The following is a 377,913-nucleotide window of genomic DNA, read 5'->3' as shown; positions in this document are numbered from 1 at the left end:
CGCGATCGAACCGGCAGACGTTGCGTGGAAGCTGGCCCAGAAGCGGGTGCAAAGCTCACCGGTACCAATCAGACGCTCCGGACTGGACGGCCAGTCGCTCCCACTCGACGATGACAGCTTCGATTCGGCATTGACGACGTGGACGCTGTGCACCATTCCCGACCCGGTGACCGCGCTCAAAGAAGTGCGCCGGGTGCTGAAACCCGGCGGGCGGCTGCACTTCGTGGAACATGGACTCGCCCCGGACGAGAACGTGCAGCGGTGGCAGCACCGGCTGAACCCCATGCAGCAGCGCCTCTTCGGTGGATGCAATCTCAACCGTCAGATAGTCAGTCTGGTGCAGGAAGCTGGGTTCAGCGTCGACGAACTCGACCAGTTCTACGAGAATGGTGCACCGAAAGCGATGGGTGCGCTCTCCTTGGGAACCGCCGTGGCGCGCTGACCCGACTACCGCCAGATCGTGAAGGACTTACCCTCCGTGAGAGGGAAGATCCTTCACGATCCGAGCACACGTGCTACAAATCACGCAGCCCAGGGGCCGGACAAGCGTCGGCGACATCGACAACTACCTGCCCGGCCTCCGCTGGCTCCGGCCGCACGCCGGTTTTCCAGCCAGCGCCATCAATCACCTGTTCCGCAGCGAGCGCCGACAACTCGTCCGCCTCGAACGCGCGTCCCCTGCTCAGGAATCGCACGCCTTCGGGCGACTCCAGACTGAATCCCGACCCCCGGCCCGGCACCACGTCAAGCACGAGCTGGGTGTGCTTCCAGGTTTCGAACTGGGAGCCCGATATCCAGACCGGAACACTTCCGTCGCCGAGTTCAAGCACGCCGAGGAGGACGTCGCGCTCGCCAACGATGAAGTCGCCCAGTGGGTAGCACATCGGTGCTGAGCCATCACAACAGCCGCCAGATTGATGGAGCATCAACGGGCCGTGGCGGCCAGCGAGCTGCTTAAGCAGATCGCGAGCCGCCACGGTCATCACCACACGGTGCATCAGAAGAAGCCTTGTGCGCCTGGTGCGTAGCTCACCAGCAGATTCTTGGTCTGCTGGTAGTGATCGAGCATCATCCGGTGGTTCTCACGACCGATACCCGACTGCTTGTATCCACCGAACGCAGCGTGAGCTGGGTACTGGTGGTAGGTGTTCGTCCACACCCGCCCCGCCTGGATCTCTCGGCCCGCGCGGTATGCGGTGTCACCGGTCCGTGACCACACACCAGCTCCCAGGCCGTACAGCGTGTCATTCGCGATGCGGATCGCATCATCAAAGTCCTTGAAAGATGTCACCGAAACAACCGGCCCGAAGATCTCTTCCTGGAAGATGCGCATCTTGTTGTTGCCGGTGAAGATCGTCGGCTGCACGTAGTAGCCACCGGACAGATCGCCACCGAGGTCCGCACGCTCACCGCCGGTGACAACATGTGCGCCTTCACTCTTGCCGATCTCGATGTACGAGAGGATCTTCTCGAGCTGATCGTTGGATGCCTGGGCACCGATCATCGTGTCAGTGTCGAGAGGGTTGCCCTGGCGTACTGCCTTGGTGCGTATCGCGGCGAGCTCGAGAAACTCGTCGTAGATGTCTTCCTGGATCAGCGCACGTGACGGGCAGGTGCACACTTCACCCTGGTTCAGCGCGAACATGGTGAAGCCTTCGAGCGCCTTGTCCTGGTAGCTGTCGTTCTGGGCGAGAACATCCGAGAAGAAGATATTCGGGCTTTTTCCGCCGAGTTCCAGCGTCACGGGGATCAGGTTCTCCGACGCGTACTGCATGATCAGACGACCGGTGGTGGTCTCACCGGTGAAGGCGATCTTCCGGATCCGGTTGCTCGATGCCAGCGGCTTCCCGGCTTCCACACCGAAACCGTTGACGATGTTGAGGACACCGGGCGGCAGCAGGTCACCGATAATTGAGATCAGGTACATGATCGAAGCTGGGGTTTGCTCCGCAGGCTTCAGGACGATGGCGTTGCCAGCAGCGAGCGCGGGAGCCAGCTTCCAGACAGCCATGAGAATGGGGAAGTTCCACGGAATGATTTGTCCGACCACCCCGAGTGGCTCGTGGAAGTGGTAGGCAACGGTGTCATCGTTCAGTTCCGACAGCGAGCCTTCCTGAGCGCGAATCGCACCGGCAAAGTAGCGGAAATGGTCGATCGCGAGCGGAATGTCTGCGTTGAGTGTTTCGCGGATGGGCTTGCCGTTGTCCCACGCCTCCGCGAGTGCGATGGATTCGAGGTTCTCCTCGATGCGGTCAGCGATCTTGTTGAGGATGTTGGCGCGGACAGCAACGGGCGTCTTGCCCCATTTGGGCGCGGCCGCGTGCGCCGCGTCGAGAGCCTTCTCAATATCCTCAGCGGTGGAACGTGCAATTTCGATGAATGGCTGGCCGGTCACTGGGGTGACGTTCTCGAAGTACTCGCCCTTCGCGGGCGCTACCCATTCGCCACCGATCCAGTTGTCATACCGCGACGGGTACGACATCAGCGCGTCAGGTGAACCGGGACGGGAATACTCGGTCATGAACTCCTCCAGTGCTTGTGGGTTGTGATCCACGACACTAGGCGCACTAACGTTGCAACACAGTTGCATGATCGCGAGTTAGCGGCTGTACTCCCGATTGAGCCGGTCGACGCGCGCTTTGACCTGGCAGAACAGCGGAGCCGCCGGATCGAGAGAGCTGAGATACGCGGTGAGGGCAACGATGTCTTCTCGCCCGTGCACGGACGATGTCCATCGGGCTAGCAACTCAGTATCACCCGCTCGCAGCAGCGCAGCCTGGATCCGTACTTGCAGTTCCTCGCGCAGGTCGACGACGCCCGGCGCAAAAGACTCCGGCAAGACAGGCCCCGGATAGGCACGCAAAGCGGCGCGGACGTCACCGCGGTCCAAAGCTGAGCGCACTTCGGCGACATCGGTGCGAAGCTCGGTGAGCAGCCGGTACGGACGCGAACCGAGCCGCTCTGCCCCGATAACCTTGCGGAGCCGGGAAAGCTCGGCGCGCACAGTGACGTCGTCCAGTTCCTCTTCGTCAAGAAGGACCGCGAGGCGCTGCGACGTGAGACCTTCGGGATGCTCAGCAAGCAGCAACAGAATCTCCGCATGCCGCTGCGACAACCTGTTGTGGTCAGCACCCAAGTGCAGCACGGGCCGGACCGCCCCTAGCGTTTCGAGCCGCGGCACCGCCTCCGTCAAGGCATGCGGCGACCGAAGCAGATGCAGCCGCAATTCGGTTTCCGCCGCCATCACGGTTGCTTTCACGAGCTGCAGCACTTCCGGCGCGGCGACGCGGGGACCGCCTGTGATGTCGATCGCGCCGATGATCCGGCCTGATAGTGGATCATGCACGGGCGCGGCTGAACAGCTCCACTCATGCACGGAACGATTGAAGTGCTCCGTACCGAAGATCTGCACCGAATGATCGAGTGCGAGCGCTGTGCCGGGCGCGTTCGTTCCGACACGTTCTTCGCTCCAGTCCGCGCCTTCCACAAAGCTCATTCCGACGGCACGGTCGCGTGCGAGATGGTCACCCTCAACCCAGAGCAAACGGCCCGCTTCGTCCGTCATCGCGACGAGCAGCTCGCTGTCCGCGGCATCTTCGACGAGGAGCTTGCGAACCACTGGGCGGATCAGCGCCATCGGATGCGCAGATCGGTAGCCCTTGAGTTCCTCCTCGACAAGAAACCCGGTCTGGTCGACGGTTTCCGGGGAGATACCGCGCTCCTTCGCGCGCAACCAGGACTCGCGCACAACCTTGCGCACCGACGCGGGCGCTGCGCCATTCGGCGTGGCAAGGAACGACTGCCACGCCGCAGACAGGTCCCGGGCGAGCCGTGTGATGTCCTCGCCCGGTGGCAGCGCCAGCCACGGGTTACCGGTGGGCCGCGGTTGGGTCATTGATGTCTGTGCCTCCTCCCTACCGAGAGTAACCCACGTCACTCTCGGAGAGAGACCTCACAGAGATGGGTCAATGAGCACTTTCATCTTCTTGCCCGCATGCAGCGCATGGAATCCCTCATCGACTACCTGCTCGATGGGGATGGTGGTGACCCAGCCGGTCGTGTCGTAATGCCCGTTCGCCATGAGGTCGATGACCGCACGGTAGTCGTCGCCGGTGTAGCAGAGTGAGCCCTGAATGCGCGATTCGTTCATCACCAGGTTGAGCAACGGCGTTTCCAGCGGCTTTTCGTAGATGGCAACGCTCACCAGAGGTTTGTGGGCGCCGATGCATTGCAGCGCCGTTTCGACTGCGGGCTGAACACCCGCGGCGTCATAGGCGGCGTCGACGCCGCTGCCACCAGTGTGGTCGCCGATGAACTCCGCGACATTCACCGACGTCGGATCGAGGGTTTTCGCGCCCAGGTTTTCGATCGACGCGCGCCGCACCGGGGATGGTTCCACCACATACACGTCGTCGAGTCCGAGTCCCTTCAGCGCGAACCACACACCGATACCGATCGGCCCGGCCCCCATCACCACGGCGGTGTCCCCGGCCCGCACATTTCCGAGCTTCGCAGCGTGGTACGCGACAGACATCGGCTCGACGAGAGCGCCGAGTTGCAGCGACACCGAGTCAGGCAGCTTGTGCAGCATGTTTTGTGGAACCACGGTTGACTCGGCCATTCCACCATCTGACATGAGCCCATGAAAGCCGATGAACTTGCAGATGTTGTACCTGCCCGACGCGCATGGGCCGCACGTGCCACAACGGTAGATCGGTTCGATAGCTACCCGATCTCCTTCGCTGAAGCCGTCCACTCCTGGCCCAATTTCAGTAATTGTTCCCGAAAACTCGTGTCCGAGGACAAGGGGCGCCTGGTTGCCGGTCAGCGCATGCGGTGAGGTCGGGATAAAAATCGGGCCGGCGAAGTACTCGTGCAGGTCCGTTCCGCAAATCCCGTTGAACCCCACGCGTACCTTCACCTCTCCGTGAGCAGGCGCCGGGTCAGGCACGTCGTCGATGGAAACTTTGTTTGGTCCGTAATACACAGCCGCGCGCATTGGTGCGCTCCTCCCGTTGAAACGGTTGACACCTCAGTCCTATATGAGCTGGATCACACCAGGGAGGGTTGCGGGGGGTTGCAGGGCTGACGGTGGGAACGCTGGGGCACCTGCCACAATCGGTACCACGAGCACGAAAGCAAAGGAGCGACGTGGACCGGAAGCGTTCCCAGCATCGGCCAGGCAGGTGGCCCGAGAAATGGCCGACGCCCCGGACCCGGCGCCGGGACATCGCCCTTCTGGGCGGGCTGATTATCGCGGCGGCGGGCTCGTTAGTCGCAGGGGTTATGGGGTTCAGAGATGGGCAGCCGCAAGTGCTCGGCTTTGGTGTCCTCGTCGCGGCGCTCTTCAGCGTGGGCGCGGTCTACCACTTCTACCACGCGGTTCAGCCGCAACGGCGCCGCAGCGACGTGATTCTCACGACGAATCGTGACGGTGAGCCCGTAACCCGAATACTTCGGTCGCCAGTTCTGTTTCACCTGCGTACAGCGTTAATGATCGGTCTCACGGTACTTTTCACCGCTTCTGCGGTAGACCACTACCTATCCGAGGGGACCGCGGGCGTCCTCGGCGCGCTCATCTATCTGATCATCGCCGTGTTCTTCGGCTCGTACGTCCTCGCCGTCGCCACGAAGGGACTGATGCCCGGGTTTATCGAGTTCTCGCCGCAGGGCATCTTCAACCGCGGCTGGAGTTTCGAGTCACGCATGCCGTGGCGTCAAGTGCTCACGGTCCAGGCAGAGCACGACAAGAAGCACCCTCAGGTCCTCGTGATCGGTGATCCCGAACGGGAGTGGAAGTACGACTACACGGTTCGCCTGTGGCGCATCGACCGTTTGACTGTGGTCCCGATGATCGACGTCGACACCCGGAAGTTCAGGGTTCCGCCCGACGTGCTCTATGCGGTCTTCTCCTTCTATTTTGACAGCCCTCCGGCGCGGGTGGAGCTGGGGACCCAGGTGTCGCTCGACCGAATCGACAGTTGGTGGCCTCGCCCAGCTGCCTGATCCATCTGCGGATGTCGCCCAAACACGCCGATTCCGGGGTTGTCATTGACGCCCGCAGATGAATTTCAGGGGCTCCTTAGCTCCGCGCGGCCCGGCGCGCTAGTGACCACCATGCGAGGACAAGATCGTGGGTGCTCGCTCTTATGTCCAGGCCGGTGATCTCACGGAAGCGGCCCAGCCGGTAGCGCACCGTATTGCGATGTACATGCAGCTTCTCCGCCGTGGCGTCAACATTCTGATCGCACTCGAGCAGCGTCCACACGGTCTGCTCGATCTCCCGGTTGGCCTCGTTGTCACTATCTAAGTACTGGAAGTGCAACTGTTCCACCGCGATTGCCAGTTCGTCGGCCATCAGCGCGAGTGGCAGCGGACCAAGCTGATCCAGGGTGACCACCCCGGTGCGGCCGAAAGCTGCGGCAGCGTCGAGCGCGACGCTGGCTGACCGGAACGCTGCAGCAACGTTATGCAGGTGGACCGCCGAACCGATCGCGGCGAGGCTGCCATCGGGCAGGGTGGGAGGCTGCGGAACGAGTCCCACCAAGTCCCCTTCAAGCACAGCGAGCACCGGCTTATGGTGCTGCGTGGCTGTGGTCCGTCGGATCGCGGACGACATGCGTTCTTCTTCTTTGGCGTCGGCAGGGTGCGCACGCATCGGGTGGTAGCGTGCCGACGGATCGAGACCAAACAATCGGGCCTCTGTGGCAAGCCTGGCTGGCGCGACGGTCCCGTGCAGCGTCGCCCGCAGGAAGTCGGCGCGACGGCCACTTTCGCGTTCCCCGGCATCGACGGCCATCTCACGCTGGATTTCGGCGATTACACCGGCGGCGTCCGTGACAAATTGCCAGGCGAAATCATGCACACGCAGCATCGTCGCCGCGTCAAGCTGGTGTTCGGCGGCCATCGCGTCGGCCTCGTTGAGGAGGTACCTCGCAGCGAGCTGAATGCTGCGAGTGAGCGCACCGAAGGGAAATCCCTGTTCCGCCCGCCGCCGCGCAAGATCTGCCAGGGGTTCCAGCGTGCTTGCATCTACCCGTAATGCAGCGACGTGCGTGATGACGTCGCGCATCAGAGCCACGGTGGCCCCGCGCACATCCTCCGTCGGCAGCACGTCGTACTCCGGTATCTCGCGGCGCAGCAGAGCAACCACCGCGTCCGTGCGTTCGTCGAGGCGCTTGAGTAGGGCGTCCGCCAGATTCGCGAGCGCTTGGTGAGCTGGCTCGGGCGACGCGGTCATGCCGCGATCCTAGCCAGCTCACCACTCAGCTGATCGGTCTTCCGGCCGAATCAGGCCGCAGTGTCCGCGTTAGCGCTCGCTCGCGCCAACCGTGACAAGCTCCGCAGGTTCCGCCGGGCTTACCGACATATCCAGCTGATTGCCCAGCCTTGCCGCGTGCCTGCGGTGCGCGAGGTACTGCGCGGCCAGCCCCAACAGGGTGATGCCGACCATTGTCGCCACCGCTGACGCGAACCCAGGGCTGCCGTTGAATGCTGCGATCAAGCCGTCACGCGTGTAGGACATGGGCGCAATCGGGTGCAGTGCACGCAGCGGCGCGGGGATCGTTTCCAGCATCCAGACGCCACCGAACGAGAACACTTGCAGCATCCACACTGCGAGCGTGACGAGGATGCCCGCGGCGTAGCCGAAGATCCTGAATGCGGCGCCCGTGAGCGCCACGGACATCAATGTCGCTGCGGCGACGACAACGATCACCTGGCCGAAACTCGCCGGAGCCGGTGCAGGTGTGACGACTGACCACACCACCGTCGCGAGGGCCGCCATAGCGGTGAGGCTGACCGCAGTCACAGCAAGGAGTCGCCGGACGGGGCGTTTCGGATGTGCCCCACCCGATAGAACCGCGCCTCGGTCCTCGCCCGATGCCCGGAACGACATCCACACGAGCAGCGCCACGAGGGCTGACGAAATCGCTAGCAGGACTGGCACGGCACCCGGCCCGAGTTTCGAGGTTCCCGCAACGGTCTTGTCCGCGACATTGTTCGCGTCAAGTGCGACGGGAGTGCTGACCAGTGAGGCCAGTTGTGTGCGTGCTGCGTCATCACCGAGATCCGGAACGCGCTGGGCGCCTGCCCCCAGTCCGTCGGCGAGTTGTCCCGCTCCGTCATTGAGCTGGCGCGCGCCGTCCTGCAAACGGGGAAGATTTGCCGCAAGCTGTCCCACTCCTGCCTCGATGCGGCCAAGGCCGTCGGCAAGTGTTCGCGCACCCGTCGCGAGTTCTCCTCCGCCGACGGTGAGCGTATCGACACCCGAGCGGTATTGCGCTGCCGGATCATTCAGCTGGCGCGCGAGCTCCGCACTTCCTGCGTTGAGCTGCGCGATGCCGTCAAGGAGCTGTTCCACCTTGCCGAGGATCGCAGCACCTTCGCTGCCCACGGGGTCTGGGAGGGTGGCAAGCTGGTTCTGCAGCGCCGCCACCCGTCCAGCGAGTGTTCCGTCGGGGTCGACGGTCCCGGCCAGCGTGTTCAGCCCGTCGGACAGGCGTTGTGCGCCGTCCCCCAACTCACCAGTGCCGTTTTGCAGCCGTACTAGTCCGTCAGCGAGCTGCTCAGCGCCATCGGCCAAGCGAACACCGCCCGCCCTGGCCTCGCTGACGCCCGGAGCTAGTTGGCCGGTCACCCCATCTGCGACCTGGTCAACACCCCCGGTCAGCTGACCAGTGCCATCCGCGAGGCGTCCCGCACCATCAGCCGCATCACGGATGCCACCACCGAGGTCATTCATCCCGGTCAAAACGGTGCCGACGGCGCGGCTCGATGTGGACTTCAGTACCGCCGCGTTGAGCGTGGCCATCACCCTGGCGCCGACGGTGGAAGCCATCGTCGTGTTGTTGTCGTTGTAGGTGACCCTGATGCTCGCTGGATCAGTAACACCATTCGAAAGCCCGCTGAGGGTGCTGCTGAAGTTCTCCGGAATCTCCACTGTGAAGTAGTAGTCCGCGGCGCGCAGCCCCTCGGCGGCCTGTTCGGCATCGACGACCTGCCAGTCCAGGGCACCACCGTCCAGCAGCGTCTTGACGATCTCGTCACCGGCGCGGATCGTGTCGTCGCCTTCACCGGCGGGCTGGTCCGAGTTAACGAGCGCGACGGGAAGGTGCTTCAGCTTTTCTGTCGGGTTCCACATCGCCCACATGAAGAGGGCGGCGAACGCCAAGGGCAGGGTGATGACGAGCGAGAGGACGATTCGCATTGTGCGCGAACGGTGCCACCGCGAGACGGGTCGGGGCGCGTGCATTCGTATTACTCCAGTTGGTGTGGTTGGTGACCCTTGCCCGCAGACCACGTAGTCCACCTAGTGTGATCTCCGCGCATTCGACTACGGCAGCATGATTCGGGTCATATTGATGGTCTGCATTTATGCCCCAAAAGGCCATGGACGCTGCGCCAAACCCGCCGGTCCCGAATTGGCTGCGAGAACAAACGGGTCTGGGTGCAGCGGCCGGAACCGCAGCAAAACGCCGCTGGCATAAACTCGAAGTCATGGCCGCGATCGAGACCCGACTCCTCATCCTCGGCGCGGTCATGATGTTTGAGCCGGTCAACGGCTATCAGGTGCTTCGTGAGTTGCGATCGTGGGACATCGAAGAGTGGGCCAAGATCAAACCTGGGTCGATCTACTCTGTGCTGAGGACTCTCACCAAAAACGGCAGTGTCATTCGTCACGAAGTCGACGAAGGCGCCCGCACGGTGTCCGTGTATGTGACGACGGCGCAGGGCCGCGCGGAGTTTCACCGGCTGTTCAGTGAAGCTTTGCGCGAGCCCGATGCGATGGCGCCAATCCCGGCGCATACCGCATGGCTGCTGCTCCTCCTCGTGACCCGCGAGGACTTTTTGAGCAGCCTCGACGAACGCATTCGCCGTTCGGAAAAACTGATCGAAGAAAGCGAGCAGCAGCTGGCTGCTGGCATCGATGCGCCCGAACACATCATTGAAGTCGCGCGTATGTGGCATGCGAAGGCGACACTCGAGCTTGAGTGGTCGAAGAGCATGGCGGACAGGATCCGCGCTGGCGAGTTCGCGTTCGCGGGAGAGCCGCTGACGTGGCAGCCGCCACCGAACGATCCGGGCTGGCAGATGATGGAAGACCAGCAGCGTTACCGGAGTATTTTAGGGCTGGACGAGACCGTCCGGTAGCGAAAGACGGTCCTCACTACCGGACGGCTGCTTTCTACTCGCGCGGGTCCCGGAGTTCGGGATCGTCATCCGCTGGAGGTTCCGGCTCACGCCACTCCTCCGCTCGGGATGTTTGCGCGCCCTTGCCCTGCAGCATTGACTGCTGCTCATGCTTGAGTTCCTCGTCGACCCGCGGGGCGTGTTTGCCCTGTCCTCGTTCCATCGTCAATACCCCCTTATCGGCGTTGAATACGAGGGGTACCTGCTGTGGGCGAGATTAAACAGCAATCACCCATAGTGGTCAGACGCAGAAATCACTTGACCGCCTCTATTCAAACTTGAATACTTAATACCGCGCTGCTAACCCAGCGCGGAACACACGGGAGTGGAACAGTGATCAAAGCCCGCGGACTCGCACAGACCTTCCTCACCGGCCAAGGTCGCGAGAAGAAGGAAGTGCACGCAGTCAAAGAAGTCAATCTCGACGTTGCTGAGGGTGAAATCGTCGCGTTCCTGGGGCCCAACGGCGCCGGAAAAACGACGACGCTACGCATGCTCACCACACTGCTCAAGCCCACTCGGGGCGAAGCGAAGGTGGCTGGTTATGACATAGGCCTCGAGCCAGAACAGGTGCGCCGCAACATCGGGTACGTGTCCCAGTCTGGTTCCACCGCCTCAGTCGCACGCGCGGGCGAAGAGGTCATGGACCACGGCATGCTCTACGGAATCTCGCGGGCCGAGGCGGAACGGCGCGGAAAGTACCTTTTCGAACAGCTCAACCTGGACGGTCTGTGGAAACGGCAGCCCAAGGCGATGTCTGGTGGCCAGCGCCGCCGACTGGACATCGCGATGGGGCTCGTTCACGAACCTCGGCTGCTGTTCCTTGACGAACCAACTACTGGCCTCGACCCGCAGGCCCGCGCGAATCTGTGGGAGCACATTCGTGGCCTGCGCGAAAAGCGCGGCGCCACAATCTTTCTGACAACCCACTACCTCGATGAGGCGGACGCTCTCAGCGACCGCGTCATCATCATCGACAACGGCGAGATCGTGGCCTCGGACACCGCAAACACGCTGAAATCCAAGGTTTCTGGTGAGCTGATCGACCTCGAAATCGCCGAGGCCGGGAAGGTGCAGGCTGCAGCGGAAACCCTTGGCGCGCTGACTCCCGCGGACTTGGGAAGCGTCGAAATCGAAGGGCAACGAGTGCGGTCACGCGTCCGCAACGCGGGGAAAGAGATGCAAACGCTGATGCGGGAACTCGATGTCCGCGGCGTTCACCTGACCTCGATCGAGGTACGTAAACCCACGCTCGACGACGTCTTCCTCACCCTGACGGGCCGGTCGCTGCGCGACGACGACTTATCCTCTGGAGAACGACTGTGACTACTGTTCAAACCTTCTCCCGCGAGACATCCATTGTCTATCGCAGGCAACTGCGCACCAACCTTCGCAATCCTGCGTGGGTCATCATCGGCATGGTTCAGCCCATGCTCTACTTGTTCCTCTTCGGCCCGCTGCTCGAGCCACTCTCAGCACAGATCGGCGCAACGAACGCGTATACGTTCTTTGTGCCTGGCATCCTGATCATGCAGGCGCTCTTCGGCGCGTTCTTCGCCGGGTTCGGGCTCATCAACGAGTGGCGTGAGGGCGTCATCGAAGCAGAACGCGTCACCCCGGCGAACCGCACGGCACTGCTGGTTGGCCGCGTACTGCGGGACCTGACTCAGTTGTTGGTCCAGGCGCTCATCCTGGTGGGTCTCGGATACCTGCTCGGCATGCGTGCGCCAATTCTCGGTGTCGTGCTCGGTGTCACGCTCACGCTGCTGATCGGTGGTGCGTGTGCCGCCGCGTCGAATGCGTTCGCCCTCACGGTGAAAAGCGAGGACGTGATGGCACCGGTGACGCAGATGGTGACCATGCCCGTTTTCCTGCTCAGCGGGATTTTTCTCCCCATGACCATGGGTCCGGCCTGGCTGGAAACTCTCGCGAACATCATTCCCACGAAACACATCGTGGATGCGGTCCGCACCTCGTTCGATGGCACGTTCGCGGCCAGCCCGTTGTTGTGGGGTACGGGCTGGTCACTGCTGCTCTTCGTGCTCGCGGTCTGGTGGGGTACACGAACCTTCCGCAAGGAGAACTCGTAACACGCTAGGTTGAGTCGGTGGGTGCCGTACGGCACTCCGCGACTCCCAGCGATTGTGAGGTGCCGCGTGTCTGATGCTTTGACGGCCCAGTCGGCGATGCAGCTAGCCGCCAAGATCAGAAGCGGCTCACTTTCGGCACGCACTGTAATTGACGCGCACATCGATGTACTGAAGAGCAACCGGTCCCTCAACGCGGTCGCGAAACCTCGATTCGATGCCGCGCGGGCGGAAGCTGACGAAGCCGACCAGTTGGTCGCGAACTCAGCCCCAGATGCGGACCTTCCGCCTCTGCTGGGCGTGCCCATGACGATCAAGGAACTGATCGCCGTCGAAGGAATGCCGAATTCTGGCGGATTTCCGCACCGGCGCAGCATCAGGTCGCGAACCGACGCCCCTGCCGTCTCGAGGCTGCGCGAGGCTGGTGTCATCATTGTGGCAATCACCAATGCTGCCGGACCGGTGTACTGGATCGAGACGAACAACCCGCTGTACGGTCGGGTCAACAATCCGTACGATCCCCGCCGCACAGCTGGCGGATCGTCCGGTGGCGACGGAGCCGCCGTGTCAATCGGTGGCGCAACTGCGGCGCTAGGGTCAGATCTAGGCGGTTCACTACGGGTTCCCGCATTCTTCAACGGCGTGTTCGCGCACCTTCCTTCGGTCGGCCTCGTTCCTAACACCGGACACTTCCCGATGACCGCAGGTGGCGTCCGGAAATCGCTCTACCTTGGGCCGCTGGCGCGCCACGCCGAGGACCTGTTCCCTATCCTGCAAACGATTTCCGGGCCGCACGACTCCGATCCGCATAGTTCTCCGGTGGAGCTTCACAATCCCTCGACCGTGTCGTTGGAGGGGCTGTCGGTTTTCCTCTCCACGGCGTCTTCGGTGACCAAACCGCGTGCGGCAGTCGAGGAGGCACGACAACGCGCAGCCGAGGCTCTAGAGAGCGCCGGCGCACGCGTGGAGGAACTTCCGCTGCCGGAATTGCGCTGGGCGATGGGATACGCGCTCGCCGCGATTGCGGGTGAAATGGACTTTGCCTCGACGGTAGAGGAGGTGCTGGGCACTGCGGTGCCGCGTAAGCGGCAACTGCGTTACCTGCCACGCAACGTCGCGCTGAGTATTGCCAGTGCTCCCGTCGCGGTTCTGCGCCTCGCTGAAGCCGCCCCAGCTCGCGCTGTCCGCACTCGAGCGATGCGGCGGCTTGTCAGTGCCGCTCAGCGTGCATCCGACCAGATCACTGCGGCGGTCGGCGAGGGAGTCCTGTTGCACCCGCCTTTTCCCCGGCTCGCACCACGGCACTACACGACGTACGGTCAGCCGTGGCTCCTCGCGAACACTGCCGCATTCAACTTCCTTGGGCTACCGGCCACCCAAGTGCCGATGGGCCTCAACGCGGATAATCTGCCCACGGGTGTGCAGGTCATCGCCGCACCAGGCAATGATCATGTCGCGATCCGCGCGGCACTGGAACTGGAACGCGCGGCTGGGGGCTGGACGCCCCCTCCTGGCGCAGACAGTTAGCACACGAAATGACCTGGCACTAGCGGGTACCCACAAAAACTAGTGCCGCAATTTGTGATTGCGCGAGCCGACTTTTCTTGAACTACCTGTCGGTAACAATTCACATTCCGGCGCCTTCTGCCGCTTCGCACGTAAGCTCGAGTGCGTTCGAAACCGTTTATTACTCGCTAGTAATTTACCCGCGGGTAAGCTGCCTGGATTTCGCATTCTGCCAGCTACTTCCGGGTAACAAACAACCGTGACTGAAGTGTGATTTGATTCACCCACAACGCCAAGGCCAGTGCATATCAGGGTAATTCGCGTGAAACAGTGCAGCTCTAATGTAAAAGACTGGTTGATCGCAATTGGTTACATGTGACAATCTGTTCGCCATGCTGCATGATTGTGGTGCCGGACGGCTGATATCCAAAAGGATACGGATGCACTCAGGGTTGATTGCGGCCGAGCAGGTGCACAGTTCCGGCATCACGGCTGACACACACTCACCGCGCGGGAAGCCAGCGCGGGAGTGAATTGTGTGAGCCGGTTCTGCGCGCTGACGGCATTCCCGTGCGCGTAGGCATTCGCTCAGCGAGGAGAGGCGCTGACTCACGGCCACATTAGGCCAAAGCGACACCGGACGACGGGGTCCTTTGATGTATTACGACCAATCACGTCGTCACTAGGTTCCACAAGAAACGGGGCAGGGATGTTCAAACGTATAGCGATTGTCAACCGCGGCGAGGCCGCTGTACGCCTGATTAGGGCTGTTCGCGAACTGAATGCTGAGCACAACTACGGCATTCGCGTAGTCGCGCTGCACACAGAAGCTGAGCGCGGCGCACTTTTCGTCAGGCAGGCGGACGAGGGCGTTACACTCCGCCCCTCCACCACTGCGGCGACCCCCTACCTTGACCATGCCGAACTTGAGCGCGCCCTCGTCGAGTCGAAGGCTGACGCCGTGTGGGTCGGCTGGGGGTTCGTCGCTGAGGATCCCAACTTTGCGGATCTCTGTGCCCGCCTTGGTATTACCTTCATCGGACCTAACTCAGACGCGATGCGGCTGCTTGGTGACAAGGTCGAAGCGAAACTTCTCGCCGAGAAAGTCGGCGTACCCGTCGCGCCATGGAGCGGTGGCCCCGTTGAGACCCGCGCGGATGCGCGCCGCCATGCACACGCAATCGGCTATCCGCTGATCATCAAGGCACGCAGCGGCGGCGGCGGACGCGGGATCCGCAAGGTCTACTCGGAGGACGAACTCGAACTCGCGCTCGAGCGAACTCAGGGCGAAGCCCAGCGCTCCTTCGGGGACCCAGTTGTTTTCATCGAGCGACTCGTAACAGAAGCGCGCCACGTCGAGGTTCAGTGCATCGCCGACTCACACGGAAACGTCTGGGCACCGGGCGTTCGCGACTGCTCGATCCAGCGCAAGAACCAGAAGGTCATCGAGGAATCTTCATCACCGCTGCTCAACAAGGAGCAGTCCGATCATCTACGGAAGGCTTCAGCCGAGCTTGTCCGCGCGGCCGGCTACTGCGGCGCAGCAACCGTCGAATACCTGTACCAGCCCGAGCAGAAGATCTTCACCTTTCTCGAGGTCAACACACGGCTGCAGGTCGAGCACCCCATCACCGAGGCCACCACTGGTCTCGACCTTGTGAAGCTTCAGATTCACGTTGCCAATGGCGGCGAACTCACGGGCGAATGCCCGTCCGAGTTCGGCCATGCTGTCGAAGCCCGACTCAACGCCGAAGACGCAGACAACGGCTTCGCACCGGCTCCTGGCTCAGTTCAGCTGCTCAAGTTCCCACTCGGCTCGGGGCTGCGCGTCGACACGGGAATCGCGCAAGGTGACATCATCCCCCCCGACTACGACTCGATGGTCGCCAAGATCATCGCGTGGGGCAAAGACCGCTCTGAAGCGCTCGCCCGCCTGCGCACGGCGCTGCGCGAAACGACCGTCGTCCTGCACGGTGGCACCACCACCAAGTCGTTCCTGCTCGCGCTCCTCGATAGGAAGGAAGTGATTTCAGCTTCCGCCGACACTGGCTGGCTCGACCGCTCCGGCGTCGGTACTTCCAGCGATCCCGAGGCCACCACCTCCGTCAAAGCCGCGACCGCTCTCCTCGCCACCGCAATCGAGGTCTACGACGCGGAAGAGGCGGTTGAGCGTGAGGCCTTCCGCTTGTCAGCGCGCGGCGGACGTCCGCGTGCGAGCCACGCCATCGGCCGGAAGATCGAACTCAACTACCAGAACCACGCCTATGGTCTTTTCGTCACGCAGATCGGCCCGAACCGGTATCGCATCGAAGGCGACTCCGGCGACCTTGAGGTCGACATCGAGCGGCTGGGCAAGTTCGAAAGTCGCGTCGTCGTCGCTGGTACGCGCCACCACGTGGTTTCTGTCAAAGGACCGGCCAACTACCTCGTTGAGGTCGATGGCATCAGCCATCAGATCAGTCAAGATGAGGCTGGCGTAGTCCGCGCGCCTGCACCCGCTGTCGTCGTCGCCGTTCCCGTCGCTGAAGGGGACGACGTCGAGGTCGGCGACACGCTCGTCGTGCTCGAGAGCATGAAGATGGAGACCGCAGTCCGCGCCCAGGTGGCTGGCCGCGTTCGCGAGGTGTTCGCGGTCGTCAACTCACAGGTCGACGCCGGTGCGTCATTGATTCGTGTCGATGCACACAGCGAGGCCACGGAAGCCGTCGAGACACCAAGCGTCGAATTCCCGGAATCAACTGAATCCCAGTGCGACGCACTGGAGTTGCTCACCTCGCTCGGTGCGCTTCTCACCGGGTACGACGTTGACGGGACGCGGGCCCGGTCACTGCTCGCTGAGTACGAGCGGCTGCTCAGCGCTCACACGGCGCTGACCGACTCCAACAGCGAAGTCGTCCACGCGGAACTCGCCCTTCTGTCGACATTCGCGGACATCTGCGAAATTTCACGGAACAGGCCGATCACCGGTGATTTCGAATCCGATGAGCGTGTCCACAGCCCGCGCGAACACTTCCACACCTACCTGAAGTCGTTCGACGCGGACATCGAGGGGCTCCCCGAATCCTTCCGGTCGAAGCTCAGTGGAGCACTCCGCCACTACGGTGTCACAGACCTCACCCCCTCACCCGAGCTCGCTGAAGCTGTGTATCGCCTCTTCCTTGCACTGCAGCGCATGGAGAACCAGGTGCCCGTTGTGTCTGCGCTGCTCGAGCGGTGGCTCGTCAGCACTGCAACCACACTGCCTGACGAACTCGAGGAGGTCCTCGACCGCCTCATCACAGCGACCCAGCTCCGCTACCCAGTCATCGGTGACCTGGCCCGCAACGTGCGTTTCCGCATCTTTGACGAACCCGTTGTCAGAAAGACCCGCAGCGAAGTCACCGACCGGGTGCGCGGTGCTCTCGAGTACCTCTCGGAGAACCCCGAGTCAGCGGATTACACACAACGTGTCCGCGAACTCACCCGCACGCCTGAGCCGTTGATCGATCTCCTCGCAGGGCGCATCGAACGGCCCGGGCCGCTTCTCGAAGTCATCACTCGCGCCTACTACAAGATCCGCGAGCTTGAGAACGTCGAGGCATTCGAACGTGGCGGGCAGCAGTTCGTCACCGGCTCATTCCAGCTTCTCGGCGATCGGATCGAGCTCGTCTCTACGGTCGGTGAATATTCCCAGCTGTCCGAGACGCTCCGAGCGGTCGATGCTGTCGCACCTGCCGACCGGAAGAACCTCGTTCTCGACCTGTACCTGTCCTGGCCGGGAGCGCCCGCTGACTCGGACGCGCTTGCCCAGACTCTTCTCACGGAGCTGACGGGCACTGTGACCGTGCGCCGGTTCACCGTGACCGTTTTCGGTGCTGGCGCCGCGAGCCGCCAGTTCACCTTCCGTCCCGAGAACGGCGGACTTCGCGAGGACCGCATTATCCGTGACATGCACCCACTGACGGGGCAGCGTCTCGACCTGTGGCGTCTGAAGAACTTCGAGGGAGTACGCGTACCCAGTGCACCCGACACGTTCCTCTTCCACCTCAAGGCGAAGGAAAACCCCGCCGATGAGCGCCTCATCGCTCTCGCTGAAGTGCGTGATGCGACCGTCCAGCGGGATGAGTCTGGCCAGGTTGTTTCCTTGCCTTCCTTTGAGCGCACGCTGACCGCATGTCTCAACGGCGTGCGCCGGGCCCAGGCCAAACGCGGCAGCAAACGCCGCCTCGACGCGAACCGCGTCATGATCTACTACTGGCCCACGCTGGACCTCAGCATCGACGATGTGCGGACTGTCGCCGGAAACCTCACGCCCCTCACCGTGGGTGCGGGACTCGAGGAGATCACCGTCATCGTGTGGATGCCAGGTGAGGGCAATGAACTCACCAGGCGCGCGCTGCGGTTCTCGTACCGTACCGGCGACGGAGTCGTTCTCAACATCACCGAGCCGCCCACTGAGCCGCTGCAGCCCATGGACGCGTACACCCAGAAGGTCCGCAGCTCTCGTGCACGCGGGACCGTCTACCCGTACGAGCTCATTCCGCTGCTGACGGGCCCAGAGGGTTCCTTCGTCGAATACGACATCGACGAGAGTGGTGTGCTCGCCCCCGTAGACCGGCCCTACGGCGACAACAAAGCTGGCCTGATCGTCGGCAAAGTCACCACACCCACACCGCGTTACCCAGAGGGCATGACTCGCATCGCGCTGTTCGGCGATCCGACAAAAGCGCTGGGTACGGTCGCGGAAGCCGAGTGCTCCCGCCTCGTCGCGGCAGTTGACCTCGCTGAGGAACTTGGTGTTCCAGTCGAGTGGTTCGCACTCTCCTCCGGCGCGAAGATCTCCATGGACAGCGGTACCGAGAACATGGACTGGGTGTCGCGCGGCCTGCGCCGGCTCATCACGTTCACGCAGAAGGGTGGCGAAGTAAACGTCATCGTCACCGGTATCAACGTGGGGGCACAGCCGTACTGGAACGCAGAGTCCACGATGCTGATGCACACGAAGGGCATCCTCGTGATGACCCCGGACAGCGCGATGGTGCTGACCGGCAAGAACTCGCTTGACTACTCAGGTGGAGTCTCGGCCGAAGACAACTTCGGCATCGGTGGTTACGACCGTGTCATGGGTCCGAACGGCGAGGCCCAGTACTGGGCACCGAACCTGACAGCTGCGTGCGAGATCCTGTTCGCGCACTACGATCACGCATTCGTCCTGCCCGGTGAGCGCTTCCCGCGCCGTGCCGAGTCGACAGACCCAATCGAGCGGGACGTCCAGACCTACCCGCACGTCCACCCTGGCAGCGACTTCACGACCGTTGGCGACATCTTCTCGTCCGAGACCAACCCGGAGCGGAAGAAGCCGTTCGACATCCGCACCGTGATGCGGGCCGTCGTCGATCAGGACCATGGTGTACTCGAGCGCTGGGCAGATATGGCCGACGCCGACACCTCCGTCGTGTTCGACGCGCATCTGGGCGGACAGCCGGTCAGTGTCATCGGTATCGAGTCCCGCGCGATCCCGCGTAAGGGCTGGTTCCCCGCTGACGGTCCCGACCAGTGGACGTCGGGCACACTGTTCCCCGCATCGTCGAAAAAGACTGCCCGCGCGATCAACGCGGCTTCCGGAAACCGGCCGCTCGTGGTCCTCGCGAACCTCTCCGGGTTCGACGGCTCCCCCGAGTCGCTGCGTAGCATCCAGCTGGAATACGGCGCCGAGATTGGCCGAGCGATCGTCAACTTCGACGGCCCGATTGTCTTCTGCGTGGTATCCCGCTACCACGGAGGCGCGTTCGTGGTCTTCTCAAAGGCCCTGAATGACAACATGGAGGTCCTCGCCATCGAAGGCTCCTTCGCTTCCGTCATCGGTGGCGCTCCAGCAGCGGCAGTGGTGTTCTCCCGCGAGGTGAACACGCGCACCGCCGCTGACCCCACGGTGCAGGATCTGGAAGCGAAGCTCTCGGCAGCCGAGGACCAGGCAGACAAAGCTCACCTGCAGGTCGCGCTCGCAGCACAGCGCTCAGCGGTGCGCTCGGAGAAGCTCGGCGAGGTTGCGGCCGAGTTCGAGGCCATCCACAACATTCAGCGAGCGCAGCAGGTCGGCTCCGTCGACGCGATCATCCCGGCAGCTGAGCTCCGGCCGCACATCATCGGTGCGGTACGCCGGGGAATGGCCCGGGCGCTGAAGGGCTGATCCCGTTTAACAAACAGCAGACACCACCCCTCTGTGTCAGCCACAACCGCTATGGCCGTGGTGAAAAGCACATTGGGGTGGTGTTCTGCGTAGAAGGCTATTTCGACAGCCTCCGTTCGAGTTCCTCCAGCCGGGTATTCATGCTGCGCAGCAGATCCAGCATCTCCTCACGCTCAACATGCGCCTGTTGCTCCGACTTCGCACGCTCGGCGCGCTGCTCCATCTCGTGCACCTCTTGCGTGGCGCTGACGATGATGGCGATGAACAGGTTCAGCACCATGAAACTCGAGATGAGAATGAACGGCACAAAGTATGCCCACGCGTAGGGGAACTCCTCCATCACCGGTCGCGCGATGCCCATCGACCAGCTTTCGAGTGTCATCACCTGAAAGAGGCTGTAGATACTTCGCCCCAGCGTTCCGAACCATTCTGGGAACTGGCGCCCGAAAAGCTCGGTGCCCATCACGCCGAAGATGTAGAACATCATGAGCAGCAGCGCCGCTGACCATCCGATCCCGGGCATCGCTTGCATCAGCGACTCGACGAGCAGGCGCAGACGCTTCACCGTTGACAGAAGGCGCAGCACACGCAGGATGCGCAACGTACGGAGAATCGCCAACGGACCCGAAGTGGGGATCAGCGAGATACTGATGATGAGGAAGTCGAAAACGTTCCAGCCCGACTTGAAGAAACGGGGACCGAACGCGACGAGCTTGATGAGGATCTCGACCACGAAGACGGCGAGGATCAACTGGTTCATCAACTGCAGTGGCGCGCCTGCTACTTCACGTGCAGAATCCGACGTTTCGACGCCAAGGATCGCCGCGTTGATGAGAATCAGCGCGGTGATGATTCGCCGAGCCGTTTGTGACTCGATTCGTTCGCCCAGCCGAACTCGCCAGCCTGCGTCACTACTGCTGCCGACCTCGGTCTGTTCCGTCTGCACTGCCATTATCTCGTCCACCTCACGACTGTCTGCGCGCGGAGCTTAGCCGACCAGCCAGGGTTCAGTCATACCCGCGAGCGGCTAGCATCGATTTCGTGGACAGGACGGCATTACACGAGGCAGTCAGTACCCGATGGAACGAGGCAGTGCCCAGCCTCGAAGAGTTCGTGCGCATCCCCGCACTGTCTCCCGCATTCGACCAGGACTGGGAACTGTCCGGTCACCTCAACTCGGCGATCAACCACTTGCACGACTGGATCCGCACAAGAGATCTCCCGGGTGCGACAATCGCCGTGGAGAAACTCCCCGGACTGACGCCCTTGCTTGTCGTGGATGTGCCCGCAACATCAGCCGCCGCGTCCGGCGGCACCACACTTCTTTACGGGCACCTCGATAAACAGCCAGCACTCGACGGGTGGTCCGAAGGCCTCGGCGCGTGGGAACCGGTGCAGCGTGACGGCCGGCTATTTGGCCGCGGTGCCGTCGACGACGGCTACGCCGGTTACGCCGCGATTACCGCAATCGAGTCGGTCCGTGCGGCCGGCGGGATACATGGCCGCTGTGTGCTGCTGCTGGAAACAAGTGAGGAATCTGGCAGCCCAGATTTGCCCGCGTACCTCGACCACCTCGCTGCCCGTCTCGGCAGCGTTGCGCTCGTGGTGTGCCTGGACTCCGGTTCAGGAGACTACGAACGGCTGTGGCTGACCACGTCGCTGCGCGGCCTGGCGTCGGTGAGCGTGACGGTGTCGCTGCTGCGATCCGGTGTTCACTCTGGGATGGCGGGCGGTCCAGTGGCGAGTTCATTCCGGGTCATTCGGCAGTTGCTCGACCGGCTCGAGGACTCCGCCACCGGATCGATTCTGCTGCAGGAACTGACAGCCGAGATTCCAGCCGACCGGATTGAGGAAACCCGCGCTACCGCCGCTACCGTTCCGGGCGCGTGGCAGGTCCTGCTCCCCCTCCTCGAGGGGGTGCAACTCGACAGCGACGACGAGGTGGAACTTCACCTGCGCAACACCTGGCGGCCAGCGCTGGAAGTCATCGGCGCCGCTGGGCTGCCCAGCCCTGGCGATGCGGGAAACGTGCTGCGCCCATCGACGACGCTGCGGCTCAGTTTCCGTCTCCCGCCCACGGTCAACGCCGACGTCGCACTCGACGCGATCACTCGCGCCCTCACGACCGACCCTCCACTCGGTGCGCACGTCGACGTAACGGACGCTGAGGCCGCAAACGGCTGGAACGCACCCGCTACTGCGGAGTGGCTGAAAGACGCCCTCGACAGCGCGAGTGACGGCGTTTTCGGTCAGCCCTGGCGTGCGCTCGGTGTCGGAGGATCCATACCGTTCATGGGTCTGCTGCATGAAGCGCACCCCGACGCCCAGTTCGTGATCACTGGAGCGCTCGGCCCGGACAGTAACGCGCATGTTCCCGATGAGTCGCTGAATCTGGAATATGCGGGGAAAGTGACCGAGGCGATCGCGGTCATTCTCGATAAAGCCGGGCGAGCTAGCTGAGGCCGCAGCAATTGTGATCTCGCTCGCCATGTTGCGCCCGCGCAACACTATCGTCATCACAGATCGGCAGAATCAGCACGCGAAACACCAGGCGGTTCGGGGACGAGGCAAGGAGTCGCGCAATGACGAGCTTGAAAACGGCGCCGAAGCGTGTCTCGGGCGCTACGGACCGCTTCTTCCACATCACTGAACAGGGCACCACCTTCAGGACCGAACTCGTCGCAGGCGTGACGACGTTCCTCGCGATGGCCTACATCCTTTTCGTCAACCCGCAGGTCCTCGGATCCGCGGGGATGGATGTGCCTGCAGTGTTTGTTGCGACGGCGCTCGCAGCGGCCCTTGGATCGCTCGTCATGGGACTGTGGGCGCGCTATCCGATCGCCATGGCTCCAGGGATGGGGCTCAATGCGTTTTTCGCGTTCACCGTGGTGCTCGGCATGGGCATCCCCTGGGAAACCGCACTCGCAGGCACGTTGGTGTCTGGCGTGCTATTTTTCATCCTCGCTGTAACTGGTGTGCGGGGCGCGATAATCCGCGCAATCCCCCTGAACCTCAAATTCGCGACCGGCGCCGGTATTGGGCTTTTCATCGCTTTCATCGGCCTGCGGAACGCCGAAATCGTCGTGCCGGACGAAGCAACCACCGTGACGCTCGGCGACCTGTCGCGGCCCGAAACACTTCTCGCGCTGTTTGGTGTCGCCGTGACGGCCGTGTTCTTGATCCGCGGCTTCAAGGGCGGCGTCTTCTACGGCATGATCCTCACCGCAGCGGCGGGCATGGTCACCGGCCTGATTTCCGCCCCTGATGCCGTCGTCGGTTCAGTGCCGAGCCTTGCCCCGACGTTCGGTGTTGCGTTCGGCAGCCTCGGGGACCTCGTCACGACGCAAATGATCGTCGTTGTGCTGACGATGCTGTTCGTGGACTTCTTCGATACGTCCGGCACTCTCATTGCGGTGGCGAATCAGGCAGGGTTCCTCAAGAATGGCGAACTGCCGCGCGCGAATCGTGCCCTCATGTCAGACTCGGTGGCCACGATGGGTGGCGCCGTGCTCGGCACGTCAACCACAACGTCGTACATCGAGTCCTCAGCCGGTGTCAGCGCCGGCGGACGCACTGGGCTGACCTCGGTCGTCACCGCCGGTTTCTTTCTGCTGTCGCTCTTGTTCTCGCCTCTCCTAGCCGTCGTCACACCTGAGGTGACAGCGCCAGCGCTGATCATCGTGGGTGTTTTCATGGCGAAAGCGCTTGGAGACATCGAATGGAACAAACTCGAGTACGCGATCCCGGCCTTCGCGACCGTCGTGGCGATGCCGCTGACCTATTCGATCGCCAACGGCATCGCGTTCGGTTTGCTCTTGTACCCGCTTTTGATGGTGGCGAAGGGACGGTGGCGCGACGTCCACCCCATTACCTACGCGCTATTCGTTGTGGTGATCGCGCACTTCATCTGGCTTGTTTAGTTAGCCGCTTGACGGATGCTCGATCTGGATATCCGAGCCGGGGTACACGATTGACTCGTGCCCGTCATCGAACCGGACGCGGTAAGGCGGTTCTCCATTGTTGCCCTGAACCTCGAGGATCTCGGCTTCATGCTCAGGCGCACCAACCGTGCCGCTCTTGAAATGGATACGGTCACCAGCTACAGCGTGCATAGTTACCCCTCCTTGTAAGTGACTAGCGTCACACTCCATTCTGTTCGGCACAGCGTGGGTTAGCAATGTGTTTCACCACAGTCGCTGGCGCGGCGGGCGATTCGTGGGCACACTCGCGGAGGATGAAACGTGCAATCGTGCTTCTCCCGCTGGCCGCAACATTCGCGCTAGCGGGCTGCGGCGATTTCGCGCAATCACCGGACTACTACCCGCGAACGATCTCGTCCGGGTTCAACGATGAGTTCCGGTCGTGGATCAGCCAGGCAGCGGACCAGTGCGAGGCGATCACACCTTCGATCCTTGCGGCGCAGATCGAAGCTGAGAGCAGCTTCCGCACCGATGCGCTCAGCCCACGCGGAGCAATGGGGCCGTCTCAGTTCATTCCGGAAACGTGGGAAATCTGGGGCGTCGACGCGGACGGCGACGGTGTCGCCGATCCCTACAGCATCCCCGACGCCGTGACCGCTCAGGCCGCATTCATGTGCGACAACCACCGACGAGCCGCTGAAGGTGTCGCTGCGGGAACGCTGGAAGGTGACCCACTTGACCTCGCGCTCGCCGCTTACAACGCCGGATTCGGTGCCGTGCAGCGATCTGGCGGCCTGCCGGCCGGCGGCGAATACACGAGCGAAACGCAGCCGTACGTGGCGCGAATCCGCGAACGTGAAGCGGTCTATCTAAGCTCAGAGTGAGGACCAGCCCGCCTTATTCGCCTCACGGCGAGTGGCGCGACGCGGCTCCAGCCGAACGGTATTCCGCGAAGGCAATTCTGTTTGAGCCCGGGGGATACGACGGGCTGATCCAGCACTTCCAACAGTGAGACCCCGGGTTATATTCCGGGCACCGACACGAAGCGGAAACGACTCACCGCGTCGCCAGGATCACCTTGCCGGTCGCACGGCGTTCGTCGAGCGCACGCAACGCATCAGCCGCGCGGTCCAGCGCAACGACCTCACCCACTACCGGTGCCAGCGCACCCGACTCGAAATGCGGCGCCAACTCACGCCACTGCTCCTGGAGGTACCCGGGATTGCTCAGCCAGAAGGCACCCCAGCCAACACCAACAAGATCAATGTTGTTGAGGAGCAACCTGTTGACCCGGACAGAAGGGATTTCTCCCGCGGTGAAACCGATAACGAGGTGGCGGCCTTCCGCGCGAAGGCAGCGCAGCGAGTCGGTCATTCTGTCCCCACCGACGGGGTCCACCACAATGTCGACACCGGCAGGGAACCGTTCCTTCACCGCGTCCCGGAACCCGGCCGAGAGGATTGTGTGGTCAGCGCCCGCGTCACGTGCGACCGCTGCCTTTGAGTCAGATGAAACCACCGCGATGACCTCAGCCCCGAAAGCCTTCGCGACCTGGATTGCAGCCGTGCCGATGCCGCCGGCGGCGCCGTGAACCAGGACCTTCTCGCCCGCGGCGAGACGCCCGCGGCGCAGCAGCGCGAAGTGCACCGTCAGGTAATTCATCGGGATACCCGCGCCGGCCTCGAACGAGACGTTGTCCGCGAGCGGAAACACTACTGTGGGATCAACCGCGACGCGCTCCGCGAAGCCGCCCAGCCCTGGGAAGGCAGCCACCCGGTCCCCTGCCTTGAGCTGTGACCCATCAGGCGCGGTGACAACCACTCCCGCTACTTCGGATCCAGGTGTGAACGGGAGTGGGGGTTTGATCTGATAGAGACCACGCGTTTGAAGCACATCGGGGAAGGTCACGCCTGCTGCGTGGACATCGATCAGTACCTGATTTCCGGCTGCCTCGATATCAGCAACGTCCGCGATTTCGATCGCGTCCGGCCCGTCGAGGGTTGTCACCTGAACTGCTCGCATGTTCCACATCTACCAGGCGAGGCGAGAGCAATCGCGCACCTCCGTGATACCTGTCCATTCAGGTAGGCAGCACACCCTGCTATCAGCCTTCTTACTCGACCCTAAAGGAAGGCGTGACCAGCTGAAATTAGGCGTTCACTGAAGTAACGGAGTGAGGAGGATCACATGAACTCCCTTCAGTTGAACCAACTGGAAGACGGCATCGAACCAGACATCGAACTCAGCCATCGTGAGCGCCGACTGCTGCGCCTTGTGGCAGCGGGACGAGCCACCATGAGCTACAGCTGCGAGCCCGCCCTCTACATCGACGGGCGGTGCTTCTGCGACCAGTTCGCGGTGCATCGATTGACGGCGGCTGCGCTCATCCAGGCTGCACGCGTCGCCGAGCGGCACGAGATCGTGCCAGCGCAACTCACTCCGAATGGCTGGGCATACCTGCACAACGACATCCAGACGTCCCTGCCACCCGCCGCGTGAATCACCTGACCGATCGGATAGTGCGAGCCCATCCCTAGGGCTAAATCGCGATATCCAACCGAGCGGTTCTGGGACAAAACCATTCCCGCAGCTGTGATCGGCGTCATACGTTCACATCGCCCGCCGGCCAACACCACATCGACCCCTACGAAAGGTCCTGACATGCAGGTTGACGAACTCATCAAGCCGTTTCCCATCAAGGAATTCCACCCATTCCCGAGGGCGCTTCTGGGCCCCGGTGCGCACGAGATCATCGGACCTGAAGCTCTGAAGCTCGGCTTCAAGAAGGTTCTCGTCATGACGAGCGGGCTTCGCGGCACGGACATCGTTCCCAAGATCGTGGGATCGCTGGAATACCACGGACTCGAAGTCGTCCTCTACGACAAGGTCGAGTCAAACCCGAAGGATTACAACTCGATGGAGGGCGCGGCCCTCTACCAGCAACACGGGTGCGACAGCTTCGTCTCCATCGGTGGCGGTTCGTCCCACGACGCATGCAAGGGCGCGCGCATCTCCGTCGCACATGACGGCCGCAACGTCAACGAGTTCGAAGGCTTCAACAAGTCCGAGAACCCCAAGAACCCGCCGCACATCGCCGTCTCCACTACCGCTGGGACTGGCTCAGAAACGTCGTGGGCATACGTCATCACCGACACCACGACTGACCCCGACAACCCCCACAAGTATGTGGCTTTCGATGACGCGTGCGTACCGACCCTCGCGATCGACGACCCGGTGCTGTACTACGACTGCCCAACCGACTACACCGCGCAGTGCGGTTTCGACGTGCTGGCACACGGCTCGGAGCCATTCGTGTCGCGACTGAATTTCACTCCGTCGATGGGCAGCGCCCTGTACTCCATCAAGCTCGTCGCCGAGAACCTGCGCCTCGCAACGTGGAACGGGCAGGAACTCGAAGGCCGCCAGAACATGATGTACGCGCAGTACATCGCCGGCCAGGCCTTCAACTCCGGCGGCCTCGGCATCGTCCACTCCATTTCGCACGCGGTGTCCGCGTTCTACGACACGCACCACGGCTTGAACAACGCGATCGCGCTGCCCCGCGTGTGGGCGTTCAACATGCCGGTCGCATACAAGAAGTACGCGCAGATCGCAGGGGCGATGGGTGTCGACACCTACGGCATGACCGACGTACAGGCAGCCGATGCAGCACTCGCGGCAGCTATCCGACTGCTGCGTGACGTGGGAATTCCCGAAAAGTTCACCGATATCACGCAAGACACGTATTCGAAGAACCGCCTCGGCAAGGGGCCCACCAAGTTCTACGAGAACGCCAACGTCATCAAGGGCAACGACGAGGACATTGACCGCATCACTCGCCACGTTCTCGGTGACGCGTGCACGCCGGGCAACCCGAAGGAATGCACGTTCGAAACTGTGCGGCCAGTGGTCGAGCACAGCATGAACGGCGATCTGGACGACCTGCTCAGCTAACCCCAGAACCGGGCTGCGGGCGGACGCTGACTCCCCGCCCGCAGCCTGTTCCAACCGTGTAAGGGACGCCCCATGACCTTCGATGAACCCCATTTCGCCACCGTTGACGACGTGACAACCGCGCTCGAGTCGACCGGGTACATCGCGGACAAGCAGCTCGCGACAACCTTGTTCCTGCTGATGCGGCTCAGCAAGCCGCTGCTCATCGAAGGTCCTGCGGGCGTCGGCAAAACAGAGCTGGCGAAGTCACTCGCGGCGATCACTGGACGACGACTCGTTCGCCTGCAGTGCTACGAAGGCCAGGACGAAACCAAAGCACTGTACGAATGGGACTACGGCAAACAGTTGCTCTACACCCAGATCCTGCGCGACAAGATCGGCGAGATCATCGCAGACGCTGAGGATATCGAAACCGCTGTTGACCGGATCAGCGCGCAGGACAGCGTCTTCTTCTCGACCCGATTCTTGAGTTCCCGGCCGATCCTCGAGGCGGTACAGTCCGACGAACCGGTCGTGCTGCTCATCGATGAAGTGGATCGCGCCGACGAAGCGCTCGAAGCGGTACTACTCGAAATGCTCGGTGAATACCAGATCTCGATCCCGGAGCTTGGCACGATTCGTGCCCAGCACCCGCCAATGGTGATTCTGACCTCGAACAACACCCGCGATCTCGCTGAAGCCCTGAAGCGGCGCTGTCTGCACCTATTCGCGGACTACCCCACCGCCGAACGTGAACTCGAAATCGTCCGAACCAAGGAAACTGGCCTCGACGACGCGCTCGCAGAAAGCCTCGTTGAACTCGTACGCGGGCTGCGCAATCTCGACCTGCGGAAGGCGCCGAGCATCTCGGAAACCGTCGACTGGGCCAGGACTCTTGCAGTGCTGGGAGCCACGTCTCTTTCTGAGGAACTGCTGCGCGAGACCATGTCGGTTGTCGTCAAGTACGAGAAAGATCTGAAGGCCGCTCAGGCTGCGCTGCCCCATTTGCTCAACCCTGAAGTGCACCCCGTGCCTAGCCCAGCTGCCCCGGCGAACGGCCATCTCGTCGATTTCGATGACGGGCGCACCGTCCGGGCGCTGAAGGACCAGCCGGGGCGTTTCGCAGACGGGTATTACGGCACATCCAGCGCGTCCAGAACTTCCGCACCCGCGTCGGTGACCAGCAGCCAGGGTTCACGTTCGTTCGCCAGCCGCCGCGGAGCGAAGTGAGCGTCTGATGAATGCTTCGGTGCAGGCCTTCGCGGCAATCTTGCGGTCTCGGGGCATGCGCATCTCCGTACCTGATGTGCTCGATGCGATTCGCTGCGCGATGCAGCCCGGGATGCTCTCGGACCGCGAAACGTTGCGCTGCGCGCTGAAAGCCGCACTGCTCAAACAACAGCGGGATGCCCCGGAGTTCGATGAGGTATTCGATGCGTTCTTCGGTCTTGACGATGTGCGCCGTGATCCCGCCCGGCCCGAGTCAGTTGCCCTCACCGAGCAGACTGCCGACAGCGATGCCGCCACAGATGCGTCCGCACCGGCACACGCACCCTTTGTGCTCTCAGACGATGCTTCTGCGAGCCCGCTCGCGGAGGGCCCAGCGCCAGAGGACGTCCACAACTTCTTCGACACCGACGATCTTGCTTCTCGGCACAATCTCACTGAAGACGAGGGCATGATCGATCTGTCGTCTCCAAGTGACGAGATGGCCTTTTCACAGAACAACCAGGCTACGGGTGAAGCGGGTTTCCGGATCCAGCTGGACACTGACCGGCTGCACACTTCGGGCGCCGCAGGGCAATTGTCGGCGGCACAAGGCACAAGTGTCAGCACTGGCCTGAGCGCTGAAGAGACCGATGCACTGCTTGATTGGCTTGGCCCACAGCAGGATTCAAGCGGGGGTGAAGCAGCTGATATTCGTGGTGACTTTTCCGCTGCGCTGAAGCGTCACGCCGAGGCCCTTCTCGCCTTGCAACGCCCACGTGAAGACTGGCGCCGCAGTGCCGTCGAGCACATCGATGAGCAGCAGCAACGGGAGCTCGACCAGACGCTTCGGCGGCTCGCGCAGACAATACGTGGTGCTCCAACGCATCGCCGCACTGTCTCACGGCGAGGATGTATTCATGCCGCACGAACTATGCGGCGCAGCATGCGATTTGGAGGGGTCCCCTTCACGCCGGTAACGGTGTCGCGCCGCGATGACCGTGCACACCTCGTCGTGCTCGCGGATATCAGCCTGTCAGTCCGGGCGACTACGCGCTTCACACTCAATGTGCTCCATGGGCTTTCCGATCTGTTTCGGCAAGTACGCTCGTTCGTATTCGTTGCTGACGTCACCGAAACGACGGAGCTTTTCGCTGAGTATCGCGATGACGCACTCGGATTCATCATCGGTGGCGACGCAATCGATCTCGACGCGAACTCCGACTACGGGATGGTATTCCGGACGATGCTGTCCGAACACTCGTCTGCGATCAACCGGAAAACCACACTCCTGGTGCTCGGCGACGGGCGCAGCAATGGAAACGACCCTGGCGTCGCGGAATTCGAGGAATTGGCCCGGCGTGCCCGCGAAACTATCTGGCTCTCACCGGAGCCGCGCTACAGCTGGCGTCTCGGACACTCAGCGATGCCACAGTACGAGGACCTCTGCGACCGCGTACGGATAGTGCGCAATCTTCAGCAGCTCGAACATGTCGCGCTCGATCTCGCAGGGAAAGAAGGCCGGTAATGACGACATCGATAACCGACACCAGACACATCGATCCGCTGGCACCACAACGGCCATTTGAGTACGACGATGGTGTGATTCGCGTCTGCCATCTCGAGCACCGCTGGGGACGCAATGACTGCGCTCCGATGATCGCGCGGACACGGCACTTTCATGTGTGCACGGTGGCGGGCCGCCTTGAGATACGGCACTGGCTCGGCGCTGAGGAGATCGACAATGACCTCACAGGACTGTTGCTCGATGAACTCTTCACACCGGGTCTCCTCAGCGGTACCGACATGTTCGAGCGAGTGTTCACTGGAGTGGTTCGGTCCACAGTTCCTGACGCCCTGGGTGCGTGGAGCTCCTTCTACCGCAACACTATCCGCAAGGTTCGCGCATGCTGGCAACGCCCCGGGGCGGGCGGAGGCCAGATCTCCGACATGGCACCCGTGTATAGCCGCGCGCTGCGGCTCGTCCCGCCGGGCCACGTGCTCGACTTGGGCTCCTGTTTCGGCTTTTTTCCACTGCTGCTCGCGGAAACGGGACGGCATCACGTCACTGCCTCCGATGTTGTTGGCGGCAGCATGGAGTTGCTCAGCCAAGTCGTCAAAGAGCGCCGCGCGCAGCTCGACACATTGGTGTGCGACGCTGCATCGGTCCCGATGCCAGACAATTCGTTCGACACTGTCACCCTCTTGCACCTCATCGAGCACTTGCCGCATGACCATGCGCGCGCAGTAATTCATGAGGCAGTCCGGCTGGCTTCGAAGTGGGTGGTCATCGCGGTGCCATTCGAAGATGAACCAGACCCGGCGTACGGACACATCCAGGCGTTCAACATACGAGAACTCCGTGCCCTCGGACATGAGGCCGGACGACCGTTCACTGTGTCGGAGTACCACGGCGGCTGGCTGATACTCGACACCGAGTAATTGCCCTAAAGCAATGTAGCCAGAACCACCTCGCAGGTGGTTCTGGCTACATCGGCGGCTTCAGCCCGTCAGCTGTAGTCGTAGAAGCCCTTGCCAGCCTTCCGGCCGAGGCGTCCTGCCTCAACCATGCGGCGCAGCAGCGGCGGCGGCACGAGGTGCGGCTCACCGAATTCGTCGTACAGCGACTGCGCGGCCGCGAGCGTGACGTCGAGCCCCACCATGTCGATCAGGGTGAGTGGGCCCATCGAGTAGCCCGCGCCTGCCTTCATCGCGGCATCGATGTCTTCCTTGCTGGCGTATCCAGTTTCCAGCATCCGCACAGCCGAAGTCAGATATGGAATCAGTAGCGCGTTGACGATGAAGCCAGCCCGGTCACCGACACGCACAACGGTTTTGTTCAGCACGTCCTTCGCGTAGTTGAAGACAGCGTCAGTGGTCGATTCGTCAGTGCTAAGCGCCTCGACGATTTCCACGAGCGGCATCAGCGGGACTGGGTTGAAGAAGTGCATTCCGACGACCTGGCCGGGTCGCTGCGTCGCCTGTGCCATCTTGATGACGGGGATCGACGAGGTGTTTGTCGCGAGGATGCCCTCGGGCTTCACTACCTTGTCGAGCTTCGCGAAGATTTCGGTCTTCAGCGACTCGATTTCCGGGGCCGCCTCGATGACGAGGTCCCGGTCGGCGAGTTCTTCCACCTCAAGGGTGACACCGATGCGAGTCAGGGTCGCATCCGCCTCTTCCTGGCTGCGCTTTCCTGCTTTGACGCTGCGCGCAATCGACTTCTCGAGCCGCGTCACCGCAGCGTCCGCGAAATCCTGCTTGGTCTCGAGGATGAGGACCTCGCTACCTGCTGCGGCACAGACCTCCGCGATGCCTGCACCCATGGTGCCGCCACCGATGACTCCGATTTTCTGCACTGACGCTCCTGTCGTTCGATTCTGGCTGGCGCACATCGTGCTCACCCAAGGATTCACAATTGACGAGACAAGTACAACTGGGAGTTTGTCCCGTTTCTGGGCAGCTCGCGTCAGCGCAGAAGCGCGCGGGACATGACCATGCGCTGGATCTGGTTGGTGCCCTCGTAGATCTGGGTGATCTTGGCGTCACGCATCATACGTTCGACCGGGAAGTCCGTGGTGAAGCCTGCGCCGCCGAAGAGCTGCACGGCGTCAGTGGTGACCTCCATCGCCACGTCAGAAGCGAAGCACTTCGCGGCGGCGGAAATGAAGCCGAGGTTCGCCTCGCCTCGCTCCGCGCGCGCTGCCGAGCTGTACACCATCAGACGGGCCGCTTCGATTTTCATCGCCATGTCGGCGAGCATGAACTGCACACTCTGGAAGTTGCTGATCGACTGACCGAACTGCTTGCGATCCTTGGTGTAATCGATTGCCGCGTCCAGCGCCCCCTGCGCGATACCGACGGCTTGTGCGCCGATCGTGGGGCGGGTGTGGTCGAGAGTCTGCAGCGCGGTCTTGAACCCGGTGCCGGGCTCGCCGATGATCCGGTCCCCAGGGACGCGGCAGTTCTCGAAGTACAGCTCCGCCGTTGGGGAACCTTTGATGCCGAGCTTCTTTTCTTTCGGCCCGACTGTGAAGCCTTCGTCGTTTTCGTGAACCATGAACGCCGAGATTCCGTTTGCACCCTTCTCCGGGTCAGTCACGGCCATCACGGTGTACCACGAGGATTTGCCGCCATTGGTGATCCAGCATTTCGACCCGTTGATGATCCAGTCGTCGCCGTCTTGCTTCGCGCGGGTCCGCATTGATGCGGCATCGGAGCCAGCCTCACGCTCGGAGAGGGCGTACGAGGCCATCGCCTCCCCGGAGGCGAGCTGCGGCAGGACCTGCTTCTTGAGTTCTTCAGAGCCCTTCAGGATGAGGCCCATCGTGCCGAGTTTGTTGACCGCAGGAATCAGCGATGACGAGCCGCACACACGGGCAACTTCTTCGATAACGATGCACGTAGCAACCGAGTCTGCACCCTGGCCGCCGTACTCCTCGGGTACATGTACTGCGTTGAAGCCACTAGCGGTCAGCGCCGATAGCGCTTCCTCAGGGAACCTGGAGTACTCATCGACATCCTTCGCATACGGGGCGATCTCCTTTTCCGACAGCGCTCGGATCGCCGCGCGAAGCTCGTCATGCTCCTCGTTCAGCTTGTAGAGGTCAAAATCGGGGTTGCCAGCCATAATGCGGATTCACTCCCTCGTGTGCGGCACTCAGTGCCAGTACAGCTACCACTAGCCAGTGAAACACGGCACTCAGTGCCAGTCAAGGGGTTCGTCAGCGGCCGTCGCTCCCGAGCTGGCGGCGAACAGCGTCGGCAATCACGTCTGCCGGGGTGCCCGCGGGGAACTTCGCCACCACAACCTCCTGATCGGTGCCACTGCCTGGCGCGACACCGTAAGTCGTGCGCAGGTCCGCGAGAGCCACATCAAGAGCTTCGACCGTCGCATCCGCATCGCCTCGAATCATCGCGCGCAGGAGATAGTTGTGGCACGCGGTGACAGCCGCGGCATAACCGACGATCTTGAGCACACCCTCATCAGGCCGTGCCTCACGCAAATAATCGATGAAAATCCGTTCATAACTGTGGACCGTCACAAGCTCGCGGTCACGCAGCGCGGGCACAAGCTGGACGACGCGATATCGCCGTAGCGAAAGGTCCCGGCTCTCCCGAAAGTGCGTAAAGACCAGCCTCGCGGCGTCACAGATCGCTGCCCACGGATCTTGGTGACCCATGGCGAGATACTGCTTCACCTCATCAAGCAGTTGCTCATGGTCGGCGAAGATCACGTCTTCTTTCGACCGGAACTGCCGAAAGAACGTTCGCCGCGAAATGCCCGCAGCCGCAGCGATCTCGTCGACCGTCGTCGCCTCATACCCGCCTTCAGCAAAGCGATCGATCGCCTCAGCAACGACCCGCACACGAAAGCGTCCAGGTACGTCGTCACGTTCAGTCATGCGTGCAAGTATCACACCGCCGCGTTCGGCCACCAGAAAATCCATCGGCGCAAGTCATGGGAACTGCCCAATCTTGGCCGTTTTACCTGACCTCCGCTGATGGATTCCGGAGGGGATTGACGGGCTAGTGCGACTCGGCATGCACTGGAGCTGCCGACGCCGCTCGCATGAGCGCGTAGTGCAGCGCGGCGCCGATCGCCGCACCGATCAGCCATGCGAAACCTGTCAGTTCCTCCAGCGCGGGTACCCACACCGTGGAAACGGAGAACACCCCTGCGACACCGAAAGCACCCAGGGCCTTAAGGTTCCAGCCCCTGGTGAAGTAGTACGACCCATCTACAGCCGTCGAGTACAGGTGCTGCACGCGAAGCTTCTGCTTCCGGATCAGGTAATAGTCGACAACCATGATGCCGTAGAGCGGAGCGAGCACCGCCCCCAGCGTATCGACGAATCGCGCTACTCCCATATCGCTGATCAGCGCCACCCACAGCGCACCAATGAAGAAGGCAATCGATGCTGTGATGATTCCACCGATCTTGAAGCTGATCCTTGATGGAACCATGTTGGCAAGGTCATAAGCCGGTGGTATGAAATTGGCGACGAGATTGATTCCGACAGTTGCAGCGAAGAACGTAAGCGCGGCAATTATCGTCAGCCACACATTATCGACGCGCTCGACAATGTCCGCCGGGTTGGTGAGGGCTTCCCCGTAGAGCACGCCCGTCCCCGCGGTAATGACGAGGGCGATGAACGAGAAAAATGCAAGGCTGACGGGGAGACCGAGAAGATTCCCCAGTCTCATCCCTCGTTCAGTTTTCACAAATCGTGAGAAGTCGCCGTAGTTGATGATGACTGCAGCGAAGTAGGCGACCATCGTGCCGACGACCGCGCTGAAAGCGCTGATACCGCCGCCTTCACCTCCGGCGAAAATGTCACCGAGACCGCCGAGCAGACCACCGCCAGCCTCAACCCAGATCGCGATCATCAGTGCGACCATCACGATGTAGACCGCAGGCGCCGCCCAGTTGAGATATCGGGTAATCCAGTCGATGCCTTTGAGGAATAGCGCTACCTGGAAGACGGCAACAATGACGTACGACAACCAGCCGACAGGTGACATTCCAAGGAACGAAGCGGTGCCGTCGTACCCGCTCACCGCAGTGATCAGCAGCGCCACTGCGGTGGAGGCAAAATACGTCTGCACGCCGTACCAGAAGATCGCAACGATACCGCGTACGAGCGCCGGGAATTGCGCACCGTGCACCCCCATACTGGCCCTGGCCATGACCGGATAGGGAATGCCGTACTTCACGCTGGGCTTCCCCGTCAGGTTCACCAGCACCATGACGATAAATCCCGCGAGAACTATTCCCGCCATCACCCACCAGCCGTTCAGTCCGGAGGTGATGAAGAGCGTGGCAGCAAGGGTGTAGCCGAAGAGGCTCTGAATATCGTTAGACCACACATTGAAGATCTCAAACGCACCCCAGCGGCGCTTGGCATGGGAAAGCGGTGCCAGGTCGTCGTTGTAGAGCGCGGGGTTCTTTTCCGCAATGAGAAGCGGATCAGGAGCAGGTATTGCCGCAGCTGACGTGGCTGGATTTGACATGAAGAGAACGCTACAAGCTGGGTGTTTCGGGTGAATTGCACGTAGAATATATCCGACGGCTTCTGGTGCGTCACGTTACCTTGCGTGTGCGTCCAGTGAATTTTCTGTAACGCGCCCTCTCAGCTTCTTTCCGTGGGAATTCCCCGGTGTACCGTTCCCTTCCATCCGGTTTACCGGATTCGTTCTTACAAATTTGCTAAGCCAAGCGAGGCTGCCATGTCCAATAGATCCGATTCGCAAGTCACAGCAACACCCGAAATAGATGCGCCGAGAAAATCGTTCCAGGTCCCACACATCTACATCATCCTTTTCGGCTTCATCGCGCTGGCGTCCGCGGCCACCTACTTCGTACCGGGCGGCACCTACGAACGCGTCGACGGACCGGATGGCCGCATCACCATTGACCCGGACTCGTTCCAGTTCATCGATTCGAACCCGATCGGCTTCACCGACTTCATGCTCGCGATCCCCCAGGGGCTCATGAGCGCAGGCGAAGTCGTGTTCTTCACGCTGATGATCGGTGGTGTCTTCATGGTGCTGCGCGCCACCGGCATTATTGAACTCGGCGTCGACAAGCTATCCCGCAGGTTCGCGAGCCGAAGCCTTGTCATGATCGCGCTTCTGATGATCCTTTTCAGCATCATCGCGACGCTCATTGGTACACAGGAACTCTCGCTCGTTTATGTGCCAGTCATCCTCCCGCTGATCATTGCGCTGCGGTACGACTCAGTGACCGCTGCGGCGATCGCCCTGTGCGCCACGACAGCTGGGTTCGCGTCCGGGGTGCTGAATCCGATCAATACAGGTCTCGGCCAGCAGCTTGCAGGGTTGCCGCTGTACTCAGGGTGGGCGCTGCGCGCGACCATCCTCGTCGCGACCCTCTCCACTGCCATCTTCTTCGTGATCAGGTACGCGCGGAAGGTGCGGAGCAATCCCGAGCTCAGCCTCCTCGCCGGGGACGCACTCGAGGCGAGTAAACGTGAAGAGTTCCACCAGCACACTCTCGACGAAGGAAGTCCCGTCGCGTCACTGCGGCAGAAACTCGCGTCCGCTGCCACTCTGGGCTTCTTCGCACTGCTGGTTTACGGCGTTCTGCAGCAAGGCTGGTTCATGATGGAGATGGCCGGGCTGTTCATTCTCATGGGCATCGTCGTCGGCCTCATCGCCGGTCTCGGCGGTACCGATATCTGTGAGGCTTTCAATCGAGGATTCCGTGAAGTACTCGTCGGAGCACTCATCGCGGGTGTCGCGCGCGGAGTCGCGGTCGTCCTAGAGAACGGCGAAATCCTCGACACCATCGTGCATGGGCTCGGGAATCTTGTAGGCGGCCTCCCCGTCGTCCTGGCAGCAGTGGGGATGTTCTTCGCGCAGTTGCTGTTCAACTTCATAGTTCCTTCAGGCAGCGGACAAGCACTGGTCACGATGCCGATCATGGCGCCGCTATCGGATGTCCTGGACGTGACGCGGCAGACCGCAGTTCTTGCCTACCAGCTTGGTGACGGCTTCGGAAACATTCTGTTCCCGACATCTGGGTACTTCATGGCAACCCTCGCCATCGCAGGTGTGCCATGGCAGAAGTGGGTGCGCTTCTTCTTCCCGCTGTTTCTGACGTGGATGGGAATCGGGCTCGGATTCCTGGTGTTTGCGCAGATTTCGGGCTGGTCGTGAGCTAAATCAGCCCGAGCTTGCTCGCCTCGTACACGGCCTCAGCACGGCTGGATGCACCCAGTTTGCGCATAATATTGCGCACATGGAACTTGACGGTGGTTTCTGAAATAAACAATGCACCACCGATATCCCTGTTGCTCATGCCGTGTGCGAGGTGTTCGAGCACTCGCTGCTCCCGTTCAGTCAGCGTGGGTTCGGTAGATGCTGTACGGATGGATCGAACCATCACCGATGCGGACCGGGCGTCAAAAGCGCTTTCGTTACGGGAAACCGCACGGATGGACGTCACCAGTTCCGTGGTGTCGACGTCTTTGAGGACGTAACCTTTGGCTCCGCGATGGATTGCGTCGAGCACCAGTGCGTCGTCGAGGAATGTTGTCAGGACCAGCACGCCTGTCTGTGGATACCGGGCAACGAGTTCCGAACACACCTCTAGGCCCTCGGTGTCCGAGCCTGTCGAGAGTTTGAGGTCGAGCAGCACGATATCGGGTCTGGCCCGCTCGACAATGGCGATCGCCTCAGACGCGGTCGCCGCTTCCCCGACCACGCGCATGTCAGCTTCTCGCTCCAGGATGGACCGGAGACCCTGGCGGACGATGGCGTGGTCGTCCACGAGGACGATCTTCAGTGCGCCTCGCGCTTGTCCCCCTGCCGGTACGTGCTCCTGCTGGCGTTGCATGGCGTGCATTGTTACGCCCTCTCGTCCGGCGACAACCCAGAAAGTGGAAGTGGAACATCAAGTAGCACGGTAATTCCCCCGAGCGGCGAGCGGCGGATCATCAGCGTTCCGCCGAGGTCCTGCGCACGCGCGAGCATGTTCGCGAGTCCACGGTGCGCGCCCGCTAGATCCGTCGTTTCGGCTAATCGCAACATCCGGCGCAGATTGACTGGATCACCATTGCCATCGTCCGAAACAGATAACGCAATCTTGTTCTCGCGATAGTTCAGCCGCACTACCGCCTGCGTTGCGTTGGTGTGCGCGACAGTGTTGAACAGCGCCTCGCCGGTAATTCGGAGAATCGCATGCTCCGCCTCCCCTGGGAGTGGGATCGGCGCACCCCGCACCACAACCCGGACTTTCACATCACTGGGCAGATGCACTGTCGATAATCGTTCGAGCATGTCCGGCAGCGATCCGAGGCACTCGTCCGGACCGTGATGCAGCGCGTAGATGGCCGCCCGCAAACGTTCAACTGCTTTCCGCGTGAGACCTTTTGCCGCGGTTAACCGTTCGAGCAGCCCGCTAGTATCCGTTTCGTCGTCAAGAAGCTGTGCTCGGCACAATTCGATCGTCATGCCAGCAGACAGCACGTCTTGCGCGACACTGTCATGCAACTCGCGTGCGATGCGGTGGCGTTCGTAATCGAGGGCTTGCGCTTGCATCGCTTCGATCAGGCGCCGGTGCGTTTCGGCGAGTTCAGCTTCACGGGCCGCGAGATCACGGTCCTTTTGCGCTGCCGCCTCGGACAATTGCTCTGTGCGTCCGCGCAGCTTCGTCGTCGAATGCAGAAGATACGAGTTGTGCATGGCGACAGCCGCATGGTTGGCAAGGACCCGGAGGATAGCCAAATCCGTGTCCGACACCAACACATGTCTTGCGGGGAGACCAGCGATGCCGCCGACATACTCACCGTCAAGAGTCATGCCGACACGAACAACACCGTCCGCACCGGTGTAGTCCTCCGCCTCCCATGGGCGGGCCCGCAGCACTTCGGCATGCTCGACCGTGACGGGACCGCCTGATTCTTCTTTGATTTCCCCACCGGAGAGCAATAGCTGACGTGGTCGCGCAGCTTTCAGCGCACCGTCAGCGAGCACGACGACTACCCAATCGGCCTGCAGATGTTCACTCGCCGCGATCAGTATCGCTTCGATCAGCGCACGGGGGCCTTCCGTGGTGCGCACCAGCGCCCGAGAAATACTGTCGAGCGCGCGCACCGCATTTTCGAGGCGCTCGGCCGAGCGCAAGTACTCCGGGTAGAAGGAACGTTTCCCAGACCGGACGCCTGTCAGGGCGCCGAGGTCCGCCTCAGAACGTCCGTAGCCACCTGTGGGGCCGGCGATGGTCATAGCTGGCCTTCCTTACAGGGCTTCACGGAACAGCGCAGCAACCTGCGCTTCATCAGCTTCACGGGGATTCGTCGCAAGGCACGCGTCGTGCAACGTCGTGCGCGCCAGGATCGGAATGTCCGACTCTCGAACACCAAGTGCAGCAAGACCTTTCGGCACACCCACGTCATCGGCGAGCTTACGCACGCGGTCAGCGAGAACGTCCGCCACCCGGCCCGCCGTCATATCATCGGTGTCGATTCCCACCGCTCTGGCTAGGGGCGTGAAGCGCTCCGGTGCAACTCCCGCATTGAACCTGATTCCGTGCGGAAGCAAGATGCCATTGAGCACCCCGTGCGGGGCATCCAGCAGACCCCCAACTTGGTGACTCATCGCATGCACGATGCCGAGGATCGCATTCGTAAACGCCATGCCCGCCTCGAGCGCACCTTGTGCCATCGCGATCCGCGGTTCAGCTCGGCGCCGGTGGACCATCGTCTCGCCGAGATTCTGCGTAATCAGCCTGGCCGCGTGCAGCGCGTGCAAGTCCGTCAGGCGATTGTGGGCTCGCGAGGTGAATGCTTCGATCGCGTGAGTGAGTGCGTCGAGGCCAGTCGCAGCGTTGAGCTCATCCGGCATGGTGATCAGCAGACGTGGGTCGACCACTGTGATGTCCGGAACAAGTGTCCGGCTGATGATGGTGACCTTGACGTGCTCCGTGGTATCCGTGATCACTGCGAATTGGGAAACGTCAGCACCCGTCCCCGACGTGGAAGGGGCCATCACCAATGGTGGGATGGGCTTCACGACGCGGTCCACACCGGCGTACGAGAGTATGTTGCCGCCGTTGCGCGCGAGAATCGCCACCGCTTTCGCAGCGTCGATGCACGAGCCGCCCCCAACCGCCACGATGACATCGCAGCCGCTTTCTTCGTAATGATGGAACGCCTTGTCAACCTCATAGTCTTTCGGGTTCGGCGTGATGCCAGTCCACAAAGTCGGATGCAGGCCAGCGCGTTCGAGGTGGTCGAACGCTTCGTCGACCCAGCCGGCCTGCTCAATCCCGGGATCCGAAATGAGGAAGGGTCGCCGAGCGCCCACTCGAAGGGCGGCGTGCCCTAGTTCGGCGAGCGCTCCCGGACCGAACACAATCTCCGGAGTGTGAAACTTCGCAAGCTGCGGGGCGCACGCGTCACTGTGCAACTGCCCCGGACCGGCCAAATCAGAGTGCACCTGCACGTCACCCTGCGCCAGATCAGTGAAGATCTGCGCATTCTCCGTCCACCGCCGTGACGCGGCTAGTGCGGGTTCGGGCGCGTGTATCACGAGTACTCCTCCGCTAGATGGACCGTCACTTATCTCAGCGTAGTCGCATTGTGACGGCCGCCACACCGCCCGCAGGTGGAGGTGGTACCTACCCGATCGGATAGGTACTGGACGGGGCATTCGGGGTCGGCCCCGTCCATCCGGATAGTTCATTGTCAGCGATCGGACGGTTCTCCCCGTTTCCCCTTCCGTCGTCGCCACCAAGACATTTACCTTCGACGTCAGCAGTGATCCACATCACCCTTAGGAGAAGATCGTGAGCACGTCGAACATCAACCCCGCCAGCGAAACCTCCACGGACGACTCAGGCTTCACGTCTGAGGACCTGCTCGTCGAGGAGGTGTCCATCGATGGAATGTGCGGCGTCTACTGAGACCGAACGTGGAGCTGAAGCGTTCGATCCCCACTCGCGCTACGCACTATCCGCGTCAGTATCGGTTCGTCCCGAACCCTTTGGAGCGCTTCTCTACGACTTCCACACCCGCCGCCTGGCCTTCCTGAAGTCACCACAACTCGTGACCGTCGTACGCACTTTGCACAACCACAGCTCGGTGCATGCCGCGCTCAGTTCCGCAGGAGTGCACACAGAGGATCAGCCTCACTATCTGCACGCACTAGCCGGCCTTGCGGCGACAGGAACCATCACCAATGAAGGGCACGCGCGATGAGACTCGTCGAGCATTTCAAAGAGGGACTTGATGCCCCCATCTGTCTGACCTGGGAATTGACCTACGCTTGCAACCTCTCATGCACGCACTGCCTGTCAGCCTCCGGAAAGCGCGACCCACGCGAACTGACGACGGCCGAATGCAAGGCCGTCATCGATGAACTTGAGCGCATGCAGGTTTTCTACGTCAACATTGGCGGCGGTGAACCGACTGTCCGCCCGGACTTCTGGGAGCTGCTCGACTACGCGATCGACCACCACGTGGGGGTGAAGTTCTCCACGAACGGCGTTCGTATTACGCCGGACCGTGCCCGGCAGCTCGCGGCGACTGACTACGTCGATATTCAGATTTCGATTGACGGCGCGACGGCTGAAGTGAACGATGCCGTACGCGGTCCAGGGTCATTCGCCACAGCCATGCGCGCTATGGAGAACCTTGCCGACGCGGGATTCACTGGCTTCAAAATTTCCGTGGTCATGACCCGGCACAACGTGTCGCAGCTCGACGAGTTCAAAGCAATTGCGGACAAGTTCGACGCCCAGCTTCGGATCACGAGGCTGCGCCCATCCGGCCGCGGTGCTGATGTGTGGGACGACCTGCACCCCACGGCTGAACAACAGCTTCGAATCTATGAGTGGCTCCTCGATCACGGTGAGGACGTCCTGACAGGTGATTCATTCTTCCACCTGAATGCTCTCGGTTCGAGCCCGCTGCCTGGACTGAACTTGTGTGGCGCCGGCCGAGTCGTGTGCCTCATCGATCCGGTAGGTGACGTGTACGCGTGTCCCTTCGCGATTCACTCCGAGTTCCTCGCCGGGAACGTCCGTGAGGAAGGCGGGTTCGCATCCGTTTGGCGTACGTCTGAGCTCTTCGAACAACTACGGCAGCCTCAGACAGGTGGTGTCTGCAAGTCCTGCCCAGCATTCGATGCATGCCAGGGCGGCTGTATGGCCGCCAAGTTCTTCACCGGCCTGCCGTTAGATGGGCCAGATCCTGAATGCGTCCGCGGCAATGGTGAACTCGCGCTGGCAGCAGTGGGGTCCCGGTCAATTCCCCGTCCCGAAAAAGATCACACGCACACGGCGAGACGAAAGGGAGTGCAACTTGGCATGCCGTTGGCGCCTCGCAAATCCGTTCCCGACCGGCCGTGTAATGCCAGCCCACTCGCTGGCCTCACCTGACCGGCCTGACCACACGTAGCCTCGAAAGGAACATCATGGCCAGCAGCAAGGAGTGGTTCGAAACCATCGCCGAAGCTCAGCAGCGCGCGAAGAAGCAGGTCCCCAAGTCGGTATATCTCGCTTTACTCGCGGGCTCCGAGCGCGGAGTCACTCTCAAAGACAACGTCGATGCGTTCGGTGAGCTCGGATTTCGCCCACACATCGCTGACCTGCCGCCACATCGTGAACAGTCGACCACAGTGCTGGGTCAGGACATCTCGCTTCCCGTCCTCATCTCCCCAACGGGTGTGCAGGCCATTAACCCGGACGGCGAACTGGCGGTAGCACGCGCGTCGGCTGCGGCCGGCACCGCTATGGGACTGAGCTCGTTCGCGAGCAAACCCGTAGAAGATGTCGTCGCGGCGAATCCAAAGACGTTCTACCAGGCTTACTGGATGGGAGGACGCGACGTCCTCAGTACGCGACTCGACCGGGCGAAGCGAGCTGGGGCGAAAGGACTGATCGTCACGCTCGACTGGACGTTCGCGACAGGGCGCGACTGGGGCAGCCCCGCGCTTCCTGAGCGCCTCGATTTCAGGACGATGATGAAGTTCGCACCCCAAGCGATACAGCGTCCCCGCTGGCTCTCGCGTTTCGTTCGCAGCGGCGCGCTGCCCGACCTCACCGCCCCCAACCTCGCTGAACCTGGCGAACCAGGCCCCACCTTCTTCGGCGCGTACTACGAATGGATGCAAACACCGTCACCTACCTGGGCTGACCTCGCCTGGCTGCGCGACCAATGGGATGGGCCGCTGATGATCAAAGGAATCATGCACCCCGATGACGCGCGCCGCGCGGTCGATATCGGAGCCAGCGCGATCTCGGTCTCAAATCATGGTGGCAACAATCTTGACAGCACGCCTGCATCGATCCGGGCGCTACCGGGCATCGCAGAAGCCGTCGGGGACCAGATCGAAATCGTCCTCGACGGCGGTATACGACGCGGGAGCGACGTCGTCAAGGCTGTTGCGCTGGGCGCACGCGCAGTCATGATCGGCCGGGCCTACCTGTGGGGCATGGCAGCCAACGGTGAGAGAGGTGTCAATAATGTGATCGAACTTCTGCGGGCCGGGATAGATTCCGCGCTCCTCGGCCTCGGGAAGTCGTCAATCCACGAACTCACGCCAGACGACATCGTCATCCCGGCCAACTTCACGCGCGGGATGTGACCAAGCGGAAAATCTAGCGACCGCTACCGCTATTTCTCACCGGAAGGTGGTGACGCGGAGTCGTCCTTTTCTTCTTTCTTGAACTGCTGGGTGAGGATCCGAGTGCCCTTCCCCGCAGCGTTCGTCGCGATGTCAGTACTGCCCTTGATGATCTTGCCGATGCCACCGGACACGTTCCCCTTGAGCGTGTCAGCGGCTCCCTCGACGATCTCTCCGGACTTATCAAGGGAGGTTTGGGCGATGTGCTTCATCGCGTCGACCGTGTTCGTAGGTTCTGGGCGTTCCTTCTTCTCCTCGGCCATAATCGGCCTCCCGTCTTCGATTTGTGATGCAGACCACACTACATGGGCCGACTGCGGTGTACCCGCATGCAGCGTCCCGTAAACTCCGGGGCAGCCGCCCGGCCAGTCCCACTCCCAAACAGCGGAGGAAAAATGCCACCCATCATGGTTTTCGATCTATCTACGCTCGGCGCAGAGCAGTTGGGCTTTCCTCCGTCTGATCTGTACGCGGCCATCATCGACGGCCTGCTCGCAGTATCCGTGTTCGTCAATGACGTCACTGGCGGAGCGTTTAATCTGCCAGTTTTCTGATAAACACCCCAAAAAGCGGTGTTGCGCCGGCTACCTCTTAACCGGCGCAACACCTTGGGAGACGACGGGCGTCGAGCGCTGGGAGGGTTACCCGTCGTTTTGTGAGCTGATAACTACTGGCTCGGCTCAGGCAGGATACATTCCTCGACCTCCGGGTTAACGCCGAAGTAGTTGAGCGGGCCCGCGATCACAGTGACCGCGAGGGTGCTGATCCCCGGACAATTCTCTGGGGTGTCGGTATACAATCCCCGCTGCCCCGCGGCGATTGCGCCGATAATCAGCCAAATGAGCGCGATGGTAAGAATTAGCCCTCCGCCACGCATGGCAACGACCTTTCTGTCGAGGACTCCTCAGCTCAGCACACTGGGATCCGAATCTCGCGTCAATACCAGTACTTGCGTCCACCGATTGGGCGCCCGATCGCGCCGAGCAGAGCGAGTATCGCACCTATGACGAGCAGCACGATACCGATTGTCCACAAAATCTGAATACCGGCCAGCCAGCCGATAATCAGAAGAATCAAGCCGAGTGCAATCATCTTTCGTCCCCTTTCAGGGCATCTTTCGCATCCTTGAAGGCATCGGTCACTTTGTCCTTTGCCTGCTTCGCCTTGGCGCTCGCCTTCTCACTGGCACCTTCGCCTTGCAGGTCTCTGTCGTCAGTGTGCTTGCCGACTTTCTGCTTGGCCTCGCCGGAGAGTTCCTCGGCCTTGTGTTTCAGCCTGTCGGTGAAATCAGCCATCAGCTCACTCCTTCGATCTCAGACCGCTGCACTCCCGGCTGTGTGACGGGCGCTAATCAGCGGCAATAGCAGGGTTCCCAAAAAGATCGTTTTTATACCTCACGCATCTAACGGACCCCTGCCCTCCGAGGACGTTTGCCTATCGTGGGTGTCTGGAAGCACGTCCGCCTTCACTGCCGCGTTTTTACGCCACAGCAACGCTCCCGCGACGAACAACACCACCGCAGCGACTCCGCCAGCCACTGCGCCACCAGTGACCGAGTTTGCAGCCGCCACCAGGGCTAGCGCTAGTGCAATAACTGCAGCACCTATCAGAAGAAAGGCAATGTTGCCGAAAGGCGCTCTGCTGCTACGGTCGCTCATCACTTACCTCCTCTCCACACCCCACCGCGAAAGGAATACCCCGCTGTCGACAGCGTCAAACATAGTGCGCTCATTCGGAATCAGTAATACGTTCCCGAATCAGCCGCATAGCCTTATCGAGCAGGCGAGACACGTGCACCTGGGAGATTTCAAATCGCTGAGCAATCTGGCTCTGAGTCTGCTGTTCGATGAAACGAAGCCGCATCATCTCGCGCTCTCGTTCAGGAAGTTCGGCAATCGCAGGTAACAAAAGCTGTTGATCATCAACAGTTTCGAGTCGCTCATCATTGATGCCGATGCGTTCCCACCGGCCTGCGGCGGAACCGTCATCGTTCGGGTCAGCGTCGAGAGGCACGAGGTGTGATGTCGCGGCAGCCGCGATAGCTTCAGCCACATCCCCGAATGATTCGCCCAGTTCGGCTGCGATTTCGCTGGTAGTCACCGATCGGCCAAGCCTTTGCGTCAATTCTGGGGTTGCCGCGGCGATCTGCGCACGAAGTTCTTGCAGTCTCCGCGGCAATCGGATCGCTGAAGAACTGTCACGGAAATAGCGTCGAACCTCCCCCATGATGGTCGGCACAGCGAATGCGAGGAACTCGGAATTGCGCTCCGCATCGAACCGTTCCACCGCGTTCACCAAACCGAGTCGAGCAACCTGAAGAAGGTCTTCCGGGTCTTCACCGCGGCCCGCGAAACGTCGGGCGATGTTCTGAGCGAGCGGAAGGCAGCGCACGATGATTTTGTCGCGCAACTCACCATGATCCGGTGTATTTTCAGGAATCGCCGAAAGTTCCCTCAATAGCGGGACGACGTCGGCGTAATCGTCGTTCGTCACCCTTTGACGCCACACTTCCGCTTCTGCAACTCGATGACTGACGTACCTGCACTATCGCCGCCCGAAATCGCACCGGCCGGGAGGGAACGGACGACTGCGGAATCCGTCAGAGCCTCGATAATGTGCCAGCCAAGTCCCGACCTTTGCAGGTCAGAATTGCCGCTCGGGGTGACGCCTGCTGTGACGGTCACACCCTCGTCCGTTGAAACAAACACACAATGAACTTCGCCATCTTCAGAAGCAGTAGCGATGAGCTGGGTACAGGCCTCGTCCACGGCCATCCGCAGATCCTCAACGGAGTCACCGTCGAAATCCGCGCGCGTCATGACGGCCACAGTGACTAGACGAGCAAGAGAAAGCTGAGTCAGGGTTGCCGGGAAACGCAGCTCCACTCGTTCCTCGGCGTTGTGGTCAAACCCCACGCCGTCGGTCATATTTACTCCACGTGAGCTGGTGTTCATTAGTCAAGCACCGCAATGCCCGGTGCACGGAGGAGGGTACCCAGATGGTAGAAAGTCATACGCCCGGTTATATGAGATTTAGTTGCGAATCGTTGTAACAGCTCACGTGGCACAGGTAACATCAAAGACGGTTGAGCACACAGCCGCTGCGGGATGCGTGAAGTCACGGTATACCTAGCCTGGTGCTCGTATATTGCTAGGTCCGATTTCGCGCTCCCATCCACTCACTAGATGGGAGGACACTTCAGCGATGAGGTCATACTCAACACGTATCCACGCGACGGCAGTGGCGGACGCGCATGTCTCAGCCGAACGCACCTTCAGCGGGGCAGTCATTATCCGGATCTCAGGCGAGATCGACGCGACGAACGCGCTCGACGTCTGGAGTTCCCTGGCGCCCCACCTGGAGACCGGTGGACCCCGGATCTTCGACCTCACTGGCATCACTTTCCTCGGAGTGAGCGGCGCTGAGGTGCTGCTGCGCGCGGGTGACAGGCTCATGGAGCACGGCACGAGATTCGCGACGGTCGGAAGTCGCGCGGTTCGCCACCTGCTTTGCGCCGCGGAACTCGACGAGAAGCTCAACGTTATGCGTGGCGTCAGTGACGCCGTGCACAAGCTTTCACACGACCCGACGGTTCAGGTCCTCGAGCAGACCTCATAATTGTTCGCATCACCCCGCTCCCGGCTTGTCGGCGGCGGTGCGTCCCTTCCTGCTCACAAGGAGTTCCGATGACGGAATCGCAGACTCGCCCGGATCTTGCTGCCCTGCTTGCCGACGCTGCAATGTCAATGGGCGGCGAACCGAACCATGACGCTACGCTCGAGGCGATCGTCAGAGAAGCGCAGAAGAGTATCCCCGGGACTGACGAGGCCGGCCTATCCCTCCTCTCGAACGGTCGGATCACAACTGCGGCTCCGTCGTCAGACTTCGTTGAGCACATAGACCAGTTCCAGTACCAGTTTGGCGAGGGCCCCTGCCTCGACGCGATTCTGGAAGCTGATACCTTCCGCACCAACAACATGGCTGCCGAATCGCGCTGGCCGCGCTTCTCGCCAGCGGCGGTACGGGAGGGTGTGCAGTCGATGCTGGCGTTTCGCCTGCACTCGGACGGACAGATTCTTGGTGCTCTGAACCTCTACTCGCGCCACCGAGATGCCTTCGACGATGAGGCCATCTATACCGGGCAGCCCTTCGCCGCACACGCCTCGATCGCACTCTCCCACTCACGAGAAAAAGTCCAGCTACTCGAAGCGCTCGACAACCGGGACGTGATCGGTATGGCCAAGGGAATTCTCATGGAGCGGTTCAAGATTGACGACGAGCGAGCGTTCTCGTTGCTGGTGACTCTCTCCCAGCGCAGCCAGGAGAAACTGCGCACTGTGGCATCCAACGTCGTCGCTGAAGCCCGGTCCGCCGTCACGTAACCTTCGTCAAATTCGCCCGAAAGGTATGAAGTTCGCCGGAAGCGGTTACCTTCATGAGTGCGTCCTGCTGTTCTCCCCTGGGCTCACTTGGAGGTAAACATGACTGCTTCACGCCGTATCCGCACCGCCTTTGTTGCCGCAACTGCGGCAGCTGCGCTTGTTCTCAGCGGTTGTGGTGATGACACCGATGTAGAAGACACAATCGGAGACTTCACCGAGGAAGTCGGTGACGTCTTCCGGACTGGTGGCGACACCACGTGCCGCGAGTTCTCGGAACAGGACCCTGATGAACAGCGCTCAACGGTGGAAGATTTCTTGGCCGAAGAAGAGGAAGGCGAACCGACCGACGCACAGATCGAGGGAGCATCCCTCGCGGTAATGGCCCTTTGTGCTATTGAAGGCAATGACGAAACACCAATCCGAGACGCTGACCTCCAGCCCTAGCTCATAGGAGAACCTGTGAACACTCGCTTCATCCAGAAATCACTCGCTGGCGCTGCGATCGTTGCACTCGCCGCGGTGCTACCGGCTTGCGGTGCGGACGACAACGGCAGTGATGCGGAGGAAACCACTACCAATGCGGTTGGCGGTGCCGTGGATGCGATCGTTGACCTTGCTTTCGTCTCGGCACTGCGTAACCAGTATCCCGATGTTGCCGCGGACATGACTGACGACGAAATCCTCTCTGCGGCCGAAGATGTCTGCGACGACGTGCGCGACGGCGACGATCGGGACGATCTCATCGACTCGGTGCGTGACTCGTTCGAATCAGGCGACGCCGAGATCGACGACGCCCGTGCGGATCAGATCCTGAACTTGCTTCAGTCGACAGGCTGCTAGCAAACCACAGCACAGGCGCGCCGACTCACGCGGAAAATCGCCACGACAGATGATTTTTCGCCCGGTGCGACACAAACTGTCGTAACCTGACGCTACTTTCGCAAGGAAGGAGCGCCTGTGCTGTACAGCAAGCTGCAGCATCTGCTGCGCCATGCTCCTCCGCCAGAAAGTCGCACCTCCAACAATTGCGCTGGCCAATGGTATGGCGTCGTTCGGACGTTCACCTCTGATCAGGTGACAGACACCGCAGTACGGACGGTGTCACGCGCGGTCGCCGCCGTCAGTGACGGCACATTCGTCACTCTCAGCCATTTTGCACGGGAGAATCCGCGCGGCAACGGCCGTGATCTTTCGTCCTTGGGCCTAGCGGGAGTGGACGCCTTCGAGTACCTCTACAAGCTTGTCGAAGGCCGTCCGCGCACTCTCCGCGTTTACCTGCATCAGGAACCTCTGCGCGACCTGTTCCTCCCTGCAGTGGCAGCTTTTCCCCAGTCCGAGATCGTCGTGGAAGCGGATGACCCGGTACTCGCCCGGCTGAATCAAATCGCGGGGCACTGGGTCGACGGCGAAGTGCATCGGTGTCAAGCCCAGTGCGCGGGCGTCGCCCGGTCCGAGCCACGACGAAATGTGGTCGCTACCGATGCGTCGCTGCGCGCACGACATAAGGGCGCTGGCATCGCATGCGTGAGTACCGACGGTGTCGCACAGTCCAGGTTCCGCCCGAATATTGGTCGCGTGGATGTTGCGGAGCTCTTGGCGGTCGAGCTCGCTCTGGACACTTTCCCCGCTGATGAGCCGCTCCATATTCTGATGGACAGCCAAACCGCACTCGGATATGTGAAAAGTGGCTCGTACCTGCACGACCATACTGTGATCGAAGTGCTCGCACGTGTTGATATCAAGCGGTCCGGGCGGGTCGTGACGTTCGATTGGGTGCGCGGGCACAACGGGCACCCGCTCAATGAAGCAGCGCATAGGCTTGCTGTGGCTGCGCGACGCTGTCACACCAGTCACGTCAGCGCCGATGCGCGCAGGCGCATCATCTCGGGCATTTTGTCGGATCTTGGCTGACGTCCTGAAACCTGCATACGCGTACTGGAATTCGGGTTAGCCTCAAGTTGTCACGAAGGATCTCAGGAAGGAATTCGCGTGCCTACAACCAAAACCATCACCCGTTCCGCATTCGCGATCAGTGCAGCCGCAGCAGCAGCTATTGCTGTCCCAGCAATAGCAGGGGCAGCACCTTTCGACAATCAGCCGACAGTCGTGCTGTGCGAGAGCGGCATAGCTGGCGTGCAATCGGTCGTCAACTCCGATAACGACGCCGTGCCAGCCGAGCACGTCTTCTATGTCATCAACGAACAGGGCGGCGACGGCGCCAACGTCGGCTGGCTGAACATCGACTCATTCCAGTTTGGGACGCAGCCGATGGTGCCCACTGAGTTCCTCGCCGACGACGTCTTTGTGCCCCTCGCCCTCGCAGAAACCGGGCCAGGGATGGTCATCTCCGCGGTCTACGGAATCTACGAGAACGCGGCAGGCGAGACGTGCGGCGTCATCCCTGGTTTCACCACTGACCAGGTGCCCTGACAGTAACAACAGCGACCCCATCCTCTTCGGACCCGGAGACGATTTCGCCCCTCGCCCGCCTGGTGCCTGCATCAGGACGAGGGGCGATTTCGTTTTCCGCACGCAAAGTCGCAAAGTCACACACGACTCTTGCATGTATGTATACATCTACGTATAGTCATCTCATGCCCAATAAGACCATCTATGTCGCCGACGACGATCTGCCGCTCTTTCAGCGCGCTCAAGAACTGGTCGGCGGAAACCTCTCCGGAGCGGTCGTGGCAGCCCTGCGCCGATACATCGAACTCGAGGAAGGACGACAAGAAGGATTCGAAGAAGTGGTCCTCAAAGTCGGCCACAACGGCGTCCGCCAGGTGCGGTTCTCCGGCACGCTGCTTGGCGAGTGGCGCGATCTCAATGAGCACCGCATCGAGCACATCCGGGTGTATCGCGGCCGGAAGGGGAAGTTTGCGATGCATGCCCAGCACTCCAACTGGGCCGAGTACCCGACTGACATCAACTGGCTGAAAGACCTGAAGAACTGGCGCCGCATGCTCAGCGTCGGCGATCAAGACTGGGGCGACTTCACGCTGACAATCACAGACTCGATCGAAGAACTCCGCGAACACCTGTCAGCCAAGTTCTACGAGCGAGTCGCTAGCGTTGCCGACCTGCCACATATCGAGGACCTCGACATCTAACAAGGTCTGCCCCACAACCGAATAATCACACTCCAGCACACTTTGGCCACAACCGGGGCCACAGCTGGCTAAATCCATGCATTTATGCGCATCACTTTATGAAAGGCGACCATGACTGCGACGACTCGCAGACCGGCGATCTCGGTAACCGGTCTCCACAAATCATTCGGCGAACACATCGTGCTCGACGGCATCGACCTCACGATCGGCGAAGGCACGATCTTCTCGCTGCTCGGCCCCAACGGAGCGGGCAAGACCACAACCGTGCAAATCCTCTCCACACTGATCCAAGCGGACAGCGGTGTCATTCAGATCGATGGCCACGACCTCGCCAGCGAACGCCACTCCGTCCGGTCGGCGATCGGCGTGACGGGCCAGTTCTCAGCAGTAGACGAGCTCCTTACGGGCCGAGAAAACCTGATTCTGATGGGCGATCTGCACCACCTTCCGAGACGGGAAAGCCGGCGCCTCGCCGACGAACTGCTGGAGCGATTCAGCCTCACCGAGGCCGGGAACCGCGTGGCCAGCTCCTACTCAGGAGGCATGACCAGGCGGCTCGATCTCGCAATGACACTGGTGGGAGATCCCCGGATCATATTCCTCGATGAGCCCACAACCGGCCTGGATCCGCGCAGCCGCCGCACGATGTGGGAGATCATCCGCGAACTCGTCGCGACCGGAGTCACCATCTTCCTCACCACCCAGTACCTTGAGGAAGCGGACCAGCTGGCTGATCGCATCGCGGTGCTTGACCAGGGGAAGATCGTCGCAGAGGGCACACCAGCCGAGCTCAAACGGCTCGTGCCAGGTGGACATATCCGGCTGCAATTCACGGACCGTGCCGGACTCGAAGCTGCCGCCAGTCTCCTGAGCACCGGCGCCAGGGACGAAGAGAAGTTATCCCTCGCTGTTCCGAGCGACGGCGGAGTCCGATCATTGCGCTCGGTGCTCGACCAACTCGACGCTGCACGCATCGAGCCGGAGGGCCTGTCCGTTCACACACCCGACCTCGACGACGTCTTCCTGTCCCTCACGGGCCACACCACGACAACTAAGGAATCCGCACGATGAGCACACTGACGTATCCACTAGCTGACTCGGCGACCATGCTGCGCCGCAACCTGGTTCACGCCAAACGGTATCCGAGCATGACGTTCAGCCTCATCGTCATGCCAATTATTCTCCTCCTGGTCTTCAACTATGTTTTCGGCGGTGCGCTCGGTATCGCAGTCGGAGGCAGTGACAGCGCGTACATTGACTACCTCACGCCCGGCATGATGCTGCTGATACCCGCTTATGTCACGGTAGGAGTGGCAGTCTCCATCGCCACTGACGCGACGAAGGGGATCGTCAACCGGTTCCGCACGATGGCGATCACACAGTCATCGATACTCGCGGGCCACGTCATCGGGACACTGATACAGGCACTCCTCGGAGTTGCCGCGATGGTCGGTGTCGCGTTGCTCATTGGTTTCCGCCCTACCGCTACCGCCGTGGAATGGGCCGCCGCATTCGGACTGATCGCCCTGTTGGTTATCGCCCTGACCTGGCTGGCCGTCGCGATGGGATTGCTTGCCGCCAATCCCGAAAGTGCCAGCAACATGCCGTTTCCGCTAGTGATGCTGCCGTTCCTCGGCAGCGGCCTAGTGCCGACTGAGACGATGCCGGCCGGTATGCGGCACTTCGCCGAGCACCAGCCGTTTACGCCACTCACTGAGACGCTGCGTGGTCTGCTAATGGGCACGGAAATCGGCAGCAGTGGGCCAATTGCATTAGCTTGGTGCCTCGGAATCGGAGTCGTGGGGTATTTCTGGTCGATGGCGATCTTCCGGCGCAAGACGCGGTAGCTCGCTGAGTATGCCCATTCCCATTGGATCAGGCCGCGGTTAGTATCAGTGTCTAGCTGATTGGCATAGTTAATTTTGGAGATTTGGGTGATGAGTGACCTGTCACAGTTCTTGAAGGACCACATCCCGCACGGCTGGGGAGTCCGGAAGCTCTCGGAAATGGCTGAAGCCCATGGACTGCCACTTTCGATCGCTACCATTTCGCTTTATCTCAGCTCAAAGCACGGGAAGCCCACTCACCGCACTCTCCGGGCGTTCTCACGTCTGCTGGGGATCCCGCTGAAGCAGTTGCACAAGGCAGCCCACCTTCCGCCGCCACACGATGATTACCTCTGGACTCCGCCGAGGGAAGCGTGGCAGTTGACCAAGCAGCAAGGGGAAGCCGTCAGCACCTTCATCAGAGCGATTGCGGAACATCCCAGCGGCACACTGCCCGCCGATGTCACTGGTACCCGCCGAGCACTTCCCGTCCGGCCCGACTATCTCGTGATCAAGGAGATACTGGGGCAGTAACGTCCCAGTATCTCCTGACCGGTGGCCAGGCCTGTCACCGCTTATGTGTTGCGTACCAGTCGAGCAGGTCCGGAGAATCGATCGCGCTGCGATCGACGGCTTTTGCCGGGTCCGCACCCTGAAGGATTTTTTTCAGCGGGACTTCCAGCTTCTTGCCGGTGCGGGTGTGCGGAATGCCTGGCGCGGCGATGACTTCGTCGGGAACGTGTCGCGGTGAAAGCTCGTCGCGGATCACCGTCCGGATCTTCGAAACGAGAGCCTCGGTCAGCTCTACCCCGTCGGCCAGCTCAACGAACAGCGGCATCCAGTATCCGCCGTCAGGTAGCTCGATACCGAGCACTAGCGCTTCGGTTACCTCCTCAACCTGTTCCACAGCCTGGTAAATGTCCGCGCTGCCCATCCGGATTCCGTGCCGGTTCAGCGTCGAATCGCTACGCCCATGCATTTCGATCGATCCACGCTCGGTGATGGTGATCCAGTCGCCATGGCGCCATACTCCAGGAAAGTCCGAGAAGTAAGCGTCCCGGTACTTCTCCCCCGAAGGGTCATTCCAGAATGACACCGGCATCGATGGCATCGGCTGGGTAATCACCAGCTCACCCACATCGCCTCGCACCGGCTTGCCTGCACCGTCGAACGCATCAAGCGCCACGCCCAGGCAGGGCCTGCTAATCTCCCCTGCCCACACAGGCACTGTCCGGACCGGGCCGACAAACGCCGACACCACATCCGTACCACCACTGATCGAACAGATCTGTTTCTGCGCGCCCACATTCTCGGCCAGCCACTGAGCCGACGACGCCGGCAGCGTCGCACCCGTGATGCCCACCGATCGCAGCACCGACAGGTCGTAGGAATCTCGCGGCACGACGCCCGCCTTGCTACACGCAAGCACGTACCCCGGACTCGTCCCCAAGAATGTCACCGCGTTGTCGGCGGCCAGCTTCCACAATCCATCCGCTCCAGGATGAGCTGGGCTGCCGTCATACGTGACGATGACCGAACCCACCATCAAGCCCGCAACAAGAAAGTTCCACATCATCCAACTCGGGGACGTGAACCAGAAGAACCTATCGTCTGGACCTAGATCGAGGTGAAGTGAAAGATGCTTCGCATGTTCGAGCACCACGCCACCATGGCCGTGCACGATGCCTTTTGGTAAACCTGTTGTGCCCGAAGAGAACACCACCCATAGTGGGTGATCAAACTCCACCGGTTCCGCCGCGAGTTCCGCAGGACTGCTCGTCACCGCATCCCAGGCTTCCATACCCTCTGGAACGTCGAGGCCGAGCCGCTGGACAAGAATCGTCATACTCACTGACGGCAGCGCGTCCGCGACCTCGGCGACTGCTTCACGTTTGTCATGGGCCTTGCCGCCGTAACGGTAACCGTCCGCCGCGATCAGCACTTTCGGCTCCAGTTGCCCCAGCCGCGTCACCGCCGCTGGCGGCGAGTAGTCCTGACCGCACCCGGCCCACACCGCGCCAATGGATGCAGTCGCGAGTAGACCCACAATCGCTTCGGGGATATTCGGCAGATACCCCACTACGCGATCGCCGCGGCCAACGCCCGCGTCGCGCAGGGACTGCGCCAATGACGCCACCTCGAACCGCAGTCGCTGCCAGGTCACTTCCCGTGTGGGCTCATCCTCAGCGAGATCAAGCATCGCGACCTGATCACCCCGGCCGGCGCGCAGCACCACATCGGCATAGTTCAGTCGCGCTTCCGGAAACCACCGGGCGCCGGGCATCCGGTCGTCGGTCAACGCCGGGCCGCGGCGCTCACCCGCACCGAAGTAGTCCCACACGACCTCCCAGAACCGCCCCACATCTGCCACCGACCAGGACCACAAGGCGTCATAGTCACCGGACGGCGCCCCAAACCGCCCAGCGAACCGCGTGAATTCAGTGACCTGCGCGAACTCGATGTCCTCGGGCGCGGGCGTCCACAGTTCTTGTGACTCAGATGTGCTCACTTCGGCCCCTCCTGCCGTGCTGCTTCCGCGCGTGCAACGACTGCTTCCGCGTGCCGCAGCACCGGCGCGTCCACCATTCGCCCTTCGAACGCGAATACGCCGCGTTCACCATCCGCCTGGGTGAGCACGCGGCGCGCCCAGCCGACTTCTTCTGGCGCGGGAGCGAACGCCTCTCGAACCACGGCGACCTGCGATGGGTGGATCGCCACTTTCGCGTCGAAACCGGTTGCCGCAGCGTCAATCGCTTCGTCACGAAGTCCGTCGATATCGCGGATGTCGATGTACACGGCATCGAGAGCTAAGCGGTCGAACGCCGTGGCCGCAAGGAGGACTGAGGAGCGCACGTGGCGGGCCACATCGCGGTAGGTCCCGTCCCTGCGGCGGCTGGATTGCCCACCCATACCCGCAATGAGGTCCTCCGCACCCCACATCAAACCGCGCAAGTTCGGGGTCTGCGCAATATCGGCAACGCGCACCGCACCGAGTGGAGTCTCGATCAATCCGAAGACCTCATAGTCGAAGAGGTCACGGAGCTGTGCTGGCGCTTCACATTTCGCGAGCATAATGGCGTGATATCCCGTCTTGGCGAGAGTTTCACAATCGAGCGCATGGTCTTCGGTGTCGTGCGGATTGATGCGCACCACAGTTCGCTCCGGATCGAGCTGTGTGTCGATCAAAGCCTCGCGCGCGGCAGGCTTGTCCGCGGGCGCGACGCCGTCCTCGAGATCAAGAATGACAATGTCAGCAGCTTTAGCGGCCTTAGCGAATCGCTCAGGCCTGTCAGCCGGACAAAACAACCAGGCCGGGCCGTACTTCAATGACGTCATCGCGCCTCCTCACCGTATGGGACACCACGTCCGGTCGCGAATGGGGGATAACAGTGCCCGAGCACCAGCATCAGCCATGAGGTGCCATCCGCACCAGGGTTTTGCGCACCGCCTTGGCAATGTCATCTCCGTGCTGGTTGCGCCCTGTGTGTTCGAACGTGATGACGCCTTCGCCGGGACGGCTGTTCGAGGCGCGCTTATCCAGAATCAGCGTTTCGGCATACAGGGTGTCGCCGTGGAACACTGGCTTCGGAAAGCTGATGTCCGAGAATCCAAGATTCGCGACGATGGTGCCCTGGGTGAGCTGGGCTACGGAAAGGCCCACCAGCGTCGAGAGCGTGAACATCGAGTTCACCAGTCGCTGCTCGAACGGCTTCTGCGTTTCGCTCCAGGCTGCGTCCAGGTGAAGGGCCTGAGTGTTCATCGTGAGGGTGGTGAAGAGCACGTTGTCAGCTTCGGTGATCGTCCGGCCGGGACGGTGCTCATAAATCGCACCAACCTCGAACTCCTCGAACCATAAGCCCCGCTGGACGATCCGGCGGCTTCCTTGCTGACTCATAGTCCAAGCTCCCTCGCGATGAGCATCAGCTGAACCTCAGTCGTACCCTCGCCGATCTCGAGAATCTTGCTGTCGCGGTAGTGCCTCGCCACCAGGTACTCGTTCATATACCCGTAGCCACCGAACACCTGAGTAGCGTCCCGCGCGTTGTCCATTGCAGCCTCACTGGACACCATCTTCGCGATCGCGGCAGCCTTTTTGAATGACTTGCCCGAGAGCATCAGAGCGGCCGCATCGTAATAGGCGGCGCGAGAAGCAGCAGCCCGGGCTTCCATTCGCGCGATCTTGAAGGCTATTGCCTGGTTCTGCCCGATCGGCTTGCCGAACGCGCTGCGTTCCTTCGCGTACCGGACACATTCATCGACGCAACCCTGCGCGACGCCCGTGCCGAGCGCAGCGATCGCGATACGTCCCTCGTCAAGGATCCGGAGGAAGTTCGCGTACCCACGGCCACGCTCACCAAGCAAGTTATCTTCGGGGACGCGCACGTCATCGAAGGAAAGCGGATGGGTATCTGACGCGTGCCAGCCCACCTTCGAGTACGCGGGCTGGGCGGTGAAACCAGGAGTATCGGCAGGAACGATGATCGTCGAGATTTCCTTTTTGCCAGCCGCATTCGTACCGGTCACTGCCGTGACGGTGATAAGCCGAGTGATATCGGTACCGGAGTTAGTGATGAATTGCTTGCTGCCGTTGATCACCCACTCCCCGCTGTCGAGCTTCGCGGTTGTCTTCGTGCCGCCCGCGTCGCTGCCCGCGCCAGGCTCGGTGAGCCCAAAAGCGCCGAGCGCCTTACCGCTGGCAAGGAGCGGTAGCCATTCCTGCTTCTGCTCCTCGGTTCCGAACCGGTAAATCGGCATCGCACCGAGGGAGACCCCTGCTTCGAGCGTGATGGCGACCGACTGATCAACCTTCCCGAGTTCCTCGAGGGCGAGGCACAGCGCAAAGTAGTCGCCGCCCATTCCCCCGTACTCCTCGGGGAACGGCAGACCGAACAGCCCCATGTCAGCCATACCCGACACGATTTCGTAGGGGAATGTCTTCTTTTCGTCATGCTCGGCAGCGACCGGCGCGACGACCGTCTTTGCGAAATCAGCGACCGAACGGCGAAGCTGCTCATACTCGTCTGGCAGCTGTGCGGTGGAAAGAAAGCTGGTCATGTGGTGCATGCTCCTTATTCGGACGGCGTCGCGGACGCGGTGACTCGGGCAAGTAGCTGATCGACGCTCACCTGGTCACCAGGCGAGGAATGTATGACGACGGTGCCGTCCACGGGCGAGGTCAGCGTGTGTTCCATCTTCATTGCTTCGACGACGACAACGGGTGTGCCGGCTGCGACATCGTCGCCAGAAGCGACGTGGATCGCGATCACGGTGCCCGGCATGGGGCTGAGGATCTCGGCGTCACCCCGATGCGCTTCGTGCTGGCGAACGCTCGCTTCGCGAACAACCTGAAGCGACCAGGCGCCTTCGCCGTTGGCGAACCACAAATGGTGGTGGTCCTCGGCAACGCGGAGCCGGTGTCTGCGTCCAGCGGCGGTGAGAAGCAGGGTGCTATCTTCCATTTCAGCGGAGATAGCGATGGGGTCGGACTCTCCGATGACCGCCATGCCCAGCTCCGGAGTCCCTGTAAGTTTGACAATGTCAGTGCGGTCACCTGCGGTGAGCCGCACCCGATAGGGCACGGGCTCGCCAACGCGCCACCCAGTGGGAACATCCCAGATGCTGTTGGGCGCTTCCGGCCAGTGGCGAAGCCAGCGGGATACGGCTGCCGCGATGAAAGCGAGGTCCGGTGCTGGCTCCGCGACGTAGTCCGGGAGTCGACGGTCGAGGAGTGCAGTATCGAGCCGTCCCGCTTTGACATCTTCATCCGCGAGCAAAAACCGAAGGAACTCGATGTTGGTGCCCACGCCAAGAACCGCAGTCGACGCGAGTGCCCGGTCAAGCCGGTGCAGAGCAGTCGCACGGTCTGCCGCGTGCGCGATCACTTTGGAGAGCATCGGGTCGTAATCGCTGCCCACGACTGTGCCCACACGGAGGCCTGAATCGACGCGTACCGAAGAGGGTTCGTTAAGACCCAGCACTGTGCCGCCAGTCGGAAGGAAACCCCGCCCTGGGTCCTCCGCGTAGACGCGGGCCTCGATCGCATGGCCGCTGAGGGTGACATCTTCTTGTGCGAAGCCGAGATTTTCGCCCGCCGCGATGCGCACCTGCCACTCGACCAGGTCAACGCCTGTGACCAGTTCCGTGACAGGATGCTCAACCTGCAGCCGGGTGTTCATTTCCATGAAGAAGAACTCGTCCGGCTTGTCCGCCGAAACAATGAACTCAACCGTGCCCGCGCCGGTGTAATCGACACTGCGTGCGGTATTGCACGCAGCCTCGCCGATCTTCGCGCGCGTTTCCTCGTCAAGCAGAGGCGAAGGCGCCTCTTCAATGACTTTCTGGTGGCGGCGCTGCAATGAGCACTCGCGCTCGCCGAGGTGCACGATGGTGCCGTGTGTGTCAGCGAGGACCTGAACCTCGATGTGCCGAGGGCGTGTGACGAACCGCTCGAGGAAAAGCGTGTCGTCCCCGAACGCAGACCCTGCTTCGCGCCGCGCCGAACGAAGCGCTTCCGGCAGGTCTTTGGGATCTTCGACGCGCCGCATCCCCTTGCCACCCCCACCTGCAGAGGGTTTGACGAGGACCGGGTAACCAACCTCGTCGGCCGCTGCGATGAGTTCATCGTCCGTCAGGCCTGGCTTGGCGATGCCGGGAACCACCGGCACACCAAACTCGATCACAGCGTTCTTTGCCGTGATCTTGTCGCCCATGACTTCGATAGCACGCGCAGACGGCCCCAGGAATGCGATCTCGTTTTCGGCGCACGCGGCAGCGAATGCAGTGTTCTCTGACAGGAAACCGTAGCCAGGGTGGATCGCCTGTGCCCCAGTTTCTTTCGCCGCAGCGATGATCTTGTCGACACTGAGGTAGCTCTGACGAGCAGGCGCCGGCCCGATATGCACCGCGGTGTCGGCTTCACGAACATGACGCGCATCGCGGTCTGCGTCGCTGTACACGGCGACCGAACGGATGCCGAGCGCACGCAAGGTCCGCATAACGCGCACTGCGATCTCGCCGCGGTTGGCAACGAGGATGGTGCTGAAGAGAGCTGATTCGCCCATGCCACACTCCGAACTGAGTTAACTCCGAATCACTGATTTTAGGTTAATCGCGATTCACTGAGTTGTCCAGATCGTAAGCAAAATTTCATCGCGCGGGCTGCGCTTGCTCCACTGCGAAAGTGGACCGAACAGGCGCGATAGTTGCGTTCAGCCGCGCTAGTTATTCCTATCGCGGCTGCACGCAACTATCGCGGGGCTAGACCCTCATACGCGTCCAACAAGGTCGGCGACCGAGTCGACGACCACACTCGGCCGGAACGGAAACTGGCCAACTTCCTCGCGGGAGGTCGAGCCGGTCAGCACCAGGAAGGTGGTCAGCCCCGCTTCCATTCCGGCGATGATGTCCGTGTCCATGCGGTCACCGACCATCGCGGTGTGTTCCGAGTGCGCGCCAATCCGGTTGAGCGCGGACCGGAACATCATTGGATTGGGCTTCCCCACGAAGTACGGTTCACGCCCCGTCGCGGCGGTGATCAGCGCGGCCACCGCACCTGTCGCGGGCAGCGGACCCTCCGCGCTCGGACCTGTCGTATCGGGATTGGTGCAGATAAACCTCGCTCCCCCCTTGATGAGCCGGATCGCCTTGGTGATCGCCTCGAACGAGTACGTCCGGGTCTCGCCAAGCACCACGTATTCCGGGTCGCGGTCGGTCATCGTGTAGCCCTCTTCATAAAGGGCGGTGGTCAGCCCCGCTTCGCCCACCGCGAAGGCGCTGCCATTCGGGACTTGATCACTGAGGAACTTGGCAGTGGCGAGCGCGGACGTCCAGATCGACTTCTCATCGACGTCGAGACCCGAATTCGCGAGGCGGGCACGCAGGTCCCGCGGCGTATAGATGGAATTGTTCGTCAAGATCAGAAACGGTGTACCCGTGTCCCGGAGCCTGGCGATGAATTCGTTCGCGCCAGGTATCGCCCGCTCTTCATGGACCAGCACCCCGTCCATATCTGTCAGCCATGCTGCGATCGTCCGCTCCTCGGGCATTTTGTCTCCTTGGTCGGCTGCAGTTATCGCCTATGATCTCACCCCCGCTGCATTCCGTACGCGGTTAGACGAGGTATCCAGCAATTCCAACGTAGAGCATTCCTGCCAGGAAACTGCCGGCGATCGGGCCGGCGATCGGCACCCACGAGTAGGCCCAGTCCGCTCCACTTTTGCCGCGAATCGGCAGCAAGGCATAGGCGAGCCGCGGTCCCAGATCACGAGCCGGGTTGATCGCGTAACCGGTGGGTCCACCCAGACTCGCGCCGAGCCCGAGCACCACGAAAGCCACTGCGGCATAACCGAGACTATTTCCAGCGGGGTCTGACGCGGCCAATAGAATCCACAGCACGAGGACGAATGTCCCAATGACTTCGGTAACGGTATTCCACCCGTAGCTACGCACCGCGGGGCCGGTCGAAAAGATTCCTAGTGTCTTGCCAGGTTCCGGCTCGACATCGAAGTTCTTCTTAAACGCCAGCCAGCACAGCGTAGCGCCGATGAACGCGCCCACTAGCTGCGCGCAAACGTAAAACGGGACCAGGTCCCAGTTTGTCCGACCGGACACCGCAAGCCCGAAGGTCACGGCCGGGTTGATGTGCGCGCCCGACTTCCACGCCACCGACGCGCCCGCGAACACGGCCATCGCCCAACCGAGGTTGATGAGGAGCCAGCCGCCGCCAGCACCCTTGGAGTGCTTCAGCACAACAGTCGCAACGACACCCGTGCCGAGCAGGACTAGCAGTCCCGTGCCGAGAGCTTCGAAGATGAGAACTTGCGGAATCGTCAGGGAGTCCATTGAATTCGCCTCACTTTGTTGTCGCGACGCTGACTCGAACGTCTGGAGCACCCAGCCGAGCGGCGTCTGCGGTGTGGTCATCTGGCTGGCGCTGCGACTCAATCTCGGCGTCGACACGCGCTGTGTAGTGCTCAACTTCCCGCTTAGTGGCCACCTGATCCCAGCCCAGCCGTGACGCAACCAGTTCCGCTGCAGCATCGGCTGCAGCTTTGCCGCGGTCGGCCGTCTCGATGGACAGCCGTGTTCGGCGAGCGAGAATGTCGTCCAGGTGCAGCGCTCCCTCGAACTCCACCGCGTACACAATCTCGGCGCTGAGGTAACGCTCACCGCCAGGAAGCGGGTGCGCCAGTTCCGGGTTCTCCGCTATGAGTCCAAGGATTTCGATGACTGCGGAACCGTAGCGCCGAAGGAGATGTTCCATCCGCTCGACCGTGATGCCTGCCGACGCCGCGAGTCTGGCGCGGGCAGCCCACATTTGCTCAAAGTTTTCGGCACCTACGAGCGGCACCAACTCTGTGCGTGACGGTTCGACGGGCGTGCCGAAATCTGTTGTGGCAGCGTCGATGGCGTCCTTGGCCATCACACGATAAGTGGTGTATTTCCCGCCCGCCACAATCGTGAGCCCCGGCGATGGGCTCACGACCGCGTGCTCACGCGAGAGAGTGCTGCTGTCGTCTGACTCACCAGCGAGCAAAGGGCGCAGCCCGGCGAACACTCCGACGATGTCGTCGCGACTCAGAGGACGCTTCAGCAGCGAGTTGACCTCGCGGAGAATGTAATCTATGTCCTTGCTGCTCGCGGCTGGGTGCGCGAGGTCCAGGTTCCATGTGGTGTCGGTGGTGCCGATAATCCAGAAATCGTCGCTCCATGGACAGGGGATGATGAAAAGGAGGCTCTTCTCGGTCTCTGTGATGAGCCCGACGCCGGAAGGAATGCGGTCACGGGGCACCACGATGTGCACACCCTTCGACGCATGCACCTTGAGCTTGCCTTTGCCCCCGAGCATGTTCTGGATTTCGTCTGTCCAGGCACCTGCGGCGTTGACCACATGACGGGCTCGAATATCGATCAGGCTGCCGGTTTCGAGGTCGCAGACCTGAGCGCCAACGACCTTGCCTCCGTCGCGCAAGAACCCCACAACACGAGTGCTGTTCGCGCAGAGCGCGCCGTATGACGCTGCGGTTCGCGAGAGCATCATGGTGTGCCGGGCGTCGTCCAACTGTCCTTCATAGAAGAGAACGCCACCCTTGATCGCGCCTTCCTTGCCGCCGCGGAATAGTTTGAGCGTCTTCTTCTTTCCGAGGTGACGGTGGTGACCAGGCACTCCTTTTCCTGCACCGAGCATGTCGTAGACACCGATTCCTGCCCCGGCCCACAGACGATCGATTCCGGCGCGCTGCAGTGGGAACAAGAACGGAACGGGACGTGCGAGGTGTGGTGCCAGTGTGTGCAGGATGAGCGCTCGTTCACGGAGGGCTTCGAAGACTAGAGGAAACTCGAGCTGCTTGAGGTACCGCAGGCCACCATGCACGAGTTTCGAAGAGCGGCTCGACGTTCCGGATGCGTAGTCACGGGCTTCTACAAGCCCGACACGGAGGCCGCGTGATGCGGCATCGAGAGCTGCGCCAGCACCAACAACTCCGGCACCGATGACGAGAATGTCAAGTTCGCCCTCGGCCATGGCGCTGAGCGCCTGCGTACGATTTTCTGGACCAAGCGCGACTGGGGTAAGCATGGTGTTTCTCTTTCTTGTGTTGGGTACGGCGAGATTTCGGGCGGCGCTCACGCCACGTCAACCCAGTTGAAGGTTCGCTCGACGGCTTTCTGCCAGCGCCGATAGCCCACAGCTCGTTGCTCGTCGTTCCATTGGGGCTCCCAGCGGTTGTGCTCGTTCCAGTTCTGGCGCAACTCATCGGTGTCTTTCCAGAACTCGACCGCGAGGCCGGCGGCATAGGCGGCACCTAGGGCGGTTGTCTCCGCGACGACGGGGCGGCTCACCGGAACGCCGAGCACATCTGCCTGGATCTGCATGCAGAGCGAGTTTGCGGTGACCCCACCGTCGACCTTGAGCACCTCGAGTTGCACCCCCGAGTCCTTCGCCATCGCGTCAGCGACATCGCGGCTCTGGTAGCAGATCGATTCGAGGGTGGCACGGGCGATGTGTGCGTTGCTGTTGAACCGGGAGAGGCCAACGATCGCGCCGCGCGCATCGGAGCGCCAGTAGGGAGCGAACAGCCCCGAGAAGGCGGGCACGAAATAGACACCGCCATTGTCAGGCACCTCACGAGCCAGCGATTCACTCTGCGCGGCACCCTGGATGATGCCAAGTTGGTCCCGCAGCCATTGCACCGCAGAGCCCGTCACCGCGATAGATCCCTCGAGCGCGTATCGCGGCGCCTCCTCACCGAACTGGTAACACACAGTCGTCAGCAAACCGTTGTCCGAATGCACGAGTTCGGTGCCTGTGTTGAGGAGCAGGAAATTGCCGGTGCCGTACGTATTCTTCGCTTCTCCGGGCGCGAAACACACCTGACCGACCATCGCCGCGTGCTGGTCACCCAGTGCGGCAGTCAGCGGGACACGGCCGCCGAGCGGCCCGCTCTCCGTGGTGTGCCCGTAACCGCCGGATATGGATGACGGCTTTATCTCAGGCAGCATCACACGGGGAATCCCGAAGAACGACAACAGTTCATCGTCCCAGTCCAGGGTTTCGAGATTCATCAGCATGGTCCGGCTCGCGTTTGTCACGTCGGTGACATGAATTCCGCCGTGCGGTCCGCCCGTAAGGTTCCACAGCAGCCAGGTGTCTATCGTGCCGAAGAGGGCCTCACCGCGCTCCGCATCCGCCCGTACTCCTGCGACGTTGTCGAGAATCCACTGCGCTTTTCCGCCCGCAAAGTACGTGGCGGGCGGCAGGCCCGCTTTGCGACGGATGACGGCACCTTTGCCCTCACGCTCCAGCGCCGACGCGATGCGGTCGGTGCGCGTGTCCTGCCACACGATCGCGTTGTAGTAGGGCCGACCGGTTCTACGGTTCCACACGACGGTGGTTTCGCGCTGATTGGTGATACCGAGCGCCGCCAGGTCGCTGTAGCAAAGGCCTGCCCTGCCCAGCGCGGTTTGGACTACGGACGACGTCCGCTCCCAAATCTCAACCGGGTTGTGTTCCACCCAGCCCGGCTGCGGCATGATTTGCTCGTGCTCGAGCTGGTGGCGCACGATCTCCTGCCCATCGTGATCGAACACCATGAACCTTGTGCTGGTGGTGCCCTGGTCAACGGCACCGACGTAGTTCGCCACGCTTCCCCATTCCGATGTGATGTGTGTCTCAATTGGTCTCTGGAATGTAGAGCGCAAGGCCAGCTGCGGAAACTACAACTGTTCGGCATTGTCGAATGGTCTTTCATTCGACAATGCCGAACGTGAGACGGTAATGACATACGCCTTCGTCTTGTAGCCTTCAATACATGCCAGGGTTGGTGCAATCTGTTGAACGCGCCGCGGCGTTGCTGCGCTTGCTCGCCGCAGAGCGGGAACCTCTAGGCCTCAACCAGATCTGCGGCGCGCTCGGCATCGCGAAAGCAACAGCGCACGGGCTACTGAAAACGCTCATTCACGTCGGCTTTGTCGAACAACACCCGGAGTCAGGCAAGTATCGGCTGGCGCCCGACCCACTAACGCCAGAATCCGTCCTCTGGGATGTGAACGAGATCCGTTCCCGCTCCATGAACTGGGCTGACGCGCTGGCCGCGCGTACCGGTCAGACGACCCGCCTCGCCGCATTCAGAGATGGCCAGCTCGTGATCGTCCATCACGTATTCCGGACTGATTCGGCCCCGCAAACCAGCACCACCGGGGCGACACTGCCCCTGCACGCAACCGCGCTGGGAAAGGTCCTTCTCGCTCATGATGCTCGTGCCTCCCGGAGCCTGGGGGTGGAGCCTTTGCCTGCCATCGCATTCCGGACCATCACGGACCGCACTGCCCTCGCACGGGAACTCGCCCAGGTGCGCGACCTGGGCTGGGCGGCAGCAATTCAGGAACTGGCTCCTGATGCAGCGGCAATTGCTGCACCTATGCGGGACGAAGGGGGCGCTGTGATCGCTGCTATCGGCATCGAGGGGCCACTCGACGACATTTGCACAAACCGAGGGGCGCCACGGCCCGAACTGATCGAGCAGGTCACACGTGCTGCCCACAGCATCTCTCACGACTTCGGCCACGGACGGTCGCTATGACCGAGCACTACATCGCAGCTCTCGACCAGGGCACCACATCAACGCGGTGCATCGTTTTCGATCGGCACGGGAGGATGGTGTCCGTCGCGCAGCACGAACACCACCAGCACTTCCCTCAGCCCGGATGGGTCGAACATGATGCGGCTGAGATCTGGGCTGTGACCAGACGGATCATTCCTGAGGCGCTGCGAAAAGCGAAGATCAGCGCCAGGCAGATTGCAGCGCTCGGTATAGCAAACCAGCGCGAAACCACTGTGCTGTGGGACCGCACCACCGGCACGCCACTGCATCGTGCGATCGTGTGGCAGGACACCCGGACCTCGGGAATGATCTCGAATCTATCGTCCCACGTCGACCTTCAGGACATCACGCATCGCGCAGGGGCGCCGCTTTCCAACTACTTTTCGGGACCTCGCTTGAAGTGGCTCCTCGAATCGGACCCCCGCCTGCATGAGCGCGTCCTGGCTGGCGACGTCCTGTTCGGCACAATGGACAGCTGGCTTGTTTGGAACCTCACAGGCGGGCCGAACGGTGGCATCCACATGACTGATGCCACGAATGCGAGCCGCACGATGCTGATGAATCTCGAGACGCTCGAGTGGGATCCCGTTCTGCTCGGCGTCTTTGGCATCCCGCAGTCGGTACTGCCTGAGATCCGTCCATCGCTCGGCGCCGTCGGCATCACCGTCGACCCGGTACCAGGCATCCGCATCTGCAGTGTCATCGGCGACCAGCAGGCAGCACTGATCGGCCAAACAGCACTTCGTGCGGGAGAAGCGAAATGCACGTTTGGAACTGGCAGTTTTCTGCTCCTCAACACCGGCGCGGATCTCGTGCGCTCGCGCCGCGGACTCATCAGCACCGTTGCGTATACAGCCGAAGGCGAGCCGCCTGTATACGCCCTCGAAGGCGCCAACCCCGCCGCGGGGACGCTCGTCGACTGGTTCCGGGATCACATCGGCGCGATCCGCTCTTCAGCTGAGATCGAAACTCTCGCCTCCCAGGTTGACGATTGCGGGGGATGCTATGTCGTCCCCTCATTCTCTGGCCTCCTCGCACCCCACTGGGTCACCACCGCGCAAGGAATCGTGGTCGGATTAACCTCCTATGTCACACGCGCGCACCTTGCCCGGGCTGTATTGCAGGCCACCGCGTTCCAGACTCGTGACCTTGTGGAGGCAATGAACAGTGACGCGCGTGACGCCGGGACGCTCGCGCAGGCACGCTACCTCGCGGTCGATGGCGGTATGACAGCCAACAACCTCTTGATGCAGATGGTCGCCGACCTCACGAACGTCCCTGTCGTCCGTCCCATGATGGCGGAAACCGTCGCGCTCGGCGCCGCCTACAGCGCTGGTCTTGCTGCCGGATACTGGGCCGACAAAGCTGTGTTGCGGCGCAACTGGAAGAAGGCCGCAGAGTGGCAGCCGCATATGAAGCCCGATACCCGTGACGGCGAGGTCATTCGGTGGACTCACGCAGTCAGGCTGGCCGCTGAATGGGGACGACTCACCGCCACGTGAACGTTAGGCCCGCGAAGTGGTGCATACAATGGCAAGATTCGTCTATGCAGCCGGACGTGAAACCAGCGCGATCGTGGTACTTGCTCGCGCTAGCGATCCTGATCGCTAGTCTCGCGCTGGCCGGTTTTTTCGTATGGCGGATCATCGACACCTTTCCCGGCCCGGTCGCCGAGGCACGAGCAGGGACCTCTCTCACGGCGGACCTCGACCGCGAGGGACTCACGGTTTTCACGAACCGGCCGGTTTCCTCAGTCGATTGCACCGTGCTGAACAACCGTGGCACGCAGGTCCCGCTCAGGCGACCTGGCGGCACTGAGGAAATCTCAGTCGGGAGCACTACCTGGTTCGTCGCACTGCGTTCTGAGGAGCCGGTCCGCCCGGGCCGATTCGACGTAACGTGCGAGTCCGGTGACGCTCCACTTGTTTACGCCGTTGGACCACACAGTTCGGTCTTCGGCTTCGTTGGATTGGTGTTCGCCGCCATCGGCGCGGTCTTCGCGGGGATTGCAGGCGCGGGCATTACCGCTGCCATTGTCTGGGCGAGGCGCCGCAAGTTTCTTCGAGAACACCAGCCGCCACCGTTCGGATACCCGCCGGCGCCGCCCTATCAGTGACTACATGCGGAAGACGCCGTACGAGACCGGTTCAAGCGGCGCGTTGGCGCAGGCGCTGAGAGCGAGACCCAGAACCGTGCGGGTGTCTGCAGGATCGATGATGCCATCGTCCCACAGCCGTGCAGTCGAGTAATACGGATTGCCCTGGCGTTCATACTGGTCCCGGACCGGGGCTTTGAACGCTTCCTCATCTTCGGCGGTCCACTCCTTGCCCTGAGCTTCGAGTTGGTCGCGCCTGACGGTCGCGAGGACAGACGAAGCCTGTTCCCCACCCATCACGGAGATCCGCGCGTTGGGCCACATCCACAGGAATCGGGGCGAGTAGGCGCGCCCACACATCGAGTAGTTGCCCGCACCGTACGAACCGCCGATGACGACGGTGAGCTTCGGGACCCGCGCGCACGCGACCGCTGTCACCATTTTCGCACCGTTCTTCGCGATGCCACCGGCCTCGTAGTCGCGGCCCACCATGAACCCCGTGATGTTCTGCAGGAACAGCAGCGGGATCTTCCGTTTGTCGCACAGCTCGATAAAGTGCGCACCTTTCAGTGCTGACTCGCTGAAGAGCACTCCGTTGTTCGCGATAATGCCAACCGGGTGGCCGTGGATTCGCGCAAAAGTCGTGACGAGAGTCTTGCCGTACTCCGCCTTGAACTCCTGGTGCTTACCGCCGTCAACGACCCGTTCGATGACGTCCCGGACGTCGTACGGGATACGCGGGTCGGTTGGGACTAGGTCGTACAGTTCCGTCTGGTCACGTTCCGGGCCGGACGGAGGCTTGACGTCCCACGGCGGCTCGGTGCGAGGGCCGAAGGTCGAGACGATGTTCCGGACGATCCTGAGTGCATCTTGATCATCCTCCGCAAGGTGATCAGTCACGCCAGAAACCTTCGAATGCAGGTCACCGCCGCCGAGATCTTCCGCGGAAACAACTTCCCCCGTCGCGGCTTTCACTAGCGGCGGACCGCCAAGGAAGATGGTTCCCTGATTCCGGACGATGACGGCCTCATCACTCATAGCTGGCACGTAGGCGCCGCCAGCCGTGCACGAGCCCATGACAGCCGCAATCTGCGGAATGCCGCGCGCGCTCATGTTCGCCTGGTTGTAGAAGATGCGACCGAAATGCTCCCGGTCGGGGAACACCTCATCCTGTTCGGGCAGGAAGGCGCCGCCAGAGTCAACGAGGTAAATGCAGGGCAGGTGGTTCTGCAGCGCCACTTCCTGCGCACGCAGGTGCTTCTTCACGCTGATCGGGTAGTACGTGCCGCCTTTAACCGTTGCGTCGTTGGCGAGAATCACGCATTCACGTCCAGCGACCCTGCCTATGCCGCCGATAACTCCAGCGCCGGGGGCTTCGTCGTTGTACATCCCGTTGGCCGCGAGTGGCGCTAGCTCCAGGAAGGGACTGCCGTGGTCGAGCAGCCGATTCACGCGCTCCCGCGGAAGAAGCTTCCCGCGGGCTACGTGTTTTTCCCTGGCCCGCTCGCTGCCGCCGAGCGCGGTTTGAGCAAGTTTGTCACGCAACTCAGCGACGATCCGCTGGTGTTCTGCACGGTTGGCTGCCCGGTCGAAGGCCATCTCCACTCTCCGAACTGAGTTAATGATGAATAACTGAGTTGAGAGTAGCGCCCGAGCGAGCCGTTGTCTAGATCACAGGCCAACCCACTGTCCGCCCAACCATGGTGTGACACACATAACACCTGGACTAGACGTCGCGCCCCCGCTTTGAGGCCGACGCCCGCCCGGCACTCGCGCCCCCCGCGTCGGCGTCGGCCGTTCGCATGACTCAAATCCGCTGGCAGACGACCGTTTTCTCCTAGTTGCGCAGATTGGCTATTGTTTATTACACCCTGAAACAACGGGCTTCCAGAATGGCTCAGGGGCTATCACAAACCCGTCACAATGCGTCACTTATCCACACCTGAACGTTGAATAAGTACTACTTAATAGAAGCTGTAACATTCCTCGTTCAACCGCCGATATCCCAGTTGCCGGTGTGCGCCGCGTGGAGACCGACCTCCCCGCTAAGAAAAATGTGACACACTGCAGACAACTGATCTCGCTTCATTCTTAGGAGGATCATCGTGGGACGTCTCCACAAAATCGCAATCGCATCCGTAGCTTCTGCTGCGCTGATGATTCCATTCGCCGGCACCGCCGCGGCACAGCCTAGCGGAGGCATTGGGGGCGACCTCAACCTCGGCGCTGGCAGCCTCGACCTCGGCGCCGGCGCCGACCTCGGTGCATTCTTCGGCTTTGGCGGCGGCGGCGGCATGGGTGACCTGAACCTCGATCTCGCTTTCCCCGGCATTGACTTCAATGTTGAGGGCAACGCCGGTGCTGACTTCGCAGCATGGGTCGAGCGCGAATGGCAGCTGTGGCTCGAGGCCAACTTCGGCGGCCAGGGTGGCACCGGCAACGGTGGCGCACAGGCGAACTTCGATTTCCAGGCCGAATGGGACCGCTTCTGGGCACAGGCTCAGGCCGACTGGGAAGCCTTCCTCGCTGCACAGGGTGGCGGCGGCGTTAACGTCGAGTTCCAGGGCCCCCAGTTCCCTGAGTTCAACTTCGACCTCGGTGCAGGCGGCGGCTTCAACCTCGGCGACTTCGGTCTCGGCGGCGGCGTCGACGGCGGACTGAACGTTGGCGATCTCCTCGGCCTCAACCTCGGCGGCGGCGCGAACTTCGGTTCCTAATTAGACGCTCAGGCACCAGCCTGAATCTAATTCGAACAGCAGAAAGGGCTGGACAACTGTCCAGCCCTTTCCTGCTGTCTCTATTTCACGTCCGGACCGTGAGAGCAATTCGCAAACCGTACGCGTTAATCAATTCTCAGCCTCAACCCGCATTGCTCGCTGCACACCACGCCTCCCCGTCGTAGCCGCAATTAACTCCGCAGCAATAGCGACTGAAACCTCCTGCGGCGAACGCCCGCCAAGTGGAAGTCCCACCGGCATCGATACGCGGTCGACGCGGTCAAGCGGTATTCCGAGTTCTTTCAGCGCCTGTTTACGTTCTCGTGCCGTGGCAGTGGATCCAAGCGCCCCGATAAATGCTGGGGAGCACTCGCCGCGCAGCGCGGCAGCAATAACCGCGGTGTCAAACCGTCCCGAGTGCGTCATCGCGAGTATCACCGTCCGCTCATCCAGACCCTCTGCCGCCAATTGGTTCCGCATGTACGTAGCGGGGTCCTCGATCACGACCTCGCTTGCTGCAGAGAACCGGGCGGGCTCCATGAATGCTCCCCGCGAATCGCACACACTGACCTTGTAGCCAAGCATCGTTCCCATGTCGCACATCGCCGCGACAAACGGGGACATCCCGAAAATCAGCATCCTCGGGCGCGGGGGAAGGACAATCACGAAAGCCTCCGAGGCCCCCACATTCCAGAGTTCCGCGGACTCCGCCGCAGAACTCGCTGACGCCATAACGCGGTGTAATGCGGATATATCCCCGCAGGCCTCGCCGTCGATTAGCCACTGCCGCAGACCCACTCGGCCTGGATCGTCGCTCCGCGTTATCACTGCACTGCAGACGGCCTTATCCGCCAGCACAGCTGCGCTCGCTCTTCTGAAAAGACGCAGCTTCTCGCCACATATACGCTCCACAAACACCCGGATTTCGCCTCCGCAGGTCAGCGCGATATTCCCGAAGTCACCCGAGGGGCTATATCTGGTGAGCTGCGCGATTCCCGTAACGAGCACCTCCTCAGCCCGCGCATGGACATCGGCGTCGACACAGCCGCCCGACACGCCTCCTAAGACCTGCCCCTCCCTGGTCACAGCCATCGAACTGCCCACCGGCAACGGGACGGAGCCCGACGCCGCGACGACAGTCGCAAGCGCGAATTCAGCCCCGGTTTCCGCTTCGGCAGCAAGCCATGTGAGCACCCCGCGCATCGCGTCCCCCATCCAACGAATCCTGCCATCTCGAAAATATCCTTGAACAGCGGAAAGCGCACCTGCAGCTCCATCGAAGCTGCCACCTCAGCCGAATATCGGTTAATCTTTATTCACCAAAAAGGTGCCGAGGGGTTTCGCGAGCGAGGTGATCAGGATGGATGCGCGCGCCACTGCGCAGGAAGCAGCGCCTACCCGCCGCAGCCAAATGAAGGCGGACCGCCGGAGGCAACTTCTCTCCGCAGCCGCCAAACTCATTGCTGAACGCGGCTACAACGGAGTGCGGCTCGAGGACATCGGTGCTGAGGTCGGCATCAGCGGCCCGGCGATCTACCGCCATTTTCCGAACAAGGAAGCCCTCCTCGTTGAACTGTTGACGGGCGTCAGCGATCACCTCCTTTACGGGGGAACCGAGGTTGCTGACAACGCGTCCGATGCACAAGCGGCCCTCGCGGGCCTGATCGAATTCCACCTGGACTTCGCGATTAACCAGTCCGACCTCATCCGGGTCCAGGACCGCGACCTGCACAGCTTGCCGCGCGAGGCCCAGCATCAGGTCCGAATGATGCAGCGGCGCTACGTGGAACGCTGGGTGCAGGTCCTCATGGAACTCAATCAAGATCTTGACGCGGTCAGCGCACGCACCAAGGCCCACGCGGTATTCGGGCTCATCAACTCCACCCCGCACAGTGCCCGGGCACCGGCCGCACGCACGCGAGAGCTACTGCGCAACATGGCTAAAGCGGCACTCGCTTCCTAGCCGCGATGAAACCCCGCTCTCCCCAGGGTCAGTACAAAAACACGACCTCGAAGGAGTAGCCATGTCACTCGTCCCCACTCGCACGCAGCGCATCACCGGCTGGATTCTCACCGGACTAATCAGCGTTTTCCTGCTGTTCGACAGCGTGATAAAAATCTTCACCGTCGAATCAGCATTCGAAGGGGCAAACAACCTCGGCTGGACAATCGAACAGATGCCGACTGTCGGCTGGATCCTTCTCGTCTGCCTGGTTCTGTATCTTGTGCCTCGCACCGAGCTTGCCGGCGCGATCCTGCTGACGGGCTATCTCGGAGGTGCGATCGCGACGCACCTTCGTGTCGAATCCCCGCTGTTGAGCCACACCCTCTTCCCGATCTATGTCGCGATCTTCATCTGGGCGGGACTGCTGTTGCGAAGCGGCTCCGCGCGGCGCATCCTGTCTAGCAGGGAAAATGAACCCCACCGAAAGCTTGAGGGCGCACAGGTTTCGCAGGGAAGGAGCAGGGGGTGGGAGAGCCAGTGACCCAATACGTCCATTGGAGAGGCGAGGACGACCCACACCGTCTCGACGCTGCAGCGGTCACCTTCCTCGATGAGGCACTTACAGCGACTGGTGTCTCCCGGACACGCGACTACGCCCTCAGTTGGTCACTAGAAACGGGACCACACTGGATAACCCGATCCATTCACGTGAGCGTAGCGGCGGTGGGCTGGAACCGCTCGCTGCGCCTCGTCCGAGATGGCGCCGGGAACGGGGCCGCATGGGATGCCGAGACCACGCAATACGGAGACACCGACCTTCCCGAACCGGGTTTTGCCGAGGACGTCGACCTCGTAGATGCACTGGACTGCGACCTCGCACTGTGCCCCTTCACCAACACGATGCCCATCCGGCGGCTTGGACTTCTCGACAGCCCGCCTAGCTCGAGCGGCAACAGTCAGGAGCACCTGCTGACGATGGCGTGGATCGACGTCCCAAGCCTGCAGGTCATCGCTTCGCACCAGCGCTATGCCGCTGTTCCCCCGTTGCCGACGGGGGAACAGCGCGTCCGCTACACAAGCTACTTGCGCGAGTTCGAAAGCTGCCTGACGGTGGATAACAACGGGGTGGTCATCGACTATCCCCAAATCGCGCGACGCGTTGGGTGAGCAATGCACTCGTGAACCCCCTCATTCTCGGAAGGAGCGCATGCGGCGCTTTCTGCCTAATCGCGCCGGCCCACACACCAGATCCGTACGCAAGGTCATCGAGTCTTCGCGCGACAAGAAACCGCACCGGGTCGAGTTGGGGTTTGGTGTGGCGATACTCTGTGAGGCCGTCCGTCAACACCGCTAGCAGCAGCGCGCGCCGGGCGCGCCTCGAGAAGAGTGCCGACGTCAGCGCGATTGGCCACCAATGCCTCACCAAGAGCGCACTTGCTTGCGTCGCGCTGCCAGTGAGCAGCCGAACCGCCAGTCGCGCACCGATTTCGGCCCGCGTCTGTGGGGGTGCTTCCACGAGTTGGCTCGCGCGATACCCAGTGATGGCAAGCAGCAAAGCAAGTAGGGTGACCGCCCATTTCCGCTGCACGAGCAACAGTCCACTGACCGCGCCGATCCACGGTGTCAGCACAGCTGGGGCGACGACATCACCGTGCCTCGACGCGAGAGGAGCGGCACTCGTACCGTAGAACTTCTTGCGGGCAAGCCAGGGCCGCAACTCTTCTCGATGTTCATGCATCGCGTGAACCGAGGGGTCATATCTGATCCGCCATTTCTCGGCTAAACGCCACATCAGGTCGACGTCCTCGCCGCAGCGCAGCCGCTCATCGAAACCGTCAGCCAGCGCCGCCACGCGCGCGGCAAAACATGCGCTCGGAAGCCACGCGATACGCGAGCCCGGCTTGACCAGCGCGGGTTCGGGCCCGAGGTCAAGTGAGGAGCACGCCGCCTCGTATCGCGCGATCCAGTTCGTGCCCGCCCGGCCCACAATGCGCGGTGCTGCCACCGCGATCCGGTCATCGGCGAAATGGCGGAGCAACAGCGCAAGCACATCCGGGGTCACTGCGACGTCAGAATCAGCAAAGGCGACAAACGGCGTTGTCACTTCACGAAGCCCCGCATTGCGCGCAGCCGCCGGGCCCTGATTGACCGGCAAAGCCACCAGATGAGCGCCGTGCTTCACGGCCACCGCAGCGACTTTCTGTGGCTCCTCCGATCCGTCGTCAACGATGATCGTGGCGACGGCACCGGTGATCGCGCTCAATGCCCGATCGAGTTCGTCGCTGCGATCTTTTACGGGAATGACGACGGTAACGTCAGCGAGGCTGGTTTCGGGAAGTGTTTCCGTGACAGTTGAAGCGAGGCCAGAGCTGACGAGCCGTTCGGCGAGCGACCGGCTCAGCGCATCGTTGACCCGCAGTTCGCGGTTGCTGATTAGGCGGCTTGCCTGGGGCTTGAGCCGCAGCACACGCAGTGGCTCACCGCCCATGAGGATGCTGGTGTCCCCATAGACGCGAACGTCGCGATGGAGCTTGACTCGCACGCTATCCGCGGGACACGGTGTCGCGGTCACGGGCGGAACCCGCCGTCCGCACTCACCACGGAACCATTCAGTGCTGCCCCCTCGCGGGAGCAGCACAGGGCGATCACTCCGGCGAGGTCTTCGGGCGCGAGGAGGCGCCTGATCAATGCCGATTTGCCGAGGTCTTCCGATGTGGTGAGGCCATAAAGCCGCGCAGTACCTTCGAGCATGTCCGTCTGGGTAGCGCCGGGGGCGACCGCCGCTGCTGTGACACCCGTGCCTGCCAGATCGGCCGCCAGCCCTTTTACCAGCCCGACCACCGCATGTTTAGACGCAGTGTAGGCGGCAAGGTGGTAGAGGCCATGCGTTCCCGCAGCGGAGGAGACTGCAACAAACCGGCATCGTGATGGGTCTGGTCCCGTCAGCATGTGCGGGACGCACGCGGCCGCCGTGTTCCACACGCCGACAAGGTTGGTCTCCCACATGCCGTGGAGTTCCGCGTTGGAGGTTTCCCAAAGTGGCTGTCCGCCAGCAATCACACCCGCTGCAGCTACTGCGACGTCCAGTTGCCCGAACGCAGTGACCGCGGCCGCCGCCGCGTGTTCCATCGCCTTTCGGTCTCGCACGTCCGCAATGTGGGGCTGAACTTGTGCATCGTCGTATTTCTCCGCTACAGCGAGGAGTTCGCTTGCTGACGCGAGTGCGTATTTGACTTCGTGTGGACGCGCCGGGCCATCGCCTGCACAGCTATCCACGGCAAGGACACGGTATCCCTGAGCAGCGAGCGCATGGACGGTCGCTGCTCCCATTCCGCGCGCCGCGCCCGTAACAAGTGCAACCGTGCCATCATTCACACCCAGCTCCGATCCGGGAGGGTCAAGAAACCCTTGCTGTCTGGCTCCCCCGCATCAACCCGTTGCGCGATCTCCGTGATCATGCACTCGAGCACGCGCGCGCCTTCCTCTGCGGTAGCACCGCCCGGGTCGCCGAGCACCCCATTCGGCGAGACTGCTGCGACCCCGCCAGCGATGATCTGGGACAGCAATTCACCGATCGGTGCGGTGTTCCCCGCCTCCGCACGTGATAGGTCAACGCTTCCTGGATCAAGGTGAAGCATGAGCGACGTCTCGGTGTATCCGGCGTGCGCGTCGACGTTCTCGGTCGCGCACGCCGCCCATGCAACGTTATGCCCCTCGTAACGCATCTGCTTCACGGCAGCCGCGAGAGCCTGCACGTTGCCGCCGTGCGCGTTGATGACCACGATCCGACTGGCCCAGTGCGAGAGTGAACGGACCAGTTCGACGAGCATCACCTTGAGCGCATCCCGCCCAATTGACACCGTGCCGGGAAACGACTGGTGCTCACCGCTGGAGCCATAGAACAGTGCCGGCGCGACGTATGAGTTCCCAGACATCCTTCCCGCCACCCCGTTGGCGACAGCCACTGCGATTGCTGTATCCGTGTATAGCGGCAGGTGCGGACCGTGCTGCTCCACGGATCCAAGGGGGAGCAGCACAATCGGTTGCTCCGCAATGTCGTTCCAGTGGGTGCGGCTGAGGTCGTTCACGTTCCACCTCACTTATGACGGGCGGGCACTCCGAGTTCACGGGTAAAGCCCGGCGGGATGACAACATCGTCGGGACTCAGGTCGTGAATAGTCGAGTGACCGAGCCCGAGAAGCGCCGAATCCATTCCGCCCCTGATGACGTCCAGTACATTCTCGACACCAGCCTGACCGTTCGCAGCAAGACCCCAAAGATACGCGCGCCCGATCATCACCGCACGCGCGCCCAGCGCCAAAGCTTTGACAACGTCGCTACCGCGCCGGATGCCACCGTCCAGCAGCACCTCAACGTCATCACCGACCGCGTCCACAATGGAGGGGAGCATCCGGATCGGCGCCGGGGTCGTATCGAGGTTGTTACCGCCGTGGTTAGAAACGGAGATCGCGCTGACCCCGATTTCCGCTGCCCGCAACGCGTCGTCGACACGCGAAATCCCTTTGAGCATGAACGGGCCGTCCCACTGCTGACGCATCCACGCGATGTCATCCCAAGTGGGCGGCGGTGTCTGCATCCACTGTCCGTACGCGCCGAAGAACGTTGGCGCAGGCGTCTCGTTTTGGGGATCGTCGAGGTTCGGTGCAGTGAGATCTGGGATGCTGCCCGACTTCGCGAAGTCGAACAGCCAGCTCGGGCGCGTGATGACTTCTGGGGCGAGCCTGAGCATCGCCTTGAGGTTCATCATCTCAGGGATAGTCGGGCTGCCCCAGTCTCGGCCCATCGAGAATGACCAGTCGAGCGTGACGATGATGCCCTTCGCGCCCCCACTCTTTGCGCGCTCCATACGCCGCGCCGTGTAGTCGCGGTCGCCCATCCAGTACATCTGAAAGAACGTCTGCGGGTTCGCCTCGACCACGTCTTCAAGTGTGCGCGAGGCGAAGGACGACAGCCCCATCGCGGTGCCGCGGGCAGCAGCGGCACGCGCGACGGCAACTTCACCTTCGGGGTGCACGGCTTGAACACCCGTGGGTGAGATGAGAACTGGAAGCGAAATGTCCTGTCCCATTACGGTGGTAGACATTTCACGCTTCGCAGAAAGGCCCGCGACGTGTGGCGCGAAGCCGAGTTCGGAGAAAGCGGTCAGATTATCGACGTAACTCACTCCTTTTTCGGACCCCGCGATGAGCGCCTTGTACACGGATTTCGGGAGACGTTTTTTCGCCCGCCGCTGCGCGATCGCGACGCTTTCGAACCAGGAATTTCGCGTCATCATGAACCTTTCGAGTGGGGATCGAACCCGGCGAGCGGGTTCTCCGCGCACGCACGGACCGGAGGGACAGGTTTACCCAGTGTGAGGAGCACCGGTTCCGATTTCCTCTTAGGTGGGCGAGGCTGCGCGCTGTGGGAGTGGTCCTGGCTCGCTTTAGGAATAGCGCCGCGTGACTCTAGCGCAGTCTCTCCGTGGCCCTGGACACATTCGGGGTCGGGACCGTCAAGGGGAAGGCCGGTGAAGAACTTTGCGGCCATGCATCCGCCTCGGCACTTGTCGAACGCATGGCATGAGGTGCACGCGCCGGACGTTTGCGGCGACCGCAAGTCGCGGAACAACTCAGATGTCTGCCAGACGCTGGCGAACCCGCCGTCAGCGAGGATATTGCCCGCTAGGAACTGGTCGTGGATTGCGAATGGGCACGCGTACACGTCACCTATCGGGTCAATGAGGCACACCACACGCCCCGCACCGCATAGGTTCAGTCCAGGCAGAGTCTCACCGAACCCTGCGAGGTGGAAGAACGAGTCGCCGGTCAGCACGTTGTCACCGGCTCTGAGCAGCCACTCATAGAGTTCCCGCTGCTGGACTGCGGTCGGGTGCAGTTCGTCCCACACATCCGCGCCGCGTCCGGAGGGGCGTAGTCGTGTGAGCCTCAGTGTCGCACCAAAGCTGTCGGCGATCGCCTTGAACTCGTCGAGCTGTCCGACGTTCTGCCGGGTCACGACGACGGAAATCTTTGCGTCCTTGAATCCCGCGTCGTTGAGGTTCTGGAGTGCCCGGATGGCCATATCGAACGAGCCGGGGCCGCGGACGTGGTCATTGACGTCCGCCGTAGCGCCATCAAGGGAAATCTGTACGTCCACGTAGTCTGTGGATGCGAGGAAGCGCGCCTTGTCAGGCGTGATCCGGACGCCGTTCGTCGAGAACTTCACGCCGACGTTATGGCTGACGGCGTATTCGAGCAGGTGCCAGAAATCGGAACGAACGGTCGGTTCGCCGCCGCCGATGTTGACGTAGAAAACCTGCATACGCTGAAGTTCGTCGATCACCGCTTCGCATTGCTCGGTAGTGAGTTCGCGCGGGTCACGGCGGCCGGACGAAGAAAGGCAGTGCACGCAAGCGAGGTTGCACGCATACGTCAATTCCCAGGTCAGGCAGATGGGGGCGTCGAGCCCGTATTCGAACTGCTCGACGAGCGATCCGCCGGCCGGGCGCTGTTCAACGGTCGTCATGGTGTGGCTCCTGAGGCTAGCTGGGGGCGGATCATGTCCGCGGCGGCAAGTCCGCGCAGGGCTTTGAGGTACGCCGGCCATTGCTGGGCCGGGACATCGGCGGCGCTCAGCGCGCCCCGGATCGAATCGCTCGCGGCGAGCCCGCGCACTAGTTCGACGAGTTCGGGGCGCTTGAGAAACGTCAGCCGCCGATTGCCGAAGTGATACGCGAGCGCACCAAAGGGTTCAGGACGAAGCGCTACCGACGGGGATAACGCCCAGCCCTCACTCAGAAACGCTTCCTCACTGAAGGCGGACATGTCAGTACACGCCGCACATGCCGTCGATGGACACTTCCTCGACGAGATCATCGCTGGCGAGCACGTCGGAACTGGTTTCCGTCACTGAATTCTCGGGTGCAGTCGACATGAACTACTCCTAAAAGTCGTAGGGGCTTGTGATGACAGACACATTAATGGCACTCGGGGTCATAATTCAAGTGTTGGTAGTCGAACCATGCCGGGATTGCCGGCCGGCGTGTTTAGCACTTCGCTAAATCGCGCTGGTAGTTTTCTTTTGGTGACTCGACCGCAGCAGGGCCGCCAGGGCCGCCCCTCGGTGACGAGTCACGCATGGATCGAGCGCGTCGCGTTTGAACTGTTCGAGAGCAAGGGTTTCGAGGCAACCACAGTCGACGATATTGCGCGTGCCGCCGGCATTGGCAGACGCACGTTCTTCCGGTACTTCGATTCCAAGAACGACATCCCCTGGGGACAGTTCGACGCGAGCCTTGTGTCCTTCCGGGAAGCACTGCGCACGATGCCCAGCACATTCCCCGTTCATGTTGCCGTCCACCAAGGCGTGCTGGCCTTCAACACCTACCCTCCCGAAGCGGTACCCCAGCATCGGCAGCGCATGGCTTTGATTCTTAAAACTCCTGCACTCCAAGCGCATTCGGTGCTGCGATATGCGGAATGGCGAGCGGTTATCGCCGACTTCGTCGCCGTGCGGATGAGCCTTCCCGCGAGCGATCTCCTCCCGCGCACAATTGGGCATGTCAGCCTTGCTCTCGCCGTCACCGCGTACGAACACTGGCTTGAGAATCCGTCCGAGGACCTACTCGTCGTTCTTGACCGCGCGATGACCGGACTGCAGGAGTACCTGACCGCCCCGAGTGGCCCAAACCTCTCCTCAGGCTGAACGTCACAAACATCCCGGCGTTGTGCTTCACAAAAATTCCAGTTAACCTTGATTCACTGAGTTACGTGGATCACACTGGAAGCATCCACGACGACGACTACCCCGGAGCGGTGATGATCAGCTACACATCTGGCATTTCCGATACACCTTTGATCGGCGACACAATCGGCGATACGTTCGACAAGACGGTGGCAGCCTTCGGCGATCGCGAGGCGCTCGTCGACCGGCCGAGCGGCCGACGATGGACGTACGCCGCGCTCGCAGAAGAGGTGACCACAGTCGCGGCTGGCCTGATTGCGCTGGGCGTCGGGAAGGAAGACCGCGTCGGCATTTGGGCTCCCAACTGCGCGGAGTGGGTGTTTACCCAGCTTGCTACAGCCAAGATTGGTGCGATCCTGGTCAACATCAACCCGGCGTACCGAACGCAAGAACTCGAATACGTGCTGAACCAGGCCGGCGTCAAAGTACTTGTCGCGGCACCGGCCTTCAAAACCTCCGATTACCAGGCAATGGTCGCCGAGGTTCGCCCGAAAACCTCCCGGCTCGAACACGCGATCTTCCTTGGCTCATCCGAGTGGCACAGCCTTTACACGTCCGGCGCCGACACTCTCCGTGCGGATACGGACATAGTGAAGAAAGCCCAAGCGAAGCTCAGCGCTGACGATCCCATCAACATTCAGTACACGTCTGGCACTACGGGATTCCCGAAGGGCGCTACCCTCAGCCATCACAACATTCTCAACAACGGTTTCTTTGTCGGGGAACTGCTTAGCTACACAGAAGAAGACCGCGTGTGCATTCCGGTGCCCTTCTATCATTGTTTCGGCATGGTGATGGGCAACCTCGCATGTGTCAGTCATGGTTCAACGATGGTGATCCCTGCACCGTCGTTCGAGCCCCAAGCGACGTTGCAAGCCGTGTCCGAAGAACGCTGCACATCGCTCTACGGCGTACCGACGATGTTCATCGCTGAACTGAACGAACCTGACTTCGATGGCTACGACTTCTCGAATCTGCGCACCGGCGTCATGGCTGGGTCACCGTGCCCCGTCGAAATCATGAAGCAGGTAATCGAGCGGATGGGCATGGCGGAAGTATCCATCTGTTACGGCATGACCGAGACATCACCGGTTTCCACACAGACCCGCAAGGATGACTCGATCGAGCACCGCGTCTCAACGGTGGGTCAGGTCGGCCCGCATCTCGAGATCAAGATTGTTGATCCCGCCACCGGCCAGACAGTGCCCCGGGGCACGCCGGGAGAGTTCTGCACGCGCGGCTACTCCGTGATGCTCGGATACTGGGATCAGCCCGACAAAACTGCCGAAGCAATCGACTCGGCACGCTGGATGCACACCGGCGACATCGCAGTGATGGATGACGAGGGGTACGTCAGCATCACTGGACGCATCAAAGACATGGTCATTCGCGGCGGCGAGAACGTGTATCCGCGTGAAATCGAAGAGTTCCTCTACACGCACCCCGACATTCTCGATGCCCAGGTGATTGGCGTCCCGGACGAGAAATACGGTGAGGAGCTTATGGCGTGGGTGCAGTTACGGGAAGACGCTGAGCCACTCACAGCCGAGGCCCTGCGTGAGTTCTGTACCGGCAAACTCGCGCACTACAAAATTCCGCGCTACGTCCACATCGTCGATGAGTTCCCGATGACGATCACTGGAAAAATCCGCAAGGTCGAGATGCGGGAAATGGCGAAGAAACTGATCGCAGGGTAACTGGCGATGGAGGCGATCGACTCGATTGACCAAAATCTACTGCGACTGCTTCAGGCGGACGGCCGTGCTACGTACTCAGAACTTGCAGGACGAGTCGGACTCTCAGTGGCCGCAACCAAACGGCGAATCGACCGTTTGTGTGCCGCAGGTGTCATCACAGGCTTCACTGCCCTCGTCGATCAAACCAAACTCGGGTGGGCAGTAGAGGCATTCACCGAGGTTCGCTATGTCGGCACTACACCCCCTGAAGACATGCTGCGCGCGATGTCAGAAATCCCGGAAGTGGCTGCCGCCTATACGATCGCGGGCGATCCTGACGTTCTCGTCAAACTGCGGGCACGGGACAATCGCCATCTCCAGAATGTGATCGAACGGCTGCGCCGGGGCCGCGCGACCGGCACCAAGTCGATGATCGTCTTAGACGCGTACCGCCGTGAAGGCTGAAAACTCCACCCGAGCACCAGCGCAACATTTCTTCGGATAATTCTGAATTTCCGCCTTTTTTTGCGTTTTGGCCGGCAGATCTACCCGACCGGTTGTGATGTAGAGCACTTTGATGCTCGTATTGAGCATCCGGTTAGTCCGGCGCTCTCGACGCTCACCACGCGCGTTGCGGAGCTACTGAGTTGCGCTCAGAGGGCCACCAGCCTAATGGGCGAAATGGAGAGTCCAACCGACAATCAAGCAGGCCCGCATCCGCGTTACATGCGGTTGTTCGCAGCGGGCCGCACAAGGAGTGGTCGTGCCACCAACAGGCATGCAGCAAACACGAACAGCGGAACAACCAGACCGTGAGGCATGGAGCTGCCGCTCAGTCTTCATTCTGGCGGCGATCGGCTCGGCCGTCGGTCTGGGAAATATCTGGCGGTTCCCTTACGTCGCTTATGAAAACGGCGCAGGCGCATTCATTATCCCGTACCTTTTTGCGCTGCTCACCGCTGGGATTCCGCTGCTATTTCTTGACTACGCGATCGGGCACAAGTTCCGCGCTTCAGCACCCCTCGCCTTCCGGCGCCTCCATAAACGCGCTGAATTCATTGGCTGGTGGCAAGTCGGCATCTGCTTCGTCATCGCGGCCTACTACGCAGTAATCGTCGCGTGGGCAGTGCGATACACCTTCTTCTCGATCACCAAGGCATGGGGAGACGACCCTGAAGGTTTCCTCTTCACAGATTTCCTTCGGCAGCAAGAAGGCGCAGAGGTTGGCACTTCCCTGGTGCCTGGCGTGGCACTCCCCCTGATCCTCATCTGGCTGGCCGTCTTGATCGCACTCGGTCTGGGAATCCAGCGGGGAATCGGACGAGCGAACAGGGTTTTCGTTCCGCTACTCATTGTCACGTTCATCGCGCTGGTAGGCCGCGCGTTGTTTTTGCCGGGTTCGATCGCGGGGCTCAATGCCTTCTTCACTCCAGACTGGGCAGTTCTCCGTGAACCGACGGTGTGGATTGCCGCATACGGCCACATCTTCTTCTCGGTCTCCGTCGCGTTCGGCATTATGGTCACGTACTCGTCGTACCTCAAGCGGAAAACCAATCTCACTGGATCGGGCCTCGTCGTGGGGTTCGCGAACAGCGGCTTCGAAATTCTCGCTGGTGTCGGTGTATTCGCCGCCCTTGGTTACATGGCCACATTGGCGTCCGTTCCGGTCGACGAGGTGGTTTCAGGCGGAATCGGACTGGCGTTCATCGCGTTCCCGCAGATCATCTCCGCGATGCCCGGCGGCGCATTCTTCGGCGTCCTCTTCTTCGGATGCCTCGTGTTCGCGGGCTACACGTCTCTGATCAGCCTCGTGCAAGTAGTCGTCGCTGCCGTACAGGAAAAGCTTGGAATCTCTCGGGTCGCCGCTGTAGTCGCGGTAGGCACACCGATGGCGCTCGTCTCGCTGGCGTTCTTTCCGACGACGACGGGGGTGAATGTTCTCGACGTGGTCGACAAGTTCACCAACAACCTCGGGATCGTGGGTGTTGCACTGGTGTCAGTCGTCACGCTGAGCTGGCTACTGCGGCGGCTCCCCGAACTTCAGGCTCATCTGAACTCAGTCTCTACGTTCAAGCTCGGCACACCCTGGATCATCTGCGTGAGTGTGCTTACGCCCGCCGTAATCGGCACGATGCTGGTTACGGAGTTGAACACGCTGCTCCGTGACGGCTACAGCGGTCTGCCTGGAGGGTTTGTGGGAACGTTCGGCTGGGCCCTGCAAGCTGCGCTTGTCATCCTTGCCATCATCGCCGCGACACTGCCGTGCCGCGCACAGCAAACCGGGTTCCTGCCGACGGCACCTTCTCAGATTGGGGTACGACCATGAACATATCCGCAGTCATCATGATGATCGTGTCATTCGGTATCACTCTCGGTGGCCTGGCGGCGGCGCTCCGCCACCTTCAGCTCCACCCCGACGAGGCCGATAACGAGTAAGTTCGGCGCCGCGAGCATGTGCGACGATAGGGGGAGCCCGATCAGCACTCGCTCGCGGCGTCACTCATTACCTGGGTGCGGCCATTGGGTCGCACCCAATTCGCGCGAAATTGTCCGCGCTGCAGACCGCACCGCCTCCACGACTGAGTCGCCAACCGGCCATTCCGTCGTGGGCACCACGACTCCGATTGCACCGACCAACTGGTGCGAGTCAAACACGGCACCGGCCAGCCCCGATTCACCGAGCACCGCTTCATCGCACTCCTCCGCGATCCCTGTCCGCCGCACCTGCGCGAGCACGTCCTGCAATTCCCCGCGGCTGGTTATCGTCTCCCCCGTCATCCCCCGTAGAGCCTGCCCCTGGCTCTCGACGGCCGGCATGAACGCGAGCAGAGCTTTGCCGAGGGCACTCGCATGCGCTGGAATCACAATGCCGACCTCAGGCATATAGCGTCCGCCGTCTGGCCGCGGCTGATGGTAGATGATCACGACGTCGCCCAGTGCTTCTCCCGGCAGCAGCACACCTACCCGCACGGCGAATCCGGTCCGTCGGCCCAGTTCCTCTGCCCACGTGATGGCCCGTGACCGCAGGTCGAGGGTGTCGAGATAAACGTTGCCGAGCCGCAGCGTCGCAGGCCCCAGCTGGTACCGCCCCGTGGGCCGATCCTGCACGACAAGTCCATGGGAGACGAGAGTGCGCACGATGCCGTGCACGGTGGGCGGACGCAGCTCTAGATGCGCAGACAGTTCTGAAAGGCTCATCCGACGAGCTCCCTGAAGCGCCGTCAGGATGCGGATCGCGCGGTCGACCGACTGAATCACGTGAGTCCTCGGTTCTCGCTCACAACGAATTTCGAAAGCTATTGCGAACAGCCTAACCGGCAGCGTAGTGTGACGTACATCATTCGATAATGTCGAATGTCATTCGGCAGAAGCTCTTAATGGCTGGCATCGGAGACACCAATGGACGATCACATTCCTCCAAGCACCCCACAGAAACTCGCAGCCGAAGCGCTGGGCACGGGTTTTCTCGTATTCATCGGCGTCGGCGCCGTACCTGCAACGCTCATCATCAACGGCGACAGCCCGTTCACCATGGCTGACCTGGGCATCATCTCGCTCGCATTCGGCACAATCGTCGTCGCGACCGTCTACGCGTTCGGCCATATCTCGGGCAACCACATCAACCCCGCGGTCACGCTCGCGCTAGCCGTCACCCGGCAATTCCCATGGCGTCGCGTCCCCGAATACCTCGCCGCCCAGGTAGTCGGTGCGACACTCGGCGCGCTCGCGATCGTCGGCGTCCTCGGCCAGCAAGCAAACGACGTGGGGCTAGGCGTCGCCTCCTACGGCGAAGGAGTCAACGCTGGACAAGCATTTACCGGGGAGTTCATAGGGACATTTATCCTCGTCCTGACAGTCCTGCTTGTGATTCATCGTGCAGCGACGCCCGGCTTCGCCGGAATTGCCATCGGCCTTGTCGTTTTCGCCGTAATCATTCCCCTCGCACCAGCCACGGGTGCATCCATCAACCCCGCCCGCACACTCGGACCCATGATTATCCACCAGCTTTACGGCGGCGACGTAGCGTGGAGTCAGGCACCGGTGTACCTCGCTGCCGAACTTTCAGCTGGAGCCGCCGCAGCGCTGGTCTATCTGGCGCTGACGACCGCGCGAAGAGTTCCCCAGCCCATGGCCACCACGACTGTTACAGCACCTGCATAGCAAGGAAACCTCATGAAGAAACTCATCAACGAGCCCGCCGGTGTCGTCACCGAAGCACTCGCCGGAATGGGCGCCGCACATCCCGAGCTCCGCATCGACCTCGAGAACCGAATCGTCTACCGCGCAGACGCTCCCGTGACAGGAAAAGTCGGCCTGATCTCCGGCGGCGGCTCCGGGCATGAGCCGATGCACAGCGGATTCGTCGGACTGGGAATGCTCGATGCCGCTTGTGCTGGCGAGGTCTTCACGTCACCAGTCCCGGACCAGATGCTCGAAGCAACAAAGTCAGTCGACTCCGGTGCGGGCGTACTGCACATCGTGAAGAACTACACCGGTGACGTCATGAACTTCGAAATGGCCGCTGAACTAGCAGCCGCAGAGACCGGCACCGAGGTCATCCAAGTCGTCACCAACGACGACGTTGCTGTCAAGGACAGCCTCTACACCGCTGGACGGCGAGGGGTCGGCGTGACCGTTCTCGTGGAGAAACTGGCCGGGGCCGCAGCAGAACAAGGCCGCCCGTTGAAAGAGGTCGCTGACGTCGCCCAGCTCGTCAATGACAACGGCCGCAGCATGGGCATCGCCTTGACCCCGTGCACCGTCCCAGCGGCAGGCAAACCAACGTTTACTCTCGCCGAAGACGAAATGGAAGTTGGTGTCGGGATTCACGGCGAGCCAGGCCGGGCAACTGTGAAACTTGCACCTGCGAGTGAAATCGCCGAAATGCTGATGGAGCCAATCCTTTCCGATCTTCCATACAAAGCGGGCGACAACGTCATCGCGTTCATCAACGGTATGGGTGGCACCCCGCTGCTGGAGCTGTACCTCATGTTCGGTGAAGTCGCTCGCATCCTGAAAGGTCATGGCATAGAAATCGCGCGGTCTCTGACGGGTTCCTACATGACGTCCCTCGAAATGGCCGGATGCTCTGTCACGCTCCTCAAAGCGAACGACGACATCATGACGCTGTGGGATGCACCAGTGAACACGCCAGCACTGCGCTGGGGGGTCTGAAAATGACGATTACTGTTACCCAACTCAGCTCGTGGGTGCGCATCTACGCGGAACTCATCAACGAACACACCGAGGAACTCACCCAGTTGGACTCGGCGATCGGCGACGCTGACCATGGCACAAACATGCAACGCGGTACCGCGGCCGTCCTCGCCGCCATCGACGCCAACCCGGCCGACGACGCTGCCGCACTACTAAAAACCGCAGGAATGGCGCTCGTCAGCAAAGTAGGCGGCGCAAGCGGTCCGCTGTACGGCACGTTCTTCATTCGAGCAGCGGCGTCCGCGGGCGCCGTCACGGAACTCAGCTCCCACGATTTCGCGAAGCTCCTGCACGCGGGGCTGGAAGGCGTTGTCGCGCGGGGCAAACCTGAGCCCGGAGACAAAACCATGTTCGATGCGCTGGCTCCAGCAGTCGAAGCGGTCGACGACGCCCTTGACGACGGCGCATCGCTCAGCGACGCACTCGCCGCAGCCGTAACCGCTGCCAACGCTGGCCGCGACGCCACAATCCCGATGCTCGCACGCAAAGGACGCGCGTCCTACCTCGGAGAGCGCAGCGTTGGGCATCAAGACCCTGGCGCGACCAGCGCAGCACTATTGATCACCGCCGCAGCAAGAGCTTTCGGGTGATGGCGATGGTGGGACTTGTCGTCGTATCTCACAGCCGTCAACTCGCCGATGCTGCCGTCGCCCTCGCGTCCGAAATGGCGCACGGACGCAGCTTACGCATCGCGGTGGCAGCGGGCCTCGATGAACGCACACTCGGAACTGATGCGATCGAAGTGCAAGCCGCGATCGAGAAAGTCGCTGGTGATAAGGGTGTACTCGTCCTGATGGACCTTGGTTCCGCGGTGCTGTCCGCCGAACTCGCGCTCGACCTGCTTGACCCTGACATCGCCGCGAATGTGCGCTTGTGCTCCGCACCGATCGTCGAAGGCCTCGTCGCCGCGACCGTTGCCGCCGCTGGGGGCGCCTCACTCGCCGAGGTCGAGGCAGAGGCGATCGGCGGCCTCGCCGGCAAACAAGCGCACCTCGGGTCCGCAGAGCCCGCACCGGTCGCTGAAGTGGAGACGAACGATGGGCTGACAGCGACATTCGTCGTAGAGAACGCGCACGGGCTGCACGCCCGGCCCGCTGCCCGGCTAGCGGCTGAAGTACGCGGACGTGACGCGAAGGTTCATCTGCGCAACGTCACAACTGGGTCAGCGCCCGTACCCGCGTCGAGCCTCACCCGCCTGGCGACACTCGGTGCACTCGCCGGACACAAGCTAGAAATCTCCGCCACCGGCAGACAGGCCAAAGAAACGATCGATCACGTGCTTTCGCTGGCCGCACGCCACTTCGATGAGACCGCGCCGGCAGAGAAGGCCCCCACCATCACGCGGCAGGCATCTCAGCTAGGACCACGAGCAGCATCGCCAGGCATCGGCATCGGACCTGCCTGGTTCGCCTCCTCCGACGAAATCGACGTCTCCGGCATCAATGCGACCGCTGCTGATCCGGCAGCGGAGTGGCGGCGGATCCGCAGCGCGACCGCTGATACACGGCACAGCATCTCCCACACGCGCGCCACCACAGCACGCCAAGTCGGTGAAACCGAGGCAGCTGTTTTCGACGCACATTTGATGCTCCTGGACGACACCGAACTCCTCGCCGCCGTACACGCACAGATCGACTCTGGCGCGTCAGCTCCCCGCGCCTGGGCCGACGTCCTCGACGGTGCTGCAGCGGATTTCGAGCGGCTCGACGACGAGTACCTGCGAGCTCGCGCCGCCGACGTGCGGGCCGTACGCAACCAGGTCCTTAGTGCATTACTCGGCATTTCCGGTGATTTCACACCACAGGAAGGTGTCCTGATTGCCGCCGACCTGACACCGGCGCAGGCGGCGCTGCTCGACCGAACCGTCGTGAACGCCATTGTGCTCGCGCACGGCAGCCCGACGTCGCACGCCGCTATTCTTGCGCGTTCACTCGGTATTCCCGCAGTCGTCGGCGCGGGTCCAGATGTGCTTGCGGTAGTGCCGCGCACCATGGTGGCCGTAGACGGCGACACCGGTGTGTTGCACGTCGACCCAGACGACTCACTGTTGGCCGACCTTCGCGATCGTGCAGACAAGGAGCAGCAACAGTTCACAGAAGCGCTCGCTCGTGCCGTGGACCCCGCCGTCACCCAAGACGGTGTCACCGTGCACGTCGCCGCAAATCTGGGCAGCCTCGCCGACGCTGAAGCTGCCGTGGTGAACGGGGCTGACCTCGCGGGTCTCATCCGTACCGAGTTCCTTTTCCTCGGCCGGGACACGGCGCCAACGGAAGCCGAACAGTTCGAGACGTACCAGCGCATAGCTGCGGCGCTCGATGGCCGTAGAGCAACCTTCCGGACCCTCGATATCGGGGGGGACAAACCCCTGCCTTACGTCTCACAGCCACACGAAGAGAACCCATTCCTCGGCGTGCGGGGCCTCCGATTAGCGCTCGCCCAGCCGGAGCTTTTCGCTCCGCAACTGACGGCATTGCGTCGCGTGGCCGCGCAGTATCCCGTTAGCGTCATGTTCCCGATGGTGAGCACCGTCGACGAACTCGCCGCAGCGAAACACTTGCTGGAGGAAGCGTCAGCGGAGCCGATGCGCGGCGACACCGAGATCGGAATGATGATCGAGGTGCCTTCTGCCGCACTGAAAGCCGGATCGTTTGCGCCCCATGTCGATTTCTTCAGCATCGGCACGAACGACCTGACGCAGTACGCGCTCGCCGCCGAGCGCGGCAACGAGCGCCTGGGCGCCCTTTCGGACCCGCTCGACCCTGGCGTACTGCGCCTCATTGCAGAGGTGTGCGCGGCCGCGCACGGTCAGGCGCGTGTCGCGGTCTGCGGTGAAATCGCCAGCGACCCGGTAGCTGCGCCGCTACTGCTCGGTCTCGGGGTCGACGAACTGAGCGTCGCTCCTTATTCGATCCCCGCCGTAAAGCAAGCTGTGCGTGGCCTCAGCGTGAAAGAGTGCCGTGAACTCGCACAGCAGGCACTGCGACTGGCCCGGGCGGAGGACGTGCGCTCTCTCGTCCCCCGTCCAAATCCATCAGCGGGTGTCAACTAAACGCCCGGTTTGGGCGGCGTTTAGTTGACCTGTGCAGATGGATTTCACGGGGAGGGGAAGGGCCGGGGCAGGCCGTACGACTCGAGGCACACCACGTAGTACAGCGTCCAGAGCACCATCCAGTTCATCCAGCCCAGGGCGTTACCGTGCAAGGCTCCCGCCACAACGGATTCGTGCAGAAGCGTCCCGGCGAACAGGAAGTAATAGGCGAGGAAAGTCCCCACGCCGAGAGCGAATGTCACCCCGATTCGGACCGCATAATTCACCGCAGGACTCAATCCGTCCGGGCGATTGCCACATGCGTTCGCCCAGAAGATCATCCAGAAGACCCAGCAGACTCCGACCTGCGCCGCGAAGGCAGTGATGCCCGGGCCTATGGCCGCCACCGCATCGCTACCTATGATCACCTTCCCGACGCTCAGAAACAGGTAGTAGAACGCCGTACCCAGGACGAGGTTTCCCGCGATCGACGCGGCGGCCACCCGGCCCGGAGAACCTGCGAGCCGCCACGGCCAGTTGTCCGTGATCAACCCTGTCAGCACGACCGACACGATGACTGAGTAAAACCAGCCGATCAGCGTGTCGGTGCTGAACCATGCCGTCGCAGGGTCAGCCCACACTGCCAGGCCAGGCAGGCCGAGGACGGCATACACCAGCAGTGTCGGCACCATCAGTAAGCCGATCTGCCCCAGGCCTGTCCAGGGCTGCGAGGATGCAGCCTGTGAGAACGGCCAATGCTGCCAGTTCACGACACCGGTGACGAAGAAGAAGAACCCGAACAGCACGAACAATGCGCCCGTCAGGTAGCCCGCACCGTCGGCGCGATCGGCTGCGAAACTGGGATCAATTCTCCCCCAGCCGTATGCAAGCAGGTACGTAATGCCCACACCGATAGCGAGGGATACCGCCATTACGGCTAGACCGCGGGCAGGCTGACGCAGCCGGTCAAAGCCAACGAACTCCAGATTGAACCCAATCCATACGACAGCGAGGACAGTCCAGAAAAGCAGTGCCAGAAAAGGCTGCGGGTAGAGGCCCAGGCCGCTCCAAGCCGGGTCGACGAGGAGATACCAGAACAGAAGAGACAGCGCGGTAACGATCACCAGGTTCGCAGCGCCGAAGGCGTACCACGGGATCGACCGTCTCGGTGCGGACGGTGCGGTGGTGACGTCGGCGGATACTGACACTTGGGACATACGAATACCTCGATCGCGAAGTGAGAGATACAGGACGTCAGAAGTGGCCAGGACGAGCGCTCCCTGTGGTCGCCCGGTCCTGCCGGTGTGACGCCTGAGTGTGATCTGGGTCTCGTGGACCACACCTAGTGGTACACGTTCACCGGATTGGGCAGTAAGCGTTGCAGAGGGTTGCACGGCGCCCTGCACCGGACGAATCCAGCTGCGCATGTCATCGCAAACGCGCTTTTCGCGGCCGTTTGTGTTGACATACACAGATGGATCTCGGAATGCCCTCGGCGCTCAAGAAGGCCACAGCAACATTTCTTCTCAGCCCACCCGTAACGCTGCGCGGTCTGGCCGCCACCATGCTTCCGGGGAGGTCTTCCCCGCTGCTGGGGAAAAACGTACTGATCACCGGCGCGTCCTCGGGCGTCGGGGCTGCCACAGCAGAATTGCTTGCAGACCACAGCGCGAACGTGCTTCTCGTCGCGCGAAACACTGACCGGCTGAAGTCGGTCGCAGAAACGATCCGGCGCAGAGGCGGCTCGTGCGAGACCTTCTCATGCGACGTTACGGATGAAGCCGCCGTCACAACCCTCGTCGATGACGTGATCGCACGGTTCGGCACGGTCGACGTGCTGGTCAACAACGCGGGCCGGTCAATCCGCCGGAGCGCAGAAGATTCTGTGTCACGCTTTCACGATTACGAGCGCACCATGGCGCTCAACTACTTCGGCGCGGCCCGGCTAACGCTCGCGCTGCTCCCGTCAATGCTGAAGGCTGGTGAAGGCCACATCATCAACGTCGCGACGTGGGGTGTACATGCTGGCTCAATGCCGATGTTCACGGCGTATCACGCGTCGAAGGCAGCGATCACCGCGTTCGGTCGCAGCATTGCGGCCGAATCCAGAGGTTCTGGGGTCCACGTGACGACAGTCCAGTTCCCGCTGATCCGGACACCGATGATCGCACCCACCAAGCAGTACGAGTCCATGCCCGCGCTGACTCCGCGGCAGGCAGCGAGCTGGATCCTCACCGCGACCCTGACGCGCCCGGTCGAGATTCATCCCCGTTACGCTGCGATGCTCCGGCACATCAGCCTCTTCGCCCCAACTCTCGCTGACGCCATGATTCGACGCGCAGGCATCTAGCGGCGCGAGCGTGGGCGCTCACCGTGGCGCGACTGCGTCGTCCGATCCCACCCACACGGAGAACAATTCCGTATCACCATCAACACCCTTGAAGGGAAACGCACCTAGCGGCTCGATCGTGAAACCTTCGGGATCGAGGCGCGCAACAACGTCCTTGGTGACCGCGACCTGTCCGGCAGTCGCGACAGACAGGGCTCGGCTCGCCAAATTGATGGGGTGCCCATACCAGTCACCTGACCTCGGAACCGCCTTGCCGAACGTCACCGACGCACGCAGCGGCGGCAAGCCTCGCGTCTGTGCCTGATCAACGAGCCTGATGGCGACAGCCACAATCGCATCCACATCGGGCGACATCAACATCACCGCGTCCCCGATGGTCTTGAAGACGCGCACGGGAGGATCAACCAACTCCGTCGCGAGCGCGGACAACTCGTCAGCAACTCCACCGAGCACCTCGGCCGGTAGTTGTCCGCCGAGCTTTGTGAACCCCACAAGATCCGCGAAACAGATCGCGACGTCCTGCGTTCCGCCGATACGCATGTTCTGCTTGTTGGCCGTACTCACCGCCTCCGAGCGGATTCGCTGCGCCAATGTCGTACCCAGAATATGCCCAAGTATCTGCGCCTCCACCTCAGCGAATCGACGCACTTCGAGCGCATAGCGAAGGATGACGTCGGGGTCCCCTTCTGCACGCGACAAACCGTCCGCGACGAGTTCAGCTAACCCGTCAATGAAGCTGGCAAGGTTCCGTCCCCAGACACGAGCGAGCGCGTGGAGCTGCTCGAATTCGAATCCAAGCGCAAGGTAATCAGCCAATTGCTGCGCGACCACGACGTCGTCTGTGTTGTAGACGGGCGCATCGTCACCGGGGACGCCGCGCCCGAGTGCCCTGAACCAGGATCGCAGCAGTACCTCGTCGACAGACGATTTCGCGGCAAGGTCGGCGAGCGTCAGTGTCCCTGGTGGTTCGAGCGCATGCTCGAGGATCAGCATGGGTAATCGTCCGTCAGCCGTAGCTGACTTGAGTTCATCGACGCTGACGCCTTCGCAGATCAGCGCATCGAGAGCCATCACGCGCAGCGCACGGGCTTTGCCGTCCAGCCCATCGAGCAGACCGGCACCAGCGAAGAAGTCTTCGCCGGTGTGATCGCCTTGCCGATAGTCACCATCAGGCACATTTGTTGATGTTAGTAGGTCACTACGGCGCGGGTACTTCATTCGCCGCGGTCCGGCGAAGAGAACTCGGTCGGCACAGCACGAGTGCCAGCGCGGGCGCAACGGCCATCGTCGCCAGCGCGAACTGCGCGGTCGTCAAATCAGCGATCAGGCCGGTGAGCAGCGATCCCACTGGCCTGGGTCCGGTGAAAGCCACGAGCCACAGAGCCATAATGCGCCCGCGCAGTTCGACAGGAATCCGCAGCTGTATACCAGTTCCTATCGCCGTAACTGCGAGGCTGAATCCAGTTCCGATCACGCCAAATCCAGCAAGAACAATTGGAGTGGCCGCGGTTGCTGCCGCAAGGACCGCGCCACACACCATTACGGCGAGCCCCGTCGCGACAAAGACCTCCGTGACTATCCGCCGCGCGAAAATCGCAAGAAGGCCGACACCGGCGAGCGCTCCGACTCCGAACGACATGGTGAGCGCACCGACGAGTTCGGGTCCGCCGCCGAGTTCTGCAGCGAGTGCGGGGGCGAGCGTGATCGTAGGTTCCGATGCGAATCCCACGGCAGCGATTGCGATGAGGAGAAAGAGCAACGGACGGTCTGTCCACACGTGGCGGAGCCCAGCTCGCACGCTGTAGTCGACGTCTTCGCTCGGAGCCGCTTTTCGCGGAATCTTTACGAGCATGACCGCAGCGATACAAAGAAGATGGCCGAGGGCGGCACACGCGAATCCAGCTACAGATCCGGAAACCGTGACGATGAATGCTCCCAGCGCCGGGCCTGCGAGCCTTGCGGCCGTCATCGGAGCGGTATTCAGCGTCATCGCGGCCGGCAGTTCTTCCCTTGTTACAAGTGCTGGTGTCGCAGCCTGCATGGCAGGGCCGCCAATCACGAACCCGATCCCCACGACAAGGGAACAGAAGAGGATGCCCCACGCCGCGGTCCAGCCGACCGGTGTGCCAATGGCGTAGAAGAGAGCCGCTCCGCCTGCGCCCGTCGCGCACACCACACGGCCAAGGAGAATTTGACGCTTCACATCACCGTGGTCCGCCCACTTCCCGCTCAGCGGGGTGAACAGTTGCGGCCCGAACTGCACAGCGGTGACGAGGCCAACCGCGAGTGCCGAGCCGGTGGCGCTATAGATGGCGATCGCCGCGACCACACCATGTACCCACACAGCAGCGGTGGAGAAGAACCGGCCCCACGTGAATAGGCCAAAGTTCCGGTCGACGAGAAGGCGAGCCACGGACCTTGGCGGCGCAGCGATTTCAGCGTGCGCCATACGCCGCCTCTATCTCGTCGTAGCCGTCGAGCAATCGGCTAAGCAGCGTGCTGAGCGTCCGGCGCTCGTCGACAGTCCATGCGGCGGTGATCTCCGCCAGGAGCGTGGCACGATTCTCGGTGGCCTTGTTCAGAGCTGTGACACCTTCGGCTGTCAGGTGCAGCCGTGAGCGCCGCTGATCGTCCGGGCATGAAGCCTTGGTCAGAAGTCCCCGTGCTATCACGGCGTTCACCGCGCGGCTTGCTGTGGACTGCTCGACTTCTAGTTCGGCCGCCACGACTCCAATGGACGGACTTTCACCTCGCGCTTCGTGACGTTCAACTGAGCGCAGAACGCGCAGGTCCCCAACCCCGGGGATCTCCGGGACGCCTTCGAGCACGCGGCTGCGAAAACCAGGCCTGCGCAACGCGCGGAAGAGGCGGAGCACCTGCTCGTCGAGGAACGTCAAGTCGACTGTTGTCGTGGCCATATTTATATGCATAGCACATGCATATAATCCGGGAGAAGACGTGGAAGCAGCTCAGCGCCCGGGAACGGCGTGACTCCTGCCACATCGGAATCGCTCTGAATCGTTCCCTACTCGGAGGTTTCGGCCTGGCTCATTTTTTGGGCCTGCGTTTTGTGACCCAGCTGATACCTGTTTCGAGAAATTCACAGGTACCTTTCATTTCCAACACTCTCCGTTCAAAGTCGAGCACAGAGAAAGCCAGAGAAAAAGAAATGCCTGAATCGGTTGCCTATGTCGCCACAGACCGCGCTGAGCGCTACCTGAAGCAGCTCGCCAGCCACTTCGGGCACAAAGTCCCCGTCGTCCGCGAAGGGCCGCACGCGGAATTCAGTTTCGACATGGGCTACGGTGTGGCCGACGCCAGCCGCGGCTATTTGGTCCTCACTGCACAAGCGCGCTCAGCCAATGACCTCGTGAGCGTCCAAGACATCCTCGCTCGCCACCTCGCGGAATTCGGCGAACGCGACGGTTTGACGGTCTCCTGGTCACCCGCCATCGCGGCCTGACCGTCTGCTGGATCCACGGACGCGTCCGTGCGCCGGGTAGGCGTGTACGACTGCGGCGCTCACACGGGGCAACGCCTCCTTAATCCGGCGTTCGGCGCGGTGCGCGATCTCGTGGGCCTCCGCAAGTGTGCACTCGGGGGCGATATCCACTTCGGTTTCCGCATGCATTTCGTGCCCGATCCAGCGGATACGAAGGGAGCGCACCTCTGAAGTTTCGGGCGCAGCACGCAGCGCCTCCATAGCGGTGTCGTAGATCGAGGGGTCGATACCGTCCAGGAGCCGACGCAACACTTCCCGCCCTGATGCGAAGAGAATTGCGACGATCGCGGCCGTGATCAGGAGCCCAACAATGGGATCAGCGAGGTCGTAACCTAACGCTGCACCGGCCGCACCGGCGACGACCGCCAGCGACGTGAACCCGTCCGTGCGCGCGTGATAACCGTCGGCAACCAGCGCTGCGGACCCAATCCTGCGGCCCACACGAATCCGGTACATGGCGACCAGTTCATTCCCAACAAAGCCGATAACACCGGCGGCGGCGACCCAAGGGATGTGTGAAATTGCCACCGGGTTTATCAACCGGCGAATTGACTCGAAACCGGCTATCAGCGCGGACAGCGCAATCATCGCCACAATGAAGAGTCCGGCCAGGTCCTCGGCGCGGCCGTAGCCGTAGTTGAACTTCCGGGTGGCTGCGCGCCTGCCCAGCACAAATGCGATCCAAAGCGGCACCGATGTCATCGCGTCAGCAAAGTTGTGGACTGTGTCGGCGAAAAGTGCGACAGAGCCGGATATCACAACGATGATCAGCTGGAGCAACGCGGTAGCGCCGAGAGCAACAAGGCTGATTTTGACGGCGCGAATGCCGATCTGGCTGGACGTCAGCGCATCATCAACCCGGTCTGCATGATCATGGCTATGCGGCACGAAAAACTCGCGTACCGCATTCCGCACTCCGCCATGACCGTGCCCATGGCCGTGGCCGTGGCCGTGTTCCGTGGTCATGCCTCCTCCACGTGCTCGCTTGGATGAAGGAGGCGAATTTCGCTCTCGGCACGATGGTGCGGTGGCACACCGGGACCTGCATGCTCGGCGTTGAAGACAGCGTCGGTGACGAGCTGCCGCACGTGCTCGTTTTCGATCCGGTAGAAAACCTGCGTCCCGTCACGCCGCGTGCGAACGAGCCGCGCCATGCGGAGTTTCGCGAGATGCTGCGACACTGACGGTCCTGGCTTGCCTACTACTGCCGCAATTTCGTTGACGGACAGTTCCCGATCCACCAGCGCCCAAAGGATCGTAATTCGGGTCGGATCAGCCAGCATACGGAAGATCTCAACGACGAGGTTCACCTCGTCATCCTGCAGGCGTCGGCGGCATGCCTTCCTATCTGCATTCATACGCAGATAATAACTCTTATAGAGCTACTTGTCTCGTGTCTCAGTTATCCGCACTGCCACGATGTGGTCCATGTTCTGAAATCCCCAGTCGCTCAATGGCTCTAAAGCCTTGTTCAGGGAGACGCCCAACGTTGTCAGCGTGTACTCGACCTTCGGCGGTACCTGGTGGTACACCTCACGATGCACGAGGCCGTCACTCTCCATCTCGCGAAGCTGCTGTATCAGCATCTTCTCGCTGACCCCCGCTACCAGCCGTTTCAGCTCGCCAAACCGGCATGGGGAGTATGTATCGAGTGCCCAGAGGATGAGTGCTTTCCATTTGCCTCCGACAACATCCATTGCTGCATCAAGTCCGCAACTGTACGAGGTCCGCTTCATATACTTACCTTTTCGTAGGTATCAGACAAAATAGTGGGTACTTGATGATTGTAGTGCTCGTCGTCGATGCTGGATCCACCGACAATGAATGGAGTTGCACTGTGCCTGAACAGATTTCCGCTGCCCGTAGTGCGCCGCACGAATCCGTAGCTGTCCTTGGCCTCGGCGCCATGGGTTCAGCCCTCGCGCAGGCCTTCCTGCGGGCAGGGCATCCGATGACCGTCTGGAACCGGTCGTCCGGAAGAAGCAGCGCCCTCGCTGACGCGGGCGCGGTTGTCGCAGATGCACCATCGGTCGCTGCCACGAGCGCCGATCTCGTCGTCCTTTGCGTGTTCGACTACGCGGCCGCAGAGGAGGTGGTACGGGCTGCCGGGGACGCACTCGCCGGGAAAACACTCGTCAACCTGAGCAACGGGACACCGGCACAGGCACGCGAAATGGCCGCACGGGCCGTGCAGGCTGGTGCGCGCTACATCGATGGCGGCATCATGACGGTCCCCTCGATGGTGGGAGCGAAGGAATCGATAATCCTCTACAGCGGTGACAAAGGCGCGTACACCGCCAGACGCGAAACACTCGCCGCACTCGGCACACCCATATACCTGGGGTCAGACTTCGGTCTCGCCGCGGCATACGACATCGCACTGCTGAGCGCCATGTATGGGATGTTCGCCGGAGCCCGTCACGCCACCGAACTTGTGGGAGAGGCTCGAGCGACCACCTTCATTCGGGACCTTCTCGTTCCTTTCCTCACGGCTATGACCGGAGCTCTCGGCGGCGATGACAGTGAGTCTCCCTGGAGATGCAGGCAGTCGCACTGAACAACATCCTCGCCACCAGCGAAGGACTGCACCCAGCCCTGCTCGCACATCTCATCAGCCCCATGCAGCAGATCTCGGACGCTGGCGCGGGTCCACAACTGCCGCAGCTCATCAAGCAGGTGGCGACAAGCCTCGCACGGAGCCAGGGTGACTAGTCGTCAGCTGCCGCTCGGATCCATTCTTCGAGGTGAGGGGATTCCTTCCCGATCGTCGTACCGTCACCGTGCCCGGTGTTGACGACAGTCTCAGGCGGGAGAGCGAACAATCGGTCCCGAATCGAGCCGATGATTGTCGGAAAGTCGGAGTACGACCGTCCTGTCGCGCCAGGCCCGCCAGAGAACAAGGTGTCACCGGTGAAAAGCTGACCGACTTCGGGCACGTACAGGCAGGTCGATCCTGGTGAATGCCCCGGGGTGTGGATCGCTTGGATCTCGGTGCCAGCGATGTCGATTCGCTGCGCATCCTCAAGTGACCGATACGCAATGCCAGGGTGCGTCATCTCCCACAGGACATCATCTGCGGGATTCATGAGAATCGGCGCATCGAGCCTCTCCGCCAGCTCCGGGGCAACGGTGACGTGATCGTTGTGACCGTGAGTGCAGACAATGGCTTTGACCTTGCGGTTGCCTACAGCTTCGATAATGGGTTGCGCGGAGTGCGCGGCATCAATGATGACCACTTCGGAGTCATCACCGACCAGCCAGATGTTGTTGTCGACGTCCCACGTCCCACCGTCGAGGCTGAACGTCCCTGAGGTGACGACCCTATCTATTCTCACCAAACCACCACCGATCTCAGCACCTCACCGCGGTGCATCGTTTCGAATGCTTGTTCCACACCGTCGAGTGAAATGCGCTCACTGACAAACTTTTCCAGTGGCAATCGGCCTTGCTGATACAGGTCGACCATGGTGGGGAAGTCTCGTTCCGGAAGACAGTCGCCGTACCACGAGGACTTCAGCGCGCCACCATGGGAGAAGAAGTCGAGTAACGGCATCTCCAGGCGCATGTCAGGCGTGGGCACCCCAACCAGCACCACAGTCCCAGCGAGATCACGAGCGTAGAAAGCCTGCTTCCATGTTTCTGGCCTGCCCACGGCATCAACGACGACGTCCGCACCGTCACCGTTCGTGAGTTCTTTGACCGCCTCGACGGCATCCGTGCTGGTGGCGTCGATCGTGTGGGTTGCTCCGAGCGCACGCGCCCACTCGAGCTTCCGGGGATCCCGGTCAATCGCGATTATTCGTCGCGCGCCGGCCAGACGAGCACCCATCACCGCTGCGGCGCCGACACCACCGCAACCGATCACGGCAATGGAGTCATCGCGAGTGACACCGCCCGTGTTCACGGCAGCGCCGAATCCGGCCATTACTCCACAACCGAGCAGACCTACCACTGCCGGGTCCGCGGAGGCGTCAACTTTCGTGCATTGCCCCGCGTGGACGAGAGTTTTGTCAGCGAACGCACCGATGCCGAGGGCGGGGCTCAGCACGGTTCCGTCCGTCAGTGTCATTTTCTGGGATGCGTTGAACGTGCTGAAGCAGAGGTGCGGGCGGCCGCGTTTACACGCTCTGCATTGCCCACAAACGGCTCTCCAGTTGAGGACGACGAAGTCGCCTGGCTCGACGGATGTCACGCCGGGTCCGACAGCCTCAACTGTTCCGGCCGCCTCGTGCCCGAGCAGGAAGGGGAAGTCATCGTTGATCCCGCCTTCGCGGTACGTCAGATCGGTATGGCAGACACCGCACGCTGCGACGGTGACGACGGCTTCACCCGGACCCGGATCTGGAACAACTATGTCGACGAGTTCGACGGGAGCCCCTTTCGACCTGGCGACGACTCCACGGACCTGCTGCGGCATCGGATCAGCTCCTTAGGTGCTCATATTCGGATAGTTCGATATGAGTATTAGTTCCGAAGGTAGTCGCATCCGCGGGCGTGCGGCTAGGGGCCGGCACAGGTTTCGGAAATCAGCCTCCAAGCACCTCGGCCGCTGGGGTTGAAGCGCGCCCGATCAGGCGCTGAAGGTCACCACTGTCGGTATCGAGAGCACCAACAGCGATGCCAGCGTCGGAGTCCGCTAGGACCGCGGCAAACGGCGACGGAATACCCGCATCCTCAAGGACCTTCGCATACTCGTCTTCAGGTAGATCCTTGTATGCGACGGGCACACCCACGATGCCGGATAGCACCTCAGCCAACTCTCCGTAAGTCAGATGCTCGTCGCCACCGAGTTCGTAGACCTTGCCGGCCTGATCCTTGTCGGAGGTAAGAACCTCTGCGGCCGCTTCGGCGTAGTCCTTTCGGGAGGCAGCAGCAACCCGCCCACGTCCGGCTGCACCGAACAGCGCGCCCGTCGTCCGGGCGGTTTCGACAGCGGATTCGTAGTTTTCCCAGTACCAGCCATTGCGTAGCAACGCGTACTGCAGGCCTGATTCGCCGAGCAGGTCTTCGGTAGTTTTGTGCTCCTCAGCGAGCGCCAGCGGACTCGTCTGCGCAGCGAGGATCGATGTATAAGCAACGAATGTGACGCCAGCCGCATTGGCGGCGTTGATGATGTTCGCGTGCTGCGCTACTCGCTGACCGACCTCACTTCCGGAAATCAGCAGCAAGTTGCCGACCCCACTAAGCGCGGCGGTGAGCGCCTGAGAATCGCTGTAATCGGCGACGCGAACCTGTACGCCAGCCTCACTGAGGTCAGCGGCTTTCCCGGCATCGCGGACGATCGCCACAATTTGCCCAGCGGGTATACCGCGCTTCCGCAGTGCATCGATGGCGAGGCGGCCAAGGTGTCCGGTTGCTCCGGTAACGGCGATGGTCATGCGAATCCTCCTGTTGTGAGACCTAACGGAGCGCTAGATCGTTGTTCATGCAATCTTCTCTCCCCATTGGAGCACTTATTAATAGTAAGTGCAAACTATCCGTAAGCGCTTTAGATCTGCTAGTCCGGTATTCTTGACGCATGAGCACAGGCCCATTGCCTTCGGCAGACGTCTTCGCACGCGAATGCGCGTCCCGTCCTGTGCTGCAGAACATCACGGGAAGATGGGGCGTGCTGGTCCTCGCAGCGCTTGCCGACAGCACTTGCAGGTTCTCCGAACTGCGTCGGCGCATCGACGGCGTCAGTGAGCGAATGCTCGCTCAAACGTTGCAGAACTTAGAGCGTGATGGGCTGGTGCGCCGCGATGTGCTGACGACCATTCCACCGCATGTCGAATACTCACTCACCGGCCTCGGGAGCCGCATCACGGAACCGCTGCTTGCGCTCATCGGTCTCGTCGAAGAGTCCGTTCCAGAAATCGTTGCGGCACAAGAGCGCCACGACCACACCATTTGACGGCATACTCAACAGGTGGCTAGTCCCGACCAGACGCACACGTTCGACGCAGTCGTCATCGGCGGAGGGCAGGCCGGTCTCGCGTGCGGGTACTACCTGCGGCGCGCGAAACTCGACTACATCATCCTTGATGATCAGGACGAACCCGGCGGCGCGTGGAGGCACACCTGGCCGTCACTTCGCCTCTTCTCACCCGCATCCTTCGCGTCGCTGCCGGGATGGTTCATGCCGGAGTACGATTCCGGTGGCTTTCCGCCCCGCGAACATGTGCTTGACTATTTGCGCCGCTACGAGCACCGCTATCAACTCCCTGTACGACGTCCCGTCACTGCGCATTCGGTCAGCAGTGATGCGAGCGGCTTCGCAGTCGAGACGAGTGGCGGGATATTCCAGGGACGAACAATCATCAGCGCGACCGGTACCTGGCGCCAGCCGCATTGCCCCACGTACCCGGGCCTCGCTGATTTTTCCGGACGCCATATCCACAGCGCGCACTACACAGGGCCCGACAGTTTCGTCGGGCAGCGCGTCGCCGTCGTCGGGGGTGGCAACTCCGGCGCCCAGATCGCTGCGGAACTCGCCCCGCTCACCACGCTTAGCTGGCTCACATCGCGTCCACCTCGGTACTTACCCGACGATGTGGATGGGCGAATCCTCTTTCAGGTAGCCACGGAGTACGCACGCAATGTGACAGCTGGGCGGCCAGCCGGAAATAAAATCACTGACCTCGGTGACATCGTCGCAGTCCCCGAAGTGCGGAAAGCACGTGATGCCGGAATTCTCGTCGCCGAGCCAATGTTCGAACGCATCACCGCTGACGGCGCGGCGTGGGCGGACGGCACGACCCGGGCCTTCGACACCATCATCTGGTGCACCGGATTCCGGCCTGCGGTCGGACCCCTTAAAGACCTGCATTTGCGCACTATCGACGGTCACATCGCGACTCATGGCACGCAGGCAGCAGCGGATTCTAGGGTGTTTCTCGTCGGATACGGCGATTGGACCGGTCCGGCCTCAGCGACCCTCCTTGGCGTTGGCCGGACCGCCCGGGACACCGTGGCAGCGATTCAGCGATACCTCGGCGCTTGACTCGAGTTCACCACAGCAACATGTCAGCCACAACGGCCGGGGCCGTTGTGGCTGACACGAAAGGGGTGCGAGATCAGTTGGGCGTCACTCGATCCGCTCGCCCGTCTCCGGATGGAAGACGTGCACTGCACCACCGTGCTTCCGCAGCCTGACCGACTCCGCCAGCCGTGCGGGTGCCCGGCTCAGAGACCTGGCGACCAGCTGCTGATCAGTACCTGAGATGTGCGCGTAGACGTAGGATTCACTGCCCAGCGCCTCCACAAGATCGACTACTGCTTCGATACCGTCACCGTTCACACTCAGCTCGAGGTGTTCCGGACGCACACCCACCGTTGCCGTATCAACACCGGCACGGCTGAGCGCAGCAATCTGGTCACGCTCCAGTTCGAGAACCGAGTTGCCGATTTGTACGCCATTAGCCACGATCGGCGCCGTCATCAGGTTCATCGCAGGCGACCCGATGAACCCCGCGACGAACGCGTTGGCGGGCCGGTCATACAGCTCGGTCGGCGACGCAAATTGCTGCAGCTGGCCGAGCTTGAGAACCGCGACGCGGTCGCCCATCGTCATAGCCTCGACCTGATCGTGGGTCACGTACACAGTGGTGGTGCCGAGCTTCCGCTGAAGCGCAGCGATCTGCGTCCGAGTCTGCACGCGCAGTTTGGCATCCAGGTTCGAAAGGGGCTCATCCATGCAGAACACCTGAGGTTCACGAACGATCGCGCGCCCCATGGCGACGCGCTGGCGCTGTCCGCCGGAGAGTTTCGCGGGCTTGCGGTCAAGAAACTGGGTGAGATCGAGAAGCTTCGCCGCTTCCTCTACCTTCTTTTTGCGCACGTCCGCGGACACGCCACGCATTTTCAGTGCGAACCCCATGTTTTCGCCAACCGTTTTGTTGGGGTAGAGCGCGTAGTTCTGAAAGACCATCGCGATGTCACGGTCCTTGGAGGGAACGCCGACCATGTCCTTTCCGCCGATACGGATGTGGCCCTCGTCGATGTCTTCAAGGCCTGCGAGCATACGCAGCGCAGTCGATTTCCCGGAACCGGACGGTCCGACGAGGACGACGAATTCACCATCTTCGATATTCAGGTTCAGTGAGTCGACCGCAAGTGAGTCAGAGTTCTCGTAGATGCACGAGGCGTTTTCGTAGCTGATGTTAGCCATGAGAGTTTTCCTTGATTGAGAGGCCTGGTTGGGTTACTTGATGGCGCCGAAGGACAGACCACGTACGAGCTTGTTCTGCGCGAGCCACCCGGCGAGGATGACGGGCAGGGCCGCGAGAGTCGCTGCTGCGGAGAGCTGTGCCCAGAAGAGTCCTTCCCCGGTGATGAAGCCGACCATGTAGACCGGGATCGTCTGTGCCTGAATAGCTGTCAGGTTGACGGCGAAGAAAAATTCGTTCCAGGAGAAGATCACGCAGATCAATGCGGTCGCTGCGATGCCCGGAGAGACGAGTGGCAGGATCACTTCCCGCACCGACGTCCACATACTCGCGCCGTCCATGCTGGCGGCTTCGAGCAATTCGCCCGGCACTTCGAGGAAGAAGGACCGCATCATCCAGATCGCGATCGGCAGGTTCATTGCGGTGTACAAGATGACCAGCGCCCAGATGTTGTCGAGCAACCCGATATTGCTGACGATCACGTATAGGGGGATGATCGCCGCGACGATCGGGAGCATCTTCGTACTCATGAAGAAGAAGAGTGCGTCCTGGGTACGTTTTACCGGCCGGAGGGAGAGCGCGAAGGCCGCGGGAACACCGAGGAGCAGCACCAAAATCGTTGACACGATCGTTGCGAACGCCGAGTTCATCAAAGCGATGCCTGCGCCAGCTTCGAACACTCCACGGAACTGGTCGAGAGTGGGGGTGAAGAACAGTTTCGGGGGGTCGGAATAGGCGTCGGCTTCCTGTTTAAAGGCCGTCAGCACCATCCAGAAAACGGGAAAGAAGAAGCCGAGCGCGGCGATCCATGCGAGGAGCCCCCAGATGCTTGGCTTGCGTGACTTCTTGGCGTGACGGCGCCCATTCCGGGAAGCGGCAGATGATGCCTGTGTGGTTGTCGTAGCGGTACTCATCACGCCGCCTCCTCTTTGCCGGTGAAAGATTTGAAAATCAGGCGCAGCGCCAGGGTCGCGACAATGATCGTCGCGATGACCGTAACGACGCCCATTGCCGCTGCCTGGCCGATATCGAAGCCGAGGAACGCGCGCTGATAGATGTAGAACGGCAGGTTAGAACTCGCGGTGCCGGGTCCGCCCTGCGTCATCATGTAGATCGAGTCGAAGGTGTTGACCAGGTAGATTGCTCCGAGCACCGCCCCCAGTTCGATGAAGCGGCGTAAATGCGGCAAGGTCAATTCCCGGAACAGAGAGAATGCGTTCGCTCCGTCGACGCGCCCTGCTTCGAGGATGTCACGCGGCATGGACTGCAGACCGGCGAGGATCAGCAGCATCATGAACGGAGTCCATTGCCACACGAGATTCGCCATGACCGCGGCGAGCGGGAACCTGCTGACCCAGTCGATCTGTTCCACTCCGAACGGTGAGAGCACGAAGTTGACGATGCCGAAAACTGGATCGAGCATCGCGGTCTTCCACATCAGTGCGCCAGCGACAGGTGTGACAAGAAACGGGGTGATCAGCAGGGTTCGTACAATACCTCGACCGAGGAACGCCCGATCGAGCAGCAAAGCGAGAAGCAAGCCCAGGACAACCGAGATCAGCACCGTACCGACGATCAGCAGGACTGTAGTGGTGGCAGCTCCGCGAAACACGCTGTCCCGAAAGACATCAACGTAGTTCTGGAAACCAACGAAGCTCCGTGACCCTGGGCGTACGAGGTTCCAGGACTGCGTGGAGTAGTACAGAGTGAACACGAACGGGATCTGGGTGACCACGATCATGAAGATCAGTGCGGGCAGCAGCGGCCCTCGGCGGCGCCAGCCTTCGGCGCGTGACACGCTGTCGTGCTTGGCTTTCTGGACGGCGCGGACGCGATCCGCGGTGCTGGGAGCGGTGTCTTTCACCGCGACGGATGTCATTGGTTCTCCCTGTAACTCGCGCCAACAGCCTCGGCATAAAGCTGTGCCTGTTCAAGCGCTTCGGATACGGACTTCTGACCAGCGATCGCAGCGCTGATCTGCTGACTCACGCGCGTCCCCAAATCCTGGAACTCCGGGATCGCGAGGAACTGCACACCCGTGTAGGGCACCGGATCGACAGTCGGTTGCAGCGGTGTCGCATTCGCCATCGCCTCGAGGGTGAGTGGACCATAGGCTGCCGATACTTCGGCATACTCCGGGATCTCGTAGGTCGAGTTCCGGCTGCCGGGTGGCACACGGTCCCAGCCGAGTGTTTCGCCCACCAATCGCATGTAGTCTTGGCTGGTCATCCAGGAGATGAAGCGCCACGCGGCTTCCTTATTCTCGCTAGTGGCGGGGATGCCAAGCGACCAGGTGTAGAGCCAGCCTGCATTCTCCTTCTCCTCGACAGGAGCCAGCGCGTAACCGATTTGCCCAACGACGTTGCTCGACGATGGATCCTCAATGGTTGATACGGCAGCCGTGGAGTCATACCACATGGCGACGCGGCCCTGGGCGAGCTGAGTTGCGCACTCACTGAAGCCACTGGTGGCCGCACCTGGCTGACCGTGTTCACGGACGAGGTCGACATAGAACTGGACAGCACGCTGCACCTCTGGGCTTGTAAGCTGAGGGTTCCAGTCCTCGTCGAACCAGCGACCACCGAACGTATTGATCACCGTGTTCAGAGGCGCGAGCACCTCACCCCAACCTGGCTTGCCGCGAAGGCAGATCCCTGGCAAGCCCGGCCGGTCGAGTTGTTCTGCGGCCGCGGCAACTTCCGTCCAGGTCGGTGGATTCGACAGCTCAATTCCGGCTTCGTCGAACAGGTCCTGGCGGTACATCAAAAAGGATGATTCACCGTAGAAGGGCACCGAGTACATGTCACCCTCGTACGAAAGCGAGTCCTTCAGCGAAGGGATGAAATCGTCCTCGTCGTATCCCTCTGTCTCACGGGCAAATTCGGAGAGGTTTGTCAGCCAGCCGTACTCCGCCCACTGTGGGGTTTCATAGTTGCTGATCATGACGACATCGAATTCCCCACCGCCCATCGCCGTCGACGCGGTGATTTTCGCGCGGGCCTCATTCTCTGACAGAGTGACAAAACGCAGGTCGACGTCTGGGTTATCGGCCCGGAACTGGGCTGACAGGGCCCGCGCATCTTGCATCTGCGAGTTGGAGACCATCGCGATCGTCACGGTTTGATCGGATGTACCGAAGGAGCCTGCCCCGGCGCATCCACTCAGCGCAAACACGAGCGCACCCGCGCCAGCGATGCATTTGAATGCTTGTTTCTTTCTTACTTTCACTGGTTCACCTCTGGTTGAGAAGCCATTGCGCGCATTCGAGGTCGCAGACGAGCATCTTCGCTAGCCCTCCTCGTACGGCACCGAGTACCGCTTCGTGTTTCGCCTGGCCGCCGGTGATGAGGATCGCGCCAGGGCAGGCTCTCACCTCGTCGAGACCGACAGACATCGTGCGGTCGTTGAGCGGGCCATCGACGGCGTGGCCGTCCTGGTCATAAAACTGTCCGCCGATCTCCCCGACAGCGCCGAGGCGCGTGAGAGTGCCGAGGGTGCCGGCGTCGATGAAGCTGCCTTCGAACAGCGTGCCGGCTGTCGAGACAGCACCGACACCGAAGATCATCATGTTGGCTTCGCGGCCCTTTTTGAGAGCCGCGGAGATCACGGAATCCGACTTCATAGCGGTAACCGTGTTCGCGTCCGCGTAGAGCGGGGCAGGCAGGCGGACAGTCGCTGCCTTAAGTTGCGCCCCGCACCGGCCGAGGATGTACTCCACGCCGGTCTGGTAGTTGATCGCACTCATCGAACCATCGAGCTGAACGATCTCTTTCGCCGTCGCGGTGTTCGCGGGCAGTGCTTGCGCCACCGCGACCGTTTCCGGCCCCCAGGTGAAACCGAGTGCGTCGCTGGACCGGATACGCCTTGTGAGAAGGCCTGCAGCCGCACGTCCGACGCTCGTAAAGCTGCCATCAAGACTGTCGACGTTGTCGGTGACCACAATCGCTTCGGCCAGCACGAACTTCTCTTCGAGAGCACGCTCCTCTTCGCTATGGAAGTCGTCACGGAGATGCTTTGGAATGTGCACGTCGATTGATACGAGTCCCTCGGCGCGCGCCCGGGCGATGAGCCGCCCCGCGGTGGGCCGGGATACTCCGAGGCGTGTAGCGACATCAGCCTGCGTGAGGCCGTCGAGATAGTAGAGCGTGGCGGCCCGCAGGCATACGCGCAAGTCCTCGGCACTTGACGCCTGGTCTGGTGAACCGGATGCGCCTGAAGTGACCATCCCCAGCTCCTTTTCGATTGAACAAATGTTCATAGTGCGATCTTCTGCTCAGTACGCTAGCATGATTAATGTGACTCAGACAACAACTTCTTCACAAAGCGCTCGTGATCACACCTGGGCGATCCCCAAGACGATGCGGGCAAGTGTGCTGCTCGCCAAAGGCCAGGTTGAGATGCAGCAGCGCCCCGTACCCTCTCCCGAAGCCGGAGATGTGCTGATAAAAATCAGTTCTGTGGGCATCTGCGGCTCGGATACGCATTACCTGCGCGAAGGACGGATCGGCCATTATGTGGTGACAGAACCGCTGATCCTTGGCCACGAAGCAGCTGGAAGAATCGTCGCCGTTGGCGAGGGCGTGCCAGCATCACGCATCGGCCAGCGTGTATCGATCGAGCCTCAGCGCCCAAGCCCGAACAGTGCGGAGACGCGCCGGGGCGAATACAACCTCTGCCCCCACATGCGCTTCTATGGCACACCACCGATTGACGGCGCCTTATGTGACTACGCAACAATCGGAGCTGAGTTCGCACATCCAGTGCCCGACACCATGTCCGATGATGCTGCCGCTCTCTGCGAGCCGCTGTCAGTGGCGATTGCTGCAGCGCGAAAAGGGGGCGTTACCGCTGGTTCGCACGTCGTCATAACCGGTGCCGGGCCTATCGGCATCGCCACCATCCAGGTCGTGGCGGCCTTCGGAGCGACTTCGATCATCGTCACGGACCTCGATGACCAGCGCCGCCAGCTTGCGGCGGATTTCGGCGCGACCACCGTGCTTGACCCGCGCGAAAACAGCCTCGAAGATCTCGGTGCTGACGTTTTTATCGATGCATCCGGTGCACCCGCTGCCATCACCTCAGGCATAGGCGCGGTCCGTCCGGGCGGCACAGTAGTCCTTGTCGGGATGGGCGCCGAAACCGTGGAACTCCCTGTTCAGACAATCCAGAACCGCGAACTCGTCCTCACGGGCGTCTTCCGCTATGCCCACACCTGGCCGACCGCCATCGAACTTGCCGCGAGTGGACGCATCGACCTCGACCGCATGGTCACCGCGACCTACCCGCTCGAAGAGACCGAAGCCGCCCTCAACGCGGACCGAACGCCCGGCACTATCAAAGCCGTCGTACGCCTTTAATCACCAGGAGTAGCCCCACATGAAAGCTCCCGTCACGCTCGGCGCCGCAACTCTCGCCAGCCTGCCCACAAACGTCAGTACACCCACCTACAACCGGGATCAGATCACCACCGGCATCATCCATTTCGGCGTCGGCGGATTCCATCGAGCGCACCAGGCCATGTATATCGACGCTCTGCTCTGCGCAGGCAAAGCAGCCAACTGGGGAATCTGTGGCGTAGGTGTCATGCCGGGCGATAAACGCATGAAAGACGCCCTCGACGCGCAAGATGGGCTCTACACGCTCGTCGCGCGCCACGCCGACGGCAGCTGGGACGCGCGAATAATCGGCTCAATCATCGACTACCTCTACGCCCCTGACGATCCGGAAGCGGTCATCGAGAAAATGGCCGCGCGGTCGACCCGCATCGTGTCACTCACAGTCACCGAAGGCGGCTACAACCTGCAGCACGATACTGGCGAGTTCAATGCTTCAAACCCGGCTGTACAGCATGATCTTACGAGCGATGAGCCCCCTGCCACGACCTTCGGGCTGGTGATCGAAGCTCTCGCGCGCAGACGTGACCGTGGGCTTCCCTCATTCACCGTGATGTCCTGCGACAACATTGAAGGCAACGGCGATGTGGCACGCAAAGTGTTCACCGCGTATGCGGAACTCAAAGATCCCAGCCTCGCGGAATGGATGCGCGCGAACACCACCTTCCCCAATTCGATGGTCGACCGAATCACCCCGGTCACCACACCCGAGGTCACAACCCAAGTGGCAGAGCGGCTAGGGATCGACGACCGGTGGCCTGTCGTCGCAGAGCCATTCACATCCTGGGTACTTGAGGATGACTTCGCCGACGGGCGCCCAGACCTCGACGAGGCCGGCGTACACCTCGTCGATGACGTCGCACCCTACGAGTTGATGAAACTACGACTGCTCAACGCCAGCCACCAGGGACTCTGTTACTTCGCCTACCTTGCGGGGTACCGGTTCGTGCACGAAGCCGCGTCGGATCCACTGTTCTCGCAGTTCCTTCTCGACTACATGAACCGGGAAGCGACGCCGACGCTGAAGCCAGTGCCGGGTGTTGATCTCGACGACTATAAGAAGACCCTGATTGAGCGGTTCTCCAACCCTGAGATTGCTGACACCATTGCGCGGTTGTGCGCGGAATCGTCGGATCGCATCCCGAAGTGGCTACTGCCGGTTGTTCGCGAGAACCTCGCATCCGGTGGTGACGTCCGCCTTTCCGCGGCGATTGTCGCGAGCTGGGCGCGCTACGCCGAGGGTGTTGACGAACAAGGGCAGCCGATCGAGGTCGTCGACCAGCTGCGTGACTCGCTGATGCCACTCGCGCAGCGTCAGCATGAGGAGTCGCTCGCGTTCGTGAAGAACACCTCAGTCTTCGGCACCCTCGCTGAGGAACCTCGCTTCACCGAGGCCTACACCTGGGCACTGGGCTCTCTCCACGACAACGGTGCCCGGGCGACCCTGGAAGCACTGACGCACCACCCTTGAAATCCATCTGTACAGGTCAACAGAACCCGCCGTTTTCAAGGGGTTTCGTTGACCTGCGTAGATGGATTCGGGAGCGGGGACCTACGCTGCACCGTCGGTGAGGTCGCGCACCTCCGCGTAGCGGTCGCGGACATGCTGAGCCGTCTCGGCATCGTAGGTCGCGTTCGGCGGTTGTTCCCACGTCGGCGGCTCAGACGTGCCCGCCAGGACCCAGGCCGCCTGGCGGGCAGCGCCGGTCGCGACATACTCCCCCGGCTCCGGAACAGCAACAGGTGCACCAAAAATGCTTGGCGCGATCGCGCACAGGGCCTCGGACTTCGCCCCGCCACCGACCAGCAGAATGCGCCGCACCTCGACGCCCTGTGAAACTAGGTGGTCGATGCCTTCTGCCAGCCCACACAGCAACCCTTCAATCGCTGCACGCGCAAAGTGCGCTGGTGTGGAGTTGGCTAGTCGCAAGCCGTGCACCGCGCCTGTGGCGTCAGGACGGTTCGGTGTCCGCTCACCTTCGAGGTACGGCACCATCACCAGCCCTTCCGCCCCCACCGGCGCGGACAGCGCGAGCCGTGAGAGCTCGGAATAGTCCACGTTCAGCATCGATGCTCCCGCATCCAGAACTCGCGCACCGTTCAGGGTGCACACCAGCGGCAGATGTTTGCCTGTCGCGTCAGCGAACCCGGCAACGAAACCTCCCGGATCATGCGGTGCCACTTTGGATACTGCCGATACGACCCCTGAAGTTCCGATCGACACAATCACATCGCCTTCCGCGGCCGCTAAAGCCAGGGCAGCTCCCGCATTATCACCTGCGCCCGGACCGATCACTGCACCCCAGTCCGTCTCGCCGATCCGCTCGGTCGGGGCGGCCACGTGTGGCAGGTGATAGTCGCGCCCGCGGCTGGCGAGAGTGAGTAGATCGCGACGATAATCGTTGGCTGCGGCCGAGAAGTAGCCGGTGCCGCTGGCGTCACTGCGATCCGTCGCGAGGCCCGAGAGGTCGTTACTAGTGCTGAGCTGCCAGCTAAGCCAGTCGTGCGGCAGGCACACCGCGGCCGTACGGTCGGCATTCCGGGGTTCGGCGTCGGCCAGCCAGCGAAGCTTGCTCACGGTGATCGCGGCGAGCGGCACCACACCGACCGCGTCGGCCCACTGCCCCGGGCTACCGAGGTCGTCGATCAGGCTGGTCGCGGCCTGCGCGGATCGCACGTCGTTCCACAGCAACGCCGACCGCACGATATCGCCTGATTCGTCGATGCACACCATGCCATGCTGCTGCGCACCTACCGATAGTGCCGCCACGTCGCCTAACCCGCCCGCGGCGTGCGTTGCTTCCTTGAGTGCCTTCGCCCAGCACGCCGGGTCGATTTCCGTGCCGACCGGGTGCGTCGCACGACCTTCCCGCACAATTTCGCCCGTTTCCGCTTCGCAGATCACGATTTTGCAGGACTGGGTGGACGAATCGATGCCAGCTACAAGCGTCACCTGTTCGAGCCTACCTGGAGCCGTGACTCGTTTCACAAAGCCCGGCGCAACAATTCCCGCCGCTCCCGCTCGTTCGCGGTCATCCCAGCGGCCCGCCGGAACTCGGCGCGGGCCTCGCTGTCCTGGCCAAGTCTCGCGAGCATCTCTGCACGAACCGTCGGCACAAGGTGGTAACCCTCAAGCGCCGGTATACCCGCAATCTCGTCAACGAGCCGTAAGCCGTTTACCGGGCCGAAGGCCATCCCGAACGCTACGGCACGATTCAGCGCGACGATCGGCGACGGTTCAACCTCGAGGAGACGCGTGTACAGCGCGGCGATACGCACCCAGTCAGTGTCGCTCGCTCGCAGAGCGCGAGCGTGACAGGCAGCGATGGCGGCTTGCAGCTGGTATGGCCCGGGTTCAGATGTGACGTGCCTGGTCTGGTAAAGCGTTCTCATTCCGCGCCGGATCAGAAGTCTGTCCCATTTGGTCCGAGTCTGGTCCGCAAGCCGCACGATGTCGCCGTTCTCATCAATTCGTGTGCGGGTGCGCGAGCCTTGGAAGTCGAGCAGCGCAGCGAGCCCGAGCACCTCCGGCTCGTTCGGTAAGAGCGACGCGAGCCGCTGTGCCATCCTGATGGCGTCTTCACAAAGCTGTGGACGCATGAGGTCATCTCCGCTCGTTGCGGTGTACCCCTCGTTGAAAACGAGGTAAACAACCTCAAGCACAGCAGCGAGTCGTTCGGCGAAGTCAGCGGCTCGCGGTGGTTCGAATCGGACACCTTCTTTTTGTAGTTTCCGTTTCGCTCGCACAATCCGTTGCGCGATCGTCGCTTCGGGAACGAGGTATGCGCGAGCGATTTCGCCGGTCTGGAGACCGGCCGCGACCTTAAGCGTAAGCGCGGTTCTGGCCGGCACGGACAACACCGGGTGGCAGGCAGTGAACACGACGCGCAGCAATTCGTCGCCAATGTCATCGTCGAGTTCCGCCTCTGCTTCAGCGAATCCGCCGTCTGACACCGCCGCCGCCCAAGTGGCGAGTTCCGCCGCGATGCTCTTGTACTTGAGACGCAAGTTGCGGTCGCGCCTGATCCGATCGACTGCGCGTCGCTTCGCGGTCACGGTGAGCCACGCCGCTGGACTAGCGGGTATCCCGGTCTGCGGCCACTGATCGAGTGCGTCAATGACCGCGTCGGCAGCAAGGTCCTCAGCGAGGCCGACGTCATTCACGGTGCGGGCGAGAATAGCGATGATGCGGGGGGATTCCATCCGCCAGATCGCTTCGACCGTTTCGTGAATGGCGCCGGCCGCCACGCTCAGTCCTCTTCGTCCATGATCTGCCGCACGTCGTGGGCGACGTTCATTCCTGGGACGTGTTTCTGGTGCAGCTCAACCGATTGCCGTGCGTATTCTATTGCCTCGGCTTCCGACCGCACTTGGAGGATGAAGTAGCCGCCGAGCCATTCCTTCGTCTCGGCAAATGGGCCATCGACGATCTTGATATCTCCGCCGCGGAGCTCGACGCGTGTTGCCTTTTCGATCGGGGCCAGGCCTGACGCGTCGATGAGGATGCCATCTTCAGCGAGTTTGGAAACGAATGCCCCCATCGCTTCGAACAACTCATTCGGTACGTCTGTGGGCAGTTCACCTTCGTGGTTCACCGTGATGAGGTAGCGCATCGGAGTGCTCCTTTGTTCTCGTATCTGACTGCTTACACTGCTATGTCGAACAGGGGCACACGCATTCGACACCCTCGCGAAAAATTTTGTAAACAGCTTTCACTGTTGCGACATGTCGCTGGCTGTCATCTCACTCATATACCGCCCCGTCTCCGTGTTCGCTGGAAGGAAGGTCTCGATACTGAGCTCAGCGAGCGTGAGATCGTGCGCGGTCCCAAACGTGCTCACCATGCTGACGAACTCGAGCTCCGTGCCTGCGTCCGCACGAAGGATGAGCGGAATCGCGACACCCTCAATTGACTCGGCATCGAGCCCGCCCGGATACTCCATCAGTTCGTCGAACAGCTCCCGCAGGGGCCCCGAACTACTCGTGGCGGCTTCGCGGCCGAGGCGTCCGAGCACGTGCGCGCGCCACTGGGACAGATTCACAATCCGTGACGACAGTCCCTGCGGGTGAAGGCTCAGCCGCAGCACGTTGATCGGCGGATAAAGCAACCGTGCGGGCGCGTCACCGGGAATCTGTGCTAGCAGGACTTGGACACCCTTATTGGCTCGCAACAGAGTCCACGAACGATCAACAACCAGGCACGGATACGGGTCGTGGCTGCGCAACACCAGATCGATGCCCGCGCTGAACGGCGCCAGATCCGGGTCGTCAAGCGAGCGTTCAGTGAACTCGGGGGCGAAGCCTGCGGCAATCAGCAATTGGTTCTGTTCCCGCATCGGTACCTCCAGGACGTCCGCTAGGCGCAGGACGAGTTCGCGGCTCGGCCGGGACCGGCCTGTCTCAACGAAGCTGAGATGCCGGGCAGACATCTCAGCTTCGATCGACAGATCTAGCTGGCTGAGGCGCCGCCTGGTGCGCCACTCGCGCAACAGCGGTCCGATCGCGCTTTTCACCGGCGCCTTCTGTGGCATGGGTTCACTTAACCGTACGATCAGCGGTTAAGCCATTACCTCGCGGGTAACCGTCAAACGTCGCTGAAGGCACGCCACATCGCTCGCCCGTACAGTTCGCCCAGTTCCTCCGGTTGCCAGTTGCCGGACGTTGATAGCAGAGAGCGGAGCGACGCCTCACATGACGAAATGAACAGCTCGACGAGCACGGGAAGCTTCCGTTCCAGGTCGCGTGTCTCGCGCAGGGCAAGCACGGGACGCAACTGCGCTGCCGCGTGATCCGCGACGACTGCTCTGGCCTTTGTGAAACGGTCGGAAACGGCCGGGTCTGGCTGAGCGAAGAACAGCAGGCGCCACGAATCCGAGTGTTCAGCAACAACCCTCAGGAGCGCTTGGTATCCGTGAACGAAAGCAGTTTCCAGGTCACCTCCACGAGCTTCCCGCAACGCCGCAAGAGTGTTCTGCAGCAGTGTGTCCGATTCTCGTGTCAATAGTTCGTCGATCAGTTCGACGCGATCCTCGAAGCACGAGTACACGACTGGCCTTGTTACAGAAAGGCGCTCCGCGACAGCACCGATTGTCACCGCGCCCACGCCATCCGAAACCGCGATCGCGAGAGCGGCATCGAGGATTTGCGGACGGCGCCGCTCTGGCCCGAGGTGGGCGGCGCGCACCCGGCTACGAGGGGCACGTGACACATCGATAGGGTACGGCACTTCCGTCAGCCTCCGACTTGTCGCTTACACCGCTGCGCCAGCGATGCTGTCGTGGCCAGTGCGCGTGCCCAGCGTCGCGTACCGTGCCTTAGCGTCGCTGGGGCTCACGACCGCTGCACGTGCGGGTGGCGATGCCGCGCGGTGCTGCCGCAGAGTCGCACCTGTCATTGGGGCGATCACATTGAGAACGCGGTCGGCGACCGCTGGGATCGTGGCGACACGCACCGCGGCTCGTGTCAGGGGCACGACAGCCTTGTCGACGATCGCAGGCTGATCGAAGCCCCCAGTGACACGCATCCACTTGGGAAGTGTCGCAATCGTTGCCGGGGCGATGATCCGGCTAGCAGCCCAGATCAGAATGCCTTTGCTCCTCGGCGTGTGGAGCAGATAGTGCATCGCGTCATAAGCACGCTCGGAGACGCACAGCGTCGGGCGGACGCGGTCGAAGTACTCAGTCACCTGTTCCCTCGACGCGGGCACATCCGCCGGATCACATGTCTGCAGGTTCGCGGCGATCACACATTCAGCCCAGTAACGGCGCTCTTCCTCGGCACTGAGCTTGCCTGGGCCGTACATCTCGTAGCACTTGAGGACTGAATGCCAGCCGGTGACATGGATCCAGAGCTGTGAAGCAGGGTTGTTCGCGCTATACCGTTTGCCGGTAATCGGCTCGATCCCTGTCGCTTTCGCATGAACCTTCATCAGATGCTCGGAGACACGGATCGCCGTCTTGCTGTCTGCGGTAGCAACCGTGAGGAAGTACGCCAGCGTCCGGTCCAGACGTCCGTGGGGGTCCCTGTAGATCCCCTCCATATCCGCGACGGCCGCGGCAAGAAACGGGTCGAAGTGTTCGAGCGTCACAGAGCGCTGGAAGCCGATCAGCGCGGTGGGGTGTGACCACACCTTCCATGTCGGTGAGTCCGGGCCGAAGAAGCCGTAATCGTGTTCCCTCAGTGATGGCATCGCATGCTCCTTTGCATGAAGTCACCAATTCTACATCATTGTAGATAGTTCATTCAGCAATCTAGCAAAAATATTCATCGGTGTAGTAATGTCCGCCCGCAAGCGTGCACAGCACCCTCCGAAAGGACCCCGATGACTACTGCATCCGACAACCTCTTCAACCCCTTGTCCCCAGACTTCTCCCACTTCGACGCGAAGACGCAGGAACTTTTCGGCGTCACCATCGACTTCTTCGAGTCGCGTGGCAAGGATTGGCTGAAGCAGCAGGACCGGGACCGGGTCTGGTACTCCGAGTTCCTTGACCTGGTGAAGAAGGAACGGATATTCGCCACATTCCTCACGCCATCGAGCGAAGCGAATGGGGATCCCGACAAGCGCTGGGACACCGCACGCAACGCCATGTACTCCCAGATCCTGGGCTTTTACGGCATGCAGTACTGGTATGTATGGCAGGTAACGATTCTCGGACTTGGGCCCATCTGGCAGTCGAAGAACGCGAAAGCACGAGCGAAAGCCGCCGCATTGCTCGAGGCGGGAGAAATCTTCGCCTTCGGCCTCTCGGAGCAAGAACACGGCGCGGACGTCTACTCCACCGACATGGTGCTCGACCCCCGGGATGCGGCAGAAGGCGGATACACCGCAAACGGCGGCAAGTACTACATCGGAAACGGCAACCTCGCCGCGATGGTGTCCGTCTTCGGGCGGCGATCCGATAAACCCATCATCGACAGCGCTGACATCGAGCGGCATCGCCCAGCGGAAGACTTCGAAGGCTACGTGTTCTTCGCCGCCGACAGCCAGCACCAGAACTACAAGCTGCGGAAGAACGTCGTCGACGCGCAAATGTACGTCGCCGCTTTCGATCTCGAAAACTATCCGGTCGCCGAGGACGACATCCTTCACGCCGGCAAGAGCGCATTTCACGCCGCAATAAACACGGTGAACATCGGTAAGTTCAACCTCGGATTCGGCGCGATCGGGGCGTGTGAGCACGCCATGTTCGAAGCACTCACCCACGCCGAGAACCGAATTCTGTTCGGACAGCGCGTCACCGAGTTTTCCCAGATTCGCCGCATGACAGCCGAAGCGTACGTACGCCTAGTCGGAATGAAGCTCTACAGCGAACGCGCTATCGACTACATGCGCTCGGCAGCACCCGATGACCGGCGGTACCTCTTGTTCAACGCGATCGAGAAGATGAACGTCACTCGCGAAGGCGAGAAGATCGTCACCCTGCTAGCTGACACGATCGCCGCGCGAGCGTTCGAGAGCGACATGTACTTCACAATGGCACTGCTCGGCGTCACTGGCCTGCCGCGCCTCGAAGGCACCGTGCACGTGAACATGGCTCTGTCCCTGAAATTCATGCAGAACTACATGTTCCGTGCCACCGACGCCGGACTCGCGGCACTCCGCGTGCTGCCCGTGGGCCGCGCGCCACGGGGCGTCGTGAAGACACTCTCAAGAGGCTTGCGCGGTACCAGTTCCGCACTGGCAGCGCTGCCCAGCATGCGCGCTGAAATCCCCACTGTCCCAACCCGGCACGATGCCGTTAATGACGACTTTCTATTCCGGCAGGGCCCGAGCGCTGGTCTCAGCAGAATTCAGTTCGCGGACTGGCGTCCAGTGCTTCGCGAATACGCCCGCATCCCGAACGTTGCGATCTTCCTCGCCCAAGCGGAGGCGCTCCAAACACTCCTGGTCGCCGCTTCTCCGACGCCTGCGCAGCAGAAAGACGTCGACTTCCTCTTCACCCTTGGGGAGCTGTTCACACTCGTGCCGTACGCGCAGCTGATCCTCGAGCAGGCAAAGATCGAAAACACCAATGACTACATTCTTGACCACCTCTTCGAGGTACTTGTGACCGACTTTTCCGGCCACGCGACCAAGCTGCACTGCACGACCACCGCTACCAAAGCCCAAAAGACGCGGGCGCTCGATCTTGTACGGCAGCCAGCGGCAGATCAAACGCGCTTCGACAAGGTCGTGGCGGACGCGCGAAGCATCGCGGGCGGCTATGAGATGGGGCGCTGATCAGGGGCAGCCCTTACCTTTCAGGTAATTGTCACACCTACCTGCGGGGCCCACGCTCTAACAATGACAACATACCGTGAATCTCGCCCCGCCCTCCTTTCGCTGCGTACCACCCTGCAGCTCGACGCGGTCGTCACCGGCGCTAATGGCCTCGCCTACATTGCCGGGGCGACCGTACTCGACGATCTGCTGGGCCCCGCCGCCTTAGTTCTGGCTGGAATTGGCGTGTTCCTTATCGGATACGCACTGCTTGTCGCGTGGGCAGGCGCTCGCGACCCAATTAGAAAGCAGATGGCCACACTGATCGTCTACCTGAACGTGACATGGGTGGCCGCTTCTTTGGTCGTAGCGGCTTCAGATCTCCTCGCCCTGACCACAGTGGGCCGCATCTGGGTAGTGCTGCAAGCGATCGTGGTGGGCGGCTTTGCGCTTGTGCAGGTGCTCGCGTTGCGCGCATCCCACAACAAGCTCTAACCCGACCACGCGTGCTGGGGCGTGTTACCGCCCCAGCACGCTTAACCTATGGCAGATTCCGATCTGCCCACCACAAGCGCGTCACGCACAAACACAGCACCGCCGTCTCCTGCCGATGCCTCATAGTTCGCGGCGAAGCGCGGGTCGTCGACATACATCTGGGCGAGTCCCGTCAGGTGTTCCTTGACAGGCGCTTTGCCCTGGTATGCGGCGGTGAGCCAGCGGTAGTGCCGACCGGCGAGGGCCTGCGCCTCGTCGCTCTCGGGAACATGGCCGGCAGCGTAGCTGCGCTGCCAGTCTTCGTTCAGCGACTTGACCTCGGTCATGAAGTCGGCTTTTTGTTCGGCGCTCAGCCCACGCCACCAGCGGTCACCGTCGGCATAGGCTTGCTTACCCCAGCGCTGCTCAACTTCTTCCTTGTATTGCGTGTGATCGAACCCATCCAGCATCTGATCTGCCATGGGAGATTCACCTCGTTCCTTCGTTTCGATGGTGTGCTGCACCGCGCGGACCTGACGTGCAAGGCGCTGCTGTTCCGTTTCGAGCCAGGCGAGATGGACGCGTAATGCGGCCACATCGTCTTTCTGCCCGTCGAGCACGTCGCCGATAGTGGGCAGACTGAGCCCGAGATCGCGGAGCATCAGGATGCGTTGCAGCCGGGTGAGCGCGTCCGCGTCGTAGTAGCGCAGACCGCTCCCGGCGGTGCGGGTGGGTGCGAGCAGCCCGATCTGGTCGTAGTGCCGCAGCGTGCGCGTCGTTACTCCCGATAGGCGGGCTATCTCTTGGATTGGCCAGTCCATGTAGAGACAGTAAGCGTTGACGCTACGTCAACCGCAAGGGTTTCCATTACTGGTTTTCGCCGACATTGATGAGGCCCGATTCGTACGCAAAGATCACGGCTTGGGTGCGGTCACGGGCGCCGAGCTTCCCAAGAATCGCACCGACATGGGTTTTCACTGTTTCGACCGATAGGTACAACTCGGCAGCAATCTCAGCGTTGGTGCGGCCGCGGGCGAGAGCACGAAGCACGTCGGACTCGCGAGCCGTCAAGTTCACTTTCGAGGACGCCCCGTGCCGGGCGCGGGTCTGCTGCATTGCCAACCGCCGAATGGACTCGGGGAACAAAAGCGCGTCGGTCGTCGCGAGCGTACGGATCGCCGTGATCAGCACATCTGGCTTCGCGCGTTTCAGGAGAAACCCAGCCGCACCAGCCCGCAGGGCATCGTATACGTACGAGTCGTTCTCGAAGGTCGTGATCACTAGCACGCGGGGCCCGCCAGTTGTGGTGATGCGTTGTGTCGCTTCGATGCCGTTGATGCGCGGCATCCGGACATCCATCAGGACGACGTCAGGCTTGCAGTTCTGAACGAGCGCTGGCACGTCGACACCATCACCAGCCTCACCAACGACCTCGAGGTCGGGCTCTGTTCCCAGGATCGCCACGAGCGCGGTGCGCACCAGTGGATCATCGTCGACGACCGCGACACGAATCATGGTTGTCTCCGATCAACGGGAATCCTGGCCTGCAGATGCCACTCATCGTCATGCTGCCCAGCATCAACACGTCCTCCCAAGAGGAGGACTCGCTCGCGCATGCCCCGCAGCCCATTGCCGTCTCGCGACGGCGCAGCGGCCGGACTGATCCGGTTTCGCACGAAGATTGCTACGCCGTCTTCAACTGCGACTTCCAGGCTCACCCATCCTGTTCCATACCTGGTCGCGTTCGTCAGCGCCTCTTGCACAATTCGGAACGATTCCCGGGAAATGCTGAGGGGCACGGACGCGACATCGCCCCGCTGGTTGAAATCAACGGTCGCAGATGCCCTTTCCGCGAGTTCATGAACGTCAGCCAGCGTCTTAGGTTGTGTGCGGCCCATCCCGCCCGTCCGCAGCACTCCGAGCACCTCATCGAGCTCCTCAAGAGCACCTCGCCCAGTCGATTCGATCGCAGCAAGCGCCTGCCGCACAAGTGGATCCGCACCGCGACCGGAATCTGCGACCCGCCCCGCAGCGGTAGCCTGCATGAGAATGCCAGTCAATGCGTGGCCGATGGAGTCATGCAGTTCCCGCGCAAGCTCATTTTGGGCCGCGAGCTCACGTTCGCGGCTAGCGGCCAGAACCAATTGGTCGGCAGCGGTGGGTCCCAGAATTCGAGGGGCAGCGCGGTGCAACAGCGCCCCAGCCGCCAGCACTAGCAAGACCGTAACCACCGCGACGAGCACCCCGGCCACCGGCACCCACGCGGCGGACCATCCGCCGCCCGCCTCGATCACTGCACCGTCCGCTGCACCGAACCGCAGCTCCGTCTCGTCGAGGAACGGGAAGGCCAGCAAGCCAGTCGCGACTGGCACGCCGATCAGGAGCGCGAAGATCACGGCCGCACCAATTGCGAGATTGAGCACGAACCACCAGAAACCACGCCACCGCGATGACCACGACCGCGGATTGCCGACGTCGGGCAGTGTCGTTCCGAGCAGGAGCCGCGCCGCAGCAACTTCGAGCTGTCTGACGGGCGGAGCCAGCACGACGGCCATAGCGACAACGGCCGTGGCACAGGCGATCACCCAGAGTAGGGCGGCGTTGACCGTATCTGCCAGCCGCATAGATTCGCCGAAAACCCAGACCAGCAGCACGAAAGGCAGCAGCAGCGCAGCACCGAGCAGGACGTGGATAGTGCTGGTGATTTTGACGCCGCGCATACAGCACATCTTGTCAGTGCCGCCGTGGCTGCGATATCCCCCGCGCGGGGGAGACGTCGAGCACCCGAGGGGGATCCATGCATGAGCGCGGCGCGCGAGCGTATTGGCTATGACACATCGAAATAGTCACTCGTCGTCAGCAGGCACGGCTCGCTGGGGGATTTCGCTGATCGCTATCGCCGCTACGGTTCCGTATCTCGCCCTGAAGGCTCATTGGCTCTTCGGCGGGCGGATCGGTCTGAACGATCCAGAATTTGGTACGGGCACGATAATGCTCGCTCTCAATGCGGTCACCGCCGCGATGGAAATCGTGGCCGTGGTGCTCGCGCTGGCGTTCGTCACCGCGTGGGGACGCAGGCTGCCGTCTTTGCTGGTTGTCGCCCCAATGTGGGTGGCGACCGGGCTACTCGGCCAAATTCTGATCACCTTGCCCATTCAGTTGGCGATCGGGGCTACGAGTGAGCCCGCAGTCGATGAACACCTTGCCGACCCGCCGATCGAGTCATGGGTCTTCGCTGTCGTGTACGCGGGATTCGCCGTATTAGGCATCTTCCTGATCGCTGGATTCGCGCTTTACGCGCGGGAACGGTGGTCGGCTAGCCAGAAATGGGCCGAAGGGCTCGCCGAAGGTCGGCGAGTCGGCCCCGTCGAGTTCACCGCATTCATCCTGCCGATTGCGCTAGCGGTGGCATCCACTGTCCACTTGATGACAGCGGACCGTGCAGACCTAGGCCGCCTTATCGGTGAGATCATCGTTTTCACTATCGCGGCGGTGTCGGCGATGGCGTTAGCACTAGGCCGGCCGCAGTCGCTGCGACGCTGGGTCGCTATCGCTTCGGCATTCTTCAGCTCGGGGGCGCTAGCAAGTTGGGGCTGCTACCTGCTTGTCGTACTGCTCGTGCCCAAAGACCTCACTGCCGAAAACTCCGTCACCGCTGGAGCCATCGCAATGGCGGCCCTGAAGGCACTTGCGGGGTTCTGTTGCGCTGCTGTGCTTGCTCGCGCGCTAGATCCGGACGGGTCACGGCATGGCTATGGTGGGGATCACACAAGTTCAGGCGTGCAGTCCTCCAGGCTCACCACGACTAACTAGTACTGCATGAGGTGAAGGGGAGCGTCACATGGCTGACCAGCGGGCACGCTACAAAGCCGCCCGTCGGGCAGTAGCACGCGAACACCACCCCGACTTCGGCGGAGACCCGGAGATCTACATCAGGGCGCTCGCCGAAATCGACCGGATCTACCTTGCTGACACCCTGAGGTTTAACGACACCATATCTGGATATCCCGCAGGCAGAGGGCAGCGATGGCGCAGATGGCTGCGTCAGGCGCGCGCTGCACGTCGGCTCGGGCGACGCCAGTGGATTGAGCTTTAACAACTAAAACGAGAAGCAGTTCGGATCACGTAGAAGGAATGATCATGGGATTCATCGATAAGGCTAAGAACTCCACCGAAGACACTGTGGGCAAGGCGAAGGAGAAGATCGGCGAGGTGACGCGTAACAGGGACCTCGAAGCCGAAGGCAAGGGCGATCAGGCTTCCGCAGGTGTGAAGAAGATCGGCGAGAACATCAAGGACACCTTCAAGAAGAAGTAGATACCTCCCCGCAAGGGTTCCAGACGAACGGCGCTGCTGTCGGGGCAGCGCCGTTCGGCATGTCTAGGCAAGGTCAGCCAGCGCGGATCTACTCCACGTGCATTGTGACAATGTACGTTGTAATATTACGTCCATCATAGACCCGACTCAACGAGGAGTACGCGTCCGCCATGGCCACACAAGAGCCAACGATGAAGTTGCTCGACAGCGATGTGCCCGTCAGTGACAACGTTGCACTGCACGCACGCAAAGTCACCTTCGACTTTTCCGGACTACCGCTGCATTACGTCCCAGGAGACCCCTTCTCCACGCACGTCCTCAACGTGCTGAACCTGCTATTGCCTGCGGGCGAAGAGTGGTTCGTCGAGACGTTCAAGGAGGCCCTTCCGCTCATCGAAGATGAAAAATTGCGTGAAGACGTGATCGGGTTCATGGGCCAGGAGGCGATGCACGCTCACGCACACTCCGGCATCCGGGATCTGCTTCGCAATAAGGGGATCGACACCGCTCCGTTTATCGACCAGGCGACCTGGATATTCGAGAGTTTCCTTGGCCCAAGGCCGCTGACTGGCTTGCGGAAGCAGAATTACCTCGTTGAGAAGCTCGCCGTGATCGCGGCTCTCGAACACGTTTTCACCTTCCTCGGGGACTGGGTTCTCAATGCGGAGGGCCTCGACAAGGCGGGCGTGCATCCCACCATTCTGGACTTGCTGCGCTGGCATGGTGCTGAGGAAGTCGAGCATCGCATGGTGGCCCACGAGACGCTCAAGTACTTCGACCACAGCTACATCCGGCGGGCACGCACACAACTCATCGCTAGCCCCGTGCTGATTTTCCTCTTCTGGCGCGGCGTCCGGTACCTCATGAGTGTCGACCCCCAACTCGGAAACATGCCCGAATCTGAGCGCAAGATTTTCTGGCGCAACTTCTTCAGGGCAGCGAATCGGGGGGTCCTTCCCTCGCTGCCACACCTGGTTAAACGCATGGCCCAGTATTTCTCGCCGCGCTACACACCCGGAGGTGTCGGCGACACAGCGCAAGCGGTCGCGTACCTGGCATCGTCACCAGCAGCGAGGGCGGCCAGCTAAATGAGCGTCCTCCACCGGCCCCCTGGCACGCCCCCGCTCGCGCTGGAGCGAACCCACACAGACCGCGTTCTCGACATCTTCGGCGCCGTCGCTGAAACCTTGTGGATGCGCCTCGTCACCTCCTCCCAGTACCCGGAAGGACGTAAGGCGCACGCACGCGAACACACCTTGCTGCTTGAACTGGTGGACCGCAAAGTTGTCGCTCACGACGAGGACGTTGTGCAGCTGACGTTCGCAGCACCTGATGGTTCCCCACTGCCTGATTGGCAGCCCGGATGCCACCTCGACATCCACCTGCCGTCCGGCAGACGGCGTCAGTATTCACTGTGCGGCGACCCTTCAGATACCGGGCACTACCGCATCGCGGTGCGGAAGATTCCTGACGGCGGCGGCGGTTCACTCGAAATGCACTCGCTCGCTGTCGGCACGTCTGTCGAGATCCGCGGCCCACGCAACGGGTTCCCGTTTGTACCGCGTGAACGCATGCTTTTCGTCGCGGGCGGAATCGGGATCACACCAATCCTTCCCATGGTTCGCGCCGCACAGCGCCTCGGAATCGACTGGCATTTTGTGTACTGCGGGCGCAATCGCCAGTCAATTCCGTTTCTCGCCGAAATCAGTACGTGGGATCAACAAAGGGTGACTATCCGGCTCGATGACGAGCAGGGCGTCCCCACTGCGGGTGATGTCTTGGCTGAAGCGCCCACAGATGGTGCCGTATATGTGTGCGGCCCGCCCCCGCTGATCGAGATCATCCGTTCTGCAACCGCCGACGATCGCGCGGTGTCGGTCCATTCGGAGCGTTTCAGCGCCCCCCCGGTACGCAACGGGCGGCCGTTTGAGATCCAGCTGGCGCGCACTGGCAAGGTACTGCCAGTTCCTGCTGATCAATCAGCTCTCGCGGTGATCAAGCAGCACGAACCGAATGTTGGCTACTCCTGCCAGCAAGGCTTCTGCGGCTCCTGCAAAGTCCGCGTGGTGAGTGGTACGCCGGAACACCTGGACGGCCGCCTCACCGAGGAGGAACGCGCGGATTCGATGCTGATCTGCGTGTCCAGAGCAAAGACAGAACGGCTCGTCCTGGATCTGTAACGATTGAGGGTATGGATCCTGTCGAATCGCTGCGTGAGGTCGCGTTCTGGCTGGAACGCTCGCGGGCCGAAACCCACCGGGTCCGGGCGTTCCGCCGGACAGCCGACGTCGTCGCGGGCCTATCGGTGGATCAGCGAGCGAAGAAGCAGCAAACAGATACGTGGACGTCGCTGCCGGGGATCGGCCCTAAAACCGCTGCCGTCATCCGCGAATCATTCCACGGGGTACCGGAATACCTGCGTACCCTGCAAGAGGCCGCGGAGCCGATTGGTCTCGGCGGGCAGGAACTCAGGACCGCGCTCAAGGGTGATTTACACACGCATTCGAACTGGTCCGATGGCGGTAGCCCGATCGCCGAGATGATGGCGAGAGCGAAGGCGCTTGGCCACGATTACTGCGCACTCACCGACCATTCACCGCGCCTCACGATAGCGAACGGCCTGTCCGCGGAACGGCTGCGCACACAACTGAACGTGGTCGCGGAGCTCAATGCTGAACTCGCGCCGTTCCGGATTCTCACCGGAATCGAGGTGGACATACTCGACGATGGTTCCCTTGATCAGCATGAGGAACTGCTTGCCGAACTCGACATCGTCGTCGCAAGCGTGCACTCGAACCTGCGGGCGGAGAAGAACGCGATGACGCGGCGCATGGTCCGCGCCGTCCAGAATCCCCATGTCGATGTTCTGGGCCATTGCACTGGCCGTCTTGTCGAAGGCGGGCGCGGAAAACGCCCCGAATCGAAATTCGACGCCGAACGTGTGTTCAGCGCGTGCCGGGAATTCGGGACTGCGGTCGAAATCAACGCGCGTCCGGAGCGCAGGGACCCGCCCAGTCGCCTGATAGATCTCGCCCTCGACATCGGCTGCCTTTTCAGTATCGACACTGACGCCCACGCCCCCGGACAGCTTGACTGGCAAGGTTATGGATGCGAACGCGCGGCCGAACGAGGCGTTGATCCCAGCCGCGTGATCAACACATGGCCGCTACAAGAACTCCTTTCATGGACCCGTTGAATTCGCGGAAACACCGTCTAGGCCACAAACTGGGTTAATGCCGGACCGAGGATTTACTCCCACACAGCTCGCAGCCCGTGCTGCGTACCTGCTGCGCGGCAATGATCTGGGGACCATGACCAGCGCCGCGCCACGGCTTTATCCACATATGTGGAGCTGGGATGCCGCATTTGTCGCAATCGGTCTAGCCCCACTCAGCGTGGAAAGAGCCGTCGTCGAACTCGATACGCTTCTTTCGGCGCAGTGGCGCAACGGCATGATTCCGCACATCGTCTTCGCCAACGGCGTTGACGGTTACTTCCCTGGTCCCGCACGTTGGGGATGCCGGGATCTCGCGGCGAATGCACCCCTAGGTATGCAGACCTCCGGGATCACCCAGCCACCAGTTCACGCCATCGCGGTTCAGCGCATCCTCGACCATTCCCGGCGCCACGGCCGCACTACACGGGCGATCGCCGAAGAGTTCCTCGATCGCCGCTGGCCTGACCTGGTGCGCTGGCACCGCTGGCTTGCTCACGCGCGCGACACATCGGAGAACGGCCGGATCACTCTCTTCCACGGCTGGGAATCGGGCATGGACAACTCGCCGCGATGGGACACCGCATACGCGAACGTCATCGCAGGCGCTGTTCCCGCGTACACGCGTGAAGATCTCGCGCACGTCACGGATGCGGCGCAACGGCCAACGAACCGCGAATATGACCGATACCTGTGGCTCCTGGAAGAGATGAAGACGGCACGGTACGAGGACACGGAACTATCGGCGACAATGAGTTTCGCGGTGGAAGACGTCTTCGTCAGCGCCGTGTTCTCGATGGCGTGTGAGATCCTCGCCATCATCGGTGAAGATCATTCCAAGCCACGTTCCGATGTGCGGGAACTGCACTATTGGGCTGAGCGATTCCGCAAGGGTGTCATCTCCACGACCGATCAGCGATCCGGCGCCGCGCGTGACTATGACCTGCGCGGCGGCAACTGGATCGCGACGGACACGATCGCGATCTTCGCTCCGCTGATATCTGGAGGGCTTGATCGTGAAGCCGAACGCGCACTGCTTCGCACGTTCGAAGGGCCGAAGTTCTGCGGTCACCCGGATCTCCGGTACGCGGTTCCCCCGTCGACTTCTCCGGTCTCCAAAGACTTCCGGCCATTCGAATACTGGCGCGGACCCATCTGGCCCGTGATGACGTGGCTGTTCTCCTGGGTGTTCGCACGCCGCGGCTGGGCGGAACGCGCCCACCTGCTGAGGTCCGAAGGGCTGCGGCAGGCGAGCGATGGAAGCTTCGCGGAGTATTACGAACCGTTCACTGGTAATCCGCTGGGAAGCATGCAGCAATCATGGACAGCCGCGGCGGTGCTCGACTGGCTTGGGTAATTCTCAATCCGGATTTCTGTGGGACGAGACGAGCAACGTCTACTGCCGTGGCGAGCGAATCTCGCTGTAGCATCGGCATTGTGACCCATGCCACCGCTGCTTCCAGCCCATCAGGCTCGACGCTCGCACTGCGCGTGCTCGTATACAGCGACGATGCCAGCACCCGTGAACAGGTCAGGCTGGCGCTGGGTAAGCGTCCACACCCGGACTTGCCCCAATTGGAGTACATCGACGTCGCGACGGCCCCCGTCGTGATCAAACATCTAGACGCTGGCGGCGTTGACCTCGCGATTCTGGACGGCGAGGCAGTTCCTGTGGGCGGTATGGGAATCGCGAAACAACTCAAGGACGAGATTGACCCTTGCCCGCCCATTCTCATACTGACGGGGCGAGCCGATGACGCCTGGCTGGCGAAGTGGTCACGCGCTGAGGCGGCAGTGCCGCACCCTCTCGATCCGATCAGGCTGAGCAAAGCTGTCACGGATTTGCTTCGTGACCGCTACCGCCCACCTGCGATGTAGGTTTCGAGCTGCTCACGGTCGCTTTCGAGCTCACTGATCCGGCTCTTTACGACGTCACCGATACTGACGATTCCGGTCAAGTGGCCGTCTACAACTACCGGCATGTGGCGGACGCGGCGCTCGGTCATGATTTCGGCGAGACTATCAACGTGATCGGTCGGCACGCAGCTGACGACGTCCGTTGTCATAATCGCGGAGACCGGCGCTTTAAGCACCGCCGCACCGCTCCGATGGAGTTTCCGGACAACATCACGTTCGGAAACAATCCCGATGACGCGTCCTTCCTCCACGACAACCAGGGCGCCGACGTTGTTTTCCGCAAGGGCGGCGATAAGTTCGGCGACCGTCATTTTGGGGTTCGCGGTCGAGACGTTTGAGCCTTTGTTTCGCAGCAAATCCGAGATCCGCATGTGAGCCACCTCTTGTTCTCGTCAGCTTTGCCTGCTTTCAAGGCTATCGAGCGCCGTGAAATCCCGTAACCGGACACGCGAAACATTTCACGGAGATCAGTTCTTTTCCTCCCAGACCAGGACCGGTTTGATCGTACTTCCGGCCCGCATGTCGGCCACTGCTTCGTTGATGGCATGAAAGGAATACTTTGTGACAAGCTGTTCCATCGGGAATCGTCCCTCCGCGTGCGCATCGAGCAGTGTGGGAATGAAGTCCTGGGGAACACCATCTCCCTCCGTGCATCCGCGGAGCGTTTTCCCGTTGAGCATGAGATCGGTGATGTTGATTTCCGCCATCGGCTTCCCGAGCCCGACGACGACCAGTGTGCCGCACGAGTCCAGAGCCGTGAGGGCCTCCGCGACGACAGCTGGAATCCCAGTCGTGTCCAGCGCATGCGACGCGCCGCCGTCGGTGACCTCCCTGATTGCGCCGACCATAGCGGTGCCGGGTTCCAGCGCAACTGTCGCGCCCAGTTTGATGGCCTGATGACGGCGCGATTCGACGGGGTCGATCGCCACCACTGTGCGGACACCGCGAGCTCTCGCCGCCATGATTGCAGCCAGCCCGACCGCTCCTGCCCCAAAGATCACGAGCGATGAATCTGCGCCGGGTGCGAGCACATTGAGGACGGCCCCGGCGCCTGTCTGGAATCCACAGCCCAGCGGAGCCGCTGTCGCGAGGTCCGCAACATCGTCATCAACCACGACCACATTGCTCGACGATGTGAGCACATGCTGCGCAAAACTTGACTGCCCAAAAAACGCGCCGAACAGCGGTTTCCCATCCTGCGTGAGGGTCGGTGTGCCGTCCCTGCGGCCGCCCGCGGAGTTCAGTGCTTGCATGTGCGTGCAGTAGCTTGGCAACTCGCTTTTGCAGTGCCGGCATTCCCCGCACCACCGATAACTGAGCAGCACGCGGTCACCGGGATGGATACCCTCAACGGCAACCCCCACGGATTCGACGACGCCCGCACCCTCGTGCCCGAAGACAGCGGGCGTGGGCACCCTCGACTTGAACGTCAGATCGGTATGACACACCCCCGAAGCCTCGACGCGGACCAGTATTTCGTCGGCACGCGGTGCGGCTAACTCCACCGGCTGGATCACGAACGGAGCGTCCGGGGCAGGTGAAACCGCGGCGAGCGTCTTCATGAGGCGCGAGTCAGAACGAAATAGAAATGCTGCCCTCCGGGGGTGACGCCCTTACCGTTCATGATTCCCATCAGCGTGCTGGCATCGACCTTCTTGAAATGGTCGAAAACGGGCCTCATGTCGTACACCATCGTGGCAGTGATCTCGCCGCGGAACTCTATATTCCACAGGCTGGCTTCCCCGCCCATTGTCGCGGTATTGGAGTAGAGCGCCCCACTATCGTCACGGCAGATGAGAGGCTGGGCATCAAGTAGGGAATTGAAGGTTTTTCCGTGCCAGCGAATCTTCTCGAGGGTGCCGCATAGTGGATGCCCGGTCGTGAATTCAGCTCCCTCCCATTCGCCGAAGATCTCCTCAGCCCGAACTGGTTCGAGTGCCTCCCAGATCTGGTCAAGCTCTGCCGGGTCGACGGGACCGTCGTGCTGCTGCAGGTCGTGAAAACGAGCGCGTGCATCGGTCAGATTCATCATCCACTCCTTTCCCGAACTATTTGGTTCGGATTGGTGTTCGACGGTACGCCGAACCAGATGGTTCGGCAAGGTACACTGACGGGAATGCGAGCAGCAGGAGAAGCGACGCGAGAGCGCATACTCGTGGCAGCAACTGAAGAGTTCGCCGAGTTCGGGTTCGCGGGTGCGCGCATCAACCGGATCGCGAAGACAGCCCGGGCGAGCAAAGATCGCCTCTACACCTACTTCGAAAACAAAGAAGACCTGTACACCGCGGTCACTGCGCGGTGGGTAGAGGAAACGGTCGGCGAAGCCGCCCTGACTGCCGATGATCTCCCCGGGTACGTCGGGCGTCTTTACGACAGCTTCCTGTCTCACCCGCACAACCTGCAGCTGCAAACATGGATCGAACTCGAGTCACCGGAAATACTCTTCCGGGAAGGCCCATTCCGCGCCGCCCGCGAAGTCAAACTCGCAGAGATTCGGCGCGGCCAGCACGCCGGTCTCATCGATGCCTCGTGGAAGGCCACAGACCTGCTGATCATGCTTACCGATATCCCGCGCACGCTTGCGGCGTCGGTACTTGTCGCGGAGCGGAACGCGCCCGCAGAACTCGCTCATTCCGTCCGGACTGACCGGCGCATTGCGGCAATTGAGGCGGCACGGCGGCTCATCGCGTTTCAAAATCCATCTGCTCAGGTCGTCTAAACACGGCAATTTCCGCAGGTTCTGTTGACCTGCGCCGATGGATTTGAGCGCGGGGTGGGAGGTAGACCTCACGGCGCACGAATGCCCTCCCGCCGCCAAAAGGGAACACTCAGTAAAGAAGCTACTCCCGTAACGTAGCCCGTCGCGCCGGAAGTCAAACATCCCCGGCATTCTCCCGCGACACTGGACTTGTTAAAGATCAAGCCAACTACGTCACCCTCCCGGTAGGCTGAGACCTAGCTCACAAGAGTGCGGCCGAAAGATGTTCGGCTTCAAGGGATGGAGTGATCGCCAGCCCACCTCAAAGCGATCGCCCCGTCACCATGCGGTTGCAGGACGAGCCCGCCCACAGGCGGCTCGGAACAGTAGCGCGAGGAGGGGAAGTTCCGGCGATGAACGTTTTTGTGCCGATTTTTGTACTCGGAGCGATCGCCGTAATCTTCGCGGTAGTTTCCGTCGTCATCGCGTCCGCTGTGGGACCGAAGCGATACAACCGCGCGAAGCTCGAGGCATACGAGTGCGGCATTGAGCCCGCAGCGCAGCCGATGGCAGGGCGTTTTCCCATCAAGTACTACCTGACAGCCATGCTGTTCATCATTTTCGGCATCGAAATCGTATTTCTCTATCCGTGGGCCATCCACTTCGACTCGCTCGGCCTGTTTGGCCTCGCGGCGATGGCCCTGTTCATTTTCAACGTCTCCGTCGCCTACGCCTACGAGTGGCGCCGCGGCGGTCTCAGCTGGGATTAAAGCGTGCCGGGAGTGAAAAACAATGGGTCTTGAAGAGAAGGTGCCAAGCGGGTTTCTGCTCAGCACCGTAGAGCAATTAGCGGGCTACATGCGTAAAGGGTCCCTGTGGCCTGCGACGTTCGGGCTCGCGTGCTGCGCTATCGAGATGATGGCGACCAGTGGCGGACGCTACGATCTCGCGCGGTTCGGTATGGAGGCCTTCCGGGCATCACCGCGCCAAGCCGATCTCATGATTGTGGCCGGCCGGGTCAGCCAGAAGATGGCGCCGGTCCTGCGTCAGGTCTACGACCAGATGGTAGAGCCGAAGTGGGTGCTCTCGATGGGTGTATGTGCATCGTCTGGGGGCATGTTCAACAACTACGCGATCGTGCAAGGCGTCGACCATGTCGTCCCCGTTGACATTTACCTGCCCGGATGTCCGCCTCGGCCGGAGATGCTGCTGCACGCGATCCTCAAGCTGCACGACAAAATCCAGGAAATGCCCCTCGGTGTCAATCGCGACGAAGCCGTGCGCGCGGCCGAGCAAGCTGCGCTCGCCTCACGTCCGACGATCGAATTGAAGGGACTGCTTCGTTGACGGACTCTCACGACAAGAATCGCAAGGAAGAGGCGACAGCGGGCCCCGAGGGAAGCGTCCCCGATCGCAGTGCACAATCCGAAGTGATCGACGTCCGCAGGGGCATGTTCGGAGTGCGGGGCAGCGGTGATACCTCCGGATACGGGCGGCTCGTACGACCAGTGAAGCTGCCCGGCAGCTCACCTCGCCCATATGGCGGCTACTTCGACGACGTGGCGGATGCACTCGCCGCAGCACTCAACGCTGAAGGTGTGGCTTTCGACGAAGCAGTCGAGAAGGTGGTCGTGTTCCGCGGCGAAATGACGTTCCACGTGGTCCGTGACCATCTGGTGCTAGTCGCGAAGCTACTCCGCGACGCGACGCTGCTGCGTTTCGAAATGTGCCTCGGGGTCAGCGGCGTTCATTACCCAGAAGATGACGGGCGCGAACTGCACGCGGTGTACCCGCTGATGTCGATCACCCACAACCGGCGCATCCGTCTGGAGGTGGCTGCACCGGATGCTGACCCGCACATTCCGTCGCTGTACAGCGTGTACCCGGCGAATGACTGGCATGAACGGGAAACCTACGACTTCTTCGGGATCATATTCGACGGTCACCCCTCGCTAACCCGCATCGAAATGCCCGACGACTGGGAAGGGCATCCTCAGCGCAAGGATTATCCGCTCGGCGGTGTCCCGGTCGAATACAAGGGCGCGGTCATTCCGCCACCGGACGAGCGGAGGGCCTACAACTGATGAGCGAGAACACGCGCGGCGAGTCCGTCTTCACCGTGTCCGGTCAGGACTGGGAGAGCATCAGCGAGGCGGCCAAAGGGGCTGACGACGAACGGATCGTCGTGAACATGGGGCCACAGCACCCCTCGACGCACGGAGTGCTGCGGCTGATCCTCGAGATCGAAGGGGAAACCGTCACAGAAGCCCGCTGCGGCATCGGTTACCTCCATACGGGCATCGAAAAGAACCTCGAATACCGTTACTGGACGCAAGGCGTCACCTTCGTGACGCGCATGGACTACCTGTCCCCTTTCTTCAACGAAACGGCCTACTGCCTCGGTGTTGAGCGACTGCTCGACATCACTGAGCAGATCCCCGAGCGCGCGAGCGTGATCCGTGTCTTGCTGATGGAGCTGAACCGGATTTCTTCGCATCTTGTCGCCCTCGCGACTGGCGCCCTCGAACTGGGCGCAAGCACCCCGATGCTGTTCGGTTTCCGTGAACGTGAACAGGTACTCGACGTCTTCGAGGCGGTAACTGGGCTGCGCATGAATCATGCTTACATCCGACCAGGCGGGCTTGCTCAGGACATCTCGGAGGAGGGCCTCGGGAAGGTTCGTGACCTACTTGAGCTGATGCCGAAAAGGCTCCGCGAGATGGAGCTGATCCTCAGCGAGAACCCGATCTGGAAAGCGCGGACGAAGGACGTCGGCTACCTCGACCTCACAGGCTGCATGGCCCTCGGAATCACCGGTCCCATCCTGCGTTCCACCGGGCTGCCGCACGATCTGCGCAAGTCACAGCCCTACTGCGGGTACGAGAACTACGAATTCGATGTCATCACGGACACCGGATGTGATTGCTATGGTCGCTACCTCATCCGAGTGAAAGAGATGAGGGAGTCGCTGAAGATCGTCGAGCAGTGCCTCGACCGGCTCCGCCCCGGCCCCGTCATGGTCGAAGACAAAAAGATCGCCTGGCCTGCACAGCTGAAGCTCGGCCCCGACGGTCTGGGGAATTCCCTCGAGCACATTCGCAAGATCATGGATACGTCGATGGAAGCGCTGATCCACCATTTCAAACTCGTCACCGAGGGTTTCCGGGTGCCCGCTGGGCAGGTGTACACGGCGGTGGAATCGCCGCGCGGTGAACTTGGCGTGCACATGGTAAGTGACGGTGGCACGCGCCCCTACCGGGTGCACTATCGGGATCCGTCGTTCACGAACCTTCAGGCCGTTGCAGCGATGTGCGAGGGCGGCATGGTCGCCGACGTGATCGCCGCGGTCGCCAGCATCGACCCCGTAATGGGTGGAGTAGACCGATGACCACACAGGAGCCAGTTTTCCTTCAGCTCGGGCAGAAGCCCGAGGAAAAAGGTCTCATCGTCCGGGAGGGCGCCCGCGGCAGCTACCCAGCGGACGTGAGCGAACGGCTGGGTGAGGCCGCTGAGCAGATCATCGCGCGCTACCCCGAGTCCCGGTCAGCGCTGCTGCCGCTGCTACATCTCGTGCAGTCCGAAGACGGCTGCATCACGCCCGCGGGAATCGACTTCTGTGCGAGGCACCTGGGACTCTCCGGCGCCGAAGTCGCCGCGGTCGCGACGTTTTACTCGATGTACCGGCGAACGCCCACCGGGGACTATCACGTCGGTGTCTGCACCAACACTCTCTGCGCTGTGATGGGCGGAGACATGATCTTCGCTGAACTCAAAAAGCATCTGGGCATCGGCCACGGAGAAACAACAGCCGATGGCAAAGTCACGCTGGAACACATCGAGTGCAACGCGGCCTGCGACTACGCCCCAGTGATGATGATCAACTGGGAGTTCTTCGACGACCAGACCCCACAGTCGGCAAAGCAGATAGTCGACGACCTGCGGTCAGGCAAGACCGTCACACCCACCCGGGGCGCTCCGCTCTGCACGTTCCGCGAGACAGCACGCATCCTCGCTGGTTTCCCCGATCCGCGGCCTGGTGCGCTCGATACCGAACCTGGTGGCCCCACACTCATCGGACTGCGCATCGCCCGGGAACGTGGAATGGAAGCACCCGAGGCGCCGGACCGCCCCACGCTATCGGCATCCAGAGCCGAGGGGACGGAGCCGGAAGCCGCGGCGCGAACTGCGGATGCCCCCGCGCCCGCACCGTCAGCCACGGTGCCCCCGGAATCCGCGACCTCCGAAACCAGCCCGGACGTGACGGACGCGCCGGAAGCGAAGGGAGAGTGACATGCCGCTGACCCCATTCCTCAGCCGGTACTGGGACGCTCCAGGAACATGGACGCTGGACGCGTACCGCCGTCACGACGGCTACCAGGCCGTCAGCAAAGCACTGCAAATGCCTCCCGACGAGGTGATTCAGACCGTCAAGGATGCTGGTTTGCGCGGCCGTGGCGGTGCTGGTTTCCCCACTGGCATGAAGTGGGGGTTCATACCGCAGGGGCCCGAGAAGGATGGCACCGTCAAACCGCACTACCTCGTCGTCAACGCGGATGAGTCGGAGCCGGGCACCTGCAAAGACATCCCCCTGATGCTGGCAACGCCGCACGCCCTCGTCGAGGGAGTCATCATCGCCGCGTACGCAATCCGGGCGAGCCACGCATTCATCTATGTGCGCGGTGAGGTCGTTCCAGTCCTGCGACGCCTGCAAGCAGCCGTCGCGGAAGCGTACGAGGCCGGGTATTTGGGTCGTGACATCCTCGGTAGCGGGTTCGACCTCGAACTGGTGGTGCATGCCGGAGCTGGGGCTTACATTTGTGGCGAGGAAACCGCGCTCCTCGATTCGCTCGAGGGCCGACGCGGGCAGCCTCGGCTGCGACCACCGTTCCCAGCCGTCGCGGGGCTCTACGCTTGCCCGACCGTGGTCAACAACGTGGAGTCGATCGCGAGCGTTCCGCCGATCATCCTCAACGGCATCGACTGGTTCCGGTCGATGGGCACTGAGAAGTCGCCCGGCTTCACCCTCTATTCACTGTCCGGTCACGTCACCCGTCCGGGGCAGTACGAGGCCCCGTTGGGCATCACACTGCGTGAACTACTCGACTATGCCGGTGGCGTCCGGGCCGGGCACAAGCTGAAGTTCTGGACACCAGGCGGCTCCTCTACCCCGATTTTCACTGAGGAACACCTCGACGTCGCGCTTGACTATGAAGGGTGCAGCGCGGCGGGATCGATGCTCGGCACCAAGGCCCTGCAGATCTTCGATGACACTACGTGCGTGGTCCGCGCGGTGCTGCGGTGGACGGAGTTCTACGCACACGAGTCGTGCGGGAAGTGCACACCGTGCAGAGAAGGCACGTACTGGCTCGTCCAGATTCTCGAACGCCTCGAGAACGGGCTTGGCACGGAAGCGGATCTCGACAAGTTGCTTGACGTCTCCGACAACATCCTCGGTAAATCCTTCTGCGCGCTCGGTGACGGTGCGGCAAGCCCCATCATGTCGTCGATCAAATACTTCCGGGACGAGTACCTTGCGCATCTGCCAGATGGGTGTCCGTTCGACCCGTACAAGTCCACTCTCATGGCCGAACGAGTGGAAGAGGGAGCCCTATGACAGTCACCAGCAACTCGCACAGCAGCGATGTCGCTCCCGCTGACCTCGTCACGCTGACCATCGATGGCATCGAGGTGAGCGTCCCCAAGGGCACGCTCGTCATCCGCGCCGCCGAACTGATCGGCGTTCAAATCCCGCGTTTCTGCGACCATCCCCTCCTCGACCCGGTGGGCGCGTGCCGGCAGTGCATCGTCGAAGTCGAGGGACAGCGCAAGCCACTCGCGTCCTGCACAATAACCGTCACCGAGGGCATGGTCGTCAAAACCCAGCTCACCTCAGCGGTCGCGGACAAGGCGCAAAAGGGTGTCATGGAGTTGCTCCTCATCAACCATCCCCTCGATTGCCCTGTGTGCGACAAAGGGGGTGAGTGCCCGCTGCAGAACCAGGCCATGTCCAACGGGCAAGCCGAGTCCCGTTTCACCGACGTCAAAAGAACCTTCCCCAAACCGATCAATATTTCGTCGCAGGTGCTGCTCGACCGGGAACGCTGCGTGCTGTGCGCGCGCTGTACCCGTTTTTCGCAGCAAGTGGCGGGTGACCCGTTCATCGAACTGATGGAGCGCGGCGCGCTGCAACAAGTCGGCATTTACACGAATGAACCGTTCGAGTCATATTTCTCGGGGAACACGGTCCAGATCTGCCCGGTGGGTGCGCTGACTGGAGCGTCGTACCGGTTCCGGGCCCGGCCGTTCGACCTCGTCTCGAGCCCGAGTGTCTGCGAGCACTGTTCCAGCGGCTGCGCACAGCGGACTGACCATCGGCGCGGGAAAGTATTGCGGCGGCTCGCCGGTGACGACCCTCAAGTAAACGAGGAGTGGAACTGCGACAAGGGCCGCTGGGCGTTCGCTTACGCCACCGAGAACGACCGGATCACCTCACCGATGATCCGCGGCGAGAACGGTTCACTCGTGGCCGCGTCGTGGTCCGAAGCTCTCACCGTGGCAGCGCGTGGCCTCGCCGAAACCCGCGCCGGGGTGCTTGTCGGGGGCCGCGTGACCTATGAGGATGCCTACGCGTACGCGAAATTCGCGCGAGTAGCGCTGGGGACCAACGATGTCGATTTCCGTGCCCGCGTCCACTCCGCGGAGGAAGCGGACTTCCTCGCGGCGCGTGTCGCTGCTCGCGGCGCAGTTACCTACACGAGCCTGGAACAGGCACCTGTCGTGCTTCTGGCTGGTTTCGAGCCAGAAGAAGAGTCGCCGATCGTGTTCCTCCGGCTGCGCAAAGCGGTCCGGAAGAACCAGCTCAAGGTCTACTCCCTCGCCACCTACTCGACGCCGGGCCTCACGAAGATGGCCGGAAAACTGATCCAGACAATCCCTGGCCGCGAAGCGGACACTCTTGGGTCTCTGCCTGCGGAGGTGACCGACTTGCTGCGGACGCCCGGTGCCGTGATCCTCGCTGGTGAACGGCTGGCAAGCGCTGTGGGCGGGCTGTCAGCAGTAAGCCAGCTTGCTGAAGACACCGGCGCCGCGCTCGCTTGGGTGCCGCGCAGAGCGGGAGAGCGCGGTGCCGTCGAGGCAGGTGCTTTTCCGAACCTGCTGCCCGGTGGGCGGCCTCTCAGCGATCCCGCCGCCCGGCGTGAGGTCGCAGCAGCATGGGGCATGTCTGACCTTCCCAGCGAAACCGGTCGGGACACCAGCGCGATCCTCACCGCTGCAGCCGACGGAGACCTCGATGCGCTGATTGTGGGCGGAGTCGAACCCACTGACCTGCCCGACCCAGAGGCAGCGCTGGTAGCCATCGACGCAGCCGGGTTCGTGGTCAGTCTCGAGTTGCGCCGAAGCGTCGTCACAGATCGAGCGGACGTCGTCTTCCCCATTGCCCCCGTCATGGAGAAAGCAGGAACGTTCCTCAACTGGGAGGGGCGCGAACGACCCTTCGCGGCGGCGCTCCGGAACACAGGCGCGATGCCCGATCAGCGTGTGCTCAACTCGCTCGCCGACGAAATGGGTGTTCATTTGGGACTGCCCGACGCGGAGACCGCACGGGTCGAACTCGCCACACTCAGCCTGTGGGACGGGCCGAGTGCCGCGCCACCACAGGTAGCCGCGGGGCCAATACCGCAGCCAGGGCCAGGTGAAGCGATTCTTGCGACCTGGCGGATGCTGCTCGACGCGGGCCGCTTGCAAGACGGTGAACCGCACCTCGCGGGCACGGCACGCGAACCTGTCATTCGGCTTTCCGCCCCTACCGCGGGCGAAATCGGGGCTGATGAGGGCACGCTCGTCACAGTGAGTTCCGCGCGCGGCACGGTGACACTCCCCCTCCGGGTCACGGAGATGCCGGACCGCGTGGTGTGGCTGCCACAGAACTCCCCTGGCGCGCTCGTCAACACCGTCCTCGCCGCGCCCGTCGGAAGTGTCGTCCAAATTAGCGCGGCTCTCAACGGTCGAGGCCAGGAGGGCGACTGATGAACGAAGACACCCTCGCAGTCGGATACGCGGACCTGTCCCTTTTCGGCCAGGATCCCGTGTGGCTGGTGGTGGCCAAAGCGGTCGCGGTCTTCGCGTTCCTCGTGCTCACTGTGCTCGTCGCCATCCTGGTGGAACGTAAGATCATCGCCTGGATGCAGATGCGGCTCGGGCCCAACCGGGTCGGCCCGTGGGGCCTGCTGCAAAGCCTTGCTGACGGCGTCAAGCTGGCATTGAAAGAGGGCATCATTCCCAAGGGCGTCGACAAGCCGCTCTACCTGCTCGCTCCCGTCATCGCCGTGGTGCCCGCGATCATGGCATTCGCGGTGATCCCCTTCGGTCCTGACGTCTCGATCCTCGGGAACCAGACCCCACTGCAGTTGACTGACCTGCCCGTTGCGGTGCTGTACATCCTTGCAGTCACCTCCGTGGGCGTCTACGGAATTGTCCTCGCAGGATGGTCCTCAGGCTCGACGTATCCACTTCTCGGCGGGCTGCGCTCGACAGCGCAAGTCATCTCCTACGAAATCGCTATGGCGCTGTCGTTCGTCGGTGTGTTCCTCTTCGCTGGCACCATGTCGACCTCGGGGATCGTCGCCGCGCAGGAAGGGACCTGGTACGTCTTCCTTCTGCTGCCATCCTTCCTTATTTACATCACCTCGATGGTGGGCGAAACGAACCGCGCACCGTTCGACCTCCCCGAAGCGGAAGGCGAACTCGTCGGAGGTTTCCACACGGAGTACTCGTCACTGCGTTTCGCGATGTTCATGCTCGCCGAGTACATCAACATGGTTACTGTGTCAGCGCTTGCGACCACGCTGTTTTTCGGCGGCTGGCGCGCACCCTTCCCCTTCAGCATGTGGGAGGGCGCCAACACCGGCTGGCTGCCGGTGCTGTGGTTCGTTCTCAAAGTGTGGGGATTCCTCTTCGTCTTCATCTGGCTTCGCGCCACGCTGCCGCGGCTCCGCTATGACCAATTCATGAACCTGGGCTGGAAAATCCTGATTCCCGTCTCGCTGGCCTGGGTGATGGTGGTCGCGACGGTTCGCGGCTTCTACAACGCCGGCTACGACGCGCAGACTCTCACCCTCGTCGTTGCAGGTTTCACCCTCGCCGCGATCATCCTCATCGCCGTGTGGTTCCGGATGAAGGGCGCACGGGCACAGGCAATCCGAGTTCCCGTAGCAGGCGAGGACACCCGGTTCGACCCGATGGCGGGCGGCTTCCCCGTCCCGCCGCTACCCGGCCAGACATCCGCGCAGGCTGAGGAGGCCCGAAATGCCTAAGACACCCAGATTCATCGAACCCCTTGCGGGATTCGGTGTGACCTTCTCAACCATGTTCAAGAAGCCGATCACTGAGCGATACCCCGAAGAAAAGGTACCGACCAGCCCGCAGTACCACGGGCGGCATCAACTCAACCGCCACCCGGACGGGCTCGAGAAATGCATCGGCTGCGAACTGTGCGCGTGGGCGTGCCCCGCCGACGCCATCTACGTCGAAGGGGCCGACAACACTGAAGCCGAACGGTATTCGCCCGGGGAACGGTACGGCCGCGTCTACCAGATCAACTACCTGCGCTGTATCGGTTGTGGACTGTGCATTGAGGCCTGCCCCACTCGCGCCCTGACGATGACCAACGACTACGAGATGGCAGACGATAACCGCGCAGATCTGATTTACGAAAAGGATCGGCTGCTCGCTCCGTTGAACGAGGGGATGATCGCACCGCCGCATCCCATGTATCCCGGCACCACAGAAGACGACTACTACCGTGGCTCCGTCACTGAAGCCTCGCCGCAGCAGGGCGACGCGTCTCGAGAGGAGAGCCGCTAGTGGGTGCCGCAGCGTCTGCGCTCGTCCTTGCGCAACCGATCACCGAGACTTCCACTGGTGAGGCCGTTCAATTCTGGATACTCGCCGCTATAGCCGTCGTCGGGGCGCTCGGCGTGGTGGCGTCGAAAAAGGCCGTCTATTCGGCGATGTTCCTCGCGATGACCATGATCATCCTGGCGATTTTCTACATTGCCCAGGGCGCGCTATTCCTCGGCGTCGTGCAAATAGTCGTGTACACGGGCGCCGTGATGATGCTGTTCCTCTTTGTCGTCATGCTGATCGGAATCGAGTCGTCGGACTCACTCGTCGAGACTCTGCGCGGTCACCGCATCGCCGCTGTCGCCGCGGGTCTCGGTTTCGGCCTCCTGCTCGCGGCAGGCATCGCACGAGCGGCGCTCCCCACGTTCGCTGGTTTCGAAGAGCAGGAAAACAATGTACCGGCGCTCGCCGAACTCCTCTTCGTCCGGTACGTCTGGGCATTTGAGCTGACGGGTGTACTGCTCATCATCGCCACCCTGGGCGCGATGGTTCTCGCGCACCGGGAGAAGTTCACGTCCCGCCGCACGCAGAAGGAACAGTCACAAGAACGGTTCCAGGCCTGGCAGCGCGGCGAGGGCGGACACCTTACACCGCTGCCAAGCCCCGGGGTCTACGCCAGGCACAACGCCGTGAACCAGCTCGCGCGGCTCCCTGACGGATCGTACGCGCAGAGCTCGGTCAGCGAAGTGTTCCGCAAGCAGGCCCAGGAGCAGGCGTCGTCCCACCCTGAACTCGAATCAGGTGAGGAGGACAGTCCCCGGTGAGTCCCGAGAACTATCTCTTCCTCTCAGCCCTGCTTTTCACGATCGGTGCAGCAGGGTTTCTGCTCCGCCGCAACGCGATCGTCGTGTTCATGTGCATCGAGCTGATGCTCAACGCGACGAACCTCGCGTTCGTGGCGTTCGCGCGGATGCACGGAAACCTGGACGGTCAGGTTTTCGCATTCTTCACCATGGTCGTCGCAGCGGCGGAGGTCGTCGTCGGTCTCGCGATCATCATGGCCATCTATCGGTCCCGCCGTTCGGCCTCGGTCGACGAAGCCAGCCTCCTGAAGAACTGACGCCATGCAGAAGAAGGTGACTGTGTTCATAAACCACGCCCGGACGATGGGGCAGACCGCATGAGCGGGGGAATCGCGTCGACCGTGTGGCTGCTGCCGGCCCTCCCTCTGGTCGGCGCGCTGGTGCTGCTCCTAGCTGGCCGACGCAGCGACCCGTGGGGTCACCTGCTCGGCTGCGCCACCGCCATCGCGTCGTTCGCGCTCGGAGTTGCGCTGTTCCTCGACATGGCGGGACGTGATGAGGCCGACCGTGTCATGCACCAGAGCCTCTTCAGCTGGGTGCCAGTGGCTGATCTGCAGGTGGACTTCGGTCTGCAACTTGACCAGCTCTCTATGTGTTTCGTCCTGCTGATCACCGGTGTTGGTTCCCTGATTCACGTCTACTCGATCGGGTACATGGACCATGATCCCGAACGCCGGAAGTTCTTCGCGTACCTGAATCTCTTCCTCGCCGCGATGCTGCTTCTCGTCCTCGCCGACAACTACCTCGGCCTGTACGTGGGCTGGGAAGGCGTGGGTCTTGCGTCGTACCTTTTGATCGGGTTCTGGCAGCACAAGCCGTCCGCGGCGACCGCCGCGAAAAAAGCGTTCCTCGTCAACCGCGTCGGAGACATGGGTCTCGCCATCGCGATGATGATCATGTTCGTGACGTTCGGTACGGTCGCCTTCAGCGAAGTTTTCGCTGGCGCGGATGGCGCCAGCGACGGCGTACTCACTGCCCTGGGTTTCCTGCTGCTTCTCGGTGCGTGCGGCAAATCAGCACAGGTGCCGCTGCAATCCTGGCTCGGTGACGCCATGGAAGGCCCGACACCGGTGTCCGCACTGATCCACGCGGCCACGATGGTGACCGCAGGCGTGTACTTGATCACCAGGTCCGGCCCGATCTTCGACCTTTCCCCCACCGCGCAGATGGCCGTCGTGATCGTCGGAGCGGTGACGCTGCTGTTCGGCGCAATTATCGGCTGCGCGAAAGACGACATCAAAAAGGCGCTCGCTGCGTCGACGATGAGCCAGATCGGTTACATGGTGCTGGCAGCTGGGCTCGGGCCCGCGGGCTACGCGTTCGCGATCATGCACCTGCTCACCCATGGCTTCTTCAAAGCCGGGCTGTTCCTCGGCGCGGGCTCCGTCATGCACGGAATGAATGACGAGGTCAACATGCGCCGGTACGGCGGACTGCGGACCGTCATGCCGATCACCTTCGTGACGTTCGGCTTGGGGTACCTCGCCATCATCGGCGTCCCGCCATTTGCCGGGTTCTTCTCCAAAGAAGGAATCATCGAAGTCGCCATCGACTCGGGTGGCGTGAAGGGCGTCGTGCTCGGCGCGGCAGTGCTGTTCGGTGCAGGTCTCACCGCCTACTACATGACCCGCGTCATGATCTTGACCTTCTTCGGGGAGCGCCGGTGGGATTCGCAAGCTGAACCTCACGAATCATCCGGGGTGATGACCGTACCGATGATTCTGATCGCCATCGGTTCCGTCGCGTCCGGCGCCTTCCTCGCACTCGGAGGCCGCCTCGAACACTGGCTGGAGCCCGTTGTCGGTTCCCACGACGGTGAGCATGTGGTCCCCGTGTGGGTGATCACGACGCTTGCGCTCGGAGTTGTCGCCATCGGCGTCGCAGTGGCCGTACGGCAGTACGCGGGCCGCGACATTCCGGTGGTCGCTCCCGCCGACGTTTCGGCCGTCACCGTGGCTGCCCGCCGCGACTTGTACGGGGACGCAGTGAACGAAACGGTCTTCATGCGGCCCGGGCAGCAAGTCACCCATACCGCAGCTGTCGTTGACGACAAGGTCGTGGACGGCGCTGTAGGCGGCGTGGCCGTGCTCGTCGGCGGTTTATCATCGCAGGTCAGGCGAATACAGACGGGCTTCACGCGGTCGTACGCGCTGTACATGCTGATCGGGGCGGCCCTCGTCATCGCGGCGATGCTGCTAGGAGGGGCGCTATGAACAGTTTCCCCTGGCTGACAGCCCTATGGGTGACACCACTCATCGGCGCACTCGCGATCATGTTCGTACCCGCACCGGCCCGGCAGCTCGCAAAGTCCATCGCACTGGGCGCGTCAATCGTGGTGCTCGGCATCGTCGTCGCACTCCTCGTCAGCTTCGACCCGGCGGGCGAGCAATACCAGTTCGTCGAGTCGCGCACGTGGATCCCCGCGCTTGGTGCCAGCTACACGCTGGGACTGGATGGTATCGGCCTGATCCTCGTCCTCCTTACAGCCGCCTTGATGCCTTTGCTTCTGCTCGCGGCGTGGCGGGATGACGACGACAGCCTCCCCGGCGGGGGTTTCCCCGGACGGCGCCGACCGACTCACACCTACGTCGCACTGATGCTCATGGTGCAGGCGATGGTGATGGTTACCTTCACATCCCTCGACATCCTGCTGTTCTACATCTTCTTCGAGGCGATGCTGATCCCGATGTACTTCCTCATCGGTGGTTTCGGTGGCCCCAACCGTGCGGCCGCTGCCGTGAAGTTCCTGCTGTACAACCTGTTCGGCGGACTGATGATGCTCGCGGCTGTCATCGGACTGTTCGTCGTCACCGCCGACATCGGGGAGAACGGCCGCGGCACATTCGACTTCCGGACCGTGGTCGCCGCTGTCTCCACTGGTGAGCTCGGAATCGACCCCGCCATCGCGAAGCTGCTGTTCCTCGGATTCACCTTCGCCTTTGCCGTGAAGGCGCCGCTGTGGCCGTTCCACACCTGGCTGCCGGGCGCCGCCGTCCAAGCCACGCCCGCGAGCGCGGTGCTCATGATGGCGATCGTCGACAAGGTCGGGACGTTCGCGATGCTGCGCTACAGCTTGCAGTTGTTCCCCGACGCGTCGCAGTACTTTGCGCCGCTCATCATCACGCTCGCTGTCATCGGAATCATCTACGGCGCGGTGCTCGCGATCGCCCAGACAGATGTGATGCGACTCATCGCGTACACGTCTATCTCGCACTTCGGGTTCATCATTCTCGGCATCTTCGCGATGACCAGCCAGAGTCAAGCTGGCTCCACGCTGTACATGGTGAACCACGGCGTCGCTACTGCCGCCCTGTTCCTGGTCGCCGGTTTCCTCGTGACGCGTCGCGGGACCCGCGCGATCAGCGACTACGGCGGCGTGCAGAAAGTCGCACCGATCATGGCGGGCTCTTTCCTCGTTGCCGGCCTCGCGACGCTATCGCTGCCTGGGCTCGCCCCGTTCATCAGCGAGTTCCTCGTCCTCATCGGCACATTCGGGCGCTACCCAGTCGCCGCGATCTTTGCGACAACAACGTTCGTGCTCGCCGCGATCTACATATTGTGGACCTATCAGCGAATGATGACGGGCCCCGTCACCGCCGGGAACGAGCACATCCGCGACCTGCGGCTACGAGAAGCCGCAGTGATGGGACCGTTGATCGCGGTGCTCATTGTCCTCGGTGTCTACCCGAAGCCGGCGCTCGATGTGATCACCCCGGCCGTTGAACACACCCTCACCACCGTGCACCTGCAGGATCCAGCCCCTGCCCTCGCCGGTGACCAGTTGATCGGAGGTGGAGGCCAGTGACCCCTGATATCGCATACAGTCAGCTCACGCCGATGCTCGTGGTGTTCGGTGTGGCAATCGTCAGCGTGCTCGTCGAGGCGTTTTTGCCCGCACGTCACCGGTATATGACGCAGATGGTGCTGAGCCTCACCGGTCTCGTCGTTGCTTTCGTGGCGTTGCTGATGCTGGCCGGAACGAGCAGTGTCACTGCAGTCGGTTCCGTGGCTGTTGACGGGCCAACGCTGTTTCTGCAGGGCACCATCGTGCTCGTCGCGGTGGTGTCGCTGCTTATGGTGGGAGAACGCACCCGCGAAAGTGCCGCTCTCATGGATGCTTTCGCACCGCAAACTTCGTCCGTGCCGGGCAGTGTCGCCGAGCGTGAAGCAACCAAAGCGGGGGTGATGCAGACAGAGGTTTTCCCGCTCGCGTTGTTCGCGGTCGGTGGTCTGATGCTGTTCCCCGCATCGAATGACCTCCTCACCATGTTCATCGCGCTCGAGGTGCTGTCCCTGCCCCTTTATGTGCTGTGCGGGATGGCGAGGCGCCGTCGCCTTCTTTCTCAGGAAGCAGCCCTCAAGTACTTCTTGCTCGGGGCGTTTTCTTCGACGTTCTTCCTCTACGGGGTGGCGCTGCTTTACGGGTTCGCCGGGACCCTCGAATTTGCTGGCATCGCGGATGCCGTTTCCGAACAGGGCAGCAGCCCCCTCGCGCTGATCGGTGTGGGCATGCTGTCAGTGGGACTGCTCTTCAAGGTGGGCGCAGTGCCGTTCCACACGTGGACTCCCGACGTGTATCAGGGCGCGCCCACCTCGATCACCGGGTTCATGGCGGCTGCGACGAAGATCGCCGCGTTCGGAGCGATGCTGCGCGTCTTCTACGTCGCAGTGCCGGAGTTGCAGGTCGATTGGCGGCCCATGCTGTGGGCTATCGCCGCGATCACCATGCTGGTCGGGACGATCATCGCGGTAACTCAAACCGACGTGAAACGCATGCTCGCGTATTCCTCGGTGGCCCATGCAGGGTTCCTGCTGACGGGCATCGTCGCTGCCAACGACGCGGGTGTCTCAGCGACATTGTTCTACCTTGTCGCATATGGGTTCAGCACGCTTGGCGCGTTCGCTGTGGTAAGCCTGGTGCGCGACCGGGGTGGGATCGAAACTGCGGATATGAACGCATGGGCCGGGCTTGGCCGGCAGTCGCCGCTCATCGCTGGGGCGTTTGCTTTGTTCCTGCTCGCCCTGGCTGGTGTGCCCCTGACGAGCGGTTTCATCAGCAAATTTGTCATCTTCTCGGCCGCTGTCGAAGGCGGAGCAGCCGCGCTGGTGATCATCGGTGTCCTGAGCAGCGCGATCGCGGCGTACTTCTACATTCGGGTGATCGTGCTGATGTTCTTCAGCGAGCCAGTGGAAGAGGGCGCGATAGTTGCGCCGAAGACGATGACTTCCGCTGTTGTTGCCATCGGCGTGGTGGTGACAGTCGTGCTGGGTGTAATGCCGCAGAGTGTGCTCGACCTAGCTGAGCGGGCATCTACGTTTGTCAGCTGAGGCACTGGTGCAAGGCATGTTGTTTGCGACCTATTCAGGTGCCAACTACATGCCTTACCTGTTCTCCACAGGATGGGTAGTTATCCACATTCCGAGCATCGGCGAGGCGGCTGAGTGCCGACTGTCAGCATTCTCGATGCTGTGCACCATGACCACAGTGAACTCAGCGACCTGCGTGCTCTGCTCGCGTTGCAGGATAGCGTCGTCGCGCGCAGGCAATTGTCACCGCGGGATCAATGCTTCGCACAGCGACGCGCGCGCAGTGGGCATTGGCAGAACCCCTCGCGGGGAGTGTACGTCGCCCACAATGGTGTGCTGACTGAACAGCAACGCTTCTGGATCGCTGTGCTCTCAACACCAACCGGCTCCGCGCTAGCTGGCTTGACCGCCGCGAGTCTTGAAGGTCTGCGCGGGTTTGAATGCAACGCAGTGCACCTTGTCGTACCGCCTGGCTCACGAGTGCAGGGCCGAGGTGTCATTCCCCATGTGTCGAAGCACCTCGCCGACACTGACGTTCACCCGGCACGATTGCCGCGCCGGACACGACTGCCGCGGAGCCTGATTGACGCCGCATCCTGGGCAAACACTGACCGCAAAGCGTGTGCGCTAATTCTCTCCGGGGTACAGCAGCGGCTGGTGCGCTCTCAAGATTTGCGCACGGCCTTAAGCCGCCGCGGTCGATGCCACCGTCGCGCGCTGATCACCGAAGCCATCATTGACGCTGAAGGCGGAATCGCGTCGGTTCCGGAGAAGGAATTCGCGTCGATCTGCCGTCTATTCAGGCTGCCTGAGCCCCAGCGACAGTCTGTTTACCGACGCCCCGGCAAGAACTTCTACTTGGACACCGAATGGGAGGAGTACGGTGTTGCGGTGGAAGTGCACGGAATGCAGCACCTCGATGTTGCCCACTGGGACGCTGACCTGGACAGACACGCTGCCCTCACTGCATCGGGACGGAGGATCTTACAGTTCACGTCACATTCGGTCCGGCACCGGAAGTCCTGGGTGGGTGAGCTTGTTTCGGCCGCCCTCCGTCGAGGCGGCTGGGCGGGATAGACATGTTGTTGTCTATTTCAGTAGTTTCAGCACCCGCTCTGACTCCGTGAAGTCTTTGAACTGGCGCCGCACGAAGGCATCGAGCATGCCGTTGTCCTGTACGACACTGATCACGCGTGGCGCGAATCGGAGTGCTTCTTCGATCATGTCTTCTCGCGTCACACCGATCTCGTCGAGCAACTCGGCGAGGGTATGGCGTGAATACTTGCCGAAGAAGACTGCCACGCCTTCCTCGATCGCCGTACGAATCGACCGCGTGCCGCGAAATTCGCGCCAGAACTCGAAGCCAAGGATCAGGAAGTCTTCTATATCGTCGGGGCCGATGGCTGCGCCGACTGTGCTGAAGGATTCCGATGCATGCTGTTCGAACATCTCCATGGCAGCCGCGACAACCGGTTCCCTGGCGTCACTCATGTCAGGTGTATCGACGTGGGAGATCACGCCGGAGACGATGCGCGCGATGAACTCCCGGAAGAGTTCGTCCGCTTTGTGCGGGATCCCCGGCGCGACCCGTGTGCTCACCGAACTCGTAAGGCGCAGGAGCGCCCCGACGCCCGGCACCGCACCGGCCTGCTGGCGGTTGCGCTGCAACGAATCCACTGCCATCCGATACAGCAGCCATGCGACCGAACTCCGCACCAGCGGGCTGTGATAGAAGAGGTCCACCACCCGCTGGAATGCGGGGTTCGACATGAACTTTTCCGCGATCGCCGCGAAGCTCTGCTCCGAAACGAAATCGACCTCGTCGTCGGCTTCATTGAAGGTGCGTTCATGGATCCGGCTTGCGATCTCACCGACAAGCTCCGGAATCGTGCCCTCAATTCGCCACTCCAGCGCGTATTTGATCGCTGCGCCGCTGACCTGTTTCGACGTTACGACATCACCAAGAGTGACCTGCTGCGCTGCTTTGAGCGCGTGCCCAACTTCGATGTGGACCCATTTGACGAACGCGTCCCCGCTGAGCTGATCGAGAATGTAGTCCGTCAGCGCGTCGAGCAACTCTTCGGATCCGTGGCCCTCATCATCGGTTAGTTCGTCCGTCACGCTCACAGAATAGTGCCGATGACGCTCGGGGCGGCTACTTCGCGCATGCCCGCTCAGTTCGCGCGCGGCCATGCGAGCCGAGTGAGTTTGTTCCGGCCGCGCAGTTTGACTAATTCGCCTGTCTCCCATAGTGCTTGCTCACCGTCTCCGGAAAAGTCGACGGCGTAACTGGACGCGAGAATACTTCCTGGCTGTTTCTTGGCGAGCTCAGTGAGCCGGGCCGCCTCGTTCACAGGGTCGCCGATGACCGTATATTCGAAGCGCTCCGCAGAGCCGATGTTGCCCGCTAGGACTGTGCCGGCTGAAACACCGATCCCGACCTGTATACCGGGTATTGCCTCGAGTTCGGCGACGAGTTCTCGGGCAGCTGTCAGTGCTGAGGTCGTAGCATCCGCCCTGTAGGCGGGCGCACCGAAGATGACGAGCGCCTCGTCGCCGACGAACTTGTTGACGAATCCGCCATGACGTTCGACGACTCTGATCACGAGTTCGAAGAATGTGTTGAGCATCGCCACGACTTCGGCGGGCCGCATCGTCGATACCGCTGTTGTCGAGCCAACGAGGTCGACGAACAACACCGCAACGAATCGAGTTTCGCCACCAATACCTGAACCACTTACGAGCGCCTGATGAGCGACGTCCCTTCCCACGTGCTGCGCGAGAAGTTGCTGAAGCTGCGTATTTTCGTGCTCGAGCTGCTTTATGCGCAAGCGCATCTCATCCAGCTCCCAGGCATTTTCATCGTCTGCCATAGGGGCGTGCTCCGTCCCGTTTTTGTGCAATTCGCAGCGTGAATCTCCCCCGCCTTGCCGGTTGAGTGTACACGTGTTTACTATTGCGACGTCGGCGCCCGGGCAGACAGGGAGATGGTTGTGGCATGAGCCAAACAGCACTCACAACGATTGCAATCTGCGCAATTGTTGTTGCCATCGTGCTCGGCGTGCTGCTTTTTCACGCTCAGCGCCGAATCAGCCAACTGGAAAATGAGCTCGAATGGAAGCCAGCCCAGCGTTTCCTCAGCGGCAGTCGCGAGGCAGTCAAGACGGTGTGGCAGACAGCGAACCTCGTCCGCTCGAAAGGGTTGGGCGCAGCGATGCGCACGTCGGTCGAGGAACTGGCCAACTGGGCTGAAGTTGAGCGGCCAGACCTCGCGCGACTCACCAAGAACGGTTCCGTCGTCATCTTCTTTTCGGACATACAGGGGTCGACTGCCCTCAACGAAGAGCTGGGTGATCGCGCATGGGTGAAACTACTCGAACGGCACGAGAAGCTGATTCGGCAGTGTGTCGACGCTCATGGGGGGCACGTGATCAAGAGCCAGGGTGATGGCTTCATGGTTGCTTTTTCTCGCCCTGACCAGGCCGTTTTGTGCAGCCTAGAGATTCAGAACGCGCTCGACACGCTGAACTGGGCCCGGCGCCATGCCATCCGGGTCCGGATCGGCATCCATATGGGGAAGTCGGTTCGCCGCGGTGACGATCTCTTCGGCCGGAACGTCGCCCTCGCCGCGCGCGTCGCGGACCAGGCCAGCGGCGGCGAGACACTGGTTAGCGGGCAAGTACGTGCAGCGATCCGCGACGGGGTTCCCGTCAAGTTCAGCGAGGAGCGTCGAGTGGCGCTGAAGGGACTCGACGGCGAGCACGCGGTTTACCTGGTGACACCCGAGTCCCCGAAAACGTCAACCAAAGGTTGACGACTCTCACGCGTCAACCTACAGTTGACGCATGAACTCACCTATGCCTGTAGACAACCCCATAAGCCTCGACACCCTGATCGAAGCGATCACATCAGCACACTCTGATGCGCTCGACCGCCTCTCCGGAGCGATGCTGCTCGCCGAGCATCTCGATGACATCTCTGATCACCTCATCGGCCACTTCGTCGATCAGGCACGGCGATCCGGCGCATCGTGGACCGATATCGGAAAAAGTATGGGTGTTTCCAAACAGGCGGCGCAGAAACGTTTCGTACCTAAGGATGCACCGCAAGATTTCCGGCGCTTCACGCCTGATGCGCGCAATGCGATTGTGGCCGCCCAGAATGAGGCACGCGCCGCCGGGAACGCCGAAATCTCACCAGCCCACCTCATCCTCGGCGTTCTCACCGCTTCCGAGTTCCCGGGAGCGCGCGCCCTGAATATCAGCGGTGACGACATCCGCAGAGCTGTGGCGAAGCACCTCCCCGACGCTGGGGACACCGTCCCGGAGCTGATCCCGTTCGATGGTGCCGCTAAGAAAGCGCTCGAGCTGACATTCCGCGAAGCCCTCCGGCGCGAAAGCGACTACGTCGAACCGAACCACATCGTTCTAGCAGTTCTTGATGGAGACGAAATGACGGGAATGGCAGAACTAGGGCTGACCAAGGAAGCGGTCGCGCACGCGCTCAACCACGCGGAGTAAAAATCCGTGGCCGCTTCCGCTTACCGGAGTTCCAGCCCAGCAGCTTCAGCGGCGCCGTCCGCGAGCGCAATACCCGCACCGGCGTACAGATGGAAGACGTCGTCCGCACCATGCTCCCGGATCGATTCAATCTCATCCCGGTGCTGCACCACCGCGGCGATCTCACCGTCATAATCGAGCTTCCGGAGCTGATCTAGCGCAACAACATTGGAATCGTGGTGCGGAAGCGCAAGAATGACGATGTCGACCGTGTCGGCGAGGGTCAGTTTCTCCCAGAAGTCCGGGTCGGTGGCGTCCGCTTCGATCACTGTGTAGCCCTGGTCGCGAAGCGTAACAACACGTTCATCGTCCGTATCGAGGCCGAGTACGTTCAGCCCGTAATGCTCAACGAGCCGGTCGTACGCGCCCCTGCCGACACGGCCCATTCCGAGCACGACGGCCTCAGCCTGACCAACTCCGATGGGGCGATCGATCGGATTGAGCTTGGCCGGATCCTGATCGGGCAGCAGTTCCATTGCCTTCTCGTAGACCTGCGTAGACCGGCGGTTCAGAACCGCAGAAACGGCGAAGCTCAGTGCCACCGCGATGGACAGCGTCACGAGCCAGTCGTCGGTGAGCCACCCGTTGCTGCCTGCGAGCACCGCAACGATGAGTCCGAACTCTGAGTAATTGGTCAGCGCCAGTGAGCCGAGGAATGAAGTGCGGCGGCGTAGCCGGAAGATCGCAAAGATTGCGACGAACAGGCCCGCCTTCGCGAAAATCAGCACTAAAAGTAATGAAGCGACCCCTAATGTTCCCCACGTCGGAAAATCAGCGAGTCCAATTGAGACGAAGAATCCGACGAGGAATAGCTCTTTCATATTGAATAGTGCCCTCGACATACTGGCAGCGGATGCGTGCGGCGCGAGGAGCATGCCAATGATCAAGGCACCGAGGTCGCCCTTGATGCCCACGAACTCGAACAGCGCGTACCCCGCCGCAAGCGCGAGAACGACCCCGTACAAGATCTGCATTTCACCATGGCCGACGTGCTCAAGCAGGCGGCGCATCACCGGTGCCAGGGGGACCAGGGCGAACAGGGCAAACGCCCACGGACTGGGCAGTTCCCCCGTGGAAGCGGTGATGAATACGACGGCGAAGATGTCCTGCATGATGAGGATGCCGATGGCGAGACGGCCGTAGAGCGCACGTGACTCGCCGCGTTCCTCGAGTACTTTGACGACGAACACTGTGCTTGAAAAGGAGAGAGCGAAACCGAGGATCGCGAGCACGCGCAGGTCAGCGTCAGCGAGCGCCGCAAAGCCGATTACTTTTAGTAGTGACAGCACGCCCACCATAAAGGCCGTGGAAACGATCATGTGGCCGGTCGCAGTCCCCCACACTTCTTTGCGCAGCAGCGTGCGGACGTTGAGTTTCAGGCCGATCGTGAAGAGCAGCAGGGTTACACCCAGGTCTGCGATGACGCTCAGCGCTTCGGTCTCTTCGTACCCCATGAAGTTGAGGGTGAATCCCGCCGCGAGAAAACCTACCAGTGGGGGCAGCCGCAGCCCCATAGCTATGAGCCCGCCGACGAAGGGGACCACGAGATACGCGACATTCATGGGTTCCGGTCTCCTCAGCATGCGGCCGGGGCGAGAACACTGAGTACCTTACCCGTGGTGGCGGACTATGCGGCAAATCACAATTGCAGTGTTGTATTACATGAATCACACAGTTTTGGTTTTTGAATGCCGCTCGCAGGGCCCGCAATGTGATGTGAAATTTCTGACATCTATCGGGTGACTTAATTCATAAACAATCATCGGAGAATCTTTTTCTTTCTGCGCTCCTAGTTCCTAGACTCAGCCTCAGGAGAATCACAGCCGGATTTCATTGTCGAGGTCCAGGCACTCCTCATTGGTGTGAAAGATCAAAGGTGCTCTTTCATCCCGTGGCCCCGGACCGACCCCCAGCTGGTCCGGGGCCACGTCACTTCTGCCACGCGGCACAGCGTGAGGAGCACCCGGTATGCCAAGGGAAGCGGCACAATGTAACCATGCCCGAGCCCATCGCTGAGGATCCACTGCTTGAGCGTGAAGCCCGCGCGTCGATCGACGCGGTCGAGGATCTCGACGGATGGGCCCGCCGGTTCGACCTTCTTTCTGATCCCAACCGGCTGCGCCTACTGCTAGCGATTCATCGCGCACCTGGCATCACCGTCAACGGACTTGCCGCTGCCCTGGGGATGTCCAACACCGCAGTCTCCCATGCGCTGCGTCTGCTTCGGCATCACGAATGGGTGAGCGTGCAGCGCGACGGGCGAAACATGAGGTACTTCCTGGATGACTCGGTCGTGCACACGATCTTGCACGGCATCGGCGGGACACATGCGTCCTTCGGATGAGCTGCAGACCCTGAACCGCACGCTGCTGCAGCGTCAGCACCTCCTCGAACGCGTTGCATTATCGCCGGAGGAACTGGCCGTCCACCTCGTTGGATTGCAGGCGCAAGATGCGCTGCCCCCGTATATCGGAATGTTCAGCCGCGTCACGAACTTTGACCCGCTGACCCTCTCCGACGGGCTCGAGTCGCGCTCCTTGGTCCGGGCAACGCTGATGCGCGGCACCATTCACCTCGTCGTCGCTGAAGACGCGCTGCGCATGCGATCGATTTTCCAGCCCGAGTTCGAGAAGACCCTCGAGCGTCCCGGGTTCTTCTTTGGCGCGCTCTCCGGACTCGACACAGAGGAGATCCGCAAACATGGAGAAGCCGCGCTTGATGACGGGCCGCGAACAGCAGCGCAGGTTCGCGCTTCAGCGGAAGCCGCCTTCCCGGACCGCGACCCCCAGGCCGTCGCTCAGGCGTGGTACTACCAGGTGCCCGTGCTGCAGGTGCCGCCGCGAGGGATGTGGCGTAAATCTGGACGGCCCATATGGTCCCGGATTGACTCATGGCTCGGACAGCCGTTGATCACCGACTATTCGCCCGCCGACCTTGTCGCACGTTACCTTGCGGCGTTCGGGCCAGCGTCAACGCAAGACATCGCCGCATGGTCGCGGCTACCTGGAATTGCGGAGCTGGTTGAGCAGCTTGGCACGCGACTGCGCACGTACCAGACCGCGAGTGGGCAGACCCTGTATGACGTGGCTGACGCGGAGCTAGCCGATCCAGAGCTTGCGGCTCCAGTCCGATTCCTCGGCTGGTACGACAACGTCTTCCTCGGCCATAAAGATCGCTCGCGCATTGTGAGCACTGAGGTGACGGCCCAGATCTGGGAGCGCGAAACCCGAAATATATCCCCGGTGCTCATTGATGGGTTCATCAAGGGTGGCTATCGCGTCACCACTGGGAAGAAGCGAGAACCTGTAGAGATGCGTATCCGTCTCATCGATGTGCCTCGCCGTGCAGAGCCCGCCGTCGAAGCGGAGGCGGTCCGGCTCCTGAAGTTGCTTGAGCCCGACCGCACCGCCCGCATCGAATTCGTCCAACAGCTATGAGGCGCTAGGTGCCATATCCCGCGATTCGGAAGCCTGCGCTACCGCACGCACGATCCGCGTGCTTTGCGTCGTCACAAGGACAAATGCCGTGGCGGGAACCGCCGCGAACGCGACAAGCGCGCTGAGTTCCGGCAAAACCGGCCACGATCCGGGGAGCAGTGACCCAGCATCGAACAGCACCGCCGCGACGAACCCTGTCCCGCCCGCAACAATGAGCAGGAATGGCATCAGCCATAAGCTGCGCCAGCGCTCGTCGGTCGCCACTCCCCACGTGGCCACGCTCGCGCACAGCGCCAACACGCCGGCAGCCACCATCAAGACCATCGGATCCGCCTGCGCCCACACATCCGTCACCACTTCAACACTGCTGATCACAGTCCACCCCTGCCGAATGAGATTGTTTACCCAGGTAGAAGGTAATTTCTCGCTACGGCCGGAACATCGGGCCCACGTCTGATCTTGTTACGGTTCAGATACCACTCTGAGATGACAATCACGTCGCTTTCGTCGTACCCGAGACTGATCTGGGGGAGTATCTGTAAGACATCACCGACGCGACCGCAGGGAACCTCTCAGATGGCACCGAACGACGACATCGCTAATGCGAATGCGCCCACCGAGCCGCTGTTCATCGTGCCGCGCCGGACGAAGAGCGGGATGGAACAAACCGAGCCTCGCCCGCTGATCATGCGGCTCATTCAAACAGAAGTCGAGAAGAGCCTGCTCGGTGAAGCGCGCCGCTACACGCGGAACCAGGTTGCTGAGCGAGCGGGCGTCACACCCGAGTACGCACGCACCCTTTGGCGCGCACTCGGATTCGCGAGCCCCGAAAACGAGCAGGCCGTGTTGTTCACCGAAAGCGACATCGACGCTCTGAAAACCCTCACCAATTTGCAGTCGTCAGGGGTTCTCGACCGCGATCTCGCGGTCGGCCTGACCCGCGCTCTCGGCCAGACCTATTCGCGGACGGCGGAATGGCAAGTCCCACTCCTGAACGAGCTCGTCCTCGAACTGGTGCGGGAACGCATGGAACTCAACCCGCCGATCTCCCCTATCGAAATCCTCGACGACGCTGCGGAACTCGTCGACGAATGGGTCCCAGTCGTCCACTCCCTGCAAACGTATGTGTGGCGGCGTCACCTAGCAGCGCGCGCCGCCCGCTACCTGGCCGGCCCTGGGGAGGACACGACCAGCCAATCATTGGTGGTCGGTTTTGCTGACATGGTCGGCTTCACTGACCTCACACGCCTCAACAACGTCACTGGACTTGCCGAGTTACTCGAATCGTTCGAATCGACCGTCACCTCAATCATCGCGAACCACAGCGGTTCCGTGATCAAAAATGTCGGTGACGAGATCATGTTCTCCGTGGAGCAGCCCGCAGCTGCTGCCCGGATTGCCCTCGAACTTCATGCGGCGACAGAGGAAGACGAATCGCTGCCGCTCCTCCATGTCGGTCTCGCGTACGGGGAAGCGCTGGCACGATACGGAGATTTGTATGGGACAGTCGTGAACACAGCGGCCCGACTCACAAGCGCAGCGCGCGGCGGCGACACCCTGATCGATGGGAACCTTGCGGAAATCCTCGGCAACCATCCCGCTTTCTCGATCAAATCGGTGAAGTCAACGCGGCTGCGGCGGTTCATGAAATACAAGCCGCACGTCCTGCGCTGGGCGAGGCGGTAAAAGCGTTCCCTTAGCTCCTCAATCACGCCACCAATACGCGGACTTCGTCAGTGGTGCAGGCCGGTTTGTCGGCGCCCTCGATTTCGACGGTATACCGGACAGTGACTTGTGCGCCCTTGACAGTGCGTTCTACCGCAGTGATTTTTGCTCCGACACGCACCATCGCGCCCACCTTCACTGGCTGCGGGAAGCGAACCTTGTTGGAGCCGTAGTTGATCACCATTGCGAAGCCCTCAAAGACCACGACCTGACGGGCAAGCGCCGGGATAAGCGAAAGAGTCAGATAGCCGTGCGCGATCGTGCCACCGAACGGCCCCTGCGCCGCGCGTTCCGGATCGACATGGATCCATTGGTGATCGCCCGTCGCGTCAGCAAAGCGGTTCACACGTTCCTGTGAGATTTTCTCCCACTGACTGTAGCCGAGGTGTTCTCCGACAGCGGCTTCGACGCTGTCGACGCCGCGCAGCACACGGGGAGCATTCATTGTTGTCATACGAGGCAGCCTTCAATCTCTTAAGTGCCACCCCGCTTGACGAGCTGTGATGCGATCACGTTCCGAAGAATTTCGTTCGTGCCTTCACCAACGATCATCAGCGGCGCGACGCGGAAGTAGCGTTCGGCGTCATATTCCGTCGAGTAACCATATCCGCCGTGGATGCGCACACCGTTGAGCGCGATCTCCATCGCGACCTCGGAGGCGAGGTCTTGCATAGCAATGCGACGAGTTGGGAATGGCGAGCGTTGCTGATCCACGTTTTCGCACCTTTGATGACGAGTTCGTCGCCGTCCGGCTTCGCTGTTGTCGTCATGCTCTGCAGGTCGGATCCACCACTGGGCTCGGTCAGCGCCATCGTCGCACTGGATATACGGTCATTGTCGCGAGCCATTCGCAAAGACAGGAGAGTAATGGAGAGTATTCATGTCGGCGGACCCTACTTCGACAATCTCTCGGTCGGCCAGGTATTCGACACTGCTCCCGCTGTGACATTGACCAGCGGCATTGCTGCCACGCACCAGGCGATCCTGGGCACCCGCCTGCGTCTGCCTCTTGACCATCATCTCAGTCAAGCGGTCACCGGCTGCTTGGGTGCGGTGGCCAGCCCGTCTCTCGTCTGCGACATCGCAATCGGGCAGTCAACACTGGCGACCCACCGCGTTAAAGCGAATCTGTTCTATCGTGGCCTGCGCTTTTTCCGTTTCCCGCTGATCGGCGACACCCTCCACACGCGCACTGCAGTCGTAGGGCTGCGCGAAAACGGGCCCAAGGATGGACGCAAGCCAACGGGTCTTGCCGCGCTGCGTATCACGTCGACCGACCAGGACGGCAACCTCGTGCTCGACTTCTACCGCTGCGCGATGCTGCCGCTGCGCGACAGCCCCGCTCCGGATCGGTCGATTCATGCGGACGACCTCAGTCAGATTGGACCGTCCGAGAACGCCGCACCGATCCTCCCAGACTGGGACCTCGCCACGTACCGTGCGAAAGTACCCGGCCCCTACTTCTCCCCATCTCTCGCGGGCACGGTCTTTACGAGCACCGGTGACGTTGTCACGAACGCACCCGAACTCGCACGGCTCACTCTCAACATTGCAGCGACGCACCACGATGAACGAGTCGGCGCCAACGGACGCCTGGTTTATGGGGGGCACACCATCGGAATCGCGCTGGCACAAGCAACCCGCGCGCTGCCGAACATGGTCACCGTCCTGAACTGGACGTCCTGCGACCACGTCGCGCCGGTACATGAGGGCGGCACCCTGACCAGCGAACTCCACGTAGAATCCGCGACACCGGCCGAGAACGGCGGAGGCATTCTCCAGCTGCGGTCGCTCGTCTATTTACACACCCCGTCCGCACCCGCGACCCAGGTCCTCGACTGGCGCTTCAGCGCCCTGATGGCGTAAAGCACAAAGCAGCTGACCACCCGTATTCGGTGAGTTCTCGTGACCTCCGCAGATGTTTTCGAAAGAGGTGGCTGACACGATGCTGAGCCTGGTTTTGATAGTGCTGCCATCACCCCTTCTGCGGGCTTACCGTTGAGCTATGGGCACGATGGACCTCTGCGCAGAGATCCGAGGGTTCCTCAACAGTTTTCCGGGGAATCCCTGCCTTCCGAGCCGGACGGAGCAACCAGATGAGCCGCGAAATCCAGGTCACTTTCGACGCCCATGATCCGCGGGCGCTGTCATCGTTCTGGCGTGACGTACTGGGGTACGTTCACCCAGCTCCGCCTGGAGTTGACCTGCCTGAGAATGCCGATCCCCTAGCTGCGTGGGACGACTTTCTCAAGCAGATCGGCGTACCTGAGGAGGAGCGCAACACTAGATCGGCAATCGAGGATCCAGACGGACACGGCCCCCGGTTGTTTTTCCAGCAGGTGCCGGAGGACAAAGTCGTCAAGAACCGCGTTCACCTAGACGTCCGCGCGGCTCCGGGGCTGGAGGGAGAGGAGCGGATGGCGGCGCTGGAGGCAGAATGCGAACGGCTCGTCGCGCTGGGCGCAACCCAGATACGACGCGACGAGCCTGCTCCCCCGATGAACGCTGGCTTCATCGTCATGGCCGACCCCGAGGGGAATGAGTTCTGCCTGGACTGAGGCAGGCAGACCGCCCGGCTAGATCACGAAGCGAGGTGCTTCGCGAAGAAGGCATTGAGCTTCTCTACCGCCTGGGCGACGTAATGCTCGACGTCATACAGGTCCACATGGGTAGCGCCGTCGATCTCGAACAGTTCGGCGGTTTCCCCGGCAGCGGAGACCGCACCGTCACTGAACCCCTTCGTCTCAGCCTCGGTACCGGCGATCATCAGCAGCGGCCGCGGCGCGATCTTCCCGACGCCTGTGTACGCATCGAACTGATCAAGCTGGTCGACACTGCGCAACGCGAATTTGCCGATCGAGCGCGGGTGCTGTGCTCGCAGGGTCTTGTAGTAGTCGAAGAACTCCCGTACTGCCTTCGGTGTCGAATCGTCCACCGCTTCAGGCAGCACCGGCACCATCGGAACCTCCCCGCCCCTGGCCTCCGCGACCCGGGCAGGACCGGCCTGCTCAACCAGCTTCGCGAAGCCCTCAGGATCCGGAACACGGAAGAAGCACGTGGCGTCCGGGCCGCTGACAGTAGCCACTGCCTTCATCCGGTGATCGGTCTGCGCAGCAAATGGAACATATCCACCAGAAGCGCAGATCCCTAGCACGCCAATACTTTCCGGATCCACGTCCTCGCGGGTGCTCAGGTACGTGACCGCGTTGCGGAAGTCCTCCGCACGCTGGAACGGATCCTCCAGGCCTCGCGGCTCACCCTGATACGCCGTGTCGAACGCCAGTGTGACGCACCCGAACAACAACTAGACGCTCCTACGTACCACCTCGATTTCCTCGAGATACTGCACATTTACGCAAGAAGTTCCGTATTTGTCAGGATGGTGGTGAGACACCGTCTGACGGGTAGGGCGGGGATTGGATCCCCGTGACGAGTGATGTTGAGATCGGCCGGTCCCCGACTGGAAAGCGGATGTTTCCGCTGGCCTTCCGGGTAAATTTTGTGCGGCGCTGGCAGGACTGCACCGAGCGTGGTGCGAAGGCCCGGCTGCTGCGCGAGTTCAGCCTGGATGAGGCAACTGTTCGCCCCTGGCTGCAGGCATATGATCGGGGGCAATACACCACCGCGATGGTGGCTGCCTCAGAGAAGTCAAGGAACCGTGTGAGTAATCGTGATCGGGCCGAGTTAGCGCGGTTACGCAGCGAGAATGAGGCCCTGAAGAAGAAGGTCGCCCAGGCTGAAGCCGTTCAGGAAATCCTGGGAAAAGCCTACGAGCTCTTGCATGGGATCAACGAGAGCTCCAGCGAGCAGCACGAACAGATCCCGCCAGCGCTGATGAGCGCGGACGAGTACGCACGGTGGCTGCAGCGCAAGAACCTGTCCTGACCGGCGTGCTCCTCGCTCTTATCGCGGCCGGGATGAGCGTGCTCGCCGCATGCACGCTCATTGGTGTTGCGCGGTCGTCGTTTTACCGCATCACCCGTGGCTATCAGCATTATCGGCCGGTCACCGATCCAACACCGCAAGCCCGGCGGGAGCAGCCCGCGGCGCTGAGTCACACCGAGCGTGACACGATCATTGACCTGCTCGGCTGCGAGGAGTACATGGATTTGTCGGTGCTGCAGGCGTACTGGCGGGCCTTCGATGCGAAGAACATCGGCTGTTCGCTGAGCACGTTCTACCGCGTTGCCCGCAGCGAGAAGCTCACCGGGGACCGACGCCGGATCCGCCGAGGCGCCAGCAGCAAACGGGTAAAACCCGTCGTGCCAGCGGCCGCGCCGAATGAGCTGTGGACCTGGGACACCACCGAACTGCGCGGGCCGCGTAATCAGGACCGCTACCGGCTCGGACTGATCGTGGACGTGTACTCCCGCTACCCGGTGGGCTGGTACATCGGCTACAGCGAGAACGCCGCGGACGCGAAAAACATGTTCACCGCCGCGCTCACCGCGCACGGCGCGCCCGCGATCGTGCACTCCGATAACGGCGCCGCCATGCGCGCCAGCGAGCTGACCAGCCTGCTCGAAAATATCCCCCACCGCGCCACCATGTCGTACTCACGGCCCCGGGTCAGCGACGATAACCCGTTCTCCGAATCAATGTTCAAAACCCTGAAATACGACCTGAACTGCCCGGACCATTTCGACAGCATCGAACACGCCCGCGAATGGACCGGGCAGTACCTGCACACCTACGCCCACCAGCACCGCCACAGCGGCCTGAACTGGCACACCCCCGCCAGCGTCTACCACAGCACCGCCCACCACGTGCAGCACCAGCGGCAACAACACCTCGACCAGTACTACGCCGCCCACCCCAAACGATTCCGGCAACCCCCACAAGCACCCCGGCTCCCCGAAGCCACCGGAATCAACATCAAACCACCCCACCTGTCTCAGACAGGTTGACAGCTACCGAGTTTCTTAAGGAAATGTGCAGTATCCCGAGGAAATGTGCACCTGCGGAGGACGTCAGAGGACGAACACGCGACGCACTACTTCAGCAACGCTCGCGCCATGACCATGCGCTGAATCTGATTGGTGCCCTCGTAGATCTGGGTGATCTTCGCGTCACGCATCATTCGTTCGACAGGGAAGTCGCGCGGGTACCCTGCGCCGCCGAACAACTGCACAGCGTCGGTGGTGACTTCCATCGCGATGTCCGAAGCGAAGCACTTCGAAGCACTAGAGATGAAACCGAGGTTCTTCTCGCCGCGCTCCGCACGCGCTGCGGCGTGGTACACCATCAGACGCGCGGCTTCGAGCTTCATTGCCATGTCAGCGAGGATGAACTGCACGCCCTGGAACTTCGAGATTGACTGACCGAACTGGCTGCGGCCCTTGGTGTATTCGATCGCGGCGTCGAGCGCGCCCTGTGCGATACCGACTGCCTGCGCGCCGACTGTCGGGCGGGTGTGGTCGAGGGTCTGCAGCGCGGTTTTGAAGCCGGTCCCGGGTTGACCAACGCGCGGGCAGACCTTGGAGGTAGTTGCTGACGACGCGGCAACTCCGCTGCTCTAGGGCGACTGCGGGCCCTCGGCTACTGCTGCCTCGATCCGGCTGATCACCCCATCAGAGTCGATCAGCCACTCGGGCAGCCACACACGAATCACATGCGGCCATTCCATGATGGTGCTCAGGAGCCGGGGTGCGCCGTCACGATCGGCGACAGTAGGACGCTTCGCCCACTGCGGACTGTCAAACAGCACGGCAGCCTGCCAGTGTGCGGCGCCCGCACGCCGCACAGCCATGTCGACAGTGAACGCTGACAGGCCGTGGTTGTGCTGAACCTCGATGCCTCGCTCGCGCAGGCGGGTAGCGATCGTGCGCCCCATTGTCGTGACATCGGCGGAAGTATGAGCAGGTTCACCACCGTAGACTGCATCCCCCTGTGTGTGCTCGAGATAGGCCCGCAGGTGCTGCAGCCCAACCGAGTTGGTCCGCCGAAGGTCGATGTCCCGGGGACCGAAAGAGCTGAACAGAACAATTCGGCGGCGCGCGCGGGTTATCGCGACATTGAGACGGCGTTCCCCACCAGCGTGTGTGAGCGGACCGAAGTTCAGGGGGAGTGTGCCGGTCTCAGGGTCCTTCGAGTACGCAAGCGAGAAGAGGATGATGTCTCGTTCGTCTCCCTGGACGTTTTCGAGGTTCTTCACGAACAGCGCTTCACCATCGGTTCGGTTGAGCTCCCGCTGTATGTGGGGGTCTGGGCTGTCTTCGAGGAGGTCGATTAGCAGGTCACGTTGCTGCACGTTGAACGTGACTACGCCGATCGACTGATTCGTGGCGACAACGAGCTGCGACACCTCCGCGACGATTGCGTCCGCTTCGGCCCGATTCGTTCGGGTCCCGCGCGCGCCGCGATCAAATACACCTCCAATGCGGCGCAACGAAATCCCGGTGTCGCGACTAATCCCAGGCGACGGAAGTGAGGCGAGACGACCGTCGTAGTAATGAGCATTAGAGAACGCGATCAGTGCTTCGTCGGCACTGCGGTAGTGCCATGACAGCCATTCTTGGTGCAGGCCAGATTCCACGCACTCGGCGAGGATACTGTCGAGGTCCTGTGGCACGGAAAGGTCATCGTCCTCCTCGCTGTCCGTGCTGGCATGCATGACACTCGTCGGTGGCATCTGCCGCGAATCCCCAACCATCACGATCGACCGGCCTCGGCCCATCACACCGATCGCTTCCTGCACGCGAATCTGCGACGCCTCATCGAAGACAACGATGTCGAACAACACAGCGGAGGGATCAACAAACTTCGCAACCGAAGCCGGGCTCATCAGGAAACATGGAGTGAGTCCGAGAATCTCGTCTGGGTATGACGCGAGAAGTTCGCGAAAACGTAGACCGCCTCGCTTGCGTTGTAGCTGCCGGACTAAACCACCACCCGACGTCCCGCTGATATGTGGGCGATGGGCAATTATGCGCGCACCCAATACGTGGGGTACTTCCGTGCGAAGTTGGGCCGCAAGGTCGTGATAGGCGTCGATATCGTTTTCATGTTCGCGCCGGTCAAAGAACTCCAGTCTCCCTGTCGCGATACGTTCAGCGATCGCCGCTGATGCTGCACCACGAAAGAATGCCAGCTCAATGTCGTGGGATGTGAACGTGCCACAGAGGAGTTGCGTGGCAAAATCCATCAGCCCGTGGGCGGCCACGATGTCTGTCAGGGTGAGCAGTTGCCCCCAGCGCTGCACGGGGAGTATGCCGTGATCGCGGAGATCAGCGAACCAGACTGAGCTGTCACGATCCCAGGCATCCGCCCAATGCAGGTCGCCTCGCCATGCATCCACAGTCGCGTCGTCAGCGTTCAACTCGGTCAACCAACGCGTCCAGGCACGACCGATCTGCTGAATTTGTGCTGCCAGTGTCCCCTTGCCGGTGGCGCGCAACCATGCCCACACGTCGGGCAGTTCCCGATGCAGCGCGGTTGATGTTTCTGCACGACGGCGGGCGGAATCGAGTTCGGCAACCGCGTCCGCGTTGGTCGGGTACCAGCCGATCGGCACGTGCAGCGTGCGATACGCGAGGGCGCGGGCATCAGCGCGGGCTGCGGCAGCAGCATCGAATGCGGCCAGCACTGTCGATTCATCGAGCTTGTGGCCACCCGGCACGTAATGGTTGAGTAGGTCTGCGAGGTGACGGCGTCGGCGCTTCTTGCCCAGCATCCCGCGCGTGGCGTTCTCGGCGGCCTCAGCGTAGTCATCAAAGTCGTGATCTGTGAACAGTTGCTCCGAAAAGAACTGCACCGCGGGGAGATGGCGCTGATGGAATTGCCTGACAGCTTCGACAGCCTCAACCGGGATTGTGTGGTCCGGATCAGGAAGCAGACCTGCCGCAGCGAAGGTAGCGCATTCGGCGCTTAGCGCGAGCTGCGTGGGCGAGGCAACGTTGCGCAGTGCATGCGAGACGTCGGCCGGGAGATGGTCGAAAACGTCCCGCGCGGCCTCCAGATCCTGGGCCGCGGACAGCAGATCCCGCGTATCAGCTTCGACCTTTCGAAGTCCGCTGATCCGCCAATGGTGCCGCGGTCGCAGCCTGGCAGACTCCGCCGCAGGAGCTAACGCCATCACCGCATTCTCAACGGTCGTGAGTTCGTTCTCACCGAGAGTGAAGAAACTTGCGGGGACAGCAGCCACCGGACCGTCGCCGAGTGCATGACTGCGCTCGTAGGCCTCCCACAACGAGTAGTGTGCGCGATTACGTCCGTGCACGCGCGGCGGGTAAGCGGCAACCGTGGCATGCCGGGCACGGTACTGCGCAAATGTCGCTGCGAAGCGACCAGCACCCGCTGGCCGGTGATTCAGCGCAGAGTGAAGCTGTTTTCGGATGGCGGGCAGCGACTGCTGGCGACCGTGTAGGTCAAGATAGAAGTCTTCGAGGCCTGCAGCGTCGAGGCGGCGTTTCACCACATCGAGCGCCGCTTGTTTTTCTGCGACGAAAAGAATCGATTTCCCGTGCTGTACTGCGTGGGCGATCAGGTTGGCAATGGTTTGGGACTTCCCCGTCCCGGGCGGTCCTTCGAGGACGAACGAATGTCCACGTGTGGCGAGTTCTATCGCCCGCAACTGGGAACCATCCGCCGGGATAGGCAGCGGCATGGCCGCTTCATCAACGGTCACGTCGCTTGGGTGTCCAGCCGGGTCGGCGAATGCATCGCCAGGACGTTCGACGAGGTGGCGTACAACCGGGTTCTGCATGAACTGAGGCCAGTGGTCTACCAGGTCACGCCACATTTGGAACGTTGAGAACTGCAGGAGCCGGATGCTCGCGGTTTCTTCGATACGGAAGTCGAGCTTAGTGTCCACCAGTGCCTCGCGAATCGCACGCAGCGAGGTCGTGATGTCGATGCCCGATTCACCAATCGGGGGATTGGCTAACGCATCTATCGTGACGTTGTGCCGCACCCTTAGCCACTGGACGAGGCACTGGTTAGGCGCCGCGATCTCATCACCGTCGATCACAATGCTGTAGGGGCGGTTTCCCGCACCGCTCTGGAGACTCACTGGTAGCAGAAAAAGCGGTGCGTGCGCGTCACCTGTCGCGGTGGGATGCACAAGCGAGCCGAGCGTGAGATAGAGGTAGTTGGCTCCGGTTTCCTGCTGTGCAAGGTCCGATTGGTGTTTGAGATACCTGAGCCGGTTACGGTATGCAGTTTCCCCAATGTTCAAATACAGCCAACGTTGGTGCCGCAGATCATTCGCGCGGACCTCTGGTTCTAGATCCTCGACCCTGCGGGCACCAGTCAGCTTCTGGACGCGGGTCAGACGATCGTGGGGGTTAAGGTCGATGGCCTTCCCATCGTGAATCAGATCGTCGAGTAACGCCAGCGATCCCTCGGGGATGGAACAATCGACACCTCGCCACGTCGGCATCTTCAGCAGCGGATTACGCAAACTCAAATCGAGCAGCGAACGTCGCCATGCCCGAATCCGGTCGGGCGCATCGTCGTCGCGAACGGCACGCCGCTGTAGGTTGTCAGTATCGTCGTCCTCGGTGAGGAGTTCGGTGAGCGCACTGGGCAGGCCTATCAGGCTTTCGGCGCCGTTCCTCGCACTCGCTAGTGTTGCGGATTCTACGATGTCGCTGTGAGGGAACGGCTGGATCCCGCTGCGATGCGCATACGCCACATCGACAAGCCCCCGAATGTCGGTGGGCACCCCAAGTCGTTGCACAGCCAATTGATGCGCTTCGGCAAACGTCGCTGCCGGCTGGTTCCCAGCAATCCCAGTGAGTTCCACCGGCACCACGCGGCCCGTCTGCACGAGAGTGACAATGGAATTGGCGTCGGTGGTGACGACATCGCGGAGGCGTTCATCACGGGAATGGAACCCACCCAAGACGTGGCCATCGGCGAAGAAGATCAACGAACGTACACCGGCGGCGTCGAGACACGCGCTGTAGGTGATCGCCAGGTCAAGACAACTGCCGACGAGCTGTTCGAAAACCTGCGATGTGGTACGAACTTTGATGCTGGAGCTATCCAACGGCTGTGGGAGTTCCTCATACGCAAAATTGCTGACCCGCAACGCTTCGTAGATCGCAGCGCCAACGAGTGCGGCTCGCGTCGCGCCAGCGTCATACCCATCAAAGTCCCCCGACCCGGTCTCAGCGAGGAGAATATTTGATGCACGCCGAAGAACCTGCGCCACCTCAGGGGCAGTGGGCTGCGAGAACACGCTGATCACGTCATACACCGGCGCGGCAGCCAACCATTCATCGCGAGCGAGAATGCGCGAAGGCACGGCGACATGTAGCGTCTCGACACCGGGCGCAGAGACCGCAACATGGTAGGTGATCGGGAAGGCGTCGGTACAGCCCAGCACCGATTCCGGGGTGAGGAATCGCAGGTCGAGCGCCCGATCCCACGTAAGAGACGTGCCCGACTGTAGCGTAGGGATCAAACGTACCCATGGGGTGGTCAGGTTTTCTTCTCCACTGAAGACGTCGAGTGTGACGGTGACGTTGGAAAGCTCAGTTGCCGTGAGGTTTTCAACGCGAAACAGCTGAACGAGCGGAATATCCAAGTGCAGCAGCGCAGCGAAGAGCGCGGGTGGTACCGCCAGTTCAGCGCGGAATGAAGCGTTCTCAAACGTCTGCGATTCGAAGCCGAAAACCGCCATCGTCTAAACGCCAATCCGAGTACTCGTTGAGGGGCGAGTTCTCCTGTTGTTCTCATTGTTCTCATGCACACCCCCAAGGCCTTGCTTGGGAGGAAGTTTACGGCCACGGCTGGTGGGGGTTGTTGGGGGAGTGAATGAAGTGTGGCGTGCCCCCGGCTGAGTGGGCTGAGGAGCGGATGGCGGCGCTGGAGGCAGAATGCGAACGGCTCGTCGCGCTGGGCGCAACCCAGATACGACGCGACGAGCCTGCTCCCCCGATGAACGCTGGCTTCATCGTCATGGCCGACCCCGAGGGGAATGAGTTCTGCCTGGACTGAGGCAGGCAGACCACCCGGCTAGATCACGAAGCGAGGTGCTTCGCGAAGAAGGTATTGAGCTTCTCTACCGCCTGGGCGACGTAATGCTCGACGTCATACAGGTCCACGCTTCAGGCAGCACCGGCTGGTGCAGGTGGCCGACGAGGACGTGCCACCTCGATTTCCTCGGGATACTGCACATTTACGCAAGGAGATTCTTGAGGAAATGTGGAGTATCCCGAGGAAACGTGCACCCGCCGAGGAAATGCGCACCCGCCGATCGGTACACCGCGAATCTGGACGTGACAGCACACAGGAGTTATTGTCGCCCCGTTGGGAAGGTGCACCGGCCCACCAACGACCGCCGCCGACCCGTTGGAGACGGCACGTGATGGGATCTTTGTGTCGCGGCGGAGTTGCTACAGCACCAAGCGCGCTCGAGCACTGTGGCCCAGCAACAATCAAGTTCGTCACGAGAACCCTAACGGTCCGCGCGGCACGAGGTACAGACTGACGACCTGTTATCTACGTTCGCGTCCTGAAGGAGTACATCGTGTCGCTAGAAGGTAAAACCCTGATCATGTCGGGCGGATCGCGCGGCATCGGCCTGGCGATCGCGCTGCGTGCAGCGCGAGATGGCGCGAACATTGCGATGCTCGCGAAGACCGATACCCCTAACCCGAAACTTCCAGGTACGGTCTTCTCGGCAGCGAGCGAGATCGAAAGCGCGGGCGGGCAGGCCTTACCGATCGTCGGGGATGTGCGAAGCGACGAATCTGTGGCAGCAGCGGTACAGCGTACTGTCGACGAGTTCGGCGGCATCGACATCGTCGTGAACAATGCCTCTGCCATCGATCTGTCGACCACCGACGAGATTTCGATGAAGCGGTACGACTTGATGCAGGACATCAACTGCCGTGGCAGCTTCCTCCTGTCTAAGATGGCGCTCCCGCATCTTCAGGCGTCCGCGAAGGCTGGGCGCGGCCCGCATATCCTCACATTGTCTCCACCGCTCAACCTGAACCCGGCATGGGCTGGTAAGCACCTTGGATACACCATCGCGAAGTACGGGATGTCACTCACCACGCTGGGTTTAGCGGAAGAACTGAAAGGTGATGGCATCTCAGTGAACTCGCTGTGGCCGCGGACACTGATCGCCACCGCTGCCGTTCAGAACGTGCTCGGTGGTGATACCTCGATAGCTGTGTCGCGTAAGCCTGAGATCATGGCTGACGCCGCATACCTGATCCTGAACACCGCGGAGACAGCGAACTTCTTCATCGATGACGCTGTGCTCGCGATGCACGGCACGACCGACTTCGAGCACTATCGCACGGTGTCCGGCGATTGCGAACTCGAGCTTGACATCTTCCTCGACCCTGCCGAGGGCTGACCAAATGTCGCTCGTGCCTTACACGGGCGCGAGAAAGAGAGCCGCACATTTCCCTAGTAGCGCAGTGACCATGTCAGCTCAGGACGGCGCCCCGGTACCACCGGCATAACAGCAAGGCGATCTCCACTTCTAGCCGATCGTTTTCGATAGGTAGCCCACGCCGCTCGATGGCGCGCGCGACGCGATACTTCACCGAGTTGTAGTGGAGATTGAGTTGCCCTGCCGCCGCTTTGAAACTTGAACCACTCCGGAGGAAGACCTCGAGTGTATGCCTCAGCCTTTCGTCGTTCTCCGTGTCCGACGAGAGTGGGCCGAGTACCTCGTAGACCCATACGCGAGCCGCGTTCACGTCCCCACCCAGCAACGCGGCGGCAGAAAGACCCGGGTCCGAGATCGCGACGACATCATGGCGGTCAGCGGCACCCTCGGTATTCGATGCTAGTGCGACCGCGCGCGCATCAAGCGCCTGTTGGTGAGAGCGGCGGAAACCCGCACAACCTGGCAATGCTGCCCCGAATGCGAGTGACGGTGGATCAGGTTGGCCGCGCGTGAATGCGCGCGCTGCCGAAACTGCCTCGGCTGCTGCGCTTTTAGCCGAGAGCGGGATCCACGCCCAGCCGGTGAGCCGATCTTCCGCGATGAATAGCGGGTTATGGCTTGCGCCTAGGTGTTCTGCAAGGTCACGTACGAACCTTTCCATTTGTCCGAGGCCGGCCGCGCTGTCCACTCCAGGCCGCCAGACGACCAGTGCGAGGTGAAAGCGGCGAAGTGGGTAGCGCATAGCGGTGGTCATCGCATCCTCGTCCACCGCATCTGCAGTGAGGACCTCACGCACTTGCAGTGCACGAACACGGTTACGGTCTTCGAGCCACTGCTCACGCTCGTTTTGATACACCGCGATGACTTGTTCCGAAATCCAGTCGATGTAGCCGAACGTGGTCGATGAAACCTGCTCGAACACATCGAGCTTGTTCTGCGCTGGAAGGTCGGAGCTGCGAATGTCGTCGAGCAAGACGCGTAGCAACTCCTGCTGGCCCAGCCGATAAGCACGCACGAGCGCATTCGCGGAGACTCCTCGCTGTGCGAGACGTCGAGCATATTCGAGTGCTGCCGTTGGAGGCTCCACTTGGCTGATCGGGATGGCATGTTCGATCGCCGAAAATATCGTTTCGATGTTGCCCTCGACGCTGTCGCGCAGCAAGTCCAATAGTTGTGCGTCGCCCCGCAGCTCAGTGATCTGTGCAACGAGATACTGCTGGATTACCCCAGTCACCTCGCTAAGCTGACTGTCAAGCTTGCTGATGATCGCCGCAGCAGCAGCACTGGTTCCTTCTGGGCGGGGGTTCTCGCGCACCGCCGAATCGTAACTCCGATTACTGCCGAAACCAGACCTTTCGGAAGGTTGTTTTGTCTCCGCGAGACAAACGCGGCCCGGAACTTCATCGCCACGCGACGGTGTGATGCCTACCACCTCAGCCATACCGTGTGTTGCACATCACCGCGAATCTCTTGCGAGGAGAACAATGAACCTCACCGAAGTCCCCGAGCTACGAGCTGAACAGTCACCAACAGGATCAGCTGTTTCGGACGACCACACCGATCTGGACAACGCTGCGTTCCTCGACACGGTGAACCGCCACGCTGCGACGCTTGATTCGCACGGTGTATCGGCTGGAGATGTGGTAGCCGTCATGCTACCGAATACCACAGCCCTCGTGACTACCCTGTTTGCGGCATGGCGCCTAGGCGCTGCGGTCACACCAATAAACCCTGCACTAGCGCCCGCTGAGGTGGCGTATCAGGTCACGGATGCGGCCGCGAAGGTGCTCGTCACCGACGACGAAATCATCTCGCCTGCAACGGTTGTGACTACCACCGATCTGGCTAATGGCGCTGCTCACGGTGGCTCACGTCCCGTCACCTATTCGGAGAACGCACTCGCCCTCGTCATTTACACGAGCGGCACCACCGGCCGCCCCAAGGGCGTCATGCTCGACCACAAGAACCTGAATGCCATGTGCAGCATGGTTATTGAAGCCCTCGAACTGACCGTCGCCGATCGCAGTTTGCTGATTCTCCCGCTCTTCCACGTCAACGGCATCGTAGTGTCGACGCTGTCACCGCTACTGTCCGGCGGCAGCACTGTTGTGGCCGGGACATTCAGTCCGAAAACTTTCTTCAATCTGGTCGAACGTGTACGTCCGACCTACTTCTCGGCCGTACCGACGATCTACACGATTCTGTCCAATCTGCCCGATGAGGTGCAGCCGGACACGTCGTCGATCCGCTTCGGCATCTGCGGTGCCGCACCCGCGAGCGTTGAACTCATCGAAAAGTTCCAGGGCCGGTATGGTGTCCCGATCATCGAAGGCTACGGCCTGTCTGAGGGAACCTGCGCCAGCACCATCAACCCGCTGCACGGAGTGCGGAAACCCGGCACCGTAGGAAAGCCGTTCCCCGGGCAACAGGTGCGGATCGTCGACGCGGACGGCACCCCGGTTGAGGACGGCAAGGTTGGTGAAGTCTTCATCACTGGACCGAACATCATGCGCGGCTACCTCAACCGCCCCGAGGAAACCGCCAAAACCATCGTCGACGGATGGCTACGCACCGGCGACATTGGCCGACTCGATGAGGACGGCTACCTCGTACTCGTCGACCGGGCCAAGGACATGATCATTCGGGGCGGCGAAAACATCTACCCCAAAGAGATCGAAGCCGTCACTTATCAAATGCCGGGTATCGCGGAGGTCGCGGTGGTGGGACGTCCCACCGACGTCTACGGCGAAGAGCCCGTTCTGTTCGCCTCACTCACGCCTCAGTCTGACCTCACTGTCGACGACATTCTGGCGCACCTCCGCACCAATCTCGCGAAATACAAAGTCCCAGTCGAAGTCACCATCCTCGACGGGCTTCCAAAGAACCCCGTCGGCAAGCTCGACAAGCCCACACTGCGCCGGTCGCTCGCCGACGCTTGATCATCCCGCACGAGGAGAAACCACAATGGGATTCACAAAACCGCACGTCCCTCCGGTCGTGCCCGAAGAATTCTTGAAGAAGCCGCTGATGGAGCGCATGCGCATCCTGGCGACAGACTGGGTTGACTATGGCTTCGGTGCGCCGAAAATGGTCCACACCATCTACATCTTCAAGATCGTCGTGTTGTATGCGCTTGGTGGCGTCATCTTCGCAACTACTACCTCGGGGCTGCCAGCGTTCTGGAACGTCGCCGAATGGTGGAACCAGCCGATCGTCTACCAGAAGCTCATCCTCTGGACTGTGCTACTGGAATGCTTGAACGTAGCGGGCTCATGGGGGCCGCTCGCCGGCAAATTCAAACCCATGACAGGCGGCTGGAAGTTCTACGCCAAACGGGGCACCATCCGGCTCCGGCCATGGAAATGGGTGCCGCTCACCAGTGGTGATCGCCGCACCAGCGTTGATGTCGGACTCTACCTCGCTTTGCTTGCCAGTCTCGTTGTTGCTCTCGCGATGCCAGGAGTCTCCAGCGAATCCCTGAGCCAAGCAATGCCGAATAACACGAGCGGACTGGTCAGCCCTGCACTAGTGGGACTCTCCGTTGTCCTACTGATCGTCCTGGGCTTACGGGACAAGGTCGTGTTCCTTGCGGCACGCGGGGAACAGTACCTGCCAGCAATGATCTTCTTCACCGCACTGTCGTTCACCGACATGATCATCGCGTTGAAGGTTCTGATCCTCGTCGTCTGGGTTGGTGCCGGGTTCTCTAAGTTCGGCAAGCACTTCGCCAACGTTGTCCCGCCAATGGTCAGCAACAGTCCGTCGATGCCATTCAAGTCGCTCAAACGCGCGCATTACCGCAACTACCCGAACGACTTGCGCCCGTCGAAACTGGCGCACTTCATGGCCCACGTCAACGGAACCGCTGTCGAAATTGCTGCACCGCTGGTGCTGTTCTTCTCCACAAACAAGTGGGTCAGCCTCGCTGCCGCGTTGCTCATGATCGGCTTCCACCTGTTCATCATTTCGACATTCCCACTCGCTGTGCCGCTGGAATGGAATGTGCTGTTCGCCTACGCCACCGCATTCCTTTTCCTCGGCTTCCCGAACCGGGACGGCTACTACATCACCGATATGTCGTCACCGTGGCTGCTGGTCCTGGTTGTGGGCGGGCTGCTCTTCTTCCCGGTACTCGGCAACCTCCGCCCAGATAAAGTGTCGTTCCTTCCCTCGATGCGGCAGTACGCCGGTAACTGGGCAACCGCCCTGTGGGCTTTCGAACCGGGGTGCGAGGACAAACTCAACCGCGTCACCCGCTCCGCCGGAAACCAGATTGACCAGCTGATCGAAACTGGAACGGAACGCGAATGGGCAGAAGTCACCATGCAGAAAACCATCGCCTGGCGTTCGCTGCACAGCCAAGCTCGCGGACTGTTCTCACTGCTTCTGACCCGCCTGCCTGATATCGAAACGCGCACTGTTCGCGAAGCTGAGTTCCTCTGCAACTCGGTGCTTGGCTTCAACTTTGGTGACGGGCACATGCACGACGTCGACATGATCAAGGCCGTTCAGGACGAAGCACAGTTCGAGCCCGGTGAACTGATCGTCGTGTGGGTGGAGTCCGAAGCATTTGGCAGTGGCGTGCAACACTACAAAGTGATAGATGCCGCAGTCGGGGTGATCGAGAAGGGAACGTGGAACGTGGCGGACGCGGTTGTCGAGCAGCCGTGGTTACCTAACGGCCCAATTCCTCTGAACCCCACCTGGATCCGTGAAGGAGCCTCCAAGTGAGCACCGCAACGGTGGTCGGCAGCGGGCCCAATGGGCTCGCTGCCGGGGTGATCCTCGCACGCGCGGGGGTGCAGGTCACCGTTCTGGAGGCCACAGACGAGATCGGCGGTGGCGCGCGCTCCAGCGAGGCCATCGTGCCAGGGTTGCTCCACGACCACTGCTCGGCAGTACACCCCATGGCGGTCGGCTCCCGATTCATGGTGGAGGCCGAACTGGCCCGGTACGGCCTCGAATGGTGCCACCCGGAGATTGATTGCGCGCATCCGCTAGATGACGGAACGGCTGGCCTCCTGTACCGGTCCGTCGCCGACACCGCCGCAGGCCTCGGGCAAGATGGCGATCCATGGCGGCTGCTGTTTGGCCGCACCTCGGCGAACTTCAGCAAACTCGCCGACGGAATGATGCAGCCGATTCTTCGTGTTCCCCGCCACCCGCTGGCTATGGCCCGGTTCGGATTTCCGGCTCCGCTGCCCGGGTCGGTCGTGGCCCGTCTGTTCCGGACCGAACAGGCACGGGGATTGTTCGGGGGTATCGCAGCCCATGCGTTTCGTCCGTTGCACTATCCCATGACGTCCGCGATCGGTATCGGTATCGTCACTGCAGGTCATGCGAATGGCTGGGTCGTGGCAAAAGGTGGCTCCCAGGCCATCACCAACGCGATGGCAGCAGCGCTTTCTGACCACGGCGGCAAGATCGAGACCGGGGTACGAATCGACAGCGCATCGCAACTGCCCTCGTCGGACGTCACCCTCTTCGACCTGGCCCCCGCGGCGATCGCCCGCATCCTCGGCGACCAGCTACCTCGACGCGTCGCACGGCCGTTCACACGCTTCCGCCGCGGACCGGGCGCGTACAAGGTCGACTTCGCGGTCGAGGGTGGCGTGCCGTGGACAAACTCCCAGGCGCGCAAGGCAGGAACCGTGCATGTGGGCGGCACATACGCGGAAGTGGCCGCGACCGAACGTGCCATCCATGCGGGGACCATGCCCGAACGCCCGTTCGTTCTCGTTGGCCAGCAATATCTCGCCGACCCGCAGCGATCCGTGGGTAACGTCCACCCGCTCTGGGCGTACGCCCATGTGCCACACGGCTACACCGGCGACGCAACCGAAGCGATCATCACCCAGATCGAGCGCTTCGCACCAGGCTTCCGCGAGCGCATCGTCGGGACCGCGGTGCGTTCCACGACGCAGATGGCGGAATACAACTCCAACTACATCGGCGGCGACATCCTCACCGGATCAAAAGACATCCGGCAGTTAGTATTTGGGCCACGAGCCACCCTAGCGCCCTACTCGATCGGCGTGCCCGGAATGTACATCTGCTCAGCCGCGACCCCTCCGGGGCCTGGTGCGCACGGCATGTGCGGATACCACGCCGCGAAGAGGGCGCTAAGGTACCTCGATCACTAGTCGACCGTTGCCGCCAACGCATCGTCAAACGTCTTGCTCGGCCGCATCACCGCGCTGATCTTGTCGAGGTCGGGTGCGTAGTGGCCACCGATATCCACCTGCTTACCCTGCACCTCGGCGAGTTCCTGCACGATGGTTTCCTCGTTCTCCGCCAGCTTCTCAGCCAGTGCGGCGAAGTGCTTCTGCAGCTCTGCATCTTCGTTTTGTCCGGCAAGTTCTTGTGCCCAGTAGAGGGCGAGATAGAACTGGCTTCCGCGGTTGTCCAGTTCGCCGGTCTTGCGGGAGGGATTCTTGTTGTATTCCAGTAGTTTCCCGGTCGCCGCATCAAGAGTCTTGGCAAGAATGGCGGCCTGCTTGTTATCGAATTTGCGGCCCAGGTCCTCAAGGCTGACAGCCAGCGCAAGGAACTCGCCGAGCGAATCCCAGCGCAAGTGGTTTTCCTCCACCAGCTGCTTGACGTGTTTGGGAGCCGAACCACCCGCTCCCGTTTCGTACAGACCGCCACCGGCCATCAGCGGCACGATGGAGAGCATCTTCGCGCTCGTACCGAGTTCCAGGATCGGGAAGAGGTCGGTGAGGTAGTCGCGCAGAATGTTGCCTGTCGCAGCGATCGTGTCGAGTCCACGTATCAGACGCTCTAGCGTGTAGCGCATCGAACGCACCTGCGACATGATCTGGATGTCGAGACCACTCGTGTCGTGATCCTTCAGGCAAGTCTGGACCTTCTTGATCAGTTCATTCTCGTGCGGGCGGTACGGGTCGAGCCAGAATAGGACCGGCATCCCGGAGTCGCGCGCGCGTGTGACAGCCAGTTTCACCCAGTCACGGATCGGTTGATCCTTCACGGTGCACATGCGCCAGATGTCCCCGGCCTCCACATGCTGGGTGAGCAGCACTTCACCAGTGTCGAGATCCACAATATTGGCGTCACCGGCTTCGGGAATCTCGAAGGTCTTGTCGTGCGACCCGTACTCCTCCGCCTTCTGCGCCATGAGGCCCACGTTTGGCACGGTCCCCATGGTCGTCGGATCGAACGCGCCATTGGTCTTACAGAAGTTGATGATCTCCTGGTAGATGCGGGCGAACGTCGACTCCGGGATGACCGCTTTCGTGTCCTTCGTTCGCCCATCAGCGCCATACATCTTGCCGCCCGACCGGATCATCGCCGGCATCGAGGCGTCCACAATTACGTCGCTGGGTGAATGGAAGTTCGAGATTCCGCGGGCCGAGTCCACCATAGCCAGCTCGGGCCGGTGCTCATGGCACTCATGCAGATCCTTGATGATCTCGTCACGTTGCGAACTGGGCAGCGTCTCGATCTTGTCGTAGAGATCACCCAGGCCGTTGTTGACGTTCACACCCAGTTCGTCGAACAGTTCCTGGTGCTTCGCGAAGGCCTCCTTGTAGAAAATTCGCACCGCATGACCGAACACGATCGGGTGCGAGACCTTCATCATCGTTGCCTTGACGTGCAGGGAGAACATCACGCCGGTCTTGCGCGCGTCCTCCATCTGCTCCTCGTAGAAGTCGCACAAGGCTTTCTTGCTCATGAACATGCTGTCGAAGATGTCGCCCTCCCCGAGCGATACCTCGGGTTTCAGCACGATGGTCTTGCCGCTTTTCGTCAGCAGTTCCATCTTTACTTTGCATGCGCGGTCCGCGGTCATGGACTTCTCACCGTGGTAAAAGTCGCCGTGCCGCATGTGGGCAACGTGTGTGCGCGAGGCCATGGACCACTCGCCCATGCTATGCGGATGTTTGCGCACATACTCCTTCACCGCCTTTGGTGCGCGACGGTCTGAGTTACCTTCGCGCAGTACCGGGTTCACCGCGCTGCCCAGGCACTTTGCGTAGCGATCCCGGATTTCCTTTTCCTCGTCCGTCTTCGGATCCTGCGGGAAGTCCGGAAGCTCGTAGCCCTTGGCTTGCAGTTCCTTGATCGCGGCCACGAGTTGCGGCACCGAGGCACTGATGTTCGGCAGCTTGATTATGTTGGTTTCCGGCAACTGCGTCAGACGGCCCAGCTCACCCAGGTTGTCCGGCACGCGCTGTTCCTCGGTCAGGTAATCCGGGAATTCGGCCAGAATACGCGCCGCGACAGAGATGTCGCTGGTCTCGATCTTGATACCCGCCGAATCAGTGAAAGTGCGGATGATCGGCAGAAAGGCACCTGTCGCGAGTAGCGGCGCCTCGTCGGTCAGCGTGTAAATGATGGTCGGCTGCTGAGCACTCATGGTTGTCTCGTCTCGCATTCGCTGGTGGCAAGTTTTCAGGAGTATTCCGCGGTAACGGCGGCCCCAATGTTACGGCAGCCACATCTGGCGCGGCCATGAAAGGTGCGTCATGGGCCCCATCTGGGGCGCCTTCACGGCGCGGCTAGGCGCCCACCGAGCGAACTAGTCGCGGAATTCGCAGATCACCACCGGTATGTCGCGGTCGGTTCGTTGTTGATAGTTTGCATAACCCTTGTACGCCGCAACGATCTGAGGCCAGAGTTCGGCCTTCTCGTCGGCACTGGCGGTACGTGCGTGCGCTTTCCGCCGACTGCCGTGGATCACCAGCTCCGCATCTGGATTCGACTGGAGGTTCCGGTACCAGTCCGGGTTGCGATCATCACCGCCTTTCGACGCGACGAGCACGACTCGATTGGAGTCGTGAACCGGAGAGGTCAGGTAGCAGGACCGCGGAAGCCCCGATTTGCGGCCAACTGTGTGCAGTTCGACCACCGGCATCCCGAATGGGTTCGTCAGCAGTCGGTTCCCACTGACCTTGAGGATAATTCGGTGAGCGACGTTCATCAGCTTGGCGGCACGGTCTACCAAGGCGTTTGTGTTCATGACATTTCTCCCTAATGCGTATGGAGGCCGGACACTCACTTCGTGAGCCCAAACTCAGCGAGTTCGACTAGCCCATCGAGCGCGTCCGAGAAAACCCCTACCCTCGTGCTCAAACCTGGTGCAGCGAGCAGCGCATACCTGTCCGCATCACCGAGCGGTACCCGGTCTGCGAGCGAATAGAGATGCAGGGCAGGATCTTCGGGCAGACCCCCGAGGTCAGGCACGCGCGGAGACGGTACGTGCTGTTTGCCGGCCAAACGGGCAAGCAGACTGTACAGCTCCGCGATACGAGCACTGAACGCGTGGAAATCAGATTCGTCGATGTTGCTGTCCTCGTCCGGCCACGGCTCGACCTCTGCTTTCGGATACGGGTCGTCGGGCAGCCAACGCGTCACCCTGATTCGTTCGCGGCCACGGCAGTCCATTGCGATCCGGCCGCCTCCGAGGTCGACGTTGGCCACGATTTCGGCCCGCGTCCCGACATCGTTCCGGAGGTCACCGCCACCTACCTCGGCGCCACGGGCGATCAGCACCTCTCCGAAAAAGGGGCCCTCCGGCGCGGCGAGGCAATCGCGCACCAATTCCTGGTAGCGCGGCTCGAACACGTGCAGCGGCAACCGTCCGCCTGGCAGCAACGCCATTCCAAGCGGAAACATCGGTGAAACCGTCATTGCACCAGCATCCCCTAATTCGCCTGTTCGGGCATTCAGTCTGATTGACTTCGCAGGTAACGCCCGAAATGCGGGACGGTGAATCCGATCGATCCCCGCTCCGCAGAGTAGATAAGGCCCTTCTTGATGAGCCCGTCCCGCGATGGAGAGAGGGACGCGGGCCGCCGCCCGAGGTGTTTCGCGATCTCCGCTGTCAGGACAGGTCCGTCGTCGCCAGCGAGATCAGCCATCGCCCGCATGTATTCGCGCTCCGCGGGGGTGGCGCGCTCGTAGCGGGATCCGAAGAACCCGACAGCCAGTTCCTCCTCGGCATCGGGCGCTGCGACACGCACATCATCGGGTGTAATCGGTGACTGGGCCGCCATGTCCCATGTCGCTTTGCCGTACGCCTGCACGAAATAGGGGTAGCCGTCCGCTGCGGCATAAAGAGCGTCGAGCGCCGCGGGCTCGAACGTCACCTCCTCTCGCTCCGCCGGAGCGAGCAACGCGAGGTCGAACGCGGCTCGGTCGAGCCGGTCGATGCGGTGATAGGTGAACAGCCGCTCCGAGTAGCTCTTGGAGGCTGACAGGACCGCTGGGACGTGCGGGAGGCCCGCTCCGACAACGATCAGCGGGGCGCCGAGCTGGCTGAGTTCGTGGCATGCTGCGCACAGCGCCGAAATGTCGGCGGGGCCGAGGTCCTGGATCTCGTCAATAAAGATCGCGATTCCCACGCCCACGTCCTGCGCTAGCGATGACGCATCAACCAGCAGTTCCATCAGATCGATTTCGATGTCCCCGGAGTCCGCGCGGCCTTTGGCGACAGGAACATCGATACCTGGCTGCCACTTCTCGCGCATTCCTTTGTCAGCTGAAGCGCGCAGCGCGAAAGCTTTGAGCACACCGAGGAATTCGTCGACTCGTTCGGGGTCACGGTGCGCGGCGGCTATCTCGCGGATCGCCATGTGCAGGGCGGAAGAGAAGGGACGCCGCAGTTCCTGGTCGGGCCGCGCCTCGATCTTTCCGGTTCCCCAACCGCGGCTGATCGCGGCGGAGCGCATCTGGTTGAGCAGCACCGTCTTCCCAACGCCACGCAAACCGGTAAGCATGACGCTACGTTCGGGACGTCCACGCGCTATGCGTTCCAGCACCACATCAAACGCAGCAAGCTGTTTAGCCCGGCCCGCCAGTTCAGGTGGTTTCTGCCCCGCACCTGGGGCGTACGGATTGCGCACAGGATCCATGCGGCCACCGTACCGCTGACGCTACCGATATCTATGACTCTCTACGGAGAGTCCTAGAATTAGTGAGATTCTTGTGACTAGTCCGGGATAAGAGACTCCACGGCGTCGATCAGGTCCTCGCCGACAAGCATGTGCGGGTCGTTGTGCCCCACCCCGGGCATCACGACGGTGCTGTTCAGATTCCTGGTGGCGTCCGCGACCTTGGCGCTCATCTCAGCTGGAATAATGACATCCGAGGCGCCGTACACAACCACCGTGGGGACCGTGATCTTCCGGACAGCTTCGAGGACTCGGAAGCGGTCGCGCAGGAGCAATTGCGCCGGGATCATCGGGTAGTGCAGCTTGGCAACTTCTACCAGGTCGGTAAACGGCGAGCGCAAGACCAAGCCGCCGGGCGGGTAGCGCAGCGCGAGTTCCGCCACGACTCCACATCCGAGGCTTTCACCGAAGTAGATCATCCGCTCTGGGGCGACGCCGCGATTGTTGCGGAGGTACCAGTAGGCCGCGCGGGCATCGAGCGCGAGGCCCTGCTCGGATGGCTGGCCCGCATTGCCCCCATAACCGCGGTAATCGAGGAGCAAGGTGGCGATGCCGCGGCGCGCCAGCTCTGCGGCCAGCGGTGCGCGATCCGCTCGGTTTCCGGCATTGCCGTGCGCCATGAGCACGGTGACATCGCGGCTCGTCACATCAGTGGCCGGCGGAACGAACCAGGCGTGCAGCGTCAGCCCGTCGTCGGTAGTGAACTGCACGTCCTCCGCACCATGGATGAGCGCTGACGCGGGCGGGACTGGAAGATCGTCGGGATAGTAGATGAGTCTGCGGTGCATCGCCCACGCGGTCGACCCCGCAACGGCCAGACCTAACCCGCCGAGGGCAGCACCCCGCCGCCACATTCCGCCAGCACCAACCATGTACTGCCGCCTTTCTCGCCTGCCGGACGCTTGAGCGTCACCCGGAATCTCCGATACTGATCATCCACCATGACCGAGTCTCCTCAGTCTCGAGCCTGCCGGGAAGTCCCTGGGCACAAGAACGGATCCCTGGGATTGTGGTAAACCGCTCGGTCTACTAAGCTCCTGGTAAACCGTTCGGTATACCTTGGAGGTTCGTATGGCACAGCGTCGTGCTGACAGGACAGGCGGGACTGACGGGGCAGGCACTGCGCACCCTGCCCACGCCACTCAGACAGTTGCCCTCGCGGGCGACTCGCTGAGTGATCCACTGCCTCTGCCCTGCGGGCAGGTACTTCCTAACCGGCTGATGAAGGCGGCACTCAGCGAGGGACTCGGCGACAGCACGCACGGACCCGGCATACGACTCGAACGGCTCTATACACGCTGGGGCACAGGCGGATTCGGTCTCGTAATCACTGGCAACGTGATGGTCGATCGCGCACACCTGGGCGAACCTGGGAATGTTGTCGTCGACAGCCGGACCGACCTCGACGCTTTGACCAGGTGGGCGAAATCAGCACAGGACGGTGGCACGCCGATCTGGATGCAGATCAATCATCCTGGACGCCAGGCGAATCCACTCGCTTCACGAAGCAAGCCGGTGGCACCGTCAGCGATTGCGCCGAACATTCCGGGCATACCGGTGCCCCGTGAGCTGACGCATGCCGAGATCGAAGACATCATCGATCGTTTCGCCCGTGTCGCGCACATCGCGGAAACCGCAGGATTCAACGGTGTGCAGATCCACGGCGCGCACGGCTACCTGGTCTCCCAGTTTCTGTCACCGCTCGCCAACCAGCGTGAGGATCAATGGGGCGGTGACACGGAGCGCCGCATGCGGTTCGTCCTCGAAATAGTCCGGCGAATCCGGAGTGCCGTCAGTCCTGGCTTCGCAGTCGGCATCAAGCTCAACTCCGCTGACTTCCAGCGCGGCGGGTTCACGGAGGACGAATCACGGCTGGTCGCCCAGCGGCTGGCGAGTGAAGGTATCGACCTGATCGAAATCAGCGGTGGCAGTTACGAATCCCCCGCGATGATGGGGCGCCCGAAAGTTGCGTCCACGAGCACTCAGGCACGGGAAGCGTACTTCCTCGAATATGCCCGTACCGTTCGCAGCGTGACCGCAGGCGTGCCGCTCGCTGTGACTGGTGGCTTCCGTACATTCTCCGGAATGAGCGAGGCAGTCCGAAGCGGTGACTGTGACGTCGTGGGGATCGGCCGGCCAGCGGCGGTCATCCCTGAGGCGGCAGAGGCGCTGCTGCAGCAGCGCAGCGAACGGCTCAACTCACCACGCGTTACGCTCGGCCTGCCGCGACAGTTCGCGGGTGGTCCACTGAAAGCCTTCGATGGCGCACTTGATCTGCAGTGGCACACCGACCAGTTGCACCGCCTCGGCGCCGGCGCGGACACCGATCCTTCCCGCGCCAAATGGCGTACTGCAGTGACTATGGTGCAGCGCAACGGATTCGACGCGTTCCGCAGCCGCCGCTCATCCGCGCCAGACTCGTCCACGAAAGACAAAACGCTGCGTAAGTTCAAGTTTGAACGTGCAGTCGGGCGCTACATCGCCAACCCTGCTGTCCGTGTTCTCAGCAGCCTGGGTTTACGCACATCATTCGCCACCGAACTCGAGACGATCGGCCGTAAGTCTGGGCAGACACGCCGTGTACCCGTCTCCGCAGCCTTCGACGAGACCGGTGCCTGGGTGATCTCCCAGCACGGCAAACGATCCGGATGGGGACTCAACATCACTGCCAACCCCACAGTCAGAATCCGGCAAGGCAACCGCTGGCGCACCGGAATCGCGGAATTCCGGCCCGAAGACGACGTCACCGCTCGCGCCCGGACGTTCGGTCCTCAGGCAATCTCAAGTATTACTGCTGCCGGATTTCAGGCTCTGCAAAGCACGCCGATATCCGTGCGGATCTCGTTTACCGACTCCTGAGCCCGAAAACGAACTCCGCGCGGGCTCTACACTGCGGGTGCGCCCGCTCGGAGTTGGTGCTCGATCAGCGTGGCGATTTGCTGACTAGTGCGCTCGAGCGGCGCGGTTGATTGCGCAGCAAGCGACATGATCACCGCGCCCTCGGTCGCGGCGATGATGGTGGTCGCGAGCGACTGCGCCGCCTCTGGGGCAACGCCGTCCTCCTGAAGGCGCGTCGCGAGGATCGTCTCCCAATCGCGGAAAGCCTCTCCAGCAGCGTCAGCCGCCTCGGGAGCGTCGGAACGCCCGAGCGTTGCGGCAACGATCGGGCATCCCGCAGTGAAACCACTGTCTGTGAGGACCTGGGTCCATGTGTCTGCAAAAGCGGCGAAGGCTGCCCCGATGGTCGGCTTCTCTGCGAAGGATCTGATCATTTGCGCCCCAGCGGCTCCTGCTGCGCTCACCGCGGCTGCGACCAGTTCCGCCTTCCCCTCGGGAAAGTTGAGGTAAATCGTGCGGCGTGACCGGCCGCTGCGTTCGATCAGTTCCGCAAGCCCGGTCGCAGCGACACCGTGACGGCGGACCAGGTCGATCGTGGCTGTGATGAGGCACTCTCGTGCTGACATTCGGCCTCCCCTCAGGCGACTGAATTTCAGTATACTGATCGATCTACTAGCGCTGTTGGATTCCCGGCTGAGAATCGAAACTAAGATCGTCGCCTGACGTAGAATTTGGACAGGACAGAGTTTCGACAGCACGGTTGACGCCTGGGACCGGGGTGTTTCGCCGATGAGCACGCGCGAACCTGAGGAGACTCAGCAGGACCTTCCGTCGGGCATTCCTTTGGGTATTGCCGCCGAACTCGCTGACGAGGGGTTTGATTCTGCTACCGAGATCGGCCGTGGCGCCTACGGCGTGGTGTACCGGTGCCAGGAAACGTCACTCGGGCGTTCAGTTGCTGTCAAAATATTGCATTCCGAGCTCGATGAATCGAGTCGTGCACGGTTCCTCCGCGAGGAGCACGCAATGGCGCGGTTATCAGGCCACCCGCATGTCGTCGACGTGCTTCACGCCGGAGTGACCTTTGCCGGCCGCCCGTACCTGGCGATGCCCTTCCACGCGTACGGTTCTTTACAGGCGGTACTCAACAAATCGGGGCCAATCGAATGGCCCGAAGTGCTCCGGATCGGCGTCCGGCTCGCGGGTGCGCTCGCAACCGCACACCAGCACGGCATTCTCCATCGCGACGTGAAGCCAGCGAACATACTGCTCACCAGCTACGGAGAACCCCAACTGACCGACTTCGGGATCGCTCGCATGGCGGGTGCGTTCGAAACCACGCAAGGACTCGGCGCAGGCACGCCCGCATTCACCGCACCGGAAATTCTGGGTGGTGACACACCGTCGGTCTCCTCGGACGTGTACGGACTCGCCGCGACGCTCTACTGCCTCCTCACCGGCCAGGCGGCGTTCACGCGCAAGGCTGGGGAGAAGGTCGTTGCACAGTTTCTTCGGATCACCAGTGAACCTGTACCGGACCTCCGGCCATACGGGGTGCCAGATGACTTCTGCCGGGTCATAGAGGATGCGATGGCGATCGAGCCTGAGCAGCGGCCTCAATCAGCAGCGCAGTTCGGCGAACTGCTCCGCGCGGTCCAGAAGAGCCACCGGCTTGGCAGCGATGAGATGGCCATCCTCGGCCAGTCTCCTACACGGTCGGGAGAGCTCGACGAACCGCCCATACAGAAGTCTCCAGCAATGGGTGTGGGCCGTCCGGGCGCGACACAACTGGCTCCACCTACAGCCCCGACGAAGTTCCGGCCACCAACAACCCCTCGGACGCTCGTGCAGCGCGATCGGCTCCTCCACGCTATTGATGGAGAACGCCACCGCCTGATCGTCATTCACGCGCCAGCCGGATTCGGCAAAACCACGCTGGCAAGCCAGTGGTGCCACATGCTTCGAGAACAGGGCGAACAGTGGACGTGGCTAAGTATCGACGCGGACGACAACAACGCCGTATGGTTCCTTGCACATCTGATCGAGGCGGTCCGGAAAGCGAAACCGATAGTGGCCGCGGGTCTGGAGCAGACACTCGAGGAACACGGCAGTGAAGCCCAGCGGTATGTCCTGACGGCGCTCATCAACGAGATCCATGAGAGCGGCGAGCACATCACGGTGGTGCTCGATGACTGGCACCGAGTCACCTCGAAAGCGACGATCGGGGCCGTGGAATACCTCCTCGACAACGGCTGCCACCATCTGACACTGATCGTCACGAGCCGCTCGCGGTCGGGTCTGCCTCTGGGACGAATGCGTGTGCGGGGAGAACTCATCGAGGTCGACGCCCGTGATCTCCGGTTCGACGTTCAAGAAGCCGAGCAGTTCCTCGCCGAATCTGGCGATGCCCCGCTAACCCCTGCGGATGCCGCGGCATTGTGCGCCACCACCGACGGCTGGGTTGCCGCACTGCAACTAGCGTCACTTTCGTTACGTGGCAAGGACAATCCCGCCGAACTGATCAGCCACTTGTCGGGGCGGCATCGCGCCATCGCCGAATATCTTGCAGAGAACGTGCTCAACACTCTCGACCCGCCCACATTGGACTTTATGCTGTCGATCTCGGTGACAGAACGGGTCTGCGACAGCCTGGCGGAAAGCCTCAGCGGCACCCTTCATGGCCAGGCCAGACTGGAGGAAATCGAAGACAACGACCTGTTCCTCTATGCGCTCGACGAGGAACGCCAGTGGTTCCGCTACCACCACCTCTTCGCGGAATTCTTGCAGCGCCGACTCGAGCGCGACCACCCTGGGCGGGCTACCGAATTGCACCGTATCGCCGCCAACTGGTTCGCTGCCCATTCGATGCTCCGCGAAGCCGTCGATCACGCAGTCGCGGCAGGGGCCGCCGACTTGGCCGCTGACCTCGTGGAGAGTTCCGGAATTGATCTTCTGGAGCTTTCACACCTATCAACCATTGTTGGATTGACTTCCAAATTGTCGCCCCAGCTCGTGGCCACGCGCCCACGCCTTCTCCTCAACTTAGCGTGGGCCCAGGTGCTGCTCCGCCGCCCCGATCAGCAGCTGGATGACACATTCAGCGCAATTGCGTCAGGCCTTGAAGCGGCATCGCTGTCCGATAGTGAGCGTGACTCAGTATCACGCGAAACAGCGCTCCTGCAGGGGATCCGCGAACTATTCAAGGACCGCCCTGACGGGATCCGGGACTCCATCAAAGACTGCCTGATGCGTCCACAGTCTTTGCGGCCTTTCGTTGCCGCCGCCGCAGCAAACGTTGCGTCAGCCGAGGCGTACTACGACTTCGATTTCGATTCCGCACAAAAATGGCACGAACGAGCACGCCGCTACTTCGACCACACAGAGGGACCGTTCACCGTCGTCTACGGGAACTGCATCGCTGGTCTGGCAGCACACGAGCAACTCGATATCGCGGCAGCTGAACTGCATTTCAGAACGGCGCTGAATACGGCACTCACCTCGACCGGCGGCGCCAATTCGCACGCGGCCAGGCTCGCCAGCGCCGTTCTCGGTGACCTGCTGTACGAACAGGGCGCGATAGACGAGGCTGAGAGGCTGCTCGACGACAGCTATGCGCTCGGACCTGAGGGCGGAACCGTTGACTTCATGCTGGCTAGCTACGGAACGGGATCGCGCGTCAAGGCCTTGCGGAAAAACCTCGAAGCGGCTTCCGCTCGTCTTCAGGACGGTACCCGCATTGCCCAGGCGCTCTCCTTGCCGCGGCTGGCCGCAAGGATAGAAAACGAACGGGTTCGCGCCGGGCTCCACCAGGGCTACCTGCACGTCCCGACCTACCCCGATAGCGATACGGAGAACTACGCAATCGCCCTGCGTACGGCTGAACTCGGAATCAATTCTGCGCTTCGCACGAATATCCGATGCGGCGACCCCGCTGAGATCGAAGACGCATGCCGCCATGCGAAGAATCTGGTCAACCGACTCGCAGACGCACGCCGGCCCAGGGCGCTTCTCCAAGCGCAGCTTTTGCACGCCACGTGCCTCCATGCTGCCGGCCACTCCGAAGAATCTGCTGCGGTGCTCGCGCCCGCTGCTCGCCTTTGCGCGAATCTCGGCCTTACGCAACTGCTTCGTGACGATGGCCCGTCGGATAGCGCCACGTCTGCGTAACCGGAGAACCTCAACGGACCAGAGCGCGCACGTACATTCGGGCGGCTAGCTTCTGTCCCCATCCAGCGAGCGGGCCAAGCAACTTCACGAAAGCGGACGCTGGGCGTGAGAACGCGGTGACCGAGGCGAAAACCGCACCACTCTGCGGATCGATGTGAACGAGAAACAGTTCTTCCCCACTTACGGGATGCCCCGGCAGCGTGCCGTACGCGAACCCGCTGCAATCGTCTTCGCGCACCACATACACAACCCGGCACGGGATGCGCATCCACAACATTCGCATTTCCGCGATCGTGTTCTGCTGCGCCGTGGGTGTGGATGCGCGCACCGACAGCCCTACGCCACGCTGCATACCCCAAGCTGAGACACGTTCGGCGGCCCGCTCAAAGCACTCTCTGCCCGTACCGATTCGATGACTTACCACCATGTGGCGGTATCCCGGGGGTAGTCGTTTCGCGGTGGCTCCAACCTCCGGGTAAGTCAGGTCGAGGTGCCGGTACGCCTCCAGATCCATACCTCAGCACACTACGGTGGAGCGGCTCACCCTGGATAGATGCGGTCCAGGTAGTCCTTCCGCTGCACAGGGTCGTATCCGCCGTACTCGGCGCCGCCGACGAAGCGTTTGAGCCACCACAGGATCGGTGTCGGCGTGAGTTCTTCCACGAGTCCGAGCGGCGCGAGCCACCGGGGCACTGTCACCTCGCCACGGTTGTGGCGGGCGCTATAGGCGATGGCAGTTGCAACCTGCTGCGGTGTCAGGGTGGGTTGCAGCCGCAGACGCACCCCCGAAGTGAGGTCGGTATGGGTGGCGGCGGGCAGTACCGAGGTGACTGTGACGCCCGAGCCCGAGAGTTCGGCGCGCAGGGCACGAGAGAAGGCCACGACGCCGAATTTGGATGCGCAGTAGGTTGCGATACCGGGTGTGGTGACTTTGCCTGCCATGGAAGCGACATTGACAATATGCCCGCGCCGCCGCAGTCGCATCCCAGGAAGGACCAGGTGCACACCGGTAAGGACAGCGCCGAGGTTCACCGCGAGTTCTCGCTGCACCGCGGCCAGGTTCTGATCAGCGAAACCGCCCATGAGCTGGATACCGGCATTATTGACCAGCATGTCTATTGGGCCGTCGGCTCCCGCGGCGGCCAGAAAGGCGCGGAAGCTGACCTCATCGGTGACGTCGAGAGGATAGGCGGTCGCGCCGATCTCGGCGGCGGTTCCTTCTACGGCCGCTAGATCGCGGTCGCCGATCCACACCTCGGCGCCGCGGGCGATCAGCTCTTCGGCGGTGGCCCGTCCGATCCCGCGGGCCCCGCCGGTGACGCATACCTTTGCGCCGCGCAGCTCGATCACAGGTGGCTGCCGATCGGCTCGCGCAGCGCAAAGTAGGCGATAAGCCGGATTTCGTCGTCGTACATCCGCAGCAGGGCACGGCCCAGATAGACGCCGGGGACCACTTCCACGACCTCGTCGCGGGTCCAAGCGATCGGAAATGTCCGGATGCTGGGGTTGCGGTATTCGGGTACTCCGTAGTCCAGGGCGCGAACCGTCTTGTCTGGCTCGATCCAGCTCGCGGCCAGTGCGTGCGCGAAGTCGAAGCCTTCCATTTCCGCGCCGACACGGCGCAGCCCGAGGTAGCCCGCGGTGATGATGGGCATCACGAAACGGGCGAGTGGCGCGAGCCTGTTCCAGCCGACCCCGCCCTCCAGGTCGAAGGTCTTGCCACGCCAGGTCGGTTCGATGCGCATCAACAGGTTTGCCAGATGCGCTTCGGGGATTCCGAATAACTTCCCGACGATCAGGCCTTCCATCTTTCCGTCCGGCCCCTGGGGTGCGGCACCCGCGGCGAACATTTCCGCCAGCGCGTCGCGGTCATTACGTGCACCGAGACCGGCGAGGTAATCCCACGCTGCGGCACGGACCGAAACCGGATGCGCCGCCGCCCGGTCCCGCAGTTCCTCCAGCATCGCTCGCGGCGCCGAGATTTTTCGTTCCAGATGTGCCGTCATCGCCCTCTCCCTTCTGGCACGAGTTCGTACCAGTTTATTTGGTACGGAACTGTGCCAGATTAATGGGAGGCCTGTCAACGGCTCGGCGCCAGAAATGGGAGGATGATCGCGTGTCGACCGCTAAACGCAAGTACGCAGGTGATTCCGCCGGGGAGCGGACGCTGCGCCGACGCACCGCACTGCTCGACGTCGCGTTAACCACTATGGCCGAAAACCGCTGGCGCACAGCGACAGTCGACGCACTGTGCCGATCAGCCAAGCTCAACAAACGCTACTTCTACGAAAGCTTCGACGGCCTCGACGCACTGGCCGACGCCGTAATCGAATCCATAGCGGCCGAGGTCGCAGAGGCAGCCATCAGCGGCTACATCCCATTGCTCGACCGGCCCGTGGAAGAGCAGGCGCGCGGCGCCATCACCGCCGTCGTCGACATTCTCGGCGACGACCCCCGCAAAGCGCTCGTCCTCCTCGGCGGCATACCGGCCACACCGGTGACACACGAGAAACGCACCGCCGTAATCGCCAGCCTCACCGCCGCGCTAATCGCACACGCCCGTACAACCCACGACGTGGCGCTCGAAGAAGACTCCCTGGCCTCGACTGCACCCGCCTTCGTAATCGGCGGATCCGCCCAGGCGATCCTGTCCTGGGCCAACGGAGATCTACCGATAACCCGCGACCAACTCGTCGACGACATCACCGCACTATGGATGGCCCTTGAACACAGTGCGACCGCTCTTGCTCGCTCACGACTTCTTCGTCCCAGCACCGAACCGGCCACCTGACGTGCACGGAGTTCGACAGTTTTCACCCGCGACCACCTCGACGCTCCCCGCTCAGGCAGCGCCGGCTGGCATGGCGTGAGACTTCACATCATGAAGGATCTCTACTATGGCTTCGACATGCTTGTCGGGAAAGATAATGTCGGGCCGACCATGATCGGTGTAGGGCGACTCGAACAGCCGACCGGGCTCCATGATGCCGTTCGCTGTCAGTTCCTCGACAATCAATTGGACGAAGCGGACCTGGTCTACCGTGAACTTCGTGCCGTCAAGGTAATTGCCGAATGCTTCGATGGCAGCCGCGCGATCGAGGCCAACAAGCGAGCGGATGAAAACGCCCAACCCCCCGCTCTGCTGACCAGCCCGCACGAGTTCAGCCTTCTGAACGCCCGACTCCACGAGCATCGCCTCTAGGGCCTCAAGATCCTCAGGTGTAAGTTGCTTGTTCCGACGCAAACGCTGAAGAGCGACATGGTGGAGGTGATCTTTCAGGTACGCAGCCGCTTTCGCGCGGAAGCGTTCGAAGTTGGTGCCCGGGGTGGTCCCCGGGAGGTCGACAGCGATTGATTCGCCGAGTTCGTCCTCGAAGTCTGTGTAGACAGGGTTGCGTTTGGTTCGTTCAATGAACCGCACGAGGCCCCGAACCCGGACCCGGAGAAGTTCCAGCATTGGGAGGGTGACATCAATCCACCACTCATCCCCCGCGACCGATTCCAACAGCACGGCCTGCTCCGCGACGGACGGGATCGCCGTTTTGGTCAACAGTGCAGAGGCGATGTTCTGAATAGTTTCGCGGAGCTGCTCTGCTGCGACTGCATCGGATTGTAATTGAGCGAGCTGTCGGCGAAGCACCAGGAGGTCGAATCGCTTGGCGTCCTCGTCAGGGTCGACGGCTGTCGATGGCAAACCGGCCAAGTGTTCTGCGGCTTCGTTGGCATCTTCGGTGGTGAGTGTCTCCCATACCTTCGGGTCGGAGTACCGCTCGACCCATTTACGGTGCGGGCGGATGAGGAAGTTGTCGAGGTTCATGCCAGCGACGAACTCGTGCAGCGCATTTGCTGTAGCTTTGCGCAGATCTGGCTCAGATTCACCTAATGTCGTGATCAGCCCGAGGCGCGCCTCAAAAATTCGCTGGGTGATCGACTTCTGGATTGAGCCCTCCGAGCCGGGAAGGTCCTGGCTGAAATATTCGAGGTTGCCGCAGAAGTCGAAGACGAGGAAGTCCTTCTTGTCCTGGCCTGGCCCGAACAAGTCGGGGCGCAGCCGGGTGCCGCGGCCAATCATCTGCCAGAACTTAGACTTCGACCGGACCATCTTGAAGAATACGAGATTCAGGACCTCGGGCACGTCGATACCAGTGTCGAGCATGTCGACACTGATGGCGATGTGCGGCGCTTTGTCCTGTTGGGAAAAGTCGTCGATAAGGCTCTGCGCGTACGGTGTGCCGTGGGTGATGACGCGCGCGAATGTGCCCGCGTGCTCGGGCCAACTGATGTCGAAGCGCTGCTGAATGAACTGGGCGTGGGCCTGATTCTTGGCGAAAACAATCGTTTTGCCTAGGCGGTCCCCACTGGCGACTTTGTGCCCGTGCTGCATAAGCGTGCCGAGCACTTTATCGACGGTGTCTTCGTTGAACAGGAAGCGGTTTAGTTCCTCTGCACCAACCTCGTCCGGCGGATCGTCCTCACCCCAGTCGAGGGTGTCCCACTGGTCTTTCTCCTCTTCCGACAGGTCGTTGTACTTGATGCCCTGGCGGAGGAACTTCGTACCGACGGCCACTCCCTTGGGCGGCACAAGAAAGCCGTCCGCCACCGCTTCATCAAGACTGTAAGCGTCGGTGGGGACGCCGTCCTCAAGGTGGAAAAGCCGGTACGTGTTGTGGTCGACCTCGTCCTTCGGCGTCGCCGTCAGACCCACGAGCAGCCCATCAAACCAATCGAAGATGGCCCCATATTTCGCATAAACCGACCGGTGGGCTTCGTCGATAACGATGAGGTCGAAGTAGCCTGGCCCGAACCGACGCCCCGATTCGCCTACGTCGTTGATGAGATTCATCATCGTCGGGTACGTCGACAGGTACACCCGGCCGTCAGTGGCCTTCTCCGTCACCAAGTTGACAGGCGGGGCACTCGGCAGGTGTGCTTTGAAAGCGTTCGCAGCCTGATTAACCAACGCGGTGCGGTCAGCGAGAAACAACACTCGCTTGACCCAGTTGGCCTTCATCAGCTGATCTATCAGGGCAATTACGGTGCGAGTTTTTCCTGAACCTGTGGCCATGACCAGCAAGGCTTCGCGCTGCTTCTTCGTCAGGGCGTCGCCGACCGCTTTGATTGCCCGCTCCTGGTAGTAGCGTCCGACAATGTCTTTCTTGATCGGCGCGGCAGCAAGCGGCAGACGAGTGTGGCGGCGCTGAATCATCAACTCCAGCTCATCACGGGTATAGAAACCTTGAACTTCGCGCGGCGGGAACCCCGCCGCGTCATCCCACAACCAATGCTCGTACCCGTTGGTGTAGAAAATCACCGGGCGGCGCTTGAATTGCGCTTCGAGACAATCGGCGTAAAGCTTGGCTTGCTGCTGACCGATCTGCGCGCTCTTAGTAGTGCGCTTCGCCTCCACGACCGCAAGCGGCAACCCGTCGGCACCCCACAGCAAATAGTCGACATACCCGACGCCCTTTGCGTTGGGCATGCCGGTAACTTCGAACTCGCGGTCCCGATTCTGGCCAAGAGGCCAGCCAGCTTCTTTCAGAAGCATGTCGATGAACAGGTCTCGGGTCTGCGCCTCGGTGTAGTCGTGGTCGTCGGCCTTGGTGTTCGCCGCTTGCGCTGCCTTGATCTGCTCACGCAACTTCGCGATCTCAGCCTCATGGGAGACGAGCAGCTCATCCTTCTCGGCTAGCAGTTTCGCGTTAGCTTCATCTTGAGCCTTGAACTTCTGTGCGAGCTGCACAACTTCCGCGCGAGACAGCGGTGCGGCCTTTGAAGCGAGCTTGGGGTCGAACTGCGACCGTGTCGGCACAGCCCCAGGGTTCGCGGAGTAGTGGAACGCGGCCCACACCATCACATGGTGCAGTTCACGAAGGACTGCTGCCGCAATATCAGGCCTGATCGGCTTCTGGTCATGGACAGCCGCATTACCGGCCTTGCGAATCAGATTCAGCTTCGTGTTGATCGTGACGCCCGCACGAGCCTTGAACCCCGCGTCGTTGATCCGCGCAGCCAAGTCATTCTTATACGGCAGCGGCAGACCAAGAAGGTCATACAAATGGCCGACCAGCGTCTCAACAGCACGACGACTATAGAAACAAGCCGAGCGCGGATCGGCCATCAAATACGACTCGGCCCTCGCGCATTCAGGGTGCAGCCCGGGGAAGGTAACACGAAGAAACTCGAAGTTACCCACGGTTCCCCTTTCCCAAATCTGGATTCGACGTTGACAGGTAATAGAAACCTGGACCTCGCCGATTTGGTCTTGACGGACGGAGTTCTCCAGCCTCTTCAAGATCCTTCAACACATTACCCACGTTGGTAGGGCTGGCACCGGTGAGAGCGCCGAGCTCCGTTGTGCTGATGCGGCCCCGGGAACGCGCGTATGAGCGCGCAATTCTGGCGCGTGTCGGCCATGATCGCGTCGTTTGAGCATCACGGTCCCGCGACTGAAGGCTGTCGCGTGCTGTAGAAGATAGATTCCATGCCGGAGACTCGTCGTCAGGGATTCCTGCGACGAGTGTCACGATGCCGACGTTGTCGATAGTTCCTTGTGTCAACCGGGTGATCGCGCCGACCGTTTCAGCACGATTGAGTTGAAGGATCGGCATCGCACCATTGGCGTCGATCCAGCCTTCATCAACCACATGGCGAAGTAGCAGTAGCGCGTTGACGTCCTCAGATAATTCGATTGGTTCCAGGCTCGACAGCCACCCAATCCATGAAGAGTCAATCGCATCGCCAACGAGAGAAACTCGCACGAAGGGTCCTTCGATTTGCTCAATGGTAGGCACTCTGTGGCCGAGCCGGAGCATCTCCCGGACCATGCGGTCGACACCAACTCCTTCACGTTCCGCGACGCGAATCGCTGCAAACAACTCTGTCAGCGCCCTGTTCCGAGATTGGGACGGATGGGTAATGATGTTCGCCGCAGTGACGCCACCGAAGAATCCGCCGGGACTAGTGACGCGAAGGGTTCGACCTATGTGTTCGATAGTCGTTGGCTGGGCGAGACCCCACTCACGGTGCGCCAACCCGTTGACCACAGCTTCGCGAACTGCTTGCTCTGGAAGGTCTCGGACCTGCCCGATAGTGATGCCTCGCGGCAGGTGACGCACGGCGTTGTTCGCCGCGATATGAGTGAAGACCTCGTGCAACTCTTCGAGCAGGCCCCGAGCGCCCACGTGCACGCGTTGCCGACTGTCACCACCGGCGATGTCGCGGCGAATGTAATCGAGCCCCGGTTCGCCACGGCCGACAAATGCGAGCACTCCAGCGTTGGTGAGAAAGCCATCACCCGTGACGACATTCAGTCGACGGAGAAGCTCCGGAGTTGGCTGCCTTGCAAGGTCGAAGGCGTGGGAGTCGTTACTGTTGAGCAGAAATCTGCGCGCTACATCAACTGCTGCCTCACGAGCTTCGGATGCTGGCACATGTGAAGGCTGAGCAGACCAGTCAAAATTCGTCCGGATCATCCGTTCGGCATGCCAAGATGCAGGATCAACCTCCACACATTTGTCGCTAACACGCCATCGAACCCGTCCTCGCCAACGGATCGGTTCAATCGCCTGCGGTGCAGTGATCACAAGAAGGCGGGTTCCATCGACCTCCACTGGCCGTACGTCGAGCGTCAAGGTTCGGTCAGTCAACTCATACACCCGGTGCCTGAGCCATTCGACGTCTAGGGCTGTACCAATCAGGGTTCCATCGTCAGCGGCTCCGAGGATAAGTGCACCACCGCCTGGCGTATTGGCCATACATGCCGATTCGCCCGCAACTTGTTCTGCTGCCCTCTCATTCCGGGGCGCTCCAGGCAGCAGGCTCTTCGTCTTGTCTCGCCGCCCGGCTTCCTCTTTAAGGTCAACGAGCGAAGTCTCTGAGCGGTCCCACGTGCCAGAAGCGAGAAGCCGAAGCGCTTCGCTGACGGCGTCCTCTATCGGACTAGGCCCGAATCTTATAGACATCGCAGCATTCACCTCCACACCATAATTTAGACAGCCCCTAAATTATGGCAGAACCTGCTTGTGAATGTTGCTCATAATTTGCTCGCGGGCTCATGTGCGCGTTCGCACTCAGCTGGGTAAGCGGCAAGGCATCATCGACGCAGCCCAGCTCACTCATGAATTGTCTCCGTCCGCACCGAAGTGCCTCGCCAGCCGTTCGAGCGTAAATTCCTGGCGGAGCTTGCAGGCACTGTTCTGGTTGGCGAACATGCCCTTTTCCCAGTAGGCGTCGGACTGGGGCCTGCTGGCGATCTAACGGACAGGGACCACGTACTCGGCGATGTCATCCGCTTGCGGTAGTCCCACCGCTCCGTGGGAGTATGTCGCATGGAGATCCTGGTCAGCTAGCGGAACCCAGAGGTCCTCGACAAGCACCTTCGCTTCGTCGAATCGAACGGCCTCGCCCAGCGTTTCCCCAATCGCGACGTAGCCGTGGGATGGGATGTGTACGTTGATCCGAGCCCCGACCGGCAGCGAGCGAAGGGGGCGGGAATACCAAATATCGCCGCCCGCCGACACAAATCCGTATTCGTGGCCATCCTCCCACGCTCGCCCTAGGCCATCTCCGAACGATACGAACCAATCCTGTCCATTCCACTCCGCCCGCTTGCCCTCCTTCTTTCCCGGCGTGGCGGGCTGGCCTTCCTCTGAGGTTGCGAGCCAGGAGCGGGCGAGATAACTACGGTCGTCGTCCTTCAAGTAGGAAAAGAACACGGCATTTATGGGGACACCGAAGTCACGCAGGTACGTCACGATACGTTCAGAACTTGCGTCAAGGTCTGTGGCAACAACCGTGAGTTCAAGCTCGGCATTCAACTCATCGGGAGGAGCACTGCCGAACACTTCCTCAAAAGCCGCTTCGAAGGGTTGCCCAAGATGGTCACTGGCGAGGTCAATGATCTGCTCGCGAGTGAGAGTGGAGACCCACGAACCGTAATCCAACACTTGAGCAACAACATCGCGCGGAGTCTTGTCACGCTTGAGCTCCAGGACATGGAGATTACCGTCGCCGTCAATGGCAAGGAGATCAACGAACTTTCCGTAAGGCGTTCGAACCTGCCGCCCAACAACAAGAAGTCGCGTGCCCAGCAAGGAAGGATCCTGCTCCAAGAAATCCTCAAGAGCCGCCTCACTCGGCAGCATTGACGATTTGAGCGGACGCGGCAGCTCACCGTCGATTCGCCACATCCGCATCTCAACAGGCATCAGTCACAGCTCCCCTCGGAACGCACGGGACTGAAGGGAAGTGAAAAGTTGGTCATCTGAAATGAGGAGATTCTGCACTGCGGTCCGCTGAGCATCTACGCTTTCGATCCTGGCGGTGAACTTACGCTGCAAATCTGAACTCGGTAGGGCAATTGGGATCCTTTGCAGCTCAGACGCATTAATATTTGCCTGATTGACAGCAGCTTTCGCGAGGCGCCGCCGAATAGCCTGCCCAAAAGGACTCGTGAGATATGCCGACACGAACTCGGATTGGTGCTCAGGCTTGCATCGCACTCTAACTAGGTAGCCAGCCAATGCGAGCGACCGGTCGGTACGAACCACTGCTGTCTTGCCGACTTTTTCCTTGCTGTTCGTTCGATTGAAAAGCATGTCGCCCCGGCGAACGGTGTACCTAGGAACGTCGGCCACCGAAAGGTCGATGTACTTGAGGTCCCTCAAATCCAGACGGCCGCTGTCAGTTACGTTCCCCATCCGGAGAATCGGCCACTCACCGGAGTCGCCAGCTTTCGCGGATGTCCCATACCGAACTGACTGGGTCATGTCTCCAATTACCCCCATCGGCCATCGGCTAGCCCATGTGGCAGGGTCGCCGAACATGTCGTGGAAGATCGCCTGGGTGAGATCGTCGAGGTGGGCGAGCACTTGACGTCGTTTGGCACGAAGGGCGTCGGCGTGGTCGAGGATCGCGGCGATGCGTCGCTGCTCGTCAAGAGGTGGGAGGGGGACCTCGGCCCGGAGCAACTGCCCTTGCGTCAGCTTTGACCGCGTTGATCCGGAAATGTAGGGCGCGAAGTCGTAATTGCGAAGTGTATGGTACAAGAAATCGTGGTCAATTTGACTCCTTGATCGAAGGACATGTCCGTGATTATTCACCCATGATGGGCCAGCTATTCGGTAGGCCACACCTCTCGATGGATTACTAAAGTGACCGCCGTCCTCAGCGACAATCACCAGTGGTTCGTTAAAGATGGCCCGATCAATCCATCCTTGTTGACCATTTGCTCCGTAATACGGGACGTCCCCCGGAATGCGCTCCGACTCTGTGACGGGAACCCGCTGTCGATCCAAGCAATCTACTACCTCACCCAGCGCCACCATCTTCACGACAGCATCGCCTTCAAGTCAGCCAGACCTTTGGCGATCTCATCTTCCAGAACTTCGATGTCGGCGATGATCTCTAACGGTGGTCGGTGCTCAACTTCGTCGTGGATGATTTCTTTGTAGCGGTTCAGCGAGAGGTCGTATCCCTGCACGACGATGTCGTCTTTTGGCACGCAGAATGACTGCTCTGTGCGGGCACGGTCACGCTCAGTCGTGTCGCTTGACGCCCACCGGGTGAGGACGTCGGGCAGATCGTTGGCTTCAACCGGGTTGCGTTTGTCGTCGAGCGAGAAACCGTCGGCCTGGACGTCGTAGAACCACACATGGTCAGTGCCGCCGGAGTTGGTTTTGGTGAAGAACAGGATGGCGGTCGACACCCCGGCGTAGGGGCGGAACACACCTGATGGGAGCTTCACGACGGCGTCGAGCTTCTGCTCTTCAACTAGGGCCCGACGCAGGTCCTTGTGCGCTTTGGATGAGCCGAACAGCACTCCGTCGGGGACGATTACTGCGGCTCGGCCACCTGGCTTGAGGAGCTTCAGGAAGAGTGCGAGGAACAGCAGTTCCGTCTTTTTGGTTTTCACGATCCGTTGAAGGTCTTTGCTGGTCGACTCGTAATCGAGCGACCCCGCAAACGGCGGATTGGCCAGGATCAGGGTGTATTTCTCGGCATCCCCGGCGGCGCCTTCAGACAGCGAGTCGCGGTAGCGGATGTCAGGTGACTCGATTCCGTGCAAGAGCATGTTCATGCTGCCGATCCGCAGCATTGTTGAGTCGAAGTCGTAGCCGTGGAACATGGATCGGTGGAAGTGCTGCCGCTGCGTCGCATCCGTCAGCGCGGAAGGATGCTTCGCGCGGATGTATTCGCTGGCAGTCACGAGGAAGCCGCCTGTGCCGCAAGCTGGGTCGCAAATCTCGTCAGTTGGTTTGGGCGCCGTCATGTCGACCATCAGGTTGATGATGTGCCGCGGGGTGCGGAACTGCCCGTTTACGCCAGCGGAGGCGATCTTCGAAAGCAAATACTCGTACAGGTCGCCGTTGGTATCCCGGTCTTCCATCGGGATGCCGTCGAGCATGTCGACAACCTTCGATAGCAGCGCCGGTGTGGGGACTGTGAACCGCGCGTCACGCATGTGCTCGGAATACGTCGATCCGCCACCGCCGAGGCCGCGAAGGAACGGCAAGACTTCGTCAGCGACGATCTTGAACATGACTTCTGGAGCTTCATTTTTGAAGTTACTCCACCGCAAATGGGCCTGCGCTGGCAGAAAGATCGGATCTTCGACGGCGCTACGGGTAAACCGGGCCTTCTTCTCGGCGGTTGTCTGCAAGTCGTCGAGGCGGCGAATGAACAGTAGGTAGGTGATCTGCTCGATCACTTCAAGCGGGTTGCTGATGCCGCCAGACCAAAACGAGTCCCAAACGCGGTCAATCTTGCTCTTCAGCTCACCAGTTATCACACCCGAAACTCTAGTTCAGCAAGTCTTCACACGGTTAGTGGTCGTGGGCGGTCAGCCACCCCATGTCGACGCTGACCTTCTAGTTGCGCAGATCTCGGCGAAAAGTAGGCAGCGCAGCTGGTCGAACTCGGCGACAACAGGGTCGCGTGGACGACGGCCTGCAGGGTCAAGGCCAACTCACCAGGAAATTGGAAACTTTTTGCTGACGTGCTGCTCGATCACATCTCGCAGATGGCACACCGGCAGGCGCTCTGCGCAGGGGCCTAATGATCTTGGCCCGCTTGGCCGCGAAGGGCCAAGACGAGCCAAGATCGGCCCTGCCAGCTGCTGTTTAACCGGCAGTATGAGGTGGGCGACGGCTCGAGTACACGCACCCTAACGATTACCGATTACCCTTCGAAGCGCGGAGGCAAACATTTCTCTCCAACTCCACACGTCATCCACCCGCAGGGAAGCGTCTCAACAACTCATTCAGTTCGCGCGTCTCCCGGCCGATGTGGTCCGCGAACTCGTCTCCGGCGACGAACGTGTTGTTCCAGTGATTGTCACTCACCGTGCGACCCCAGGTCGCTGACCCGGCAAGGCTGGCGAACACGTCGATGAGCGCGTCACGCTCAGATGGTGAGATGCCTGGTGGTGCCATGAGGCCGCGCCAATTGTGGAACTCCACGTCAAGTCCCCGTTCCATGAGGGTCGGGGCGTCGATTCCTGGCAATCGCTCCGCCCCCGTGATTGCGAGGACACGCACTTCACCGTCCCGGATCTCGTAGAGATGCTCTGAGATGCCCGTGAATGCAACATCGACCTGGTCAGAGACAAGAGCCCCGAGCATATCGCCACCCCCGTCGTACGCGCGATACCCACTTTGGGTGGGCTCGACGCCGATAGCTTCGAGGAACAACATCGCGGCGAGATAGTCGGGGCCGCCAGGCTGAGAGCCCCCACCAATCTGTGCGGCGTCCGGTTCAGCCCGTACCGCGGCCACAAAGTCATCGATCGTCGCGAACTCCGAATCAGGACGCACGAGGATCGCACCCGGCTCGTCCATCAGTTGGGCGATCGGCGTCAGTTCGCGGAGCACTTCGCCCTGCCCTGAGACTTCGGCATTCGCTATCGTCGCGAGACCCATTTGCAGCAGCAGCGAAGGGTCGCCCTCCTCAAATCGCGCGCGATGCAGGGCTGCGAGGCCTCCATCGCCGGGCATGTTGATTATCGATGCACTCTCCACGAGCCGTTCATCCTCTAAAGCGATGCCCGTCAAGCGCGCAGTCTGATCGAATCCCCCGCCTGGTGGAGTCGGAACAATGATGCGTAGCGGCGAAAGCTCCGTTCCGCCGCCAGGGACGCACCCCGCGATAATCGACGCTAAGGCGATCATCAAGAGAGCGAACTTCCCTGGGAGGGAACGGAGCTTGTGTGTCACGACCGTCAGATCCTTTCGGAGACCTTCTCCTTTTCCTGCCCACCGTCGATGTCCTGCTCTGCGCCGCGGCGGGACCGTCGCACTGTTCCGATCACGGCGGGGAGCAGTGACAGTATCGCAAGCCCGAGCAAGATCGCGGGGATTGGTTGCGTAGCGAAGACAGTCCAGTCACCGCCGGAGATCTGCAAGGCCTGGCGCATCGAGCGTTCCATCAAGCCGCCGAGAATCAGCCCCAAGATCAGCGGTGCTGCCGGGAACCCATTGGCTCGCATCAAGAAACCGATCGCACCAAACGTGATGAGCAGCCACAGGTCGAACGTCGAGAAGCTCAATCCGTAGACACCGACCACGCAGAAGACGACAACCAGCGGGAGGAGCAGCGTCTTCGGGGTGTCGAGAACCTTCGCGAACACGGGAATGAGCGGCAAGTTCAGCACCAGCAGGACGATGCTGCCGATGTACATGCTGGCGATCACGCCCCAAAACACTTCGGGACGGTCCGTCATCATCATCGGGCCTGGCTGCACGTCGAGTACGAGCAGCGCGCCGAGCAGGATCGCGGTAGTTCCGGACCCTGGGACCGCCAGCGTCAGCAGCGGCACGAACGAACCGACGGCCGCCGCATTGTTGGCTGACTCGGGAGCAGCAACGCCCTTGATGTTGCCTTTGCCGAATGTCTTGCCGTCCTTCGCGATGCGCTTCTCGAACGAGTAGGACAGGAACGATGCGACGGTAGCGCCCGCGCCGGGGAGAACGCCGGTGAAGAAGCCCAGCACCGAGCTGCGCGCGACTGGTGGCGCGATGGTTTTCGCTTCCTTCCGAGTGAGACGTAGCGACGTGACCTTGCGCTTTTCGCCTTCCTTGCCCCGCTTCGTCAGCATGACGAGCACTTCCGCGAGCGCGAAGATGCCGAGGGCGACGATCAGGAAATCGATGCCCTCCAGCAAGTCGGGCAGCCCAAAGGTGAAACGCTGATTCGCGGTCTGTGTATCGATGCCGACGAGGGCGATCATCACACCCACAACTGCGGCGATGAGGCCTTTCGTGATGTTCTTGCCAGCTAGGGTGACCACGGCGGTGAGACCGAGAATCATCAGCGCAAAGTACTCCGCGGGACCGAAGCTGACTGCGAGGCTTGATAGCGCGGGCGCAACGGCCATCAGGCCGAGGATGCCGATCGTGCCGCCAACAAATGAGGAGATCGCGGCGATTGCTAGTGCCTTACCGGCTCTGCCCTGCTGAGCCATCGGATAGCCGTCGAACGATGTCGCCACCGTGCCGGCCACTCCGGGAGCATTCAGCAGAATCGACGACGTAGAGCCACCGAATATCGCACCGTAATAGACGCCCGCGAGCATGATGATCGCGGTAGTGGGGTCCATCCCGAAAGCAACGGGAATCATCAGTGCGATCGCGCTCATTGGGCCGAGGCCGGGGAGGGTGCCGATGATCGTTCCGGCGAGCACACCAATGAAGACGAACAGTAGGTTCTGCGGGGTCAGTGCGACACTGAACCCCTGCATCAACTGGTCAAATGTATCCATGAGAGTGTCCTGATCAGAAGGGCAGGACGCCGGTTGGCAGCGCCACACCGAGTCCTGTGGTGATGCTCAGGTAGAGAATGAGCGGGACGGCGATGCTCACGATCGCGTTCACGAGGTGCCGCTTGTATCCGAGGTACCAAGCGACGAGGAAGACATACGCGGCGGTCGCGATGATGAAACCGAGACGCTCGAACGCGAAGGCGTACAAGCACATCGACGCAACGAACAATCCAATCTCGTACGCCTGATTTCCGGTACGGCCCAGGCGGGGCCCCTCGTCCTCAGCTGCAACAGCTTCCGTCGCCGCCGCCCGTGCTTTCACGACCGCGGGGACCGCGGCTTGTGCCACCGACTTCGGCTCCCCGCGCTGGAAGAACAGCACCGCAGCCAGCAGCAAGAGCACGGCGCCGAGCCCCTTCGGCAATGTGGAAGGCTGAACGGGCACCTCGACCGCGGTGAACTCCGAGATCTGCGTGGCGAAGAACGTGTAGACCAGCGCGAGCGCACCTACCGCGATCGCGAGCGTCCGCTGATTGAATGTGAAACTCTTCATGACGTCCCCGCGTTCCTCGCCAGGCCGACCTCGTCAAGGATTTCCGCGAACTCATCGTTGGTTTCGTCAAGGAACTGCGCGAAGTCCGCGGAGCCGAGGTACGAATCCACCCACCCCAGCTGTGCAGATTCGACCTTCCAGGATTCAAGTTCCACGAGCTGGCTGAACAGGTTTTCGTAGTATTCGATCTGAGCATCGGTCAGATCACCGGGAGCCATCACGCCGCGCCAGATATCGAATGTGAAGTCGTAGCCCAGCTCAGTGAGCGTGGGGACGTCGGGCATCGACTCGACGCGTTCCGGCGCGGAAACCGCCAGGGCCCGTATCTTTCCGCTCTCAATCAGGCCGGTTGCCTCACCGCCACCAGTGACGCCCATATCGACGTGACCGCCAAGTAGCGCTGTCATCGCTTCGCCGCCACCGTTGAAGGCGACGTAGTTGAGCTCCGTTGGATCCGCACCGACGGCGAGCGACGCCCCCGCGACGGCGACGTGGTCCATGCTTCCGGGTGACGACCCGCCCGCTACAGCGAAAGATTGCGGGCGCGAGCGGAGCTGTTCTGCTGCCTCGTCGAAGGACGTGATCGGCGAGTTTCCTGGAACGACGTACACCATGTAGTCGGTCGCGAGTCGGGCAATCGGCGTGTACTCGGTGTACTCGTTTTGTGCCTGACCCGTCATCGGGACAAGCAGCATGGGTGGACTTGTGACGAAGAGTTTGTGCGGGTCACCGGAATGAGCGGCCATGTACGCCCATCCGATTGCGCCTCCCGCACCAGGCTTGTTGATGACGCGGAACTGCTTGTCGGCGAGACCCGCCTCATCGAGCAGCCTCGTACTAGTTCGTGCGAGTGTGTCCCAGCCACCGCCGGTGGCCGCGGGGGCGACCATTTCGATGGGCTGGGAAGGCGACCACGCACCGTCTTCAGAGACTTCCGCTTCTGTGCAGGCGGTCGCGCTGAACACAGCGAACGCAGCCACCACACAAAGGGGGAAGGCCAGGCGTTTCCTCATTCCGAACTCCCAACGTGGACTTGTGATGCGCTTCACATCGTCACGCCGTGAGCTGGGTCACGTGAATATTGTGTAAGTAGTTCGGACCACTGTTCGTAACGAACATTGTGGTCGTATTGTTCACGCGAGATGCTCGCCTGAGATGGCGGAAATGTGAGAGTCTCGGCTCGTGCGCCCCAGGCTTACGCTCGCCGGGCAGTTCCTCGCCCTCCAGTTGACGATCATCATGATCGTGCTCATCGTCGTGACCGGGGTAGCGCTGGCTCAGTTCGATGCGGCATTCCGGCAATCCGAGGGCCGCCGGATGAGCGCGATCGCCGAGACGGGCGCATCGACCGAAACGATTCGTATTGGAATCGCCGACCCTGCGCAGCGTGGGCTGCTGCCACCGGCGGGTGAGAGCCTCCGCACTTTGTCCGGCGCAGATTTCGTCATCATCGCCGACCCAGATCTTCGCATCTACGCATCGCCCGATCCGAGCGACCTCGAGCGCCGCTTTGAGGTCGGTCCGAGCCCGGTGTTAGACGGACGCGCATGGTCCGGCTCTATGGAGCACAACAACGTTGCTTACATCGCCGCGCATGTCCCCGTGATTGCTGACGGAGCTGTAATCGGCATCGTTGCGGCTGGCCGGGCCGTTCCCACGATCGGGCAGCGTCTGATCACCGCCGCACCAGGCATCCTTTCGTATCTCGCCATCGCGGGTCTCATTGGCTTCGCGGGCTCGTTGTTACTGTCACGCCGGGTCAAACGTCAGACTCTCGGGCTGGAACCGGATGCGATCACGCGGCTCGTCCGCCATCGCGAAGCAATGCTGCACGGTATCCGCGAAGGCGTGCTGGGCCTGGATGGTGCAGGACGAATCACGGTGGTCAGCGAATCTGCTCGCGAACTGTTGGGGCTGCCACCCGATGCCACCGGGCGCACGATCTCAGATCTCGGTCTCGACCCGGAGTTGCAGACCGCGCTCATCTCCGATGAACCCCAGGGGGAACAGGTCATTGCGGTACGTGATCGCGTGATCACGCTCAACCGGATGCCGCTGACGGAGGCGGGTGCCCCGGCCGGATCGGTCACGACGATGCGTGACCGGACGGATCTGCTCGCGCTGCAAAGCGAACTTGCGGTGTCGAAAACGACGACCGATGCTCTGCGCGCACAAGCACACGAGTTCAGTAACCAGCTTCACGTGATCTCGGGGCTGCTCGAACTTGGCGAGCACGACGAGGTTCAGAACTACGTCCGCAAGGTCGGCGGGACGCGTGCGCAACTCACAGATAGCGTGAAATTTCTGATCCAGGATCCCGCTGTGGCGGCGTTACTGATCGCGAAAACCAGCCTCGCAGCCGAGCAGGGCAGCACGCTCACCGTGTCTGATGAGTCGGCGCTCAGCCCGCTCCCCGACCGCCTTGTCGCTGATGTCGTCACTGTGGTCGGAAACCTCATCGACAACGCGCTCGACGCCCTGTCGCAACACAGCGGCCCCGGGCAGGTGGAAGTGACTCTCGCCGAACATGCCGGGGCCGTAAGTGTGCGGGTCCGCGACACGGGGCCGGGAATCCCGGAGGATCAGCACGCGAAGATTTTCGAACGCGGATACTCCACTAAGGATAGTCAGTCCCGCGCCCGTGGCTACGGGCTTGCGCTGACGCAAGTGATCTGCGCCCGGCGCGGTGGGTCCGTCACGGTCCGGTCCGGGGCAGAAGGTACGAGTTCCGCACCTTGGGGTGCAGAGTTCACCGCCCGCCTGCCGAGGACCCCGGCGGATGACTCCGGGTCGAGGAAGGAGAACCGGTGATCCGAGTTCTGGTCGTAGACGATGACTTCATGGTCGCGCGCGTGCACCGCGGCATGGTCGAACGAGTGCCTGGCTTCACCGTCGTGGGTGTCGCACACACGGGTACGGCCGCCCTGACGATGGTCGACGAACTCGCACCCGATCTTGTCCTGCTCGACGTGTACATGCCGGACCTGAGCGGGATCGATGTGCTTCGGCGACTACGCAGCAGCGACAACCCCGTCGATGTCCTGATCATCACGGCTGCTCGTGACGCTGAGACAATTCGCACCGCGCTGCGCGGCGGGGTGGCTCACTACATCATCAAACCGTTCGAATGGTCGACACTGCGAGAACGGTTGCTGCACTACCAGCAGCAGCGAAACGAGCTGCAACACATTTGATACCGCTGATATCGCCGACCAGTCCGACATCGACCGTGTCTTCGGTGCGCCTACGACGCCCGAGATAATGCCGAAAGGAATGAGCGTGCAGACTGCCGAGCTCGTTCGCGACGCCCTGCACAGCGCCGATGACGACCTGTCCGCGACGGAATGCGCGGCGAGCACGGGGCTTTCTCGAGTGAGCGCACGCCGGTACCTCGAGCATTTCGCGGAATCAGGCACAGCGGAAGTGCGGCTGAAGTACGGAACAGCGGGCCGTCCCGAACGCCGATACCACTGGATTGGGACGTAACACGCGGCGGTAGACAATGCCGATTTCCCGTTTTAGCGTTTCGCTAAATCTCCTAAGACGGTGTCACCGCACGACGGCTAGGGTGGGGTCATGCAGCGAGTCATCATTGCCGGCGGCCACGGTCAGATTGCCCTACACCTCACGCGCCTTCTCGATGAGCGAGGTGTGCAGGCAGTGGGGCTGATTCGCAATCCCGAACATGGTGCCGACGTTCGCGCCGCGGGCGGAGAGCCAGCAGCCATCGATCTCGAATCCGCCTCCGTCGAAGACGTCACCGCAGTTCTCAGCGGCGCCGATGCAACGGTTTTCGCTGCTGGTGCAGGACCGGGCAGTGGTGTGGCCCGCAAAGATACCGTCGACCGAGCAGCGGCCGTGCTTCTTGCTGACGCTGCTGAAGCGGCGGGGGTAAAGCGGTTCATCCAGATTTCGGCGTTCGGTGCGGGTGAGCCAATCCCCGACGACGCCGAGGAGGTGTGGGCCGCCTACTTGAAGGCGAAGTCCGCAGCCGAATCTGACCTTGTCCGGCGCGGTGATCTCGAGTGGACGATACTTCGGCCCGGGCGGCTGACCGACAACACAGCGACTGGGCTGGTCAACTTGGCGGAACCGACTATCCCAAAAGGGGACGTCACCCGCGAAGACGTCGCACTAGTGATCGCCGAACTGCTGCACGCACCGGGCACAGCGCACAAAGTGCTGATGCTCACCGAGGGCGAGACACCTTTCGGAGAGGCGGTCGAGCAGGTGAGCTAGCGTCGCGGCATTCGCGTAGTGTGCACATTCGTGCAAGAAGCGCGTCTCGGCACTGCGAGAACGTGCACACTACGTGCACTCGGTTGAGGATTTCGGCGCATATGGAACGCTATAGACATGCCGCTTGATTTTCGTATTTTCACTGAACCCCAGCAGGGCGCTACTTACGACGACCTCCTAGCGATCGCTAAAGCAACTGAAGACCTCGGTTTTGATGCCTTTTTCCGCTCCGATCACTACCTAAGTATGGGCAGCGCATCAGGACTGCCCGGCCCGACGGACGCCTGGACCACCCTCGCGGGGCTTGCTCGGGAGACGTCCCGTATCCGTTTGGGCACGCTCGTCACGTCGGCAACGTTCCGGCACCCAGGTGTCCTCGGGATCCAGGTTGCGCAGGTAGACCAGATGTCAGGTGGGCGCGTTGAGCTCGGCCTCGGGGCAGGCTGGTTCGAGGAAGAACACAAGGCCTACGGGATCCCTTTCCCAAGTAAGAGGTTTGGCCGCCTCGAGGAGCAGCTAGCCCTGATTACCGGCATGTGGGACACGCCCGCTGGCGAGACGTTCACCTTCAAGGGGGAGCATTACGAACTCATCGACTGTCCCGCGCTTCCTAAGCCTGCGCAGTCACAACTACCGGTGATCGTCGGCGGGAACGGACCGAAGCGAACACCGGCTCTTGCTGCCCAGTTTGGGCATGAATACAACGCGGCGTTCCCTGAAATCGACAGTATCCGGAGCCGGTTCACGGTAATTCGTGATGCGTGCGAGGAACTCGGACGCAGCCCTGACGACTTGGTGTACTCCGCTGCGCTAGTCGTGTGCGTGGGCCGGGACGAGGCGGAATTCCGTCGTCGCGCGGCGGCGATCGGGCGTGAGCCAGATGAGTTGCGCAAGCATGGCGTCGCTGGGACGCCCGCTGAGGCAGCGGAGGTTATCGGCCGGGCCGCCGAACAAGGCTGTGAACGCTTCTACCTGCAGGTTCTCGACCTTACCGATCTTGATCACCTCGATCTGATTGCGAAAGAGGTCATCGCCTAGCCCCGCAAACGCGGAAGCAGGTATTGCCGAGACACGATGTCTCACCTATGTTGGTACTCATCGGCTACGAGGCCGCACCAACGGAGGTTGCGATGCCTAACTACTTTGTTACCGGCGGCACCGGCTTCATCGGGAGACGCCTCATCCCTTTGCTGCTCCAGAGAACGGACGCGCACGTCCACGTTCTCGTCCGGGCGCAACCCGTTCAGAGACTTAACGAACTGAAGACACCGTGGCCAGACAGCTCGCGTGTCACGCCGGTCATCGGTGATCTCAGCAGCGACGCACTGGGCATCACCGACGCCCGGAAACTGCCCGAATACGACCATGTGTTCCACCTCGGCGCACTCTACGACGTGACGGCATCCGCTGAGCAGAACCACATAGCCAACGTCACCGGTACGAGCAACGTCATAGAGTTCGCGGCACGCAACGGCGCAAAGCTGCTGCACCATACTTCCTCGATAGCTGTTGCAGGCAACTATCGAGGAACCTTCCGGGAGTCCGATTTCGATCTCGGCCAGGATTTCCCTTCGCCCTACCACGCCACGAAGTACGAAGCAGAACGCTTGGTCCGAGAGCAGGGGAAGGTGCCCTACCGCGTTTACCGGCCGGGGGCCGTGGTCGGTGACTCGCAAACCGGAGAGATGGACAAGATCGATGGACCGTACTACCTGTTTCCCCTATTTTCCCGTCTCGCGCATTTTCCGTCGCAGCTACCTATCGCCGCCCCACGTGTGGGCGTGACGAGCATCGTGCCGGTCGACTATGTCGCTGCAGCAATCGACCATCTTGCGCACATGGACGCACCCTCCGGGACCACATATCACTTAGGCGCCCCGAAGCCGCAATCCACCACCGAGGTGTACAACGCGTTCGCGAAAGCTGCTGGTGCCCCCCGTATCAGAGTGAATGCGCCCCGGGCGGTCAGCCGCGCTGCCACCCGGATCTTGCAGGACTCCAGCAAACGCCTGGCCCGCGCGTCCCACAAGAAGTCACGCACATCAGGCGCGACGACGGCGGTGCTCACCGAGATCGGTCTACCCCCAGACCTGCTGCCGATCCTGTTCGGTGAAGTGCAGTTTGATACGACAGCCACTCAGCAACACCTCAGTGGAAGCGGCATCGTCGCGCCAGAACTCCGCACGTACGCGGACATTCTCTACCGCTACTGGGCAAACAACCTCGATCCGGACAGGGCCCGCAAACGATCGCACCGTGATCCGCTCAAGGGACGCACTGTCCTGATAACCGGTGCATCTTCCGGTATTGGCCGGGCAACAGCATTCCGGGCGGCGCGACGCGGCGCGCGCCTAATCCTCGTGGCCCGCCGCGCCGAAGAACTGAGCGAGCTATGCCGCGAGATCGCGGCGGCGGGCGGCGAGGCTACCGCCTATCCGTGCGACCTCACCGACAATGACGCCATCGACGACCTCGCCAAGCAAGTGCTGCACGACTTCGGGGCCGTCGATGTTCTGGTGAACAATGCAGGCAGATCGATCCGGCGTTCCGTTCAGTTGTCGACTGACCGTTTCCACGACTACGAACGCACCATGGCGCTCAATTACTTTGCAGCCGTGCGTCTCACGCTCGCGCTGCTTCCCGCCATGATCAACCAGCGTTACGGCCGCGTCATCAACGTATCCACACAGGGTCTGCAAGGGCACCCACCGCGCTACTCCGCATACTTGGCGTCAAAGGCTGCCCTCGAAGAATTCGGGCGCATCGCAGGCAGGGATCTGCTCGCCGACGGCGTGACCTTCACGTCCGTCCGGATGCCCCTGGTGGGAACCGAAATGATCGCTCCCAGCGAAGCTGCCAACCGCGGTATTCCGCGCCTTGCACCCGAACAAGCTGCGAGCCTAGTGATTCGGGCCTTGGAAAAGGGCGGGGACTCTGTAGGTGTGCCTGCGGGGTCCGTGTTGCACGCCGCGCAAGCCCTCGCGCCGCGCACGAGTTTGGTCCTCAGTCACCTCGGTTCATTTCAGGGCACACCCGAGACCGCCCCCGAGGCACGCGAACTACGACGGCATGACCCACTCGCAGCGGTCGCGGGAACGGTAACCCGGATGCTGTGGAGAGCCATATAGGAGAGACCGTGTTTCTTGGCGTACCAGTGCCCGCTATTTTGCTGCTGACGCTCGGGATCATCGCGTTGATCTTGGCTGTGAACTCGCGGTGGCCGCGGACACGCGGACGCATCATGTTCTTCAGCTGGCCACTCGCATGGTTCCTCACCGAGCTCGCTTTGCACTTCAGCGTGCTGTTGGTGCTCGTAGGTGCGGTTCTGATCTGGGCTGGCGCATTGGGTTCGGCGGTAGGCTGGGCCGGCGCGGTGACGCTACTCGCCGGTGTTGCGCTGATACTCGCACCCGGCGTCAAAGCGCTCACGACACCCATCACAGTGACTCCTCCCCTCCCGGGGCGTTTCATCGAAGAACGCCACCAGTACCCGCGTCTGCATGTGCTTCTTCCCCCGTTGGCATGGTGGCGGCGAGACGTGGAAAAACGAAACAACATCACGTACCACCGCATCGGAAATCTCGAACTCAAACTCGATGCCACCCTCCCCAAGAAGCCGTACCCCGGTAAGCGGCCCGCGATCATCAACGTGCACGGTGGCGGCTGGACGACCGGCTCGCGCAAGGAACAGGGCGTGCCCCTAATTGGGCATCTCGCCGCCAATGGGTGGGTTGGCTTCAACGTCGACTACCGGTTAAGTCCCCGCGCCACTTGGCCAGAGCACATCGTCGACGTCAAGCGCGCAATCCTGTATATCCGCGCACATGCAGCCGACTTCGGCATCGACCCGGGCTTCATCGCGATCACAGGGGGTTCGGCCGGTGGACATCTCAGCTCGCTGGCAGCCCTGACCGGCAACGACCCTGCACTACAACCGGGATTCGAGGACGCGGACACATCTGTCGCCGCGTGTGTGCCGTTCTACGGTGTCTACGATTTCGTCGACGACGAGCGTGTGCTGAGTCCAGGGGTGCGCTGGATCGTGCAGCGTATGGTGTTCAAACGCCGCCGAGGCGAGGATCCCGAGCCGTTTCGGCAGGCATCACCGCTGCATCGGATGACACGCGACGCTCCACCATTCTTCGTGATTCACGGAGTGAACGATTCACTCATCACGGTTGAAGAAGCGAGACGATTCGTTCGCAAACTGCAGGACGTCTCCGGCCAGCCGGCGTATTACACGGAACTTCCCGGCGGACAGCATGCTTTCGACATGATCCCCTCAGTACGCACTATCCGCGTCCTCGATTCAGTTCACCTGTTCCTGGACGTCTTGTGGCGGGAACACTGCACACAGAACCAGAAGCCTTCTTGCTGAGATGGACCCCGAACCCAGTTGCCGATTGTGTGAGCTCATGGTGTGATCATTTTGATCTCAGCGGGAATTCGGAGGAGAACCTGTGCCGTACCTGATGCTCATCGTCACCGCTGTATGGATCATTTGCCTCATCGACGTCATCACGACCGAGGAGCACCGCGTCCGCAATATGCCCAAGATCGCCTGGATCCTGCTGGTCGTTATTCTCCCCCTCGCTGGTGCCGTCGCGTGGGTGGTAGCGGGACGCCCGAATGATGGTTCCTCGCCGCGCCGGAAGGACCCATTCGGGTCGCGCTACCCGGAGTACGACCGTCCTGGGCGGCATATCGCGCAGAATACGGAAGCTGATGAGGAATTCTTGCGCCGCTGCCGTGAACGTGCCGAGGAACAGCGCCGCAAGGGCAGAGAAGACCAGCAGCGGAATGGCCAGGAATGACGCTGGACCTCCGACGGGTCGCCGCGTTCGTCGTCATCGCGGAAGAACTCAATGTGACACGAGCAGCCCAGCGCTTACACACCAGTCAGCAGGCGCTCAGCGCGTCGTTGAGCGAACTCGAACGGCAGCTCAAAGTCACACTGATCGACCGGTCGCCTCGCCAGCTGCTCCTGACTGAAGCTGGCAAACTTCTCTACACCGAAGCTAAACCGCTGCTGGCTGCAGCCGACGCGGTCGAGAGGCGGCTACGCGACGTCGCGGCAAATTCACCGCCTCAACTGCGTCTCGCGCACTCGCCCGCTATCACCACGGAAGAGGTGTATCGACTGCTCGACGGGTTCCGATCAGCGCATCCAGACACCACGATCATCGTGGAGCAGATTTACCCGCGAGAACTCGAAAGTAGTCTCACAAGTGGCCGCGCCGACGTTGCCCTGTTTCGAATAGCCCCTAGCCTCACCCCGGAGTCATCGGCCTTCGCTTCCGCGCCAGTGCGCTTCGACCGACTACGTATCGCTATGGCGGCCGGTCATCCACTCGCCCACCGAGAGAAGGTTCAGTTCAGCGACCTCCGAGATCAAGAGATTGTCATCTGGGCTCCGCCCGGCGCTTCCGGGTATACCGCTTTCCTGACGGCGCTGTGCAGGTCTGCGGGGTTCGAGCCGAGGGTGTCGATTTCACCGAATCAGGGGCTGCCGCCAGCTACGTCAGTCGCCGGGAATCAACGGGTCGCGTTTGTCACAGAAAGGCCTGGCCTCATGCTCGATGGAACAGTCCAGGTGGTGGAACTCGAGCCGCCCGCGTACGCACCGATCGAGGCTGTGTGGCTGCGCGCGGGGCTTTCTTCCTGGGCGAGGACCTTCCTCGACGACGTTCGCACATCAACCCCAGGCGAATGAATCGCGGACGGCCTAGCGAGTTGTGTAGCCACCGTTGGCGAACAGCGTCTGTCCCGTGATCCACCAGCCATCTGTAGCCAAGAATTTGATAATCGGAGCGATGTCGTCGATCTGTGTGAGCTGATTTCCCATCGCTTGCGACTTGTGGAAGCCGACCCGCTCCGGCGTCTCCTGACCGTAGAAGAACGGCGTATCCATTGGCCCTGGAGCGACGTTCGACACTGAGATCCCGCGGGGCGCGAGTTCTTTCGCGGCAGCCCGGCAGAAGTGTTCGACAGGCGCTTTGCCGCCCGCATACGTCGAGTACCCGTCGGTGAAGGCTGCCAGCAACGACGTGACCACTGTGATGATCGATCCATTGTCGTTGAGCTTCAGTCCAGCTTCTTTGATGAAGAAGAACGCCGACTTGGCGTTGATGTCGAACATCGAGTCGTACTCGTCCTCCGTGGTTTCGGCGATCGGTTTACGGAGTACCCGGCCTACCGTGTTCACCGCAATATCGATCCCGCCGAACTCTTCGATACCCCGATCGAAGAGAGCCGTGACGTTCCCCGGTCTCGTCAGGTCGCCGTCGACAACGAGTGCCTCCGCTCCCGCTGCCCGCACAAGTTCTGCTGTCTCTGCAGCGGCATCCTTCGTTTCCGAATTGTGGTGGTGGATCACCACTGCACGTGCCCCGTCTTCAGCGAATCCTGTGCTCAACAGACGCCCTAGATTCTTCGCCCCGCCGGCGATCAGCGCGACCTTGCCTGAAACAGATCTTGCAGTCATCACAATTCCTTTCCTCGCGGCATGCTTGCCGACTCCACGCTAAGAGCGGGCAGTGCGGACGGGAAACAGAAAGAATTGGTAGTGCTACCGGGATGTACTCGCAGATCCACGACTACATTCGGGATATACAACAAAAGTTTGTGGCACGACCAGGGGGCAGAATGCGTGCACGCCGTTTCGACCCGATTGGGTTTGCTGGCGGTCTACTGATACCCATTGGTGCGGCGGTGCTCATTCTCGTCCTGACGCGGGTATGGGAGCCGCGGCTGCCGGCGGAAGTCGCCCAGCACTGGAATGCGGCAGGCAGTCCCGATCGTTTTGGCGCGTTGTGGCCGGGCGCCTGGATGATGGCAGGGATCACTGCGCTGACCGGCGCGGCGTGTGGCGGCATTGCGGCGATGGGGCGTTCCCTTCTGGCCCTGCGGCAGATCATGCTCATCGTCGCGATAACTGTCACGGCCCTCCTCACAGGAATCTGGATTAGTTCCCTCGCCGTCCAGCTTGATCTCGCTGATCCTGCCGCTGCAGCACTGCCCCTGTGGCCTGCGGGCCTGTACACGCTGGCGGGCCTGGCGGTAGGCGTTCTATTTGCGCGCCAGTTGAAAGACGGCCGTGTACGAGTGCAGGCGAAAAGGCGGCCACCGTCCCAGCTGCCTCGACAGGCCGTGTTGCACATCCACGAGTCACTCACTGCCTCAACCAAACTCCAGGCGCTTATCGTTGTGCCCCTGGTGGGTCTCGGTATCGTGCTGTCAGTTGGGTCCGAGACTCTTTCGCCCCTTTTCATTTTCATACCGCTCAGCCTGCTCATCCTCCTTCTGCTGCGGAGCCAAGTCGACGTCGACGGATCGGGGATACGGGCCCGCATCGCGGGACTGACCGCGTTCGACATTCGCACCGAGGAAATCGTCAAAGCGGAAGTCAAACAGGTGTCACCGGCAGCGGAGTTTGGCGGCTACGGACTGCGCATTCGGGGGAAAGGCCAGTACGGCTTAGTTTTTCGCCGCGGCCCTGCGGTCGTTGTTACCACCGCTTCGGAACAGACATTCACCGTCACCGCTTCCCAAGCGACAGAGATGGCCGGGGTGCTAAACAGTGCCGCTGACGCTGGACGGGAGTACTGACAACGTTCGGCCCACCTATGAGCGACAAATCGTCCTAGATCGGGAAAGCTGTAGACGTGCCCACAGCGGATGAGATGCTCAGTTCAAATGCAGTCAAGCAACTTTCGGAATGCCTGCGAGGCGCTGGTGCTCGCGCAGCATCTGTCGATTCTGCATCAGGCGTGCTAGCGGACAAGAGTTTCAGCGAGCGCGTTGCGTTGGTGCGAGATGCGATCCTGGACGACCTCCCTGCTGATTTTCCGAGCTTTGAAACGGTGATCGAGTCAGCTTTGACCGATCCCGCGTTCAACGGCTGGATGATCATGCCTGTCACGGAGGCGGTAGCGGCGCGCGGGCTCCAAGAATTCGAGTCGGCGCTGAAACTCCTTGCCCAGCTGACCCCACGGTTGACGGCTGAGACCGCGGTCAGGCATTTTCTCAACGCTGATCTGTATCGTGCGCTCGGCGTTATCGTGACCTGGACCGAGCATGGCGACCCGCACGTGCGGCGCCTCGCTTCGGAAGGAACGCGCCCTAGGCTGCCGTGGGCAGCGCGAATCCCAGCGCTGATGGCTGATCCATCACCAGCGCTGCCGATCCTTGATGCGCTTTACCGCGATTCTTCGGAATATGTCCGTCGCTCTGTGGCGAATCACCTCAATGACATCAGCAAAGACCATCCGCAGGTCGCCGTGGAAACAGCCGCGCGGTGGCTGGCAGAACCGGATGGAAACACGCTGAAAACAGTTCGGCACGGGTTACGCTCGCGGATCAAGGCAGGTGACCTTGGTGCCCTGTCGCTGCTCGGCTTCTCGTCCGACGTCGAGATTGATGTCGTTGGACCTGCCGTGGACGAGGACGTCATTCATTTCGGCGAGGCGCTGGAGTTCAGCTTCACAATCACGAATCGTGGGAACTCCGATGCATCCATCGCGGTGGACTACATCATTCATCACGTAAAGGCCAACGGATCACGCTCACCAAAGGTCTTTAAACTGTCATCTCGCACTGTCGCACCGGGCGACATGTGGAGCGTGAGACGGCGGCACCCGATGCGGCCAATCTCCACGCGCCGATACTATCCCGGGGCTCATCTCCTTGAACTCCAGGTCAACGGGACTTCACGTGGATCGCAGGAGTTCACACTGGTGATGTGAGATGACTTCTGGGCCAGTGTGACCTGCTACCGCGGCGCCGTATGAGCAAAGTGCTTGGCCTGCTCGGACAGTGGTTGTGCATTTCAGTAACAACGTAGAGGGTCGGCTACTCCTGCAGCATTCGCAGTGCGATCAAGGCAGCATGCAGCGATGTCGCTTCGGCGAAGTTCAGTGGATTCAGGCCGGTCAGGGCATGGACTTTTGCCAATCGGTACGTGACGGAGTTGCGATGAACGTGCATTGCCCGGGCAGTTGCGAGCTGGTTGCAGTTCTTGTCGAAGAAGATCCGCAGCGTTTCCCCGAAAGTTGGATCGGCGTGAGAGAGCGGCTCCACGATCTCGGCAAGTGCAGGTATGTCCGGTCCTGCTGTTGCACTGAGGTATTCGATCGCCATTTGCGCGAGGTCGACCAGGAAATCCGCTCGTCGGAGCTTCTGCGCGGTTGCCGCAAGGCCGGCTGCCCTACGATACGCTCCGGGCACGTCGTGGGCAGTTGTGGATGGTGCGATGCCAGCCCAGCACTGAACTGAGGTATGCGCGCGCGCATGTTCGAGCTTCTCGCGGAAGCTGGCTACTGCGGAGGCGACGCTCTCGGAGGACCAGTGCACGACAACCCACCCGTTCAGATCGAGACGCAAATAGGTATTCGCCATAGCCTCAATCCGAGCTTTCAAGTCCCCCAGAGCCGATCCGGCGGTGGAGGAGCCGGCGATCTGAAACACCGCAATCGTGTAGTTCGCGCTCGGGCCGATGTCGAACAACCCCGTGGCTTCTCCCGAGCGCAGCAGCGCATCGGCAGCGGCTCGGTTCCGCTCACGCACATCCGATAGCGGGTCACCGGATCGGTGCGCTGCCTCAGTGGCGATGAGTGACACGACCTGGAAAATGTACTCGGCTACCTGCGGCATCAGTTCCGCCAGGGCGGCGCGATCAGAAGGACTGGATTCGGCCACTACACGACGCCACAAAGCCGCGGATACGGCCTGGTAGGCACCGGTGACCTCGCTGAGCGTGGCACCGCTGGCTAGACGGGTCATTGCCAGGTCGGTGATGGCACGCAGGTCGTGTGCCGTCGGAAGCTTCCCGGTTTCGAGGAACGTGACCAACGCATCCGCATTGAATGCGATCCCGTCGAAGAAGTCACTTACGACCAACTCGCTTGGCACACGCCGATAGGCCGGGCCGCCCTGGCTCGCATACCAATCGATTGCGGCTTTCAGTCGGCTACGCAATGTCGAGTTCGGCACGGCCGTCGCATTCGCTTCCATCAATGCACACTCCCAGTCGTTGTCGATTTGCACAACCGAGACTCCGCAAGTTTGTCGATTCGTCATTGTCGGAACGAACCGGCCTGATGTGTGATCAGTAGCACAGCAGCCGTTCACAAGGGAGTGCATACTTTGATCTCAATGCGCACGGTCGTCGAATCAGCCCGGCTTCGAGGACAACAGATTGCCGTGATGCAGCGCAGTGGAATCATCGACCTCAAACGTCCGCTGCGGGTACGGCAAAAATCCAGCGCACTAAAAACTCTCGGCCCAATTGCGAGTGGAATCACGACCGGCGCGCAATGGCATGGCGATCGAATCGCACTCGTGGACAGGGAGGGCGCCCTCACCTACGGGCAGCTTGATCTTCTTACCAACGGGATCGCACACCGATGGCGCGCTCTCGGACTCGATGAGACGTCGGTGATCGGGGTGATGTGCAGAGATCATCGAGGACTCGTGGAGGCGATGGTCGCAGCCGCGAAAGTCGGAGCCAGGCTGGTGCTCATGAACACTGGCTTCAGCTCTCGGCAGTTTGTTGATGTGGCGGTTCGTGAACGCGTATCGGCAGTGGTATCCGACGACGAGTTCACCGACATGGTCGCCGCACTTCCGCCGGATATCGCCAGGCTGAGCACTGCAATCCCCCATAGCCGAGGTTTCGAGAACAGCGACGCAGCCGTTTCCCGTCCTTCGAGACAGGGCCAATTCGTGCTCCTCACAGGAGGGACGACCGGGACTCCCAAAGGGGCTCCTCGCGAGGTCGCGTCCACATTCGCGTCTGCGCAGTTCCTCGACCGCGTCCCGCTTCGTAGCGCACAGACAGTGCTGCTGTGCGCACCACTGTTTCACGGAACTGCGTTGTCACAATTCATAATTGCCGTGAATCTTGGCTGCACGATCGTTCTTCACGGGCGCTTCAATGCCGCGCTCGCTTTAGAACAAATCGAATCCTACCGATGCGACGCAGTCGTGCTGGTACCGACGATGCTCCGACGCATGCTCGACTGCCCCGACATCAACCGTCGACGCACCGACAGTGTCTCAGTCATATTCACAGCCGGAGCTGCACTAGCGCCCAGCCTCGGAGATCGAGCTCTGGCCCACTTCGGACCCGTCGTCTACAACTACTACGGGTGCACCGAGACGGGAACCGCCACTATTGCTACGCCCGAGGATTGGATCGCGGCGCCGGGAACGGTCGGTCGACCACCGCTCGGTATCACAGTGGCACTGGTCGATACGGACGGCAAGATCGTAAACAGCCCCGGGCGCAAGGGCACCATCCACGTCGGTAACACGATCTCGTTCCAGGGGTACTCCTCGGGTGGGAGCAAGAGCGTTGCTCACGGACTGATGTCCACCGGTGATGTCGGGCATTGGGATTCGCAGGGACTGCTCTTCGTGGATGGACGCGACGACGACATGATCGTCTCGGGCGGCGAGAACGTGTTCCCGGGCGAAGTGGAGGCTGCCCTCTATGCGCATCCCGAAATCACGGAGGCCGCTGTCACGGGAGTGCCCGACGAGGAGTTCGGACAGCGTTTGTCGGCAGTGATTGTCCGGTCCAATCCAGACCTGGATGCTCGCGCTGTCCGCGATTATGTTCGCTCTGAACTGGCGCGATTCAAGGTTCCCCGCGACGTCGTGTTCGTGGACGAGATACCGCGAACCACCACCGGAAAAATTGATCGTCGGGCGATGGCCGCGCTCACCGCCGAAATTAGCTTAAGGACCGCAACCGGACCGCCGAAGGGTGGGTTCGGAAACAGATAGGAGATCCCTCGAAATGATCCGTACGAGTCGGTGGTGGGCAACGCGGACGGTGGCCCTGCTAACCGTCGTGGGTGTGGCGGCAGGTGGCGGGGTAGCCGCCGCCGACCCGGAGTTCCCTCCGTCATTCCCGCCCAGCCAGAATCAGCTGCCTCAGCTGCCCTCCGAACCAGAGCTCTACGACGTTCTCCCTATTCCGGTCCCTGACAAGGATCCGTGGTACGCCGACCCACCAAATATGGCGGATCTAGCTCCTGGCCAAATCGTACGAACACGGGAGGTCCAAACCCGGATACTGGGTGTACCGTTCCCCGTCCACACCCGGCAACTGTTGTTTCGCTCTTCCGACGTTCACGGTAATCCAATAGTGACTGCCACTTCGGTTATTGTTCCCGGCATTCCGTGGACCGGCAGTCCTCGTCCAGTTGTCTCGTTTCAGGAAGCCATTGATTCGACCGATTCGTCGTGCAACCCTTCGCATACTCTCCAGGTCGGCACGATGAAGGAAATGCCGCTATTAGCCGGTTGGCTAGCGCAGGGTTTCGCCATCAACGTTCCTGACTTCGGCGGAAAGTTCAATACTTTCAACACCTATGACGAGGGAAAGATGGTCCTCGACAGTCTCCGTGCGGTAAAGAATGACACCACGTTAGGGCTGTCGGATTCAGCAATAGCCTTGTACGGCTACTCGGGTGGCGGCTCTGGATCGATCCGCGCTGCCGAACTCCGGCAGAGCTACGCACCGGATGTGCATCTGAGTGGCACCGCCATCGGGGGCACCCCCGGAGATCTCGTGGCATTGTCAGAATTCGCCACGACAGCGCAGCCTGGACTAACTGGCACTGCTAACTTCACAATGTGGCTGGGGTTCGCGGCCCTTTCGCACCATTATCCGGATGCGTTCGACGCCAGTGAACTTCTGACTGTCGAGGGCCAGCAGATCGTGGCCGACCTGCAGAGCCGCTGCGTGTACACCGCAGCCCTTACCGGCGTGTACCGGCCGATCGACGAGTACTTCCAGCCGGGAAGGTCGCTCGCCTCCACCCCGGCCGTCTTGGAAGTTCTTCGGGCGAACAGCCTCGGCCAGCACATTCCGGACAGTCCCGTCCTGTGGTGGCACTCGGTATGGGATGAACTCGTTCCGCAATCCACGGTCCTGCCGACCGTGCAAAAGTACTGGGATAACGGCGCGGACTTGCGTTTCTACACCTCGCCAATACCGGAACACATCACGAACGCCGTCGCCGGATACCCGCCTGCATTGGTATGGATCAGCGAGATCCTGCGAGGGCTGCCACCGGGACCGAAGGTTAAGGAAGACTTCGCGCCACTTCCCCCTGGCTTCCCTGGCGCCTGAATTGCAAGACTCGTGATGCGTTTCTTGGGGAATCTACGATTCAGCTTAGAGAGGCAGATATCTTGTGATTGTCAACGACGGCCGAGCAGCCTGGACAGGAACGAACCCTGCTCCGGCAGCGGAGCCTTCCGAGTGACTCTGTGCCCATCGCACCGTTGCGCGGCAGGAACGTCGCGCATCACCTGATCGACGTGCATGCCGCACCCTGACCACGTCGTCTTTCCGCATTCGCCGCATTGCACTGGGTAGCACATGGCAAACCCTCCTCTGGTATTTTCTCGAAATAATACCCTAGGGGGTATGTCTCGCGCTAGCTAGCGAATGGCCGCACGCATCGCCATCCCTTTGACGTACGCTGCCTGCCCTAAGTGCTGCAGACAATCACCTTCGACGCTGACGATCCGCACGGCGGCGGTGACAGGAGGGTCCCAGCCCTCGTCGACGACCCGGTCCAGCTCGTCGGCGGTGAGAGTTTCGATGTAGCGCCGCGTTAGCTCGTGGACGTCCGCGTGATATTCCGCAAGTAGTTGCGGACCTGCGGTCACCTTGCCCACGTCGTCGCTGCTGTGGCCATAGCCGATGTCCGCGTCGTCGAACGGGAGGCCGAAACGTCCCGCCCAGCCGAGCTCGGTGTACGCCTGCGTCACCCCCGCTAACCCCGAAATGTGGTCATCTTGCACGCGTGCGAGATGCCACAACAACCAGGAAATCGAGTTGGCGCCAGGGTCAGGCCGGTAGACCGCAATGGAATCCGGCAGGTCCGCAGTGATGTCCTCGACGAGCTCGCGGATTCGCCCAAACGAATCGAGCAGGAGCATCTTGATCGGCGCGCTCTCAGCACTCATGATTATCCGCCTCTCTTAGCACATCTTGGATTTTCCCAATACTCATTAATACTCTTGTGTGCTAGGTGCTGAAACCATCGTCGCACTAGATTTGAGCTGCAGAGCAGATCCTGCCGCTTGGCGATCTATCAGGAGTCATCATGGGCGAAAGCACCTTCACGGTTAGCCGTTCCACCACGATCGGTGCTCCGCCGAGCACCGTCTACGAACTGCTGTCGAACTTCCACAACTGGCCGAACTGGTCACCGTGGGAGGAACTGGATCCCAACATGGAACGGGAATTTTCGGGCGCCGAGGCCGGAGAGGGCGCCGAGTACGCCTGGTCCGGCAACAAGAAAGCGGGCAAAGGCCGGATGAAGATCATCGAGGCCGTCACACCTTCCAAGGTCCGCATCGCGCTCTCCTTTGAGAAACCGTTCAAATCTGAGAACACGACCTCGTTCACCATCACCGGGCAAGGCAGCAATTCCGAAGTGAACTGGACGATGAAGGGGCCCAAGAGCATCTTCTCGCGCGTCATGGTGCTCTTCGGCGGAATGGACAAGATGATCGGAAAAGACTTCGAAAAAGGCCTTGCCAACCTCAAGCGTGAGGCGGAGCGTCTTTGAAGGCGAGTGAGGGAATGAGACCGCCTGCCACGACCCCTTTGACCTGGCGCGTCGACATACGGTGACGCACCGGGATATCGATACCCTTCGTCGCGTTGTGCACAGTTAGTTCCTTGCCGCTCTGCAGCGCGTCACGAACTCCGTCAATGACGATCACATCGTCAGCATCGATCTTCTCGTAATCTTCGGGATTCACGAATTCGAGTGGAACGATTCCGAAGTTGGCGAGATTCTGCCAGTGGATTCGGGCGAACGACTGCGCGATTACCGCGCGCAATCCCAGGTATCGCGGCGTGATTGCCGCGTGTTCGCGCGACGATCCTTGGCCGTAGTTGTCGCCACCGACAATGATGTGCCCCTCCTCCCCTGCGGTTTTTGCGGCCCGCTCGGGGTAAGTCTCATCCACCCGCGTGAACGTGAATTCGGCTAGCTTCGGAACATTCGAGCGGAACGGCAGAGCCTGCGCTCCTGCGGGTGAAATTTCGTCGGTCGACACGTTATCGCCCACTTTGAGCATCACCGGGGCTTCAAGCTTGTCTGGTAAGGCCGGGAAATCAGGCAGCGCGCTGATGTTCTTGCCCCGCACGGGCTCGATCTTCATCGCTTCCTCCTTCTCGGGAGGCGCGACCAGCATCGCGGTGTTGACTGCGGCGCGCTCGGGCAGTTTAAGTGTCGGATAATCAAGACCGACGTCTTTCGCCCACTCGCGAGGATCGGTGATTTTGCCCGTCAGCGCAGAAGCAGCCGCCGTTTCCGGAGAGCACAACCACACTGAATCTTCCTTTGTCCCGGAGCGTCCCGGGAAGTTCCGCGGAAATGTCCGCAACGAATTCCGGCCGACCGCCGGTGCTTGCCCCATCCCGATGCAACCCATGCAGCCGGACTGGTGAATTCGCGCGCCAGCGATCACGAGTTCCGCGGTGGCCCCCATGTTCGTGAGGTCCGTCAGGATTTCGCGCGAGGTCGGATTAACGTCGAAACTCACGGAGGAGTCGATCTGGCGCCCCGCGACCATCGCAGCCGCGATCGCGAAATCACGGAGACCGGGATTGGCGGACGAGCCGAGAACTACCTGACTCACTGGCTCACCTGCTACTTCGCGAACGGGAACGACGTTGTCAGGCGCGGACGGCTTCGCGATCAGCGGCTCGATCTCCGACAAGTCGATGTGTTCTTCGACGTCATACGTGGCGCCCTCGTCGGCAAGGAGCTCCTGGTAATCGCCTTCACGATCCTCCACGCGCAGAAATTCCAGCACCGCATCGTCCGCCGGGAAGACGGACGTGGTCGCACCAAGTTCTGCCCCCATGTTCGCGATGACATGGCGGTCCATAGCGGTGAGAGTCGCGAGGCCCGGCCCGTAGTATTCGATGATGCGGCCAAGCCCGCCCTTCACGCTGTGGCGGCGGAGCATTTCGAGAATGACGTCCTTCGCCGAACACCACGGCGGCAGCTCTCCCGTAACCTCGACCCCCCAGATTTCCGGCATGCGCAGGTAGAGCGGCTCCCCGGCAATCGCCAAAGCTACCTCGAGACCTCCGACACCGATCGCGAGCATCCCCAGCGAACCGGCGGCCGGGGTATGTGAATCAGAGCCCACGAGCGTCTTCCCCGGAATGCCGAACCGCTGCATATGAGTCGGGTGGGAAACACCGTTCCCCGCCTTTGAGAACCACAATCCGTAACGCTGGCTCGCGGTACGCAGAAACTCGTGGTCCTCCGCGTTCTTCTCGTCGGCCTGCAGTAGGTTGTGATCCACGTACTGCACGCTGACTTCGGTGCGGGCACGATCGAGTTTGAGCGCTTCGAGTTCCTGCATGACCAGCGTTCCAGTCGCATCCTGCGTCAGTGTCTGGTCGATGCGTAGCGTGATTTCCTCCCCGGGCGTCATCTCGCCCGAGAGAAGATGCTCAGCAATGAGCTTCTGCGCAACGTTGCGGGGTTGTGGGGCATCAGCCATCAGTGGCCTCCTCCAGGCGGCTCAGCGCCAACTGCTCAAGCGAAAACGGGCGACGCTTGTGGTGTACCCGACTGGAGGAGTTCTAATCGTGGTGGCGCGGCGCTACGAAGTCGTGAGTTGCGCACGCGGCTTCGCCGGAGCGATACCCCTAAGCCGCGGATGCAGTTCGAACAGAAAATCCATCCGCGCTAGGAGGATGAGCTTGTGCGCGGTCAGCGCGAGGATGATCACCGAGGCTGTGACGAGCAATGGAAGTACGGCCCCCACACCTGGGAGCGCGGTGAGGACCTCAACCTTCAGCAGCAGCGCCACGACGACCGCGATGAGAATGTCCATCATCACGTAGACCGGCAGTGTCCGGGTCCCGATGCTCTGGAATACATTGCCGACCATGGTGCCGACAAGCCAGGCCGCGACGAGAACTCCCAGCCCCAGGCCGATCGTCGTAACGAGCAGCCGCAGTTCGCGCGCCTCGAAAACATTGAGCTTGACGATCGGGAAGTACACGGCAGCGTAGGCGGCCAGCGCCGCCAGCACCGTCCAGCCCTTCGCGAGACGACTGAACGCAACGACAAGCTGCTTCGCGTGCAGCGCCAGAAGGAAGTAGACGAAATACATCGCCATGTTTCGCCATCCGAAACCGATGTCGGCGAAAAATCCGTACCGCCCGTACGCGGAGATCGACAAGGCAACGGCGAACCCGAACTGCACCGCCAGCGGGAACCGCGAGATCAGCTTCGCGACGATCGCGAAAACCGCGAGCCCGTAGATGAACCACAAGGCGCTGCTGGGCAGATAAAGGCCGCGAATTACCGCCTCGAATTTCGCGTAGCCCCCGTGGCGGACTTCCTCAGGCAGCAGGTTGTGGGCAACGAAGAACATCAGCAACCACACCGTGTACAGGTAAAAGAGGTGTGCGACGCGGCTGCGCATCATTTTCGCCCAGGTCATCGAGATCATGCCCTGCGCGAACAATCCTGATGCCGCGAAGAACAAGGGCATCCGGATTGGCTGCAGAAACGCGTTGATGTCGCGCCAGAACTCGGGCGTGAGGTCCTTCCGGACCAGCATGCCCACAGTGTGCAGCAGCACGACGAGGGTAATTGTCAGACCCTTAGCGAGGTCTACCCACTCAACTCGCGGCTTGACTCTCGGAGGTTCGGGAGCGTCCACGGCAACAGTCGGTAGCGGCAGAGAACTCTGCTGTGGCTGTGCCGACCGCATCGGATCAACTCCCTTTTTGTGCGCGATGAGTTAAGAATTCCCTTAGAAAGTTATGCGCACGTAAAGGTAAGTTGAAGAGCTTTGCAACCAAGGTCACATTGCGATGCCGCTCACTGACCGATCAGAGCATCAGCGCTTTCCAACGAATCGACCACTGTCGGCCAGCGCTCGGCATCGTCCTCGGGTGTTCCCAGGACGCCATCGGGATCCACAAGCACTATTGACGCGTGATCCTCTGTCACAAGCCGGCGAACCAGTTCGAACGTCAGGCGGCGCGCTACATCGCTGAAGCCGGTGACGCGGACGAAGTCGAAAATGATCGCGAGGTCCTTTTGTTCGCGCTGCTCAACCTCGCGCACCACGGCTTCAATACCTGCAAACCGCACTGCACCCTGTAGTTGATAGCACAGCGCCGTGCCGCGAACTTCGCTGGCGCGGAACACCGAGCGGCCTATCGGCGGGGTCTCCATCAAATGAAGCTCCATGTCCCGGGACAAATGTTCGAAAAGTTCGACGCCCCGTACGCTGTTGCCGCGGCTATCCACCCGCGGCGAGTAAACGGCGATACCCAACTGGCCAGGCAGGACGCCGATAATGCCGCCAGCGATGCCACTCTTCGCCGGGATTCCGACAGCCGACATCCAGTCCCCGGCGGCGTCATACATGCCGCAGGTCAGCATCACGCTGAGCACCTGACGTACCGTCGCGCGGCTGAGCAGTTTGTCCCCAGAGATGGGCTGCAGGCCACCATTCGCGAACGTCGCAGCCATCAGCGACAGATCACGCGTCGTCACCGAGAAAGCACACTGCCGTGTATAGCCGCGCACCACTTCGGCTGGTTCTTCCTCCAGCACGTCGACTGTGCGCAGCATGTGCCCGATCGCGAGGTTGCGATGCGGCACGTTGTGCTCCGACTCATCAAAGCTAAGTTCCCGGCCCGCAAGCTGACTGAAGTGCCGCCGGATCCGGGCTGTGCGCTCGTCGCAATCAGCACCGGAAACGAGAGCATGTGCTGCTATCGCACCTGCATTGATCATCGCGTTGAATGGGCGTCCGGTTGAGGACTCCAGAGAGATCTCGTTGAACGCATCGCCCGACGGTTCGACACCGATCTTGCGATGTACTGCGTCCTCCCCCGAATCCTCGAGCGCGAGTCCGTAGATGAAGGGTTTGGACATCGACTCGATAGGAAAATGGTTGTCGGCGTCACCGGCGCAATACGTCGCGCCCTCGACCGTGGTTATTGCGATCGCCAGTTGGTCCGGGTCGCACTCCGGGACATTCCGGTACGCATCTTTCACCTCACCACTGTGGTCAGGGGCGTAGCGCTTGAGAACATGCTCGAGATAGTCAGGCACCGGAGACTTCATGGATCTGGTCTACCCCCGTGGCTTCCACCCCAATCCCCGACTCCGCAGCATCTCCCGACGGTAGAATCCACAAGCTGGGGGACTAAAAGATGGCGATAGAGCATTCAATCAGCGCAGCCGAACGCGCCCAGCGAGTGCGCCGCTATGCGGCTGCGCGGCACTCCGCGGAACTCGAGGGCGGTTACATCGCCACCGACAAGCAGCAGCCTTTTGATGACTACGTTGAAGGCCGAATCGACGAAAACGAACTCGTTCGCCGCGTCCGGCAAGCATGCGGCCTTCCCGCCGAGGAGTGAACAGACAGGCGCACGATTAGATCGCGCACAATCTAATCGTGCGCTATGCTATCTGCGTGAGCAACCCCGAAACTGACCCTCTCGCACTCGACCGGCAGGTGTGCTTCGCCTTGGCAGTCGCCAACCGTGGCGTACTCGCTGTCTACCGCCCCCTGCTCGAGCCGATGGGTCTCACACACCCGCAGTACCTTGTGATGCTTGCCCTCTGGGAGCAATCACCACGCACGGTCAAGAGCATCGGGCAGGCGCTCCAGCTGGATTCGACGACGCTATCGCCGCTTCTCAAGCGGCTCCAGGCGGCGGAGCTGATCACGCGGGAACGCAGCAGGGACGACGAGCGGCAACTCGCCGTCACGCTCACCGAAAAGGGCCGGGCGCTACGGGCGGAGGCCGAGAAGATTCCTCCAGCGGTAGTGGGGCGACTAGGAGTCAGCGAGGCTGCGCTCGAAGACCTGCACCGGGCACTCACACACATCAATCAAGCTGCCCTGAAAGCAGGTGCCCTCCCACGATGACAGCAACGCGAAAGCCCGCAAGGAAACGGCCCGGACCCCTCCAGTGGATCGGCTACTCATTCGGGCGGACCCTGCCGCCCTCGATGCATGAGTGGGTACGCAACGACCTCACTGGCGACCACGCGGTGCCCCGCCATCTCATTCGCGGCATGGTCCCATTTCTGCCTTTGTTCGGCGCGGGATTTCTCCTTCCAGGCCCGCTAGCTCTGAGAGGCGGGGTCGTTCTCCTCGGTGTGCTTCTCGCCCTCTTCTATTCCGCTGCCTACATGGAGCCCAACCGCAAAAGGCGGCTCGAACGGCATGGCCTTCCCGCTGACCTGCAAAACGGACGCAAGATCGAGCAGTTTGAAGCTGAGAAAGCGCGGTACCAGCGCCTCTACCGGTCTGATACATGAGACGTGTGAAGTGTCAGCCGCGCAACGCCTTCACCCACGAAATTCGAGACCCGGTCGTCAGCACCGTCCGCTGATAGATCCGTGCTGCGAGAATCGACGCGACCAGGCAGGCAATCACCATGACCGCGATTGAACCTGCTAATTCGAGAGGCGACGTCACCCCCGCAGCGGTCCGAACCGGCATCACGAACGCGGAGAACGGCGGGATCCACGCCAGCACATTGCTCAACATTCCTTCTGGGTTGAAAATCGCGGGAATGCTGATGCCGAAGCACGCCATGAGGATGATCATCAGCGGTGATGCAGCTTGCTGCATCTCCTCCTGACGCGAAACCAGCGAACCCGCAGCCGCGTAGAGCGTCGCGAAGAACACGAAACCGAGTACTACCCAGATGACGGTGGCAGCGAAGACCGATAGTGCCGTCGTCGTCACGGTGAGCAAGCCAAGCAGCTGAGCGGCCACGATGCCGACGACGCCGTATGTCACCACGCTCAGCAGCGCGACAGCGCCGATTCCGAGGATCTTGCCCCACAGCAGCTGCAGCGGCCGAATAGTCGAGAGAAGCAGTTCGACGATCCGGCTCGACTTCTCCTCGGTCACGCCCATCGCCACATACATGCCGTATCCCATGACAGTGCCGAAAAGCAGGTACAACGCCACCCAGGACATGATGATCCGCTCACCACGCTCTGGATCCGGCTGGGCGATTGTTTCCACGGAAACCTGGGCGGTGTCGACTGCACTTTGCAACGCCACAGCATCAACGCCCTGCGCGCCTAAGGCTTGATCCAGCGCAAGGGCCGAGACCGCGGTCTCGAGGATGGTGCGCAGCATTGGATCTGGCTCGTCGTCACTCACGATCGTGTAACTGCCATCGGCGTTGGCCAGCAGTGCGGCCTCGACATCGCCCGATTCGACCAGCGCTCGAGCCTCATCATCGGACGTGGCTTCCTCGACCTCGACGGGTACCTCCATCGCGGTTGCCGTCTCACCGATCACCTGCGCCAACTGTGGCGCATCGCCAGTCAGCGCAATGTGAGATGGCTCCGCTTCCCCGTCGCCCCGAAAGATTGAGAACGCAACTAGAGCGCCCACAATGATGGCGACCGTCACCAGAGTGCCTACGACAAATGATTTCGTTCGAACCTGCGCCAGGAATTCTCTGCGGAATACGAGCCATATGACATTGCGGGACTGATTCTTTCCGGTCATTCGGAAACCACCTCTCGGAAGAGCTCGGTCAACGTCGGGCGATGCGCCGCAAAGTGCCGTACCGGACCGTGAGCCAGCGCGGCCTCAAGTACCGACTGGTCGTCGACATGATCCTCGAGTTCCAGCAAAGTCACCGCATTTCCGTTGGATGACAGCAGCCGAACCCCCGGAATCTGCTCGGCCCACATTGTCGGGGCGTTCGGTGCGCTAACAGCGAGTTGACGCTTTCCCCGCGCACGCAATTCCTCGACTGAGCCGATAGCTCGCATCTCACCACGAACGATGATGCCTACCCGGTCACATAGGCGCTCCACGAGATCCAGCTGGTGACTCGAAAAAACCACGGGCGCACCGAGTCGTGCCTTCTCGCGAAGCACCTCACTCATCACGTCGACAGCAACCGGGTCAAGACCGGAGAACGGCTCATCGAGAACCAGAACTACCGGGTCGTGAACGAGCGCCGCCGCGAGCTGTACACGCTGTTGGTTACCTAGACTCAGTTCCTGAACATCGCGACCTCGTTTGTCTTCAAGACCGAGACGGTCCGTCCAGCGTTCCATACTGAGGAAAGCCTCTTTGCGGGTCATCCCATGGAGTTCAGCCAGGAACGCCAATTGGTCGGCCACTTTCATTTTCGGGTAGAGGCCGCGTTCCTCCGGCATGTATCCGATCGTCTTCCGGGTGGCGAAATCGATGGGCCGGCCGTCGAGTCGCACTTCGCCGGAATCCGCAGTCAGCACCCCTAGCGCGATGCGCATGGTGGTTGATTTTCCTGCCCCGTTGCTGCCAACGAACCCAAGGATCTCCCCTGGGCGAACGTCAAATGTGACGTTCCGCAGCGCGGTGATGTCGCCATACTTTTTGCACAACCCGTCAATCTCAAGCATCAGACCCCTCTTCCGCTATGTAGCTCCCGCAGTTCAGGCGTTCGGTTCGCGAATTGCCGCGATCGCCTCGATCTCGACGAGTTGGTCGTCATATCCGAGGACCGTGACGCCAAACAACGTGCTCGGTACGTCATGGTCGCCGAACGCGTCCCGCACCACTTCCCAGGCGGTGACTAGGTCCGTCTGGGATGAGGACGCGACAAGCACACGAGTACGAATGACGTCCGCCATCGACGCACCCGCCTCAGCCAGCGCGACCTTCATGTTCTCGATCGATTTCGCTGCCTGGCCAGCGTAGTCGCCAATTGCGGCGGTCGTGCCGTCAGCGTTGAGAGGGCACGCGCCCGCAAGAAAGACCAGCCGAGCGTCAGCCGGAGCAGTTGCCGCATAGGCATATTCGGCAATATCGGACAATGAGGAAGAGCGAATCAAAGTCACAGCAGAAGGCATACTTCACTCAAGCACATGTGAGGGGTGGTGAACATGATTCGGCCAGCCCGCCGAGCTGACTTTTCGGTCTTGCAGGAGATTGAACGAGCCGCGGGGTTCGCATTCGCGGACATCGGCATGAGGGCAGTGGCCGACGATGACCCGCCTTCCCTCGACGAGTTGCTGCGGTACCAATCGGTGGGCCGCGCCTGGGTCAATACCGATGATCGGGACGTTCCGGTCGCCTATCTCATCGCTGATGTCGTCGACGGCTGCGCTCACATTGAGCAGGTCTCCGTCCACCCTGATCATGCAGGCCAGAAGCTTGGCAGACAGCTGATCGAGTACGTGGCGGATTGGGCGCGAAAGGCGGGGCTCTCCACGCTGACGCTCACCACGTTCACTGAGGTTCCCTGGAACGGTCCGTACTATCGGAAACTCGGATTCCGTTACCTCGACGATCGGGAACTCAGTCCAGGTTTGCGCGAAATCAGACGCACGGAAACTATGCGCGGTCTCGACCGCTGGCCACGCGCCTGTATGCGTCGGGATCTATAAGGCTCCTCCTCGGCGCCGCGAGGTATGCCCACACGTCTGAGATATCGCCGGACGCCACCCTAAGCAGGCTCTAGCAAGGGGATAGCCTTGTCTCGGTCGACGTCTCGGCATATCTCAGACGCCTGCGCACTCGACACCAGCAAGATCGCGTGGTGCGATGGCTCTATGCGCGCACCGCGACTGAACTCTTCGCTGCACATTCGTCTCCGCCCCAGGCTTGCTCTCGCGGCTGGCCTCGCGCTCGTCATGATCAGCGCCACCTCCTGCGGGCTCTTCACGGACGAGCGGCGCGACACCCTCGAGGCGTTCGCCGAAGCCGTGAACGCCGGCGACGTCGAAACGGCAGCAGCCATGACGACCGACCCGGACTCCGCTGCCGAAGCCATCCAGGCCAGCCTTGACGGAATGGTCACGGCAGGCAGGACCATGAGTATCGGCATCGAAGAAGACGACGCGCAGACAGTGACCGTGTGGGACCTCGGGGAGGGGCGTATCGCAGAAACTGTCGGCGAGGCCGACTTCGCAGAAACCGCGGAGGGCATGCGCCTGGTGTGGTCACCCCAGCTCATCGATACCAGGCTCGAACCTGGGGGCCACCTTGTCTACTCGGATCTCCTCGACTACGACACCCCGGTCGTGGACCGCAACGATGTGCCAGTCATGACTTGGCAGACCGTCACTGTGGTCACGCTGGCAGCCGGAGCGGAGGCAAGCGCAGATTCAGTCGCGTCTGCCGTGTCGGATGCGGCGCCGACGATTACCGGGAGCTCCATCCGTGAGGGAATGGCCGAAGCTGAGGGGCAAAGCTATGCCGTGGTTACGCTCAGGGAGGACGCGGCAGCACCGATCCGTGACCAACTCGCCGCGATAGAGGGTGTGCAGCTCAGCGAGCAGGGTCGGCTGCTGACAGAGGACCGGGCACTCACAACACCCGTCCTGCGTGGCCTGCCTGACGCGTGGGAAGAGACACTGCGTGCCGAGCAAGGCTGGTCCGTCATCGCGAGAAATCCTGACTCGTTTGAACGCATCGCCGGGGAGGATGCGGGTGTGGTCGCCAACGTGCCTACCTCCCTGGACCTGGAATACCAGCAAGCCGCACAGGCTGCCGTCGACAGTGAAGGCCAGCCAGCGGCAATCGTCGCGATCGAGCCTTCTACCGGCGGAATCCTCGCGGTGGCACAAAACTCCGCCGCAGACTCGCAGGGTCCGATCTCCCTGACCGGGCTATACGCACCCGGATCAACATTCAAGATCGTCACGACCTCCGCGGCGCTCAACGCCGGCGTTACGTCCCCCGACGAATTGCTGGCGTGCCCTGGTGAAGCGACAATCGAAGGCCGCACCATCCCCAATGATGAAGGCTTCGACCTGGGGCAAGTACCGCTACATACGGCGTTCGCGCGGTCATGCAACACCACGCAAGGAATACTTGCCGTCCAGTTGGAGCCTGAAGCGCTGACACAGACTGCTGAATCACTCGGCCTGGGAGTGGATTTCGACATCCCAGGGCTCACTACAGTCACGGGCAGCGTACCCACCACCGAAAGTGGTCCCGCGCGCGTCGAGGCTGCGATCGGGCAAGGGCAAGTACTCGCGAGTCCCTTCGGGATGGCAGTCGCTGTCGCATCGCTCGCCAACGACGGCACCATGATCATGCCTGGCCTCCTCGAGAATGATGAGACGACGGGGGATGCAGAGCCCGCCGCGCTCCCGATGAGCGTCGTCGACGCTATCCGCGAAATGATGCGCGAAACCGTCAGCAGCGGAACCGCCACCGCGCTCGCCGACATTGCCGGCCTCGGCGGAAAAACTGGAACCGCAGAAGTTGGCGGTGCCGCTTCCAACGGCTGGTTCGTTGGAATCGCCGGGGACGTCGCTTTTGCTACGTTCGTCGAGGGCGGAGACTCTTCCGCACCTGCTGTCGCGGCGTCTGGACGATTCCTCCGGGCCGTGGCGCAATAGCTACCGTCGGCGCACCGCAGATGAGCGTGAGAACGGCGGATCCCGTCACCGGCCGCGTGCTAGGGTAAGTCCCCGCTAGCGCATCGCAGCTTTTGGTCACGACATATGTACAGCGAAGGAGTCGTGATGGCACGGTTTCTGCCCCAGGCTCTATCCGATGCGCTCAGCAGACCCAGTCGGACAATCCGGGAATTCCAGGATGTTCGGGAGGAAGTCGACGCCACGCTTGGCGAGGTCAAACACACGATGGGCGACGTCGCGCAAACCTTGGCTGAAGTCGACAAACTCATGACTGACGTGGGCCGGACACTGCAGAACGTCGACACGACCCTCACCGGGATCGGCAGGACTCTGAGTAGCGTGCTCGGCAACGTGGACACGACGCTCACTGAATCGTCCGCAACGCTCAGTGACGTCAAGAAACTGCTCTCCCGGCTGGATGAGGAGCGAGAAGTACTGCGCAAAGTTCCGGAACTCACTGCGAAATTCGGGGAACTCGACGCAATCGCGAAGGAAGTCCGCGAGATCCATTCAGCTGTCCTGAACCAGCAACAGAACCAGGAAGACGGCTGCTAACAGACTGCCCAGGCAGTCTCACGCCTCGAACGGGATGGTATTGCCTGCCGCGTCTACGGCTCCTTTGTTGGCGTCGATCGCGTTCGCGAGTTCGTCGATACTGTCCCAGGTGCGCGGCGGCCGTCCGTCGAGGTTGCCAATAGTCAGCCAAGTTGCGTTGTTGCGGTAGCGCACCAGGCCGTGGCCGTCCCCGTCGAGCTGAACGTCGAGTTCGCCGGAGATCGAACCTTCCTCGTCAGTCATCACCACAACTTTGCCGGGAACGGGAACGCACTCGCTCATTCAAGCTCTCTCTTCGTGATGCATTCTGTCGCTGCACTTCTCAGCGCACTGTGTTCGTCAGGATCTACCGTCAGGCCGTATTTGACCTTGACCTGCGTGTAGCGCTCAACGTACTCGCAACGGAAGTTTCCCGGCGGCAAATACGTCGACGGATCCTGATCACCTTTCGACCGGTTTGCTGAGGGGTCCGAAATCACCACGTTCAGCGCGTCATTCGCGATCAGCGTTCGCGTCTCCAGATCCATTTCGCTTGCACCCGAACGCCATGCCTCACCGAGGGCAACAATGTGTTCCGCATCGACATCGGAAGAGTTGGTCATCCACTTGTAGTCCCGCAACTCGCCAGTTCCCCGGTCGATCACCCCGTACTGATCTAACCACCCGCCACCTGGGCCGACGGCGAAGTCACACGTGTCCGGATCGAGGGTGACGTCGCCGGTAGCGTCGCGCAGGAGGACCGCATCACGGGAGGTACAGCGCCCTTCGATGGCGGTGTAAGTGGCGCCGAACCCGAATCGCGGGTCCAGGCGTTCCCAGTGGGGGAAGTCGCTTCGGTCGTAGTCGGCCATGGTCGATTCAGCAGCCATCTCGAGCTCGCTGATGAGGGCCAGGACTCCCCGATCATCGGGATAGTGTGGGGGTGCTTCCTCCGGCGTGAGGCTTCCGGTATCGGTGAAATCGAACCACTCGCCCAGCGTGTCCTCGAAGCTTGACGGCTGGCAAGCGACAACTCCCAGGGCAGCCGCTCCAACAACAGCTCCGACAGTCCAGCGTGCAGATACGGCCACAACAACCCCTCATTCTGAAATAGCTTGCTGGAGTTGATTATTCAGGTGTGCGGGCGGATCTCCAAAGGGCTGCTACTTGAGGGAGTCGAGGAGCTGGCAACCGTGTGCTCAGCTAATCGCCTGCGGTGGCTCGTCCCCGTGATCCGTGAGAGCCACCTGAAACCAAGCAACATCGTGCCAAGCGCCGTTTTTCCATCCGATCCGCTTGTACACACCGACCTGCTCGAAACCCATCGCCGTGTGAACGCCCACGCTGGCGTCGTTCGGAAGTGCCACGCCCGCTACTGCCGTGCGGTAGCCGCGGGCTGCCAGTCGCGCGAAAAGCTCGCGATAAAGCAGGCGGCCCCCTCCTGTGCGGCGCCGCCCCATCTGCATGTAAATACTCACCTCGCACGACCATCGATAAGCAGCGCGCGCCTTGTGCGAACCCCCATGTGCGTAGCCGACCACGACGCCGTCATCTTCCAGGACAATCCACGCATACTCATCGCGGGCGCTCACGATGCGCGCCGCCATGTCAGCAACGGACGGGGCCTCAGTCTCGAAAGAAACCGCCGTTTCGGTGACATATGGCGCGTAGATCGCAGCGCACGCTGCGGCGTCCGCAGCGGTGGCATCGCGGATCACCAACCTCGATATCCCCATGTCGTCAATATTTGCACGGACTGAGCTCACAAACGCGCCGCCAAGACGTCACGAAGGGTGCGCGCGAATGCTTCCGGCTCTCCCGTCATGCCATACTCGCCACCGAGAAAACCAGCGTGATGGCTGGGGAACACAGCTAGTTCGGTCCCAAGTCGATGGGCAAGCGCAGCGGCAGCACGCGCAGCGAACTCACCCCTGGATTCCTCACCAGCGGCCACGATGATCTTCGCGGGGTGGTTTGCTAGCGCTTCGAAGTCAGGTACATATCCGCAGCAGCCTCGAAGGTTCTGTCCCACAAGGGGATCGTCGCGGGCGCCATCATCTTCCGTCGGCAAACCGAAGTCCGCGGCGCTGGGACTTGGCTCGTCCAGGTACGAGGGCGCAAGCTCACCCTTCCTGCCAGTCAGAGCGATAAACTTCGCCATCGCAGGGCCACTGCCAGCGCGCTGATAGGTGCGGTAGATGTCCTCGCATACCGCCAGTACGACGTCGCTATCAGGCACCACAGTCGCGAGCGGCGGTTCGTGCGCAACGAGCGTGCGCACATCATCTGGATGTTCGGTAACCAGCTTGAGCGCATTCACAGCGCCGCCGCTACTCGCGAAGATATCCACTGGTCCGGCACCCAATTCATCAATCAGACGGTGCAAGTCATCCGCGTGGGTTTCGGGCGTCAGTTCACCAGTTCCGTCTGTACGGCGGCTCCGGCCGGTTCCCCTGGGGTCGTACGTCACAACAGCGCGTTCCTCGAAATGCGACGCGAGGGTAACGAAACCCGACGCATCCATGGGTGAACCTGCGAGTAGGAGCACCCTGTCGGCAGCATCGCGTTCGGGCAGTTCACCCCGGATGTCGTAGTGCAGCACTGCGCCTGGGACATCGAGGGTTTGGGTTGTCGGTGTTCTGACCATGTCATGTAGACCGGACGAACACACGATTTTCATCGGCTCTGGTCACAGCGCCTCGGCTTTTGCCAGGAGGACGGCGCGCTGCCGCTCATTGGTCACATGCCCGGCCGCCGTGGTGAGTTCAGCGCGCGCCTCAGTGATCCGCCCAAGCTTCGCGAGCAGCTCCCCGCGCACACTGGGAAGCAAGTGTGAGCCGCGCAGCGCACCCGCCGCGGCGAGGCGGTCGACAATCTGCAGCGCTGCCGCGGGCCCGTCGGTCATCGATACCGCGACCGCGCGGTTGAGCTCCACCACTGGACTGGAGGTGAGTTCACCCAGCGCCTCGTACAGAAGCACAATGCGCTCCCAATCGGTGTCGTTAATACTCGCCGCGTGGGCGTGGCACTGCGCGATCGACGCTTGGAGTGCGTAGTTGCCGCGTCCCCGGCCAAGGGCATCACACCGCGCGAGGGCAGCGTCACCGCGCGCGATCTGGGCGTGGTCCCAACGGGTGCGGTCTTGGTCAGCGAGCAGCACCGGCGATCCGCCTGGCCCAGTGCGGGCCGCGAACCGTGACGCCTGAAACTCCATCAGTGCGACGAGGCCATGCACCTCGGGCTCTCCCGGGGCAAGCTCGGCGAGAACACGCCCGAGCCGGAGCGCCTCGTTGGCAAGATCTGAGCGAATCCAGCGGTCACCGGCCGTCGCAGCGTACCCCTCGGTGAAGATCAGATAAATGACGTTTAGCACTCCGCTAAACCGCCCTGGCCAGTCGTCAGGATCCGGGACCTCGAACGGCACTCTGGCCGCCGTCAGCGTTTTCTTCGCCCTGACGATTCGCTGCTGCATCGTGGGAATGCCAACGAAGAACATCCGCGCGATTTCCTCGCTGGTCAGGCCACCGACAACGCGGAGAGTCAACGCTACCTGTGCGTCGCGCCCGAGAACCGGATGGCACGCGGTGAAGATGAGCCGCAGGACGTCATCGTCAATCGGCTCCCACTCCTCGCTGATGTGCGCTTCGAGGTCACGAGCGATCGCGCGGTAGCGTTCATCGAGCCGGTCACGCCGACGCCAGGTGTCGATTGCCTTGCGTTTCGCTACAGCGGTGAGCCACGCCCCGGCATTTCGGGGTACGCCCGACTCAGGCCACTGGACGAGCGCGTCGGCCACAGCTTCCTGTGCGAGGTCCTCAGCGAGACTGACATCTCCGACCATCCGCGCGATTACGGCGACCACTCGCGCCCCCTCGATGCGCCAGATCGCATCGAGGGTTCGGCGAATTTCAGTCATCTCGCAGCTCGCTTAATCAGTTGGTGCCGAGTTCTTCCCGCCATCCAGCTTCTTTCTGGATGTACTCGTTGTCGGAGAAGTCTTCGAAATCGCTTTCATCCGTGACTCGACGGACCTCGAGTTTCGTCCCGGGGCCCAGCGGGCAGCGTTTGGCCCATTCCACAGCCTCTTCCTTCGACGATGCCCGAATGAGCCAGAAACCGTTGAAGAGTTCGTGCGTCTCACCGTACGGACCGTCAGTCACGATGGGTTCCTCAGAGGAGAAGTCAACGACGAACCCTTCTTCAGCCCCGGAAAGCCCCTCACCACCAAGCAGCACTCCTGCCTTCATCATGGATTCGTTGTAGGCGCCCATCGCATTGATGATCTCTTCGAACGGCATGTCCTTCGACGCTTCGATGGCCGCATCGGTGGATCGGATAATCAGCATGTATTTCATCGTCGTTCCCTTTGCTCTCTGAGGTGCCCTCTTGGCTCCTTCTACTCTGACGTCGACTGGGAAACGAGTGGATCGACATTCCCGCAAAATTTCTCCAAAATTTGCCGGCCGGTGCTCAAATCACAGCAAATGCTGGTAGTTCATCGCTGCATCGGCCAGTAGTGCCGTACCCGCAACCAGAAACACGACACGTACCGCCCGTGGTCCGTAGCGAGTCACGAAACGAATGACCGCCAGGTACCGACGTCGGGCAGCGGTTGTTGAACGAGTCGCCATGACGAGGACAACCGCTGGCGGAATCAAAGCGACCAGGCAGTACACGACAACGATGAGTGGCCACCACCCCGGCAGCGGCTGGTGAGCCACAATCATTCCTAATCCCGCAAGGTACGGAACCGCCGTGGGGGCTTGAGCCATGCCGATCGCGACACCGACGCCGAGGAGGAGTAAGGGGTTTCGGCGAAGCCTCGCCGTCCATTCTGGGGGCTTTCGTTCCGAAGCCGGCAGCAGCGCAATGACGATCAGTACGACGCCCACCAATAACTCGGCCCAGTAGCGCATCGTTGGGGTGAAGCTGACCTCAAAGTGGTCAGCCAGGAAACTCACGCCCAGCACAGTCAGAAGACCAAAGGCAGTAGTGACCATGAAAACGCCGAGCAGAAAACCGACCCCACCTGGGACTGGCGACCTGCGGGCGAGGCGTGCATCGTAGACAATCGCGGCCGTCGCCCCCACCAACAGAACGTCGAGGGAATCGAGGAGCGAAAACCCCAGTAGCGCCAGCAACAGCGTCGTCATCAGGTTGCCAGCCTACCCCGGGCGCAGAGATTGATTCGCAGCGTGAGACTGCGACAATGATCCGAATGGGCGTGGTAGAGAATTCAAAGCTAGCCGTTGTCGGTGCAGGCAGTGTCGGGACCAGCCTCGCGTATGCGGCGCTGATCCGCGGTTCGGCGCGACACGTCGCGCTATACGACATCAATGAGGCGAAGGTCGCTGCGGAGGTGCTGGACCTCGCGCATGGCACCCAATTCACTGGCGTGAGCGAAGTCGTTGGCTCCCAATGACATCACCACTGTCGAAGGCGCGCACGTTGTCGTCATTACAGCGGGCGCTAAACAGCATTCGGGGCAGACTCGCCTCGACCTCGCCGCGACGAACGTTCGCCTGCTTGAGCGGCTCATGCCTGACCTTGTTCAGCACGCACCTGACGCGTTCTATGTACTCGTGACAAATCCGTGCGACGTGCTCACTGTCGCGGCACAGCGGATGTCTGGGCTTCCCCCGCATCGAGTGTTCTCATCTGGGACGGTTCTCGATACGTCACGCCTGCGGAGGCTACTTGCCGACCGTGCCGGTATTTCGACTGCAAGCGTGCACGCCTACATTGCAGGTGAGCACGGCGATACAGGATTCCCGGTGTGGTCGAATGCAAGAATCGGTTCCGTCCCCATCTTCGATTGGCGCAGCCCAGAGGGCGCTCCGCCGTTCACAGCTGAGGAACTCGATCGCATCGCGATCGATGTCCGTGACGCCGCGTACACAGTGATCAGAGGGAAGGGCGCGACGAACTACGCGATCGGTCTCGCGGGGGCACGCATCGTCGAGGCACTGCTCAGGGATGAGCACGCTATCCTGCCCGTAAGTACAGTCTTGCGTGGTCTGTACGGCGTCGACGGCGTCGCGTTGTCTGTCCCTTCGATAGTCAGCGCGGCAGGCGCGATCCCTGTCACTGAAACACCCTTCGCAACGAATGAATACGCGCTGCTCCATCGATCCGCCGACACTCTAGCGGCCTCGCTCCGGACGCTCGGTCTCTAGCAGGCTGCGCACTCGCTGCCCGTCGTTACATAACGAGGGCCACGATGGCCGCACCTCCTAGAAGGTAAAACGCGGACTGCATGATCCGGCGCCGAGGCCTGGCATCGCGGCCAGGTCGCTGACTCGCATCCCATGGTGTTTGCGGCCAGCGCAGGACAGCCCCAGCGATGCCCACACCGATCAGCCCACACCCGGCAACCCACAGCCACGATGCCAGGCCTTGCGGCATGACAATGGCACGCGCGACCGCAAGCAGCACTACTGCATCAACCACAGCGCTGACGAGGGCAAACCTGTCCCGGGCGGCGAGACCTCCGGCGGTCCACGTCTTTGCAAGAAGGGCCACAAGAAAGAGCACGACGACGACCGCGATGACGACATCGGCGACTGGCTTCATCGTTCAGCCCTCACAACCATGCGCGCTTCGTCGAGTAGCTCCCACCCGGCATCGTCAACGAACCCTCCTGTAGCTGACAACAGCGCAACACCGACGTTGTTTTCTCTATCGACAGCGATAAACGCAGAGAACCCACTTGTGGCGCCGTTGTGCCACACCACCGTGTCACCAGCATCAGTTGTCGTGGTGATCCATCCCCATCCGATTTCATCCTCGCCCAACTGTTCGCGGGGCTCGAGCGCATCTAAGCCCGGCGTGGTGCCCTCGAGGAGTGCGGTCAGCAAGCCAGCCATGTCACCGATGCCGGCACGCAGTCCGCCAGCGGGCGCTAATGCCTCGCCCGCCCAGGGGGTGACCATGCGTCCTGCTTGATCCTCCCCTGGAAGATCCTTGCGATCGAGGTCGTCCATGCTGGTCGGCACGGTTGCCCGGGTCATTCCCGCAGGAGTGAGGATTCGCTCGGTCACTAGGTCTGGATAGTCCTGCCCAGCTGCCGCAGCGAGTGCCGCGCCAAGCACTTCAAAGCCGAGGTTGGAGTACGTCTCCGGTGGCATATCAGGATCGATGGTCCTGACCTGTTCAAGACGGCCGCCGACGCTGGCCGAATAGGGGAAAGCGCCTGTCCAGGTCGCCCACGAATTACGGAGATACTGACCGAACCCTGGCACCTGAACGGGGAGACCCGATCGGTGCGTGGCGAGTTCAGCCAGAGTGATGCTGGCAGCTGGAGTGCCCACGAGTTCGGGGAGAACTGATCCGGCAGTGGTTCCGGGCGTCACGTCGCCGCGGCTGATGGCGTCCGCGAGAAGTAAACCCGTGATCCCTTTGCTAATCGAACCCACTTCGAATCGATCATCGAGCTCCGCGCCTACACTTGTCACTCTCTGCCCAGACGGCGTCACCACCGCCGCGGCGAGTGCGCGGTGCCCGGAGCCAGCAATCTCCCGGACGAGGCTGGCGAGCTCCCGGTCCCCGTGTGGCTCGTCGGGAAGCGTCGATGGCGCGGGCCGCACGTACACGCCCAGCATGAGCGCCGCCGCGGTAATGGTCACAACCAGGGCAGCTGCGCTCCACCGTGCGCGAATGATGGACATGGTTCCTACCTTTAGAACGTTGCGGCGAACGCGAGAAGAAGGGGTACAACCCTCTCGGGTGGCACGTGCATGACGCCCCTTCCGGCAGACCGCAACCAGCCTGCAGCGGTCAGGATTCGGATGTGGTGATAGATCTGTCCGGTAGTTCCCATCGACTCGAGGGCGGCGAGTTCGTTCACGCTTGACGCTCCACGCAAGACAGCCAGCAGCAGCCTCAGCCGTACCGGTGAACCCAGGGCGGCAAGTCGCTCTGCCACGGCGTCTGTCTGGCCAGGGTCGAGATCGAGAACTTGGTCAGCGGTGTGCGCATACTGCCACTCGACTGGTCCCGCCCCGGTTTCTACAGCCCCGGCGTAGATGACGCCTTCACCCTGGCGTTGCCGCAGTCCGTCCAGAACCCAGAAGTCGGCGGCGCTGCCAGCGTGCGGCGCTGTTGGCGAGGATCCTTGCGTGCCTCGTTGCTCGAGCAAAGTGACACGGCGTTCAAGATCGTGCATGCGTGATTCGAACGAGTGAGCATCACTGGGGACCATAAAGGCCATATTACGTAATTACGTACTAATTCCAAAATGCAGTGCGGCCTGCTGGTTCCAACTCAGGTTGCGTCCAATGTTGCCCACCGGCGCTCATAGTCGGCTAGCCGCGCGACGCGTGCCAGAGTTCCCAGCGCGACACGCTGAATCCACACTGGGATACCGGCAATGTAACCGTCCTGGTAGTCCCACAGCAGCGCCAGTGCCAGAGGGCCACGAGGCACGCCAGAACGTGTGGTCTTCCCTGTGACGTCCAGGTTTCGCCAGAGGGTGAACATCTCCCAATGACGAAGCGGTGGGCGAATTTCGTGCTCAATGACAGTGTCGGCGGATTCGTTCCAGAATTCGTGGACAGCGCGCGCGGGCGCATTCACCGTGGTTCCCGGAGTTGCAACCGTCTCAGTTCCATCGATGCGGAACCGCAACTTGCCCTCCCGGACAGTCCAGCGCTCCCCGAGAACAGGGTGCCAGTGGGGACCAGCCTGCCGGCCACATTTTGGCAGTTGATGTTCGAGCCGCAGATAGTCGCCTTCACCATCGGAGCCTTCCGCAAGCAGCCGGATCCGATGACCGCTACGAAAAACGAGTTCGGGCCGCTGTTCCATCCTTCAAGATATAAAGGTAACCTTCGTATTGTGTCAATAGCTACAACCGATGCATCGTTGCTGAAGCTGCTCACACTCGCCTCGCGGGCCGTTGAGCGTGAACTGAACCGTGAGCTGCGCGCGGTGCTCGACGACAGTTTGCGGCCCGCACATTTCGCCGTATTTCGATATTTAGACTCCGCTCGGACGGCAGAAGCGGACAGCGAAAGCAGCCAGCCGGGCGTGCGTGTCACAGAACTTGCGGACGCCGCCGGGATGACGCAGCAGTCGATGGGTGAGCTGGTGGCTCATTTAGAGCAGTGCGGCCTCGTTGAACGCCGGGTCGCTCCAGCCGACCGTCGTGCTCGTCTCGTAACCCTTACCGACGCAGGACGCGACGCGCTAGCGATCGCACGCAGGTGCACAGCCCGAATCGATGACGTGATACGCGACCATATCGGCGCGCGTGCATTTGCTGACCTTCGCACCCAGCTCGCTAGCGTCTACGACTTGTACCAGCAGGGAGAACGCTGAGCGCTCATGCCAGGACGCCTGAGTAGTCCTCGAGTTCGATGCCTGCGGCGGCCTTGACGGTCATCTTCTGTAGCCATCCCGCCATTGGCCTACGCGTTAGGAGGCGATGTGAGGCGTTGCGGATCCACCTGCCGCGCCTGGTGCGCGGAGCGAGGAATGGCCCGGCTCCGTCGGCCAGTTTCTGGCATCCCTTCGCATAGTCACGGATCATTTCCTCATATCGCGCGAACGCAAGGGTGTGATCGCCGTCAGCTCTCGCCAGTTCCCCAGCGAGAACGTATGCACTGACGACCGCTAGCCCAGTGCCAAGGCCTCCCATCGTTGCGCCGTACCCTGCGTCGCCGATTAGCACGGCACGCCCGCGGGAGTACGTGTCCATCTTGACTTGACTGATTGAGTCGAAGTACATCCACTCGGCGTCGTTCATCGCTTCTAGAACGCGCGGGACTTCCCAGCGCAGGCCCGCGAACTCCGTGGCGACAATCCGCTTGAGCTGCTTGATATCCCTGCGGTCGTAGTCAATCTGCTCTTTGGAATGCCAGACGAAGACCGGTGTCGCAGCCTCCGGCCGATGGTGACTGGATAGTGACATGCTCCGCCCGGGAACGCCATGATCGAGTGTGATGTGGTCGAGCCCGAGGGTGTTAGGGACGTCAAACCCGCCCGCAACGTAGTACCCGCCAAATTCCAGGAACTGCGACTCGTGACCAAAGACGAGTCGCCGGACATTGGAATGTAGGCCATCCGCACCAATCACCAGGTCAAAGACTCTCGTCAGCCCGCTTTCGAACGCAACGTGTACCTGGTCGGGCCCATTTGTAAGGGCAGCGATCGAATCACCGAACAGATACTCGACTTCGCCCTGGGTCTTTTCGTAAATGATCTTGCTGAGCGCGCCACGTTCGATCTCGAGGTCGCCACTGAGAAACCACCCGGGAAGCGCGAATTCCGTAGAACCCTCGGCATCGACGAAGGTGAGTCCGCGCATGTTCGTCTGCTGGTCCTTGGCCTCTTCGAGAATGCCCATGCGCTCCAGGACCGCTAGATGTGGTTTCCCGCGAAAGTCGACCGCGAAGCCGCCCTCGCGGAGCGCCGCTGCGCGCTCGACGACTGTGACGTCGAATCCATAGCGAGCGAGCCAGTACGCGACGGACGGACCGGCGATGCTCGCGCCAGAGACGAGAACCCGAGAGTTCGGCATATCTACCCCCTTGAACTGCAGTTACCTCGACGATACGCAGCACTTGCACAAATGCGCAAGACGATTGCATCATTCATATGCCTAAGACGTATGCCTGCCACATTGCTAAGATCGCCCTATGGGGAACCGAGAGGCCCTACTCGAGGGCGCAAAGCAGTGCATCCTTGACAAGGGGTACGACCGAACGACAGTCCGCGATATCACGGCCGCGGCTGGCGGCGTGAGCATGGCCGCGATCGGATACCACTTCGGGTCACGCGAGGCGCTGCTAATGGAGGCTCTCGTCAGCGCCCTCGAAGACTGGGGCGCCTCAGTCGGTGCCGTACTCGCCGGAAGCACGATCTCCGGGGAAGGCTATGCCGGTACCTGGGACCGTATGCTGCGCACCGGTACGCAGCAGCGCGCGTTGTGGATGGCATCGTACGAAGCCCTGCTCCAAAGCGAGCGTTCCCCCGAGCTGCGCGCGATGCTGGCACGGGGTCAGCAGGAAGGGCGGCGCGGGGTGACCGCGTGGCTCGCAGGAATCCCAGAGGACGCCGTACCCGAAGACCTTGTTCGAACACTGGGCTCAGTACAGATGGCGCTGATGTCGGGACTCATCGGACAAATGCTGCTCGACCCAGATAACGCCCCGTCTGGCGCAGAAATCACTCGCGGTTTGCGGGAGCTGGCAGACCGACTCGAGACCTGACCCACCCAAGATATTGGTTGCGGTCGGAGCTGAGCCCGTCATTCGATGGTTGGATTCTGCAGTCCGTCGCGTTTGCAGATCTCGCAGTTCTGTGACTGCGGTGACTTCCGCGCTATTGTGGTGCTGGAGAAACCATCGGCTGGCGCTGCTCGTCGGTGTGCTCCTGTTCTGGCGCGCTCATGACTGCCAGTGAATCGGACAGGGGTGCAGCTGTTTTAATGGTCTCCAGTGGGTTCCGCAGTAGCAACCGCGGAACCTGAGGCGGATGCTTCGCCTGTCATGTCACCGGCCGACCCGCCGCCCTCTTTCGAGGCATCTCAAGGCTTGCCAATGTCCGCGCGGACCGATGGCACACCCGCAATGGATGCTGAGCGTGGCTCGGATCGCGGTTGCCCGCTTGAGCGTGTCCCGACAGAGAGATTGCCGCAGCTGCCGCGCGGGCCGAAGCCGCGGTCCGAGTGCGAAGCACACCGGAAGGCGTCAACCAGCAGCACGCGCCGCCCACGATCCAGCCACTCCCGGCGCCGGTTAGTGCGAGAGCGACAGCCGCGCCCGTAGCCGTGGCGGGTGTTCAGCAGCGAGGTTCGTCGCACAAGACCACTATCGTGCAGGTGTGAAGCGACCCCGGCGCGCGGCTTGGGCAGAGATGCTGGACATGATGCTGCCCACTGCGCTCAGTTCCCGCCTTCCCCGGTTCGTGCAGCGCCTCCTGCGCATCGGTCCCCGCCATGGCATCGCACGCGGGCTAGCCGTATACGGTCGCCCGGGTACGCGGGATGGTTCGATCGGCGCGGCCACAGCCTTGCTGCAACCCCGAGAACTGACACAGTGGCTGGCCGACCGGAACGAGCCCCACGGAAACACCCGTGACGCACTAGCGGCCATCGAACGCCGACTCGACGAAGCACAGGCCGACGAACAACTCAGCCACATGCTGGGCAGTGAGATAGCACTGCTGCTGGGACAGGTACTGATCGCGACCATCGACGGCGCACGATGGGCCGTGTGGCCCAACGGGCACCCAGTTATTCGTATCAGCCGAACAGATCTCGACGTCACCGAGATCTCCGACGCCTACCTCCACCAACACGGAAACCCACCCACCACGATCGTCGACCACTACCAGACCCACCGTCGGTGAGTGAGCTGACCACCAGATCCCGGGCACACGCCGGTGATCTCCTGAACCGGGCCGGTTAGTGGCCCGGTAGCCCGGCTACACGGAGTCACATGGGTTTCCCATCGACTCGCTTGACCGGCAGCCACGTCTTAAGCGTGGTCGCGAGCGAGCCCAGGAGCCGGTCCCCGAAAACGCACAACGACTGCTCCCACGGGTGCCCGAACGTTCCCTCGCTGAGGTCGTCACGCAGGTAAATGTAATAGTCCCCGTTGGGGTAGACAGGAACTCGCCATTCGGCGTCCAGGGTCACCGCATGGACCGCGGCATCGAGCCGGTAGCAGGTGTGCTGCCAGTCCAGCACCACAAACACCGGATCCTCGGGGAACTCGGTGACGAAGCAGCGCAGCGCTTCAGCGTTGATCGCGTCGACCCGACTCGCCCACGAACCCCTGATGTTGTCGTGCACCGCGAGGTCGAAAGTAATCGACGGTGTCGGCTCCGCGATCGCCGGCCACGTAGCCGCGCTCGTGCCGGGGCGGAACCCGAACTTGTCGGTGAACCGCTCCCAGTACCACCTCTGATCCTCCAACTCAGCCCAGCCAGGCGGCAGCGGGGTAGCGAAGTTGAGCGTGTGTCTCATCATTAGCCAAGTGTCCTTCGTACCGCTCGACGCGCGTGCGCCTTTTGGCAGCCATCTAATCCGGCGCCGACAGCTCATCTTGCTTGCGGCTACCTATGCTTCATAGCGTGACTGGCTACGTACGGGGACGAAGAAACCGCAGAGAATGAGATAGGCGCCCAAGTGTCCAGCCAGAACCGCGGCGACAAAGACCACCAGCGACGGGTTGACCACGATATCAGTGTTGTAATCCCATACCGCGAATCCGATATAGAACAGTATCGAGACGATGGAACCGACGACTCGCATCCGATTCGCGCTTGCCCGGATCTTCATGGCACGCAACCCAAACCAGACCGCCAGGGCGATCACGAAGAAGACCACTCCCACGAACGCGCCCATGAGGATGGTTGCCCCGAACACCGCAAACTGATGACTCACAACCAATCTCTCAATCACCGGACAGCTCAACGCCTACGCCGCTGACCGCAATGAAGTACTCGGACAACTACACACGTGGACCTCTCGATGACACCGAGGTTATCAACCTAGCCCGCTCCATCTCGCGTTGGACGTGGCGCAACATAGCCCGCACCTTCAATGAGGAGCAGGTGCGGCGCGGGCGGATAATGACCGAAGCAAACGTGAGGCGAACCGCGACCGTGGCCGCATCGACGGACGCTGTAGTGAAGCAAACCGTCGCCGCGCAACCAATTTTGATCGCGCTATCTTTCGGGAGATTAACGATGGTCGCTGAGAATCCAGTACGCCGTAACAGGACTGCGCGCGAGGTTGCGGAACGTATGGGCTGCTCGACTCGAACCGTGTTTCGCATCATGGCTGAGCCTCGCGACCAGTGGGAGGCCAGGGCAAGGGCGCGCCGTTTGCGGGCTATCGAGCTGCGCCGCCAGGGCAAAAAGTACCGCGAAATCGCTGAAGAACTCGACTGCCCGATGGGCACTGTGGGGCGCATGCATGCTGAACCTCGCGAAAAAGCGTGGGGAGATGTAACCCACTTAGCTAAAGAATAGCCTCCATTACCAATCGAAGGGATGCGAAGAACTAGCAACTTTTTATTTGTTTCGTAACCTATACGACAAATTGAAAATGCCGGCCAATACTAATCCCCCTCCAAGATATGCAAAGAATACGGGTGAAAATAGTATCTGCGTTCCACCTTTGTTCTCCAGGTACCAGTATGTGCCATAAATAGTTCCTGCGACCCCAAGCAATATTGCAATCGCATGTACAACGAGCTCTTTCCGCGGTGACAAGAAAACAGAAAAAATGGCAGACAGAACAGCGAACAAGCAGGCAAATATAGATCCCACCAGCAGTATCTCAGATTTAAAAAGCATTGCCGACAGAACTCCAGCGAAGCCAGTGATAAAGATCGCCAACTCCGGCCACGGTCTGCGAGCTCGCCTGACAGCGCTCATTGTGTCACCTCGGTTCCAGTGAATTCCTAATACCTAGCTAAACCTGTCACCTGTTAGTTAGTTACCAAACTAGTCGATAGATGATTGCTCCACTCGCTCGGATGCGCCACAACGACCGCGCTAAAGTAAACTCCGCGGTGGACACACACGGTCACTCATCCACTCTGGTCAGCACCACTCGCATCAACGTGCTCCGGCTCCGGAAGGCCGGTATAGACAGTAGGTGGGCATCCGGTCATGTGCCGCGCGAAGTGAATGCGGCCGGTGCGCCCGTCGACATCTACGCCTTGGCCTTACGAGCTTCCGATCATGAATGCGATGGGCATCACCGTCGTTGACGCGCCCCTGTCCGGGAGGATAGCGGACGTCATCCTGCGCGCGAGCATGGCCGACGAGGGACAGAACGGTCGTCACGGAAACTGAATCGATGTATCGGGTGCGCAAACTCTAATGATTGAGACGTTCCGTCGTGGCGCCACGCCAAGGGTGGCGAACGAGCAACAGGGTGTGGAACTGCCGAGCTTGGAGACCACGTTCAGTCGGCAGCTAGAACCCGGTGCTATCGCCCCGCGCGCGCCGCAGGCGTACTTTAATTGCGTTGTGTTCTGCGTGGGTGGCCAGTGCGGCACCGCTGCGGCGCGGTGCCGCCTGATTCCCCACCTCGCGGCCCAGGTAGCCTGCATTGCCGGGGTCTGCGGATGGCGAGTATGGCCGTGCCATAGGACGTGCCAGCCACTGTGGGGGGGCCACGCGCGTAACGGACTGGGAGACGCCGGGCACGCCTGGAGGAAGTGCAGGCTACTGAGTGCCCGATCATCTCCACAACCCCAAAGCGAGGTTGACCCTTTAGCAGGGCCGAGGATTGGAGCTTAGATGCCCGTCGTGAGTGAAGTAGTACGCGATCTACGAGTCAAGCGGTATTTCGCGTACCAGTTCATAGCTGATCTTCACGAAACTCCGCACCGTTTCGGATGCACAGTGAGCAGCGAAGGCCGCGCCGACATCCAGTCGCGGAACCTCACGGCGGCATCGTCGATGACCTTCTCCGGGGAAGACGCTCCAGCAGAGCCGATGCAAGTCAGCGTGATCCTCTGCGATGGGAAACTGTTTCAGCGGTTTGACCAGTCGGGGAGTGAGGATTGGATTGAACTCGCAGATACCGGAAGCGGATGGCTGAATGAATTGCTGCCGCTACGGCTCCTCGAATTCGCCGAGCCCGGTAAACCACTTGCCAGTGATGGAGTGACCATCGTCGGCGTACCCGTCGCTCGCATCCCCGGCGAAACGTTCAGCACTATGCGTGGGGAAACGAATTCCGCCACGAACCTGCTCGATCCCTCTGACACGGTCCGCCTATCGGTGACGTGTGCTGGCGGCTCACTCACGGTATGCGAAGTGAGCCTTCCCGGCGCTGACGGAACTCAAGATCGAATGCGAATCGAACTCGAACCAGCCTCAGAATTTGAAGTCATGCCGCCTGCCGGAGCCTGCCAGCGGTTCTCGAACATTGAAGACTTCACACAGACCGCTTCCCAGCAGTTGCGGCCTGAAGACCAGTGAAACCTTAGGGGTGAGCCGTTACGGCTGTTCTGTCGGCGTTTGCTCGGCGGCCTTCACCTCGCCGTGGACTACCGCGAGGCTGACTCCGACACCGCGGGCGATCTCACGCAGCGACTGTCCCTCCACACGGCGGGCGAGGATAGCTCGGCGCTTGTCCTCATCAACCACCCGCGGCCGGCCCCCTTTGCGTCCATGCCGCGCCGCGGACTCCAGACCGTTACGGGTATTGCGGGCAATATCGCGGCGGCGGTCTTCTGCCAGCGCGAGCGCCAGGTCGAGAATAAGACTGCGCTCGACATGCTCACCCGCAGCGATCCACGCCAGGATCTTCACCGCCACCCCGCTCAAACAGATCGTTCAGCACGATCAACCCCTCAAGCAGGTTACGGCCAAGCCGATCAGCCTCCTGAACGGTGAGCATGCCAGCGGGGCGCAGGTACTCAAGCGCGGCCCGCAAACCAGGCTGATTGGCGATTTTCAGTGCACCGCTGACCTTTTCCTCGAACACCTTCACACAGATCGGATCGAGATCATCATGCTGACGCTGAGTTTCCTGTCTGCTCGTGCTCACCCGCACAAGACCAACCAGCGCCACCCACAACCCTCCGCACGTTCAGCAAACGTGTTCCACAACCTACTCGGGCACTACTCGAAATGAACGGGTTCCCGAACACCGGTTCCTGCGAGAATGGCGTGTCGGGTGCGGCAGTGTTTTCGTGTTCGGTAGACGGCCGATTTCCGAACGGCCCTGTGACCTTGGCCAGGTTCCTGAACTCATCGGGGCGATCGGCGGCGTGACCTCACCGGAAAGCAGCTAGAAGCATGGGAAACGGCTCTAAGGGCGGCCAGCTCCTGCCACTTTCAGTTGCTGCAAGTCTTACGGACCTCGTCCCGCGCGGCACTGATCGCGGCGAGATTGACCACTGCAGCCCCGAAACCACAACACTCGAGCACAGCAGCACGGTTGGGCTTACCGAGGCGGGCGCTCTGGGAGCGGCTCGATGGTGGGAACGTCACCGGGCCGAGGCGTAGTCCCCTGTCCGTACCTGCGGGGCTGGGGGTCGTCAAACGGCACTGCGTTTCGGATCGCCGCACGCATTTCCTGTATCACTTCGGGTTCTAGCGACTGATTTCGCTGTTGCTCAGCCCGTTCAAGACCTTGGACTTCGCGGGCATTCAGGAGGACATTTCCAGTTTGCGGAACCACGGTGTACCAGTCGTGCAGCGATGTGTAGCGTCCAGCGAATAGGTATGTCCGGCCCGGCTCAAGGAGCGTGTCACCTTCCAGAAGCTCCAGCTGGCCTGTGTCCTCGTTTACACCGCCCTGCTGGTTAACAGTCACCCGTTGAGGAACGTCACCCTTGAGCGCGGATCGGACGCTCACGATGAACTGCGTTTGCGGCAGCGATGATTCAGTCTGTTCACTTCCAGACTGCTCAAGCACCCTCCCAACAAAAACGGCGTCTGCAAATCCTGCAAGTTCTTCCTGGTCAAATCGGTTGAAAGTCCATACACCGTGAGAGTGCGCAGCCGTCGGTCCGTTTTCCTCACCCGCAGGAGCTGGCTGTGTTGTGCACGCCGTTAGCAGTGACGCCGCAAGGAAGGTTACAGAAAGCGAAAGTTGTGCTGTGCCTCGTTTACTAAGCATTCTCAAATCTCCGGTCGTTACTGTGCGGTATGTACTAGGTATATGAGACGCCGCTGGCCGGGACGTCGTTCCATTTCCCGAACAGGCTGAGACTGGGCGCGCCTCGCAGGAAGAGATGCCTGCGCAACGGGACAAGCTGCACAGCAGCGCAAACTCGCCACACATAACGATCGACTCTGCATCGCAGAGTACGCGGCTTGAAATCTCCTTCGTATATGCGCGGACTCCGCCAAACGAGAGCTTGACGACCTCCGAGGCTTTCCACACGTGTGGCTGCAGCCTTTCACAGGCTCGGAAATGATTCGAGCAGTTGCTCCATTCTGGTATCGCTGTTGCGCAGTGATGGGGATAAGAAGAGCGCCTGCCCGGATCGGTATTGCCAATCTTCTTCCAGCGGCAGCGTGATGAGTGTGATGTGGAAGGACGACAGTCTGCGTGCCTGCAGGAGCTTCTCGATCACAGCCGTGAGATTGGTGGGCCCTCCAGCGGCAGCAGGCCCACGGCTGGTGACTGAGCGTGCCTCATTCCCTCGGCATTCTCGCCACGTCTGCGCGCTTCGCAGAGCATCGACCGGGATGCCTAACTGGCTTAGCTGGTCGTGCCAGTAAACGGCTTCGTAACGCTCGATTGGAAACCCTTTGCCTATCTCAATAATTGCCCGCTGAATCCAGTACGAAAAGAACCTTCCGGCAGCATCTGGGTCCACTTCAGCAAGCTGAGTATCAACAGGGGGATGCAGACGCGGAATTACAGGTTCAGAAATTTGGGTATTAAAGCCCAGTTGATCACGGAGATGCAGCGTCAGCAGGAGAAGCCCACCATCGCTTTCCCGCACTGACCAGTGCCTGTTGTGACCTAACCACCGCATAACATCTCCAGGGCGCGCGCGATCTGTTGCGATCCCATTTTGAATCTGATCGTACGCGCCCGAATAAGGGTAGCTGGATTCAGAAGACTGGGGTTGCAGCAGTCGGGACGTAACTCGTGCAGAGCACTCCCGTCGTCAGCAACAGTCCGCCCATTGCCTCCGCGAAGTGTGTCACCCCTGAGGGAGCTGTTGTGGGATGCGTTCGCCAGCCCGAAGTCCAGTCCTTACGGAAGAAGAGCCTCCCCTGCATGGATCGTTGCGCATAAACACCCCGTTCGACCAGGCTGCCTGCACATTTGCGCAGAATCGCGGCACAAGGGGGCCGGCAAAAATCAGCCATTCACAGTGCCGGCTGGATGAACAGTGGCCGGTGGATCTTCTCACCCTCTCCGTGCTCGAACCGCTCCCACCCCAGGGATGCCCAGAAGCTGTGCGTGTCCCGCCAATCCCCGTGCCGCTGCTCCCGCGCGCGCACCACCTGGGTTCCAATACCGCGGCCCCCGCCGCACTGGCCACTTCGATGAACTGAATCTCCAGCCGTTCCGGACAGAGTTTCGGCACCCCTGCGTAGTCCGGGTTGATACCGCCAGGGTTATCCAGCTCGACACGAGCCACCTCGGCAGCGCCTTCCATCACCTGCACATACCAGGGACGGTCCTCGTCACGGAGCCACCGATAGTGCAGGCAATACAGCACAGAGCAGTCACTTCCTGAACGGTGAGCATGTCACCGCGGCGCATGTACTCAAGCGCAGGGAGCTGGCAGACCGACTCGAGTCCTGACCCCTCGCTATCCGGTAGTCGCGTCGTTCTGATGCCACAACCACGGCAAGTGAGCATCCAACGTAGATAAGGTTCTTACGTGGAGCGTCCACGATTTGCCTGGCGCGGAACGGCAGCGATCGCAGCCGTCCTGTTCATCGCACTGTGCGCCGCGGCAGGTGGGTATGGCTATCACCGAGACGAGCTGTACTTCATTGCCGCTGGAAGCCGCCCGGCCGTCGGGTACGCGGATCAGCCACCCCTCGTGCCACTGCTCGCGTACATGCTCGATTCGCTGTCTGGCGGCTCGCTGGTCGCGCTGCGCATCCCATCGGCGGTAGCGGCGAGCGCGGTTGTTGTCGTGACTGCGCTCATCGCAAGAGAATTCGGGGCGGGACGTTGGGGGCAGGTGCTGGCAGCAGCGGCGATGGCGGCATCAGCGGTTCTCATCGCGGTTGGTCACTTGCTCTCCACGAGCACATTCGACCTGCTGGTCTGGGCGCTGCTGTGCTGGCTGGTCATTCGGGCGGTCAAGGTCCAGGGATCGCGCTGGTTGGCCGTCGGCGCAGTCGCAGGAATCGGATTGCTCACCAAGTCGCTCGTGGTGTTCTTCCTCGCAGCGCTGGTCGCCGCCATCGTGATAGTCGGGCCGCGCACTGTCCTGCGCGATCCCTGGATGTGGGGTGGCGTCACGCTTACGGTGTTGATCGCGCTGCCGAATATCTGGTGGCAAGCAGCGAACGGGTGGCCCCAGTTCGAATTGTCGGAATCGATTGCGGCAGGCGGCTCCGGGACGAGTGAGTCGCGGTGGCTGTTCCTGCCATTTCAGCTCGTTCTGATTGGCCCACTGCTCGCACCGATTTGGCTTGCGGGAATCTGGAGGCTGCTGCACGACCCCAGGATGCGATCGTGGCGATTCTTTGCAATCGCGTACTTCCTGCTAGCAGTGATATTTCTGGTGGCGGGCGGTAAACCCTACTACCTCGCCGGCATGTACCCCGTTCTGCTTGCGGCCGGCGCGGAGCCCGTCATCCGGTGGCTGCATTCTGCCGTGCGGCGTGGTCTTGCAGTTCTCGCTGTAGTGACGACCGCGGTGACCTCCGCGCTGCTGTTCCTCCCTATTGTCCCCGCCGCGGAACTGCACAAGACGCCCATTCCAGCAATCAACTACGACGCTGGAGAAACCATTGGCTGGCGCGAATTCACTGCCACAATCGACGCCGCGCACCGCGGAACAGAGGACACCGGGACGATCGTCCTTGCGGGGAACTACGGTGAGGCAGGAGCGATCGAAAAATTCCTGCCGCACATTCCCGTGTTCAGTGGGCACAACAGTTACTGGTCGTGGGGACCTCCCCCGGAACGCGACGCACCGTTCCTCGCCGTGGGTTATCCGGAAGACATGCTGAGAGGGCTTTGCAACAATCTCCAGCACGCCGCGACGATCGACAACCAGGTGAATCTTGACAATGACGAACAGGGACGACCGGTATGGTTATGCACCGATCGTTCAGCGCAGTGGGACGCCGTGTGGCCGTCGCTGCGCCGCATTGGATGACAGACAGAAACGCGATCCAAAAAAATGCGCGCTAAATGCCGTCACCAGCCTCCGACCCTCCGGGCAGTAACCCCAGCTTGTAGCCCGAAGCCACCGCCGAAGCACGGTCGCGCACATCCAATTTGCTGTACAGATGCTGCAGGTGAGTCTTCACAGTGGCTTCGGAGATGAGCAGCTTTCTGGCAATCTGCCGGTTGGTCAAACCATCTGCGACCATTGAAAGGATCTCCCGCTCGCGGGGCGCTAACCCCTCATGGGAGGCCTGCATTGCCCGGATGAGGCTGGCTGACGCAGCTTGCGCCAGGCGCGTCTGCCCCGCTGCCACCGCCCGGATCCCGTCAGCGAGCTCCGCGCGGCCAAGGTCTTTGAGCAGATACCCGTGAGCTCCAGCTTCGATCGCAGACCGCACGTCGTCACTGCTGCTGAACGTGGACAATACGACGATATGCGTGTTTGGGAACCGTACGCGGACTTCCCGAATCAGTTCGACACCCCCGCCTGGCATCCGCAAGTCAGTGAGCAGCAGGTCCGGTTGCTTCCGCGCGACCACGAGGAGTGCCTCCTCCGTGTTTGCAGCCTCACCAACTACATCGAAATCACCTTGGCTGCACAGCATCGCCCGAATCCCGTCACGAACCACAGGATGGTCGTCGGCAATAACAATCCTGATCGCAGCCACGTCAGTCATTCTCGTCGGCCGCGGACGTGTGTGCTGGCATCCGGACACTCACCGTGGTTCCCTCACCCGGCGCCGATTCCACGAACACCGCACCGCCCGCGTCACGGACCCATTGACGCATCGCCTCGAGGCCGAAGCTTGACCGGGGAACAGCCCGCTCCTGAAACCCGACGCCGTCGTCGCCGACGTCCAGCAGCACACCGCCTGTCCCGTACGACAGGGATACGGACACGCTCCGCGCGCGAGAATGCTTGTGGATATTCGCGAGGCCTTCTTGCAGCGCCCGCACCAGTGCGTCCTCCGCGTCGTGCGACAAGGGGAATGGCCTGCCGGTGACCGTGAACCGGGCGTCCATGCCGTGACGCTCGTTCCACACGCTCACCAGTTCCTCTATCGCCGAATCGAGCTCGGCAGATTCGAGCGCGGACGGGCGGAGCGCGTCTATTGATCTGCGGGCTTCACGCAAGCTTTCGCGAGCTTGGTCACGAGCGACGACGACTCTCCGATATATGGGATGAGCAAGGTCAAGTTCAGCCTCTGCGGCGCTCAGCTGAGCATTGATGGCCGCCAGCCCCTGCGCGAGGGTGTCGTGGATCGACCGCGCCACCCGCTCACGCTCCGCTGCCGCCCCGGCCGCGCGTTCACGTTCGGCGACCCGCTCGCTCAGCATCGCGTTGCGCGCAAGGAGAGTACGAAGCTGACGGTTCGCCTCTGCACGTCGCGCTGCTTCTGCCTCCATGTGCCGAATCGCGAAGCCGATACCGGCGGCGAGGGCTGCGGACGATGCGAACAACGTCATCCGGACGTGCCACGGCGCAGCGAGATCGCCGTACGACCAGACCGGTGGGAGAGCTGCGGCAGTAGCTAGAACTCCTAGGTAGGCGAACTTGCCGGGAAGCACGACGAAACTGATGGCAAAGCACGCCACTAGAAGCACGATGAGCGCCTCATCAACGATTAATCCGGCTGCGGTCAATGCGAGCAAGCCGACGAAGTACACCAGCATCGGCAGGGGTACGCGCTCCTGCCACTGTGGGTGCCGCGTCACCCACCACCAGTGCCACACTGTCGCTACGCCGACGATGGCCACCGCCGTAAGACGTGGCCCGAGCGGCGCACCCACCCGTGCCAGCGCAACCACGACGGTCAGCGCGAAAGCGGTGTACGGGAGCGCGTTCCACAGGCGGTTCCACCACAGGTCGTAGCGTTCAGTGGTGTCTGCGCGATCGACAGCTGCGCCACCGGGTACCTCCGCGGCGGGCGACCAACGAGGTGTCGTCACGACTCCAGCCTGACAGACGCTCGCGGTGTCCGGTACGTGAGCCGCCGGATCGCAATCTCCGCCGGGCCCGCGTAGTGACACCGCGCCATCACCCAAGCGGCGACAACCGTCGCGACCCAGGTGCAGAGCGCGATGAGAGCGGCCGCCGCACTGCCGATCGTCGCACCCAGCCCGAGCGTGTAGGGAACGAACAGCGCCACGAAAACAAACGATTGAGCCAGGTAGCAGGTCAAGGAGCGGGCACCGCACGCGGCCAGCGCTGCAGTGACGTAACCCGAGCGCTGCTGCAGGTGTTGCGCGAACAGTGTGATCGCGGCAAGGTATCCGATACCCCCGAGGATTCCAGTTACCGCATGCAGGGCTCCGATCAGCGCGCCAGTGTCAGGCGCCCAAAGGCCGCCCGCGACAAACGCGGCTGGAGCTGCACCGGCGAACCCCAGGCTCAGCCCCGCGACCGCGGTAATCAGCAGCAGATGCAGATGGTTTCCGGGATTGTGAAGGATACCGTGACGTGCCGCCCACATGCCGACCATCGCGGCGCTGAACACTCCAGTGACACCGAAGGGTACGTGCAGCCAGTCGATGAGCCTCCACCCCAGGGCCTGTAATGGTTCGTCCATTGTGAAGGACCACATGTAGTGGCGGTCCTCATGCGGACCAACATCGTAGTTGATCGCCGCCGCGATCAGCCCGGTCGCCGCGAACCATCCGGCCGCCCAGCACAACAATGCCCGATCAGACGCATTACGCAACGCAACGACCATTAATCCGACCAGTGCGTATGTGCCCAGAATATCGCCCGGAAACAGCAGCGCTGCATGGATGAGCCCGAACACGGCGAGCCAGCCGCAGCGACGAAGAAGTACACCTCGCCGCTGCTGATTCTGGTAGATCTGCATCATTCCGAACGCGAACAGTGCCGCGAACAACGGATAGGCGCGCCCATCCACAAGTAGCGTCGTCAAGGCTCGGGTCAGCTGGTTTATGGGCTCGCTCTCGACAATCTGCTGCCGGAACCCGTACTCGCGCGCGTAGAGGTAGAGCCCAACGTTCGCGAGGGCGATCAGACCAAGCATCAGCCCGCGCGCGAGGTCGGGTGCGAGCGCACGCTTGCTGGTGGTAGACCCGAACTTGCTGGAAGGATACACAACGGGGCTGCTCATGATGCCAGTCTTGTCGGAGGCATCGGCGAAGACGATCGGCTATTTCGGGGCGAGAATCAGCCGATCGGTGGATGCGAAAGAGCGCGGGTCAGCTTCGGGTGGCTCACCCGACTGTGGGGATGAGAACTCCGGGGTTGAGGATAGCGGCCGGGTCCAGAGCGGACTTGGCGGCGGCAAGTGCGGCAGCGAACGGTTCTGGGCGTTGCCGGTCGTACCAGGGACGATGATCACGGCCGACCGCATGATGATGGGTGATGGTGCCGCCGCAGGCGTTGATGACCTCTGATACGGCCGCTTTGATGTCGTCCCATTGAGCAAGCGAGCTTCCCCAGCGTCCGGGCGCGTATATCCCGTAGTACGGGGCAGGCCCATCTGGGTACACATGGGTGAACCGGCAGGTCACGACGCCGCCGCCGCACACCTCGGCGAGCGCGGTGTTCGCCGCCGAGGTGACCGCGGCATGGAAACGTTCGAAGTTGTCCCAAGTGCAGGCGGTTTCGAAGGTTTCGACGATCATGGAGCGACGGGCGAGCGCATCGCGCTGGTACGGCATCCTCAGGAATGACGACTTCCAGGCAGCGGCAGAATCGCCGGTCGATTTATCCCTGCCTGTCCGCGACGCGGGGTTCTTCGCGGCCACCTGGCCGCGATGGCTCGTCGCGATATCGATCGCCCGGTTCAGCCATGCGTCGACCGGGTGGTCGGCCGACTCGAACGCGATGATGAGCAACCCGCCGGTCGTGCTTACTCCGGCGTTGATGAACGCCTCGGCCGGATCGAGCAGCCGACAGTTCGCCGGGTACAGGCCGGACTGGGCGATCGCGCGGGTCGCCGCGACCGCAGCGGCGTAGGTCTCGAATGTGATCGATGCGGTGACCTGCCACTTCGGTCGGTTCTGCACACGCATCCACGCCTCGGTGATGACACCGAGGATGCCCTCAGAACCGAGGAACATCCGGTCCGGTGACGGGCCCGCGCCGGAGCCAGGCAGGCGTCGTGATTCGCTGACACCGGCCGGAGTCACCACACGCAACGACTCGGTCAGGTCGTCGATATGCGTATACAAGGTCGCAAAGTGGCCACCGGCGCGGGTGGCGAGCCACCCGCCGAGAGTGGAGTAGGCGAAAGACTGCGGGAAGTGCCGCAGTGTCAATCCTTCCGGCCGAAGCTGGTCCTCCAGCGCGGGACCGTAAATACCTGCCTGGACACGTGCGGCGCGGCTGACATCGTCGATCTCCAGAACCTGGTTCAGATGCACGAGATCCAGGCTCACCGCCGGGCCGTCGAACCGGGGTTCCACGCCACCGACCACTGAGCTGCCGCCGCCATAGGGAATGACCGCGATCGCGGCCGATGAACACCAATCGAGAACGTCCACGATGTCTTGCTCGTTTCGGGGCCGCAGAACGAGATCCGGCACACTCGACACGTCCCCGTGCAGATTTCTGATGACGTCCCGGAACGCTTTGCCCCGAGCGTGGGAGAGGCGGTCCACAGGGTCATCGCTGGCAGTAGCGACGAGTGACCCCGGGGCACTTACCCGGGCAGACGGGATTGGCAGTGCTTCCGGATTGGGCGGTGCGTGATCGCTGAAGTCGTGCGCCGGAAGCAAGGCCTGCACACGAGCCACCAGCGCCTCTGTCTCCCTCTCAGACAGTTCCTCGTGCGAGGCGCCCCATCCCCACCAAGAGCGAGCCTCGCGCAGCGGATGCGGCATAGTTGTCCCCTTGTCTCAGTTCTAAGGCACCAGTTCTAAGGCACCTATCCTCGCGCCATGTCCACGAACCGCGAAAAGTGCAGTTGGTGAGCGACTGTGATGGTCGCAGTCGGTCCGGCACGATGCTTGCCCACGATGATGTCCGCTTCTCCCCCGCGCGGGTCGTCTGGCTCGAACGCATCTGGCCGGTGAAGCAGAATAACCATGTCGGCATCCTGTTCCAGAGAGTTGTGCACGGCAACGCCGTCAGCGATGAAGTTGTGCGTCCCCGGTACGGTTCCGTCGAAGACCTCTTGTTCACCTAGGCTTTTGATCTCGACGATGCGATCCCAGTAGACATCGTTTGTCGCCAGCATTTCGATATCTTCGTCATCGAGGATGTTCGCGACCCGCGCGAGCCTAGAGCGGCTTGGCGAGCGCTTCCACATGGTGGAACCACAGAACCGCGAACCCATGGCTGCAGCGAACTCACGGTGTGTCATCTCTTTGGCGGCGAGCAAATCGCGGACTTTCGTCCAGACTTCCTTCGGTACCGTATCCACATTCGTGTTGGTGGCTATGGCTTCAAGTTCATCAGCGGCTGTCCGCACCGCCTCACCACGACTTCCGTGGACACCCACCTCATGGAGGAATTTCAGTTGGTTCTCTGCCCCCTCGAGTACGAGATGCCAACAGTCGCGGTAGCCCGGCTTGCGCACAACCCTGATTCGGCTTGCGATCCCTAGCCGCAAGAGCAGTTGGGCGATACCGTCCACCAGCCTTCGGCTAGTCGACGCATAGTAGATCCGGGCTTGACGACCCGTAGCGTCCCAGCGCACGGATCCGTCCGTTGCCCAGAGGTGGCGCAAGAAGAGCGCAATTTGATAGTTAGGAAGCGTGAATACAGGATGCGGCACGAACTTCTCATAGCTTCGCAGCCCGAACAATCCGAGATCATCGAGCCACGCAGCAATAGGGTTCCGCTTACCTCGGGCGAGACGTTCCGGCGCCCGCAAACGCAGCGTGACGCAGCGCGCTGCGGGGTACTCGTCGCGCACCGCTGTGACTCCGAAATGCTGGGCGGCTGTGGTCACGGCGAGCAGGTTTTCTTCGTCGATACTCGCGTATCGGATCGGCTGACGTTTGACGCAAGAGCCGTCGCCAATCATGTGCGCGAGCAGCACCACCTCCGCTTCTGGAAGTGACCGTGTGTGCACGGGTTCGGGGACCAATCGAGGTGTGGCCACCCTGTCCCCGACGTTCAGATGCTCGAGGCTAATCCAGCCATCAACCGTCATGAACGGGTGATTCGCGGTGGCGTCCACCTGGCGGCCTGACGCCATCCGTACTCGGAACACTTCCTTCTGCCCGCTGGGAAATACCTTCACCATCGGTCGGCCAACCATCCGCATCCGCTCATCAAGTGACCAAACCAGAGGCTGCTCACCGGTGGCGAGTAATTCGCCTAACGTCACCTCTGATCCGTCGTCGGCCCGCAAGATTCGCGTCGAAGCCGGGAGGCATCCCGATTCGCGCAGGTCAGAGACCTGCGGGCGCTTATCTGTGCGCTGTTCAGGGCCTCGGTTCAGCTGGCTGATCGCGATAACGGGGACTTCGAGTTCTTTCGCCAGCAGCTTCAGGCTTCGCGAGAATTCAGAGACCTCCTGTTGCCGTGACTCGTGCTTCTTGCCGGAAGACATGAGCTGCAGGTAGTCGACGATGACGAGACTGAGGTCGTTCTTCTGCTTGAGACGACGCGCTTTCGCCCGGATCTCCATCATTGTCAGATTTGGTGAGTCATCGATGAAGAGCGGCGCCTCGCTGATCTCACTCATTCGGCGGGCTAGTTTCGTCCAGTCGTCATCGTTCATCTTGCCCGAACGCATATCTGCGAGTTTGATTTTCGCCTCAGCGGACAGCAGCCGCATAACGATCTCTGTCTTGCTCATTTCGAGGGAGAAGAGCGCACCCGCTTTTCCGTACTTGATGCAGCACGACCGCAAAAAATCCATTCCCAGGGTGGAATTGTGGGTCGGAATCATCGAGCGCCCCGCGAGGTAGAGATGCTCTGCGTTATCGACTTCGAGACACCTCACTGGCACGCTCGGAATGGATCGCACGTCCACGATGAAACGGGAGTGGGAACGCGCCGTGCTGTGCGATGGCCTCCGCTCCTTATGCAGCAACATCTTCCGTGGAAGTCGGAAGACGTCATCCGCGGTCGAGAACGTAATTGTGAATGCAGTCGAGCTTTCCTCGCGGCGGCCCTTGACCTGCTTGCGACTAACGTGCGCTCGGTAGCCAAGGCTGACAACCAATTCCACCACGTCGTCAATCAGACGTTTGTTCGTATTCGAGAACTGCACCGCACCGCCGTGCGTCACCGTGCCGTCGGTATCTAGCAATCCCGCAAGTAAGGCCCTTCGTTGTGCTTCAGATGCGCGGAGGTACTCGGTGGGGATGTGTTTGTTCTCGAGTACGCCGATCGTCCTCAGCCGAGCTTGCGCGGTGTCATTTTCCAGCCGAAGGTAATAGCGCAGGCGTGCTGACTTGGATGCGATCGCGAGAATGCCTTCACCCTCGATGTTCATGACGATCTCTGGGTCAGCGCAGGTGAGCTGCGCGCATGCCGTTGTTCCGTCACCCAGCCACGCACCGAGTGTGTACGGCGGAAGGAGAAGCGAACGGTCTGGCAATGCGATCGGCTTGGCATTCACCACAGAATGGTTGAGGCGCAGATCTTTCGTCCTGCACCGTATCGTCTGGGCTATCTCGCGTGTGGTTCTCACCTCAGCGAAGGTCCGCTGATTGCGGTGCCGGTTGTACCCGATGGCTGCCGCCTGTGCAGACTTCCTAGACGCTCGAGTCTCGGTTAGCCACTGGTGCTCCGCGTCAGCAATCAGTATCGATCCGTCGGAGAACTCCACTTCGTAGCAGGGTCTGCCCCGCATCACGTCCGTTGTGGCTACCACTCGTGTCGGCTTACCTTGAGCATCAATCAAATAGTCGCCCACCTCGACGTCACCCATCGTGGTCCAACCGGACGGTGTCGGGAGCGGGGTATCCAGGGAAAGCGCCTTTCCAACCCCAGGCCTGGCCGCGATGATAATCATCTGACCGGGGTGCAGCCCATTGGTGAGCTCGTCAAACTCCACAAAACCTGTCGGAACCCCGAGTGAAATGCCACCGCGGGAAGCGATCGAGTCGATTTCATCCATGGTGGGCTGGAGGAGTTCCTCTAGCGCAACGTAGTCCTCGGTGGTACGACGTTCAGTGACCTCAAAGATCTCCGCCTGTGCCCGGTCGACGACAGTGGCCACGTCCTGGCCGTCCGCCCCTGCGTAGCCGTACTGAACGATTCGTGTTCCCGCTTCAACCAGCCGACGCAGGATCGCCTTCTCTGCGACGATTTCCGCATAGAAGCCTGCGTTGGCGGCAGTAGGAACCGTGGAAATGAGTGTGTGCAGGTAAGGCGCGCCACCGATGCGCCTCAAGTCACCGCGGCGCTCCAAGTCGGCGGCAACCGTGACCGGGTCGGCGGGTTCGCCTCGCCCATACAGATCGAGGATGCTGTCGTAAATGTCCTGGTGGGCTGGCCGATAGAAATCGCCCTGGCGTAGCTTCTCGACAACGTCCGCAATCGCGTCCTTACTCAGGAGCATGCCGCCTAGCACGGCTTGTTCGGCTCCGAGGTCCTGCGGCGGCTGACGTAGCAGGCCGTCAGCGCGGGAATCTGTGCGGTTCCCATTGCTGTTGTGGCTGCTGCCATCACCCGGGGCCTCGTCCCCATCGCTCGGTGCGACATAACCCCGGTCGTCGACTACCCCCACGCACCCCTCCTAAGCACCGATCGTGAACGCTCGAAACTTTCATACCCGAGGGGTACGACATGTTGCCGGACGGCCCTGACGGCTCTGCGCGCTCGACGCTAGGGACTCGGATCGATAACCGCAAGATCACCTGTGCACAGACCTGTGCACAGTTTGTGGATAGACCAGGAGCGGTCTGTGTACAGGCTGGGGATAACTTGGGGACAATCAACATAGTGGACATTGTTAGCGCTGGTAAGAACCAGAAACGGGCTGTTGATACTGTGGACAACCCTGTGTACGGCGTGTCGCTGAGTTCCAGAATTTCGGCGTGTTGTCGCCGAATGTTCGCCTACCTGCAGTGATGCGGACCACAATTTGCTGTAGTGAGCGTCCGACGATGAGCGCGTCGAAACACGGATGTGACGAACGAGAGAGGTCTCGCAGCGGCGTTGCTGTGGAGTCATCAAAATTCGGCGCGAAGAGACTATCCACAAGCACATCTAGCCCCAGGGGAAAGACCCCTGGGGCTAGATGCTGTGGCTAATTCAGCTAGCTGGCTGAATCTGCAGGTTCAGCTTCGCTGATACCTGCGAGTGCAGCTGCACTGCCACCGAGTACTTGCCAACTGCTTTCAGGTGAGCTGACGGCAGTTCGACGTTGCGGCGATCAACCGCAAGGCCGGTGGCATTCTTGAGTGCGTCTGCGACGTCGGCAGCGCTCACTGAGCCAAAGAGCTTGCCACCTGCACCCGTACGAACAGCAAGGGTGAGGGTGCCGAGCTCCTCGAGCTTCTTCTGGCCTTCCTTGGCCGCCTCGAGGTCGCGGGCAGCGCGCGTTTCGCGTGCCTTCCGCAATTCCTCGACCTGCTTTTCAGCACCGCGGGTGGCACGAATCGCCAATCCGCGGGGCAGCAGGTAGTTGCGGCCGTAGCCGTCCTTGACCTCGACGGTGTCGCCAGGAGCGCCGAGGTGCTCAACGTCAGCTGTGAGGATGAGCTTCATTCTTGGGTCCTCCCGTTCCTTAGCGTGCCGTTGAGGTGTACGGCAGCAAGGCCATCTCTCGTGAAACTTTGACTGCTGTAGCAACGTCCCGCTGGTGCTGGACGCAGTTACCGGTTACGCGACGTGCACGGATTTTGCCGCGATCACTGACAAATTTCCGCAACATCGTCGCATCTTTGTAGTTGATCTGCGCTTCTGTAGCTTTACAGAACGCACAGACCTTTGTTTTTGCCGGGCGCATAAGCGCTTTGGACATGGTCGTTCTCCGTGTATTCCTGGTGTCTGAAGGTCAGACCCAGACCCTGCTCAGAATGGCGGTTCGTCATCCTGTGCAGCGAATCCGCCAGCCGGAGGAGCACTGCCCCAGGGATCACTGGCTGCGGTTGCGGCACCGGCTGTGAAGCCACCACCACCACGTCCGCCGCCTCCCTGACCACCATCGCTACGGCCCGCCTTGTTGACCTTGGCGGTCGCGTAACGGAGCGAGGGACCGACTTCGTCGACTTCAAGCTCAATCACCGTGCGCTTCTCACCCTCTCGGGTTTCGAAGCTGCGCTGGCGCAAACGTCCGTTCACGATGACGCGCATTCCCTTTTGCAGTGATTCCGCGACGTTCTCCGCAGCCTGACGCCAGATGTTGCACCGGAGGAACAGCGCGTCGCCGTCCTCCCACTGGCTGGTCTGCGAGTTGTACTTCCGCGGTGTCGACGCAACGGTAAACGTCGCGACGGCTGCCCCCGCAGGAGTGAAGCGGAGTTCTGGGTCTGCGGTGAGGTTGCCGATCACCGTAATTACGGTGTCGCCTGCCATGAATCCTCCGTTCGTCGGCGGCCCCGGGCATACGGCCCGGGTGGGCCACAGGGCACTGGGTCTAGATCTGGGTAAATCAGCTCGCGACCCGCAGGACCTTGGTACGCAGAACTGACTCATTGAGCCCGAGCTGACGGTCAAGTTCTTTCACGGTTGCAGGCTCAGCCGACACATTGATGACTGCGTAGATGCCTTCGCTGTGCTTGTTGATTTCGTATGCCAAGCGGCGCTTACCCCAGATATCGACAGTGTCGATGGAGCCGCCGCCCTGACGGATGACGTTGAGGAAAGTATCTAGTGAAGGGGCAATGGTGCGCTCGTCCAATCTAGGATCGAGAATCACCATCAGTTCGTATTGACGCACGGGACCACATCACCTCCTACGGGCTTGTACGGCCACGGACGTTCCGTGGCAGGAGGGTCGTTACGTCAGTAACCCCCGAAAGCTACCAGTTCATCCCGGCCAAAGCGAATTCGTCCGCCCGGCCATCACCTCGGGGGGTTCCGGCCGGTCCCATGGGCAGTTGTCGCTTAGGCTGGTGACATGCGAATCGGTGCCCACGTCCGGGATGATGCTGATCCCCTTGGTTCCGCTCAGCGATATGGAGCTGAGGTTGTTCAGCTCTTCGTCACTGACCCTCAGAAGTGGAACAAGCCCAAGCCGCACCCCCAGGCCGATCAGCTGCGGAAAAGTGGAATAGACGTAGTAGTTCACTCGTCGTACGTCATTAACGTGGCGAGCTTGAACAACCGTATTCGGATCCCCTCCCGCAAGGCCGTCCAGCAGCAGGCCACAGCCGCCGCGGAGCTTGGCGCTTTCGGGTTGGTAGTACACGGCGGCCACGTGCGGCAAGGGGAGGCCGTCGAGGAGGGCTTCACCAACTGGCGCAAGCTCTTCGAACGGCAGGACGATGAGGGCGGTTTCGCTGTTCCGATTCTGATCGAGAACACCGCAGGCGGGGACTCTGCGATGTCGCGGTACTTCGATTCCATCGCACGGCTCTGGGATCACGTCGGCGAATTCGGGGCCGGCTTCTGCCTCGATACGTGTCACGCATGGGCGGCCGGAGAGAACCTCGTCGACGCCGTCGAGCGCATCAGGTCGATCACGGGCCGCATCGACCTCGTCCACTTGAACAACTCGCGCGATGAGTTCAACTCTGCGCGAGATCGTCACGCGAACCTTGCTGACGGAACGATCGACCCGCAACTACTCACCGAAGTCGTTCGCCAGGCGGGTGCACCTGTGGTTCTCGAGACGCCGGCCGAGGGGCTCGAGGACGACATCGAATTTCTGCGTGAGACGCTTTCGCAGTCACAACCCGCCAGCAATTAAGCTGCATCAAGACGTCTGCGAGGAGTTTCGTGGTGATGACAGCTGTGCGCAGGCACCTGCCACTGATTGCAGTGGTGCTGGCGGCATTCTCCCTGCTGCTGGCATACCTCAACAAGGCCCGGTGTGCTGGGCCCGTGTTCAGCGAATTCGGGCGCAGTGAGAATTTCGATCTGTACAAGAACCAGCTGGTCTGCTACTCGGATATTCAGCTCTTGTGGCTGGGACGTGACATCGACCGCCACGTCTTCCCATTTATCGAGGGCGGTATCACCCCTGATGGACGGCTTTTCGGCGGCACCGTTGAATACCCGGTGCTCTCCGGCGTACTGATGTGGCTCGGCGCCATCCCCTCCTCGAACGACGCAGAGTTCCTCTTCTACTCGGCTCTCCTGCTCACCCCCTTCGCATTGCTGACGGCCTGGATGCTTGCCAAGCTGGGCGGCCACCGCGTTCTGCTGTTTGTCGCAACTCCCGCGCTCATTCTGTACGGCTTCCACAATTGGGAATTACCCGTCGTCTTCACCGCTGTGGCCGCGATATACGTCGTGACGACGGCCCAAACGTGGAGCATTCGAACGCGCGGTATTGTCGCCGCTGTCCTGCTCGGAATCGGCCTGTGCCTGAAGCTGTATCCCGGAATTTTCGTTCTCCCATTGGCTCTCTATGTCTTAACGGAGGGGAAGAGAGAGCGCGGACACTTCGATTTCCGAGGTGCGATTTCGGTTGCCGGTGCCGCTGTCGCAACCGTAGTCGCGATAAACGCGCCATTCGCTATTGCTGGCTTCGAGGGATGGCGGGCCTCATTCGAGTTCCAGTCACTCCGCCGGGCTGATATCACAACAAACTCGATCTGGTATTGGGGCCTCCTCCCCAGGATGGAAGACGAGACTGTCTACGACGCCTGGGTGGAGTTGCTTTCACCTGCACTCATCCTTGCTTCCTTCGCCGTCGCGGCCGCAGTCGGATGGTGGATCTACCACCGGCACGGAACGTACCCGTGGGTGGGAGTCTCGGCGGCGATGCTGTGCGGTTTCCTGCTTTTCCACAAGGTTCATTCGCCACAGTTCGCTCTGTGGCTTATCCCGTTCTTCATTCTTCTTCGCGTTCCGTGGCAACTGATCGGCGCATATCTTCTCGCCGATATCGCTATCGGCATCGGCGTATTCCGGTATTTCTACGATCTCGGCGCAGGCATCGATCCGTCTGGCGGCTCGGAACTTGTGACACAAGTCGGGGTGTGGGGCCGAGCGGCTGGGCTTGTCGTCTTCTACGTACTCTTCCTGCGAGCGTCCTACGTGCCGGACGAAAGCAACACAATGTCGCGTGACGCGTCACCTGTGGACGCGTATACCAAAACATCCAGCCCGTAATCCTGCGTTCTCAATGCCGTAGTACGATCATTTGTTTGAATGACAATGGGCGGCGTCGTGGCGGGACGCTTCTGGGGAGGTAGCGATGTCGGCGAGCACCGGGCACACGTCGGAGGCACACGCACGCGTACGGAGAATCGGCCTCGTTGAGGATCACGAGTCGGTGGCGATCGGACTCGCTACCATCCTGGCGGATTACCCAGATCTGGAACTTGTGGTCACGGCGCGCACCGTTCAGAACCTTCTGGACAAGGAGCAGGACCTCGATCTGGTCGTCCTTGATTTGCGGCTCGGCGACGGATCTTCGCCGAAAAGCAACGTCAGTTCGCTTCATTCACATGGCCTGAAGGTCCTTGCGTTTACCGGTGCGGAAAATCCCTTCCTAGTTCGCTCGGCCGCCCGGGCTGGTGTCCTTGGTGTCGTCCGCAAATCCGAGCCGGCTGCGGCGGTCGTCGATTCAATCCGCTGCGCAGCCGCAGGCGAGCAGGTCGTCACCACCGACTGGGCCGCCGCCATCGATGGCGATCCGCACCTGCCCAACGTGGGCCTCAGCCCACGTCAGCAGGAAGTGCTGGCGCTGTACGCGTCCGGCGAGAAAGCAACCCGCGTTGCGCATCTCACCGGCCTCGCTGAGCAGACCGTGTATGACTACCTAGCGCGGATCCGGCAGAAGTACGCCGAGGCAGGCCGGCCCGCCCCGACCAAAACTGATCTGTTCAAGCGGGCGGTCGAAGACGGCTGGCTGCCCGTTCCTGAACATCCCGGCTCGTGAGGAGCCTGCCGTGTCTACCGCAGTACTGGCCACGCCTCACACTCAGGAACAATCGGCCGTCACTGTCGCCGAGCCGATAACCCCGGCCGCGTACCACAAGGTCTTCCGCACATTCGCGCTCGTGCTTGGTGTCGCTGGTGTTTCTCTAGGGCTGCTCAATCAGCAGCGTGTAGCGCGTGAATTCGAGATCTTGCCGTTGTGGTGGAGCATCCCCGCCTTGGCCGCCGTGTTCGCCTCCACCCTCGTCCTGGCTCTTACCGCATACTTCGCGCCCATCCGGATTCTGTGCTTCCTGCTCCGCACCATATCCATCGGTTATGTTCTGGCACTGATCACGTGGCCACTCGCGCACTCTGGGCCGCCGCTCGAGGATGACTTCCGCTGCTGGCTGTGGTCTGTTAACGCGCTCGCGGCAATGGCGGCCGCCGTCGCCTGGCCGCCCCGAATAGCTCTGCCCTACCTGGCATTGATCCCCGCTGGGAGCGTCCTGCTCAACGCATATGCGGCCGAGTACTCCGAATGGGGCAACGTCATTGAAGACATTGCGATGGCGACAACAGCGGCTACCGTCTACGTTTCGATGGGGCTGATCGGTCTCAACACGGGCTGGCGGCTGGACGAAATCAAAGCGAGCGCACAAGCACGCGCGGCGAAAGCGGCCGCCACCGCAGCACGGAACCAGGAACGTGAACGCATCGACGGGCTGATCCACGATGGCGTGATCTCCACGCTCCTCAACGCTTCACAGGGCGGTGACACTGCGGTGCTAGCGCGCCAGTCGCGCCGCACTCTCGATCAAATCGACGGGTTGCGTGCCGGAGTAGAGGCAGCGCAGGCATTCCGTGGCTCTGAAGCAGTCGCGTACTTACGCTCAGCGGCAATGGACATCTCGGAAGACGCAGTCGTCAACCTCGATGCCCCGCACGAGATGGACAGCTTCACAATCCCCGCATATGCCGTGCGCGCGATCGGTGCGGGACTCGCTGAAGCGCTTACTAACAGCATTCGGCACGCCGACGTGCCTGGGCGCACGACGCACCGGACAGTGTCGATATCGATGTACCCCGAGCGGTGCCGGGTCTCCGTGCACGACAACGGCAAAGGCTTCGACCCTCGGAGCACCCCTGCTGATCGCCTAGGACTCGCAGTGAGTATCCGAGGCAGAATGGCACGTGTCCCAGGGGGAAGCTCGCGAGTTGAAAGCACCCCTGGTGGCGGCACCAACGTCACACTTTTCTGGCGGAGCAGCGATGATTGACAGCCCCTTCCGTCACCGTGATATCCCCGCCATCTTGGGTCTTCGCAGCTCAGCAGCGTGGAGTGTGGTCGTGTTCGTGGTGGCGGCATACGTCATCGTCGCCGCCCGCAGTTCCAGCGTCCTCGAATATCCCGTCGTCGCAGCAGTGGCAATCACGGCGATCGCGCTCGGCGGGTTCGCCATCGTATTCGCCAAGAGCGACCCGTTGCCTCTGCGCGCTGCGCTACCGCTTGGCGCCATCGCTCCAGTGCTGGCACTGCTCTTCTCGTTTCAGTTAACGCCGGGAGAACTCCCGCATAACGCCACCTGGTACGTCAATGCTGTGACATTCATCGTGTGCTTCACCGCACTGCGGGGCCGGATCCTGATTGCATGGATCAGCATGGGCATGATGGCTGCCGTGCTGACGTGGTGGGGACTCAGCCACGGTGAGGGGCTAGCGTTCGGGTTCTGGCGCACCGCATTCTCAGCCAACCTGCTGCTGCTCGCGACCATCCTCGCGTTCACGATGCGGCCCGTCGCGCGGACGGTATTCGCGCTGCAGGAGGGGGCACTGCAGCGAGCCGCGGAACAAGCATCCACAACCGCGATACTCGAGGAGCGGGACGAGCGGCTGCAGCGCCTAAATGAGCTTGTGCGCCCACTCCTCGAACTCATCGCGTCCGGCACGGAGCTCACTGCGGACGAGCGAGAAGAGTGCAGGCTGATCGAAGGCCAGCTGCGGGACTCGCTCCGGGCGAGGGCACTCGCCGTCGCGCCCATCCAGGAATCAGCGAAGCACGCCAGGCAGCGCGGGGTCGACGTTGTCCTGCTCGATGACGGTGGCCTCACCGGAGCCAGCGCCGAAATTGTGTCGCGGGTGCGCAAAGCGATCAGTTCAGTCCTCGACGACGCGCTGAACGGCCGGGTCACGGCCCGAGTATTGCCGAATGGGCGCGACGTATTGGCGACGATTCTCAGTACTAGCAACGATTTCACGACAAGAATCACAATTAACAGACACGGCGAAACAGAGTGGAACCGTGAACCGACCCGCGTCTCTCCAACATTGTGACCAGTCGATCGCACAGAGAAACTACCTGTTGCCCCTAGTTTTAGGGGCACTAGAACTAGGGGATTTCCAACTAATCGGACATCGCCTAATGTTTGCATTATCGGAGGTGGGTACTCCCCTCACTCCGGCAAGATTGACAACACAGAAGTGAGGTCCGATCTCATGAGTGCCCCATCACCTCTGCATCCACAGCACGAGGTCGGCCAGGCTCGCACGGTCGAGCCCGCCCTTCGGCACCTCGCACTCGTCCGCTCGGCCCGAAATCGGCCCGCACTGTCCCCGCGCGAAATCGAAGTTCTGCGCGCCTGGTTCGCAAGTGATTCAAAAACAACGGTGGCCAGTAATCTTTCAGTTTCCCTCGGTACAGTGAACACCCACCTTGCCCGCGTTCGCTCGAAGTACGCCGCGGTTGGCCGCACCGCGCCAACGAAGGCCGCGCTTGTAGCCCGCGCGCTCCAGGATGGACTCGTCCAGCTCGAGGAACTCTAGGCTGACGACCAGCGGTTGTGGCATGGACACGGAATAAGCCCATCTTCCAGCGCGCATCGCAGCAGGCCCACCTTGCCCTCAGCAGGGCGACCAGCAGAAATGTACTTTGCTCGCGCCCTGTCGAGGTGAGTGGACACCGTAGTGGGGGCAACGCCAAGCTCCGCAGCAACTTCGCGCACTGTCATGCCCATCGTGTAAGCGATGACCGCGTCCTTCTCCCGCGCAGAAAGTTGTGGTGCAGTCCGCGCAAATCCATCGTCCGCTGGTCCGATCAAGCGTTCTACGGTTGAAACGACAGTCTTTGTATCGATTGCGTAGTGCAGCCACGCCGCATCTGGTACGGCAGTTGCCATCACTGGGTCACGCGCACCCAAAACGACCACCGGCGCGTCACGGGGTGCTAGCACCCGGAAACGGTCCGCGTCACGCCCTGCACCAACTGTGCGGTAGATAACGAGGTCGAACGTCGATGAGCCGTTTCCCGCGTCAACTTGCGCAGCCCTGTACCCGCGTTCCCTCAGCAGTGCTGCCAGAGCGTCATCCAGGAAATCGCCGCGGCCCACGATCCCGATCCACTTGCCCACCGCTGCCGCCTCGACAAGCCTCACTTCGCCACTGCCCCTCTCGCTTGCACGTCCCGACGGATGTTTCGCCGCAGGCATCTGCTGGACGCGTACGCTACCTGCATTGAACGCCACAGAACGGGCATGCACAATCCGGCAATATTGCTGTCGGACAAAGAACCGACACATGATCGCCGAAATAGGCGCACAATCGGATCATGGGCAGCACGATTAGTACCCTCGCAACACGGCACCGACGTCGGACCCGTGCGGTCAGTTCGAACGCGGGCACACCCCCCAGTTAATTCCACAGAATCGGTCAGACCTGGGTGGAAGTGGGTCCAATCGCGATGATCCGGTGACACCTGCGAGAATAATCTGCAGCAAAACCCGGGAGAGGAGCTACTGGTAATTACGAGGATCTTTCTCACTAACCAATACCGACAAAATTGACTTCAGGGGTAAAAGAATGCTCCGCCGCTTATTGTTGAATGCATCGGATTCACCGCGCGCCCGGCACTTCACCGAGAACAGCCGTATGGCGCGCCCGCTCGTAAGCAGGTTCATCGCAGGCGACTCTCTCGAGGCCGCGTTGCCCGTAGTTCGCGAGCTCGTCCAGGACCGGTACGTGAGTCTTGATCATCTTGGTGAATTCACAACCGACGACTCAATCGTGCGTGATGCGGTCACCCTCTACACCGATGTACTCGACAAACTCGCTGACGACGGGATTGCCGATCGTGTCGAGCTCTCCGTCAAGCTCTCCTCACTTGGATCAGCCCTCACGCGCGACGCGTTTCCTGCCACGCTGGCTGCGGCGCAGGAGATTTGCGCGGCCGCGGATGCTGCGGGGACGTGCGTAACGGTCGACATGGAAGGAGCTGGGACCACGGATCTCACGTTGTCCGTTGTCCGTGAACTTCGCCGTGACTTTCCGAAGACCGGCCTAGTTCTGCAAGCCCACCTGCGGCGCACCGAAAGTGACTGCCGCGAGATCGCCAACTCTGGTACCCGGGTGCGCCTTTGCAAGGGTGCGTACCAGCACCCAGCGGACGCCGTCTACAGCACCCGCGAGGAGGTCCGTGAATCCTTTCGCAGGTGCCTTTCGATCCTCGTGAGCTCCGATACCTACCCAATGGTGGCGACGCACGACCCCCGTCTCATTGATTTCGCGGCGGGCCTCGCCGCTCGCACCAAGTGCGGGCGCGGCGATTTCGAGTATCAGATGTTTTACGGCATCCGCCCCGCAGAGCAGGTGCGGCTTGCAGCCGAGGGCGCGAAAGTCCGCGTTTACGTCCCATTCGGGACGGAGTGGTACCCCTACTTCATGCGGCGACTTGCAGAACACCCGTCAAACCTGTTCTTCTTGCTGCGGGGCGAGGGCCCCGCCTAGCCGAGATCATCTCGTACACACGCCAATCGATGATCCGCCCCCACGCAAGGTGTTAATGTGATCTGCACCACAGCGCTTGGGGGTATGGTGGCCGAACCTGCGAACGGGATCTCCGCGATGAGCGCGCACCGCGCAGGCATTCTCATGTCCATACTCACCATTTGCCTGCTCATCGCGTCAGCTCCACCAGCCACCGCAAGTGAAGAACCCGACCTCACCCTCCCGAGTGAAGCTCTTAGTCAGGCGGTCTCGTGCCACGCCGGTCATGAGGTACAGCTGGGCAGGCGGCCCGAACCGCTGCTCATCGTTCCCGGGGCAGGAGTTGCCGTGAGCCAAGGACTCCTCGACGAATTGCTCGGCGCTGGTCACACCGCGTGCGTTCTCGCACCGCCGGATATCCATGCGCGCAAGCCGCATCTCTACTCCGAGTATGTCGTCAACGCGGTGCGCGCGATGGAGGCGGTCCACGGCGACCGTATCAGCGTGGTCGGTTCCGACGATGGCGCCACGATTGCGCTCGGAACACTGCACCAATGGCCTTCCGCTGCCCCCGCGGTGAAGTCCGTAGTCAGCATCGCGCCGCGCTTCTCAACTCCCCTGCTAGCGTCCGGCGAAGCCGCGGCGCGCTGGTACTCGACTTTCGAGAACCGCAGCCTGCCTACCGGACCCAGCTATACAGCCGTCGTTCACAGCAACGACGCCCGCACCCTCGCAGGCCACATCAGCCTGCCTGAGAACTCGCCGCCCCTGGCGGCCATGACGGTAGTTGCGGTGCAGGATGTCTGCCCGTGGCAGCCTCCTGAGGCACGCATTATCGGGACGCCGGCTGAGGACCGGCTCGACGATCTCCTCCGCACCCAGAACTTGTCGCTAGCCGACGACCCAATCGCACAGAAACTCACGGCCGAAAGTCTGGCTGTCCCTGCCGCAACTGATGTCCCCTCGGATGCAGCCATTTCGGCAGCCATCGCGGGGGCGCGTCAGGCTTGCCAGTGATGACACCACCGACAGGATCATCGACACCATGCTGGCGAACCAGGTCTTCCTCCGGCCGGTAGATCTGCCTGATAATCAGCACGCAGAGGGCAAGAACCGCGAGATCACGAACGACGACTGTGGCCGTAAACCACTGCTCTGGCAGCCCTTTGTTGCTGATCCCGTGGTAGTACATCATTCGCGGCGCCCACACTAGGGCGTCTACGGCCATCCACGCTAAGAGGATGCGGACGTGCGGCAAAGCGAGAACTGCAAGAGGCACGAGCCATAGAGAGTATTGAGGACTCCACACCTTGTTCGTCAGTAAGAAACCCGCGACTAGCAGGAAGCACAATTGCGCGACACGGGGCCGGCGCGGAGCGGTCAGCGCTATATAACCGACCCCGGCGCACACAAGCAGGAAAAGTAACAGAGACACCAAATTCAGGATTGATGGACTCTCCCCCGGAAGAAGTGGGCCATCGAAACCTTGCCAGCCTGTGAACGTGCGAATGACGTTGTAAATGGAGTCCGGGTCCATTCCGCGTTCACGATTGAGACGGAAGAATTCATTCCAGCCATTCGGATAGAGCATTGCGATTGGCAAATTGATTGCCAGCCACGTCGCCGCCGTCGTCGCTACTGCTTGCATCCACGAACGCAGAGTCGCAGACCGGATCGCGAGTACTAAAAAGGCCCCGAGTAGAAAAACCGGATAAAGCTTCGCCGCAGTACCCAGCCCGAGGAGCATGCCCGCCAGCATTGGCTTCTTGCGGCTCCACGCGAGGAGCCCTGCTGCGGCGAACGCCGTCGCAATGGCGTCGAAGTTGGTGAAAAGGTGCACAATCACAAGTGGAGAGACCGCGACAAGCGCAGCATCCCAGATCCGCCTACCTGCCAGCAGCGCTGTCGCCCAGACGGTGACGAGCCAGGCTAGCGCGAGCCCCACCGCCGAGACATTGAAATAGACAACTACCGGTAGCGCTCCCGGAAGAAGACCCGCGCGGGCTCCCTCCGACCACACGCTCCCGATCGCCGCCGCCGCGAACTGGTAGAGACCCGTGAGCACGGGATATTCCATATACCGGGTTGTGATCGACCCGTCTGCCGCCTCTTGTTCCAGAGCGGTCTTGTAGGGGAAGGCGAGCTGATTCAGTTGATGCACTCCGTACAAGGGAACCGTATCGGAGTAACACATCGCGACGTACTGACGTCCGTCACGCCAGTCGATCGTCTGCGCTCCGTCCGGGCCCCCGGGATACTGCTGGATACATGCAGCTTTGCCGAGCCAGCCGAGCGCCATAACAGCGACAGCGATCAGGAGGACGACACGCAGCGGCGTGAGGAAACGTGCCCGGCCGATAAGTGCGTGCTTGCCCACCGGGCCGCCGATGGCGGTACTGAGGCGTCTCACCGTCGGGTCGGTGAGACTCGGCAGTTCCCGATCGGCCTTCGTGAGCCCTGCCCGAAGGGCCTGACCTGATTGACGTCGCCGGCTGACCGTCACGCAGCGTCAGTGGTTGCCGGTGCGGGCGTCGTTGTCACGCCCTCACCCTGTCCTGCCGGATTGCGACCACCGCCGGGTACCACGCCACCGCCCGCGCCTGGGTTAGCCCCACCCTGGCCGGGGCTGCCCTCGCCCTCGTCGCCTTCGTCGTCATTGGGCTCAGGCGGGGTTCCGCCGTTGTTGTTACCCGGGATCGGGATCTCCACGGTCAGACCTGGGGCGATCTCAATTGTCGCGGTGGACGCCGGTTCGTCCTCCTCTTCCGTCGCCTCTTCAGTCTCTTCAGGCTCTTCAGTCTCAGTCGGCGGTACGTAGACGGGGACACCAGAGACACCACCAATGGGGTCGGGCGTCGGGAACGATTCCCATTCGGTGTTGACCAGCGCGGAGTCCATCGTCGACTTCCAGATCGTCGCGGGGATACCCGAACCATAAATCTGGCCGCCCCAGGCGTTCACAAGCGGATCACCATCGTTGGTTCCCACCCAGACCGCTGTGGACAGCGATGGCGTGTAGCCAATCATCCAGGCGTCACGGTTGAAGCCACTGTCACCGAGCTGGGTCGTCCCCGTCTTCGCTGCCGAGGGTCTGCCGCCAGCGAGCGCGTTGCCATTGGAGTAGGCCGCGATCGGTTCCATCGCGGAGGTCGTATTGTCCGCGACAGCAGCCCGGAGCCGTCGTTCACCGTTCGGATTCCCACGGTCGAACAGCAGGTTTCCGTCTGCTGTCACGACCCGCTCGACGAAGTACGGCTCGTGGTACTCACCCGAAGCTGCGAGCGTCGCATACGAGGACGCCATGTCGATCGGGCGGACCTGGTACTGGCCGAGCACAATACCGTTGTTCGGTGGATCACCATTTTCGGTGAGAGCCTCGTGGTTCAGTCCACGGATTTCGCGGGGGATGCCGGCTTTGTGCGCCGCGTCCTTCACGTCGAGTGGCCCGCGATCAAGCGAAAGCATGAGCCGATAGAAGGACGTGTTCAGCGACTGTTTCAGTGCTTCAGCAATCGAGCAGCGTCCACAGCTAGCGCCACCGACATTCCGGACGGTGATGCCGTGCATAGTGACCGGGCTGCTATCGAATGGCTGGGTAACCGGAATACCCTGTTCCAAGGCTGCAACGAGACCAAAAACCTTGAAGGTAGAACCTGTCTGCAGCGGTGCTTGCGCGTAGTCGAAGCCCGTACCGTCGGTGCCGCCATAGTATGCGCGCACGGCGCCACTGCGGGGATCCACAGACACCACCGCGGAACGAAGATTGTCGGGCTGGCCAGACAAGTTGTTCTGGACTGCGCGGACCGCCCCCTCCTGTGCAGTGCTGTCGATAGACGTGGTGATCTGCAGGCCCTCGGTGTTAAGGGTCTGCTCCGTGATGCCGAGGGAATGCAGCTCATCGATGACACGCGACCGAATGAGGCCATTGGGCCCCGGCGTCGTCGTTGCTGCCGTCGCCTCCTCTAACGACCGGTACTCCGGGTATTGCGCCGCAGCACGTTCACTCGCGCTCATAGCGCCGATGGCGACCATGCCATCGAGTACATAGCCCCAGCGGATTTCGGCAGCTTCGCGGTTCTGCGCTGGATCCAGACGCGACGGCTGCTGGATCGTAGCCGCAAGGACCGCGCCTTCTTCAGGGGTGAGGTTGCTGACGGGTTTCCCGAAGTACGCTTCCGCGGCGGAAGCAATTCCGTACGCGTTGCGGCCGTAATAGATGGTGTTGAGGTACGCGACCAGGATGTCGTCCTTCGACCACTCCCGCGCCATCTTCGTCGCAATGACGAGTTCCCGCATTTTGCGAACGAGTGAGCGGTCCGCTCCTACCAATGCGTTCTTCACATATTGCTGCGTGATCGTCGACCCGCCGCCTGCGTCGTCACTACCGAGAACGTTGTCCCTGACAGCTCGCGCGAGGCCGGTCACAGAGAACCCCGGGTTCGTGTAAAAGTCGCGGTCCTCCGCTGCGATGACCGCATTCAGAACATGGTCCGGAATCTGGTCAATCGAGACTTCGACACGGTTGCCTTCCGGCGGAACGATGCGAGCGAGCTCGGTTTCACCATCATCCATAAAAATGGTCGCCACCTGGTTGGTGGGAATGTCGCCCGGCCGCGGAACGCTCGCCGCAACGTAGTAGGCCATGAAGGTTCCGATGGGAAGCACAAGCATGACGACGAACGCAACCGCGATGAGCCGCAGTATCAGGCCCTTGCGCGATGTGCCCTTCGTCGCTGCTGGCCTCTTCCCAGCAGATGCACTTCTGGTCGAACTCACGATGAAACTCCAGTCCTCGCGGTTAACATCCGGCCCGCATCATTCACTGGCGGTCCGGGCACTGCGCCGCGTCCTTGTCGATCGCGATCGCCGCGGCGGCGCCTCGCCGAGAACATACGACTGCACTAGATGGTTCCAGCTGCACGTCCGGCAAACCTCGACTACGTGCACCGTGAACTCATCTTTTGTTTGTGCCAAGCGAATGATCTCATCGTTGCTCCGCGCGGAACCCGATACGGTTCCCAAGCGGTCACCGAACACCCAGGATACGAGCGTTACCTGTTCCTTACGGCAAATCGGGCACACCACAGTACTTGGCCTACCGTGAAACTTCGCAGCCCTTAGGAGATAGGGGCTCGCGTCACACACCTCAGCAACTCCGACCTTGCCAGCGAATACTTCAGCCAGGACGGAGCGACGCTGAAGCGCGTAGTCCACGGTCTGCCGCTGCGATCGCACATAGACCAGAGTACGTCCGAGGTCTACCGAGCAGTCAGGCTGGTGGCGCAATTCGTAAACCAGACACCTTCGTGATGTCCGACACTGGCCGCCCCGCGAGACGAAAGCGGCCCGGAGTACATACGTATGCACCTCCGGGCCGCTTTTCAGGAAACCTCAGTCGCCGGCTTAGGAGCCAGTCCCTCCGTTCCCCTCTTCCTCAGGCATTCCAGTATCACCACCGGTCACTCCGGCTTCACTGATCGGGGTTTCTTCGTCACCCTCGAGCGCGCACATCGCATCGATCGAAAGCAGTGCCGAATCAATCTCTGCCTCACTGGGGTCCTGCTGGCCCTCTTGCTCGAGGTAGTCCGTCACTGTTGTGCGCTGGGTCTCAGGATCCTGCTCAGCAAACTCGCCGCACGTGGTGTCGCCCCCCTGACCGAAGAAGTCCTCGACGTCTTCCGTCGCGGTGTCGCCCATGTCACCGAGCGTGTCACCCGTGTCCTCGAGCACGTCGTTGCCGTTCGCGTCGTCACCGCAGCCAGCCACCGCGAGCGCCGCTGCCGCACCGCAGGCCGCAAAGACTACGCGAGGATTCTTCAGGTTCATTCGCACTCCTTATCTGGTTCCGGGCAATCTCCGAATGCAGTAAGTCAGCACGACAATAACGCGTGGTGCATGTATGCCGCCAAACGCAACTACCGCCATCCCTGACTGCCCGTCAACATACACGAACGAATCAGGCGGTGAAACTATCCTGAACGTTTAAACGATTCCGTGTCTATCGCAAGCCACCCCAAAGAAGCCATTACTCGCCCTATCCGGAAACTATTCCTTAGGGAGTTATCCGACTCTCAATGCCAGCTCAGCGGATTGTCGACACAGAATTATGAATGCGCCTGCACGCACCCCGGGGGGAAGAACACACCACCGAGGTCAGAGGTCAGGCTCACGTGCCAGCGGCTAGAAGCCCGATCCGCCCTCGGTGCCCATTCCGCCTTCTTCAGGCTGCATACCTGGGTCTTCAAACATGCCGGGGTCTTCATACATGCCCGGGTCTTCGTACATGCCCCCCTCGTTGGGGTCCATGCCGGGATCTTCGTACATCCCGCCGTCGTCATTCATCACACCGTTGTTTGTGCCGTTGTCGGTAATACCGTCGTCCGTCGTGCCATCGTCATCACCACAGCCGGACAGCGCCAGTGCGGCAACAGCACCACAGGCGGCAAATGCTACGCGCGGGCTCTTCAAATTCATCGGCTCTCCTTATTTACGTCGCGAGTGCTCGTCACGTACAGCGGAGACGTCATCTGGCATGGTCTGGCATAACCAGACTCAGCCCCTGCTGACGCCACGGTACCTGAATGTCTCAAAGGCAGAAAGCAACCCCTTGAATTAGCGCCTCACAATTCGGATTAAAGCCAGCTCAACCGGGGGCTTCTACGAGCTCATCAATAGTATTTCTCTAGCCAATTTAAATGCTTTTCCCGACATTCAGGATTAATCGCACTGCATCAAAAGTGCAACTGGACCAAGCTACTGCCGGGCGTGTCACCGGCTCCTCGGTAGCGGCCCGCTGCGGCTTCTGGTAGCGAGCAATATATCGGTGCGATACAGTTGGCTATCGCATCGCCACGCCTGCACGTGGCACACACATCAGGTCTGTCCCATGAGCGCCCGAAGGAGGTGGCAGTGCTCGAGCTCGCGATTCTCGGCCTCCTCCAAGAGGCGCCCATGCACGGATATGAGCTGCGCAAGCGACTCACCGGACTCCTCGGGCCCTTCAGGGCGTTCTCGTACGGCTCGCTGTATCCCGCGCTGCGGCGGATGCAGGCGGACGGGCTCATCGAGGAGGATCCGCAATCCGAGGGGACAGGGCTTCGGCGACGCGCCCGGAAGGTGTACGAGATCACCGAAAAGGGCCGGAGCCGATTCGCAGAGCTCGTGGCCGACACCGGGCCACAGAACTACAGCGATGATGGATTCGGGGTTCACCTGGCGTTCTTCAGCCGCACACCGGCCGATGCACGGTTGCGGATCCTCGAAGGACGCCGCAGGCAAGTCGAAGAACGACGGGAAGGCCTTCGCGACGCGATTCGCCGCGCCACGAGTCACGACCGTTACACCCGCCAGCTGCACCAACTCTCTCTGGAATCAAGCGAGAGGGAAGTGCGCTGGCTTAACGAACTCATCACAGCCGAAGCCAGGGCAGCCAGCCGCAGCGCCGGTGCCACCCTGCCTACTGAGCCATCCAGCGAGCTTCACCAGAAAGAAGGAGATCCCGAACATGGGTGACAATAAGGTACGCGTCGCGATCGCAGGCGTGGGGAACTGCGCCTCATCGCTGGTACAGGGCGTTGAGTACTACAAGAACGCAGATGACACCGCCACCGTCCCCGGGCTTATGCACGTACGTCTAGGCCCGTACCACATCAACGACGTCGAGTTCGTCGCTGCCTTCGATGTGGATGCCAAGAAGGTGGGTACTGATCTCGCGGAAGCAATCAATGCGAGCGAGAACAACACCATCAAGATCGCAGACGTTCCGCCGAGCGGCATCATCGTCCAGCGTGGGCCCACCCTAGACGGCCTGGGCAAGTACTACCGCGCCACCATCGAGGAGTCGGACGCCGAAGCCGTCGATGTGGTCCAGGTGCTCAAAGAAGCCCAGGTCGATGTCCTCGTGTCATACCTTCCTGTGGGGTCCGAAGAAGCCGACAAGTTCTACGCGCAGTGCGCGATCGACGCTGGCGTGGCATTCGTCAACGCGCTGCCCGTGTTCATCGCTTCAGACCCGGTCTGGGCGAAGAAGTTCGAGGACGCCGGCGTGCCGATCGTTGGTGACGACATCAAGTCCCAGGTGGGTGCCACAATCACCCACCGTGTCATGGCGAAGCTGTTCGAGGATCGCGGTGTACAACTCGATCGCACGATGCAGCTGAACGTCGGCGGCAACATGGACTTCAAGAACATGCTCGAACGTGAGCGCCTCGAGTCGAAGAAGATCTCCAAGACCCAGGCAGTGACGTCGAATATCAAGCGTGAACTTGTCGCCAAGGACGTTCACATCGGACCCTCCGACTACGTCGGCTGGCTCGATGACCGCAAATGGGCTTACGTCCGGCTCGAAGGCCGCGCGTTCGGTGATGTGCCCCTGAGCCTCGAGTACAAGCTTGAAGTATGGGACTCACCCAACTCCGCTGGCATCATCATCGACGCTGTCCGTGCGGCGAAGATCGCCCTTGACCGTGGCGTGGGCGGACCGGTGTTCTCTGCTTCGTCCTACCTCATGAAGTCCCCGCCGAAGCAGCTTGCTGATGACATAGCACGTACGCAGCTCGAAAGTTTCATCGACGGCGAATAGGCATCACAGCCTGCGGAAAGCGGGGTCACAGTCACATCGGCTGTGACCCCGCTTTGTTTCGCGCAAGTATCGCGCGGGCCTGATCGGGTACTCCTCCAACGGCAGACAGCGCACCACAGCCCGAGAGGAGCGACCGTGAGCGATCAAAACAAAGGCCAGCCTGGGGACATCACCGGCGGCGACCCCGTCCACACCACCCCGGAAGAGGCAACTGAGGAAGAAGAAGCCCAGCGCGTCGACAAAGAGGACAGCACAAGCAGCAGCAGCAGTAAGGCTGCAGGAGCTGTTCCAGACACATCTGAACTCGACCCTGAAGTCGTCCGGAAGGCCGAGGAGGAGGTCGCGGGGATCAACAAAAAGTACAAGCCGGGCGCTCGCCCCACCGTAAGGGTGCCCGACACCGGAGGCACGGTCACCGGGACGGCCTTCGCCGAAGACTTCGCTGATCACGAGGAAAACAAAGACATCATCGAGGACTACGAGGAGCGCCGCGAAGCGGAAACCGAGGAGTGAGTACTCACTCGCCAGCCTGCTGAACCTCCGCGGACACTCGTTCCGATGCTTCGTCCGCGACCTGCTGCGAAAGCACTCCGGCGGACACCATTTGCTGCAGAGCCTCAACGATCGCGATGCGGCTCAGCGCCTTGGCCTGGCGGCGGCGCAGCACACGCTCGTCGAGCTTCTCGGAAATACCGAGGTTCTCGAGAGTCGCGCTGGCCATTTCCTCCCAGTGCGCGAAGAGCCCCTTCGCGATATCGACGTTCGCGACCTCCACATTAGGAAGGGACTTGAACAACTCAAGCTCATCCGCTGCATTGTGAGATGCGAGCCGCCGGGCGCAGATCTCGATATAGCCGACCTCGTCGAGATCCTCGCCGAGAGGGGGCGGAAGTTTCCCCAGGGTCCACCGATGCAGTCTGGCATACCACGGCAAACAGGCCCGTCTAGCCTCATCGACCCGAAGCCCTCCCGCACTGACCTCCTCGATCTCGTCATCAATCTCCTGCATGAGGGTGCGCGTCGCGATCGGCGGCAACAACCCCGCGTCACTGAGGTTCTGATAACTCTCGCGCTGAATATGCAAACCGCGGAGTTCCAGAACGTCCACTTGTTCCTGTGCTGTGAGCCGGGTGCGAGCGAGCTGATCCCGGGCATCAGCTTCTGCCACATCGAGGTGAGCCGTGACGAGGTCGTCGGTGAAATTCAGATCCGCTAGCCGCTCTCGCGCGGACCGAACCCCCACCATGCGCGCAAGAGCCTCCAGATACTCATCCTTGCGGCTAGGTTTATCCAGCCCGAGCGCGTGGACCACAAATGAAATAGTCGTTGCGTTGATGAGCAACGTGGCAAGCACCACTCCGCCCGTCATCGCAATGAACTGGTCACGCAGCTCCCCTAATTCCAGGGGCAGCGCGAGAGCCAGAGCAAGTGCGACACCACCGCGCAGACCGCCCCACACAACGACCGCGGAATTCCGGTTGCCGACCCGGGGCATCCTCGCCAGCCGCTCCAGCGTCAGCACAACAGGAATGACGCCGAGTGGACGCGAAATTAGCACCGCAGCGATGCCTAGACCGATCGCCGCGAGATTGTCCCGGATCAGCTGGAAATCGAGTGCGAGTCCGATAAAGAGGAAGAGGAGTGCATTCGCCATGTAACCGAGTGACTCCCACAGCTCATGGAGCAAGTCACGCGCCGCGTGCTGCGCACGGCTTTCGAGGAGTCCGCCAACTGTGATACCGGCCGCGACCGCAGCCATAACCCCGGAGGCATGCAGTACCGCCTCCGCAAAGACGAAGGCACCGTATGCCACCGCAATGGACATCGCAGCAGCAGCGAGACGATCCAGAAGCGGCAATAGCAAGACCGCCAGCGTGCCAACGATCGCACCGGTCAGAATTCCGCCTGCGACGACGACAACGAAATCCACAGCACCCGCGCCTACAGAAAGGGTTCCGGTGACTGCTGCAACCGCGAGGATGTTGTACAGCACGATCGCTACCCCGTCGTTGAGCAGACTCTCCCCCTCGACAAGAGTGAGCAGCCGCCTGGGAACGCCGAGTTCACGAAAAATCGCAACCACGGCAACCGGATCGGTCGCCGAAATCAGTACTCCAAATAGTAGCGCCGCAAAAATAGGAACGCCGAGAAAGGTCGTTAGACTTGCTCCAACGATGAGCGCAGAAATCACGAGTGCGACAGATGCTAGGGCGCTGATCGGAAGTAGATTCCGCATGAACTCTCGAGTGGAAAGCCCCAACGCTGCCTCGAATATGAGGATCGGTAAGAACAGATGGATGAGAAGTTCCTTGAACCCTTCGCCGCTCAGCAGTTCAGAAACGGCGAGATTTGCTCCCATTTCAGTTGCGAGTAGTCCCGCGACCGCGAGAACAACGGTGAGCTGAATGTGGATCTTACGGGTGATCAGACTGATCAAAACGGCTGCACCCAGCAAGAATGACACTTCGAGCAAAGCTCGCGGGAGTTGCTCAACCAGATCCTCGGGCATCGGGCACCTCAGGTTTAGCCGTAGTTGATCTAACGGTGCGCCTGCCTATACCTGTGTGTCAATACCACAATTCATGACGAAAAGTTTGTTTGGCGTGGTAATGGTCGAAAGGTGTGCAGAAATTTGAGCCGACAATTCCACGGAGCCAGCGTGCGGATCAATCATCTCACTATCTGCCACCGGTGATGATGCGCAACCGCGCCCGCCAAGGTATTAGTGGAAGCATGGACCGCCCCCTTCGAATCGGTGTACAGATCCAGCCCCAGCACGCCCCCGACTACGGCCTTATACGTGACGCTGTACTCCGCGCTGAAGATGCCGGAGTCGACGTCGTGTTCAACTGGGACCACTTCTTCCCCCTCTACGGCGAACCCGATGGCCCGCATTTCGAATGCTGGACCATGCTCGGTGCGTGGGCCGAGCAAACCGAGCGAGTCGAGCTCGGCGCGCTCGTCACATGCGGTGCATATCGCAACCCTGACCTGCTCGCCGACATGGCGCGGACTGTCGACCACATGTCCGGAGGCCGACTGATCTTCAGTATCGGCTCCGGCTGGTTCGAGCGTGACTTCGACGAATACGGCTACGAATTTGGCACCAAGGTTTCCCGCCTCAACCTGCTCGCCGAGTACCTGCCTAGGATCGAACAGCGATGGAAGAAGCTCAACCCGCCTCCCACGCGGACCATGCCAGTCCTGATCGGCGGTGGTGGCGTCAAGAAGACATTGCGCCTCGTCGCGCGGCATGCAGACATCTGGCACAGCTTCGGTGACCTCGAAACTTTCACATACAAGTCCGGTGTTCTTGCTGAACACTGCGCGACCGAGGGCCGCAATTCCAGCGAAATCGAGAGGTCAATCCAGTTCCCCGGCGTGGCCGACGCCGACGAGTTCGTCGCTGCTGGCGCGTCATTCTTCACCGTTCCCATTAACGGCCCGGACTACGACATGGCACCTGTCATCGAGGCAATCAAGTGGCGGGACTCCCGAAACAACGGTTAACGTCCGCTGCTGCCTTCGATGAGAATGGCGGCGATCTCCTCCGGATCGTCGATCATCGGGACGTGCCCGATCCACGGCATCACGATGACGCGCGCCTGCGGAAAAGAGTCCCGCACTTTCGCGGACTCGTAGACGGGCAGAATGAGATCGCCGCCACCCCACTGCACCGTGACCGGGATCGATGGGTCAACCTGCGGTGAGTACGCCCAGTCTTCGCCCTGGATGACATCGATCAGTGTGTTCGAGGTCAGTGAGTCGAGATCGCGTATCGCGTCGTCTGGGCTAACCCGCCACGGCCGCCCGAAGAACGCGCCGAGGGCGACGCTGCGCCCGATTTTGGTGTTCAGCAACGGGCGACTGACTGGTTTCGCTACGCGTGCAACTGCCCGCATCGCGAGGAAAGTCTTATTTGTTCGCACCCGATCAAGTTTGCTGACCCAGAAGCCGCCCGGCGAAAGGGCGGTCGCTGACGCGACAACGCCGCGGGCGGCCAGCTCCAAAGCAAGCCAGCCACCGAGCGAGTTCCCCGCGACGTGAACCTCATCGCCTTCCGGCGTGATTTTCGGAAGGAACCCTTCAACCTCATCTGCGAGGGCCTGCAGGCACTTCTCACCTTTGGGCAGTTGGGGGGACTGCCCATGGCTCGGCAGGTCGATTGTGACGACGCGCCGGTGCTTCGCCAGCAACGGGATCACCGGATTCCACGCATCCTGACAGTGCACAATCCCATGGATCAGCACCAGAGTGGGGCCCTTGCCGAATACGCGGTACGCGAGGTCCATGTCCCGATTATCGCCGCTTACCCGGCGGGGTCGGCACGGGGGTGGACAGACCCCCGTCGGCCACACACCCTCTGCCCCGACCAGGACCCGCCTACAAGGGGTGTGTGGTCAGGATTCAGGGTGTCTGGTGCGCGCGCGGGTTCGCGGACTCGTCGCCACTTCCGATATGTAAACCAGAGCAACGTCACACATACGAGCAGCACTACCGATGGGCCGAGCGCCACATCACCCCGGAAGATAACGGCCACTGCACTGAAGAAGGCTATCGCCGTGAAGAAGCTCAAGAACCCAAGGAGCACTTCGAGGCGCTGCCGCAATCCGACCGGGTGCATCAGCTCTTCACACCGCCGGCCGTCAATCCAGAGACGATTCGCCGCTGGAAGATGAGCACCATGATCACGAGCGGAATGGTCACCAAGGTTCCCGCGGCCATGATCGCCGAGTACGGCTGCGCGAACGGATTGTCCCCAGAGAATCGGGCAATAGCGACCGTGACGGGCTCGGTAGACCGGTTCGAGAGGAGGCTTGCTAACAGGAACTCGTTCCACGTGAAGATAAAAGCCAGGATGGCGGTAGTGAACAGTGCAGGCGCAGCCAGGGGAAGCATGATGATCCGGAACGCCTGCGCCCGTGTAGCGCCATCGACGCGAGCTGCCTCCTCGAGTTCCCATGGCAGGTCTCCGAAGAAGGACGTGAGCGTATACACGGTCAGCGGCAGGACGAACGAAATGTTCGGAATGACGAGGGCCTGGTACGTTCCGATCCAGTTGATGTCTGTGAACAGCTGGAACAGCGGCGTAACCAGCGAAACGGTGGGGAACATTGCGGCGCCGAGAATCACACCCGTGACGACATACTTTCCGCGAAAGTCCAGGCGGGCCAACGCGTAAGCGGTGAATATCCCCAGGAGCAGCGCGATCGCGGTAGTGGCCGCACCGATTATCAGACTGTTGATAATCGCGCCCATGAAATCATTTCCTGCACGCGGCGTGAGTGCGCTGCGGAAGTTATCGAACGTGACGTGCGTCGGCCACGGCGTGGTATTGAATGTGTACCGGTAATCGCGGAACGCGGTAACCACCATCCAGTAGAAGGGCGCGAGCCCCCACACCAAGATGAACCCGACGCCTAGGTAAGTGCGAAGAATCTGAGTCCTGCGCTTACGCTGCGCGATCGCTTTTGCTGCCGTGACCTTTCCAGAATTTTCGCGCGCGTGCGGACTAGGCGGCGCCGTTGTTGCGCTTACCACGTCATGCGCCCCTTCGCTCTGCGTCCTGCGTTCGAATAGCGTTCGCGCCCAGCCATTTCACCATGATGAATGCGACGCCGAATATCATTAGGAAGACGAGTGTGGACAACGCGGACGCGCTGTTAAAGTTCCCCTGCCTGATATCAGCGACCACCAGAATCGACACGGTCGTGGTGGGCGACGCTCCCGAAACTCCGTGCAGAATTGCGGGCAAGTCGTACATCCGCAGCACATCGAGGGTTCGGAACAAGATCGCGACCATGAGCGCGGGCTTGACGAGAGGAAGTGTGATCTGGGTGAATCGCTGCCAGGCGTTGGCTCCGTCAACCTTCGCTGCCTCATAGACATCCTGCGGAATCATCTGCAGCCCCGCAAGAATCAAAAGAGCCACGAAGGGCGTAGTTTTCCAAACATCCGAAATGATGACCGCGAATCGCGCAGCCCAATCGTCGGTGAGCCAGCCGACCTGCCTGCCCATTATCCGATTCGCGATGCCCTGATCGGCGAAAATGAAGTACCACAGCTTCGCGGTGACCGCCGTCGGGATAGCCCACGGGATCAGAACGCTGGCGCGCAGCAAGGAACGTCCCATGAACGTCCGGCTCATGATGATGGCCATCCAGAATCCAAGCACGACCTCCACCGTGACGGTGACGGCCGCGAAGAAGAACGTGACGCCGACCGATTCCCAGAAGTTCGAGCACAACGTTCCCGGCGGACAGGAGATCGTCTCCCCGAGAGAACTCGTTGTCTGCTGGAAGATCCACCTGGTGTAGTGCGCGAGGCCCGCGAACCCGCCGTCGATGAATCGGCCCGTGTCCTGATCAAAACCCCGGTCACTCTGGAATGACAAGTACACCGCACGGAGTACCGGGTACATGATGACCACAGCGAGGATGACCATTGACGGCGCGATGAGATAGACGGGCCGCCAGTCGCGTTTCCTGCGCGGTGGGCCAGCCTGCTGCGGAGGCAGCGAAGGGCCAGCCTGCTGCGGAGGCAGCGAAGGGCCGGAGGCATTTGCACCTCCGGCCCTAGCCGATTCAGCCAAGTGAATCTCCTTCAGTCCCCCAGGAGTTAGCGTCCTGCGGCGTCGATCGCGGATTGCATGTCAGCAATCGCTTCATCCACGGACTTGTCGCCACGGATTGCAGCATAGGCATTGTCGCGGATCGCAGTCGAGATGGCCTCGTAGAACGGGGTGACTGGGCGCGGCTCCGCGTTCTGCAGTGATTCTTTCAGCGCCTGCAGGTAGGGGTATTCCTCGAGAAGTTCTTCGTCGTCATAGACCGATTCGAGGACCGGCGGGAACGCGGCCTCCATAAAGGAGCGCTGGTTCTCTTCACTCTGCACGAACTCGATGAAGTCTCGCGCGGTGGCCTTGTTCTCGGAGAAAACGCTGATGCCGTTGTTGTAGCCACCCAGCGTCGACGCTCCGACGCCATCCTTGCCTGGAAGCGGAGCGACAGCAAAGTCGCCTGCGATCTCTGACTCGTCACCCTCACCGATGGCATACATGTACGGCCAGTTGCGGGCGTACATCGCGTCGCCGCCCGTGAAGGTCAAGTGTGTTTCTTCTTCGGAGAATCCTGTCGCACTCCGCGGGATCACACCATCTGCGAATGCGTCGACAAGCAGTTGAAGTGCTTCACGAACCTCGGGGGTATCAACCTCGGGTGTCTGGCCGTCATCACCGACAATTGCGCCACCGAAAGCATTGACGGCTTCCGAGACATTGACCGTGAGTCCTTCATAGTTGCGGAACTGACCGATGTAACAGTCGATTCCCTCATCAAAGGCTGCGGGGCACGATTCAATCAGCTCATCCCACGTCTCCGGAGGTGTCTCCACAAGATCAGTCCGGTAGAAGAGAAGTGCGCCATTCGTGTTCTGGGGTGCCGCGTAGAGAGTGTCGCGATAGGTGGCGCTCTCCACGGTTGCGGGTAGGAGTCCCGATGTCTCGATGGCGAGTTCGTCTTCGAGGGGCTGCAGCCAGCCCTGGGCCGCGAACTCCGCGGTCCACACGACGTCTAGCGCCATAACGTCGTACTGCCCGTCCTGGGCCTGCAGGGACTGCACGAGAGCGTTGCGCTGCTCATCGGCTTCACCAGGAAGTTCGATGAACTCGACCTGCTCATCCGGGTTGTCTTCGTTCCAGCGATCAATGACCTGCATCATCACTGCGGCGTCATTCCTGCCCATAGCGAAAGAAATAGGCCCGCGGCCGTCGAGGTTTTCCTCGGCCGCCTGGTCAGCGCTCAAGGGGTTAGAACACCCTGTCAGCAGCAGCGCGGTCGCCGCACCTGCTGCGAGTAGCGCTCGTGGGATCAAGGACATCGTCACTCCAGTTCTATCGTGCCTCACAGTGTCACACCGTGTTACGCAGCAATCACCGTCGGCAAACAGTGTGCCCTCTCACACCGACAAATAGCGGCATTTGCGTCTCGACACTGCATCGATCAGCGTGCCCGCCTGCAGAACAGACCTGATTTGCGGCCTACTGCATTCGTGTTCTCCGGGCGTCTCCTCTGCCGTTACCGCACCCTCCCCTGCCGCTTACCTCACGTCTCTACTGTCCGGGACGATCAGCCGCCCGTGATCCGTCGTAGGAGCGATTCGTGACACTGCAGCCCCTGTCCCTGTTTGTCAAACATGATGGGACGTCCTCCCGTTCACACCTGACGTGCCAGTATCGCTGCGGCGACGCATGCTCTCAGCCCGTTCCGAATACGTCCGGCAATCAATACTTTCGGGATGTTGCGCGCGTGGCCCTCAATCGGCGCACCGTCCTTCGCCGGGGTGCGCTCGCTGTGCTCACGGCGAGTGCCGGTGGTTCGCTCCTATCCTTGGGCGCTGGTTCAGCTGCAGCGCAGCCAGGCTCGATCGATGTCGGATCCGGGGATTTCTTACTAGATCTCGTACCTCCCCCTCCCGGACTGGATTTCGAGGCCGTCGCACCGAACAATCGAGACGCACTTGTGGTCCCCTCCGGTTACTCCAGTGGTGTCATCATTCGGTGGGGCGATCCGGTGATGCCAGGAGCGCCGGACTTCGATTTCGGCAATCAAACGGTGGCGGCCCAGGAAAAGCAGTTCGGTTACAACAACGATTTCGCCGCACTTCTGCCGATCGCCGGAGCCCTGAACGAGTACCTCCTGGTCGTCAGCCACGAGTACACCACGGAGCCGGCGATGTTCTTTGGGTACGACGAGGACGAACCGACTGAGGATCAGGTCCGGATTGCGTGGGCCGCGCATGGACTATCAGTCGTGAAGGTGCAAAGTCGCCCGAGCGGTGGTGCTCTCGTTCCTGTGATGTCGAATCTGAACCGCCGCATCACCGCTACGTCCGAGTTCCGGTTGACCGGGCCTGCAGCCGGAAGCCCTCTCGTGCGTACGACTGCGGATCCCACTGGGACGCTGGTGCGCGGTACGCTCAACAACTGCGCGGGCGGCGTAACCCCCTGGGGAACAATTCTTTCCGGCGAGGAGAACTTCAACCAGTATTTCGGCAATGGTGACGGGGTTACTGCGGAGCCGGCGCGCACCCAGTTGCGCAGGTACGGCATCACGGGTGAAACGTCGAACCGTCGCTGGGAGAATTTCGATCCCCGGTTTGATGTGACGAGAGAACTCAACGAGCCCAACCGGTTTGGGTACATCGTCGAGATCGACCCGTGGGATCCCGCGTCAATACCGTTGAAGCACACCGCGATGGGGCGATTCAAACATGAAGGCGCGACCATATACGTCACGGGTGACGGTACGGTCGTCTCGTATATGGGCGACGACGAGCGGTTCGACTACATCTACAAATTCGTTTCGTCAAAGAAGATCATGCCGGGTGACGGGGCGGCGTCGATGCGTCACAATATGACGATTCTCGATGAGGGCACCCTGTATGTCGCGCGATTCCAGGGTAATTCACCAGCGACAGAGATCGACGGTTCAGGACGACTGCCAGCGGATGAAAAGTTTGATGGCAGCGGCGAGTGGCTGCCCCTGTTGCGTGCGGAAGGCGCCGGTGCCACGTCATTTGTGGAGGGCTTCAGCGCTGAGGAAGTCGCCGTTTTCACGCGCCTGGCCGCGGACAAAGTAGGGGCGACAAAAATGGACCGTCCCGAAGACGTCGAGGCGAATCCAAAGACTGGAAAGGTCTACGCGGCGCTGACGAATAACACCCGGCGTGGTACCGGAGGCTATCCACGCGCCGACGAGGCCAACCCCCGCCACACCAACAAGAATGGTCACGTGCTCGAGCTGGAGGACGACCACGCTGGCACAACATTCGCCTGGAACATACTGCTTGTCTGCGGTGACCCCGCGACTGCCGACTCGTACTTTGGTGGTTTCGACAAGTCCCGGGTCAGCCCGATTTCCTGCCCCGACAATGTCGCCTTCGATCCTTTTGGGAACCTTTGGATCGCCACGGACGGAAACGCACTAGGAACGAACGACGGTCTATTTTCCGTGGTGCTGGACGGCCCGCGCCGCGGCGAGACGAAACAGTTTCTGACAGTTCCTGTCGGAGCGGAAACGTGCGGGCCGATCGTAACCGAGGAACGCGTGATCGTCTGCGTCCAGCATCCCGGCGAAAGCGACAACTACACGGCGGAGACACCGGCGTCACACTGGCCAGACGGGGGCACCTCACAGCCGCGACCGGCAGTTGTCGCTGTGTGGAAGAGCTAGCGGGTTTCCGACCACAACATCTGCGTGATGGGCAGCATGCCGCCCTCACCTAGGCATGTGGCGAATGATGGCTGGCCCACGGGCATCCAAGGGCCAGTCACTCGCATCGTGGTGAAACCGTGGCTGCTGCCACCGATTTGCGGGAAGACCCGGTCTACACAATCCATGACGATGCGGTGCTCGCCAGTTCCTTCCATACAGAGTGAAAGCCCAGCCACTCCCATCGGAAGGTACGGGCAGTCGGCGGGTTGCTGCGCTTGACCTGTGGCGCCCGCGGCGAGCATCGTCCCGGCCGCGACCACACCCGCGCACGCCCCAGCGGCCATCAGCCTCACGATTTTCCCCATAGCGCTGATCCCTTCGTCATTTGGTCTGTCCGGGAATGTTATCGAGATCCACTGGTGCAAGCTCGCGAAACCGGTCTCCGGGGCCCGGATTCTCGGAATGGCTCTGCCCGCCTAGCTGTTTCTGTACTGCCCATACTGCGTTCAGGGCAGTAGTTACTGCCCCCTCCGCCCAGCCGGACGTGAATGAGATGTCATCTCCAGCCAGGTAGATTCCTCGATGACGGGCCAGAAAGTGGTCTTGCATGAAGTGTGTGAACAACCGGCGCTGGTACCTGTAGTGCCCTGGAAGGTTGTTTCCGAAGGCACCCATGAAGTTCGGGTCGCTCTCCCACGAGACGGTGATCGGTTTGCCACGAATGTGCGCCGCTATATCGACGTCGGGGTAGATCTTTCGCAATGAGTGCAGCATGAGGCGCACGCGTTCGTCTGGGTCCAGCGCTAGCCACTTCAGCGCATCGTCATTCCAGGTGTAGCTCAGGCAAATCAACGCGGGCCGGCCTGGTCCGTCGTCGAGTAGGTAGGTGGCTCTGGTGAGCCGGTCCGTGAGCGTCATACTCATGACGTCCCGGCTAGTAGTGGGGTCCCGGTCAAGCCAGAACGGCCGGTCGACCATGACGAACGTTTTGGACGACTGCATGTAGTGGCTGCGTTCCATTGCCGCCCAGAGTTCCTGACTAAAAAGGGATTCGTCGCAGTCTATTTGCGCGGAAAGCAACCATGTCTGGCACGTCGCGACGACGGCCGGATACGTCGCAGAGTTCCCGAGGCGGTCCTCAACGCTGATTGCTGTGGGTGATACGCGGTGCACCGCCTTCACACCCACCCGCGGGCCAGCTGGGTGCAACGTGGCGAGCGAGGTTCCGCGTGGCCAGTGCATGAGGCCCGTTGCTGGTTGCTTCCACAACGCACGCGCGACGGTGTCCGCTCCCCCGACGATGCGCCGTTGATCGATGTCCGCGTTGGTGAAGACCACTCGTAGTACTTCGAGGATGGAGTTAGGGAAATCGGTATCCCAGCCGCCCGTACCGAATCCGACTTGGCCGAATGTCTCACGGAACGAGAAGGGCACCGCCCGAAAAGCACGTGAACGGGCTAGGAACCCGTAAAACGACTCGTCGTCGAGTCGGCAGACGAGTTCGTTCCAGAGCAGTTTGATGGCGCGTGTGTCACGCGCACTGATTGCGGCCTGGATCGTTTCGCGCCCTACCTCATCGAGGCAGTCAGCCCAGGCTGCAGCGACGTCCCGGAAAAGCGGAGGAAGGTCGTGAATCGTCTGTGCGTAGTGCCGTACTCCGGCAAGTTCGATGACGGTGCTGGATGTCGCTTGCGACAGCGGATTCGGGAAAGGCCTAGTTCTGACGTCGCACGCATCGACGTAGTGGAAGAACGCTCGGCCTGACGCGGGGAACCGCATGGCCCCGAGATCAGCCGCCGGCGATTCTGGGCCATCGAACCGTACGCTGCGCATCCGACCGCCGAGGTGAGCAGATTCGTACACGACAGGACGTAATCCGAGGCGCATTAGTTCATGGGCCGCGACGAGACCCGCCATCCCGGCTCCGATGACCGCCACTTCCGTCCCATGGGCATCCCGAGGTATGGAGCCGAGACCCGCTCGGTGCGATAGGTACTCGTCGTACGAGAACGGGAAGTCCGGAACGAGCATCGTGAGCAGCGGCGCAGCTGTCATGCCATCTCCGTCGGTCGGGTGCCCGAACCGCAATCTGGGCGGCTTGGCGAGCAGGTGGTTCACCTTACTTGAAAAGGGGTTTTAGGAAGTTTCATTCGAGTGCGAATTCCCGGGCACCCGTCCGGTCATGCGACCGGGCATGCCCGCGGGCGGGCAGCGGTCACGTGGCTGGTCAGGGTCATGGTGCTGCCAGTGGCGTTACGGACCACGCGTACCACCCTTGCGGGGGTTGGTCGCAAACGCATCAAGGTTGGGTTCCGGTTCTCGAACAACCCGCTCGACGCATTGCGCTCATGTAGGGAGATCGAAGTTGCCCACATACAGAGGGATGATTCAGGAGCGACTAGCCTGGCACCTATGCCTGTCGCCCTCATAACCGGAGCAAGTCGTGGCTTAGGCGCTGCGATCGCCCAGGAACTCGAGTCCACACACCGCCTTCTCCTCGGTGGCCGTGATGCTGAGGCGCTGACCCCCCTGGCGGATCACCTGCCGAACGCTCAACCCTGGACAGTGGATCTGACCGACCACGACGCAGTTGAGCGAGCAGCCCGCGAAATCGAAGAATTGGACGTCCTGGTGCACAACGCCGGTTTTGCTCGTATCGGCTCCATCGAAGACACATCGCTCGAGACATGGCGCACCACAATGGAAGTGAACCTCTTTGCGGTAGTTCACCTCACACGAGTCCTGCTCCCGGCACTGCGACGGGCGGGTGGTCACGTAGTTCTCATCAACTCAGGAGCTGGACTGCGCGTCAACCCTGGCTGGAGCGCTTACGCTGCGTCGAAGTTTGCGCTGAGGGCGTTCTCCGACGCCTTGCGAGCCGAAGAGCCGTCGCTGCGGGTTACCTCGATCCACCCGGGCCGAATCGACACCGATATGCAGCGTGCGATCGTCAGCGCCGAGGGGAAGGACGAGTACAACCCCGACGATTTCCTCAAGACATCGACCGTGGCGCTGGCCGTTGGAAATGCCATTCGCACTCCCCGCGATGCACACCCGACAGAAGTGATCCTCCGGCCAGCCAGACGCTAGATGGTGGCCCCTACACCACGATATTCACCATTTTTCCGGGAACGACGATCACCTTTCGCGGGGTCTTCCCTTCGATGATCGCCGTGATTTTTCCGTCTGCCAATGCCGCTTGTTCCACATGTTCGCGGGATGAATCCGCTGGCACTGTGATGCGGCCGCGGACCTTTCCATTCACCTGGATCGGGTATTCGACGGACTCATCCGCCAGCCATCGTTCGTCTGCCCTCGGGAAGGGTCCGTGCGCAAGCGGGGTTTCGTGGCCGAGCCGAGACCACAACTCCTCCGCAACGTGTGGGGCAAGTGGCGCCATCATCAATACGAGCGGTTCGACGGCTGATCGAGGAGCGCCATTCGGGTAGGCCTTGGTGAGGTGGTTCGTCAGTTCGATGAGCTTCGCCCCGGCGGTGTTCATGCGCAGGGACCCATACTCTTCGTCAACTCCGGCGATCGTCCGATTCACGACGCGAAGCGTGGTCTCGTCGAGCTCTCGCTCGACGACTTTCATAACGCCCGATTCTTCATCGATGACGAGGCGCCAGACTCGCTGCAGGAATCGATGGGCGCCGATGACGTCCTTGGTTGCCCACGGCCGGGAGGCGTCGAGAGGTCCCATCGACATCTCGTACACGCGCAACGTGTCGGCACCGAAGTCTTCGGCTATTTCATCAGGAGTGACGGAATTCTTAAGGCTCTTACCCATCTTTCCGTACTCTTGATTGACCTCAACGGTCTGCCCGTCCGGCCCAGTCCAGAAGAACTTATCGCCCTTTTCCTCGACCTCATCGGCCGGAACGTAGACACCACGTGAATCGGTGTAGGCGAACGCTTGAATGTAACCCTGGTTGAAGAGACGCCGATAAGGCTCGACCGAGCTCACGTGCCCCAGGTCATGGAGCACCTTATGCCAGAAGCGCGCGTACAAGAGGTGCAGCACGGCATGTTCGACACCACCGACATAGAGGTCGATTCCTCCGGGGTCGTGTGGACCGTGAATCTCGGGGCGCGGCCCGACCCAGTACGCCTCGTTGTCCTTGGCACAGAACTCGTCCTGATTTGTCGGATCGATGTACCTGAGCTGATACCAGGAACTGCCCGCCCACTGAGGCATGACATTGGTGTCCCGGCGGTAGGTCTTCAGGCCGTCACCCAAGTCAAGCTCGACGTTCACCCAGTCGGTTGCCTTAGCAAGCGGAGGCGACGGCTCCGAGTCCGCATCATCGGGATCAAAAGTGACAGGTGCGTAGTCCGTCAGGTCGGGGAGTTCGACTGGCAGCATCGAGTCCGGTAGCGCGTACGTGACTCCGTCTTCGTCATACACGATGGGGAAGGGTTCGCCCCAATAACGCTGACGAGCGAAAAGCCAGTCCCGCAGCTTGTACTGAACGGTGCCCTTCCCTCTGCCCTGCTCTTCGAGCCACGAGATCACACGGGTTTTCGCATCGTCTACACGAAGGCCGTTGATGTTAAGCCCGCTATCGTTCGCCGAGTTGATACCCACTCCGTCCCCAGTGAACGCTGCGTCGAGCGTTTCCGGTGCCGAAGTGTCGGAATCCTCTGTATCGGCGGCAATCACCCGGACGATTTCCAGACCGAAAGTCGTAGCGAACTCGAAGTCACGAGCGTCGTGCGCAGGAACTGCCATGATCGCGCCGGTCCCGTAGCCGGTCAACACATAATCTGCGATGAAGACCGGGATGTTGTGACCATTGACGGGGTTCGTGGCAAAGGTGCCGAGGAAGACACCCGTCTTGTCTTTGTTCTCTTGGCGTTCCAGGTCCGTTTTCGATGCGATGGAGGCCCGGTATTTCGCCACGGCTTCTGCTGGGCATGCCGCTCCCCCGGTCCATCGGGCGTCTGTACCGGTCGGCCACTCGGCCGAAATCAGAGTGTCAACCAGTTCATGCTCGGGTGCGAGGACCATGTACGTCGCACCGAACAATGTGTCTGGACGCGTGGTGAAGACCTCGATGTCACGTCCAGAGTTGGTCGCGAACTCCACGTTGGCACCACGCGAACGGCCGATCCAGTTGCGCTGCATCGTCTTGACCTTGTCGGGCCAATCAAGCAGATCAAGATCGTCGAGGAGGCGGTCAGCGTAGGTGGTGATTCGCATCATCCACTGCTTCAGCTCTTTGCGGAAAACGGGGAAGTTCCCGCGCTCACTGCGTCCGTCCGCAGTTACCTCCTCATTCGCCAGAACGGTGCCGAGACCAGGGCACCAGTTGACCTGAGCGTTCGAGTGATACACCAGGCGAAACTCTTCGAGGACAGTGTCGCGCTCAGCTCTCGTCAGCTCCGCCCAGTCACGTCCACCGGGCACCGCCCGGGCACCTGACTCGAACTCCGCGATCAGTTCCCCGATCCTGCGGGCACGCCCGAGTTCGCGGTCGTACCACGAGTTGTAAATCTGGAGGAAGATCCACTGTGTCCAGTGGTAGAAATCTGTGTCCGTTGTCGCGACCCGGCGACGCTCGTCGTGCCCCAGGCCGAGACGCCGGATCTGAGCCAGGTAGCGCTCGATATTCGCTTCCGTGGTGGTGCGGGGGTGGGTCCCGGTTTGCACCGCATACTGTTCCGCCGGAAGTCCAAAGCTGTCGAAGCCCATCGTGTGGAGTACGTTGTGGCCGCGCATACGGTGATACCGGGCGTAGACATCGGTTGCGATGAATCCGAGCGGGTGCCCGACATGGAGCCCGGCGCCCGAGGGATACGGGAACATGTCCAGGACAAAAAGCTTGTCCTCGGGGACATCACCTGCGAGTGGTCCCGTCGGGTTTGGCGCATGGAACGACCCGAGTTCGTTCCAGCGCTCCTGCCAGCGGCGCTCGATCTCTCCTGCCAATTCAGCTGTATACCGGAATTGCGGAGTGAGATCGCGTGCGGATGTGTCCGTACCAGTCCTCGTGTTTGTCCCTGAATCACTCACTGTGGCTGTCTACCTACCGAGTCGTCGCGCCGATGGTCCACCACTGGGGCGGACACTGTGCCCCGATAAGAGTAATGGCTACACTGCCCAGATTCCGACTCCGCCGCCTTCCGCCGTATGCTGGTGACCGTGCTTGTCGCTGCAATCGTCCTCCTTGTGCTCGCTGCGTTCTTCATCACCGCCGGGATAGCGGGCGCGATCGAACGTCTCCCACGCAACCGTTTCGCCGGGGTGCGTTCCCCTGAAACGCTCCGCGACGATGACACCTTTCGGGTCGCCAACAAGGTCGCGGCGCCCACAATGATTGGCGCGGGCACCATTCTGGTCATCGGGGCAACAGGCGGCGTGGTGTTGTCCGGCTGGCTGACCGTGGTCGCCATGCTGGCCGCTGTCGTCGCCGCGATCCTGGTTGCCGGGGCGGGGGCCAATCTCGGGATTCGCGCAGCCCGCGCAGTGCCCGCCGCGACAGGCGGCGCGTGCTCGACCTGCAGCGGCTGTTCCATTGCGGAAGCTTGCTCGCCCAAGGAAGGCTGCGCGTGATCACCTTCGGCGCATTCAGCATCTACGTCGATGATCAAGACCAGGCGCTGCGCTTCTATACCGAACTGTTGGGATTCGCCAAGAAGAAAGACCTTCTCGTCGGTGAAGCGCGGTGGCTGACCATCGTTCCTTCTGCGCACGTCGACGGGACAGAGCTTCTTCTTGAGCCCAACGGCAATCCGATTGCGGCAGAGTACCAGAAGAACCTCTACGACGCGCGTATCCCTGCGGCCGTTTTCTCTGTGGACGACTTGGTGGCCGAGCATCGTCGACTTGAGGCGCTTGGCGTAGTTTTCACCATGCGCCCCACTGAGATGGGCGCCAATCTTCAAGCGCTTCTCGATGACGGATGCGGGAATCTGATTCTGCTTAACCAGCCATTGTCCGACGCGACGTAATCCGCTGCCCCCCGCGGCCATGCCCGGACGACCGCCCCGATACTGCCCGGACATGCACGCGGGCGGCACCGGCGGGCGGGACAATAAACCCTGCCCGTTCGGGCATGCTCGGTGAGCTGCTCACACGCTGACCGAACATGCCCGCGGGCAGGCTCACCCATGACCATCACAGACGACAATCGAGGATGTCACCGCTGGGTAACAGTGGCCGACGAAGCTGACGGCCGGAACTCTGGTGCACAGGCGTACGCCTAATTCCGTCACGTGACAGCTTTCGCTTCGCGCAACATCAGTGATACACCTCGCAGAACACAACGCCTATCAAGGTATTAGCGTTGTGTTCGTGAAAAGACTCTCGCGCTACGGCATTGATGGCTTCATCCTTGCGATTTTTGGTGCCGTTGTCATCGCGAGCCTTCTTCCTGCCACGGGAGTATGGGAAACCGTCGCCACTTGGGCAACACGCTTTTGTATCGCGTTGCTTTTCTTTCTGTATGGCACGCGCCTTGCCCCACAAGACGCGCTAAAGGGGCTTACACATTGGCGGCTCCATATCGTCGTACTTGCCGCAACTTTCGTTGTATTTCCGCTCCTAGGAATAGCGATGAAGCCCCTTGAGCCAGGAATAGTCACCCCCGGGCTGTACGCAGGACTGCTATTTCTGTGTCTGCTCCCTTCGACTGTGCAATCCTCAATTGCATTCACCTCAATCGCGCGGGGAAATATAGCCGGAGCAATAGTCAGTGCATCCGCGTCAAACCTTCTCGGTGTCTTCCTGACCCCCCTGCTCGTGATCATGCTCATGAACACGACCGGGCATGCCCAAGTCAGTCCCAGCGCGGTAATCAACATAGTTCTGCAGATTCTCTTGCCCTTTTTGGCCGGTCAGCTAGCTCGACCATTTATTGGCGGATTTCTCATCAAACACGCACGCCCGACGCGCTTGGTTGACCGGACATCAATCGTGCTGGTCGTGTATGCAGCATTTAGCGAGAGCATGCGTGAAGGTATCTGGCAGATCGTCGAAGTCCGCCACGTCATCATCATCGTGTTCATCAGTTGCGTCCTCTTGAGCGTTGTCCTTCTCCTGACCGCATTCGCCGGTCGATTGCTGAAGTTCTCGCGAGAGGATCAGATCGTCATCCTCTTCTGCGGCTCCAAGAAGTCCCTTGCAAGCGGGCTGCCGATGGCTACCGTGCTCTTCGCCGGTCAGTCCGTCGGTCTGATCATCCTTCCGCTGATGATCTTCCATCAGATCCAGCTGGTTGTGTGTGCGATCCTGGCGTCACGGATTGGACATGCCCACGAGCAGGGCGATCGTGCCGATTGATCAGGGGTTTTCTCCGGTCCGATGTGTCACGTAGGTGGACGTGGGCACGCGCGGGCATGCCCACGATCAGGCCTGCACGCCCACCCCGCCCGGACAGGTGATCGGGCTCCTGATCGAGCACACCCACCTCAATAGGGGAGGGGAGAGGGCCGGTAGCAATACCATAGAGAGATGAGCCTGGTGCCAAGCGAGGTCCATCCCACGATCGCTCGGTCGATGCTTGCGGACGGATTCGACATTGTCCTCGATCTAGCCCGCTCACACGGATCGTGGATCGTCGATGCACAGACCGGAACCCGCTATCTCGACATGTTCACATTCTTCGCTTCATCGGCGCTCGGAATGAATCACCCCGGACTGACCGAGGACGAGCAGTTCCGAAGTGAACTATTGCTCGCCGCGTACAACAAGCCTTCCAACTCGGATATGTACACCGTTGCCATGGCTGAGTTTGTTCAAACGTTCACGCGCGTGCTCGGTGATGATCGTTTGCCGCACCTTTTCTTCATTGAGGGGGGTGCAAACGCCGTTGAGAATGCTCTCAAAACTGCCTTCGACTGGAAGAGCCGACTCAACGAAGCCTGCGGTCGTGATCCCAGGCTCGGGATGCGAGTAATGCATCTCAATGACGCATTTCACGGACGCACCGGATATACCTTGTCGCTCACAAACACGGAGCCGATCAAGACTGCTCGCTTTCCAAAGTTTGATTGGCCACGAATTACCAATCCCTATCCCGGTACCGATCGCAGCGGGCACGCTCGCGACATCGAGATGCTGGAGGAACACGCGCTCGAGCAGGCCCGGGCGGTGTTCGCCAAGAATCCCCATGACATCGCGTGCTTTATCGCCGAGCCAATCCAGGGGGAGGGCGGCGACCACCATTTGCGGGCACATTTTCTGCAAGCCATGCAGGACCTGTGTCACAAGAATGACACGCTCTTTATCCTGGACGAGGTCCAGACAGGCTGTGGCATGACTGGCTCAGCATGGGCGTACCAGCAGCTCGGGTTAGAGCCCGATGTCATCGCGTTCGGGAAAAAGACTCACGTCTGCGGAATCATGGCAGGCGGCCGCGTCGATGAGATACCCGACAACGTCTTCCACGTGAGCTCACGAATCAACTCGACGTTCGGGGCAAGCCTGACGGACATGGTGCGCGCACGCCGCATTCTCGAGATTATTGAAACCAGTGACCTGATCAGGAGAGCTAAGGATCTTGGTACCCACCTCGTCGCGCGCCTCCAAGAGGTCGCGTCGCGGCATCCGATCGTGACCGATCCCCGTGGGCGGGGGCTCATGTGTGCGGTCACGCTCGCGGACGGGGGAGTACGGGACGAGGTACTCCGAGAACTGCGCATCCGCGAGCACGTCCTACTGCTTCCGTGCGGAGAGCGCAGCGTGCGGTTCCGACCGTCGCTCACAGTCACAAAGGACGAGCTTGACGCAGCAGTATCTGCCTTAGACCGCACACTGCTCCGCCACCGCTGATCAGTTACGGTCAAGCTCTATCGGGTGGGTCGCAAGCATCGCCAGGGGCACCGACTGCCGTCGAAGCACTCTGCCCCACAGGTCAGCGCGGGCAGGTGCGAGCACGTCCGCGGGCAGGCTGGGCATGACCATCCAGTCGTCGCGGGCGAGTTCAGAATCTAGCTGTCCGGTTGTCCATCCCGCATATCCGACAAAGATCCGCAGACCGGCCAGCACCGGAGCCATGTCCTCAGGGTCCGCATCGAGGTCGATCATCACAACGCGGCCCTCGACTGCCCTAATACCCTCTAGGCCGTCAATGTGGGTTCCGGGACGCAACACTCCCAGGCAGATTGCTGAATCGCGTTTGACAGGCCCACCGATGAAAAGCGCCTTCGGGCGCGCTGACAGTGCGGTCCACTGTGGAAGTACGTTGTGAACCGCAGTTTCGCTAGCGCGGTTAAGCACAACACCCAGGCTGCCCGACTCGTTGTGCTCGATGACGTAGATAACCGTGCGACGGAACGTAGGCTCAAGCAGGTCCGTCGAAGCAAGCAGCAGGCTGCCCGGTTTCACAGTCCGATCGAGTCGTGCCCGATAGTCCTCAGGATCTTCCCAGCTCGACACATCCCTATCATGGCACCGGAAAGCGAAGAGTTCTTGCTGATCGCCGCACCATCCGCAAACAGCGAGGCGGGAACAGAGAAATGAGGAACCTTGACGAATCGGATGTCGGAGTTTGCCGACGCGATGCGTCATTCTCCCGGCCTTGCCCGGCTCGCTGTCGTGCGCTGGGTCAATCAGTTCGGTGACGGTTTCTTTCAGGCCGCGCTTGGTGGCGCGATTCTCTTCAATCCCGAGCGGCAGACCGAACCCATCGCAATCGCTGTCGGCTTCGTCGTCCTGCTGCTGCCGTACTCACTGATCGGCCCGTTCATCGGTACCATGCTCGATCGGTGGGATCGCCGCCTAGTCATCGTTTGGGCTGCGGTGATCCGGTGTGGCCTCGTCGCCGCCGCGAGCATCGTGCTCTTTGCGTCAATCAACGGTCCAATACTCCTTCTGATCGCCTTAGCCGCGATAGGTGTGAGCAGATTCGTGCTCTCGGGTCTTTCCGCATCGCTGCCCAACGTGGTTGCGCAACAGCACCTGGTGCCAGCCAATGCGGTCCTTGTCACGCTCGGGGCCGGGTTCGCCGGACTGGGCGCCTCCGCATCGATACTGGTTGTTTCGCTTGTGGGGGAGGGGGACGTCGGATCGGGCACAGCAACCGCGGTTTCCATATTGGCGCCGCTCGCTGGTGGAGTGGCCGCCTGGGGGTTCGCGCAAGGGTCACTCGGGCCTGGCCGGCTGACGATGTTGTTGACGCGTTCGCAACGAACATGGCGTACCGAGGTCGCTGCCGTGGCCACCGGCCTTGCCACTGGCGCGCGTGCGGTTTGGCACTCACCTGGTGTAACCACAGCACTCGCAGCACTCGGCGCGCACCGCATCACATTCGGAGTCAATACGCTGATCATGGTTCTGCTACTGCAGGACCCAGAAGGATCACTGCGACTCCCGGGAGGACTCGCGGGGTTCGGACTCGCGATCGCCGCTACCGCGACGGGGATGGTCATAGCAGCTGTCCTCATGCCGTTTGTTATTCCGCGCCTCGGACGGACCAGAACAATCGTCTCCGGCGTGATTCTCGCCCTGGCAGCGCAGGTCGTGTTCGTCCGCATGCTCGATCAAGATTCTCTGATCATCGCCGCATTCCTATTTGGGATCGCGGGGCAGTCGATCAAACTATGCAGCGACGCCGCGATGCAGATTGAGATTCCGGACGGCAAGCGTGGCCGGGTTTTCGCGCTGCAAGACATGGTCTTCAATGCGGCGTTTGTCGCGGCGATCGCGATCGCGGCATCGTTCGTCGCTCCAGACGGCAGATCAATTTCCCTTGTTTACGCTGGCGCGGTGATCTACGCCCTCGCGCTGGCCGGTATCGCCCTCAATGCCCGGCGACGCGTGCGTAATCGCTGGTTCTGGTGAGGCGAACAGTAATCAGCTGTCGTGGGGCTAGCTCTGGCCGTCCCACCATTCGCGCAGCGCGGCCTCCGCTTCATCCCTGCTGAGCGGTCCTCGCTCCAGGCGAAGTTCTTTCAAGAATTTCCACGCCTTACCAACCTCGGGTCCGGGTGGCAGCCCCAGCAGCTCCATGATGGCGTTGCCGTCGAGGTCCGGCCGAACGCGCTCCAAGTCTTCCTGCTCCTGAATCCGGGCAATTCTGGCTTCTAAATCGTCATACGCGCGTTGCAGCGCGAGCGCCCGACGTTTGTTACGAGTGGTGCAATCGGCGCGGACAAGCTTATTGAGTCTGTCCAGCAGAGGCCCTGCGTCGGTGACGTACCTCCGCACCGCCGAGTCTGTCCACTGTCCCTTTCCGTAGCCGTGGAAGCGCAGATGCAGGTAGACAAGGCGTGAGACGTCCTCGATCATTTGCTTCGAGTAGCGTAGTGCGCGCATCCGCTTCCGCGTCATTTTCGCGCCAACGACCTCGTGGTGGTGAAAGCTCACCCCGCCGCCAGGTTCATGCTTGCGAGTCGCGGGTTTGCCTATGTCGTGCAGGAGCGCAGCCCAGCGCAGGACGAGATCGGGCCCGTCATCCTCGCGTTCGATTGCCTGCCTCAGCACAGTCAGCGAATGCGTATAGACATCCTTGTGCTGGTGATGCTCGTCAATCTCGAGTTGCATCGCTGGAACCTCTGGCAGTACATGTTCAGCCAGCCCAGTGCCGACGAGAACCTCAAGGCCAGCGATAGGGTCGCTGCCTTCCATCAGCTTGTCGAGTTCCGCCCGAATCCGCTCTGCCGTCACTCGATTGATCTGGTCCGCCATCTCACGGATTGCCTGATCAACCCGAGGTGTGAGCTGCAAGCCCAACTGGGAAGCAAACCGCGCAGCACGGAGCATGCGCAGCGGGTCGTCATTGAAGGAATCCTCCGGCGCACCCGGAGTATCAAGCACCCCCGCCACGAGATCGGCCAGACCGTTGAGGGGGTCGGTGAAGGACCCTATCCCGCTCACGCCAACCTGTACCGCCATCGCGTTCACGCGGAAATCCCGCCGCACCAAGTCGTCACTCAGCGAATCGCCGTAACTCACCTCTGGGTTGCGCCCAACCCTGTCGTAGGAATCGGTCCGATACGTGGTGATTTCTACCTGTACACCGTGCTTGCTCGCACTGATGGTGCCGAATGCGATCCCGGTTTCCCACATTGCATCAGCCCAGCCGCGAAGGGCGTCCCGCACAGCCTCTGGCCGTGCATTTGTTGTGAAATCCAGATCGTTGCCCAAGCGGCCCAGTATGGCGTCGCGGACGGATCCGCCCACCAGAAAGAGCTCACTGCCGATCTCGTCGAAGCGCCGGCCGAGCTCCGCGAAGAGCGCGTCGTGGTCACGTAAAGCGACCGCCGCGGTCGCAAGCTGCTGCGCGGCGAGGCTTTCCAGGTGCGTGTCATCGCTCAACGGTGGAACCACGCCAAGACACCCTACCGGGCGCCGCGCCAAGAACCGGATTTACCCAGTTCAGCTGCACTGCCGCCGGCGCCGCTTCGCACATCAGAGTAGAGTTCACAAGGACACCGCTCGCTTCCGGCTACCATGACAAAGTGTCCCCTGATGATCGTGCAGCGCACCCGAGGCACCGCAAACGCCGCCCGCGGCGCCGCGGCGGCCGGGGTCAGCGCCACGCCACGCACGATTCTCCTGGTACAACGCCACACAGCGGCACTGATTCCGGGGTCAACAGCGACAAAGAGACCAACGTCCACACGACCACTGGGCAGCAGTCCGCCAGCCAGCACGGAGCAACTCCATCGGGCAAGCCGCGCCCGAAACCGCAGAATGGCAGTGCGCCCGGTCACCGCGGACACCGCGGTCGCCGGCTGCGAACCGTTCGCGAAACGTCAGCAGGCGGGCTTGTCATCACTGGGTGGGACGGCGGCCGCGACAAGCTTCGAGCTGCGCTGATCGGCCGGCTCGACCGGCGAGGCCGACTCCTTTGGTCGCTGCCTAAGGGACACATCGAGCGAGGCGAAACAGCAGAGCAGACCGCTATGCGCGAGGTGGCAGAGGAAACCGGAATCCAGGGTCGGATTCTCGCGTCACTAGGCAGTATCGACTACTGGTTCGTAACTGAAGGACGCAGAGTTCACAAAACGGTTCACCACTACCTCATGCGGTTCCTTGGAGGCGAACTGTCCGACGCAGACATGGAAGTGTCAGAAGTCGCATGGGTTCCGCTTGCTGAACTCGATTCGCGCCTTGCCTACGCGGATGAGCGGAAACTGGCACGCATGGCCGCGGAATTGATTGCAAGTATGGCGTCCTCTCTTGACGGCCTGAGGAATCTAGCCGCAGACGCGGCGAATGCCGCGAAGCCGGATCACGAGGGTACGGGCAATGAAGGCGTGGCGCCGAAGCTGCAGACTCGGGGACACCAGAACGATCCGGAACCTGCGGAGTCACTGGACAAGCCCCAGATATGACATCGTTGCAAACACCACGGGCTGGCGACCGTTGCCAGGCCAGTTCCCGCAGAAGTATGTGGCGGGCACCCTGTGCCTTTCTGCTGGCGCTGGGACTGATACTCACTGTGGCCTCGGGGGTGGCTTTCGGGCAGCCGGGTGCGGATGACGCGGGCACCGCGACTGAGCCCCTCACCGTCACTATCGATTCGGTAGCGCCGCCAGTTGTGACTCCTAACTCGTCGCCCACTTTGATTGTGACCGGAACGATCACCAACAACAGCGGCAGCACGATTTCGGATGCGGCCGTTCGGTTACAGCGCGCCGCTGCGGTGAACGAGAGCGAAGGCCTTCGCAGGACAGGGGAGCTGACAGAAGCTGACTATCGCATCATCACACCCACAGTGCCGGTGGGAGCTTCCATTGATCCTGGGGAGTCCGCACGTTTCACCATCACGTTCCCCTACAGATCTGAAACCGGCAATTCGCTGCACATCCCAGGACCTGGCGTGTATCCGCTGCTCGTCAGCACAACAGCAACCACGGGTGGCGGAGTCGGACTTCGTTCCGATACCGCGAGGTTTCTGCTCCCAGTCATCGGTTTGCCGCGTTCGGTGAGCGAAGCCCCGGAGTCAGATCGTGCTGCAGGTGCTGTGTCTGAGGCCCCCGTGACGCCGACAGTCAGACGCCCCCTTCCGATCACTTTGCTGTGGCCGCTGGCAGAGACTCCGAAAATCGCGCCTGGCGGTACAGGGGACGGCCGAAATCTGCGCCTGCTGGACGATTCACTCGCAGGATCCCTGAGCGCAGGGGGTCATTTGGACGAAGCACTTACCGCGCTTGAGGAGGCTATAGGCCGCAACGGCGAATCCGCTGCGCAGCTCGCGGAATCTGTTTGCCTTGCGATCGACCCCGATCTTCTCATCGCTGTTGACGCTATGCAGCCGGGATATCAAGTTGCCGTAGATCCAGCCGATCCCACCGGAGTCACCCGCCCAGGTGCCGGCACTGCTGCCGCGTCAGAGTGGCTTGCTCGTTTGCGTCAGCTCAGTGAAGACGTATGCACCGTGGCATTACCGTATGGACAGGTTGACCTCGAGGCGCTCGCTCGTCTCGGCAACAGTGACTTCGCCGCACGCGCTCTTGTGACACCTAGCGACATCCTCGCTGCGGTTCTTGGTACCGACCCGGTTCGAGCGGTCACCCTGCCAGAGTCCGGGCTGCTCAGCGAGCAGAGCGCGGGCATGCTCGCGGACACCACCGGTGGCACCGCGTTGGTAGCGTCCAACCAGGTCGCACTAAACAGCTCTGAACAGGCACGGAACAGCTTCGCACGCGTGAGCCTGCCGAATACCGAAGATCCGGATCGAGCACTGACCGCGACGCTGTTCGATCCGGCAACTGCCGGTGCTTTGGCGGCTGTGGGCGGGTCCCCTCAGGTGCCCTCGTACGTTTCAGGGGGCTCGCGAGACGCCGCGCAGGCACCCCGATTGCAGCGAATGCACGACGCGCTCGGCGCACTTGTGTGGCCGGCCCTCGCGGCGAACGGTAATGGATCGAATGGGCCCGGCCCCCAGACCCTGATGGTGGTGCCCCCGCAGAACTGGCGGATCGACATCGCGGAAGGCTCGGCGATACTGCAGACGATTACTCAGTTGTTCAGCGCGGGTCTGATAACCCCCGCACCACTGGATGGTGTCGCCACAGCCGCCGAGCGCAACAATCATCCAGAGGGAATCGTTCAGTACCCCCAGCAGAACGACAGCGACCGGGTATCGGACGACGTCCTCGAGCCGCTCAGTATTACTGCTCGCGAGCTTGAACAGCTGCGCTCTGCGCTGGTCACCGATCCGAACCTGCCGCTCACTCCAGACGCTTTTCTGGCCCCATTGTGGGGAGACCTATTGCGTGCCCTCACTGCGGCCGATCGGCGGGTGATAACGCCAGAGGGCGGGACCGACCACAGCTCCGCGGACGCTGCAGCACGGTTACGCCTCGACACAGTCCAAGACACACTGAACTTTCTCCATACCCAGGTGACAGTGCTCAACCCTGGTGGCGTCTACACACTTGCGTCCGGCCAGAGTCCACTGCTCCTCGTTGCGCGCAACGATCTTCCTGTGCCCGTCCAGGTGCGATTGCAAGTGTCGGCGCCGCCGGGCATCGAGATCGCGGACCTTGGGGTCGAGCAATTGCCACCGAGAAGCCATAGACAGCTCTCCATTCCCACGGAAGTGAGCCACACGCGACAATTCGCGGTAGATATTCAGCTCACCACACCTGACCACCATGTGCTCGGGGAGGCCATCCGGATCTCGGTACGCTCCACCGCGTATGGACAGATAATGACGATTCTGACCGCCTGCGCGGGTGCATTGTTGCTGGCACTCGCCGGCCGTCGCCTTTGGCACCGCTTCCGCGGTCAGCCCGACCCTGCAGATGAAGGTCACGAACGCCCATGACGGACGGCACAACACCCGACGGTCTGCCCTCACGCAGCGAAGGCACGACCGGTTCGGACGCCGCTGAACCCGCCTCTTCGCACCACGGCCTTAAACCGCCGTGGGAACGCTACCCGGTATCGATGTACCGGTCGCCCAGCGCGCGCAAAGTGGTTCGCCCGAAGACCAGCCACAAAGGGCTGGTCGATCACACGGAACGACGCGAGCCGAAGCCACCAGCCCGACCGGCAACACCCCCGCTCGCGGACATGCCCGATACCCCGCCCGCACACCTGTCCGGTCACCAGAACGAACCCGAATCTCCTGGTCAATCCACACCCATCGCATTGCCGGGGCAGCCGTCCGAATCGCCTGCCGGCGCCCCACCCGCCGCTGCTCAGGTGAACAAGCACGGTGAGGCTGACCGCAGCTTGATGCGCTCGACAGGCTCAATGGCGCTCCCGACGCTAATCAGCCGCCTGACCGGATTCCTCCGGACCTTGCTGCTCGTCATGGTTCTCGGCAAGTTCGTGGGCGATGCGTTCAGTGTCGCTAACCAGCTGCCGAACATGGTGGCCGAACTCGTCCTGGGAGCCGTACTGGCGGCCATTGTCGTTCCGGTGCTTGTTCGTGCTGAACGTGAAGACCCTGATGGGGGCGAGAGGTTCACCCGCCAGCTGATCACGCTGGCAGGAACGCTCCTTGTTGGAGCGACAGTGATTGCAACATTATGCGCACCGCTGCTCGTGACCCTGATCTTGAACAAGACCGAGTCCGTCGTCGACAAAAGCATGGCGACAGCCTTCGCTTATCTGTTGCTGCCGCAGATCTTGTTCTACGGCCTCACGGCCGTCTTTGCGGCCGTCCTCAACACGCGGGGGATCTTCGGGCCTGGTGCTTGGGCGCCGGTCGTGAACAACGTCATTGCAATCGCAACGCTCGGTGGCTACTACATCATCTGGAACGACCCCGCTGAACTGTCCGTAGGTGAGATCGCATTCCTGGGTGTCGGGACCACGCTAGGCGTAATCGCGCAGGTCCTCGTTCTTATTCCGTTCCTGCGCAAGGCGAACGTCCCGTTGCGGCCCCTCTGGGGGCTGGACGACCGTCTGAAGAAGTTCGGCGGTATGGCGCTTGCGATCGTCGTCTACGTCGCCATCAGCCAGGTAGGACTCTTCGTCACGATGAACGTCGCGTCGGGTTCCGCTGAGGGTGCGGCACTGATCTACACGACAGTGTGGCTCCTGCTGCAGGTCCCATACGGTGTTCTTGGGGTAGCAGTGCTTACAGCCATCATGCCGCGGATGAGCCGGAACGCTGCTGCCGGGGACAACAAAGCCGTTATCGATGATTTGACGACCGCCACGCGGATCACGATGGTGGCCCTCATACCGGTCATCATGTTCCTGACCGTCAGCGGTATTCCGATCGGTCGACTCCTCTTCACGGGTGGCAATTTCTCGTACGATGACGCGACGGTACTCGGCCAAACGCTGGCAATTTCGGCGTTCACACTCGTCCCGTACGCCCTCGTACTCCTTCATCTTCGAGTCTTCTACGCCCGGCATGAAGCATGGATTCCCAACTTCATCATCGTGGGCATCACAGTCGTCAAGGTCATCCTCTCGGTGCTGGCACCTACGGTCGCCAATGACCCAACGCAAGTCGTTGCGCTGCTGCACTTCGCCAACGGCGCTGGCTTTCTTGCGGGAGCGGTGGTGGGAGCAGCTTTGCTGCGCCGCAGCCTAGGCCCGCTCCGATTGCGCTACACGTTCAGCTCTATGTTCGTGGTGTTCAGCGCCTCGCTGGTCGGCGCAATAGTAATGCTGTTCTCCTCGCTGATATTCGGCCTTCCTACCGTGACCGAGTCATGGGGCCGGACGGGCGACCTCGTCAGCGTCGTCTACTCGGCTGTGATTATCTTTGGCATCACGTACGCCATTCTGCTGAAGCTCGGAGTTCCCGAGGTGCGCCTCGTGTGGAGTCTGGTGGGCCGTATTGCTGGAAAAGCCCGCCGAAAGCCTGTGATGGCCGCCACAGGGGGGTCTGTGAGCAAGGAATCGCGTGACGCTCCGCAACAGCACGCTGATTCCGGTCGCAACCTGCCGTACGCTGGGCCGGAACACACTCAGTCAAGCGAACAAAGCGACGCCGCAAACCGTGCCAACGTGTCACCCCGTGTGGCTGAAGGAATGAACATGAAGGACTCAACTGACGCCCTGACAGAGCTGGAGAACACACCAGCGCCAGATAACGAGGGTGATAACCACTCGGGAGAGTCCCGTGCTCAGGAAAGTACCGGGCATCCAGAGGAATCGGGCGAGAACCGCGACGCCCAGGACGGTGCTCACAGCACTCGTCGGCCACGACTGATGCCCGGAACCATCGTCGCAGGTGGGCGTTACCGCCTGGTGGAGGAGCACGGCCGCGCACGGGGCCTTCGGTTCTGGCAGGCCTGGGACCTGAAACTCGAGCGCGACGTAGCCCTGACCTTTGTCACGGCGGCGACAGCGGAGGGCAGCCCGTCCGGCGAACGACATGATTCGCTGCTCGCGCGGACGCTGCGGCTTGCACGGATCGATTCGCCCGGCCTGGCCCGTGTCCTCGATGTAGTGAAGGGCCGCGCGGGCGGCATCGTGATCTCTGAGTGGACGCCTGGCCAGTCCCTGGGGGACATCGCCCGGACCAATCCTTCGCCCGCGGGCGCAGCGCGGGCTGTGCGCACGCTGGCGGGTGCAGCTGAGGCTGCCCACCGGACGGGTACAGCGCTGTCCATCGACCACCCGGACCGAATTCGGATCAACTCGTCCGGGGATGCAGTGCTCGCCTTCCCTGGTACGGCTGCGGACGCAGACCAGTCCTCCGACGTACACGGCCTTGGCGCGGCGCTCTACACGCTTGTCACCGGCCACTGGCCACTCGCCGAGCTGGGGCCCGCACTCGTCGCCACGCATACCCACCGGCGCCACACAGGCGCGGCCTTCGCCAAGCCAGGCACAACTGTTGGTGGCCTGCCAGCGGCTGAATTCGCCGAGGACGGATCCCCCGTTGATCCGCGGCGCATCCGGCCCGAGGTGCCCTACGAAATCTCTGCTGTCGCTCTCCGTGCGCTTCAGCCAAGCAGCGGTATCCGGACCGCAGCCACCGTCCAGCAGATTCTGGATCAGGCGACGATGGCCGACCAGGCAACCGACATGATCCCGGTGATTCGCGCATCGCAAGCGAAAGTGCGTCCCCGAGCTGTCCGTATCAAGCCGCAAGCGGTCCTCATGACTCCGGAGGAGCGGCGCAGCCGATCAATCCGGGTGGTCGCGGTGCTCACCCTGCTCGCGATCGCTACCGTGCTGATTCTGACGATCGCGATAACCCAGCTGACCCAGCTACTGATGGGGTCGGGCACAAACACGCCCGTATCGCGTCAGCCTCTCGGGTTCACGGCAGAGGAGCAGGCTCCAGGGGGCCAAGGCAATACGCGGCAAGTCACGTTTTCCGTCTTCCCGTCCAGCGTCACTGTCTACTCGCCGCAGCAGCAGGCTGACAACCCAGGACTCGCTGAACTCGCCATCGATGGCGATCCCGACACCGCGTGGACGACGTCGCAGTACTTCCAGCAGTTCCCGGCCTTCAAGAGCGGCGTGGGCCTCATCGTCGCGTTTGATGATGCCTTCGAGCTATCTCAGGTGGAGGTTCGGACAGACCGTCCAGGGTCGAATGTCGAAATTCGCACAGCAGACAGTACCGATCCAGATTTCGATTCCACCGACGTCATTGCCACCACTGTCCTTGAGGATGAGGTCACGCAGATTCAGATGGGTGCGGCGCCAGCAAGCCAGTACATCCTCATTTGGATTGATGAATTGAGTGAGGCTGAGGGGCGTATGCAGTCGACCATCAACGAACTGAGATTCACTGCACGGCGGTGAGATTCGCTTACGGGGGGCTGCTCCCTAGCAAGCAGCGCCCCGTAAGCCCGAACTGCGTAGGTTGTAGCTTCTGTCCGTTTGATTCGTATTCTGAATCACTCCGGGTTATTCTTCCGTGGTGCGACACACATGGGGGGTCGCCGCAGGGGAGATGTCGGACTCGGAATTGTTGGCCGCGCATGTGTCGGGGGACTCGCGGGCCTTCACCGAACTAGTCCAGAGGCATCGCAACTACTTGTGGCGGGTAGCAAAAAGAACAAGTTATAGCGTCGATGACGCTGCCGATGCGCTTCAAGATGCGCTTCTGTCAGCGCACCGGATGGCCGGGTCTTTCCGGGCGGACGCCGCGGTACTGAGCTGGCTGCACCGGATTGTGGTCAACGCCTGTCTGGACCGCATTCGCCGGAATCGCGTCCGAGCGACAGTGCCGCTGGACGAGGAGCTTTCTGCACATATCCGTCGGCGGGACGACCCGATCGGGGAACTCGAGTTCACGCTCGACGTCGAACGCGCATTGTTCCAGTTGCCGCGCGAGCAGCGCGCAGCCGTCGTCGCGGTCGATGTTGAGGGCCTCTCGGTGGCCGAGGCGGCCGAGCGTTTGGGCGTTCCCACCGGAACTATCAAGAGCCGATGTGCTCGCGCACGGCTAAAGCTCGCACAGTCGCTGAATTATTTGCGAGTGGAAGGGAACCAGACGCTTGACCGGAGCGTCTATCCCTGATGTGCCACGTAGAGAAATTGCTCCCGGGGTAGGGGAGCCCAAGAAGAGGCCCGGGAAGGAGGACGCCATGCCGGAGGATGCGCACCTCACCCAGAACGCACCAATCGTTGTGCCCGAACCTCCTTTCAGTCGAGAGGTCCTCGCCGATCTCGACGCTGGCGTGTATCCAGAGGCCGTGGCATCGCACATGCGGGCCCACATCCAGGCAGATCCGCACGCAGCGCCGGTGCTCGCCGCTCTCAGCACCATCCGGAGCGAGCTCTCGCAGTTGCAGTGCCAGCCGGGCGCATGTGAGGACATTCCTGCCGAGTTTTCTGCCCGGCTCACCGCGGCAATCGAACAGGCAACAGCGGAAGCTTCGGGGACTTCGGGGACACAGCCCGCGAATGTGAGCCAGCTGCATCGCAATCGTCGCTGGAACCGTTCAGTTCTCGCAGTCCTCGCCGGGACCGCGGCGGCCGGCATCGCGGTATTTGCCGGGGTAGCGGTTCTCGATACGCCATCTGCGTCGCCTGCGTTCAGTGCGCAGCCATCGAATCAAGTAGCTGGGGACGCGACCACCGGCCCGCTTTCGGCGTTTGGTTCCCGCGCGGAAACTGGTCAGCTCAGTGGATCCGCACTCGGAGCGTGTCTCGGTGAGCACGGATTTCCGGCGGATACGCCCCTGCTCGGTTCGAGTGTAGAAGTTGTCGGCGGGGAGCGGACAGTGCGCCTGCTGCTTCCGGAAACTCACGGGACACGCGTAGTTGCGCTGACGGTCCGTCCGGATTGTGGCGCGGGAAATCCGGCACTCATCAGCCGCACTGTGCTGGGGTCATAATTACAGGTTGTCATGCGTGACGTGGGTAAATATCGATAGTTGAAATTAGTCAGGTTATGTCCGAAACCTGTACCGTGTAATTTGTGACACGTTCAGACGACTTGGAGTCCGACCTTTCTGATTCCGGCACAGACGATGCACCCGCGCCGGTCAAGCGTAAGCGTGGACGCCCCGCGATAGTCACTGGGGAACAAATCTGCGAGACCGCTTTGGAGATGGGCGTGGCAACCATCACAATGACTTCGGTCGCAAGCCAGCTGGGCGTCAACCACGCAACTCTCTACCGCTATGTCACCAGCCGTGATGATCTTGTGCGGCAAGCTATTGATCTTGCGATCCAGCGCACCGACTTTCCCGAACCGAATGCCGCGGACTGGCGACAGTTTCTCTGGGACACCGCAGTGGCGCTGACTGGGATGCTCGATCGCTATCCAGGCATTGCGACTGAACTGGCGGGGGGAACATTTACCCACCAGGTACTCAGGCGCGGCGCTGAGATGATGGCTGGCTTAGTCGCTTTGGGGTTCGAACCCACCAAGGCGGTACTAGCCATGGAATTCGTCACAGACCTAGTCGTGGACCATTCACGCAAAACTGAGCAACTAGACGGTAGGGTTCCATCGCAGTCGATGCCGTCACGTGACAAATTGGCACAAGACTGGTCTGATCCAGCTGATTCAGAAGAGCCATCGCTTAGCGAGATCATCGCTGCGGGGCGTGCCGCAATCGGGGTAGAGCCACACCAATGGCTGGAAAGCAAGCTGCGGATCATGCTTTCCGGAATTGCCGAAGAAATCGCACCACACTGAGTCTCCGTCATTTCGCCTTCGTGGTTCTTCAGTTCGAGGTGCCACACTGCGCCGATGGGAACATCGCAGACTACCCTGTTGTTGACCACGTTACGAGTGCGAAGCACGACAACAAGCGAATCGCAATGACCGGAAGGCCTGTATGACTACCGCAGAGCGCAGCACCAGCAATGAATCTGCTGACGTGCATGACGTCATCATTATTGGGTCAGGACCAGCTGGATACACAGCTGCTGTCTACACCGCACGCGCCCAGCTGACGCCCCTCATGTTCGAGGGCACTCAATTTGGTGGCGCCCTCATGACCACCACCGAGGTCGAAAACTTCCCAGGCTTCCGCGACGGGATCATGGGTCCCGCACTTATGGACGAAATGCGTGAGCAGGCACTCCGATTCGGCACAGATATTCGCACGGAAGACGTCGAGTCAATCTCGCTCGACGGTGATGTGAAGATCGTCAGCGCCGGTGGGGTCGACTATCGCGCACGCGCCGTCATCCTTGCGATGGGTGCGGCCGCGCGTTATCTCGGTGTAGCTGGCGAAGAACGTCTCCTCGGCCGCGGCGTCAGTTCGTGTGCGACGTGCGATGGCTTCTTCTTCCGCGACCAGGACATTGCCATTATCGGCGGCGGGGATTCAGCAATGGAAGAGGCCACCTTCCTGACGCGATTTGCGCGCAGCGTGACGATTGTCCATCGTCGTGAGGAGTTCCGCGCGTCCAGAATCATGCTCGAGCGGGCCAAAGCGAACGAGAAGATCACCTTCATTACTAACGCAAAGGTCGAGGAGGTGCTCGGCGACAACAGTGTCACGGGGCTGCGCCTCTCCGACACAGTTACAGGCGAATCGCGTGAGCTTGCTGTTACTGGGATGTTCGTGGCCGTCGGACACGATCCGCGCAGCGAACTGGTCCGAGATCAACTCGATGTCGATGAAGACGGCTACGTTCTTGTAAAGGCACCTACCACACATGCCTCACTGCCTGGCGTATTCGCTGCCGGTGACCTCGTGGACCGCACCTACCGCCAGGCGATCACCGCGGCGGGCACTGGCTGTGCTGCGGCCATCGACGCCGAGCGCTGGCTCGCTGAGCATGCTGACAGCTCCGCCGCCGCGGATCCCGCCATGGCTCTCACCTAGCTACAGCCACCCACACAGCCTGCCAGCCGAAATTATTCCGAGGGAGATACCGGAAAATGTCCACAATCAACGTCACTGACTCAACATTCACCAGTGATGTCCTTAAGAGCGAGAAGCCCGTGCTTGTTGACTTCTGGGCAACGTGGTGCGGACCATGCCGCATGGTCGCGCCAGTGCTCGAAGAGATCTCGAACGAGAAGGCGGACACGCTGACAATCGCGAAGCTCGACATCGACGCGAACCCCAGCGTACCGCGCGATTTTCAGATTCTGTCGATCCCGACAATGATCCTTTTCAAGGACGGCGAGCCGGTCAAACAGATCGTCGGAGCAAAGTCGAAGGCCGCTCTGCTCAAAGAAATCGAAGACCTCCTCTAGACGTCACGGTTGCGGGTGTATACCCATTAAGATGGGGATGCTGCTGACCGATCGCTGGCTCACAAGCAGAAGATAGATTGTTCGTTCGTACGTCCTTCCCGCTTGAAAGCCAGACCCGATCTCGAGAGTGAGGCCCGCAGGATGCCATTTCTACAGCTCGGAGACTCTGGTCCAGATGTCGCCGAGGTGCGGGCAAAACTGATCAGCCTCGGCTTCCTCCACGACGACGACGACCTCGCTGAAGCCCGCACCGTCTTCGATTCAGCAATGGATTCGGCGGTGCGTGGCTTCCAGCAGGAACGTGGACTTCTTGTGGATGGGCTCGTTGGCAAAGCCACTTCGCGGGCTCTCCAGGAGGCCGGCTACCGGCTGGGCGCGCGCATCCTCGCGTATCACGTGTCAGCACCCCAATACGGCGATGATGTCGCTGCTCTCCAAACTCGCCTGCAGGATCTCGGCTTTTACACCGGCCTCATCGACGGCTATTTCGGCCCTGGACTCCATCGAGCCCTCAGCTCCTATCAGCGCGAGTTCGGACTTGTTGTGGACGGGATATGCGGGCCTGAAACTCTCCGCTCCCTGGAGATGCTTGGTACGCGAGTGACAGGTGGCTCGCCCCATGCAATCCTCGCGGAAGAGGTGGTCCGCCAATCCGGGCCCCAACTCCGAAACAAGCGAATCATTCTTGATCCCGGTCTCGGCGGCAGAAACACGGGTCGCATCGTGCGGGGCCCGCGCGGAAGTGTTTCCGAAGCAGACATCCTATGGGACCTGGCCAATCGGCTTGAAGGGCGCATGGGGGCTACCGGCATGGAAACGTTCCTGTCGCGTCCCCGGCACAAGGACCCTTCGGTCGCCGATCGAGCAGCCATGGCCAACAACCTGAATGCTGATCTTATGATCTCGCTGCAGTGCGCACATAGCGAATCACCGCTAGCGCGGGGGGTTGCTACCTTCCACTACGGCGTTCCCGATGGCTCTGAATCGATGATAGGTGCAGTGCTCGCCGGCTTCCTTCAGCGCGAAATCGTAGCTCGTACACAGCTTCTCGATTGCCGGTCACATGGCCGTACCTGGGACATCCTGCGCATGACCAAGATGCCTACGGTACAGCTTGACGTCGGGTACATCACGAACGAAGACGACACAGCCCTGCTCGCGGATCCCACGATGCGTGACACAATCGCGGAGTCCATCGTGGTGGCGGTGAAGCGCTTATACCTTCTCGGAAAAGACGACCAGCCAACTGGCACATTCACTTTCGCGGAACTGCTTGCACACGAGCTAGCCGTTGAAGGAAAACGGGACTGAGATCGACTCTCACGAGTTAAACGGTTCCCGGCGATGATGGACCCGCCATCGACAGTGTTGAGCTCTCCAGAAGGCGCATGAGCGCCGCTTCAACGTCTGCCTTCCAGCCGTGATCACGATCAAGCTCAAGCCTGAAGCGCGGGAAAAGATGATGGGGCGCAACAACCTTGAACTCCGCGTCCAATAGCCGTTCCGCGGAGATCATGCAGGTTTCCGGCGTACAGTCGCCTGGTTTGCGGTGAACCAACGAATAAGCGTGCGAGGTGCACTCGGCATCACGAATGTGTCCGAAAGCTTCGATCGCGCGCACGCCACGCTTGATCAGGTCCTCCAATACTCCGCGAATGAGAATCTCATGGAAGCCCTCGGCTTCAGCGATTCCGTCGACATAGAGAGTGGTAAGTAGGATCGCGTCGGCACTTACTGGGGAAGTGGGGAAGAGGCGTGCGCGCGGAACCAGGCTGGGCGGGGCATAGAGAGCGCATCCCGAAACCCGAGGAAGGTGAGCTACTTCCCCTTGATTGAGGTAGAGCAGCTGGCCGCAGGAACCCCAGTTGAGCAGAACCGAGGACAACCACGCTTCCTTCTCGAGTTCAGTGTCACAAAAGGCCTGTGTATCTATCACCGCGCCCGGATCCATCTCCCAGAACACACAACGGCGCGTGTGGTGGGGGAGGAGGTTCAGGGTCTCGAGCGTCAGGGGCGCAACCCGTGTGGACACAGCTCTCGCTTTCCTCCATGTCCTCGCTCGACACCGCCGAATACCGTGCGGCCTCGACGGGGAGATTCACCTCTCCCGCTCCAAGGATACCGGGCCGTCAGTTCTCTGATTGCATCAGCGAAACTATGCGCTGAAGATCATCGACGTTACCGAACTCGACCACGATTTTGCCCTTGCGTTTCCCCAGACTGACCGTCACCTTCGTATCGAAGTTATCGGACAACTGCGTGGCCAGGTCGCCAAGCTCGGGCGGCTGCTGCACCTTGGGGCGTTCGTTTACGGCGTTCGGCGTCCCGTTGCGCCGGTTCATCAGCGTGACTGCTTCTTCAGTCGCACGGACGGACATGCCTTCGGCCACAATGCGTGCTGCGAGCTCTTCCTGTGCCGCCGGACCTCCGTCGAGACCCAATAGTGCCCGCGCGTGGCCCGCGGAGAGAACGCCTGCGGCAACCCTGCGCTGAACCGCGATAGGCAGACGCAGCAGCCGGATCATGTTCGTCACTACGGGTCGTGACCGTCCAATACGCGCGGCAAGCTCGTCGTGTGTGACGCCGAACTCATCTAGGAGTTGCTGGTACGCGGCAGCTTCTTCAAGGGGGTTCAGCTGCACCCGGTGTATGTTTTCCAATAGCGCGTCGCGCAACAATGCGTCGTCAGTGGTGGCACGCACAATTGCAGGGACTGCATCCAACCCCAGTGCCGTACACGCCCGCCAGCGCCGCTCGCCCATGACTAGCTGGTACCGGTCACCAACTTCTCTGACGACGATGGGCTGCATCATCCCAAATTCACGGATGGAATGGATGAGTTCTTGTTCAGCGTCATCATCGAACACTTGCCGAGGCTGGCGTGGGTTCGGTTCAATCAGCCTGGGATCAAGTTCCCGATAGACAGCAGCAACCTCGGGTTCGTGTGTTTCACGTGAAACGGGAGGCGTGGGCTGCAGAACATCAGGGTCCTTCGCGGAGCGATCTTGCTCGCCGCCAACCGCCCTCGACGGTCGACTGGCGCGCTGCTCACCGCCAATGATCACATCCGCCGCCGCGTTTCCGAGTTGCGGTGCATTGGTCGGGCCCGTCGGAATAAGGGCGGCAAGGCCACGTCCGAGACCGCCCCTGTTGCGATTCTGATTCATTTAGCGTCGCCGTTCATTCGATTAGGTTTCTGCACGCCGCGGGTGGCTAGCTCGCGACCCGCATCCAGGTAACTCATCGCACCGCGAGAACCCGGGTCGTATTCGATGACCGTCATCCCGTATCCGGGCGCCTCTGAAACCTTGACACTCCGCGGAATTGCGGTTCGTAACACAATGTCCCCAAAGTGCTGCTTGACCTCTGTAGCTACCTGTTCCGCCAGTTTCGTACGTGCGTCGTACATCGTTAACAGAATTGCGGAAATATGCAGGTCGGTATTGAGGTGCGCGCTGACTAATTCGATGTTGCGAAGTAGTTGGCCCACTCCCTCTAGCGCGTAGTACTCACACTGGATCGGTATCACAACCTCGGTGGCTCCGACCATAGCGTTGAGCGTGAGCAAACCGAGTGACGGTGGACAATCAATGATGATGTAGTCCAAATCAAGTTCGCGGGTGCTGTCTGCTGCGAGTGCCGCCTTAAGTCGTGATTCTCGCTGCTCGAGCGACACCAGTTCGATCTCAGCGCCGGCAAGGTCGATCGTCGCCGGGACACAAAAGAGGTTATCGTTCAGCGGACACCGTTGGACCGCGTCACCAAGTGACGTTTCGCCGATCAGTACTTCGTAGCTGGAAGGTACTCCTGCTCTGTGGTCCACTCCCAGGGCAGTGCTCGCATTTCCCTGTGGATCCAGATCTATGACAAGTACACGCAGACCGTGGACGGACAGTGCGGCAGCAAGGTTAACGGTTGTGGTCGTCTTACCCACCCCGCCCTTCTGGTTTGCGACTGTGAGAATGCGCTGTCGTGCTGGGCGGGGGAGCTGTGAGTACGCGCCGTGCAGAACACGAGTCGCGCGCTGAGCCGCGGCCGCGATGGGGCTGTCGGCGAGGATATCGTCAATCACACTGCCACCGTCCGCTTTCGCGGCCGGTGATGTCGCATAATCGAGGCTGCCGCTGGTTTCACGTGAAACAGGGCCATCAGTCTCGGTTGGCATTACGGCCTAGTTTCCCTTCCGACGTAGTGAACGCTTGCGATGTCCGGTCTTCCTCACACGCACAACTGTGGTGGGCACTTCTAGGACGCCTTTGCCACACTGGATGACATCGACTTCCCCGGCACCAATCGCGGGGAGTCCCTTCATATCTCGTGCAACCTCGTCGCGAGCGCTCTCTCCCTTAACTGCGAGCGCTATGCCCTCGTCATGCAAGAGAGGGAGTGACCAACGCATCAGCTGCAGCAGCGGCGCAACCGCGCGGGATGTCACGATGTCGGCGCCGCCAATCTCCGTAACGACCTCTTTCTGCTCCGCACGTCCACGTACAACCACAACATTGAGGTCAGCAGTCTCCAAGAAGTCCAGGAGAAATTGGGTACGTCGAAGCATCGGTTCGACCAACGTGACATGAAGATCAGGTCTGGCGATTGCCAGGGGTATTCCGGGCAAACCACCGCCGCTCCCGATATCAACGACACTGCTGTCTTCGGGGATCAGTTCACCGATTGCTGCGCTATTGAGAATATGACGATCCCATATCCGCTCAGTTTCGCGCGGGCCAATAACACCACGAGTGACACCTTCGCTTGCGAGATAGTCGTGGTATGTCACCGCATGATCGATACGGTCACCGAAAATCTCGGTGACGGCAGCCTGCAAGTGTTCCGGAATATGTTTCACGTGAAACGCCCAGTGTGGTGTTGAGGGACGAACTACATGCGTGTAGTTCCATGGTCAGTCTAGGTCACACACGCGAGCCACGCGAGACTACGTCACGAAGTGCCGCACAATACGGGTCAGTCATGTTGGAACACCACGCACCTGAATTACCGACAACTACCCAAGGTGATACGTCATGTGACGTATCACCTTCGGTAGAAGTGGCCTGAATCGCACACAGAAACGCCGATGGGGTGCGGCCGTAAAGCCGCACCCCATCGGAAGCAGTTCAAACCCCGAACGACTAGACCTTAGACACGACGACACGCCTGTTCGGCTCTTCGCCTTCGCTCTCACTCCTGACACCCTCAACGCCGGCCACAGCATCGTGAACGATCTTCCGTTCGAAGGGGGTCATCGGCTTGAGTGATTCTTTCACTCCCGTGTTGAGAACCCGCTGAGCGACAGTCGCCCCATGAGACGCAAGATCGTTGCGCCGTTGCGCGCGCCAGCCCGCAACATCCAGCATCAAGCGGCTACGAACTCCAGTGCCCTGCTGCACTGCCAGGCGCGTCAGCTCCTGTAGTGCGTCCAGGACCTCACCGTGGCGTCCCACAAGCTTAGTAAGGTCTTCGCTTCCATCGATCGCCACGATAGCCCGATCGCCTTCGACGTCCAGGTCGATATCGCCATCGTAATCAAGGATGTCTAGCAGTTGCTCCAGGTAATCGCCGGCTAGTTCACCCTCTTCTACTAACCGTTCCTCGATATCGTCACCAGCATCGCTAGTAACCGTTGACTCGGCGTTTGTCACGTCGCCATCTCCTGACTTACAGCGGAGCTTTCCCCGCCACCTACAAAACGTTCAGTACCCAAGAGCTTGTCAAAGAAGCATATTTTCAGGATCGCGCTGAATCATGTGGTAATTGCCTACCGACCCCTGCGCTTCTTTTTTCTGGACTTCGACCCGCGGGCGCGATTCGGAGTACTTGGCCGCGCACCTGCCTGAGGTTTACGCCGGTCCGTGGTAGGGGAGGGGCCGGCCTCGCCTGCGTCATCGTCTGGATCGACCTCGTCGTCAGCTTGCCCCGCGGCAGCCTTCTTGCCGCTCGTCGGCTTTGCCCCAGGTTTCGGGGCGTAACTATCACGGCGTTCGATGACTTCGAGTCGCTTCTGCTCCTCTTCAGCGTCAATCGTGTTGTAGACAATCTTCTGCTGCAGGAACGTCCACGAGTTGTTCGCAACCCAGTAAAGGAGAATCGCCACAGGAAGAAATGGACCACCCACCAGCACACCGAGTGGGAAGACATAAAGTGCGAGCCGGTTCATAATCGCCGTCTGAGGCTGATCGGCAACGGCGGCTGATTGCCTGGACACGGAATGCTTCGCATTCAAGTGCGTCATGATCGAAGCGATGATCATCAACGGGACGGCGATAAAACCAATAGCCGTCCGGCTTGGTGGTGCAGAGGAGAGCGCCGATGCCTCAAACGCACTGAATACATCATCACCGTGCGCCATCGCGGCCGAAAGCGGGGATCCAAGCAGCCTTGCGTCGAGGAAAGAACGCACGTCATCAACGCTAAAAACGTAGTTGCCAAGATTCGCGTTGAGCTCAGGATCCAGATGAAGGCGGCCCGGGCCGTACCCACCAGTCCTGTTGAAAGACATAAGAACGTGGTACAGACCAATGAAGACAGGCACCTGGGCGAGCATTGGCAGACAGCCGAGGAGCGGATTGAACCCATGCTCCTTCTGCAATTTCTGCATCTCCAGCGCCATGCGCTGCCGGTCCTTACCGTACTTCTTTCGAAGCGCCTTGATCTGTGGCTGGAGTTCCTGCATCTTCCGTGTTGTTCGTACCTGTTTGACGAACGGCTTGTACAGAAGCGCACGAATGGTGAAGACCAGGAAGATAACCGAAAGTGCCCATGTAATCCCGTTATCGGGACCAAGGCCGGGAATGAACCCGAACACCTTGTGCCAGAACCAGAGAATTCCGGAGACTGGGTAGTAGATGAAATTGAGCACTGGTCTAGGCACTCCTCTTCACTTCGTCACTCGCCTCCGCAGCGAAACTGACGCAAGGATCGTCACTGTTCTTACGTTCAGGCACCGGATCCCACCCGCCCGGATGCCATGGCCCGCATTTCACTAGTCGTAACACTGCAAGGGCACCGCCTTTGAAGGCTCCGTGCTGCTGCAATGCTTCAACTGCGTAATCACTGCAAGTGGGTGCGAACCGGCAAGAAGGTAGCCGGTACGGAGAGACCCATTTTTGGTAGAACCTCACAAAGCCCAGAAGCACCATAGCCGGATAACGGCGTAAACGCCGCGACATCTCGACGGGCGCTGAACCATCCTGGTCTGTCACCTGGCACCCGCTAAGACATCAGCCCGGCTCAAACCGCGCTCAAGCTGGTGAATCATTTCAAAATAGGAGGAATCTCGTGAACGTGGGAGGGCGCGGACTACCACATCAGCCCGCCAATCAACGTTTGCGCAAACACGACTAATCGCGTGCCGCAGAACGCGCGACACGCGATGCCTCTCAACTGCGTTTCCGACAGCCTTACTCACGATGAGTCCAAATCGTGGTCCTCCGGTGCGTGCCAGTTCGGTTTCATCGCTCCGCAAGATGTACAGCACGATGTCGCGCTGACCAACTTTTACACCGCCGCGAACCGTCTTAGTGAACTCCCGATGCGACCGTATCCGATTTGCTGGTGGCAGCACCTCGCAGCCACTCGCGAATCAGAGTTATACCGCTAGCTCTGCGCGCCCTTTGCGGCGGCGAGCTGAAATAATGGAACGGCCAGCACGTGTACGCATCCGGAGTCGGAAGCCGTGAACACGCGCGCGACGCCGGTTATTCGGCTGGAACGTCCGCTTGCCCTTCGCCACGGTCAACACTCCTCATAATCATGATTGCATCAGAAGATGCATCTACTCTTGTAACGTTTGGTGACTGCACGAGAGTACTCACCCCAGCACGTGGGGTCAAACTGAGTGCACACTGACATACCCGCGCAAGCACTAGGTCTGTCAGACCGTCGTCGCAATCATGCGCTTTGCAGCTGCTGAACTGCAACTATCGCCAAAACGTTGCACCGGCCCGCTTGATGTTGTTAGCGTCTCAGGTCACATGCTCATTGCGGTCAGTGGTCCATCAGATGACCACTACCCAACGGGCCCGAAAACTGGACACATTCGAAACCTCGAACCTCACCGCGCACGAGATGTCTCTCTGCGTGTAGGGTCGGGGTTCGTTCATAGTTCTCCACACCTGTGGATAACTATGTGGACAGTTGGCTCCGCAGTGTTGCGGAGCAAGTTCGGTTCAGTCGCTCGAGCGCGCACGCCGTGGCAGTCGAGATGGCGGGGGAGCGGACAACAACGAACGTATGCGGGCATCAATTGGAGCAGCGGAGGGTTTACACGGTGGAGAACGATCCACGTGCTCTCGCGGACGTCTGGATGAAAGTCGTCGAGGAACTCGCTTCAGGGGCATCGTCTGAAGGTGCCCCACGGATTCTCAGCCGCAAGGATCGCGCACTCCTTCCGCTCGTCAAACCCCTCGATATCTCAAACGGTTTCGCCTTGCTCGCGGCACCTACGGCCTTCGCTAAGAAGGCGATCGAGAGCAGTCTCCGCGATCCGATAACAGAATCGCTGAGCCGGCACCTGGGTGAGCCAGTCGAGCTGGCGGTCCGGATCGCAGCTTCCTCGGACGTCGTTCCACACGGAGCCGACTCCACGGCCACAGCGGCAGAATCATCGTCCCTATATGACACGTCCGAGTCAGATCACGGTCCATACGACGTTCTGGCAGGCAACGGCGACGGGCCGCTCAGTGATGATGCTCCTGACACCTTCGGTGCGGATCCATTTGAATCCGACACGATCGACAACGCCTCAGCTGGGTGGCCGAACTACTTCACGCAAACTCCGAGGCCGCCGCGGGCCGTTTCGGCGAAGTCCAGCCTGAATCCGAAGTACACCTTCGACACATTCGTGATTGGCGCCTCAAACAGATTCGCTCACGCAGCGGCAGTCGCCATTGCGGAAGCACCGGCCCGTGCTTACAACCCGCTGTTCGTTTGGGGCGAGTCCGGTCTGGGAAAGACTCACCTGCTCCACGCGACCGGTCACTACGCGCAGCGACTGTTCCCTGGGATGCGGGTGAAGTACGTTTCCACTGAAGAATTCACGAACGACTTCATCAACAGCCTTCGCGATGACAGACGTGTCGCGTTCAAGCGTCGTTACCGCGAGATTGACCTGCTGCTCATCGACGACATTCAGTTCATCGAAAACAAAGAAGGTATCCAGGAAGAGTTCTTCCACACCTTCAACACTCTGCACAACGCGAACAAGCAGATTCTGATCTCATCAGATCGGCCACCGAAGCAACTCGCCACGCTGGAGGAACGACTCCGCACCCGGTTCGAGTGGGGTTTGATCACGGACGTTCAGCCTCCCGAACTCGAGACACGCATAGCGATCCTCAGCAAAAAAGCTCAGATGGACCGCCTCGATGTACCTGACGACGTCCTCGCATTCATAGCGAGCCGAGTCGAACGGAATATCCGGGAGCTCGAGGGAGCGCTCATTCGCGTGACTGCCTTCGCGTCACTGAATAGACAAGCGATCGACCTCCGTCTGGCCGAAGTGGTTTTGCGCGACCTGGCGCCAGATTCACGGACTCTGGAGATCACCGCGGCAACAATCATGTCGACAGTTGCCGAGTACTTCGGTATCAGCGTCGACGAGCTCTGCGGTCCCGGACGTACCCGAGCCGTCGCGCAGGCACGCCAGATCGCGATGTATCTCTGTCGCGAGCTGACAGACCTATCGCTCCCCAAGATCGGCCAGGCTTTTGGCCGCGACCACACCACGGTGATGCACGCCGATCGTAAGGTGCGTGCAGATATGGCTAACAGTCGCCGCGTCTACGAGCAGGTACAGGAACTCACTGCTCGCATCAGGCAGCGCTCCAAGATCTAGAATTCCACCTTCACGATCGTCGCAATCCTGTCGTTTGCCGGCGGACGCCTCTGTGGATTAACTGGGGAAATGCCCACATTCTTGGATGACAGCACTGCCCCCATTCCTCATTATTCTGAGAGAACGCAGTGCCTAGTTGCGGCGAGAAGTTGCCCCTGAGCACGACACACCTACACGACACGCCGACAAGTTCTGGTACCAAAGTACTAATTTTTATTGATTCTTCGACAACATCGGCCTGTGGATAGAGCTGTGTACAACTGTGGATTGCTGTGGGTAAGCCGGCGTTCTGTCCCCAGGCGCGAGAACTGTGCACAACCAAGTGCCAGTTATCCACCGTTCATCAACGTGTTAGTCCCCAGCAAGCAACCCGCCATTAGCAGCACGCTTGCTGGAGTATCCACAGGATCCACAACACCTATTACTACTACTGAGATCTCTTTAAAGGAGAAAGACAAAAAGCAGGTGTTGTGGACGACTCGTCAGCCGGCTCACACCGGCCGAGCCTTCCTCGCCGGCACCGCAGTCACCGACCTCAGACAAGGCCCATCGAACGGGTTACAGTGGGGATCCGATGCTCTACTGTTGTGGAGCGGTAGCGACCCGGCACCACTATCTTGTGGCCCTTCTGGAGCGGTGAGAGGACACGTCGAGCCCATGGAGCTTGCGAACCTGAAGTTTCGCGTTGCCCGCGACGATTTTGCTGACGGAGTCAGCTGGGTAGCACGAAATCTTCCCAGTAGGCCGGCTGTTCCTGTCCTCGGCGGTGTTTTACTCGACGCAACTGAATCGGGCCTGACGATCTCCGGTTTCGACTACGAGACCTCAGCGCAAATAACCGTGCCGGCTGAAATCGCTGGTGTTGGCCGTGCGCTGGTCTCGGGCCGGCTTCTCGCTGACATCACAAAGGCACTGCCGGCCCGTCCGGTCGACGTCGATGTCGATGGGGCGCGCGTGCACATCATCTGCGGCAACGCCAAATTTAGCCTGCCGACGATGCCTGTTGAGGACTATCCCCAGCTACCGACAGTTCCAGAAATAACGGGCTCACTCCCTGCAGATGTTTTCACCGAGTCCATAGCCCAGGTTGCAGTTGCCGCGGGTAAAGACGACACCCTCCCCATGCTCACTGGAATCCGGCTCGAAATCTCGGGAGACACGGTAGTCCTCGCTGCCACTGATCGTTTCCGCCTCGCAGTTCGCACTATCGAGTGGACTCCTGAAACCTCAGGTACCGAGACATCGGTGCTGGTACCTGCGAAGACATTGTCTGAAGCGGGCAAAACCCTTGGCGGGGCCGGAAATGCCACGGTAAAGCTCGCCCTTGGGACCGGCGCCTCGCTCGCGTCAGACGGACTGATCGGTGTCTTGGGTTCGGGCCGGCGCACAACGTCTCGGCTGCTCGACGCCGAATTCCCCAAATTCAGGCAATTGCTGCCAACGTCTCATACCGCTCTCGCTGTTGTTGAGATCGCGCCGCTGGTGGACGCGATCAAGCGCGTAGCGCTCCTTGCAGAACGTGGCGCGCAAGTTCGGATGGATTTCTCTGAGGACGGGCTGCAGCTGTCGGCCGGCGGAGATGATGCTGGTAAGGCTGAAGAATCGCTCCCCGTGGAGTTCGCGGGTACTCCCCTGGTGATCGCTTTCAACCCGACATATCTGCTCGATGGCCTCAACGCATTGCATACCGAAAAGGTCGTACTCGGCTTTACGCTTCCGAGCCGGCCCGCGGTTCTGCAGCCGGCGTCAGGAGATTTCGAGGTGCCCACTGAGGCCGACGGATCGTACCCGGCGATTGACAGCCAGTACACATACCTGTTGATGCCCGTTCGTCTGCCAGGGTGATTGGCTGTTGTTCGTTCGTCATCTCGCACTGCACACATTCCGCTCGTGGTACGACGTCGAAATCGACCTCGCAGCGGGATGCACTGTGTTCCTCGGGCCCAACGGACACGGCAAGACAAATCTGCTGGAAGCAGTGAACTACCTCGCGACTCTGAGCTCGCATCGAGTCGCAACTGATCAGCCGCTAGTGCAAGAAGGATCAGAGGCCGCGCGCATCACCGGTATCGCGGTCAATGCAGGTCGCGAACTGCGAGTGGATCTAGAACTTCATTCCGGCAAAGCTAACAAGGCACGTCTCAACCAGTCGCCCACTCGCCGGCCACGCGACATACTGGGGGTTGTCCGTTCTGTTCTTTTCGCACCGGAGGACCTGAGTCTCGTGAAGGGGGATCCCGGGGAACGCCGGCGCTTCCTCGATGACCTGCTAGTTTCACGTCGGCCACAGCTCGCGGCAACCCGGTCGGACTACGACCGGATTCTTCGTCAGCGGACTGCTCTGCTTAAAAGTCTTGGCGGAAATCGTCACCGCCAGCCCGATCCAGGTGCGCTTGCCACCCTTGAGGTGTGGGACGGTCACCTTGCCCACACAGGTTCGGAGCTTCTGGGCGCCCGATTAGGCCTTGTCGAAGAACTCCGGCCATACGTTGCGGACTCATACGCGCAAATCGCTCCGGGCTCTCGGCCGGCAACCATCACATACAGAACGAGCCTCAATGCGGAGCTGCTGGCGGAGGCCGTAAATGACAAAGCCGCGCTCGAGGAGATTTTTCTGGAGGCGCTGCGCAGTAATCGGGAGCGCGAACTTGACAGAGGTGTTTGTTTAGTCGGACCGCATCGTGACGATCTCGAACTCCAGTTGGGTGATCAGCCAGCGAAAGGGTATGCGAGCCACGGGGAAAGCTGGTCGTTTGCACTCTCACTCAGGCTGGGCTCCTTCGCTCTCCTCCGGTCTGATGGCACGGACCCGGTTCTGCTCCTCGACGATGTATTCGCCGAGCTAGATCGCAAACGCCGTGATGCTCTTGCCCGACACGCTGCGACGGCTGAGCAGGTGCTGATCACAGCTGCCGTTGAAGATGACGTTCCGGTGACACTTGATGCTCGGGTGCGCGCTGTTCACGCAGAAATGTCAGAGGTTGCAGATAACGTGAGGCGTCGAGTTTCACGAGTCTCAGATTGGAGCCGTAGTGAGCGAGTCTGAGTCCGCTCAAGGTAATAGTGCTGAGGCTCCTCTGCGAGGCATTGACCTTGTGCGGAAGGTTCTAGACGACGCGCGGTCACGCGCGGGTACGGGTGCGTCCGTGACCAATAGGCAGGCGTCTTCGCACGGACAGCGTGGCACCAAGGGCAGGTCGCTCCGGCGAAGCTGGTCAGGTGCGCGACCCGATGATCGAGATCCCCAGCTACTGGGACAACTAGCTGGGAGCATCGCGAAACGCCGTGGCTGGACAGACAAGGTTGCGGCCGGCGCGGTCCTAGGCCGATGGGAGACGGTCGTCGGATCTGATATTGCCTGCCATGCTGAACCCCGCTCGCTCGAACACGGTATTTTGACAGTGCAGGCAGAATCAACAGCGTGGGCAACCCAGCTGCGGTACATGCAGTCACAAATCATCGCGCGGATCGCCGCCGCGGTGGGACACGGTGTTGTCACCAAGCTCCGAATTCTCGGGCCGGCTGCACCTAGCTGGCGAAAGGGCGAGCTCCATGTCCGAGGACGCGGTCCGCGCGATACCTATGGGTAGCGTGGGCTACGAAATCGGCACCGTATCGACGCACAGCACGCCGTATCAGCACAGGACCGAGAGTGTGGGGCGGCGAGCGACTAAGATAGCGAATTGATCATCCGCCACTCCCGGCCCGTTAACGGGGCGGTACTGATTCAGTAGAAGGAGAGCTACCAGCCCGTGGCTGCTCAAAAGTCCGGAAAGAGAAGTGGCGCCGATGCAGGCTATGGCGCTTCGTCCATCACTGTCCTCGAGGGTCTTGAGGCGGTACGCAAGCGACCCGGTATGTACATCGGGTCGACTGGCGAGCGCGGCCTCCACCACCTGATATGGGAAGTCGTTGACAACTCTGTCGATGAGGCGATGGCAGGGCATGCCTCTCAGGTTCACGTGCGGCTTCTGGAAGACGGCGGCGTTGAGGTTCGCGATGACGGTCGCGGCATCCCTGTCGGGATGCATTCGATGGGCCGGCCCACAGTCGAAGTTGTACTCACCCAGTTGCATGCCGGCGGTAAATTCGACTCTGACTCGTATGCAGTTTCCGGTGGTCTCCACGGTGTTGGTATCTCAGTCGTCAACGCACTGTCAACGCGCCTCGAGGTGGAAATTGACCGAGAGGGATCCCTATGGAATCAGGTCTATACATACTCCGTCCCGGGTGAACTGACTCAAGTCGAACCATCATCGAAGACAGGTACGGTCGTTCGCTTCTGGGCAGATCCGGATATCTTCGAGACCACCGAGTACAACTTCGAGACAGTCTCGCGGCGCCTCCAGGAAATGGCATTCCTGAACAAAGGGCTGACGATAAGTCTGACCGATGAGCGGGTGTCGGACTCCGAGGTCACAGATGAGGTTGTCAGTGACACCGCGGAGCCGATCAAACATCGCGACGAAGCAGAGAAGTCAGCGGAGTCTGGACACAAGGTCAAGAAGCGCCTGTATCACTACCCAGGTGGACTGGAAGACTTCGTCAAACACATCAACAAGACAAAGCAAGCGATCCACACTTCCGTCGTAGGATTCACGGCGAAGGGCACGGGACACGAGCTTGAAATCGCGATGCAGTGGAACAACGGTTACTCGGAGTCTGTGCACACATTCGCGAACACCATCAACACGCACGAAGGCGGAACGCACGAAGAGGGATTCCGCGCAGCGCTGACCAGCGTGGTCAATCGCTACGCGAAGGAGAAGAAGCTCCTCAAAGAGAAGGACCCTAACCTCAGCGGTGATGATGTCCGCGAAGGACTTGCGGCCGTTGTGTCGGTGAAGATCAGCGAACCCCAGTTCGAGGGTCAGACGAAGACGAAGCTCGGGAACACTGAGGTCAAGTCATTCGTGCAGAAAGCGTGTAACGAAAACCTGGGCCACTGGTTCGAAGCGAACCCGACTGAAGCAAAAATCATCATCAATAAAGCTGTTTCTTCAGCTCAGGCTCGCATGGCTGCGCGGCGCGCCCGCGAGCTAGTCAGGCGTAAATCTGCAACCGATCTAGGCGGTCTTCCCGGAAAGCTCGCGGACTGCCGGTCCAGTGATCCCTCGATTTCTGAGCTCTACATCGTGGAGGGTGACTCCGCCGGCGGTTCCGCCAAGTCCGGTCGTGACTCAATGTTCCAGGCGATTCTGCCGCTGCGCGGAAAGATCATCAATGTGGAGAAGGCCCGGATTGACCGGGTGCTCAAGAACACTGAAGTGCAAGCAATTATCACGGCTCTCGGCACCGGAATCCATGACGAATTCGATGTGGCGAAGCTGCGCTATCACAAGATCATTCTGATGGCGGACGCGGACGTCGATGGTCAGCACATTTCGACTCTCCTTTTGACGCTGCTGTTCCGGTTCATGCGTCCACTGATCGAGCAGGGCCACGTATTCCTGGCGGCGCCACCGTTGTACAAACTGAAGTGGAGCAAAGGCGAGCCGGATTTCGCGTACTCGGATCGTGAGCGCGATGGGCTACTGCAGCGGGGGCTCGAAGCCAACCGGAAGATCAACACGAACGACGGAGTCCAGCGCTACAAGGGTCTCGGTGAGATGAATGCGAAGGAACTGTGGGAGACCACGATGGACCCGAGTGTCCGCGTTCTGCGTCAGGTAACGCTTGACGATGCGGCGGCCGCTGATGAGTTGTTCTCGATCCTGATGGGCGAGGACGTCAGTGCGCGCCGCAGTTTTATCACCCGGAATGCGAAGGATGTCCGTTTCCTCGACGTGTGACGTCGAAAGAATGGGACGATCACAAGTTCAGTGGCGAGTCACTTGCCCAATGATTTGACCTGCGCGGATAGGCTGAACTCAGTGCATAGGGTCTTCAGTTGGGTACCGGGTTCGAGGCCTGGGGCGAAGAAGAGAAGAAGGAGCACATGACCGACACCACGTTGCCGCCGGAGGAGACTCCCGGCGACCGCATCGAACCTGTTGACATTCAGCAGGAGATGCAGCGTAGCTACATCGACTACGCGATGAGCGTGATCGTAGGTCGGGCACTTCCCGAGGTCCGCGACGGCTTGAAGCCGGTTCATCGCCGTGTTCTCTACGCGATGTTCGATGCAGGGTTCCGGCCAGACCGCGGCTATGTGAAGTCGTCGCGCGTCGTTGGTGAGGTGATGGGTAACTACCACCCCCACGGCGATACGTCGATTTACGACACCATGGTGCGTCTCGCTCAGCCCTGGTCGATGCGGTATCCGCTGATTGACGGCCAGGGTAACTTCGGGTCACCCGGCAACGATCCACCAGCCGCGATGAGGTACACCGAGGCGCGCCTGACTCCGCTTGCCATGGAGATGCTGCGTGACATCCGGGAAGACACGGTCGACTTCGCGCCGAACTATGACGGTAAAACGCAGGAACCAACGGTCCTGCCCAGCCGTATTCCAAACCTGCTCATCAACGGTTCCGGCGGCATCGCCGTCGGTATGGCGACGAATATCCCTCCTCATAACCTGCGTGAGGTCGCTGCCGCGATCTTCTGGTGCCTCGAGAACTACGAGGCCGATGAGGAAACGACCCTCATCGCAATGTGCGAGCGCATCAAGGGCCCGGACTTCCCGACATCCGGCCTGATCGTGGGTTCAGATGGCATCTCGGAGGCCTACTCCACCGGGCGTGGCTCGATCCGTATGCGGGGTGTCACGGAGATCGAAGAAGATAACCGCGGGCGCACCCAGATCGTCATCAAAGAACTCCCCTATCAGGTGAACCCTGATAACTTGATCACGTCGATCGCGGAGCAGGTACGCGACCAGAAACTGACCGGGATCTCCGAGATTCAGGATGAGTCGTCGGATCGTATCGGTATGCGCATCGTGGTGACGGTGAAGCGTGACGCGGTTGCCAAGGTCGTGCTGAACAACCTTTATAAGCACACACAGCTGCAGAACAGCTTCGGCGTGAATATGCTTTCGATCGTCGATGGTGTGCCGCGTACGCTGCGGCTTGATCAGATGATCCGCCTGTATGTCGCCCATCAGCTCGATGTGATTATCCGCCGTACTAAATTCCGGCTCAAGCAAGCCGAGGAACGCGCTCACATCTTGCGCGGTCTCGTCAAAGCTCTCGATGCTCTGGATGAGGTCATCGCTCTGATCCGTCGTTCACAGACGGTAGACATCGCCCGCACCGGGCTGATGGAGCTACTAGATGTCGATGAGATTCAGGCAGACGCAATTCTTGCTATGCAGCTCCGGCGTCTCGCTGCGCTTGAGCGGCAGAAGATCGTCGATGAGCTCGCCGAGATCGAGCGGGAGATCGAGGACCTCAAAGACATTCTGGCGCGGCCTGAGCGACAGCGGCAGATTGTCCATGATGAGCTCTCCGAGATCGTCGAAAAGTATGGCGACGAGCGCCGTACGAGAATCATCCAGGGCGAGGGTGACGTCGCTGATGAGGACCTGATCGCTCGCGAAGACGTTGTGGTGACCATCACTGAAACGGGCTACGCAAAACGTACGAAGACTGACCTTTACCGGGCTCAGCGTCGGGGTGGTAAGGGGGTGCAAGGTGCCGGCCTGAAGCAGGACGACATGGTGCGGCATTTCTTCGTGACCTCGACCCACGATTGGATTCTGTTCTTCACAACGAAGGGCCGGGTCTACCGTGTCAAGGCGTACGAGCTGCCGGAGATGAGCCGTACCGCGCGCGGCCAGCATGTCGCGAACCTGCTGGCTTTCCAGCCTGGCGAGAAAATCGCCCAGATCATTGCGATCAAGGGCTACCAGGATGCGCCATACCTTGTACTCGCGACCCGGAACGGATTGGTGAAGAAATCTCGTCTCGAGGACTTCGATTCCAATCGCAGCGGCGGAATCGTCGCGATCAACCTGCGTGAGAATGACGAGCTGGTCGGTGCGGTCCTCTGCTCCTCGGATGATGATCTGATTCTTGTTTCGGGTAAGGGACAAGCGATCAGGTTCGCGGCGACAGACGAGGCGTTACGCCCGATGGGCCGGGCAACATCGGGCGTGCAGGGCATGCGGTTCAACACTGATGACGAGCTGCTGTCACTGAACGTCGTGCAAGAAACCATGTTCCTCCTCGTCGCCACATCCGGCGGGTACGCGAAGCGAACTCCGCTCGACGAATACCCAGTCCAGAACCGCGGCGGCAAGGGCGTGCTGACGATCCAGTTTGACGCACGTCGTGGCACGTTGGTGGGTGCGATTATCGTTGACATGAAGGATGAGCTCTATGCGATAACCTCCGGTGGTGGCATCATCCGCACAGCCGCCAGCCAGGTTCGCAAGGCTGGCCGCCAAACCAAGGGTGTGCGTTTGATGAACCTGGGCGAGGGTGACAATCTTCTCGCCATCGCTCGTAATGCGGATGAGCCCGAAGAACCCGACGCACCAGAGGAGTCCTAAGTGGCAGCCTCAGACAATACGACCGACAGCACCACTGAAAGCGCCAGTTCAAAAGGTGCCGCACAAACGACGTCCGCAGCGGACAAGGGCAAGTCGTCCGCTGCGGCTCCTCCTCGACGCCGACCGCCTGTGACTGTCACGGCGAAACCTACCCAGGCGGGACTGAGAGCGGCCGTTCAGATCCGCGAAATCGATCCTTGGTCGGCACTGAAAATCTCCGCAATCATTTCCGCGGCGCTTTTCCTTGTGTGGATGATCGCCGTGGGGACGCTGTACCTGGTCCTCGAGTTCATGAATGTGTGGGACCGGCTCAACAGTGCCTTCCTGGAGATCGTGGATGAAGGGGCTGCGGGAGAGATAATCAGCGCCGGCCAGATCTTTGGCTGGACAGCGGCAATTGGCTTCATCAATATGATTCTTTTCACCGCCCTGCTGACCCTTGCATCATTCATCTACAACTTGGCATCGGACCTCGTCGGAGGGATCGAAGTCACGCTCGCTGACCGTGACTAGGGGTCAGCACACTTTCCGTGAAGCGAGACGTGAACTGCGGTTTTGGTACTTTGGTCCGCAGTAGGGTAGTCTCGCTTCTCGGTTCACGGGCCTATAGCTCAGGCGGTTAGAGCGCTTCCCTGATAAGGAAGAGGTCGGAGGTTCAAGTCCTCCTAGGCCCACTCCGGTAAGGTTCTCGATATGCGAATTATCAAGATCCTTACCGCGGCTGGAATCGGAATCGCTGTGGGACTTGGTGTCATTAAACTCATCAAATCCCGTGAGGGTGAGTACGCGGCCGAAACCTGGCACACCCTGCCCTTCGAGGGGACTGCTGGGAGCTAGTACGAGGGGCCTTAGCTCAATTGGTAGAGCACCGCCTTTGCAAGGCGGGGGTTAGGGGTTCGATTCCCCTAGGCTCCACCCAGATCGAACGTACTAGAACCGCTGACATCGGAAGATGTTGGTTCGGGTACGAGGGCGGCGAACGGCTCAGTGAGTCGGATCGTCGCCCTTTCGTCTTCGCTGATGTCGATGCCGTTGGTCAGTGCTTGGTTGGCCAACCGCTTGCCTGGTCGTTCGTGCGGGCGTAGAGGTTCGTGCGGGCGTAGAGGTTCGTGCGGGCGTAGAGGTTCGTGCGGGCGTAGAGGTTCGCGCAGTCGACCAGGAGGCTGAACGCGGTGCTCAGTAGCTTGCGTGATCCCTCGTGGTGGTCATGCTCGGTGGCGAGCTTGCGGTCGATATCGGCCAGGCCGGTGCGGATACGGTCTTGGTGCCGCTTGAGGGTCTCCAAGTCGATCGCGTCGGCGAAGTGCGCAGCAAGAATCTTGTCGCTCTCGTTCTGGAGCCGCTGCCGGTTCGCGGTCAGCTCAGCCAGCTCGTCCGAGCGCGAAGAACGGCGCTCATCGAACGCCGCCTCGACCTGCACCGCGCGGCGGGTGCACTTCTTCCGCTTCGATGCGCGGCCGGAGCAGACGTAGTAGGCGTAGCGGACGCCCTGCCGGTTGGCCGGGCCCAGCTGCATCCGCGACCCGCACGACCCGCAGAACAGCGAGCCTTTCAGGTAGTGGTCGTGGGTGTTTCGCCGTTCGGATGCCTTCTTGCGTGAGTCGAGATGGGGGTACCGTCGGGGCATCCTTGATCGGTGGGCTCCGTCGTAAGGTTGAGGTATGGACAACCGAGCCGAAGTGCGGGACTTCCTCACCACCCGCCGCGCCCGCGTGACGCCGGATGAGGTTGGACTACCGGCGGGCACAAACCGACGCGTCGAGGGTCTGCGCCGCAGTGAGGTCGCAGCGCTCGCGGGCGTGAGCGTGGAGTACTACACGCGGATCGAACGCGGTGGGATCAGCGGGGCCTCTCCGGAAGTCCTCGACAGTATCGCCAAGGCTCTCCGCTTGGACGACGCCGAGCGCGCCCACCTGTTCAGCTTGGCCCATGCCGCGAGCCCGGTCGCTCGCCCGCCTCGACGACGCAACCCGAAGAGTTGGACACCACATCAGAGCCTGCAATGGACGCTCGCAGCAGTCACCGCTGGCCCAGCGTTCGTGCGGAACGGACGCATGGATCTGTTGGCCTGCAACACGCTGGGACGTGCGTTCTACAACGACACCTATGACATGCCCGGTTGTGCACCGAACCTGGCTCGCTTCACGTTCCTCGACGAGCGTGCGTTCGAGTTCTACCCTGACTGGGACTCGTTCGCCGAGATCACCACGTCGATCCTGCGTACCGAGGCCGGCCGCGACCCGCGCAACAAGGAACTGCACGACCTGATCGGCGAACTCAGCACTCGCAGCGAAGAGTTCCGTCGCCTGTGGGGCGCTCACGATGTCCGGCACCACGGCACCGGATTCAAGACCTTCAAGCACTCCGTCGTCGGCGAGATGACCCTCGCCTACGAAGGGATGGAGATGGAATCAGAGCGGGGTCTGACCCTCACGATTTACACGCCCGAGCCAGGCACGCCCTCGGAGGAGCGTATGCAACTGCTCGCTTGTTGGGCCGCGAGCGAATACGGTTCCGTACCATCCGAGACGAGCAACACGAACACTAGCTCGTAGACGTTCAGGCCACATCACTCGGTCGCCAGTTGGAGCCCTCTCCGGCTTATTATCGTCAACGACACGGCCGCCGCTACACGGATCTCCAGCCGACAAACGAATGTCGCGCGCGACACTTGCCCTCGCTGGTCGTCTCGGCGAAACCGCGCGGCGTTGCCTGTAGCCAGCGCAGCAGCGCATCGAGCCAGTCAGGCATCGTCGGCTCCGTCCTGTCTGGTGCGACGGCGGACGTAGAGGATTCCGCCGCCGATGGCCGCGAGGATCACGACTCCGAACACCGTCCAGTACTGGGACAGGGAGTTCGCGTTCAGGATCTCCGAGTCCGTGAGTCCATACTCGCCTGCGTTGTGGATGATGATGTCGAACTCGCCGAGCGCGTTGATCTGCTCAGCCAGCGCCCGGGTCTGGTCGAGGTCGAGGAGATCGCCGATCACTACGTCTTCCAGCCCCGGGCAGATCACGGCGAACATCAGCGGCACGTTGCTCGTTGCGGGCGTGCGCGATGACTCCGTGCCCCTGGCGGAGGAAGTACGCGGCGGCGAGCTGCCCGATGCCGCCGGTCGACCCGGTGATCAGGACTCGCTTCGTGTCGCCGCCAGTGAGCGGCTCGATATTGGCCTCGATGTAGGCAAGTTCGTCGGCGACTTCCTGGGTGTTGTAGATGCCCACCCCGTACAGGTCACCCTGTGGCGTCAGACCGTTCCCGTTCGTATCGGTGGGCGCGGGGGCGGTCGGTGCCGGTGTAGAGGTGGTCCGTCGGCTCCGGACTCGTGCACGCGGCGAGGGTTCCGACGCCGAGCACGACACCGGCCAGAAGGAAACTTCTTCGGGTCAGTTCAGTCATATGCGGTGGGGTCGTTCCGTTCCGTTCGTGTTCTGAGGTGCAGGGCTACGCTTGTGCGTTCGGGGTGTAGCGCAGCCACACCACGCTGTCGCCCAGGTCTTCGATGCTCGTGATCGTGAACTCGGTGAGATCGATGGTCGAGTACGGCTCTTTGGCGGTGAAGAACCGTGGCGCGTCAGGCTCGGCGTTCGCGACAGGTGCGAGCACCATGCTCACCTCGTCGACGAGTCCCTGCTGCAAGAACGACCAGTTGATGATCCCGCCGCCGCCGACCATCAAACGCTCGACGCCGAGGCCGTGCAGCTTCTGCTGCCAGGCGAGTTCTCCACGCGGGTCGATGGAGACGTAGTACATCTCAGCCTCCGGCTCTGCGACATAGTCGCCAGCCGGAACCGTGGCGCTCTCATCGATAGCGGGGGTGCCGTAGTGCGTGATGTTGTCTTCGGTCGAGGTCTTGCCGTTGAGATTGCCGTCGATCGACGTGTGCGTGTGGACAATGACGTACGGTCTCATCAGGCGACGTGGCCTCCGTCGACGGGCAGAGCGACGCCGGTGACGTAGCTTGCGCCGTCGCTGCACAGCCACAGGACGGCGGCGGCGATCTCCTCGGGACGGCCCAAGCGGCGTAGCGGCTCCCGTGCGGCTGCTGCCTCGCGGTCGAGTTCCCCTCGGGCGGCCATCTGCGCAACCATCGGCGTGTCGATCGTGCCGGGACAGACGGCGTTGACGCGGATGCCGAGCGGGCCATACTGGAGGGCGATGCTCTTGGTCTGCCCGATGATGCCGTGCTTCGTGGCGTGGTAGGTGGCGCGCCCGTCACCGCCCACGAGCCCTCCCAACGAGGAGCAGTTGACGATCGCCCCGGAGCCCTGTGCGCGCATCTGCTTCAACTCGTGCTTTGTCGCGGCCCACACACCGCGCAAGTTGACCGCGACGATGGTGTCGAAAGCCTCGGCAGTCTCGTCGGCGGAGTCGACCGGCGGGAGCATGATCCCGGCATTGTTGAAGGCCATGTCCAGGCTGCCGAAAGCCTCGACGGTGCGGGCGACAGCGGCTGCCACCTGGTTCTCGTCGGTGACATCGCACTGAATGGCGAGCGCTTTCAGCCCTCGTCCGGTGAGTTCGGCGGCGGCGTTCTCGACCTGTTCCTGGTTGATGTCCACGAGCGCAACAGCCGCGCCTGCCTCGGCGAAAGCCTGGGCGGCGGCCAGACCCATGCCGGAACTCGCGCCGGTGACGAACGCGGTCTTTCCTGTGAAATCGTAGGTGACCTCTGACATGTCAGGTTGCTCCTTAGAGGGTGTGGGTGTCGATGACGAAGCGGTAGCGCACATCGGCGGAAAGCACGCGCTCCCAGGCGTCGTTGACCTCTTCGGCGCTGACCAGTTCGGTCTCGGGGTGAATGCCCAACTCGGCGCAGAAGTCGAGCATTTCCTGAATCTCGGCGATGCCACCCGTGGTGGAGCCTGCGAGGGTACGGCGGCGAGGGATCAGAGAGAACGCTGGAACGGAGAACGGCTCAGCGGGTGCGCCGACATTCACCAGTGCCCCATCTACGTTGAGCAGGCCGAGGTAGGTGGTGATGTCGAGGCCCGCCGCCACGGTGTTGATGATGAGGTCAAGGCTCCCGGCTATCTCTCCCATAGCGGCGGCGTTGGTGGTGTCGACGTAGCGGGTCGCACCGAAAGCGAGCGCGTCGTCGCGCTTGTTGGTGCCGCGTGAGAGCACGGTCACGTCCGCACCAAGGGCAGCGGCGAGTTTCACGCCCATGTGTCCGAGTCCGCCCATACCGACGACACCGACGCGCGTGCCGGGGCCGGCGTTCCAGTGCTTCAGCGGGGAGTAGGTGGTGATGCCCGCGCACAGCAGGGGCGCGGTCTTGTCGGGGTCGAGACCTGCGGGGATCGCGAGCACGAAGTCTTCGTTCGTCACGACCGCCTGCGAGTAGCCGCCTTGGGTGATCGTGCCGTCGGCGGGGTCGATGCCGTTGTAGGTCTGGGTGTTGCCATTCAGGCAGTACTGGTCGTGACCCTGCTCGCACTGCGCGCAGGTGCGGCACGAGTTCGACTGGCAGCCGACACCCACGACGTCACCGACCTGGTGCTTGGTGACTTCTCTGCCGATCTGTGCGACGCGGCCGACGATCTCGTGCCCGACGACCTGCGGGTAGGTGATCGGCCCCCAGTCGCCACGGATCGTGTGGATATCGGAGTGGCAGATCCCGGCGTAGTCGATGTCGATCAGTACATCGTGTGGGCCGACCTCGCGGCGCTCGATCGTCAGAGGAACGAGCGGGTCGGTGGCATTGACGGCTCCAATGGCTTTCACGGTTCGCATCAGGTGGTGCTCCTTGGGTTAGTCGGCGATGGTGACCTATTGACCGTCGAGCAGTTCGATCTGGTGGATGTCGTCGGTCTCGCCGATCTTGGTCAATGAGTTCGAGGAGGTGTTGCCCTCGGTCTTGTAGAAGGTGCCGATGTTCCCCCACGGCATGTAGGAGAACAGGTCTCCCGCTCTCGGGTTCAGCCCTTCCGCGTCGGTGTAGTCGAAGTCGCCGGTCAGCGAGGCGACCTTCTCTTTGCCGCCGAAGTCGGAGAACGTGAGCGTCATCGGAAGCATGGCGATAAACGAGCGTGTCGTGGGGTTTTCTTCCACGATGACCGCCTCGACAACAACGTCTCCAGCGGTGAAGCGCACAATCGTTCCCGCAGCTTCATCGGGTGCAGTCGACGTGGTTTCATCGCTGGCGCCCGCGTCTTCGGTCGGGCTTTCTACCGGAGCACTGCTATCCGTGGGAGTTCCGCTGCAAGCGGTGAGTCCTGCCCCAACCAGAAGTGCCTGATGACTGCCAAGGTATCGCGTACTCGTCGGCGTGCTGTCAAGATGAGGTTCCTCTGTGCCAGTGACTTCTCTACTCATCGAGTGAACACGATGCGCGCGCAATGTGGGAGGCACTGTCAGGGACTCCCTCCCCGGCGATGACGGCTCTACCGTGGAAGCATGCCAGTCATAGCTGTCGTCGGAGCCGGATCCGGGCTCGGAGCCGCAGTCGCACACAAGTTCGGACGCGAAGGCTTCACTGTCGCGCTCATCGCCCGCAACCCCGCCAAGCTCGAAGCACTGGAGCAGCAGCTCGCCGCCAACGGCATCACGGCGAGAGGCTACGTGGCCGATGTGCGCGACCGGACCGCTCTGGACACGGCTCTAGAGAGCGCGGCAGCAGACCTCGGCCCGATCGAGGTCTTACAGTTCAGCCCGGTGCCGAGCGCGAGTTCCTGAAGCCCGTCCTTGACACCACCGTCGAGGACCTCCAAGCCGCGACTGAACTCTCCATCCTCGGCCTGGCCACCGCGACCCGACAGGTGTTGCCCGGCATGATCGGCCGCAGCAATGGCACGATCCTCCTCGTCAACGGATCGAGTGCCGTCCGGCCGAACGGCAATGTCGCGGGCACCTCGACCGCGTTCGCGGGCGAATCGGCATACGGTGCGATGCTCCACGACGCAGCGACCCCGCGCGGTGTGAACGTACGCCAGCTCATCATCCCTGGTGCTATCGGTGGCGGCGATCCGCTCTACGACCCCGCAGCGCTGGCCGATCGCATCTGGCAGCTCCACACCACACCCGGCACATTTCGTGTGACCGTGGGCGAAACTCAAGCATGAGCAAGCACGGGAGCGCTCGCCGAACCTCGGTTCTCGCACTTTTGCTGCTGTGCGGCGGCCTGACGGCATGCGCCCCCTCCGCTCCCACGCCACAGGAGACCCCCACGCCCACACCGACAGAAACCGTGGTGCCACAAGTGGAGGAGTCTGCGGGTGAGGTCGAGCAGCTTCCGCTCACCCTCGAACGAGCCGACTGATCTAGGCGAAAGGGATAAACCGCTTCATGGGTAGGCCACTGAACGAATCGACAACTGCTCGACGCACGGCTGCGCTCGCACTCGCAGCCTGCATGATGCTCACGGCTTGCAGCTCAATCGAGCCCGAGCCCGAGTTGACCGCTACCACCGACGCCGCGACACCCACTGAGACCGCCCCGGAACCGTCAGGAGAAGCCGTGACCGAGATCCCGATTCGCATCGTCATTGGCGATCAGACGCTCGACGCAAAACTGTGGAACAACCCCGCCGCGCAGTCACTGATCGACCAGCTTCCGCTCACCCTTGACTTCTCCGACTACGGCGGACAGGAAGTGCTCGCGACCCCACCTCAGCCCTTAACGATGGAGGGGATGCCCTCGGGCGAGAGCGCCCCAGCTGGAACGATCGGCTGGTACGCCCCCGGCGGGGTGATCGTTCTCTACTACACGAACGTGGGCCACTACAACGGCATCGTGCGCATCGGGCAGATGGACGGCGACGTCTCGATCCTCACCGGCTGGAGCGGCTCGCGTTCCGTGACCATCGAACAGGCCGACTGAGGCAACACGACGATGGCGCGTCTTGATCACTGGTGCCTCGACTGGCCTGGGGCTTCTCACAGCCACCTCGCTCGCCGATGCTCATGCTCTCCAGTTCGATGCACCGTTCCGGGTCACCGCACGATGTCACCGAACGCATTGCTGGACGCCGAGACATCAGCTACAGCGACAGCAAGCTCACGGCGCGATCTGGAGTTCTCGCTGGCTGATATCGCTGCGAGCATCCAAGGTCAGGTCGTTTTCCGTGCCGACAACAACTACGACCTCTCTTCCTTCTTCTCAGCTGTCAAGGGTCGGCACGGTGATCTACTCAAGAAGGCCACCGCCAAGCAGAGAATCGAAGAGTTGAAGACGGAGCGATCCCAGGCAATCCTCGCGCAAGATGGCGAGAACTGGGCGATCAACGCCCTCGTCCACAATTACGACGTTCAACCCTGCCTCGCGTTAAGACGGGTCAGGGTTTTCTCGTCTCCAGATGCGGACATCGCCGCCGCGCTCCACCGTCTGGGAATCGCCCCGATGAGACCGATCAGCGTGAGTCCGGCAGCGACAAGGAAGAGCGAGCGAAGACCGGCGAGATCTGCAATTAGCCCTAGCGTCGTCGGGCCACCGATCGAACCCACTGCTAGCAGCAAGAGGGTCGCGCTGAATCCGGCGGAGGGGCGGTCGGGAAAAACATCAGAACTCCATAGTGCCAGCAGAGCGGACATCATCATGAAGCTCGGCCCGTACAGCGACGCCGAGATACCGATTGCGAGCCAAGACCCTGGTGATAATCCGAGTAACGCGATCGCCACAGTGAGCAAAAGAAGCGCTGCCACCAGCACTCTTCGCAGACCGAAGCGTCCGACGAGGTCTCCAGTCGCTAGACCTGCAACGCCAGTTATGCCCACGAGTGTCCATAGAATCGATCGTGTGGCTGGTGGCAAGCCATTGTCCAATACGATATCGGCTGCATATGTCCAGTAGAAGGCACCGGTGAACCCGAATATCAAAGCCACGAGGAACAGCGGTAACGAGCGAGTGTTGACATACCAGCGCCAAGTCGGTCGGGACCTATCGAGGGCAACGTTGGCGCCACGCGCACCTCGTTGACTCTCTGCGCCGGAGGAAGGTTTGAAAGGCTTGTTCGGCAGTATCCTGGCGTTCCATATAGTGCATGCGAGCGCGACTAGTGCGAACAACAGCCAGGCGACTCGCCACGTGGAGCCGGCGAACAGTGTGATCGGTCCAGACACTAGGAGACCGAACGCGGTGCCGGTACTGACGATCGAAAGCGTGCGGTTCCGAGCCCCTGGCTTGATGAGTTGAGCTACTGCATCAGAGAAAGGCGCCCATGCCCAGCCCGGGCTGGTGCTTGCGATCAGAACCCCTGCCGCCAGCACCACGGAATTCGGAGCCGCGGCAATAAGAATCATCCCGGTCGTTGCGAATAGCCCCGCCAAGACTATGGGGAATCGAGGGTTGAGACGGGAGGAGAGGAAGCCAGCTAGGAGTAGGGCGATCAAGTAACTGGCGTAAGAACCGCCAGATATGAGCCCTAGTGATCCGGTCGACAACCCAAACTCGTCGCGAAAGACGGGGACGAACAGGCCGTAGCCATAGCGAGCGAACCCGAACGCGACCGCAATCATCCCCATCCCAGCGAGGCCCAGCTGCCAGGTCTTGTCCGTCATCATCGTTTCCACTTTCAGGGTCTATGCGTGCCCGCCCAGCTAGGCGGGGCTTCCTTCGTCGTGTCCACATCACGCGGGGTCAGCGTGCTGCTTCGCTGTTACTGGTAAAAATCGTACGTTGGTAACGGTTACCGGTCAATGCGGTTAGACGGTAATCTATAGGGAGATGCGTGAGTCGTAGACGAGAGAAGCCCGATTGAAGCCTGACGATCTGAAACCAGCGCCCGAGCCTCTGAGGCTGCTACAGCGGTTCGTGAACACCCGGAGCTTGATGCGGAATGTGGATCACCTTGCCAGTTCGAGGAGCTTTGCTGAGTGGCTCGATGAACTGGGCTATGGGCTTGCAGATGCGGCCCTCGAACCTGAGGAGCTTGAACGCTTGTTGAGGCTCCGCGAGACTTTGCGGACGATCTTGGTCGCACACACCAGGGGAACGGCTCCACAAATGGAGTCCGCTATTGCGGAGCTCAACCGCATTCTTGACCGGGTGCCGCTGCACGTCTCATTCTCATCGGCAGGCCAGCCTCAGCTGGCCCCGCGTTCAGCTAACCTCAAGGGCTTCGAGGAGCGATTGGTGGCTGGTGCCGTATGGGCGGTACACGCTGGGATCTGGGAACGGCTGAAAGTATGTGCCAACAAGGACTGCGGATGGGCTTTCTACGACCGTTCTAAGAATCGGTCGGGTAGTTGGTGTGACATGGACATGTGTGGTTCCAGAGCCAAGATGCGCTCCTACCGTCAGAGACAGAGTTCAAGCGCGGCCCAGATTCGGGGTCACGTCGGTGACAACTAGTTCAACAACGCGGCCCTAGTCGTAGGTGTAACTGAACCGGTGACGTGACGATATGCAACGATAGCGAGAAATGATCGTCGCTGGGGGTGGCTGTGAAATCACGCTCTGCGGTTCTGTCGAACATGGGACAGTCGCGTCCTTTCGCGGAAACCGCACCACTGCAGATTCTCGACGTGGACGTCGATTCGCCGGGTCAGGGCGAGGTGCTAGTGCAGATCGAGGCGGCCGGTGTCTGCCATTCAGATCTGTCAGTTCTCACGGGCCAGCGACCCCGGCCCATGCCTATGGCCATTGGCCACGAGGCTGCGGGGCGCGTCGTGGAAGTGGGGCCCGACGTTCCGGGTATCCGCCCCGGTGATCACGTGGTGCTTGCTTTCATGCCGCATTGCGGAACCTGTGTGAATTGCGCTGCGGGGAGAACGACGCTCTGTATTCCAGGAGGACAGAGCAACCGAGAAGGTGCTCTGCTGGGCGGTCATCACCGTTTAACTGTGGGCGGGCAGCGTATCAACCACCATCTTGGTGTTTCAGCTTTCAGTGAGTATGCGGTCGTGCATCATTCGTCCGCGGTTGTCATCGATGATGATGTCCCTTTCGAGATCGCCGCGGTGTTCGGCTGCGCCATGCTCACCGGGGCAGGAGCTGTTCTCAACACAGCCGAAGTGCAGCCGGGTGAAAGCGTATGCGTGATCGGCCTTGGAGGCGTAGGACTTGCTGCCGTACTGGGCGCGGTACTCGCGGGAGCCACCCCGATCGTCGCGATCGACCCAGTGGAATCGAAGCGGCAATTGGCGGTTGAACTTGGCGCTACCCACGCGTGCCATCCGCGCGATGCCGCTAGCCTTATTGGCAGCCTGACAAGGGATGGGACGAGATGGGCGATCGAAGCGGCGGGCGTCGTCCCGGCGATGGAACAAGCTTTTTCGCTGGTCGGACGTGGCGGCGCGGTTGTCTCGGTTGGGCTGCCTGCGCCGGACGCGCAATTGACGCTTCCAGCTGTAGCTTTCGTCGCTGATGCGAAGAGTTTCATCGGCTCATACATGGGCTCCTGCCAGCCGCAGCGTGACATTCCCAGGATGATCGCGTGGTGGCGGCAGGGCTTTCTGCCCGTCGAGAAGCTGGTGGACGGAACGTATCCGTTGAGCGCGGTGAATAGGGCGATGGATCGACTTGCCGAAGGCACAGCAGTACGGCAGATCCTTCTTCCCCAGACACAGGAGACGGAGTGACACTCCCAGTTGCGGCAGAATTCCCCGTGCTGTGGCCAATAGCGACGCGCTGGGCGGATAACGACCACTACGGGCACGTCAACAACGTTGTCTACTACTCGTTTTTCGACACTGCGGTGAACGCGTGGCTGATACAGGCGACCGGTGTCGATATCCGGTCCCTATCAGCAATAGGGGTCGTGGCCGAAACGTCATGCAGGTACCACGCTGAACTGTCGTTCCCAGAGCAGATACAGGTAGGAATAGCTTGCGAGCGGCTCGGGAGTCGCAGCATCACGTACCGGCTCGCGATCTTCCGTGACAGTAGCGACGGCCTCACGGTCGCCGCGACTGGCCGATTTGTACACGTCTATGTGGATGGTTCGACGCGCAAGCCAGTCGCGGTTCCCGAGCCAATCAGGCGGGCTGTAGCCGAGGATCTCGCCTAGCGGGTACGAGCTCCAGCACGCCTGTCGCGCTGATGCCCGGCCCCGGTCTGTGCGCGTCCACCGCGGCCGCGAGATTGTGGTGCACCCGACCGGCTTGGCCGCCTGGGGGTGTGTGACCGCTCCGGACGTGGAGCTGGCGGCGTGTAGGGCACCGTTGCGGCGACCTCACCCACGAGGGAGGTGACAACTTCGCAGGCCGGCGTTACGCGACGACCAGTTGCGTTGATCTCCGCTTTGCGCAGGAGCCGCTTGATGTCCCCGCGTTGCTGGGGCAGCACGAGGGTGACGACGTCACCTTCGCTGCCAGCACGCGCGGTGCGACCGGAACGGTGCAGATAGGCCTTGTGCTCCATCGGGGGATCCACGTGCACGACGAGTTCGACGTTGTCCACGTGGACACCTCGGGCGGCCACGTCGGTCGCCACGAGCACCTTGACGTTCCCGCTGCCGAACGCGGTGAGGTTCCGGTCGCGCTGCGGCTGTGACAGGTTGCCGTGCAGGTCAACTGCGGGGATCCCTTGTTCCGTCAGTTGTCGCGCGAGCCGCTTGGCGTGGTGCTTGGTTCGCATGAAAAGAATTCGGCGGCCCGAACCCGAAGCCAGGGTGCGCACGAGTTCCTTCTTCTCCGCTTCACCGTCGATTTCGAAGATGTGATGTGACATCGCTGCGACGTGCGAGGTGGCTTCATCGACCGAATGCAGTACTGCGTTGGTGAGGAATCGCTTAACAAGCTTGTCCACACCATTGTCGAGCGTCGCGGAGAACATCAGTCGCTGCCCGCGCGGCGGGGTGGCGGCGAGGATACGCGTGACGACGGGAAGGAAGCCGAGGTCAGCCATATGGTCGGCCTCATCGAGGACAGTGATCTCCACGGCATCGAGTGAGACGTGGCGCTGCCGCATAAGGTCCTCAAGCCGGCCGGGGCAGGCAACCACGATGTCCGCGCCTCGGTTGAGTGCAGCAACCTGACGATGCTGGCTCACCCCGCCGAACACCGTTGTTGTGGTCAGATTCATTGCCGCAGCCAGCGGCTGGATGACGGCAGCAATTTGTGTGGCGAGTTCGCGGGTAGGTGCGAGGACGAGACCTCGGGGCAGCCCCGGCTTGCGTGTGCCGCCGCTAAGGCGGGTTACCAGCGGCAAGGCGAATGCCAACGTTTTTCCAGATCCCGTCTTGCCGCGGCCGAGGACGTCACGGCCCTGCAAAGAATCGGGCAGGGTTTCAGCCTGGATCGGGAAGGGACTTGTTTTCCCAGCACTCCTGAGTTCCGCGACAAGAGAGGCGGGTACGCCAAGCGCAGCGAAGTCGGAGGAGGGTGCAGTGTTACTCATGGTGCCTTTCAGGCATTGGCGCTCAAGGCAGCCCGGCACAGCGTAAATACTGTGTCCCTGCCGTCAGCGGAAATGGCGAACGCGCAGCTGCGCATCCGTTCGCCGTATTAAGAATCATCGACCCGCGCTCAACGCGGGGAGAGAGGAAGTCGTCTACGACGCGAAAGGGACGTCATGGCCCCTTCTTGTCGTTGAGTGTAGCGGAGCGGCGCCACCGGTGGAGCAGGGGGTGGTTTCACGTGGAACACCAGTGCACGCACAGGAAAGCGGCCGTGAACTGCGAATAGGGCTCCTCGCGGACTGGCAAGCCGGTCGTGCTGCCGCCGTCGTCGAATGTGAGGAAGAACTCACTGGCCCGGTGACCGCGGTCATGACCGAGCAGTATCCGCAGAGCCTGCACGGTCATGACCGCAGTGATTTACGTGCTGGTTATTGGTTTTTCTTGGGCGCAGCCGGTGCTTCGATGATTTCGTCAGCTTCGATCACCGTGGTTGAGCCCGGCCCGGTCTCTTGTTGCTGAGCAGCGTTGTTGGAGCCAGTGCCGGCGTTGCGTGATGTGTCCTCGGTGGCAGCCGTCTCAGGGTTCGACGAGTAGTCGGGGACTTTGCGGTCCGCCCACCACTCGCGGAACGTACGCCGCCGTTCACGGCGTCGGTGACGTGGCGCAGCGATCACGACGGTGGAAGTTTGGGTGGGGGTGCCGGTATTCCCATTCCCATTCGTGGTCGGCTGTGTTGTTGCCGGCTTGGCAGCTTCGAGCATGCGCAGCGCTGTCCGCAGATCTGACACACGCTCGAGACGTTCTTGGGCGAGTTGTTCCGCGGCCGCCCGCCGCGCTGCCTCGCTTTCGGCGCGTGTTTTCGCGACCACCAGCTCGGTCTCGAGTTCGCTAACTCGCGCTGTCAGCTTGCCGAGGTGGCCAGCATCAGCGGGAGTCTCGCTTTTGTCGGTTGTCTCATCCTTCGGCGGTTCATCGGGTGGGGAGGGGCGGTCCGGCTTGAACCCCGCAGCTAGCAGGTCCTCTAGGGGGATTTGCCAGCCATCTTCGGTTTTCACCGCGCCAGGAAGCTTCCCCCCATCGAGTGCACGCTGGATAGTTGCACGGCCCACTCCGCAACGCCGCGCTGCCTCCGAAGCGGACCAGCGCGGTCGTGTTCCTACAGTGGAGTTTTCGGTCATGCCCGTAATGGTGCCCGGTCGGGTGTCCGGTCGCCGCTCGGACACGCCCAGCGGCAACAAGATTGTAGTTTTCTGGCAGGACTGGTAGCGCGGGGTGATGATGAGGATAGTTACTTTGGCAACTACTGCGTTGCGTTCGCATCTGCACTTCGCCGACAATGCGTAACGGGTATTTCATCGCCTGCAGAGGAGTGTGAGTGTCACAGGTGCACGCAGCCGCTAGTTCGGCAAAGGTTCGCCGTCGTGAGGGTCACGTCGTCGTGGGCGGGGTACGGCTCGGAATCACCGAGTTCGGCTCAGGCGGACGACTGGTCATTCTCGCGCCCTCATTGTTGATGTCGCGCCGGATGCAGGAGCCGATGGCCCGTGTGCTCGCGGAAAAGGGCTTCCACGTCGTGTGCATGAACTCGGTGCTATCGAGCGGCCGGAGGAAAGCGGACCCCGAGCAGTACAGCTCTGAAGCACTCGGCAAACGCATGGTCGCCCTGCTCGATGCGATGGGGGGCGAGGTTGCTGTATTCGGCGGAACGTCCCTGGGCGCGAATGCGGCCCTCGAAGCTGCGTTGCGCGAACCGAATCGAACAGTCGCTGTGATCGCTGAGTCTCCGATGCTAGATAAGTCGTCGGTGAAGCTCGCTCCTCTTTTGCTCTTAGCTCACGAGCTCTTCACGGTTGGGCGGCCCGTCTTGTGGGGGGCACGTCGCCTCGCGGGGTTTTTGCCTGCGCATAGTCTCGCCACCCGCCTGTTGTGGGATTTTCTGGCGACCCCAGCCGACGAGCATGCGGCACTGGTCAAAGGTCTGTTCATGGGCCGCGTGGCGCCGCCGCGCAACCGGCGCCGCTCAATTTCTGTGCCAGCGATGGTGATTGGCCCGGAACGGGCGTTCCTGCATTCACGGTTCGATGCGTTGCAGCTCGCCAGGGAGATCCCGGACGCGCATTTGCAGCCGGTACCTAGTTCGTGGAGCTTGCGGACGCGCCCGCAAGCAGTCGCACCGGCGATCGTGAGCTTCCTGACTGAGGCATTCGCCGCACCCTGGGTTATTGCAAGAACGGCCTACACACCGAATATCGGTGATTCACACCTCAATTGAGATACGGAGAGTGTGGCTAACGAGAACGTTCAGGCCGCTGGTGGCGGTTGGGATCAAGTGGCTCGAAAAGCGAGTTTCCAACCGCGAAGATTCCCCGGCTCGGCAGCCAGAAGTCGCCTAGCTTGACCTGCTCACGAAGCGGTGTGTCATAGCCGAGTTCCTGGCCCCTGATAGATCCGCGGATGGTTCGAAGGAACCACATAAGCCGTGGATTGGCCCGGAACCACTGCCCGTTCGGCACATTGCCTGCAAGACCTATGTGCCCAAGTCCGAGGAACCTCCCAGCAACGGGACCCATAGCGCCGAGAACACCCTTGTTACGCCACATCGCTTCAGGCATGCCCTTGCCGACCGCATTCATAATCGTGGTGCGCGGGGACTCCATCAGTTCGAACTCCCAGTCCAGTACGCCGGGAATAGATACCTGCATCGATGAGTCCGTAACCCACGAACAACGAACGTCAGCCTGACTGGCCTCGACAAGTGCCGCGCTGAAAAAACGCGCGCAACTGGCTGCCGGCTCGACATCGCTGTAGATCGTCCAGTTCCCCTCTGGATCCCGGTGCCAGACGGAGGAGTAGGGCGGACCGAAACTGCTCACTGGAAAGGTTCTGGTCGCGAGGAGGTGGCCGCTTGAGAACGGGGCGGCCATGACGCCGTATCCGGTGACGCGCTCACCCTCGCCTGGGACGAGGGCAGTCCCGGTCGATGCAGCCTGCTTCGGTGATATGCCCATGTCGTACCCCGGCGGCTCCGTGGACTTCTCTCGCTTGAGAATACGCCGCGCGCCGGCCGCGCAACAGAGCCTCGCCCCGCGCGCGCAGCCATCACCGCAGCTGGTGATCCGCACCTCAATTAGGAACCATCTTCGGCACCGATACGCGGACTCGGCGTTACGGTAGCCCGGTGGCAGCCACCAAGGTAGAGATCCATGGCGATGCGGACGAGGGTTTAGGCGCGGTCGTCGACGAGTTTCGTGTCAACTTCGAGAAACACGGCGAGATCGGCGCTTCTCTCGCGGTGTTCCAGCACGGAAAGCCGATCGTCGACGTCTGGGCAGGCGTCCGTGACCGGCGCAGGCGGCTCCCGTGGGAACGAGACACGTGGGTGCCCGTGTTCTCGACCACGAAAGGTATCGCTGCGCTGGTAGTGGCCGCTGGCGTTTCAAAAGGGTTCCTCGACTACGACGCGCGCATTGTCGACTACTGGCCTGAGTTCGCCTGCCATGGCAAGGAAAACATCACATTGCGGCAGCTTCTGGACCATCAGGCGGGGTTAGCGGCGATCGAGTCCCCTCTGCGCACTGCGGATCTGCATGATCTCGATCAACTCGCGGAAGTCCTCGCTGCGGAGAAGCCCCGGTGGCGGCCCGGCACACGCCACGGCTACCACGCGATCTCGCTGGGGTTCTACCTCAATGAAGTCTTCCGGCGTGCAGAGCCGCGTGGCAGAACCCTGGGCCAGTACCTTGCTGACGAGATCGCCGGTCCGCACAAGGCGCAGTTCATGATCGGCGTACCTGAGGGCACCGAATTCGACAACGTTGCAGTTCTCGAACGGACCCACCGGCGGCTGGTCGTCAACAACATCACTGAAGTGCCGTGGCGAATCGGGGTCGACGTCGCCCTTCATGCCGCCGCTCGACGGCCGCAGCTGTCGGTGCAGGCGCTGACCAATCCGAAGGTGGGGTTTCCGCACCATGCAACTCGGCCCTCGTTCTTGACGCCCGAGCTCCCGTCGTCCAACGGCCTGGGCACAGCTCGCGGGGTGGCGAAACTGTACAGTGCAGCGGTCAGTTCCGGGCCGACCGACATTCTCACCGAGGAAGTGCGGACAGCGCTGGCGGCCGCATCAAAACGGGGCGATGTTCCGGATGATGATCTCGTTCTCCACGTCCCGAGCCGCTACCTTCTTGGCTTCCGGAAACCGCATCCGACGTTTCGGTTCGGCTCTGCCCCCGGACCGGACGACGGGGATGGCCGCGCGTTCGGGACGACGGGCATTGGGGGTTCGATGGGTTTTGCCGACCCGGCAACGGGGATTGGATTCGGCTACACAATGAACCAGCTCGGTGTGGCGATGCTCGATGAGCCCCGGAACAGGCGAATCAGGAACGCATTGTTCCGGGCCATCGGAGCCTAGGACTCAGTTCACTTGGCGTAGTACTTCTCGGTGTCGGTGACTAGGCTCTTGAACCCCTGCCGTAGCGCGGGGTTCGCGAGGGGCAGGGCGGGACGCAGCGGCAACTGTGGCTCGATGCCGAAGGTCCATGTCAAACGGGTTCCGGATTCCGTTGCCTCGAGCAGTGTGGCTTCGCCGAAACGCTTCAGTCCTGGGGCTGACGACTTGACGACCGAGAACGCGTGCTCGTATCGCTTGCCTGGTGTTTCATCCCAGAGGAAGAACTTCTCCTCGACGGTGACCAGACCAGGCATCAGGGTGAGTTGGCGAATGGTGCCCGGGCCGAATGGCCGCCCGGTGGTGTACCGCGCATCTTTGACGAGCTTGCACCAAGAGAGTGGCGCGTCACCTGCGAGACCGGCCCACACGTCGTCGATCTGGGCTGGGAGTTCGGTGATGAACTCGTAGCGATAGGGAGCCGCGGCGAGGAAGTCCATGTCGACTTCCTCGAGGCTGAACAGTGTCTTCATGGCAGACAGTCTAGGGCTGTCGCCGAACTGACTGGTTCGGCGGCTACCGGATGGGGTTGTCGTAGTCCTGCAAGGTGGGCGGTGCGGGTGCTGGCTCATCAATTGCCTCCCCGCGACGCATGAACATCTTCACGCCACCTGCAACACCTGCGAGCACCGCTGCGGCGGCGATCGATTTTCCGAGCGATCCGCCAAGGGACTTCGACTTCTTGCCGTGCTTTCCGCGCATCAAACCTCCCCATTCTGTGACTGGAGTGGGTACCTCCGCTGCCCACACTAATGGTCCCGCGAGGTCTCTGAGCGGGGCGCGCGCCACAAACTTCGCCGGGATGGCACGATGGAACCCGTGACCTCACCACATCAGACCGCTGTCGCGACGTTGCACACGAATCGCGGCGACATCAACATTTCCCTGTTCGGCAACCATGCACCGAAAACGGTCGCCAATTTCGTTGGCCTCGCGGACGGCACCGCTGAATACAAAACGGAAAACGCTTCCGGAAGCAAGAGTGGCCCGTTCTACGATGGAGCGGTTTTTCACCGCATCATCGATGGGTTCATGATCCAGGGCGGCGACCCCACCGGCACAGGCCGTGGGGGACCAGGTTACGAGTTCGGCGACGAGTTCCACCCGGAACTCCAGTTCGACCGGCCCTACCTCCTCGCGATGGCTAATGCCGGCCCAGGTACCAACGGCTCACAGTTCTTCATCACCGTGACGAAGACGCCGCACCTCAACATGCGCCACACAATTTTTGGTGAGGTCGTTGACGCCGATAGCCGCGCGGTTGTCGACGCGATTGCGACCACCAAGACCGATCGGGCAGATCGTCCAGTCGACCCTGTGGTGATCAACAGCATCACTCTGTCGGAGTAAATCACCATGTCCCACCCCGGCTGGGGAGGAGCACCAGTGCCCCAGCCGGGGTGCGTGCGTCACCCCGATCGACCTACCGGCCTGCAGTGTGCACGGTGCCGGCGTCCGTACTGTCCTGACTGTCTGCGTGAAGCGCCGGTTGGCTTTCAGTGCGTGAACTGCATCGCGGCAGCGGCCCGCAATACGCCGCAGGCACGCACTATTGCGGGAGCTCCGATGCCCACTGAGCACACGCGCCCGGTCGTCACGCAAGCCCTGATCGGTGTGAACGTCCTGATCTTCGCGCTGACGGTGATGCAGTCCGGCAATCTTGCTGCGAATTACCGCGGGTCCGGAATTTTCGAGACATTCGCGCTTTTCCCTCCGTATGTAGCTGCGGGAGAATTCGGGCGCCTCATTGGCTCCGGATTCCTGCACTACGGGCCGATCCACCTGCTCGTCAACATGTTCGCACTGTTCATCGTTGGGCGAGAGATCGAACTGGTTCTAGGACGGTGGCGTTACCTCGCGGTTTATGGCATCTCACTGCTGAGCGGCTCAGCAGCAGTGATGTGGATGCAGATTGACGCGGCAACCGCCGGCGCCAGTGGTGCAGTATTTGGGTTGTTTGGTGCCCTCGCGGTAATTCTCACCCGGCTCCGGCAGAATCCCACCGGCATCCTCGTCATTATCGGCCTGAACGTCTTCATTAGTGTCACGATCCCCGCGATTTCCCTGTGGGGACATCTCGGTGGCCTTGCTGCGGGTGCCGCATCGGCGGCCGCCCTGCTTTATCTACCGCGGCTATTCGGTGGCCAGCGGCTGAGCGCGCAGCGGGCGAGTCGCATCGGAGTGGTCGCTTTGTGCGTGATCACCCTTGTCATCGTCGCAAGCATCGCGATCCGGGTCGTCATGTTGAGAGAACTGATCTGGGGTATTTAACCGTCGGCGCCAGGTGAGATGTCAACACTTCGGACGCCGTGCCGCGCTAGCGCATGCGCAACGTCAAGCGGTTCAGTTCCCAGGTCCCATCGGCTCAAGATGATGAGCCGGTCTGAGGGCGGCGCCAGTTCGATTTCCAGCATGGGCACGCGTCGGCCCCATCGTGGGTAACGCACGATGTGCACCCGCTCGATTTCGCTTTCCCCTAGTGTGTGCTGCTTTCCCAAGAAGCTCCGGAACACGAGGAGTGGATTGTCGGAATCTTCTGGCTTGCGGACCGCGAGGCGCGGACGGGCCACCGAGCCCGCGACGGCAATGCCGAGGAGCAGTAATGCTGCGAGCCCGGTAAAGAAGAGGCCGACCGGCTCGGCTCGCAGCACGACAGCGACAGCGGACAGTGTTATGCCGCCCGCCGCCGCGACACCGAGAGCGGCGGGACGCGGTGACCACTCAAGCTCTTCCACACCCTGTGGAAAACCTGGCTTGTTATCCACAGGGGTTATCCACAGTTGGGGATAATTACATGTGTGTAATTTGTCATCGCCAGCGCAGCGTCATGACTAGCCCGACGATCCATAGGCCGAAACCGATCAGGAAGTTCCACGGGCCAAGCTGATTGAGCCACGCAATCTCCTCACTGGCCAGGTAGTACACAACGAGCCAGATCAAACCTGCGAGCATGAAGCCGAGCATCACCGAGACGTAGAGCGTGCTCGACGGGCCTTTGACCTTCACCGGAGTGCGGCTTGTGGTTGGGCTGGTCGAGTGGTCGTTCTTCTTGCGAACGCGTGACTTGGGCATCTGTTCCTCGGTCGTTCTCCACGAGAGAGTTTTGTTTGAGCGACCCACCGAGCCTTAACCCGGCAAGCCAGACCTCGAAAGAGGCCTATATAACACGCTAACCTAGCGGGTAGAGCTAGGTCACCATCGACGGGCCACCATCGACAGGACGAGTTGTGAGGAAGAATTGGCGTTACGGTGTGCCTGTCGTGTGCATCGCTGCGGGTTTCCTCCTGGCTAGCGCCCACGCGTCGTCCCAAGGTGGCGAATTGCGGCAACAGCACACTTCCCGCCTGTCAGATCTCGTGAGCGACGTCCAGAGCACAGTGCGCGACGTTGAGCGGGAGCGTGATGCTCTGACCGCACGGCTCCGCGAAGCGCAGTCCGAAGCAGCGTCCGATCAGGTTGTTGCTCAAGCGCTAGATCGACTTGATCCGCTCGCAGGACCCGGAGCGTTGACCGAAGTCACGGGGCCGGGTCTTGTGGTGACACTGACTGATGCTCCTCGCGACCAGCACGGCAACTACCCTCCAGGTGCATCGCCAGACGACCTGGTCGTCCACCAGCAGGACCTGCAAAGCGTGCTGAACGCCCTTTGGGCGGGCGGAGCGACTGCGATCGCGGTACAGGACCAGCGAATCACGACGTGGAGTGCCCCACGCTGTATCGGAAACACTCTTCTCCTACATGGGCGGGCCTATAGCCCGCCATACGTCATCACAGCCATCGGCGACCCTGACGAACTGGAAGACTCCCTGGACAGCGAACCCGGGGTGCGGCTGTTCCGGCAGTATGCGGCTCGCTACGGCCTCGGATACGAGGTCGAACCGGAAGACGAACTGCAGGTAGCGGCGTACGAAGGGCGACCCTCGCTCAGATACGCGCGACCCGTTCACTAGCTGCACCCGGTACCCTTCCCAGTATGCGAATTCTCGTCGTCGACAACTACGACAGCTTTGTCTTCAACTTGGTGCAGTACCTGGGCCAGCTTGGGGTGGAAGCTGACGTGTGGCGCAACGACGACGAGCAGTTACTAGGGGACGGCCGGTTGCGTGAGCATGCCCGCAACTACGACGGCATACTGCTGAGCCCAGGCCCGGGCACGCCACAACGGGCTGGCGTCACGATGCCGTTCGTCGAAGCAGCAGCAGCTGAAGCGACTCCGCTGCTGGGCGTATGTCTCGGACACCAGGCGATTGGTGCAGTGTTTGGCGGCGTCGTGGACCGGGCCCCCGAGTTGCTGCACGGCAAAACGTCGGTGGTGCACCACAGTGGTACGGGCGTGCTCGCGGGCCTGCCCGACCCTTTCACCGCAACCCGGTACCATTCGCTGTCGATTCGGCCTGAAACCATGCCCGACATCCTCGAGGTCACGGGGAAGACGGACAGCGGCGTCATCATGGCGCTTCAGCATCGCGAGCTGCCGATCCACGGTGTGCAGTTCCACCCTGAGTCGGTGTTGACAGAAGGTGGGCACCGGATGCTCGCGAACTGGCTGGAAATGTGCGGAAAGCGGCCCGCCGAGGAACTTGTGTTGCGGCTGGAACAGGAGATGGCAGCCGCACTCGGGACGGCGCTCACACACTGAGCGACTACTGGGGAATACCCAGTTCACCCACCTCGACGGCGATGGTGTCGTCCCGTGTGATGGTCGAACCTGCGCTTTGCTGCTGGGACACGATTCGCCCGACCTCGGCAGGATTCAGGGTGGCTCGCGTGCTCTCCGCGAGGCCATTGCCCGTCCACCCAGCAGAGCGCAACAAGTCAAGCGCTTCGGACGGTCGCCGGCCCACGAGATTCGGCATTGTCAGCTGGGCTCCGTTTGACACGCGAATGGTGACGATGCTGCCGCTGACGGCTTGCGTTCCGCCCTGCGGAGACATAGTCGCCACCGTCCCGGCAGGTTCGTCCGAGTCGATTTCGTCGATATCCACAGCAAACCCTGCGGCACTGAGATTCGCCTCAGCAATCACGACATTCTGGCCAGTGACGTCCGGAATGCGAACGAGTTCAGGTCCTGTACCGATGGTGACCCGCACAGCGGTACCGACAGTAACGGAGACTCCGGAGGAAGGGTTCTGGCGAATCACCAGGTCGGCGTCCGCTGCGGACGACGCCACCCGTTCTATATCCTCCGCGAGCTCGAGACCGGCATCCTCGAGCGCATCGCGCGCTTCATCCATCGTGAGCTGCGCGATGTCAGGTACCGGCACCCTCCCAGGGCCACTCGACACATGTACCGTGACCTGGCTGCCTCGCGCGACTTGCGTGCCTGACGGCGGATCCGTGCCGATGACGTTTCCTTCAGGGACCGAAACGTCGGCGCGGAACTCCGTATAGACCTCGAAGCCGAGTTGCCCCAACTCGCTCTGTGCCTCGGCGGACGACAATCGAACGACTGAAGGAACCATAACCATCACCACGGCGTCGTCCCGCCGCATCCATGTCACAGCGAAAGCGGCTGAGGCCAGGAGCGCGACCAGCAAAACAAGCAGAATGCTTCGGCGAACTATGCGTCGGCCGCGCGGAAAGACATCCGCCGTCGGCATCGGAGCCTCGTCCCCAGGCACCGCGCTGATCCCGATGATCGTCGTCCGCTCCTCATCGGTCATCACAGAGGGGGCGCTCGGTTTCTGGCCGTCGATTGCGCGGCGGAGGTCGCTCTGCATTTCCGCGGCAGTCTGATAACGGTTCGCGGGGTTTTTGCTGATCGCTTTCAGGATGATCGCATCGAGTTCACGCGGTACCGTGGGCTCAATCTGCGACGGTGGTAGCGGATCCTCCTTGACATGCTGGTAGGCCACCGCCACAGGAGAGTCGCCAGTGAATGGTGGCTGACCAGTGGCAAGTTCATAGAGGACGCAGCCGAGCGAGTAGATATCGGACCGTGGACCAACTTTTTCCCCGCGCGCTTGCTCGGGCGACAAATAATGTGCGGTACCGATCACCGTCGCTGTCTGGGTAATGGTATTCGTACTGTCGCTGATCGCGCGCGCAATCCCGAAGTCCATCACCTTGATCGCGCCGCTGCGTGAAATCATGATGTTCGCGGGTTTCACATCACGGTGAATTATCCCCTTCGAGTGACTGAACTCGAGCGCCGTACAGACGTCGGAGATAACCTCCATAGCCTTCATCGGCGTCATGGGCCCATTGAGACGGACGATATCGCGCAACGTATCGCCGTCGACATATTCCATGACGATGTAGGGGAGTGGTCCAGCTTCCGTGTGCGCTTCGCCGGTGTCGTAGACCGCGACAATCGTGGAGTTGTTAAGTGCGGCGGCGTTCTGCGCTTCCCGCCGGAACCGGAGATAGAAGCTTGGGTCGCGGGCAAGGTCAGCGCGCAGGACCTTGATTGCCACGTCACGCTGCAAACGGTGATCGCGGGCTAGGTGCACTTCAGACATTCCGCCGAACCCGATTGTCTCGCCGAGTTCGTATCGGCCGGACAACTGCCGCGGCGTAATCATGGGCCGGATTCCTCCGGCGCTTCCTCTGCGTCGCCGGTAGCTGCCTCGGGGTCCGTGCTGGGTGTGGAGACGTCCTCCGGAAGTTCGGACGGTCCGCGACCCGCACTGTTACCACGGCCAGGAATGATCCGTGGCAGTAACCCGTCAGGCGTTTCCGTGACGGTTTCGGGCTCGTCGGTATCCGTAACCGGGGGCTCGTCGGTTTCGGTGGTTTCCTCGGGTGTTGTCGGCTCTGGCTCGGTCGTCTCCGGCGTCGTTTCCTCAGGAGTGGTGGGGACGATCGGCTCCGGCTCCGGCTGTACTGGCAACTCGGTGGTCTGCACGGGCGGGGCGATCGGATCCCGAGTGTCAGTGATACGGCTCATCATGAGGATGCCGGTGGTAATCAGGGCGAGCACAAGAAGCGCCGCAGCGCCCCACGCTACAGCTTTTTGCCCTGTAGATAGCCCCGCTGGCGGGGGTGACGAGTACCCGTGAGCGGCAGTCGCTGGCTGGTAGCCGTAGGCGGCGGGTGCGGCGCGTGATGCGCTGCGCGTGTTCGCACCGGTGGGCGGCATCACTCGCGTCGCTGCCGCGCCCGCAGCTGCAGCGACACCGGCGCCCGCCGCGGCACCGCGGAGATCTGGCGGCTGCTTCCCCGCGCGCACTTTCGCCACGGCGGATGCGAATGCGCCCCCGTTGGCGTAGCGAGTCGCGGGATCTTTCGACAGCGCTACCTCAATTAGTGTGCGTACTTCAGCTGGCACGTCCTCGGGAAGTGGGGCTGGGGCCTCATGGATGTGCTTCATCGCGACTGTGAGCACACCTTCGCCGACGAACGGACGCTTGCCGGCGATCGCTTCATAACCCACCACACCAAGCGAGTACACGTCGCTTGCGGCGGTTGCGTTCTGCCCGGACGCCTGCTCAGGGGAGATGTACTGGGCGGTGCCCATGACGAGCCCGGTGCGCGTAACCGGCGCGGCGTCGATCGCTTTCGCGATGCCGAAGTCGGTGATCTTCACTTGGCCAGCAGGCGTGACAAGAATATTGCCGGGTTTGACGTCTCGGTGGACAAGACCGGCCTCGTGGGCGACCTGCAGCGCATTCCCGGTCTGTTCGAGCATGTCTAGTGCGAGTGGAACAGGAATTCTGCCCATACGTGAGATCACTGCGTTGAGCGGCTCGCCATTGATGAGCTCCATGACAAGGAACGCCGTCGAACGCCCTGCATCATCGCTGGTTTCGCCGTAGTCGAAGATGCTCGCGATGCTGGGGTGGTGCAGCTGAGCGGTCGTGCGTGCTTCGATCCGGAACCGTGAGAGAAATTCGGAGTCGGCTGACAGTTCGCTCTTCAGAATCTTGATTGCCACGCGTCGATCGAGGACGGTGTCGAGCGCCTCCCACACTTCACCCATACCGCCGCTAGCGATGAATCGCTGTAGACGGTAACGGTCCTTGATGACGGTTCCGCTATTCAGCGTCACGTTCAGCCCCCCTGCAATGCAGCCTGGATCACGGCCCGGCCAATAGGCGCAGCGACCGATCCGCCAGTCGCGGCGAGCGCTCTATCGCCGCCATCCTCAACAATCACCGCAACGGCCACCTGCGGGTTTTCCGCTGGTGCAAATGCGATGTACCACGCGTGCGGCGGGGTGTTCCGAGGGTCAGTCCCATGCTCGGCCGTCCCTGTTTTGGACGCGATTTGCACACCCGGCACACTCCCGGCGCCGGCGGTGTTCTGTTCTGACGCCACCATCAGCTGCCGAATTGTTTCTGCGACAGCCGGAGAAACCGCCCGCCCCGCTTCTTGAGGCGCAGTGGACTCCAGCACGGACAGATCTGGGCCCTGACGCTGGTGAACCAGCTGGGGCTCCATCCGCACACCGCCGTTAGCGATTGTGGCCGCAAGTACTGCGTTTTGCAACGGTGTGACAGCAACATCGCGCTGGCCAATGCTGGATTGGCCCAACGAAGCGTCGTCGGCGATCTCCCCAACAGTCGACGGAGCCACGTTCAGCGGGATTTGAGATTGCTCGGAGTCAAAGCCGAATGCTTCGGCTGTTGACCGCAGCGCACTCGCGCCCGTCTCTATACCCATCTCGACGAAAGCGGTGTTGCAGGACAGCCGGAAAGCTTCCAGCAGCGTGGCCGTCGAGCCGCCGCCGCACGTGGCGCCACCGTAGTTCTGCAGGGTCGTGGTTGTCCCGGGCAGCGTGTATTGGGACGCGGCTGTGAACTGGTCGTTTGGAGTTACACCTTCGGCGAGCGCGGCCGCCGTGGTGATGACCTTGAAAGTCGATCCAGGCGGATAGGTGTTCTGCACGGCACGGTTGACGAGGGGATTCTCGGGGTCAGCCTGCAGAGCACGCCACGCCTCGCTGCTGACGGCGGAGTCGTGGCTGGCGAGCGGGTTGGGGTCGTAACTTGGTGTACTCGCCATCGCGAGGATCTCTCCCGTCGACGGCGTGATCGCGACGACAGCACCGTTGTAACCGCGGCTGGACAGCTGATCGTAGGCAACCTGCTGGACGAAAGGATCCAGCGTGGTCACGACGTTGCCGCCGCGCGGGTCGCGGCCCGTGACGAGGTCGACGAGCCGGCGACCGAACAAGCGGTCATCGGAGCCATTGAGAAGCGCGTCTTCTGCGTTCTCAAGACCGAACGACCGGTACTGCATCGAGTAGAAACCGGTGACAGGAGCGAAAGCGAGCGGGCTGGTCGCGTCATCTGGGTAGACACGCTGGTAGCGGAAACGCGTGTCGGAGGGCACCGACGATGCGAGCACCTGCCCTGCTGCTGAGATCTGCCCGCGGTGGCGTGAAAACTCATCGATGAGTACGCGCGAATTGAATGGATTGCTGCGTAGATCGTCAGCGCGGAAAACCTGCACGTACGCCGAGTTGGCGATGAGCGCAACGATCATCACCATGACGGCCAGGGAGACGCGGCGAAGTGGCGTATTCACGTTCGTTTCACCATCGCGGTAGGCGCGTCCGCGATCGGAGCGGGTCCGGCGCGCCGAGCGGGTTCATGCGGATTACGCGCTTCGTGTGAAATCACGAGAAGTATCGCCACGAGGATGTAGTTCGCGAGCAGAGACGATCCTCCGTAGGACATGAAAGGGGTTGTTAGACCGGTGAGCGGGATGAGTTTCGTCACGCCGCCGATGACCACGAACACTTGCATGGCAAGGATGAACGACAATCCCGCAGCAAGCAACTTCCCGAAGCTGTCCCGAACGGCGATCGCCGCGCGCAATCCACGGATCATCACGGTCAAGTAGAGCAGCAGCACGATTGTCAGCCCGACCAGGCCGAGTTCTTCACCGATAGTGGCGACAATGAAGTCGGTTTTCGCGAATGGAACTTCTGAGGGCCGGCCGCTGCCGAGTCCGGTCCCGAAGAGGCCGCCCGTCGCAAGGCTGAAAAGTGACTGGCCGATCTGATACCCGGTGCCAAAGTAATCGTCGAAGGGATCGCGCCACACGTTCACGCGGACGCGCACGTGGCCGAAAAGCATGTACGCGACAGTCGCCCCGGTCAAAAAGATCGCTCCACCGATAACGATCCATCCAACGCGTTCCGTTGCGATGTACATGAGCACCAGGACGGTCGTGTACAGGAGCAGCGACATTCCGAGGTCGGTCTGGATTACGAGGATGGCCAGTGCGATACCTGCGGCGGCGAGGATCGGCCCGAGGTCACGCAACCGGGGAAAGTCCATGCCCATGACGTGCTTACCCGCCGTGGTGAAGAGGTCACGCTTGGCGACGAGCAGGCCACAGATGAAGATCAGCAGCAGAATCTTGGAGAACTCGGCAGGCTGGATGCTGATGAAGGGCAGACGTATCCAGATCTTTGCCCCATTGACTTCCGACAGGCTGGCCGGAAGAAAAGCAGGGATGGCGAGGAAAACCAGGCCGACCAGTCCCACGGTGTAGCTGTAGCGGGCAAGTTTGCGGTGGTCCCTGAGGAAGTACAGCACGGTGATGAACACCATGATGCTGACTGCGGTCCAAAGGATCTGCTTCGACGCGTCGGGTGCGGGGATCGCCTGGCCAGCAGTTCGTGCAGCCTCTTGCTCTGCGAGGTCAAGCCGGTGCACGAGCACCAGGCCGAGTCCATTGAGCAACGCGACAATCGGAAGGATAACGGGGTCGGCGTAGGGAACGAATTGCCTTATCGCGACGTGTGCAATTGCGATCAGCGCCACGAGCGCACCCATGTACCGGGCGAAGTCTGCGGTCACCGCTTGTTCCAGGCTCGCCTGGACGATCACGAACGCAGCACTCACGATCACCGCGACGCAGGCGAGGAGAAGCAGTTCGGAGTTTCGAGTACCGGTGAGCCCCAGCCGCGAGAACGGCCGGGGCGTGGACGGGCCGGCTGAGTTGGGTGGCGGCTGTGGTGTCATTAGCGACTCGTCCTGCAGGTGAATCCAGGAACTTGGAGCTGACTCCCTCGAGGTGAGGCGCTGGCGTCGTCGGTGTTTTCGGGGCTGTCTTCGTCACCGTTTGCGGCAGGCTCAGTCTGCGGGGTCTGGCGCGGGGTCTGGCAAACCGGCAGTAGTTCATTCTGGGAGAGCTGTGTCAGCTGATTCTCAACTTCGTTGTAGGAGCCAACAGGCAGCCCGATGCGAACTTGTTCCCGAGCGGAGGGGACCAGATCATTCACGGTGAGCGGTGAACAGTTCGCGCCTGAAGGCGGGGCTGACCCAGGATCGAGTAGCGTGAGTTCGCCATCGTCATCAACACAGCCAACCCTGTTTACCTCCTGCAGAGGGATGCCCAGGAAGGAACCGGTGAGGCCACGCATGATCGCGACCTGGCCATCCGACTCACCGACGTAGTAATTGCTTCGTACGACGGTTCGCGCAACCAGGGCGCCGGCGATAAGGAGAACAAGCACTGAGGCGAGCGCGATCCACCGGAAGGGATGCTTCTTTTTGGGTGGGGGCGGGGCATGCGCGGCGGCGACCCGGCGTGGCTTCGCTCGCGGCGGCCGCATAGCGGCTGCGCGGCCAGCCGCGGTGTTGGGCAGGGGAGTGTCCTCCTCGTCACCCGATACTGCGCCAGCGACGATCGGCCTGCTTTGTCCGTAGTCAACGTCAATGACATCCGCGACGATCACCGTAACGTTATCCGGTCCGCCGCTGCGCAGTGCGAGCTCGATAAGCCGATCAGCGGCGTGTGCCTGATCCCCCTCGAGAAGAGTCGTCGCGATCGTCTCATCGCTGACGACGTCGGACAGCCCATCCGAGCAAAGCAGGTAACGATCTCCGACTCGAACCTCGCGGACTGTCAGGGTGAGTTCGACGTCGTTGCCCGTGAGCGCGCGCATGATCAGAGAACGCTGCGGATGCGTGTGGGCTTGCTCAGGGGTGATTTTCCCCTGGTCAACGAGGGACTGAACGAAGGTGTCGTCCCGGGTGATCTGGGTGAGCTTGCTGTCGCGCATGAGGTACGCCCGAGAATCGCCGACGTGCACCAGTCCGAGCTTGGTGCCGCCGAACAAGATCGCGGTGAGGGTGGTCCCCATGCCTTCGAGTTCGGGCTCTTCCTCAACTTGGTGAGCGATCTCCTCGTTGCCCGCGCGAGTTGCTGACGCGAGTTTGCTGAGCAGGTCCCCGCCGGGTTCGTCTTCGTCGAGTGGTGCGAGCGCTGAGATCATCAGCTGGGATGCGATCTCCCCGGCCGCATGACCGCCCATGCCGTCCGCGAGAGCTAGGAGGCGGGCGCCCGCGTAGACGGAATCCTCGTTGTTCGCCCGGACGAGTCCCCGGTCACTGCGGGCCGCGTAGCGCAGGACCAGGGTCACGGCCGGAGCTCGATCACAGTCTTGCCCACACGAATGGGCGTGCCGAGCGGAACTCTCACTGCCGTAGTCACCTTTGCGCGGTCGAGGTACGTGCCATTGGTTGATCCGAGGTCTTCGACGTACCAGTCGTTGCCTCTCGGGGATATTCGTGCATGCCGATTAGACGCGTAGTCATCGGTGAGCACCAGTGTTGAATCGTCGGCTCTGCCGAGCAATATCGGCTGACTGCTCAGGGTGATGCGCGTACCCGCCAGCGCACCCTGAGTCACGATCAGAGTTCGCGCGACCTTGTTGCGCGACAGAAGGCCCAGGCGGGGCTTTCCTGAGCTCTGGCGGGTGGGCACGCGCAGCCCAGACCCCGCGTATATGTCAGCACGCAGAACCCGAAGCACTGCCCAGACGAACAGGACAAGCAGGAGGAGGAACCCACCGCGCGTGAGTTGCAGAACTAACCCCTGCATGGGTGCACACCTCCTCTTCGGTGGATCCGTACTCCGTGGCGATCACCGCCTATTGTCCACAGAAATCCCCTTGAGAGTGGGACACCTGCCGAATTCAGTTGATCCGCACGATGATCTCGGAATGGCCTACCCGTATAACGTCCCCATCCGCAAGCTGCCACACCGTGATGGGGGAACCATTTACCGTTGTGCCATTAGTAGATTTCAGGTCTGACAGCAGTGCAAGCTGACCGTCCCAGCGGATCTCCGCGTGCCGTCGGGAGACACCAGTGTCGGGGACACGGAACTGGGCGTCCTGGCCGCGACCGATGACGGTGGCGCCCTTCCGCATGGTGAGACTCCGGCCGCTGCCATCACCGAGTTCGAGGACGGCGGTTAGTGCCTGGCGAGTCCATTGGGTCGGGCGGCGGTGCACGGGCGGCGACGCTGCCTCGGGCTGCTGATCGAAGCTCTCCTCGGCGAAATCGAGGTCATCGTAGATCGGCTCACCGTAATCGGGATCGTAGTATGCGGATTCGCCATGCGATTCGGATGCCGACTGCCCCTTCGATCCGGAACGGTAAGCCGACGGGTAGGCAGTTTCCTCGTGGCTGCGTCCGCGGCGTGTACCGAACAGGTGCCGACCGATGCTGCGGACGGCATCGCGCTGAGGGGTCATAGAGCCAGCTCCTGACTGTTGATTTCCTTCGGGGGACTCTTGAATGCTCGCCGGTTGATTGCTTGCAGCGACCGGCCAGACCGCGCCTGACTGTGGCGCCACGTCGGGGTCGATGATCCCCGAAGCACGGAATTGCCCAGTATGGAGCTCGTCTGACATGTCGAAGTGCACACGAACCGCGGCGTATGTCTGCCAGCCTTGCTCGGTGATGAACTCAGCAAGATGGCGCGCAAACACTCGTTCGGTTAGTTCTCGGTCATTTGTGAGTCGTTCGTGGTCGGATGCGCCGATCGTGACCACATAGTTATTGGGTGCGAGGAGGTATCCCCCATCAAGTTCCTGGACGCCGTCTGTAGCCGACCGCTGAAGCGCCGACTCGATCTCTTGAGGAACTACAGCACTGCGGAAGAGACGTGCGAACGCGTCCCCGACGGCCCCTTCGAGTTTTCGCTCGAACCGGTCGAGCATTCCCATGGGGCCTCCTTTCTGACGTCTTGCTTTCGCCGTGCTCCATAGCGTTCGTGGCGACATGGCGAAAGCGACCAGGTGGGCACGAATTCTCGTGTGGGCACCAGGTCGCGATATCTCCTGTCGTCAATGGTAGTGCGGATCGGTCCCGGGAGGGGCCTTCGCAGTCGGGTCTTAGCCGAGCCGTGACACGCCGGAGCATACCCGTGACCTGCTGTTTATCGTTCCTTGGTGATTCGTGCTACTGTTTCCCGGTCGCTCGGGCGAGTGGCGGAATTGGCAGACGCGCTGGCTTCAGGTGCCAGTGTCCGTAAGGACGTGGGGGTTCAAGTCCCCCCTCGCCCACCACGCTGGCCGTAGCTGATCTCATCGCTGCGGTCAGCGAAGCACATCTCGCCGTTCTGGGCCCGTTCATTGTTGTTTCTCGGACCAGGGGATATTCTTATCCCAGTCCGTGGGGCCGAGGGTGTTGACGAGATCACGATTCAGAAGAAAAACCGCAGGTCATCGCGTTGGTAACGTACCCTAATTTGCCCTGACTGTGGCTCCCTGCCTTATCGTGGAGGCTTGAACTGCGCGCAAAGCGGCGCCAGCTCACTGGACAACGTACCGGGACGACGCGGGCATAACCCGTTGCCGTCACTGTACGGGGCACCTTCACCGTAACGCCCTCGTCCGCGAAACTCACGTACTTCTGTCCAACAGGATCGGAGTGCGCGGAGAATGACCGAACACCCCAGCCGCGAAAGCGACCTATGAAGAAGATGCCGGGCCGGTACGGCCTTTACGATCCCGCCAACGAGCATGACTCGTGTGGTGTGGCTTTCGTCGTCGACATGCACGGTCGGCGAAGCCGCGACATCGTCGACAAGGCGATCACCGCGCTGCTGAACCTCGAGCACCGTGGCGCCGCAGGTTCAGAACCGAACAGTGGTGACGGTGCGGGCATCCTCATTCAGGTGCCCGACAGGTTCTACCGCGAAGTCGTCGACTTTGCCCTTCCTGACCCGGGTGCGTACGCGACTGGAATCGGTTTTTTCCCGCAGGGTGCGTGGGCGGCTAAGAATGCGCGCAGCGCATTCGAGAAGCTTGCCAAATCAGAGGGCCTGCAGGTGCTGGGCTGGCGCGAAGTGCCAGTCGACGCGTCTTCGCTCGGCCGAATGGCACGCGACGCAATGCCGACCTTCTGGCAGCCCTTCCTCACGGGTTCGGATTCGCAGCTCACTGGGATGGACCTCGAGCGTCGTGTCTATGTGCTGCGCAAACGCGCCGAGCATGAACTTGGTAAAGAGGGCCCGGGCCAGGATGGCCCCGGTAAGGAGACGGTGTATTTCCCGTCGCTGTCCGGGCGCACCATCGTCTACAAGGGCATGCTGACCACGCCTCAGCTCAAGGAGCTCTACCTCGACTTGCAGGACGATCGGGTGGAAAGTGCTCTCGGTATCGTCCACTCGCGTTTCTCGACGAACACGTTCCCTTCGTGGCCGCTGGCGCACCCCTTCCGCCTTGTAGCGCACAACGGTGAGATCAACACGGTTAACGGCAACGAGAACTGGATGCGCGCGCGTGAGGCGCTCATCAAGTCGGACATCTTTGGTGAAGGCGCCCTCGAGAAGATCTTCCCTGTCGTCACCCCAGGTGCGTCCGACACTGCGCGTTTCGACGAAGTGCTTGAGTTGCTGCACCTTGGTGGGCGCTCACTCCCGCATGCCGTCCTCATGATGATTCCTGAGGCCTGGGAGCGTCACGAGTCGATGGATCCCGCGCAGCGCGCTTTCTACCGGTACCACGCGTCGCTAATGGAGGCGTGGGACGGCCCTGCCTCGGTGTGCTTCACCGACGGTGACTTGGTTGGTGCTGTGCTTGACCGCAACGGCCTTCGCCCCTCGCGTATCTGGGTCACAGATGACGGCCTCGTCGTGATGGCTTCAGAGGTCGGTGTTCTCGACATCGAGCCGTCCCGCGTCGTGCAGCGTATGCGTCTGCAGCCTGGCCGTATGTTCCTCGTTGACACCAAAGAAGGCCGCATTGTCAGCGATGACGAGATCAAATCCGAACTAGCCGCGGAGCACCCCTACGGCGAATGGCTGGAGAAGGGGCTGCTTCCGCTCGACCAGCTGCCCAAGCGCGTCCATGTGCACATGCCGCACAAGCGTGTATTGCTGCGCCAGCGTGTATTCGGATACACGCAGGAAGAGGTGAACATACTCATCTCACCGATGGCGCGTACGGGCGCGGAAGCCATCGGCTCTATGGGCACAGACACGCCGATTGCTGTTCTTTCGGCACGTCCCCGCTTGATTTACGACTACTTCCAGCAGCTTTTCGCGCAGGTTACAAATCCGCCGCTGGACGCGATCCGCGAAGAGCTTGTGACGAGTCTTTTCGGGACAATTGGTCCCGAGGGTGACTTGCTGAGCCCGAACGCGCAGTCGTGCCGTCAGATCGTGCTGCCTCAGCCGATTCTGGACAACGACGACCTCGCTCGCCTCATCCACGCCAACGATGACGGGCATCTGCCTGAGTTCCGTTCCGTTGTCGTGTCGGGGCTATTCAAAGTTGTCGAGGGCGGCGAGGGGCTCCGCAAGGCGCTCGCCGAAATGAAGCGTCATGTTTCTGACGCGATTGACGGTGGCGCGCGGGTTATCGTGCTGTCCGACCGGAATTCGAACGAGCATTTCGCTCCGATCCCGGCGTTGCTGATGACGTCAGCCATCCACCACCACCTGGTGCGTGAGAAGACCCGCACGAAGGTCGGTCTGATCGTCGAGACCGGCGACGCGCGTGAGGTCCACCACATGGCCGTGCTCCTCGGTTACGGAGCCGCGGCGATCAACCCCTACATGGCGTTCGAGACGATCGAGGATCTGGTCGAGCGCGGTCAGCTCAACGGGATCTCTTTCGAGCAGGCGGTTGCCAACTATATGAAGGCAGCTGGCAAGGGCGTGCTCAAGGTGATGTCCAAGATGGGCATCTCGACGCTGTCCTCGTACACCGGTGCGCAGTTGTTCGATTGCATTGGTCTGTCGCAGGAGCTGCTTGACGAGTTCTTCACCGGCACGAGGTGTGCGATCGAGGGCATCGGGCTCGATGTGATCGCTAAGAGCGTGACGACCCGCCACCAGCTCGCGTACCTCGAGCGCAAGGAAGAACTGGCGCACCGCGAACTCGAAGTCGGCGGTGAGTACCAGTGGCGGCGCGAGGGCGAATACCACCTGTTCAACCCGGAGACTGTCTTCAAGCTGCAGCACGCCACGCGCTCAGGACAGTACGAGGTCTTCAAGGAGTACACGTCACTCGTCGACGACCAGTCGGAGAAGCTGGCGTCGTTGCGCGGCTTGTTCAAGTTGCGTGAGGGCATTCGCCCGCCAGTGCCGATCGACGAAGTCGAGTCCGTCGAGGAGATCGTCAAGCGTTTCTCCACCGGCGCGATGAGCTACGGCTCGATCTCTGCGGAGGCTCACGAGACGCTGGCCATCGCCATGAACCGGATTGGTGGTCGCTCCAACTCGGGTGAGGGCGGCGAGGACATCAGCCGATTCACTCCAGACGAGAACGGTGACTGGCGGCGCTCCGCGATCAAACAGGTCGCATCGGGGCGATTCGGCGTGACATCGCACTACCTGACGAACTGCACTGACATCCAGATCAAGATGGCTCAGGGCGCGAAGCCAGGCGAAGGTGGGCAGCTTCCCGGACACAAGGTCTATCCGTGGGTTGCGGAGGTTCGCCATTCCACACCAGGTGTAGGCCTGATCTCGCCGCCGCCGCACCACGACATCTACTCGATCGAGGACCTCGCACAGCTGATCCACGATCTGAAGAACGCGAACCCGGGTGCGCGCATCCACGTCAAACTCGTTTCTGAGATTGGTGTCGGCACAATCGCCGCAGGCGTTTCCAAGGCTCACGCGGATGTTGTGCTCATCTCCGGCCACGACGGCGGCACGGGTGCGTCACCGCTGACGTCGCTCAAGCACGCTGGTGCGCCGTGGGAGCTAGGCCTCGCGGAAACGCAGCAGACATTGCTGATGAACGGACTGCGTGACCGCATTGTCGTGCAGGTGGACGGCCAGATGAAGACTGGCCGCGACGTCATCGTTGCTACCCTGCTCGGTGCTGAAGAGTACGGCTTCGCGACCGCACCCCTCGTCGTGTCTGGCTGCATCATGATGCGTGTATGCCACCTCGACACTTGTCCAGTGGGTATCGCAACCCAGAACCCGGCGCTGCGCGAGAAGTTCAACGGCAAACCGGAGTTCGTGGAGAATTTCTTCTACTACATCGCCGAAGAGGTTCGCGAGTACCTGGCTGCCCTGGGCTTCCGCTCAATTGATGAGGCGGTCGGCCAGGTTCAGATGCTCGATTTCACTCCCGCTGTTGACCACTGGAAGGCTTCGAAGCTCGACCTGAAGCCGATCCTGGTTCAGGCGGATTCGTACTTCGAGGATCAGGCACTGCGCTGCACGCAGACTCAGGATCACGGTCTGGAGAAAGCGCTCGACAACCAGCTGATCGACCAGGCGCGTGAAGCGCTGGAAACCGGCACACCGGTGTCGATCGAATCGAAGATCACGAACGTCAACCGCACGGTCGGCACCATGCTCGGCCACGAACTGACCAAGAAGTACGGTGGCGACGGCCTGCCCGACGGCACGATCTCGATCAAGCTGACTGGCTCTGCGGGCAACAGCTTCGGCGCCTTCCTCCCGAAGGGCATCACGCTTGAGCTCTTCGGTGACGCCAACGACTACATCGGTAAAGGCCTTTCAGGCGGCCACATCGTTGTCCGGCCGCCGCTGAACGCGCCTGACGAGTTCGTCGCGGAGAACAACATCATCGGCGGGAACGTCATCCTTTACGGTGCGACCAAGGGTGAAGTCTTCCTGCGAGGTGTGGTCGGGGAGCGTTTCTGCGTCCGGAACTCGGGTGCAGTGGCGGTCGTTGAAGGTGTCGGTGACCATGGCTGCGAGTACATGACAGGTGGTAAAGCCATCATTCTCGGTAAGACCGGCCGCAACTTCGGTGCCGGCATGTCCGGTGGTGTCGCCTACGTGTACAACCCGGACAACACCTTCGATGCGAACGTCAACCCCGAAATGGTTGATGTCGAGGACCTCGAGTCCGACGACGTCCGTGCTCTCTACGACATCGTCGAACGGCACCGGGATCTCACCGGCTCCGCGGTTGCTGAGCGGATCATGTCGAACTGGTCGCAGGAAGTGAACCACTTCGTCAGGGTGATGCCCCGCGACTACAAGAAGGTTCTGCAGGCAATCGCCACTGCCAAGAGGATGGGAACAGACGTGAACGAAGCGATCATGGAGGCCGCACGTGGGTGATCCAAGAGGCTTCCTCAAGCACGGCCGGGAACTTCCCGTCCGGCGTCCAGTTGCGTTGCGCCTGCTGGACTGGCATGAGGTGTATGAGCCATTCGACCAGACGCTGCTGCAGACGCAGGCGGGACGCTGCATGGACTGTGGCATTCCCTTCTGCCACGAGGGCTGTCCGCTCGGCAACATCATTCCCGAGTGGAACGACCTGGTGCACAAAAACCGGTGGCGCGAGGCCATCGACCGGCTGCATGCGACGAACAACTTTCCGGAGTTCACGGGCCGCCTGTGTCCCGCCCCTTGCGAGGCGGCATGTGTTCTGGGAATCAATGAAGACCCTGTGACGATCAAGCAGGTCGAGGTTGAGATCATTGATCACGCTTTTGAGCAGGGCTGGGTGGAACCAGTGCATCCGACCCGCACGACCGGCAAGTACGTCGCGGTCGTAGGTTCGGGGCCGGCAGGTCTCGCAGCTGCGCAGCAGTTGACGCGTGCGGGCCACGCCGTCACCGTGTTCGAGCGCGCGGACCGGATCGGTGGCCTGCTGCGGTACGGCATCCCGGAATTCAAGATGGAGAAGCGGCACATCGACCGCCGTCTCGCTCAAATGGAATCCGAAGGAACCATCTTCCGCACGAGTATCAACGTCGGTGTGGATTTCCCTGTATCTCAGCTGACCTCGGACTTCGATGCTGTTGTGCTGGCTGGCGGTGCCACAAAGTGGCGTGACCTCCCGATTCCCGGCCGGGAACTCGAGGGCATTTACCAAGCGATGGAGTATTTGCCGTTCTCCAACCGCGTGCAGTTCGGCGACATCGACGAGCCGCCCATCAGTGCCAAGGGCAAGAAAGTCGTCATCATCGGTGGCGGTGACACGGGAGCTGACTGCCTCGGCACAGCACTACGACAGGGTGCAGAGGTTGTGCACCAGTTCGAGATCATGCCGCGCCCGCCGGAGGAGCGTCCCTCGGCCAACCCGTGGCCGACGTACCCGATGGTCTATCGGGTGTCCTCTGCTCACGAAGAAGGCGGCGAGCGAGTCTATTCGGTGAACACCGAAGAGTTCGTCGGCAAGGACGGCAAACTCACAGGGGTTCGTGCACACGAAGTCGAGATGGTGGACGGGCGCTTCCAGAAGGTGGAAGGAAGCGACTTCGAACTCGAAGCAGACCTCGTATTCCTAGCGATGGGCTTCGTCGGCCCCGAGACGGAAGACCTGCTGGACAAGCTGGGCGTCGAGTACACCGACCGTGGCAATGTGTCGCGTGATTCCAACTGGGGATCCAGTGTTCCGGGCGTCTTCGTCGCCGGTGACATGGGTCGCGGGCAGTCACTGATCGTGTGGGCTATCGCTGAGGGCCGTGCCTGCGCGTCCGCGGTCGACAGCTACCTGGAAGGCAGTACAGCGCTGCCGGCGCCGGTGAAGACCACCACGATGCCGATCCGCTGATCGGACGTAATCCGAGCGAATAGCAAGCCCCCCAGACCGAATCTGGGGGGCTTGCTGCTACTTCTCCCTCAGCGCGTCCGTGGTGATCTGTTCAACCGAACGTAGACCGCTCAGCCCAACTGTGAGATCGAACTCCGCTATCAAGTTCCGTATGACGTCTTCGACGCCGCGCTCGCCCTCGAGTGCCAGCCCCCACACATAGGGCCGGCCAATCAAGACCAGATCTGCGCCCAAAGCGAGCGCCTTGAAAATATCAGCGCCGGTACGGATCCCGCTGTCGAACACCACTGTGAGTCCCCCCGCCGCCTCCGCAACGTCCGGCAGCGCCGCGAGGGATGCGACTGACCCGTCTACTTGGCGTCCACCATGGTTACTGACGACGATTCCATCGACACCGAGATCAGCAGCCTGGCGCGCATCATCTGGGTGCAAAACACCCTTCAGGAGAATTGGCAGCTTCGTCATTTCCCGCAATTTCGCGATGTCATCCCAGGTCAACGACGGACGCGAATAGGTTTCCAGGAATGTCTCGACGGCTGTTCGCGGCTGCGCGGACAGCAGATTCGGAAGGAACTTGCCGGGATAGTGATGCGTCATATTGATCAGCGTTTTGACCGTGCTGCGCGTGATCTTGACGTCTGGCTTACCTACCCGCTCGCTGACTATGCGCTGCTTCACCATTCGGGCGAAAACGGGGTCGCTGGTGTACTGGGCAATCCCCTGGCCCTGGCTGAATGGCAACGAACCCAGATTGAGGTCGCGCGGGCGCCACCCCAGCATCGTGGTATCCAGGGTGACTGCGATGGCGTCTGCACCGCATTTCTCCGCTCGCTCAACGAAACTCGCAACGAGATCGTCATTGGTGCTCCAATACAGCTGAAACCAGCGCGGCGCGTCTCCCATCACGTCCGCGGTGTCCTCCATTGGTACGGACGCCTGATTGGAAAAGATGAACGGAACCCCAGTCGCGGCAGCTGCGCGGGCGACAGCGAGATCGGCCTCCTCATGCGCGAGTTCAAGGACCCCGATGGGTGCGAGCGCGAGCGGAGCGGGAAGGCGCCGCCCGAAGATCTCGGTGCTGAGGTCTCGCTCGGCGACGTTCCGCAGGACGCGCGGCACTATTGACCATGACTCGAAAGCTGCTCGGTTGGCGCGCATCGTCGCTTCGGAGCCTGCGCCACCAGCAAGGTAAGCGAAAGCCTTCTCCGGAAGCGCATCGGCTGCAGCTTTCTCAAGAGTTTGCGGATCGGTGGGGATATTGGGCACGAGGCCGCTGACCCCGTCGCGATAGATTCGGTTCTGGCGTTCCCGGCCGGCTCCACCGGGCGGGACAACGTCGTGCGGGCTTGCGGGATCGCGTTCGGTCACAGTGCGAGTGTAGGTCGTTCGATAACGTCGAGCGTGCCGCTATCTTCCGAAACGCCGCTCATAGTCGTCGCGTTCCCGCTGGCGGCGATGTTCTTCGCGCTGAGTGAGAAGCGCGGGATCAAGACCATGGGTGAGGAGCCGGTGCCGACGGTAGACGTAGGTGAGCGCGACCAGGAAGTACACGTAAGGGATGAGCAGCAGCAATATCATTGCGGCTATGACCCATCGAGGGCCGGGGATCAGCAGGAATGCCGCAAGGAGCGGGATGAGCGGGAGTATTCCCCGGAACAGATAACGCCGCGTCGCGCCCGGTCCGACGAGATCATTGCGCACCCATTCACGCATCTCCGCGGGCAATGACTTCCCGACGATGTATCCGAGGTATTGCAGAGGTGTCGGCCTCACGGTCGGCCCCCAGGGAGAGACGGAACCGGGCCGAGGATGCGCTGAAGGTACTCGCCCGAGAATATCCCGTCAGGATCCACATGAGCCCGCACCCGGCCGAAGGCGTTCCAGCCCGGAACGCGGGCAGCGAAGTCACGCGCGGTGAGGCTGTGCCGCTTCCCCCAATGGGGTCTCCCGCCGAGTTCGAGCAGGATGCTCTCCGCTGCGGCGAAGTAGTCTTCCCAGGGAAGCCCCACATACTGATGCACCGCTACGTAAGCCACCGGGCCGCCCGAGGCCGGGGAGAGCAGCGCAGTATCCGCCGCTGCGAACCGCACTTCAATCGGCGATGCCACGGGTAGTCGTCGTGCCTGAATGACCGCGAGGATCCGTTCAATCGCCTCGATGACCCGGGGAATGGGTATCGCGTACTCCATCTCGGTGTAGCGGACGCGCGCCGCCGGAATTGAGAGCTTGGTGCTGTCGTCGATGCGCTCACCCGAGTTTGCGAGCGCCGCGATGCCCTGCGAAACCAGGGGAGCGACTTTAGGTTTCGTCGCAGCGATCCGGAGCATCGATCCCAGTGCGGTGGACTCAAGGATGTCACGCTCGAACCAAAGCCTGAGGGGGTTCTCCCGTTGCGCTGGGGCGTCGGTCCGTGTCGCTTCAAGGAGTAGCGCGCGACGCGTATAAGGGAAGAGGAAGATCTCGGTGTGGTCTGTTGCCGCGACGCGGTCGAGCAGCTCAGGCATCAGCGAATCAAGGATTCTCGGAGTTTGTACCCGGTGCAGGCGGAACGCAGGAACCGTTTCGAGCTCCACCTCAGTAACGAGTCCGAGTGCGCCGAGGCCCAGCACTGCGGCATTGAAGAAATCGCTGTCTTCGCTCGTGCTGGCGGGAGCCGCGGCCTCGCGCACAGTGCCATCGGCGGTGACGAGCCGCACGGACCGGACTTGCGCTGACAGGCTCGCGGACGTCGTCCCGGTTCCGTGCGTGCCTGTCGCGAGCGAGCCACCAAGCTGCTGGTCATAGGCACCGCCGCTATGTCGCAGGGCCAGACCTGCACTCGCCAGCGACTCGGTGAGATCTCGAAGCGTGATACCGGCTTGCACCCGTACTCGGCCAGTTGCGGTATCGATGCCCAGGACACGGTTCATGCGACCAGGGTCGATAAGTGTGCCGGTGGTGGCGCAAAGGTCATTGAACGAATGGCCGGCGCCGACGGGACGCACGGGAACGTTTCCCTGGTCGCGCTTTGCTGTGATGAGGGCCGCGGCCGCGAGTTCCGATTCGGGGTACTCGACTGAGGCAGGCGTGCAGGAAACCTGACCGCTCCAGTTCTGCCAGGTTCCTGCCACCGGGTTCCTCCCTCGCTTGTTCGGGCCCCTAGTTCACGTGCCGCGCAATTTTGCGGGTGGACGCCATCAGTCTCATTCGATTGTCACGCAGGAACGACAACGACGCCATCGTCGTCGCTGTGCAGAATATCCCCAGGCGTGAAGGTGATACCGCCGATCTCGATCGGCACATCGCGTTCTCCAGCACCAGTCTTCGTCGACTTGCGCGGGTTGGTGCCTAGCGCCTTGACACCGATATCGAGCGTCCCGAGTATCGCGGCGTCTCGTACCGCGCCGTTGATGATCAATCCAGACCAGCCGTTGCTGCGACCGAGTTCCGCGATGACATCGCCGACCAGTGCCGTGTGGACGCTGCCGTCACCGTCGATGACAAGGACACCACCGTTGCCGGGTTCGCCGAGGATCGACTTCAGGAGTGCGTTGTCCTGGAAGCACTTCACGGTGGTGACGCGGCCGGCGAACTCGCGACGCCCCCCGAACTGAGTGAATTGTGTATCGCAGCTCTTGATCTCGGGCCCGATCTCGTCGGCGAGGTCAGCGGTAGCAGTGAACTCGACTTCACTCACGACACTCCATCCTTCTTGCTGTGGTCCGGTGATGTTTCCTGACGCCCAAACTAGCTGATGAACGCTGCGAAGCGTGCACCGTCGTCTTCAGCCTAGTTCGAAGGTGGTCACGCCGAATATGTGGTCGATGGGCAGTTGCGGATCCTTCCCCCGGTACATGCGCGCGGTTTCGAACATCGGCCTCATGCCGTGTCGCTGCGCGAGAGCCACAGCCGCACCGTTGGTTTCGGGGACATCCAGGTAGATGGCAGATCCGAGGTCGGCACGATCGGCGAGCGCCAGCAGCATCGTCTCCGCACATGAGGCGTCTGCCGCGAAGAGGGGTCCGACTTTCCAGCCACTGCGGCAGCGCCGAATTGTGCCCAGCGCGCGCACCCCGCTGTGCGATCGCAGCACGAGCGAATGAGCTCCTGGCTGGTGAAGCCACAGCCGGAGGAACTCCGGCCTTGGGACGGGAAAGTGGCGGTAGTCGAACGCTGTCAGCTCGTCTGCGGGGACGGTGGCGGCTTCGACGACTGTCTCTGCGCGGAGACCCGATAGTTCCCCCGCATACCGGATGTTGCGGTGGGCGAGGATAAACCCTGACTTCCGGTAGTTGGATTGCTGATCGACTACACCGTCGAGGCCGATGAGGGGCACCTTGGCGAGAGCGCGCATTCCGTGTTGCCAAATCTCGAAGCCGAACCCGCGCCCCCGGAATTCCGGTTTGACGATGTAGAAGCCGATAAAGCCGAAGGTGTGAGCATCGCTGGTGTACTTCACTGCGGAAATCGTGGCGGCCAGTTTGTCTTCGAGGAAACCGCCATAGAAGCCACCGGGGTCGGTCAGAGCGAAGATGCGCGCATCGCCCAGGCCGGGATTCCAGCCTTCGGCCGCGGCCCACTCAACTGCGACCGAAACTTCAGCGCTCCTGAGTGGGCGAATGTGAAGGCCGTGTGTTCGCGCCACAGCTTCTAAACCTACCCCTCGCTGGGGGTTGTGACGTGGTGATCCTCCGCTTTCGTGGGGGGTCAGGTCTTTGCTGAAACGGGCGAGTAACCTGAAGACGAATTCCGACCAATCTCCCAGCAAGGAGAGTGACATGG

Annotated in this window: 362 protein-coding genes, 3 tRNA genes and 6 pseudogenes (1 of these 371 running past the window's edge); 181 read left to right on the top strand and 190 right to left on the bottom strand. The window is 61.4% G+C overall.

Annotated elements, in window-relative coordinates; genetic code table 11:
• Nucleotides 1-442, top strand: a 442-nt coding sequence (locus tag FHU29_RS14080; protein WP_183377567.1) for a class I SAM-dependent methyltransferase, incomplete at its 5' end; no start/stop codon positions are given.
• 73 nt (nt 443-515) lie between these two features.
• Here FHU29_RS14080 and FHU29_RS14075 read toward each other — a convergent pair.
• The 4 genes from FHU29_RS14075 to FHU29_RS14060 all read right to left on the bottom strand — a co-directional run bounded on the left by FHU29_RS14075 (nt 516) and on the right by FHU29_RS14060 (nt 4,999).
• A complete protein-coding gene (locus FHU29_RS14075; RefSeq protein ID WP_064438520.1) occupies nt 516-998 on the bottom strand; it encodes a DUF779 domain-containing protein in 483 nt (160 codons plus the stop codon).
• The gene (adh, locus tag FHU29_RS14070; protein WP_064438521.1) at nt 998-2,521 is read right to left on the bottom strand and encodes an aldehyde dehydrogenase; all 1,524 of its coding nucleotides are present in this window, start codon (nt 2,519-2,521) and stop codon (nt 998-1,000) included. The genes FHU29_RS14075 and adh overlap by 1 nt, the downstream gene beginning before the upstream one ends.
• A 78-nt stretch (nt 2,522-2,599) precedes the next feature.
• Nucleotides 2,600-3,895, bottom strand: coding sequence for a sigma-54-dependent transcriptional regulator family protein (locus FHU29_RS14065; protein ID WP_064438522.1), 1,296 nt, complete (start codon nt 3,893-3,895; stop codon nt 2,600-2,602).
• A 57-nt stretch (nt 3,896-3,952) separates the two neighbouring features.
• Nucleotides 3,953-4,999 (bottom strand): 2,3-butanediol dehydrogenase, encoded by a 1,047-nt coding sequence (locus FHU29_RS14060; RefSeq protein ID WP_064438523.1) that lies wholly within the window; start codon nt 4,997-4,999, stop codon nt 3,953-3,955.
• Nucleotides 5,000-5,151: 152 nt separating this feature from the next.
• Between FHU29_RS14060 and FHU29_RS14055 the strand changes: the two genes are divergently transcribed.
• Nucleotides 5,152-6,006, top strand: coding sequence for a DUF1129 domain-containing protein (locus FHU29_RS14055; RefSeq protein WP_064438524.1), 855 nt, complete (start codon nt 5,152-5,154; stop codon nt 6,004-6,006).
• Nucleotides 6,007-6,082: 76 nt separating this feature from the next.
• On the opposite strand, the gene FHU29_RS14050 is transcribed toward FHU29_RS14055, so the two are convergent.
• Nucleotides 6,083-7,240, bottom strand: a complete 1,158-nt coding sequence (locus tag FHU29_RS14050) for a PucR family transcriptional regulator (protein WP_064438525.1) — start codon at nt 7,238-7,240, stop codon at nt 6,083-6,085.
• A 69-nt stretch (nt 7,241-7,309) separates the two neighbouring features.
• On the bottom strand, nt 7,310-9,253 hold the full coding sequence (locus tag FHU29_RS14045; RefSeq protein ID WP_064438526.1) for a YhgE/Pip domain-containing protein: 1,944 nt from the start codon (nt 9,251-9,253) through the stop codon (nt 7,310-7,312).
• Nucleotides 9,254-9,375: 122 nt separating this feature from the next.
• On the opposite strand from FHU29_RS14045, the gene FHU29_RS14040 reads away from it, so the two are divergent.
• Entirely contained in the window at nt 9,376-10,152 is a 777-nt protein-coding gene (locus FHU29_RS14040; RefSeq protein WP_083962081.1) for a PadR family transcriptional regulator, read from the top strand.
• 34 nt (nt 10,153-10,186) lie between these two features.
• Here the strand turns inward: FHU29_RS14040 and FHU29_RS14035 are convergent, their stop codons facing one another.
• Complete coding sequence (locus tag FHU29_RS14035; RefSeq protein WP_183377565.1) at nt 10,187-10,354, bottom strand: hypothetical protein; 168 nt, start codon at nt 10,352-10,354, stop codon at nt 10,187-10,189.
• Nucleotides 10,355-10,524: 170 nt separating this feature from the next.
• Here FHU29_RS14035 and FHU29_RS14030 point away from each other — a divergent pair, with 170 nt between their 5' ends.
• From FHU29_RS14030 to FHU29_RS14015, 4 genes are all read left to right on the top strand, one after another.
• Nucleotides 10,525-11,517 carry an ATP-binding cassette domain-containing protein gene (locus FHU29_RS14030; protein ID WP_064438527.1) on the top strand — a complete coding sequence of 331 codons (993 nt, stop codon included), beginning with the start codon at nt 10,525-10,527 and terminating at the stop codon, nt 11,515-11,517.
• Nucleotides 11,514-12,281 carry an ABC transporter permease gene (locus tag FHU29_RS14025; RefSeq protein ID WP_064438528.1) on the top strand — a complete coding sequence of 256 codons (768 nt, stop codon included), beginning with the start codon at nt 11,514-11,516 and terminating at the stop codon, nt 12,279-12,281. Before FHU29_RS14030 ends, FHU29_RS14025 begins: the two co-directional genes overlap by 4 nt.
• Before the next feature lie 66 nt (nt 12,282-12,347).
• Nucleotides 12,348-13,805, top strand: a complete 1,458-nt coding sequence (locus FHU29_RS14020) for an amidase (protein ID WP_074390686.1) — start codon at nt 12,348-12,350, stop codon at nt 13,803-13,805.
• 688 nt (nt 13,806-14,493) lie between these two features.
• A complete protein-coding gene (locus tag FHU29_RS14015; protein ID WP_064438529.1) occupies nt 14,494-19,953 on the top strand; it encodes an ATP-binding protein in 5,460 nt (1,819 codons plus the stop codon).
• 97 nt (nt 19,954-20,050) lie between these two features.
• On the opposite strand, the gene FHU29_RS14010 is transcribed toward FHU29_RS14015, so the two are convergent.
• Entirely contained in the window at nt 20,051-20,905 is an 855-nt protein-coding gene (locus tag FHU29_RS14010) for an ion transporter (protein ID WP_064438530.1), read from the bottom strand.
• 89 nt (nt 20,906-20,994) lie between these two features.
• Between FHU29_RS14010 and FHU29_RS14005 the strand changes: the two genes are divergently transcribed.
• Entirely contained in the window at nt 20,995-22,413 is a 1,419-nt protein-coding gene (locus tag FHU29_RS14005; protein ID WP_064438531.1) for a M20/M25/M40 family metallo-hydrolase, read from the top strand.
• A 122-nt stretch (nt 22,414-22,535) separates the two neighbouring features.
• Nucleotides 22,536-23,873, top strand: a complete 1,338-nt coding sequence (locus tag FHU29_RS14000) for an NCS2 family permease (protein ID WP_064438532.1) — start codon at nt 22,536-22,538, stop codon at nt 23,871-23,873.
• Here FHU29_RS14000 and FHU29_RS13995 read toward each other — a convergent pair whose 3' ends face one another.
• On the bottom strand, nt 23,874-24,065 hold the full coding sequence (locus FHU29_RS13995; protein WP_064438533.1) for a DUF1918 domain-containing protein: 192 nt from the start codon (nt 24,063-24,065) through the stop codon (nt 23,874-23,876).
• Between the two features lie 122 nt (nt 24,066-24,187).
• On the opposite strand from FHU29_RS13995, the gene FHU29_RS13990 reads away from it, so the two are divergent.
• Nucleotides 24,188-24,757: a lytic transglycosylase domain-containing protein gene (locus FHU29_RS13990; protein WP_157094868.1), complete on the top strand. Its 570-nt coding sequence runs from the start codon at nt 24,188-24,190 to the stop codon at nt 24,755-24,757.
• A 172-nt stretch (nt 24,758-24,929) separates the two neighbouring features.
• Here the strand turns inward: FHU29_RS13990 and FHU29_RS13985 are convergent, their stop codons facing one another.
• Nucleotides 24,930-25,895 (bottom strand): NADPH:quinone oxidoreductase family protein, encoded by a 966-nt coding sequence (locus FHU29_RS13985; protein WP_064438697.1) that lies wholly within the window; start codon nt 25,893-25,895, stop codon nt 24,930-24,932.
• A gap of 165 nt (nt 25,896-26,060) precedes the next feature.
• Here FHU29_RS13985 and FHU29_RS13980 point away from each other — a divergent pair, with 165 nt between their 5' ends.
• The 5 genes from FHU29_RS13980 to mftM all read left to right on the top strand — a co-directional run bounded on the left by FHU29_RS13980 (nt 26,061) and on the right by mftM (nt 31,454).
• On the top strand, nt 26,061-26,372 hold the full coding sequence (locus FHU29_RS13980) for a hypothetical protein (RefSeq protein WP_064438535.1): 312 nt from the start codon (nt 26,061-26,063) through the stop codon (nt 26,370-26,372).
• A 162-nt stretch (nt 26,373-26,534) separates the two neighbouring features.
• On the top strand, nt 26,535-27,827 hold the full coding sequence (gene mdo, locus FHU29_RS13975) for an NDMA-dependent methanol dehydrogenase (protein WP_064438536.1): 1,293 nt from the start codon (nt 26,535-26,537) through the stop codon (nt 27,825-27,827).
• Nucleotides 27,828-27,899: 72 nt separating this feature from the next.
• Nucleotides 27,900-29,036 carry an AAA family ATPase gene (locus FHU29_RS13970; protein ID WP_064438537.1) on the top strand — a complete coding sequence of 379 codons (1,137 nt, stop codon included), beginning with the start codon at nt 27,900-27,902 and terminating at the stop codon, nt 29,034-29,036.
• Between the two features lie 7 nt (nt 29,037-29,043).
• Nucleotides 29,044-30,540, top strand: coding sequence for a VWA domain-containing protein (locus FHU29_RS13965; RefSeq protein WP_064438538.1), 1,497 nt, complete (start codon nt 29,044-29,046; stop codon nt 30,538-30,540).
• The gene (mftM, locus tag FHU29_RS13960; RefSeq protein ID WP_064438539.1) at nt 30,540-31,454 is read left to right on the top strand and encodes a mycofactocin oligosaccharide methyltransferase MftM; all 915 of its coding nucleotides are present in this window, start codon (nt 30,540-30,542) and stop codon (nt 31,452-31,454) included. Before FHU29_RS13965 ends, mftM begins: the two co-directional genes overlap by 1 nt.
• A 68-nt stretch (nt 31,455-31,522) precedes the next feature.
• On the opposite strand, the gene FHU29_RS13955 is transcribed toward mftM, so the two are convergent.
• From FHU29_RS13955 to FHU29_RS13940, 4 genes are all read right to left on the bottom strand, one after another.
• Nucleotides 31,523-32,371, bottom strand: coding sequence for a 3-hydroxybutyryl-CoA dehydrogenase (locus tag FHU29_RS13955; protein WP_064438540.1), 849 nt, complete (start codon nt 32,369-32,371; stop codon nt 31,523-31,525).
• A gap of 110 nt (nt 32,372-32,481) precedes the next feature.
• On the bottom strand, nt 32,482-33,642 hold the full coding sequence (locus FHU29_RS13950) for an acyl-CoA dehydrogenase (RefSeq protein WP_064438541.1): 1,161 nt from the start codon (nt 33,640-33,642) through the stop codon (nt 32,482-32,484).
• Between the two features lie 94 nt (nt 33,643-33,736).
• A complete protein-coding gene (locus FHU29_RS13945; protein ID WP_064438698.1) occupies nt 33,737-34,417 on the bottom strand; it encodes a TetR family transcriptional regulator in 681 nt (226 codons plus the stop codon).
• 124 nt (nt 34,418-34,541) lie between these two features.
• Nucleotides 34,542-36,026 carry an NCS1 family nucleobase:cation symporter-1 gene (locus FHU29_RS13940; RefSeq protein ID WP_064438542.1) on the bottom strand — a complete coding sequence of 495 codons (1,485 nt, stop codon included), beginning with the start codon at nt 36,024-36,026 and terminating at the stop codon, nt 34,542-34,544.
• Nucleotides 36,027-36,242: 216 nt separating this feature from the next.
• On the opposite strand from FHU29_RS13940, the gene FHU29_RS13935 reads away from it, so the two are divergent.
• Complete coding sequence (locus FHU29_RS13935) at nt 36,243-37,694, top strand: YfcC family protein (protein ID WP_064438543.1); 1,452 nt, start codon at nt 36,243-36,245, stop codon at nt 37,692-37,694.
• 1 nt (nt 37,695) lies between these two features.
• Here FHU29_RS13935 and FHU29_RS13930 read toward each other — a convergent pair whose 3' ends face one another.
• The 3 genes from FHU29_RS13930 to FHU29_RS13920 are packed head-to-tail and all read right to left on the bottom strand — an operon-like array spanning nt 37,696 to nt 40,976.
• The gene (locus FHU29_RS13930; protein ID WP_064438544.1) at nt 37,696-38,382 is read right to left on the bottom strand and encodes a MadR family response regulator transcription factor; all 687 of its coding nucleotides are present in this window, start codon (nt 38,380-38,382) and stop codon (nt 37,696-37,698) included.
• A 2-nt stretch (nt 38,383-38,384) separates the two neighbouring features.
• On the bottom strand, nt 38,385-39,764 hold the full coding sequence (locus FHU29_RS13925) for a MadS family sensor histidine kinase (RefSeq protein ID WP_064438545.1): 1,380 nt from the start codon (nt 39,762-39,764) through the stop codon (nt 38,385-38,387).
• Nucleotides 39,765-39,776: 12 nt separating this feature from the next.
• Nucleotides 39,777-40,976 carry an iron-containing alcohol dehydrogenase gene (locus tag FHU29_RS13920; protein WP_423785878.1) on the bottom strand — a complete coding sequence of 400 codons (1,200 nt, stop codon included), beginning with the start codon at nt 40,974-40,976 and terminating at the stop codon, nt 39,777-39,779.
• A gap of 349 nt (nt 40,977-41,325) precedes the next feature.
• Between FHU29_RS13920 and mftA (FHU29_RS23280) the strand changes: the two genes are divergently transcribed.
• The 4 genes from mftA (FHU29_RS23280) to mftD (FHU29_RS13900) are packed head-to-tail and all read left to right on the top strand — an operon-like array spanning nt 41,326 to nt 44,126.
• A complete protein-coding gene (gene mftA / locus FHU29_RS23280; RefSeq protein WP_064438546.1) occupies nt 41,326-41,442 on the top strand; it encodes a mycofactocin precursor MftA in 117 nt (38 codons plus the stop codon).
• Entirely contained in the window at nt 41,420-41,737 is a 318-nt protein-coding gene (gene mftB, locus FHU29_RS13910) for a mycofactocin biosynthesis chaperone MftB (RefSeq protein ID WP_064438547.1), read from the top strand. The genes mftA (FHU29_RS23280) and mftB (FHU29_RS13910) overlap by 23 nt, the downstream gene beginning before the upstream one ends.
• Nucleotides 41,734-42,918 (top strand): mycofactocin radical SAM maturase, encoded by a 1,185-nt coding sequence (gene mftC, locus FHU29_RS13905; protein WP_064438548.1) that lies wholly within the window; start codon nt 41,734-41,736, stop codon nt 42,916-42,918. The genes mftB (FHU29_RS13910) and mftC (FHU29_RS13905) overlap by 4 nt, the downstream gene beginning before the upstream one ends.
• A 35-nt stretch (nt 42,919-42,953) precedes the next feature.
• Nucleotides 42,954-44,126 carry a pre-mycofactocin synthase MftD gene (gene mftD / locus FHU29_RS13900; protein WP_064438549.1) on the top strand — a complete coding sequence of 391 codons (1,173 nt, stop codon included), beginning with the start codon at nt 42,954-42,956 and terminating at the stop codon, nt 44,124-44,126.
• Between the two features lie 29 nt (nt 44,127-44,155).
• On the opposite strand, the gene FHU29_RS13895 is transcribed toward mftD (FHU29_RS13900), so the two are convergent.
• On the bottom strand, nt 44,156-44,428 hold the full coding sequence (locus tag FHU29_RS13895) for an Rv1893 family protein (protein ID WP_064438550.1): 273 nt from the start codon (nt 44,426-44,428) through the stop codon (nt 44,156-44,158).
• Nucleotides 44,429-44,560: 132 nt separating this feature from the next.
• Here FHU29_RS13895 and FHU29_RS13890 point away from each other — a divergent pair, with 132 nt between their 5' ends.
• Nucleotides 44,561-44,719, top strand: coding sequence for a hypothetical protein (locus FHU29_RS13890; RefSeq protein ID WP_157094870.1), 159 nt, complete (start codon nt 44,561-44,563; stop codon nt 44,717-44,719).
• 113 nt (nt 44,720-44,832) lie between these two features.
• Here the strand turns inward: FHU29_RS13890 and FHU29_RS13885 are convergent, their stop codons facing one another.
• From FHU29_RS13885 to FHU29_RS13860, 6 genes are all read right to left on the bottom strand, one after another.
• Nucleotides 44,833-45,042 (bottom strand): hypothetical protein, encoded by a 210-nt coding sequence (locus FHU29_RS13885; RefSeq protein WP_064438551.1) that lies wholly within the window; start codon nt 45,040-45,042, stop codon nt 44,833-44,835.
• A 59-nt stretch (nt 45,043-45,101) separates the two neighbouring features.
• The gene (locus FHU29_RS13880; RefSeq protein WP_183377563.1) at nt 45,102-45,257 is read right to left on the bottom strand and encodes a DUF6131 family protein; all 156 of its coding nucleotides are present in this window, start codon (nt 45,255-45,257) and stop codon (nt 45,102-45,104) included.
• A complete protein-coding gene (locus FHU29_RS13875; protein ID WP_064438552.1) occupies nt 45,254-45,460 on the bottom strand; it encodes a CsbD family protein in 207 nt (68 codons plus the stop codon). The genes FHU29_RS13880 and FHU29_RS13875 overlap by 4 nt, the downstream gene beginning before the upstream one ends.
• Before the next feature lie 99 nt (nt 45,461-45,559).
• Nucleotides 45,560-45,823, bottom strand: a complete 264-nt coding sequence (locus FHU29_RS13870; protein ID WP_064438553.1) for a hypothetical protein — start codon at nt 45,821-45,823, stop codon at nt 45,560-45,562.
• A 70-nt stretch (nt 45,824-45,893) separates the two neighbouring features.
• Nucleotides 45,894-46,658, bottom strand: coding sequence for a SigB/SigF/SigG family RNA polymerase sigma factor (locus FHU29_RS13865; RefSeq protein WP_083962082.1), 765 nt, complete (start codon nt 46,656-46,658; stop codon nt 45,894-45,896).
• Complete coding sequence (locus FHU29_RS13860) at nt 46,655-47,092, bottom strand: ATP-binding protein (protein WP_064438555.1); 438 nt, start codon at nt 47,090-47,092, stop codon at nt 46,655-46,657. The genes FHU29_RS13865 and FHU29_RS13860 overlap by 4 nt, the downstream gene beginning before the upstream one ends.
• 277 nt (nt 47,093-47,369) lie before the next feature.
• Between FHU29_RS13860 and FHU29_RS13855 the strand changes: the two genes are divergently transcribed.
• From FHU29_RS13855 to FHU29_RS13810, 10 genes are all read left to right on the top strand, one after another.
• The gene (locus FHU29_RS13855; protein ID WP_083962084.1) at nt 47,370-47,783 is read left to right on the top strand and encodes an STAS domain-containing protein; all 414 of its coding nucleotides are present in this window, start codon (nt 47,370-47,372) and stop codon (nt 47,781-47,783) included.
• Nucleotides 47,784-47,851: 68 nt separating this feature from the next.
• Nucleotides 47,852-48,547 carry a GAF and ANTAR domain-containing protein gene (locus tag FHU29_RS13850; RefSeq protein WP_064438557.1) on the top strand — a complete coding sequence of 232 codons (696 nt, stop codon included), beginning with the start codon at nt 47,852-47,854 and terminating at the stop codon, nt 48,545-48,547.
• Nucleotides 48,548-48,646: 99 nt separating this feature from the next.
• Entirely contained in the window at nt 48,647-48,991 is a 345-nt protein-coding gene (locus FHU29_RS13845) for a hypothetical protein (RefSeq protein ID WP_064438558.1), read from the top strand.
• A 15-nt stretch (nt 48,992-49,006) separates the two neighbouring features.
• A complete protein-coding gene (locus FHU29_RS23715) occupies nt 49,007-49,387 on the top strand; it encodes a DUF732 domain-containing protein (protein WP_064438559.1) in 381 nt (126 codons plus the stop codon).
• 117 nt (nt 49,388-49,504) lie between these two features.
• Entirely contained in the window at nt 49,505-50,458 is a 954-nt protein-coding gene (locus FHU29_RS13835; RefSeq protein ID WP_064438560.1) for an RNase H family protein, read from the top strand.
• 78 nt (nt 50,459-50,536) lie between these two features.
• Complete coding sequence (locus tag FHU29_RS13830; protein WP_083962085.1) at nt 50,537-50,977, top strand: hypothetical protein; 441 nt, start codon at nt 50,537-50,539, stop codon at nt 50,975-50,977.
• A 164-nt stretch (nt 50,978-51,141) separates the two neighbouring features.
• Nucleotides 51,142-51,657: an EXLDI protein gene (locus tag FHU29_RS13825; RefSeq protein WP_064438561.1), complete on the top strand. Its 516-nt coding sequence runs from the start codon at nt 51,142-51,144 to the stop codon at nt 51,655-51,657.
• 111 nt (nt 51,658-51,768) lie between these two features.
• Nucleotides 51,769-52,728, top strand: coding sequence for an ATP-binding cassette domain-containing protein (locus tag FHU29_RS13820; RefSeq protein ID WP_064438562.1), 960 nt, complete (start codon nt 51,769-51,771; stop codon nt 52,726-52,728).
• Nucleotides 52,725-53,504: an ABC transporter permease gene (locus FHU29_RS13815; RefSeq protein WP_064438563.1), complete on the top strand. Its 780-nt coding sequence runs from the start codon at nt 52,725-52,727 to the stop codon at nt 53,502-53,504. Before FHU29_RS13820 ends, FHU29_RS13815 begins: the two co-directional genes overlap by 4 nt.
• 90 nt (nt 53,505-53,594) lie before the next feature.
• Complete coding sequence (locus FHU29_RS13810) at nt 53,595-54,017, top strand: helix-turn-helix transcriptional regulator (RefSeq protein WP_064438564.1); 423 nt, start codon at nt 53,595-53,597, stop codon at nt 54,015-54,017.
• 34 nt (nt 54,018-54,051) lie between these two features.
• Here the strand turns inward: FHU29_RS13810 and FHU29_RS13805 are convergent, their stop codons facing one another.
• The 9 genes from FHU29_RS13805 to glpK (FHU29_RS13765) all read right to left on the bottom strand — a co-directional run bounded on the left by FHU29_RS13805 (nt 54,052) and on the right by glpK (FHU29_RS13765) (nt 65,624).
• A complete protein-coding gene (locus FHU29_RS13805; RefSeq protein WP_064438565.1) occupies nt 54,052-55,992 on the bottom strand; it encodes an acetoacetate--CoA ligase in 1,941 nt (646 codons plus the stop codon).
• Complete coding sequence (locus tag FHU29_RS13800; protein ID WP_064438566.1) at nt 55,989-56,819, bottom strand: HpcH/HpaI aldolase/citrate lyase family protein; 831 nt, start codon at nt 56,817-56,819, stop codon at nt 55,989-55,991. Before FHU29_RS13800 ends, FHU29_RS13805 begins: the two co-directional genes overlap by 4 nt.
• Nucleotides 56,820-56,889: 70 nt before the next feature.
• On the bottom strand, nt 56,890-57,378 hold the full coding sequence (locus FHU29_RS13795; RefSeq protein ID WP_064438567.1) for a MaoC family dehydratase: 489 nt from the start codon (nt 57,376-57,378) through the stop codon (nt 56,890-56,892).
• Nucleotides 57,375-58,538 carry an acyl-CoA dehydrogenase family protein gene (locus FHU29_RS13790; RefSeq protein ID WP_064438568.1) on the bottom strand — a complete coding sequence of 388 codons (1,164 nt, stop codon included), beginning with the start codon at nt 58,536-58,538 and terminating at the stop codon, nt 57,375-57,377. Before FHU29_RS13790 ends, FHU29_RS13795 begins: the two co-directional genes overlap by 4 nt.
• A gap of 14 nt (nt 58,539-58,552) precedes the next feature.
• The gene (locus FHU29_RS13785) at nt 58,553-60,544 is read right to left on the bottom strand and encodes an acetyl/propionyl/methylcrotonyl-CoA carboxylase subunit alpha (protein WP_064438569.1); all 1,992 of its coding nucleotides are present in this window, start codon (nt 60,542-60,544) and stop codon (nt 58,553-58,555) included.
• A gap of 204 nt (nt 60,545-60,748) precedes the next feature.
• A complete protein-coding gene (locus tag FHU29_RS13780; protein ID WP_064438570.1) occupies nt 60,749-61,528 on the bottom strand; it encodes an HAD-IIA family hydrolase in 780 nt (259 codons plus the stop codon).
• A 64-nt stretch (nt 61,529-61,592) separates the two neighbouring features.
• Nucleotides 61,593-62,315 carry an MIP/aquaporin family protein gene (locus FHU29_RS13775; RefSeq protein ID WP_198156505.1) on the bottom strand — a complete coding sequence of 241 codons (723 nt, stop codon included), beginning with the start codon at nt 62,313-62,315 and terminating at the stop codon, nt 61,593-61,595.
• A 19-nt stretch (nt 62,316-62,334) separates the two neighbouring features.
• The gene (locus FHU29_RS13770; RefSeq protein ID WP_064438572.1) at nt 62,335-64,059 is read right to left on the bottom strand and encodes a glycerol-3-phosphate dehydrogenase/oxidase; all 1,725 of its coding nucleotides are present in this window, start codon (nt 64,057-64,059) and stop codon (nt 62,335-62,337) included.
• A gap of 47 nt (nt 64,060-64,106) precedes the next feature.
• Nucleotides 64,107-65,624, bottom strand: coding sequence for a glycerol kinase GlpK (gene glpK / locus FHU29_RS13765; RefSeq protein WP_064438573.1), 1,518 nt, complete (start codon nt 65,622-65,624; stop codon nt 64,107-64,109).
• Between the two features lie 167 nt (nt 65,625-65,791).
• On the opposite strand from glpK (FHU29_RS13765), the gene FHU29_RS13760 reads away from it, so the two are divergent.
• From FHU29_RS13760 to FHU29_RS13750, 3 genes are read left to right on the top strand one after another with little or no spacing between them, the layout of a single operon-like run.
• Nucleotides 65,792-66,562, top strand: a complete 771-nt coding sequence (locus tag FHU29_RS13760) for an IclR family transcriptional regulator (RefSeq protein WP_064438574.1) — start codon at nt 65,792-65,794, stop codon at nt 66,560-66,562.
• Nucleotides 66,559-68,085: a glycerol kinase GlpK gene (gene glpK / locus FHU29_RS13755; protein ID WP_064438575.1), complete on the top strand. Its 1,527-nt coding sequence runs from the start codon at nt 66,559-66,561 to the stop codon at nt 68,083-68,085. The genes FHU29_RS13760 and glpK (FHU29_RS13755) overlap by 4 nt, the downstream gene beginning before the upstream one ends.
• Before the next feature lie 56 nt (nt 68,086-68,141).
• Nucleotides 68,142-68,699: a hypothetical protein gene (locus FHU29_RS13750; RefSeq protein ID WP_157094872.1), complete on the top strand. Its 558-nt coding sequence runs from the start codon at nt 68,142-68,144 to the stop codon at nt 68,697-68,699.
• Here the strand turns inward: FHU29_RS13750 and FHU29_RS13745 are convergent, their stop codons facing one another.
• Entirely contained in the window at nt 68,700-70,277 is a 1,578-nt protein-coding gene (locus FHU29_RS13745; RefSeq protein WP_064438577.1) for a carboxyl transferase domain-containing protein, read from the bottom strand.
• A gap of 506 nt (nt 70,278-70,783) precedes the next feature.
• Here FHU29_RS13745 and FHU29_RS13740 point away from each other — a divergent pair.
• Nucleotides 70,784-71,395, top strand: coding sequence for a hypothetical protein (locus FHU29_RS13740; protein ID WP_064438578.1), 612 nt, complete (start codon nt 70,784-70,786; stop codon nt 71,393-71,395).
• 129 nt (nt 71,396-71,524) lie between these two features.
• Here the strand turns inward: FHU29_RS13740 and FHU29_RS13735 are convergent, their stop codons facing one another.
• The gene (locus FHU29_RS13735) at nt 71,525-72,610 is read right to left on the bottom strand and encodes an XdhC family protein (RefSeq protein ID WP_064438579.1); all 1,086 of its coding nucleotides are present in this window, start codon (nt 72,608-72,610) and stop codon (nt 71,525-71,527) included.
• Nucleotides 72,611-72,755: 145 nt separating this feature from the next.
• Here FHU29_RS13735 and FHU29_RS13730 point away from each other — a divergent pair, with 145 nt between their 5' ends.
• From FHU29_RS13730 to FHU29_RS13720, 3 genes are all read left to right on the top strand, one after another.
• Nucleotides 72,756-73,358: an SACE_7040 family transcriptional regulator gene (locus FHU29_RS13730; protein WP_064438580.1), complete on the top strand. Its 603-nt coding sequence runs from the start codon at nt 72,756-72,758 to the stop codon at nt 73,356-73,358.
• 61 nt (nt 73,359-73,419) lie between these two features.
• Nucleotides 73,420-73,881, top strand: a complete 462-nt coding sequence (locus FHU29_RS13725) for a DoxX family protein (RefSeq protein WP_064438581.1) — start codon at nt 73,420-73,422, stop codon at nt 73,879-73,881.
• Nucleotides 73,866-74,507 carry a putative glycolipid-binding domain-containing protein gene (locus FHU29_RS13720; protein WP_232322841.1) on the top strand — a complete coding sequence of 214 codons (642 nt, stop codon included), beginning with the start codon at nt 73,866-73,868 and terminating at the stop codon, nt 74,505-74,507. The genes FHU29_RS13725 and FHU29_RS13720 overlap by 16 nt, the downstream gene beginning before the upstream one ends.
• Here the strand turns inward: FHU29_RS13720 and mftF are convergent.
• Genes mftF through mftA (FHU29_RS13685) form a run of 7 tightly spaced genes read right to left on the bottom strand, consistent with a single transcriptional unit; the run spans nt 74,470 to nt 80,276 of the window.
• A complete protein-coding gene (gene mftF, locus FHU29_RS13715) occupies nt 74,470-75,912 on the bottom strand; it encodes a mycofactocin biosynthesis glycosyltransferase MftF (protein ID WP_064438582.1) in 1,443 nt (480 codons plus the stop codon). The genes FHU29_RS13720 and mftF overlap by 38 nt on opposite strands.
• Nucleotides 75,909-76,715 carry a mycofactocin-coupled SDR family oxidoreductase gene (locus FHU29_RS13710; RefSeq protein WP_064438583.1) on the bottom strand — a complete coding sequence of 269 codons (807 nt, stop codon included), beginning with the start codon at nt 76,713-76,715 and terminating at the stop codon, nt 75,909-75,911. The genes mftF and FHU29_RS13710 overlap by 4 nt, the downstream gene beginning before the upstream one ends.
• Nucleotides 76,712-77,428 carry a mycofactocin biosynthesis peptidyl-dipeptidase MftE gene (gene mftE, locus FHU29_RS13705; protein WP_064438584.1) on the bottom strand — a complete coding sequence of 239 codons (717 nt, stop codon included), beginning with the start codon at nt 77,426-77,428 and terminating at the stop codon, nt 76,712-76,714. Before mftE ends, FHU29_RS13710 begins: the two co-directional genes overlap by 4 nt.
• Nucleotides 77,429-77,436: 8 nt before the next feature.
• Nucleotides 77,437-78,633: a pre-mycofactocin synthase MftD gene (gene mftD, locus FHU29_RS13700; protein ID WP_064438585.1), complete on the bottom strand. Its 1,197-nt coding sequence runs from the start codon at nt 78,631-78,633 to the stop codon at nt 77,437-77,439.
• Nucleotides 78,633-79,868: a mycofactocin radical SAM maturase gene (gene mftC / locus FHU29_RS13695; protein ID WP_064438586.1), complete on the bottom strand. Its 1,236-nt coding sequence runs from the start codon at nt 79,866-79,868 to the stop codon at nt 78,633-78,635. Before mftC (FHU29_RS13695) ends, mftD (FHU29_RS13700) begins: the two co-directional genes overlap by 1 nt.
• Nucleotides 79,865-80,167, bottom strand: a complete 303-nt coding sequence (gene mftB, locus FHU29_RS13690; RefSeq protein WP_064438587.1) for a mycofactocin biosynthesis chaperone MftB — start codon at nt 80,165-80,167, stop codon at nt 79,865-79,867. The genes mftC (FHU29_RS13695) and mftB (FHU29_RS13690) overlap by 4 nt, the downstream gene beginning before the upstream one ends.
• A gap of 1 nt (nt 80,168) precedes the next feature.
• Nucleotides 80,169-80,276 carry a mycofactocin precursor MftA gene (gene mftA, locus FHU29_RS13685; protein ID WP_064438588.1) on the bottom strand — a complete coding sequence of 36 codons (108 nt, stop codon included), beginning with the start codon at nt 80,274-80,276 and terminating at the stop codon, nt 80,169-80,171.
• Between the two features lie 150 nt (nt 80,277-80,426).
• Here mftA (FHU29_RS13685) and mftR point away from each other — a divergent pair, with 150 nt between their 5' ends.
• The 5 genes from mftR (at nt 80,427) to FHU29_RS13660 (ending at nt 85,198) form a co-directional block, all read left to right on the top strand.
• Nucleotides 80,427-81,047 carry a mycofactocin system transcriptional regulator gene (gene mftR / locus FHU29_RS13680; protein WP_064438589.1) on the top strand — a complete coding sequence of 207 codons (621 nt, stop codon included), beginning with the start codon at nt 80,427-80,429 and terminating at the stop codon, nt 81,045-81,047.
• 113 nt (nt 81,048-81,160) lie between these two features.
• Complete coding sequence (locus FHU29_RS13675; RefSeq protein WP_064438702.1) at nt 81,161-82,783, top strand: AMP-binding protein; 1,623 nt, start codon at nt 81,161-81,163, stop codon at nt 82,781-82,783.
• Between the two features lie 6 nt (nt 82,784-82,789).
• A complete protein-coding gene (locus tag FHU29_RS13670) occupies nt 82,790-83,227 on the top strand; it encodes an Lrp/AsnC family transcriptional regulator (protein WP_064438590.1) in 438 nt (145 codons plus the stop codon).
• A 313-nt stretch (nt 83,228-83,540) separates the two neighbouring features.
• On the top strand, nt 83,541-85,088 hold the full coding sequence (locus FHU29_RS13665; protein ID WP_074390688.1) for a sodium-dependent transporter: 1,548 nt from the start codon (nt 83,541-83,543) through the stop codon (nt 85,086-85,088).
• A complete protein-coding gene (locus FHU29_RS13660) occupies nt 85,085-85,198 on the top strand; it encodes a MetS family NSS transporter small subunit (protein ID WP_157094873.1) in 114 nt (37 codons plus the stop codon). The genes FHU29_RS13665 and FHU29_RS13660 overlap by 4 nt, the downstream gene beginning before the upstream one ends.
• Nucleotides 85,199-85,258: 60 nt before the next feature.
• On the opposite strand, the gene FHU29_RS13655 is transcribed toward FHU29_RS13660, so the two are convergent.
• A complete protein-coding gene (locus FHU29_RS13655) occupies nt 85,259-86,020 on the bottom strand; it encodes an IclR family transcriptional regulator (RefSeq protein ID WP_064438592.1) in 762 nt (253 codons plus the stop codon).
• Between the two features lie 141 nt (nt 86,021-86,161).
• Between FHU29_RS13655 and FHU29_RS13650 the strand changes: the two genes are divergently transcribed.
• The 4 genes from FHU29_RS13650 to ptsP are packed head-to-tail and all read left to right on the top strand — an operon-like array spanning nt 86,162 to nt 91,028.
• Entirely contained in the window at nt 86,162-86,923 is a 762-nt protein-coding gene (locus FHU29_RS13650; protein ID WP_064438593.1) for an MIP/aquaporin family protein, read from the top strand.
• 12 nt (nt 86,924-86,935) lie between these two features.
• Nucleotides 86,936-87,937, top strand: coding sequence for a dihydroxyacetone kinase subunit DhaK (dhaK, locus tag FHU29_RS13645; protein ID WP_064438594.1), 1,002 nt, complete (start codon nt 86,936-86,938; stop codon nt 87,935-87,937).
• A gap of 2 nt (nt 87,938-87,939) precedes the next feature.
• Nucleotides 87,940-88,569, top strand: a complete 630-nt coding sequence (dhaL, locus tag FHU29_RS13640; RefSeq protein WP_183377562.1) for a dihydroxyacetone kinase subunit DhaL — start codon at nt 87,940-87,942, stop codon at nt 88,567-88,569.
• Nucleotides 88,569-91,028 carry a phosphoenolpyruvate--protein phosphotransferase gene (gene ptsP, locus FHU29_RS13635; RefSeq protein WP_232322843.1) on the top strand — a complete coding sequence of 820 codons (2,460 nt, stop codon included), beginning with the start codon at nt 88,569-88,571 and terminating at the stop codon, nt 91,026-91,028. The genes dhaL and ptsP overlap by 1 nt, the downstream gene beginning before the upstream one ends.
• 44 nt (nt 91,029-91,072) lie before the next feature.
• Here the strand turns inward: ptsP and FHU29_RS13630 are convergent, their stop codons facing one another.
• Entirely contained in the window at nt 91,073-92,224 is a 1,152-nt protein-coding gene (locus tag FHU29_RS13630) for a hypothetical protein (RefSeq protein WP_083962093.1), read from the bottom strand.
• A gap of 257 nt (nt 92,225-92,481) precedes the next feature.
• Here FHU29_RS13630 and FHU29_RS13625 point away from each other — a divergent pair, with 257 nt between their 5' ends.
• Nucleotides 92,482-93,357, top strand: a complete 876-nt coding sequence (locus tag FHU29_RS13625; RefSeq protein ID WP_083962086.1) for an SDR family oxidoreductase — start codon at nt 92,482-92,484, stop codon at nt 93,355-93,357.
• 18 nt (nt 93,358-93,375) lie between these two features.
• Here FHU29_RS13625 and FHU29_RS13620 read toward each other — a convergent pair whose 3' ends face one another.
• The 3 genes from FHU29_RS13620 to FHU29_RS13610 are packed head-to-tail and all read right to left on the bottom strand — an operon-like array spanning nt 93,376 to nt 96,275.
• Nucleotides 93,376-94,533 (bottom strand): adenylate/guanylate cyclase domain-containing protein, encoded by a 1,158-nt coding sequence (locus FHU29_RS13620; RefSeq protein ID WP_064438707.1) that lies wholly within the window; start codon nt 94,531-94,533, stop codon nt 93,376-93,378.
• Between the two features lie 22 nt (nt 94,534-94,555).
• The gene (locus tag FHU29_RS13615) at nt 94,556-95,806 is read right to left on the bottom strand and encodes an MFS transporter (protein WP_064438595.1); all 1,251 of its coding nucleotides are present in this window, start codon (nt 95,804-95,806) and stop codon (nt 94,556-94,558) included.
• A complete protein-coding gene (locus FHU29_RS13610) occupies nt 95,793-96,275 on the bottom strand; it encodes a MarR family winged helix-turn-helix transcriptional regulator (RefSeq protein ID WP_183377561.1) in 483 nt (160 codons plus the stop codon). The genes FHU29_RS13615 and FHU29_RS13610 overlap by 14 nt, the downstream gene beginning before the upstream one ends.
• Before the next feature lie 251 nt (nt 96,276-96,526).
• Here FHU29_RS13610 and FHU29_RS13605 point away from each other — a divergent pair, with 251 nt between their 5' ends.
• On the top strand, nt 96,527-96,820 hold the full coding sequence (locus FHU29_RS13605) for a DUF2218 domain-containing protein (protein ID WP_013809168.1): 294 nt from the start codon (nt 96,527-96,529) through the stop codon (nt 96,818-96,820).
• Here FHU29_RS13605 and FHU29_RS13600 read toward each other — a convergent pair.
• The 3 genes from FHU29_RS13600 to FHU29_RS13590 are packed head-to-tail and all read right to left on the bottom strand — an operon-like array spanning nt 96,800 to nt 98,595.
• Nucleotides 96,800-97,825, bottom strand: a complete 1,026-nt coding sequence (locus tag FHU29_RS13600) for a cation diffusion facilitator family transporter (protein ID WP_064438597.1) — start codon at nt 97,823-97,825, stop codon at nt 96,800-96,802. The two genes, FHU29_RS13605 and FHU29_RS13600, sit on opposite strands and share 21 nt — an antisense overlap.
• Complete coding sequence (locus FHU29_RS13595; RefSeq protein ID WP_064438598.1) at nt 97,822-98,217, bottom strand: ArsR/SmtB family transcription factor; 396 nt, start codon at nt 98,215-98,217, stop codon at nt 97,822-97,824. The genes FHU29_RS13600 and FHU29_RS13595 overlap by 4 nt, the downstream gene beginning before the upstream one ends.
• Nucleotides 98,218-98,241: 24 nt before the next feature.
• Nucleotides 98,242-98,595, bottom strand: a complete 354-nt coding sequence (locus FHU29_RS13590; protein ID WP_064438599.1) for a winged helix-turn-helix transcriptional regulator — start codon at nt 98,593-98,595, stop codon at nt 98,242-98,244.
• A gap of 101 nt (nt 98,596-98,696) precedes the next feature.
• On the opposite strand from FHU29_RS13590, the gene FHU29_RS13585 reads away from it, so the two are divergent.
• On the top strand, nt 98,697-99,416 hold the full coding sequence (locus tag FHU29_RS13585) for an NAD(P)-dependent oxidoreductase (RefSeq protein WP_183377560.1): 720 nt from the start codon (nt 98,697-98,699) through the stop codon (nt 99,414-99,416).
• Nucleotides 99,398-99,571 carry a hypothetical protein gene (locus FHU29_RS13580; protein ID WP_157094876.1) on the top strand — a complete coding sequence of 58 codons (174 nt, stop codon included), beginning with the start codon at nt 99,398-99,400 and terminating at the stop codon, nt 99,569-99,571. Before FHU29_RS13585 ends, FHU29_RS13580 begins: the two co-directional genes overlap by 19 nt.
• On the opposite strand, the gene FHU29_RS13575 is transcribed toward FHU29_RS13580, so the two are convergent.
• From FHU29_RS13575 to FHU29_RS13565, 3 genes are all read right to left on the bottom strand, one after another.
• Nucleotides 99,568-100,197 (bottom strand): MBL fold metallo-hydrolase, encoded by a 630-nt coding sequence (locus FHU29_RS13575; RefSeq protein ID WP_221194922.1) that lies wholly within the window; start codon nt 100,195-100,197, stop codon nt 99,568-99,570. The genes FHU29_RS13580 and FHU29_RS13575 overlap by 4 nt on opposite strands.
• Nucleotides 100,191-101,276, bottom strand: a complete 1,086-nt coding sequence (locus FHU29_RS13570; protein WP_064438602.1) for an S-(hydroxymethyl)mycothiol dehydrogenase — start codon at nt 101,274-101,276, stop codon at nt 100,191-100,193. Before FHU29_RS13570 ends, FHU29_RS13575 begins: the two co-directional genes overlap by 7 nt.
• 109 nt (nt 101,277-101,385) lie before the next feature.
• Nucleotides 101,386-102,237 carry an SDR family oxidoreductase gene (locus FHU29_RS13565; RefSeq protein WP_064438603.1) on the bottom strand — a complete coding sequence of 284 codons (852 nt, stop codon included), beginning with the start codon at nt 102,235-102,237 and terminating at the stop codon, nt 101,386-101,388.
• A gap of 140 nt (nt 102,238-102,377) precedes the next feature.
• On the opposite strand from FHU29_RS13565, the gene FHU29_RS13560 reads away from it, so the two are divergent.
• Both FHU29_RS13560 and FHU29_RS13555 read left to right on the top strand, forming a co-directional pair.
• Entirely contained in the window at nt 102,378-102,752 is a 375-nt protein-coding gene (locus tag FHU29_RS13560) for a winged helix-turn-helix transcriptional regulator (protein WP_064438604.1), read from the top strand.
• A 15-nt stretch (nt 102,753-102,767) separates the two neighbouring features.
• A complete protein-coding gene (locus FHU29_RS13555) occupies nt 102,768-103,841 on the top strand; it encodes an ArsO family NAD(P)H-dependent flavin-containing monooxygenase (RefSeq protein ID WP_064438605.1) in 1,074 nt (357 codons plus the stop codon).
• A gap of 84 nt (nt 103,842-103,925) precedes the next feature.
• Here FHU29_RS13555 and FHU29_RS13550 read toward each other — a convergent pair whose 3' ends face one another.
• The 5 genes from FHU29_RS13550 to FHU29_RS13530 are packed head-to-tail and all read right to left on the bottom strand — an operon-like array spanning nt 103,926 to nt 109,231.
• Complete coding sequence (locus FHU29_RS13550; protein WP_064438606.1) at nt 103,926-105,008, bottom strand: ABC transporter ATP-binding protein; 1,083 nt, start codon at nt 105,006-105,008, stop codon at nt 103,926-103,928.
• 33 nt (nt 105,009-105,041) lie between these two features.
• On the bottom strand, nt 105,042-105,920 hold the full coding sequence (locus FHU29_RS13545) for a carbohydrate ABC transporter permease (protein WP_064438607.1): 879 nt from the start codon (nt 105,918-105,920) through the stop codon (nt 105,042-105,044).
• Entirely contained in the window at nt 105,920-106,885 is a 966-nt protein-coding gene (locus FHU29_RS13540; RefSeq protein WP_064438608.1) for a carbohydrate ABC transporter permease, read from the bottom strand. Before FHU29_RS13540 ends, FHU29_RS13545 begins: the two co-directional genes overlap by 1 nt.
• Nucleotides 106,882-108,234 carry an ABC transporter substrate-binding protein gene (locus FHU29_RS13535; protein ID WP_064438609.1) on the bottom strand — a complete coding sequence of 451 codons (1,353 nt, stop codon included), beginning with the start codon at nt 108,232-108,234 and terminating at the stop codon, nt 106,882-106,884. The genes FHU29_RS13540 and FHU29_RS13535 overlap by 4 nt, the downstream gene beginning before the upstream one ends.
• A gap of 4 nt (nt 108,235-108,238) precedes the next feature.
• Nucleotides 108,239-109,231: a sugar-binding transcriptional regulator gene (locus tag FHU29_RS13530; RefSeq protein ID WP_064438610.1), complete on the bottom strand. Its 993-nt coding sequence runs from the start codon at nt 109,229-109,231 to the stop codon at nt 108,239-108,241.
• Between the two features lie 133 nt (nt 109,232-109,364).
• Between FHU29_RS13530 and FHU29_RS13525 the strand changes: the two genes are divergently transcribed.
• Nucleotides 109,365-110,363 (top strand): NAD(P)-dependent alcohol dehydrogenase, encoded by a 999-nt coding sequence (locus FHU29_RS13525; RefSeq protein ID WP_064438611.1) that lies wholly within the window; start codon nt 109,365-109,367, stop codon nt 110,361-110,363.
• 19 nt (nt 110,364-110,382) lie between these two features.
• Nucleotides 110,383-111,870: a mannitol dehydrogenase family protein gene (locus tag FHU29_RS13520; RefSeq protein ID WP_064438612.1), complete on the top strand. Its 1,488-nt coding sequence runs from the start codon at nt 110,383-110,385 to the stop codon at nt 111,868-111,870.
• A gap of 81 nt (nt 111,871-111,951) precedes the next feature.
• Here FHU29_RS13520 and FHU29_RS13515 read toward each other — a convergent pair whose 3' ends face one another.
• From FHU29_RS13515 to FHU29_RS13490, 6 genes are all read right to left on the bottom strand, one after another.
• The gene (locus tag FHU29_RS13515) at nt 111,952-113,352 is read right to left on the bottom strand and encodes a xylulokinase (RefSeq protein ID WP_064438708.1); all 1,401 of its coding nucleotides are present in this window, start codon (nt 113,350-113,352) and stop codon (nt 111,952-111,954) included.
• A 32-nt stretch (nt 113,353-113,384) separates the two neighbouring features.
• Nucleotides 113,385-114,647: an RNA polymerase sigma factor gene (locus FHU29_RS13510; RefSeq protein WP_232322844.1), complete on the bottom strand. Its 1,263-nt coding sequence runs from the start codon at nt 114,645-114,647 to the stop codon at nt 113,385-113,387.
• A 2-nt stretch (nt 114,648-114,649) separates the two neighbouring features.
• Nucleotides 114,650-115,012, bottom strand: coding sequence for a YciI family protein (locus FHU29_RS13505; protein WP_064438613.1), 363 nt, complete (start codon nt 115,010-115,012; stop codon nt 114,650-114,652).
• Between the two features lie 99 nt (nt 115,013-115,111).
• Entirely contained in the window at nt 115,112-115,930 is an 819-nt protein-coding gene (locus FHU29_RS13500) for a helix-turn-helix domain-containing protein (protein ID WP_064438614.1), read from the bottom strand.
• A 53-nt stretch (nt 115,931-115,983) separates the two neighbouring features.
• Entirely contained in the window at nt 115,984-116,607 is a 624-nt protein-coding gene (locus FHU29_RS13495) for a TetR/AcrR family transcriptional regulator (protein ID WP_232322845.1), read from the bottom strand.
• Between the two features lie 42 nt (nt 116,608-116,649).
• Nucleotides 116,650-117,588 (bottom strand): oxygenase MpaB family protein, encoded by a 939-nt coding sequence (locus FHU29_RS13490; RefSeq protein WP_064438616.1) that lies wholly within the window; start codon nt 117,586-117,588, stop codon nt 116,650-116,652.
• A gap of 132 nt (nt 117,589-117,720) precedes the next feature.
• Here FHU29_RS13490 and FHU29_RS13485 point away from each other — a divergent pair, with 132 nt between their 5' ends.
• Nucleotides 117,721-119,622 (top strand): acyl-CoA dehydrogenase family protein, encoded by a 1,902-nt coding sequence (locus FHU29_RS13485; RefSeq protein ID WP_064438617.1) that lies wholly within the window; start codon nt 117,721-117,723, stop codon nt 119,620-119,622.
• A 63-nt stretch (nt 119,623-119,685) separates the two neighbouring features.
• Nucleotides 119,686-120,096: a hypothetical protein gene (locus FHU29_RS13480; protein ID WP_064438618.1), complete on the top strand. Its 411-nt coding sequence runs from the start codon at nt 119,686-119,688 to the stop codon at nt 120,094-120,096.
• 41 nt (nt 120,097-120,137) lie between these two features.
• Here FHU29_RS13480 and FHU29_RS13475 read toward each other — a convergent pair whose 3' ends face one another.
• The 3 genes from FHU29_RS13475 to FHU29_RS13465 are packed head-to-tail and all read right to left on the bottom strand — an operon-like array spanning nt 120,138 to nt 122,795.
• On the bottom strand, nt 120,138-120,896 hold the full coding sequence (locus FHU29_RS13475; RefSeq protein WP_064438619.1) for a MerR family transcriptional regulator: 759 nt from the start codon (nt 120,894-120,896) through the stop codon (nt 120,138-120,140).
• Between the two features lie 46 nt (nt 120,897-120,942).
• Entirely contained in the window at nt 120,943-121,590 is a 648-nt protein-coding gene (locus FHU29_RS13470; protein WP_064438620.1) for a response regulator transcription factor, read from the bottom strand.
• Nucleotides 121,587-122,795, bottom strand: coding sequence for a sensor histidine kinase (locus FHU29_RS13465; RefSeq protein ID WP_183377559.1), 1,209 nt, complete (start codon nt 122,793-122,795; stop codon nt 121,587-121,589). The genes FHU29_RS13470 and FHU29_RS13465 overlap by 4 nt, the downstream gene beginning before the upstream one ends.
• A 109-nt stretch (nt 122,796-122,904) precedes the next feature.
• On the opposite strand from FHU29_RS13465, the gene FHU29_RS13460 reads away from it, so the two are divergent.
• From FHU29_RS13460 to FHU29_RS13425, 8 genes are all read left to right on the top strand, one after another.
• A complete protein-coding gene (locus FHU29_RS13460; RefSeq protein ID WP_064438622.1) occupies nt 122,905-123,888 on the top strand; it encodes a hypothetical protein in 984 nt (327 codons plus the stop codon).
• A 28-nt stretch (nt 123,889-123,916) separates the two neighbouring features.
• A complete protein-coding gene (locus tag FHU29_RS13455; RefSeq protein WP_064438623.1) occupies nt 123,917-124,171 on the top strand; it encodes a hypothetical protein in 255 nt (84 codons plus the stop codon).
• Between the two features lie 44 nt (nt 124,172-124,215).
• Complete coding sequence (locus FHU29_RS13450; RefSeq protein ID WP_064438624.1) at nt 124,216-124,392, top strand: CsbD family protein; 177 nt, start codon at nt 124,216-124,218, stop codon at nt 124,390-124,392.
• Nucleotides 124,393-124,562: 170 nt separating this feature from the next.
• Entirely contained in the window at nt 124,563-125,480 is a 918-nt protein-coding gene (locus tag FHU29_RS13445; RefSeq protein WP_232322846.1) for a metal-dependent hydrolase, read from the top strand.
• Nucleotides 125,481-126,572, top strand: coding sequence for a PDR/VanB family oxidoreductase (locus tag FHU29_RS13440; protein WP_064438625.1), 1,092 nt, complete (start codon nt 125,481-125,483; stop codon nt 126,570-126,572).
• 11 nt (nt 126,573-126,583) lie between these two features.
• Nucleotides 126,584-127,588, top strand: coding sequence for a PHP domain-containing protein (locus FHU29_RS13435; RefSeq protein ID WP_064438626.1), 1,005 nt, complete (start codon nt 126,584-126,586; stop codon nt 127,586-127,588).
• Nucleotides 127,589-127,625: 37 nt separating this feature from the next.
• Nucleotides 127,626-128,963, top strand: coding sequence for a glucosylglycerate hydrolase (ggh, locus tag FHU29_RS13430; RefSeq protein WP_064438627.1), 1,338 nt, complete (start codon nt 127,626-127,628; stop codon nt 128,961-128,963).
• A 77-nt stretch (nt 128,964-129,040) separates the two neighbouring features.
• Nucleotides 129,041-129,484, top strand: coding sequence for an Rv3143 family two-component system response regulator (locus FHU29_RS13425; RefSeq protein ID WP_423785877.1), 444 nt, complete (start codon nt 129,041-129,043; stop codon nt 129,482-129,484).
• Here the strand turns inward: FHU29_RS13425 and FHU29_RS13420 are convergent.
• The 3 genes from FHU29_RS13420 to FHU29_RS13410 form a co-directional block, all read right to left on the bottom strand.
• Nucleotides 129,463-129,894: a CBS domain-containing protein gene (locus FHU29_RS13420; protein ID WP_064438628.1), complete on the bottom strand. Its 432-nt coding sequence runs from the start codon at nt 129,892-129,894 to the stop codon at nt 129,463-129,465. The genes FHU29_RS13425 and FHU29_RS13420 overlap by 22 nt on opposite strands.
• A 96-nt stretch (nt 129,895-129,990) precedes the next feature.
• Nucleotides 129,991-131,085: an NAD(P)-dependent alcohol dehydrogenase gene (locus FHU29_RS13415; protein WP_064438629.1), complete on the bottom strand. Its 1,095-nt coding sequence runs from the start codon at nt 131,083-131,085 to the stop codon at nt 129,991-129,993.
• The gene (locus FHU29_RS13410; protein WP_064438630.1) at nt 131,082-131,552 is read right to left on the bottom strand and encodes a DUF4334 domain-containing protein; all 471 of its coding nucleotides are present in this window, start codon (nt 131,550-131,552) and stop codon (nt 131,082-131,084) included. The genes FHU29_RS13415 and FHU29_RS13410 overlap by 4 nt, the downstream gene beginning before the upstream one ends.
• A gap of 87 nt (nt 131,553-131,639) precedes the next feature.
• On the opposite strand from FHU29_RS13410, the gene FHU29_RS13405 reads away from it, so the two are divergent.
• From FHU29_RS13405 to FHU29_RS13330, 16 genes are all read left to right on the top strand, one after another.
• Nucleotides 131,640-132,242 (top strand): TetR/AcrR family transcriptional regulator, encoded by a 603-nt coding sequence (locus FHU29_RS13405; protein WP_064438631.1) that lies wholly within the window; start codon nt 131,640-131,642, stop codon nt 132,240-132,242.
• 392 nt (nt 132,243-132,634) lie between these two features.
• A complete protein-coding gene (locus FHU29_RS13400; RefSeq protein ID WP_064438632.1) occupies nt 132,635-132,991 on the top strand; it encodes an NADH-quinone oxidoreductase subunit A in 357 nt (118 codons plus the stop codon).
• Between the two features lie 22 nt (nt 132,992-133,013).
• On the top strand, nt 133,014-133,568 hold the full coding sequence (locus FHU29_RS13395) for a NuoB/complex I 20 kDa subunit family protein (protein ID WP_013809208.1): 555 nt from the start codon (nt 133,014-133,016) through the stop codon (nt 133,566-133,568).
• Nucleotides 133,565-134,305 (top strand): NADH-quinone oxidoreductase subunit C, encoded by a 741-nt coding sequence (locus FHU29_RS13390; protein ID WP_064438633.1) that lies wholly within the window; start codon nt 133,565-133,567, stop codon nt 134,303-134,305. The genes FHU29_RS13395 and FHU29_RS13390 overlap by 4 nt, the downstream gene beginning before the upstream one ends.
• On the top strand, nt 134,305-135,609 hold the full coding sequence (nuoD, locus tag FHU29_RS13385) for an NADH dehydrogenase (quinone) subunit D (RefSeq protein ID WP_064438634.1): 1,305 nt from the start codon (nt 134,305-134,307) through the stop codon (nt 135,607-135,609). Before FHU29_RS13390 ends, nuoD begins: the two co-directional genes overlap by 1 nt.
• Complete coding sequence (nuoE, locus tag FHU29_RS13380; protein ID WP_064438635.1) at nt 135,606-136,511, top strand: NADH-quinone oxidoreductase subunit NuoE; 906 nt, start codon at nt 135,606-135,608, stop codon at nt 136,509-136,511. The genes nuoD and nuoE overlap by 4 nt, the downstream gene beginning before the upstream one ends.
• Before the next feature lies 1 nt (nt 136,512).
• Nucleotides 136,513-137,835 (top strand): NADH-quinone oxidoreductase subunit NuoF, encoded by a 1,323-nt coding sequence (nuoF, locus tag FHU29_RS13375; RefSeq protein ID WP_064438636.1) that lies wholly within the window; start codon nt 136,513-136,515, stop codon nt 137,833-137,835.
• Nucleotides 137,832-140,249, top strand: coding sequence for an NADH-quinone oxidoreductase subunit G (locus FHU29_RS13370; protein ID WP_064438637.1), 2,418 nt, complete (start codon nt 137,832-137,834; stop codon nt 140,247-140,249). Before nuoF ends, FHU29_RS13370 begins: the two co-directional genes overlap by 4 nt.
• On the top strand, nt 140,249-141,535 hold the full coding sequence (gene nuoH, locus FHU29_RS13365; RefSeq protein WP_064438638.1) for an NADH-quinone oxidoreductase subunit NuoH: 1,287 nt from the start codon (nt 140,249-140,251) through the stop codon (nt 141,533-141,535). Before FHU29_RS13370 ends, nuoH begins: the two co-directional genes overlap by 1 nt.
• The gene (gene nuoI / locus FHU29_RS13360) at nt 141,528-142,085 is read left to right on the top strand and encodes an NADH-quinone oxidoreductase subunit NuoI (RefSeq protein ID WP_064438639.1); all 558 of its coding nucleotides are present in this window, start codon (nt 141,528-141,530) and stop codon (nt 142,083-142,085) included. The genes nuoH and nuoI overlap by 8 nt, the downstream gene beginning before the upstream one ends.
• The gene (locus FHU29_RS13355; protein WP_064438640.1) at nt 142,085-142,888 is read left to right on the top strand and encodes an NADH-quinone oxidoreductase subunit J; all 804 of its coding nucleotides are present in this window, start codon (nt 142,085-142,087) and stop codon (nt 142,886-142,888) included. The genes nuoI and FHU29_RS13355 overlap by 1 nt, the downstream gene beginning before the upstream one ends.
• Nucleotides 142,885-143,184 (top strand): NADH-quinone oxidoreductase subunit NuoK, encoded by a 300-nt coding sequence (gene nuoK, locus FHU29_RS13350; protein WP_013809217.1) that lies wholly within the window; start codon nt 142,885-142,887, stop codon nt 143,182-143,184. The genes FHU29_RS13355 and nuoK overlap by 4 nt, the downstream gene beginning before the upstream one ends.
• Before the next feature lie 60 nt (nt 143,185-143,244).
• Nucleotides 143,245-145,140 carry an NADH-quinone oxidoreductase subunit L gene (gene nuoL / locus FHU29_RS13345; RefSeq protein ID WP_064438641.1) on the top strand — a complete coding sequence of 632 codons (1,896 nt, stop codon included), beginning with the start codon at nt 143,245-143,247 and terminating at the stop codon, nt 145,138-145,140.
• Nucleotides 145,137-146,732, top strand: coding sequence for an NADH-quinone oxidoreductase subunit M (locus FHU29_RS13340; RefSeq protein WP_064438642.1), 1,596 nt, complete (start codon nt 145,137-145,139; stop codon nt 146,730-146,732). Before nuoL ends, FHU29_RS13340 begins: the two co-directional genes overlap by 4 nt.
• Nucleotides 146,729-148,255 (top strand): NADH-quinone oxidoreductase subunit NuoN, encoded by a 1,527-nt coding sequence (nuoN, locus tag FHU29_RS13335; protein ID WP_064438643.1) that lies wholly within the window; start codon nt 146,729-146,731, stop codon nt 148,253-148,255. The genes FHU29_RS13340 and nuoN overlap by 4 nt, the downstream gene beginning before the upstream one ends.
• Before the next feature lie 114 nt (nt 148,256-148,369).
• Entirely contained in the window at nt 148,370-149,311 is a 942-nt protein-coding gene (locus FHU29_RS13330) for a PDDEXK family nuclease (RefSeq protein WP_083962087.1), read from the top strand.
• Between the two features lie 12 nt (nt 149,312-149,323).
• On the opposite strand, the gene FHU29_RS13325 is transcribed toward FHU29_RS13330, so the two are convergent.
• Nucleotides 149,324-150,355 carry a hypothetical protein gene (locus FHU29_RS13325; RefSeq protein WP_232322847.1) on the bottom strand — a complete coding sequence of 344 codons (1,032 nt, stop codon included), beginning with the start codon at nt 150,353-150,355 and terminating at the stop codon, nt 149,324-149,326.
• Nucleotides 150,356-150,408: 53 nt separating this feature from the next.
• Complete coding sequence (locus FHU29_RS13320; protein WP_074390694.1) at nt 150,409-151,107, bottom strand: adenylate/guanylate cyclase domain-containing protein; 699 nt, start codon at nt 151,105-151,107, stop codon at nt 150,409-150,411.
• A gap of 125 nt (nt 151,108-151,232) precedes the next feature.
• On the opposite strand from FHU29_RS13320, the gene FHU29_RS13315 reads away from it, so the two are divergent.
• Both FHU29_RS13315 and FHU29_RS13310 read left to right on the top strand, forming a co-directional pair.
• A complete protein-coding gene (locus FHU29_RS13315) occupies nt 151,233-152,048 on the top strand; it encodes an adenylate/guanylate cyclase domain-containing protein (protein WP_064438645.1) in 816 nt (271 codons plus the stop codon).
• Nucleotides 152,049-152,079: 31 nt separating this feature from the next.
• Nucleotides 152,080-152,754, top strand: a complete 675-nt coding sequence (locus FHU29_RS13310; RefSeq protein WP_064438646.1) for a Clp protease N-terminal domain-containing protein — start codon at nt 152,080-152,082, stop codon at nt 152,752-152,754.
• A 20-nt stretch (nt 152,755-152,774) separates the two neighbouring features.
• Here FHU29_RS13310 and FHU29_RS13305 read toward each other — a convergent pair whose 3' ends face one another.
• The gene (locus tag FHU29_RS13305) at nt 152,775-154,355 is read right to left on the bottom strand and encodes a cation:proton antiporter family protein (RefSeq protein ID WP_064438647.1); all 1,581 of its coding nucleotides are present in this window, start codon (nt 154,353-154,355) and stop codon (nt 152,775-152,777) included.
• Between the two features lie 434 nt (nt 154,356-154,789).
• On the opposite strand from FHU29_RS13305, the gene FHU29_RS13300 reads away from it, so the two are divergent.
• Together FHU29_RS13300 and FHU29_RS13295 are read left to right on the top strand one after the other, a co-directional pair.
• Nucleotides 154,790-155,137, top strand: coding sequence for an ArsR/SmtB family transcription factor (locus tag FHU29_RS13300; RefSeq protein ID WP_064438648.1), 348 nt, complete (start codon nt 154,790-154,792; stop codon nt 155,135-155,137).
• Complete coding sequence (locus tag FHU29_RS13295; RefSeq protein WP_064438649.1) at nt 155,121-156,230, top strand: winged helix DNA-binding domain-containing protein; 1,110 nt, start codon at nt 155,121-155,123, stop codon at nt 156,228-156,230. The genes FHU29_RS13300 and FHU29_RS13295 overlap by 17 nt, the downstream gene beginning before the upstream one ends.
• Here FHU29_RS13295 and FHU29_RS13290 read toward each other — a convergent pair.
• Nucleotides 156,225-156,605, bottom strand: coding sequence for a hypothetical protein (locus tag FHU29_RS13290; protein ID WP_064438650.1), 381 nt, complete (start codon nt 156,603-156,605; stop codon nt 156,225-156,227). The two genes, FHU29_RS13295 and FHU29_RS13290, sit on opposite strands and share 6 nt — an antisense overlap.
• A 201-nt stretch (nt 156,606-156,806) precedes the next feature.
• Between FHU29_RS13290 and FHU29_RS13285 the strand changes: the two genes are divergently transcribed.
• Nucleotides 156,807-157,916, top strand: a complete 1,110-nt coding sequence (locus FHU29_RS13285) for an adenylate/guanylate cyclase domain-containing protein (protein ID WP_183377558.1) — start codon at nt 156,807-156,809, stop codon at nt 157,914-157,916.
• A 22-nt stretch (nt 157,917-157,938) separates the two neighbouring features.
• On the opposite strand, the gene FHU29_RS13280 is transcribed toward FHU29_RS13285, so the two are convergent.
• The 3 genes and pseudogenes from FHU29_RS13280 to FHU29_RS23875 all read right to left on the bottom strand — a co-directional run.
• Nucleotides 157,939-158,409: a MaoC family dehydratase gene (locus FHU29_RS13280; protein ID WP_074390695.1), complete on the bottom strand. Its 471-nt coding sequence runs from the start codon at nt 158,407-158,409 to the stop codon at nt 157,939-157,941.
• Between the two features lie 20 nt (nt 158,410-158,429).
• Nucleotides 158,430-158,615: pseudogene (locus FHU29_RS23880) on the bottom strand (acyl-CoA dehydrogenase family protein); the annotation flags it as partial.
• A 50-nt stretch (nt 158,616-158,665) separates the two neighbouring features.
• Nucleotides 158,666-158,725: pseudogene (locus tag FHU29_RS23875) on the bottom strand (hypothetical protein); the annotation flags it as partial.
• Between the two features lie 97 nt (nt 158,726-158,822).
• Between FHU29_RS23875 and FHU29_RS13270 the strand changes: the two are divergent.
• Nucleotides 158,823-159,821 (top strand): MaoC family dehydratase, encoded by a 999-nt coding sequence (locus FHU29_RS13270; RefSeq protein ID WP_064438652.1) that lies wholly within the window; start codon nt 158,823-158,825, stop codon nt 159,819-159,821.
• A gap of 230 nt (nt 159,822-160,051) precedes the next feature.
• Complete coding sequence (locus FHU29_RS13265; protein WP_064438653.1) at nt 160,052-160,513, top strand: VOC family protein; 462 nt, start codon at nt 160,052-160,054, stop codon at nt 160,511-160,513.
• A gap of 23 nt (nt 160,514-160,536) precedes the next feature.
• On the opposite strand, the gene FHU29_RS13260 is transcribed toward FHU29_RS13265, so the two are convergent.
• Entirely contained in the window at nt 160,537-161,259 is a 723-nt protein-coding gene (locus FHU29_RS13260; RefSeq protein ID WP_157094877.1) for an alpha/beta hydrolase, read from the bottom strand.
• Between the two features lie 122 nt (nt 161,260-161,381).
• On the opposite strand from FHU29_RS13260, the gene FHU29_RS13255 reads away from it, so the two are divergent.
• Together FHU29_RS13255 and FHU29_RS13250 are read left to right on the top strand one after the other, a co-directional pair.
• Nucleotides 161,382-161,840, top strand: coding sequence for a hypothetical protein (locus FHU29_RS13255; RefSeq protein ID WP_232323104.1), 459 nt, complete (start codon nt 161,382-161,384; stop codon nt 161,838-161,840).
• Entirely contained in the window at nt 161,813-162,862 is a 1,050-nt protein-coding gene (locus FHU29_RS13250; protein WP_064442701.1) for an IS3 family transposase, read from the top strand. The genes FHU29_RS13255 and FHU29_RS13250 overlap by 28 nt, the downstream gene beginning before the upstream one ends.
• A gap of 86 nt (nt 162,863-162,948) precedes the next feature.
• On the opposite strand, the pseudogene FHU29_RS13245 reads toward FHU29_RS13250, so the two are convergent.
• Both FHU29_RS13245 and FHU29_RS13240 read right to left on the bottom strand, forming a co-directional pair.
• Nucleotides 162,949-163,419: pseudogene (locus FHU29_RS13245) on the bottom strand (acyl-CoA dehydrogenase family protein); the annotation flags it as partial.
• A 51-nt stretch (nt 163,420-163,470) separates the two neighbouring features.
• On the bottom strand, nt 163,471-168,582 hold the full coding sequence (locus FHU29_RS13240; RefSeq protein ID WP_064440073.1) for a DUF4011 domain-containing protein: 5,112 nt from the start codon (nt 168,580-168,582) through the stop codon (nt 163,471-163,473).
• Nucleotides 168,583-168,752: 170 nt separating this feature from the next.
• Here FHU29_RS13240 and FHU29_RS13235 point away from each other — a divergent pair.
• Together FHU29_RS13235 and FHU29_RS13230 are read left to right on the top strand one after the other, a co-directional pair.
• A pseudogene (locus tag FHU29_RS13235) lies at nt 168,753-168,899 on the top strand (VOC family protein); the annotation flags it as partial.
• Nucleotides 168,900-169,431: 532 nt separating this feature from the next.
• Nucleotides 169,432-170,271: an SDR family oxidoreductase gene (locus FHU29_RS13230; protein ID WP_074390836.1), complete on the top strand. Its 840-nt coding sequence runs from the start codon at nt 169,432-169,434 to the stop codon at nt 170,269-170,271.
• Between the two features lie 73 nt (nt 170,272-170,344).
• Here FHU29_RS13230 and FHU29_RS13225 read toward each other — a convergent pair whose 3' ends face one another.
• A complete protein-coding gene (locus tag FHU29_RS13225) occupies nt 170,345-171,625 on the bottom strand; it encodes a PucR family transcriptional regulator (protein ID WP_064440113.1) in 1,281 nt (426 codons plus the stop codon).
• A gap of 169 nt (nt 171,626-171,794) precedes the next feature.
• On the opposite strand from FHU29_RS13225, the gene FHU29_RS13220 reads away from it, so the two are divergent.
• The 3 genes from FHU29_RS13220 to FHU29_RS13210 are packed head-to-tail and all read left to right on the top strand — an operon-like array spanning nt 171,795 to nt 176,453.
• On the top strand, nt 171,795-173,249 hold the full coding sequence (locus FHU29_RS13220; protein ID WP_064440072.1) for a class I adenylate-forming enzyme family protein: 1,455 nt from the start codon (nt 171,795-171,797) through the stop codon (nt 173,247-173,249).
• Nucleotides 173,250-173,274: 25 nt separating this feature from the next.
• Nucleotides 173,275-175,041, top strand: coding sequence for a DUF3556 domain-containing protein (locus FHU29_RS13215; protein WP_064440071.1), 1,767 nt, complete (start codon nt 173,275-173,277; stop codon nt 175,039-175,041).
• Nucleotides 175,038-176,453: a phytoene desaturase family protein gene (locus tag FHU29_RS13210; RefSeq protein WP_064440070.1), complete on the top strand. Its 1,416-nt coding sequence runs from the start codon at nt 175,038-175,040 to the stop codon at nt 176,451-176,453. Before FHU29_RS13215 ends, FHU29_RS13210 begins: the two co-directional genes overlap by 4 nt.
• Here the strand turns inward: FHU29_RS13210 and FHU29_RS13205 are convergent.
• The 5 genes from FHU29_RS13205 to FHU29_RS13185 all read right to left on the bottom strand — a co-directional run bounded on the left by FHU29_RS13205 (nt 176,450) and on the right by FHU29_RS13185 (nt 182,095).
• Nucleotides 176,450-178,687, bottom strand: coding sequence for an NADP-dependent isocitrate dehydrogenase (locus tag FHU29_RS13205; RefSeq protein ID WP_064440069.1), 2,238 nt, complete (start codon nt 178,685-178,687; stop codon nt 176,450-176,452). The two genes, FHU29_RS13210 and FHU29_RS13205, sit on opposite strands and share 4 nt — an antisense overlap.
• 162 nt (nt 178,688-178,849) lie before the next feature.
• Nucleotides 178,850-179,290, bottom strand: coding sequence for a nitroreductase family deazaflavin-dependent oxidoreductase (locus FHU29_RS13200; protein ID WP_064440068.1), 441 nt, complete (start codon nt 179,288-179,290; stop codon nt 178,850-178,852).
• Nucleotides 179,291-179,325: 35 nt separating this feature from the next.
• Nucleotides 179,326-179,961, bottom strand: a complete 636-nt coding sequence (locus FHU29_RS13195) for an LON peptidase substrate-binding domain-containing protein (protein WP_064440067.1) — start codon at nt 179,959-179,961, stop codon at nt 179,326-179,328.
• A 35-nt stretch (nt 179,962-179,996) separates the two neighbouring features.
• Nucleotides 179,997-181,184, bottom strand: a complete 1,188-nt coding sequence (locus FHU29_RS13190; protein WP_064440066.1) for an AAA family ATPase — start codon at nt 181,182-181,184, stop codon at nt 179,997-179,999.
• 77 nt (nt 181,185-181,261) lie between these two features.
• Entirely contained in the window at nt 181,262-182,095 is an 834-nt protein-coding gene (locus FHU29_RS13185) for an alpha/beta hydrolase (RefSeq protein ID WP_083962275.1), read from the bottom strand.
• Nucleotides 182,096-182,294: 199 nt separating this feature from the next.
• On the opposite strand from FHU29_RS13185, the gene FHU29_RS13180 reads away from it, so the two are divergent.
• Nucleotides 182,295-184,082, top strand: a complete 1,788-nt coding sequence (locus tag FHU29_RS13180; protein ID WP_232322946.1) for a nitroreductase family deazaflavin-dependent oxidoreductase — start codon at nt 182,295-182,297, stop codon at nt 184,080-184,082.
• 26 nt (nt 184,083-184,108) lie between these two features.
• Here the strand turns inward: FHU29_RS13180 and FHU29_RS13175 are convergent, their stop codons facing one another.
• Nucleotides 184,109-184,687: a TetR/AcrR family transcriptional regulator gene (locus tag FHU29_RS13175; RefSeq protein ID WP_064440065.1), complete on the bottom strand. Its 579-nt coding sequence runs from the start codon at nt 184,685-184,687 to the stop codon at nt 184,109-184,111.
• A 163-nt stretch (nt 184,688-184,850) separates the two neighbouring features.
• On the opposite strand from FHU29_RS13175, the gene FHU29_RS13170 reads away from it, so the two are divergent.
• Complete coding sequence (locus FHU29_RS13170; RefSeq protein ID WP_064440064.1) at nt 184,851-188,228, top strand: serine/threonine-protein kinase; 3,378 nt, start codon at nt 184,851-184,853, stop codon at nt 188,226-188,228.
• Between the two features lie 10 nt (nt 188,229-188,238).
• On the opposite strand, the gene FHU29_RS13165 is transcribed toward FHU29_RS13170, so the two are convergent.
• From FHU29_RS13165 to FHU29_RS13155, 3 genes are read right to left on the bottom strand one after another with little or no spacing between them, the layout of a single operon-like run.
• Entirely contained in the window at nt 188,239-188,742 is a 504-nt protein-coding gene (locus FHU29_RS13165; protein ID WP_064440063.1) for a DUF1990 family protein, read from the bottom strand.
• A gap of 26 nt (nt 188,743-188,768) precedes the next feature.
• Nucleotides 188,769-189,578, bottom strand: a complete 810-nt coding sequence (locus tag FHU29_RS13160; protein ID WP_064440062.1) for an SDR family oxidoreductase — start codon at nt 189,576-189,578, stop codon at nt 188,769-188,771.
• Nucleotides 189,575-190,234 carry a hypothetical protein gene (locus FHU29_RS13155; protein ID WP_064440061.1) on the bottom strand — a complete coding sequence of 220 codons (660 nt, stop codon included), beginning with the start codon at nt 190,232-190,234 and terminating at the stop codon, nt 189,575-189,577. The genes FHU29_RS13160 and FHU29_RS13155 overlap by 4 nt, the downstream gene beginning before the upstream one ends.
• Nucleotides 190,235-190,344: 110 nt before the next feature.
• Between FHU29_RS13155 and FHU29_RS13150 the strand changes: the two genes are divergently transcribed.
• Nucleotides 190,345-191,019, top strand: a complete 675-nt coding sequence (locus FHU29_RS13150; protein ID WP_083962285.1) for a TetR/AcrR family transcriptional regulator — start codon at nt 190,345-190,347, stop codon at nt 191,017-191,019.
• Nucleotides 191,020-191,070: 51 nt separating this feature from the next.
• Here the strand turns inward: FHU29_RS13150 and FHU29_RS13145 are convergent, their stop codons facing one another.
• From FHU29_RS13145 to FHU29_RS13105, 9 genes are all read right to left on the bottom strand, one after another.
• Nucleotides 191,071-194,421 (bottom strand): DEAD/DEAH box helicase family protein, encoded by a 3,351-nt coding sequence (locus FHU29_RS13145; protein WP_064440059.1) that lies wholly within the window; start codon nt 194,419-194,421, stop codon nt 191,071-191,073.
• A complete protein-coding gene (locus FHU29_RS13140; RefSeq protein ID WP_157095046.1) occupies nt 194,414-196,189 on the bottom strand; it encodes an ATP-binding protein in 1,776 nt (591 codons plus the stop codon). Before FHU29_RS13140 ends, FHU29_RS13145 begins: the two co-directional genes overlap by 8 nt.
• Nucleotides 196,190-196,480: 291 nt before the next feature.
• Nucleotides 196,481-197,434, bottom strand: coding sequence for an endonuclease NucS domain-containing protein (locus tag FHU29_RS13135; RefSeq protein WP_198156527.1), 954 nt, complete (start codon nt 197,432-197,434; stop codon nt 196,481-196,483).
• Between the two features lie 3 nt (nt 197,435-197,437).
• Nucleotides 197,438-198,553, bottom strand: a complete 1,116-nt coding sequence (locus FHU29_RS13130; RefSeq protein ID WP_074390845.1) for a restriction endonuclease subunit S — start codon at nt 198,551-198,553, stop codon at nt 197,438-197,440.
• A 2-nt stretch (nt 198,554-198,555) separates the two neighbouring features.
• On the bottom strand, nt 198,556-200,016 hold the full coding sequence (locus FHU29_RS13125; RefSeq protein WP_064440057.1) for a type I restriction-modification system subunit M: 1,461 nt from the start codon (nt 200,014-200,016) through the stop codon (nt 198,556-198,558).
• Between the two features lie 436 nt (nt 200,017-200,452).
• Nucleotides 200,453-201,439: a Bug family tripartite tricarboxylate transporter substrate binding protein gene (locus FHU29_RS13120; RefSeq protein ID WP_083962274.1), complete on the bottom strand. Its 987-nt coding sequence runs from the start codon at nt 201,437-201,439 to the stop codon at nt 200,453-200,455.
• 5 nt (nt 201,440-201,444) lie between these two features.
• Entirely contained in the window at nt 201,445-202,983 is a 1,539-nt protein-coding gene (locus FHU29_RS13115) for a tripartite tricarboxylate transporter permease (protein WP_064440056.1), read from the bottom strand.
• A gap of 13 nt (nt 202,984-202,996) precedes the next feature.
• Nucleotides 202,997-203,536, bottom strand: coding sequence for a tripartite tricarboxylate transporter TctB family protein (locus FHU29_RS13110; RefSeq protein ID WP_064440055.1), 540 nt, complete (start codon nt 203,534-203,536; stop codon nt 202,997-202,999).
• Nucleotides 203,533-204,549, bottom strand: a complete 1,017-nt coding sequence (locus tag FHU29_RS13105; protein ID WP_064440054.1) for a tripartite tricarboxylate transporter substrate binding protein — start codon at nt 204,547-204,549, stop codon at nt 203,533-203,535. The genes FHU29_RS13110 and FHU29_RS13105 overlap by 4 nt, the downstream gene beginning before the upstream one ends.
• Nucleotides 204,550-204,718: 169 nt before the next feature.
• Here FHU29_RS13105 and FHU29_RS13100 point away from each other — a divergent pair, with 169 nt between their 5' ends.
• The 8 genes and pseudogenes from FHU29_RS13100 (at nt 204,719) to FHU29_RS13065 (ending at nt 213,488) form a co-directional block, all read left to right on the top strand.
• Entirely contained in the window at nt 204,719-206,347 is a 1,629-nt protein-coding gene (locus FHU29_RS13100; protein WP_064440053.1) for a sensor histidine kinase, read from the top strand.
• Nucleotides 206,344-207,022, top strand: a pseudogene (locus tag FHU29_RS13095) (response regulator). The gene FHU29_RS13100 and the pseudogene FHU29_RS13095 overlap by 4 nt, the downstream one beginning before the upstream one ends.
• Nucleotides 207,023-207,112: 90 nt before the next feature.
• On the top strand, nt 207,113-207,775 hold the full coding sequence (locus tag FHU29_RS13090; RefSeq protein WP_064440052.1) for an NAD(P)H-binding protein: 663 nt from the start codon (nt 207,113-207,115) through the stop codon (nt 207,773-207,775).
• A gap of 117 nt (nt 207,776-207,892) precedes the next feature.
• Nucleotides 207,893-208,813 carry an LLM class F420-dependent oxidoreductase gene (locus FHU29_RS13085; protein ID WP_064440051.1) on the top strand — a complete coding sequence of 307 codons (921 nt, stop codon included), beginning with the start codon at nt 207,893-207,895 and terminating at the stop codon, nt 208,811-208,813.
• A gap of 92 nt (nt 208,814-208,905) precedes the next feature.
• Nucleotides 208,906-210,903, top strand: coding sequence for an SDR family oxidoreductase (locus FHU29_RS13080; RefSeq protein ID WP_064440108.1), 1,998 nt, complete (start codon nt 208,906-208,908; stop codon nt 210,901-210,903).
• 8 nt (nt 210,904-210,911) lie between these two features.
• Nucleotides 210,912-212,153, top strand: a complete 1,242-nt coding sequence (locus FHU29_RS13075; protein WP_083962273.1) for an alpha/beta hydrolase — start codon at nt 210,912-210,914, stop codon at nt 212,151-212,153.
• A gap of 82 nt (nt 212,154-212,235) precedes the next feature.
• Nucleotides 212,236-212,589 (top strand): PLD nuclease N-terminal domain-containing protein, encoded by a 354-nt coding sequence (locus FHU29_RS13070; protein WP_064440050.1) that lies wholly within the window; start codon nt 212,236-212,238, stop codon nt 212,587-212,589.
• Entirely contained in the window at nt 212,586-213,488 is a 903-nt protein-coding gene (locus tag FHU29_RS13065) for a LysR family transcriptional regulator (RefSeq protein WP_064440049.1), read from the top strand. Before FHU29_RS13070 ends, FHU29_RS13065 begins: the two co-directional genes overlap by 4 nt.
• Before the next feature lie 12 nt (nt 213,489-213,500).
• On the opposite strand, the gene FHU29_RS13060 is transcribed toward FHU29_RS13065, so the two are convergent.
• The gene (locus FHU29_RS13060) at nt 213,501-214,259 is read right to left on the bottom strand and encodes an SDR family oxidoreductase (protein ID WP_064440048.1); all 759 of its coding nucleotides are present in this window, start codon (nt 214,257-214,259) and stop codon (nt 213,501-213,503) included.
• 161 nt (nt 214,260-214,420) lie between these two features.
• On the opposite strand from FHU29_RS13060, the gene FHU29_RS13055 reads away from it, so the two are divergent.
• Both FHU29_RS13055 and FHU29_RS13050 read left to right on the top strand, forming a co-directional pair.
• Nucleotides 214,421-215,383: a DUF1648 domain-containing protein gene (locus FHU29_RS13055; RefSeq protein WP_064440047.1), complete on the top strand. Its 963-nt coding sequence runs from the start codon at nt 214,421-214,423 to the stop codon at nt 215,381-215,383.
• Between the two features lie 56 nt (nt 215,384-215,439).
• Nucleotides 215,440-216,519, top strand: a complete 1,080-nt coding sequence (locus tag FHU29_RS13050) for a DNA alkylation repair protein (protein ID WP_064440046.1) — start codon at nt 215,440-215,442, stop codon at nt 216,517-216,519.
• A gap of 106 nt (nt 216,520-216,625) precedes the next feature.
• Here the strand turns inward: FHU29_RS13050 and FHU29_RS23710 are convergent, their stop codons facing one another.
• Nucleotides 216,626-217,819 carry a PucR family transcriptional regulator gene (locus FHU29_RS23710; protein WP_064440045.1) on the bottom strand — a complete coding sequence of 398 codons (1,194 nt, stop codon included), beginning with the start codon at nt 217,817-217,819 and terminating at the stop codon, nt 216,626-216,628.
• A gap of 108 nt (nt 217,820-217,927) precedes the next feature.
• Between FHU29_RS23710 and FHU29_RS13040 the strand changes: the two genes are divergently transcribed.
• Nucleotides 217,928-219,562, top strand: coding sequence for an AMP-binding protein (locus FHU29_RS13040; RefSeq protein WP_183377556.1), 1,635 nt, complete (start codon nt 217,928-217,930; stop codon nt 219,560-219,562).
• 13 nt (nt 219,563-219,575) lie between these two features.
• Nucleotides 219,576-220,916, top strand: a complete 1,341-nt coding sequence (locus FHU29_RS13035) for a lipase family protein (protein WP_064440044.1) — start codon at nt 219,576-219,578, stop codon at nt 220,914-220,916.
• Between the two features lie 71 nt (nt 220,917-220,987).
• Here the strand turns inward: FHU29_RS13035 and FHU29_RS13030 are convergent, their stop codons facing one another.
• Complete coding sequence (locus tag FHU29_RS13030; RefSeq protein ID WP_074390835.1) at nt 220,988-221,170, bottom strand: hypothetical protein; 183 nt, start codon at nt 221,168-221,170, stop codon at nt 220,988-220,990.
• A gap of 60 nt (nt 221,171-221,230) precedes the next feature.
• Nucleotides 221,231-221,761 (bottom strand): mycothiol transferase, encoded by a 531-nt coding sequence (locus tag FHU29_RS13025; protein WP_083962270.1) that lies wholly within the window; start codon nt 221,759-221,761, stop codon nt 221,231-221,233.
• A gap of 140 nt (nt 221,762-221,901) precedes the next feature.
• Here FHU29_RS13025 and FHU29_RS13020 point away from each other — a divergent pair, with 140 nt between their 5' ends.
• Nucleotides 221,902-222,369 carry an SRPBCC family protein gene (locus FHU29_RS13020; RefSeq protein WP_064440043.1) on the top strand — a complete coding sequence of 156 codons (468 nt, stop codon included), beginning with the start codon at nt 221,902-221,904 and terminating at the stop codon, nt 222,367-222,369.
• Here FHU29_RS13020 and FHU29_RS13015 read toward each other — a convergent pair.
• From FHU29_RS13015 to glsA, 3 genes are all read right to left on the bottom strand, one after another.
• Nucleotides 222,344-224,329 (bottom strand): aconitate hydratase, encoded by a 1,986-nt coding sequence (locus tag FHU29_RS13015; protein ID WP_064440042.1) that lies wholly within the window; start codon nt 224,327-224,329, stop codon nt 222,344-222,346. The two genes, FHU29_RS13020 and FHU29_RS13015, sit on opposite strands and share 26 nt — an antisense overlap.
• Before the next feature lie 102 nt (nt 224,330-224,431).
• A complete protein-coding gene (locus FHU29_RS13010) occupies nt 224,432-225,553 on the bottom strand; it encodes an acyltransferase family protein (protein WP_064440041.1) in 1,122 nt (373 codons plus the stop codon).
• A gap of 110 nt (nt 225,554-225,663) precedes the next feature.
• Nucleotides 225,664-226,923 (bottom strand): glutaminase A, encoded by a 1,260-nt coding sequence (glsA, locus tag FHU29_RS13005; protein WP_064440040.1) that lies wholly within the window; start codon nt 226,921-226,923, stop codon nt 225,664-225,666.
• A gap of 89 nt (nt 226,924-227,012) precedes the next feature.
• On the opposite strand from glsA, the gene FHU29_RS13000 reads away from it, so the two are divergent.
• From FHU29_RS13000 to FHU29_RS12990, 3 genes are read left to right on the top strand one after another with little or no spacing between them, the layout of a single operon-like run.
• Nucleotides 227,013-227,219 (top strand): antitoxin VbhA family protein, encoded by a 207-nt coding sequence (locus tag FHU29_RS13000; protein WP_064440039.1) that lies wholly within the window; start codon nt 227,013-227,015, stop codon nt 227,217-227,219.
• 56 nt (nt 227,220-227,275) lie between these two features.
• A complete protein-coding gene (locus FHU29_RS12995) occupies nt 227,276-227,734 on the top strand; it encodes a MarR family winged helix-turn-helix transcriptional regulator (protein WP_064440104.1) in 459 nt (152 codons plus the stop codon).
• Nucleotides 227,731-228,129 carry a DUF5313 family protein gene (locus FHU29_RS12990; RefSeq protein WP_064440038.1) on the top strand — a complete coding sequence of 133 codons (399 nt, stop codon included), beginning with the start codon at nt 227,731-227,733 and terminating at the stop codon, nt 228,127-228,129. Before FHU29_RS12995 ends, FHU29_RS12990 begins: the two co-directional genes overlap by 4 nt.
• A gap of 13 nt (nt 228,130-228,142) precedes the next feature.
• Here the strand turns inward: FHU29_RS12990 and FHU29_RS12985 are convergent, their stop codons facing one another.
• From FHU29_RS12985 to FHU29_RS12975, 3 genes are read right to left on the bottom strand one after another with little or no spacing between them, the layout of a single operon-like run.
• On the bottom strand, nt 228,143-229,342 hold the full coding sequence (locus FHU29_RS12985; protein ID WP_064440037.1) for an ABC transporter permease: 1,200 nt from the start codon (nt 229,340-229,342) through the stop codon (nt 228,143-228,145).
• Entirely contained in the window at nt 229,339-230,229 is an 891-nt protein-coding gene (locus FHU29_RS12980; protein WP_083962269.1) for an ABC transporter ATP-binding protein, read from the bottom strand. The genes FHU29_RS12985 and FHU29_RS12980 overlap by 4 nt, the downstream gene beginning before the upstream one ends.
• A 33-nt stretch (nt 230,230-230,262) precedes the next feature.
• Nucleotides 230,263-230,679, bottom strand: a complete 417-nt coding sequence (locus FHU29_RS12975; protein WP_064440035.1) for a RidA family protein — start codon at nt 230,677-230,679, stop codon at nt 230,263-230,265.
• 33 nt (nt 230,680-230,712) lie between these two features.
• On the opposite strand from FHU29_RS12975, the gene FHU29_RS12970 reads away from it, so the two are divergent.
• From FHU29_RS12970 to FHU29_RS12960, 3 genes are all read left to right on the top strand, one after another.
• Nucleotides 230,713-231,216, top strand: a complete 504-nt coding sequence (locus FHU29_RS12970; protein WP_064440103.1) for a GNAT family N-acetyltransferase — start codon at nt 230,713-230,715, stop codon at nt 231,214-231,216.
• A 165-nt stretch (nt 231,217-231,381) separates the two neighbouring features.
• A complete protein-coding gene (locus tag FHU29_RS12965) occupies nt 231,382-233,178 on the top strand; it encodes a penicillin-binding transpeptidase domain-containing protein (protein WP_083962268.1) in 1,797 nt (598 codons plus the stop codon).
• Nucleotides 233,179-233,304: 126 nt separating this feature from the next.
• Nucleotides 233,305-233,754 carry a hypothetical protein gene (locus tag FHU29_RS12960; protein WP_064440034.1) on the top strand — a complete coding sequence of 150 codons (450 nt, stop codon included), beginning with the start codon at nt 233,305-233,307 and terminating at the stop codon, nt 233,752-233,754.
• Between the two features lie 18 nt (nt 233,755-233,772).
• Here FHU29_RS12960 and FHU29_RS12955 read toward each other — a convergent pair whose 3' ends face one another.
• The 7 genes from FHU29_RS12955 to FHU29_RS12925 form a co-directional block, all read right to left on the bottom strand.
• On the bottom strand, nt 233,773-234,036 hold the full coding sequence (locus FHU29_RS12955) for a hypothetical protein (RefSeq protein ID WP_013809292.1): 264 nt from the start codon (nt 234,034-234,036) through the stop codon (nt 233,773-233,775).
• Entirely contained in the window at nt 234,033-234,824 is a 792-nt protein-coding gene (locus FHU29_RS12950) for an HNH endonuclease family protein (RefSeq protein WP_064440033.1), read from the bottom strand. Before FHU29_RS12950 ends, FHU29_RS12955 begins: the two co-directional genes overlap by 4 nt.
• A 108-nt stretch (nt 234,825-234,932) precedes the next feature.
• Nucleotides 234,933-235,454 (bottom strand): GNAT family N-acetyltransferase, encoded by a 522-nt coding sequence (locus tag FHU29_RS12945; RefSeq protein ID WP_198156529.1) that lies wholly within the window; start codon nt 235,452-235,454, stop codon nt 234,933-234,935.
• 41 nt (nt 235,455-235,495) lie between these two features.
• A complete protein-coding gene (locus FHU29_RS12940) occupies nt 235,496-236,380 on the bottom strand; it encodes an alpha/beta fold hydrolase (RefSeq protein ID WP_064440031.1) in 885 nt (294 codons plus the stop codon).
• Between the two features lie 42 nt (nt 236,381-236,422).
• Complete coding sequence (locus FHU29_RS12935) at nt 236,423-237,649, bottom strand: RNA polymerase sigma factor (RefSeq protein WP_064440030.1); 1,227 nt, start codon at nt 237,647-237,649, stop codon at nt 236,423-236,425.
• A 16-nt stretch (nt 237,650-237,665) separates the two neighbouring features.
• On the bottom strand, nt 237,666-238,088 hold the full coding sequence (locus FHU29_RS12930) for a YciI family protein (protein WP_064440029.1): 423 nt from the start codon (nt 238,086-238,088) through the stop codon (nt 237,666-237,668).
• A gap of 120 nt (nt 238,089-238,208) precedes the next feature.
• Nucleotides 238,209-238,886, bottom strand: coding sequence for a GAP family protein (locus FHU29_RS12925; RefSeq protein ID WP_064440028.1), 678 nt, complete (start codon nt 238,884-238,886; stop codon nt 238,209-238,211).
• Between the two features lie 65 nt (nt 238,887-238,951).
• Between FHU29_RS12925 and FHU29_RS23705 the strand changes: the two genes are divergently transcribed.
• Together FHU29_RS23705 and FHU29_RS12920 are read left to right on the top strand one after the other, a co-directional pair.
• The gene (locus FHU29_RS23705; protein WP_341478974.1) at nt 238,952-239,155 is read left to right on the top strand and encodes a lactate/malate family dehydrogenase; all 204 of its coding nucleotides are present in this window, start codon (nt 238,952-238,954) and stop codon (nt 239,153-239,155) included.
• Nucleotides 239,142-239,909 carry a lactate/malate family dehydrogenase gene (locus FHU29_RS12920; protein WP_341478973.1) on the top strand — a complete coding sequence of 256 codons (768 nt, stop codon included), beginning with the start codon at nt 239,142-239,144 and terminating at the stop codon, nt 239,907-239,909. Before FHU29_RS23705 ends, FHU29_RS12920 begins: the two co-directional genes overlap by 14 nt.
• A 25-nt stretch (nt 239,910-239,934) precedes the next feature.
• Here the strand turns inward: FHU29_RS12920 and FHU29_RS12915 are convergent, their stop codons facing one another.
• The 4 genes from FHU29_RS12915 to FHU29_RS12900 all read right to left on the bottom strand — a co-directional run bounded on the left by FHU29_RS12915 (nt 239,935) and on the right by FHU29_RS12900 (nt 242,538).
• Nucleotides 239,935-240,306: a hypothetical protein gene (locus tag FHU29_RS12915; protein ID WP_064440027.1), complete on the bottom strand. Its 372-nt coding sequence runs from the start codon at nt 240,304-240,306 to the stop codon at nt 239,935-239,937.
• Nucleotides 240,303-241,400, bottom strand: a complete 1,098-nt coding sequence (locus FHU29_RS12910; RefSeq protein ID WP_083962267.1) for a serine hydrolase domain-containing protein — start codon at nt 241,398-241,400, stop codon at nt 240,303-240,305. The genes FHU29_RS12915 and FHU29_RS12910 overlap by 4 nt, the downstream gene beginning before the upstream one ends.
• An 11-nt stretch (nt 241,401-241,411) precedes the next feature.
• Nucleotides 241,412-241,933 carry a helix-turn-helix domain-containing protein gene (locus FHU29_RS12905; protein WP_064440026.1) on the bottom strand — a complete coding sequence of 174 codons (522 nt, stop codon included), beginning with the start codon at nt 241,931-241,933 and terminating at the stop codon, nt 241,412-241,414.
• Between the two features lie 62 nt (nt 241,934-241,995).
• Nucleotides 241,996-242,538, bottom strand: coding sequence for a cupin domain-containing protein (locus FHU29_RS12900; protein ID WP_064440025.1), 543 nt, complete (start codon nt 242,536-242,538; stop codon nt 241,996-241,998).
• Nucleotides 242,539-242,568: 30 nt separating this feature from the next.
• On the opposite strand from FHU29_RS12900, the gene FHU29_RS12895 reads away from it, so the two are divergent.
• Nucleotides 242,569-243,051: a MarR family winged helix-turn-helix transcriptional regulator gene (locus FHU29_RS12895; protein WP_064440024.1), complete on the top strand. Its 483-nt coding sequence runs from the start codon at nt 242,569-242,571 to the stop codon at nt 243,049-243,051.
• Nucleotides 243,052-243,055: 4 nt separating this feature from the next.
• Here FHU29_RS12895 and FHU29_RS12890 read toward each other — a convergent pair whose 3' ends face one another.
• Nucleotides 243,056-244,252: an FAD-dependent monooxygenase gene (locus FHU29_RS12890; protein WP_064440023.1), complete on the bottom strand. Its 1,197-nt coding sequence runs from the start codon at nt 244,250-244,252 to the stop codon at nt 243,056-243,058.
• A gap of 118 nt (nt 244,253-244,370) precedes the next feature.
• Between FHU29_RS12890 and FHU29_RS12885 the strand changes: the two genes are divergently transcribed.
• The gene (locus tag FHU29_RS12885; RefSeq protein WP_064440022.1) at nt 244,371-244,943 is read left to right on the top strand and encodes a TetR/AcrR family transcriptional regulator; all 573 of its coding nucleotides are present in this window, start codon (nt 244,371-244,373) and stop codon (nt 244,941-244,943) included.
• A gap of 613 nt (nt 244,944-245,556) precedes the next feature.
• Entirely contained in the window at nt 245,557-246,084 is a 528-nt protein-coding gene (locus tag FHU29_RS12880; RefSeq protein WP_183377555.1) for a DUF6278 family protein, read from the top strand.
• A gap of 85 nt (nt 246,085-246,169) precedes the next feature.
• On the opposite strand, the gene FHU29_RS12875 is transcribed toward FHU29_RS12880, so the two are convergent.
• Together FHU29_RS12875 and FHU29_RS12870 are read right to left on the bottom strand one after the other, a co-directional pair.
• Entirely contained in the window at nt 246,170-246,706 is a 537-nt protein-coding gene (locus FHU29_RS12875; RefSeq protein ID WP_064440020.1) for a DUF2716 domain-containing protein, read from the bottom strand.
• 90 nt (nt 246,707-246,796) lie between these two features.
• Nucleotides 246,797-247,123 carry a hypothetical protein gene (locus tag FHU29_RS12870; protein ID WP_064440019.1) on the bottom strand — a complete coding sequence of 109 codons (327 nt, stop codon included), beginning with the start codon at nt 247,121-247,123 and terminating at the stop codon, nt 246,797-246,799.
• A 50-nt stretch (nt 247,124-247,173) separates the two neighbouring features.
• Between FHU29_RS12870 and FHU29_RS23265 the strand changes: the two genes are divergently transcribed.
• Together FHU29_RS23265 and FHU29_RS12860 are read left to right on the top strand one after the other, a co-directional pair.
• Nucleotides 247,174-247,713, top strand: coding sequence for a helix-turn-helix domain-containing protein (locus FHU29_RS23265; protein ID WP_157095040.1), 540 nt, complete (start codon nt 247,174-247,176; stop codon nt 247,711-247,713).
• Between the two features lie 1,281 nt (nt 247,714-248,994).
• A complete protein-coding gene (locus tag FHU29_RS12860) occupies nt 248,995-249,681 on the top strand; it encodes a hypothetical protein (protein WP_064440018.1) in 687 nt (228 codons plus the stop codon).
• An 18-nt stretch (nt 249,682-249,699) separates the two neighbouring features.
• Here the strand turns inward: FHU29_RS12860 and FHU29_RS23260 are convergent, their stop codons facing one another.
• The 4 genes from FHU29_RS23260 to FHU29_RS12845 form a co-directional block, all read right to left on the bottom strand.
• Complete coding sequence (locus FHU29_RS23260) at nt 249,700-250,014, bottom strand: helix-turn-helix domain-containing protein (RefSeq protein ID WP_232322945.1); 315 nt, start codon at nt 250,012-250,014, stop codon at nt 249,700-249,702.
• Nucleotides 249,983-250,252: a recombinase family protein gene (locus FHU29_RS23255; RefSeq protein WP_232322944.1), complete on the bottom strand. Its 270-nt coding sequence runs from the start codon at nt 250,250-250,252 to the stop codon at nt 249,983-249,985. The genes FHU29_RS23260 and FHU29_RS23255 overlap by 32 nt, the downstream gene beginning before the upstream one ends.
• 399 nt (nt 250,253-250,651) lie before the next feature.
• Entirely contained in the window at nt 250,652-251,065 is a 414-nt protein-coding gene (locus FHU29_RS12850; RefSeq protein WP_157095038.1) for a hypothetical protein, read from the bottom strand.
• Between the two features lie 547 nt (nt 251,066-251,612).
• Complete coding sequence (locus FHU29_RS12845; protein WP_157095036.1) at nt 251,613-252,164, bottom strand: hypothetical protein; 552 nt, start codon at nt 252,162-252,164, stop codon at nt 251,613-251,615.
• Between the two features lie 894 nt (nt 252,165-253,058).
• Between FHU29_RS12845 and FHU29_RS12840 the strand changes: the two genes are divergently transcribed.
• The gene (locus tag FHU29_RS12840) at nt 253,059-254,516 is read left to right on the top strand and encodes a glycosyltransferase family 39 protein (RefSeq protein ID WP_064440015.1); all 1,458 of its coding nucleotides are present in this window, start codon (nt 253,059-253,061) and stop codon (nt 254,514-254,516) included.
• 31 nt (nt 254,517-254,547) lie between these two features.
• Here FHU29_RS12840 and FHU29_RS12835 read toward each other — a convergent pair whose 3' ends face one another.
• The 9 genes from FHU29_RS12835 to rpsF form a co-directional block, all read right to left on the bottom strand.
• Nucleotides 254,548-255,204, bottom strand: coding sequence for a response regulator (locus tag FHU29_RS12835; RefSeq protein WP_064440014.1), 657 nt, complete (start codon nt 255,202-255,204; stop codon nt 254,548-254,550).
• Nucleotides 255,197-256,477: a sensor histidine kinase gene (locus FHU29_RS23700; protein WP_064440013.1), complete on the bottom strand. Its 1,281-nt coding sequence runs from the start codon at nt 256,475-256,477 to the stop codon at nt 255,197-255,199. The genes FHU29_RS12835 and FHU29_RS23700 overlap by 8 nt, the downstream gene beginning before the upstream one ends.
• Nucleotides 256,474-257,640, bottom strand: coding sequence for a DUF418 domain-containing protein (locus FHU29_RS12825; RefSeq protein ID WP_064440012.1), 1,167 nt, complete (start codon nt 257,638-257,640; stop codon nt 256,474-256,476). Before FHU29_RS12825 ends, FHU29_RS23700 begins: the two co-directional genes overlap by 4 nt.
• A gap of 103 nt (nt 257,641-257,743) precedes the next feature.
• The gene (locus FHU29_RS12820) at nt 257,744-259,357 is read right to left on the bottom strand and encodes an FAD-binding oxidoreductase (RefSeq protein WP_064440011.1); all 1,614 of its coding nucleotides are present in this window, start codon (nt 259,355-259,357) and stop codon (nt 257,744-257,746) included.
• Nucleotides 259,358-259,401: 44 nt separating this feature from the next.
• Nucleotides 259,402-262,998, bottom strand: a complete 3,597-nt coding sequence (locus FHU29_RS12815; protein WP_083962283.1) for a replicative DNA helicase — start codon at nt 262,996-262,998, stop codon at nt 259,402-259,404.
• A gap of 695 nt (nt 262,999-263,693) precedes the next feature.
• On the bottom strand, nt 263,694-264,149 hold the full coding sequence (rplI, locus tag FHU29_RS12810; protein ID WP_064440010.1) for a 50S ribosomal protein L9: 456 nt from the start codon (nt 264,147-264,149) through the stop codon (nt 263,694-263,696).
• A gap of 19 nt (nt 264,150-264,168) precedes the next feature.
• Nucleotides 264,169-264,405 (bottom strand): 30S ribosomal protein S18, encoded by a 237-nt coding sequence (gene rpsR, locus FHU29_RS12805; protein ID WP_064440009.1) that lies wholly within the window; start codon nt 264,403-264,405, stop codon nt 264,169-264,171.
• A 50-nt stretch (nt 264,406-264,455) separates the two neighbouring features.
• Nucleotides 264,456-264,959: a single-stranded DNA-binding protein gene (locus tag FHU29_RS12800; protein ID WP_064440008.1), complete on the bottom strand. Its 504-nt coding sequence runs from the start codon at nt 264,957-264,959 to the stop codon at nt 264,456-264,458.
• A 76-nt stretch (nt 264,960-265,035) separates the two neighbouring features.
• Nucleotides 265,036-265,323 carry a 30S ribosomal protein S6 gene (gene rpsF / locus FHU29_RS12795; RefSeq protein WP_013809311.1) on the bottom strand — a complete coding sequence of 96 codons (288 nt, stop codon included), beginning with the start codon at nt 265,321-265,323 and terminating at the stop codon, nt 265,036-265,038.
• 180 nt (nt 265,324-265,503) lie between these two features.
• Here rpsF and FHU29_RS12790 point away from each other — a divergent pair, with 180 nt between their 5' ends.
• The 6 genes from FHU29_RS12790 to FHU29_RS12765 all read left to right on the top strand — a co-directional run bounded on the left by FHU29_RS12790 (nt 265,504) and on the right by FHU29_RS12765 (nt 271,238).
• A complete protein-coding gene (locus FHU29_RS12790; protein WP_064440007.1) occupies nt 265,504-266,295 on the top strand; it encodes a deoxyribonuclease IV in 792 nt (263 codons plus the stop codon).
• Nucleotides 266,296-266,330: 35 nt separating this feature from the next.
• Nucleotides 266,331-267,665 carry a glycosyltransferase family 87 protein gene (locus tag FHU29_RS12785; RefSeq protein ID WP_083962282.1) on the top strand — a complete coding sequence of 445 codons (1,335 nt, stop codon included), beginning with the start codon at nt 266,331-266,333 and terminating at the stop codon, nt 267,663-267,665.
• Nucleotides 267,666-267,750: 85 nt separating this feature from the next.
• Complete coding sequence (locus tag FHU29_RS12780) at nt 267,751-268,437, top strand: response regulator transcription factor (RefSeq protein WP_064440006.1); 687 nt, start codon at nt 267,751-267,753, stop codon at nt 268,435-268,437.
• Nucleotides 268,438-268,447: 10 nt separating this feature from the next.
• Nucleotides 268,448-269,695: a sensor histidine kinase gene (locus FHU29_RS23695; RefSeq protein ID WP_064440005.1), complete on the top strand. Its 1,248-nt coding sequence runs from the start codon at nt 268,448-268,450 to the stop codon at nt 269,693-269,695.
• Nucleotides 269,688-270,749 carry a hypothetical protein gene (locus tag FHU29_RS12770; protein WP_064440004.1) on the top strand — a complete coding sequence of 354 codons (1,062 nt, stop codon included), beginning with the start codon at nt 269,688-269,690 and terminating at the stop codon, nt 270,747-270,749. Before FHU29_RS23695 ends, FHU29_RS12770 begins: the two co-directional genes overlap by 8 nt.
• A gap of 162 nt (nt 270,750-270,911) precedes the next feature.
• Nucleotides 270,912-271,238 (top strand): LuxR C-terminal-related transcriptional regulator, encoded by a 327-nt coding sequence (locus tag FHU29_RS12765; protein ID WP_064440003.1) that lies wholly within the window; start codon nt 270,912-270,914, stop codon nt 271,236-271,238.
• Here the strand turns inward: FHU29_RS12765 and FHU29_RS23690 are convergent.
• Nucleotides 271,235-271,846 carry a helix-turn-helix transcriptional regulator gene (locus tag FHU29_RS23690; protein ID WP_183377554.1) on the bottom strand — a complete coding sequence of 204 codons (612 nt, stop codon included), beginning with the start codon at nt 271,844-271,846 and terminating at the stop codon, nt 271,235-271,237. The two genes, FHU29_RS12765 and FHU29_RS23690, sit on opposite strands and share 4 nt — an antisense overlap.
• A gap of 424 nt (nt 271,847-272,270) precedes the next feature.
• Between FHU29_RS23690 and FHU29_RS12755 the strand changes: the two genes are divergently transcribed.
• Together FHU29_RS12755 and FHU29_RS12750 are read left to right on the top strand one after the other, a co-directional pair.
• Nucleotides 272,271-273,194 (top strand): proline dehydrogenase family protein, encoded by a 924-nt coding sequence (locus tag FHU29_RS12755; RefSeq protein ID WP_064440001.1) that lies wholly within the window; start codon nt 272,271-272,273, stop codon nt 273,192-273,194.
• Nucleotides 273,195-273,251: 57 nt separating this feature from the next.
• A complete protein-coding gene (locus FHU29_RS12750; RefSeq protein WP_064440000.1) occupies nt 273,252-274,190 on the top strand; it encodes a hypothetical protein in 939 nt (312 codons plus the stop codon).
• On the opposite strand, the gene FHU29_RS12745 is transcribed toward FHU29_RS12750, so the two are convergent.
• The 5 genes from FHU29_RS12745 to FHU29_RS12725 form a co-directional block, all read right to left on the bottom strand.
• A complete protein-coding gene (locus FHU29_RS12745) occupies nt 274,093-275,676 on the bottom strand; it encodes a glycosyltransferase family 87 protein (RefSeq protein WP_183377553.1) in 1,584 nt (527 codons plus the stop codon). The two genes, FHU29_RS12750 and FHU29_RS12745, sit on opposite strands and share 98 nt — an antisense overlap.
• Nucleotides 275,673-277,844 (bottom strand): transglycosylase domain-containing protein, encoded by a 2,172-nt coding sequence (locus tag FHU29_RS12740; protein ID WP_232322950.1) that lies wholly within the window; start codon nt 277,842-277,844, stop codon nt 275,673-275,675. Before FHU29_RS12740 ends, FHU29_RS12745 begins: the two co-directional genes overlap by 4 nt.
• Nucleotides 277,845-277,988: 144 nt before the next feature.
• Complete coding sequence (locus tag FHU29_RS12735; protein ID WP_074390842.1) at nt 277,989-278,408, bottom strand: DUF5318 family protein; 420 nt, start codon at nt 278,406-278,408, stop codon at nt 277,989-277,991.
• A gap of 168 nt (nt 278,409-278,576) precedes the next feature.
• Nucleotides 278,577-278,999 carry a hypothetical protein gene (locus FHU29_RS12730; protein WP_064439998.1) on the bottom strand — a complete coding sequence of 141 codons (423 nt, stop codon included), beginning with the start codon at nt 278,997-278,999 and terminating at the stop codon, nt 278,577-278,579.
• A gap of 354 nt (nt 279,000-279,353) precedes the next feature.
• Nucleotides 279,354-279,647, bottom strand: a complete 294-nt coding sequence (locus tag FHU29_RS12725) for a hypothetical protein (RefSeq protein ID WP_064439997.1) — start codon at nt 279,645-279,647, stop codon at nt 279,354-279,356.
• A gap of 435 nt (nt 279,648-280,082) precedes the next feature.
• Between FHU29_RS12725 and FHU29_RS12720 the strand changes: the two genes are divergently transcribed.
• The 3 genes from FHU29_RS12720 to FHU29_RS12710 all read left to right on the top strand — a co-directional run bounded on the left by FHU29_RS12720 (nt 280,083) and on the right by FHU29_RS12710 (nt 282,267).
• Nucleotides 280,083-280,685 carry a PadR family transcriptional regulator gene (locus FHU29_RS12720; RefSeq protein WP_064439996.1) on the top strand — a complete coding sequence of 201 codons (603 nt, stop codon included), beginning with the start codon at nt 280,083-280,085 and terminating at the stop codon, nt 280,683-280,685.
• The gene (locus tag FHU29_RS12715) at nt 280,678-281,754 is read left to right on the top strand and encodes an inositol-3-phosphate synthase (RefSeq protein WP_064439995.1); all 1,077 of its coding nucleotides are present in this window, start codon (nt 280,678-280,680) and stop codon (nt 281,752-281,754) included. The genes FHU29_RS12720 and FHU29_RS12715 overlap by 8 nt, the downstream gene beginning before the upstream one ends.
• A gap of 135 nt (nt 281,755-281,889) precedes the next feature.
• The gene (locus tag FHU29_RS12710) at nt 281,890-282,267 is read left to right on the top strand and encodes a hypothetical protein (RefSeq protein WP_064439994.1); all 378 of its coding nucleotides are present in this window, start codon (nt 281,890-281,892) and stop codon (nt 282,265-282,267) included.
• Nucleotides 282,268-282,271: 4 nt separating this feature from the next.
• Here FHU29_RS12710 and FHU29_RS12705 read toward each other — a convergent pair whose 3' ends face one another.
• Nucleotides 282,272-284,263, bottom strand: a complete 1,992-nt coding sequence (locus FHU29_RS12705) for a cation:proton antiporter (protein WP_064439993.1) — start codon at nt 284,261-284,263, stop codon at nt 282,272-282,274.
• A 224-nt stretch (nt 284,264-284,487) separates the two neighbouring features.
• Between FHU29_RS12705 and FHU29_RS12700 the strand changes: the two genes are divergently transcribed.
• A complete protein-coding gene (locus tag FHU29_RS12700) occupies nt 284,488-285,264 on the top strand; it encodes an LLM class F420-dependent oxidoreductase (RefSeq protein WP_064439992.1) in 777 nt (258 codons plus the stop codon).
• On the opposite strand, the gene FHU29_RS12695 is transcribed toward FHU29_RS12700, so the two are convergent.
• The 4 genes from FHU29_RS12695 to FHU29_RS12680 all read right to left on the bottom strand — a co-directional run bounded on the left by FHU29_RS12695 (nt 285,261) and on the right by FHU29_RS12680 (nt 289,632).
• Entirely contained in the window at nt 285,261-286,046 is a 786-nt protein-coding gene (locus FHU29_RS12695) for an alpha/beta fold hydrolase (protein ID WP_064439991.1), read from the bottom strand. The genes FHU29_RS12700 and FHU29_RS12695 overlap by 4 nt on opposite strands.
• Before the next feature lie 331 nt (nt 286,047-286,377).
• The gene (locus FHU29_RS12690) at nt 286,378-287,220 is read right to left on the bottom strand and encodes a carbohydrate ABC transporter permease (RefSeq protein WP_064440096.1); all 843 of its coding nucleotides are present in this window, start codon (nt 287,218-287,220) and stop codon (nt 286,378-286,380) included.
• A gap of 76 nt (nt 287,221-287,296) precedes the next feature.
• On the bottom strand, nt 287,297-288,298 hold the full coding sequence (locus FHU29_RS12685) for a carbohydrate ABC transporter permease (RefSeq protein ID WP_423785876.1): 1,002 nt from the start codon (nt 288,296-288,298) through the stop codon (nt 287,297-287,299).
• A gap of 74 nt (nt 288,299-288,372) precedes the next feature.
• The gene (locus tag FHU29_RS12680; RefSeq protein ID WP_064439990.1) at nt 288,373-289,632 is read right to left on the bottom strand and encodes an ABC transporter substrate-binding protein; all 1,260 of its coding nucleotides are present in this window, start codon (nt 289,630-289,632) and stop codon (nt 288,373-288,375) included.
• A 281-nt stretch (nt 289,633-289,913) separates the two neighbouring features.
• Between FHU29_RS12680 and FHU29_RS12675 the strand changes: the two genes are divergently transcribed.
• Nucleotides 289,914-291,986: a PhoX family protein gene (locus tag FHU29_RS12675; protein WP_064439989.1), complete on the top strand. Its 2,073-nt coding sequence runs from the start codon at nt 289,914-289,916 to the stop codon at nt 291,984-291,986.
• Here FHU29_RS12675 and FHU29_RS12670 read toward each other — a convergent pair.
• Both FHU29_RS12670 and FHU29_RS12665 read right to left on the bottom strand, forming a co-directional pair.
• The gene (locus FHU29_RS12670) at nt 291,983-292,333 is read right to left on the bottom strand and encodes a hypothetical protein (protein WP_064439988.1); all 351 of its coding nucleotides are present in this window, start codon (nt 292,331-292,333) and stop codon (nt 291,983-291,985) included. The two genes, FHU29_RS12675 and FHU29_RS12670, sit on opposite strands and share 4 nt — an antisense overlap.
• Nucleotides 292,334-292,349: 16 nt before the next feature.
• Entirely contained in the window at nt 292,350-294,023 is a 1,674-nt protein-coding gene (locus tag FHU29_RS12665; RefSeq protein ID WP_064439987.1) for a flavin monoamine oxidase family protein, read from the bottom strand.
• Between the two features lie 357 nt (nt 294,024-294,380).
• Between FHU29_RS12665 and FHU29_RS12660 the strand changes: the two genes are divergently transcribed.
• Nucleotides 294,381-295,058: an SDR family oxidoreductase gene (locus FHU29_RS12660; protein ID WP_064439986.1), complete on the top strand. Its 678-nt coding sequence runs from the start codon at nt 294,381-294,383 to the stop codon at nt 295,056-295,058.
• A 10-nt stretch (nt 295,059-295,068) separates the two neighbouring features.
• Here the strand turns inward: FHU29_RS12660 and leuS are convergent, their stop codons facing one another.
• Nucleotides 295,069-297,984, bottom strand: a complete 2,916-nt coding sequence (leuS, locus tag FHU29_RS12655; RefSeq protein WP_064439985.1) for a leucine--tRNA ligase — start codon at nt 297,982-297,984, stop codon at nt 295,069-295,071.
• Nucleotides 297,985-298,113: 129 nt separating this feature from the next.
• On the opposite strand from leuS, the gene FHU29_RS12650 reads away from it, so the two are divergent.
• From FHU29_RS12650 to lat, 4 genes are all read left to right on the top strand, one after another.
• The gene (locus FHU29_RS12650; protein ID WP_064440093.1) at nt 298,114-298,524 is read left to right on the top strand and encodes an SdpI family protein; all 411 of its coding nucleotides are present in this window, start codon (nt 298,114-298,116) and stop codon (nt 298,522-298,524) included.
• Nucleotides 298,521-298,922 (top strand): VOC family protein, encoded by a 402-nt coding sequence (locus FHU29_RS12645; RefSeq protein ID WP_083962262.1) that lies wholly within the window; start codon nt 298,521-298,523, stop codon nt 298,920-298,922. The genes FHU29_RS12650 and FHU29_RS12645 overlap by 4 nt, the downstream gene beginning before the upstream one ends.
• 343 nt (nt 298,923-299,265) lie before the next feature.
• A complete protein-coding gene (locus FHU29_RS12640; protein ID WP_064440092.1) occupies nt 299,266-300,252 on the top strand; it encodes a bile acid:sodium symporter family protein in 987 nt (328 codons plus the stop codon).
• A 171-nt stretch (nt 300,253-300,423) separates the two neighbouring features.
• Complete coding sequence (gene lat / locus FHU29_RS12635; protein ID WP_064439984.1) at nt 300,424-301,743, top strand: L-lysine 6-transaminase; 1,320 nt, start codon at nt 300,424-300,426, stop codon at nt 301,741-301,743.
• Here lat and FHU29_RS12630 read toward each other — a convergent pair whose 3' ends face one another.
• Entirely contained in the window at nt 301,744-302,349 is a 606-nt protein-coding gene (locus FHU29_RS12630) for a YqgE/AlgH family protein (protein WP_064439983.1), read from the bottom strand.
• A gap of 102 nt (nt 302,350-302,451) precedes the next feature.
• Between FHU29_RS12630 and FHU29_RS12625 the strand changes: the two genes are divergently transcribed.
• Entirely contained in the window at nt 302,452-303,753 is a 1,302-nt protein-coding gene (locus tag FHU29_RS12625; RefSeq protein WP_064439982.1) for an MFS transporter, read from the top strand.
• Between the two features lie 27 nt (nt 303,754-303,780).
• On the opposite strand, the gene FHU29_RS12620 is transcribed toward FHU29_RS12625, so the two are convergent.
• A complete protein-coding gene (locus FHU29_RS12620) occupies nt 303,781-305,241 on the bottom strand; it encodes a CCA tRNA nucleotidyltransferase (RefSeq protein WP_183377552.1) in 1,461 nt (486 codons plus the stop codon).
• Between the two features lie 131 nt (nt 305,242-305,372).
• Here FHU29_RS12620 and FHU29_RS12615 point away from each other — a divergent pair, with 131 nt between their 5' ends.
• From FHU29_RS12615 to FHU29_RS12575, 9 genes are all read left to right on the top strand, one after another.
• Complete coding sequence (locus FHU29_RS12615; protein ID WP_083962261.1) at nt 305,373-306,251, top strand: NUDIX hydrolase; 879 nt, start codon at nt 305,373-305,375, stop codon at nt 306,249-306,251.
• A complete protein-coding gene (locus FHU29_RS12610) occupies nt 306,248-308,692 on the top strand; it encodes a DUF6049 family protein (protein WP_198156525.1) in 2,445 nt (814 codons plus the stop codon). The genes FHU29_RS12615 and FHU29_RS12610 overlap by 4 nt, the downstream gene beginning before the upstream one ends.
• Nucleotides 308,689-312,594 carry a murein biosynthesis integral membrane protein MurJ gene (murJ, locus tag FHU29_RS12605; protein WP_083962259.1) on the top strand — a complete coding sequence of 1,302 codons (3,906 nt, stop codon included), beginning with the start codon at nt 308,689-308,691 and terminating at the stop codon, nt 312,592-312,594. Before FHU29_RS12610 ends, murJ begins: the two co-directional genes overlap by 4 nt.
• Nucleotides 312,595-312,745: 151 nt before the next feature.
• Nucleotides 312,746-313,315 (top strand): RNA polymerase sigma factor SigM, encoded by a 570-nt coding sequence (sigM, locus tag FHU29_RS12600; protein WP_064439980.1) that lies wholly within the window; start codon nt 312,746-312,748, stop codon nt 313,313-313,315.
• A gap of 67 nt (nt 313,316-313,382) precedes the next feature.
• On the top strand, nt 313,383-314,135 hold the full coding sequence (locus tag FHU29_RS12595) for a hypothetical protein (RefSeq protein WP_064439979.1): 753 nt from the start codon (nt 313,383-313,385) through the stop codon (nt 314,133-314,135).
• An 83-nt stretch (nt 314,136-314,218) separates the two neighbouring features.
• The gene (locus tag FHU29_RS12590; RefSeq protein WP_064439978.1) at nt 314,219-314,944 is read left to right on the top strand and encodes a TetR/AcrR family transcriptional regulator; all 726 of its coding nucleotides are present in this window, start codon (nt 314,219-314,221) and stop codon (nt 314,942-314,944) included.
• A 142-nt stretch (nt 314,945-315,086) separates the two neighbouring features.
• On the top strand, nt 315,087-316,085 hold the full coding sequence (gene trxB, locus FHU29_RS12585) for a thioredoxin-disulfide reductase (RefSeq protein WP_064439977.1): 999 nt from the start codon (nt 315,087-315,089) through the stop codon (nt 316,083-316,085).
• 56 nt (nt 316,086-316,141) lie between these two features.
• On the top strand, nt 316,142-316,462 hold the full coding sequence (gene trxA, locus FHU29_RS12580) for a thioredoxin (protein ID WP_064439976.1): 321 nt from the start codon (nt 316,142-316,144) through the stop codon (nt 316,460-316,462).
• A 141-nt stretch (nt 316,463-316,603) separates the two neighbouring features.
• On the top strand, nt 316,604-317,773 hold the full coding sequence (locus FHU29_RS12575) for an N-acetylmuramoyl-L-alanine amidase (protein WP_064439975.1): 1,170 nt from the start codon (nt 316,604-316,606) through the stop codon (nt 317,771-317,773).
• A gap of 16 nt (nt 317,774-317,789) precedes the next feature.
• On the opposite strand, the gene FHU29_RS12570 is transcribed toward FHU29_RS12575, so the two are convergent.
• From FHU29_RS12570 to rpmH, 9 genes are all read right to left on the bottom strand, one after another.
• Entirely contained in the window at nt 317,790-318,494 is a 705-nt protein-coding gene (locus FHU29_RS12570; RefSeq protein WP_064439974.1) for a hypothetical protein, read from the bottom strand.
• 97 nt (nt 318,495-318,591) lie between these two features.
• Nucleotides 318,592-319,629, bottom strand: a complete 1,038-nt coding sequence (locus tag FHU29_RS12565; protein ID WP_064439973.1) for a ParB/RepB/Spo0J family partition protein — start codon at nt 319,627-319,629, stop codon at nt 318,592-318,594.
• On the bottom strand, nt 319,626-320,627 hold the full coding sequence (locus FHU29_RS12560; RefSeq protein ID WP_064439972.1) for a ParA family protein: 1,002 nt from the start codon (nt 320,625-320,627) through the stop codon (nt 319,626-319,628). The genes FHU29_RS12565 and FHU29_RS12560 overlap by 4 nt, the downstream gene beginning before the upstream one ends.
• Before the next feature lie 6 nt (nt 320,628-320,633).
• Complete coding sequence (gene rsmG, locus FHU29_RS12555) at nt 320,634-321,308, bottom strand: 16S rRNA (guanine(527)-N(7))-methyltransferase RsmG (RefSeq protein WP_064439971.1); 675 nt, start codon at nt 321,306-321,308, stop codon at nt 320,634-320,636.
• 283 nt (nt 321,309-321,591) lie between these two features.
• A complete protein-coding gene (locus FHU29_RS12550; RefSeq protein ID WP_064439970.1) occupies nt 321,592-322,101 on the bottom strand; it encodes a Jag family protein in 510 nt (169 codons plus the stop codon).
• 116 nt (nt 322,102-322,217) lie between these two features.
• Nucleotides 322,218-323,318, bottom strand: a complete 1,101-nt coding sequence (gene yidC / locus FHU29_RS12545) for a membrane protein insertase YidC (protein WP_064439969.1) — start codon at nt 323,316-323,318, stop codon at nt 322,218-322,220.
• 4 nt (nt 323,319-323,322) lie between these two features.
• A complete protein-coding gene (gene yidD / locus FHU29_RS12540; protein ID WP_232322948.1) occupies nt 323,323-323,598 on the bottom strand; it encodes a membrane protein insertion efficiency factor YidD in 276 nt (91 codons plus the stop codon).
• 59 nt (nt 323,599-323,657) lie between these two features.
• Nucleotides 323,658-324,023, bottom strand: coding sequence for a ribonuclease P protein component (gene rnpA, locus FHU29_RS12535; RefSeq protein ID WP_074390833.1), 366 nt, complete (start codon nt 324,021-324,023; stop codon nt 323,658-323,660).
• 24 nt (nt 324,024-324,047) lie between these two features.
• Nucleotides 324,048-324,191 (bottom strand): 50S ribosomal protein L34, encoded by a 144-nt coding sequence (rpmH, locus tag FHU29_RS12530; protein WP_013809365.1) that lies wholly within the window; start codon nt 324,189-324,191, stop codon nt 324,048-324,050.
• Between the two features lie 606 nt (nt 324,192-324,797).
• On the opposite strand from rpmH, the pseudogene dnaA reads away from it, so the two are divergent.
• The 10 genes and pseudogenes from dnaA to FHU29_RS12480 all read left to right on the top strand — a co-directional run.
• Nucleotides 324,798-326,294: pseudogene (gene dnaA / locus FHU29_RS12525) on the top strand (chromosomal replication initiator protein DnaA); the annotation flags it as partial.
• Nucleotides 326,295-326,951: 657 nt separating this feature from the next.
• Nucleotides 326,952-328,139 carry a DNA polymerase III subunit beta gene (dnaN, locus tag FHU29_RS12520; protein ID WP_064439966.1) on the top strand — a complete coding sequence of 396 codons (1,188 nt, stop codon included), beginning with the start codon at nt 326,952-326,954 and terminating at the stop codon, nt 328,137-328,139.
• A gap of 7 nt (nt 328,140-328,146) precedes the next feature.
• Nucleotides 328,147-329,340: a DNA replication/repair protein RecF gene (recF, locus tag FHU29_RS12515; RefSeq protein ID WP_064439965.1), complete on the top strand. Its 1,194-nt coding sequence runs from the start codon at nt 328,147-328,149 to the stop codon at nt 329,338-329,340.
• A complete protein-coding gene (locus FHU29_RS12510; RefSeq protein ID WP_064439964.1) occupies nt 329,327-329,884 on the top strand; it encodes a DUF721 family protein in 558 nt (185 codons plus the stop codon). Before recF ends, FHU29_RS12510 begins: the two co-directional genes overlap by 14 nt.
• Nucleotides 329,885-330,046: 162 nt before the next feature.
• Nucleotides 330,047-332,086, top strand: a complete 2,040-nt coding sequence (gyrB, locus tag FHU29_RS12505; protein WP_064439963.1) for a DNA topoisomerase (ATP-hydrolyzing) subunit B — start codon at nt 330,047-330,049, stop codon at nt 332,084-332,086.
• 146 nt (nt 332,087-332,232) lie between these two features.
• Nucleotides 332,233-334,731, top strand: a complete 2,499-nt coding sequence (gyrA, locus tag FHU29_RS12500) for a DNA gyrase subunit A (RefSeq protein ID WP_064439962.1) — start codon at nt 332,233-332,235, stop codon at nt 334,729-334,731.
• Nucleotides 334,732-335,244, top strand: coding sequence for a DUF3566 domain-containing protein (locus FHU29_RS12495; protein WP_064439961.1), 513 nt, complete (start codon nt 334,732-334,734; stop codon nt 335,242-335,244).
• 87 nt (nt 335,245-335,331) lie between these two features.
• Nucleotides 335,332-335,405 (top strand) — tRNA-Ile (locus tag FHU29_RS12490).
• A gap of 19 nt (nt 335,406-335,424) precedes the next feature.
• Entirely contained in the window at nt 335,425-335,568 is a 144-nt protein-coding gene (locus tag FHU29_RS12485; protein WP_157095034.1) for a hypothetical protein, read from the top strand.
• A gap of 5 nt (nt 335,569-335,573) precedes the next feature.
• Nucleotides 335,574-335,646: transfer RNA gene (locus FHU29_RS12480), tRNA-Ala, on the top strand.
• A 121-nt stretch (nt 335,647-335,767) separates the two neighbouring features.
• Here the strand turns inward: FHU29_RS12480 and FHU29_RS12475 are convergent.
• A complete protein-coding gene (locus tag FHU29_RS12475) occupies nt 335,768-336,358 on the bottom strand; it encodes a recombinase zinc ribbon domain-containing protein (RefSeq protein ID WP_064439960.1) in 591 nt (196 codons plus the stop codon).
• A gap of 34 nt (nt 336,359-336,392) precedes the next feature.
• Between FHU29_RS12475 and FHU29_RS12470 the strand changes: the two genes are divergently transcribed.
• Entirely contained in the window at nt 336,393-337,286 is an 894-nt protein-coding gene (locus FHU29_RS12470; protein ID WP_064439959.1) for a helix-turn-helix transcriptional regulator, read from the top strand.
• Nucleotides 337,287-337,474: 188 nt separating this feature from the next.
• Here FHU29_RS12470 and FHU29_RS12465 read toward each other — a convergent pair whose 3' ends face one another.
• Genes FHU29_RS12465 through FHU29_RS12435 form a run of 7 tightly spaced genes read right to left on the bottom strand, consistent with a single transcriptional unit; the run spans nt 337,475 to nt 341,085 of the window.
• Complete coding sequence (locus FHU29_RS12465; RefSeq protein ID WP_157095032.1) at nt 337,475-337,765, bottom strand: hypothetical protein; 291 nt, start codon at nt 337,763-337,765, stop codon at nt 337,475-337,477.
• The gene (locus FHU29_RS12460; RefSeq protein WP_064439957.1) at nt 337,674-337,955 is read right to left on the bottom strand and encodes an SDR family NAD(P)-dependent oxidoreductase; all 282 of its coding nucleotides are present in this window, start codon (nt 337,953-337,955) and stop codon (nt 337,674-337,676) included. Before FHU29_RS12460 ends, FHU29_RS12465 begins: the two co-directional genes overlap by 92 nt.
• A gap of 10 nt (nt 337,956-337,965) precedes the next feature.
• Nucleotides 337,966-338,130, bottom strand: a complete 165-nt coding sequence (locus FHU29_RS12455) for a hypothetical protein (protein WP_157095030.1) — start codon at nt 338,128-338,130, stop codon at nt 337,966-337,968.
• Nucleotides 338,131-338,175: 45 nt separating this feature from the next.
• Nucleotides 338,176-338,643: a dihydrofolate reductase family protein gene (locus tag FHU29_RS12450; RefSeq protein WP_064439956.1), complete on the bottom strand. Its 468-nt coding sequence runs from the start codon at nt 338,641-338,643 to the stop codon at nt 338,176-338,178.
• Nucleotides 338,643-339,410, bottom strand: coding sequence for an SDR family NAD(P)-dependent oxidoreductase (locus tag FHU29_RS12445; protein ID WP_064439955.1), 768 nt, complete (start codon nt 339,408-339,410; stop codon nt 338,643-338,645). Before FHU29_RS12445 ends, FHU29_RS12450 begins: the two co-directional genes overlap by 1 nt.
• 13 nt (nt 339,411-339,423) lie before the next feature.
• A complete protein-coding gene (locus FHU29_RS12440; protein WP_064439954.1) occupies nt 339,424-340,467 on the bottom strand; it encodes an NAD(P)-dependent alcohol dehydrogenase in 1,044 nt (347 codons plus the stop codon).
• Nucleotides 340,468-340,503: 36 nt separating this feature from the next.
• Complete coding sequence (locus tag FHU29_RS12435) at nt 340,504-341,085, bottom strand: cyclophilin-like fold protein (protein WP_221194920.1); 582 nt, start codon at nt 341,083-341,085, stop codon at nt 340,504-340,506.
• A gap of 45 nt (nt 341,086-341,130) precedes the next feature.
• Between FHU29_RS12435 and FHU29_RS23235 the strand changes: the two genes are divergently transcribed.
• The 4 genes from FHU29_RS23235 to FHU29_RS12420 all read left to right on the top strand — a co-directional run bounded on the left by FHU29_RS23235 (nt 341,131) and on the right by FHU29_RS12420 (nt 342,552).
• Complete coding sequence (locus tag FHU29_RS23235) at nt 341,131-341,409, top strand: SDR family NAD(P)-dependent oxidoreductase (RefSeq protein WP_232322942.1); 279 nt, start codon at nt 341,131-341,133, stop codon at nt 341,407-341,409.
• Nucleotides 341,410-341,504: 95 nt separating this feature from the next.
• Nucleotides 341,505-341,795: a Rossmann-fold NAD(P)-binding domain-containing protein gene (locus FHU29_RS23230; RefSeq protein ID WP_232322941.1), complete on the top strand. Its 291-nt coding sequence runs from the start codon at nt 341,505-341,507 to the stop codon at nt 341,793-341,795.
• The gene (locus tag FHU29_RS12425) at nt 341,792-341,992 is read left to right on the top strand and encodes a hypothetical protein (protein WP_064439953.1); all 201 of its coding nucleotides are present in this window, start codon (nt 341,792-341,794) and stop codon (nt 341,990-341,992) included. Before FHU29_RS23230 ends, FHU29_RS12425 begins: the two co-directional genes overlap by 4 nt.
• Nucleotides 341,993-342,018: 26 nt before the next feature.
• Entirely contained in the window at nt 342,019-342,552 is a 534-nt protein-coding gene (locus FHU29_RS12420; protein ID WP_083962258.1) for a cyclophilin-like fold protein, read from the top strand.
• Between the two features lie 428 nt (nt 342,553-342,980).
• Here FHU29_RS12420 and FHU29_RS12415 read toward each other — a convergent pair whose 3' ends face one another.
• Nucleotides 342,981-344,231: an MFS transporter gene (locus FHU29_RS12415; RefSeq protein ID WP_083962257.1), complete on the bottom strand. Its 1,251-nt coding sequence runs from the start codon at nt 344,229-344,231 to the stop codon at nt 342,981-342,983.
• A gap of 193 nt (nt 344,232-344,424) precedes the next feature.
• On the opposite strand from FHU29_RS12415, the gene FHU29_RS12410 reads away from it, so the two are divergent.
• The 3 genes from FHU29_RS12410 (at nt 344,425) to FHU29_RS12400 (ending at nt 346,678) form a co-directional block, all read left to right on the top strand.
• A complete protein-coding gene (locus tag FHU29_RS12410; RefSeq protein ID WP_064439951.1) occupies nt 344,425-345,021 on the top strand; it encodes a CGNR zinc finger domain-containing protein in 597 nt (198 codons plus the stop codon).
• Between the two features lie 92 nt (nt 345,022-345,113).
• Nucleotides 345,114-346,250 carry an alcohol dehydrogenase catalytic domain-containing protein gene (locus tag FHU29_RS12405; protein WP_064440088.1) on the top strand — a complete coding sequence of 379 codons (1,137 nt, stop codon included), beginning with the start codon at nt 345,114-345,116 and terminating at the stop codon, nt 346,248-346,250.
• Nucleotides 346,247-346,678: an acyl-CoA thioesterase gene (locus FHU29_RS12400; protein WP_064439950.1), complete on the top strand. Its 432-nt coding sequence runs from the start codon at nt 346,247-346,249 to the stop codon at nt 346,676-346,678. Before FHU29_RS12405 ends, FHU29_RS12400 begins: the two co-directional genes overlap by 4 nt.
• On the opposite strand, the gene FHU29_RS12395 is transcribed toward FHU29_RS12400, so the two are convergent.
• From FHU29_RS12395 to FHU29_RS12385, 3 genes are all read right to left on the bottom strand, one after another.
• Nucleotides 346,675-348,009, bottom strand: a complete 1,335-nt coding sequence (locus tag FHU29_RS12395) for a DEAD/DEAH box helicase (protein ID WP_064439949.1) — start codon at nt 348,007-348,009, stop codon at nt 346,675-346,677. The two genes, FHU29_RS12400 and FHU29_RS12395, sit on opposite strands and share 4 nt — an antisense overlap.
• A 235-nt stretch (nt 348,010-348,244) precedes the next feature.
• Nucleotides 348,245-348,415, bottom strand: coding sequence for a hypothetical protein (locus tag FHU29_RS12390; RefSeq protein WP_157095025.1), 171 nt, complete (start codon nt 348,413-348,415; stop codon nt 348,245-348,247).
• A gap of 23 nt (nt 348,416-348,438) precedes the next feature.
• Complete coding sequence (locus FHU29_RS12385; protein WP_157095023.1) at nt 348,439-349,188, bottom strand: helix-turn-helix domain-containing protein; 750 nt, start codon at nt 349,186-349,188, stop codon at nt 348,439-348,441.
• A gap of 197 nt (nt 349,189-349,385) precedes the next feature.
• On the opposite strand from FHU29_RS12385, the gene FHU29_RS12380 reads away from it, so the two are divergent.
• The gene (locus tag FHU29_RS12380) at nt 349,386-350,282 is read left to right on the top strand and encodes an alpha/beta fold hydrolase (protein ID WP_064439947.1); all 897 of its coding nucleotides are present in this window, start codon (nt 349,386-349,388) and stop codon (nt 350,280-350,282) included.
• Between the two features lie 16 nt (nt 350,283-350,298).
• Here the strand turns inward: FHU29_RS12380 and FHU29_RS12375 are convergent, their stop codons facing one another.
• Nucleotides 350,299-351,018 (bottom strand): hypothetical protein, encoded by a 720-nt coding sequence (locus tag FHU29_RS12375; protein WP_064439946.1) that lies wholly within the window; start codon nt 351,016-351,018, stop codon nt 350,299-350,301.
• Between the two features lie 170 nt (nt 351,019-351,188).
• On the opposite strand from FHU29_RS12375, the gene FHU29_RS12370 reads away from it, so the two are divergent.
• Nucleotides 351,189-352,424, top strand: a complete 1,236-nt coding sequence (locus tag FHU29_RS12370; protein ID WP_064439945.1) for a serine hydrolase domain-containing protein — start codon at nt 351,189-351,191, stop codon at nt 352,422-352,424.
• Between the two features lie 8 nt (nt 352,425-352,432).
• Here FHU29_RS12370 and FHU29_RS12365 read toward each other — a convergent pair whose 3' ends face one another.
• Both FHU29_RS12365 and FHU29_RS12360 read right to left on the bottom strand, forming a co-directional pair.
• A complete protein-coding gene (locus tag FHU29_RS12365) occupies nt 352,433-352,933 on the bottom strand; it encodes an SRPBCC family protein (RefSeq protein WP_064439944.1) in 501 nt (166 codons plus the stop codon).
• Between the two features lie 43 nt (nt 352,934-352,976).
• Nucleotides 352,977-353,162: a hypothetical protein gene (locus FHU29_RS12360; RefSeq protein WP_064439943.1), complete on the bottom strand. Its 186-nt coding sequence runs from the start codon at nt 353,160-353,162 to the stop codon at nt 352,977-352,979.
• 117 nt (nt 353,163-353,279) lie between these two features.
• Here FHU29_RS12360 and FHU29_RS12355 point away from each other — a divergent pair, with 117 nt between their 5' ends.
• Together FHU29_RS12355 and FHU29_RS12350 are read left to right on the top strand one after the other, a co-directional pair.
• Nucleotides 353,280-353,810 (top strand): peptidylprolyl isomerase, encoded by a 531-nt coding sequence (locus tag FHU29_RS12355; RefSeq protein ID WP_064440087.1) that lies wholly within the window; start codon nt 353,280-353,282, stop codon nt 353,808-353,810.
• A 6-nt stretch (nt 353,811-353,816) separates the two neighbouring features.
• Complete coding sequence (locus FHU29_RS12350) at nt 353,817-354,731, top strand: rhomboid family intramembrane serine protease (RefSeq protein WP_064439942.1); 915 nt, start codon at nt 353,817-353,819, stop codon at nt 354,729-354,731.
• On the opposite strand, the gene FHU29_RS23685 is transcribed toward FHU29_RS12350, so the two are convergent.
• Together FHU29_RS23685 and crgA are read right to left on the bottom strand one after the other, a co-directional pair.
• Nucleotides 354,728-355,225, bottom strand: coding sequence for a PH domain-containing protein (locus tag FHU29_RS23685; protein WP_232322940.1), 498 nt, complete (start codon nt 355,223-355,225; stop codon nt 354,728-354,730). The genes FHU29_RS12350 and FHU29_RS23685 overlap by 4 nt on opposite strands.
• 43 nt (nt 355,226-355,268) lie before the next feature.
• Nucleotides 355,269-355,532, bottom strand: coding sequence for a cell division protein CrgA (crgA, locus tag FHU29_RS12340; protein ID WP_013804840.1), 264 nt, complete (start codon nt 355,530-355,532; stop codon nt 355,269-355,271).
• 155 nt (nt 355,533-355,687) lie between these two features.
• Here crgA and FHU29_RS12335 point away from each other — a divergent pair, with 155 nt between their 5' ends.
• The gene (locus tag FHU29_RS12335) at nt 355,688-356,410 is read left to right on the top strand and encodes a DUF881 domain-containing protein (RefSeq protein ID WP_064439941.1); all 723 of its coding nucleotides are present in this window, start codon (nt 355,688-355,690) and stop codon (nt 356,408-356,410) included.
• Between the two features lie 23 nt (nt 356,411-356,433).
• Entirely contained in the window at nt 356,434-357,099 is a 666-nt protein-coding gene (locus tag FHU29_RS12330) for an aminodeoxychorismate/anthranilate synthase component II (protein ID WP_064439940.1), read from the top strand.
• Between the two features lie 4 nt (nt 357,100-357,103).
• Here FHU29_RS12330 and pknB read toward each other — a convergent pair whose 3' ends face one another.
• From pknB to FHU29_RS23545, 7 genes are all read right to left on the bottom strand, one after another.
• Nucleotides 357,104-358,984 carry a Stk1 family PASTA domain-containing Ser/Thr kinase gene (pknB, locus tag FHU29_RS12325; protein WP_064439939.1) on the bottom strand — a complete coding sequence of 627 codons (1,881 nt, stop codon included), beginning with the start codon at nt 358,982-358,984 and terminating at the stop codon, nt 357,104-357,106.
• Nucleotides 358,981-360,450: a serine/threonine-protein kinase gene (locus tag FHU29_RS12320; protein WP_064439938.1), complete on the bottom strand. Its 1,470-nt coding sequence runs from the start codon at nt 360,448-360,450 to the stop codon at nt 358,981-358,983. The genes pknB and FHU29_RS12320 overlap by 4 nt, the downstream gene beginning before the upstream one ends.
• 2 nt (nt 360,451-360,452) lie before the next feature.
• Entirely contained in the window at nt 360,453-361,931 is a 1,479-nt protein-coding gene (locus FHU29_RS12315; protein ID WP_064439937.1) for a peptidoglycan D,D-transpeptidase FtsI family protein, read from the bottom strand.
• On the bottom strand, nt 361,928-363,379 hold the full coding sequence (locus FHU29_RS12310; protein WP_064439936.1) for an FtsW/RodA/SpoVE family cell cycle protein: 1,452 nt from the start codon (nt 363,377-363,379) through the stop codon (nt 361,928-361,930). The genes FHU29_RS12315 and FHU29_RS12310 overlap by 4 nt, the downstream gene beginning before the upstream one ends.
• Nucleotides 363,379-364,782 carry a PP2C family protein-serine/threonine phosphatase gene (locus FHU29_RS12305; protein WP_064439935.1) on the bottom strand — a complete coding sequence of 468 codons (1,404 nt, stop codon included), beginning with the start codon at nt 364,780-364,782 and terminating at the stop codon, nt 363,379-363,381. The genes FHU29_RS12310 and FHU29_RS12305 overlap by 1 nt, the downstream gene beginning before the upstream one ends.
• Nucleotides 364,779-365,243, bottom strand: coding sequence for an FHA domain-containing protein FhaB/FipA (locus FHU29_RS12300; RefSeq protein WP_064439934.1), 465 nt, complete (start codon nt 365,241-365,243; stop codon nt 364,779-364,781). Before FHU29_RS12300 ends, FHU29_RS12305 begins: the two co-directional genes overlap by 4 nt.
• A 94-nt stretch (nt 365,244-365,337) precedes the next feature.
• A complete protein-coding gene (locus FHU29_RS23545) occupies nt 365,338-366,375 on the bottom strand; it encodes a DUF3662 and FHA domain-containing protein (RefSeq protein ID WP_064439933.1) in 1,038 nt (345 codons plus the stop codon).
• A gap of 255 nt (nt 366,376-366,630) precedes the next feature.
• Here FHU29_RS23545 and FHU29_RS12290 point away from each other — a divergent pair.
• From FHU29_RS12290 to FHU29_RS12280, 3 genes are all read left to right on the top strand, one after another.
• Nucleotides 366,631-366,717, top strand: a tRNA-Leu gene (locus FHU29_RS12290).
• 407 nt (nt 366,718-367,124) lie between these two features.
• Nucleotides 367,125-371,711: a glutamate synthase large subunit gene (gene gltB / locus FHU29_RS12285; RefSeq protein ID WP_064439932.1), complete on the top strand. Its 4,587-nt coding sequence runs from the start codon at nt 367,125-367,127 to the stop codon at nt 371,709-371,711.
• A complete protein-coding gene (locus tag FHU29_RS12280; protein ID WP_064439931.1) occupies nt 371,704-373,152 on the top strand; it encodes a glutamate synthase subunit beta in 1,449 nt (482 codons plus the stop codon). Before gltB ends, FHU29_RS12280 begins: the two co-directional genes overlap by 8 nt.
• A 57-nt stretch (nt 373,153-373,209) precedes the next feature.
• On the opposite strand, the gene FHU29_RS12275 is transcribed toward FHU29_RS12280, so the two are convergent.
• The 5 genes from FHU29_RS12275 to FHU29_RS12255 all read right to left on the bottom strand — a co-directional run bounded on the left by FHU29_RS12275 (nt 373,210) and on the right by FHU29_RS12255 (nt 377,776).
• The gene (locus FHU29_RS12275; RefSeq protein WP_064439930.1) at nt 373,210-374,520 is read right to left on the bottom strand and encodes a lactate 2-monooxygenase; all 1,311 of its coding nucleotides are present in this window, start codon (nt 374,518-374,520) and stop codon (nt 373,210-373,212) included.
• A 39-nt stretch (nt 374,521-374,559) separates the two neighbouring features.
• Nucleotides 374,560-374,925 (bottom strand): DUF5313 family protein, encoded by a 366-nt coding sequence (locus FHU29_RS12270; protein ID WP_064439929.1) that lies wholly within the window; start codon nt 374,923-374,925, stop codon nt 374,560-374,562.
• Nucleotides 374,922-376,262, bottom strand: a complete 1,341-nt coding sequence (locus tag FHU29_RS12265) for a D-arabinono-1,4-lactone oxidase (protein WP_064439928.1) — start codon at nt 376,260-376,262, stop codon at nt 374,922-374,924. The genes FHU29_RS12270 and FHU29_RS12265 overlap by 4 nt, the downstream gene beginning before the upstream one ends.
• 83 nt (nt 376,263-376,345) lie before the next feature.
• On the bottom strand, nt 376,346-376,828 hold the full coding sequence (gene rraA, locus FHU29_RS12260; protein ID WP_064439927.1) for a ribonuclease E activity regulator RraA: 483 nt from the start codon (nt 376,826-376,828) through the stop codon (nt 376,346-376,348).
• A gap of 87 nt (nt 376,829-376,915) precedes the next feature.
• On the bottom strand, nt 376,916-377,776 hold the full coding sequence (locus tag FHU29_RS12255; RefSeq protein WP_064440085.1) for a GNAT family N-acetyltransferase: 861 nt from the start codon (nt 377,774-377,776) through the stop codon (nt 376,916-376,918).
• Between the two features lie 91 nt (nt 377,777-377,867).
• On the opposite strand from FHU29_RS12255, the gene FHU29_RS12250 reads away from it, so the two are divergent.
• Nucleotides 377,868-377,913, top strand: the 5' portion of a protein-coding gene (locus FHU29_RS12250) for a succinic semialdehyde dehydrogenase (RefSeq protein ID WP_260152665.1). The gene runs 1,550 nt beyond the window's last position; 46 of the gene's 1,596 nt are visible here — the first part of the coding sequence; the start codon lies at nt 377,868-377,870; its stop codon lies beyond the right edge, outside the window.

This window comes from Hoyosella altamirensis, assembly GCF_014191505.1.
Classification (GTDB): Bacteria; Actinomycetota; Actinomycetes; order Mycobacteriales; family Mycobacteriaceae; genus Hoyosella; species Hoyosella altamirensis.
The sequence above is the reverse complement of the archived record's forward strand: the minus strand, read 5'-3'. Positions and strand labels throughout refer to the sequence as shown.

Coding starts and splice junctions, on each gene's coding strand:
- FHU29_RS14075 (WP_064438520.1), bottom strand. CDS start 998: ATGCACCGTGTGGTGATGACCGTGGCGGCTCGCGATCTGCTTAAGCAG.
- adh (WP_064438521.1), bottom strand. CDS start 2,521: ATGACCGAGTATTCCCGTCCCGGTTCACCTGACGCGCTGATGTCGTAC.
- FHU29_RS14065 (WP_064438522.1), bottom strand. CDS start 3,895: ATGACCCAACCGCGGCCCACCGGTAACCCGTGGCTGGCGCTGCCACCG.
- FHU29_RS14060 (WP_064438523.1), bottom strand. CDS start 4,999: ATGCGCGCGGCTGTGTATTACGGACCAAACAAAGTTTCCATCGACGAC.
- FHU29_RS14050 (WP_064438525.1), bottom strand. CDS start 7,240: ATGACCGCGTCGCCCGAGCCAGCTCACCAAGCGCTCGCGAATCTGGCG.
- FHU29_RS14045 (WP_064438526.1), bottom strand. CDS start 9,253: ATGCACGCGCCCCGACCCGTCTCGCGGTGGCACCGTTCGCGCACAATG.
- FHU29_RS14040 (WP_083962081.1), top strand. CDS start 9,376: ATGCCCCAAAAGGCCATGGACGCTGCGCCAAACCCGCCGGTCCCGAAT.
- FHU29_RS14035 (WP_183377565.1), bottom strand. CDS start 10,354: ATGGAACGAGGACAGGGCAAACACGCCCCGCGGGTCGACGAGGAACTC.
- FHU29_RS14015 (WP_064438529.1), top strand. CDS start 14,494: ATGTTCAAACGTATAGCGATTGTCAACCGCGGCGAGGCCGCTGTACGC.
- FHU29_RS14010 (WP_064438530.1), bottom strand. CDS start 20,905: ATGGCAGTGCAGACGGAACAGACCGAGGTCGGCAGCAGTAGTGACGCA.
- FHU29_RS14000 (WP_064438532.1), top strand. CDS start 22,536: ATGACGAGCTTGAAAACGGCGCCGAAGCGTGTCTCGGGCGCTACGGAC.
- FHU29_RS13995 (WP_064438533.1), bottom strand. CDS start 24,065: ATGCACGCTGTAGCTGGTGACCGTATCCATTTCAAGAGCGGCACGGTT.
- FHU29_RS13990 (WP_157094868.1), top strand. CDS start 24,188: ATGAAACGTGCAATCGTGCTTCTCCCGCTGGCCGCAACATTCGCGCTA.
- FHU29_RS13985 (WP_064438697.1), bottom strand. CDS start 25,895: ATGCGAGCAGTTCAGGTGACAACCCTCGACGGGCCGGACGCGATCGAA.
- FHU29_RS13980 (WP_064438535.1), top strand. CDS start 26,061: ATGAACTCCCTTCAGTTGAACCAACTGGAAGACGGCATCGAACCAGAC.
- mdo (WP_064438536.1), top strand. CDS start 26,535: ATGCAGGTTGACGAACTCATCAAGCCGTTTCCCATCAAGGAATTCCAC.
- FHU29_RS13970 (WP_064438537.1), top strand. CDS start 27,900: ATGACCTTCGATGAACCCCATTTCGCCACCGTTGACGACGTGACAACC.
- FHU29_RS13965 (WP_064438538.1), top strand. CDS start 29,044: ATGAATGCTTCGGTGCAGGCCTTCGCGGCAATCTTGCGGTCTCGGGGC.
- mftM (WP_064438539.1), top strand. CDS start 30,540: ATGACGACATCGATAACCGACACCAGACACATCGATCCGCTGGCACCA.
- FHU29_RS13950 (WP_064438541.1), bottom strand. CDS start 33,642: ATGGCTGGCAACCCCGATTTTGACCTCTACAAGCTGAACGAGGAGCAT.
- FHU29_RS13945 (WP_064438698.1), bottom strand. CDS start 34,417: ATGACTGAACGTGACGACGTACCTGGACGCTTTCGTGTGCGGGTCGTT.
- FHU29_RS13940 (WP_064438542.1), bottom strand. CDS start 36,026: ATGTCAAATCCAGCCACGTCAGCTGCGGCAATACCTGCTCCTGATCCG.
- FHU29_RS13935 (WP_064438543.1), top strand. CDS start 36,243: ATGTCCAATAGATCCGATTCGCAAGTCACAGCAACACCCGAAATAGAT.
- FHU29_RS13930 (WP_064438544.1), bottom strand. CDS start 38,382: ATGCACGCCATGCAACGCCAGCAGGAGCACGTACCGGCAGGGGGACAA.
- FHU29_RS13925 (WP_064438545.1), bottom strand. CDS start 39,764: ATGACCATCGCCGGCCCCACAGGTGGCTACGGACGTTCTGAGGCGGAC.
- mftB (WP_064438547.1), top strand. CDS start 41,420: ATGGAATGTGCGGCGTCTACTGAGACCGAACGTGGAGCTGAAGCGTTC.
- mftC (WP_064438548.1), top strand. CDS start 41,734: ATGAGACTCGTCGAGCATTTCAAAGAGGGACTTGATGCCCCCATCTGT.
- mftD (WP_064438549.1), top strand. CDS start 42,954: ATGGCCAGCAGCAAGGAGTGGTTCGAAACCATCGCCGAAGCTCAGCAG.
- FHU29_RS13895 (WP_064438550.1), bottom strand. CDS start 44,428: ATGGCCGAGGAGAAGAAGGAACGCCCAGAACCTACGAACACGGTCGAC.
- FHU29_RS13890 (WP_157094870.1), top strand. CDS start 44,561: ATGCCACCCATCATGGTTTTCGATCTATCTACGCTCGGCGCAGAGCAG.
- FHU29_RS13885 (WP_064438551.1), bottom strand. CDS start 45,042: ATGCGTGGCGGAGGGCTAATTCTTACCATCGCGCTCATTTGGCTGATT.
- FHU29_RS13880 (WP_183377563.1), bottom strand. CDS start 45,257: ATGATTGCACTCGGCTTGATTCTTCTGATTATCGGCTGGCTGGCCGGT.
- FHU29_RS13875 (WP_064438552.1), bottom strand. CDS start 45,460: ATGGCTGATTTCACCGACAGGCTGAAACACAAGGCCGAGGAACTCTCC.
- FHU29_RS13870 (WP_064438553.1), bottom strand. CDS start 45,823: ATGAGCGACCGTAGCAGCAGAGCGCCTTTCGGCAACATTGCCTTTCTT.
- FHU29_RS13860 (WP_064438555.1), bottom strand. CDS start 47,092: ATGACCGACGGCGTGGGGTTTGACCACAACGCCGAGGAACGAGTGGAG.
- FHU29_RS13855 (WP_083962084.1), top strand. CDS start 47,370: ATGAGGTCATACTCAACACGTATCCACGCGACGGCAGTGGCGGACGCG.
- FHU29_RS13850 (WP_064438557.1), top strand. CDS start 47,852: ATGACGGAATCGCAGACTCGCCCGGATCTTGCTGCCCTGCTTGCCGAC.
- FHU29_RS13845 (WP_064438558.1), top strand. CDS start 48,647: ATGACTGCTTCACGCCGTATCCGCACCGCCTTTGTTGCCGCAACTGCG.
- FHU29_RS13825 (WP_064438561.1), top strand. CDS start 51,142: ATGCCCAATAAGACCATCTATGTCGCCGACGACGATCTGCCGCTCTTT.
- FHU29_RS13820 (WP_064438562.1), top strand. CDS start 51,769: ATGACTGCGACGACTCGCAGACCGGCGATCTCGGTAACCGGTCTCCAC.
- FHU29_RS13815 (WP_064438563.1), top strand. CDS start 52,725: ATGAGCACACTGACGTATCCACTAGCTGACTCGGCGACCATGCTGCGC.
- FHU29_RS13810 (WP_064438564.1), top strand. CDS start 53,595: ATGAGTGACCTGTCACAGTTCTTGAAGGACCACATCCCGCACGGCTGG.
- FHU29_RS13800 (WP_064438566.1), bottom strand. CDS start 56,819: ATGACGTCATTGAAGTACGGCCCGGCCTGGTTGTTTTGTCCGGCTGAC.
- FHU29_RS13795 (WP_064438567.1), bottom strand. CDS start 57,378: ATGAGTCAGCAAGGAAGCCGCCGGATCGTCCAGCGGGGCTTATGGTTC.
- FHU29_RS13790 (WP_064438568.1), bottom strand. CDS start 58,538: ATGACCAGCTTTCTTTCCACCGCACAGCTGCCAGACGAGTATGAGCAG.
- FHU29_RS13785 (WP_064438569.1), bottom strand. CDS start 60,544: ATGGGCGAATCAGCTCTCTTCAGCACCATCCTCGTTGCCAACCGCGGC.
- FHU29_RS13780 (WP_064438570.1), bottom strand. CDS start 61,528: ATGCCCGAGGAGCGGACGATCGCAGCATGGCTGACAGATATGGACGGG.
- FHU29_RS13770 (WP_064438572.1), bottom strand. CDS start 64,059: ATGCTTACCCCAGTCGCGCTTGGTCCAGAAAATCGTACGCAGGCGCTC.
- FHU29_RS13760 (WP_064438574.1), top strand. CDS start 65,792: ATGCCAGGGTTGGTGCAATCTGTTGAACGCGCCGCGGCGTTGCTGCGC.
- glpK (WP_064438575.1), top strand. CDS start 66,559: ATGACCGAGCACTACATCGCAGCTCTCGACCAGGGCACCACATCAACG.
- FHU29_RS13745 (WP_064438577.1), bottom strand. CDS start 70,277: ATGGCCTTCGACCGGGCAGCCAACCGTGCAGAACACCAGCGGATCGTC.
- FHU29_RS13735 (WP_064438579.1), bottom strand. CDS start 72,610: ATGGGGGACGCGATGCGCGGGGTGCTCACATGGCTTGCTGCCGAAGCG.
- FHU29_RS13730 (WP_064438580.1), top strand. CDS start 72,756: ATGGATGCGCGCGCCACTGCGCAGGAAGCAGCGCCTACCCGCCGCAGC.
- FHU29_RS13725 (WP_064438581.1), top strand. CDS start 73,420: ATGTCACTCGTCCCCACTCGCACGCAGCGCATCACCGGCTGGATTCTC.
- mftD (WP_064438585.1), bottom strand. CDS start 78,633: ATGACGCGAAATTCCTGGTTCGAAAGCGTCGCGATCGCGCAGCGGCGG.
- mftC (WP_064438586.1), bottom strand. CDS start 79,868: ATGACGACCGTTGAACAGCGCCCGGCCGGCGGATCGCTCGTCGAGCAG.
- mftB (WP_064438587.1), bottom strand. CDS start 80,167: ATGTCCGCCTTCAGTGAGGAAGCGTTTCTGAGTGAGGGCTGGGCGTTA.
- mftA (WP_064438588.1), bottom strand. CDS start 80,276: ATGTCGACTGCACCCGAGAATTCAGTGACGGAAACCAGTTCCGACGTG.
- FHU29_RS13675 (WP_064438702.1), top strand. CDS start 81,161: ATGATCAGCTACACATCTGGCATTTCCGATACACCTTTGATCGGCGAC.
- FHU29_RS13670 (WP_064438590.1), top strand. CDS start 82,790: ATGGAGGCGATCGACTCGATTGACCAAAATCTACTGCGACTGCTTCAG.
- FHU29_RS13665 (WP_074390688.1), top strand. CDS start 83,541: ATGCAGCAAACACGAACAGCGGAACAACCAGACCGTGAGGCATGGAGC.
- FHU29_RS13660 (WP_157094873.1), top strand. CDS start 85,085: ATGAACATATCCGCAGTCATCATGATGATCGTGTCATTCGGTATCACT.
- FHU29_RS13650 (WP_064438593.1), top strand. CDS start 86,162: ATGGACGATCACATTCCTCCAAGCACCCCACAGAAACTCGCAGCCGAA.
- dhaK (WP_064438594.1), top strand. CDS start 86,936: ATGAAGAAACTCATCAACGAGCCCGCCGGTGTCGTCACCGAAGCACTC.
- dhaL (WP_183377562.1), top strand. CDS start 87,940: ATGACGATTACTGTTACCCAACTCAGCTCGTGGGTGCGCATCTACGCG.
- ptsP (WP_232322843.1), top strand. CDS start 88,569: ATGGCGATGGTGGGACTTGTCGTCGTATCTCACAGCCGTCAACTCGCC.
- FHU29_RS13630 (WP_083962093.1), bottom strand. CDS start 92,224: ATGTCCCAAGTGTCAGTATCCGCCGACGTCACCACCGCACCGTCCGCA.
- FHU29_RS13625 (WP_083962086.1), top strand. CDS start 92,482: ATGGATCTCGGAATGCCCTCGGCGCTCAAGAAGGCCACAGCAACATTT.
- FHU29_RS13615 (WP_064438595.1), bottom strand. CDS start 95,806: ATGGCGCACGCTGAAATCGCTGCGCCGCCAAGGTCCGTGGCTCGCCTT.
- FHU29_RS13610 (WP_183377561.1), bottom strand. CDS start 96,275: ATGGCCACGACAACAGTCGACTTGACGTTCCTCGACGAGCAGGTGCTC.
- FHU29_RS13605 (WP_013809168.1), top strand. CDS start 96,527: ATGCCTGAATCGGTTGCCTATGTCGCCACAGACCGCGCTGAGCGCTAC.
- FHU29_RS13600 (WP_064438597.1), bottom strand. CDS start 97,825: ATGACCACGGAACACGGCCACGGCCACGGCCATGGGCACGGTCATGGC.
- FHU29_RS13595 (WP_064438598.1), bottom strand. CDS start 98,217: ATGAATGCAGATAGGAAGGCATGCCGCCGACGCCTGCAGGATGACGAG.
- FHU29_RS13590 (WP_064438599.1), bottom strand. CDS start 98,595: ATGAAGCGGACCTCGTACAGTTGCGGACTTGATGCAGCAATGGATGTT.
- FHU29_RS13580 (WP_157094876.1), top strand. CDS start 99,398: ATGCAGGCAGTCGCACTGAACAACATCCTCGCCACCAGCGAAGGACTG.
- FHU29_RS13570 (WP_064438602.1), bottom strand. CDS start 101,276: ATGCCGCAGCAGGTCCGTGGAGTCGTCGCCAGGTCGAAAGGGGCTCCC.
- FHU29_RS13565 (WP_064438603.1), bottom strand. CDS start 102,237: ATGACCATCGCCGTTACCGGAGCAACCGGACACCTTGGCCGCCTCGCC.
- FHU29_RS13560 (WP_064438604.1), top strand. CDS start 102,378: ATGAGCACAGGCCCATTGCCTTCGGCAGACGTCTTCGCACGCGAATGC.
- FHU29_RS13550 (WP_064438606.1), bottom strand. CDS start 105,008: ATGGCTAACATCAGCTACGAAAACGCCTCGTGCATCTACGAGAACTCT.
- FHU29_RS13545 (WP_064438607.1), bottom strand. CDS start 105,920: ATGAGTACCGCTACGACAACCACACAGGCATCATCTGCCGCTTCCCGG.
- FHU29_RS13540 (WP_064438608.1), bottom strand. CDS start 106,885: ATGACATCCGTCGCGGTGAAAGACACCGCTCCCAGCACCGCGGATCGC.
- FHU29_RS13530 (WP_064438610.1), bottom strand. CDS start 109,231: ATGGTCACTTCAGGCGCATCCGGTTCACCAGACCAGGCGTCAAGTGCC.
- FHU29_RS13525 (WP_064438611.1), top strand. CDS start 109,365: ATGCGGGCAAGTGTGCTGCTCGCCAAAGGCCAGGTTGAGATGCAGCAG.
- FHU29_RS13520 (WP_064438612.1), top strand. CDS start 110,383: ATGAAAGCTCCCGTCACGCTCGGCGCCGCAACTCTCGCCAGCCTGCCC.
- FHU29_RS13505 (WP_064438613.1), bottom strand. CDS start 115,012: ATGCGCTACCTCATCACGGTGAACCACGAAGGTGAACTGCCCACAGAC.
- FHU29_RS13500 (WP_064438614.1), bottom strand. CDS start 115,930: ATGCCACAGAAGGCGCCGGTGAAAAGCGCGATCGGACCGCTGTTGCGC.
- FHU29_RS13490 (WP_064438616.1), bottom strand. CDS start 117,588: ATGCCATCACTGAGGGAACACGATTACGGCTTCTTCGGCCCGGACTCA.
- FHU29_RS13485 (WP_064438617.1), top strand. CDS start 117,721: ATGACTACTGCATCCGACAACCTCTTCAACCCCTTGTCCCCAGACTTC.
- FHU29_RS13480 (WP_064438618.1), top strand. CDS start 119,686: ATGACAACATACCGTGAATCTCGCCCCGCCCTCCTTTCGCTGCGTACC.
- FHU29_RS13475 (WP_064438619.1), bottom strand. CDS start 120,896: ATGGACTGGCCAATCCAAGAGATAGCCCGCCTATCGGGAGTAACGACG.
- FHU29_RS13470 (WP_064438620.1), bottom strand. CDS start 121,590: ATGATTCGTGTCGCGGTCGTCGACGATGATCCACTGGTGCGCACCGCG.
- FHU29_RS13465 (WP_183377559.1), bottom strand. CDS start 122,795: ATGCGCGGCGTCAAAATCACCAGCACTATCCACGTCCTGCTCGGTGCT.
- FHU29_RS13460 (WP_064438622.1), top strand. CDS start 122,905: ATGACACATCGAAATAGTCACTCGTCGTCAGCAGGCACGGCTCGCTGG.
- FHU29_RS13455 (WP_064438623.1), top strand. CDS start 123,917: ATGGCTGACCAGCGGGCACGCTACAAAGCCGCCCGTCGGGCAGTAGCA.
- FHU29_RS13450 (WP_064438624.1), top strand. CDS start 124,216: ATGGGATTCATCGATAAGGCTAAGAACTCCACCGAAGACACTGTGGGC.
- FHU29_RS13445 (WP_232322846.1), top strand. CDS start 124,563: ATGGCCACACAAGAGCCAACGATGAAGTTGCTCGACAGCGATGTGCCC.
- FHU29_RS13440 (WP_064438625.1), top strand. CDS start 125,481: ATGAGCGTCCTCCACCGGCCCCCTGGCACGCCCCCGCTCGCGCTGGAG.
- FHU29_RS13435 (WP_064438626.1), top strand. CDS start 126,584: ATGGATCCTGTCGAATCGCTGCGTGAGGTCGCGTTCTGGCTGGAACGC.
- ggh (WP_064438627.1), top strand. CDS start 127,626: ATGCCGGACCGAGGATTTACTCCCACACAGCTCGCAGCCCGTGCTGCG.
- FHU29_RS13420 (WP_064438628.1), bottom strand. CDS start 129,894: ATGCGGATCTCGGATTTGCTGCGAAACAAAGGCTCAAACGTCTCGACC.
- FHU29_RS13415 (WP_064438629.1), bottom strand. CDS start 131,085: ATGAAGACGCTCGCCGCGGTTTCACCTGCCCCGGACGCTCCGTTCGTG.
- FHU29_RS13410 (WP_064438630.1), bottom strand. CDS start 131,552: ATGAATCTGACCGATGCACGCGCTCGTTTTCACGACCTGCAGCAGCAC.
- FHU29_RS13405 (WP_064438631.1), top strand. CDS start 131,640: ATGCGAGCAGCAGGAGAAGCGACGCGAGAGCGCATACTCGTGGCAGCA.
- FHU29_RS13400 (WP_064438632.1), top strand. CDS start 132,635: ATGAACGTTTTTGTGCCGATTTTTGTACTCGGAGCGATCGCCGTAATC.
- FHU29_RS13395 (WP_013809208.1), top strand. CDS start 133,014: ATGGGTCTTGAAGAGAAGGTGCCAAGCGGGTTTCTGCTCAGCACCGTA.
- nuoD (WP_064438634.1), top strand. CDS start 134,305: ATGAGCGAGAACACGCGCGGCGAGTCCGTCTTCACCGTGTCCGGTCAG.
- nuoE (WP_064438635.1), top strand. CDS start 135,606: ATGACCACACAGGAGCCAGTTTTCCTTCAGCTCGGGCAGAAGCCCGAG.
- nuoF (WP_064438636.1), top strand. CDS start 136,513: ATGCCGCTGACCCCATTCCTCAGCCGGTACTGGGACGCTCCAGGAACA.
- FHU29_RS13370 (WP_064438637.1), top strand. CDS start 137,832: ATGACAGTCACCAGCAACTCGCACAGCAGCGATGTCGCTCCCGCTGAC.
- nuoH (WP_064438638.1), top strand. CDS start 140,249: ATGAACGAAGACACCCTCGCAGTCGGATACGCGGACCTGTCCCTTTTC.
- nuoI (WP_064438639.1), top strand. CDS start 141,528: ATGCCTAAGACACCCAGATTCATCGAACCCCTTGCGGGATTCGGTGTG.
- nuoL (WP_064438641.1), top strand. CDS start 143,245: ATGAGCGGGGGAATCGCGTCGACCGTGTGGCTGCTGCCGGCCCTCCCT.
- FHU29_RS13340 (WP_064438642.1), top strand. CDS start 145,137: ATGAACAGTTTCCCCTGGCTGACAGCCCTATGGGTGACACCACTCATC.
- FHU29_RS13320 (WP_074390694.1), bottom strand. CDS start 151,107: ATGGCAGACGATGAAAATGCCTGGGAGCTGGATGAGATGCGCTTGCGC.
- FHU29_RS13315 (WP_064438645.1), top strand. CDS start 151,233: ATGAGCCAAACAGCACTCACAACGATTGCAATCTGCGCAATTGTTGTT.
- FHU29_RS13310 (WP_064438646.1), top strand. CDS start 152,080: ATGAACTCACCTATGCCTGTAGACAACCCCATAAGCCTCGACACCCTG.
- FHU29_RS13305 (WP_064438647.1), bottom strand. CDS start 154,355: ATGAATGTCGCGTATCTCGTGGTCCCCTTCGTCGGCGGGCTCATAGCT.
- FHU29_RS13300 (WP_064438648.1), top strand. CDS start 154,790: ATGCCCGAGCCCATCGCTGAGGATCCACTGCTTGAGCGTGAAGCCCGC.
- FHU29_RS13295 (WP_064438649.1), top strand. CDS start 155,121: ATGCGTCCTTCGGATGAGCTGCAGACCCTGAACCGCACGCTGCTGCAG.
- FHU29_RS13285 (WP_183377558.1), top strand. CDS start 156,807: ATGGCACCGAACGACGACATCGCTAATGCGAATGCGCCCACCGAGCCG.
- FHU29_RS13280 (WP_074390695.1), bottom strand. CDS start 158,409: ATGACAACAATGAATGCTCCCCGTGTGCTGCGCGGCGTCGACAGCGTC.
- FHU29_RS13270 (WP_064438652.1), top strand. CDS start 158,823: ATGGAGAGTATTCATGTCGGCGGACCCTACTTCGACAATCTCTCGGTC.
- FHU29_RS13265 (WP_064438653.1), top strand. CDS start 160,052: ATGAGCCGCGAAATCCAGGTCACTTTCGACGCCCATGATCCGCGGGCG.
- FHU29_RS13240 (WP_064440073.1), bottom strand. CDS start 168,582: ATGGCGGTTTTCGGCTTCGAATCGCAGACGTTTGAGAACGCTTCATTC.
- FHU29_RS13220 (WP_064440072.1), top strand. CDS start 171,795: ATGAACCTCACCGAAGTCCCCGAGCTACGAGCTGAACAGTCACCAACA.
- FHU29_RS13215 (WP_064440071.1), top strand. CDS start 173,275: ATGGGATTCACAAAACCGCACGTCCCTCCGGTCGTGCCCGAAGAATTC.
- FHU29_RS13205 (WP_064440069.1), bottom strand. CDS start 178,687: ATGAGTGCTCAGCAGCCGACCATCATTTACACGCTGACCGACGAGGCG.
- FHU29_RS13200 (WP_064440068.1), bottom strand. CDS start 179,290: ATGAACACAAACGCCTTGGTAGACCGTGCCGCCAAGCTGATGAACGTC.
- FHU29_RS13195 (WP_064440067.1), bottom strand. CDS start 179,961: ATGACGGTTTCACCGATGTTTCCGCTTGGAATGGCGTTGCTGCCAGGC.
- FHU29_RS13190 (WP_064440066.1), bottom strand. CDS start 181,184: ATGGATCCTGTGCGCAATCCGTACGCCCCAGGTGCGGGGCAGAAACCA.
- FHU29_RS13185 (WP_083962275.1), bottom strand. CDS start 182,095: ATGGTTGGTGCTGGCGGAATGTGGCGGCGGGGTGCTGCCCTCGGCGGG.
- FHU29_RS13180 (WP_232322946.1), top strand. CDS start 182,295: ATGGCACAGCGTCGTGCTGACAGGACAGGCGGGACTGACGGGGCAGGC.
- FHU29_RS13175 (WP_064440065.1), bottom strand. CDS start 184,687: ATGTCAGCACGAGAGTGCCTCATCACAGCCACGATCGACCTGGTCCGC.
- FHU29_RS13170 (WP_064440064.1), top strand. CDS start 184,851: ATGAGCACGCGCGAACCTGAGGAGACTCAGCAGGACCTTCCGTCGGGC.
- FHU29_RS13165 (WP_064440063.1), bottom strand. CDS start 188,742: ATGGATCTGGAGGCGTACCGGCACCTCGACCTGACTTACCCGGAGGTT.
- FHU29_RS13155 (WP_064440061.1), bottom strand. CDS start 190,234: ATGACGGCACATCTGGAACGAAAAATCTCGGCGCCGCGAGCGATGCTG.
- FHU29_RS13140 (WP_157095046.1), bottom strand. CDS start 196,189: ATGTCTATAAGATTCGGGCCTAGTCCGATAGAGGACGCCGTCAGCGAA.
- FHU29_RS13135 (WP_198156527.1), bottom strand. CDS start 197,434: ATGCCTGTTGAGATGCGGATGTGGCGAATCGACGGTGAGCTGCCGCGT.
- FHU29_RS13130 (WP_074390845.1), bottom strand. CDS start 198,553: ATGGTGGCGCTGGGTGAGGTAGTAGATTGCTTGGATCGACAGCGGGTT.
- FHU29_RS13115 (WP_064440056.1), bottom strand. CDS start 202,983: ATGGATACATTTGACCAGTTGATGCAGGGGTTCAGTGTCGCACTGACC.
- FHU29_RS13110 (WP_064440055.1), bottom strand. CDS start 203,536: ATGAAGAGTTTCACATTCAATCAGCGGACGCTCGCGATCGCGGTAGGT.
- FHU29_RS13105 (WP_064440054.1), bottom strand. CDS start 204,549: ATGAGGAAACGCCTGGCCTTCCCCCTTTGTGTGGTGGCTGCGTTCGCT.
- FHU29_RS13090 (WP_064440052.1), top strand. CDS start 207,113: ATGCAGCGAGTCATCATTGCCGGCGGCCACGGTCAGATTGCCCTACAC.
- FHU29_RS13085 (WP_064440051.1), top strand. CDS start 207,893: ATGCCGCTTGATTTTCGTATTTTCACTGAACCCCAGCAGGGCGCTACT.
- FHU29_RS13080 (WP_064440108.1), top strand. CDS start 208,906: ATGCCTAACTACTTTGTTACCGGCGGCACCGGCTTCATCGGGAGACGC.
- FHU29_RS13065 (WP_064440049.1), top strand. CDS start 212,586: ATGACGCTGGACCTCCGACGGGTCGCCGCGTTCGTCGTCATCGCGGAA.
- FHU29_RS13060 (WP_064440048.1), bottom strand. CDS start 214,259: ATGACTGCAAGATCTGTTTCAGGCAAGGTCGCGCTGATCGCCGGCGGG.
- FHU29_RS13055 (WP_064440047.1), top strand. CDS start 214,421: ATGCGTGCACGCCGTTTCGACCCGATTGGGTTTGCTGGCGGTCTACTG.
- FHU29_RS13040 (WP_183377556.1), top strand. CDS start 217,928: ATGCGCACGGTCGTCGAATCAGCCCGGCTTCGAGGACAACAGATTGCC.
- FHU29_RS13035 (WP_064440044.1), top strand. CDS start 219,576: ATGATCCGTACGAGTCGGTGGTGGGCAACGCGGACGGTGGCCCTGCTA.
- FHU29_RS13030 (WP_074390835.1), bottom strand. CDS start 221,170: ATGTGCTACCCAGTGCAATGCGGCGAATGCGGAAAGACGACGTGGTCA.
- FHU29_RS13025 (WP_083962270.1), bottom strand. CDS start 221,761: ATGAGTGCTGAGAGCGCGCCGATCAAGATGCTCCTGCTCGATTCGTTT.
- FHU29_RS13020 (WP_064440043.1), top strand. CDS start 221,902: ATGGGCGAAAGCACCTTCACGGTTAGCCGTTCCACCACGATCGGTGCT.
- FHU29_RS13015 (WP_064440042.1), bottom strand. CDS start 224,329: ATGGCTGATGCCCCACAACCCCGCAACGTTGCGCAGAAGCTCATTGCT.
- FHU29_RS13010 (WP_064440041.1), bottom strand. CDS start 225,553: ATGCGGTCGGCACAGCCACAGCAGAGTTCTCTGCCGCTACCGACTGTT.
- glsA (WP_064440040.1), bottom strand. CDS start 226,923: ATGAAGTCTCCGGTGCCTGACTATCTCGAGCATGTTCTCAAGCGCTAC.
- FHU29_RS13000 (WP_064440039.1), top strand. CDS start 227,013: ATGGCGATAGAGCATTCAATCAGCGCAGCCGAACGCGCCCAGCGAGTG.
- FHU29_RS12990 (WP_064440038.1), top strand. CDS start 227,731: ATGACAGCAACGCGAAAGCCCGCAAGGAAACGGCCCGGACCCCTCCAG.
- FHU29_RS12985 (WP_064440037.1), bottom strand. CDS start 229,342: ATGACCGGAAAGAATCAGTCCCGCAATGTCATATGGCTCGTATTCCGC.
- FHU29_RS12980 (WP_083962269.1), bottom strand. CDS start 230,229: ATGCTTGAGATTGACGGGTTGTGCAAAAAGTATGGCGACATCACCGCG.
- FHU29_RS12975 (WP_064440035.1), bottom strand. CDS start 230,679: ATGCCTTCTGCTGTGACTTTGATTCGCTCTTCCTCATTGTCCGATATT.
- FHU29_RS12970 (WP_064440103.1), top strand. CDS start 230,713: ATGATTCGGCCAGCCCGCCGAGCTGACTTTTCGGTCTTGCAGGAGATT.
- FHU29_RS12965 (WP_083962268.1), top strand. CDS start 231,382: ATGCGCGCACCGCGACTGAACTCTTCGCTGCACATTCGTCTCCGCCCC.
- FHU29_RS12960 (WP_064440034.1), top strand. CDS start 233,305: ATGGCACGGTTTCTGCCCCAGGCTCTATCCGATGCGCTCAGCAGACCC.
- FHU29_RS12955 (WP_013809292.1), bottom strand. CDS start 234,036: ATGAGCGAGTGCGTTCCCGTTCCCGGCAAAGTTGTGGTGATGACTGAC.
- FHU29_RS12940 (WP_064440031.1), bottom strand. CDS start 236,380: ATGGTCAGAACACCGACAACCCAAACCCTCGATGTCCCAGGCGCAGTG.
- FHU29_RS12935 (WP_064440030.1), bottom strand. CDS start 237,649: ATGACTGAAATTCGCCGAACCCTCGATGCGATCTGGCGCATCGAGGGG.
- FHU29_RS12930 (WP_064440029.1), bottom strand. CDS start 238,088: ATGAAATACATGCTGATTATCCGATCCACCGATGCGGCCATCGAAGCG.
- FHU29_RS12925 (WP_064440028.1), bottom strand. CDS start 238,886: ATGACGACGCTGTTGCTGGCGCTACTGGGGTTTTCGCTCCTCGATTCC.
- FHU29_RS23705 (WP_341478974.1), top strand. CDS start 238,952: ATGGGCGTGGTAGAGAATTCAAAGCTAGCCGTTGTCGGTGCAGGCAGT.
- FHU29_RS12915 (WP_064440027.1), bottom strand. CDS start 240,306: ATGAAGCCAGTCGCCGATGTCGTCATCGCGGTCGTCGTCGTGCTCTTT.
- FHU29_RS12910 (WP_083962267.1), bottom strand. CDS start 241,400: ATGTCCATCATTCGCGCACGGTGGAGCGCAGCTGCCCTGGTTGTGACC.
- FHU29_RS12905 (WP_064440026.1), bottom strand. CDS start 241,933: ATGGTCCCCAGTGATGCTCACTCGTTCGAATCACGCATGCACGATCTT.
- FHU29_RS12900 (WP_064440025.1), bottom strand. CDS start 242,538: ATGGAACAGCGGCCCGAACTCGTTTTTCGTAGCGGTCATCGGATCCGG.
- FHU29_RS12890 (WP_064440023.1), bottom strand. CDS start 244,252: ATGCCGAACTCTCGGGTTCTCGTCTCTGGCGCGAGCATCGCCGGTCCG.
- FHU29_RS12885 (WP_064440022.1), top strand. CDS start 244,371: ATGGGGAACCGAGAGGCCCTACTCGAGGGCGCAAAGCAGTGCATCCTT.
- FHU29_RS12875 (WP_064440020.1), bottom strand. CDS start 246,706: ATGATGAGACACACGCTCAACTTCGCTACCCCGCTGCCGCCTGGCTGG.
- FHU29_RS23265 (WP_157095040.1), top strand. CDS start 247,174: ATGAAGTACTCGGACAACTACACACGTGGACCTCTCGATGACACCGAG.
- FHU29_RS12860 (WP_064440018.1), top strand. CDS start 248,995: ATGCCCGTCGTGAGTGAAGTAGTACGCGATCTACGAGTCAAGCGGTAT.
- FHU29_RS12835 (WP_064440014.1), bottom strand. CDS start 255,204: ATGACTGACGTGGCTGCGATCAGGATTGTTATTGCCGACGACCATCCT.
- FHU29_RS12825 (WP_064440012.1), bottom strand. CDS start 257,640: ATGAGCAGCCCCGTTGTGTATCCTTCCAGCAAGTTCGGGTCTACCACC.
- FHU29_RS12820 (WP_064440011.1), bottom strand. CDS start 259,357: ATGCCGCATCCGCTGCGCGAGGCTCGCTCTTGGTGGGGATGGGGCGCC.
- FHU29_RS12815 (WP_083962283.1), bottom strand. CDS start 262,998: ATGCTCCTGAGTAAGGACGCGATTGCGGACGTTGTCGAGAAGCTACGC.
- rplI (WP_064440010.1), bottom strand. CDS start 264,149: ATGAAGCTCATCCTCACAGCTGACGTTGAGCACCTCGGCGCTCCTGGC.
- rpsR (WP_064440009.1), bottom strand. CDS start 264,405: ATGTCCAAAGCGCTTATGCGCCCGGCAAAAACAAAGGTCTGTGCGTTC.
- FHU29_RS12800 (WP_064440008.1), bottom strand. CDS start 264,959: ATGGCAGGCGACACCGTAATTACGGTGATCGGCAACCTCACCGCAGAC.
- FHU29_RS12790 (WP_064440007.1), top strand. CDS start 265,504: ATGCGAATCGGTGCCCACGTCCGGGATGATGCTGATCCCCTTGGTTCC.
- FHU29_RS12785 (WP_083962282.1), top strand. CDS start 266,331: ATGACAGCTGTGCGCAGGCACCTGCCACTGATTGCAGTGGTGCTGGCG.
- FHU29_RS12780 (WP_064440006.1), top strand. CDS start 267,751: ATGTCGGCGAGCACCGGGCACACGTCGGAGGCACACGCACGCGTACGG.
- FHU29_RS12770 (WP_064440004.1), top strand. CDS start 269,688: ATGATTGACAGCCCCTTCCGTCACCGTGATATCCCCGCCATCTTGGGT.
- FHU29_RS12765 (WP_064440003.1), top strand. CDS start 270,912: ATGAGTGCCCCATCACCTCTGCATCCACAGCACGAGGTCGGCCAGGCT.
- FHU29_RS12755 (WP_064440001.1), top strand. CDS start 272,271: ATGCTCCGCCGCTTATTGTTGAATGCATCGGATTCACCGCGCGCCCGG.
- FHU29_RS12740 (WP_232322950.1), bottom strand. CDS start 277,844: ATGCTTGTGCTTCCCATCGGAACCTTCATGGCCTACTACGTTGCGGCG.
- FHU29_RS12730 (WP_064439998.1), bottom strand. CDS start 278,999: ATGAACCTGAAGAATCCTCGCGTAGTCTTTGCGGCCTGCGGTGCGGCA.
- FHU29_RS12725 (WP_064439997.1), bottom strand. CDS start 279,647: ATGAATTTGAAGAGCCCGCGCGTAGCATTTGCCGCCTGTGGTGCTGTT.
- FHU29_RS12715 (WP_064439995.1), top strand. CDS start 280,678: ATGGGTGACAATAAGGTACGCGTCGCGATCGCAGGCGTGGGGAACTGC.
- FHU29_RS12705 (WP_064439993.1), bottom strand. CDS start 284,263: ATGCCCGAGGATCTGGTTGAGCAACTCCCGCGAGCTTTGCTCGAAGTG.
- FHU29_RS12700 (WP_064439992.1), top strand. CDS start 284,488: ATGGACCGCCCCCTTCGAATCGGTGTACAGATCCAGCCCCAGCACGCC.
- FHU29_RS12695 (WP_064439991.1), bottom strand. CDS start 286,046: ATGGACCTCGCGTACCGCGTATTCGGCAAGGGCCCCACTCTGGTGCTG.
- FHU29_RS12680 (WP_064439990.1), bottom strand. CDS start 289,632: ATGTCCTTGATCCCACGAGCGCTACTCGCAGCAGGTGCGGCGACCGCG.
- FHU29_RS12670 (WP_064439988.1), bottom strand. CDS start 292,333: ATGGGGAAAATCGTGAGGCTGATGGCCGCTGGGGCGTGCGCGGGTGTG.
- FHU29_RS12665 (WP_064439987.1), bottom strand. CDS start 294,023: ATGACAGCTGCGCCGCTGCTCACGATGCTCGTTCCGGACTTCCCGTTC.
- FHU29_RS12660 (WP_064439986.1), top strand. CDS start 294,381: ATGCCTGTCGCCCTCATAACCGGAGCAAGTCGTGGCTTAGGCGCTGCG.
- lat (WP_064439984.1), top strand. CDS start 300,424: ATGAGCCTGGTGCCAAGCGAGGTCCATCCCACGATCGCTCGGTCGATG.
- FHU29_RS12625 (WP_064439982.1), top strand. CDS start 302,452: ATGTCGGAGTTTGCCGACGCGATGCGTCATTCTCCCGGCCTTGCCCGG.
- FHU29_RS12610 (WP_198156525.1), top strand. CDS start 306,248: ATGACATCGTTGCAAACACCACGGGCTGGCGACCGTTGCCAGGCCAGT.
- murJ (WP_083962259.1), top strand. CDS start 308,689: ATGACGGACGGCACAACACCCGACGGTCTGCCCTCACGCAGCGAAGGC.
- sigM (WP_064439980.1), top strand. CDS start 312,746: ATGTCGGACTCGGAATTGTTGGCCGCGCATGTGTCGGGGGACTCGCGG.
- FHU29_RS12595 (WP_064439979.1), top strand. CDS start 313,383: ATGCCGGAGGATGCGCACCTCACCCAGAACGCACCAATCGTTGTGCCC.
- trxB (WP_064439977.1), top strand. CDS start 315,087: ATGACTACCGCAGAGCGCAGCACCAGCAATGAATCTGCTGACGTGCAT.
- trxA (WP_064439976.1), top strand. CDS start 316,142: ATGTCCACAATCAACGTCACTGACTCAACATTCACCAGTGATGTCCTT.
- FHU29_RS12575 (WP_064439975.1), top strand. CDS start 316,604: ATGCCATTTCTACAGCTCGGAGACTCTGGTCCAGATGTCGCCGAGGTG.
- FHU29_RS12565 (WP_064439973.1), bottom strand. CDS start 319,629: ATGAATCAGAATCGCAACAGGGGCGGTCTCGGACGTGGCCTTGCCGCC.
- FHU29_RS12560 (WP_064439972.1), bottom strand. CDS start 320,627: ATGCCAACCGAGACTGATGGCCCTGTTTCACGTGAAACCAGCGGCAGC.
- yidD (WP_232322948.1), bottom strand. CDS start 323,598: ATGGTGCTTCTGGGCTTTGTGAGGTTCTACCAAAAATGGGTCTCTCCG.
- dnaN (WP_064439966.1), top strand. CDS start 326,952: ATGGAGCTTGCGAACCTGAAGTTTCGCGTTGCCCGCGACGATTTTGCT.
- gyrA (WP_064439962.1), top strand. CDS start 332,233: ATGACCGACACCACGTTGCCGCCGGAGGAGACTCCCGGCGACCGCATC.
- FHU29_RS12485 (WP_157095034.1), top strand. CDS start 335,425: ATGCGAATTATCAAGATCCTTACCGCGGCTGGAATCGGAATCGCTGTG.
- FHU29_RS12475 (WP_064439960.1), bottom strand. CDS start 336,358: ATGCCCCGACGGTACCCCCATCTCGACTCACGCAAGAAGGCATCCGAA.
- FHU29_RS12470 (WP_064439959.1), top strand. CDS start 336,393: ATGGACAACCGAGCCGAAGTGCGGGACTTCCTCACCACCCGCCGCGCC.
- FHU29_RS12455 (WP_157095030.1), bottom strand. CDS start 338,130: ATGACTGAACTGACCCGAAGAAGTTTCCTTCTGGCCGGTGTCGTGCTC.
- FHU29_RS12450 (WP_064439956.1), bottom strand. CDS start 338,643: ATGAGACCGTACGTCATTGTCCACACGCACACGTCGATCGACGGCAAT.
- FHU29_RS12445 (WP_064439955.1), bottom strand. CDS start 339,410: ATGTCAGAGGTCACCTACGATTTCACAGGAAAGACCGCGTTCGTCACC.
- FHU29_RS12440 (WP_064439954.1), bottom strand. CDS start 340,467: ATGCGAACCGTGAAAGCCATTGGAGCCGTCAATGCCACCGACCCGCTC.
- FHU29_RS23235 (WP_232322942.1), top strand. CDS start 341,131: ATGCCAGTCATAGCTGTCGTCGGAGCCGGATCCGGGCTCGGAGCCGCA.
- FHU29_RS23230 (WP_232322941.1), top strand. CDS start 341,505: ATGATCGGCCGCAGCAATGGCACGATCCTCCTCGTCAACGGATCGAGT.
- FHU29_RS12425 (WP_064439953.1), top strand. CDS start 341,792: ATGAGCAAGCACGGGAGCGCTCGCCGAACCTCGGTTCTCGCACTTTTG.
- FHU29_RS12420 (WP_083962258.1), top strand. CDS start 342,019: ATGGGTAGGCCACTGAACGAATCGACAACTGCTCGACGCACGGCTGCG.
- FHU29_RS12415 (WP_083962257.1), bottom strand. CDS start 344,231: ATGATGACGGACAAGACCTGGCAGCTGGGCCTCGCTGGGATGGGGATG.
- FHU29_RS12395 (WP_064439949.1), bottom strand. CDS start 348,009: ATGAGTAACACTGCACCCTCCTCCGACTTCGCTGCGCTTGGCGTACCC.
- FHU29_RS12390 (WP_157095025.1), bottom strand. CDS start 348,415: ATGACCGTGCAGGCTCTGCGGATACTGCTCGGTCATGACCGCGGTCAC.
- FHU29_RS12385 (WP_157095023.1), bottom strand. CDS start 349,188: ATGACCGAAAACTCCACTGTAGGAACACGACCGCGCTGGTCCGCTTCG.
- FHU29_RS12375 (WP_064439946.1), bottom strand. CDS start 351,018: ATGGGCATATCACCGAAGCAGGCTGCATCGACCGGGACTGCCCTCGTC.
- FHU29_RS12365 (WP_064439944.1), bottom strand. CDS start 352,933: ATGAAGACACTGTTCAGCCTCGAGGAAGTCGACATGGACTTCCTCGCC.
- FHU29_RS12360 (WP_064439943.1), bottom strand. CDS start 353,162: ATGCGCGGAAAGCACGGCAAGAAGTCGAAGTCCCTTGGCGGATCGCTC.
- FHU29_RS12350 (WP_064439942.1), top strand. CDS start 353,817: ATGTCCCACCCCGGCTGGGGAGGAGCACCAGTGCCCCAGCCGGGGTGC.
- crgA (WP_013804840.1), bottom strand. CDS start 355,532: ATGCCCAAGTCACGCGTTCGCAAGAAGAACGACCACTCGACCAGCCCA.
- FHU29_RS12330 (WP_064439940.1), top strand. CDS start 356,434: ATGCGAATTCTCGTCGTCGACAACTACGACAGCTTTGTCTTCAACTTG.
- pknB (WP_064439939.1), bottom strand. CDS start 358,984: ATGATTACGCCGCGGCAGTTGTCCGGCCGATACGAACTCGGCGAGACA.
- FHU29_RS12310 (WP_064439936.1), bottom strand. CDS start 363,379: ATGACACCACAGCCGCCACCCAACTCAGCCGGCCCGTCCACGCCCCGG.
- FHU29_RS12300 (WP_064439934.1), bottom strand. CDS start 365,243: ATGCAGGGGTTAGTTCTGCAACTCACGCGCGGTGGGTTCCTCCTCCTG.
- FHU29_RS23545 (WP_064439933.1), bottom strand. CDS start 366,375: ATGGGAATGCTCGACCGGTTCGAGCGAAAACTCGAAGGGGCCGTCGGG.
- gltB (WP_064439932.1), top strand. CDS start 367,125: ATGAAGAAGATGCCGGGCCGGTACGGCCTTTACGATCCCGCCAACGAG.